Annotated in this window: 315 protein-coding genes, 4 tRNA genes, 2 rRNA genes, 13 pseudogenes and 1 riboswitch (2 of these 335 cut by a window edge); of the genes and pseudogenes, 236 read left to right on the top strand and 98 right to left on the bottom strand. The window is 69.5% G+C overall.

What is annotated here, in order from left to right; translation table 11 throughout:
* The 10 genes from QFZ67_RS16490 to QFZ67_RS16445 all read left to right on the top strand — a co-directional run.
* Window positions 1–2,192: ribosomal RNA gene (locus tag QFZ67_RS16490) — 23S ribosomal RNA — on the top strand; it begins 931 nt to the left of the window's first position.
* A gap of 87 nt (window positions 2,193–2,279) precedes the next feature.
* Window positions 2,280–2,396 (top strand): 5S ribosomal RNA (gene rrf / locus QFZ67_RS16485).
* 63 nt (window positions 2,397–2,459) lie between these two features.
* Complete coding sequence (locus tag QFZ67_RS16480) at window positions 2,460–3,104, top strand: HAD family phosphatase (RefSeq protein ID WP_307661848.1); 645 nt, start codon at window positions 2,460–2,462, stop codon at window positions 3,102–3,104.
* Between the two features lie 43 nt (window positions 3,105–3,147).
* Complete coding sequence (locus tag QFZ67_RS16475; RefSeq protein WP_307661847.1) at window positions 3,148–4,395, top strand: MFS transporter; 1,248 nt, start codon at window positions 3,148–3,150, stop codon at window positions 4,393–4,395.
* Complete coding sequence (locus QFZ67_RS16470) at window positions 4,346–5,521, top strand: acetoin utilization protein AcuC (protein WP_307661846.1); 1,176 nt, start codon at window positions 4,346–4,348, stop codon at window positions 5,519–5,521. The genes QFZ67_RS16475 and QFZ67_RS16470 overlap by 50 nt, the downstream gene beginning before the upstream one ends.
* 383 nt (window positions 5,522–5,904) lie before the next feature.
* Window positions 5,905–6,720, top strand: a complete 816-nt coding sequence (locus QFZ67_RS16465; RefSeq protein WP_307661845.1) for a phosphatase — start codon at window positions 5,905–5,907, stop codon at window positions 6,718–6,720.
* Between the two features lie 128 nt (window positions 6,721–6,848).
* Window positions 6,849–7,061 carry a helix-turn-helix domain-containing protein gene (locus tag QFZ67_RS16460; RefSeq protein ID WP_014046653.1) on the top strand — a complete coding sequence of 71 codons (213 nt, stop codon included), beginning with the start codon at window positions 6,849–6,851 and terminating at the stop codon, window positions 7,059–7,061.
* 122 nt (window positions 7,062–7,183) lie between these two features.
* Entirely contained in the window at window positions 7,184–7,282 is a 99-nt protein-coding gene (locus QFZ67_RS16455) for a 30S ribosomal protein bS22 (RefSeq protein ID WP_003948845.1), read from the top strand.
* 194 nt (window positions 7,283–7,476) lie between these two features.
* Window positions 7,477–8,607 (top strand): NAD-dependent epimerase/dehydratase family protein, encoded by a 1,131-nt coding sequence (locus tag QFZ67_RS16450; protein ID WP_307661844.1) that lies wholly within the window; start codon window positions 7,477–7,479, stop codon window positions 8,605–8,607.
* 15 nt (window positions 8,608–8,622) lie between these two features.
* Window positions 8,623–9,681, top strand: a complete 1,059-nt coding sequence (locus tag QFZ67_RS16445; RefSeq protein WP_307661843.1) for a lysophospholipid acyltransferase family protein — start codon at window positions 8,623–8,625, stop codon at window positions 9,679–9,681.
* Window positions 9,682–9,788: 107 nt separating this feature from the next.
* Here the strand turns inward: QFZ67_RS16445 and QFZ67_RS16440 are convergent, their stop codons facing one another.
* The 3 genes from QFZ67_RS16440 to QFZ67_RS16430 form a co-directional block, all read right to left on the bottom strand.
* Window positions 9,789–10,970 carry a DUF5667 domain-containing protein gene (locus QFZ67_RS16440; protein WP_307661842.1) on the bottom strand — a complete coding sequence of 394 codons (1,182 nt, stop codon included), beginning with the start codon at window positions 10,968–10,970 and terminating at the stop codon, window positions 9,789–9,791.
* Between the two features lie 218 nt (window positions 10,971–11,188).
* Window positions 11,189–12,037 carry an ECF subfamily RNA polymerase sigma factor, BldN family gene (locus QFZ67_RS16435; RefSeq protein ID WP_307661841.1) on the bottom strand — a complete coding sequence of 283 codons (849 nt, stop codon included), beginning with the start codon at window positions 12,035–12,037 and terminating at the stop codon, window positions 11,189–11,191.
* 393 nt (window positions 12,038–12,430) lie between these two features.
* Entirely contained in the window at window positions 12,431–13,381 is a 951-nt protein-coding gene (locus QFZ67_RS16430) for an HAD family phosphatase (protein WP_307661840.1), read from the bottom strand.
* 147 nt (window positions 13,382–13,528) lie between these two features.
* Between QFZ67_RS16430 and QFZ67_RS16425 the strand changes: the two genes are divergently transcribed.
* The 6 genes from QFZ67_RS16425 to hemB all read left to right on the top strand — a co-directional run bounded on the left by QFZ67_RS16425 (window position 13,529) and on the right by hemB (window position 20,446).
* Window positions 13,529–13,804 carry a glutaredoxin family protein gene (locus QFZ67_RS16425; RefSeq protein WP_307661839.1) on the top strand — a complete coding sequence of 92 codons (276 nt, stop codon included), beginning with the start codon at window positions 13,529–13,531 and terminating at the stop codon, window positions 13,802–13,804.
* A 331-nt stretch (window positions 13,805–14,135) separates the two neighbouring features.
* Window positions 14,136–14,864, top strand: a complete 729-nt coding sequence (locus QFZ67_RS16420) for a redox-sensing transcriptional repressor Rex (RefSeq protein ID WP_307661838.1) — start codon at window positions 14,136–14,138, stop codon at window positions 14,862–14,864.
* On the top strand, window positions 14,861–16,507 hold the full coding sequence (locus QFZ67_RS16415; protein WP_307661837.1) for a glutamyl-tRNA reductase: 1,647 nt from the start codon (window positions 14,861–14,863) through the stop codon (window positions 16,505–16,507). The genes QFZ67_RS16420 and QFZ67_RS16415 overlap by 4 nt, the downstream gene beginning before the upstream one ends.
* Complete coding sequence (gene hemC, locus QFZ67_RS16410) at window positions 16,504–17,472, top strand: hydroxymethylbilane synthase (protein WP_307661836.1); 969 nt, start codon at window positions 16,504–16,506, stop codon at window positions 17,470–17,472. Before QFZ67_RS16415 ends, hemC begins: the two co-directional genes overlap by 4 nt.
* Window positions 17,469–19,127: a uroporphyrinogen-III synthase gene (locus tag QFZ67_RS16405; protein ID WP_307661835.1), complete on the top strand. Its 1,659-nt coding sequence runs from the start codon at window positions 17,469–17,471 to the stop codon at window positions 19,125–19,127. The genes hemC and QFZ67_RS16405 overlap by 4 nt, the downstream gene beginning before the upstream one ends.
* A gap of 317 nt (window positions 19,128–19,444) precedes the next feature.
* Window positions 19,445–20,446: a porphobilinogen synthase gene (gene hemB / locus QFZ67_RS16400; protein ID WP_307661834.1), complete on the top strand. Its 1,002-nt coding sequence runs from the start codon at window positions 19,445–19,447 to the stop codon at window positions 20,444–20,446.
* A 60-nt stretch (window positions 20,447–20,506) separates the two neighbouring features.
* On the opposite strand, the gene QFZ67_RS16395 is transcribed toward hemB, so the two are convergent.
* The gene (locus tag QFZ67_RS16395) at window positions 20,507–21,187 is read right to left on the bottom strand and encodes a TetR/AcrR family transcriptional regulator (protein ID WP_307661833.1); all 681 of its coding nucleotides are present in this window, start codon (window positions 21,185–21,187) and stop codon (window positions 20,507–20,509) included.
* Between the two features lie 101 nt (window positions 21,188–21,288).
* Here QFZ67_RS16395 and QFZ67_RS16390 point away from each other — a divergent pair, with 101 nt between their 5' ends.
* Both QFZ67_RS16390 and QFZ67_RS16385 read left to right on the top strand, forming a co-directional pair.
* Window positions 21,289–21,453 carry a hypothetical protein gene (locus QFZ67_RS16390; RefSeq protein WP_307661832.1) on the top strand — a complete coding sequence of 55 codons (165 nt, stop codon included), beginning with the start codon at window positions 21,289–21,291 and terminating at the stop codon, window positions 21,451–21,453.
* 54 nt (window positions 21,454–21,507) lie between these two features.
* Window positions 21,508–21,912: a VOC family protein gene (locus QFZ67_RS16385; protein ID WP_307661831.1), complete on the top strand. Its 405-nt coding sequence runs from the start codon at window positions 21,508–21,510 to the stop codon at window positions 21,910–21,912.
* Window positions 21,913–21,980: 68 nt separating this feature from the next.
* On the opposite strand, the gene QFZ67_RS16380 is transcribed toward QFZ67_RS16385, so the two are convergent.
* The 5 genes from QFZ67_RS16380 to QFZ67_RS16360 all read right to left on the bottom strand — a co-directional run bounded on the left by QFZ67_RS16380 (window position 21,981) and on the right by QFZ67_RS16360 (window position 27,867).
* Window positions 21,981–24,749, bottom strand: a complete 2,769-nt coding sequence (locus tag QFZ67_RS16380; protein WP_307661830.1) for a hypothetical protein — start codon at window positions 24,747–24,749, stop codon at window positions 21,981–21,983.
* Window positions 24,750–24,957: 208 nt separating this feature from the next.
* Window positions 24,958–25,854, bottom strand: a complete 897-nt coding sequence (locus QFZ67_RS16375; protein ID WP_307661829.1) for a chitinase — start codon at window positions 25,852–25,854, stop codon at window positions 24,958–24,960.
* Window positions 25,855–26,015: 161 nt separating this feature from the next.
* Window positions 26,016–26,774 carry a DUF4253 domain-containing protein gene (locus QFZ67_RS16370; RefSeq protein ID WP_307661828.1) on the bottom strand — a complete coding sequence of 253 codons (759 nt, stop codon included), beginning with the start codon at window positions 26,772–26,774 and terminating at the stop codon, window positions 26,016–26,018.
* Between the two features lie 35 nt (window positions 26,775–26,809).
* The gene (locus QFZ67_RS16365) at window positions 26,810–27,046 is read right to left on the bottom strand and encodes a DUF397 domain-containing protein (RefSeq protein WP_307661827.1); all 237 of its coding nucleotides are present in this window, start codon (window positions 27,044–27,046) and stop codon (window positions 26,810–26,812) included.
* The gene (locus tag QFZ67_RS16360; protein WP_307661826.1) at window positions 27,043–27,867 is read right to left on the bottom strand and encodes a helix-turn-helix transcriptional regulator; all 825 of its coding nucleotides are present in this window, start codon (window positions 27,865–27,867) and stop codon (window positions 27,043–27,045) included. Before QFZ67_RS16360 ends, QFZ67_RS16365 begins: the two co-directional genes overlap by 4 nt.
* A gap of 113 nt (window positions 27,868–27,980) precedes the next feature.
* On the opposite strand from QFZ67_RS16360, the gene QFZ67_RS16355 reads away from it, so the two are divergent.
* Window positions 27,981–28,382: an ATP-binding protein gene (locus QFZ67_RS16355; RefSeq protein ID WP_307661825.1), complete on the top strand. Its 402-nt coding sequence runs from the start codon at window positions 27,981–27,983 to the stop codon at window positions 28,380–28,382.
* Here QFZ67_RS16355 and QFZ67_RS16350 read toward each other — a convergent pair.
* A complete protein-coding gene (locus QFZ67_RS16350) occupies window positions 28,372–29,241 on the bottom strand; it encodes an NAD(P)-dependent oxidoreductase (protein WP_307661824.1) in 870 nt (289 codons plus the stop codon). The two genes, QFZ67_RS16355 and QFZ67_RS16350, sit on opposite strands and share 11 nt — an antisense overlap.
* Window positions 29,242–29,436: 195 nt before the next feature.
* On the opposite strand from QFZ67_RS16350, the gene QFZ67_RS16345 reads away from it, so the two are divergent.
* A complete protein-coding gene (locus QFZ67_RS16345) occupies window positions 29,437–29,706 on the top strand; it encodes a DUF1876 domain-containing protein (protein WP_307661823.1) in 270 nt (89 codons plus the stop codon).
* Between the two features lie 92 nt (window positions 29,707–29,798).
* Here QFZ67_RS16345 and QFZ67_RS16340 read toward each other — a convergent pair whose 3' ends face one another.
* On the bottom strand, window positions 29,799–30,470 hold the full coding sequence (locus QFZ67_RS16340; protein WP_307661822.1) for a DUF4232 domain-containing protein: 672 nt from the start codon (window positions 30,468–30,470) through the stop codon (window positions 29,799–29,801).
* A gap of 291 nt (window positions 30,471–30,761) precedes the next feature.
* Between QFZ67_RS16340 and QFZ67_RS16335 the strand changes: the two genes are divergently transcribed.
* A complete protein-coding gene (locus QFZ67_RS16335; protein WP_307661821.1) occupies window positions 30,762–32,054 on the top strand; it encodes a helix-turn-helix transcriptional regulator in 1,293 nt (430 codons plus the stop codon).
* 12 nt (window positions 32,055–32,066) lie between these two features.
* Here QFZ67_RS16335 and argS read toward each other — a convergent pair whose 3' ends face one another.
* A complete protein-coding gene (gene argS, locus QFZ67_RS16330) occupies window positions 32,067–33,827 on the bottom strand; it encodes an arginine--tRNA ligase (RefSeq protein ID WP_307661820.1) in 1,761 nt (586 codons plus the stop codon).
* A gap of 193 nt (window positions 33,828–34,020) precedes the next feature.
* Here argS and lysS point away from each other — a divergent pair, with 193 nt between their 5' ends.
* Window positions 34,021–35,754 carry a lysine--tRNA ligase gene (gene lysS, locus QFZ67_RS16325; protein ID WP_307665866.1) on the top strand — a complete coding sequence of 578 codons (1,734 nt, stop codon included), beginning with the start codon at window positions 34,021–34,023 and terminating at the stop codon, window positions 35,752–35,754.
* A gap of 230 nt (window positions 35,755–35,984) precedes the next feature.
* On the opposite strand, the gene QFZ67_RS16320 is transcribed toward lysS, so the two are convergent.
* The 3 genes from QFZ67_RS16320 to QFZ67_RS16310 form a co-directional block, all read right to left on the bottom strand.
* Complete coding sequence (locus tag QFZ67_RS16320; RefSeq protein ID WP_307661819.1) at window positions 35,985–37,370, bottom strand: DUF2637 domain-containing protein; 1,386 nt, start codon at window positions 37,368–37,370, stop codon at window positions 35,985–35,987.
* A 143-nt stretch (window positions 37,371–37,513) separates the two neighbouring features.
* Window positions 37,514–38,245 (bottom strand): DUF3558 family protein, encoded by a 732-nt coding sequence (locus QFZ67_RS16315; protein WP_307661818.1) that lies wholly within the window; start codon window positions 38,243–38,245, stop codon window positions 37,514–37,516.
* A gap of 168 nt (window positions 38,246–38,413) precedes the next feature.
* Window positions 38,414–39,271 (bottom strand): DUF3558 domain-containing protein, encoded by an 858-nt coding sequence (locus QFZ67_RS16310; RefSeq protein WP_307661817.1) that lies wholly within the window; start codon window positions 39,269–39,271, stop codon window positions 38,414–38,416.
* Window positions 39,272–39,442: 171 nt separating this feature from the next.
* Here QFZ67_RS16310 and QFZ67_RS16305 point away from each other — a divergent pair, with 171 nt between their 5' ends.
* On the top strand, window positions 39,443–40,636 hold the full coding sequence (locus QFZ67_RS16305) for an RtcB family protein (protein WP_307661816.1): 1,194 nt from the start codon (window positions 39,443–39,445) through the stop codon (window positions 40,634–40,636).
* Window positions 40,637–40,964: 328 nt separating this feature from the next.
* On the opposite strand, the gene QFZ67_RS16300 is transcribed toward QFZ67_RS16305, so the two are convergent.
* The gene (locus QFZ67_RS16300; protein WP_307661815.1) at window positions 40,965–41,261 is read right to left on the bottom strand and encodes a hypothetical protein; all 297 of its coding nucleotides are present in this window, start codon (window positions 41,259–41,261) and stop codon (window positions 40,965–40,967) included.
* A 277-nt stretch (window positions 41,262–41,538) separates the two neighbouring features.
* Here QFZ67_RS16300 and QFZ67_RS16295 point away from each other — a divergent pair.
* From QFZ67_RS16295 to QFZ67_RS16280, 4 genes and pseudogenes are all read left to right on the top strand, one after another.
* Window positions 41,539–41,882, top strand: a pseudogene (locus QFZ67_RS16295) (RtcB family protein); the annotation flags it as partial.
* A gap of 1,024 nt (window positions 41,883–42,906) precedes the next feature.
* The gene (locus tag QFZ67_RS16290) at window positions 42,907–43,560 is read left to right on the top strand and encodes a hemolysin III family protein (protein ID WP_307661814.1); all 654 of its coding nucleotides are present in this window, start codon (window positions 42,907–42,909) and stop codon (window positions 43,558–43,560) included.
* A 125-nt stretch (window positions 43,561–43,685) separates the two neighbouring features.
* A pseudogene (locus QFZ67_RS16285) lies at window positions 43,686–43,841 on the top strand (RtcB family protein); the annotation flags it as partial.
* Between the two features lie 252 nt (window positions 43,842–44,093).
* Window positions 44,094–44,999, top strand: a complete 906-nt coding sequence (locus QFZ67_RS16280; RefSeq protein ID WP_307661813.1) for a VCBS repeat-containing protein — start codon at window positions 44,094–44,096, stop codon at window positions 44,997–44,999.
* Window positions 45,000–45,089: 90 nt separating this feature from the next.
* Here QFZ67_RS16280 and QFZ67_RS16275 read toward each other — a convergent pair whose 3' ends face one another.
* Together QFZ67_RS16275 and QFZ67_RS16270 are read right to left on the bottom strand one after the other, a co-directional pair.
* Window positions 45,090–45,854: an SDR family NAD(P)-dependent oxidoreductase gene (locus QFZ67_RS16275; RefSeq protein WP_307661812.1), complete on the bottom strand. Its 765-nt coding sequence runs from the start codon at window positions 45,852–45,854 to the stop codon at window positions 45,090–45,092.
* Window positions 45,855–45,967: 113 nt separating this feature from the next.
* Window positions 45,968–46,303 (bottom strand): YnfA family protein, encoded by a 336-nt coding sequence (locus tag QFZ67_RS16270; RefSeq protein ID WP_307661811.1) that lies wholly within the window; start codon window positions 46,301–46,303, stop codon window positions 45,968–45,970.
* An 88-nt stretch (window positions 46,304–46,391) separates the two neighbouring features.
* On the opposite strand from QFZ67_RS16270, the gene QFZ67_RS16265 reads away from it, so the two are divergent.
* Together QFZ67_RS16265 and QFZ67_RS16260 are read left to right on the top strand one after the other, a co-directional pair.
* Complete coding sequence (locus QFZ67_RS16265) at window positions 46,392–46,874, top strand: hypothetical protein (RefSeq protein WP_307661810.1); 483 nt, start codon at window positions 46,392–46,394, stop codon at window positions 46,872–46,874.
* Window positions 46,875–46,926: 52 nt separating this feature from the next.
* On the top strand, window positions 46,927–47,409 hold the full coding sequence (locus QFZ67_RS16260) for a MarR family winged helix-turn-helix transcriptional regulator (RefSeq protein ID WP_307661809.1): 483 nt from the start codon (window positions 46,927–46,929) through the stop codon (window positions 47,407–47,409).
* A gap of 27 nt (window positions 47,410–47,436) precedes the next feature.
* Here QFZ67_RS16260 and QFZ67_RS16255 read toward each other — a convergent pair whose 3' ends face one another.
* The 3 genes from QFZ67_RS16255 to QFZ67_RS16245 form a co-directional block, all read right to left on the bottom strand.
* The gene (locus QFZ67_RS16255) at window positions 47,437–48,171 is read right to left on the bottom strand and encodes a Mut7-C RNAse domain-containing protein (protein WP_307661808.1); all 735 of its coding nucleotides are present in this window, start codon (window positions 48,169–48,171) and stop codon (window positions 47,437–47,439) included.
* A 53-nt stretch (window positions 48,172–48,224) separates the two neighbouring features.
* Window positions 48,225–49,064: an NAD(P)H-binding protein gene (locus QFZ67_RS16250; protein ID WP_307661807.1), complete on the bottom strand. Its 840-nt coding sequence runs from the start codon at window positions 49,062–49,064 to the stop codon at window positions 48,225–48,227.
* Window positions 49,065–49,229: 165 nt separating this feature from the next.
* A complete protein-coding gene (locus QFZ67_RS16245) occupies window positions 49,230–49,778 on the bottom strand; it encodes a GNAT family N-acetyltransferase (RefSeq protein ID WP_307661806.1) in 549 nt (182 codons plus the stop codon).
* Window positions 49,779–49,822: 44 nt separating this feature from the next.
* Here QFZ67_RS16245 and QFZ67_RS16240 point away from each other — a divergent pair, with 44 nt between their 5' ends.
* Window positions 49,823–50,461: a hypothetical protein gene (locus tag QFZ67_RS16240; RefSeq protein WP_307661805.1), complete on the top strand. Its 639-nt coding sequence runs from the start codon at window positions 49,823–49,825 to the stop codon at window positions 50,459–50,461.
* A 46-nt stretch (window positions 50,462–50,507) separates the two neighbouring features.
* Here QFZ67_RS16240 and QFZ67_RS16235 read toward each other — a convergent pair whose 3' ends face one another.
* Complete coding sequence (locus QFZ67_RS16235; protein WP_307661804.1) at window positions 50,508–51,383, bottom strand: helix-turn-helix domain-containing protein; 876 nt, start codon at window positions 51,381–51,383, stop codon at window positions 50,508–50,510.
* 63 nt (window positions 51,384–51,446) lie between these two features.
* Between QFZ67_RS16235 and QFZ67_RS16230 the strand changes: the two genes are divergently transcribed.
* A complete protein-coding gene (locus QFZ67_RS16230; RefSeq protein WP_307661803.1) occupies window positions 51,447–52,037 on the top strand; it encodes a TIGR03086 family metal-binding protein in 591 nt (196 codons plus the stop codon).
* Between the two features lie 190 nt (window positions 52,038–52,227).
* Here the strand turns inward: QFZ67_RS16230 and QFZ67_RS16225 are convergent, their stop codons facing one another.
* Window positions 52,228–52,473, bottom strand: coding sequence for a hypothetical protein (locus QFZ67_RS16225; RefSeq protein WP_307661802.1), 246 nt, complete (start codon window positions 52,471–52,473; stop codon window positions 52,228–52,230).
* Between the two features lie 17 nt (window positions 52,474–52,490).
* On the opposite strand from QFZ67_RS16225, the gene QFZ67_RS16220 reads away from it, so the two are divergent.
* From QFZ67_RS16220 to QFZ67_RS16190, 7 genes and pseudogenes are all read left to right on the top strand, one after another.
* On the top strand, window positions 52,491–52,790 hold the full coding sequence (locus QFZ67_RS16220) for a hypothetical protein (RefSeq protein ID WP_307661801.1): 300 nt from the start codon (window positions 52,491–52,493) through the stop codon (window positions 52,788–52,790).
* 8 nt (window positions 52,791–52,798) lie between these two features.
* Window positions 52,799–52,894: pseudogene (locus tag QFZ67_RS16215) on the top strand (glycosyltransferase family 2 protein); the annotation flags it as partial.
* 108 nt (window positions 52,895–53,002) lie between these two features.
* Complete coding sequence (locus tag QFZ67_RS16210) at window positions 53,003–53,422, top strand: hypothetical protein (protein WP_307661800.1); 420 nt, start codon at window positions 53,003–53,005, stop codon at window positions 53,420–53,422.
* A gap of 42 nt (window positions 53,423–53,464) precedes the next feature.
* The gene (locus QFZ67_RS16205) at window positions 53,465–54,022 is read left to right on the top strand and encodes a YcxB family protein (RefSeq protein ID WP_307661799.1); all 558 of its coding nucleotides are present in this window, start codon (window positions 53,465–53,467) and stop codon (window positions 54,020–54,022) included.
* Window positions 54,023–54,286: 264 nt separating this feature from the next.
* Window positions 54,287–55,323 (top strand): annotated as a pseudogene (locus QFZ67_RS16200) (helix-turn-helix domain-containing protein).
* Window positions 55,209–55,463 (top strand): annotated as a pseudogene (locus QFZ67_RS39120) (WbqC family protein); the annotation flags it as partial. The pseudogenes QFZ67_RS16200 and QFZ67_RS39120, both read left to right, overlap by 115 nt.
* A gap of 163 nt (window positions 55,464–55,626) precedes the next feature.
* Window positions 55,627–56,481: pseudogene (locus QFZ67_RS16190) on the top strand (tyrosine-type recombinase/integrase); the annotation flags it as partial.
* Between the two features lie 67 nt (window positions 56,482–56,548).
* On the opposite strand, the gene QFZ67_RS16185 reads toward QFZ67_RS16190, so the two are convergent.
* Window positions 56,549–57,109 carry a hypothetical protein gene (locus QFZ67_RS16185; protein ID WP_307665865.1) on the bottom strand — a complete coding sequence of 187 codons (561 nt, stop codon included), beginning with the start codon at window positions 57,107–57,109 and terminating at the stop codon, window positions 56,549–56,551.
* A gap of 273 nt (window positions 57,110–57,382) precedes the next feature.
* On the opposite strand from QFZ67_RS16185, the gene hemL reads away from it, so the two are divergent.
* The 8 genes from hemL to QFZ67_RS16145 all read left to right on the top strand — a co-directional run bounded on the left by hemL (window position 57,383) and on the right by QFZ67_RS16145 (window position 65,717).
* The gene (hemL, locus tag QFZ67_RS16180) at window positions 57,383–58,699 is read left to right on the top strand and encodes a glutamate-1-semialdehyde 2,1-aminomutase (protein WP_307661798.1); all 1,317 of its coding nucleotides are present in this window, start codon (window positions 57,383–57,385) and stop codon (window positions 58,697–58,699) included.
* Window positions 58,696–59,424, top strand: a complete 729-nt coding sequence (locus QFZ67_RS16175) for a histidine phosphatase family protein (RefSeq protein ID WP_307661797.1) — start codon at window positions 58,696–58,698, stop codon at window positions 59,422–59,424. The genes hemL and QFZ67_RS16175 overlap by 4 nt, the downstream gene beginning before the upstream one ends.
* A 160-nt stretch (window positions 59,425–59,584) precedes the next feature.
* Entirely contained in the window at window positions 59,585–60,832 is a 1,248-nt protein-coding gene (locus QFZ67_RS16170) for a hypothetical protein (protein ID WP_307661796.1), read from the top strand.
* Between the two features lie 141 nt (window positions 60,833–60,973).
* A complete protein-coding gene (locus QFZ67_RS16165; protein WP_307661795.1) occupies window positions 60,974–61,579 on the top strand; it encodes a TlpA disulfide reductase family protein in 606 nt (201 codons plus the stop codon).
* 24 nt (window positions 61,580–61,603) lie between these two features.
* Window positions 61,604–62,341, top strand: a complete 738-nt coding sequence (locus QFZ67_RS16160; RefSeq protein WP_307661794.1) for a cytochrome c biogenesis CcdA family protein — start codon at window positions 61,604–61,606, stop codon at window positions 62,339–62,341.
* Between the two features lie 4 nt (window positions 62,342–62,345).
* Window positions 62,346–64,058 (top strand): cytochrome c biogenesis protein ResB, encoded by a 1,713-nt coding sequence (locus QFZ67_RS16155; RefSeq protein WP_307661793.1) that lies wholly within the window; start codon window positions 62,346–62,348, stop codon window positions 64,056–64,058.
* Window positions 64,055–65,143 carry a c-type cytochrome biogenesis protein CcsB gene (gene ccsB / locus QFZ67_RS16150; RefSeq protein WP_307661792.1) on the top strand — a complete coding sequence of 363 codons (1,089 nt, stop codon included), beginning with the start codon at window positions 64,055–64,057 and terminating at the stop codon, window positions 65,141–65,143. Before QFZ67_RS16155 ends, ccsB begins: the two co-directional genes overlap by 4 nt.
* Window positions 65,144–65,180: 37 nt before the next feature.
* Window positions 65,181–65,717, top strand: a complete 537-nt coding sequence (locus QFZ67_RS16145; protein ID WP_307661791.1) for an SRPBCC domain-containing protein — start codon at window positions 65,181–65,183, stop codon at window positions 65,715–65,717.
* Here QFZ67_RS16145 and QFZ67_RS16140 read toward each other — a convergent pair.
* The 3 genes from QFZ67_RS16140 to QFZ67_RS16130 all read right to left on the bottom strand — a co-directional run bounded on the left by QFZ67_RS16140 (window position 65,704) and on the right by QFZ67_RS16130 (window position 67,633).
* The gene (locus QFZ67_RS16140; RefSeq protein WP_307661790.1) at window positions 65,704–66,645 is read right to left on the bottom strand and encodes an isopenicillin N synthase family oxygenase; all 942 of its coding nucleotides are present in this window, start codon (window positions 66,643–66,645) and stop codon (window positions 65,704–65,706) included. The two genes, QFZ67_RS16145 and QFZ67_RS16140, sit on opposite strands and share 14 nt — an antisense overlap.
* Window positions 66,638–67,090 carry a nucleoside deaminase gene (locus QFZ67_RS16135; protein WP_307665864.1) on the bottom strand — a complete coding sequence of 151 codons (453 nt, stop codon included), beginning with the start codon at window positions 67,088–67,090 and terminating at the stop codon, window positions 66,638–66,640. The genes QFZ67_RS16140 and QFZ67_RS16135 overlap by 8 nt, the downstream gene beginning before the upstream one ends.
* Before the next feature lie 219 nt (window positions 67,091–67,309).
* A complete protein-coding gene (locus tag QFZ67_RS16130) occupies window positions 67,310–67,633 on the bottom strand; it encodes a PLD nuclease N-terminal domain-containing protein (protein ID WP_307661789.1) in 324 nt (107 codons plus the stop codon).
* 90 nt (window positions 67,634–67,723) lie between these two features.
* On the opposite strand from QFZ67_RS16130, the gene QFZ67_RS16125 reads away from it, so the two are divergent.
* From QFZ67_RS16125 to QFZ67_RS16115, 3 genes are all read left to right on the top strand, one after another.
* Window positions 67,724–69,175 carry a menaquinone biosynthesis decarboxylase gene (locus QFZ67_RS16125; protein WP_307661788.1) on the top strand — a complete coding sequence of 484 codons (1,452 nt, stop codon included), beginning with the start codon at window positions 67,724–67,726 and terminating at the stop codon, window positions 69,173–69,175.
* 79 nt (window positions 69,176–69,254) lie between these two features.
* Window positions 69,255–70,157 carry a menaquinone biosynthesis prenyltransferase MqnP gene (gene mqnP, locus QFZ67_RS16120; RefSeq protein WP_307661787.1) on the top strand — a complete coding sequence of 301 codons (903 nt, stop codon included), beginning with the start codon at window positions 69,255–69,257 and terminating at the stop codon, window positions 70,155–70,157.
* A 94-nt stretch (window positions 70,158–70,251) separates the two neighbouring features.
* A complete protein-coding gene (locus QFZ67_RS16115) occupies window positions 70,252–70,911 on the top strand; it encodes a UbiX family flavin prenyltransferase (protein WP_307665863.1) in 660 nt (219 codons plus the stop codon).
* Between the two features lie 5 nt (window positions 70,912–70,916).
* Here QFZ67_RS16115 and QFZ67_RS16110 read toward each other — a convergent pair whose 3' ends face one another.
* A complete protein-coding gene (locus tag QFZ67_RS16110) occupies window positions 70,917–71,063 on the bottom strand; it encodes a hypothetical protein (RefSeq protein WP_307661786.1) in 147 nt (48 codons plus the stop codon).
* 114 nt (window positions 71,064–71,177) lie between these two features.
* Between QFZ67_RS16110 and QFZ67_RS16105 the strand changes: the two genes are divergently transcribed.
* The 5 genes from QFZ67_RS16105 to QFZ67_RS16085 all read left to right on the top strand — a co-directional run bounded on the left by QFZ67_RS16105 (window position 71,178) and on the right by QFZ67_RS16085 (window position 75,441).
* Window positions 71,178–71,633 carry an Lrp/AsnC family transcriptional regulator gene (locus tag QFZ67_RS16105; RefSeq protein WP_307661785.1) on the top strand — a complete coding sequence of 152 codons (456 nt, stop codon included), beginning with the start codon at window positions 71,178–71,180 and terminating at the stop codon, window positions 71,631–71,633.
* A gap of 49 nt (window positions 71,634–71,682) precedes the next feature.
* A complete protein-coding gene (gene mqnE, locus QFZ67_RS16100) occupies window positions 71,683–72,846 on the top strand; it encodes an aminofutalosine synthase MqnE (RefSeq protein ID WP_307661784.1) in 1,164 nt (387 codons plus the stop codon).
* A 163-nt stretch (window positions 72,847–73,009) separates the two neighbouring features.
* The gene (locus QFZ67_RS16095; RefSeq protein WP_307661783.1) at window positions 73,010–74,533 is read left to right on the top strand and encodes a DUF2079 domain-containing protein; all 1,524 of its coding nucleotides are present in this window, start codon (window positions 73,010–73,012) and stop codon (window positions 74,531–74,533) included.
* An 8-nt stretch (window positions 74,534–74,541) separates the two neighbouring features.
* A complete protein-coding gene (locus tag QFZ67_RS16090) occupies window positions 74,542–75,066 on the top strand; it encodes a GNAT family N-acetyltransferase (protein ID WP_307661782.1) in 525 nt (174 codons plus the stop codon).
* 78 nt (window positions 75,067–75,144) lie between these two features.
* Entirely contained in the window at window positions 75,145–75,441 is a 297-nt protein-coding gene (locus QFZ67_RS16085; RefSeq protein ID WP_307661781.1) for a DUF4229 domain-containing protein, read from the top strand.
* A 17-nt stretch (window positions 75,442–75,458) separates the two neighbouring features.
* Here QFZ67_RS16085 and QFZ67_RS16080 read toward each other — a convergent pair whose 3' ends face one another.
* Window positions 75,459–76,589, bottom strand: coding sequence for a glycosyltransferase (locus tag QFZ67_RS16080; protein ID WP_307661780.1), 1,131 nt, complete (start codon window positions 76,587–76,589; stop codon window positions 75,459–75,461).
* Between the two features lie 403 nt (window positions 76,590–76,992).
* Between QFZ67_RS16080 and QFZ67_RS16075 the strand changes: the two genes are divergently transcribed.
* Together QFZ67_RS16075 and QFZ67_RS16070 are read left to right on the top strand one after the other, a co-directional pair.
* Window positions 76,993–77,658: a hypothetical protein gene (locus QFZ67_RS16075; protein ID WP_307661779.1), complete on the top strand. Its 666-nt coding sequence runs from the start codon at window positions 76,993–76,995 to the stop codon at window positions 77,656–77,658.
* Window positions 77,659–77,839: 181 nt separating this feature from the next.
* Complete coding sequence (locus QFZ67_RS16070) at window positions 77,840–78,487, top strand: TetR/AcrR family transcriptional regulator (RefSeq protein ID WP_307661778.1); 648 nt, start codon at window positions 77,840–77,842, stop codon at window positions 78,485–78,487.
* Here QFZ67_RS16070 and QFZ67_RS16065 read toward each other — a convergent pair.
* Complete coding sequence (locus tag QFZ67_RS16065) at window positions 78,423–79,280, bottom strand: MaoC/PaaZ C-terminal domain-containing protein (protein ID WP_307661777.1); 858 nt, start codon at window positions 79,278–79,280, stop codon at window positions 78,423–78,425. The genes QFZ67_RS16070 and QFZ67_RS16065 overlap by 65 nt on opposite strands.
* A gap of 527 nt (window positions 79,281–79,807) precedes the next feature.
* Between QFZ67_RS16065 and QFZ67_RS16060 the strand changes: the two genes are divergently transcribed.
* Both QFZ67_RS16060 and QFZ67_RS16055 read left to right on the top strand, forming a co-directional pair.
* Window positions 79,808–83,824, top strand: a complete 4,017-nt coding sequence (locus QFZ67_RS16060; RefSeq protein ID WP_307661776.1) for a Pls/PosA family non-ribosomal peptide synthetase — start codon at window positions 79,808–79,810, stop codon at window positions 83,822–83,824.
* A gap of 55 nt (window positions 83,825–83,879) precedes the next feature.
* Window positions 83,880–85,187 carry a M1 family metallopeptidase gene (locus QFZ67_RS16055; protein WP_307661775.1) on the top strand — a complete coding sequence of 436 codons (1,308 nt, stop codon included), beginning with the start codon at window positions 83,880–83,882 and terminating at the stop codon, window positions 85,185–85,187.
* Between the two features lie 15 nt (window positions 85,188–85,202).
* On the opposite strand, the gene QFZ67_RS16050 is transcribed toward QFZ67_RS16055, so the two are convergent.
* Both QFZ67_RS16050 and QFZ67_RS16045 read right to left on the bottom strand, forming a co-directional pair.
* Window positions 85,203–85,607: a DUF1992 domain-containing protein gene (locus QFZ67_RS16050; protein ID WP_307661774.1), complete on the bottom strand. Its 405-nt coding sequence runs from the start codon at window positions 85,605–85,607 to the stop codon at window positions 85,203–85,205.
* A 180-nt stretch (window positions 85,608–85,787) separates the two neighbouring features.
* Window positions 85,788–85,991 carry a cold-shock protein gene (locus tag QFZ67_RS16045; protein ID WP_017948713.1) on the bottom strand — a complete coding sequence of 68 codons (204 nt, stop codon included), beginning with the start codon at window positions 85,989–85,991 and terminating at the stop codon, window positions 85,788–85,790.
* 341 nt (window positions 85,992–86,332) lie between these two features.
* On the opposite strand from QFZ67_RS16045, the gene QFZ67_RS16040 reads away from it, so the two are divergent.
* Window positions 86,333–87,217, top strand: coding sequence for a menaquinone biosynthetic enzyme MqnA/MqnD family protein (locus QFZ67_RS16040; protein ID WP_307661773.1), 885 nt, complete (start codon window positions 86,333–86,335; stop codon window positions 87,215–87,217).
* Between the two features lie 16 nt (window positions 87,218–87,233).
* On the opposite strand, the gene QFZ67_RS16035 is transcribed toward QFZ67_RS16040, so the two are convergent.
* On the bottom strand, window positions 87,234–88,286 hold the full coding sequence (locus QFZ67_RS16035; RefSeq protein ID WP_307661772.1) for an esterase family protein: 1,053 nt from the start codon (window positions 88,284–88,286) through the stop codon (window positions 87,234–87,236).
* A gap of 207 nt (window positions 88,287–88,493) precedes the next feature.
* On the opposite strand from QFZ67_RS16035, the gene QFZ67_RS16030 reads away from it, so the two are divergent.
* The 7 genes and pseudogenes from QFZ67_RS16030 to QFZ67_RS16005 all read left to right on the top strand — a co-directional run bounded on the left by QFZ67_RS16030 (window position 88,494) and on the right by QFZ67_RS16005 (window position 96,538).
* Window positions 88,494–90,176: a serine/threonine-protein kinase gene (locus tag QFZ67_RS16030; protein ID WP_307661771.1), complete on the top strand. Its 1,683-nt coding sequence runs from the start codon at window positions 88,494–88,496 to the stop codon at window positions 90,174–90,176.
* A gap of 122 nt (window positions 90,177–90,298) precedes the next feature.
* A complete protein-coding gene (mqnC, locus tag QFZ67_RS16025; RefSeq protein ID WP_307661770.1) occupies window positions 90,299–91,498 on the top strand; it encodes a cyclic dehypoxanthinyl futalosine synthase in 1,200 nt (399 codons plus the stop codon).
* A gap of 18 nt (window positions 91,499–91,516) precedes the next feature.
* The gene (locus QFZ67_RS16020) at window positions 91,517–92,206 is read left to right on the top strand and encodes a hypothetical protein (RefSeq protein ID WP_307661769.1); all 690 of its coding nucleotides are present in this window, start codon (window positions 91,517–91,519) and stop codon (window positions 92,204–92,206) included.
* Window positions 92,207–92,368: 162 nt separating this feature from the next.
* Complete coding sequence (locus QFZ67_RS16015) at window positions 92,369–93,064, top strand: demethylmenaquinone methyltransferase (protein ID WP_307661768.1); 696 nt, start codon at window positions 92,369–92,371, stop codon at window positions 93,062–93,064.
* An 11-nt stretch (window positions 93,065–93,075) separates the two neighbouring features.
* Entirely contained in the window at window positions 93,076–93,987 is a 912-nt protein-coding gene (locus QFZ67_RS16010; RefSeq protein ID WP_307661767.1) for a glutaminase, read from the top strand.
* A 226-nt stretch (window positions 93,988–94,213) separates the two neighbouring features.
* Window positions 94,214–94,282 (top strand): annotated as a pseudogene (locus tag QFZ67_RS39115) (zinc-ribbon domain-containing protein); the annotation flags it as partial.
* A 111-nt stretch (window positions 94,283–94,393) separates the two neighbouring features.
* A complete protein-coding gene (locus QFZ67_RS16005; protein ID WP_307661766.1) occupies window positions 94,394–96,538 on the top strand; it encodes a hypothetical protein in 2,145 nt (714 codons plus the stop codon).
* On the opposite strand, the gene QFZ67_RS16000 is transcribed toward QFZ67_RS16005, so the two are convergent.
* On the bottom strand, window positions 96,525–97,043 hold the full coding sequence (locus QFZ67_RS16000) for a GNAT family N-acetyltransferase (RefSeq protein ID WP_307661765.1): 519 nt from the start codon (window positions 97,041–97,043) through the stop codon (window positions 96,525–96,527). The genes QFZ67_RS16005 and QFZ67_RS16000 overlap by 14 nt on opposite strands.
* A gap of 99 nt (window positions 97,044–97,142) precedes the next feature.
* On the opposite strand from QFZ67_RS16000, the gene QFZ67_RS15995 reads away from it, so the two are divergent.
* Window positions 97,143–98,429, top strand: coding sequence for a geranylgeranyl reductase family protein (locus QFZ67_RS15995; RefSeq protein WP_307661764.1), 1,287 nt, complete (start codon window positions 97,143–97,145; stop codon window positions 98,427–98,429).
* A 141-nt stretch (window positions 98,430–98,570) separates the two neighbouring features.
* Here the strand turns inward: QFZ67_RS15995 and QFZ67_RS15990 are convergent, their stop codons facing one another.
* Window positions 98,571–99,359: a C40 family peptidase gene (locus QFZ67_RS15990; protein ID WP_307661763.1), complete on the bottom strand. Its 789-nt coding sequence runs from the start codon at window positions 99,357–99,359 to the stop codon at window positions 98,571–98,573.
* Window positions 99,360–100,051: 692 nt separating this feature from the next.
* On the opposite strand from QFZ67_RS15990, the gene QFZ67_RS15985 reads away from it, so the two are divergent.
* From QFZ67_RS15985 to nuoN, 14 genes and pseudogenes are all read left to right on the top strand, one after another.
* The gene (locus QFZ67_RS15985; RefSeq protein WP_307661762.1) at window positions 100,052–100,411 is read left to right on the top strand and encodes an NADH-quinone oxidoreductase subunit A; all 360 of its coding nucleotides are present in this window, start codon (window positions 100,052–100,054) and stop codon (window positions 100,409–100,411) included.
* A gap of 19 nt (window positions 100,412–100,430) precedes the next feature.
* Window positions 100,431–100,986, top strand: a pseudogene (locus tag QFZ67_RS15980) (NADH-quinone oxidoreductase subunit B family protein).
* Window positions 100,983–101,717 (top strand): NADH-quinone oxidoreductase subunit C, encoded by a 735-nt coding sequence (locus QFZ67_RS15975; RefSeq protein WP_307661761.1) that lies wholly within the window; start codon window positions 100,983–100,985, stop codon window positions 101,715–101,717. The pseudogene QFZ67_RS15980 and the gene QFZ67_RS15975 overlap by 4 nt, the downstream one beginning before the upstream one ends.
* Entirely contained in the window at window positions 101,717–103,039 is a 1,323-nt protein-coding gene (locus QFZ67_RS15970; protein WP_307661760.1) for an NADH-quinone oxidoreductase subunit D, read from the top strand. The genes QFZ67_RS15975 and QFZ67_RS15970 overlap by 1 nt, the downstream gene beginning before the upstream one ends.
* Window positions 103,040–103,074: 35 nt before the next feature.
* A complete protein-coding gene (gene nuoE / locus QFZ67_RS15965) occupies window positions 103,075–103,890 on the top strand; it encodes an NADH-quinone oxidoreductase subunit NuoE (RefSeq protein ID WP_307661759.1) in 816 nt (271 codons plus the stop codon).
* Complete coding sequence (nuoF, locus tag QFZ67_RS15960) at window positions 103,890–105,266, top strand: NADH-quinone oxidoreductase subunit NuoF (protein ID WP_307661758.1); 1,377 nt, start codon at window positions 103,890–103,892, stop codon at window positions 105,264–105,266. Before nuoE ends, nuoF begins: the two co-directional genes overlap by 1 nt.
* Before the next feature lie 97 nt (window positions 105,267–105,363).
* Window positions 105,364–107,874: an NADH-quinone oxidoreductase subunit G gene (locus QFZ67_RS15955; RefSeq protein ID WP_307661757.1), complete on the top strand. Its 2,511-nt coding sequence runs from the start codon at window positions 105,364–105,366 to the stop codon at window positions 107,872–107,874.
* Between the two features lie 62 nt (window positions 107,875–107,936).
* The gene (nuoH, locus tag QFZ67_RS15950) at window positions 107,937–109,307 is read left to right on the top strand and encodes an NADH-quinone oxidoreductase subunit NuoH (protein ID WP_307665862.1); all 1,371 of its coding nucleotides are present in this window, start codon (window positions 107,937–107,939) and stop codon (window positions 109,305–109,307) included.
* Window positions 109,270–109,887, top strand: a complete 618-nt coding sequence (gene nuoI / locus QFZ67_RS15945; RefSeq protein ID WP_307661756.1) for an NADH-quinone oxidoreductase subunit NuoI — start codon at window positions 109,270–109,272, stop codon at window positions 109,885–109,887. Before nuoH ends, nuoI begins: the two co-directional genes overlap by 38 nt.
* The gene (locus tag QFZ67_RS15940) at window positions 109,884–110,759 is read left to right on the top strand and encodes an NADH-quinone oxidoreductase subunit J (RefSeq protein WP_307661755.1); all 876 of its coding nucleotides are present in this window, start codon (window positions 109,884–109,886) and stop codon (window positions 110,757–110,759) included. Before nuoI ends, QFZ67_RS15940 begins: the two co-directional genes overlap by 4 nt.
* Window positions 110,756–111,055, top strand: a complete 300-nt coding sequence (gene nuoK / locus QFZ67_RS15935; RefSeq protein WP_307661754.1) for an NADH-quinone oxidoreductase subunit NuoK — start codon at window positions 110,756–110,758, stop codon at window positions 111,053–111,055. The genes QFZ67_RS15940 and nuoK (QFZ67_RS15935) overlap by 4 nt, the downstream gene beginning before the upstream one ends.
* Before the next feature lie 14 nt (window positions 111,056–111,069).
* Window positions 111,070–113,010 (top strand): NADH-quinone oxidoreductase subunit L, encoded by a 1,941-nt coding sequence (gene nuoL / locus QFZ67_RS15930; protein WP_307661753.1) that lies wholly within the window; start codon window positions 111,070–111,072, stop codon window positions 113,008–113,010.
* Between the two features lie 5 nt (window positions 113,011–113,015).
* Window positions 113,016–114,587 carry an NADH-quinone oxidoreductase subunit M gene (locus QFZ67_RS15925; RefSeq protein WP_307661752.1) on the top strand — a complete coding sequence of 524 codons (1,572 nt, stop codon included), beginning with the start codon at window positions 113,016–113,018 and terminating at the stop codon, window positions 114,585–114,587.
* On the top strand, window positions 114,584–116,233 hold the full coding sequence (nuoN, locus tag QFZ67_RS15920; RefSeq protein WP_307661751.1) for an NADH-quinone oxidoreductase subunit NuoN: 1,650 nt from the start codon (window positions 114,584–114,586) through the stop codon (window positions 116,231–116,233). The genes QFZ67_RS15925 and nuoN overlap by 4 nt, the downstream gene beginning before the upstream one ends.
* 66 nt (window positions 116,234–116,299) lie before the next feature.
* On the opposite strand, the gene QFZ67_RS15915 is transcribed toward nuoN, so the two are convergent.
* The 9 genes from QFZ67_RS15915 to QFZ67_RS15875 form a co-directional block, all read right to left on the bottom strand.
* Window positions 116,300–118,990 (bottom strand): fumarate reductase/succinate dehydrogenase flavoprotein subunit, encoded by a 2,691-nt coding sequence (locus QFZ67_RS15915; RefSeq protein WP_307661750.1) that lies wholly within the window; start codon window positions 118,988–118,990, stop codon window positions 116,300–116,302.
* Window positions 118,991–119,002: 12 nt separating this feature from the next.
* A complete protein-coding gene (locus QFZ67_RS15910; RefSeq protein ID WP_307661749.1) occupies window positions 119,003–119,773 on the bottom strand; it encodes an ABC transporter ATP-binding protein in 771 nt (256 codons plus the stop codon).
* 64 nt (window positions 119,774–119,837) lie between these two features.
* Window positions 119,838–120,824, bottom strand: a complete 987-nt coding sequence (locus QFZ67_RS15905) for an ABC transporter permease (RefSeq protein WP_307661748.1) — start codon at window positions 120,822–120,824, stop codon at window positions 119,838–119,840.
* Window positions 120,821–122,170 (bottom strand): ABC transporter substrate-binding protein, encoded by a 1,350-nt coding sequence (locus QFZ67_RS15900; RefSeq protein ID WP_307661747.1) that lies wholly within the window; start codon window positions 122,168–122,170, stop codon window positions 120,821–120,823. The genes QFZ67_RS15905 and QFZ67_RS15900 overlap by 4 nt, the downstream gene beginning before the upstream one ends.
* 22 nt (window positions 122,171–122,192) lie before the next feature.
* Complete coding sequence (locus QFZ67_RS15895; protein ID WP_266479325.1) at window positions 122,193–122,420, bottom strand: ferredoxin family protein; 228 nt, start codon at window positions 122,418–122,420, stop codon at window positions 122,193–122,195.
* Window positions 122,421–122,460: 40 nt separating this feature from the next.
* The gene (locus QFZ67_RS15890) at window positions 122,461–123,231 is read right to left on the bottom strand and encodes a GntR family transcriptional regulator (protein ID WP_307661746.1); all 771 of its coding nucleotides are present in this window, start codon (window positions 123,229–123,231) and stop codon (window positions 122,461–122,463) included.
* A gap of 130 nt (window positions 123,232–123,361) precedes the next feature.
* Complete coding sequence (locus QFZ67_RS15885; RefSeq protein ID WP_307661745.1) at window positions 123,362–124,042, bottom strand: GPP34 family phosphoprotein; 681 nt, start codon at window positions 124,040–124,042, stop codon at window positions 123,362–123,364.
* The gene (gene fahA, locus QFZ67_RS15880; protein WP_307661744.1) at window positions 124,039–125,271 is read right to left on the bottom strand and encodes a fumarylacetoacetase; all 1,233 of its coding nucleotides are present in this window, start codon (window positions 125,269–125,271) and stop codon (window positions 124,039–124,041) included. The genes QFZ67_RS15885 and fahA overlap by 4 nt, the downstream gene beginning before the upstream one ends.
* A gap of 84 nt (window positions 125,272–125,355) precedes the next feature.
* Window positions 125,356–127,353: a CocE/NonD family hydrolase gene (locus tag QFZ67_RS15875; protein WP_307661743.1), complete on the bottom strand. Its 1,998-nt coding sequence runs from the start codon at window positions 127,351–127,353 to the stop codon at window positions 125,356–125,358.
* Between the two features lie 185 nt (window positions 127,354–127,538).
* Here QFZ67_RS15875 and QFZ67_RS15870 point away from each other — a divergent pair, with 185 nt between their 5' ends.
* The 5 genes from QFZ67_RS15870 (at window position 127,539) to QFZ67_RS15850 (ending at window position 133,161) form a co-directional block, all read left to right on the top strand.
* Complete coding sequence (locus tag QFZ67_RS15870) at window positions 127,539–128,549, top strand: polyprenyl synthetase family protein (RefSeq protein ID WP_307661742.1); 1,011 nt, start codon at window positions 127,539–127,541, stop codon at window positions 128,547–128,549.
* A gap of 166 nt (window positions 128,550–128,715) precedes the next feature.
* A complete protein-coding gene (locus QFZ67_RS15865; RefSeq protein WP_307661741.1) occupies window positions 128,716–129,732 on the top strand; it encodes a CHRD domain-containing protein in 1,017 nt (338 codons plus the stop codon).
* 174 nt (window positions 129,733–129,906) lie between these two features.
* Entirely contained in the window at window positions 129,907–131,151 is a 1,245-nt protein-coding gene (locus QFZ67_RS15860) for a DUF2092 domain-containing protein (protein ID WP_307661740.1), read from the top strand.
* Between the two features lie 95 nt (window positions 131,152–131,246).
* A complete protein-coding gene (locus QFZ67_RS15855; RefSeq protein WP_307661739.1) occupies window positions 131,247–132,209 on the top strand; it encodes an ABC transporter ATP-binding protein in 963 nt (320 codons plus the stop codon).
* Window positions 132,196–133,161, top strand: coding sequence for an ABC transporter permease (locus QFZ67_RS15850; protein ID WP_307661738.1), 966 nt, complete (start codon window positions 132,196–132,198; stop codon window positions 133,159–133,161). Before QFZ67_RS15855 ends, QFZ67_RS15850 begins: the two co-directional genes overlap by 14 nt.
* A 93-nt stretch (window positions 133,162–133,254) precedes the next feature.
* Here QFZ67_RS15850 and QFZ67_RS15845 read toward each other — a convergent pair whose 3' ends face one another.
* Together QFZ67_RS15845 and QFZ67_RS15840 are read right to left on the bottom strand one after the other, a co-directional pair.
* The gene (locus QFZ67_RS15845; RefSeq protein WP_307661737.1) at window positions 133,255–134,583 is read right to left on the bottom strand and encodes a M28 family metallopeptidase; all 1,329 of its coding nucleotides are present in this window, start codon (window positions 134,581–134,583) and stop codon (window positions 133,255–133,257) included.
* 196 nt (window positions 134,584–134,779) lie between these two features.
* Window positions 134,780–135,031: pseudogene (locus QFZ67_RS15840) on the bottom strand (VOC family protein); the annotation flags it as partial.
* 32 nt (window positions 135,032–135,063) lie between these two features.
* Between QFZ67_RS15840 and QFZ67_RS15835 the strand changes: the two are divergent.
* Entirely contained in the window at window positions 135,064–135,477 is a 414-nt protein-coding gene (locus QFZ67_RS15835) for a hypothetical protein (RefSeq protein ID WP_307661736.1), read from the top strand.
* 50 nt (window positions 135,478–135,527) lie between these two features.
* Here QFZ67_RS15835 and QFZ67_RS15830 read toward each other — a convergent pair whose 3' ends face one another.
* The gene (locus tag QFZ67_RS15830) at window positions 135,528–136,739 is read right to left on the bottom strand and encodes a helix-turn-helix transcriptional regulator (RefSeq protein WP_307661735.1); all 1,212 of its coding nucleotides are present in this window, start codon (window positions 136,737–136,739) and stop codon (window positions 135,528–135,530) included.
* A gap of 132 nt (window positions 136,740–136,871) precedes the next feature.
* Here QFZ67_RS15830 and QFZ67_RS15825 point away from each other — a divergent pair, with 132 nt between their 5' ends.
* From QFZ67_RS15825 to QFZ67_RS39105, 5 genes and pseudogenes are all read left to right on the top strand, one after another.
* Window positions 136,872–137,189, top strand: a complete 318-nt coding sequence (locus tag QFZ67_RS15825; RefSeq protein WP_307661734.1) for a hypothetical protein — start codon at window positions 136,872–136,874, stop codon at window positions 137,187–137,189.
* A 202-nt stretch (window positions 137,190–137,391) separates the two neighbouring features.
* Complete coding sequence (locus QFZ67_RS15820) at window positions 137,392–137,595, top strand: hypothetical protein (RefSeq protein ID WP_307661733.1); 204 nt, start codon at window positions 137,392–137,394, stop codon at window positions 137,593–137,595.
* A 203-nt stretch (window positions 137,596–137,798) separates the two neighbouring features.
* On the top strand, window positions 137,799–138,008 hold the full coding sequence (locus tag QFZ67_RS15815) for a DUF397 domain-containing protein (RefSeq protein WP_307661732.1): 210 nt from the start codon (window positions 137,799–137,801) through the stop codon (window positions 138,006–138,008).
* Between the two features lie 344 nt (window positions 138,009–138,352).
* Window positions 138,353–138,637: pseudogene (locus tag QFZ67_RS39110) on the top strand (ABATE domain-containing protein); the annotation flags it as partial.
* A 2-nt stretch (window positions 138,638–138,639) separates the two neighbouring features.
* Window positions 138,640–138,780, top strand: a complete 141-nt coding sequence (locus tag QFZ67_RS39105; protein WP_373430227.1) for a CGNR zinc finger domain-containing protein — start codon at window positions 138,640–138,642, stop codon at window positions 138,778–138,780.
* A 36-nt stretch (window positions 138,781–138,816) separates the two neighbouring features.
* Here the strand turns inward: QFZ67_RS39105 and QFZ67_RS15805 are convergent, their stop codons facing one another.
* From QFZ67_RS15805 to QFZ67_RS15795, 3 genes are all read right to left on the bottom strand, one after another.
* Window positions 138,817–139,644 carry a hypothetical protein gene (locus QFZ67_RS15805; protein ID WP_307661731.1) on the bottom strand — a complete coding sequence of 276 codons (828 nt, stop codon included), beginning with the start codon at window positions 139,642–139,644 and terminating at the stop codon, window positions 138,817–138,819.
* Window positions 139,645–139,779: 135 nt separating this feature from the next.
* Window positions 139,780–140,814, bottom strand: coding sequence for an EamA family transporter RarD (rarD, locus tag QFZ67_RS15800; RefSeq protein WP_307665861.1), 1,035 nt, complete (start codon window positions 140,812–140,814; stop codon window positions 139,780–139,782).
* A gap of 136 nt (window positions 140,815–140,950) precedes the next feature.
* Window positions 140,951–141,811 carry an SDR family oxidoreductase gene (locus QFZ67_RS15795; protein ID WP_307661730.1) on the bottom strand — a complete coding sequence of 287 codons (861 nt, stop codon included), beginning with the start codon at window positions 141,809–141,811 and terminating at the stop codon, window positions 140,951–140,953.
* Window positions 141,812–141,899: 88 nt separating this feature from the next.
* On the opposite strand from QFZ67_RS15795, the gene QFZ67_RS15790 reads away from it, so the two are divergent.
* Entirely contained in the window at window positions 141,900–142,274 is a 375-nt protein-coding gene (locus QFZ67_RS15790; protein WP_307661729.1) for a helix-turn-helix domain-containing protein, read from the top strand.
* A 36-nt stretch (window positions 142,275–142,310) separates the two neighbouring features.
* On the opposite strand, the gene QFZ67_RS15785 is transcribed toward QFZ67_RS15790, so the two are convergent.
* From QFZ67_RS15785 to QFZ67_RS15765, 5 genes are all read right to left on the bottom strand, one after another.
* The gene (locus QFZ67_RS15785; RefSeq protein ID WP_307661728.1) at window positions 142,311–143,360 is read right to left on the bottom strand and encodes a 2-oxoacid:ferredoxin oxidoreductase subunit beta; all 1,050 of its coding nucleotides are present in this window, start codon (window positions 143,358–143,360) and stop codon (window positions 142,311–142,313) included.
* On the bottom strand, window positions 143,353–145,293 hold the full coding sequence (locus tag QFZ67_RS15780; RefSeq protein ID WP_307661727.1) for a 2-oxoacid:acceptor oxidoreductase subunit alpha: 1,941 nt from the start codon (window positions 145,291–145,293) through the stop codon (window positions 143,353–143,355). The genes QFZ67_RS15785 and QFZ67_RS15780 overlap by 8 nt, the downstream gene beginning before the upstream one ends.
* 249 nt (window positions 145,294–145,542) lie before the next feature.
* Window positions 145,543–146,202 carry a response regulator transcription factor gene (locus QFZ67_RS15775; RefSeq protein ID WP_307665860.1) on the bottom strand — a complete coding sequence of 220 codons (660 nt, stop codon included), beginning with the start codon at window positions 146,200–146,202 and terminating at the stop codon, window positions 145,543–145,545.
* A 236-nt stretch (window positions 146,203–146,438) separates the two neighbouring features.
* On the bottom strand, window positions 146,439–147,839 hold the full coding sequence (locus tag QFZ67_RS15770) for a sensor histidine kinase (protein WP_307661726.1): 1,401 nt from the start codon (window positions 147,837–147,839) through the stop codon (window positions 146,439–146,441).
* A gap of 352 nt (window positions 147,840–148,191) precedes the next feature.
* Entirely contained in the window at window positions 148,192–149,388 is a 1,197-nt protein-coding gene (locus QFZ67_RS15765; protein WP_307661725.1) for a sensor histidine kinase, read from the bottom strand.
* 252 nt (window positions 149,389–149,640) lie between these two features.
* Between QFZ67_RS15765 and QFZ67_RS15760 the strand changes: the two genes are divergently transcribed.
* From QFZ67_RS15760 to QFZ67_RS15705, 12 genes are all read left to right on the top strand, one after another.
* Complete coding sequence (locus tag QFZ67_RS15760) at window positions 149,641–150,039, top strand: NADH-quinone oxidoreductase subunit A (RefSeq protein WP_307661724.1); 399 nt, start codon at window positions 149,641–149,643, stop codon at window positions 150,037–150,039.
* A complete protein-coding gene (locus tag QFZ67_RS15755; RefSeq protein WP_307661723.1) occupies window positions 150,030–150,656 on the top strand; it encodes an NADH-quinone oxidoreductase subunit B in 627 nt (208 codons plus the stop codon). The genes QFZ67_RS15760 and QFZ67_RS15755 overlap by 10 nt, the downstream gene beginning before the upstream one ends.
* Window positions 150,653–151,912 (top strand): NADH-quinone oxidoreductase subunit C, encoded by a 1,260-nt coding sequence (locus tag QFZ67_RS15750; RefSeq protein WP_307661722.1) that lies wholly within the window; start codon window positions 150,653–150,655, stop codon window positions 151,910–151,912. Before QFZ67_RS15755 ends, QFZ67_RS15750 begins: the two co-directional genes overlap by 4 nt.
* On the top strand, window positions 151,909–152,877 hold the full coding sequence (locus QFZ67_RS15745) for a complex I subunit 1 family protein (protein WP_307661721.1): 969 nt from the start codon (window positions 151,909–151,911) through the stop codon (window positions 152,875–152,877). Before QFZ67_RS15750 ends, QFZ67_RS15745 begins: the two co-directional genes overlap by 4 nt.
* Window positions 152,877–153,596, top strand: coding sequence for an NADH-quinone oxidoreductase subunit I (locus tag QFZ67_RS15740; RefSeq protein WP_307661720.1), 720 nt, complete (start codon window positions 152,877–152,879; stop codon window positions 153,594–153,596). Before QFZ67_RS15745 ends, QFZ67_RS15740 begins: the two co-directional genes overlap by 1 nt.
* Window positions 153,593–154,189 (top strand): NADH-quinone oxidoreductase subunit J, encoded by a 597-nt coding sequence (locus QFZ67_RS15735; protein ID WP_307661719.1) that lies wholly within the window; start codon window positions 153,593–153,595, stop codon window positions 154,187–154,189. The genes QFZ67_RS15740 and QFZ67_RS15735 overlap by 4 nt, the downstream gene beginning before the upstream one ends.
* Window positions 154,189–154,560 carry an NADH-quinone oxidoreductase subunit NuoK gene (gene nuoK, locus QFZ67_RS15730; protein ID WP_307661718.1) on the top strand — a complete coding sequence of 124 codons (372 nt, stop codon included), beginning with the start codon at window positions 154,189–154,191 and terminating at the stop codon, window positions 154,558–154,560. Before QFZ67_RS15735 ends, nuoK (QFZ67_RS15730) begins: the two co-directional genes overlap by 1 nt.
* A complete protein-coding gene (locus QFZ67_RS15725; RefSeq protein ID WP_307661717.1) occupies window positions 154,557–156,563 on the top strand; it encodes an NADH-quinone oxidoreductase subunit L in 2,007 nt (668 codons plus the stop codon). The genes nuoK (QFZ67_RS15730) and QFZ67_RS15725 overlap by 4 nt, the downstream gene beginning before the upstream one ends.
* Window positions 156,564–156,590: 27 nt before the next feature.
* Window positions 156,591–158,153, top strand: coding sequence for an NADH-quinone oxidoreductase subunit M (locus tag QFZ67_RS15720; RefSeq protein WP_307665859.1), 1,563 nt, complete (start codon window positions 156,591–156,593; stop codon window positions 158,151–158,153).
* Complete coding sequence (locus QFZ67_RS15715; RefSeq protein ID WP_307661716.1) at window positions 158,150–159,679, top strand: NADH-quinone oxidoreductase subunit N; 1,530 nt, start codon at window positions 158,150–158,152, stop codon at window positions 159,677–159,679. The genes QFZ67_RS15720 and QFZ67_RS15715 overlap by 4 nt, the downstream gene beginning before the upstream one ends.
* A gap of 146 nt (window positions 159,680–159,825) precedes the next feature.
* Entirely contained in the window at window positions 159,826–160,689 is an 864-nt protein-coding gene (htpX, locus tag QFZ67_RS15710) for a zinc metalloprotease HtpX (protein WP_307661715.1), read from the top strand.
* The gene (locus QFZ67_RS15705; RefSeq protein WP_307661714.1) at window positions 160,686–161,078 is read left to right on the top strand and encodes a YccF domain-containing protein; all 393 of its coding nucleotides are present in this window, start codon (window positions 160,686–160,688) and stop codon (window positions 161,076–161,078) included. Before htpX ends, QFZ67_RS15705 begins: the two co-directional genes overlap by 4 nt.
* Before the next feature lie 145 nt (window positions 161,079–161,223).
* Here the strand turns inward: QFZ67_RS15705 and QFZ67_RS15700 are convergent, their stop codons facing one another.
* Entirely contained in the window at window positions 161,224–162,492 is a 1,269-nt protein-coding gene (locus QFZ67_RS15700) for an APC family permease (RefSeq protein ID WP_307661713.1), read from the bottom strand.
* A gap of 86 nt (window positions 162,493–162,578) precedes the next feature.
* Between QFZ67_RS15700 and QFZ67_RS15695 the strand changes: the two genes are divergently transcribed.
* A complete protein-coding gene (locus QFZ67_RS15695) occupies window positions 162,579–162,848 on the top strand; it encodes a GlsB/YeaQ/YmgE family stress response membrane protein (RefSeq protein WP_307661712.1) in 270 nt (89 codons plus the stop codon).
* Here the strand turns inward: QFZ67_RS15695 and QFZ67_RS15690 are convergent.
* The 3 genes from QFZ67_RS15690 to QFZ67_RS15680 form a co-directional block, all read right to left on the bottom strand.
* A complete protein-coding gene (locus QFZ67_RS15690) occupies window positions 162,845–163,600 on the bottom strand; it encodes an alpha-ketoglutarate-dependent dioxygenase AlkB (protein ID WP_373430052.1) in 756 nt (251 codons plus the stop codon). The genes QFZ67_RS15695 and QFZ67_RS15690 overlap by 4 nt on opposite strands.
* On the bottom strand, window positions 163,597–164,100 hold the full coding sequence (locus QFZ67_RS15685) for a methylated-DNA--[protein]-cysteine S-methyltransferase (RefSeq protein WP_307661711.1): 504 nt from the start codon (window positions 164,098–164,100) through the stop codon (window positions 163,597–163,599). The genes QFZ67_RS15690 and QFZ67_RS15685 overlap by 4 nt, the downstream gene beginning before the upstream one ends.
* A 187-nt stretch (window positions 164,101–164,287) precedes the next feature.
* Window positions 164,288–164,776 (bottom strand): YajQ family cyclic di-GMP-binding protein, encoded by a 489-nt coding sequence (locus QFZ67_RS15680; protein WP_307661710.1) that lies wholly within the window; start codon window positions 164,774–164,776, stop codon window positions 164,288–164,290.
* 195 nt (window positions 164,777–164,971) lie between these two features.
* Between QFZ67_RS15680 and QFZ67_RS15675 the strand changes: the two genes are divergently transcribed.
* Window positions 164,972–165,053, top strand: a tRNA-Tyr gene (locus QFZ67_RS15675).
* Window positions 165,054–165,393: 340 nt separating this feature from the next.
* Here the strand turns inward: QFZ67_RS15675 and QFZ67_RS15670 are convergent.
* The 3 genes from QFZ67_RS15670 to QFZ67_RS15660 form a co-directional block, all read right to left on the bottom strand.
* The gene (locus QFZ67_RS15670; protein WP_307661709.1) at window positions 165,394–165,891 is read right to left on the bottom strand and encodes a GyrI-like domain-containing protein; all 498 of its coding nucleotides are present in this window, start codon (window positions 165,889–165,891) and stop codon (window positions 165,394–165,396) included.
* A 72-nt stretch (window positions 165,892–165,963) separates the two neighbouring features.
* Entirely contained in the window at window positions 165,964–166,620 is a 657-nt protein-coding gene (locus QFZ67_RS15665; protein WP_307661708.1) for an SDR family oxidoreductase, read from the bottom strand.
* A 157-nt stretch (window positions 166,621–166,777) separates the two neighbouring features.
* On the bottom strand, window positions 166,778–168,010 hold the full coding sequence (locus QFZ67_RS15660) for an amidohydrolase family protein (protein ID WP_307661707.1): 1,233 nt from the start codon (window positions 168,008–168,010) through the stop codon (window positions 166,778–166,780).
* 225 nt (window positions 168,011–168,235) lie between these two features.
* Here QFZ67_RS15660 and QFZ67_RS15655 point away from each other — a divergent pair.
* From QFZ67_RS15655 to QFZ67_RS15610, 10 genes are all read left to right on the top strand, one after another.
* Window positions 168,236–168,308 (top strand) — tRNA-Thr (locus QFZ67_RS15655).
* A gap of 46 nt (window positions 168,309–168,354) precedes the next feature.
* Window positions 168,355–168,427 (top strand) — tRNA-Met (locus QFZ67_RS15650).
* Window positions 168,428–168,516: 89 nt separating this feature from the next.
* The gene (rpmG, locus tag QFZ67_RS15645) at window positions 168,517–168,681 is read left to right on the top strand and encodes a 50S ribosomal protein L33 (protein ID WP_003956487.1); all 165 of its coding nucleotides are present in this window, start codon (window positions 168,517–168,519) and stop codon (window positions 168,679–168,681) included.
* A gap of 103 nt (window positions 168,682–168,784) precedes the next feature.
* Window positions 168,785–169,237, top strand: a complete 453-nt coding sequence (locus tag QFZ67_RS15640) for a MaoC family dehydratase N-terminal domain-containing protein (RefSeq protein WP_307661706.1) — start codon at window positions 168,785–168,787, stop codon at window positions 169,235–169,237.
* Window positions 169,237–169,665, top strand: a complete 429-nt coding sequence (locus tag QFZ67_RS15635; protein ID WP_307661705.1) for a MaoC family dehydratase — start codon at window positions 169,237–169,239, stop codon at window positions 169,663–169,665. Before QFZ67_RS15640 ends, QFZ67_RS15635 begins: the two co-directional genes overlap by 1 nt.
* Before the next feature lie 102 nt (window positions 169,666–169,767).
* Window positions 169,768–170,397 (top strand): TetR/AcrR family transcriptional regulator, encoded by a 630-nt coding sequence (locus tag QFZ67_RS15630; RefSeq protein WP_307661704.1) that lies wholly within the window; start codon window positions 169,768–169,770, stop codon window positions 170,395–170,397.
* A 78-nt stretch (window positions 170,398–170,475) separates the two neighbouring features.
* Complete coding sequence (locus QFZ67_RS15625) at window positions 170,476–171,918, top strand: DHA2 family efflux MFS transporter permease subunit (RefSeq protein WP_307661703.1); 1,443 nt, start codon at window positions 170,476–170,478, stop codon at window positions 171,916–171,918.
* Between the two features lie 128 nt (window positions 171,919–172,046).
* Window positions 172,047–173,102 carry a UDP-N-acetylmuramate dehydrogenase gene (locus tag QFZ67_RS15620; protein WP_307661702.1) on the top strand — a complete coding sequence of 352 codons (1,056 nt, stop codon included), beginning with the start codon at window positions 172,047–172,049 and terminating at the stop codon, window positions 173,100–173,102.
* A gap of 150 nt (window positions 173,103–173,252) precedes the next feature.
* The gene (locus QFZ67_RS15615) at window positions 173,253–173,777 is read left to right on the top strand and encodes a SigE family RNA polymerase sigma factor (RefSeq protein WP_307661701.1); all 525 of its coding nucleotides are present in this window, start codon (window positions 173,253–173,255) and stop codon (window positions 173,775–173,777) included.
* Entirely contained in the window at window positions 173,774–174,697 is a 924-nt protein-coding gene (locus QFZ67_RS15610; RefSeq protein ID WP_307661700.1) for a hypothetical protein, read from the top strand. Before QFZ67_RS15615 ends, QFZ67_RS15610 begins: the two co-directional genes overlap by 4 nt.
* Window positions 174,698–174,708: 11 nt before the next feature.
* Here QFZ67_RS15610 and QFZ67_RS15605 read toward each other — a convergent pair whose 3' ends face one another.
* Window positions 174,709–175,344 carry an NAD(P)-dependent oxidoreductase gene (locus QFZ67_RS15605; protein WP_307661699.1) on the bottom strand — a complete coding sequence of 212 codons (636 nt, stop codon included), beginning with the start codon at window positions 175,342–175,344 and terminating at the stop codon, window positions 174,709–174,711.
* A 110-nt stretch (window positions 175,345–175,454) separates the two neighbouring features.
* Here QFZ67_RS15605 and QFZ67_RS15600 point away from each other — a divergent pair, with 110 nt between their 5' ends.
* The gene (locus QFZ67_RS15600; protein WP_307661698.1) at window positions 175,455–176,048 is read left to right on the top strand and encodes a TetR/AcrR family transcriptional regulator; all 594 of its coding nucleotides are present in this window, start codon (window positions 175,455–175,457) and stop codon (window positions 176,046–176,048) included.
* A gap of 6 nt (window positions 176,049–176,054) precedes the next feature.
* On the opposite strand, the gene QFZ67_RS15595 is transcribed toward QFZ67_RS15600, so the two are convergent.
* Window positions 176,055–177,074 (bottom strand): adenosine deaminase, encoded by a 1,020-nt coding sequence (locus QFZ67_RS15595; RefSeq protein WP_307661697.1) that lies wholly within the window; start codon window positions 177,072–177,074, stop codon window positions 176,055–176,057.
* Window positions 177,075–177,263: 189 nt separating this feature from the next.
* Entirely contained in the window at window positions 177,264–178,490 is a 1,227-nt protein-coding gene (locus QFZ67_RS15590) for a pyridoxal phosphate-dependent aminotransferase (RefSeq protein WP_307661696.1), read from the bottom strand.
* Between the two features lie 171 nt (window positions 178,491–178,661).
* Between QFZ67_RS15590 and QFZ67_RS15585 the strand changes: the two genes are divergently transcribed.
* The 14 genes from QFZ67_RS15585 (at window position 178,662) to tuf (ending at window position 196,658) form a co-directional block, all read left to right on the top strand.
* Window positions 178,662–178,734 (top strand) — tRNA-Trp (locus QFZ67_RS15585).
* Window positions 178,735–178,845: 111 nt separating this feature from the next.
* Window positions 178,846–179,133, top strand: coding sequence for a preprotein translocase subunit SecE (gene secE / locus QFZ67_RS15580; RefSeq protein ID WP_307661695.1), 288 nt, complete (start codon window positions 178,846–178,848; stop codon window positions 179,131–179,133).
* Window positions 179,134–179,208: 75 nt separating this feature from the next.
* Window positions 179,209–180,156 (top strand): transcription termination/antitermination protein NusG, encoded by a 948-nt coding sequence (nusG, locus tag QFZ67_RS15575; RefSeq protein WP_307661694.1) that lies wholly within the window; start codon window positions 179,209–179,211, stop codon window positions 180,154–180,156.
* 167 nt (window positions 180,157–180,323) lie between these two features.
* Window positions 180,324–180,758, top strand: a complete 435-nt coding sequence (gene rplK / locus QFZ67_RS15570) for a 50S ribosomal protein L11 (RefSeq protein WP_307661693.1) — start codon at window positions 180,324–180,326, stop codon at window positions 180,756–180,758.
* A gap of 82 nt (window positions 180,759–180,840) precedes the next feature.
* A complete protein-coding gene (gene rplA, locus QFZ67_RS15565; RefSeq protein WP_307661692.1) occupies window positions 180,841–181,563 on the top strand; it encodes a 50S ribosomal protein L1 in 723 nt (240 codons plus the stop codon).
* A 137-nt stretch (window positions 181,564–181,700) separates the two neighbouring features.
* Window positions 181,701–182,651 (top strand): hypothetical protein, encoded by a 951-nt coding sequence (locus QFZ67_RS15560; RefSeq protein WP_307661691.1) that lies wholly within the window; start codon window positions 181,701–181,703, stop codon window positions 182,649–182,651.
* Between the two features lie 258 nt (window positions 182,652–182,909).
* Window positions 182,910–183,440: a 50S ribosomal protein L10 gene (gene rplJ / locus QFZ67_RS15555; RefSeq protein ID WP_307661690.1), complete on the top strand. Its 531-nt coding sequence runs from the start codon at window positions 182,910–182,912 to the stop codon at window positions 183,438–183,440.
* A 112-nt stretch (window positions 183,441–183,552) separates the two neighbouring features.
* Window positions 183,553–183,936 (top strand): 50S ribosomal protein L7/L12, encoded by a 384-nt coding sequence (gene rplL, locus QFZ67_RS15550; protein WP_307661689.1) that lies wholly within the window; start codon window positions 183,553–183,555, stop codon window positions 183,934–183,936.
* 540 nt (window positions 183,937–184,476) lie between these two features.
* The gene (gene rpoB, locus QFZ67_RS15545) at window positions 184,477–187,962 is read left to right on the top strand and encodes a DNA-directed RNA polymerase subunit beta (RefSeq protein ID WP_307661688.1); all 3,486 of its coding nucleotides are present in this window, start codon (window positions 184,477–184,479) and stop codon (window positions 187,960–187,962) included.
* A 98-nt stretch (window positions 187,963–188,060) separates the two neighbouring features.
* Window positions 188,061–191,981 (top strand): DNA-directed RNA polymerase subunit beta', encoded by a 3,921-nt coding sequence (locus tag QFZ67_RS15540; protein WP_307661687.1) that lies wholly within the window; start codon window positions 188,061–188,063, stop codon window positions 191,979–191,981.
* Between the two features lie 320 nt (window positions 191,982–192,301).
* Complete coding sequence (gene rpsL, locus QFZ67_RS15535) at window positions 192,302–192,673, top strand: 30S ribosomal protein S12 (RefSeq protein ID WP_003948652.1); 372 nt, start codon at window positions 192,302–192,304, stop codon at window positions 192,671–192,673.
* A gap of 2 nt (window positions 192,674–192,675) precedes the next feature.
* Window positions 192,676–193,146, top strand: a complete 471-nt coding sequence (gene rpsG / locus QFZ67_RS15530; protein WP_014047773.1) for a 30S ribosomal protein S7 — start codon at window positions 192,676–192,678, stop codon at window positions 193,144–193,146.
* A gap of 38 nt (window positions 193,147–193,184) precedes the next feature.
* A complete protein-coding gene (gene fusA / locus QFZ67_RS15525) occupies window positions 193,185–195,311 on the top strand; it encodes an elongation factor G (RefSeq protein ID WP_307661686.1) in 2,127 nt (708 codons plus the stop codon).
* Window positions 195,312–195,464: 153 nt separating this feature from the next.
* Window positions 195,465–196,658, top strand: a complete 1,194-nt coding sequence (gene tuf / locus QFZ67_RS15520) for an elongation factor Tu (RefSeq protein ID WP_307661685.1) — start codon at window positions 195,465–195,467, stop codon at window positions 196,656–196,658.
* 97 nt (window positions 196,659–196,755) lie between these two features.
* Here tuf and QFZ67_RS15515 read toward each other — a convergent pair whose 3' ends face one another.
* Window positions 196,756–198,852 carry a PIG-L family deacetylase gene (locus QFZ67_RS15515; RefSeq protein WP_307661684.1) on the bottom strand — a complete coding sequence of 699 codons (2,097 nt, stop codon included), beginning with the start codon at window positions 198,850–198,852 and terminating at the stop codon, window positions 196,756–196,758.
* 560 nt (window positions 198,853–199,412) lie between these two features.
* Between QFZ67_RS15515 and rpsJ the strand changes: the two genes are divergently transcribed.
* The 31 genes from rpsJ (at window position 199,413) to truA (ending at window position 216,598) form a co-directional block, all read left to right on the top strand.
* Window positions 199,413–199,721: a 30S ribosomal protein S10 gene (gene rpsJ / locus QFZ67_RS15510; protein WP_003948644.1), complete on the top strand. Its 309-nt coding sequence runs from the start codon at window positions 199,413–199,415 to the stop codon at window positions 199,719–199,721.
* Between the two features lie 14 nt (window positions 199,722–199,735).
* A complete protein-coding gene (rplC, locus tag QFZ67_RS15505) occupies window positions 199,736–200,380 on the top strand; it encodes a 50S ribosomal protein L3 (RefSeq protein WP_307661683.1) in 645 nt (214 codons plus the stop codon).
* Window positions 200,381–200,385: 5 nt separating this feature from the next.
* Window positions 200,386–201,036: a 50S ribosomal protein L4 gene (gene rplD / locus QFZ67_RS15500; RefSeq protein ID WP_307661682.1), complete on the top strand. Its 651-nt coding sequence runs from the start codon at window positions 200,386–200,388 to the stop codon at window positions 201,034–201,036.
* Window positions 201,036–201,359 carry a 50S ribosomal protein L23 gene (gene rplW / locus QFZ67_RS15495; RefSeq protein WP_307661681.1) on the top strand — a complete coding sequence of 108 codons (324 nt, stop codon included), beginning with the start codon at window positions 201,036–201,038 and terminating at the stop codon, window positions 201,357–201,359. The genes rplD and rplW overlap by 1 nt, the downstream gene beginning before the upstream one ends.
* A 39-nt stretch (window positions 201,360–201,398) precedes the next feature.
* Window positions 201,399–202,235, top strand: a complete 837-nt coding sequence (gene rplB / locus QFZ67_RS15490; protein ID WP_307661680.1) for a 50S ribosomal protein L2 — start codon at window positions 201,399–201,401, stop codon at window positions 202,233–202,235.
* Between the two features lie 12 nt (window positions 202,236–202,247).
* Window positions 202,248–202,529: a 30S ribosomal protein S19 gene (gene rpsS, locus QFZ67_RS15485; protein WP_127356386.1), complete on the top strand. Its 282-nt coding sequence runs from the start codon at window positions 202,248–202,250 to the stop codon at window positions 202,527–202,529.
* Between the two features lie 40 nt (window positions 202,530–202,569).
* Window positions 202,570–202,917 carry a 50S ribosomal protein L22 gene (rplV, locus tag QFZ67_RS15480; protein ID WP_004571827.1) on the top strand — a complete coding sequence of 116 codons (348 nt, stop codon included), beginning with the start codon at window positions 202,570–202,572 and terminating at the stop codon, window positions 202,915–202,917.
* Entirely contained in the window at window positions 202,917–203,768 is an 852-nt protein-coding gene (gene rpsC / locus QFZ67_RS15475; protein ID WP_307661679.1) for a 30S ribosomal protein S3, read from the top strand. The genes rplV and rpsC overlap by 1 nt, the downstream gene beginning before the upstream one ends.
* Window positions 203,769–203,773: 5 nt before the next feature.
* Window positions 203,774–204,193: a 50S ribosomal protein L16 gene (gene rplP, locus QFZ67_RS15470; RefSeq protein WP_014047785.1), complete on the top strand. Its 420-nt coding sequence runs from the start codon at window positions 203,774–203,776 to the stop codon at window positions 204,191–204,193.
* On the top strand, window positions 204,193–204,417 hold the full coding sequence (gene rpmC / locus QFZ67_RS15465) for a 50S ribosomal protein L29 (protein ID WP_307661678.1): 225 nt from the start codon (window positions 204,193–204,195) through the stop codon (window positions 204,415–204,417). The genes rplP and rpmC overlap by 1 nt, the downstream gene beginning before the upstream one ends.
* Window positions 204,417–204,701 carry a 30S ribosomal protein S17 gene (gene rpsQ, locus QFZ67_RS15460; RefSeq protein ID WP_307661677.1) on the top strand — a complete coding sequence of 95 codons (285 nt, stop codon included), beginning with the start codon at window positions 204,417–204,419 and terminating at the stop codon, window positions 204,699–204,701. Before rpmC ends, rpsQ begins: the two co-directional genes overlap by 1 nt.
* A gap of 107 nt (window positions 204,702–204,808) precedes the next feature.
* Complete coding sequence (gene rplN, locus QFZ67_RS15455) at window positions 204,809–205,177, top strand: 50S ribosomal protein L14 (RefSeq protein WP_008739701.1); 369 nt, start codon at window positions 204,809–204,811, stop codon at window positions 205,175–205,177.
* A 2-nt stretch (window positions 205,178–205,179) separates the two neighbouring features.
* The gene (rplX, locus tag QFZ67_RS15450) at window positions 205,180–205,503 is read left to right on the top strand and encodes a 50S ribosomal protein L24 (protein WP_142214201.1); all 324 of its coding nucleotides are present in this window, start codon (window positions 205,180–205,182) and stop codon (window positions 205,501–205,503) included.
* Window positions 205,503–206,060 (top strand): 50S ribosomal protein L5, encoded by a 558-nt coding sequence (gene rplE, locus QFZ67_RS15445; protein WP_307661676.1) that lies wholly within the window; start codon window positions 205,503–205,505, stop codon window positions 206,058–206,060. The genes rplX and rplE overlap by 1 nt, the downstream gene beginning before the upstream one ends.
* A gap of 5 nt (window positions 206,061–206,065) precedes the next feature.
* Window positions 206,066–206,251 carry a type Z 30S ribosomal protein S14 gene (locus QFZ67_RS15440; protein WP_099500629.1) on the top strand — a complete coding sequence of 62 codons (186 nt, stop codon included), beginning with the start codon at window positions 206,066–206,068 and terminating at the stop codon, window positions 206,249–206,251.
* A 210-nt stretch (window positions 206,252–206,461) separates the two neighbouring features.
* Window positions 206,462–206,860 carry a 30S ribosomal protein S8 gene (gene rpsH / locus QFZ67_RS15435; RefSeq protein ID WP_307661675.1) on the top strand — a complete coding sequence of 133 codons (399 nt, stop codon included), beginning with the start codon at window positions 206,462–206,464 and terminating at the stop codon, window positions 206,858–206,860.
* Window positions 206,861–206,881: 21 nt separating this feature from the next.
* Window positions 206,882–207,421 carry a 50S ribosomal protein L6 gene (rplF, locus tag QFZ67_RS15430; protein ID WP_307661674.1) on the top strand — a complete coding sequence of 180 codons (540 nt, stop codon included), beginning with the start codon at window positions 206,882–206,884 and terminating at the stop codon, window positions 207,419–207,421.
* A 3-nt stretch (window positions 207,422–207,424) separates the two neighbouring features.
* Window positions 207,425–207,808: a 50S ribosomal protein L18 gene (rplR, locus tag QFZ67_RS15425; RefSeq protein ID WP_093799540.1), complete on the top strand. Its 384-nt coding sequence runs from the start codon at window positions 207,425–207,427 to the stop codon at window positions 207,806–207,808.
* A gap of 46 nt (window positions 207,809–207,854) precedes the next feature.
* Entirely contained in the window at window positions 207,855–208,457 is a 603-nt protein-coding gene (rpsE, locus tag QFZ67_RS15420; protein WP_160506669.1) for a 30S ribosomal protein S5, read from the top strand.
* Window positions 208,457–208,639, top strand: a complete 183-nt coding sequence (gene rpmD / locus QFZ67_RS15415) for a 50S ribosomal protein L30 (protein WP_307661673.1) — start codon at window positions 208,457–208,459, stop codon at window positions 208,637–208,639. The genes rpsE and rpmD overlap by 1 nt, the downstream gene beginning before the upstream one ends.
* Before the next feature lies 1 nt (window position 208,640).
* Window positions 208,641–209,096, top strand: a complete 456-nt coding sequence (gene rplO, locus QFZ67_RS15410) for a 50S ribosomal protein L15 (RefSeq protein WP_142214197.1) — start codon at window positions 208,641–208,643, stop codon at window positions 209,094–209,096.
* A gap of 256 nt (window positions 209,097–209,352) precedes the next feature.
* Window positions 209,353–210,672, top strand: coding sequence for a preprotein translocase subunit SecY (gene secY, locus QFZ67_RS15405; protein WP_307661672.1), 1,320 nt, complete (start codon window positions 209,353–209,355; stop codon window positions 210,670–210,672).
* Window positions 210,672–211,331 carry an adenylate kinase gene (locus QFZ67_RS15400; protein WP_307661671.1) on the top strand — a complete coding sequence of 220 codons (660 nt, stop codon included), beginning with the start codon at window positions 210,672–210,674 and terminating at the stop codon, window positions 211,329–211,331. Before secY ends, QFZ67_RS15400 begins: the two co-directional genes overlap by 1 nt.
* 108 nt (window positions 211,332–211,439) lie before the next feature.
* The gene (gene map / locus QFZ67_RS15395; protein ID WP_307661670.1) at window positions 211,440–212,276 is read left to right on the top strand and encodes a type I methionyl aminopeptidase; all 837 of its coding nucleotides are present in this window, start codon (window positions 211,440–211,442) and stop codon (window positions 212,274–212,276) included.
* Window positions 212,277–212,435: 159 nt separating this feature from the next.
* Window positions 212,436–212,657 (top strand): translation initiation factor IF-1, encoded by a 222-nt coding sequence (infA, locus tag QFZ67_RS15390; protein WP_003956442.1) that lies wholly within the window; start codon window positions 212,436–212,438, stop codon window positions 212,655–212,657.
* A 59-nt stretch (window positions 212,658–212,716) separates the two neighbouring features.
* Window positions 212,717–212,830: a 50S ribosomal protein L36 gene (gene rpmJ, locus QFZ67_RS15385; RefSeq protein ID WP_003956441.1), complete on the top strand. Its 114-nt coding sequence runs from the start codon at window positions 212,717–212,719 to the stop codon at window positions 212,828–212,830.
* A 196-nt stretch (window positions 212,831–213,026) separates the two neighbouring features.
* Window positions 213,027–213,407: a 30S ribosomal protein S13 gene (rpsM, locus tag QFZ67_RS15380; protein WP_307661669.1), complete on the top strand. Its 381-nt coding sequence runs from the start codon at window positions 213,027–213,029 to the stop codon at window positions 213,405–213,407.
* A gap of 65 nt (window positions 213,408–213,472) precedes the next feature.
* Window positions 213,473–213,877, top strand: coding sequence for a 30S ribosomal protein S11 (gene rpsK / locus QFZ67_RS15375; protein ID WP_003956432.1), 405 nt, complete (start codon window positions 213,473–213,475; stop codon window positions 213,875–213,877).
* 116 nt (window positions 213,878–213,993) lie between these two features.
* Window positions 213,994–215,016 (top strand): DNA-directed RNA polymerase subunit alpha, encoded by a 1,023-nt coding sequence (locus tag QFZ67_RS15370; RefSeq protein WP_003956430.1) that lies wholly within the window; start codon window positions 213,994–213,996, stop codon window positions 215,014–215,016.
* Window positions 215,017–215,148: 132 nt separating this feature from the next.
* Window positions 215,149–215,649 (top strand): 50S ribosomal protein L17, encoded by a 501-nt coding sequence (gene rplQ / locus QFZ67_RS15365; RefSeq protein WP_307661668.1) that lies wholly within the window; start codon window positions 215,149–215,151, stop codon window positions 215,647–215,649.
* A gap of 76 nt (window positions 215,650–215,725) precedes the next feature.
* Complete coding sequence (gene truA / locus QFZ67_RS15360) at window positions 215,726–216,598, top strand: tRNA pseudouridine(38-40) synthase TruA (protein WP_307661667.1); 873 nt, start codon at window positions 215,726–215,728, stop codon at window positions 216,596–216,598.
* Here the strand turns inward: truA and QFZ67_RS15355 are convergent.
* Complete coding sequence (locus QFZ67_RS15355; protein WP_307661666.1) at window positions 216,566–217,510, bottom strand: hypothetical protein; 945 nt, start codon at window positions 217,508–217,510, stop codon at window positions 216,566–216,568. The genes truA and QFZ67_RS15355 overlap by 33 nt on opposite strands.
* 55 nt (window positions 217,511–217,565) lie before the next feature.
* Between QFZ67_RS15355 and QFZ67_RS15350 the strand changes: the two genes are divergently transcribed.
* The 5 genes from QFZ67_RS15350 (at window position 217,566) to glmM (ending at window position 223,656) form a co-directional block, all read left to right on the top strand.
* Complete coding sequence (locus QFZ67_RS15350; protein ID WP_307661665.1) at window positions 217,566–219,185, top strand: ABC-F family ATP-binding cassette domain-containing protein; 1,620 nt, start codon at window positions 217,566–217,568, stop codon at window positions 219,183–219,185.
* A gap of 86 nt (window positions 219,186–219,271) precedes the next feature.
* Entirely contained in the window at window positions 219,272–220,870 is a 1,599-nt protein-coding gene (locus tag QFZ67_RS15345; RefSeq protein ID WP_307661664.1) for a serine/threonine-protein kinase, read from the top strand.
* A gap of 260 nt (window positions 220,871–221,130) precedes the next feature.
* On the top strand, window positions 221,131–221,574 hold the full coding sequence (gene rplM, locus QFZ67_RS15340; protein WP_307661663.1) for a 50S ribosomal protein L13: 444 nt from the start codon (window positions 221,131–221,133) through the stop codon (window positions 221,572–221,574).
* A 44-nt stretch (window positions 221,575–221,618) separates the two neighbouring features.
* Window positions 221,619–222,155 carry a 30S ribosomal protein S9 gene (rpsI, locus tag QFZ67_RS15335; RefSeq protein WP_373430050.1) on the top strand — a complete coding sequence of 179 codons (537 nt, stop codon included), beginning with the start codon at window positions 221,619–221,621 and terminating at the stop codon, window positions 222,153–222,155.
* A 142-nt stretch (window positions 222,156–222,297) separates the two neighbouring features.
* Window positions 222,298–223,656 (top strand): phosphoglucosamine mutase, encoded by a 1,359-nt coding sequence (glmM, locus tag QFZ67_RS15330; protein WP_307661662.1) that lies wholly within the window; start codon window positions 222,298–222,300, stop codon window positions 223,654–223,656.
* A gap of 80 nt (window positions 223,657–223,736) precedes the next feature.
* Here the strand turns inward: glmM and QFZ67_RS15325 are convergent, their stop codons facing one another.
* Window positions 223,737–224,684 carry a DUF389 domain-containing protein gene (locus tag QFZ67_RS15325; protein ID WP_307661661.1) on the bottom strand — a complete coding sequence of 316 codons (948 nt, stop codon included), beginning with the start codon at window positions 224,682–224,684 and terminating at the stop codon, window positions 223,737–223,739.
* Window positions 224,685–224,743: 59 nt separating this feature from the next.
* The gene (gene coaA, locus QFZ67_RS15320) at window positions 224,744–225,739 is read right to left on the bottom strand and encodes a type I pantothenate kinase (RefSeq protein WP_307661660.1); all 996 of its coding nucleotides are present in this window, start codon (window positions 225,737–225,739) and stop codon (window positions 224,744–224,746) included.
* 177 nt (window positions 225,740–225,916) lie between these two features.
* Here coaA and QFZ67_RS15315 point away from each other — a divergent pair.
* From QFZ67_RS15315 to QFZ67_RS15280, 8 genes and pseudogenes are all read left to right on the top strand, one after another.
* A pseudogene (locus QFZ67_RS15315) lies at window positions 225,917–226,085 on the top strand (ATP-binding cassette domain-containing protein); the annotation flags it as partial.
* A gap of 128 nt (window positions 226,086–226,213) precedes the next feature.
* Window positions 226,214–228,061 (top strand): glutamine--fructose-6-phosphate transaminase (isomerizing), encoded by a 1,848-nt coding sequence (glmS, locus tag QFZ67_RS15310; protein ID WP_307661659.1) that lies wholly within the window; start codon window positions 226,214–226,216, stop codon window positions 228,059–228,061.
* Window positions 228,058–228,426, top strand: coding sequence for a holo-ACP synthase (locus QFZ67_RS15305; RefSeq protein ID WP_307661658.1), 369 nt, complete (start codon window positions 228,058–228,060; stop codon window positions 228,424–228,426). The genes glmS and QFZ67_RS15305 overlap by 4 nt, the downstream gene beginning before the upstream one ends.
* A gap of 4 nt (window positions 228,427–228,430) precedes the next feature.
* Window positions 228,431–229,873, top strand: coding sequence for an NAD(P)H-hydrate dehydratase (locus QFZ67_RS15300; protein WP_307661657.1), 1,443 nt, complete (start codon window positions 228,431–228,433; stop codon window positions 229,871–229,873).
* A 171-nt stretch (window positions 229,874–230,044) separates the two neighbouring features.
* Window positions 230,045–231,196: an alanine racemase gene (alr, locus tag QFZ67_RS15295; protein ID WP_307661656.1), complete on the top strand. Its 1,152-nt coding sequence runs from the start codon at window positions 230,045–230,047 to the stop codon at window positions 231,194–231,196.
* A 10-nt stretch (window positions 231,197–231,206) separates the two neighbouring features.
* Complete coding sequence (locus QFZ67_RS15290) at window positions 231,207–232,433, top strand: alpha/beta fold hydrolase (protein WP_307661655.1); 1,227 nt, start codon at window positions 231,207–231,209, stop codon at window positions 232,431–232,433.
* Window positions 232,405–232,953 (top strand): tRNA (adenosine(37)-N6)-threonylcarbamoyltransferase complex ATPase subunit type 1 TsaE, encoded by a 549-nt coding sequence (tsaE, locus tag QFZ67_RS15285; RefSeq protein WP_307661654.1) that lies wholly within the window; start codon window positions 232,405–232,407, stop codon window positions 232,951–232,953. Before QFZ67_RS15290 ends, tsaE begins: the two co-directional genes overlap by 29 nt.
* A gap of 167 nt (window positions 232,954–233,120) precedes the next feature.
* A complete protein-coding gene (locus QFZ67_RS15280; protein WP_307661653.1) occupies window positions 233,121–233,303 on the top strand; it encodes a hypothetical protein in 183 nt (60 codons plus the stop codon).
* A 32-nt stretch (window positions 233,304–233,335) separates the two neighbouring features.
* Here QFZ67_RS15280 and QFZ67_RS15275 read toward each other — a convergent pair whose 3' ends face one another.
* Entirely contained in the window at window positions 233,336–233,890 is a 555-nt protein-coding gene (locus QFZ67_RS15275) for a L,D-transpeptidase (RefSeq protein WP_307661652.1), read from the bottom strand.
* Window positions 233,891–233,991: 101 nt separating this feature from the next.
* On the opposite strand from QFZ67_RS15275, the gene tsaB reads away from it, so the two are divergent.
* The 7 genes from tsaB (at window position 233,992) to QFZ67_RS15240 (ending at window position 239,060) form a co-directional block, all read left to right on the top strand.
* Window positions 233,992–234,645: a tRNA (adenosine(37)-N6)-threonylcarbamoyltransferase complex dimerization subunit type 1 TsaB gene (gene tsaB, locus QFZ67_RS15270; RefSeq protein ID WP_307661651.1), complete on the top strand. Its 654-nt coding sequence runs from the start codon at window positions 233,992–233,994 to the stop codon at window positions 234,643–234,645.
* Between the two features lie 65 nt (window positions 234,646–234,710).
* Window positions 234,711–235,163: a ribosomal protein S18-alanine N-acetyltransferase gene (gene rimI, locus QFZ67_RS15265; RefSeq protein ID WP_307665857.1), complete on the top strand. Its 453-nt coding sequence runs from the start codon at window positions 234,711–234,713 to the stop codon at window positions 235,161–235,163.
* Between the two features lie 3 nt (window positions 235,164–235,166).
* Window positions 235,167–236,264 carry a tRNA (adenosine(37)-N6)-threonylcarbamoyltransferase complex transferase subunit TsaD gene (gene tsaD / locus QFZ67_RS15260; protein WP_307661650.1) on the top strand — a complete coding sequence of 366 codons (1,098 nt, stop codon included), beginning with the start codon at window positions 235,167–235,169 and terminating at the stop codon, window positions 236,262–236,264.
* On the top strand, window positions 236,261–236,527 hold the full coding sequence (locus tag QFZ67_RS15255; protein ID WP_307661649.1) for a hypothetical protein: 267 nt from the start codon (window positions 236,261–236,263) through the stop codon (window positions 236,525–236,527). The genes tsaD and QFZ67_RS15255 overlap by 4 nt, the downstream gene beginning before the upstream one ends.
* A 189-nt stretch (window positions 236,528–236,716) precedes the next feature.
* A complete protein-coding gene (locus tag QFZ67_RS15250) occupies window positions 236,717–237,073 on the top strand; it encodes a YciI family protein (RefSeq protein WP_307661648.1) in 357 nt (118 codons plus the stop codon).
* A 66-nt stretch (window positions 237,074–237,139) separates the two neighbouring features.
* Complete coding sequence (locus QFZ67_RS15245; RefSeq protein ID WP_307665856.1) at window positions 237,140–238,369, top strand: RNA polymerase sigma factor; 1,230 nt, start codon at window positions 237,140–237,142, stop codon at window positions 238,367–238,369.
* Between the two features lie 67 nt (window positions 238,370–238,436).
* A complete protein-coding gene (locus QFZ67_RS15240; RefSeq protein WP_307661647.1) occupies window positions 238,437–239,060 on the top strand; it encodes a hypothetical protein in 624 nt (207 codons plus the stop codon).
* 12 nt (window positions 239,061–239,072) lie between these two features.
* On the opposite strand, the gene QFZ67_RS15235 is transcribed toward QFZ67_RS15240, so the two are convergent.
* Entirely contained in the window at window positions 239,073–239,207 is a 135-nt protein-coding gene (locus QFZ67_RS15235) for a hypothetical protein (RefSeq protein ID WP_307661646.1), read from the bottom strand.
* Between the two features lie 52 nt (window positions 239,208–239,259).
* Window positions 239,260–240,447 (bottom strand): methyltransferase domain-containing protein, encoded by a 1,188-nt coding sequence (locus QFZ67_RS15230; protein WP_307665855.1) that lies wholly within the window; start codon window positions 240,445–240,447, stop codon window positions 239,260–239,262.
* Between the two features lie 82 nt (window positions 240,448–240,529).
* On the opposite strand from QFZ67_RS15230, the gene QFZ67_RS15225 reads away from it, so the two are divergent.
* The 4 genes and pseudogenes from QFZ67_RS15225 to groL all read left to right on the top strand — a co-directional run bounded on the left by QFZ67_RS15225 (window position 240,530) and on the right by groL (window position 244,418).
* Window positions 240,530–241,450: a polysaccharide deacetylase family protein gene (locus tag QFZ67_RS15225; protein ID WP_307661645.1), complete on the top strand. Its 921-nt coding sequence runs from the start codon at window positions 240,530–240,532 to the stop codon at window positions 241,448–241,450.
* Window positions 241,447–242,088, top strand: coding sequence for a polysaccharide deacetylase family protein (locus QFZ67_RS15220; RefSeq protein ID WP_307661644.1), 642 nt, complete (start codon window positions 241,447–241,449; stop codon window positions 242,086–242,088). The genes QFZ67_RS15225 and QFZ67_RS15220 overlap by 4 nt, the downstream gene beginning before the upstream one ends.
* Before the next feature lie 262 nt (window positions 242,089–242,350).
* The gene (gene groES, locus QFZ67_RS15215) at window positions 242,351–242,659 is read left to right on the top strand and encodes a co-chaperone GroES (protein WP_003948573.1); all 309 of its coding nucleotides are present in this window, start codon (window positions 242,351–242,353) and stop codon (window positions 242,657–242,659) included.
* A 129-nt stretch (window positions 242,660–242,788) separates the two neighbouring features.
* Window positions 242,789–244,418: pseudogene (groL, locus tag QFZ67_RS15210) on the top strand (chaperonin GroEL).
* Window positions 244,419–244,495: 77 nt separating this feature from the next.
* Here the strand turns inward: groL and QFZ67_RS15205 are convergent.
* The 5 genes from QFZ67_RS15205 to QFZ67_RS15185 all read right to left on the bottom strand — a co-directional run bounded on the left by QFZ67_RS15205 (window position 244,496) and on the right by QFZ67_RS15185 (window position 249,573).
* Window positions 244,496–245,194: an ester cyclase gene (locus QFZ67_RS15205; protein WP_307661643.1), complete on the bottom strand. Its 699-nt coding sequence runs from the start codon at window positions 245,192–245,194 to the stop codon at window positions 244,496–244,498.
* 117 nt (window positions 245,195–245,311) lie between these two features.
* Window positions 245,312–246,295 (bottom strand): hydroxyacid dehydrogenase, encoded by a 984-nt coding sequence (locus QFZ67_RS15200; protein ID WP_307665854.1) that lies wholly within the window; start codon window positions 246,293–246,295, stop codon window positions 245,312–245,314.
* A gap of 182 nt (window positions 246,296–246,477) precedes the next feature.
* Entirely contained in the window at window positions 246,478–247,251 is a 774-nt protein-coding gene (locus QFZ67_RS15195) for an SDR family oxidoreductase (RefSeq protein WP_307661642.1), read from the bottom strand.
* A 10-nt stretch (window positions 247,252–247,261) separates the two neighbouring features.
* Window positions 247,262–248,812 carry a multicopper oxidase family protein gene (locus tag QFZ67_RS15190; RefSeq protein ID WP_307661641.1) on the bottom strand — a complete coding sequence of 517 codons (1,551 nt, stop codon included), beginning with the start codon at window positions 248,810–248,812 and terminating at the stop codon, window positions 247,262–247,264.
* A 92-nt stretch (window positions 248,813–248,904) separates the two neighbouring features.
* Window positions 248,905–249,573: an MOSC domain-containing protein gene (locus tag QFZ67_RS15185; protein WP_307661640.1), complete on the bottom strand. Its 669-nt coding sequence runs from the start codon at window positions 249,571–249,573 to the stop codon at window positions 248,905–248,907.
* Window positions 249,574–249,654: 81 nt separating this feature from the next.
* Between QFZ67_RS15185 and QFZ67_RS15180 the strand changes: the two genes are divergently transcribed.
* On the top strand, window positions 249,655–250,545 hold the full coding sequence (locus QFZ67_RS15180; protein ID WP_307661639.1) for a LysR family transcriptional regulator: 891 nt from the start codon (window positions 249,655–249,657) through the stop codon (window positions 250,543–250,545).
* A 78-nt stretch (window positions 250,546–250,623) separates the two neighbouring features.
* On the opposite strand, the gene QFZ67_RS15175 is transcribed toward QFZ67_RS15180, so the two are convergent.
* A complete protein-coding gene (locus QFZ67_RS15175; RefSeq protein WP_307661638.1) occupies window positions 250,624–250,947 on the bottom strand; it encodes a WhiB family transcriptional regulator in 324 nt (107 codons plus the stop codon).
* A gap of 430 nt (window positions 250,948–251,377) precedes the next feature.
* Here QFZ67_RS15175 and QFZ67_RS15170 point away from each other — a divergent pair, with 430 nt between their 5' ends.
* The 4 genes from QFZ67_RS15170 to QFZ67_RS15155 all read left to right on the top strand — a co-directional run bounded on the left by QFZ67_RS15170 (window position 251,378) and on the right by QFZ67_RS15155 (window position 255,699).
* Window positions 251,378–251,989 carry a response regulator transcription factor gene (locus QFZ67_RS15170; protein ID WP_003948568.1) on the top strand — a complete coding sequence of 204 codons (612 nt, stop codon included), beginning with the start codon at window positions 251,378–251,380 and terminating at the stop codon, window positions 251,987–251,989.
* Window positions 251,990–252,243: 254 nt separating this feature from the next.
* A complete protein-coding gene (locus tag QFZ67_RS15165; RefSeq protein WP_307661637.1) occupies window positions 252,244–252,831 on the top strand; it encodes a sigma-70 family RNA polymerase sigma factor in 588 nt (195 codons plus the stop codon).
* A gap of 128 nt (window positions 252,832–252,959) precedes the next feature.
* Entirely contained in the window at window positions 252,960–254,462 is a 1,503-nt protein-coding gene (guaB, locus tag QFZ67_RS15160; RefSeq protein WP_307661636.1) for an IMP dehydrogenase, read from the top strand.
* Window positions 254,463–254,574: 112 nt separating this feature from the next.
* Window positions 254,575–255,699: a GuaB3 family IMP dehydrogenase-related protein gene (locus QFZ67_RS15155; RefSeq protein WP_307661635.1), complete on the top strand. Its 1,125-nt coding sequence runs from the start codon at window positions 254,575–254,577 to the stop codon at window positions 255,697–255,699.
* Window positions 255,700–255,769: 70 nt separating this feature from the next.
* Here the strand turns inward: QFZ67_RS15155 and QFZ67_RS15150 are convergent, their stop codons facing one another.
* Window positions 255,770–257,011, bottom strand: coding sequence for a nucleotide sugar dehydrogenase (locus QFZ67_RS15150; RefSeq protein WP_307661634.1), 1,242 nt, complete (start codon window positions 257,009–257,011; stop codon window positions 255,770–255,772).
* Window positions 257,012–257,240: 229 nt separating this feature from the next.
* Between QFZ67_RS15150 and QFZ67_RS15145 the strand changes: the two genes are divergently transcribed.
* From QFZ67_RS15145 to QFZ67_RS15110, 8 genes are all read left to right on the top strand, one after another.
* The gene (locus QFZ67_RS15145) at window positions 257,241–258,947 is read left to right on the top strand and encodes a glycerol-3-phosphate dehydrogenase/oxidase (protein WP_307661633.1); all 1,707 of its coding nucleotides are present in this window, start codon (window positions 257,241–257,243) and stop codon (window positions 258,945–258,947) included.
* A gap of 383 nt (window positions 258,948–259,330) precedes the next feature.
* Window positions 259,331–261,736, top strand: a complete 2,406-nt coding sequence (locus QFZ67_RS15140) for a serine/threonine-protein kinase (RefSeq protein ID WP_307661632.1) — start codon at window positions 259,331–259,333, stop codon at window positions 261,734–261,736.
* Window positions 261,737–261,901: 165 nt separating this feature from the next.
* A complete protein-coding gene (locus tag QFZ67_RS15135; protein ID WP_307661631.1) occupies window positions 261,902–264,583 on the top strand; it encodes a protein kinase in 2,682 nt (893 codons plus the stop codon).
* Window positions 264,584–264,803: 220 nt separating this feature from the next.
* Window positions 264,804–266,408, top strand: coding sequence for a serine/threonine-protein kinase (locus QFZ67_RS15130; RefSeq protein WP_307661630.1), 1,605 nt, complete (start codon window positions 264,804–264,806; stop codon window positions 266,406–266,408).
* Window positions 266,409–266,437: 29 nt separating this feature from the next.
* A complete protein-coding gene (locus QFZ67_RS15125) occupies window positions 266,438–268,111 on the top strand; it encodes a serine/threonine-protein kinase (RefSeq protein WP_307661629.1) in 1,674 nt (557 codons plus the stop codon).
* 2 nt (window positions 268,112–268,113) lie between these two features.
* Window positions 268,114–269,745, top strand: a complete 1,632-nt coding sequence (locus tag QFZ67_RS15120) for a serine/threonine-protein kinase (protein WP_307661628.1) — start codon at window positions 268,114–268,116, stop codon at window positions 269,743–269,745.
* Window positions 269,746–269,849: 104 nt separating this feature from the next.
* Window positions 269,850–271,466: a succinic semialdehyde dehydrogenase gene (locus QFZ67_RS15115; RefSeq protein WP_307661627.1), complete on the top strand. Its 1,617-nt coding sequence runs from the start codon at window positions 269,850–269,852 to the stop codon at window positions 271,464–271,466.
* A gap of 29 nt (window positions 271,467–271,495) precedes the next feature.
* Window positions 271,496–273,301, top strand: coding sequence for a GMC oxidoreductase (locus tag QFZ67_RS15110; protein ID WP_307661626.1), 1,806 nt, complete (start codon window positions 271,496–271,498; stop codon window positions 273,299–273,301).
* Window positions 273,302–273,374: 73 nt separating this feature from the next.
* On the opposite strand, the gene QFZ67_RS15105 is transcribed toward QFZ67_RS15110, so the two are convergent.
* Both QFZ67_RS15105 and QFZ67_RS15100 read right to left on the bottom strand, forming a co-directional pair.
* Window positions 273,375–274,337, bottom strand: coding sequence for a hypothetical protein (locus QFZ67_RS15105; RefSeq protein ID WP_307661625.1), 963 nt, complete (start codon window positions 274,335–274,337; stop codon window positions 273,375–273,377).
* Between the two features lie 727 nt (window positions 274,338–275,064).
* Window positions 275,065–275,367 (bottom strand): chorismate mutase, encoded by a 303-nt coding sequence (locus tag QFZ67_RS15100; RefSeq protein ID WP_307661624.1) that lies wholly within the window; start codon window positions 275,365–275,367, stop codon window positions 275,065–275,067.
* Between the two features lie 310 nt (window positions 275,368–275,677).
* Between QFZ67_RS15100 and guaA the strand changes: the two genes are divergently transcribed.
* Window positions 275,678–277,258 (top strand): glutamine-hydrolyzing GMP synthase, encoded by a 1,581-nt coding sequence (gene guaA, locus QFZ67_RS15095; RefSeq protein ID WP_307661623.1) that lies wholly within the window; start codon window positions 275,678–275,680, stop codon window positions 277,256–277,258.
* A 64-nt stretch (window positions 277,259–277,322) separates the two neighbouring features.
* On the opposite strand, the gene QFZ67_RS15090 is transcribed toward guaA, so the two are convergent.
* The gene (locus QFZ67_RS15090) at window positions 277,323–277,763 is read right to left on the bottom strand and encodes a cupin domain-containing protein (RefSeq protein WP_307661622.1); all 441 of its coding nucleotides are present in this window, start codon (window positions 277,761–277,763) and stop codon (window positions 277,323–277,325) included.
* Window positions 277,764–277,832: 69 nt separating this feature from the next.
* Here QFZ67_RS15090 and QFZ67_RS15085 point away from each other — a divergent pair, with 69 nt between their 5' ends.
* The 3 genes from QFZ67_RS15085 (at window position 277,833) to QFZ67_RS15075 (ending at window position 280,702) form a co-directional block, all read left to right on the top strand.
* Window positions 277,833–278,630, top strand: a complete 798-nt coding sequence (locus QFZ67_RS15085; protein WP_307661621.1) for a class II aldolase/adducin family protein — start codon at window positions 277,833–277,835, stop codon at window positions 278,628–278,630.
* A 245-nt stretch (window positions 278,631–278,875) separates the two neighbouring features.
* Window positions 278,876–280,048, top strand: coding sequence for a hypothetical protein (locus QFZ67_RS15080; RefSeq protein WP_373430048.1), 1,173 nt, complete (start codon window positions 278,876–278,878; stop codon window positions 280,046–280,048).
* Between the two features lie 129 nt (window positions 280,049–280,177).
* Window positions 280,178–280,702 carry a DoxX family protein gene (locus QFZ67_RS15075; protein ID WP_307661619.1) on the top strand — a complete coding sequence of 175 codons (525 nt, stop codon included), beginning with the start codon at window positions 280,178–280,180 and terminating at the stop codon, window positions 280,700–280,702.
* A 168-nt stretch (window positions 280,703–280,870) separates the two neighbouring features.
* Here QFZ67_RS15075 and QFZ67_RS15070 read toward each other — a convergent pair whose 3' ends face one another.
* Complete coding sequence (locus tag QFZ67_RS15070; protein ID WP_307661618.1) at window positions 280,871–282,187, bottom strand: PspC domain-containing protein; 1,317 nt, start codon at window positions 282,185–282,187, stop codon at window positions 280,871–280,873.
* Between the two features lie 152 nt (window positions 282,188–282,339).
* Between QFZ67_RS15070 and QFZ67_RS15065 the strand changes: the two genes are divergently transcribed.
* The 3 genes and pseudogenes from QFZ67_RS15065 to QFZ67_RS15055 all read left to right on the top strand — a co-directional run.
* Window positions 282,340–283,632, top strand: coding sequence for an ATP-binding protein (locus tag QFZ67_RS15065; protein WP_307661617.1), 1,293 nt, complete (start codon window positions 282,340–282,342; stop codon window positions 283,630–283,632).
* Window positions 283,629–284,324, top strand: coding sequence for a response regulator transcription factor (locus QFZ67_RS15060; protein ID WP_307661616.1), 696 nt, complete (start codon window positions 283,629–283,631; stop codon window positions 284,322–284,324). Before QFZ67_RS15065 ends, QFZ67_RS15060 begins: the two co-directional genes overlap by 4 nt.
* 70 nt (window positions 284,325–284,394) lie before the next feature.
* Window positions 284,395–285,261, top strand: a pseudogene (locus QFZ67_RS15055) (alpha/beta hydrolase); the annotation flags it as partial.
* Between the two features lie 309 nt (window positions 285,262–285,570).
* Here QFZ67_RS15055 and QFZ67_RS15050 read toward each other — a convergent pair.
* Entirely contained in the window at window positions 285,571–286,626 is a 1,056-nt protein-coding gene (locus QFZ67_RS15050) for a C40 family peptidase (protein ID WP_307665853.1), read from the bottom strand.
* A gap of 394 nt (window positions 286,627–287,020) precedes the next feature.
* Between QFZ67_RS15050 and QFZ67_RS15045 the strand changes: the two genes are divergently transcribed.
* A complete protein-coding gene (locus tag QFZ67_RS15045; RefSeq protein ID WP_307661615.1) occupies window positions 287,021–287,374 on the top strand; it encodes a hypothetical protein in 354 nt (117 codons plus the stop codon).
* 95 nt (window positions 287,375–287,469) lie between these two features.
* Here QFZ67_RS15045 and QFZ67_RS15040 read toward each other — a convergent pair whose 3' ends face one another.
* The gene (locus tag QFZ67_RS15040) at window positions 287,470–288,642 is read right to left on the bottom strand and encodes a C40 family peptidase (RefSeq protein ID WP_307661614.1); all 1,173 of its coding nucleotides are present in this window, start codon (window positions 288,640–288,642) and stop codon (window positions 287,470–287,472) included.
* 1 nt (window position 288,643) lies between these two features.
* A riboswitch (cyclic di-AMP (ydaO/yuaA leader) is annotated at window positions 288,644–288,808 on the bottom strand.
* Between the two features lie 276 nt (window positions 288,809–289,084).
* On the opposite strand from QFZ67_RS15040, the gene pcrA reads away from it, so the two are divergent.
* Window positions 289,085–291,556, top strand: coding sequence for a DNA helicase PcrA (gene pcrA / locus QFZ67_RS15035; protein ID WP_307661613.1), 2,472 nt, complete (start codon window positions 289,085–289,087; stop codon window positions 291,554–291,556).
* Window positions 291,557–291,588: 32 nt separating this feature from the next.
* Here pcrA and QFZ67_RS15030 read toward each other — a convergent pair whose 3' ends face one another.
* Entirely contained in the window at window positions 291,589–293,154 is a 1,566-nt protein-coding gene (locus tag QFZ67_RS15030; RefSeq protein WP_307661612.1) for a M23 family metallopeptidase, read from the bottom strand.
* A gap of 266 nt (window positions 293,155–293,420) precedes the next feature.
* Complete coding sequence (locus QFZ67_RS15025) at window positions 293,421–294,263, bottom strand: triacylglycerol lipase (protein ID WP_307661611.1); 843 nt, start codon at window positions 294,261–294,263, stop codon at window positions 293,421–293,423.
* A 376-nt stretch (window positions 294,264–294,639) separates the two neighbouring features.
* On the opposite strand from QFZ67_RS15025, the gene QFZ67_RS15020 reads away from it, so the two are divergent.
* Window positions 294,640–295,053 carry a cobalamin B12-binding domain-containing protein gene (locus QFZ67_RS15020; protein WP_307661610.1) on the top strand — a complete coding sequence of 138 codons (414 nt, stop codon included), beginning with the start codon at window positions 294,640–294,642 and terminating at the stop codon, window positions 295,051–295,053.
* A 453-nt stretch (window positions 295,054–295,506) separates the two neighbouring features.
* Here the strand turns inward: QFZ67_RS15020 and QFZ67_RS15015 are convergent, their stop codons facing one another.
* Window positions 295,507–297,156, bottom strand: a complete 1,650-nt coding sequence (locus tag QFZ67_RS15015; RefSeq protein WP_307661609.1) for a DUF5691 domain-containing protein — start codon at window positions 297,154–297,156, stop codon at window positions 295,507–295,509.
* A 16-nt stretch (window positions 297,157–297,172) separates the two neighbouring features.
* The gene (locus QFZ67_RS15010) at window positions 297,173–298,573 is read right to left on the bottom strand and encodes an SWIM zinc finger family protein (protein WP_307661608.1); all 1,401 of its coding nucleotides are present in this window, start codon (window positions 298,571–298,573) and stop codon (window positions 297,173–297,175) included.
* 132 nt (window positions 298,574–298,705) lie between these two features.
* Between QFZ67_RS15010 and QFZ67_RS15005 the strand changes: the two genes are divergently transcribed.
* The 8 genes from QFZ67_RS15005 to sucD all read left to right on the top strand — a co-directional run bounded on the left by QFZ67_RS15005 (window position 298,706) and on the right by sucD (window position 308,632).
* Window positions 298,706–299,116, top strand: a complete 411-nt coding sequence (locus QFZ67_RS15005; protein WP_307661607.1) for an MmpS family transport accessory protein — start codon at window positions 298,706–298,708, stop codon at window positions 299,114–299,116.
* 120 nt (window positions 299,117–299,236) lie between these two features.
* Window positions 299,237–300,361, top strand: a complete 1,125-nt coding sequence (locus QFZ67_RS15000; protein WP_307661606.1) for an AAA family ATPase — start codon at window positions 299,237–299,239, stop codon at window positions 300,359–300,361.
* Complete coding sequence (locus QFZ67_RS14995) at window positions 300,358–302,871, top strand: DUF5682 family protein (protein WP_307661605.1); 2,514 nt, start codon at window positions 300,358–300,360, stop codon at window positions 302,869–302,871. Before QFZ67_RS15000 ends, QFZ67_RS14995 begins: the two co-directional genes overlap by 4 nt.
* Window positions 302,868–304,049 (top strand): VWA domain-containing protein, encoded by a 1,182-nt coding sequence (locus tag QFZ67_RS14990; RefSeq protein WP_307661604.1) that lies wholly within the window; start codon window positions 302,868–302,870, stop codon window positions 304,047–304,049. Before QFZ67_RS14995 ends, QFZ67_RS14990 begins: the two co-directional genes overlap by 4 nt.
* A gap of 94 nt (window positions 304,050–304,143) precedes the next feature.
* The gene (locus QFZ67_RS14985; RefSeq protein WP_307661603.1) at window positions 304,144–304,992 is read left to right on the top strand and encodes a hypothetical protein; all 849 of its coding nucleotides are present in this window, start codon (window positions 304,144–304,146) and stop codon (window positions 304,990–304,992) included.
* A 107-nt stretch (window positions 304,993–305,099) separates the two neighbouring features.
* The gene (locus QFZ67_RS14980) at window positions 305,100–306,209 is read left to right on the top strand and encodes a hypothetical protein (RefSeq protein WP_307661602.1); all 1,110 of its coding nucleotides are present in this window, start codon (window positions 305,100–305,102) and stop codon (window positions 306,207–306,209) included.
* A gap of 338 nt (window positions 306,210–306,547) precedes the next feature.
* On the top strand, window positions 306,548–307,726 hold the full coding sequence (gene sucC, locus QFZ67_RS14975; RefSeq protein WP_307661601.1) for an ADP-forming succinate--CoA ligase subunit beta: 1,179 nt from the start codon (window positions 306,548–306,550) through the stop codon (window positions 307,724–307,726).
* 21 nt (window positions 307,727–307,747) lie between these two features.
* A complete protein-coding gene (sucD, locus tag QFZ67_RS14970; protein WP_307661600.1) occupies window positions 307,748–308,632 on the top strand; it encodes a succinate--CoA ligase subunit alpha in 885 nt (294 codons plus the stop codon).
* Between the two features lie 95 nt (window positions 308,633–308,727).
* On the opposite strand, the gene QFZ67_RS14965 is transcribed toward sucD, so the two are convergent.
* On the bottom strand, window positions 308,728–309,885 hold the full coding sequence (locus QFZ67_RS14965; RefSeq protein ID WP_307661599.1) for a helix-turn-helix domain-containing protein: 1,158 nt from the start codon (window positions 309,883–309,885) through the stop codon (window positions 308,728–308,730).
* Window positions 309,886–310,067: 182 nt separating this feature from the next.
* On the opposite strand from QFZ67_RS14965, the gene QFZ67_RS14960 reads away from it, so the two are divergent.
* Window positions 310,068–311,639 (top strand): DUF6350 family protein, encoded by a 1,572-nt coding sequence (locus QFZ67_RS14960; RefSeq protein ID WP_373430047.1) that lies wholly within the window; start codon window positions 310,068–310,070, stop codon window positions 311,637–311,639.
* Here QFZ67_RS14960 and QFZ67_RS14955 read toward each other — a convergent pair.
* The gene (locus QFZ67_RS14955; protein ID WP_307661597.1) at window positions 311,629–312,423 is read right to left on the bottom strand and encodes a hypothetical protein; all 795 of its coding nucleotides are present in this window, start codon (window positions 312,421–312,423) and stop codon (window positions 311,629–311,631) included. The genes QFZ67_RS14960 and QFZ67_RS14955 overlap by 11 nt on opposite strands.
* 264 nt (window positions 312,424–312,687) lie before the next feature.
* On the opposite strand from QFZ67_RS14955, the gene purN reads away from it, so the two are divergent.
* Both purN and purH read left to right on the top strand, forming a co-directional pair.
* Entirely contained in the window at window positions 312,688–313,326 is a 639-nt protein-coding gene (gene purN, locus QFZ67_RS14950) for a phosphoribosylglycinamide formyltransferase (RefSeq protein ID WP_307661596.1), read from the top strand.
* Complete coding sequence (purH, locus tag QFZ67_RS14945; RefSeq protein WP_307661595.1) at window positions 313,323–314,891, top strand: bifunctional phosphoribosylaminoimidazolecarboxamide formyltransferase/IMP cyclohydrolase; 1,569 nt, start codon at window positions 313,323–313,325, stop codon at window positions 314,889–314,891. Before purN ends, purH begins: the two co-directional genes overlap by 4 nt.
* Window positions 314,892–315,037: 146 nt before the next feature.
* Here purH and QFZ67_RS14940 read toward each other — a convergent pair whose 3' ends face one another.
* Complete coding sequence (locus tag QFZ67_RS14940) at window positions 315,038–315,619, bottom strand: hypothetical protein (RefSeq protein WP_307661594.1); 582 nt, start codon at window positions 315,617–315,619, stop codon at window positions 315,038–315,040.
* A 288-nt stretch (window positions 315,620–315,907) separates the two neighbouring features.
* Here QFZ67_RS14940 and QFZ67_RS14935 point away from each other — a divergent pair, with 288 nt between their 5' ends.
* From QFZ67_RS14935 to QFZ67_RS14885, 11 genes are all read left to right on the top strand, one after another.
* Window positions 315,908–316,774 (top strand): bifunctional methylenetetrahydrofolate dehydrogenase/methenyltetrahydrofolate cyclohydrolase, encoded by an 867-nt coding sequence (locus QFZ67_RS14935; RefSeq protein ID WP_307661593.1) that lies wholly within the window; start codon window positions 315,908–315,910, stop codon window positions 316,772–316,774.
* 18 nt (window positions 316,775–316,792) lie between these two features.
* The gene (locus tag QFZ67_RS14930; protein ID WP_307661592.1) at window positions 316,793–317,851 is read left to right on the top strand and encodes a DUF3017 domain-containing protein; all 1,059 of its coding nucleotides are present in this window, start codon (window positions 316,793–316,795) and stop codon (window positions 317,849–317,851) included.
* A 78-nt stretch (window positions 317,852–317,929) separates the two neighbouring features.
* A complete protein-coding gene (locus QFZ67_RS14925; RefSeq protein WP_307661591.1) occupies window positions 317,930–319,150 on the top strand; it encodes an NADP-dependent isocitrate dehydrogenase in 1,221 nt (406 codons plus the stop codon).
* 309 nt (window positions 319,151–319,459) lie between these two features.
* Entirely contained in the window at window positions 319,460–320,530 is a 1,071-nt protein-coding gene (locus tag QFZ67_RS14920; RefSeq protein WP_307661590.1) for a DUF2690 domain-containing protein, read from the top strand.
* A 235-nt stretch (window positions 320,531–320,765) separates the two neighbouring features.
* Window positions 320,766–321,755: a malate dehydrogenase gene (locus QFZ67_RS14915; protein WP_307661589.1), complete on the top strand. Its 990-nt coding sequence runs from the start codon at window positions 320,766–320,768 to the stop codon at window positions 321,753–321,755.
* A 676-nt stretch (window positions 321,756–322,431) separates the two neighbouring features.
* A complete protein-coding gene (locus QFZ67_RS14910) occupies window positions 322,432–323,925 on the top strand; it encodes an aldehyde dehydrogenase family protein (protein WP_307661588.1) in 1,494 nt (497 codons plus the stop codon).
* A 27-nt stretch (window positions 323,926–323,952) separates the two neighbouring features.
* Window positions 323,953–325,527, top strand: a complete 1,575-nt coding sequence (locus tag QFZ67_RS14905; protein WP_307661587.1) for a GMC family oxidoreductase — start codon at window positions 323,953–323,955, stop codon at window positions 325,525–325,527.
* Window positions 325,524–326,651 (top strand): glycine betaine/L-proline ABC transporter ATP-binding protein, encoded by a 1,128-nt coding sequence (locus QFZ67_RS14900; RefSeq protein ID WP_307661586.1) that lies wholly within the window; start codon window positions 325,524–325,526, stop codon window positions 326,649–326,651. The genes QFZ67_RS14905 and QFZ67_RS14900 overlap by 4 nt, the downstream gene beginning before the upstream one ends.
* The gene (locus QFZ67_RS14895) at window positions 326,648–328,609 is read left to right on the top strand and encodes an ABC transporter permease subunit (protein WP_307661585.1); all 1,962 of its coding nucleotides are present in this window, start codon (window positions 326,648–326,650) and stop codon (window positions 328,607–328,609) included. Before QFZ67_RS14900 ends, QFZ67_RS14895 begins: the two co-directional genes overlap by 4 nt.
* Before the next feature lie 27 nt (window positions 328,610–328,636).
* Window positions 328,637–329,590, top strand: a complete 954-nt coding sequence (locus QFZ67_RS14890) for an ABC transporter substrate-binding protein (protein ID WP_307661584.1) — start codon at window positions 328,637–328,639, stop codon at window positions 329,588–329,590.
* A gap of 76 nt (window positions 329,591–329,666) precedes the next feature.
* A complete protein-coding gene (locus QFZ67_RS14885) occupies window positions 329,667–330,002 on the top strand; it encodes a hypothetical protein (RefSeq protein ID WP_307661583.1) in 336 nt (111 codons plus the stop codon).
* Window positions 330,003–330,198: 196 nt separating this feature from the next.
* Here the strand turns inward: QFZ67_RS14885 and QFZ67_RS14880 are convergent, their stop codons facing one another.
* Window positions 330,199–331,803 (bottom strand): alpha/beta fold hydrolase, encoded by a 1,605-nt coding sequence (locus tag QFZ67_RS14880; RefSeq protein ID WP_373430045.1) that lies wholly within the window; start codon window positions 331,801–331,803, stop codon window positions 330,199–330,201.
* Window positions 331,804–331,815: 12 nt separating this feature from the next.
* The gene (locus QFZ67_RS14875; RefSeq protein WP_307661582.1) at window positions 331,816–333,369 is read right to left on the bottom strand and encodes an alpha/beta fold hydrolase; all 1,554 of its coding nucleotides are present in this window, start codon (window positions 333,367–333,369) and stop codon (window positions 331,816–331,818) included.
* Window positions 333,370–333,586: 217 nt separating this feature from the next.
* On the opposite strand from QFZ67_RS14875, the gene QFZ67_RS14870 reads away from it, so the two are divergent.
* Window positions 333,587–333,709, top strand: a complete 123-nt coding sequence (locus QFZ67_RS14870; RefSeq protein WP_307666128.1) for a hypothetical protein — start codon at window positions 333,587–333,589, stop codon at window positions 333,707–333,709.
* 55 nt (window positions 333,710–333,764) lie between these two features.
* Here QFZ67_RS14870 and QFZ67_RS14865 read toward each other — a convergent pair whose 3' ends face one another.
* Window positions 333,765–334,484, bottom strand: a complete 720-nt coding sequence (locus tag QFZ67_RS14865; protein WP_307661581.1) for an isocitrate lyase/phosphoenolpyruvate mutase family protein — start codon at window positions 334,482–334,484, stop codon at window positions 333,765–333,767.
* A gap of 13 nt (window positions 334,485–334,497) precedes the next feature.
* Window positions 334,498–335,022, bottom strand: a complete 525-nt coding sequence (locus QFZ67_RS14860; protein ID WP_307661580.1) for a carboxymuconolactone decarboxylase family protein — start codon at window positions 335,020–335,022, stop codon at window positions 334,498–334,500.
* Window positions 335,023–335,069: 47 nt separating this feature from the next.
* Here QFZ67_RS14860 and QFZ67_RS14855 point away from each other — a divergent pair, with 47 nt between their 5' ends.
* Window positions 335,070–336,470 carry a PLP-dependent aminotransferase family protein gene (locus QFZ67_RS14855; protein ID WP_307661579.1) on the top strand — a complete coding sequence of 467 codons (1,401 nt, stop codon included), beginning with the start codon at window positions 335,070–335,072 and terminating at the stop codon, window positions 336,468–336,470.
* A 125-nt stretch (window positions 336,471–336,595) separates the two neighbouring features.
* Here QFZ67_RS14855 and QFZ67_RS14850 read toward each other — a convergent pair whose 3' ends face one another.
* The gene (locus tag QFZ67_RS14850) at window positions 336,596–337,444 is read right to left on the bottom strand and encodes a hypothetical protein (RefSeq protein ID WP_307665851.1); all 849 of its coding nucleotides are present in this window, start codon (window positions 337,442–337,444) and stop codon (window positions 336,596–336,598) included.
* 122 nt (window positions 337,445–337,566) lie between these two features.
* Here QFZ67_RS14850 and QFZ67_RS14845 point away from each other — a divergent pair, with 122 nt between their 5' ends.
* The gene (locus QFZ67_RS14845) at window positions 337,567–337,866 is read left to right on the top strand and encodes a hypothetical protein (RefSeq protein ID WP_307661578.1); all 300 of its coding nucleotides are present in this window, start codon (window positions 337,567–337,569) and stop codon (window positions 337,864–337,866) included.
* Window positions 337,867–337,884: 18 nt separating this feature from the next.
* The gene (locus QFZ67_RS14840; RefSeq protein WP_307661577.1) at window positions 337,885–339,066 is read left to right on the top strand and encodes a glutathionylspermidine synthase family protein; all 1,182 of its coding nucleotides are present in this window, start codon (window positions 337,885–337,887) and stop codon (window positions 339,064–339,066) included.
* 13 nt (window positions 339,067–339,079) lie between these two features.
* Here the strand turns inward: QFZ67_RS14840 and rocD are convergent, their stop codons facing one another.
* Window positions 339,080–340,107, bottom strand: the 3' portion of a protein-coding gene (gene rocD, locus QFZ67_RS14835; protein WP_307661576.1) for an ornithine--oxo-acid transaminase. The gene runs 178 nt beyond the window's last position; only the last 1,028 of its 1,206 coding nucleotides appear in the window; the start codon falls outside the window, past its right edge — the gene reads right to left on this strand; it ends in the stop codon at window positions 339,080–339,082.

The raw sequence follows: 340,107 nt of genomic DNA, 5'->3' as shown, positions 1-340,107 counted from the left end.
TTAGGTGCAGCGTCGTGTGTTTCTTGCCGGAGGTAGAGCACTGGATAGGCGATGGGCCCTACCGGGTTACTGACCTTAGCCAAACTCCGAATGCCGGTAAGTGAGAGCGCGGCAGTGAGACTGTGGGGGATAAGCTCCATGGTCGAGAGGGAAACAGCCCAGAGCATCGACTAAGGCCCCTAAGCGTACGCTAAGTGGGAAAGGATGTGGAGTCGCAGAGACAACCAGGAGGTTGGCTTAGAAGCAGCCACCCTTGAAAGAGTGCGTAATAGCTCACTGGTCAAGTGATTCCGCGCCGACAATGTAGCGGGGCTCAAGCGTACCGCCGAAGTCGTGTCATTCCAGCATGAGGGCCAACGCCCGCTGGGATGGGTAGGGGAGCGTCGTGTGCCGGGTGAAGCCGCCGCGTAAGCGAGTGGTGGACGGTACACGAGTGAGAATGCAGGCATGAGTAGCGATACACACGTGAGAAACGTGTGCGCCGATTGACTAAGGGTTCCTGGGTCAAGCTGATCTGCCCAGGGTAAGTCGGGACCTAAGGCGAGGCCGACAGGCGTAGTCGATGGACAACCGGTTGATATTCCGGTACCCGCTTTGAAACGCCCAGTATCGAGCCCATTAATGCTAAGGCCGTGAAGCCGTCCTGGATCCTTCGGGTGAAGGGGAGTGGTGGAGCCGCCGGCCCAAGGTGGTAGTAGGTAAGCGATGGGGTGACGCAGGAAGGTAGTCCAGCCCGGGCGGTGGTTGTCCCGGGGTAAGGGTGTAGGCCGTGTGATAGGCAAATCCGTCACACATCAAGGCTGAGACCTGATGCCGAGCCGATTGTGGTGAAGTGGATGATCCTATGCTGTCGAGAAAAGCCTCTAGCGAGTTTCATGGCGGCCCGTACCCTAAACCGACTCAGGTGGTCAGGTAGAGAATACCGAGGCGTTCGGGTGAACTATGGTTAAGGAACTCGGCAAAATGCCCCCGTAACTTCGGGAGAAGGGGGGCCATCACCGGTGATGAGTCTTGCACTCTGAGCTGGGGGTGGCCGCAGAGACCAGCGAGAAGCGACTGTTTACTAAAAACACAGGTCCGTGCGAAGCCGTAAGGCGATGTATACGGACTGACGCCTGCCCGGTGCTGGAACGTTAAGGGGACCGGTTAGTCACATTTCGGTGTGGCGAAGCTGAGAACTTAAGCGCCAGTAAACGGCGGTGGTAACTATAACCATCCTAAGGTAGCGAAATTCCTTGTCGGGTAAGTTCCGACCTGCACGAATGGCGTAACGACTTCTCGACTGTCTCAACCATAGGCCCGGTGAAATTGCACTACGAGTAAAGATGCTCGTTTCGCGCAGCAGGACGGAAAGACCCCGGGACCTTTACTACAGTTTGATATTGGTGTTCGGTTCGGCTTGTGTAGGATAGGTGGGAGACTGTGAACTCTGGACGCCAGTTCAGGGGGAGTCGTCGTTGAAATACCACTCTGGTCGTGCTGGATGTCTAACCTGGGTCCGTGATCCGGATCAGGGACAGTGTCTGATGGGTAGTTTAACTGGGGCGGTTGCCTCCCAAAGGGTAACGGAGGCGCCCAAAGGTTCCCTCAGCCTGGTTGGCAATCAGGTGTTGAGTGTAAGTGCACAAGGGAGCTTGACTGTGAGACCGACGGGTCGAGCAGGGACGAAAGTCGGGACTAGTGATCCGGCGGTGGCTTGTGGAAGCGCCGTCGCTCAACGGATAAAAGGTACCCCGGGGATAACAGGCTGATCTTCCCCAAGAGTCCATATCGACGGGATGGTTTGGCACCTCGATGTCGGCTCGTCGCATCCTGGGGCTGGAGTCGGTCCCAAGGGTTGGGCTGTTCGCCCATTAAAGCGGTACGCGAGCTGGGTTTAGAACGTCGTGAGACAGTTCGGTCCCTATCCGCTGCGCGCGCAGGAGTCTTGAGAAGGGCTGTCCCTAGTACGAGAGGACCGGGACGGACGAACCTCTGGTGTGCCAGTTGTCCTGCCAAGGGCATGGCTGGTTGGCTACGTTCGGAAAGGATAACCGCTGAAAGCATCTAAGCGGGAAGCCTGCTTCGAGATGAGGACTCCCACCTCCTTGAGAGGGTAAGGCTCCCAGTAGACGACTGGGTTGATAGGCCAGATGTGGAAGCCGGGCAACCGGTGAAGCTGACTGGTACTAATAGGCCGAGGGCTTGTCCTCAGTTGCTCGCGTCCACTGTGTCAGTTCTGAAGTAACGAACTGTCGAGCCCCCATGGCCGGGGCTCCGGATCGATATCTTCATAGAGTTTCGGTGGTCATTGCGTTAGGGAAACGCCCGGTTACATTCCGAACCCGGAAGCTAAGCCTTTCAGCGCCGATGGTACTGCAGGGGGGACCCTGTGGGAGAGTAGGACGCCGCCGAACAATCTTTGTGGGAAAGCCCCGCACCATTTTGGTGCGGGGCTTTTCTGCGTTTAGGGTCCAAGCATGCGCTACGACCTTGTGATCTTCGACAACGACGGTGTGCTCGTCGACAGCGAGCCCATCTCCAACGCCATCCTGGCCGGCTACCTCACCGAGCTCGGGCACCCCACCTCGTACGAAGAGTCCATTCGTGACTACATGGGGGCCGCTGTGCACCGGGTACACGATCTGGTGAAGGAGCGGACCGGGCAGTCGTTGCCCGTGGACTTCGACGACACTCTGCATGCTCGCGTCTTTGCCGCCTTCGAGCGTGAGTTGACCGCCGTGGACGGCGTGACAGAGGTGCTGGAGAAGCTGGTCGCGGACGGGGTGTCGTACTGCGTCGCGTCGTCCGGGAGTCATGCGCGGATCCGGGTCGGGCACCGGAGGACCGGTCTTGACCGGTGGTTCGAGGACGGGACGGTCTTCAGTGCGCAGGATGTGGGGCGGGGGAAGCCGGCGCCGGATCTGTTTCTGCATGCAGCCGAGCGGATGGGGGTCGCACCGGAGCGGTGTGTGGTTGTGGAGGACAGTCCCCTCGGGGTGGCGGCGGCCAGGGCGGCCGGGATGGATGTGTACGCGTTCACTGCGATGACGCTGGCCGGGAAGCTGGACGGGGCCAAGGGGTACTTCGGGGCCATGGCGGAGTTGCCCGCATTGCTTGCGTGATCTATCTACCCATGAGTATTTGAGCGGCCTACGCTGTGCGGCCATGACAGATGCGCGGTTGCGGCATGGTCGGGCCTCCTTGGCGTTGAGTTTCTTCGCGCAGGGAGTGGCCTTCGCGCTGCTCGTGACGCGTATCCCCGCCATCCAGGACCGGTACGGGATATCTGACGGGCTGCTGCCCGCGTTTCTGGCGGCCGTGCCCGTACTCGCCGGGGTGGCGAGTGTGGTCACCGAGCGGCTGGTGAAGCGGGTCGCGCCGAGTGTCGTACTGCGTTGGGCCCAGCCGCTCGTGGTGCTGGCGCTGCTCGGGGTCGCGGCCGGGAGCGAAATATGGCAGGTGGCGCTCGCGCTGGGAGCGTTCGGGCTGGCGGTGGGGGCGCTGGATGCGTCCATGAACATGCTCGGGGTGAGCCTGCAGCGGGCGTACGGGCGGAGCATCATGCTCGGTTTCCACGCGGCGTACAGCCTGGGTGGGATCGCCGGGGCCTCCTTCGCGTGGGTCGGGGCGCACTGGGATCTGTCGCTGCTCGTGTCGTATCTGCCGGTGGCCGGCGTGCTGTTGCCGGCGGCGCTGGTCGGAAGCCGGTGGTACGCGGACGGGGAGCGGGGTGGGGAGCGCGCTGGGGAAGCGGCGCGGAAAGGGGCCCTGGAGGGGCAGGGGGTCGCCTTCAGGCTGCTGCTGCCGCTCTGTCTGGTCATGACCTTCGCGTACATCGGGGACTCGACCGTCTCGAATTGGAGCGCGAAGTATCTGCAGGACGTGCTGGGGAGCTCGGAGGAGCTCGCGACCGTTCCGTACAACGCCTATATGGTCACGACGCTGCTCGGGCGGGCCGTCGGGGATCTTGGGGTGCGGCGGTTCGGGGCGGTCGCGGTTGTGCGGTGCGGAACCGTGCTCGCGGCGGCCGGGTTCGGGGTGGTGGCCGTGGCGCCGGGAGCCTGGGTGGGGATTCTCGGGTTCACCATGCTGGGGCTCGGGTTGTGTGTGATCGTGCCGCAGACGTTCGCGGCGGCGGGGCGGCTGGCTGTGGAGAGCGGCGGTCCTGGGGCGAGTGATGCGGCTGTGGCGCGGCTGAATGTCTTCAACTACGTGGGGTTTCTGGTCGGCTCGCCGCTTGTGGGGGCCCTCGGGGATGTGTGGAGCTATCGCTGGGCGATGGTCGTGCCGATGGTGTTGGTGCTTGTGACGTTGCGGTATGCCCGTTCGTTCGAGATGCAACAAGCCGGATACGGTGTCGGGCATGAGCGGCCGCGGGTTGTTGATGTGGGACGAGGCGGTAACGAAGTATGACTTCGGGAACGGCCATCCGATGGATCCGGTGCGGCTTGCGCTGACCATGGAGTTGGTGCGGGCGTACGGGCTTGATCGTGCCCTGGATGTGGTGGCCGCGAAGCCGGCCGGGGACTCGACGCTCCGGCTCGTACACCGCGAGGACTACGTGGCGGCGGTGCGGGCGGCGTCGGCGGATCCGCGGGCTGCGGACCAGGCGTACGGGCTGGGGACGATGGACGACCCGGCGTTCGTGGGGATGCATGAGGCGTCGGCGCTGATCGCGGGGCAGTCGGTGGGGGCGGCGGAGGCGGTGTGGCGCGGGGAGGCGACGCATGCGGTGAACTTCGCGGGCGGGCTGCACCATGCGATGCCGGGTTCGGCGGCAGGGTTCTGCATCTACAACGACGCGTCGCTGGCCATTGCCCGGCTGCTGGAGCTGGGGGCGGAGCGGGTCGCGTATGTGGATGTCGATGTGCATCACGGCGATGGGGTGCAGGCGACGTTCTGGGACGACCCGCGGGTGCTGACCGTGTCGCTGCATGAGCATCCGCGGACGCTCTTTCCGGGGACGGGGTGGCCCGAGGAGACGGGGGCGCCGGGTGCGGCCGAGGGCAGTGCGGTGAATCTGGCGCTGTCGGCCGGGACGGGGGACGCGGGGTGGCTGCGGGCGTTTCACGCGGTGGTGCCGGAGTTGCTGGCGGACTTCCGGCCGCAGGTGCTGGTGACGCAGCACGGGGCCGATACGCACTTCGACGATCCGCTGGCGCATCTGGCCGTGTCGTTGGATGCGCAGCGGGTGGTGCAGGCCTCTTGTCACGCGTTGGCGCATGAGTACGTGGACGGGGGGCGCTGGGTCGCCCTGGGGGGCGGCGGGTACGAAGTGGTGGAAGTGGTGCCGCGGTCGTGGACGCACTTGGTGGGGATCGCGGGGCACGCGCCGGTGGAGCCGGAGTCTGTGATTCCGTCGTCGTGGCGGGATGCGGTGTATGCGCGGACGCGGCGGGTGGCGCCGGGGCGGATGACGGATGGGCTGGATCCGGTGTGGCGGGGGTGGGAGGAAGGGTACGACCCGGCGGATCGGGTTGATCAGGCGGTGCTGGCCACGCGGCGGGCGGTGTTTCCGCTGCGGGGGTTGCTGGCGTAGGGGGCGCGGTACGGGTACCGGGGGTCCGCGGGGCGGGCCCCCGGCGGCGGGGTCCGCGGTGCGGGTCCCGGGTCCTGGTTGCCGGCGTCTGTGCGGAAAGGGCGTCTGTGCGGCGCGGGCGTCTGCGCGGTGTGGGCGGGTGCCGCTGCGCGGGGCGTTTCCCCGCCCCACACCATCCCGCCCAGTCCCGAACCGGGGCTCCGCCCCGGACCCGGGGGGTTGACCCCACCCGCCCGCCCTTGATCCCCACGCCCCTGGCGGTGCGGGCGTTCGCGGTGTGGGCGGCTGCCGCTGTGCGGGGTGCCCAGTGCCGTTACGCCAACTGTGCGGCGTATCCAGCCTTTTGACCCGTCGGATCAGAGCCGTGCGGGAGCATCAGCAGAGTGTTGAGTACCGGAGCGTTACGTGCGCATCTCCTGGCTGCACGGCTGGCCGGGCCCGTGGCCACGTCGCGTGAGGAGAGTCTGCGCAGCTATCGCCTCTTCGCCGCCAGGGATCCCCGCGTCACCCTCGGGCTCGATCCCGAATGGGACTGGGGCGAGCGGGACTTGATCGCGCTGATGGCTGACAAGTGCGGTGTCTCGGACGACCCCCACCACACCGCAGGGCCCGATGTCATCGATCCGGAGCGGACGTTGAGCGGGCTCGTCGCGTTTGCCGAGCGGCTTGGGGAGGTGGCCGCGCGGCGGGGTGCCGTGCTGTTCGGGACCGGGCATCCGCATCGGCTGCTCGGGTTCTACGCCGGGCTGGCAGACGCTTTGTCGGCGGCGGGGTGTCTTGTACTCACACCCGCGAAGGGGCGATGTGTCGACATAACGACCCGGTTCGGCGTACGCACGTACAACCTTGAGTACGCACGAGGAGTCGCGCTGATGCGGGAACCCGGCGCACAGGGCGCCGGCAGTGGGACCGGCGCACACACCCACTCACCGCTCCCGGTTCGGGCCGCCCTGGAGAGCGTCGCGGAGTGCGGAGGGCCGCTGCCCGAGCTGGTCGTCGGGGACCACGGCTGGGTCTGCGGGGCAGGTCAGCTGGGGATTGAGGCCATCGGTCTGGCTGATACGGACGATCCCGCGCTGTTCGTCGGCGAGGCCGAGGGGCGGGTGTCCGTAGCCGTTCCGCTTGATGACGCTGTGCGGTCTGATTACTACCGACCGCTTACTCGCTATGTACTCAATCGAGCGTGTCTGTCACAGTAGGCGGCCGATGGCTGCTCCTCTTCCCCACTCGCATCACCCGCCCCTAGTCTGGGGAGTGAGCGCACAGCGACGAAGAGTCACCGGAGGGGAAGCCGGTGTGCGTCATGTGCGGAAGGTACAGGTGGGTCATGGCTGCTGGCAGCGAGAGGCCTCTCAACGAGGTCAAGTTCCTTACCGTGGCGGAAGTCGCCTCGGTGATGCGAGTGTCGAAGATGACCGTGTACCGCTTGGTGCACAGCGGTCATCTGCCGGCGATCCGGGTGGGCAGGTCCTTCCGGGTTCCGGAGCAAGCGGTTCACGAGTACCTCCGCGAATCCTTCGTGGGGGTGGAATCCGCGTAGTCGGAGCCGGCCGGTTCCCCTCGGATTACGTCCCTCACTCGGCGGCAGGTAGGCTAGGCCGACGTAGGTCGTGTGGGCCCAGACGCCCCGCACCGAGTGAAGAGAAGTGAGCGAGGGTAGTCGTGGGCTCTGTTATCAAGAAGCGGCGCAAGCGGATGGCGAAGAAGAAGCACCGCAAGCTGCTCAAGCGCACCCGCGTTCAGCGTCGTAACAAGAAGTAAGCGACAGGCTGTACGTGTCGCCGCGGCCCTTCCACCAGCACGGTGGGAGGGCCGCGGTGTTGTGGTGGCCTATTTTTGCGTCCATTTCTGCGACGCCGGCAAAAGTGCGCCGCGCGGTCATCACAGCGCAACACCGAACCGCTACGGTGACGCGTAAAGGTGGACCTAGGCGGACCTATGGGAAGGCGCTGGTCTTGGGGAAGGTCGTGCTCGTCACCGGAGTGGCCCGGCAGCTCGGAGGCCGTCTCGTACGGCGAATCCAGCGGGATCCCGAGGTGGACCGGGTGATCGGCGTCGACGCGGTGGGGCCCCAGCATCATCTGGGCGGGGCCGACTTCGTCCGCGCGGACATCCGCCAGCCCGCGATAGCGCGGGTGCTGGCCGAGTATGCCGTCGACACCGTCGTGCACATGGACGTCACGGGTACGCCGCTCGGCGCCGGCGGCCGTACGACGGTCAAGGAGACCAACGTCATCGGCACCATGCAGCTGCTCGGCGCCTGCCAGAAGTCGCCGACCGTCAAGCGGCTGGTGATCAAGTCCAGTACGAGCGTGTACGGCTCCGCGCCCCGCGACCCCGCCGTCTTCACCGAGACCACCCCGCCCAAGTCCCTGCCGAGCGGCGGCTTCGCGAAGGACGCGGTGGAGGTCGAGGGATACGTACGCGGCTTCGCCCGGCGGCGGCCCGACGTCGCGGTGTGCGTGCTGCGCTTCGCGAACATCCTCGGGCCGTGCGCGGACTCCCCGCTCGCCGAGTTCTTCTCGCTGCCCGTCATGCCGACCGTCTTCGGCTACGACCCGCGGCTGCAGTTCGTCCACGAGGACGATGTGATCGACGTTCTGCGGATCGCCTTGCACGAGCCGCGGCGCGGGACGCTCAACAGCGGCACGTTCAATGTCGCGGGCGACGGCGTGCTGCTTCTCTCGCAGTGCTCACGGCGGCTGGGGCGGCCGACGATGCCGGTGCTGCTGCCCGCCGTCACCTGGGTCGGCTCCGCGCTGCGTACGGTCGGCGTCACGGACTTCTCGCCCGAGCAGATCCGGCTGCTCACGCACGGCCGGGTGGTGAGCACATCGCAGATGCGCGAAACACTGGGCTTCGACCCGAAGTACACGACCGCGGAGGCCTTTGCGGACTTCGCCCGCAGCCGGGGTCCGGGGCTGCTGCCGCCGGAGACCCTCGCGAGGGCGGTGGACCAGGTGGCGGCGGCGCTGCCTTTCGTGGGCGGTGTGCATGCCCGTACGACAGCCGGGCAGATGGCTGCCACCACCCAGACCACCCAGACCACCCAGACCACCAAGACGACTCAGAGCGACGCCGAATAAGGAGCGCAGCCAACGATGGCGGACGCCAAGGTCATTCCGTTCGACGACGACCGTTCGCGCGGCAGCGCGCAGCGATCGGCGCGGCGGCGCCCCGCAGGGGGCAGTCGCCGGAAGGCCGAGCCCGCGGCCGTACGCGAGGTTCCGGTCAGCCCCGTGCCTGCGCAGGGGGTGGTGCGGGCTGCTGAATCGATTGGCCAGGAGCCCCCGGCGGTCCAGGAGCGGGTGGGCGGGAGCGCCGGCTGGGAGCGGCGGATCGCGGGCGGTCTTGCGTTCCTGCGTCGGCGGGTCACCGGTGACTACGAGGTCGACGAGTTCGGTTACGACAAGGAGCTCACCGACCAGGTCCTGATGTCGATGGTCCGGCCGCTGTACGAGAAGTACTTCCGGGTCGAAGTGAAGGGCGTCGAGAACATCCCGTCCGACGGCGGGGCGCTGGTGGTGGCGAACCACTCGGGGACGCTGCCGCTGGACGGGCTGATGATGCAGGTCGCCGTCCACGATAACCATCCGGCGGGCCGCCATCTGCGGCTGCTCGCCGCGGACTTGGTGTTCATGCTGCCGGTGGTCAACGAGCTGGCCCGCAAGGCCGGTCACACCCTGGCGTGCTCTGAGGACGCGGAGCGGCTGCTCCAGCGCGGCGAGGTGGTCGGGGTGATGCCGGAGGGCTTCAAGGGCATCGGCAAGCCGTTCAGCGACCGCTACAAGCTTCAGCGGTTCGGGCGCGGCGGCTTTGTGTCGACGGCGCTGCGGGCGGGGGCGCCGATTGTGCCGTGCTCGATCGTCGGGGCGGAGGAGATCTACCCGATGCTCGGCAACGCGAAGACGCTGGCGCGGCTGCTGGGCTTCCCGTACTTCCCGATCACGCCGACGTTCCCATGGCTTGGGCCGCTGGGTGCGGTGCCGCTGCCGACGAAGTGGACGATCCAGTTCGGCGAGCCGATCCCGACGGACGGGTATCCGCCGGAGGCGGCGGAGGATCCGATGCTGATGTTCAACCTGACGGATCAGGTGCGGGAGCAGATCCAGCACACGCTGTACAAGTTGCTCGTGCAGCGCCGCTCGGTGTTCTTCTGAGACCTGTTCCTCCGAGACCTTTTCCTCCGAGACCTGTTCTTCTGAGACACGGGTGAGGGCGACTGCTCCTTCTGGGAGCAGCCGCCCTCACCCATGTACCGACGTACTTACTGGTCGTCCTCGCTGTCGAAGCCAAGCCCGGGCAGGATCCCCGGCAGCAGCGGCGGGATCGTGACATCCGGCTGCGGCGGCGTGGAGTTCTTGCCGGACGGGTACGGTGACGCGCCGTTCGCCGGGGTCTCGAACAGGCCGCCCGTGTTCCCGCCGAGCAGGCCCTCGGCCGCCGTGGTGCCCGAACCGGACGGGTGCGGCCGGCCGACCTCGCCGGGGCGGTTGTCGCTGGTGCCGCTTGCGGACGGTGTCGTAAGCCCAGGGCCCGAGGTCCTGCCGGAGTCCTGCGTGGCCGAGCCGGACTGCTGGGAGCCGCGGCCCTTCTCCGGGGCCCGGGGCAGCAGCGACTCCAGCGGGCCGACCTCCTGGTCTATGGCGTCGAAGACGGAGTTCACCTCGTCGCCCACGTCGGTCAGCTGGACCGGCAGCCGGTCGCGGAGCCCGTTCCACGCGTCGCGGTGCGACCGGGAGAACGAATTGAGCGTCGCCATCGGGCCGAGTGATCCGTCCCGTTCGTACGCCGCGCTCAGCAGGCGGTGTCCCTCGCTGGCGTCGTGCCGCATGCCGTTGAGCGCTCGGCGGACCTCGCCGAGCGACTCGTGGTCCATGTCGCCCGCCCGGCCGCGCTCCATGAGGCGGCGGGCCTCGCTGAGGCGGTTGGATGCCTGGTCGAGGTAGAGCTCGCCGCGGTCGGAGTCGTCGTCCGCCATGCCGAGCTTGAAATCTTCCATGCCACGCTTCAGCCCGTACAGCGAGTCACCTGGAAGAGCCTCGGAACTGGCAGCGGCCACTCCGCTGAAGGCCCCCGCGGCGACGCCTACGGTGAGACCGCCGGCTGCGATCCCCTTCGTCCAGCGCGAGCGCGGGCGCAATTTCCGGAGCCGGGAGGCCCGATGGGCGCCTCGGCCGGTGGTCCGTTGCCCGGGCACCGTAGAGCCCTCGGACGCACCTCCCGAGGCGAACATCTCTTCCATGGCAGCCACGAGCTGTGCTCGCTGCACCACCTTGACCTCGGGGTCCAGCTCCGGCTTCGGCAGCTCGCCGAGACCGTTCGCCAGGGCCAACAGCCGTCCGTGCTCGGTCGGTTCGACCGATTCCGTGGGCTGCTCGGCCGCCTGGTCTTCCAAGGCCTGGGCGAAGGCGTTCGCCCGCCGGTGCGCCGAAACTTGTCCGATCACTGGCGGCACCTCCTCTCGTCATGACGATCGACTCCCCTGGGGGTCCGGAAGGTTGCACGCCTTGAGCACATCCACACGATCGAGTGAGTGGCTGTGGGCATGGCGTGACCACAGGGAGCCTGCATCCCGCACAACGAGCGTCGCGGCACTTGGGTTACGCGCGAAAGATGATCGGACCAGTGCGTCATCAAGCCGTCACGGATTGTGAGTTGGAGGGGTCAGCGGGCGTCGTCGGGGAGGAGCCGGGCCAGGGTGCGCACCGCCCGGTACTGGAGGGTCTTGATCGCGCCCTCGTTCTTGCCCATCACCCTGGCCGTCTCGGCGACCGAGAGGCCTTGCAGGAAGCGCAGGGTCACGCACTCCTGCTGCTGAGGGTTGAGCTTGCGGACCGCTTCCAGCAGCGCGGCGTTCGACAGGGATTCCAGGACGGAGTCTTCGGGGCTGCGTTCGACCTCGTTGGCGTCGAGCATTTCGCCTGTGGTCACTTCCAGCCGGAAGCGGCTGGACTTGAAGTGGTCGGCCACCAGATTGCGGGCGATCGTGACCAGCCAGGCGCCGAAGTCGCGGCCCTGCCAGGTGAAGGTGGAGATACGGCGCAGGGCGCGCAGGAAGGTCTCGCTGGTGAGGTCCTCCGCCGTCGCCTTGCCGCCAACGCGGTAGTAGATATAGCGGTAGACGGTGTCGCTGTACTGGTCGTAGAGACGGCCGAAAGCGTCGGCCTCGCCCGCCTGGGCGCGCTCGACCAGGTCCATCATGCGGGCGCTGTCGCTGTCGGCGCTGGGCCGGCGGGCGGTGGTCGAGGCGCCGGAGCCGCCCCGGCTGCCCCGTCTGCCGACGTCCCGCCCGCCGCCCGACCTCCGCCCCTCAACGACGGCGCTGCGCCCCGGCACCTTCTCGATGCCGTCGGCCAGGGCGTAGCAGGGGGCGGCAGGGCCGCTTACGGCAAGGCGGGGCGTGGCGAATGCGGGGACGGCGTACGCGGTGGGGACGAAGCCGCGCATGTGGTCGAGGACCGTTGCGCGCAGCGTAGCCAGGCCCGAGGCGTCAACCCCGACGTGTGGGTACACGGGACTCCCAGAGGCAGAGCTTCCATCACGTGCAGTGCGGGATCATTCACCCGTCGTGATGACTGGTGGGATCCGTCATGCGTCTGAGGAGAATAACGCTTCGTACAGGCAGTGCTACACCCAGTTGCCCAAATCGTCGTTTCCGTCGCTTCTCTTACGCCTCTGCGACGCATCAACTAACACTTTGTGAGCGCTTGTTGATCGAATTGCGTCGCGATCTGTCTTGTCGCGCGGTGAGTTGTGCCCGGTCGGCGGCATCAGGACTGGCCGGGGGCCTGCCCGGGTAAAGGGCCCGGATTGGCCCTCGGCGCGTCGTCCGCCTCGGCGGCGGCCGATGGGTCAGCGGCCGAGGGGTCAGCGGCGGGTAAGCGCCGGAGGGTCGTCAGCGGCGGGTCAGCGCCGGCGGCGGTGCAGGGCGACCGCGGCGGCCGTCCCGCCCGCGATGGCGCCCACGCCGGCCGCGGCCGGGATGCCGACCTTCGCGGCCTTGCGGCCCGTCCGGTAGTCACGCAGCCGCCATTCGCGCGCACGTGCGTGCTTGCGGAGTTTGGTGTCCGGGTTGATGGCGTACGGATGCCCCACCAGCGAAAGCATCGGGATGTCGTTGTGCGAGTCGCTGTACGCCGCGCAGCGGGTCAGGTCCAGGCCCTCGGCGGCGGCCAGCGCGCGCACGGCCTCGGCCTTGGCGGGGCCGTGCAGCGGCTCACCCACCAGCTTGCCGGTGTACACGCCGTCCACCGACTCGGCGACGGTGCCCAGCGCTCCGGTCAGGCCGAGGCGGCGGGCGATGATCGTCGCGGTCTCCACCGGAGCCGCGGTCACCAGCCAGACCTTCTGGCCCGCGTCGAGGTGCGCCTGGGCGAGGGCGCGGGTGCCGGGCCAGATGCGGTCGGCCATGTACTCGTCGTAGATCTCCTCGCCGATGCTCATCAGCTCGGAGACGCGGTGGCCCTTGACGATGGACAGGGCGGACTCGCGGACGTCCTGCATATGCTCCGGGTCCTCGACGCCGGCGAGCCTGAACCACGTCTGCTGCCAGGCGAACCGGGCCAGTTCGCGGCGCTGGAAGAACTTCCGCTTGTACAGGCCGCGGCCGAAGTGAAAGATCGCGGCGCCCTGCATCACGGTGTTGTCGAGGTCGAAGAAGGCTGCGGCCCGGTCGTCCCCGGTGACGGGGAACTCCGGTTCGCCGGCCGGGGCAGTGCCGTCCCGCGCCTCGAGTGCATCGAGCGCCTCGAGTTGCTGCGACGACTTACGCGCTGCCTCGGCTGCTGCCTCGCCTGCGAGCACGCTCCGCGCGGTGGCGGAGCGTCTACGGGGGGTGAGCCATCCCAATGCGGCCATGTCGTGAGCATAGCCAGTCCGTTCGGCACTTCCCGACACGCCGGGATGCCATGGCGTGAACTCTCCGCGACCGCTCTGTTAAACGGGTGATTCCGTACGTACGGGACTGGGCGTCGCATCGCGCGGGCGCGGGCGGAGAATGGCTGCATGAGTCCTGTGTTGCGGCGTACGAAGAAGAAGGCCGACGAGCGCGTGGTGACGCTGATCGGGAAGCCGGGGTGTCACCTCTGTGACGACGCGCGGGTCGTGATCGAGGAGGTGTGCACCGAGGCGGGTGCGTCCTGGGAGGAGAAGGACATCACTCAGGACGAGGCGCTGCACCGGGCGTACTGGGAGCAGATTCCGGTTGTCCTGGTCGACGGGGAGCAGCACACCTTCTGGCGTGTCGACGCCGGGCGGCTGCGCCGCGCGCTGGGGGCGTAACCGGAAAGTTCGTCACCATCATGGCTGTTTTGCTGGGATTTCTCCGGCGGACCCGGCTCTATCGGGACGCGATGGGGACAGGGCACAGTGGGCTGCCTCGGGGGCGTATTCGTAAGGAGCGTGTGCGGCTTTGTCCCCTTCGCGTCTCGAACGGACGGGTCCGGTTCGTGGTTCCTGGGTCGCGCGCCCGAATCGCGTGACCCCGGTCACTTTGCACGGACAAAACGGACACCATCTTTGTGCACGCGTTCACAAAGACATAGCCTGCATTCGACGGGGCGGTCCCTGGACATACGACCGCCTAGAGCTTCGCTCATCCCGCAGGAGCACCGTGGCAACTGGCCGAAATCACCGACCGGCGACCCGTAGCCGAGGAATCCCCGAGGCCACCGTCGCCCGGCTTCCGCTGTACCTGCGCGCCCTGACCGCGCTGTCCGAGCGGTCCGTGCCCACTGTCTCGTCCGAGGAACTCGCGGCCGCGGCCGGGGTCAACTCCGCGAAGCTGCGCAAGGACTTCTCCTACCTCGGCTCCTACGGGACGCGGGGCGTCGGCTACGACGTGGAATACCTCGTCTACCAGATCTCCCGCGAGCTGGGCCTGACCCAGGACTGGCCCGTCGTCATCGTCGGCATCGGTAACCTCGGCGCCGCGCTCGCCAACTACGGCGGGTTCGCCTCGCGCGGCTTCCGGGTCGCCGCGCTGATCGACGCGGACCCCACGATGGCCGGGAAGCCGGTCGCCGGGATGCCCGTCCAGCACACCGATGAGCTCGAGAAGATCATCAGCGACAACGGAGTGTCGATCGGCGTCATCTCGACGCCTGCCGGCGCGGCGCAGCAGGTGTGCGAACGCCTGATCGCGGCCGGCGTCACCTCCATCCTCAACTTCGCCCCCACCGTCCTCTCCGTGCCCGACGGCGTGGATGTGCGCAAGGTCGACCTCTCGATCGAGCTGCAGATCCTCGCCTTCCACGAGCAGCGGAAGGCCGGCGAGGAGGCCGAGGCCGCGGCAGGCCGGAAGGGACCGGACGGGGACATGCCCGCCGTGATGCCGGCATGAGCCTTCTGGTCGTCGGACTGAGTCACCGCAGTGCGCCGGTGAGCGTGCTGGAGCGTGCCTCGCTGGCTGCGGACACGCAGGTCAAGCTGCTCCAGGACACGCTGGCCGCGGAGCCTGCGGCGGAGGCCGCGGTGCTTGCCACGTGCAACCGCATCGAGCTGTACGCGGACGTGGACAAGTTCCACGCGGGTGTCGCCGAGCTGTCGACGCTGCTGGCGCAGCACAGCGGGGTCGGGCTCGAGGAGCTCACTCCGTATCTCTATGTGCACTACGAGGACCGGGCCGTCCACCACCTCTTCTCGGTGGCGTGCGGGCTCGACTCCATGGTCGTCGGCGAGGGACAGATCCTCGGGCAGATCAAGGACGCGCTCGCGCTCGGGCAGGACTTGCACACCGCGGGCCGGCTGATCAACGACCTCTTCCAGCAGGCTCTGCGCGTCGGCAAGCGTGCGCACAGCGAGACCGGGATCGACCGGGCGGGGCAGTCGCTCGTCACGTTCGGCCTGGAGCAGTTGGCGGACGGCGCGGACGTCGAGGGCTGGGCCGCGGGCAAGCGGGTGCTGGTCATCGGCGCGGGCTCGATGTCCTCGCTGGCCGCGACGACGCTGGCGCGGCTGGGTGTACGTGAACTTGTCATCGCCAACCGGACGCTGGAGCGCGCGGAGCGGCTGGCCGCGGTGCTGAACGAGCCGGGCGGCATGACGGTGCGCGCGGTGACGATGGCCTCCGTTGCCGACGAGCTGACACGTGCCGATGTGGCGGTGTCGTGCACGGGTGCGACGGGGCTGGTCCTGACGGCGGAATCGGTCGCGGCGGCACTCGCGGTCCCGTCCGCCCCACAGACGCGGGACGACCTGCGCGCCCCGGACGGCAGCCTGGTGGCCCGCCTCGCGGCGACGGCGGCGAGGGACGGGCGTATCGCGGACCGCTCGGCCGGTTCTCCAGCCCGTCCGGCGATTGACGACACGCCCGAAGAGCGTGCCGACAGCGAGCTCGCTGAAGGTTGCCCCGTGGGGCTGGACCAGTTGCACGCCGAGGACCTTGCGCAGCACGGGGCCTGGGTCGACAACGCGGACCGGGCCGCGCGCAGCGTCGTCGTAGCGGCCGGCCGGGTGACCCGCACCGCCCGCGTGCGGCTCGCGCTGCTCGATCTGGCCATGCCGCGGGACATCGACGGCGCCGTCCACCGGCTCGCCGGGGTCCGGCTCGTCGACATCGAGTCGCTCGCCGAGGCCTCCGCCGACGCCCCCATGGCCGCCGATGTGGACCAGGTGCGCGGCATAGTCTCCGACGAAGTCGCCGCCTTCGGCGCCGCCCAGCGTGCCGCGCACATCACGCCGACCGTTGTAGCCCTGCGCACCATGGCGGCCGACGTCGTCGCCGGTGAAGTCGCTCGGCTCGAAGGCCGTCTTCCCGACCTGGACGACAAGGAGCGCGCCGAGATCACCCAGACCGTGCGCCGCGTCGTCGACAAGCTCCTGCACGCGCCCACCGTGCGGGTGAAGCAGCTCGCCAGCGAGCCCGGCGGTGCCGGGTACGCGGACGCGCTGCGGACACTCTTCGACCTCGACCCGGAGACGGTCGCCTCCGTCAGCCGGGCCGACATGAATGACGCCGATGTCAAGAACCGAGGGCGAGTATGACCGAGAGGGCCGAAAGGCCACTGAGGCTCGGGACCAGGCGCAGCGCGCTGGCCATGGCCCAGTCCGGGCAAGTGGCTCAGGCGGTGCGTCAGTTGACCGGCCGTGCCGTCGAGCTCGTCGAGATCACCACGTACGGGGACACCTCCCGTGAGGCTCTCGCACAGATCGGCGGTACGGGGGTCTTCGTCACCGCATTGCGGGACGCCCTGCTGCGGGATGAAGTCGACTTCGCCGTTCACTCGCTGAAGGACCTGCCCACCGGGCAGCCCGTCGACCTGACGCTCGCGGCCGTGCCGCCGCGTGAGGACCCGCGGGACGCGCTGGTGGCCCGCGACGGCCTGACCTTCGCCGAGCTGCCGTCCGGCGCTCGCATCGGTACCGGCTCGCCGCGCAGGATGGCGCAGCTGAACGCCTACGCCCGCAGCCACGGCATGGCCATAGAGACCGTGCCGATCCGCGGCAACGTCGACACCCGGATCGGATATGTACGCAGCGGGGAGCTGGACGCCGTGGTGCTTGCCGCGGCCGGGCTCAACCGCCTCGGCAGGACCGACGAGGTCACCGACTTGCTGTCGGTCGACTTCGTCCTGCCCGCCCCCGGCCAGGGGGCCCTGGCGATCGAGTGCGCCGCGGTCAACGCGGACCTCGCCGCCGCACTCGCCGAGCTCGACGACCCGGAGACCCGGGCCGCCGTGACCGCCGAGCGTTCCCTGCTCGCCGCCCTGGAGGCCGGCTGCTCCGCACCTGTGGGTGCGCTGGCCGACCTGCTGGCCGACGGACAGGTTGTCACTGAGATGCGCCTGCGCGGCGTCGTCGGCACGACCGACGGCTCGACGCTGGTGCAGCTGTCCACCACCGGTCCCGTACCCACGTCGCACGGCGACGCCATCGCGCTCGGTCGCGAACTCGCGTCCGAGATGCTCGCCAAGGGTGCGGCCGGTCTTATGGGGGAGCGAGCACTTTGAGCCCCACCGCCAATGCATCCTCGACGTTCTCGGCACACGGGCACGTCACTTTCCTCGGCGCCGGACCCGGCGACCCCGGACTGCTGACTTTGCGCGCCGTCGAGGCGCTCGCGCGCGCCGACGTACTGATCGCCGAGCCGGATGTGCTCGACGTCGTGCGCAGCCATGCGCGAGCGGGTGTAAGCACGCCTGAACTGACGGTTGTTGACGAGGCATCAACAGCCGCCGGGATCCCCGTACTCAGGGATGCGGCCAATCTTGTCATGGAGGCCGCACGGGGCGGCAAGCGGGTCGTACGGGCGGTGACCGGCGACCCGGGCCTGGACACCGACGCAGGTCAGGAGATGCTCGCCTGCGCCGCGGAGGGGATTACCTTCGAGGTCGTGCCGGGTGTCGCCACCGCGGTGGGCGTGCCCGCGTACGCCGGTGTGCCGCTGCGCGACCCGCAGGGTACGGACGTCCGCTTCGTGGACGCCCGTACCGCGAGCGAGCGTTGCTGGACCGAGGTCGGCGCGAGCGACGGCACGGTCGTCGTCTCCACGACGCTGGAGACGGTCGCCGCGGCGGCGGGCGAGCTGGTGGCCGCGGGCCGAAAGCCGGACACCCCGCTGACCGTCACCGTCGCCGGTACGACGACGCGCCAGCGGACGTGGACCGCGACGCTGGGCACGATCGCGCAGACGCTGAAGCAGGCGAAGGTGCTGCCGTCCCCGGAAGGCCACCAGTCCGTCATAGCCGTGGTCGGTGAGCGCAGTGCCGCCGCCCAGCGCGACCAGCTCGCGTGGTTCGAGTCCAAGCCGCTGTTCGGCTGGAAGGTGCTCGTACCGCGGACCAAGGAGCAGGCGGCTTCGCTCTCCGACCAGTTGCGTTCGTACGGCGCTGTGCCGCACGAGGTGCCGACCATCGCGGTCGAACCGCCGCGCACGCCGCAGCAGATGGAGCGCGCGGTCAAGGGCCTGGTGACGGGCCGCTATGAGTGGATCGCCTTCACCTCGGTGAACGCGGTCAAGGCCGTGCGGGAGAAGTTCGAGGAGTACGGGCTCGACGCCCGTGCCTTCGCGGGGATCAAGGTCGCCGCGGTGGGGGAGCAGACGGCCGCCGCGCTGGTCGACTTCGGCGTCAAGCCGGACCTGGTGCCTAGCGGGGAGCAGTCCGCGGCGGGGCTGCTCGAGGACTGGCCGCCGTACGACCCCGTCTTCGACCCGATCGACCGGGTGTTCCTGCCGCGCGCCGACATCGCCACGGAGACGCTGGTCGCCGGGCTGATCGAGCTCGGGTGGGAGGTCGACGACGTCACCGCGTACCGGACGGTGCGGGCGTCGCCGCCGCCGGCGGACACGCGTGAGGCGATCAAGGGCGGTGGGTTCGACGCGGTGCTGTTCACGTCGTCGAGCACGGTGCGGAATCTGGTCGGCATCGCAGGCAAGCCGCACAACGTGACCGTCATCGCGTGTATCGGTCCCGCGACCGCGAAGACCGCGGAGGAGCACGGCCTGCGGGTGGATGTGCTGTCGCCGGAGCCGTCGGTGCACAAGCTGGCGGAGGCGCTGGCGGAGTTCGGCGCGCAGCGGCGGGCGGCGGCGGTGGAGGCGGGGGAGCATGTGACGCGGCCGAGCGAGCGGCGTCCTGGCGGACGGCGCAGACGGACGACGTAGTCCTGGCGGTGCGGTGGGGTGCGGTGCGGGTCGCCTGCGGCGGGCCTGTTCCCCACCCCGACCCTTCCCGTAACTGGGGCTCCGCCCCAGACCCCTGCGCCGGCTGCGCGGCGCGAACTGGGGCTCCGCCCCCGAGCCCCCGTATGCGACCTTCGGCCGCATGTCCTCAAACGCCGGACGGGCTGGATGTGCGGCTTGGCCGCACATCCAGCCTCGCCGGCGATTGAGGCGCGGGGTCTGGGGCGGAGTCCCAGGGCTGGATCGCGCCGACGGGCTGTCGGTACGTGTGGCCCCCGGACGGGCGTAGCGTTGCCGCTATGACTGCGTACGGATCCTTTCCCGGCGCGCGGCCGCGGCGGCTGCGCACGACCCCCGCGATGCGGCGCATGGTCGCCGAGACCCGGCTCCACCCCGCCGATCTGATCCTCCCCGCCTTCGTACGGGAAGGGATCAGCGAGCCCGTCGCCATCTCCGCGATGCCCGGCGTCGTGCAGCACACCCGCGACACCCTCCGTAAGGCCGCCGTCGAGGCGCGCGAGGCGGGCGTAGCCGGGATCATGATCTTCGGGGTGCCGGAGGACGCGAAGAAGGACGCGGCCGGGACGGCGGGGACGGACCCGGACGGGATTCTCCAGGTCGCGATCCGGGACGTGAAGTCCGAGGTCGGGGACGAGCTCGTGATCATGTCCGATCTGTGTCTCGACGAGTACACCGATCACGGTCACTGCGGGGTCCTCGACGCCGAGGGGCGCGTCGACAACGACGCCACCCTCGAGCGGTACGCCGAGATGGCCCAGGTCCAGGCCGACGCGGGCGTCCATGTCGTCGGGCCCAGCGGGATGATGGACGGCCAGGTCGGCGTCATCCGCGACGCGCTGGACACCATCGGCAAGGAGGACGTGTCGATCCTGGCCTATACGGCCAAGTACACCTCCGCCTTCTACGGCCCCTTCCGCGAGGCCGTCGGGTCCTCGCTCCGCGGTGACCGCAAGACGTACCAGCAGGACCCCGCCAATGTCCGCGAGTCCCTGCGGGAGTTGGCGCTGGACCTGGAAGAGGGAGCCGACATGGTGATGGTCAAGCCGGCGGGCCCGTATCTCGATGTGCTGGCGAAGGTCGCCGAGGCCGTGGACGTGCCGGTCGCCGCGTACCAGATCAGCGGTGAGTACGCGATGGTCGAGGCCGCGGCGGAGAAGGGCTGGATCGACCGCGACAAGGCGATCGCCGAGACGCTGCTGGGTATCAAGCGCGCGGGCGCGAGCATGATCCTCACCTACTGGGCGACGGAGGTCGCGCAGGGGCTCGGCGCAGGTCGCTGAGGAAGGAACTTTCCCGACGGCCCGGTGCGCGCACGCGCACCGGGCCGTCCGCGGTACCGGTCACGCGACGGCGTACTCCCCGAGGGCCGGTTCGAGCATGCCGAAGGCGCGGGCAGCCTCGTCCGCGACGGCCTGGGCGATGTCGTCGTTGGTACGGCCCGCGAGGGTGAGCTCCTGGATACGCCGGAACAGCACCCGGTGCACCGCGCCGAGCAGGGCCGCGGCCGTACGCGGAGTGATGTCGGCGGTGGAAGAACCGGTGGCCTGGGCCAGGGCGTCGGTGAGGGCCTCCTCGCGCCGGTCGTGCAGGCTGCGCAGACACACCGACAGAGTGGGGCTGTCGTCGATCATGCGGGAGAAGTCCAGGCCGGCGAATCCCGCGACCGGGTTCTGCGCCGCGACGGCGGTCTCGAACGCGCGGCGCAGCGCCGTGAGGGCTGACTCTCCGGTACCCCGGGTCGCCACCGTGTGCGCCAGGCTCCCGACGAACTCCTCCTGGTGGTCCAGAGCCATGTCCTCCTTGCGCGGGAAGTAGTTGGTCACCGTCTTCTTGGCCACGCGCGCGGCGTCGGCGATCTGCGCGATGGTCGTCTCTTCGAAGCCCTGAGCGATGAAGAGCCGGGTGGCCTGGTCGGAGATCAGTTGCCGTGTCTCGCGCTTCTTGGACTCCCGCAGTCCGGTCGCCGGCTCGGCGGAGGCGGGGGCGTTCCTGCCCACTGCTGTGCTGGTCTCGGTACCCATGGAGAAATCTTACATCGGTGGCAAATTTATGTTGACACCCGAGGTACGTCGGATCTAAGTTTACGTCTAACGTAAGTTTCTCTCTCGAGGGGACGCCTCGTATGCAGCACGTCGACATCGCCAAGGCCCTCGCCGATCAGGCTGAGGCCGACTACCGCGCCGCTCGCCGGGGTTCAGGGCGACGGCAGCTCGCGCAGATCCCGCCCGCCCGCTTCCGGGACAACAACGTCCGCGTACGCAACCTCCCGCGGCGCAGCTCGTACTGACCGCCGCCGAGGTCTCCGCCCCCGTCAACTCCCCCTTGCGTGAAGGAGCCTGCCTTGCAGATCACCACTTCCACCGTCTCGCTCACCGTCGACGATGTGGCCGCTTCCCAGGCCTTCTTCACGACTCACCTCGGCTACCAGGAACAGGCCGTCGCCGAAGGCTTCGCCTCCCTCACGCGGCCCGACGCCGCGGTGGACATAGTCCTGCTGCGGCGCGGCATCGAGGTCCTGCCCGCGGATCAGCGCGACCGGCACGCCGGAGGTCTGATCCTCGCCTTCACCCTCACGGGGCTGGAGGCCGAGGAGAAGCGGCTGCGTGCGGAGGGCGTCGAGATCACCATGCCGTTGCGCGAAGAGCCGTGGGGCGAACGCCTCTTCCAGGTCACCGACCCCAACGGACTGATCATCCAGTTCGTCGAATGGGTCACGCCCGCCGACGCTCAGGAGGAGAGCATGTGAGGGCCCCGGTTCACGCGGGCGTGAACCGGGGGTCCCGGCTCACGCCCGCGTGACCAACGCGGCTGTGCCTACGGCGCGTCGAGCACCGTGCCGGTCAGGACCGGGCCGTCCGGCTTGCCCTCGTCGTCGGTGGGCTGGAGGCCCACGTACTCCGTCGGCTCGGCCACCTGGTCGCGGACCGTGGGCACAGGCACCTCGGCGCTCGTCTTCCCGGCCGGTACCCCGGCCCACAGGTAGGCGTACTCCAGCTGGGACAGCGGCACTTCACCGTCCGGGACCTCGCCGAGCATGTCGAGCAGCCACTGCCGGTCGACGTCCTTGGTGGACAGCTCGGGGCGGCCCGTTACGGGGACGATCTTCAGCGTCTTCGTGATCTCCACGTCGGCGGGCGCGGACAGGGAGATCTGCCACTTGAGGGGCTGCCCCTCGGTCACCTTGCCGGCGACCGGCTTCACGGTGATCTCGGGCATCGGGTCGTCGTTCTCGGCGGTGACCCCGCCCGCGTGCGAGCCGACGACGGTTCCGCGGACCGCCTTCACGAGCACGTCGTGGGACACGTCCCAGGCGTACCGCTTGTTGCCCTTCACCTGCACCGACACGTCGATGCTGCTGCCACCGGGCCGCACTGTCACCAGCCGGTCCTTTGCCTTGCCGGTGGCCGGGTCGAGGACGTACAGCCGGACCGTGCCGCTGCCCTTCCCGGAAACGCGGACGGGCACCCGGTACGTGTGGACGCCCGAGTCGCCCTCCTTGACCTTGAGGCGACCGATGTCGACACGGGTCAGGGAGGCTTCCTTCACGGCGGGGGTGCCGGGGCTCCACGCCCAGGCGTCCATCAGCCACGCCTGTCCGGAGCTGGTGCGCGGGGTCAGCTCCAGAGAGGCGATGTGGCGCAGGTCGAGGCTGGCGCGGGTGGCCGCGGTGAGCGGTACGCGCACCTCGCGCGCCCAGTAGGAGGCGGTGCGGTCGCTGCCAGGGAGGCCGTCCACCTGCACGCGACCGAGGTTCGCCCGCTTGCCGGAGGCGTCGGTGACGGACACGTCGAGCTGTGTGCCGGTGGAGTTCGGCGGCACGAAGACGCGCAGCGCGAGGCTCTTGGCGTCCTTGACGGAGAGCGGCTTCTCGGGGCGGACCTTCACCGCCGAGCCGGGCGTGGACCAGCGCAGGGCCACCGCGCGGCGGCCCGTCTCGCGTTCCGGCCCCCAGTTCGCGAAGTGCGGCGAGGAGCCCGCCTCCGTGTCCAGGCAGGCCGCGCGCGGGTCGGGATCGATCGCGGAGCACAGCCGTCCGCCGGTCACCTTCACGGAGCCGTCCGGCAGGAACCCGGCGCCGCGGTTCGCGCCGACCGCGTGGGTCAGCACCCGCGCGGGATCTGCGGAGGGGGCCCGGCGGCCCGAGCCGTCGAGCAGTTCGCGCACCCGGTCGTCACCGGCGACGAACAGCCGGGCCGCGGCGGCGATATAGGTGGCGCCGGCCCGGTGCTGCTGGTCGGCGGTCAGCCGGGTCGCGGTGCCCGGCGAGCACACCGGGTCCGGCTGCTCGGGGTCGGGCCAGAAGTCGTCGTCGGCGGGCGCCTGGGCCTTGCCCGGCGTCCACTCGCTGTTGAAGTAGTTGTGGTTGGCTCCGACCATGTAGACCGCGCTGTGCAGGGCCTTGCCCCGGCTGACCCCGCGGGTGCCGTCGGCGTACACCTGGCCCTGGAGGTCGGAGACGTCGCCGTCGCAGCCCGGCAGGATCGTCAGCGACGGCACGTCCGGCACCGGGTTCTGGCCGAAGATCGTCGGCCCGATGAGCACGGTCCCGCTGATCTGCCAGCGTACCTTTCCGCGGTAGCTGTCCTGGGCGGGCGGGGGCGGGTACAGGCTGTCCATGGCGGCGCGGTTGACGCCCTCGCCGCCGCGCGAGTGGCCGACGAGCAGGACGCGGGACAGGTCGGCCTTCGGCGCCTTCCGTACGGCCGCGGGTGCCGCGGCCGGCTTTGCGGCCCAGTCGGCCCAGCGGGTCAGGTGGGTGCGCACCAGAGAGGAGCGCGCCTGCGCGCCGCCGTCCTCGGCGGCTCCGTCCTGGCCGTTGATGCCGTTGGCGGAGATCGACACGGTCACATAGCCCTGGGAGGCCAGCAGTTCCTGGTCCCGCAGATAGCCCCGGTGGCTCGGGATCGGCTTGGCGCCCTTCGCACAGGGCCAGTCGCCGTTCACCTCCTCGCTGCCCGGGACGTAGCAGGTGGCATGCCGGCCGTGCAGGAACAGCGCGACCGGACGCTTGCCCTTGGCGTCCTTCGGTGCGACGACGACGCCGCGCATCTCGACGGGCGCGGAGAAGCCGGGCAGGCGGACCGGGTCGAGTGCGTACTCGCCGGTGACCGTGCGGTACGTGCCGGGCTTGCCCGGGTCGACGGAGCCGGCCGGAAGCTTGGCAGGCGGTTTCGCGGCGGAAGGGGAGCGCCGGTCACGAGCGCCGTCGGCTTCCTGGTCCAGCCGCCGGCCGGCCGCCAGCACCTGAAGATCCGCCAGATCTGCTGTGCGCGCGTCGTCGAATGGCAGCCGGAATGTCCGGCCGTCCTTCTCCGGCTCGGGCACGCCGACAAGCTTGCCGTCGGCGTGGAACTCCACGCGCGCGTCGCCCGCGGGTACCCGGCGCGGGGAACGCCACTCCAGCGCCTGTTCCCCGTCGGTGTTCGTGATCCGCCAGCCGGGCGGCAGGCCGTTCTCTTCGTTCGCCGCCCTGACGGGCGTGACATCAGGTGGCTGCGGCTGGGCGTAAGCCACTGCCGGCGACACCCCCGCCACCGTGAGCACCGCTATCGCGGTGGCCCACACTCTCCGGGCTCGTATCAACGGTCTCTCCTCAACCCCCCGACTGGGGCGCCCGGTTGGGCCCGGGTGCCTCTCGATTCCGGAGGACGGGGAGAAGATCCTGTGGGTTGCCTGGGGGTACGTGAACAGGGAGTGGCCACAGTGACTGTGGCGCGAAATAGGGGCTCACATGGCTGACCGCGGACCGGGGGAGCGTTCTCCCCGGCCCGCGGTCTGTGTGGGGGGTGGGTCAGCAGTACAGGTTGGAACCTGTCGGCACGCCCAGGATCTGCGTGAACTGCGTGTAGTTGTTCACGCGGCTCTGCACCTGCGCCGGGTTCTTGCCGTCGCATTCGAGCGAGCCGTTGATGGAGCGGATGGTCTGGCCGAAGCCGGCCTGGTTGACCATCGCGTTGTGCGGGGTCATCGTGCCCGGGCCGTTCTGCGTGTTCCAGTACCAAAGGCCCGTCTTCCAGGCCACCGCGGCGTCGTTCTGCACAAGCCAGGGGTTGTTGAGCAGATCAATGCCGAGCGCGTCGCCCGCGGCCTTGTAGTTGAAGTTCCAGCTGAGCTGGATCGGCCCGCGGCCGTAGTACGCGGCCTGGCCGGCCGGGCAGCCGTAGGGCTGGCTCCAGTCGCAGTAGTGCGGGTAGTTGGCCTCGTTCTGCTCCACGATGTGGACCAGACCGCCGGTTTCGTGACTGACGTTGGCGAGGAAGGCGGCGGCCTCCTGCTTCTTGACGGTGTCACTGCCGGTGTTCGCGAAGCCGGGGTACGCGCTGAGGGCGGCGGTCAGCCCGCTGTACGTGTAGAACGAATTCCGGTTCGGGAACATCTGATTGAACTGCGACTCGCTCACGACGAAGCCGGACGGGGACGGGTTCCCGCCGCCGCTACAGGTGTACGGGTCCCAGTACCAGGTGCTGATGGTGGGGTCGTAACCCGGGTTGTCGTGCTCGGCTATGTAGTACTTGCCGTCTGTGTATTTGACAACGTTGCCAGTGCCGTACCAAGTACCGGCAGACCAGTTCGGCGCGGAGGTGCAGGCGTCCGCGGTGGCGGCGGTCGCGGCGGGCATGAAGACCGCTGCCAGTCCGCTTCCTACGAGGACCGCTATCAGCAACGCCAGGATGCGTTGTCTCAGCATTCGATCACTCCTTTGCACGGCAACGGCCTTGTCCGGATCGGGCGTTGAGGCCTCCGAACAGGCCGTGGTGGGGGGCTTGCCGCACACTCAAGCGTGTTGACGTGATCGAGTCAAGGTATAGACCAATGTGACCTTAGGTCAGCCGAAAATTGTTCTTCCGGTCAGTCCCACCAGAAGGTCCAGTGCTGCCTGCCCAGCAGGCCCTCCGTCGCGTACTCGCGGATCGTGTCGTACCCCTGCCGGACGTTGTCCGGGCAGAACGCGTGGTGCTCGGCGGCGACTGCGAGCGCCTCCGTCATCGTGCGGGGCGGGGCCGCGACGGAGACGTCCAGGCGGTCGAAGTGGAGCGCGACGACGCGCAGTCCGAAGCGGTCCTCCCACGAGCGCAGGACGGTGGACAGCGGGCCCGTGTCGTAGTGGATGCCCGCGGCGGTCCAGCCCAGCGCGCTGAGGATGTCCGCGCTGCGGCGTACGGGAATCAGCCCGGCCCGGGCGCCGGGCAGTCGGCCGGCCTCCATCAGCTCGTCCGCGACCCGGGCGGCCGTGACGTCCGGGTCGGCCACCCGCTCGCCCGCGGGGGCGAGGCCCGGCCACTCGGACGTGAACGGGGCGATGGTGTCCGCGTCGTCCTCGGCTTCGTTCTCCGCCATGTCGTAGTCCCACAGGGACGTCAGGACCTCTTCGACGTCGTAGTCGTCCGGGTGCGACACACGGTCGAGATCGAGGTCCCGATCCCAGGAGAGGGAGCGGTCCTCGTCGTTGACGAGCAGCACCGGGTGCATGCCGGATGCCTCCCGGGCGGGGAGCAGGCGCGCCCAAGTGTTGAGCTGTGCGGGCTCGTTCGCGTACCAGAGGGACGGCTGGACGCGCATGGCACCGGGCGGTAGATCCAGGCCGAGCGCGTTCGGGTTGATCACCATGGAAGTGACTTTAGGGGTCACCACTGACAATTGGCTCAGATCAGGGTGGCGGTGAAGGCGGCCCAGGTGGCGGGGGTGAGGGTGAGCATGGGGCCGTCGGGGTTCTTGGAGTCCCGGACGTGGACGGCGGCGGGGTGGGTGGCTACCTCGACGCACTCGCCGCCTTCGCTGCCGCTGTGGCTGGACTTGCGCCAGGCGTACGCGACTTCTAGGCAGTCGCCGCCGTCGCTGCCGCTGTAGCTGGACTTGAACCAGTGCAGTGCGGTGCTCATTGCTCTCCTAGCAAACGGTCCAACAGGCCCACGGTGTCCTCTTGGTTGAGTGCCTGAGTCCGCAGCATCGCATACCTCTGGGCAAGGATGCTCACCTCATCGAGGTCCGAAATGAGCTGACTTCCACGCTGAGTTTCGGCGTACGCGAGGTACTGGTGATCCGGGGTCTCCAGCAGAATGAAGGGGCCGTCAAGAGCGGGGTGAGCACCTCGATCGAGTGGCATGACCTGGATGGAGACCCCAGGGAGTTCGGCGCAGGCGCGGAGGTGGCGAATTTGCTCCGCGCAGGTCTCCCCGTCTCCTAGGCGAAGCATGAGCACCGGCTGCCAGATGACGAAGCTGACGCTCATTGGGTTCTTGCGCTGCAAGATCTCCTGGCGCTCGATGCGGGTTGCGACGCGCTTGGTGATCTCATCCTCGTCAAGGATTGGGATGCGGCTGCGGAAGACGGCGCGGGCATAGCTCTCGGTCTGCAGCTGGCCCGGAACGACCTGGTTCTGATACGAGGACAGGGCGATTGCCTCGCGCTCCAAGTCCATGTACTGCTCCGCCCACGCCGGGATCAGATCAATTTCGGGCATGTTGGCGACCGCTGTCTCCAGCGCGTTCTTGGTTTCCAGCAGACGGTCCAACCGTACGGCGAGGTCGGGCTTGAGGGGGCGGCGACCCTGCTCAATCGAGGCGATTGTCTCCAAGTTCACATTGATCGAACTGGCCAGTTCGCGCTGGGTGAGCCCGGCTGTTTCCCGGAACATGGCCAACTGCGCGCCCACGAGCTTCATCGCCGACGCGTTCTTTCGCTGCCGCTTTCTGGGGTGCATGCCCGTCCAACTCCCCACCCGTATCAGTACGTCACGCACTGCGGGCCCGTACGGATTTCTTGTACGGGTTCGCCTACTGCACCACCGTAGTCACGGGGAGTGACGCTCGTCTCATGGATGACGTCATTCAACAACCCTGTCTGCGGGAGCAGTTCTACCGCCGCGAGCTGCGATCCGTGCCCGCTGCCAGGAAGTTCGTACGCACCGCCGTGACCGACTGGGGCGTCGGTGCCCGTATCGACGACGTACTGCTCTGCGTGAGCGAGCTGGCCACCAACGCGCTCGTGCACGGCGTACCACCTGGGCGCGGCTATCGGCTGAAGCTATGGCTGTACGGGGACGGGCTGCTCCGTATCGAGGTGCATGACAGCGGCGACGGGGAGCCCGGAGTGCGGGAGCCGGACGGGGAGTCGGGGCGGGGGTTGATGCTCGTGGATGTGCTCGCCGACAAGTGGGGGGTCGGCGAGCGCGATCCGGGGAAGATCGTGTGGTGCGAGTTCGGACCTACTTCTTGAGAAGGTCCGCGAGGCGGGACAGGCTGTCGGCCTCGTAGCCCTGCTCGATCGCGCGGTCCATGATCGCCTGGAGCGGCTCGAAGAATTCCGTGCTGACTCCCTGGTCGCGGAAGGTGTTCAGGAGGTTGGGGAAGGCGGCCTGGCTCACGGCGAGGCTGGAGACATCCGTCAGGTGCTGTCCCGTGTCGATCGCCTTGCCCAGCTCCGGCGCGCCCGAGAGCATCGCGCTGATCCAGGGGACCAGGAGCTCGGAGAATTCGGTGGCTGGGATGTTCTCCGTACGCACCAGCGCGAAGGCTTGCAGGACGCCCATGAACATCCCGTACATGCCGGTCAGCAGCGCCAGGTCGTGCAGGGCCGCGAGGCCCGGGTCGGTGCCGGTCCACTTGGTGTCGCCGAGGGCAGCGAGGGTGGGGCGGTGGGTCTCGTAGGCCTGCTCGTCGCCGCTGTAGAGGACGTACGCGTGCGGGCCCGCGATCATCTGCGGTACGGCCATGATGCCGCCGTCGATGTAGTGGGCGCCGTGCTTGGCGGACCAGGCGGCCAGGTCGCGGGCCTGGGCTGGAGTGCCGTTGGTGAGGTTGACCAGGGTCTTGCCGGCGACGGCTTCGGGGAGGGTGGCGAACAGCTCCTCGACGTTGTCGTTGGTCAGCAGGCAGAAGACGACGAGCGGGCTCTCGGCCACCGCCCCGGCGGCGGTCTTCGCGGGGAGCGCGCCCTGGGCGACCAGCGGGCCGGTCTTGGCGGGGGAGCGGTTCCAGACGGTGACGGGGTGTCCGGCCTTCAGGAACGCGGCGGCGAGGGCCGTGCCCATCATTCCGAGGCCGAGCACGGATACGGGGGGCTTGTTCGCGGGCATGACTGGGCTCCTCCGGAAGGAAAGGGAATGCGGTGCGGGATTGCTTCCGATCCTTGCCCGGCGGCGAAAAGGGAACAAGTACCGACTATTAAGTCAGGTACTCACCAGCTGGTAAGTGATGGATCCCGTAAGTGCTGTGGTGATCTCCGGCCGGGCGGCGCACTCTGGAAGAAGTACCGCTGGAGGTGATCCGCCATGAAGACACTCGTCGGATGGCACATCGAGATGGAGTTCCAGGAGGACGGCGACCGGACGAGAGCGGCCGCCATGGTGAGGCTCGGCGACGGCACGGAAATGCGCGGGCACGGCAATGCCCAGCGCCACCATTCCGACCCGGAGCAGCTGCGTGTGGGCGAGGAGATCTCGGGCGCACGGGCGCTCATGGACCTCGCCTCGCAAATGCTGCAGAAGGCCCACACGGAGATCGATGAAGCATCGGGCAGAACGTCCCGCCCGCTGATGTGACTGGAATGCGGTGACAGCCCCCGCCGGGGATCCGGTGGGGGCTGTCGCGTGGTGTGCGTCAGTACGTGGTGTACCTCAGTACGTGGTGTACCTCAGTACGTGAGCGCGTCGGACATGCTGCTCTGCCAGTAGCTGACGGCCGCGGTGTCGTCGATGTACGTGCCCGCGGGCAGGGTGAGCACGTGGGGGTTGCCGATGGAGCCTGAGCCGTCGCGCGGGGCGAACATCACGGCGAGGGTCTTTGCCGTACCCCCGTTCTCGCCGCTGCCGTCGGCGGAGGCCAGGAGGATCGAGGCGTACGCGGACTGCCTGGGGGCGATGGTGACGACTGCCTGCGGCTTGCTCTCGTCCATGATCTGCGTGGCGGCCTGGCCGTCGTCGAAGCGGAGGAGCGGGGCGTGGTAGGCGTTGCACGCCTTGGAGCCGGTGTTGGTGACGGTGAGCAGCAGGTGGTTGATGGGGCGGCTCACCTTGCTGACGGTGACCTTGGTGTTGGCGCCGGTGCAGGCGGTGGTGACGGGGCCGGTGCCATCGCCGGTCTTTCCGTTGCCCTTGGGGGTGGGCTCGGTGTCCGCCGTGGGCTGCTTGGTCTTGTCCGCGGCCGGGGCCTTGGCGTCGGTCGTGGGCTCGGTGTTGCCGACCGCGGGGGCGCTCGTGGACGGGGCCGACGCGCTGGGCTTCTTTCCGTCGTCGTCGGCGGACTGGCACGCGGTCAGTGAGAGGGCGGCCAGCAGAGCGGTGGCGGCTACGGCGGCGTTGCGCATGGTGTTCGGTTCTCCCCGTGTGGACGGTCTGTAGGTCAGAAGTGGCAGATGAGGGTCGTGAGGATCGCGATCGACGCGATCAGTACGAGTACCGCCACGGCATCAATGAGGCTGTCGCGGATTCGGCTTCGCATTGATCACAGGCTGGGCCGCGGCGGATTCCGGCCGCAACAGGCCCTGAACCATTGGGGATGCTGGAACGCTTCCGCGTACTGTGACCTGGTCGGATTTCACGTCCCTGGAACGGCGTTCCGGGACAGTCGGCAGGGTTCACAAGGGGGGAACACGGCAGTGGCGACGCCAGAGGCCGAGGATTTCGCGGTCCTGCTCAGAGAACTGAAGGACCGCTCCGGACGCAGCTACGGCGTGCTGGCGGGCAAGCTCCATGTCAGTACGTCCACGCTGCACCGGTACTGCAACGGCGACGCCATCCCGACCGAGTACGCCCCCGTGGAGCGGCTCGCGCGGCTGTGCGCGGCGACGCCGGACGAGTTGGTGGAGCTGCACCGGCGCTGGATTCTCGCGGACGGCGCGCGCAAGCGGGCGCGGGTGGAGGGCGCGGCTCCGGAGGCGGTGGCGGAGGCAGCCCCAGCAGCCCCCGAGATCGCGCCCGAGGTCGCGCCCCAGGTCGCCCCTGACGTCGCGCCAGACGCCGAGGCCGACTTCGCGCCGCGCGCCCGCGACCCCAGGCGGCTGCGGATCGGCCTTGCCGCGGGGGCTGTTGTCGCCCTTGCCGTGCCCGCCGCATTCGTCGCCGGCCACGCGGTCACAGGGGACGAGGACGGGAAGAGGACCGGCGCCGTCTCCGACACAAGCTCCGCCCCACGCACCGCCGCGCCCCGCTCCACGGCCCCGAGCGCTTCGCCGAGCGGAAGCCCTTCCGCGAGCACATCGCCGAGCGGGAGTCCGTCGGCCTCAACGTCGCGGAGCCGCGCCACCACGCCACCGGCGGCTGCCGGCGTACCGCTGCGCGTGGGCATCAGTTCGTACAACTGGGAATCGCCCTGCTACCAGTACTACCTCCTGGACCAGGCCCCGGAAGCGGTCCCGCCGCCGCCCGCGCCGCAGGACAACCGGGGCTGGGGCCGGGCGCTGGGCGGGGTGGACGGCGGCCACATATTTCTTCAGCTGACCGCGACGGGCAAGACAGCGGACTCGGTGGTGCTGAATGCCGTGCACGTACGGGTCGTTGCACGCAGTGCACCCCTGGACCGGAAGGCGTACTCGATGTCCTACGGCTGCGGTGGCGGCATCACCCCGCAGACCTTCGACATCGACCTGGATGCCGCGCATCCGCCGGTGAAGCCCGTGGCGGGGCAGGACGGCGACACCGTCGTGCCCGCCAAGGACTTCCCGTACAAGGTCGCGTCCAACGATCCGCAGGTGCTCAACCTCGACCTCCACACCGAGGGACACGACGTCAGCTGGTACCTGGAGCTCGACTGGAGCAGCGGGGACCGGCGGGGGACGGTACGTATCGACGACGGCGGGAAGCCGTTCCGCATGAGCGCGATCAAGGGACCGACCGAGTACGGGTACTGGCCGGACAAGAGCAGTTGGGTCGAACAGCCCAAATCCTCCTGAGGACCCCTGGGGTCAGAGACGCTCGGGGGTGCGGATGCCGAGGAGCGCCATGCCCTGGTGGAGCGTACGGGCCGTGATGTCGCACAGGAACAGACGATTCTCGACCTGGGCCGGGGTGTCTGCCTTGAGGACCGGGCACTCGGAGTAGAACGTCGTGTAGAGCGACGCCAGTTGGTAGAGGTACGCGGCCAGCTTGTGCGGCTCGTACGAGGTCGCGACCTCCGCGAGGGTCTCACCGAACTGGTCCAGGTGGAGGCCCAACGCGCGCTCTGCCGGGGCCAGTTCGAGCTCCGGGTGGGCGGCCGGCTTCGTGTCGCCCGCCTTGCGGAGGATGGACTGGATACGGGCGTAGGCGTACTGGAGATACACGGACGTGTCGCCGTTGAGCGAGACCATCTGGTCCAGGTCGAACTTGTAGTCCCGCGCCGCCGACGTGGACAGGTCCGCGTACTTGATCGCGCCGATGCCCACCTGGGTGGCGCGCTCGGCGATCTCCTCCTCCGTCAGGTCCTGGGCCTTCTCGCGCACGACCGCCGTCGCCCGCTCCACCGCCTCGTCCAGCAGGTCCACCAGCCGCACCGTCTCGCCCTCACGGGTCTTGAACGGCTTGCCGTCCTTGCCGAGCACCGTGCCGAACGCCAGCTGGACGGCCTTCACCTCGTCGTTCAGCCAGCCCGCCCGGCGCGCGGTCTCGAAGACCATCTTGAAGTGCAGGGACTGCCGGGCGTCCACGACGTAGATGAGCGTGTTCGCCTTCAGGTTCTGCACCCGGTCGCGGATGGCGGAGAGGTCGGTGGCCGCATAGCCGTAGCCGCCGTTGCTCTTCTTGACGATGAGCGGGGTCGGGTTGCCGTCCGGTCCCTTCACGTCGTCGAAGAAGACGCACAGCGCACCCTCCGAGCGGACCGCCACGCCGGACTCCTCCAGGAGGCGGCAGGTCTCGTCGAGCATGTCGTTGTAGCCGGACTCGCCGACGATGTCGGGGTCGCGGATCTCCATGTCGAGCTTGTTGAAGACCGAGTAGAAGTAGATCTTCGACTCGTCGACGAAACGCTGCCAGTGGGCACGCGTCTCCGGGTCCCCGGCCTGTAGGGCCACCACCCTGTTGCGGGCGCGGTCCTTGAACTCCTCGTCGGAGTCGAAGAGCGCGCGGGAGGCCTTGTAGATGCGGTCCAGGGACGACATGGCCTCCTCGCCGGAGACCTCCTCGACGCCCTCGTGGTCCAACTCGTGCGGGTGCTCGATCAGGTACTGGATGAGCATGCCGTACTGGGTGCCCCAGTCGCCGATGTGGTGGCGCCTGATCACCTTCTCGCCCGTGAACTCCAGGATCTGCACCATCGCGTCGCCGATCACCGCGGAGCGGAGGTGGCCGACGTGCATCTCCTTGGCCACGTTCGGCTGGGCGTAGTCGATGACCGTCGTGCCCGCGTGCTCGGCGTACGGAACTCCCAGCCGGTCGTCGGCGGTGCGGGCGGCCAGGGTCTCGGTGATCGCCTGGTCCGTGATCGTGATGTTCAGGAAGCCGGGGCCCGAGACCTCGATGTCCCCCAGCACATCATTGGCCGGGATCGCCTCGACGACCTTGGTCGCCAGCTCGCGCGGATTGCCCTTCAGCTTCTTGGCGAGTGCCAGGATGCCGTTGGCCTGGAAGTCGGCCCGATCGCTTCGGCGCAGCAGCGGGTCGGCGGAGTCGGCCTCCGGCAGAGCTGCCGAGAGGGCGTCCGCGAGGTGCTGCTGCACGGTCGAAGCGAGGGAAGGGACCGAGGCCATGAGCTTCCGTTCCTGTCGAGGGTGTCGTGGGGTGTCTGGACGGTTGTCAAGTATCCCATGGAGACACAAGCCATTTCCCGCGAGAATGGCGGGGGAGCGGGCAACCTCGGAGGGGTGCCTCCCGTCTGGGAGAATGGTTTACATCCCAAGCAACCGAACCAACCCGAGCAACCCGAGCATCAAGGACGAGGACGTGCCGATCGTGGCTCAGAGCAGCACCGAGACCGACTGGGTCTCCCGTTTCGCGGACGAGGTCATCGCCGAGTCGGAGCGACGTGCGCCTGGCAAACCGGTCGTCGTCGCGTCCGGCCTGTCGCCCTCCGGCCCGATCCACCTGGGCAATCTGCGTGAGGTGATGACCCCGCACCTGGTCGCCGACGAGGCCCGGCGGCGTGGGTACGAGGTCCGGCATCTGATCTCCTGGGACGACTACGACCGGTACCGCAAGGTGCCGGCCGGGGTCCCTGGCGTGGACGACTCGTGGAGTGAGCACATCGGCAAGCCGCTCACCTCGGTGCCCGCGCCGGCCGGGTCGGCGTACCCGAACTGGGCCGAGCACTTCAAGGCCGCGATGGTCGAGGCGCTGGCGGAGCTGGGGGTCGAGTACGACGGCATCAGCCAGACCGAGCAGTACACGGCGGGTGCGTACCGCGAGCAGATCCTGCACGCGATGAAGAACCGGGCGAAGATCGACGCGATCCTCGACCAGTACCGGACCAAGAAGGCTCCCGCGAAGAAGTCGCAGAAGCCGGTGGACGAGGCGGAGCTGGAGGCGGCGGAGGGTTCCGGCGCAGCCGCCGAGGACGACGGCAGCGGGGGCGCCGGGGGCTACTTCCCGTACAAGCCCTACTGCGGGCAGTGCGGGAAGGACCTGACGACCGTCTCGTCGTACGACGACGAGACGACCGAGCTGGCGTACACCTGCTCGGCGTGCGGCTTCGGGGAGACGGTGCGGCTGAGCGAGTTCAACCGCGGCAAGCTGGTCTGGAAGGTCGACTGGCCGATGCGCTGGGCGTACGAGGGCGTGATCTTCGAGCCGAGCGGCGTCGACCACTCGTCGCCGGGGTCGTCGTTCGTCGTCGGCGGGCAGATCGTTCGGGAGATCTTCGACGGTGTGCAGCCGATCGGCCCGATGTACGCGTTCGTGGGGATCAGCGGCATGGCGAAGATGTCGTCCTCGCGCGGTGGTGTGCCGACGCCGGCCGACGCGCTGAAGATCATGGAGCCGCAGCTGCTGCGCTGGCTGTACGCGCGACGCCGGCCGAACCAGTCCTTCAAGATCGCCTTCGACCAGGAGATCCAGCGGCTCTACGACGAGTGGGACAAGCTGGACGCCAAGGTCGCGGACGGGACGGCGCTGCCCGCGGACGCCGCGGCGCACTCGCGGGCGGCGCGTACCGCCGCGGGTGAGCTGCCGCGTACGCCGCGCCCGCTGCCGTACCGCACGCTCGCCTCGGTCGTCGACATCACGGCCGGCCACGACGAGCAGACGATCCGCATCCTGAGCGATCTGGACCCGGCGAACCCGCTGTCCTCGCTGGACGAGGTCCGGCCCCGGCTGGACTGCGCCGAGAACTGGATCACCACCCAGGTCCCGGCCGACCAGCGCACCCTGGTGCGCGAGGAGCCGGACACGGAGCTGCTCGGCTCGCTGGACGACCAGGGGCGCGAGTCGCTGCGGCTGCTGCTCGAGGGGCTGGACACGCACTGGTCCCTGGACGGCCTGACGACGCTGGTCTACGGCGTGCCGAAGGTGATGGCGGGCCTGGAGCCGGACGCCAAGCCGACGCCGGAGCTGAAGGTCGCGCAGCGGTCGTTCTTCGCGTTGCTGTACCACCTGCTGGTGGGCAAGGACACGGGGCCGCGGCTGCCGACGCTGCTGCTGGCGGTGGGCGCGGACCGGGTGCGGAAGCTTCTGGGGGCGTAGGGCTCGCCTGCGGCGGGCGTTCCCCTACCCTCCCCTTCCCGAACTGGGGGCAAGCCCCCAGACCCCCGTACGCCCTTCGGGCGTGTCCTCAATCGCCGGACGGGCTTGAATTTTCGCCCGTCCGGCGGAAACTTGAAGCGGCAAATCAAGCCCCGTGGGGGTCCCCCCGGACGAAGTCTGGGGGAGATTGAGGAGCGGAGTCTGGGGCGGAGCCCCAGTTGTGGCCCGGGCTAAGCGATGTGTTCCGCCTCGAGATCCGACTGGTAGCGGTTCCTGAACGCCGGGATCAGCCGGCGCAGCAGCGCGGGGCTGCGGGGGTGCTGGACGCCGTGGCCGTCGTTGAGGTGTATGTCGAGTTGCTCGGCGCTGGGGAAGTCCCCGTGCTGCTGCACGTACGTCCGGAAGACCGGGTATGCGAGCTCGGCGAACTCCTCGTCCTCCGCCGGGCCGGGAACGGCAGGCCCCTCCAGTACGTCGTCCACCGGCTCGGGGAAGGCCTGGGGCTCCGGCTGCTGGGTCTCCGTACGGGGGCCGGGGACCATGCCGCCGAGAGGGCGGGTGCGGCCCGGGCCCGCGGGGACGCGTACGGGGGTGGGCTCCAGGCCCTCGACGTACGTCGGGTTGAAGGCGGCGCTCTCGTAAGCCTCCTGCGGCACCTGCGGCGCGGCGAACCAGGGGCTCTCGTGAGCCTCTGAGCCGCCCTCAGCGGGCTGCGGCTGCTGCGCGGCGTACTGCTCCTGCTGCGGGACGTATTGCTGGTCGTACTGCTCGTACTGCTGGTCGTACTGCTCCTGGTACTCGTCGTGCTCCTGCGGCCACTCCTGCCCGCGCGGCAGCTCCGGATGGGGCTGCGGCTGGGCCTGGACCTGGACCTTCGGCTGGGGCTGCGACTCGACCTGGGACTGGGGCGCCGGAGGCAGCAGCACCGGCTCGACGCCCGCCGCGGCCAGCCCCGCCGGGGCCGTCTCCGCGAGCGGTACGCCGTACTTCGCGAGCCGCAGCGGCATCAGCGACTCGATCGGGGCCTTGCGTCTCCAGCCCCGCCCGAACCGCGCCTGGAGGCGCGCCTGGTAGATCAGCCGGTCCTGCTCCAGCCTGATGACCTGCTCGTAACTGCGCAGCTCCCACAGCTTCATCCGGCGCCACAGCTTGAACGTGGGGATGGGGGACAGCAGCCAGCGGGTGAGGCGCACGCCCTCCATGTGCTTGTCCGCCGTGATGTCCGCGATCCGGCCCACCGCGTGCCGCGCGGCCTCGACCGAGACCACGAACAGCACCGGGATGACCGCGTGCATGCCGACGCCGAGCGGGTCGGGCCAGGACGCCGCGCCGTTGAAGGCGATCGTGGCGACCGTCAGCAGCCAGGCCGTCTGGCGCAGCAGCGGGAACGGGATGCGCAGCCAGGTCAGCAGCAGATCCAGGGCGAGCAGGACGCAGATGCCTGCGTCGATGCCGATGGGGAAGACGAGGGAGAAGTCGCCGAAGCCCTTCCGCACGGCGAGCTCGCGTACGGCGGCGTACGACCCGGCGAAGCCGATCGCGGCGATGATCACCGCGCCCGTAACGACGAGCGCGATGAGTATTCGGTGCGTGCGTGTCAGCTGCATCGCGGCCACCCGCGATCCCCTCCCGTTTTCGAATCCAGCGGGCACAGCCTGGCACACGCTTGCGGAGCCCGTCCCTCCGGGCGTGCTTCGAAAGGGTTACGGGCTCCGTCAACAAGCGGTGGCCGGGACGTACTTGAGGCCGTGGCCGAAACTTACTTGTTGGCGACGCCGACCGAGGTCACGGCCTCCTTGGCGGCCGCCGTCGCGCTCGCCAGCAGGTCGGCGGAGTCCGGGGACTTGGCGCCCGCGTAGCCGGTGCCGTTGTAGGTGAGCGTGATCACGATGTTGTCCGTACGTGTCACGATCGTGGCGTAGGAGAAGTCCTCGCCGGTCTTCTTCAGCTCGTAACGGATGGCCGTGGCCGCCTCGCCGACGCCCTTCACGACCGAAGTCCGGACATTCTTCGCGCCCTCGGTGGCCTGCGTCTTGGCGATCTCCTTGGCGTAGTTGTCCTCGGCGCGCTTCTGGCCGCTGACGCCGAGGGAGGTCTCGGAGTCGTACCGGAGGAAGGAGACGTCGAACCAGCGGTACTGCGAGCCCTTCACGCCCTTGTCGTCCAGACCGTTCCAGGAGCAGCTGCCGCGGCTGGTGATATCGCTGGACTTGCCCGATGTGCCCGCCTTGGACTTCGTCGCCGGGACCAGCTTCTCGATCGTCTTCGTGGAGACCGACTTGCAGGGATTGGGCAGCTTCGCGTACTTGGCGGGCGCGACGGTCGCGGGCTTCTCCCCGCCCCCCTGGTCCTTGGGGGAGGCGGAGGAGGACGAGCCCGAGTCCTTGCCGGCTTCGGAGCCGGAGTCCGAGGAGCAGCCGGCGACGACGAGCATCACCGGGACGGCTGCGCAGGCGAGTATGCGGGTGAGTCGCGGGGCTGAACGCTGCATGGTTCCTTCAGTGGATCGATTGTCGTGTCGTACGGGCTGTCCGGCTGTCCGGTTGTCCGTCCGTCCGACTGCCCGTCCGGTCGGCGAGGCCACGGTACGCGGACATGGCGCGTCCGCGGGTGTGTCTGCCGATACGTACGTCACTGACCGGCCGGTCCGCGGGGCCGGTCAGTCGCTGAACCCTTCGGCGAGTCTGCCGGCCAGACTCTGTGCCTTTTCCTGCAGTTCCTTGCTGTCCGGGACCTCTGTCGTACGGGCGGGCTGCGCGCCGTAGACGATGGTCACGATCACGTTCGATGTGCGGAAGACCACGCTCACGGTGCGGCGCTGGGCGGTCGATCCGGCACCCGCTCCGGTGAGGACGTCGTCGATGAAGGCGGCGTCGCCGAGGCCGTCGAGGACGCGGGGTTCGAGCCCGTCGGGGGTCCCGGACGGGGTGCCGGAGGGAGTACCCGTCGGCGTCGCGCTCCCCGTCGGTGTCGGTGTCGGTGTCGGCTTCGGCGTCGTGGACGGTGACTGGGGCTGGGAGGGGGAGGAGCCGGTGGCCGTGGACTCCTGGCCCTTCTCGGTGCGGGGGTCGGCGGGGACCGGCAGCGAGGCCGCGGCCTGCTTCTTGGCGAAGACCTCTTGCGCCCGGTCGTCGTCGCTCACGGCCGTGTCGTAGGAGACGACCCGCTCGAAGTCGACGCTGAGGATGTGGGAGGCGTCCGCGGAGTCGGCCTTCCAGCCGCAGCCGACGCGGCGGTCGGTGTCGTAGGTGACGACGGCCGTGCCGCGGAAGATCCTCTGCTGCTGTTCCTCGGGCAGCTCGGCGGCTCCGGGCAGCAGGTCCTTGAGGGTGGAGCGCCCTATGGAGCCGCAGGGCTCGGGGAGCGTGCGGTACTTGCCGGGGGCGGCGACGGAGGACTTGGGGCCGCCGGCCTTGGAGTCGATGGCGGAGCCGCCGGTGCCGGTGCCGGCGGTGCAGCCGGCGACGAGCGCCGCGAGGAGCGTCGCGAGGCCGGGTACGTACGCCTTTCGTTGCACGGTCCCAGGCTCCCTTCGAGAGGAAAAACGGTTGCCGCCCGACAGCGGCCGATGGACACAATGTCTATCGCACGCGCAGCCGTGGATGCCGGTCCGTTGAGTCTTTTGCGGGCCTTCGGGCAGATTTTGCGCTTTGAGACTTTTATGGGCTTTCGGGGGAATCGAGGAAGTATGTCGTACGTAGAGGTACCGGGTGCCAAAGTCCCGATCCGGATGTGGACAGACCCTTCGACGGTCGAGGGCGGTGCCATGCAGCAACTGCAGAACGTCGCCACTCTGCCGTGGATCAAGGGCCTCGCCGTGATGCCGGACGTCCACTACGGCAAGGGCGCGACGGTCGGCTCGGTGATCGCGATGCACGGGGCGGTCTGCCCGGCGGCGGTCGGCGTCGACATCGGCTGCGGCATGTCGGCGGTGAAGACCTCGCTGACCGCGAACGACCTGCCGGGTGACCTTTCCCGGCTCCGCTCGAAGATCGAGCAGGCGATTCCGGTCGGCCGGGGGATGCACGACGATCCGGTGGACCCGGGTCGGCTGCACGGTTTTCCGACGGCGGGGTGGGGTGACTTCTGGAGCCGGTTCGACGGGGTGGCTGATGCGGTCAAGTTCCGTCAGGAGCGGGCGACGAAGCAGATGGGTTCGCTCGGAAGCGGAAATCACTTCATTGAGTTCTGCCTGGACGAGTCGGGATCGGTCTGGCTGATGCTGCACTCCGGATCCCGGAACATCGGCAAGGAGCTGGCCGAGTACCACATCGGCGAGGCCCAGAAGCTGCCGCACAACCAGGGTCTGATCGACCGTGACCTGGCGGTCTTCATCGCGGACACGCCGCAGATGGGGGCGTACCGTAACGATCTTTTCTGGGCGCAGGAGTACGCGAAGTACAACCGCGCGATCATGATGGGACTCTTCCAGGACGTGGTCCGTAAGGAGTTCAAGAAGGCGAAGGTGACCTTCGAGCCGGTCATCTCCTGCCACCACAACTATGTGGCGGAGGAGCGGTACGAGGGGATGGACCTGCTGGTGACCCGTAAGGGCGCGATTCGGGCGGGCAGCGGGGACTTCGGCATCATTCCGGGCTCGATGGGCACCGGCTCGTACATCGTGAAGGGGCTGGGTAACGCGAAGTCGTTCAACTCGGCCTCGCACGGGGCGGGCCGGAAGATGAGCCGGAACGCGGCGAAGCGGCGCTTCTCGACGCGTGACCTGGAGGAGCAGACGCGGGGAGTGGAGTGCCGTAAGGACTCGGGCGTCGTGGATGAGATTCCGGGTGCGTACAAGCCGATCGAGAAGGTGATGGAGCAGCAGCGGGACCTGGTGCAGGTCGTCGCGAAGCTCAAGCAGGTCGTGTGCGTGAAGGGCTGAGGTCCGGCACAACACGTGATCGACATGCCCCGGACTGACTGCAGTCCGGGGCCTGCCGCTGTGACAGCAGTTGTCGGACCTCGGTGGCCGGAGTGGTGCGCCAGGCTCGGCCGCATACTGCGAGTTCGACACGCCGCTTGAGCCGGGAAAGGCATACGGGCTGAGCACTCCGCTGAGGGTCCGGGCTGTGGCAGAGCATGCGAAGTCCGAACTGCACGTCGGCTTGAGAGAGTTGCCATACGGCCAGGAGCCCCCCGGGGACAAGGAAAGGCGCGGTAGCGTCGGCCTCCTGAGGTTGGTGCCGCAACCCGCGACGGGCAGTACCCGGTCACTGGTCGACATGGAGTACCCGGGCCAGAGCGCCTACGTAGACATCAAGGCCCCCTCCGTGGCCGGTGAACCCGATGTCGCCGCGGTCGGCGCCACCGTACGCGCGGACGTCGGGAAGCCGTTCGATGTGAAGGTCGGCATCCGCAATGACGGCACGGCCCCAACGCACAAGGGACGCATAGAGCACCTGTCCGTGCGGATCCCCAAGGGGGTCGACGTGCAGCTCGCCGACAAGCGGTGCCGGCGCACGACCACCCCACCGAGCGCGCTGTACGCATGCGAGCACGACGGCCATGTCCTGCATCCAGGGGAAAGCGCCCTTTTCGGCTTCCGGATGCAGGTCACCCGTCCGCTCGCCGAGACCAACGGCTTCGTCTACAGATACGGCTTCGACGAGGGCAAGGGCAACAACGTCAACGATGAGTCCCAGCTGACAATCTCCACAAGCACCCCGCCGAACGTCTCCACACCCAACCGGCACGACGCTCCACCGGTCATCGGTATCGCCGCAGGCTCCGCGGCCGCCCTCGGCGGGTGCCTGTCTGTCCTGGTCATCCGACGACGGGCATTGGATGGATCTGCTGGTTACCCGCAAGGGTGCGGCTCGGAGGAGTGGGGGATCATCCCCGGTCCCGTGGGCACGGAGTCGTACATCGTCCGTGGTCTGGGGAACGAGAAGTCGTTCAACTCGGCGTCGCACGGGGCCGGCCGGAGGATGAGCCGCACCGCTGCGAAGCGGAAGTTCACGGCGAAGGACCTGGAGGAGCAGACGCGGGGTGTGGAGTGCCGTGAGGACTCCGGCGTGGTGGATGAGATCCCGTCGGCGTACAAGCCGATCGGGCAGGTGATCGACCAGCAGAAGGACTTGGTGCAGGTCGTCGCCAAGCTCAAGCAGGTCATCTGCGTCAAGGGCTGAGGAGCAGCACACCACGTCATCGACGGGCCCCAGAGGAGCGCTGGGCCTGGAAATGTCGTCGGTTTCAAGACGGCCAAGCGAGCCGTCTGTTGTCATCTCACCTCGTTGTGGAGCGCATCGGGGGCTGGGCAACGCATGGAGGGGCCCTGGTGCCGTACGGCACCAGGGCCCCGAAGGAATTGCTACACCATCTGCCGGCCCTAGTTCTGCGCCGGCCTACTGGGTCCGCGGAACCGGCCCGAAAGTCGGGCGGGCGTGCGGGGATCGCGGATGCGTGACCGGGGACCACCTGCCTATCCGGGGTCTTGCGGTACCCGGACTCAGTCCTTCTAGTCCGGGCGATCCTGATGGCGCTCGACTCCTCCGTTCTTCCCTCTGAACCAACTACTGATATTGCGAACTGGGGTACTGCTGACACTGCGACCTGCTGGTGGCCTCAAGAAGCCACTCCGTCCGGCAGCCAGCCCCGTCGCCCGTCCTGCATCTGCTCTGGCTCAGAACCCCACTGCCGAACCTCTCAGCACGCGTGCCTGCAGCCCGGCGCCTTTGCTGAGAGACCACTGTGTACCGACTGTCTGCTGCACTTACTGCGGTACTGCTCATGGCAGCCCCTGCCGGGCCACCCGGTACGGCCGTCGTCAGTCCCGTCGCCATCCTGCGACAACCCTGGCTTCGGAACTCCACCACCGCACCGCACTGCGAACTCACTACCGCTGCCCGCCAGTTCATGTCTGGCCGGGCCCTTCGACCTTGGCTACGAGAGAAACCATAACCACACGGCAACCCAATGTCTACTTCGGCGGGAACAGATTTTGGAGTTCATGAACGGCAGCTATTCTGCAGACCTGAGACGAGGCCGCCGTCGAACGCTGCTTAGCATGACCGCATGGCTGCCCATGACCCCCACGTCCCAGCACATGACCATGTCTCCCCCGGCCCGCCGCACCCCGACAGCGGCACAGCCCGCCCAGCCGGGGCGACCGGTGGCCAAGAGAGAGAAGAATCCGGTCCTGTCGGTGCTCTCGTGGAGCGGGCAGCCGACATCGTGCAGCCGCTCAAACCGAAGTTGCGCGGCTGGCTCCACGCGGGGATGGTTCCCGCCTCGCTGATCGCAGGCGTCTTCCTCATCCTTCTGGCCCGCACGCCGCAGGCGGTCCTTGCCTGCACCGTCTACGCCGTCACCGCCTGGCTGCTGTTCGGAACGAGCGCGGTGTACCACCGCGGCACCTGGGGGCCGCTCGGCGAGGCCGTCCTGCGGCGCCTCGACCACGCCAACATCTTCCTGATCATCGCCGGCACCTGCACTCCCATGGCCGTACTCCTGCTCCCCCCGGGGCAGCGGACGGTCCTGCTGTGGATCGTGTGGACGGGCGCGCTGGCCGGCGTCGCCTTCCGCGTGCTGTGGGTCGGGGCTCCCCGCTGGCTCTACACGCCCTGCTACCTCGCCCTGGGCTGGGCACCGGTGCGCTACCTGCCCGACTTCCTGCACACCGGCGGGGCAGCCGTACTGACACTGATCGTGGCCGGTGGCCTCCTCTACAGCGCCGGCGCAGTCGTCTACGCCCTGCAGCGCCCAGACCCCTCACCCCGCTGGTTCGGGTACCACGAGGTCTTCCACGCGTTCACCGTGACGGCCTTCGCGGCGCACTACACCGCCATCTGCCTCGCCGCCCTCTGACCCAGCCGCCTCCAGGCGGCCGCCCCATCACCCCGTGTTCCGGAGGCCAAGGCAGCCAGCGGCCAGGCGCGGACCGTCTCAATTTCCGTCTCATTCAGCCAGGTTCGCCGCTGTTCGACCGAGGCGAGGAGCAGACGCGGGGTGTGGAGTGCCGTAAGGACTCGGGCGTCGTGGATGAGATTCCGGGTGCGTACAAGCCGATCGAGAAGGTCATCGACCAGCAGAGGGATCTGGTCGAGGTGGTCGCGAAGCTCAAGCAGGTCGTGTGCGTGAAGGGCTGAGATCCAGCACTCCACCTGCTTCCACTTGATCGACAGGCCCCGGACCGGCAGTGGTCCGGGGGCCTTCCGCTGTGATCGTGATTGTCGGAGCCTGGTGTCACAGCGCCGCCTGTCCGGCCAGTCGTGGTGTTCTGGAGATTCAGCGGCCCCCCGGTCGTCACACGCCGGCCTCCGCTGCCCAGTGATCACCTGCTGTGGTCACTTTGCGTAAGAGGCAGCCCGGCCTCCGCTGCGAGATGCTGATCGTCGCAGGTGTCCTTCGACGAGAGCACGAGGCCCGACCTCGACAACGCCGTCAGCTCCATCGACCTGGGTCCCGAGGCGGACGACTTCTGCGGGTCCGAGAGCCGGTTCACGGTCTACCAGTGGGACAACCAGCCCAAGCCCCGCCCCGCCGGGCTGCCGGTCAACGGCGCCTTCGGCGATGCCAACGGCGACGGGTATGCCGATCTGTTCTCCCGCAACAAGTTCGGGCAGCTGTGGACGTCCCCCGTCTACGAGGCCACGGGGCAGACCCGGCTTGTCGGGGCCGGCTGGAACTCCATGACCAAGCTCACCCGGTACGGCGACTACAACCAAGACGGGGAGGACCTGTTCGCCCGGGACAGCGCCGGGGTGCTGTGGTTCTACCCCGGCAGGGGCGACGGCACCTTCGGTACGAGAGTGAAGGTCGGCGCGGGCTGGAACACCATGCGCGAGATCAGCGCGGCCAGTGACCTGACCGGCGACGGCCGCCGTGACCTGCTCGCCCGCGACACGGCCGGTGTGCTGTGGACGTACCCGGGCAACGGCAAGGGCGCCCTCGGCGTCCGCAAGAAGGTCGGCGGCGGCTGGAACGTCATGAACCGGCTCGCCTCGCCCGGCGATCTGACCGGTGACGGCAAGGCCGACCTGCTGGCCCGCCACGGAGCGCGGGCGCTGTGGCTGTACCCCGGCAACGGCCAGGGCGCCTTCGGCACGCGCAAGAAGCTCCCGTACGCCTGGCCCGCCGACCAGCCGGTCATGGCCACCGGTGACGTGAACGGTGACGGGCTGTCCGACATCATGCGGCCTATCGACTACCAGCTGTTCCTCTACCACGGGAACGGGGCCGGCGGGATCAGCGGCCCGAACGCAGACATGCTCTGGGACTCCGCGCCCAACGTCCGCGTCTTGTGACGCCCAGGTGGTGTGAGTGAAGGGCTGAGGCCCGGCCCAGTACGGAAGGCCCCGGACCGTCGTCAACGGTCCGGGGCCCTCCGTTTGCCGTCACAGCTCCCTGTGGACCTTGGAGTTGGAGGCCTGGGCGCGGGGGCGGACCACCAGCAGGTCGATGTTCACGTGGGAGGGGCGGGTGACCGCCCAGGTGATGGTGTCGGCGACGTCGTCGGCGGTGAGGGGCTCGGCCACGCCCGCGTAGACCTTCGCGGCCTTCTCCTCGTCGCCGCGGAAGCGGGTCGTGGCGAACTCCTCGGTCTTGACCATGCCGGGGGCGATCTCGATCACGCGGACCGGGGTGCCGACGATCTCCAGGCGGAGGGTCTCGGCGAGGACGTGGGCACCGTGCTTGGCCGCGACATAGCCCCCGCCTCCCTCGTAGGTGGAGTGGCCCGCGGTGGAGGAGATGATCACAACGGTGCCGTCGCCGCCGGCGGTGAGGGCCGGGAGCAGGGCCTGCGTCGTGTTGAGGGTGCCAATCACGTTGACCTCGAACATCTGGCGCCAGTCGGCGGGGTCGCCGGTGGCGACGGGGTCCGCGCCGAGTGCGCCGCCCGCGTTGTTGACGAGGACGTCGCAGCGGTCGAGGGACGCGGCGAAGTCGTCGACGGCCGGGCGGTCGGTGACGTCGAGGACGTATGCGGTGGCCCGGTGGCCCGCGCCGGTGAGCTCTTCGGCGAGCGCTTCGATGCGGTCCTTGCGGCGGGCGGTGAGGACGACGTGGTAGCCGGCGGCCGCGAGCCGACGTGCGGTGGCGGCGCCGATGCCGCTGCTGGCTCCGGTGATGACGGCGACGGCGGTCCCAGCGGCGGTCATGTCCTACTCCTCGCGCGTGTGATCGATACGCGGCCCAGGATAGGCGGCCGACCCGGCGGGGCGGGGCGGTCGGGGCGGTCGGGGCGGTCGTGGCGGACCGGGCGGTCGTGGCGTCAGCGGCCCCGCGGGGCGTACATGATCACAGCCATGCCCGCGAGGCAGACCAGCGCGCCGATCACGTCCCACCGGTCCGGGCGGTAGCCGTCCGCGACCATCCCCCAGGCGATGGAGCCCGCGACGAAGACTCCGCCGTACGCGGCGAGGACGCGGCCGAACTCGCCCTCCGGCTGGAGTGTGGCCACAAAGCCGTACGCACCGAGGGCGATGACCCCCGCGCCGATCCAGATCCAGCCCCGGTGTTCCCGGAACCCCTGCCAGACGAGCCAGGCGCCGCCGATCTCGAAGAGGGCGGCGAGGAGGAAGAGAGAGGCGGAACGGACGACGAGCATGGCGTCAGCGTGCCACGCGACGAGCCCAAGACTCGCCGGGGCTGATGGACAATCAGGGGCAATAGCCTCCAACAGGTATCTTCTGGTTATGTGCCTGAAGCGCAAGGCGCTGCTGGCGGGTTCCGCCGCAGTGGTGATGGTGGTTGGTCTGGGTACGAGCGCGGGCGCCGGTGAGCGGGCGATCGCGCCGGAGGCGGACGTGGCGCACCACGGCCATGTCTCGTTGGCGAGCGGGCGGCTCGGGGTCTCGCTGGTCTCCGAGAATCATGGCCCGTCGAGTCTCGCGAACGCGACCGTGTGGCTGTCCTTCTCGGTGCGGCTGCCCGCCGCTCAGGCGCTGCCCGCCGGGTGTCTGTGGGCTGGTGACGAGCTGGTGCTGTGTGCGACGGGCCCGCTGCGGGCCGCCGGCAGAGGACACCGGGTCACGCTCGACCTGCGGACGGTGGGCACGCCGGACGAGGTGATCGTGCGGGTCGGAACGCAGTGGAACGGCGGCGCGACCGACCGGAACCCGGACAACAACGAGCACGAGGTGCTGGTGCCGGCCACTGGCGACCGGTACGTGTTCTGACGTCTGCCTCGGGTGTCGGGCGCGGCATGCGTCTGCTCCGTACTATCTCTGCATGACGCAGAAGAATGCGGCCGGGCGCGGCAGGCTGATGGACGAGCTGTCCACCGCCTCGCGCCGCTACATGGCCTCGTACGCGCTGTTCAACCAGGCTCTCGCCGACCATCTGCGGCTCCACCCCACTGATCTGCAGTGCCTCAACCTGCTGGGGCTCGAACCCGGTCCGGTCACCACCGGCCGGGTCGCCGAGCTGACCGGGCTGACCACCGGGTCCGCGACGCGGCTCGCCGACCGGCTGGAGCGGGCGGGGTATGTCACGCGTGAGCGTGACGCCGAGGACCGGCGGCGGGTGCTGGTCACGCTGGTGCCCGAGCGGATGGCGGAGTTCGGCGCGGTGTGGCAGAAGCTGAACGGCTCCTGGTTCGCCATGTTCGACGCGTACAGCGACGAGGAGATCGCCCTCCTCACCGCACATATGCGGCGGACCGTGGAGCTCAGCGCCGCGCAGGTCGAGCGCCTGCGGGAAGGTGAGCTGTAACGCCCTGCCCTGGCAGGCCGGGCCGAACTACGCGGCTGCGCCGCCGAATTCCCGTAGCGCCTCCGCGACGATCGCCTCCAGCCGCGCGTGGTGCGCGCCCCGCCAGTACACGCGATCGCACGCCGTGCACTGCGCGAACACGTCGTACGTGCGCTGCGTGCCCTGCTCCAACTGGTCCTGGACCGAGTCCTTGTCGGCGTCCGTCAGCCGGCCGTTGCAGGCTGTGCAGCGGGTCCAGGGCGCGAGCGCGGGCGTGAACCGCTCCAGTACGTCGCGCAGTTGGTCCTCGGGCCGGTCGCTGTAGACGTACGCCCCCGCCCAGATCTCCCGGCGCCGAAGCAGCCCGCGGTCCCGGGAGAGCAGCACCCGGCGCTCCTGCGCCGAGAGGGTGGCCAGCGCCGGGTCGCCGATGTCCTCGTTCTCGTACGCCGCATCGACGCCGAGGAGCCGCAGCCGCCGCGCCAGCGTGCCGAGGTGGACGTCGAGCAGGAACCGCAGCGGGGCGCCGGGGACCTGCTGCGGCCGCTCGACGCCGTACACCTCGACGTGCTCGCCCGCGCGGGGGATGTGTGAGGCGGCCACCTGGCGGCCGTCGACGAGGAGCCGGCCCGCCTCGGTGAGCGGGACGCCGACCGACTCGACGACATGGCCGAGCGTCGACAATCCGTCGGTGACCAGGGTCGTACGCCCCTGGCGGCGCTCCGGAGTGACGAAGAGGCGCAGCTCAGGAGCGACGCTGAGGTGGATTTCCGGTCCGTTCACGCTGTCAGCATGTCATCGGGCGGCGTGTCCCAGCCAGGCTGTTTCGGGAGGGCTCAGGCGCGGAAGGCGTCCGCGTTCTCCTTGGCCCACTCGGCGAAGGTGCGGGCGGGGTGGCCGGTCAGTTCCTCGACGCTGCGGGTGAGGGGAGCGGGCGAGCCGTCCGTCGAGGCCCAGTAGTCGAGCAGCGCGTCCGCGAAGGCGCCCGGCATGTACTCGGCCATGGACTCCTTCCATGCCCCACGGGGCACGGTGTTGAAGGGGATGGGGCGGCCTGAGGCGCGTTCGATGATCGCGATCTGCTGGGTGAAGGTGAGCGATTCGGGGCCGGTCAGGTGGTACGTCGCGCCCCGCAGCGGCGGCCGGGTGAGGACGGCGAGCGCGGCCTCGGCAATGTCCCGTTCGTGGATGGGGTCTCCGTAACTGCCCGGGTAGGGAAGGTCGATCGCGCCCGTGGACTTCAGCGCCCACGGCCACTGGAGCGCGTTGCTCGCGAACGCGCCCGGCTGCAGCACGGTCGTCTCGATCGGCGAGGCCGCCAGCGCCTGCTCGGCCGCGAGGTGGGACGCGGCGATCGGGTTGCCCGCGGCGTCGGGGTCCAGGACGGAGCTGGAGGAGAGCAGCACGATGTGTTCGACGCCCGCCGCCCCCGCCTCGTCGAGGAACGCGTCGATCTGCGACGCCTCGGCGTACAGGAACACGGAGGTCACGGAGTCCAGGGCGGCCGGGAAGGTCGCGGGGTCGTCGAGCGCGCACTTCACGGCGTCGACGTCCGCGGGGAGGCTGAGCTTCTCGGGGCTGCCGGACGCCGCCCGGACGGCGGCTCCCGCCTCGTGGAGGAGTGTGAGGAGGGTGGAGCCGACTTTGCCCCGGCTTCCGGTGATGAGGATGGTCATGTCTGGGGTTCCTTGAGGGAGTTGGGGCCGCCGCAACGCAAAGAGGCAGTAGTGTGCGCTGCACAGAAGCTGCGTCGCGCAGATAAATATCCGGGAAAAGGGCTTGCTCGTCAAGCGGGTCCAACCCTGGCGCGGTTACGCCACGACGCGGTCACGCGCTGGGGGCTACGGCGTCGGCTTCTCCTGGTCCTGCCGCTCCTCCAGGTCAAGCCGCCAGTCGTTCGACCGCAGCGGGTTCCCCGGCGGGTACTCGAAGTCACACTCGCCCACCAGTGAGAAGCCCGCCTTCCTGCACACCGCGTTCGACGGCCCGTTGGCCAGGGACGGGAACGCGTGCAGATAGCGGTGCTTGTGCTCCGCCCTCGCCTCCTCGACCACCGCCACCGTGCCCGCCGTGGCTATGCCCCGCCCCTGGAAGGCCGGCAGGACGCTCCAGCCCGTCTCGTACACCGGCCGCCCGCCCCATGTCTGCTCCCAGAAGCCGACCGTGCCCGCCGCCTCCCCGTCCGTCGGCAGGACGATGCGGTACATCCGGCCCTTCCCCGTCCGGTCCGCGCTGAGATCGACGTACCGCTGGTGCCGCTTGATCAGCTGTTCTTCCGTCTCGGGGCCTCCCAGGTGATCCATCAGCTCCGGCGCGTTAGCGGCGCGGAGCAGGTCGAAGTCGTCCTCGGACCATGGCTCGATCCGTACCACCGGTGCTTTGATCTCCATGTCACGCACTGTAGGACGAGGGTCTGACAACCGGGGGTCGGACGATGAGCTTCACCGGTTTATGGGCGGTCGGCGCCGTCCCCGACGCCGAAGTCGCGGCCCTGCCGGGGCGGTTCGCGCACCTGGAGGGGGAGTGGACCATGCCCCCGAACTACGCCGCTGACCTGACTTGGTGGCTCAGCGGCGGCGACCGCGAGCCGTACTTCACACCCGAACCCACGCCCGCTGCCCGCCGTTTCGCCGCCTTCGCGCGGAGCGGCGGCCCCAGCGCACCGGCCGTCGCCGCCATGAAGGAGGCCGGAATGGATCTGCTCCACGACGCCGGAAGGGCTGGGGATACGGAGGGCAGCGCCGCCTTTGTCGCCGCCGCACGCAAGGGCGATCCGGCCGTCGCCCTCTGTTACGGCCTCGGGGCGGAGGCCGCGGCCCGGCTCCCCGGCTGGTTCGGAGACTTCCTGCTGACCACCGCCGAGGCACGGACCGTCCTCCCGTACGCCGAGTCCGTCCTCGCCGTCGCCGGGCCCCGCCGCACCGAGATCCTGGCCCGTATCGACGCCTGGATGTCGGCCATGAGCGACGACCCCGGCTTCGACGCGCGCACGCTGCTCGACGGGCCGCTGCGGGTGCTGCGGTACGCGGCCGCCAATGGCTTGGGCGCGGTCGGCGTCACCGACTCCTACTGACAGCCACCAACTGCTACGGACAGTTGCTGACCGCTTCTGGCAGCGGCTACTTGGGCGCCGGGCGGGCGTATGCGGTCGGCGGCACGCCCACCGTCGCTGTGAAGTCCCGTACGAGATGGGCCTGATCGCTGTACCCGAGCTCGGCGGCCAGCGCCGCCCAGTCCAGCGCTCCCTCGCCCGCCCCAGTGCCCGCCCCGGCCTCCACCCCTGTGCCCGGGTCCTGCGATGCTTCACCCGACTCCGCGCGCTCCAGCGCCTCATGGATGCGGTAGCGCAGGATGACCCACTTCGGTCCGACCCCGACGTACGCCGCGAAGAGCCGCTGCAACGAACGCGCCGAGACCCCTTCCACCGCTGCCAGCTCGGCGACCCGCCGGATCGTACGGTCCGTACGCACCAGGTCGACCAGCTCCATCGCCCGCACCGCCTGCGGATCCGCCGCCGGTTCGAGCCCCAGCAGAAGGGCGTCCAGCGCGGCGACTTGCGCGTCCTCCCCCTCCGGTCCGAGGATTCCGCGCACGGTCTCCGGGTCCGCGCCCGCCAGGACGTCCGCGACCGGCACCCGCTGCCCCGTCCAGTCGGACACCGGCCGCTCCGGCGCGAACGGCCGGAAGCCGCCGGGCCGGAACTGCACCCCGCACACCCGCCCCCGCCCCTCCAGCTTCTGCGTGAACAGCCCAAGGCCGATGCCCGCGACCTCGCCCCACGGCGCCTCGTCGCCGTAGCGCTGGAAGACCACATTCACTGACGGATGGGGCACCACATGGGAGGCGTACGGCTCCGAAAGGTCCCAGTCGATGAGCCAGTAGTGCTCGAGATACGGACGCAGCGCCGGGGCGGGCTCGCGGCGGCGGAAACGCACCCGTGCGAAGAGTTCGCGGGCTTCGACGATGCCCCTGGTGTCGCGTCGCGGACCTGCCATGCGGAGGATCCTATGTCGCGTTTGTTCAATACGCAGGGCGCCGGCCGACCCTACCGTCGAGCCATGACGAACACCATCAGTGACCTGCTCGAATCGGCGGCGAAGCGTGCCGTTCCGGTGGTGCTTGGCATCACCGACGAGCGACTGTCCGACCCCACGCCGTGCAGCGAGTACGACGTACGCGCCCTGACGGATCACCTCATGCAGGTGGTGATCAACTTCCAGGCGCTGGCGGCGAAGAAGAACGCCGACTTCGCCTCGGTACCGCATTACATAGACGACGCCGGCGGCTGGCGGGCCCGGTTCGCCGACGAGACCGCCAGGCTCGTCGCGGCGTGGGCGGCTCCCGGCGCCGAGGAGGGCACTTCGGGGACCATGGGTTTTCCGGCCAGGACCGTCGGCCACATGGTGCTGGGCGATCTGACCGTGCACGCCTGGGACCTGGCCCGCGCGACCGGGCAGGAGTTCACGCCGGACCCGGCCGTGGTCGGTGAAATCGGGCCCGCACTCGCGGAGATGGCGCCGATGGGCCGCAAGGGGGGCGTGTTCGGCGAGCCGTTCCCGCTGCCTGACGACAAGGAAGTCTCGGACTTCCACCGGGTGCTGGCCCTGACCGGCCGGGACCCGCATTGGCAGCCCGAGCACCCCGAGTAGGCCGCGTCGGACCGGGCGGGCCCGGATCTCACCAGGTCGCGCGCCGCCGCTCGGGTTCACCCTGCTGGAGGTGGCGAGTGAGTCAGGTCTGACCAGCGTCGACACAGTGATACCCGAGCGGACAGGCTCGCGCTTGCGAGGCCTCGGGGCCAGGCAGCCTGGCCGTTGACCGTGCGTGGCTGAGGATCGCTTACGGGGTCTGACTGGGGCGGAGGCGGCGCTGACGGATCCTGGTCTCGGCAGTGTGCGGGGCACTGATCGCACTTTGGGCGGGGACGATCCGAGCGGTCAGGGTGGCGCCGCTGTCGATGCGGCTGGAGCGGCCTATGGCGATGCCGGGGCCGAGGCCGATGTTGTGGCCGGTCTGGGTGCCGTCACCGATCAGGCCGCCGAACCGGGGTGTGCCGCACCGGTACAAGCCGCCCTCGCCGCGCATGATGACCCCCGGTCGGGATGGCGCATGTCTTCGCACAGGTTGATGGCAGCGACGGTGATGGACGAGGAGAGGTGGACACCGGCGCCGACGATGGTGCGATTGATGCCGATGCGGTGTCCGAGGACCGAGCCTTCTCCGACGTAGGCGTGGGTGACCTCGCAGTTGAAGCCGACCGAGACTCCGGCGGCGAGGACGGCGCGATGGCGGACAGTCGTGAACTCGTGGACCTTCACGTGGGGGCCGATGATCACGTCGTCGCCGATGATCGCGGTGGGGTGGACCTGGGCGGTGGGGTGGATGCGTCCTTCGCCCAGTGAGTGAGGGTGCAGAGGGGGTGCGCCGGCCGTGCGGGCTGCGGCGGCCCATGCGGTGGTCGACGGTGTGGCGCATGGCTCGCCTCGGCCGCCCGCCGGTCATCTAGCCCCGTACTTCGCAGGTCGCCGATTCGGTTCCCGCAGGGGTTGTTCCGGGCCCGAACCGGACCGCATCCGATTGATGGTGCGAATCGCGTTGTGACCCCGATCGATCAGTGTCCGGTGGCGCCCGATCGATCTTCACGTTCTTCGCGGTGGCGGTGTGGCTGCTCGCGGACGACTTCCTCGCCGCGGGCTTCGCCTTCGGGGGCAGCCTGTTCGGTCTCGCCGCCCGGACGGGCGTCCTGGCCGCGCGGCACGCCAGGATGAGTGCCCCGCTCGGGCCGTGGACCGTCGCCGACTCCGACGAGGCAGTGCGCTTCACGGGCACGCACATGGAGACCCGCCGGGGCTGGCAGACCTTCGGCGGGTACGTGGAGACCGCTGCCGGATTCGTCCTGCTGTCCCCGGCCCCGTACTCGGTCGTTGTCCAGTACTTGCCGAAGCGCGCCCTGGGCCGGGCCGACACCGACCGGCTGCGCGGCATACTCGACCGCCGTCTGCCCCGCCACGGCGGCCGTCCGCCCCGGCATTGAGGGGCCGGTAGGATCCGCGGGTCGTCTTACCGGGGAGGGACCATGGCCGAGGGCCGCGAAGTCACCAACAACAGCGCGGAAGTCGCCGCCGATGTCGTGGACGAGGCGGCGGTGCAGCTGGTGTACCGCCCGCAGCCCGCCGACACACTGGTCGGTCTGCGGGTCCGGCAGCGGATCAAGCGGTGGGGGCTGCTACTGCGGAGCGTGTTCCTCGCACTGTGGGTGGGGCAGTGGCTGGTGGGCACCATAAACCGGGGCAGTGCCGACGTGGTCTCTACCGCTCTGTTCCTGTTCGTCGTCCTGGTGGTGGGCGGCTATCCGCGGCTGCAGGCCGCCCAAGTGCAGCGGATCGTCGGATGGCAGGGCGAGTACCGCACCACCGTGTCCCCGGCCGGAATCACCACCAGCAGCGACCACAGCACGCTCATCCAGAAGTGGTCGGTCCTCCAGGGCTACCGGGAGACGCGCGGCCACTTCGTCTTGCTCAGCCGGGACCCCAACATCATGTGCCTCGAGGTCCTGCCCAAGCACGGGCTGAGCACGGCCGACGACGTCGACCGGCTGCGGGCCCTCCTGGACCGGCACACCACCCGCGTCTGACGCGCCAACGACCTCAGTGCTTTGTCACCTTCCGGACCGATCTGGCTTTCCGGACGTCCCATGGTGACTGACTCACACCCGCAGGGGCCTTGAGCAGACATGTGCCGGGCAGCCGGAGGCATGGGCAGCGATTACACCGGATCCAATGAGCAGCTCAACGATAGTAAGCGGAGGTGTGCCCGCCATGGTCGTCAGAGTCCGTTGCACTTCCCGCCCCATGCCGTCACCGCGAGTGCTTCCATACGTGACGGAGGGAGGTCATCCGTGGTCAGCGTGCAGCAGTGGACCGGCAGGGAAGCGAGCGCCCTGCGCGCCGCGCTGCGCATGAGCACGCGTGCCTTCGCCGAGCATCTCGGTGTCGCGCTGCGCACGGTGGCCAAATGGGAGAGCCTCGGTACGGAGACCCGGCCCCGGCCTGACACCCAGGCCATCCTGGACACCGCTCTCGCCCGTGCGGATTCCGCCGTGCAGGCCCGGTTCGACGCGTTGTTGTTCCCCGAGCGGAAGAGCGCCCGGCCAGCGGACTACGAGACCTGGACCGAAGACATCGAGCGCGCCGTCGTCTCCATCAGCCGTCAGGACTTCTCTTTCGCCGGCACCTGTTGAACCGCTGGCTCGGGCGCCATGACCCGCATCGTCTGGACTGCAAGGGTCTCTACCTGTACGGCCGTTCCCTTGTGCTGCTCGGTGATCTTCAGCGCGACCAGGGTGCAGTTCTCGGCCCGCTGTCCGCTCGCCAGTCCTACCTGAGCGCCCGCGGCATGTTCACCGAACTCGACATCCCGCGCCGGGTGGCCCAGATCGAGCTGTCTCTCGCCGTCGTGCAGGAGATGTCGGGCCAGCTGGAAGCTTCCGCCCGGCACTACGAACTCCTCGCCGCAGATGAGCGCTTGAGCCCGCGGGACCGTGCCAGAGCTCGGCTCTGGGTGGGTACGGCGCTGAGCAAGGAGGGCGACAACGAGTACGCCACCAATGTGATGACGGCCGCCACTCGCGCCTTCGAGGACCTCGGCGAGCCGGAGGACTGGTCGGTCGCCCATCAGAAGCTGGCCCTCGCCCATCGGGGCGCCGGCGACCTGAAGCAGGCCCTGCACTACATCGACATCGCGCGCACCACCGGCCTCACGGGCGCGCGACAAGGATCAGCCAGACGCGGCTCGTCGATCCCCGCAGGTCGCGCCGGACGATCGAGCTACTCGTCCGCCAGTACTACGGCCGCTGCTGCCACTGGGATGCCGTGCGTGAGGTTCTGGACACGGTCTTCGACACGCTCGACACCACAGACCGCGTGTCCGACCTGACGAAAACGTCGACGATCGCCCTGCTCACCGCTCTGGGCTGGTCAGGGGAAGTGCTGGACAGCAGTGAGATCCCGACCCGGCAAGGCCGATCTGAACGCCTTGCCGACCTCGCCGCGGCCACCGACAGCACCCACTATCTGTGCGGCACCGGCGGGCTCCGCTACCTCGACGTCGGTCCCTTCGCTGCCCGCGCCGTCCCTGTGCTGCCTTTCCACACTCCTGTGGATACGGATGACCCGCTCTGGCAGTGGGCCCGGCGGATCAGCAGCCTCTGGGCCTTGAGCAAGATCGGACCCGGGGCGCAGCATCCTCGGCATGGCCGTGGAGGACGGGCTGCTGCCGAAGAACCCCTGCAAGGCGAAGTCGGTCAAGCTGCCGACCGCGACCAAGAAAAAGATCATCCCTTGGTCGTTGGAGCGAGTACGCGCCGTCATTGCCGGACTGCCGAAGCGCTTCCAGGCCGGCGGCAAGCTCGCCTTCGGGTGCGGCCTGCGCCAAGGCGAGGTGTTCGGCTTCGCCGTTGGCGATATCGACTTCAAGGGCGGCTGGATCCACATCAACCGCCAGGTACGGCTGGTCGGCACGAAGCCCGTCTTCGCCCTGCCCAAGGGCAACAAGATCCGCTCAGTGCCGCTGCCGGCTCAGCTGGCCGCCGTTCTCAAGGCCCACATGAAGGAGTTCCCGCCGGTCGAGGTCACGCTGCCCTGGGCCAAACCGGACGGTGAGCCGAAGACCGTACGCCTGCTCTTCGTCGACGAGAAGGACCGGGCCTACAACCGCAGCGTCTTCAACATGGGTGCCTGGAAGCTCGCGCTGGCCGCCGCTGGCGTGATCCCTCCCCGCGAGCGCGGGGCGAGGTACCTCCAGGCGGCCCCGGAGGACGGCATGCACGCCCTCCGGCACGCGTACGCCTCCGTGCTCCTGGACGCGGGGGAGAGCATCAAGGCGCTCTCCGAGTACCTCGGCCACTCGGACCCCGGCTTCACGCTGCGGACGTACACACACCTGCTGCCGTCCAGCGAGACCCGCACCCGCAAGGCGATCGACGACGCCTTCACGGAAGCTGAGGCGGAAGACGAGGGCGACCCGCCCGCCGCCCAGGGCACATCAGTGCCCCCAGCGAAACCAATGTGCCCTCAATGTGCCCTGGCCGCCTGACGGCCCCTCCTGGCGCATGACGAGGGCGGGGCTCGAAAACCCCGCCCACACGCCACGAAACCCCAGGTCAGGGCCAGACCAGGCAGTACGGCTGGTGCCCCGCCTCATGCAGTCGGACCGAGAAGTCCTGCCATTCGTGCAGCAGCTGGTAGACGTTGAAGGCGTCCCGCGGCCCGCCCCGGTCCGGGACCGTCGACCAGATGAACGCCGCCGCGCCCACGGACTCCTCGCCAATGCCGCGCAGCGGGTCGACCACCGTCATCGGAAGCTTGACCACCGCATAGTCGGGGTGGAGCACCACCAGCTCCAGCGGCGGCACCTTGTTCAGCGGCATGCCCTGGATGCCGGTCAGCACCATCGCGGCTATGGTCTCCGGCTTGATCTTGGCGAACATCCCGCCCATGCCGAGCTCGTCGCCGCCCAATTCCTCCGGGCGCATCGAAATCGGCACCCGTGCGGCCGTGGCTCCGTCAGGCGCGCCGAAATATTTGTAGGTCACCCCCACTCGGCCGCTCCTGCTTCCCAAGGGCTCGTCCGCGCCCGCGTCGCCTCGCCGGTGCTTTCCACGCCGGGCAGGCTCAGGACCCAGGTCGTCGGTCCCCTCGCCCAGTCCGCCACCGCGATGCATATCTCCACCCGACCACTCGCAGCCCCCGCCGCGCAACCCGATCATCGTGACAGTGACCTCCCCCACGAACGTGCTGTGAAACACCACTCGCCAAGAACGTCGGGGCCTCTGACACCATGGATTCCGTGAGCTTTCCCTATGTCGCCCCAGTTTCGCAGACGCGAGAGGGGTGACGCCCTTTCGTAATACGAGGAGACCGCGCTCCCTGCTCACCGGTGGCCGAGATCCTCCGTCCCGGCACCCCGCACATCCGAATCGCAGATCAGGACCAAAGTGGCGTATTCATACGAAGCCCCAGTTTCGCAGACGCTGTTCGACCGCGCGTCCCTTGTGACGCCCGGCGGCGTGAACTCTCCCGTCCGTGCCTTCCGAGCCGTGGGCGGTACGCCCCGGTTCATGGTGTCCGGTACCGGCCCGTACCTCACCGACGCCGACGGCCGCGAATATGTCGACCTCGTCTGCTCGTGGGGGCCGATGATCCTCGGCCACTCGCACCCGGCCGTCATCGAGGCGGTGCAGGCCGCGGTCGCCCGCGGCACCTCCTTCGGCACACCCGGCGAGGGCGAGGTCGTACTCGCCGAGGAAATCGTGGCCCGGATCGAGCCCGTCGAGCAGGTACGGCTGGTTTCCAGCGGTACGGAAGCGACGATGTCCGCGATCCGGCTCGCCCGCGGCTTCACCGGCCGGGCCAAGGTCGTGAAGTTCGCCGGCTGCTACCACGGTCATGTCGACGCGCTGCTCGCCGCGGCCGGCTCGGGAGTGGCGACTTTCGGGCTGCCGGACACCCCGGGGGTCACGGGCGCGCAGGCCGGAGACACGATCGTCCTGCCGTACAACGATCTGGAAGCGGTGCACGAGGCCTTCCACGCGCACCCGGGTGAGATCGCCTGTGTGATCACCGAGGCGTCGCCGGGCAACATGGGCGTCGTGCCGCCGCGGCCGGGCTTCAACGAGGGGCTCAAGTCGGCCTGCGAGAAGAACGGCGCGCTGTACATCTCCGACGAGGTCATGACCGGCTTCCGTACGTCGAAGGCCGGCTGGTACGGCGTCGACGGCGTCGCGCCCGACCTGATGACCTTCGGCAAGGTGATGGGCGGCGGCTTCCCCGCCGCGGCCTTCGGCGGCCGCGCGGACATCATGGCGCACCTCGCACCCAGCGGGCCCGTCTACCAGGCGGGCACCCTCTCCGGTAACCCGGTCGCCACCGCCGCCGGGCTCGCGCAGCTGCGGCTGCTCGACGACGCCGCGTACGAGAGGGTCAACGCGGTCTCGGCCGAGATCCAGGCTCTGGTGACGGACGCGCTCGGCAAGGAGGGCGTGGCCCACCGGCTGCAGACGGCGAGCAACATGTTCTCGGTCTTCTTCACCGGCGCCGAGGTCAGGAACTACGAGGACGCAAAGCGGCAGCAGTCCTTCCGCTTCACCGCCTTCTTCCACGCGATGCTCTCCCGGGGCGTCTATCTCCCGCCGTCAGCCTTCGAGTCCTGGTTCGTCTCCACGGCCCACGACGAGCGGGCGATCGAGCGGATCGCGGCCGCGCTGCCGGCCGCCGCGCGGGCCGCCGCCGAGGCGACGGAGGCCTCGGCATGAGCGAGAACACCCTGAACGGCGAGAGCGGTACGAACGGCGAGGGCAGCCGGGACAGCGAGATCACCGTCGTCCATCTGGTGCGGCACGGCGAGGTCGAGAACCCCGACGGCGTCCTCTACGGCCGCCGGGCCGGCTACCACCTCTCCGAACTCGGCCGCCAGATGGCCGACCGGGTCGCCGAGCATCTCGCGGACCGCGACATCACCCATGTCGTCGCCTCCCCGCTGGAGCGCGCCCAGGAGACCGCGGCCCCCGTCGCCAAGAGCCACAGCCTCACCCTCGACACCGACGAGCGGCTGATCGAGGCGGCCAATGTCTTCGAGGGCAAGACCTTCGGGGTGGGCGACGGCGCGCTGCGCAATCCGGCCAACTGGAAGCATCTGACCAATCCGTTCCGCCCGTCCTGGGGGGAGCCGTACGTCGATCAGGTCGTACGGATGATGGGCGCGCTGGGCGCCGCGCGGGACGCCGCCCGCGGGCACGAGGCGGTCTGCGTCAGCCACCAGCTGCCGATCTGGATCGTGCGGAGCTTCGTAGAGCGGCGCCGGCTGTGGCACGACCCGCGCCGCCGGCAGTGCACGCTCGCGTCGCTGACCACGTTCACGTATCAGGGCGACCGGATTGTCTCCGTCGGCTACTCCGAGCCCGCGCGAGATCTTGTTCCGGCGCATCTTCTCGCAGGTGCAAAACCCGTGAAGGGCAAGGCCAAAGCATTCGGCGCGTAGTTGGCCGCGTAGTTGGCGCCGCATAGTCGGCCGGGCAGTTTCTCTTGAGTCCTTTCGAAAATAGGCGCTAGTCCCCGGAACCCCCGTCTTCCGTACGGCATCTAAACCGGTAGCGGTTTGGATGGGCTCTCCCGACCAGGAGAGCGCGGATGGGGACGATATGCACGACATCAGCCGAAGGGGCTTGCTCGGGGCGGGACTTGGGGCCGCAGCCGCGATCGGAATCGCGGGCTGCGGCCTGGCTGAACAAGACAGAGCAGGGCAGACCGGCCATGACGGGGGTGCCGACGAGGGTAACGGCGGCAATCCCTCCCCCTCCAAGAGCGAGGGCCGGCTCATAGGCGACGGCTCCACGTCCGACACCGGAAAGCAGCCCAACCAGCCGGACAGGCCCGTGCCCCTCGAGCCGGGTCAGACGCCGCCGCAATTCGTGATCTTTTCCTGGGACGGCGCGGGCGAGGTCGGCAATGGCCTCTTCCCGCGCTTCCTCGAACTCGCCAAGAACCACGACGCGGCGATGACCTTCTTTCTCTCCGGGGTCTATCTGCTCCCCGAGTCCAAGAAGACGCTCTACCGCCCGCCGAACAATGGCATCGGCGCGTCCGACATCGGTTATCTCACGGACGGTCACATCAAGGAGACGCTGAAGTACGTACGCCAGGCATGGCTCGACGGCCACGAGATAGGCACGCACTTCAACGGGCATTTCTGCGCCGGCTCCGGATCGGTCGGCAACTGGACACCCGCGGACTGGCGGAACGAGATAGACCAGGCTGTGTCCTTCGTCACGCAGTGGCGTACGAACAGCGGCTGGCAGGACATCGATCCGCTGCCCTTCGACTACCGCAAGGAACTCGTCGGCGCCCGCACCCCCTGCCTGCTCGGCCAGGACAAGCTGCTGCCCACCGCGAAGAAGCTCGGCTGGCGCTACGACGCGAGCTCGCCCGGCGGCCGCCAGAAGTGGCCGGAGAAGCGCCAGGGCCTGTGGGATCTGCCGCTGCAGCAGGTGCCGTTCCCCGGGCGTTCCTTCGAAGTCCTCTCGATGGACTACAACATGCTCGCCAATCAGTCGCAGAATTCGACCCAGGGCGTGCCCGAGCGTTATCCCGGCTGGAAGAAGCAGGCCACCGAGGCGTACCTCGCCGGATTCAATCGCGCCTACGAGTCCAATCGCGCGCCCTTCTACATAGGCAACCACTTCGAGCGGTGGAACGGCGGCATCTACATGGACGCCGTCGAGGAAGCCCTCAAGGGCATGGCCGGCAAGAAGGACGTACGGCTCGTCTCCTTCCGGCAGTTCTGCGACTGGCTCGACGTCCAGGATCCGCAGGTGCTCGCCAAGCTCCGTACGCTCGAGGTCGGCCAGTTCCCGGCGGGCGGCTGGAACACTTTCCTCAAGGCCGCCTGACAACGGGCTCCTCAGGGCGGCCTGCATCGGGTTCCTTGAGGTCGCCTGCAACGGGTTCCTTAAGACGGCCTGACATCGGGCCTTACGGGCACCCAGGGGGGCGCGGAAAGATCCCCGTATCGGCCATGCGAAACTTTTCACATGAGCCTTAGCCGTGCCCCCCGCGCTGCCCTGCTGACCGGCCTGGTCGCCGTCGGCGCGCTCACCCTGTCGGCCTGCGACGGCGGGGGCGGCGCGAAGTCCGGCGGTGGCGGTGACACCAACTTCGTCACCGACACCGGCGGTATCTCCACCGCCGCGAAGGGGAAGCGCACGGCCCCCAACAAGCTCTCCGGCGAGACCCTCGAAGGCAAACCGCTCGACGTCGCCGACCTCAAGGGCAAGGTCGTCGTGATGAACGTCTGGGGCTCCTGGTGCCCGCCCTGCCGCGCCGAGGCCCCGCATTTCGCCAAGGTCGCCGAGGAGACCAAGGCCAAGGGCGTGGAGTTCGTCGGGATCAATACCCGCGACGCCAACAAGGGCCCGGCGATCGCCTTCGAGACGGACTACAAAATCAGCTATCCCAGCCTGTACGACCCGATGGGCAAGCTGATCGTCAATGGCTTCCCCAAGGGCAGCCTCAATCCGCAGTCCATTCCCTCCACGATCGTGCTCGACCGCGAGGGGAAGATCGCGGCCCGCTCGCTGAAGGCGCTCGACGACGAAGAACTCCACAAGATCATCGATCCGTTGATCGCGGAGAAGTGATCCTGTGGACGTTGGTGAATACCGGTGAACGAGACGGTCTTCGACGGGGCGCTGATCCTCGCACTGCCCATCGCCGTACTGGGCGGCCTGGTTTCCTTCTTCTCGCCCTGTGTGCTGCCGCTCGTGCCCGGCTATCTCTCGTACGTCACCGGAGTCAGCGGCACTGACCTGGCCGAGGCCAAGCGCGGCCGGATGGTCGCGGGAGCCTCCCTCTTCGTACTCGGCTTCACCGCCGTCTTCGTCTCCGGCGGCGCGTTCTTCGGCTACTTCGGCTCGACCCTGCAGGGGCAGAAGGAGATCCTCACCAAGGTCCTCGGGGCCCTGATGATCCTGCTGGGCGTGTTCTTCATGGGGCTGATGCCCTGGCTCACCCAGCGTGAATTCCGCCTCCACAAGCGTCCGGTGACCGGGCTTGTGGGCGCGCCGCTGCTCGGCGCGCTGTTCGGCGTCGGCTGGACGCCGTGCATCGGACCGACGCTCGCGTCCGTGAATGCCCTCGCCGCCGAGCAGGCGAGCGCGGGCCGGGGGGCCATACTGACCGTCGCGTACTGCGTCGGTCTCGGACTGCCCTTCGTGCTCGCGGCGGTGGCCTTCCGCAAGGCGCTCGGCGCGTTCGGCTGGATCAAGCGCCACTACGCCTGGGTGATGCGGACAGGCGGCATCATGATGATCGCAACCGGTCTACTGCTGCTGACCGGGGTATGGGACAGCCTCGTGCAGGAGATGCAGGTCTGGTCCAACGGCTTCACGGTGGGGATCTAGTTCGATGAGCAAGACAGAGGCAGAGGCTCACAAGGCAGAGGCCGAGAAGCAGGACACAGGGCAGGACACAGCGCAGGACCTCGGCGCGGCCGGTGCGCAGCTCTCCACCGCCCCCAAGGAAGAGCTCATCGGCGGGCCCTCCCTCTCGGTCATCGGCTGGGCCCGCTGGTTCTGGCGGCAGCTGACCTCCATGCGGGTCGCGCTGATCCTGCTGTTCCTGCTCTCCCTCGGCGCGATCCCCGGCTCGCTCATCCCGCAGAACAGCGTGGACGAGCTCAAGGTGCAGACGTACAAGGACAGCCACGAGTTCTGGACGCCGGTCTTCGAGAAGCTGCAGTTCTTCGACGTCTACAGCTCGGTCTGGTTCTCGGCGATCTACATACTGCTGTTCGTCTCACTCATCGGCTGTATCGTGCCGCGCTCCTGGCAGTTCGTCGGCCAGCTGCGCGGCCGGCCGCCGGGGGCACCCGGCCGTCTGACCCGGCTGCCCGCGTACACCACCTGGCGCACCGCCACCGGTCCCGAGCAGGTGCGCGAGGCAGCGCTCACGATGCTGAAGAAGCGCCGATTCCGCGCCCACACCGTCGGCGACGCGGTCGCCGCCGAGAAGGGCTATCTGCGCGAGGCCGGCAACCTCCTCTTCCACATCGCCCTGATCGTGATGCTGGTGGCCTTCGCCGCGGGCCAGCTCTTCAAGTCCGAGGGCGGCAAGCTGATCGTCGAGGGCGACGGCTTCTCCAACACCCTCACGCAGTACGACGACTTCAAGTCAGGATCGCTGTTCAGCACGGACGAACTCGCGCCGTTCAGCTTCCGGCTGGACGCCTTCACGGGTACGTACCAAAAGGGCGGCCCGCAGCGCGGCACCCCGCGTACCTTCGAGGCCGACGTCACCTACTCCAAGGGCGGCGGCCCGGACAAGAAGTCCGTCATCCAGGTAAACAAGCCCCTGGTCATCGACGGCACCAAGATCTATCTGCTCTCGCACGGATACGCGCCCGTCGTCACCGTCCGGGACGGCAAGGGCAACGTCGTCTTCAACGGCGCGGTGCCGCTGCTGCCGATCGACAACAACATCACCTCGACCGGCGCGATCAAGGTGATGGACGGCTACCGCGACAAGAAGGGCAAGAAGGACCAGCTGGGTTTCCAGGCCTTCTTCGTGCCGACGTTCGGCGGCGCCGGCAAGGGCGACATGTTCTCGCAGTTCCCGGGCCTCGAGTTCCCGGTGCTCGCGCTCACCGGGTACCACGGCAGCCTGGGCGTCGACGCGGGCCTGCCGCAGAACGTGTACCAGCTCGACACCGGCAAGCTGACCCAGTTCAAGGACGCGCACGGCCAGATCCTCAAGGCACGGCTGCTGCCCGGCGAGAAGATGACACTGCCGGACGGCGCGGGCTCCATCACCTTCGAGAAGGAAGTGAAGGAGTGGGCCAGCTTCCAGATCTCGCAGCAGCCCGGCAACGGCTGGGCTCTGACCGGTGCGATCGCCGCCATCGCGGGTCTCGTCGGCTCTCTGTTCATTCAGCGCCGCCGGGTCTGGGTCCGGGCGGTGGCGGGTGCGGACGGCGTCACCGTCGTCGAAATGGCGGGGCTCGGCCGCAGCGAGTCCGCGAAGCTGCCCGAAGAGCTGGCCGACCTGGCCGTAACCCTCAACTCCGAGGCGCCGACGGCGCCCGATACCTCAGACGTACCTGCCGAAGGGGCTGAGAAGTGACTCTCGCCGCCGCAACCAACGAAAATCTGGCTCAGTTCAGCAATTCGCTGATCTACGCCTCGATGGCCGTCTACACGCTGGCGTTCTTCGCGCACATCGCGGAATGGGTCTTCGGCAGCCGCAGCAAGGTCGGCCGTACGGCCGCCGCGCTGACCGGCACCGGGACGGCCGCCGCGGCTCCCGCGGTAAAGGTCCAGGTGAAGCAGCAGGGCGGGGGCACCGCCGTACTGGACAAGCCGAAGATCGTCACCCGCTCGGCTGTCGGCAGCCGGGACGTCCCGGACGGGCCTGGCGCGGCGGGCGGCACGGTGAAGGGCGATCTGTACGGGCGGATCGCCGTCTCGCTGACCGTACTGGCCTTCCTCATCGAGGCGACCGGGGTCGTCACCCGCGCGGTAGCGGTGCAGCGCGCCCCTTGGGGCAACATGTACGAGTTCTCCACCACCTTCTCCACGGTGGCGGTCGGCGCGTACATCGGCTTCCTGCTCGCGAAGAAGCCCGTCCGCTGGATCGGTCTGCCGCTGGTCACCACGGTCCTGCTCGACCTGGGCGTCGCCGTCACATGGCTGTACACGGAGAGCGACCAGCTGGTCCCCGCCCTGCACTCGTACTGGCTGTGGATCCATGTCTCCACCGCGATCTTCTGCGGCGCGGTCTTCTACCTCGGTGCGGTCGGCACGCTGCTCTACCTGTTCCGTGACTCGTACGAGAACAAGCTCGCCCGCGGCGGCAATCCGGGCGCCTTCGCCCGCTCCGTGCTGGAGCGGCTGCCCGCCGCGGCCAGCCTGGACAAGTTCTCGTACCGCATCAACGCCGCGGTCTTCCCGCTGTGGACCTTCACGATCATCGCCGGTGCGATCTGGGCCGGTGACGCCTGGGGCCGCTACTGGGGCTGGGACGCCAAGGAGGTCTGGTCCTTCATCACCTGGGTCGCCTACGCCGCGTATCTGCACGCCCGCGCGACGGCGGGCTGGAAGGGCCGCAAGGCCGCGTACATCGGTCTTGTCGCCTTCGCCTGCTTCCTCTTCAACTACTACGGCGTGAACATCTTTGTGAACAGCCTGCACTCGTACAAGGGCTTCTGAGCTCGCGCGCGGGCAGCCCCGGAGCGACGCTGGTGCCATGACCGTAGTCATCCGTCATGGCACCAGCGAGACCCGGGACGGCGGCATACACCTGCTGCACTTCGAGCTGCGGCTGCCGCACCCGGTGGTCCGCGTATGGGCCGCCGTCGCCACGCCGGAGGGCCTGCCGACCTGGCTCGCCGCCGCCGACGTCCTCGAACCGCGCATCGGCGGGGCGGTCATCCTGCACTGGCTCAACGCCGATCCGCAGGGCCGCCACACCATCGCCCAGGGCACGGTCACCGCATGGGACATAGAGCGGGTCGCCGAGTACACGGTCAGCGTCCACGGCCGGATCCGCTTCCACCTGGAGCCGTTCGGCGCGCGCGAGAGCGCGAACGGCACGGTGGTCCGCTTCACCAATGAGTTCCGCGGTACGGACGAGCTGCGTCTTGACCGCCTGGCGGGCTGGCACAACCACTTCGAGCTGCTTGCGGACGCGCTGGACGGGCACCCGATGACGGCCACGGACTGGGCGCAGTGGACGCCGGGGCGCTGGCAGGAGCTGCGCGACCAGTACGTCAGTCGGCCGTGATCGCGTCGAGCTGGGCGCGCAGATACGTGTGCGAATCGACGCCCCGGACGGCCGTGCCCGGATCGCACTCGTAGAAGTACACCAGCGAGATCAGCTCCTCGGCCGGTGCGTCCGCCGGCGGCGGCAGCACCCGGTGACGGCCCGAGCGCCAGCGGTCGCCCGTCCAGCGGGCCATCAGATCGCCGATGTTGATGGTGAATGCCTCCGGGTCGTACGGCGCGTCCTCCCAGCCGACGCCTCCGTCCGCGGGGTCCGTGAAGACCTGGAGCCCGCCCTTGCCCGCCTGACGGTCGAGGACGGTGACGGTGCCGAAGTCGGTGTGCGGGCCGATGCGGAACTGACCCGGCTGCGGTTCGCCCACCCGGTTCCGGCCCGGGTACCAGTTGACGTTGAAGCCCCAGGTCGGGTGCGTGGTGTGCCGGGTGAAGAAGTCCTCGGGCTCGCCCAGCGCGACGCCGAGGAGCTCAAGCAGCTGGTCGGAGAGGGTGCGCATACCGGCGAGGTAGGACTCCACCAGGTCCCTCAGGTGCGGCACCTCGGCGGGCCAGGTGTTGGGCAGGAACCACTCGGCATCGACCGCCGGGTCGCCGGTCGGGTCCTCCGCGGCGAAGGACAGCGACTCCTTCAGGTCCGGGGGAGTCTCGGTTCCTTCCGCGTACGCATTGGCCTCCGCGCCAGGACCCAGCCAGCCGCGCCCGCCGACCTTCACGGCGTACGGCTCCTTCTCCCGGTCCGGAAGCCGGAAGAAGTCCCGTGCCGCGTCCCGGATCTCGCCGCGCAGCCCCGGATCGACTCCGTGACCGGTGACCAGCAGGAATCCGGCGGTCCGCAGGGCCTGGTCGACACTCCCCGCGATCCGGGCGCGGGCCGCCGGATCCCCGGAGCGCCATGTGCGCAGGTCAATGGTGGGAATCCTGGGGTCAGTCACCGATGTCCTCACTCCACAGTTCGGGGTTGGCCCGGATGAAGTCACGCATCAGGCCCTTGCACCCGGCGTCGTCCAACAGCACGATCTCCACGCCGTGTTCGGCCAGCCAGTCGTGCCCTCCGCAGAAGGTCTCCGCCTCGCCGACCACCACCCGGGAGATCCCGAACTGCCGGACCAGACCACTGCAGTACCAGCAGGGTGAGAGGGTCGTCACCATCGTCGTACCCCGGTACGAGCGCTGTCTCCCGGCGGCGCGGAAGGCCGCGGTCTCCGCATGCATCGACGGATCGCCGTCCTGCACCCGCCGATTGCGCCCGCGCCCCAGCAGGGCGCCGTCCGCCCCGTACAGCGCGGCCCCGATCGGAATCCCGCCTTCGGCCAGCCCCGCTCGGGCCTCCTCGACGGCTGTCGTCAGCCAATTCGCGTACTCCACGGCGCTCACCATCCGAACGTACGTCATCGGCCGGGCCGATCGGCCCATCGGCAGGACGCCCCACTGGCTCGTGGACCGGCCGCGCGGCAGCCGCTTCCCCTCCCGCCACGCCACCTGCTTCGCCGCCCCGGCGAGCGCGTGCGTGGGCGCACAGACCAGCACCAGCGGCTCGGCGGTGAGCACCTCGGTCGCCAGGCCCGCGTGCACGGTCCGAAGGCAGACGCAGCTCCCTCAGGGCTGGTCGTCCCCGTCCTGCTTCTTCTTGTCGGTGTTCTCGTTGTGCTTCTCGTCCTTGAGGGACCGCAGGAAGTCGGGGTTGTCGTCGGGCGCGACCCAGCCGCGCGAGCCGGCCGAACTCCGCGAGCCGGGCACCGCATGGCGCTGCTTGCCCGCTACCAGCCAGACGACGGGGCCGACGATCGTGAAGATGAGGATGATCAGCACCCAGACGACCTTGGGCAGGTGCTTGACCTCTTCCTCGGGCGTGTTGAGGCAGTCGATGAAGGCGTAGATCGTCAGCGCCAGCATCAGAAGGAACGGCAGGTACCTGAGCATCGTGGAGCGGGTCCCCCCAAGTACGGCGGCAGGGGCTGGGTGCGGCCCCGGTGACAGGTCCAGGGTAGTCGGTGGCCGATACTGGGGGGCATGGCTTACGACGATCTTCGCTCCCTGCTCCGGGCGCTGGAGCGCGAGGGAGACCTCAAGCGCATCAAGGCCGAGGTCGACCCGTACCTGGAGGTCGGGGAGATCGTCGACCGCGTGAACAAGGCGGGCGGTCCGGCCCTGCTGTTCGAGAACGTGCGCGGGTCGGCGATGCCGCTCGCGATGAACGTCTTCGGCACGGACCGCCGACTCCTCAAGGCGCTCGGACTCAAGTCCTATTCGGAGATCAGCGACAAGATCGGCGGGTTGCTCAAGCCGGAGCTCCCGCACGGTTTCGTCGGCGTGCGCGAGGCGTTCGGGAAGCTCGGCACGATGGTCCACGTACCGCCGAAGAAGGTGAAGGACGCGCCGGTGCAGGAGGTCGTCCTGCGCGGCGACGACGTCGACCTGGACCAGCTGCCGGCGCTGTTCACCTGGCCCGAGGACGGCGGGTCCTTCTTCAACTTGGGCCTGACACACACCAAGCACCCGGAGACGGGGGTGCGCAACCTCGGTCTGTACCGCCTCCAGCGCCACGACCGCCGCACCATCGGCATGCACTGGCAGATCCACAAGGACAGCCGCAACCACTACCAGGTGGCCGCCAAGCGCGGCGAGCGGCTGCCGGTCGCGATCGCCTTCGGCTGCCCGCCCGCGGTGACGTACGCGTCGACCGCACCGCTGCCCGGCGACATCGACGAGTACCTCTTCGCGGGCTTCGTACAGGGCAAGCGGATCGAGATGGTCGACTGCAAGACGGTCCCGCTCCAGGTCCCCGCGCAGGCCGAGGTCGTGATCGAGGGCTGGCTGGAGCCGGGAAAGATGCTGCCGGAGGGCCCGTTCGGCGACCACACCGGCTTCTACACCCCGCAGGAGCCCTTCCCGGCGCTGACCATCGACTGTCTGACGATGCGCAAGCGCCCGCTGCTCCAGTCGATCGTGGTGGGCCGCCCGCCGACGGAGGACGGGCCGCTGGGACGCGCGACGGAGCGTTTCTTCCTGCCCCTGCTCAAGATCATCGTGCCGGACATCGTGGACTACCACCTGCCCGAGTCCGGCGGCTTCCACAACTGCGCGATCGTCTCGATCGACAAGAAGTATCCGAAGCACGCGCAGAAGGTCATGCACGCGATCTGGGGCGCGCACATGATGTCGCTGACGAAGCTGATCGTGGTGGTGGACGCGGACTGCGACGTCCACGATCTGCACGAGGTCTCGTGGCGCGCGCTCGGCAACACGGACTACGCCCGCGACCTCACGATGGTGGAGGGCCCCGTCGACCACCTCGACCACGCCTCGTACCAGCAGTTCTGGGGCGGCAAGGCGGGCATCGACGCGACGAAGAAGCTCCCCGAGGAGGGGTACGTCCGGGACGGCGGCTGGCCGAACATGGTCGAGTCCGACCCGGAGACATCCGAACGGGTGACCCGTCGCTGGAAGGAGTACGGGCTGTGAGGCGAAGGCCGACCATGGAGAACGGCAGCGCGGAGCCGGGGTTTCCCCGCCTCTGCGGGGATGAACCGGAGTACGGCCTGTGAGCGCGTCCGCCGCAGCGGTACCGGGTCCGGGCAGGACCAAGGCCTTCCTCCGGCTGGTGATGATCGAGCACTCGGTCTTCGCGCTGCCCTTCGCGTACATCGCCTCCCTCACCGCGATGTTCCAGCTCGACAGGAACATCCACTGGGGGCGGCTGCTCCTGGTGACGATCGCCATGGTCGGGCTGCGTACGTTCGCGATGGCCTGCAACCGGATCATCGACCGCGAGATCGACGCCCGTAACCCCCGTACCGCCGGGCGTGAACTCGTCACCGGCGCGGTCTCCGTGAAGTCCGCCTGGACCGGCGCGCTGATCGCGGTCGTCGTCTTCCTGGGCGCCGCGGCCGCGCTGAACCCGCTGTGTCTCGCGCTCGCCCCCATCGCGGTGATCCCGATGGTGGTCTATCCGTACGGCAAGCGGTTCACGAACTTCCCGCACGCCATCCTCGGCCTCGCCCAGGCCATGGGCCCGGTCGGCGCGTGGATCGCGATCACCGGGCAGTGGTCCTGGGACGCGGTGATCCTCGGCCTCGCGGTCGGCATCTGGATCGGCGGCTTCGACCTGATCTTCGCCTGCCAGGACGTCGATGCCGACCGCGCCCACGGTGTGCTGTCGGTGCCGGCCCGCTTCGGCGTCCCGGCGGCGCTGTACGGTGCGCGGGCCTCGCATCTTGTGACGACGGTTCTGCTGGCCTGGTACGCGCTGGCGACGGACGCGGGCGGGTTCTTCTGGACGGGCCTGGTGACCGTCGCGGCGGCGTTCCTCTACGAGCACACGATCGTGAAGCCGAACGACCTGTCCCGCCTCAACCGCGCGTTCTTGACCGTCAACGGGTTCATCGGGATTGCCCTGTTCGGGTGTGCGCTGCTGGATCTCCTGGTTCGTGGCCTGACCGTGTAGCCACGGCGCGGCACACCGTCGCCGGCCGACCCGAACGCCTGACGTATCGCTCCACAGGCCGCCGGATAGGCTCACCGGTGTGGAGCCAGGAAGAGTGAAGAGCCGCCGCCCCTGGATCGTCGGGGTCTCCGGCGCGTCCGGGACGCCGTACGCCGCCGCCGTGCTGCGTGGGCTGCTTGCCGCGGGCGAGAGCGTGGACCTGGTGGTCAGCCGTGCCTCGCGGCTGACGCTGCTCGACGAGACGGGGATCGCCTTCCGCGACGCGCACTGGCGCGAGGATCTGCGGGAGTGGCTGGCGCGAGGGGCCGACGGAAAGCCGGGTACCTTCCGGGTGGACATCGACGATGTACGGCACTGGGCCGCCGGGGACCTGGCCGCCGGGCCTTCGTCAGGTTCGTATCCGGTCAAGGGAATGCTGATCGTCCCGGCGTCCACGGCCTGTGTGGCCGGGGTCGCGCTCGGACTCTCGAAGGATCTGCTGCAGCGGGCCGCGAGCGTCACGCTCAAGGAACGGCGGAAGCTTGTGGTCGCGATCCGGGAGACGCCCTTGAACGGGCAGACCCTCAAGCATCTGGTGACGCTGGACGAGGCGGGCGCCGTGGTGCTGCCCGCCTCTCCGGCGTTCTATGCGGGAGCGACGCACATCCAGGATCTGGTGGACTTCGTCGCGGGGCGGGTGCTGGATGCGGCAGGTGTGCCGCATCAGCTGTACCGCCGTTGGGAGGGAGAGCTCGGTGGCTCTCGTACGGATTAGCCGGGTCAGCGCTTCTTGGCGCGGCGTGCGTTACGGGTCTTGTCGACGCGGTGCGCGGCAGCCGGCTGGTGGGCACGCGAGCGGTTGGCCAGCTCCTGCAGCTCTCGCATGTGGGCGTAGGCCATCTCGATCGTGTACACGGTGAGTGTCATCTCCTGAAAGATCGTCTTTGATCGTTTGAAAGATTCGCAGGGTGCTTGCCCTGCATGCCTTAGATTCTATACGTAGACTTGCGAGATTGCTAAACAATGGAAGGGTCCAGGCATATGGACACGGTGGACAGGCAGCTCATCCAGGCCCTCAGAGAGAACGGCAGGGCCTCGTACGCCGAGCTCGGCCGGCTCGTCGGGCTCTCCGGGCCCTCCGTCACCGATCGCATCAACCGCCTCGAGGCGGCAGGCGTCATCACCGGCTACCGCGCCACCGTCGACGCCGCCTCGCTCGGCCTCGGCGTCACCGCCCTGATCGGCATCTCGCTCTCCGACGCCGCCGACCACGAGGACGTGGCGCGCCGGCTGAAGGACCTCGCCGAGATCGAGGACTGCTGGTTCATCGCGGGAGACGACTCGTACATGCTCAAGGTGCGGGCGAGCGACGTGGACGGTCTGGAGAAGACGATCCGCCGGCTGTCCGGGACCAGGGGTGTGTCCCGTACGCGTACCACCATCGTGCTCTCCACCAAGTGGGAGAACCGGGTCGGAGATCTGCCCGAGGAGAGCTAGGGATACGGTGGGCGGAGCCTGTTACGAGACACATGGGAGGCGGCCGTCTATGGACGCGGGACTCAAGCGCGAGCTGGAGGAGAAGGTCCGGGCCGGGGAGAGGCTGACCCGTGAGGACGGCATCGCCCTCTACGAGTCGGACGACCTCGCGTGGCTCGGCGGCCTCGCGCACGAGGTGCGTACGCGCAAGAACGGTGACGTCGTCCACTTCAACGTCAACCGACACCTCAACATGACGAATGTGTGCACAGCGTCGTGCGCGTACTGCTCGTTCCAGCGCAAGCCGGGCGAGAAGGACGCGTACACCATGCGCATCGAGGAGGCCGTCCGCCTCGCCAAGTCGATGGAGGGCGAGAACCTCACCGAGCTGCACATCGTCAACGGGCTCCACCCCAACCTGCCGTGGCGCTACTACCCGCGCTCCCTCAGCGAGCTGAAGAAGGCCCTGCCGAACGTCTCCCTGAAGGCCTTCACCGCCACCGAGATCCACCACTTCGAGACCATCTCCGGCCTGTCCGCGTCCGAGATCCTCGACGAGCTGATCGAGGCCGGTCTGGAGTCGCTGACCGGCGGCGGCGCCGAGATCTTCGACTGGGAGGTCCGGCAGCACATCGTCGACCACCGCACCCACTGGGAGGACTGGTCGCGCATCCACCGGCTCGCGCACGAGAAGGGTCTCAAGACCCCGTGCACGATGCTGTACGGGCACATCGAGGAGCCCCGCCACCGCGTCGACCATGTGCTGCGGCTGCGTGAGCTGCAGGACGAGACCGGCGGCTTCCAGGTCTTCATCCCGCTGCGCTACCAGCACGACTTCGTCGACATGCAGGACGGCAAGGTCCGCAACCGCCTGCAGGCCCGTACGACCATGGCGACCGGAGCGGAAGCGCTGAAGACCTTCGCGGTCTCGCGTCTCCTCTTCGACAACGTCCAGCACGTCAAGGTCTTCTGGGTGATGCACGGTGTGCAGACCGCCCAACTGGCCCTGCAGCACGGCGCGGACGACATGGACGGCTCGGTCGTCGAGTACAAGATCACGCACGACGCGGACAACTACGGCACGCCGAACAAGCTGACCCGCGACGATCTCCTCGACCTGATCCGCGACGCGGGCTTCCGCCCGGTCGAGCGGAACACCCGCTACGAGATCATCCGCGAGTACCCGGGCCCGGACGCCGACCGCCGTGAGTCGCCGCAGCCGATGCGGGTCTGACGCGGGACTGAGGCCCCGCCCCGGGCACGGACGTTTCCGAATTCGCCCGGGGGCGCGGCCATTCGGGGGATTCTGACCACACAGCAGTTTGCCCAGAGTCAAGTCTTCCAGGTTGCTGGCATCTTGATGGCCACTCAGCCTCAGCTTTCTGGAAGGCATGGTCATGCAAGCATCCCCCACCAGCGGCACCACGCTCCCACCGCAGCAATCGGAATTCGACAGACAGTCGCCGGCGAAGACGGTTCATGAAATTCGCTCCGGCGTCGCATGGTGGATGTGGGTCCTGGCGGGAGCGCTGTTTCTCCTTTACACGGCGCTGTCCCTGCGTATCCATCAGCGGATGCTCTCCAACAGCTACGACCTGGGAATCTTCGAGCAGGTCGTCCAGTCCTACGCACACGGGCACCTGCCCGTCTCTGAACTGAAGGGTCCGGACTTTCCCGTCCTGGGGGACCACTTCTCACCCATTCTGGCCCTGGTGGCACCGCTCTACTGGCTGTGGCCGTCGCCGAACGCCCTGCTCGTGACGCAGGCGGCGCTGATCGCCGTCAGCGTGCTGCCCCTGACCGTCTGGGCAAACCGAACCCTGGGCTCCTTGGCCGCCGCGGTCATCGGTGCCGGCTACGGCCTTTCCTGGGGTATCGCGAGTGCGGTCGGCTTCGACTTCCATGAAGTGGCCTTCGCTGTCCCCCTCCTCGCCTTTTCACTGACGGCTCTCGGGAACGACCGGCTGCGCGCCGCGGCGTATTGGGCTCTTCCCCTGCTGCTGGTGAAGGAAGACCTCGGGCTCACGGTGGCCGTGATCGGTCTCGTCATCGCCCGGCGCGGCGACCGCAGGCTCGGGATCTTCACCGCGTCGGCCGGTCTGGCCGGGATCGTACTGGCGCTGCTGGTGGTTCTGCCGGCTGTCAATCCGAGTGGGTCCTTCGCCTATTGGTTCTACCTGGACAGCCCGGGAGGAAGTGAAGGCGGACCGGGAGATCTGCTCTACAAGTACACGATCGGTCTCATCACCCCCGAGCCCAAGATGTCGACTCTTGTGCTCGTCCTGGCTCCGACCCTGTTCCTGGCTCTGCGATCCCCGCTGCTGTGGATCGCACTGCCAACCCTGCTCTGGCGGGGTGCCTCGGGCAACGCATTTCACTGGGGCACCGAGTTCCACTATTCGCTGGTGCTGATGCCGATCGTCTTCGCGGCTTTCATCGACGCTCTGGTCCGACGGCGCTCCAGTGCGAGCAGTCTGCGCCGCTGTCTCGCGGGCTCTGCCGCGATCACCGTCCTGCTGCTTCCGCAGTTTCCGCTGTGGCAGCTGGTCCAGCCGGCCACCTGGCGGACCGATCCCCGCATCCCTGTCGCCCACCGTCTGATGGATCAGATCCCTGACGGCGCCACGGTCCAGGCGTCCAACCAGCTGGCGCCCCAGCTCACCAGCCGCACGAGCGTCAGCATGTTCGGCTGGCTCGCAAGCCGCCCCTCTCCTCAGTGGATCATGGTGGACACACGGGTGCCGGCGGATCGGCGATGGCCGCTGACGGTCGCACAGGAGAAATTCAAACTGGACGGCGCCCGCCGCAAGGGGTACCGCACCGTGGCTGACCAGGATGGCTTCGTCCTGCTCAAGAGCCCGGACGGACTCGGCGTCCCAGGGAGCGGGCACGATGTGAACGGCTTTCCGCCTAATAGATAATCTCCACCATGTCCCTTGATTTCGAGCTGGATCCGCCGGTCGACCGCGCCCTGCGGGACGGGATCCTCGCGCTCTGGGCCGACGTGTCCAACGCCGACGGCGCGGTCGGCTTCGTGCCCCCGGTCGACCGCGAGGCCGTACGGCCCGAGCTTGTGAAGCATCTGGCCTCGATGGCCGAGGGCCGCACCCGGCTGCTCGTGGGATACGACGAGGAGGGGGCGGTCGCCGCCACCGCCTTTTTCACGCACAACACGCACCGGCTGATGCTGCATTGGGTCTGGCTGTACACGGTCATGGTCCACCCGCGCCACCAGGGCATGGGCCATGGCCGCGATCTGATGGCCGCGGCCGCCGACGCGGCCCGCGGCTTCGAGGGCATCGAGGCGATACGGCTCACCTGCCGCGGCGGCACCGGCGTCGACCGCTTCTACGGGGCCTGCGGCTACAAGGAGGTCGGGCGGGTGCCTGGCGCGATCCGGGTGGCCGACGGTGACGACCGCGACGACATCACGATGCTGCTCCCGCTGCTCTGATGCCCGCTTGGAGGGGGCACTGCCGACCGTGCTTCACTGGTTGGGCACGACCTGTCGTACGAAGAGAGAAGGCCCGCCGTGTCCGCTGCCAGGACGAGCGCCGCGATCCGGTATACCGCCATGCGCTTCGCCATCTTTATCGGCTGCCTCGTCGTCGTGGGCGGCCTTGTCCAGTTCGGCGTACTGCCCAAGGGGCTTGGCGACTCGAACTTCGTCTGGGTCGTCCTGCTCGCTCTCGTCCTGTCCGCGCCGCTCAGCTTCGTACTACTGGGCAAGCAGCGTGACGCGATGTCCGAGCAGCTCGTCGGCAAGGTCGACAAGGCCAAGGCCCGCCTCGATGCGAACCGTACGCAGGAGGACGGCGCCGTCCAGTAGCCGCCGCGCCGCGGTTGTCAGCGTTTCTTCGAGCCCGTACGCGCTCGCCTGGCCGCCCTGGATCTGGTGGCCGGCTCGGGAATCGCCGCAAGCCGCTGTGCCGCGAATGTGCGGTTGGCTCGTGTCTGCTCGCGATGGGCGTCGGGCACGTCGGGCATCGCCAGAAGACGGTCGCACGCCTGGAGCGAGCCGGTGAAGTCGCCCACCCAGTAGGCCGTGATCGAGAACTCGAACAGCAGACCCCAGCGATACACCCATGGCTGGACGAAGAGCAGGTCCTCCGGCTGCCTCTGGCCGAGCCCGGCGCGGACGATCGAGTGCGCGAGACGGTAGCGGCCCAGTTTGCGCAGCCGCGCGGCCAGTTCGTAACACGCTTCGAGCCGCTGCGGACGCGACTCCCAGGCGCGTGAGAAGGCGTCCATGGCTCCGGGCCAGTCGTCGGTCTTGGCTTTGAGGATCCCGACCTGCAACAGCGCGTAGTACACCTCTTCGGGCCAGCCCCCCATCTCCGCGCGGCGCTCGTACAGAGTGATCGCCTCGTCGTCGTCGCCCATGTCGCGCATGGTCTGCGCCAGATAGAAGACCGTGCGTGAATTGGCGGGGTCGCGCTCGAGCTCGGCGCCCAGCAGGCGCGCGTCGCGCTCGAACTTGTCGTGCCGTGAGCCCCCGTCCGCGAAGTCCTCGATGACGAGCGCGTCGAGATTCCTCTGGCTGTGCTGCTGGTCGGCGGTGAGGTACTCGTGGGTGACGCCCTCGTAGCGCCAGGCGATGTCGCCGCGGACCAGGCGCTTGATTCGGTATTCGGTCGCGCCCTCGTGCCGGAGCATGTAGGAATCGGCTGTCAGACGGGGCAGGGGGCCGTCCCGCCGGATCACGAGGTCGGCGTCGAGGAGGAGCAGAAAGTCGGCTTTGCCGCGGGCGTGCTGGATGTTCAGGGTCCGGTTGTGGCCGAAGTTGACCCAGGGCTCCTCGTGAAGCTCGCCCGGGATGCCATCCAGTGCCGTACGGATCAGCTGCTGGGTTCCGTCGGTCGAGCCGGTGTCCGAGATGACCCAGGTGCTCACCAGGTCACGGACGGAGGCGAGGCATCGCTCGATGACTTTTGCCTCGTTCTTGACGATCATGCAGAGGCAGATGGACGGCTTCATGGCATCACCATTCCCGGCGGGTCGGACCGGGCGACCTTATGCACTGGGCCTGCGAGCCCGGTGACGGCACGCCGACCGCGGTTCCGGGTTCGCTGTCGCGCATGCGCCCATTGGAGTTCCCCTAATACGCCATCCTGTTGATAGCTTCGCGAGGCTCTTAAGGCATTGCGTCTGTGAACCGATGATTTCGAGGGAAGCTCGAACCCGCTTCCGGTGCATCATCCGATCCGGTTCCAAGATCCGGTTCCAAAAGGAGCAGTGAATGAATCCTGAGAACAGGAGCAGGTCCTCCCTGGGTCCGCTTCCGAGACGCAGTGCCTGGCTGACCGGCGGCACCATCGCTTCGATGGTCCTCGTGCTTGCGGGGATCGCGAGCCCCGCGGTTGGCGTAGCGAACAGTCCCATGGCGCCTGGCACCGTGAGTGCGGCAGGCCCGTCGGCTGGGGACGACGACTACTGCGAGATCACGGTGGAGGACGGGAGGGCCGTACTGTCCGGCGGCGACGATTGCGGGAAGGACAAGGGCAAGGGGAAGACGGGCGCGACGGGTGCCACGGGCGCTACCGGTGCCACGGGTGCCACGGGTGCCACCGGCGCTACGGGTGCCACCGGCGCTACGGGTGCCACGGGTGCGACCGGTGCCACCGGCCCTGGGTCGTGCAACGACGTCGACACCTACAACCCCCTCGTGCTCGATGCGGTTTCCCTCCACCAGATCAGCGGCGCGCTCTTCGATCCGGACGGCCCGGGCACGGGCACTGTCGAGGCGCACGCGGGCGTCCGGACGGTCCCCGGCGGCACCTACGCCTGGACGGAAATCAGCGACAACACGGCCTTCCCGCTGGACGCCTGTTCCATCTCGGCGTCCAGTAACAACCTGTCGTCTATCCTCCCGGATGGCATCTCGTTCCAGGTGCTGACCACGGCCGGGGTCGTGTGGGAGACCGAGTGCACCCTGAACCCCTTTGTTCCTGAGGATCCCGGGCCGCCTATTATTCCTGCGGTGGCCCCGACCCTTACGTGCGAGAACCCTTGGACAGAGGTAACGGACCAGCCGACGGCGCCGTAGCCTGCTCCAGGCGCTCGACTCGGCCAGTGGTTCTGGTCAGGTTGCAGCCCTGACCTGGTCTGGATCGTGGCGCGGCCCCCCTTTCATGCTGGAAGGGGGGCCGTTCCGCGTTTTTGGGCTCCTGTTGGGGGTCGTAGGCTTACCGCGAGGTAAGGATGTGTGGGGCGGGAGGATGTCTGACATGGGTGCTGTGAAGGGCATCAGGAGCAAACGCATGCCGCGCGCCGTGCGCGAGCGGCAGATGATGGACGCCGCCGTGCAGACCTTCGGGCAACGCGGCTACCGCGCGGCCTCGATGGACGAGATCGCAGAACTGGCCGGGGTCTCCAAACCGTTGGTCTATCTGTACCTGAGCTCCAAGGAAGAGCTCTTCACGGCGTGCATCCGGCGCGAGTCCGAGGCGCTGATCGCGGCCGTGCAGGCAGGGGCCGAGCCGGGGCTGCCGGCTGACCGGCAACTGTGGGCGGGCCTCGGGGCGTTCTTCACGCACACCGCCGAGAACCCCGATGGCTGGTCGGTGCTGCACCGGCAGGCGCGGACGCACGGGGAGCCGTTCGCCGCGGAGGTGGCGGTGATGCGGGACGAGATCGTGGCGTTCGTGACCGGTCTGATCGGGGCCGCGGCTCGCGAGGCCCACCAGGGCCCCGAGCTGGCCGACCGCGATCTGGCGGGGCTCGCACAGGCGTTGGTCGGTGCGGCGGAGTCGCTCGCGGGGTGGGCGAACGAGACCGGGGGCGTCTCGGCGAAGGAAGCGGCGGGGACGCTCATGAACTTCGCCTGGATGGGGCTGGGCGACCTGATGAAGGGTGAGCGCTGGTCTCCCCGGTGAGGTGGACGCGGTCGCCGCTGCGGAGTTGGAAGGCAGTGCCGTCGGTTGCGTAGGTCACGGTCGTGGGGAGCGGTACAGGGGCCTTGAACTCCGCTCGTACGCAGGCTGCTTGACCCGTGTCCGCCTCGGCCAGACAGCGGGCGAGCGTCCACATGCCGTGGGCGATCGCGCGCGGGAAGCCGAACAGCCTCGCGGTCAGCGGGTGCAGATGGATGGGGTTGCGGTCGCCCGAGGCCGCGCCGTAGCGGCGCCCGACGCCGGCGGGGAGCTGCCACTCGGCGACCGCGGGGAGGGGGAGATCAGGGGTGCTCTCGCGAGGGTCGTCGGGAGGACCGGATTGCATGGTTCTGTGACGGGCCAGATAGGCGCTGCGGGATTCCCACACCGGCTTCCTGTCCAGCCTTGCCTCCGTCACCATCGTGACTTCCGTGCCGCGGCGATGGGGCCTCAACTCATCTGCGTACACGGTGAGTTCAAGAGAATCCTCGGGACGCAGGGCGCGGTGCTGGGTGATCTCGATACGAGTGTGGACCAGGCCGAGGAGAGGGAGCGGGAAGCTGCGGTCCGCCATCAGCCGCATCGCGAGCGGGAATCCGAGGATGTGCGGATACGGGAGGGGCAGCGGGTCCGCCTGCTGGAAGCCGCAGATATGTGCGTACGCGGCGAGGCGGACCGGGGCGATCCGTACGCCCGGCTCCACCAGCCGGGTCCCGGGGAGCCGGGCCCCCGCATGGATGTTCCGCTTCAGCGGCGACGTCAGCGCGCCTCGCGCCAGGGTGAGCGCGAGGGGCACTGTCCTGCTCCCAGCAGCCTCTGCCCGTCGACGCGTACGACCTGGTCGGTCGGTCATTGTCCTGACTCCCCTGCTGGGTCGCAGATTTACTGCGAAGTAAGGTTACTCAGCCACTCCTGGGTGTGAGTACGCCTGAACACGCCGCCTGAACGCCACTTCTGGTTGCCGGTCAAGTAGCACGCGTCGGACAGCCGCCCCGCATGAACGCAGGGTGACCGGCGAGTGCCCTTCGCCACATTCGGGCGGTCGGCGCCGGGCCGGGACGCCGTCCGGAGAGTGGCTCCATCCACCCTTCCGAGCAGGGGTGATGCCGTTCGATCGTGGTCCGGGCGGGCCGACGGGAGCGAATGGCCTGTGCCGCGCACAACAGGCGGGTCGGGTTAACGCTGGATAAACTCGCCGTTTGCCGTGCGCGGAATGGGGATTCGCAGCGCACTCGACACGACCTACGGAGAGTGAGAGATGCGTACGAACCGGGCCGTCATCCACAGGAACCAACCTCTACCGGGCGACCTGCGGGACGCTGTATGACCGTGGCCGCCGAGTCCCTGACGCTGCTCGACCCGCTGCTCGACCAGGTGCCCGCGCCCGCGCTCTTCACCGCGGGAGCCGCAGCCCCCGAGCGCACCCTCCTCGACATCCTCGACGAGACCACCCGCCGTCACCCGAATGCATCAGCTGTCGACGACGGTACCGCGCCCCTCACATACCGCGAACTGCTCGCCGAGGTCGAGACGATGCGGCTGCGCCTGGCCGCCGCCGGGATCGGTGTCGGCGACCGCGTCGGCGTACGTGTGCCGTCCGGGACCACCGACCTGTACGTGTCGATTCTCGCCGTACTCGCGGCGGGCGCCGCCTACGTCCCGGTCGACGCCGAGGATCCCGACGAGCGCGCCGAGCTGGTTTTCACCGAGGCCGCGGTGAGCGCCGTCGTCGGCGCCGGGCGGACGATCGTGCCGTGCGGCGCCCCCGTCGGTGACACGGGCAAGCGCCCGGGGCCGGACGACGACGCGTGGATCATCTTCACCTCCGGTTCCACCGGCAAGCCCAAGGGCGTCGCGGTCACCCACCGCAGCGCCGCCGCCTTCGTCGACGCCGAGGCCCGCCTTTTCCTGGCGGAGGAGCCCCTCGCCCCCGGCGACCGCGTTCTCGCCGGGCTGTCCGTCGCCTTCGACGCCTCCTGCGAGGAGATGTGGCTCGCCTGGCGGCACGGCGCCTGCCTGGTCCCCGCGCCCCGCTCCCTCGTACGTACCGGCCTCGACCTCGGCCCCTGGCTGGTCGAGCAGCGCATCACCGTCGTCTCGACGGTCCCCACCCTCGCCGCGCTGTGGCCGGCCGAGGCGCTCGACGACGTACGGCTGCTGATCTTCGGCGGCGAGGCCTGCCCGCCCGAGCTGGCCGAGCGCATGGCCGTCACGGGGCGTGAGGTCTGGAACACCTACGGCCCGACCGAGGCCACCGTCGTCGCCTGCGGCGCGCTCCTGACCGGCGAAGGACCGGTACGGATCGGGTTGCCGCTCGACGGCTGGGAGCTCGCAGTCGTGGACGCCCAGGGCGACCTCGTGTCCATGGGCAAGACCGGTGAGCTCGTCATCGGCGGCGTCGGCCTGGCCCGTTACCTGGACGCGGAGAAGGACGCCGAGAAGTACGCACCCCTGCCCGCTCTCAGCTGGGACCGCGCCTACCGCAGCGGCGACCTGGTGAGGGCGGAGGCGGACGGCCTGCTCTTCGTCGGCCGCGCCGACGAGCAGATCAAGCTCGGTGGCCGCCGTATCGAACTCGGCGAGATCGACGCGGCGTTGCAGGCCCTGCCGGGCGTCGCGGGAGCGGCGGCCGCGGTTCGTACCACCACAGCCGGACATCAGCTGCTGGTCGGCTATGTCGTCGAGAGCGACGCAGCCGGAAGGGACGGCGCCGGAAGGGACGGCGCCGAGCGCGAAGGTGCCGGGACTGACGGCGTCGAGAGCGGAGGCGTCGGGAGTGCTGGCGTCGAGAGCGACGGCTTCGACCAGGCCGACAGCGTGAAACGGCTGCGCAAGGAGCTGCCCGCGGCCCTCGTGCCGCTGCTCGCCGTCATCGACACCCTCCCCACCCGTACCTCCGGCAAGGTGGACCGGGCCGCGCTGCCCTGGCCCTTGCCGAACGTGGACACACCGGCTGAGGATGCCGAACTCACCGTCACCGAAGCCTGGCTGGCCGGGCAGTGGGCCGAACTCCTCGGCACCCCGGTCACCGGCCCCGACGCGGACTTCTTCGTGAACGGCGGCGGCAGCCTGGCCGCCGCGCAGCTCGTGTCACGCATCCGGGAGCGGTACGCGGCCGGGTCGGTCGGTGACATCTACCAGAACCCGACGCTCGGCGCGCTCGCCCGGACGCTGGACGCGTCCTCCACCGGCGGACCCGAGGCCGGGGAGGTGCGGCCGGTGCCGCGCCGTACCGGATTCGCGCAGACGCTTCTCATGCTGCCGCTGCTCGGCGTTGTCGGGCTGCGCTGGGGCGTGGTGGCGGTGGCGATCAGCAATCTCCTGGGGAACGTGCTCGGCCTGCCGTGGGCGCCCACCGTGTCGTGGTGGTGGGTGGGCCTCGGCTGGCTGCTCATCGTCAGCCCGCCCGGGCGGATCGTGATCGCGGCGGGTGGTGCGCGGTTGCTGCTGCGCGGCCTGCGCCCTGGTACGTATCCGCGCGGCGGCGGCGTCCATCTGCGGCTGTGGACGGCCGAACGCCTCGCCGAACTCAGCGGTGCCACCAGCCTCGCCGGCGTATGGCTCACGTACTACGCACGGGCGCTCGGCGTCCGTATCGGCGACGACGTCGATCTGCACGCGCTGCCGCCGGTGAGCGGGATGCTGCGCCTCGGCAAGGGCTGCGCGGTCGAGCCCGAGGCGGATCTGTCCGGGCACTGGCTCGACGGCGACCGGCTGCACATCGGCACCGTACGGATCGGCGCCGGAGCCACCGTCGGCGCACGCAGCACGCTCTTCCCCGGCGCCCGTATCGGCAAGCGCGCCGAGATCGCGCCCGGCTCCGGTGTGACCGCAACGGTCCCGGCCGGCGAGCGCTGGGCGGGCGTGCCCGCCTCCCGCAAGGGGAAGGCCAACCGCCATCTCCCCGACGGCCGCCCGCTGCGCAGGCGGCGTTGGACCACGGTCTACTCGCTCACATCCCTGGCGCTCGGGCTGCTGCCCGCACTCGCCGCGCTGCCGGGCCTGCTGGTGATCGGCCTGTTCCTGCGCGGCCGCACCGGCATCGGTGAAGCGCTGACGGCCGCCCTGACCGCCGTGCCGCTCGCGACGGTCGTCGCCGTGGTCACGTACGCGCTGATCGTCCTGGTCGGCGTACGGCTGCTCAGCATCGGCCTGCGAGAGGGCTACCACGCCGTCCACGGCCGGGTCGCCTGGCAGGCGTGGGCGACCGAGCGGCTGATGGACATGGCGCGGGTGCACCTCTTCCCGCTGTACGCGAGCCTGTTCACGCCCGTGTGGCTACGGGCCCTGGGCATGAAGGTGGGCCGCCGGGTCGAGGCGTCGACCGTGCTGGCGCTGCCCGCGATGACGACGGTCGGCGACGGGGCGTTCCTCGCCGACGACACGATGGTCGCCTCGTACGAACTCGGCGGCGGCTGGCTGCGGATCGCCGAGGCGCGGATAGGCAAGCGGGCCTTCCTCGGCAACTCCGGGATGACGGCCGCGGGCCGTTCCGTACCCAAACGCGGCCTGGTCGGCGTACTGTCCGCCACCCCGAAGCGGGCGAAGGCGGGCAGCTCCTGGCTCGGGATGCCCCCGATGAAGCTGCCCCGGTCGGCCGAAGAGGGCGACCAGAGCCGTACCTTCCACCCGCCGAAGCGGCTGATGTGGGCCCGCGCGGCCGTCGAGGTCTGCCGGATCGTGCCGGTCATGTGCGGAGCGGCACTCGCCGTACTGGCCCTCGCGGCCTTCGAGCTGCTTGCATCCCGCATCGGCGTCGGTCTCGCGGTGCTGTGCGGCGGCGGAGTGCTGCTCGCCGCGGGATTGGTCGCCTGCGTCGTCGCGATCGCGGCGAAGTGGCTGCTGGTCGGCCGTTTCCGGGCCGTTGAGCACCCACTGTGGTCGTCCTTCGTGTGGCGCAACGAGCTCGCCGACACCTTTGTGGAGGTGCTCGCCGTGCCGTGGCTGGTCGGCGCCACCAGCGGGACGCCGCTGATGAACCTGTGGCTGCGCGGGCTCGGCGCCCGCATCGGCCGCGGGGCGTGGTGCGAGACGTACTGGCTGCCGGAGGCCGACCTTGTGACGGTCGGCGGCGGGGCGAGCGTCAATCGCGGGTGTGTTGTGCAGACGCACCTCTTCCATGACCGGATCATGCGTATGGACAATGTCGTCCTCGAAGCGGGCGCGACGCTGGGCCCGCACGGCATCGCGCTGCCCGGCGCGGTCATCGGCGAGCGGGCGACGGTCGGCCCGGCGTCGCTGGTGATGCGAGGGGAGAGGGTGCCGGCGGGGACCCGCTGGCTGGGGAACCCGATCGCGGCCTGGCAAGGCGATGAGCGGGGCACGGAAACTGCACGATGAGAAAGACCGCGGCACCGAAATCGCACGATGAGAAAGACACAGAGGGCGTACAAGGGTGACGGATTCGTACCTGCCGCAGCACGGTGACAGCGGCTACCGGACGACGGAGTACGACCTGGAGCTGGACTACCGTCCGTACGCCGGCCGGCTCTCCGGCCGGGCCAGGATCAGCGCCGTCGCCGAACGTGAGCTGGCCGAGGTCGCCCTGGACCTCGGCCCGTTCCGTATCAACCGCGTACTCGTGGACGGCGCCCGCCCGGCCCGGTACACGCACCGCGCCGACAAGCTGCGGGTACGGCCCGCCCGGCCGTTGCGCGCCGGGGCCGCCTTCACCGTCGAGGTGCGTTACACCGGCGTCCCGCGGCCCGTCCGCACCCGCGACTGGGGCGACCTCGGCTGGGAACAGCTGGAGGAGGGCGCGCTGGTGGCCTCCCAGCCGAGCGGTGCCCGCTCCTGGTTCCCCTGCAACGACCGCCCCAGCGACAAGGCCGCCTACCGGATCGCGGTGACCACCCCGTCCCCGTACACCGTGGTCGCCAACGGCACCCTCACCTCTCGTACGATCAGCGCCTCCACCACCACGTGGGTGTACGAGCACCCGGCGCCCATGGCCAGCTATCTCGCGACCGTCCAGATCGGCCCGTACGAGCTCGTCGAGGTGAAGCAGGCCGGGCAGGTGCCGCAGCCGGCCGCTGTGCCCCGGCGGCTGCTCAGCCGTTTCGAGCACGACTTCGCCCGGCAGCCGCAGATGATGACCGCCTTCACGGACCTCTTCGGCCCCTACCCCTTCGACGACTACGCGGTCGTGGTGGTGGACGAGGAACTGGACGTGCCTGTCGAGGCACAGGGCCTTTCGATCTTCGGGGCCAATCATGTGGACGGGCGGCGCGGCAGCGAACGCCTGGTCGCGCACGAGCTGGCCCACCAGTGGTTCGGCAACAGCCTGACTGTCGCGGACTGGCGGCACATATGGCTCAACGAGGGCTTCGCGAAGTACGCCGAGTGGCTCTGGTCCGAGGTGTCCGGCGGCCCCTCGGCGGCCACGCTGGCCGCCAAGTCCCGGGCCAAGCTGGCCCTGCTGCGCCAGGACATCCGGATCGGCGACCCGGGCCTGCGGCGGCTGTTCGACGACCGGCTCTACGAGCGGGGCGGGCTCACGCTGCATGCGCTGCGTACGGTGATCGGGCACGCGGCGTTCGTGAGGCTGCTGCGGGAGTGGACCGCGAGTCACCGGCACGGGGTGGTGACCACGGAGGAGTTCATCGCGCTCGCGCAGCGGCACTCCTCGCATCCGCTCGACGGGCTGTTCACGATGTGGCTGTACGACGCGAAGCTGCCCACTCTGCCGCAACCGCGCCACTGACGTCGTGGGGGACTCTCAGCCTGCGGGCCGGCCGGAGCGCCAGTCGCGTACGACAGCGTCCACGTCGTAGGGCTGGAGCCCCAGCTGGGGACCCGGCGGAGGGCGGCGGATCGCCGCGGCGATCTTCTCGTTGACCTCTGTCAGGATCCGCCGTACCTCGGCCGCGGACGGCGCCCGCCGGGCAGCCTCCAGGGCGTCCTCGGCCTCCTTGCGGAGGGCGAGCGTGGGCGGCAGGTAGGAGAGGTGCTCGCGGTGCATCTTCTGCTTGACCCACCACAGGTCGTCGTACGTGCGATCAACGTCGGGCAGCGGCTTCCCGAACCCCGGCAGGTCCTTGAAGTCCCCACGCTCGGACGCCTCGCGGATCTGCTTGTCGACCCACGACTCGAAGCTGACGCCCGGCGGCTTGCGTTCGGTCACGACTCGTCCTCCCGCTCGACCCGCTGCTTCCACACCTCTGTCCCCAATCGTGGCACGTGTCGCACGCGGTGATGGTGGGGGAGAAAGGCCAGAAAGCCGGAAAGGCAGGAGCCCCGATCCACAAAGAAACGGGGCTCCTTGGTACTGCTGAGTCGTTCGCGATCGCCGACCCGTGGCTGACTAGGCCGGGGTGACGTTCTCCGCCTGCGGGCCCTTCGGGCCCTGGGTGACGTCGAAGTTCACGACCTGGTTCTCCTCGAGGGAGCGGAAGCCGGTCGCGTTGATCGCGGAGTAGTGGACGAAGACATCCGGGCCGCCGCCGTCCTGGGCGATGAAGCCGAAGCCCTTTTCAGCGTTGAACCACTTGACGGTTCCGGTAGCCATAAGCCCTCCTTGGGCCAAAGGGTTGCCCTGCTCCAGAACCTGCAAGAAGTCTGAAAACTACAAAAGCCTGCGGGTTACATGCTCCGCAGGCTCTGTACTGCAAGGGAAACCAAACTGCAACTTGCGTTGAGCCTAGCACGCAGCGTGTGCGCAGCGGTAGAGGGAAAGATCACGTCACCCGGACGTTTGACGGGCCCTTGATCCGCTGACGATTGGCCGGCGAATCGCGGACGAATCGCAGCTCGGGAGGGGTGCGTGTACGGGTGCTTGTACGGGTCGTGCACGGGCGTGTGTACTGCCCCGGCACCCCCGCCCGTAGGCCGCAGGTCTAGCCTCGCGATGTGGACAGTCTTGGAGAAGGCACAGCAACCGACCACCGTCGCAGCCGGCCCCGCGTCGGCCACATCCAGTTCCTGAACTGTCTGCCCCTGTACTGGGGGCTGGCGCGTACCGGAACTCTCCTCGATCTCGAGCTGACAAAGGACACCCCGGAGAAGCTCAGCGAGCAGCTGGTGCGCGGCGCCCTCGACATCGCGCCTATCACCCTCGTCGAATTCCTGCGCAATGCCGATCAGCTCGTCGCCTTCCCCGACCTCGCGGTCGGCTGTGACGGGCCGGTCATGTCCTGCGTGATCGTGTCCCAGGTGCCGCTGGAGCAGCTCGACGGGGCGCGGGTGGCGCTCGGCTCCACGTCGCGTACGTCGGTACGGCTGGCCCAGCTGCTGCTGGCCGAGCAGTACAAGGTGACGCCCGACTACTACACGTGCCCGCCCGACCTCGGCCTGATGATGCAGGAGGCGGACGCTGCCGTGCTGATCGGCGACGCCGCGCTGCGGGCCTCGCTGCACGATGCGCCGAAGCTCGGCCTCCAGGTCCACGATCTGGGGCTGATGTGGAAGGAGTGGACCGGGCTGCCGTTCGTCTTCGCGGTGTGGGCGGCGCGCAAGGACTATCTGGCGCGCGAGCCCGTCGTCGTACAGAAGGTGCACGAGGCCTTCCTCGCCTCGAGGGATGTCTCCCTGGAGGAGGTCACCAAGGTGGCCGAGCAGGCGGCGCGCTGGGAGACCTTCGACGCGGAACTCCTTGAGCGCTACTTCACGACTCTGGACTTCCGTTTCGGGGCCGAGCAGCTCGCGGGCGTACGGGAATTCGCGCGCCGGACCGGGCCGACGACCGGGTTCCCGGCTGATGTGACGGTGGAGCTGCTCGGCGGCCGGCAGTTGTGACGAGGCGGGGTCGGGGTCAGGACGCGGGGATGGGGGCCTGCATGTGCTCGCTGATCCACTGGATGGATCCGTCCCCCATGCCCTTCACGTAAGTCTTGGCGTTGTGCTCGCCGTCCTGGATGACCTGGAGGCGGCTCTTGACCGGGCCCTTGCAGTAGTCGCGGACGAAGCGCTTGAGGCTGTTCATCCCGCGCTCCTTGGTGCCTATCTGGAAGGCCAGATAGACGTCGTTGTCCTTGGTGTCGGGCTTGGCGGCCAGGGCCTTGGCAAGCTTCTCCGGGTTGTTGGCCTGCCGCTGGGTCTCGTGGCCCGCCCACAGCGGTGAGTCCGGGACGGTGTCGGGACCGGAGGCGATCACGGCCTTGAACTTGTCCGGGCGCTGGAGCACCGACTTCAGGCCGACGAACGCGCCGGACGAGGAGCCCATGAAGGCCCAGCCGTCACGGGACCTGAACGTACGGAAGTTGGCCTTCACGAAGTCGGGGACGTCCTCGGTCATCCAGGTGCCCATCTTCGGCTGCCCCGGTATGTCGCTGCCGTCGTAGTAGTACTTGGCGTCCGGGTTGAGCACCGGCATGACCACGATGAACGGCAGGCTCTTGCCCTCCTGCGACCACTTGCTGATGCTGCTCTGCAGCTTGAGGTCGGTGCCCATCCAGTAGTTCTTGGGGTAGCCGTTGCCGCCGGGGAGGGCGATCAGCACGGGGAAACCGCTGTTCGCGTACTTGGGGTCGAAGTACTCCTTCGGGGCCCAGACCCACACCTTGCCCTGGAAGCCGGACTTCTGGCCGTCCAGCGTGGTTACGCCGATCTTGGTGCCGTCGTCGAGAGTGTTCTGGGTGGTGAACTCGGCCCTCGGGCCGGTCGGCATCAGTGTCTTGGCCGCGGCTTCCCCGGCCGCCTTTTCGGTCGTACCGCCGCCGGAGCCGCCGCCCGACTGCTGGGCGGCGGGGGCCTTCGCGGTGGGCCCGTCGAAGGAGACAGGGTCGCCCTCGTCCGAGCAGCCGGCGACGAGCGCGACAGAGCCGAGGGCGACGGCGGCTATGAGGGCCTTGGGCAGGCGTTTCATTGGGGGACTCCGAGGGTTCTGGCACAGGAGCGGTTTTCGGACAAGCCGTGTGATTTACGACCGGAGAGATGACGGAACGCCCGGTTCGGTTCGCTCCGTGGCGGCGGGAATCCTCGTGATGCCGAACACGCCGGGCCTAGGCTGAAGCGCAGCAGGTGCGACGCGACGCGAGGCAACGCAGGGCAACAGGCAATCGGGGGAGTGCAGATGCAGCCGCTGGATCCGGGCGAGCCGCAGAGCATCGGGGCGTACCGGCTGCTCGGCAGGCTGGGGGCGGGCGGGATGGGCCGCGTCTATCTCGGGCGCAGCGCCGGCGGCCGTACGGTCGCGGTGAAGGTGGTCCATCCGCATTTCGCGCTCGACGAGGAGTTCCGGGCGCGGTTCCGGCGTGAGGTGGAGGCGGCGCGGCGGGTCGGCGGGCAGTGGACGGCGCCGGTGCTGGACGCCGACCCGGAGGCGCCGGTGCCCTGGGTGGCGACCGGGTATGTGGCCGGTCCGGCCCTGTCCCAGGCGGTCACCGACCACGGTCCGCTGCCCACCCATTCGGTACGGGTGCTGGGCGCCGGCCTCGCGGAGGCACTCGCGGCCGTGCACGGTCTTGAGCTGGTGCACCGGGATGTGAAGCCGTCCAATGTGCTGATGACCCTGGACGGGCCGCGGCTGATCGACTTCGGGATCGCCCGCGCCACAGACGGCACCGCCTCGCTCACCTCAACCGGGGTCTCGGTCGGCTCGCCCGGCTATATGTCGCCGGAGCAGATCCTCGGCAAGGGCGTCACGGGCGCGGCCGATGTCTTCTCGCTGGGCGCGGTGCTGGCGTACGCGGCGGTGGGCGCGGCGCCCTTCCCGGGCGACTCCTCGGCCGCGCTGCTCTACAAGGTGGTGCACGGGGAGCCCGAACTGGGTTCCCTGGAGGGCGACTTGCGCGAACTGGTCGCCGACTGCCTCGCCAAGGACCCGGCAGCGCGGCCCGCGCCCGCCGACATCGCGAACAGGCTGGCCCCGGGTGGGGCGGCCGCGCTGGTCGGGGCGGGATGGCTGCCGGGCCCGCTGGTCGAGCAGGTCAGCCGGTCGGCGGTCAGACTGCTGGATCTCGAGCCGTCGCAGGCGGACCCTGTGGCGTCGGGGCCGGTGGGTTCGGGGCCGTTGGCGTCGGACCCGGTGGCGTCAGGGCCGGTTGCGTTCAGCAGCGCCGCGGTCGGGGCGTTCGGGCCGCCGGTGGAGCCGCCCCGGGACTCGTCGCTGCCGGGCCAACACAGCCCCAACGGGCGGCTCTCCGTCTCGATGACGGCCGACTCCGTACCGACCGGGTCCGGCGAGCCGGGCGAACGCCGGGGCCGGAAGGTGAGCTGCACGGTGGCCCTGGCGGTGGCAGGTGCGCTTGCGGCGGTGACGGTGGGCGGGACGGTGCTGTTCGATCTGTTCCCGGGCGGGAACGGCAAGGGTGACAGTTCGGCGGCCGGGCCGCAGAAGACCAAGAGCCCGTCGGTGTCGGACAGCGCGTCGGGCGAACCCGAGGGGCAGGCGAACGCGGTCCGGAAGACCTTCATCGGCACCTGGAAGGGCCCCTTCCAGGTCGAGTTCGCCGGCAGCAAGATCAACGCCGGGACCTTCACGATCGTCATCGGCTCCGGGAAGACGGGCGCGAAGGTCGGCACGGTCAACCAGTTCGACGCCCTGGGGAGCTTCGCCTGCGAGGACAACCTCGTACTGCGCAGCGCGAGCAGGACGGAGCTGGTCGCCGAGGGCAAGTCCAGCGGCAAGGAAGGCAATGCCTGCACGGCGGGCACGCACACGGTGAAGCTGCGGCTCGCCGAGGGCCGCCTGGAGTACACCTCCCAGGACCCACGGGCGGGCAACCCGCGTGCCCTGCTGGAAAAGTCGAGGTGATCGTCACCGCGGCGGGCCACGCACCGACGCCGTGCCGACCGTGCCCGCAGGTTGCCACCACCCCTGGCGTAGGCTGGATCGGCCCGCAGATGCTCTGAACCACCGCCGAAAGGTGACACCCGGTGACCGAGAAGGCCGACCTTCAGTCCGCGCTGGACCGTGCTGCCGAGGGTGGGCGGATCACCCCGGAGGAGGCGCTCGAGCTGTACCGTTCCGCGCCGCTGCACGCGTTGGGCGCGGCGGCGGACGCCGTACGGCGGCGGCGTTACGCGGGTACGGAGCACATCGCGACGTACATCATCGAGCGCAACATCAACTACACCAACGTGTGCGTCACCGCCTGCAAGTTCTGTGCCTTCTACGCCCCGCCGAAGGACACCGACAAGGGCTGGACGCGCGACCTCGACGACATCCTGCGGCGCTGCGCCGAGACGGTCGAGCTCGGCGGCACCCAGATCATGTTCCAGGGCGGGCACCACCCGGACTACGGCGTCGAGTACTACGAGAAGCACTTCTCGGCCATCAAGACGGCGTACCCGGAGCTGGTGATCCACTCCCTCGGTGCCTCCGAGGTCGAGCACATGGCCCGTATCTCCAAGGTGTCGGTCGGGGAGGCGATCTCCCGGATCCACGCCGCCGGCCTCGACTCCTTCGCGGGCGCCGGCGCCGAGCTGCTGCCCGAGCGGCCGCGCAAGGCGATCGCGCCGCTCAAGGAGTCCGGCGAGCGGTGGCTGGAGATCATGGAGGCCGCGCACCGGCTGGGCGTCGAGTCGACGTCGACAATGCTGATGGGCACCGGCGAGACCAACGCCGAGCGGATCGAGCACCTGCGGATGATCCGCGATGTGCAGGACCGGACGGGCGGCTTCCGGGCCTTCATCCCGTACACGTACCAGCCCGAGAACAACCACCTCAAGGGCCGTACGCAGGCGACGCTCTTCGAGTACCTGCGCATGATCGCGATCGCGCGCCTCTTCCTCGACAACGTCGCCCACATCCAGGGCTCGTGGCTGACCACGGGCAAGGAGGTCGGCCAGCTGTCGCTGCACTACGGCGCGGACGACCTCGGTTCGATCATGCTCGAGGAGAACGTCGTCTCCTCGGCGGGCGCGAAGCACCGGTCGAACCGGCTGGAGATCATCGACCTGATCCGTAAGTCGGGCCGGGTGCCGGCGCAGCGGACGACGACGTACGAGCACATCGTCGTGCACGACGACCCGGCGGACGACCCGGTCGACGAGCGCGTCGCCTCGCACATCTCGTCCACGGCGATCGAGGGTGGTACGGCCCACCCCGAGCTGAAGCTGCTCGCCTCCAACTAAGAGCGGTACGAGGCCGAGTTGCAGACCATCCATGTGGCGGACGACGTCTTTGTGGGCGGCCGCCGGGGGGTCCACGCGGTTGCCGTGGACGCCGGGTTGATCATCGCGATGGGCACGTACGAGGAGATGGCTGCCGCCCGCCCGCAGGCGCGGGTGCGGCGCTGGCCCGGGCTGCTGACCCCCGGGCTGCGGCACCCGCAGGCCGCCGCACTGCTTGAGGCGGCCTACCACCCCGATCCGCGCGAGGCTGACCAACTCGGCACCGAGCCGCTGACCGGCGAGGCGCTGGCGGCGCTGGAGATGGACGAGGCCCGCTGGGGCGCGAGCGCGCGACGCGGGTTGCAGCGGCTGCTGCGGCACGGGGTGACGGCGGTCTGCGGCCCGTTCACCCGGCCCTCGGTGCGGACAGCGGTGGCACGGTCGGGGCTGTATGTACGCGAACCGATGGGTGGCGCCGAGCGCGAGGCGCTCACGCTCGATCCGTTCAAGGGCTACCCGCTGAACGCCCTGCTCGACCGGAGCCTCACGGTCGGCGGGTCCGCCGACTTCGCGGTTTTCGACGTACCGGTCGAGGGCGTACCGGTCGACGATGGCCCGGTCGATGATGTCCCGGCCGACGACGTCCCGGCGCGGATGCTGCGGCTGCACGGCGCGGGGACCTGCGTCGCGACCGTACTCGGTGGACGTCTGGTGTACCGGCGCGCGTAGGGGCCATGTCCTGGTGACCGTGTTCGGCGCGATCATCTTGGCCGGCCTCGGGCTCTTCGCGTACGCCATCAGGAGGTCGCAGAGAGGTGGCGGGAGCCGGCCCCGGTTCCGGTGAGCCCTGCCGGGCGGCGTGCTGTTTGAACGTGCTGCTTGAATGGGTGCGTGACCCGAGCAACCCTGGACAAGCAGCCGCACGAAGTCGCCTCGATGTTCGACGACGTGGCGGCGAACTATGACCTCACCAACGATGTGCTCTCGCTCGGCCAGGACCGGCGGTGGCGCAAGGAGGTCGCGAAGGCGGTGGACGCCCGCCCGGCGCAGAAGGTCCTGGACCTGGCCGCGGGCACGGGCACGTCCTCGCTTCCGTTCACCGCCACCGGCGCGTATGTCGTCCCCTGCGACTTCTCCCTCGGCATGCTGCGCGAGGGCAAGAAGCGCAACCCGTGGCTGCCGCTCACCGCGGGCGACGCGACGAAGCTGCCGTTCCGCGACGGTGTCTTCGACGCCGTGACGATCTCGTTCGGGCTGCGCAATGTGCAGGACACGGACGCGGCGCTGCGCGAGCTGTACCGGGTGACGAAGCCGGGCGGGCGGGTCGTGATCTGCGAGTTCTCGCAGCCGACCTGGGCGCCGTTCCGTACGGTCTACACCGAGTATCTGATGCGGGCGCTGCCGCCGGTGGCGCGGGCGGTCTCCTCGAACCCGGACGCGTACGTCTATCTCGCCGAGTCGATCCGCGCCTGGCCCGACCAGGCGGGGCTGGCGCAGCGGCTCCAGCAGGCAGGCTGGTCCAAGGTCGCGTGGCGGAATCTGTCCGGCGGGATCGTGGCGCTGCACCGCGGCACCAAGCCGCAGTAACCCGCGCCGCCATGGACTACCAGGCGGTCCTGGAACGGATCGCGGCAGACATCGCACCGCAGATCGGCAGCGGCAGGCCCGCCGAGTACATCCCGGCACTCGCCGCCGTCGACCCGCGCCGCTTCGGCATGGCCATCGCGGACGTGGACGGCAAGGTGTACGGAGTGGGCGACTGGCAGCACCCCTTCTCCACCCAGTCGATCACCAAGGTCTTCTCCCTCGCGCTGGCCATGACCCACGGCGACGCCGGCCTCTGGGAGCGCGTCGGCCGTGAGCCGTCCGGCAACCCCTTCAACTCGCTGGTGCAGCTGGAGTACGAGAACGGGATTCCGCGCAATCCCTTCATCAACGCGGGCGCGCTCGTCGTCACCGACATCCTGCAGACTCTGACCGGCGACGCGAGCAGCGAACTGCTGGAATTCCTGCGGCAGGAGAGCGGCAACCCGCACCTGGGTTTCGACCCGGATGTCGCCGAGTCGGAGTCCGCGTACGGCGACCGCAATGCCGCGCTGGCCCACTTCATGGCCTCGTACGGCAATATCGTCAACCCCGTACCGACCCTCCTCGACCACTACTTCTGGCAGTGCTCGATCGAGATGAGCTGCGCCGATCTGACCCTGGCGGCCCGCTTCCTGGCCCGCCACGGGCTGCGCGCCGACGACTCCCGCCTGCTGACCCGCAGCGAGGCCAAGCAGATGAACGCCGTGATGCTGACCTGCGGTACGTACGACGCGGCCGGCGACTTCGCCTACCGGGTCGGACTGCCGGGCAAGAGCGGCGTGGGCGGCGGGATCGTCGCGGTGGTGCCGGGGCGCTGCACCTTGTGCGTCTGGAGCCCGGGCCTGGACGCGCGCGGCAACTCGGTGGCGGGGGTCGCGGCGTTGGACCGGTTCACGACGCTGACCGGGCTTTCGGTGTTCTAGCCCGAGACTGCTGCCGTGAACAGCCGTGAACAGCCGTGAACAGCCGTGAACAGCCGTGAGCAGTCGTCAGCAGCCGTCAGCAGCCGAGAACTGCCTTGAATCTGGCGTGAATTGGCGCAACCCAGCCGGATGTTGACGGGAACCGGCAGGCGGGGAAGTTGAGTCAGTTGTTTACGACGTTCTTATCTCCCCGCCCGTCCCCACCTGTCACCTCGGAGTCTCCCCCATGGCGTCGTTCTGCCCGCACTGCGGCAATCCATCTCCGGATGAGGCTCGCTTCTGCATGAAGTGCGGACGGGAGAGGTTGCCCGAGGCTTCGGCCCCGCCCGCGATGCCTCCGGCTCCGCCCGCTCTCGCGGTTGGGCAGCCCGCCCAACCTTCCCCCGTCGGGGCGTTCTTCGGGCGTGTGTTCCGCGGCGACTGGCCGGCAGCTGCGAAGGCCGCGGCCTGGCCGGCCGGACTGCTGTTGGCGCTGGCGGTGGTTCTCGCCATCCCGTCCTACGGCCAGGACGACGAGGTCGTCGTCGGCTGGAGCGACCGGCTGCGGATCGCGCTCGCGATGCTGCTGCAAGGGTTCGGCGGCGGCTTCGAGGTGAAGGCGGCGGGCGGCTCGTCACCGTTCGGCCCGGATTCGGGCTCCGGCTCCGGTTCCGGCTCCAGTTCCGGTTCCTCGGGCGGGATCTTCGGCGACTCGGACATCGACGCGATGGGCGCGGCCTCGCTCTCCGTGGTGCCGCTGACGGTGACTCTGCTGTGGATCGGCGCGCTGTACGTGGGCGCACGGATGCTGCGTACGCGAGGGGCCGGGCTGGAAGCCGCCGTACGGCTCTCGCTGCTGGTCACCGGTGTGGTCCTGGTCCTCGGCCTGTTCGCCCAGCCCGAGATCGCGGGCGTGGCGGTCTCCTCGTCCCCGCTGCTCGCGGCGCTCGGCGCCCTGGCGATCTCACTCGCGGTGACCTGCGGGGTGCTGCAGCGCGACGACCTCGCGGCGTGGCTGGCGCAGCGGCCCGCGGCACGCTCGACGGTACGTGCGCTGGGGACGGCGGTGCGCGCGCTCGGCGCGGTGCTGGTGCTCTGCTCGCTGGTCGGCTTCGTCGCGTACGCCAACGCGGACGACGTGGACGGCACGGCCCTGCTGGTCGCGCTGGCGATCCTGCCCAACATCGGCTTCGCGGTGCTCGGGCTGAGCTGGGGCGTGCCGGTGGAGTACGACGTCCAGGGCCAGTTCAGCCCGATCGGCTCCAGCACGGAGCACGGCAGTTTCGGACTGCCGGAGATCAACGATGTGTGGGGCGGCGGAACGGTCGCCGGGGCGCTCGCCCTCGGTGCGGTATGCGCGCTCACGCTCGGCGTCTGGGCGGCGCGCCGCTCGGCGGACCGTCGCGAGCAGCTGCTGGCAGGCGGCTTCTCGCTGGGGCTCGTCCTGCTGTTCACGGGCGTCAGCGGAGTCTCGGTCGAACTTGCGGGGGGCCTTGCGGACTTCGGCGGTCAGGGCACCTCGGAGTTCGCGCCGAGCGTTCCGGACGCGCTGCTGTTCGGGCTGCTGTGGGTGGGGGCGGCGACGTTCCTGGGCCCGTACGTGCTGCGAATGATGGGGCAGCAAGCGGCAGTTCTGCCGGTTCCGCCGGTTCCGGCGTACGGCCCGATGGCTGCCCCGGTGACTCCGGCGGCTCCCACCACGCCTCCTGCCACGGCTCCTGCCGCTCCCTATGTGGCCGACCCCCACAATGTGGCTGACCCCCACGCCGTGCACCTCGCCGCCGCGCCGGGGGTTGTCCACGATCCAGCCGCCACGGCAGCCGCGGCCGAGCGCAAGCGCAAGGTCCTTGTCTGGACGGCCACCCTCACCGCCGCGTTCGTCATCGGCGGCGGCGCGACGGCCGGGGCGCTGCTCCTGAAGAGGAACAACGAGAGGAACAACGACGAGTCCGGCCAGGCACAGAACAAGCCACCCGCCGCCTCGCAGTCGCCCACCCCCAAGCAGGACCCGCCGGCGTCCGCCTCACCAGCCGCCTCGGCTTCCGACTCACCTCCCGTGTTCCCCTCCGCCATCCCGTCCCCCAACCCCTCCCAGTCCCAATCCCCGGGCGGCGCCGCGCTCCCCGCCGGCTTTGTGCTGAAGCAGGACCCCGCCGGATTCACCGTCGGGGTGATGGACGGCTGGAAGCGCCGGCAGGCGGGCAGCCAGATCTTCTACGAGGCCCCGACGGGTGGTTCGTACATCCAGATCGGGATCGTCAAGAACACCCCCATGTCCTCGTACGAGAACTTCCTCGGCCTGGAGAAGAAGCACCAGGAGACCCCCGAGACCGACTACCAGCGCAGCCGGCTGGCGCAGAACACCTACCAGGGACGGCCGGGCGCGCTCTGGGAGTTCACCCACATCCCCGAGCCGGACGAGAGCGGCCTGCGGCGGCACGTCATCGACCAGGCGTTCGTGGCCTCGGACGGCACGGAGTACGCGATCCTTGCCGCGGGCCGCGCCGACCTCTGGGACGCGAACAGGGACGTGGTGTTCTCCACCGCGATCAACACGTTCAAAGCGAACTGAGCTCCAGCCGGAAGCAGTACCCCTTCTGCTGGGACACCGGCGTCGTGAACGTCTCGGCCAGCTCCATCCCCAGCCGCCGGATCACCGCGATCGAGCGCTCGTTGCGGGCGTTCACCATCGCCACCACCCGCTCGACGCCCGCCGCCCGTACCCGCTCCAGCGTGGTGCGGGCGGCGGCCGTCGCGTACCCCTTGCCCCACGCGGACCGCGCCAGCCGCCAGCCGATCTCGATCTCGCCGACCGGGCCGAAGCCCTCGTGCGGCCAGGGCTGTGCGCCGGCGAAGCCGATGACTTCGCCGTCCTCGTCGAGCATGGTCCAGAAGCAGAAGCCGCGCTCGGCGTCGTGTCTGCGCTGCCGGGCGGTCAGCTCCTCGTAGACCGAAAGCTCGGCCGACGTACCGCCGTGGAACTCCATGACGTCCGGGTCGTTGAAGATCCTGTGCCAGGCCAGGGCGTCCTCGTCGGTGGGCACGCGCAGTTGTACGGCGGGGAGCGGCCTGCTCATAGGGGGGAACCCTTCAGTTTGTGGATCAGTACGCCCCCATAGACTGCACATGTCCTGTGCCATTCGGTACGCAATATCGAGTCTTCGGGAGAACCCGCCGTGACCGAGCCCCTCTCCGAACACACCGCCGATGTGATCGTCGTCGGGGCAGGCCCGGCCGGCTCCACGACCGCGTACTACCTCGCCAAGGCCGGACTCGACGTCCTGCTCCTCGAGAAGACCGCCTTCCCGCGCGAGAAGGTGTGTGGCGACGGCCTTACGCCCCGCGCCACCAAGCAGCTGGTCGCCATGGGCATCGACATCTCCGAAGAGGCCGGCTGGCTGCGGAACAAGGGCCTGCGGATCATCGGCGGCGGGGTGCGGCTGCAGCTCGACTGGCCGGATCTCGCCTCGTACCCGGACTACGGACTCGTCCGCAAGCGCGACGACTTCGACGAGCAGTTGGCCCGGCAGGCGCAGAAGGCGGGCGCGCGGCTGTACGAGCGGTGCAATGTCGGGGCTCCGATCATCGACGACCGGACCGGCCGTATCACCGGCGTGAACGCCAAGGTGGGCGAGGAGAAGACCCCCGTCACCTTCCACGCGCCGCTCGTCGTCGCCGCCGACGGCAACTCCTCGCGGATCTCCCTCGCCATGGGGCTGCACCGGCGTGAGGACCGGCCGATGGGCGTGGCCGTACGGACGTACTTCACCTCGCCCCGCCACGACGACGACTACCTGGAGTCCTGGCTGGAGCTGTGGGACCGCCGCGGCCCGGGCGAGGACCGGCTGCTGCCCGGCTACGGCTGGATCTTCGGCATGGGCGACGGCACCTCCAACGTCGGCCTCGGCGTACTCAACACCTCCGCCTCCTTCAAGGAGCTGGACTGGCGCGAGGTGCTCAAGGCCTGGTGCGCCTCGATGCCGGAGGACTGGGGGTACACCGAGGAGAACATGACGATGCCGATCCGCGGCGCCGCGCTCCCGATGGCCTTCAACCGCCAGCCGCACTACACCAAGGGCCTGCTGCTGGTCGGCGACGCGGGCGGGCTGGTCAACCCGTTCAACGGTGAGGGCATCGCGTACGCCATGGAGTCCGGGCAGATCGCCGCCGATGTGATCGTGCAGGCACACGCCCGGCAGACCCCGGCGCAGCGGGAACTGGCGCTGCACCGCTACCCGAAGGTCCTCAAGGACACATACGGCGGCTACTACACCCTCGGCCGGGCGTTCGTGAAGCTCATCGGCAACCCGAAGGTCATGAAGATCGCGACGCAGCGCGGTCTGACCCACCCGCTGCTGATGAAGTTCACGCTGAAGATGCTGGCGAACCTGACCGACCCGACGGGCGGCGACGCGATGGACCGGATCATCAACGGTCTCTCGAAGGTGGCCCCGAAGGCCTGAGGCCGGCCTCGGCCTCTCCCTCACCCCGAGTGAGCAGAGAGAACCTGTATGTAACCGAAGCGGACAGGCCGGTGAACGGACGAAGGGCCGCGGCTCCACCCCCGAGCGGGGGAGCCGCGGCCCTTCGTCTTGTGCGTGCCGTCAGAGAACCCGGACCGCACCGCTCGCCGGGTAGCCCGACAGGTCCTGGATGACGACGCCCTTGCCGGGGTTGGCGGCGTCGAGGTACTTGCCGTCGCCGATGTAGACACCGGTGTGGTACGCGGAACCGGCGCCGCCCCAGTAGAGGATGTCGCCGACCTGGAGGTTGGAGGTGCCCACCTGGGTGCCGGCCACCGACTGGTCCTGCGAGACGCGCGGGAGGTCGACGCCGACCGTCCGGAAAGCGGCCTGGACGAGGCTGGAGCAGTCCCAGGAGTTGGGGCCGGAGGCGCCCATGACGTAGGCGTCGCCGAGCTGCGCCTTGAGGAAGGCTACAACGGTCGCTGCGGAGCCCGTGGCGTTCGAGGTGGGGGCGGAGAGCGTGGTGCGCTCGGAGGAGCGGGAGGCGCGCTCCTTGGCCTCGGCCGCGGCGCGCTTCTTCGCCTCGGCCTTCTCCTTGGCCTCGGCCTTGCGCTCGGCCTCGGCGTGGGCCAGCTTGGCGGACTTCGCGGCCTTGGCGGCGGCGGCGTCCTCCTGGGCCTGCAACTCGAGGTCGAGGGCGACCTGCTGAGTGGCCTCGGCGGACTGCGAGACGGCGGCGGAGAGGGCGCCGGAGGTGAGCGTCGGCATTTCGATGGTCTCGGTCACCGGCTCGGCGGTCGCCGGCCCGGCAGCTCCGGCCACTGCCATGGTGCTGAGGACGCCACCGGCAACTCCGGCCCGGAGCGCGAGTTTCGATGCGCTGCGGCGGGGCTTCCGGTGGCTGGGTATGTGAGCGGTGTGGGACATGAGTACAACCGCTATCAGGGGCGCGCGGTTCCTTCAAGAAACGTGTGTTGCGCCACAGTTACGACCGGAATCTCTGAATCCGCTCTCCTTGGACCCTTATTGACGCCGTAACGGGCAATACGGGCATGCGTGATCACGGCTTTGATCATGGGCTTTCCATAAAAGGTCCGAATTGCCTGGCGCTTACCACCCCTTCACACCGTTGGCCAAGCCCGCTTTTGTTGAAGTCACAAGCGCGTGGCGCAGGTCACAGAAAGGTCAACGTCCGGGCGGCCGGAGGCTCGTGAATGCGGGCACGTTGTCCACTTCGGTCCGCCCATGGCCCCGCCCGGGTGGGGCGGCGTCCACTATCACCCGTTGAGGTCCATCGCCAATTTGCCCGTACGGGCCACTGCTTGGTAGGGCGCACACCCTCCGACCAGCGGTAACGCCCACGGATGTCACGCCTGGTGACCACTCGGGCGCTTCGCGTATGAAGATCACCGCTCATCCGACTTCATGATCGTTGGCCGGGTGGTGGAGATCACAAAGGCGTTGTCGCACCCCGTGTCGCAGATCACAGACCGGCAGGCATAGGATGCGGAGCAGTCGGGCTTGTGAACTGCCTCACATGTGCACGATCTTCGCTGAGGCGGCGAGGCGGATGCCCGGCGCGGTCCAACGGTCAAGGACGACTGGAAGGAGCGAGGAGGGTGAATGCTTACGCGCCCATCCTTGTGCTCGGCGCCCTCGGGGCAGGGTTTGCGATCTTCTCCGTGGTCATGGCCACGCTTATCGGCCCCAAGCGGTACAACCGGGCAAAAATGGAGGCGTACGAGTGCGGCATCGAGCCGACTCCGACGCCGGCCGGAGGCGGCCGCTTTCCCATCAAGTACTACCTGACGGCGATGCTCTTCATCGTCTTCGACATCGAGATCGTCTTCCTCTACCCCTGGGCGGTCACCTTCGACGCCCTGGGGCTTTTCGGGCTCGTGGAGATGCTGCTCTTCGTGCTCACCGTCTTCGTCGCCTACGCGTATGTATGGCGGCGGGGCGGCCTGGAATGGGACTGAGGGGCTGAGGAGCACACCAATGGGAATCGAAGAGAAGCTGCCGAGCGGTTTCCTGCTGACCACCGTCGAACAGGCCCTCGGGCTGGGTGCGCAAGTCATCCGTCTTCCCGGCGACCTTCGGCCTGGCCTGCTGCGCCATCGAGATGATGACGACCGGCGCCGGCCGTTACGACCTGGCCCGCTTCGGCATGGAGGTCTTCCGCGGCTCACCGCGCCAGGCCGACCTGATGATCGTGGCGGGGCGGGTCAGCCAGAAGATGGCGCCCGTCCTGCGGCAGGTCTACGACCAGATGCCCAACCCCAAGTGGGTTATTTCCATGGGTGTTTGCGCATCATCGGGCGGAATGTTCAACAATTACGCGATTGTGCAGGGCGTTGACCACATTGTTCCTGTTGACATCTATTTGCCAGGCTGCCCGCCGCGTCCGGAGATGCTGATGGACGCGATCCTCAAGCTTCACCAGAAGATCCAGACCTCCAAGCTCGGCGTGAACGCGGAGGAGGCGGCCCGCGAGGCGGAGGAAGCGGCCCTCAAGGCGCTCCCCACCATTGAGATGAAGGGGCTGCTCCGGTGAGCGAGACCAGTGAGCCGAACCCCGACAAGGAAGTCGGCGCGCAGAACCTGCCCGGCCAGCGTGGTGAGCACGGCGAGGAGATCCGCGTCCAGCGCGGCATGTTCGGTGCGAACAACGGTGGCGACACCTCCGGCTACGGCGGGCTCATCCGCTCCGTACGCCTCCCGGGGCCCGCGAGCCGCCCCTACGGCGGGTACTTCGACGAGGTGGCCGACGAGCTGGAAGGCGCGCTGGAAGAACAGGGACTCGTCCCCGAGAACGCCATCGAGAAGACGGTCGTCGACCGCGGCGAGGTCACCTTCCACATCGCCCGCGAGCACCTCCTGAAGGTGGCGCGCACCCTGCGCGACGACCCGGCGCTCCGATTCGAGCTCTGTACAGGCGTCAGCGGCGTCCACTTTCCCGAGGACAAGGGCCGCGAGCTGCACGCCGTCTACCACCTGCGCTCGATCACCCACGGCCGGCTGATCCGCCTCGAGGTCTCCGCCCCGGACAGCGACCCGCACGTCCCGTCGCTGGTCGCGGTCTACCCGACCAACGACTGGCACGAGCGCGAGACGTACGACTTCTTCGGGCTCGTCTTCGACGGCCACCCCGCCCTGACGCGGATCATGATGCCGGACGACTGGCAGGGCTTCCCGCAGCGCAAGGACTATCCGCTCGGCGGCATCGCCGTCGAGTACAAGGGCGCTCAGATCCCGGCTCCGGACCAGCGGAGGTCGTACAGCTGATGTCTACTTCTCACGCTTCTGCCCGCGAGACCACCGAGGGGACTGTCTATACAGTCACCGGCGGCGACTGGGACGAGGTCGTCCAGTCCGCGGCCAAGGCCGACGACGAGCGGATCGTCGTCAACATGGGCCCGCAGCACCCCTCCACGCACGGTGTGCTCCGGCTGATCCTGGAGATCGACGGAGAGACGGTCACCGAGGCCCGCTGCGGCATCGGCTACCTCCACACCGGCATCGAGAAGAACCTCGAATTCCGGACCTGGACGCAGGGCACCACCTTCGTCACGCGCATGGACTACCTCACCTCGTTCTACAACGAGACGGCGTACTGCCTGGGCGTGGAGAAGCTGCTCGGCATCACGGACCAGATCCCGGACCGGGCCAGCATCATCCGCGTCCTGCTGATGGAGCTCAACCGGCTCTCCTCCCACCTGGTGGCCATCGCCACCGGCGGTATGGAGCTCGGCGCCACCACGATCATGATCTACGGGTTCCGGGACCGCGAAATGATCCTGGACCTGTACGAACTGATCACCGGCCTGCGGATGAACCACGCGTTCATCCGGCCAGGAGGACTCGCCCAGGACCTGCCGCCCGGCGCGGTCGACGCGGTGCGCGAGTTGGTCAAGAAGATGACCAAGAACCTGCCGGAGTACGACAAGCTCGCCACCGGCAACCCCATCTTCAAGGCCCGTATGCAGGACGTCGGCTACCTCGATCTGACCGGCTGCATGGCACTGGGCGCCACCGGGCCGATCCTGCGCGCGGCGGGCCTCGCCCACGATCTGCGCAAGACCGACCCCTACTGCGGCTACGAGACGTACGAGTTCGACGTCCCGACCGCCGACAGCTGCGACGCGTACGGCCGCTTCCTCATCCGCCTGGAGGAGATGCGGCAGTCGCTGCGCATCGTCGAGCAGTGCCTGGACCGGCTCGAGCCGGGACCGGTCATGGTCGCCGACAAGAAGATCGCCTGGCCCGCGCAGCTCGCGCTCGGCCCCGACGGTCTCGGCAACTCCCTCGACCACATCAAGAAGATCATGGGCACCTCGATGGAGGCCCTGATCCACCACTTCAAGCTGGTGACCGAGGGCTTCCGGGTGCCGCCCGGACAGGCGTACGCGGCCGTCGAGTCGCCCAAGGGCGAGCTCGGCGTCCATGTCGTCTCCGACGGCGGCACCCGCCCCTACCGGGTCCACTTCCGCGACCCGTCCTTCACCAATCTGCAGGCCATGGCGGCGATGTGCGAGGGCGGCCAGGTCGCCGACGTCATCGTCGCCGTCGCGTCCATCGACCCCGTGATGGGAGGCGTCGACCGGTGACAGCCACACCAGCTAATCAAGAGGTGAGCCTGGGTATGCCCCAGCTCCCCGCCCCCGACTACCCGGCCGATGTACGCGCCCGGCTCGAGGCGGACGCGAGGGAACTCATCGCCCGCTACCCCGACAGCCGGTCCGCCCTGCTGCCGCTGCTGCACCTCGTGCAGTCCGAGGAGGGGTACGTCACCCGCACCGGCGTCCGCTTCTGCGCCGAGATGCTGGACCTGACCACCGCGGAGGTCACCGCGGTCTCCACCTTCTACACGATGTACCGGCGGGTGCCCTCCGGCGACTACCAGGTCGGCGTCTGCACCAACACGCTCTGCGCGGTGATGGGCGGCGACGCCATCTTCGACGAGCTCAAGCAGCACCTCGGCGTCGGCAACAGCGAGACGACCGAGGACGGCAAGGTCACCCTCGAGCACATCGAGTGCAACGCGGCCTGCGACTTCGCCCCTGTGGTGATGGTCAACTGGGAGTTCTTCGACAACCAGACGCCCGAGACCGCCAAGCGCCTCGTCGACGATCTGCGCGCGGGACGGCCCGTCGAGCCGACGCGCGGCGCTCCCCTGTGTACGTACAAGGAGACCGCGCGGATCCTCGCGGGCTTCCCCGACGAGCGCCCGGGCGCGGTCGGGGCGAGCGGCGGCGCGGGACCCGCCTCGCTGATCGGCCTGCGCCTGGCCAAGGGCGAGAGTCCGACGGCGCGAGTGGTCTCCCCGCGCGGCGAGGCAGCACACGACGCACCGCCCCAGCCCGGTTCCGAGCACCTCAGCTCGCACGACGCACCGCAGCAGACCTCGGCCTCCGACCCTGACCACCCGGCCGGACCCGCAGCCGAGGAGGGGGAGTGATGACCTTGTCCACCGAGTTTGGGGGCACCGCCCGACCGGAGGCCGGGGGAGAGACGAGTCCCGAGAAGCTTCTCGTGCCCGTCCTCTCCGCCTTCTGGGACGAGGCGGAGTCCTGGACGCTGGACACCTACCGGCGGCACGAGGGGTACGAGGGACTGCGCAAGGCGCTGGCCATGTCGCCGGACGACCTCATCGCGTACGTCAAGGACTCCGGACTGCGCGGCCGCGGCGGCGCGGGCTTCCCCACCGGAATGAAGTGGCAGTTCATTCCGCAGGGCGACGGCAAGCCGCACTATCTCGTTGTCAACGCCGACGAATCGGAGCCCGGGACCTGCAAGGACATCCCGCTCCTGTTCGCCAACCCGCACTCCCTCATCGAGGGAATCGTGATCGCCTCCTACGCGATCCGGTCGAATCACGCGTTCATCTATCTGCGCGGTGAAGTCGTCCCCGTACTGCGGCGGCTGCACGAAGCCGTACGCGAGGCGTACGAGGCGGGCTTCCTCGGCAAGGACATCCTGGGCTCCGGACTCGACCTCGAAGTCACCGTGCACGCGGGCGCGGGCGCGTACATCTGCGGTGAGGAGACCGCGCTGCTGGACTCCCTGGAAGGCCGTCGCGGTCAGCCCCGGCTGCGTCCCCCCTTCCCCGCGGTCGCCGGTCTGTACGCGTGCCCCACTGTGGTGAACAACGTCGAGTCCATCGCGTCCGTTCCCGCGATCCTCCATCGCGGCAAGGACTGGTTCAAGTCGATGGGCAGCGAGAAGTCCCCGGGCTTCACGCTGTACTCGCTCAGCGGCCATGTCACCAACCCCGGCCAGTACGAGGCCCCGCTCGGCATCACACTGCGCCAGCTGCTCGACATGAGCGGCGGCATGCGCAAGGGCCACCGCCTCAAGTTCTGGACTCCGGGCGGCTCCTCGACCCCGATGTTCACCGACGAGCACCTCGATGTGCCGCTGGACTACGAGGGCGTGGGCGCCGCCGGTTCGATGCTCGGCACCAAGGCGCTGCAGTGCTTCGACGAGACGACCTGCGTGGTGCGGGCCGTTACGCGGTGGACCGAGTTCTACGCCCATGAGTCCTGCGGCAAGTGCACGCCGTGCCGCGAAGGCACGTACTGGCTGGTGCAGTTGCTGCGCGACATCGAGGCCGGCAAGGGCGTCATGTCCGACCTCGACAAGCTGAACGACATCGCCGACAACATCAACGGCAAGTCCTTCTGCGCACTGGGCGACGGCGCCGCGTCCCCGATCTTCTCCTCGCTCAAGTACTTCCGCGAGGAGTACGAGCAGCACATCACCGGCAAGGGCTGCCCCTTCGACCCCGCGAGGTCGACCGCCTGGGCCGACAAGCACCTGGAGGTGACCGCATGACTGAGGCGTATGCGCCGAGCCCCGGCCGCGGCTTCGCCGCCCACCGCCCTGCGGGCGAAGCACCGCAGTCCGACTCACCTCGTGCGGAGGTACGGGCATGACCGTCACGACGTCCAACCCCGCCGGAGGCGGCAACGCGGCCGTTCCGCCGGAAGATCTCGTGTCGCTGACGATCGACGGGATCGAGATCAGCGTGCCCAAGGGCACTCTGGTCATCCGGGCCGCCGAAATGCTCGGCATCGAGATCCCGCGGTTCTGCGACCACCCCCTCCTCGACCCGGTCGGCGCCTGCCGCCAGTGCATCGTCGAGGTCGAGGGCCAGCGCAAGCCGATGGCGTCCTGCACCATCACCTGCACCGACGGCATGGTCGTCAAGTCGCAGCTCACCTCGCCGGTCGCCGAGAAGGCCCAGCGCGGTGTGATGGAGCTGCTCCTCATCAACCACCCGCTGGACTGCCCGGTCTGCGACAAGGGCGGCGAGTGCCCCCTGCAGAACCAGGCGATGCAGGTCGGAGACCCGGACACCCGCTTCGAGGGCAAGAAGCGGACGTTCGAGAAGCCCGTCCCGATCTCCACGCAGGTGCTGCTCGACCGCGAGCGGTGCGTGCTGTGCGCCCGGTGCACCCGGTTCTCCAACCAGGTCGCGGGCGACCCGATGATCGAGCTGCTCGAGCGCGGTGCGCTCCAGCAGGTCGGCACCGGAGAGGGCGACCCATTCGAGTCGTACTTCTCCGGGAACACCATCCAGATCTGCCCGGTGGGCGCGCTGACGTCGGCCGCGTACCGCTTCCGCTCCCGCCCCTTCGACCTGGTGTCGTCGCCTTCGGTGTGCGAGCACTGCGCGGGCGGCTGCGCGACGCGTACGGACCACCGCCGCGGCAAGGTCATGCGGCGGCTCGCGGCCGAGGACCCCGAGGTCAACGAGGAGTGGATCTGCGACAAGGGGCGCTTCGGCTTCCGTTACGCGCAGAAGCCCGACCGGCTCACGACTCCTCTCGTACGAAACGACCAGGGTGAACTGGAGCCCGCGAGCTGGCCGGAGGCGCTGGAGGCGGCGGCCCGCGGCCTGAGCGCGGCCCGCGGCCGGGCCGGTGTCCTGGTGGGCGGCCGGCTGACCGTCGAGGACTCGTACGCGTACGCCAAGTTCGCCCGGGTCGCCCTCGCCACCAACGACGTCGACTTCCGCGCACGCGTGCACAGCAGCGAGGAGGCCGACTTCCTGGCCGCCCGCGTCGCGGGGCGCGGCCGGGACGTGGACGGCAGCGGGGTCACCTACACCTCCCTGGAGAAGGCCCCGGCGGTCCTGCTGGTCGGGGTCGAGTCCGAGGAGGAGGCCCCCGGTGTCTTCCTGCGGCTTCGCAAGGCCAACCGCAAGCACGGCCAGCGCACCTTCGCGCTGGCCACACACGCCACCCGTGGCCTGACGAAGGCGGGCGGCACACTGCTCCCCGCCGCCCCCGGCACCGAGACCGAGTGGCTGGACGCGTTGAGCGGCGGCGCGGGCCTGGACGGCGACGGCGCGAAGGCGGCCGAGGTGCTGCGCTCCGACGGCGCGGTCATCGTCGTCGGCGAGCGGCTCGCCGCCGTGCCCGGCGGACTGACCGCCGCGGTACGGGCCGCGACCGCGACCGGCGCGCAGCTGGTGTGGATCCCGCGCAGGGCGGGCGAGCGCGGCGCGCTCGAGGCGGGCGCGATCCCCTCGCTGCTGCCCGGTGGCCGCCCGGCCACCGACCCACGGGCCCGCGAGGAGACCGCGGCGGCCTGGCGCGTACGCGAACTCCCGCACCGTTACGGCCGCGACACCGGCCAGATCGTCGAGGCCGCGGCCACCGGCGAACTGGGCGCGCTGCTGGTGGCGGGCGTCGAGGTCGCGGACCTGCCCGATCCGCAGCGCGCACGTGAGGCACTCGACGCGGTCGGCTTCCTGGTCTCCCTGGAGCTGCGGCCCAGCGAGGTCACCGAGCGGGCGGACGTGGTCTTCCCGGTCGCGGCCGTCGCCGAGAAGCCGGGCACGTTCCTCAACTGGGAGGGCAGGGCGAGGCTGTTCGAGGCCCCGCTGAAGCCCGAGCACATGACGCGCCGCCTGGCGCCGGCCGATGCGCGGGTGCTGCACATGCTGGCGGACGCGCTCGACGTCAGCTTCGGGCTGCCGGACCTCAAGTCCGTACGCAACGAGCTGGACCGGCTGGGCACGTGGGACGGACCACGGGCCACGGAGCCCAATGAGTCCGCCCAGTCCCTGCCCCGCCCGGGCGAGGGCGAGGCGGTCCTCGCCGGCCACCGGCTGCTGCTCGACCAGGGCCTGCTCCAGCAGGGCGACGAGGCGCTGGCGGGCACCCGCCACGCGGCGGTCGCCCGGCTCTCCGCGGCGACGGCGGCCGAGACGGGTGTGAAGGACGGCGACGTCCTCGCCGTCACCGGCCCCGCCGGCTCGGTCAGGTTCCCGCTCCAGGTGAGCGAGATGCCCGACCGGGTGGTGTGGCTCCCGCTGAACTCGGCCGGCGGCGGCGTCACTTCGGACACCGGTGCAGTCCCCGGGCAGCTGGTCCGCATCGGCCCGGCGGCGGCAGAGACCGCCACCCCTGACGTACCGGAGGTGCGAGCGTGAACCCGACCCTCGCAAATATCGCGGAGGCCCAGCGGAGCGTGCTCGCGGCTGAGGACCTTTCGATGTTCGGACGCGACCCCTGGTGGCTCGTCGCCATCAAGGCCGTGTTCTGCTTCGCCTTCCTGATGATCACCGTGCTCTTCTCCATCGTGTGGGAGCGCAAGGTCGTCGCCTGGATGCAGCTGCGCATCGGCCCCAACCGGCACGGCCCCTGGGGCATGCTCCAGTCGCTCGCCGACGGCATCAAGCTGATGCTGAAGGAAGACTTGATCGTCAAGCGCGCGGACAAGGTCGTCTATGTCCTCGCGCCGGTCATCGCCGCGATTCCGGCCTTCATGGCGATCGCCGTGATCCCCTTCGGGCCGGCCGGCAACGAGGTCTCGATCTTCGGTCACCGCACCTCGATGCAGCTCACCGACCTGCCGATCGCGATGCTCTACATCCTCGCGGTCGCCTCGGTCGGGATCTACGGCATCGTGCTGGCCGGCTGGTCGTCGGGATCGACGTATCCGCTGCTGGGCGGCTTGAGGTCGTGCGCGCAGATGATCTCGTACGAGATCGCGATGGGGGCGGCCTTCGCCTCCGTCTTCCTCTACTCCGGGTCGATGTCGACCTCGGCGATCGTCGAGGCGCAGGCGGACCGCTGGTTCATCATCCTGCTGCCGGTCTCCTTCATCATCTACGTCGTCACGATGGTCGGCGAGACCAACCGTGCTCCGTTCGACATGCCGGAGTCCGAGGGCGACCTGGTCGGCGGCTTCAACACCGAGTACAGCTCGATCAAGTTCGCGATGTTCATGCTGGCCGAGTACGTCAACATGGTCACCGTCTCCGCCGTCTCGGCCACCCTCTTCCTGGGCGGCTGGCGGGCCCCGTACCCCATCTCGACGTTCTGGGAGGGCGCGAACCACGGCTGGTGGCCGATGCTCTGGTTCGTCATCAAGGTCCAGCTGCTGCTGTTCTTCTTCATCTGGCTGCGCGGCACGCTGCCCCGCGTCCGCTACGACCAGCTGATGAAGCTCGGCTGGAAGGTGCTTATCCCGGTATCGGTGGTCTGGCTGATGCTGGTGGCGACCGTACGGGCGCTGCGGAACGAGAACTACGACTTCCAGCAGATCGTGCTGTACGTCGGTGGCGCGGTCATCGCGGTGCTGCTGCTCTCCTTCGTCGCCGACATCTTCCGCGGCAGGAAGGAGAAGGAGGCGGAGGCGGAGGCCGCGGAGGCGGAGCCCGCCTTCGACCCGATGGCGGGCGGATTCCCCGTACCGCCGCTGCCGGGGCAGACCTTGCCGCCGGTGCCTCGCCGACGACCGCGCCGCGAGCGCGAGTTGATTGTCAGTGGTGGCCCCGGCAGCGACATTTCCGGGGGCGACCCCCGAACCCCCGGGGCGAGTGATGGTCCTAGTGACGGAAAGGAGGCTGACGGTGTCTGAGGAATCCGAGGGCAAGTTCCAGAATCCGGTCGCCGGCTTCGGCGTGACCTTCAAGGCCATGTTCAAGAAGCGGCTGACCGAGCAGTACCCGGAACAGCAGAAGGTCACGGCGCCGCGCTTCCACGGCCGGCACCAGCTCAACCGTCATCCGGACGGGCTCGAGAAGTGCATCGGGTGCGAACTGTGCGCGTGGGCCTGTCCGGCGGACGCGATCTATGTGGAGGGCGCGGACAACACCGAGGAGGAGCGCTACTCCCCGGGTGAGCGGTACGGCCGGGTCTACCAGATCAACTACGCCCGCTGCATTCTGTGCGGGCTGTGCATCGAGGCCTGTCCGACGCGGGCGCTGACCATGACGAACGAGTTCGAACTGGCCGACAGCTCCCGCGAGAGCCTCATCTATACGAAGGAGCAGCTGCTCGCCGGTCTCGAGGAGGGCATGGTCGACTCCCCGCACTCGATCTTCCCGGGCATGGACGAGCAGGACTACTACCGGGGGCTGGTCAGCGAGGCCGCTCCCGGCACGGTCCAGCAGGTCGCCGTCTCCAAGGGGGAGAAGGGCGAGGAGGTGGACGTATGAACACCCTCGCCGCCTCCACCACTTCCGTGGGCGAGGCCGTCCAGTTCTGGGTGCTGGGCACCATCGCCGTCGCCGGGGCGCTCGGCACGATCCTGATGCGGCGGGCCGTGCACAGTGCACTCTGCCTCGCCGGGACCATGATCGTCCTGGCGGTCTTCTACCTCGCCAACGGCGCGTACTTCCTCGGTGTCGTCCAGATCATCGTCTACACCGGCGCCATCATGATGCTGTTCCTCTTCGTCGTCATGCTGGTCGGCGTCACCGCCGCCGACTCGCTCAAGGAGACGCTGAAGGGGCAGCGCTGGCTGGCCGCGGCCTGCGGTCTGGGCTTCGGCATGCTGCTGATCGCCGGCATCGGCAATGCCTCGCTGAAGACGTTCAACGGCCTGGGCGCGGCCAACACCGCGCACGGCGGCAATGTCGAGGGCCTGGCCCAACTCCTCTTCAGCAAGTACGTCTTCGCCTTCGAGATCACCAGCGCGCTGCTGATCACGGCGGCCGTCGGCGCGATGGTGCTCACCCACCGGGAGCGCACCGAGCGGGCCAAGACCCAGCGCGAGCTGGCCGAGCAGCGCGTACGGGAAGGCAAGCACCTTCCGCCGCTGCCCGCGCCCGGTGTCTACGCTCGGCACAACGCCGTGGACATCGCCGGTCTGCTGCCGGACGGCACGCCGTCCGAGCTCACCGTCAACAAGACGCTGCGGGCGCGCGGCCAGATCCGCGATGTGTCGAGCGAGGCGCTGAACGACCTGCGGGTGCTGGAGCAGCGCGCGGAGGAGCGGCTCGGCCGTGAGACCGAGTCGCACGAGTCGCGCGACCGGAACGACTCGCACGACTCGCACGACTCGCAGGACGAGGAGGTCGCGAAGTGAATCCCGTCAACTATCTGTATCTCGCGGCGCTGTTGTTCACCATCGGCGCGGCCGGGGTGCTGATCAGGCGGAACGCGATCGTGCTCTTCATGTGCATCGAGCTGATGCTCAACGCCTGCAACCTCGCGTTCGTCGCCTTCTCCCGTATGCACGGCAATCTCGACGGCCAGATCATCGCCTTCTTCACGATGGTCGTCGCCGCCGCTGAAGTCGTGGTCGGGCTCGCGATCATCGTGTCGCTGTTCCGTTCCCGCCACTCGGCCTCGGTCGACGACGCCAGCCTGATGAAGCTGTAAGGGGTCGCTGAATCGTGGAGAACCTGATTGCGCTGCTTGTCGCGGCGCCTTTGCTCGGAGCGGCGGTCCTGCTGTGCGGCGGGCGGCGGCTCGACCGCAGCGGCCACTGGATCGGCACGCTGTTCGCGGCCGCGTCCTTCGTGGTCGGCGCGGTGCTGTTCGTGGACATGCTGGGCAAGGGGGCGGATGAACGCGCCCTGTCCCAGAGGCTGTTCAGCTGGATTCCCGTCGAGGGCTTCCAGGCTGACGTGGCCTTCCAGCTCGACCAGCTGTCGATGACGTTCGTCCTGCTGATCACGGGCGTCGGCTCGCTGATCCATGTGTACTCGATCGGGTACATGGAGCACGATCCGCGCCGCCGCCGCTTCTTCGGCTATCTGAACCTCTTCCTCGCGGCGATGCTGCTGCTGGTCCTCGCGGACAACTACCTCCTGCTGTACGTCGGCTGGGAGGGCGTCGGCCTCGCCTCGTACCTGCTGATCGGCTTCTGGCAGCACAAGCCCAGCGCGGCGACGGCGGCGAAGAAGGCATTCCTGGTCAACCGCGTCGGCGACATGGGTCTGTCGATCGCGATCATGCTGATGTTCACCACCTTCGGGACGTTCGCCTTCGGGCCTGTGCTGGAGGCGACCGGTGAGACGAGCGAGGGCAAGCTGACGGCCATCGGGCTGATGCTGCTGCTCGCGGCGTGCGGCAAGTCCGCACAGGTGCCGCTGCAGTCCTGGCTCGGGGACGCGATGGAGGGTCCGACTCCGGTCTCGGCCCTGATCCACGCGGCGACCATGGTGACCGCGGGCGTCTACCTCATCACCCGGTCCGGGGCGATCTTCAACGCGGCCCCGGACGCGCAGTTGGCGGTCGCGGTCGTCGGCGCGGTGACGCTGATCTTCGGTGCCATCGTCGGTTGCGCGAAGGACGACATCAAGAAGGCGCTGGCCGGTTCGACGATGTCGCAGATCGGCTACATGATCCTCGCGGCCGGCCTCGGCCCGATCGGATACGCCTTCGCGATCATGCACCTGGTGACGCACGGCTTCTTCAAGGCCGGGCTGTTCCTCGGCGCGGGCTCGGTGATGCACGGCATGAACGACGAGGTCGACATGCGCAAGTACGGCGGCCTGCGGAAGTACATGCCGATCACCTTCGTCACCTTCGGACTCGGCTATCTGGCGATCATCGGCTTCCCCGGTCTGTCCGGCTTCTTCTCCAAGGACAAGATCATCGAGGCGGCCTTCGCCAAGGGCGGGACGGAGGGCTGGATCCTCGGTTGTACGGCGCTGCTGGGCGCCGCGATCACCGCGTACTACATGACGCGCGTGATGCTGCTGACGTTCTTCGGCGAGAAGCGCTGGCAGCCCGCCCCCGACCCGGACACGGTGCCGAGCGTCGAGCCCGGCATCGAGGTGCACGTCGGCGAGATGCCGCATCCGCACGAGTCGCCGAAGTCGATGACCATCCCCATGGTGGTGCTCGCCTTCGGGTCCGTCTTCGCCGGAGGCCTGTTCAGTCTCAACGACGCGTTCGTGAACTGGCTGAAGCCCGTCACGAACTTCGAGCACGGGCATCCGCCCATCAGCGCGACGGCGGTGACTTCGGCAACGGTCGTCGCTCTCGTCATCGGCCTGGGCATCGCCTACGCCCAGTACGGGCGGCGCCCGGTTCCCGTGGTCGCCCCGCGAGGGAGTCTGCTCACCCGGGCCGCCCGCCGCGATCTCCTCCAGGACGACTTCAACCATGTGGTCCTGGTCCGCGGCGGCGAGCACCTCACCCGCTCCCTGGTTTACGTCGACCACACCCTGGTCGACGGCGTGGTCAACGGCACGGCCGCCTCGTTCGGCGGGCTCTCCGGCCGGCTGCGCAAGCTGCAGAACGGCTACGCCCGCACCTACGCGGTCTCGATGTTCGGAGGTACGGCGGTGCTGATCGCCGCGACCCTGCTGATGAGGGCGGTGTAACTGTTATGTCGTTCCCTCTCCTTACGGTGACGGCGGCACTCCCGGCGGTCGGCGCGATCGCCACCGCCGCCGTCCCGGCCGCGCGGCGCACCGCCGCCAAGTGGCTGGCGCTGCTGGTCTCGCTCGGCACGCTGGTGCTGGCCGCGATCGTGCTCGTACGCTTCGAGCCCGGCGGCGACCGCTATCAGCTGACCGAGTCGCACGCCTGGATCAAGGACTTCGGCGTCCGGTACGAACTGGGCGTGGACGGCATCGGGGTGGCGCTGCTGGCGCTGACCGCGCTGCTGATCCCGTTCGTCATCCTGGCGGGCTGGCACGACGCCGACCCTCTGGAGACGAAGTCGTCGCGGTGGCGGCCGACGCAGGGCTTCTTCGCCCTGATCCTCGCCGTCGAGGCGATGGTGATCCTCTCCTTCGAGGCCACCGACGTCTTCCTCTTCTACATCCTGTTCGAAGCCATGCTCATCCCGATGTACTTCCTCATCGGCGGCTTCGGGGACCGTGCCCACGCGGGCAGCGACGAGAACGCCGCGGCCCAACGCTCGTACGCGGCCGTGAAGTTCCTGCTCTACAACCTGGTCGGCGGCCTGATCATGCTGGCCGCGGTCATCGGGCTCTACGTCGTCGCGGGCAGCTTCTCGCTCAACGAGATCGCCGAGGCGCGCGCGTCCGGGACGCTCGACATGGCGACCAACACCGAGCGGCTGCTGTTCCTCGGCTTCTTCTTCGCCTTCGCGGTGAAGGCGCCGCTGTGGCCGCTGCACACCTGGCTGCCCAACGCCATGGGTGAGGCGACCGCGCCGGTCGCCGTGCTGATCACCGCGGTCGTCGACAAGGTCGGCACGTTCGCGATGCTGCGTTTCTGCCTCCAGCTCTTCCCGGACGCCTCCAAGTGGGCCACGCCCGTGATCCTGGTGCTCGCGCTGATCAGCATCGTCTACGGCGCGCTGCTCGCGGTCGGCCAGCGCGACATCAAGCGCCTTGTCGCGTACGCCTCGATCTCGCACTTCGGCTTCATCATCCTGGGCATCTTCGCGATGACGTCCCAGGGGCAGTCGGGCGCGACGCTCTACATGGTCAACCACGGGATCTCGACGGCCGCGCTGATGCTGGTGGCCGGGTTCCTGATCTCCCGGCGCGGCTCGCGGCTCATCGCGGACTACGGCGGGGTGCAGAAGGTCGCCCCGGTACTCGCCGGCACCTTCCTGATCGGCGGTCTGGCCACGCTCTCGCTGCCGGGTCTCGCGCCCTTCGTGAGCGAATTCCTGGTCCTGGTCGGCACATACTCGCGCTATCCGGTGGCCGGAATCATCGCCACCTTCGGCATTGTGCTCGCCGCGCTCTACACCCTCGTCCTCTACCAGCGGACGATGACGGGCCCGGTGAAGGCCGAGGTGCGGGAGATGCCCGACCTCAGGGTCCGTGAGCTGGCCGTGGTCGCTCCGCTGATCGCGCTGCTGCTCTTCCTCGGCGTCTTCCCGAAGCCGCTGACGGACATCGTCAACCCGGCGGTGGAGCACACGATGTCCGACGTACAGAAGAAGGACCCCAAGCCCGAGGTGGAGGCGGCCAAGTGAGCGCTACAGCTGTCCACAGCCTGTGGACAACGGCAGCCGAGCCGATCGACAAGATCCCGGCTCCGACTGTCGAGTACGCCCAGCTGGCACCGGCGCTGATCGTCGTCGGCGCCGCCATCGTGGGTGTGCTCGTGGAGGCATTCGTTCCACGCAAGGTCCGTTACCACGTCCAGGTGTTCCTGACCGTCGTCGCCCTCGTGGCCGCTTTCGCGGCGGTCGTCGCTCTCGCGGCCGGCGGATACGGCACCACCAAGGCGAAGATCGCGGCGATGGGCGCGATCGCGGTCGACGGCCCGGCGCTCTTCCTGCAGGGCACCATCCTGCTGGCCTCGCTGGTCGCGGTCTTCACCTTCGCCGAGCGCCGCCTCGACCCGGAGGTGCACGGCAACCGCGTCGACTCGTTCGCCGCGCAGGCCGCGTCCGTACCCGGCAGCGACAGCGAAAAGGCCGCGGTCAAGGCCGGGTTCACCACCACCGAGGTCTTCCCGCTGGTGCTCTTCGCGATCACCGGCATGCTGGTCTTCCCGGCCGCCAACGATCTCCTGACGCTCTTCATCGCGCTGGAAGTCTTCTCGCTCCCGCTCTATCTCCTGTGTGCCGTCGCCCGCCGCAAGCGGCTGATGTCGCAGGAGGCGGCGGTGAAGTACTTCCTGCTGGGAGCCTTCTCGTCGGCGTTCCTGCTGTTCGGGATCGCCCTGCTGTACGGGTACGCGGGCTCGGTGTCGTACGCGAGGATCGCGGACGTCGTCGACGGCAGCGTGCGCACCATCGACCCGGCGCTCGCCGACACCATGGGGAACGACGCGCTGCTGCTGATCGGCGGCGCGATGATCCTGATGGGGCTGCTGTTCAAGGTCGGCGCGGTGCCGTTCCACATGTGGACACCGGACGTCTACCAGGGCGCGCCGACTCCGGTCACCGGCTTCATGGCGGCGGCGACGAAGGTGGCCGCGTTCGGCGCGCTGCTGCGCCTGCTGTACGTCGTGCTGCCGGGGCTGCGCTGGGACTGGCGGCCGGTCATGTGGGCGATCGCGATCGTCACCATGCTGGGCGGTGCGATCGTCGCGATCACGCAGACCGACATCAAGCGGCTCCTTGCGTACTCCTCGATCGCGCACGCCGGATTCATCCTGGCCGGTGTCATCGCGACGACGCCCGACGGCATCTCGTCCGTCCTCTTCTACCTTGCCGCGTACTCCTTTGTGACGATCGGCGCGTTCGCCGTGGTCACGCTCGTGCGCGACGCGGGCGGCGAGGCGACGCATCTGTCCAAGTGGGCGGGGCTCGGGCGGCGTTCGCCGCTGGTGGCGGCGGTCTTCGCGGTGTTCCTGCTGGCCTTCGCCGGCATTCCGCTGACGTCGGGCTTCTCCGGGAAGTTCGCGGTCTTCAAGGCGGCGGCGGAGGGCGGCGCGGGCGCGCTGGTCGTGGTCGGTGTGATCTCGTCGGCGATCGCCGCGTTCTTCTACATCCGGGTCATCGTGCTGATGTTCTTCAGCGAGCCGAAGGCGGAGGGCCCCACGGTGGCGGTGCCTTCGCCGCTGACGATGACCACGATCGCCGTGGGTGTGGCGGTGACGCTGGTGCTGGGCGTGGCCCCGCAGTACTTCCTGGACCTGGCGAGCCAGGCGAGCGTGTTCGTGCGCTGACCCGGCATGCGTGAGGGCCCGGCACCCCACAGCGGGGTGCCGGGCCCTCACGCATGTCCGGCGGCGTCAGGCGGCGTTGACCCGCCCCGCGTACGCGCGCACGTCCGCGTCCGTGTCCTGGACCGCCGTGGCCAGGGCGGCCCGGGCCTCCGTGTCGGCGGGGTGTTTCAGCAGAGCCAGGACCGCGGCCTTGCGGACGTCGGCGTTCGGGTCCTGGAGGGCCTTGGCCAGGGGCGGAACCGCCAACCCCGGGGCGGCAGCGCCGAGGGCCGTGGCCGCGCCCGCGCGAACCTGCCAGGCCGGGTCGGCCAGTGCGGTGACGGCGACGGTGCCGAACGGGGCGGGGCACCCGGCAGTGGACAGGGCCGCGAGGGCGGCCGCGCGGACGAGGATGTCCGGGTCCTGGATCAGGGGTTCCAGGGCGCCCGGGTCGGTCAGACTGCGCGCCACCGTGACGCGGACCTCGCGGGCCGGGTCGGCGGTGGCGCGGGCGACGGCGGCGAGGGCGTCGACCGAGACCAGGGCGCGCACGGCCGCGATGCGGACCTCGATGTCCGGATCGTCGAGCGTACGGGCGTAGGCGGCGGCGTCGCCCAGGCGCAGGGCGCGCAGTGTGTCGAGCGCGGCGGCCCGGACCTGGGGGTCGTCGTTGCCGAGCGCGTCGGTGAGGCTCCGGGACAAGTCGGCCTCCGGGGGCAGGACTTCGACCAGTTCGCGCAGGGACGCCGCGGCGGCGGTGCGGACGCCACCGTCCGGGTCCGCGAGGGCCGCCGCGAGCGCCGGTCCGGTGCCTGCCGGGACGGTCTCGGTGAGCGCGGCGAGTGCGGCGCGGCGCACGGCGGGGTCCGGGTCGGTCAAGAAGGGGCGCAGCCGGGGGAGTTCCGGCTCGTCCTCGGTGAGGCTGAGCAGCTCCAGGATGCGAGGGGAGTGGGAGGCGGCGGTCGCGTCCTGACGGACCGCGGTGCGGACGCCGGAGCCGATGGGGGCGACGTCGCGGTGTCCGGCGGTGGAGACCTGCTCCGGATGGATCTCGCCGAGATGGCGCGATGCGCCGCCGGTCGGGGCGTACTCCTCGATGGGGACGAGGTAGGGGGCGACGGGCCTGGCGGTGAACTCCATCGCCCCTGAGGGTGATTTACGCAGGTCCAGGTGGTGCAGCCAGTCCTCGTCGTCGCGCTGCGGGTGATCCGTACGCTCGTGGTAGAGGCCCCAGCGGGACTCCGTGCGGGCGAGCGAGGAGCGGGCGGCCATCTCGGCGCAGTCGCGGATGAAGCTGACCTCGGCGCAGCGCATCAGCTCGTGCGGGGTCTGCGCGCCCATCTCCGCGATCTCGTCGCGCATCCGCTCGAAGTGTTCGACGGCGAGGGAGAGACGGGCGCCGGACTTGGGCGGGGCGACATAGTCGTTCACGAAACGGCGGAGTTTGTACTCGACCTGGGGCTGCGGCGGTCCGTCCGGGTTGCGCAGCGGCCGGTAGATCAGTTCATGGGCGTCGCGCAGCTGGTCGGCGGGCAACTCACCTTCGTACGCGGTGAACCGGGCGGCGTCCGCGCCCGCCAGATCGCCGAAGACGAACGCGCCGATCATGTAGTTGTGCGGGACGCAGGCCAGGTCACCGGCGGCGTAGAGGCCGGGGACGGTGGTGCGGGCGTGGTCGTCGACGCGTACGCCCGAGGCGGAGTGGCCGCCGCACAGCCCGATCTCCGAGATGTGCATCTCGACGTCGTGGGTGCGGTAGTCGTGGCCGCGGTTCGCGTGGAAGGTGCCGCGGGTGGGGCGTTCGGTGGAGTGCAGGATGCCCTCCAGCGCGTTGATGGACTCCTCGGGGAGATGACTGAGCTTGAGATAGACCGGGCCGCGGTCGGAGGCGAGTTCGGCGGCGAACTCGGCCATCATCTGACCGGACCAGTAGTCGGAGTCGACGAAACGCTCGCCGTGCCGGTTGACCTGGTAGCCGCCGAAGGGATTGGCGACATAGGCGCAGGCGGGGCCGTTGTAGTCCTTGATCAGCGGGTTGATCTGGAAGCACTCGATGCCGGTGAGGTCGGCGCCGGCGTGGTAGGCCATGGCGTAGCCGTCACCGGCGTTGGTGGGGTTCTCGTACGTGCCGTAGAGATAGCCGGAGGCGGGGAGGCCGAGCCGGCCGCAGGCGCCGGTGGCAAGGATCACCGCGCCCGCGCGGACGGAGACGAACTGTCCCGTACGGGTGTTGAAGCCCGTGGCCCCGACGGCCCGGCCGTCCGCCGTGAGGACCCGGACCGGCATCACGCGGTTCTCGATCCGGATGCGCTCGCGCATTTCGCGCCGCCGCAGCCGCCGGTAGAGGACCTTTTTGACGTCCTTGCCCTCGGGCATCGGCAGGACGTACGAGCCGGAGCGGTGCACCTGGCGGACCGCGTACTCGCCGTGTTCGTCCTTCTCGAACTTCACGCCGTACGACTCGAGACGCTGCACCATCGAGAAGCCGCGGGTCGCGGTCTGGCGGACGGTGGACTGGTCGACGATGCCGTCGTTGGCGCGGGTGATCTCGGCGACGTAGTCGTCGGGTTCGGCGCGGCCGGGGATGACGGCGTTGTTGACGCCGTCCATGCCCATGGCGAGCGCGCCGGAGTGGCGGACGTGCGCCTTTTCGAGGAGCAGGACGTTCGCGCCGTGCTCGGCCGCGGTGAGCGCGGCCATGGTGCCGGCGGTGCCGCCACCGATGACGAGGACGTCGCAGGAGAGCTCCTCGGCGTCCGCGAGTGCGGGGATTTCCATGGGGAGGGCCTCTCAGGTGCCGAGGGATTCGAGTACTTCGCGGCGCAGCGCGAGGGTCGCGGGTTCGCCGTGGGCCGCACGGTCGCGGGGGCGGGGTACCTCGAGGACGCGCCCGGTGCCGAGGAGGGCGATGCGGTCGCCGAGGAAGAGCGCCTCGTCGACGTCGTGCGTGACGAAGACGACCGTCGCGCCGGTGCCGCGCAGCACGTCGACGAGCAGCTGCTGCATCCCGGCGCGGGTCTGCGCGTCGAGCGCGCCGAAGGGCTCGTCCATGAGGACGGCCCGCGGCTCGGCGGCTAGGGCGCGCGCGAGCTGGACGCGCTGGCGTTGCCCGCCGGAGACGCGGTGCGGGAGGTGGGCGGCCCGGTCGGCGAGCCCGACCCGGTCCAGCCATGCCTCGGCCCGCCGACGTCGCTCGGCGCGGCCGACTCCCCTGATGGCCAGGGGGAGTTCGACGTTGCCGCGCAGGGTGCGCCAGGGAAGGAGGGCGTCTTCCTGGAAGATCAGTGCCCGCTCGGCGCTGGGCGCGGTGATGGGCTCACCGTCCTGCGCGACCGCGCCGTCGAGCGGGGGGAGCAGCCCGGCGAGGGTCCGCAGGAGGGTCGACTTGCCGCACCCGGAGGGCCCGACGACGGTCAGGATCTCGCCGGGCACGACCTCCAGGTCGATCCCGTCGAGCACGGGCGCTCCGGGCCGCCCCAGTGACGCACCGCGCAGGGTGAGCCGGGTCCCACGGGGCGGTGCCGGGGTGGGGGCGAGGGTGGTTTCGGGGGGTGTGGTCATGCGATTACGCCTCCTCGTGGGTGCGGATGGGGTGTGGGTGGGGGGCGCCTGCGGCGGGCTTCCCCTACCCGCCCCCTCCCGAACTGGGGGCTTCGCCCCCAGACCCCCAGTCCTCAATCGCCGGACGGGCTGAAAATTCAGCCCGTCCGGCGATTGAGGAGCGGGGTCCGGGGCGGAGCCCCGAATCAAGCCTCGCCGGCGTTTGAGACGCGGGGCCTGGGGGCCTGCCCCCAGGTACGGGAAGGGGCGGGGTAGGGGAAACCCTCGGGCGGCGGACCGGTGGCCCAGACTCCACCCGCGGGAGCCACCTCGTCACCCGGCGCCCCGCCAGCTCCACCGTCGTCGACGTCAGCCAGCCCAGAACGCCGATCGTCGCCATGCCCACGAACACGCCGGGGTAGTCCACCACCGTGTAGTCCTGCCAGGTGCGGTAACCCACCCCGTACTCACCGGAGATCATCTCCGCCGAGATCACGCAGATCCACGAGACGCCGATCCCCACCGAGAGACCGCCGAGGATCCCCGGCAGTGCCCCCGGCAGGACCACAGACGCCAGAATCCGCCACCGGCCGCCGCCCATCGTGAGGACGGCCTCTTCCCAGACCGGGGTCAGGGCGCGCACGGCATGGCGCGTGGAGACCATGATCGGGAAGAACGCCGCGGTGAAGGTGATGAAGACGATGCCCTGCTCGTTGCTGGGGAAGAGCAGGATCGCGACCGGTACCAGCGCGATCGCCGGGATCGGGCGGAGGACTTCGAGCACCGGCCCGAGCAGGTCCGCCGCCAGGCGGGAGCGGGCGATCGCGGTGCCGACCGCCACGCCCGCGAGCGCCGCCAGCGTGAAGCCGGTGGCGATGCGGGTGAGGCTGTCGGTCAGGTCCTGCCAGTACGGGCCGCTCCCGACCCGCTCCCCGAACTCCCGCGCGACATCGACGACCGTGGGGAACTGCTCGAACCGCAGCCAAAGATTGATGTCGTAGGCGGTCAGCAGCTGCCACACCCCGAGCGCGCCCAGCAGGGACAGCGCGCGCACGACGTGCCGGCCGGTCATGACACCTGCTTCAAGGCCTCGGCGTACGACACGGTCCGGGCGCCCGCGTGTCCCGTCACGTAGGCCGCAACCGCGGACCGGGTGACGAAGGGCAGCAGCTTCGTGCCGTCGGCCACCCACACCGCCTTGTCCGCGAACCAGCGCGTGCCGGTGGTGGCGTCGGGGACATACGCCGCGCGCACCTGTCCAGGAGCCGCGGCCACCTGCCGCAGCAGCTCGACCGGGGTCGCGAAGGACTGGGTCGTGTTCTTGCCCTTCAGCCACAGCTCGCTGCGCGCGGGCGCGGGCGCGGCCGTGAGCGCCTTGGCATAGCCGTTCCCGTACGCCCGCTTCACATACTGGTCGTCGACGAAGGCGTCCACATCCACATCGCCCACCAGCTTCGCCGACTTGAGCACCGGCACGTCCTTCTTCAACGCGTCGACCAGCTCGGGCTTGAGGGCCGGCCCGAAGGTCGCGATGCCGTGCGCGCCGTTGTAGAGGTAGACGACCTCGGCCGGGAGCCCGGTCGCCTTGGCCACCGACTCCGCGGCCGCGACCGGCTGCTTGCGCAGATACTCGGTCGCATCGGCCTGCGCGCGCAGGAAGTCTTCGAGCACCGCGGGCCGCTTCTTCGCGAAGTCCTCGCGCGCGGTGACCCCGTGGAAGGTCGGCAGGTTCAGCTCCGCCCCGTCGTACAGCGCCTGCGCCTTGCCCTGGAAGGCGAGCAGCCCGGGCCAGGCAACGAACTGCGAGAGCGCGTCGGTGCTGCCCGCCTGGAGCGCCGACGCACCCACGGCCGGCTGCTGGTTGAGCTTGCGGATGTCCTTCTCCGGGTCGATGTCCGCCCGTTGCAGCGCCCGTACGAGCGTGCCGTCCGCGGCCGATCCGACACTCGTGGAGACCTTCTTGCCGCGCAGGTCCTTCAGCGAGGACAGCTTCGAACCGGGCGCCGTGACAATGGTGTTGAGGCCGCCGCGCAGGTTGTAGCCGGTGACGGAGACGAGCCGCGTCGGCCGGTGCAGCTGCTTGCCGCGCGTGGCGTTGATCAGCAGCGGGAAGTCGCCCATCGAACCGATGTCGATCTTCCCGGCGGTCATCTGCGCGGTGATCGGCGCGCCGGTGGCGTAGTCCTGCCACTTCACCTTGTAGGTGACGCCCTCACGTTTGCCGCGGGCCGCGAGCTCCCGCTCGAAGTAGCCGAGCGACCGCAGCAGCGTGCCCGCCGTGACGGTGTTGATGGTCTTGGACTGGTAGCCGACGGTGACGGTGACGGTCGAGCCGTCGCCCGCCTCCGCGTCGCCGCCGCAGCCGGTGAGCGGTAGCAGCAGGGTGGCGGCGAGGAGCACAACTGGCTTGCGTGACATGGGAGTTCGGACCTCTCGGGCTTTACCGCAGCAGATAGGGCATGTTGACCGTGACCGCGTCCGTGGGACACCGGGCCGCGCACGGGCCGCAGTACCAGCACTCGTCCACGTGCATATAGGCCTTGCCGCTGTCCGGGTTGATCGCGAGGGAGTCGAGCGGGCACATGTCGACGCAGAGGGTGCAGCCGTCGATGCACTTCGACTCGTCGATGGTCACGGGCACGTCGGCACGCTGGGGCGCAAGAGGCATGGCTGTCTCCGGGAAAGGGGTACGGGGGTACGGGGACGGGTCAGAGGGAGCGGTGGAGCAGCCCGCTCATGGTGATGCGGTCGCCGCGGAAGCGGATGAACTCCAGATCCACGGGGCGTCCGTCGGACAGATGCGTGAGCCGTTCGAGCATCAGCACGGCGGCGCCGCGCGGGGCTTCGAGTACGGCGGCGGAGTGCGCGTCGGCGTTGACGGCCTCCAGCGTGATCTCGGCCGTGCCCAGCGGCTGCCCGGTGAGGTTTTCGAGCAGCCGGAACACATCGGTGTGCTCCAGGTCGCAGCCGAGCAGACCGGTGCCGATGTCCATCGGGATGTAGGTGAGGTCGAGCGAGAGGGGCAAGCCGTTCAGCCGCCGCAGCCGCTCGATGTAGAGCACGTCGGTGTGCTCGGGCAGGCCCAGTCTCCGGGCCACGGGTGCGGGCGCGGAAACCGGGCCGACGGTGCGGACTTCGTTGGTGACATCGCCGTGTTCGTGCAGGGTCTCGGCGAGGCCCTGCAGCCGGTCGAGGCCGTGCGGGTACTTCTCGGACACCACGACCGTGCCGACGCCCGGCTGGCGTTCGACGAGCCCCTCCGTACGGAGCAGATCCAGTGCCTGTCGGACGGTGTTGCGGGAGACGCGGTAGTCGTCGCCGATCGTGCCCTCCAGCGGCAGCACGCCGCCGGAGAAGCCGCCGGTGCGCACCTGGTGGCGCAGCAGGTCGGCGAGCTGCCGCGCCTGGTCCGCGCGCAGCCGCCGCCGGCGTGCGGCAGCGAGGGGCACGGTGTGCTCGCGGGTACGTTCGGCTGGCATGCCTCGGACCATACCGACGCTGTGTCGGCGGTGGTGTTGCCAGAGTGTTGCGCCATGAACCGGCCACCGGGACACCCCGCTGAACTGCGGTGATGCTGATCAGTCGGGAAGATCTGCCACCCCTGGGGCGTCAGTCGCCGCCGCCCCCGCCCCCGTCGCCCCCGAAGCTGACACTGCTGCTGCTCGGCTTCTTGTCCTGCTGTATGACGCGGTGCACGGCGTACGGGGCCCATTGCTCCCGTACGAGAACGCGCAGTGCGCCCCGCCCCCGCCACGACTCGAATCTCGGATGGAGCACTTTGGCGATGCCGATCGCCGCGGTGAAGGCGGCCAGCAGCCGGCTGCGGCGGTCCGGGAAGCCGGCCTCCACCGACTGGGCGTAGCGCCCGCGGGCCGGGGTCGAGAAGTCCTCGGCCGCCGCGGGGTACCGGCGGTAGGGGAAGATGCCCAGGAAGCGATGGGTCTCCACCCGCAGCACACCGCGTCCCACCAGGTGGTGCAGGCACAACTCCTCGACGTGCCGCCCGGCGCGCCTGACCCAGGGCCGGGCGCGTACGCCGTCGCCGAACCGGCTGGTGCCCGGCGCCGGGAGACTCGCCAGTATCTGCGCCGACAGCGGGTTCTGCGGCGGCAGTGGATTGACCACCGTCACCTTGCCACGCGCCTCGGCGACTCTGCCCTGGAGCTCCAGCTCGGCGAGGGCGGCGCCGGCCAGCCCGTACCGGAGGTAGCTCCTGCTGCAGTGCCGGCGGCCCGTCACCGGGTCGAGAGCGAGCAGCAGGAGCTCCTCGGGCAGGGTGAGTCCGGTCATTCCGCGGCGCTCGACACGATCCGGCCGGTGACCTCGCCGAGGCCGACCCGTACGCCGTCCGGGCCTGGTGCCCAGGCCGTCATCGTCACCACGTCGCCGTCCTCCAGGAAGGTCCGCTTGCCCTCGGGAAGTTCGAGAGCGTCCCGTCCGTTCCAGGTGAGCTCCAGCAGCGAGCCGCGCTGGTGGACCTCGGGACCGCTGACCGTGCCGGAGCCGAAGAGGTCGCCCGTACGGAGCGAGGCGCCGTTGACCGTCATATGGGCCAGCTGCTGGGCGGCCGTCCAGTACATCGTGGCGAACGGCGGCTCGGAGACCACATGGCCGTTGATCGCCACCGTGATGCGCAGGTCGAAGCCGCCGGGCTCCTCGTCGCCGGAGTCGTCGAGGTAGGGGAGCAGGTCGAAGTCCCGCGCGGGGGGCTCGGTACGGGCCGCGTCGAGGGCCTCCAGCGGGGTCACCCAGGCGGAGACGGACGTGGCGAAGGACTTGCCGAGGAACGGGCCGAGCGGAACGTACTCCCAGGCCTGGATGTCACGTGCCGACCAGTCGTTGAGGAGCGTCACACCGAAGACATGCTCCCGGAAGTCCCCGAGGGGCACCGGACGGCCGAGCTCCGAGGGAGTGCCGACGAGGAAGCCGACCTCGGCCTCGATGTCGAGCTTCACGGACGGTCCGAACAGGGGCGCGGGGTCGGCCGGGGTCTTGCGCTGGCCGCTGGGGCGCACCACATCGGTGCCGGAGACGACAACCGTCCCGGCCCGGCCGTGGTAACCGATGGGCAGATGCTTCCAGTTGGGGGTCAGGGCGTCCCCGTCCGGCCGGAAGATCTTGCCGACGTTCGTCGCGTGGTGCTCGCTCGCGTAGAAGTCGACATAGTCGGCGACCTCGTACGGAAGGTGCAGCGTGACCGAGTCGAGCGGGTGCAGCTGCGGCTCGATGTCCGCCCGGTGGGCGGGCACGGTGACCCATGCGGTGATCGCCCGGCGCACGTCCCGCCAGGCGGTGCGGCCCGCCGCGAGAAGCGGGTTGAGGTTCGGCTGCGCCAGCAGTGCCGCGTAGGGGGAGCCGAGAGTGTGGGCGGCCGCTCCGGCGTCGAGCACATGGCTGCCGATGCGGACGCCGAGCCGCCGGCGCCCGGGCTCGTCGGCCGTGCTGAAGACGCCGTACGGCAGGTTGTGCGGGCCGAAGGGATCGCCCTCGGCCAGATCGAGCGGGCTCTGCTCGGGCATCGGTGCTTGCCTCGCTTTCCACGTGTGTGGGGCACACGTTACGTGGGTGTTGCCCCGCCGCGGCAGGTCACCCGCCCGGCCCGCTCACCCCGCCATTCTCGGGAAGCGCCGTTCCCACGTGTGGTGGAAGACGATCTCGTCGCCGTCCCTGCACACCACCTCGTCCGACGCGATGAAGTCGGCCGCGTCGCAGGTGAGTTCGGAGCGTGTCTCGATCCGTACGTCCCAGGCCAGCTCGGGCCGGTGCAGCCGGACGGCCCAGTCGGACCGGGCATGCGCGGAGTGCGGGTCGCGCTCGCGGATCGTGTACGTCTCCAGGGCCTCCTCCGTGTACTCGAGGCCGTCCGGATACACCCGCATGCCGCCGGGTCGCGGGTCGACCTCCAGGCGCCACTCGCCCTTGGCGACGTCGCGGACCACCAGACGCTCGGGCCGCTGCTCGTCGAGGGTGACGGGGGAGCTGACCCCGAGCGGCTCGGACTGCTCCGGTTCCTCGAAGAGGATCTCGTCCTCGGTCATGCCCTGGGAACGTACGGGAAGTTCCAGGCGGGAGCCCGCCGGGTCGAGGGTGAAGCCCGCCGAGCCCGGCTGCGGCCAGATCCACGGCCAGTACGCGGAGGAGACGGCGAGCCGGATGCGGTGGCCGGGCGGGAAGGTGTGGCCGATGCCGTTCAGCTCGAAGGAGACGTCCTCGCTCGCGCCGGGCGGCCAGGCGCCCGCGCGGTCGAGGCCATGGCGCGCGGAGAGGTTGAGGACCCCGCGGGTGACCAGGGTGGACGCGCCGTCCGGGGCGACGTCACAGATCCGGGCGATCGCCTGGCCGTAGGGCACGTCCCGGCGCAGCCGCAGGGTGAGGCGGGGGCGGCCCAGGATCTCGATCGGGTCGCCGGTGACCGGGAATTCGAAGCAGGCCGAGCGGGCGTCCTCCTCGCGCTGGTCGGGCGGCAGGTCGGCGTCGTTGCCGAAGGGGAGGAAGCTGCCGGCGTCCACTCCGGTGTGGTGGGGCGAGTCGACGATCACCGGTTCGCCCTGGAGTGTGTACGGGACGGGCGTGATGTGCGGCGAGGGCCAGGCGGGCTCCCCGACCCAGCGGCCCGGCAGCTCGGGGTAGCTCGTCGCGGGCGGGTGCGACTCGCTGATCCAGGAGCGCAGCAGGGGCTCGGCCATGACCCCCGTGTCAGCGTCTTTGAGCCAGTGGTCCCACCATCGGAGCGTCTCCTGGAGGAAACCGATCGCCGGACCCGGCGGCCGGCCCCGGTCGGGGTACTGGTGCGACCACGGGCCGATCAGGCCCCGTACGCGATCGGGCGGCAGATGCTCGACCAGCCGCAGCACGGTGTCCCGGTAGGGGTCGTGCCAGCCGCCCACAGCCAGGACCGCCGCGTCGATGGCGGCGTAGTCCTCGCAGACACTGCCGTGCTTCCAGTAGTCGTCGCGGATCTGGTGGCCGAGCCAGGTGTGGATGAAGGGGTCGACGGCCTCCAGCCGCCTCAGCCACATCTCGCGCCACTTGTCGCCGGCAAAGAGGGGGTCCGGCGGGCGGGAGACGAAGGCGAGCATGGTGGCGGCCCGGGCGTGCATGGCGGCGGCGAGTACCGAACCGCCCATGTAGTGCACGTCATTGTCGTAGCGGTCGTCCGTCGAGCAGACGGTGACGACCGCCTTGAGCGGCTCGGGTGCGAGAGCGGCGACCTGGAGCGAGTTGACGCCGCCCCAGGAGATGCCGAACATGCCGACCCGGCCGGTGCACCACGGCTGCCGGGCCAGCCAGTTGACGACCTCGACGCCGTCGGCCGGCTCGGTCGCGTCGTACTCGTCGCCGGGCAGGCCCTCACTGTTGCCGTGTCCACGCACGTCGACCCGTACGGAGGCGTAGCCGTGGCCCGCGTACCAGGGGTGGCGCTGCCAGTCGCGCGGCGCGGTCCAGTCGGTCAGCCGGCAGGGCAGATACTCGAGCAGGGCGGGGACGGGCTCGTCGGTCAGTGGCCGCCAGATCCGCGCGTACAGCCTCGTACCGTCCGGCATCGCGATACGGATGTCCTCGTGGGCGGTCTCGTACGGGAAATCGGTGCGGATGCGCATGGCATGACCTCAGCGAATGTTCCGGGCAAAGGGGCCACTCATGGTCGTATGGGCTGATCACGAACATACCGGGGGAGGCGGGAAGGCGCCCACGGTGATCGAAAGGCGACCGGATACGCTGACTTGAGTGATTCCAGCGACACATCGACAATCCGTGTGATCGTCAGCAGACAGGAGATCCCCTCGTGACCGTCGTCGGGCCGTTCGGGCTGAGCGTGCGGGACCAGGCTCTTGAGGCCGATGTCCAGACCGGATTGGCGGCTGTCGAGGCGGGACTGCTCGATGCCACCAAGAGCGAGGTGCCCTTCATCACGGAGGCCGCACGACACCTCGTACGAGCCGGGGGCAAGCGCTTCCGGCCGCTGCTGGTGATGCTCGCGTCCCAGTTCGGCGATCCATACGCGCCGGGTGTGGTGCCCTCGGCCGTGGTCGTCGAGCTCACCCATCTGGCGACGCTGTACCACGACGATGTGATGGACGAGGCCGATGTGCGGCGCGGTGTGGACAGCGCCAACGCCCGCTGGGGCAACTCGGTGGCGGTGCTGACCGGCGACTTCCTGTTCGCGCGGGCCTCGCACATACTGGCCGACCTTGGCCCGGAGGCCGTCCGCATTCAGGCGGAGGCCTTCGAGCGGCTGGTCACCGGCCAGATCCTGGAGACGGCGGGGCCGCGCGACGGCCGCGACCCGGTCGAGCACTACCTCGATGTCATCGGGGGCAAGACGGGCTCGCTGATCGCGGTCTCGGGCCGGTTCGGCGCAATGATGTCCGGCGCGGACGAGGGTGTCGTGGACATCCTCACCCAGTACGGCGAGCGGCTCGGCGTGGCGTTCCAGCTCGCCGACGACGTACTGGACATCGCCAGCGACGCGCACGAGTCGGGCAAGACGCCCGGCACGGATCTGCGCGAGGGCATCCCGACGCTGCCGGTGCTGCATCTGCGCGCGCAGGCGGCGGCGCAGGGGCGGGCCGAGGACCTGGAGCTCGTCGCCCTGCTCGACGGGGATCTGACGGACGACGACCGGCACGCCGAGGCGCTGCGGCTGCTGCGCGTCCATCCGGCGCTGGAGCAGGCCAGGCGGGACACCGTGCGGTACGCGGAGGAGGCGCGGGCGATGCTCGCTCCACTGCCCGACTGCTATGCGAAGGCCGCCCTGGAGGAGCTCTGCGACGCGGTGGTCCACCGGGCCGGCTGACCGGCTGACGGGCCCAATACCACGGCCGCGGGCCGGCTCTGGGATCACCTCGGAGTATGTGGCGCAGGTCACATTCTTGGATTGAGTCTAACCTCGGATCCACTCCGTACTCATGCCCGGAAGCCGACGCAACGGGCGTAGGCATCATGTACGGGGAGATTTCAGAATGAAGCGGAACAAGGCCCTCCTTATCGGTACCACCGCTGTCGCCGCCGCCGCTGGCGTCACCCTCGCCGTTCTGCCGGCCTTCGCCGACAGCAAGAGCTCCACCGCCGGTCACTCGGGGCACGGGGACAGAGCCGCGAGCATCTCGGTGCAGAGTGGCGCGGGCAGCAGCGGCTCGGACCGCGCCGCCTCCCTCTTCGTGGCGAGCCTGAACGGCGCGAACGAGGTGCCGGTGCAGGGCGGACCCGCCGTCGGTGACCGCGATGGCGCCGCGCTGGAGTTTGTGAAGGTCAAGGGGGACAAGGTGTCCGTCGCCGTGAAGTTCCGCGGCACCGACAAGCCGACCGCCCTCCACATCCACCAGGGCGCGAAGGGGACCAACGGCGGCATCAAGATCGACTTCACGGAGCTGCTCAGCAAGGGCAAGACCCACTCCAAGGGCTGGACCGGTGCGGTCGCCGGCACGGTGAAGGTCAAGGACAAGGCGGTTCTCGACGCCTTCAAGACCGACCCGAACGGCTTCTACGCCAATCTGCACACCGCGCAGTTCCCGGGCGGCGCCGTCCGCGGCCAGTTCCACAAGGTGACCGGCTCCTTCAACTTCGCCGACGCCCTCGACAACTTCCAGGCGTCCGTGGTCAAGGGCAAGCAGATCTACGAGTGCAAGAAGGGCGACGACGGCAAGCTCTCCTTCCAGCAGCGCGATGTCCGCGCCGTCCTCGGCGGGAACATCGCCCACTCCTTCATCGCCCCCAACTCGGGCACGCCGCAGTGGGTCGCGCAGGACCACAGCGCCGTCACCGGCAAGCTGATCAGCAAGACCCCGAACGGCGACAAGAACATCCCTGAACTGGACCTGAAGGCCACCCAGTCCGGCAAGAAGCGCGGGCTGTTCGCGGGCACCCAGGAGATCTTCCGGCTGAACACCGTGGGCGGCGTCGCCCCGGCCGGCAGCTGCGAGCAGGGAGCGATCGTCGGCGTCCCCTACGGGGCGGACTACGTCTTCATCCAGAAGTAACCCTTCCGGCAACAGGGCTCGTGGCGCTTCCCCTACTGGTTGGGGGAGGCGCCGCGTCCTACTGTCATCCCATAGCAGTACGCCAAGTTGCTCCCGCGGTCTGACGCTTCTGTACGCCCCATTTGGTCAGATGAATACCACCACGCCTGACCAACCACGGAGGTAGGGCACACCATGGCACCGAACGACAGCGCACAGACCACCGAAGAGGCCAAGGACCTCGCAGCGGGCCGCCGCAAGGCAGCGCGCTACATCGTCCCGGCCGCGGTGGCCGGGGTGGCGGCGGCGACCATCGGGCTCGTCCCGGCGCTCGCTGCCTCCGGTGACCCCGATCTGCCGAAGATCACCGCGCAGGAACTCATCGAGAAGATGGCCGCGTCGGACACCCAGCAGCTCTCCGGCACCGTGAAGATCAACACGGACCTCGGCCTCCCGTCCCTGGGCGCCCTCGGCGACCTGGGCGGGGGCTCCTTCGCTCCCAAGGGCGGGGACCGAGGGACGGGCTCGTCCGCGTCGCCGGACGGCAAGCTGATGGAGCTGGCCTCCGGCTCGCACACCCTGCGGGTCGCGGCCGACGGCCCCGACAAGCAGAAGGTGTCGATCCTTGAGGACACCGCCGAGTACAGCATGATCCACAACGGGGACGAGGTCTGGGCGTACGACAGCGCGTCGAACGAGGCCTTCCACTCCAAGGACGACAGCTCCGGCAAGGGTTCCGGCAAGGAGCACGAGGCCGCGCCGAAGGACCTGCCGACCACGCCCAAGGAGCTCGCCGACGAGGCGCTGAAGGCCGCGGACGAGACCACGTCGGTGACCGTGGGCGGCACCGCGCAGGTGGCCGGCCGTGATGCGTACCAGCTGGTCATCAAGCCGAAGCAGAGCGGTTCGACGATCGGCTCGATCAAGATCGCGGTGGACGCGAAGAACGGCGTGCCGCTGAAGTTCACGCTCACCCCGAGCAGCGGCGGCAAGGCCGCGATCGACGCCGGCTTCACCAAGGTCGACTTCTCCAAGCCGGCCGCGTCCACCTTCAACTTCACCCCGCCCAAGGGCGCGAAGGTGACCGAGGCCGACGAGGTGGAGAAGGAGAAGGGCAAGGAGCACGGCGCGAAGAACCACGAGGAGTTCAAGGGCCTGGAGGACTTCCAGGGGCTGAACATCATCGGCGAGGGCTGGACCTCCATCGCCAAGATCGAGACGCCGGGCGGCGAGGGCTTCAGCGCACCGAAGGACGGCGAGGTCCCGCCGGAGGCCGAGAAGTTCCTGAACGCGCTCGGCGACCAGGTCGACGGGAAGTTCGGCTCGGGCACGGTCTTCAAGACCCGTCTGGTCAACGCCCTGATGACGGACGACGGCACGGTCTACGTCGGCGCCGTCACCAAGGACGCACTCGTGAAGGCCGCGAACGAGGCGAAGTAACCCAAGGCGTGCTTGCTGTCCGCCCCGCCGTACGCTCCGTACGGTGGGGCGGAGTGCTGACCCGAGTGAACGGGGGACCGGAAATGACAGCCGGCATGGAGACTGTCGTCGAGACCGGCGTCGAGACTGTCATCGAGACGCGCGGGCTCACAAAGCGTTACCGGGGCGGGCAGTTGGCCGTCGACGGGCTCGATCTCACCGTGCCCGCCGGCAGCGTCTTCGGGTTCCTCGGACCCAACGGGTCGGGCAAGACCACCACCATCCGGATGCTGATGGGACTCATCGACCCCACCGCGGGCAGCGCCACGGTCCTCGGCAGGCCCATGCCGCGCGCCGTGCGCACGGTGCTGCCGCAGGTGGGCGCGCTGATCGAAGGGCCCGCGCTGTACGGGTACCTGACCGGCCGGGACAATCTGCTGCGCTACGACTCCGCCGACCCGAGCGCCGATCCGCGTACCCGCGGCTCCCGCGTCGCCGCCGCGCTGGACCGGGTCGGGCTCACTTCCGCCGCCGGCAAGAAGGCCAAGGCGTACTCCCTCGGGATGAAACAGCGGCTCGGGCTCGCGGCCGCGTTGCTGCAGCCGCGCAGACTTCTGGTGCTCGACGAGCCGACGAACGGCCTGGATCCGCAGGGCATGCGGGAAATCCGTTCCCTGGTACGGGAGTTGGCGGCGGACGGCACCACTGTCTTTCTCTCCTCCCACCTCCTTGACGAGATCGAGCAGGTCTGCACGCATGCCGCGGTGATGGCTCAGGGACGGCTGCTCACCCAGGGGCCGGTCGCCGATCTCGCGGCGGGCGCCCGGGGCAGGCTGGCCGTCGTCACGCCCGACCCGGGGGACGCGGCCCGGCTGCTCAAGGAGCTGGGCGTCACCGAGCTGACCGTCGACGAGGACCGGGTGACCGGTGAGCTGCCGGCCGCGGATGTGGAGCTGGCGGAGCTCAATGCCGCGCTGGTGCACGGCGGTGTACGGGTACGAGGGTTCGGGATCGAGCGCGCCTCACTGGAGGACGCGTTCGTCGCGCTGACCGGGGAGGGATTCGATGTCGCGGGTTGAGGATGTCGAGGGGGCCGGGGCGGTCGGGACGACTGACACGACGGCTGACGCGGTCGGACCGGCTGACGCCGTCGGGAGGAGGGCTGACGCGACCGGGACGCTTCGCAGGCCCAGCCCGCTGTGGACCCTGGGGCTGTTCCGCTCCGAGCTGACCACCACCTTCCGGCGCTGGCGCACGCTCGCGCTGCTGGGGGTGCTGGCAGCCGTCCCCGTACTGATCGGCATCGCCGTGAAGATCGAGACGAGCGACGGCGGTCCGGCCGGTGACGGCAGCGGGCACGGCCCGGCCTTCGTCACACAGATCACCAACAACGGGCTGTTCCTGGTCTTCGCCGCGCTCGCCGCGACCCTGCCCGTCTTCCTCCCAATGGCCATCGGCGTCGTCGCGGGCGATGCGATCGCGGGCGAGGCGAACTCCGGCACCCTGCGCTATCTGCTGGTCGCCCCGGCCGGACGCACCCGGCTGCTGTTCGCCAAGTACGCCGCGGCCTGCGCGTTCTGCCTGGTCGCGACCCTGGTCGTGGCGGCCTCGGCGCTCGCGGTCGGGGCGCTGCTCTTCCCGCTCGGCGATGTCGTCACGATCTCCGGCACCCGGATCTCGTTCGGGGACGGGCTGCTGCGGGCCGCACTGGTCGCGGTCGTCGTCGCGGCCTCGCTGACCGGGATCGCGGCGCTCGGCCTGTTCGTCTCGACCCTCACCGGCAGCGGTATCGCGGCGATGGCGACGACGGTCGGACTGCTGATCACGGTGCAGATCCTGGACACGATTCCGCAGCTGCACGGGATCCACCCCTACCTTTTCCCGCACTACTGGCTGTCCTTCGCGGACCTCATGCGGGAGCCCGTCTACTGGGACGAGGTGGTCAAGAACCTCGGCCTGCAGGGGGTGTACGTCGCGGTGTTCGGGTCGGCGGCGTGGGCCCGCTTCACGGCGAAGGACATCACGGCGTAGCCGGAGCGGCCGGCGTACGTACTCAAGCACTCCAAAGACGACTGCATGCGTGCGCAGTATCTGCACACGCATGCAGCCTGTGGGGGGTGGCGGTCAGAAGGTGAGCTTCCAGCTGTCGATGTAACCGGTGTCCTGCGCCGCGACGTCCTGAACGCGCAGTTTCCAGGCCCCGTTCGCCGTCTCGCTCGACGCGTCGACGGTGTACGTGGCGATGACGTTGTCGGCCGAGTCGTTGCCGCTGGAGTTCTTCAGCCGGTACGCCGTCCCGTCGGGCGCCAGGAGGTCGACGACCAGGTCGCCGCGCCAGGTGTGCTTGATGTCCACGCCGGCCTTGAGGGCGGCCGGGGCGTTGCCGGTGCGGCCCGAGACGGTCACGGTGGAGGTGACGGCCGCGCCGTTGTCCGGGATGGCGACGTCGGCGGCGTTCTCGTAGAAGTCGCCGGGCGGGACGGTCGGCTCGGTGGACAGGGTCCAGACGGCGTGGGCGATCGCGTCGCTGTTGCGGTCCAGTGCGGTGTCGTTGATGTTCGTGCTGGAGTCGCAGGAGGAGTGGTAGCAGCGGTCGAAGGCCTGACCGGCCGTGCCGCCCCACTTCTGGGCCTGGGCGCTGGACTTCGTACGGCTCGCGCCGGTGAACAGGCCGCCGACCGGTATGCCCACGTTCTTGAACGAGGCGTGGTCGGAGCGGCCGTCGCCCTCGGTCTCGATCTCGGTGGCGACGCCGAGGCCCGCGAAGTAGTCCTTGAAGGTCTTCTCGATCGCCGGGTCGTCGTCGTAGACGAAGTAGCCGGGGTTCGGGGAGCCGATCATGTCGAAGTTGAGATAACCGGAGATCTTTGAACGCTCGGTGGCGGGAAGGTTGTTGACGTAGTACTTCGACCCGACCAGGCCCAGTTCCTCCGCGCCCCACCAGCCGAACCGCAGGTGTTTCGTCGGCTTGAGCTGGGCGCGGGAGACGGCGAGGGCGGTCTCGAGTATTCCGGCGGAGCCCGATCCGTTGTCGTTGATGCCGGCGCCCGAGGTGACCGAGTCCAGGTGCGCGCCTGCCATGACGACCGAGTTGGCGTCGCCGCCGGGCCAGTCGGCGATCAGGTTGTAGCCGGTGGCGCCGCTACTGGTGAACTGCTGGACGGATGTGGTGAATCCGGCCGCGTCCAGCTTGGCCTTCACATAGTCGATGGATGCCTTGTAGCCGGCCCGGCCGTGCGCGCGGTTGCCGCCGTTGGCGGTGGCGATCGACTGAAGCTCGGTGAGATGCGCCTTGACGTTGGCGAGCGGTATGTCGGGGGCGGCGAGCGCGGACGCCGGGGCGGCGGGGGCCGCGGTCGCGGCTGGGGCGGCGGCGGCGAGCAGCCCGGCGAGGGCGAGCGCGGCGGCCGCGGCGGTTCTTCTGGGGACGGCGAGCTTCACGTGGGGGGTCATGTGTGGGGGCTCCGAATTCCGTACGGGGACAGGACGGAACGTGCGAGACGCCCTGGGACGGCGGGTCCCAGGGCGTTGGAGCTAGTGGTGCGCAGTGCGTGCTGTGAGTTCAGCGAGAGTTTGACTCACCGTCAAGGGCGGAAACCGGTCAGTGGTGTTCACATAACGGACGCCCCTTCCCCGTCCTCCCCCTCCACTACTCCACGCAGAACTCATTTCCTTCGGGGTCCGACATGGTGGTCCAGACGCCGATCGGTTCGTTCGCGTGGTACGGAACGGACGCCCCCAGACCTTCCAGGCGCGCGACCTCCGCCTCCCGGTTCTCCTCGCCCACGTGCAGGTCGAAATGGAGCCGGTTCTTGGTCGCCTTCCCCTCCGGTACTTGCCGTGAAGACGTAACCAGGCGCAAGCGCGGCCATCGCCTACACGGATGCGTCCCCCACGGCTGCGGAACTGTGGCCGAAGATTCAGAGCGCTGCGGTGATGCATTCGCTCCGCTGGAATTGGCTTGCCTCGCAGGTCGGTTCCACCTGGCCGTTCGTGTCGACTGGTGGAATGCCGGTCAATGCGGGTGGCCTGACGCTCACAAACGAGTATGGCCCCGCGGTGCGCGCCAAGCTGTCATCCGGTTTGCTCGTGATTGTTGACAACAACATTGCGACGAATCTTGGTGCGGGCACCAACGAGGATGAGATTTACGTCGTGCCGCGGAACGAATGCCACCTGTGGGAGGACCCCGCCGCGCCCATGTTCATCCGCGCCGAGCAGCCTGCCGCGGCCAGCCTCGGAGTGCTGCTGGTGGCCTATGCCTACTTCGGGTACACCTTCCAGCGCTACCCGTCCGGCGCTATGGCGAAGGTAGGTGGCACTGGTCTGGTCACCCCGGTGTTCTGATCAGACAGACAGGCCCCCTCTCAACCCTTGCCGGGGTTGAGAGGGTGCCCTCATGCTGCGTCCTCCAGAACTTCCCGCACTTCCGGCACGTGCCGGAAATCCTCCAACCTGTGCAGGACGACCTTTACGCGTTCCGCCGTGCGCTCGCTCGCCACATCAGCGGAAAGCGTGATCACTCGCTGTGCCGTGGCTGCCGCTTCCTCAGGCTCGTTGGCGTCGGCCAATGCCACAGCAAGCCACGACAGGTACAGGGCGAGTTCGCGGGTACGCGTGGCGTCGTATCGGGCGAGCACTTCCCGGAGTAGCGGCACGGCGCGTAAAGGCTTCCTTAGCTCCGTATAGACGCGCGACTCCATCACTTGCAACTCACCTACCTCGACCCAATAGAGGTACTGGGGCGACTCGATAGCGTCGCTGTCATTCGCCAATGCTTCGGATGCCTCGCGTAGGGCGCGCATTGCTGACTGCGCCTCATTGGCTTGCGTGTGCGCCCAGGCAACTCGGTCAAGGTACAGCGCCCGTGCTTTCGGGGGTGCGTCGTCGCCTGCCGCTTCCAATGCAGCCTGGGCGAGGGCAAGCCCTTCTTTCGTGTTCCCCGTGTTGGTGTAGTGGTAGGCGAGTGAACCGGCGAGATTGCCGACTAGTGTTCCGTCCTCCGCCTGTCGGGCAGCGCTCATGCCGAGTTTGTAGATGCGTTCAGCTTCCTCATTGCGTCCGGCATCACTGGCAATCCATCCGGCAACCTGTGCCAACTCGCCAATCTGCACGAGCAACGTGCGACCGACTTCTTCTGTGTGGCTTCCCTCGCGGTACAGCTTTACCGCGGACCGCAACTCCCTAAGTGCTGGGGCGATTAGGTCACCACCCGCTAGGAAGTCGTCCGCAAGGCGCAATCCGTGCACACGGCCGGCTAGATCTGTCACGTCTGCGGCGCCAATTCTGCGCCCCTGCCTGACTTTCAACGGCGCCAATGGGTCGGCATCCGGCAGGAAGTCAGCCACTGTAACCGGGGCGCTTTCCTGGGCGCCTGTAGTGGCGGCCTGTTCTAGCTCAATTGCAGGCACACCCAGAGCGGCAGCGATAAACGGCAGCCACTCGCGCGGAGTGCGCTTGCCTTTCTCGTACCGGTAGACGTCCTGCCGGGTGAGGGAATCGGGCGGTAAACCCGCCGCGCGGCACGCCTCTGCCGCTAGCCGCGCCTGACTCCAACATTTGGCTTGCCGTAGGCGCCGGATCATGTGGGCCGCTGTCTCTCCGCGCATGTCTCAAGTCTGGCCTACACGGGGCCGCTAGGCACGGATTCGGCCCAGGGGCAGCGTGGACCGACGCAAGGACCCCCGCGATCGCGGCACACGATCCGGGGGCGTGGCCGACGCTTCGAAGGAGCGACGACAGTGAGAGATCGTATCGCCCGCACACTCGATTGGGTGACGCTGGTCCTGTTCGGACCGCAAGGCAGGCACAGGGCCCAGGTGCCCCAGGCTGCCGCCCAGGCACCCGCCCAGCTCAACCCCGCCGTATGCGGCGCGCGTCTGGTCGCTGCCCGCAGGCATCGAGCGAGGCGCGCCCCAGACGTGCCGACCCTGCCGGAGCCTCGCGCCCAGTGGTTCCCGCCTGCCCCCTGGGAACGGCCCCTGACCCTGGTCCGGCCGTACGTTCTCGTCTCGCTGGGCGAGGAATGGCGCCATGCGGCATCCGGAAAGGGCGCGTGATCATGACCACCATCACGATTGCTGTGTACCGGATCAATGGCGAGACAGGCGCCCGGACGGAAGTCCAGGGCAAGCAGACGTTTCTGATTCCGCCCGGCAATCCGTCGGATAAGGGCTTTGGTTTCCCGCCCTGTACGTGCCCGCCCTGTCGGGCAACTCGCCATGCCCTGGGGGAATCATGACCCGCTCGGTAATCCGATTCGTGAACCACACGATCCGGCACGTGCCGGAAGGCGGAGTCACGTACGAGGCGTTCTGCACTGCGTCCGACTGTGACGAGAATTCCGGCGCCCAGGACGACCAGGAAGCGGCACAGGACTGGTGCCTCCGCCATACCGGCAGCACTGGACATGACATGTTCCGCCGCGTCGCGACCGACCATGCGCGCGTGACGCGCGACGAATAGGCGCCCAGGCGCCCCAGCAAGACCAGCAAGAGACCCGATGGCGGCCATTCCCGGCAAGGGCCGCAACGAATGCCCCCGTACCGGCGACCCCCGTCCGGTACGGGCCGCGCCCCCAACTGCGTGAGCTACGGCCGTAGTTGGGGGCGCACTGCAATACGGCACGGGGACCGATTCCCCGCACTCAGAGGGAAGGGAATAGCTCCATGGATGCAAGTCCCGAATTCGAGTTCCGAACGTCCACGGCGTGCCAGTACAACAACAACGACCCCCGCTGTGTGGAGATCGCAACGAACGTTCCCGGCAAGGTGGCAGTCCGGAATTCAGCGACCGGTGAAACCGTCGAGTTCACGGCGGTTGAGTGGACCGACTTCCTGAGCGGTGCCAAGCTGGGCGAGTTCGACGTCGCGGCGTAGGGAGTCGTCATGGGGCAGTGTCCGCGGTGCGGCGGCAGCGTAGAACACGACCCGGAGCACCCGACGGTGCGACGGTGTCTGTCGTGCTGGCATGCCTGGACGCTGCCCCTGGAGCGGCCTTGTCCGGGCTTCCGGCCGACGCTGGGCGCGGCCCTGCGGAAGCTGGAAGAGGACCGGGACCTACGCCGCTAGGCACCCCGCTTAGGCGCCCCCGACCGTGGCAGCAAGGGCCGCAGTCGGGGGCGCGTGGTTACGTCTTCGCTACGACTTGCCTCCGGTACGCGCTGGAAGAGGAGCCCGCGTCCGAGCCCCGCACCGCTGACCTTGTCCAAGGAGTCGTCCGGATGCCGGACGGCGGCGTAATCACGCCACGCGTCCCGGCCGCGCGACCGGACCGCGGCTTCACGCGGTACGAGGTGCTGCACGCGCCCGCCGACCTGGGGCGGGCGGCGGAGAGCAGGCTGCCCGCCGGTCTGGAACCGGTCGTCAGCGCCGAAAAGTTGGCGGCGGCCCGCACGCTGCGGGACGCGCTGTGGCGGCTGACCGCCGGCCGGGTGCACGGCCGTGAGCTGCGCCGCGCCGACCTGGCCGTGGTCAACGAGGCCGCGGCACAGGCCCGCCCGCTCCCCGGATCACCGCCGACGGCGAGCGCGGCTGGGCGCCCGGGGCGGGCCGCCGCCGCTGGTGCGCGACGGAACGGGGCGGCAATCGCAACAAGGTGCGGGCACACCGCGTCCGCCACGCGGAACACGCAGAAGGAGACGGACGATGACCGCAGGACGGCCCGGTCGCGGTCCCCGCGGCCCCTTCACATCGGGTCGATGTTCTCCGGTTCGTCCGCCGGACTCACGCGTCCTGGCGGGCGGGTCCGCCGCTCGGTGGGCGGTCGGCCCGCAGTCGGCTCCCGCCCGCCCCGTTCGTACGCGCCGGTGGTGCCGCGGGCCCGGGCCGTCTCCTGTTCGGCGGCCGACAGCCACCGCTCCCAGCGGTGGCGCATCGGGTTGATCAGGCCGCCGCCGACGCCCACGATCAGGATGCCCGCGATCGCGGCGAGCGCCGCCGTGAGCACAGGGCCGGTCACCGAGGTCGCGATCTCCGCCTGGCTGAGCGCCGCGATCACGCCGAGAGCGACGATGAACGCCCAGGCCGCCGTGGACACGATCTTGCCGTACGAGGTCTCGCCCAGCGCCCCCTGGACGATGTCGCGGACCGCACGTGCGATGGCCAGGGCCACGACGACGATCACACACGCGACGATCGCTTTCGGCAGCCACCCGACAACGCTGTTGATCATGCCGCTGACAGGGTTCGGTCCGAAGACGCCGAAGCCCAGCTGCAGCGCGATCAGCAGGATCCCGTAGTAGAGGATCTTGACGAGGATCCCGGTCGCGTCGTACTCCGACCCCCGCAGGGCATTGGCGACCCCGCTGCGTTCCGCGAGCCTCTCGAAGCCGACCCTGCGCAGGAGTTGGTCGGCGACCCGGGCCACCAGCTTCGCCACGAGCCAGCCGATGAGCAGGATGACCAGGAAGCCGATGAACTTCGGCACGAACCTGGCCACTGCCGACCACGCGTCGGTGATCCCCTGTCCGAAGTCGACTGAAAGGGCGAGGGGCTGGGCGAGGGGCTGCGACATGACGCACTCACTCCGCTCCGGGGCCGCGCACATCGGGGCCTGTACTTCCGGTGGTAGCACCGGTCGAGCGGTGGGGGCCTGCGCCCAGCCCCGCAGGTGAGCCGATCGAGTGTTAATTCCCCGGGGACTGATGCGTCAGGCGGTGGGCTCCGCAGGAGCCGCCGCCGCCTGCGTCGGAGCGGGGGCGGGCGCGGGAGCCGGAGCGGGACCAGCAGCGGGAGCAGGACCGGCAGCCGTCGCCGGAGCAGCAGCCGTCGCCGCGGCCAGCCGCAGCGCCGCCGCCTTCGTACGCCGTGCCGTGCGCAGTGCGTCCCAGGTCAGACAGGTCAGCGCCAGCCAGACCAGCGCGAAGCCGGCCCAACGCTCGGCCGGCATCTCCTCGTGGAAGTACAGGATCCCCAGCAGGAACTGGAAGACCGGCGCCAGGTACTGCAGCAGCCCCAGCGTCGAGAGGGGCACCCGGATCGCCGCCGCGCCGAAGCAGACCAGCGGCGCCGCGGTCACCACTCCCGTCGCGGCGAGCAGCGCCGCATGCCCCGCGCCGCGCGCCCCGAAGGTGGCGGACCCGTCCGAGCCGAGCCAGAGGAGAAAGCCGAGCGCCGGGAGGAACTGGATCGCGGTCTCGGCGGCCAGCGACTCGAGACCGCCGATGTTGACCTTCTTCTTGACCAGGCCGTACGTCGCGAACGAGAAGGCCAGCACCAGCGAGATCCACGGCGGCTGCCCGTACCCGATGGCCAGCACCAGCACCGCCGCGAAGCCCGTGCCGACCGCCGCCCACTGCGCCGGGCGCAGCCGCTCCTTCAGCAGCAGCACGCCCATCGCGATGGTGACCAGCGGGTTGATGAAGTAGCCGAGCGACGCCTCGACGACATGGCCGGAGTTCACAGCCCAGATGTAGACGCCCCAGTTGACGGTGATCACCGCCGCGGCGACCGTGATCAGCCCCAGCTTGCGGGGCTGCCGTATCAGCTCCCGTACCCAGCCCCAGCGCTTCAGCGCCAGCAGCGCGACGCCGACGACGGCCAGCGACCAGACCATCCGGTGAGCCAGGATCTCCGTCGCTCCCGACGGCTTCAGCAGCGGCCAGAAGAGCGGGACCAGGCCCCACATTCCGTAGGCCCCGATCCCGTACAGCAGTCCTGCCCGCTGTTCACCGTCCGACTTCACCGGCCCCTCCCGCCCTGCGCGCATCACACGAAGAAGGTACGCGGCACAGGGCCGGGCTGTCATGTCCGTATCGCTATACGGTCATGACAGATCTTGGCCGGTCGGTCGTCTGGTCGGGTGGCCGGTCGGTCAGGGGTCAGGCGGTGGCGAGCGCCGCCGCCACCGAGTCGGCGAGCGGCGTCGTGGGGCGCCCGGCCAGCCGCGCCAGGTCACCCGTCGTGCCGGCCAGCAGCCCACGTCCGACCGCCGCGTCGACGTCGACGAGGATCTCGGCGAACGGCCCGGGCACGCCCGCGCCCGTCAGGATTCCCATGTGCGCCTCGGCCGGGACGTTGTTGTAGGCGATCGTCCGGCCGGTCTGCCGGGACAGCGCGGCCGCGTACTCCGCGAAGGACCAGGCGGCGTCGCCGCTCAGTTCGTACGCCTTGCCCAGGTGTCCTTCGCCGGTGAGCACGGCGGCCGCTGCGGCGGCGTAGTCGGCGCGGGCGGCCGAGGCGATCCGGCCGTCGCCGGCGCTCGCGACGACGGCGTTGTGGGCGAGGACCGGGGCGAGGTGCTCGGTGTAGTTCTCCGTGTACCAGCCATTGCGCAGGAAGGTGTACGGCAGGCCCGAGTCGAGGATCACCCGCTCGGTGACCTTGTGCTCGGCGGCCAGCTGGAAGTCGGCGTCGGGACGGCCCAGTACTCCCGTGTACGCGAGCTGCGCGACGCCTGCCGCCTTCGCGGCCTCGACCACGGCGGTGTGCTGCGCCACCCGCTGTCCGACCTCGCTGCCGGATATCAGCAGCACGCGGTCACCGGCGCGGAAGGCCCCGGCCAGCGTCTCGGGAACGCTGTAGTCGGCGATGCGCAGTTCGACGCCGCGCGCCGCGAGGTCCGCGGCCTTCTCCTTGCTGCGCACGACCGCGGTGATCTGGTCGGTCTGGACCGTGGCGAGCAGCTCGTCGATGACGAGCAGGCCGAGGGCTCCGGTGGCTCCGGTGACGACGATGCTCATGGTGTTTCTCCAGTTCGTAGGGCTCGCCACTCACCCTACGAAGGGCGCTAACCAAACGAAAGTACCAACTTTGAAGTAAGGTACTGGCATGAGCGTAAGTAGGAATCCGGACGTGAACGACAAGATGTGCCCCTCCCGCATCGTTCTGGAGCACGTCACCAGCCGCTGGGGGGTGCTCGTCCTCGCCGCGCTGCTGGAGCGTTCGTACCGCTTCAGCGAACTGCGCCGGGAGGTCGGCGGCGTCAGCGAGAAGATGCTGGCGCAGACCCTCCAGACCCTGGAGCGCGACGGCTTTGTGCACCGCGAAGCCAAGCCGGTGATCCCGCCGCGTGTCGACTACTCCCTGACCGCGCTCGGCAAGGAGGCCGCCGAGCAGGTGTGGGGGCTGGCCCGCTGGACCGAACGGCGCCTCGACGAGGTGCAGCAGGCCCGTGCCGTGTACGACGAAGCCCGGACCTCCTGACAGGAGGTCCGGGCTTCGGGGCGCCTCGGCGACACATCAGCCGACGACGGTCCAGGTGTCATTGCCCGCGAGCAGCGCAGCCAGGTCGCCCTTGCCGTTCTGCTCGATGGCGGTGTCCAGCTGGTCGGCCATCATCGTGTCGTAGACCGGCCGCTCCACACTGCGCAGTACCCCGATGGGGGTGTGGTGCAGGGTGTCCGGGTCGGCGAGCCGGGAGAGGGCGAAGGCGGTGGTCGGGCTGGCGCTGTGCGCGTCGTGGACCAGGATCCGGCTCTCGTTCTCGGCCGTGACCTGCACGACCTTCAGATCGCCGGTCGCCGGGTCCCGTACGACACCCTTGTCGCTGTCGGTGCCGAAACGGATCGGCTGCCCGTGTTCGAGGCGGATGACCGCCTCCTGGGCCTGCTGCTTGTCCTTGAGCGCATCGAAGGCGCCGTCGTTGAAGATGTTGCAGTTCTGGTAGATCTCCACCAGTGCCGTGCCCTGGTGGTCGGCGGCCTGGCGCAGCACCTCGGTGAGGTGCTTGCGGTCGGAGTCGATGGTGCGGGCCACGAAGGACGCCTCCGCGCCGATCGCCAGCGACACCGGGTTGAAGGGCGCGTCCAGCGAGCCCATCGGCGTCGACTTGGTGATCTTGCCGACCTCGGAGGTCGGGCTGTACTGGCCCTTGGTGAGTCCGTAGATCCGGTTGTTGAAGAGCAGGATCTTCAGGTTCACATTGCGGCGCAGCGCGTGGATCAGGTGGTTGCCGCCGATGGACAGCGCGTCGCCGTCACCCGTGACGACCCAGACGGACAGGTCGCGGCGGGAGGAGGCGAGGCCGGTCGCGATGGCGGGCGCGCGGCCGTGGATGGAGTGCATCCCGTACGTGTTCATGTAGTACGGGAAGCGGGAAGAGCAGCCGATTCCGGAGACGAAGACGATGTTCTCCTTCGCCAGACCGAGCTCGGGCATGAAGCCCTGCACGGCGGCGAGGATCGCGTAGTCACCGCAGCCTGGGCACCAGCGCACTTCCTGATCGGACTTGAAGTCCTTCATGGACTGCTTGGCCTCGGCCTTGGGCACCAGCGAGAGCGCCTCAGTCATTGATGGCCTCCTTGAGAGCCGTGGCGAGCTGCTCGGCCTTGAACGGCATGCCGTTGACCTGGTTGTAGCTGTGCGCGTCGACCAGATACCTCGCCCGGATCAGGGTGGCGAGCTGACCGAGGTTCATCTCGGGTACCACTACCTTCTGGTAACGCTCCAGAACCTCCCCGAGATTCCTCGGGAACGGGTTGAGGTTGCGCAGATGGGCCTGCGCGATGGGGATACCGGCGACTCGCAGACGGCGTACGGCGGCGGTGATCGGTCCGTACGTCGATCCCCAGCCCAGGACCAGGGTCGTCGCGCTGTGCGGATCGTCGACCTCGATGTCCGGGACCTCGATGCCGTCGATCTTGGCCTGGCGGATACGCACCATGAAGTCGTGGTTGGCCGGGTCGTAGGAGATGTTGCCGGTGCCGTCCTGCTTCTCGATGCCGCCGATCCGGTGCTCGAGTCCGGGCGTCCCCGGAACCGCCCAGGGACGCGCCAGGGTCTGCGGATCACGCTTGTACGGCCAGAACACCTCCGTCCCGTCCGCCAGCTCGTGGTTGGGTCCGGTCGCGAACTGCACACGCAGATCCGGGAGTTCGTCGATCTCCGGGATGCGCCACGGCTCGGAGCCGTTGGCCAGATAGCCGTCGCTCAGAAGGAAGACGGGGGTGCGGTAGGCGAGCGCGATGCGGGCCGCGTCGATGGCGGCGTCGAAGCAGTCGGCGGGCGTGCGCGGAGCGACGATCGGGACAGGGGCCTCGCCGTTCCTGCCGTACATGGCTTGGAGCAGGTCGGCCTGTTCCGTCTTGGTCGGCAGTCCGGTGGAGGGGCCGCCGCGCTGGATGGCGACCACCAGCAGCGGCAGCTCCAGGGAGACCGCGAGCCCGATCGTCTCCGACTTCAGCGACACCCCCGGACCCGAGGTCGTGGTGACGGCGAGCGAGCCGCCGAAAGCTGCTCCGAGCGCCGCGCCGATAGCGGCGATCTCGTCCTCGGCCTGGAAGGTCCGTACACCGAAGTTCTTGTGCTTGGAGAGCTCGTGCAGGATGTCGGAGGCCGGGGTGATGGGATACGACCCCAGGTAGAGCGGCAGGTCGGCCTGCTTACTCGCGGCGATCAAGCCGTAGGACAGGGCCAGGTTCCCGGAGATGTTCCGGTACGTACCGGTGGGGAACGCCTGGCTGGCGGGCGCGACCTCGTAGGAGACGGCGAAGTCCTCGGTCGTCTCGCCGAAGTTCCAGCCGGCCCGGAACGCCGCGATGTTCGCCTCGGCGATCTGCGGCTTCTTGGCGAACTTGGTCCGCAGGAAGGTCTCGGTGCCCTCGGTCGGCCGGTGGTACATCCAGCTCAGCAGCCCGAGCGCGAACATGTTCTTGGAGCGCTCGGCCTCCTTGCGGGAGAGGCCGGACTCCTTGAGCGCCTCGATGGTCAGCGTCGTCAGCGGAACGGGGTGGACGTGGTAGGCGTCCAGCGAGCCGTCCTCGAGCGGGGAGGTGTCGTAGCCGACCTTGGCCATCGCGCGCTTGGCGAATTCGTCGGTGTTGACGATGATCTCGCCGCCGCGCGGCACATCGGCGATGTTCGCCTTGAGGGCGGCGGGGTTCATTGCGACAAGCACGTTCGGTGCGTCGCCCGGCGTGAGGATGTCGTGGTCGGCGAAGTGCAGCTGGAAGCTGGAGACGCCCGGGAGGGTTCCGGCAGGCGCCCGGATCTCGGCGGGGAAGTTCGGCAGGGTGGAGAGGTCGTTTCCGAACGACGCGGTCTCAGAGGTGAACCTGTCACCCGTGAGCTGCATACCGTCACCGGAGTCACCCGCGAAACGGATGATCACCCGGTCCAGTCGGCGGATCTCTTTCTCTCCGGCGGGTCTGCGCTGTCCGCCGACGACAGCCTCGTTATTGGCCTCGTCGGCCTGCTCGGCTGGGCTACTGACCTGGCTGGTCACTGGACTGGACCTCCCTCGAGGCGGCTGCTCGGGCCCGGCCGGCCCACCGGCCGTCCCACTAGCCACCCTACGTCGGTAAGGGTGGCCTTCCCTGGACCGCTCATATTTCGGACATCCTTTTGGGACACCCTCACGCCCTGGTTTGCCATGCTCTGCTCGCCCCCTGGGTCCTTCTGGTAAGACGCTCCCCGCTCATTCTTCGGTTCTCGAGCTGCCGGCCGACTCGACATCTGACAGAGTGTCAGTCAATTACGAGTTGAGGTAGGTCAACACTGCCAGGACACGCCGGTGATCCCCGTCACTGGGGGACAGTCCGAGCTTGAGAAAGATGTTGCTGACATGCTTTTCCACTGCGCCGTCGCTCACCACCAGCTGTTTGGCGATCGCTGAATTCGTCCGCCCTTCGGCCATCAGGCCGAGGACCTCCCGTTCGCGCGGGGTGAGACCGGCCAGCACATCCTGCTTACGGCTGCGACCGAGCAGCTGCGCCACGACCTCGGGGTCCAGCGCGGTGCCGCCCTGAGCCACGCGGACCACGGCGTCCACGAACTCGCGCACTTCGGCTACCCGGTCCTTGAGCAGATATCCCACGCCGCGGCTGCTGCCCGCGAGCAGCTCCGTGGCGTACTGCTCCTCCACGTACTGCGAAAGGACCAGCACGCCGATCCCGGGGTGGTCCCGGCGCAGCCGCACCGCCGCCCGTACGCCCTCGTCCGTATGAGTGGGCGGCATCCGCACGTCGGCGACCACGACATCGGGCAGCGCCTCCTGGGCGGCCAGATCCCCGACCGTCTTGATCAGCGCTTCCGCGTCCCCGACGCCGGCCACGACATCGTGCCCGCGGTCGGTCAGCAGCCGGGTCAGGCCCTCCCGAAGCAGCACTGAGTCCTCGGCGATGACCACCCGCACCCTGTCCTTCACAACCCTGAAGCCCCCATGTCGATCTGCTTCCCACCCCAGCGTCCTCCAGCATCCCAGTATTCGGACCGGACCGCGCCCAGGCTTAGGGAATCGCCGGGATTGGGGGTCAGGGGGGTTGACGGGATTGGGGGTCTGGGGGCTTCAGGGGTCCGGGGGGTGGTGACCGGTGTGGTGACGGGTGCGGTGATCGGTGTGGTGATCGGTGTGGTGATCAAGGGATGGGGTCAGCCGCGCCAGGGGAGCTCGGCGGTCACCGTCGTCGGGCCGCCGGGCGGCGAGTCCACGGCCAGGATCCCGTCCACGGCGTCCAGCCGCTCGGCCAGGCCCGCGAGACCACTGCCCGCCGAGTCCTCGGCGGAGCCGCTGACGGGCAACGCCGCGCCGCCCCGGCCGTTGTCGGTGACCTGCAGCATCAGCCGGTCCTGGGAGCGCCAGACGTCCACCGATGCGCGGCCCGCCTGGGCGTGCTTGCTGACGTTCTGCAGCAGCTCGGAGACGGTGAAGTACGCGATGCCTTCGATGGCGGGTGCGGGCCTGGAGGGCAGGTCCACCTCGACCGACACCGGGACCGTGCAGCGGGAGGCGACGGAGGAGAGGGCCGCGTCCAGGCCACGGTCGGTCAGTACGGCGGGGTGGATGCCACGGGCCAGATCGCGCAGCTCCTGCAGCGCCACCTTCACCTCGCCGTGCGCCTCGTCCACCATCCGGGCGGCCGCGTCCGGGTCCTCGAGCAGTTTCTCCTTGGCGAGACCCAGGTCCATGGCGAGGGCGACCAGGCGGGCCTGTGCGCCGTCGTGCAGATCGCGCTCGATGCGGCGCAGGTCGGCGGCCGCCGTGTCGACGACCACGCCGCGGTCCGACTCCAGCTCGACGACGCGGGTGGCGAGCATGGAAGGCCCGAGGAGCCCGGTGACCATGAGCCGGTCGACGGAGGCCAGGCCACGGATGAGCGAGGAGCTCGCGAGTACCAGCACCAGGCCGACAGCTGTGGTCGCGCCGATCTCGAAGGGAGTGTCGAGGTAGAACTCGTTCCCGCCGGTGTCGCCGTAGAGCGCGATGCCGGGCTCGCCGAGATAACGGGGGAAGGTCCACCGCCACAGCGGGTAGAGCAGCAGGCTCCAGCTGGTGGCCCAGAACGTGACCGAGACGGTGAACGCGAAGACGGCCCAGGGGAAGTGCAGTATCGCGTAGAGCAGATGCCGCCAGGAGGCACCGCTCTTGAGGACCGCGCCGACCCAGGGCATCAGCCCGCTCTTGTCGGCGCGTACGGGAGTGGGGTCGCCGACGGACAGCCGCAGCAGCCCGCGGGCGCGGGCCCGCTCCAGCGCGCCGAGGCCACGGCAGCCGGCCAGCCCGGCGGCGAGTACAGGGATGCCGATGAAGGTGATGAGCAGACCCGAGCCGAGGGAGATGATCGCGACGGCGAAGGTGAAGAACACGATGCTGATCGGCAGGCTCAGCAGCAGATAGCCGAACTCGCGCCAGGTCCGGCCCTCGAGCGGCGCGCGCAGAGCCGGGGGGAGGAGATGGCCCCGGGGCTCCGGCCGCTCGTGGTTCTCCTGGTGCTCCTGCCACTGCGGTCGCTGCGCTCGCTCCGGCCGCTCCGGTCGGTAATCCGTGGCCATCGAAGTAGTCCGTTCTGCGATGCGGGCTGTCATGCCTCAAGACTGCGGCGGGCGGGGGGCCCGCACCATGAGGGCGGTTACCGTCTTGGGGCGGGGGTTTTCCCCACCATGGCCGGGCGCCCGGGCCTCGTGGATGCGGTGGGGCAGGCGAACGGACAGGCGGGCCCCGAAAGGGACAGGCGCCCCGAGAGGAAGAGGCGGGCCCCGAGAGGAAGAGGCGGGCCCCGAGAGGGAGAGGCGCGCCTGCCCTGAACGGGACAGGCGGGGCCCCTGAACGGGACAGGCGGGGCCCCCGAACGGGACAGGCCCCCACGGGAGAGGCGCCAACGGGAGAGGCGCGCCGCCGCAGGGGTCAGCGATTGGCGCGCTCACGCCAGGGCAGCTCCGCCGTGACCGTCGTCGGCCCGCCCTCCGGCGAGTCCAGGACGAAGAGCCCGTCCACCGCGCCCAGCCGCTCCGCGAGGCCGGCCATGCCCGTGCCGCCGTCCAGTCGCGCACCGCCGCGCCCGTCGTCCCTGACCTGGATCAGCAGCCGGTCGGCCGCCCGCCACACATCCACGGTCACGCTCTTCGCCTGCGCGTGCTTGCTGACGTTCTGCAGCAGCTCGGAGACGGTGAAGTAAGCGATGCCCTCAATAGCTTCGGCCGGTCGCTGGGCCAAGTCGACGGTCACCTTCACCGGCGCCGTACAGCGGGAGGCGACCGAGGAGAGGGCCGCGTCCAGGCCGCGGTCGGTCAGTACGGCGGGGTGGATGCCGCGGGCCAGATCGCGCAGCTCCTGCAGCGCGAGCTTCACCTCGCCGTGCGCCTCATCGACCATCGCCGCCGCCGTGTCGGGATCTTCGAGCAGCTTCTCCTTGGCGAGGCCGAGCCCCATGGCGAGCGCCACGAGCCGGGCCTGGGCGCCGTCGTGCAGATCGCGCTCGATGCGGCGCAGGTCGGCGGCCGCCGTGTCTACGACCACGCCCCGGTCCGACTCCAGCTCGGCGATGCGCCGCTCCAGTTCGTCGGAGGGCGAGAGCAGCCCGCGGGCCATCGCCCGGTCGGCGTTGGCCAGCCCGCGCGCGATGAAGGGAAGCACGGGCCAGAGCACGAACAGGCTCACCGTCATCACGCTGAAGGTCAGCACGCCCCACGGCAGCCGGATGAAGGAGTACAGCACCGACCGCCACGCCACCGGGTCCTTCAGGCTCGTCCACAGCCGGGGGACGAGCCCTTCGCCGCGGTGCGGCCGGTGCAGCGGGCTCGGCTCGTCGATCCGTACGCCGAGCAGCGCCCGGGCCCGGGCCCGCTCCGCCCGGCCGAGAAGACGCGCGCCCCCGAGCCCGAGGGCGAGGAACGGCAGACCGATCACCGTCACGGACAGTCCCACGCCGGTGAAAATCGCGAACGCCACGTAGACAAAGCTGATCAGCGCGACCGGCAGATTGCCGAGGAGATACGCGATCTCCTTCCGGGTGTGGCGGTCGAAGGCGAAGCGCGCGGGCGGCGGCCGGTCGTCGCTGTCGCTGTCGCGGTCGTTGTCGGGGGCCGTGATGCTCGCGGTCATGCGGCACAGCCTGCCGGGCCCGGTCGCCGCACGCCATGGGGTACATGGGTGGGGCGAAGTAGGGATAACCCCACCTGATCCATGACGCGACTGCTTACCGTCCCTTTAGCAGGGCCTAGACTCCGGTGCGTAGAGATAGATCGTCGAACAGGTCGAACACCTCGATCACTGCGATCAGGAACGATCACGGCGGTCAAGGCGATACATCTGGTCGAACGTATCGACAACGAGGTCAGGGAGCGAGGGGCGGACGTGCCGGAACCGACCGTAGCCGTGCTCGCGGCGGACTATTTCGAGGGTTATTCGGTCGTCGGACTGCTCGCGGTGATCGGCGTGCTGTTCGTCGCCGTCGCCTTCGGGGCAGGTCGGCTGCTCCGGCCTGTGGTGCCCACGCCGGAGAAACTGCTGACGTACGAATGCGGAGTGGACCCCGTCGGCGAGGGCTGGGCGCACACCCAGGTCCGCTACTACGTCTACGCGTTCCTGTACGTGATCTTCGCCGTCGACTCGATCTTCCTCTTCCCGTGGGCGACGGTCTTCGCCGCCGCGGGATACGGCGCGACGACGCTCGTGGAGATGTTCATCTTCCTCGGCTTCCTGGCCGTGGGACTCCTCTACGCATACAAGAAGGGCGTCCTGACATGGACGTGACCCAGCCCGAGGCCCAGCCCCACGCCCAGTCCGGGGCACAGCCCGAGCTGCTGCCGGAGCCGAAGCGCCTGGGCGTTCTGTCGCGCCTGGCTCCGGAGCCGATGAAGGTGGTCCTCAACTGGGGCCGCCGCTACAGCCTCTGGGTCTTCAACTTCGGGCTCGCCTGCTGCGCGATCGAGTTCATCGCGGCGTCGATGGCACGCCACGACTTCATCCGCCTCGGTGTGATCCCCTTCGCGCCCGGCCCGCGCCAGGCGGACCTGATGGTCGTCTCCGGCACGGTGACGGACAAGATGGCCCCGGCGGTGAAGCGCCTGTACGAGCAGATGCCCGAGCCCAAGTACGTCATCTCCTTCGGCGCCTGCTCCAACTGCGGCGGCCCGTACTGGGACTCGTACTCCGTGACCAAGGGCGTCGACCAGATCATTCCCGTCGATGTGTATGTGCCGGGCTGCCCGCCGCGGCCCGAGGCGCTGCTCCAGGGCATTCTGAAGCTCCAGGAGAAGATCGCGCGGGAGTCGCTCGGCGAGCGGTACTCGAACTCCGCACGACCCTCCGCCGCCGCCCTGCAGAGCGGCCTGGTGCTGCCGCCGACGCCGGGGGAGGGTGGCGCATGAACGCGTACGACCGTCTTCCGGACGCGGCGGCCGAGATCTTCGGCGAGGAGGCCACGGCCGAGCGGACGTACGACCTGCTCACGGTCGACGTCCCCGTCGGCTCCTGGATCGCCGCCCTCGAGACCGCCCGCGACAAGGTGGGCTGCACCTACTTCGACTGGCTGAGCGCGGTCGACGAACCGGGCACCGGCTTCCGGGTCTGCGCCCACGTGGTCGCCCTGGAACAGGGGCGGGTGCGACGGCTGCTGGTGCGTACGACAGTCCCGCACGAGGCTCCCGTACTTCCCTCCGCCGTCGAGATCTACGCGGGCGCGGGCTGGCACGAGCGCGAGACCTACGAGATGTTCGGCGTCACCTTCACCGATCACCCGCACCTCGTCCCGCTGCTCCTGCCGGAGGGCTTCGAGGGCCACCCGCTGCGCAAGGACTTCGTGCTGGCGGCACGGGTCGCCAAGGCCTGGCCGGGAGCGAAGGAACCGGGGGAGTCGGAGCACGGCGGCCCGAAGCGTCGCCAGATGCTCCCGCCGGGCGTCCCCGACCCGAACGAATGGGGCCCCCTCAAGGGCCAGCTCCCCCCGGCCCCCGCCCGCCCGGCAAGGGCGGTCCGGGGCGCGGCCGGCGCGACGGGCGACCGCCCGCCGCGCCGTACCCGGAGTGTGTCGGAGGGCTCGGCGTCGCAGGCGACGGAGGCACCTGGAGCGGTAGCGGGGACGGCGACGCCCGAGGCACCGGAGGCACCAGCGGCTCCCGCGGCGCGGCCGCGCCGGGCGCGCAGCGCGACCGAAGGCTCGGCGACGCAGCGCGAGGAGACCGCCGCCACGCCGCACGCATCGGCCCCGGCCCCGGACGCTTCGGCCCCGGAGGGATCCGGGCCGACCGGGCCGCGGCGCTCCCGCAGCGCGGCCGCGGGCTCGGCGAGCCAACGGCAGGAGGCCGACGCCGCCCCGGCTGAGCCTCCCGCGCAGGAGCCCGCGGAGACCGGGGAAGCCCCGGAACCCTCGGATGCCCCGGCTTCGCCGCCGCGAACCCGCAGTGCCGACGCCCCGTGGCACCACGCGCGCCCGGCGTTCGACGACGCCGACACGAGCACCGACACGAGCGCCGACACGAGCACCGATAAGAACACCGATAAGAACACCGACGTCGGTGCACCCACGGGCACACCCACGGACATACCACCCACCCCTCGGCCGAAGACCGGGTCCGCCGAAGGACCCGACGACGAGCCGACCGAATCCGCCGGAGGAGACGCGTGAACGACGCTCTCGACGTCGCCTTGCGGCTGGTCGTCGTCTTCGCCGTGTTCCTTGTACTTCCTCTCGTCATCGGGCAGACCGAGCACAAGGTGATGGCCCATATGCAGGGCCGCCTCGGCCCGATGTACGCGGGTGGCTTCCACGGCTGGGCCCAGCTCGTCGCGGACGGCGTGAAGTTCGCGCAGAAGGAGGACGTGGTCCCGGCCGGCGCCGACCGCCGTATCTTCCAGCTCGCCCCGGCTGTCGCCCTCCTCCCCTACCTCCTCGTATTGGTAGCGATCCCGATCGGCCCGAGCGAGAGCGCGGTCGGCCAGGTCGTCGACGCGGGCATCTTCTTCGTGCTCGCGGTGATGGGCGTCGGGGTGCTCGGCTCGCTCATGGCGGGCTGGGCTTCGGCCAATAAGTTCTCCCTCCTCGGCGGTCTGCGCACCGCCGCGCAGCTGCTCGCGTACGAGCTGCCGATGCTGCTCGCCGCCGCCTCAGTCGCCATGGCGGCCGGCACGGTCTCGCTGCCCGGCATCCTGAACGCCTTCGAGTGGTGGTGGCTGCCCTGGCAGATCGTGGGCGCCCTGGTCTTCTTCGTGGCCGGCCTCGCCGAACTCCAGCGGCCGCCCTTCGACATGCCGGTCGCCGACTCCGAGATCATCTTCGGCGCGTACACCGAGTACACCGGCCTGCGTTTCGCTCTGTTCCTGCTCGCCGAGTACGCGGGCATCGTCGTCCTGTGCGGTCTGACCACCGTCCTCTTCCTGGGGGGCTGGCACGGTCCGTTCGGGGCCGAGGGCCTCGGCTGGGTCTGGACCCTGCTCAAGACGGCCGTGCTCGCCTTCATCGTCATCTGGCTGCGCGTGACGTATCCGCGGATGCGCGAGGACCAGCTGCAGAAGCTCGCCTGGACCACCCTCGTCCCGCTCGCCCTCGCCCAGATCGCGCTCACCGGCATCGTGAAGGTGGTGATCCAGTAATGCCTCCGATCCCCGGCTCCGGGCTCGCGAAGGGCCTCGCCGTCACCCTGCGGACGATGACGAAGAAGACGGTCACTCAGCAGTACCCGGACGCCCAGCCCGAACTCCCGCCCCGCACCCGCGGCGTGATCGGCCTGTTCGAGGAGAACTGCACGGTCTGCATGCTCTGCGCCCGTGAGTGCCCCGACTGGTGCATCTACATCGACTCCCACAAAGAGACTGTCCCGGCCGCGGCCCCCGGCGGCCGGGAGCGCAGCCGCAACGTCCTCGACCGGTTCGCCATCGACTTCGCGCTCTGCATGTACTGCGGTATCTGCATCGAGGTCTGTCCTTTCGACGCGCTGTTCTGGTCGCCGGAGTTCGAGTACGCGGAGACGGACATCCGCGAGCTCACCCATGAGCGCGACAAGCTCCGCGAGTGGATGTGGACGGTGCCCGCACCGCCCGCGCTCGATCCGGGCGCCGAGGAGCCGAAGGAACTCGCCGCGGCCCGTAAGGCGGCCGAAAAGCTCGCGACCGCGCAGGCGGACGCAATGACGGAGCCCGCTGTCGGCCCGGCCGACCCGGGTGACGCCGCCGCGCCGCCCGCCGGCCCCGCCGGTCCGGGTGACGCCGCCGCGCCGCCCGCCGGCCCCGCCGGTCCGGATGACGCCGCCGCGCCGCCTGCGGGTCCGGCCGACGACGCCACGCCCCGCCCCGGCGAGGGAGGACTGGCATGATGCTCGCCGCAGCCGAGACGCATGGCTTCCTCTCCCCGACCGGCGTCGAGGTCGCCTTCCTCCTCGTCGGCATCGCCACCCTTGGCGCGGCCGCCATAACCGTCAAGACCAAGCAACTGGTGCACGCCGCCCTCTGGCTGGTCGTGGCGCTCGGCGGCCTCGCCGTCGAATACCTCCTACTGACTGCCGAGTTCATCGCCTGGGTGCAGGTCCTGATCTATGTCGGTTCCGTGGTCGTCCTCCTTCTCTTCGGGCTGATGCTCACCAAGGCCCCCATCGGCCGCTCCCCGGACGCCGACTCCGGCAACCGCTGGGTTGCCCTGGCCGTGGCCGTCGCCGCCGCGGCCGCCCTGGTCTGGGTGGTCGTCGACGCGTTCCGTACGACCTGGATCGACCTGGACGGACCCGCCCAGGGCTCCACACAGGTGTCCGGCGAGATCCTCTTCCGGCACTGGGTGCTGCCTTTCGAGGCGCTGTCCGTACTGCTGCTCGCCGCCCTGGTCGGGGCGATCGTCCTGTCCCGCAAGGACCCCGAGGACGCCAACGCTGTCAAGGACGCCAACGCTGCCAAGGATCCCGAGGGGAAGAGCTGATGCACCTCGCCTATCCCGCCGTGCTCGCCGTCCTCCTTTTCTGCGTCGGGCTGTACGGAGTGCTCGCACGCCGCAACGCGATCCTGGTCCTGATGTCCGTCGAGCTGATGCTCAACGCGGTCAACCTCAACCTCGTAGCCTTCGACGTCTGGATGCGCGACACCCTGCACGCCGGCCAGGCGCTCACCCTCTTCACCATCGCCATCGCCGCCGCGGAGATCGGCATCGGCCTGGCGATCGTCCTGATGGTCTACCGCAACCGCGGAACCTCGGACGTCGACAGACTCCGCGACACTGCCGAGGGCCCCGACGGCATCCCCGACGCCCCTGACGCGACCGCCCCGGCGCAGAAGGCTGAGGCCACCGCGTGACCACCACGACCCTCGCCGTACTCGTCCCCCTCCTTCCGTTTCTGGGCGCCGCGGCCGGGCTGCTGCTCGGCCGCACCGCCCCCGGTTTCGTACGGCCCCTGGCCGTCCTGCCGACTCTCGCCGCGGCCGCCATCGCCGTGCTCGTCGCCGTACGCCAGGGCGGCGAGAAGGCGATCGACGCCTCGACCCAGCTGACCCCCACCGGGTCGGTCCCCATCGAACTCGCCCTGCACCTCGACGGCTTCGCGGTCCTCGTCGCCGTCCTGGTCGGCCTGGTCGCGTCCTGCGTGCAGATCTACTCGACGGGCTATCTGCGCGACGACCCGCGCTACCCCTCGTACGCAGCTCTCGTCTCCCTCTTCACCTCCGCGATGCTGCTCGTCGTCTACTCCGGCGACCTGATGGTGCTGCTGGTCGGCTGGGAGATCATGGGCATCTGCTCGTACTTCCTCGTCGGCCACTACTGGGAGACGCCCGAGGCGCGCGCCGCCTCCCTCAAGGCCTTCCTGGTCACCAAGCTCGGCGATGTCCCCTTTCTGATCGGCCTGTTCGCGCTCGCCGCCGACGCCGGCACGTTCCGGATCACCGGGATCCTCGGCTCCGTCGCGGCCGGCGGGATCGAGAACCCCACGCTGATCGCACTGCTCCTCCTCGCGGGCGTGGCGGGCAAGTCGGCGCAGTTCCCGCTGCACACCTGGCTGCCCGACGCGATGGCGGGCCCCACCCCCGTCTCCGCGCTGATCCACGCCGCGACGATGGTCGCGGCCGGCATCTACTTCGTGGCCCGGCTCCTTCCCGTCTTCGCCGCCTCCGCGGCAGCGCTCACCGTCCTCGCCGTGATGGCCGCCGTCACCATGGTCGGCTCGGGGCTCGCCGCACTCGCCCAGGACGACATCAAGCGCGTCCTCGCCTACTCGACCATCGGCCAGCTCGGCTATATGTCGGGCGCCCTGGCCGTCGGGGACCGCGGCGCTGCCGTCTTCCACCTCCTGTCGCACGGTGCGTTCAAGGCACTGCTCTTCCTCGCCGCCGGCGTGATCATCCACGCCGCCGGCACCAACTCGCTCGCCGCCATGTCCCGGATGAGCGGCCTCGCCAAGCGCGTCCCCGACGCGTACTGGACGATGACGGTCGCCCTGCTCGCGCTCGCCGCGATTCCTCCCTTCGCCGGCTTCTTCTCCAAGGAAGCCGTCCTCGTGGCCGCCGAGCACGCGGCCCTCGGCGAATCCGACATCGCACCGGGCGCCGCGGGCTGGACCGTGCTGGTCTCCGGTCTGATCACCGCCCTGCTCACCGCCGCGTACGCAACCCGCCTGTGGCTGCTCACCTTCCGCGGCCGCGGAGCCGAAGCCCCCGACCACGGCCGCCAGCCGATCGTCATGAACGCCGTGCTCTGGGCGCTTGCCATCCCCTCTCTGGCTTTTGGCCTGACCGTCGGCTACCTCGACGACTGGTTCGACGGCCACAGCCTCACCCCGACCGTCACCACCGCCGTCCTCGGCACCGGTGTCGCACTCGTCGGCGGACTGATCACCTACGGCACCTGGCGCGCCATCCAGTACCGCGCGGACGCCGCCCGCATCCCCCTGGGTGCCGTCGCCGCCCATCCGCAAGCCGCGCCGTCAGTCGTCGAGGCCGAGGCCATCGCCGCCCACGTCCCCGCATACGGCGACATCGCGGCGGCCCCTGACCCGGCGGATCCCGGCCGACTGCTGCTCGGCCCGCTCCACCGTCACGCCGCGGCCGGTTTCCACATCGACGCCGTCTACTCCGCCCTGTTCGTACGCCCCGTCCGGGCCGCCGCCCAGCTGGTCAGCTTCCTCGACCGGGAAGTCGTGGAAACGTACGTACGCGGATCGGGCACCGGAGCCCGCTGGCTCGGCACGGCCGTCCGCCGCGCCCAGACCGGCAATGTGCAGACCTACCTCAGCGCGCTGCTCGCCGGCTCCGTCGTCCTGGCGATCGCCGCCGTCGTCCTTTCCAACGTCAACGCCGGATCGTGAGCCGTGATCGATATCAGCGAGTCCGTGATGCAGTTCCTTCTCGCGTTCATCGTCGTCGGCCCGCTCGTCGGGGCCGCCGCAGCGCTGCTGCCCGCCCCGCCCGGGCTGCGCGGCAGGAGCCCGGACCAGGCGGTCCTGCGGCACGGCGTGACCGTCACCGGCGCGATCCTCGCCGCGGCGATCGTGCTGGCCCTCGGCTTCGACCACGACCACCCGTCGAAGATGCAGGCCACGACGGACATCAGCTGGATCGCGGCACTCGATGTGCGGATCCACTTCGGCATCGACGGCATTTCCCTCCCCCTCTTGGTCCTTACGGCGCTGCTGACCTTCCTGTGCGCGCTGTACAGCTACTTCAAGATGCCCGCGGGCCCTTCCCCGAAGGCCTTCGTCGCACTGCTGCTCGTCCTCGAATCCGGGACCCTCGCGACCTTCGCCGTCCTCGACCTGCTGCTCTTCTTCCTGGCCTTCGAGATGGTGCTCATCCCGATGTACTTCCTCATCGCCCGCTGGGGTGGTGAGGCGCGGCAGGCCGCCGCCTGGAAGTTCATCCTCTACACGCTGCTCGGCTCGGTCGTCATGCTGCTCGGCCTGCTGCTCATCGGGCTGAAGACCGGCACATTCGACATGGTGGCACTCGCCACTGACAACGGCCGTGGGCTGACCGCATCCACGCAGGTCATCGCCGTTTTGGCGATCGGTCTCGGGCTGGCCGTCAAGACTCCGATGTGGCCGCTGCACAGCTGGCTCCCGGACGCGCACACCGCCGCTCCGACCGTTGGCTCCGTCCTCCTCGCCGGCGTACTGCTGAAGATGGGTACGTACGGATTTGTCCGCATCGTGCTGCCCATCACGCCGGACGGCATGCAGACCTTCGCGCCGTACCTCGCCGCCTTCGCCGTCGCCGGCATCATCTACGGATCCCTCGCCTGCCTCGCCCTCGCCAAGCAGGGCGCGGGCGGCGACCTCAAGCGCCTGATCGCGTACTCCTCCGTCGGCCACATGGGCTTCGTACTCCTCGGCATCGCGACGATGACTCCCACCGGCGTGAACGGCGCGCTCTTCGCCAACATCGCCCACGGCCTCATCACCGGCCTGCTCTTCTTCCTGGTCGGAGCGCTCAAGGACCGTTACGGCACCGCCGACCTCGACACCCTCGCCGGCGCCACCGGAGCGGCCCTCTACGGCCGTGCCCCCCGCCTCGGCGGTCTCCTCGCCTTCGCCGCCGTAGCCTCCCTCGGCCTCCCCGGCCTCGCCGGATTCTGGGGCGAGATGCTCGCGCTGTTCGGCGCGTTCGACCCCGCCGAGGGACTGAGCCGTCCCGCCTTCCTCACCTTCATGGCGATCGCCGGCTTCGGCACCCTGCTAACCGCCGCGTACCTGCTCATCGTCGTGCGCCGCGTCTGCATGGGCGCGCTGCGGCACGAGGAGGAGCCGGACGCGAAACCACTCGCTGACGTCCAGACGTACGAATTCGCCGCCTGGACCCCGCTCGTTGCCCTCACCGTCCTCGCCGGACTGTGGCCCGCGGTCCTCCTCGGCCTCACCGACCCGGCCGTGCAGAAGCTCCTCGCAGGAGGCAAGTCGTGACCGTGGCAGCCGACAGCGTCACCAGCCTCGTCCAGTCCGTCGACTGGCTCACGATCGCGCCGCCCACCATCACCGCGGTGGTCGCCCTGATCGTGCTGGTCGCCGATCTGTTCGTACCTGAGCGGCGCAAGCGGCTGCTGGGCGCCGTCGCGATCGCCGGTCTCGTGGCCGCGCTCATCACTCTGGTGCCGCTGCGCAAGGGCAACCGCGCGACGTTGTGCCTCACGACGGACGCCGACGCCTGCAGCTACACCGCCGATCACTTCACCCTGGTGATCCAGCTGCTGGTGCTCGGCGGCGCACTGCTGACTGCCCTGCTCTCGCTCCACGACACCCGCAAGAAGCTCCCGGCAGGGGAATTCTGGTTCCTGCTGCTCTCTTCCGCGGCCGGCGCGGCCCTGCTGCCGGCCTCGCGCGACCTGGCCACCCTCGTCGTCGCCCTCGAAGTCGCATCGCTGCCCGCGTTCGCGCTCGTCGGCCTCAGGCGTGGCGACCGGCTCTCCAGCGAAGCAGCCCTGAAGTTCTTCCTCTCCTCGGTCGCCGCGACCGCCGTGATGCTGCTCGGCGTCAGCTTCGTGTACGCCACGACGGGCACCCTGCACCTCACTCAGATCGCCGCCGACCTCGACAAGGTCCCTGGCCAGCTCGACACGCTCGCCAAGGCGGGCGTGGCGCTGACCCTCGTCGGCTTCGCGTTCAAGACGGCCGCGGTCCCCTTCCACTTCTGGGTCCCCGACACCTATGTGGGCGCACCGCTGCCCATCGCCGCGTACCTGTCCGTCGTCGGAAAGGCGGTCGGTTTCTCCGGCCTCATCCTGGTGACCGTCATCGCCTTCCCCGGATACGCGAACGTCTGGGGACCGGCGATCGCCGTTCTCGCCGGTCTCACCATGACCGCGGGCAATGTCGCGGCGTTGCGCCAGTCGGCCACGCGCGCGTGGAGCGCGGTACGCCTCCTCGCGTGGTCCTCCGTGGCGCAGGCCGGCTACCTCTTGGTGCCGATCGCGGCCGCCGCGTACTCCAGCGACGACCAGATCGGCGCCACCGTCGCGTACGCCCTCATGTACGCGGTCGTGAACCTGGGTGCCTTCGCGGTGGCGGCGCTCGTCGCCCGTACGCACCCGCTCAACCGGATCTCCGACTACCGCGGTCTCTACACCACCCGCCCGCTCACCGCCCTCGCGATGGGCTTCTTCCTGCTCTGCCTGGCCGGTCTGCCGCCCGGCATCATCGGCCTGTTCGCCAAGGTGACCGTCTTCTCCTCGGCCGTCGACGCGGGCCTGGGCTGGCTGGCGGTCATCATGGGCGTCAATGTCGTGATCGCCCTGTACTACTACCTCCAGTGGACGGCAATCCTCTTCCGCGCTCCGGCGGGCGCCGAGGAGAGCGCCGATGGGGCCCAGCCGGCCAGAAAGCGCGCCCCCGCTGCGGTCACCGTGGCCATCGTCCTGACCGCCGCCGTCGGCGTCGTACTCTCCGGCTACCCCCAACTGGTGCTCCGCGTCGCGGCGAGCAGCCTGTTCTGAGCACCACCCGAACGGCCCGCTCCAAGGCCGACGGCACAAGGGAACTAGCGACCTTCGCCTGGCGTTGACCAGTACAGAAGGGTCCACTTGAGAGTGGAGACAACCACGCAAAGGGTTCCCCTGCCGCACCACTTGGAGGGCGTACCGTGCACCGCCGGCACAACAGGCTGAAGACCGCCGTACTCCTCGGGGGACTGTCCGCCCTCATCCTCGTCATCGGCAGCTTCTTCGGTCGTACGGGCCTGCTGGTAGCGCTCGTTGTGGCGCTAGGCACCAATGCGTACGCCTACTGGAACAGCGACAAGCTGGCGCTGCGGGCCATGCGCGCCCGCCCGGTCAGCGAATTCGAGGCCCCCGCGCTCTATCGCATCGTCCGTGAGCTCTCCACCGCCGCCCGTCAGCCCATGCCCCGCCTCTACATCTCGCCGACCCAGGCCCCCAATGCCTTCGCGACCGGCCGCAACCCGCGCAACGCCGCAGTGTGCTGCACCGAAGGGATCCTGCAGATCCTCAACGAGCGCGAGCTGCGCGGCGTCCTCGGCCACGAGCTGAGCCATGTCTACAACCGCGACATCCTGATCTCCTCGGTCGCCGGCGCCCTCGCCTCCGTGGTGATGTTCCTGGTGAACTTCGCCTGGCTGATCCCCATAGGCCGCTCCGACGACGATGAGGGCCCGGGTCTCCTCGGCATGCTGCTGATCATGATTCTGGGCCCGCTGGCCGCCTCCGTGATCCAGCTCGCCGTCAGCCGTTCGCGGGAGTACGAGGCCGACGCCTCGGGCGCCCAGCTCACCGGCGACCCGCTGGCCCTCGCCAGCGCCCTGCGCAAGCTCGACGCCGGTACGAAGCAGTTGCCACTGCCAGCCGAGCCGCGCCTGGAGACCGCAAGCCATATGATGATCGCGAACCCTTTCCGGCCAGGCCCGGGCCTCTCCAGGATGTTCTCGACACACCCGCCCATGGCGGAACGCATCGCCCGACTCGAGCAGATGGCAGGTCGCCGCCCATGAAGACAATCCTGAATGTCATATGGCTCATCCTGTGCGGCTTCTGGATGTTCCTCGGCTACATCTTCGCGGGGCTGCTGCTGTGCATCACGATCATCGGCATCCCGTTCGGTCTGGCCGCGTTCCGCATCGGCGTCTACGCCCTCTGGCCCTTCGGCTACACCGTGGTCGACCGGCGCGACGCGGGCGCGCCGTCCTGCGTCGGCAATGTGCTGTGGCTGATCCTCGCCGGCTGGTGGCTGGCGCTCGGCCACATCTTCACCGGCATCGCCCTGTGCATCACGATCATCGGCATCCCACTGGGCATCGCCAACTTCAAGCTGATCCCGGTCTCGCTGCTGCCCTTCGGCAAGGAGATCGTCCCCACGGACCAGCCCTTCGCCTCGCGGTAGGCGTTCGCGGATCCGCCGTTGCCGGTCCGCGAACGGTACGAACTGCTCGGCTGCGCCCCTGAGGGGGACCTGCTGAACGCCGTCTTGCAGGCCAGGTCCGAAGGGTCCGCGCCGCTGGTTTTCCTGGCCTGAATGTGCGGCTGGCCTAGCCCCGCCGCCGTACCGCGTACACCACCACTCCCACGGCCAGCACGGCCGCACCCGCGGCCACCGACAGCGTCGGCAGCGCGAAAGCCAGCACCAGACAACCCACCAGCCCGCATCCCGCCGTGCCCCGGACCGTCATCGCTCGAGACTCCGCCACTCGAACGGGTGTATCCCGATCCGAATCGGAACTCAGCGTCCACGCCGAGACGTTGGCAATTGCGTAGTACACCAGCACTCCGAACGACGAGAAGCCGATCGCCCCGCGCACGTCCGCCGTCGCGGCCACCACTGCGACGACCGCTCCCACAGCCAGCTCCGCGCGGTGCGGCACCTGGAAACGAGGGTGCACGGCGGCGAGTGCACCCGGCAGATGGCCGTCCCGGGCCATCGCCAGCGTCGTCCGGGAGACCCCGAGGATGAGCGCGAGCAACGACCCGAGCGCCGCCACCGCGGCGCCCACCCTCACCACAGGCGCCAGCCACTGCGCGCCCGCCGCCCGTACGGCATCGGCGAGCGGAGCCGTCGCCTTGCCCAACTCCCCGGCTCCCAGCACAGAAAGGACCGAGACCGCGACACACACATAGACCACCAGCGCGATGCCCAGCGCCAGCGGGACGGCGCGCGGGATCGTACGTGCCGGGTCCCGCACCTCCTCGCCCAGCGTGGCGATCCGCGCGTACCCCGCGAAAGCGAAGAACAGCAGTCCCGCCGCTTGGAGCACCCCGTCCACTGTGGCGTCCGCGCCGATATCCAGCCGCCCGAAGTCCGCCGAGCCCGACCCGAGGCAGACGACCACGACCGCAGCGAGGACCGCCAGCACGACTGCCACGATCGCCCGCGTAAGCCAAGCCGACTTCTGAACGCCCCCGTAGTTCACGGCAGTCAGCGCCACCACAGCGGCGACAGCCACCGCGTGCGCCTGCTCCGGCCACGCATACGCCCCGACCGTCAGCGCCATCGCTGCGCACGACGCGGTCTTCCCCACGACGAACGCCCAGCCCGCCAGATACCCCCAGAACTCGCCGAGCCGCTCCCGGCCGTACACATAGGTCCCGCCGGACGCCGGATAACGGGCTGCGAGCCGCGCCGACGACATGGCGTTGCAATACGCGACCACCGCGGCCAGCGCCAGTCCCAGCAGCAGCCCCGAACCGGCGGCCCGGGCCGCCGGGCCCAGTGCCACGAAGATGCCCGCCCCGACCATCGATCCGAGCCCGATCACGACGGCGTCGAACAGTCCCAGGGACCGCCGCAGTTCCTGTGTCATGTGCCGCACCCTACTGATCTCCGCAACCGCGCCCCGTGCCACCGTCGTCCTTCAGTTCAACACCGTACGAAAGGCAGGTTCACGGCATGGGCATCATCAGCTGGATCATCCTCGGGCTGCTCGCCGGAGCCATAGCCAAGATTCTGCTCCCGGGCCGCGACCCGGGCGGCCTGATCGGCACGACGCTCATAGGCGTCGCCGGCGCGTTCATCGGCGGCTGGATATCGGCACGCTACCTGGACCGGCCGATCACCAACGAGTTCTATGACGGGGCCACCTGGGCAGCGGCCATCGGCGGCTCGCTCGTGCTGCTGATCATCTACCGGATCCTGTTCGGCCACTCGCGTTCGCGCTAGCCGCCCAGCCCTGCGGGACTGCTCAGCCCGGCAGCCCGGTCTCCCGCAGGGTGATGTTCAGCCGCCCGCTGCTCATCCCCGTCGCCGGGTCGGCCGTGCCCGGGTACACCTTCGGCACCCCCGTGGTAGGCGAAGCGCGAGGGGCCTCCGAAGACGAACAGGTCCCCGGAAGCCAGCTCCACATCGGTGTACGGCCGCCCTCGTGTCTCGGTGTTCCCGAACCGGAAGACACAGGTATCGCCGATACTCAGCGACACCACCGGCGCACCGGACCGCTCCTCCTTGTCCTGGTGCATGCCCATCCGCGCCGCGCCGTCGTAGAAGTTGATCAGCGCGGTGTCGGGGGTGTACCCCTGATCGGCCCCGGCCCCGGCCCCGGCCCCGGCCCCGGCCCCGACCGCACCCATCCCCTCTGCCCCGTCCGTGCCGCCCACCTCGTACGCCGCGGCCAGCGCCGCATGCCCCAACTCCACCAGCCAGTCGGGGAATTCGGCGACCCGGGCACCGTTCACATCGTCCGCGGTGCGGCTGTACCGGTACGGCTGCCAGTGCCAGCCCACGCACACCGTCTGTACGGACATCACGCCACCGCCCGGCAGCACGGTGTGGCGGATCGGTACGGGACCGCGCGCCCAGCCGCGGCAGGCTTCGACCAGTTCCCGCTGTCGCTCGACCGGCAGCCACCCGGGCACATGCACCGCTCCCGGGGCGACCACCGCCCGCTCTCTCGGGTACAGCGCCTCGCCGCTCACGACGCCAGCGCGCCCTCGAGCCCGAGGAGCCGCTCCTTGCGCTCCAGGCCGCCCGCGTACCCCCGAAGGGTGCCGTCCGACCCGATCACCCGGTGGCAGGGCCGGACGACGAGCAGCGGATTGCGCCCGATCGCAGTGCCCACGGCCCGTACTCCCACGGCCGATGTGCCGACCCGCTCGGCAATCTCTCCATACGTCGCCGTCGCCCCGTAAGGAATCTCCTCCAGCGCCCGCCACACCCGCCGCTGGAACTCGGTTCCGCCGCCGACGTACTCGATCTCGAAGTGCGTCAGCCGGCCGCCGAAGTACGAGGTCAGCTGACTGCCGATCTCCTCGAAGGCCGCCGCGTCGCGCCGCCAGCCGTCCCGGACGACGGCCGCGCCCTTCTGGCCCGGCAGCGACAGCGAGGCGAGTGCGGTGCCGCCCTTCGCGGTGGTGGACTCCTCGCCGGCCAGCAGCAGTTCGCCCAGCGGGCTGTCGATGGTCGTGTAGACCGTCATGGCTCGTTCCCTTCCTCGCAGCGTGTCCCGCGCCGTACTTCCTGCGCCGTACCCCTACGAGTCTGCGACCCCCACTCCGCCGAAGCTGGCGGATATCGGACGTCGTATCGACGGCCCGCTGACACGGGGCGGGGGCGGGGCGGCCCAGCCGCTCCCGCCCCCGGTCCGCCCGGAGCGCCCGCCGGAATCAGCGGTAGTTCACGAACTGCAGCGCGAAGTCGAAGTCCTGCCCCTTCAGCAGCGCCTGCACGGCCTGTAGATCGTCCCGGCTCTTCGAGCTGACCCGCAGCTCCTCGCCCTGGACCTGCGCCTTGACGCCCTTCGGGCCCTCGTCGCGGATGATCTTCGCGACCTTCTTGGCGTTCTCCTGGGAGATGCCCTCCTCGATCGAGGCGAAGATCTTGTACTCCTTGCCGGACAGCTGCGGCTCGCCCGCGTCCAGCGCCTTCAGCGAGATCCCGCGCTTGACCAGCTTGGACTGAAAGACGTCGAGGATGGCGGCGACCCGCTCCTCGGAGTTCGCCTGCATAAGGATCTTCTCGCCGGACCAGGCGATCGAAGCCCCGACGTTCTTGAAGTCGTAGCGCTGAGAGATCTCCTTCGCGGCCTGGTTGAGGGCGTTGTCGACCTCCTGCCGCTCGACCTTCGAGACGATGTCGAAACTGGAGTCGGCCATGTCCTGTGGCTCCTTGTATCGGGTGCGTGGAGACGCGGCCGGAAGTCCCCCGACCGCTCCCGCAAGCCTAGCCACCCGCACCCGCCCCGAGGACTGATCAATCCAGTGGCAGAGCACCCCTGGGCATCAGGTATCGTTTACGTCGTTGCCACGGAGCTCCGCCCCACAGCGGTCACTCTCGCGGCGACATCCCATGGCGGTGTGCCCGAGTGGCCAATGGGAACGGACTGTAAATCCGTCGGCTTAGCCTACCCAGGTTCGAATCCTGGCGCCGCCACGTGATGAAGATGGCCCCTGATCTGCGGAAACGCGGGTCAGGGGCCATCTGCGTGCGGGCCCGGCCCCGATTGTCGGCGCCATCGGCGAGGCCGCCACTGCGCTCCCGCCGCCGCTCCCGGCCACTCGCTCCTTCGCTTCCCCCTCAGTCGCTTATGCGCACATGCCAAGGCCGACCCGCGAACAGCCGGCCGGTTGATGACCCGCGCCCCGCAGCCCGCCGCGTTCAGCTGGAGCACTGGCGGGGGCGGCGGCCCCGCCCGCACGTAATTCCGGCCGCGACTCCCGCCGCCGCGCAAGCTTCCGAATCCCCCTCCACCACGCCCCCCACTCAGCCCGTCTCAGTCAGCCAGCCGGAAAGCCAGCTCGACCTCCCACTTGGACATGTCCGGTTCCACCCGCGGGTCGGTCAGATACGACTCCAGTCGGCACGCCCAGCGCTCAACGCCGTCGACCACCGTCATGTCCCACTCCAGCCCCTCCCGCTCGGCCCACTCCCGAACAGCCGTGATCACCCCGAACAGCTGGTCCGGAGGGCCGACATGAGTGACCGCCACATAGCGACCCGCGGGCAGCACGGCGATCCCGATGTCCCCTTCGGGCTCAGGCATGGACACGACGGGCATGCCCGCCTCGACCTCCGACTCCGCGTTCATGTCGATGCTGTTGAAGCGGAAGAAGGGCGCGCCGGCGAACTCCGCCCCGCGGCCGGTCAGCCAGCCGATCAGTTCCGGCAACCGGTCCGCGATCGGGGCGAAGTCGTCCATCCGAACGGACCCGCGGATGAAGGCGTACAGCTGCTCCCCGCGTTCCACGATCGCGGGCTGAATCTCAGGCATGTGTTCCCTCATGACATCAAGGACCATACGGAGAGCGGAAATTCATCGGCGACCAATCCGCGAGTCAGCCGGTCAGTTTCCGGCGACGTCCTTCACCGCAACGGTCACCGGCACCGATCCGCTGATCAGTTCCAGCGTCAGCCCCGCCGTGGCCGGCGTCTCCACCAACTCAGCGAGCACCGCCGCCACATCGTCGCGCGGCACCATCCCGGGGCCCGTCGAAGCCTTCAGTTGTACGAGACCTGTGCCCGCGTCGTTCGTCAGCGTCCCCGGCCGCAGAATCGTCCAGTCGAGGCCCGACCTGGACCGTACGTCGTCGTCCGCGGCGCCCTTCGCCCGCAGATAGGCGTCGAACTCCCCGTCGCCAGGGTACTTCGCGTCGGCGCCCATCGACGACACCACGATGTACCGCCGTACGCCTGCCCGTTCGGCCGCGTCCGCGAAGAGCACTGCGGCACCGCGGTCCACTGTCTCCTTGCGGGCGATGCCGCTGCCCGGGCCCGCGCCCGCCGCGAAAACCGCCGCCCCGGCGCCCTGCAGCACCGCGGCGATCTCCTCGACCGAGGCCGACTCCAGGTCGAGTACGACCGGTTCGGCTCCGGCTTCGCACAGGTCGGCGGCCTGTTCAGGTTTGCGGATGATGCCTACGACCTCGTGCCCGCCCGCCGCGAGCAGCCGCCCCAGACGGAGTGCGATCTGACCGTGTCCTCCAGCGATGACAATGCGCATGACTACGACGGTACGTCCGAAGCGCGGAGCCCGCTCAGGGACTGACGCGTTCCCTGCTCAAGCCCGGCCTCAAGGCTCAAAGGCCCGACCTCAAGGCTCAAGCCCGGGCTCACGGCTCAAAGGCCGGGCTCGAAGCGCAAGAATCAAGACTCAAGGCTCAAGGCCCCGGATCCGGGCGCCCCTGACGCGGCAGTTCCAGAGCCACCGCGACCGCCGAGTCGCAGTACTCGCGTACCGCGCTCGTCCGCGCCACCACCCGCCCGCGATGGATCACGATCCTGCTGTACGCCAGCGACAGCGCCGCCGAAATCCGCTCGCCACGCACCGCCAGCAGCTCCGCGGGGAAACCGGCCTCCACCCGCACCTCGGGCAGCCCCATCGCCTCCCGCGCCGCCCCGGCCACCGACCCGTACGCGTCCTTCGCCCGCATCCCGCCCTGCGAGGCCAGCAGGTACGCCGCTTCCAGCGGATCGCCGCGCCCCACCGGATTCGATACGTCCCGCAGCGCCCCGCTGCCCGCCGCGACCCGCACCCCCGCCGCGCGCAGCAGACGCACCGGCGCGTTGCCCCGGAGTTCCACCGCCCCGCAGCCGCCCTGCGGCACGCAGACCACCGTCACGCCGGCCGCCGCGAGCTGGTCCGCGGCCCTTGAGGCCACCTCGCGCGGCAGCCGGGCGAGCCCCGCGCACGGACCGATCACCACCCCGGACCGCAGCCCGCCCGCCATCGCCGCCAGCCGTGCGAGCCGCGCAGGGTCGTCACCGTGCGTGTGCAGATCGACCGGGCAGCCGTGCTCGGCCGCGACCTCCAGCACCGCTTCCGTGTACCCGGTCGGATCCGGGTCGGCGTCCGGGCATCCGCCCACCACCCCCGCGCCCATCTTCACCGCGTCCCGCAGCATCGCCAGACCGTCCGCCCCCGCGACGCCCGTCAGCAGCCGGGGCACGGCCACAGCCGTCAGATCGGCGAGCCCGCGCAGCGAGCGCCGCGCCTGCAGGACCGCCTCCAGCGGGCCGAGCCCCTGCACATCCCCGATCCGTACGTGCGAACGCAGCGCAGTCGCCCCATGGCCGAGCTGCAGCAGCGCGGCCTCGGTGGTGCGCCGCTGGACGTCCTCGGTGTCGTACGAGACGGGCCCGGGGGAGTCGGCGGTGAGCGCGGTGTCGCCGTGGGCGTGCGGTTCGGCGGGGGCAGGGAGCAGCAGATAGCCGCTCAGATCCACTCGGGTGGAGCGCGGGGTGAGGCTGCCCGCGGTGCCGACAGCCTCGATGCGGCCGCCGCTGAGCCGTACGTCGACGGTGCGGCCGTCCGTGAGCCGGGCGCCGCAGAGCAGCAGCGCAGTGGTGTCCGCGGTGGCGCCGTCGGGTGGCTGCGGCTGGCTGTCGGGCATCGCGCTCCTGGGTGGGGCGGTGGGGCTCGGGCGGCGCGACGGGGGGCAAGATCACGCGGCGTGGGTCGAGCCTAGGGGCGCACCGAGCGCGCTTCGAGGAGGAGCGCAATAGTCGTACCGGTGTGGCCACGAGTGGCGTACGGGACGGGCGAGGTGGAGGCCATGAGGGGAACGAGAAACGGATTTGGGCGATCGGCGACCGACCGTGTAATGTCTTCATCGCTCGCCCCAATAGCTCAGTCGGTAGAGCGTCTCCATGGTAAGGAGAAGGTCTACGGTTCGATTCCGTATTGGGGCTCTGATGTCGGAGATCCTCACCTCCGGGTGAGGGGATCCGATATCGCAGCGGTGTAGCTCAGTCGGTAGAGCAAGCGGCTCATAATCGCTGTGTCACCGGTTCAAGTCCGGTCACCGCTACACACAGTAGCCGATTGTGGGGTCGGTCCTCCGGTCGGCTACTCTCTTATGCGTTCATCCGTCCATCCGTCCGTCCAAGGAGCACTCACGTGGCTGCCACCGACGTCCGCCCGAAGATCACGCTGGCCTGCGTGGAGTGCAAGGAGCGGAACTACATCACCAAGAAGAACCGGCGCAACAACCCGGACCGTCTTGAGATGAAGAAGCACTGCCCGCGCTGCAACTCGCACACGGCGCACCGCGAAACGCGCTGAATCAGGCTCGTATACGAGGCCGTCCCCACTGGGGGCGGCCTCGTGTCGTTTGTAGTGGTCAATCCATCAGCTTGTGGTCAATCCATCAGGAGGGAGCCAGTCCATGGCGCTCGACCAGTCCTTCGTCGGGCGGACCTATCCGCCCACCTCGCCCTATGAGGTCGGCCGGGAGAAGATCCGTGAGTTCGCCGAGGCGGTGGGTGACGCCAATGCCGCGTATACCGACCCGGAAGCCGCCAAGGCGCTCGGCCACTCCGATGTGATCGCTCCGCCGACTTTCGCCTTTGCGATCACTTTCAAGGCGGCGGAACAGGTCATTCAGGATCCGCAGTTGGGGCTGGACTACGACCGCGTGGTGCACCGCGACCAGAAGTTCGCGTACACGCGGCCGGTGCGGGCAGGGGACCGGCTGACGGTCACCTCGACCATCGAGACGATCAAGTCCCTTGCGGGCAACGACGTCGTGGACATCCGCGGCGAGGTGCACGACGAGGCCGGCGAGCATGTCGTGACCGCGTGGACCAAGCTGGTGGCGCGCGCCGCCGAGGAGGCGTGATGACGGCGAAGATCTCTTACGCGGACGTCGAGGTCGGCACCGAGCTGCCGACGCAGAGCTTCCCCGTCAGCCGGGCCGCGCTGGTGCAGTACGCGGGCGCCTCGGGCGACTTCAATCCGATCCACTGGAACGAGAAGTTCGCCACGGAGGTCGGACTTCCCGACGTGATCGCACACGGCATGTTCACCATGGCCGAGGCGGTCCGCGTGGTGACCGACTGGGTCGGCGACCCGGGTGCGGTCGTCGAGTACGGAGTGCGCTTCACCAAGCCCGTCGTCGTGCCGAACGACGAGAAGGGCGCGCTGATCGAGGTTAGCGGCAAGGTCGCGGTGAAGCTGGACGACAACCTGGTGCGGGTCGACCTGACGGCGACGAGCGCTGGGGAGAAGGTTCTCGGGATGTCCCGAGCCGTCGTGCGGCTCGCCTGAGCGATACGGCGACGATGTAAGGGGCACCCCCTCAATGCGGGGTGCCCCTTACTCGTTCCTGGCCCCTTGACTTCATTAGTGATTGGACACTAACTTAGCTTCATGGCCAGGATGAGTGCAGAGGAGCGACGCGAGAGCGTCATCCGCGCCGCGATCACCGAATTCGCGCACGGCGGCTACAACGGCACCTCCACCGAGGTGATCGCCAAGCGGGTCGGCGTGTCGCAGCCGTACCTCTTCCGTCTCTTCAAGAACAAGCGGGAGCTGTTCCTGGCCGCGGCACTCCGCTGTCTGGAGGAGACCCCCAAGGCATTTGCCGACGCCCTGGAGCGGCGTCCCGACAGTTCGCCGATGGAGGCGATGGCTGCCGCGTACATGCGGCTCATCGACGACAGCGACAAGCTGCTGATGCAGATGCAGACGTATGTCGCGGTGGCCTCCGCCGACGCGGCCGGGGACCACGAGTTCGGTGAACGGATCAGGGCCGGCTGGGCCGAGGTCTGGGACCAGGCTCAGGTCGCCTTCGCCGGGGACTCGAAGCAGACGACCGACTTCCTCGGCTGCGGCATGCTGATCAACGTTCTGGTGGCGCTGGGCTTCCCGGAGGAACACCGGGTGTGGTCCGGACTCAACATGTCGGACATCAAGGTCGCTTCGGACGCCAAGGTCGCGTCAGGCGCCAAGGTCACGTCAGGCGTTGAGGCCGCGTCGGACGTCAAGGTTCCGCGCTAGTCGCACCAACCGCCCCTTTCTCGGGGTGAGTTGCGCCGATGAAAGTTAGTCATTAATAACTAACCCTCTGGGGGAGCAATGAACCAGCAAGCAGGCCGCCGCTCCAGCGCCGCCTGGGCCCTCGTCATCACCAGTGTCGCCGGCTTTATGGCGGCTCTCGACAATCTCGTCGTCACCACCGCCCTCCCCTCCATTCGCGAGGACCTCGGGGGCGCGCTGGAGGACCTCGAGTGGACGGTGAGCGCATACACCCTCACCTTCGCCGTCCTGCTGATGCTCGGCGCCGCCCTTGGCGATCGCTTCGGCCGCCGCAGGCTCTTCATAGCGGGCCTGGCGATCTTCACCGGAGCATCCGCAGCAGCCGCCCTCGCGCCCGGTATCGACGCCCTCATCGCGGCCCGCGCCGTCCAGGGCGTCGGCGCCGCGGTCATGATGCCGCTCACCCTGACCCTGCTCACCGCGGCCGTCCCCGTCGCCCGCCGTGGCGCGGCACTCGGCATCTTCAGCGCCGTCATCGGCCTCGCCGTCGCCAGTGGACCCCTCATCGGCGGCAGTCTCACCGAGCACATCTCCTGGCAGTGGATCTTCTGGCTGAACGTTCCGATCGGCCTTGTTCTGCTGCCGCTGGCCCGGCTGCGCCTGGACGAGTCGTACGCCCCCAACGCCCGGCTCGACGTCCCAGGCACCCTGCTCGTCAGTGGTGGCCTCTTTGGCATCGTCTACGCCCTGGTCAACGGCCAGGCCGACGGCTGGACCAGCACCCCGATCCTGGCCGGTCTGATCGTGGGCACAGCGCTCGTCCTCGCTTTCGTCCGCCACGGGATCACCAGTAAGAACCCCATGCTCCCCATGCGGCTCTTCCGCGACCGCGCCTTCTTCGGGATCAATGTCGCGAGCCTGCTGATGTTCCTTGGGATGTTCGGCTCGATCTTCCTGCTCAGCCAGTTCCTGCAGGGCGTCGCCGGCTATTCGCCCACCGAGGCGGGCCTGCGGATGCTCCCCTGGACGGGCATGCCGCTGATCGTCGCGCCCATCGCCGGCTACCTCTCCGACAAGATCGGCGGCCGTCCGGTCGTCGCCACCGGCCTCGCCCTCCAGGCGGTCGGACTCGGGCTCTTCGCCATCGTCCTGGAGCCGGGTGTCTCGTACGCGGCCCAGCTCCCCGGCCTGATCCTCGGTGGCGTCGGTATGGCGCTGTACTTCGCCCCCGCGGCCAGCGTGGTCATGTCCAGCGTCCGTCCTGCCGAGCAGGGCATCGCCTCCGGCGCCAACAACGCCCTGCGCGAGGTCGGCGGAGCCCTCGGCGTCGCTGTCCTGGGCGCGGTCTTCGCCGCCCAGGGCGGCTACGAGACCCCCGACGCCTTCACCGACGGCACCGTCCCGGCGCTCTGGATCGGCGCGGGAGCAGTAGCCCTCGCGGCGCTGGTCGCGCTGCTGATCCCGGGCCGCCGCCGCACCGCCCTGGCGGGGACGGAGGAGGCGGCCGCGACCGCCGATGAGCGCGCGCCCGTCGCCGTGTGACAGCCGTCTCACGGCGGCCGTATCGCAGCCCGAATAGCAGCCCTGTCGCAGCCGTACGACAGCATGTGTACGCATGCGGTCCGTGGCCCCGCCCGAGCGGCGGGGCCACGGACCGTACCCTTGTCCCCGTGCAGGAACTCCACGACGCCCCCCTCGCCCCCCTGACCACCTTCCGGCTCGGCGGCCCCGCGACCCGCCTCGTCACGGCGACCACCGACGACGAGGTGATCGCCGCCGTACGTGAGGCGGACGCCACCGGCACCCCGCTGCTGATCATCGGCGGCGGCAGCAATCTGGTCATCGGCGACAAGGGTTTCGACGGCACCGCGCTCCGCATCGCCACCCGCGGCTTCGAACTGTCCGGCACAAAACTCGAGTTGGCGGCCGGCGAGGTCTGGACGGACGCCGTCGCCCGCACCGTCGAGGCGGGCCTCGCGGGCATCGAGTGCCTTGCCGGCATCCCCGGCTCGGCCGGTGCGACCCCGATCCAGAATGTCGGCGCGTACGGCCAGGAAGTGTCCAGCACCATCACCGAGGTCGTCGCATACGACCGCCGCACCGGCGAGACGGTCACCGTGCCGAACGCCGAGTGCGCTTTCTCGTACCGCCACAGCCGCTTCAAGCAGCACCCGGAGCGCTATGTCGTCCTGCGCGTGCGCTTCGATCTTGAGGACGCGGACGGCCTCTCCGCCCCCCTCAAGTACGCCGAGACGGCCCGCGCCCTCGGCGTCGAGGCGGGCGACCGCGTCCCGGCCGCCGCGGCGCGCGAGACCGTACTGAAGCTCCGCGCCGGCAAAGGCATGGTGCTGGACCCCGAGGACCACGACACCTGGTCCGCAGGGTCCTTCTTCACCAACCCGATCCTGACGGCCGGGGAGTACGAGTCCTTCCTCGCCCGGGTCCGTGACCGGCTCGGCGAGGACGTCGCGCCGCCCGCCTTCGCGGCGGGGGACGGCCGCACCAAGACGTCGGCGGCCTGGCTGATCGACAAGGCGGGCTTCACCAAGGGGTACGGCACGGGCCCGGCCCGTATCTCCACCAAGCACACCCTCGCCCTGACCAACCGTGGCGAAGCCACCACCGAGGACCTGCTGGCCCTGGCCCGCGAGGTCGTGGCGGGCGTGCGCGAGGCGTTCGGCGTCACGCTGGTCAATGAGCCGGTGACCGTCGGCGTCAGTCTCTGAGCCAGTTCCTGAATCAGTCCCCGAATCAGTAATCGGTCCCAGACTCGGTCCCTGACCGGCCTCCGGGATTCGATGGAACCTGCCGGGCTCCCCAGGTTGTCGAGTGGGTGACAGGGTCTTCGGACCACTCACCGCTCGGGGGGAGCGCCGGTGCGTCAGGGCAGCTCGGCTCGCGATTCGGAGTTCGCGGACTTCGTGACGGCGTCACATGTGTCGCTGCTGCGGACCGCTCGTCTGCTGACGGGTGATCCGCACATGGCCGAGGATCTCGTGCAGGCCGCGCTGATACGGGTCTATCAGCGGTGGGGTCGCTCGGCCGGCTGGGAGTCGCCGCAGGCGTACGCCCGCAAGGTGGTCGTCAACCTCTACGCGACCTGGCGTCGGCGCCGCTGGCACACCGAATTCGTCCACCCCGGAGCGGACCGCGCCGGGGACGGCCCCGACATGGCTGGGAGCGCCGAGGCGCGGCTGGAACTGGGCCGTGCGCTCGCCGGCCTGCCCCGTGCCCAGCGTGCCGCGGTGGTGCTCCGCTTCTACGAGGACCTGTCGGTGGAACAGACGGCCGAGCTGCTCGGCTGTTCGCCCGGGACGGTCAAGAGCCGTACCAACAGGGCCTTGGAGCGGCTGCGCGCTGCGGGCGCGCTCGCCGGTTATGCGGGAAGGGGCACGCGGTGAGCGACGACGAAGAGGTGTTGAGGCGGGGTCTGCGGGACCTGGCCGAGCTGGACGGCCCGCCTGGGGGTCTGACGGCGGTGGAGACGTTCCTGGCGAAGGGCCGCCGCGCTCGCCACCGCCGCCGGTCCCTGGCGGTGTGTGGTGCGGTGGTGCTGGTCGCGGGCGGATCGGCGCTGGGCGTGCGGTGGACGGAGACGGATACGGGACCTGCTCCCAATCCGCCGCCGCTGGCCTCGAAGGGGCCACACCTGAGCCGCGGGACGTACGAGCCGCAGCCACCGTCGGAGGCAGGTGGTCCCCTGGACACCGGGCCCGCAAAGCCGAGTACAGGGACGCGCTACCGGTACGACCTGTCGGCCGTCTGCGACCTGAAATACGCCGTCTTCGGCGGCCGCGTGTGGGAACGCAGCGAGGGCAGGACCCAGTTCACGTTCAGCTGGGCGTCGGATCGCCTCCACGGCTACATGCGTTGGTCGGACGGACAACGGACCCGGGCGGAGGTGGACACGGCCACCTTCGAGACCGACTCGCCCGCGACGCCCGTTCTGACCTACCACCCCCTGTCCGGCGAAGCGCCGCCCTGCCTCGCCCAGGAGCCGGAGCGAAGGTTCTCCGATGCTCCGGCGGCCACGCTCGGCCCGAAGGACCCGCACATCGGCACCAGGTACGTATACGACATGACCAAGGACTGCGACATGCGCTACGCCGAATTCGGCGGCCGGCTCTGGAGGGCCGAAGGCCCAGGCGCGCCGGCAAGCATGATTTCGTTCGTCGACGGCCTGCCCATCCCCGCGCACATGACCCTGGTGTCAAAGGACACGGCCCTCCTGGAGCTGCCGGGTCCGCCGAAGACAACCAAGATCGCTTACCACCTCGTGGAGCGTCGTGCCGACGACTGCCCCAAGCCCGCCACCGACTAGTACGCCACCAACTAGTACGCCACTCCCACCGCCTGCTTCAGCGTCGCCGCGTCATCCACCATCGCCAGCATCGCGTGCGCCACATCCGCCCGCCCGATCTTCGACCCGCCCCGCAGATTCGCCCCCACTGCCGTCCGGTACACCCCTGTCACCGGCGCATCCACCAGCTTCGGAGGCCGCACCGACGTCCAGTCGGTTGCGCTATTGCGGAGCTGCGCCTCCATCGTCCGCAGGTCGTCGTAGTGCTTGCGCAGGATCCGCGAGATCAGCGGCGTCCCGATGTAGCGCAGGAGGAATGTCTCGTTCTCCGGTACGGGCCCGAGCGGCGCGGCGCTCACCACCAGGAAGCGGCGCACCCCCTCCGCGTCCAGCGCCCGAAGGATCACGCGCGTCAGGCCCGACGCGATGCCCACCTGCTTCATCGTGCGCGGGCCGAGCCCCGAGAACACCGCGTCCCGGCCCGCCACGGCCGGCCTCAGCGCCTCCGGGTCGTCGAGGCCGGCCGTGACGATCTCCAGGCCCTCGCCCTTCACCGTCAGCCGTGCCGGGTTCCGCACCACCGCCGTCACCTCGTGCCCCGCCGCCAGCGCCTGGCGGACGATCTCCTGGCCGATCCCGCCGGTCGCACCGAAAACTGTGAACTTCATGGCGCACCCCTCCTCGCGTGGGTAAGTATTCACTCACCCCTAGAGTGGGTAAGCACTCACCCACCAGTCAAGGCCCCACAAGCCCCCACAAGCCCCGAGGCGAGGATCCCTTGCAGAAACCCGCCCGTGTCCGCATCCTCGACGCCGCACACGAGCTCATGCTTACCATCGGCCTCGCCCGCGCCACCACCAAGGAGATCGCCAAGGCAGCCGGCTGCTCGGAGGCGGCGCTCTACAAGTACTTCGCGAACAAGGAAGAGCTGTTCGTGACCGTGCTCAAGGAGCGGCTGCCCAAGCTCAACCCGCTGCTGGAGCGGCTCGTCGAGCACCCGGGGGAGCGGACCGTCGAGGAGAACCTCACCGAGATCGCTCGCGAGGCCGCGCACTTCTACGCCGACAGCTTCCCGATCGCCGCCTCGCTCTACGCCGAGCCCAAGCTCAAGCAGCGCCACGACGCGGCCATGCGTGAGCTGGGCCGGGGCCCGCACATGCCCATCCGGAGGCTCGACGCCTACCTCCGCGCCGAGCAGGCCGTCGGCCGTATCGGGCCCGACGCCGACACCTATGCGGCCGCATCCCTGCTGCTGGGCGCCTGCGCCCAGCGGGCCTTCGCGTACGACATGACCGAGGACGGAAAGCCACCGCAGCCGGTCGACGAGTTCGCCGCGGGCCTCGTCCGCACCCTGCTGCGCGGAATCGGCTAGCGCCCGCTAGCCGGCCAGCCAGTCGTCGATCCCCGCCAGCAGCTTGTTCCGGACATCCTCCGGCGCCGCCGAGCCCCGCACCGACTGCCGCGCCAGCTCCGCCAGTTCCGCGTCCGTGAAGCCGTGGTGCTTCCGCGCCAGTTCGTACTGTGCCGCCAGCCGCGAGCCGAACAGCAGCGGGTCGTCCGCCCCCAGCGCCATCGGCACCCCCGCGTCGTACAGCGTCCGCAGTGGCACGTCCGCCGGCTTCTCGTAGACGCCCAGCGCCACATTCGAGGACGGGCACACCTCGCACGTCACCCCACGCTCGGCCAGCTTCCGCAGCAGCCGGGGGTCCTCCGCCGCCCGCACCCCGTGCCCGATCCGGGACGCGTCCAGATCGTCCAGACAGTCCCGTACGGACGCCGGTCCCGTCAGCTCGCCGCCGTGCGGCGCCGCCAGCAGTCCGCCGTCCCGGGCGATCGCGAAGGCGCGGTCGAAGTCCCGTGCCATGCCGCGGCGTTCGTCGTTGGAGAGGCCGAAGCCGACGATCCCCCGGTCCCGGTACCGGACCGCGAGCCGCGCCAGCGTCCGGGCGTCCAGCGGGTGCTTCATACGGTTCGCGGCGACCAGCACCCGCAGGCCGAGACCGGTCTCCCGCCCGGCACGCTCCACGGCGTCCAGGATGATCTCCAGCGCTGGGATCAGGCCGCCCAGCATGGGGGCGTACGAGGTCGGGTCGACCTGGATTTCGAGCCAGCCCGAGCCGTCCCGCACATCCTCCTCGGCCGCCTCGCGCACCAGCCGCTGGATGTCCTCGGGGGAGCGCAGACAGGACCGCGCGATGTCGTAGAGCCGCTGGAAACGGAACCAGCCGCGCTCGTCGGTCGCCCGCAGTTTGGGCGGTTCACCGCTGGTCAGCGCATCGGGCAGATGGACGCCGTACTTGTCGGCGAGCTCGAGCAGGGTGGTGGGCCGCATCGACCCGGTGAAGTGCAGATGCAGATGGGCCTTCGGCAGCAGCCTGAGGTCTCGTACGTGCTCCATTGCAGGATCTTGCCGCACACGCGCGCAGACCGGCAGCCCCTTTCCCCGATCGGGCGCTTGCCCGAACGAAGAAACGGGCCTTCAACCGGGGCTCCGCCGCCGACCCCGGCAAAAAAACGCCGGACGGGCTGGAAAACCAGCCCGTCCGGCGTTTGAGTACAGAAGGGGATGTAAGGGGCCAGGGCGGAATCAGTCGCGGGCCTCCGCCAGCAGCTTCTGCATCCGCGACACACCTTCGACAAGGTCCTCGTCGCCCAGCGCGTACGACAGCCGCAGATAGCCCGGCGTGCCGAAAGCCTCGCCCGGTACGACCGCCACCTCGGCCTCGTCCAGGATCAGCGCCGCCAGCTCCACCGAGGTCTGCGGGCGCTTGCCGCGGATCTCCTTGCCGAGCAGCGCCTTCACCGAGGGGTACGCGTAGAACGCGCCCTCCGGCTCCGGGCACAGCACGCCGTCGATCTCGTTGAGCATCCGCACGATCGTCTGGCGGCGGCGGTCGAAGGCGGTGCGCATCTCGGCGACCGCGTCCAGCGAACCGGAGACCGCGGCGAGCGCGGCCACCTGCGCCACGTTCGACACATTGGACGTGGCGTGCGACTGCAGGTTGGTCGCGGCCTTCACCACATCCTTCGGGCCGACGATCCACCCCACACGCCAACCGGTCATCGCATAGGTCTTGGCCACACCGTTGACCACGATGCACTTGTCGCGGAGCTCGGGCACGAGCGCCGGCAGCGAGGTGAAGGTGGCGTCGCCGTACACAAGGTGCTCGTAGATCTCATCCGTCAGGACCCACAGCCCGTGCTCGAGGGCCCAGCGTCCGATCGCCTCCGCGTCGGCCCGGTTGTAGACCGCGCCGGTCGGGTTGGACGGCGAGACGAAGAGCACGACCTTCGTACGCTCCGTGCGCGCCGCCTCCAGCTGTTCCACGGAGACCCGATAGCCGGTGGTCTCGTCGGCCACGACCTCGACCGGGACACCGCCTGCGAGGCGGATCGACTCGGGATACGTCGTCCAGTACGGCGCCGGGACGATGACCTCGTCGCCCGGGTCGAGGATCGCCGCGAACGCTTCGTAGATCGCCTGCTTGCCACCGTTGGTGACCAGGATCTGGGCGGCCTCGACCTCGTAGCCGGAGTCGCGCAGCGTCTTCGCGGCGATGGCGGCCTTGAGCTCGGGGAGCCCGCCGGCCGGGGTGTAGCGGTGGTACTTCGGGTTGCGGCAGGCCTCGATCGCGGCCTCGACGATGTAGTCGGGTGTCGGGAAGTCCGGCTCACCCGCGCCGAAGCCGATCACCGGACGCCCGGCGGCCTTGAGAGCCTTTGCCTTGGCGTCGACGGCGAGGGTCGCGGACTCGGAGATCGCGCCGATGCGGGCAGAGACCCGGCGCTCGGTGGGAGGGGTTGCAGCGCTCATACGGCCCATCGTCCCAGACGGCAAACGCACCCGGCACACAGGTTTCGAGTAGCGGACAGGAACCGTCCGGGAGCTATCTGTTCGACGCCGGGCCTGTGACCACGTACACTCACTCGTCGTTGGCCCCTCACCAACCACATCTGCAGATGCGGTAGGTTGGGGAAACCACAAAGGGTCGTAGCTCAATTGGTAGAGCACTGGTCTCCAAAACCAGCGGTTGGGGGTTCAAGTCCCTCCGGCCCTGCTACACACACCTTCGCCAGGATGTGTGCGCATGTATGTACGTATTTCATTGCACAGCCGTGCGGCTCAACCGGGCGCGGCACGGCCACGACCCGGAATCAGGTGAGAGATCGTGACGGACGCCGTGGGCTCCATCGACATGCCTGATGCCGATGACGAGGCGCCGGAGTCGAAGAAGAAGACTCGTAAGGGCGGCAAGCGCGGAAAGAAGGGCCCTCTGGGTCGTCTCGCGCTCTTCTACCGCCAGATCATCGCCGAACTGCGCAAGGTCGTCTGGCCGACTCGCAGTCAGCTGACGACTTACACGACAGTGGTGATTGTCTTCGTAGTCGTCATGATTGGTCTTGTGACCGTGATTGACTATGGGTTCCAGGAAGCCGTCAAGTACGTCTTCGGCTGATCCCGCGGAGGGCGCCGGTAGCGGCGCCCCTTTCGCATGTTCCACCCCATCTGTATCCAGGAAGAAGCAGCCACCGTGTCTGACCCGAACCTGAACGACGCCGTCGAGCCCGTGGAGGGCGAAGAGGCTGCGGCGACGGCCGAGGCGGCCGAGGCTGCGCCGGACACGGTCGACACCGACGCGCTTGACGACGACGCGCTCGACGTCATCGAAGGGGCCGACGAGGTCGACCTCGCCGAGGCCGCTGACGCCGCCGCGGGCGAGCCGGCCGAGCAGGCCGCGATGCACGTCGAGGACGAGGCCACCGCCGTCGCCGAGGTGGAAGAGGACGAGACCGTCGCGGCCGATGTCGACGATGCCGAAGAGGCCGCCGCCGACGCCGAACCGGCCGAGCCCGAGGCCCCGGCCGACCCGATCGCCGCCCTCCGCGAGGAGCTGCGCGGCCTGCCCGGCGAGTGGTACGTCATCCACACGTACGCCGGATACGAGAAGCGCGTGAAGGCCAACCTTGAGCAGCGCGCCGTCTCGCTGAACGTCGAGGACTTCATCTACCAGGCCGAAGTGCCCGAGGAAGAGATCGTCCAGATCAAGAACGGCGAGCGTAAGAACGTCCGCCAGAACAAGCTTCCCGGGTACGTCCTGGTCCGTATGGATCTGACGAACGAGTCCTGGGGCGTCGTCCGCAACACCCCCGGCGTCACCGGCTTCGTGGGCAACGCCTACGACCCGTACCCGCTGACCCTGGACGAGATCGTCAAGATGCTCGCCCCGGAGGCCGAGGAGAAGGCCGCGCGCGAGGCCGCCGAGGCCGAGGGCAAGCCGGCTCCGTCGCGCAAGGTCGAGGTCCAGGTGCTGGACTTCGAGGTCGGCGACTCGGTCACCGTCACCGACGGCCCGTTCGCGACGCTGCAGGCGACGATCAACGAGATCAACGCCGACTCGAAGAAGGTCAAGGGCCTCGTCGAGATCTTCGGCCGCGAGACCCCGGTCGAGCTGAGCTTCGACCAGATCCAGAAGAACTGAAGCCTTCTGGAACATACGCCTCCGAACAGGTCAGACCGGCTCTCGCGGCCGCTCTGACCTGCTCGGTTTTTGGCCGCGCAGCTATACCCGTTATCGTTGTGCGGTATGCCTCCATCCGGATGATCGGGTGGAGCGCTGAAAACTCTCACTAGGACCCGGAGAGAGCAATGCCTCCCAAGAAGAAGAAGGTCACGGGGCTTATCAAGCTCCAGATCCAGGCCGGCGCGGCCAACCCGGCTCCGCCGGTCGGCCCCGCGCTCGGTCAGCACGGCGTCAACATCATGGAGTTCTGCAAGGCCTACAACGCCGCGACCGAGTCGCAGCGTGGCATGGTCGTGCCGGTGGAGATCACGGTCTACGAGGACCGTTCCTTCACCTTCATCACCAAGACTCCGCCGGCCGCCAAGCTGATCCTCAAGGCCGCGGGTGTGGACAAGGGCTCCGGCGAGCCTCACAAGACCAAGGTTGCCAAGCTCACCGGCGCCCAGGTCCGCGAGATCGCCACGGTCAAGATGCCCGACCTGAACGCCAACGACCTGGACGCCGCGTCGAAGATCATCGCCGGCACCGCCCGTTCGATGGGCATCACGGTCGAGGGCTGATCAGCCCCCGCGTGACCTCAGTGGTAGGACCAAGCGCTGGTCCGCACCACGACTCCATACCTGAAACGACACAGGAGCAGAAGTGAAGCGCAGCAAGACTCTCCGCGCTGCGGACGCCAAGATCGACCGGGAGCGCAACTACGCTCCGCTCGAGGCCGTCCGTCTCGCCAAGGACACCGCCGCCACCAAGTTCGACGGCACCGTCGAGGTCGCCATGCGTCTGGGTGTTGACCCGCGCAAGGCCGACCAGATGGTCCGTGGCACCGTGAACCTTCCGCACGGCACCGGTAAGACCGCCCGGGTCCTGGTCTTCGCGACCGGTGACCGTGCCGAGGCCGCGCGTGCCGCGGGCGCCGACATCGTCGGCGCCGACGAGCTCATCGACGAGGTTGCGAAGGGCCGTCTGGACTTCGACGCCGTCGTCGCCACCCCGGACCTCATGGGCAAGGTCGGCCGCCTCGGCCGCGTGCTCGGTCCGCGTGGTCTGATGCCGAACCCGAAGACCGGCACCGTCACCCCCGATGTCACCAAGGCTGTGAACGACATCAAGGGCGGCAAGATCGAGTTCCGCGTCGACAAGCACTCGAACCTGCACTTCATCATCGGCAAGGTCTCCTTCGACGAGACGAAGCTGGTCGAGAACTACGCCGCGGCGCTGGAGGAGATCCTCCGTCTGAAGCCGTCCGCCGCGAAGGGCCGCTACATCAAGAAGGCGACCCTGACGACGACGATGGGCCCCGGCATTCCGCTGGACGCCAACCGCACCCGCAACCTCCTCGTCGAGGAGGACCCGGCCGCCGCCTGAATCTGACGGCAGCCGCGGGTCTCGCGTGCTGAGCCGGCCCCCGCATCTCTTCGGAGATGCGGGGGCCGGTTTTCGTTGTCCCTGTGTCGTAGGCGTGCGTTACCGTTCAAGCGTTCGCAAACAACAAGGGGTGGGGCATGACCATGTCCGCATGGACGCGCGCGGGCGTCTCGTTGACGGCTGTGGCCGTCGTAGTCGGCGTAGCAGGCTGTCAGGGTGGCGACGGGGAGAAGAAGGCCGCCGAGACGCCCAGGAAGACCGAGACGCAGTCCCGCGCGGCGGTGACGCAGGTCCTCACGGCGGCGTACAAGAAGACCTCGGCCGCGAAGTCGGCGAAGGTCCGTATGACGATGACGATGCCGGCCACCATGGACGGCGGCGGCACCATGGAGATGTCCGGAGTCATGGGGTGGGACCCCACGCTGATGGACATGACCATGAAGGGTTCCATGTTCAAGGCTGACCCGGACGCCCCGGATCAGATCCGCATGGTGTGGCTGAACAACGCCATGTACATGGACATGGGCGCCAAGGCCGCCAAGGACATGGACGCCAAGGACATGGACGGCAAGCGCTGGATGAAGCTCGACCTCGGGGCCGCCGCCGAGGCGTCGGGGGACAAGGCACTGCAGAAGCAGATGACCGGCAGCCTGGAGAGCATGAACCAGGACCCGGCCCAGCAGCTCGCGATGCTGCTCGAGTCGCCGAACCTCAAGCACATCGGCGCGGAGAAGATCGAAGGTGTCGAGGCCCAGCACTACAAGGGCACGCTGACGCTCGACGAGATGGTGGCGTCGAACAAGTCGCTCAAGGCGCTCAGCGAGAAGGAGCGCAAGGACCTCCTCGCCAATATGAAGAAGTCCGGCATCAAGGGGTACGACACCGAGGTCTGGGTCAACCAGGACAACTACCCGGTGAAGATGGACATCGGCATGGACAGCCCCGAGGGCAAGGTGAAGATCGTCGCCTCCTACTCGGACTACGGCACCAAGGCCACCGTGCAGGCGCCGCCGGCCGGGGACACCTTCGACCTCATGGAGATGCTGAAGAAGGCCGGCGAGGGCATGGAGTCCGCGGGGCAGAGCTGACGCCGCCCGATTTGCCTGACCGGGATCCTGTCCCGTACTCTTCCACAGAAGCCAAAGACCGCTGGTCGTTGCCGTGCTCTCGCAAGATGGTGCGGCGGCCGAAGGATCCGCTAGCTGCGGACGTCCTGCGCAGGTGACTGTGGAAAGTTCCCGGATTTGCTCCGGTCGAGCTACGCCCCGTGCGCCTGCGCCGGGGCGTTTCGTTTTGCCCAGCCCCTTCTGAGCGGTCCTCATCACCCGGAAGGAGGCCGACGCTCTATGGCAAGGCCCGACAAGGCTGCCGCGGTAGCCGAGCTCGCGGACCAGTTCCGCAGCTCGAACGCCGCCGTGCTGACCGAGTACCGGGGTCTCACCGTGGCTCAGCTCAAGGAGCTGCGCCGTTCGCTCGGTGAGAACGCCCAGTACGCCGTGGTGAAGAACACGCTGACCAAGATTGCGGCCAACGAGGCCGGGATCAACGCGCTCGACGACCTGTTCGCGGGTCCGACGGCGGTTGCCTTCGTCACCGGTGATCCGGTGGAGTCGGCGAAGGGTCTTCGTGACTTCGCCAAGGACAACCCCAACCTCATCATCAAGGGCGGTGTCCTTGATGGTAAGGCGCTCACCGCTGATGAGATCAAGAAGCTTGCGGACCTCGAGTCCCGCGAGGTTCTGCTCGCCAAGCTGGCGGGCGCCATGAAGGGCAAGCAGTCCCAGGCTGCCGCGCTCTTCCAGGCGCTTCCGTCGAAGTTCGTCCGCACCGCGGAGGCGCTTCGTGCCAAGAAGGCCGAGCAGGGCGGTGCCGAGTAATTCGGCTCGCGCATTGACCGTCGCCGCGTAGTGCGGCCGGTCGCAGCGGGCCGATGTACGCCCGCCGACACAGACAACCGGCACCAGCCGAATTAGTGGAAGGACCGCCATCATGGCGAAGCTCAGCCAGGACGACCTGCTTGCGCAGTTCGAGGAGATGACCCTCATCGAGCTCTCCGAGTTCGTGAAGGCCTTCGAGGAGAAGTTCGACGTCACCGCCGCCGCTCCGGCCGCCGTCGCCGTCCCCGGTGCCCCGGGTGCCCCGGTCGAGGCCGAGGCCGAGCAGGACGAGTTCGACGTCATCCTCACCGGCGCCGGCGAGAAGAAGATCCAGGTCATCAAGGTCGTGCGCGAGCTGACCTCCCTGGGTCTGAAGGAGGCCAAGGACCTCGTCGACGGCACCCCGAAGCCGGTCCTCGAGAAGGTCGCCAAGGAGGCCGCTGAGAAGGCTGCCGAGTCCCTCAAGGCCGCTGGCGCGTCCGTCGAGGTCAAGTGACTTTCTGAGTCCCTGACTCATGGTTCCGCAAGGGACCGCTGAAGGCACAGCAGAAGGGCGATCACCCATACGGGTGGTCGCCCTTCGGCGTTGCCGTGGCGGCTGCCTTGCTCTTCGGCCTCCGGCGAGTATCGTGATCTTCGTCGTACGCCTCGCTGTGTCCCAGCAGCCCCGTTTGGGCTGGGGGGCCTTGACGAACCGCACGCAGCGCGCAATTCTCAGGACGCGTCGTCACAACGATCCGTATCCGAGGCATGGATCGACGACCGAACGGGCAGTATCGATGTGCGCCACAAGGCGCGAGGGTGTCGCGGAGTTGAGAACAACGAGGGTTTCGAAAACCCGCACTGGACATCAGTGTGCCAAGTGGCTACACTGACCCTTTGCGCTGCCTGTTAACTGCCCCCTGCCCGTCACCAGGGGCATCCCCACGTATGAGCACCGTAGATTGAATCATCCCTGACCTGGGATTTCTATCTCCGTGCCCAGCATGGGACCGGTACGCGCGTAGTGAGTCCGAGCCCTCGGAAGGACCCCCTCTTGGCCGCCTCGCGCAACGCCTCGACCGCGAATACGAACAACGGCGCCAGCACCGCCCCGCTGCGCATCTCCTTTGCAAAGATCAAGGAGCCCCTCGAGGTTCCGAACCTCCTTGCGCTGCAGACCGAGAGCTTTGACTGGCTGCTCGGCAATGCCGCCTGGAAGGCTCGTGTCGAGGCGGCTCTGGACAGCGGACAGGACGTCCCCACCAAGTCCGGCCTGGAGGAGATCTTCGAGGAGATCTCTCCGATCGAGGACTTCTCCGGGTCGATGTCGCTGACCTTCCGCGACCACCGCTTCGAGCCTCCGAAGAACTCCATCGACGAGTGCAAGGAGCGCGACTTCACGTACGCAGCCCCGCTCTTCGTCACTGCCGAGTTCACCAACAACGAGACCGGCGAGATCAAGTCCCAGACGGTCTTCATGGGTGACTTCCCGCTCATGACCAACAAGGGCACCTTCGTCATCAACGGCACCGAGCGTGTCGTTGTGTCGCAGCTGGTCCGCTCGCCGGGTGTCTACTTCGACTCCTCCATCGACAAGACGTCCGACAAGGACATCTTCACGGCCAAGATCATCCCGTCCCGGGGTGCCTGGCTCGAGATGGAGATCGACAAGCGCGACATGGTCGGTGTCCGCATCGACCGCAAGCGCAAGCAGTCCGTCACCGTCCTGCTCAAGGCTCTCGGCTGGACCACCGAGCAGATCCTCGAGGAGTTCGGCGAGTACGAGTCGATGCGCGCCACCCTGGAGAAGGACCACACCCAGGGCCAGGACGACGCGCTGCTCGACATCTACCGCAAGCTGCGCCCGGGCGAGCCCCCGACGCGCGAGGCTGCTCAGACGCTGCTCGAGAACCTCTACTTCAACCCGAAGCGCTACGACCTCGCCAAGGTCGGCCGCTACAAGGTGAACAAGAAGCTCGGCGCGGATGAGCCGCTGGACGCCGGCGTGCTCACCACCGACGACGTCATCGCGACCATCAAGTACCTGGTCAAGCTGCACGCCGGCGAGACCGAGACGGTCGGCGAGAGCGGCACCCAGATCGTCGTCGAGACCGACGACATCGACCACTTCGGCAACCGTCGTCTGCGTAACGTCGGCGAGCTCATCCAGAACCAGGTCCGCACGGGTCTGGCTCGTATGGAGCGCGTCGTGCGTGAGCGCATGACGACCCAGGACGTCGAGGCGATCACGCCGCAGACCCTGATCAACATCCGGCCGGTCGTCGCCTCCATCAAGGAGTTCTTCGGCACCAGCCAGCTGTCGCAGTTCATGGACCAGAACAACCCGCTGTCGGGTCTCACCCACAAGCGCCGTCTGTCGGCTCTTGGCCCGGGTGGTCTCTCCCGTGAGCGGGCCGGCTTCGAGGTCCGTGACGTGCACCCGTCCCACTACGGCCGCATGTGCCCGATCGAGACCCCCGAAGGCCCGAACATCGGTCTGATCGGTTCGCTCGCCTCGTACGGACGCGTCAACGCGTTCGGTTTCGTCGAGACGCCGTACCGCAAGGTCGTCGATGGCGTCGTCACCGACGAGGTCGACTACCTGACCGCTGACGAGGAAGACCGCTTCGTTATCGCCCAGGCGAACGCGACGCTCTCCGAGGACCTGCGGTTCACCGAGCCGCGCGTCCTGGTGCGCCGCCGTGGCGGCGAGGTCGACTACATCCCGGGCGACGACGTCGACTACATGGATGTCTCGCCGCGCCAGATGGTGTCGGTCGCGACTGCCATGATCCCGTTCCTCGAGCACGACGACGCCAACCGTGCCCTCATGGGCGCGAACATGATGCGCCAGGCAGTTCCGCTGATCACGGCGGAGGCGCCGCTGGTCGGCACCGGCATGGAGTACCGCTGCGCGGTCGACGCCGGTGACGTCATCAAGGCGGAGAAGGAAGGTGTTGTCCAGGAGGTCTCCGCGGACTACATCACCGTCGCCAACGACGACGGCACGTACACCACGTACCGCATCGCCAAGTTCTCCCGGTCGAACCAGGGCACCTCGGTCAACCAGAAGGTTGTCGTGGACGAGGGCTCCCGGGTCGTCGAGGGCCAGGTCCTCGCCGACGGTCCGGCCACCGAGCAGGGCGAGATGGCGCTCGGCAAGAACCTGCTGGTCGCGTTCATGCCGTGGGAGGGTCACAACTACGAGGACGCGATCATCCTGTCGCAGCGCCTCGTGCAGGACGACGTCCTCTCCTCGATCCACATCGAGGAGCACGAGGTCGACGCCCGTGACACCAAGCTCGGCCCGGAGGAGATCACCCGGGACATCCCGAACGTCTCCGAGGAGGTCCTCGCGGACCTCGACGAGCGCGGCATCATCCGTATCGGTGCCGAGGTCGTCGCCGGTGACATCCTGGTCGGCAAGGTCACGCCCAAGGGTGAGACCGAGCTGACCCCGGAGGAGCGGCTGCTCCGCGCGATCTTCGGTGAGAAGGCGCGTGAGGTCCGTGACACCTCGCTGAAGGTGCCGCACGGCGAGACCGGCAAGATCATCGGCGTACGCGTCTTCGACCGCGAGGAGGGCGACGAGCTGCCGCCGGGTGTGAACCAGCTGGTTCGCGTGTACGTCGCGCAGAAGCGCAAGATCACCGACGGTGACAAGCTCGCCGGCCGTCACGGCAACAAGGGCGTCATCTCGAAGATCCTGCCGATCGAGGACATGCCGTTCCTGGAGGACGGCACCCCGGTCGACATCATCCTCAACCCGCTGGGTGTCCCGTCCCGAATGAACCCGGGACAGGTCCTCGAGATCCACCTCGGCTGGCTCGCCAGCCGCGGCTGGGACGTCTCCGGTCTCGCCGACGACTGGGCGCAGCGCCTGCAGGCCATCGGCGCCGACCAGGTCGCCCCCGGCACCAACGTCGCGACCCCGGTCTTCGACGGTGCGCGCGAGGACGAGATCGCCGGTCTCTTCGAGGCCACGATCCCGAACCGTGACGGTGACCGGCTGGTCCAGGCGTCCGGCAAGGCCAACCTGTTCGACGGCCGCTCCGGTGAGCCGTTCCCGGACCCGATCTCGATCGGGTACATGTACATCCTCAAGCTCCACCACCTGGTCGACGACAAGCTGCACGCCCGTTCGACCGGTCCGTACTCGATGATCACCCAGCAGCCGCTGGGTGGTAAGGCTCAGTTCGGTGGCCAGCGATTCGGTGAGATGGAGGTGTGGGCGCTGGAGGCTTACGGCGCCGCTTACGCCCTCCAGGAGCTGCTGACCATCAAGTCCGACGACGTCACCGGCCGCGTGAAGGTCTACGAGGCCATCGTCAAGGGCGAGAACATCCCCGAGCCCGGCATTCCCGAGTCCTTCAAGGTGCTCATCAAGGAAATGCAGTCGCTCTGCCTCAACGTGGAGGTGCTGTCCTCGGACGGCATGTCCATCGAGATGCGCGACACGGACGAGGACGTCTTCCGCGCTGCGGAGGAACTCGGTATCGACCTGTCCCGGCGCGAGCCGAGCAGCGTCGAAGAGGTCTGACGGGTCTGGCCGGGGCTCTCGCAAAGAGCCCCGGCCCTGCCCCGGACCCGTACAGACCATGATTGAGACTCGACCCCGAAAGAGGGATTGACGACAAAGTGCTCGACGTCAACTTCTTCGACGAGCTGCGGATCGGCCTTGCCACCGCGGACGACATCCGACAGTGGTCCCACGGCGAGGTCAAGAAGCCGGAGACCATCAACTACCGCACGCTCAAGCCCGAAAAGGACGGACTCTTCTGCGAGAAGATCTTCGGTCCGACCCGGGACTGGGAGTGCTACTGCGGTAAGTACAAGCGTGTCCGCTTCAAGGGCATCATCTGTGAGCGCTGTGGCGTCGAAGTCACCCGCGCCAAGGTGCGCCGTGAGCGGATGGGCCACATTGAGCTGGCCGCGCCTGTTACGCACATCTGGTACTTCAAGGGCGTCCCGTCGCGCCTTGGCTACCTGCTCGACCTCGCGCCGAAGGACCTCGAGAAGGTCATCTACTTCGCCGCTTACATGATCACGTTCGTGGACGAGGAGCGCCGTACGCGCGACCTGCCCTCGCTGGAGGCGCATGTCTCCGTCGAGCGCCAGCAGGTCGAGAACCGCCGCGACGCCGACCTCGAGGCCCGCGCCAAGAAGCTCGAGACCGACCTGGCCGAGCTCGAGGCCGAGGGCGCCAAGGCCGACGTGCGCCGCAAGGTGCGCGAAGGCGCCGAGCGTGAGATGAAGCAGCTGCGTGACCGTGCGCAGCGCGAGATCGACCGTCTCGACGAGGTGTGGAACCGCTTCAAGAACCTCAAGGTCCAGGACCTGGAGGGCGACGAGCTGCTCTACCGCGAGCTGCGTGACCGCTTCGGCACGTACTTCGACGGCTCGATGGGTGCCGCGGCGCTGCAGAAGCGCCTGGAGTCCTTCGACCTCGAGGAGGAGGCCGAGCGCCTTCGCGAGATCATCCGTACCGGCAAGGGCCAGAAGAAGACCCGTGCGCTCAAGCGCCTCAAGGTCGTCTCCGCGTTCCTGCAGACCAGCAACAGCCCCAAGGGCATGGTGCTCGACTGCGTGCCGGTCATCCCGCCGGACCTGCGTCCGATGGTGCAGCTGGACGGTGGCCGCTTCGCGACCTCCGACCTGAACGACCTGTACCGCCGTGTGATCAACCGCAACAACCGCCTCAAGCGTCTCCTTGACCTCGGTGCCCCCGAGATCATCGTGAACAACGAGAAGCGGATGCTGCAGGAGGCCGTCGACGCGCTGTTCGACAACGGCCGCCGTGGTCGTCCGGTGACCGGTCCCGGTAACCGCCCGCTGAAGTCCCTGAGCGACATGCTCAAGGGCAAGCAGGGCCGTTTCCGTCAGAACCTGCTCGGTAAGCGTGTGGACTACTCCGCGCGTTCCGTCATCGTCGTCGGTCCGCAGCTGAAGCTGCACCAGTGCGGTCTGCCCAAGGCCATGGCGCTGGAGCTCTTCAAGCCGTTCGTGATGAAGCGTCTGGTCGATCTGAACCACGCGCAGAACATCAAGTCGGCCAAGCGCATGGTCGAACGCGGCCGCACGGTCGTGTACGACGTGCTGGAAGAGGTCATCGCCGAGCACCCGGTTCTCCTGAACCGTGCGCCCACGCTGCACCGACTCGGCATCCAGGCCTTCGAGCCGCAGCTGGTCGAGGGCAAGGCCATCCAGATCCACCCGCTCGTCTGCACCGCGTTCAACGCGGACTTCGACGGTGACCAGATGGCCGTCCACCTGCCGCTCTCCGCGGAGGCGCAGGCCGAGGCCCGCATCCTGATGCTGTCCTCGAACAACATCCTGAAGCCGGCCGACGGCCGTCCGGTCACCATGCCGACCCAGGACATGGTGCTGGGCCTGTTCTTCCTCACGACCGACGAGGAAGAGCGCAAGGTCATCGGCGAGGGCCGGTCCTTCGGCTCCACGGCCGAGGCGATCATGGCGTTCGACGCCCGCGAGCTCTCGCTCCAGGCGAAGGTCGACATCCGCTTCCCCGTCGGCACCATTCCGCCGCGCGGCTGGGTTCCCCCGGTCGCCGAGCAGGGTGCCGCGAACATCAGCGGCTCCGCGGGTGAGTGGCAGCAGGGTGACAGCTTCCGGCTGCGTACGACTCTGGGCCGCGCGCTCTTCAACGAGCTGCTGCCCGAGGACTACCCCTTCGTCGACTACTCGGTGGGCAAGAAGCAGCTCTCCGAGATCGTCAACGATCTGGCCGAGCGCTACCCCAAGGTCATCGTGGCGGCGACGCTCGACAACCTGAAGGCGGCCGGCTTCTACTGGGCGACCCGTTCCGGTGTCACCGTGGCCATCTCCGACGTCGTGGTCCCCGAGGCCAAGAAGGCGATCGTCGCGGGCTACGAGGCGCAGGACGAGAAGGTCCAGAAGCAGTACGAGCGCGGTCTGATCACCAAGGACGAGCGCACCCAGGAGCTCATCGCGATCTGGACCAAGGCGACCAACGAGGTTGCCGAGGCCATGAACGAGAACTTCCCGAAGACCAACCCCATCTTCATGATGGTCAACTCGGGTGCTCGTGGAAACATGATGCAGATGCGTCAGATCGCCGGTATGCGTGGTCTGGTGTCCAACGCCAAGAACGAGACCATCCCGCGGCCGATCAAGGCGTCGTTCCGTGAGGGTCTGTCCGTGCTGGAGTACTTCATCTCCACGCACGGTGCCCGTAAGGGTCTGGCCGACACCGCCCTGCGTACCGCCGACTCGGGTTACCTGACTCGTCGTCTGGTGGACGTCTCGCAGGACGTCATCATCCGCGAAGAGGACTGTGGCACCGACCGCGGCCTCAAGCTGCGGATCGCCGAGCGCGGCGCCGACGGTGTGCTGCGCAAGGCGGAGGACGTCGAGACGTCCGTGTACGCGCGGATGCTCGCCGAGGACGTCGTCGTCGACGGCAAGGTCATCGCGCCGGCCAATGTCGACCTGGGCGATGTGCTCATCGACGCGGTCGTCGCCGCGGGTGTCGAGGAGGTCAAGACCCGTTCGGTCCTGACCTGTGAGTCCGCGGTGGGCACGTGTGCGTACTGCTACGGCCGCTCGCTCGCCACCGGCAAGCTCGTGGACATCGGTGAGGCGGTCGGCATCATCGCCGCCCAGTCCATCGGTGAGCCCGGTACCCAGCTGACGATGCGTACCTTCCACACCGGTGGTGTGGCCGGTGACGACATCACCCAGGGTCTGCCCCGTGTCGTCGAGCTTTTCGAGGCTCGTACGCCCAAGGGTGTCGCCCCGATCTCGGAGGCGGCAGGCCGCGTCCGTATCGAGGAGACCGAGAAGACCAAGAAGCTCGTTGTCACCCCCGACGACGGCGCCGAGGAGACGGCCTTCCCGATCTCGAAGCGTGCCCGTCTGCTGGTGGGCGACGGCGACCATGTCGAGGTGGGCCAGAAGCTCACCGTGGGTGCCACCAACCCGCACGACGTGCTGCGGATCCTCGGTCAGCGCGCGGTCCAGGTCCACCTGGTCGGCGAGGTCCAGAAGGTCTACAACTCGCAGGGTGTGTCGATCCACGACAAGCACATCGAGATCATCATCCGGCAGATGCTGCGCCGCGTGACGATCATCGAGTCCGGCGACGCGGAGCTGCTGCCGGGCGAGCTTGTCGAGCGCTCGAAGTTCGAGACCGAGAACCGTCGTGTGGTCACCGAGGGCGGTCACCCTGCCTCCGGCCGTCCGCAGCTGATGGGTATCACCAAGGCCTCGCTCGCCACCGAGTCGTGGCTGTCGGCGGCGTCCTTCCAGGAGACGACCAGGGTTCTGACCGACGCGGCGATCAACGCCAAGTCGGACTCCCTGATCGGCCTCAAGGAGAACGTCATCATCGGTAAGCTCATCCCGGCCGGTACGGGCCTGTCCCGCTACCGCAACATCCGGGTGGAGCCCACCGAGGAGGCCAAGGCCGCGATGTACTCGGCTGTCGGCTACGACGACATCGACTACTCGCCGTTCGGCACCGGCTCCGGCCAGGCCGTTCCGCTGGAGGACTACGACTACGGTCCGTACAACCAGTAAGCGATAGCCAACGGCCACAGGGCGGCCATCCCTCGCGGGATGGCCGCCCTGTGCCGTATGTTGCAGCCTGGTGTGTCCTGCGCGCGTGCATTTGTTTTGACCGCAGCCGATGCGGTAGGTACGCTCTGTCCTTGTGCCTGGGGTGTGCCTGGGCTCGTGTGCGTGTCCTCAACCGCATGGCGAGTCTGAAAAATCGGCCACCGCAATCTGCGCTCTCTCTGCCTTGCGGCGGGAGCCTGCAGTATTCGACACACCCGACCGCGTGGGTCGGCGACGTTCCAGGTTAGCTTCACGAACGGCACACAGAAACCGGAGAAGTAGTGCCTACGATCCAGCAGCTGGTCCGGAAGGGCCGGCAGGACAAGGTCGAGAAGAACAAGACGCCCGCGCTCGAGGGTTCCCCTCAGCGTCGTGGTGTCTGCACGCGTGTGTTCACGACCACCCCGAAGAAGCCGAACTCGGCCCTGCGGAAGGTCGCGCGTGTGCGTCTGACCTCCGGCATCGAGGTCACGGCCTACATTCCGGGTGAGGGACACAACCTGCAGGAGCACTCCATCGTGCTCGTGCGTGGTGGCCGTGTGAAGGACCTGCCGGGTGTTCGTTACAAGATCATCCGCGGTTCCCTCGACACCCAGGGTGTCAAGAACCGCAAGCAGGCCCGCAGCCGCTACGGCGCCAAGAAGGAGAAGTAAGAATGCCTCGTAAGGGCCCCGCCCCGAAGCGCCCGGTCATCATCGACCCGGTCTACGGTTCTCCTCTTGTCACGTCGCTGATCAACAAGATCCTGCTCAACGGCAAGCGTTCCACTGCCGAGCGGATCGTCTACGGCGCCATGGAAGGCCTCCGCGAGAAGACCGGCGCTGACCCGGTCATCACGCTGAAGCGCGCCCTCGAGAACGTCAAGCCGTCTCTCGAGGTCAAGTCCCGCCGTGTCGGTGGCGCCACCTACCAGGTGCCGATCGAGGTCAAGCCCGGTCGTGCCGCCACCCTCGCGCTCCGCTGGGTCGTGGGTTACTCCCGCGCCCGTCGCGAGAAGACCATGACCGAACGCCTCATGAACGAGTTGCTCGACGCCTCCAACGGCCTCGGCGCTGCGGTCAAGAAGCGTGAGGACACGCACAAGATGGCCGAGTCCAACAAGGCCTTCGCGCACTACCGCTGGTAGTCGCTACCCACATCGAGACCGAGAGAAGATTGAGCCTTATGGCCACCACTTCGCTTGACCTGGCCAAGGTCCGCAACATTGGGATCATGGCCCACATCGACGCGGGCAAGACGACGACCACCGAGCGCATCCTGTTCTACACCGGTGTGAGCTACAAGATCGGTGAGGTCCACGACGGCGCTGCCACGATGGACTGGATGGAGCAGGAGCAGGAGCGCGGCATCACGATCACGTCCGCCGCGACGACCTGTCACTGGCCGCTCGAGGACGTCGATCACACCATCAACATCATCGACACCCCGGGTCACGTCGACTTCACGGTCGAGGTGGAGCGTTCGCTCCGCGTGCTCGACGGTGCCGTCACGGTGTTCGACGGTGTCGCCGGCGTTGAGCCCCAGTCCGAGACTGTGTGGCGCCAGGCGGACCGCTACGGCGTTCCGCGTATCTGCTTCGTCAACAAGCTCGACCGCACCGGCGCGGAGTTCCACCGCTGCGTCGACATGATCGTGGACCGCCTCGGCGCGACCCCGATCGTGATGCAGCTGCCGATCGGTGCCGAGGCGGACTTCAAGGGCGTCGTCGACCTCGTTCGTATGAAGGCTCTTGTCTGGTCCGCCGAGGCCACCAAGGGCGAGATGTACGACGTGGTCGACATCCCGGCCACGCACACCGAGGCTGCCGAGGAGTGGCGCGGCAAGCTGGTCGAGACCGTGGCGGAGAACGACGAAGAGGTCATGGAGCTGTACCTGGAGGGCGTCGAGCCCACCGAGGAGCAGCTGTACGCCGCGATCCGTCGTATCACCATCGCGTCCGGCAAGGGCGGCGGCACCACCGTCACCCCCGTCTTCTGCGGTACCGCGTTCAAGAACAAGGGTGTGCAGCCCCTGCTCGACGCGGTTGTGCGTTACCTCCCCTCCCCCCTGGACGTCGAAGGCATTGATGGCCACGACGTCAAGGACGCGGAGAAGGTCATCACGCGCAAGCCGTCCGAGGACGAGCCGCTGGCCGCCCTGGCCTTCAAGATCGCGAGCGACCCGCACCTGGGTAAGCTCACCTTCATCCGGGTCTACTCGGGTCGCCTGGAGTCCGGCACCGCTGTGCTGAACCCCACCAAGGGCAAGAAGGAGCGCATCGGCAAGATCTACCGTATGCACGCGAACAAGCGTGAGGAGATCGAGTCGGTGGGCGCCGGCGACATCGTCGCCGTCATGGGCCTGAAGCAGACCACCACCGGTGAGACGCTGTGCGACGACAAGAACCCGGTGATCCTGGAGTCCATGGACTTCCCGGCGCCGGTCATCCAGGTCGCGATCGAGCCCAAGTCCAAGGGTGACCAGGAGAAGCTGGGTGTCGCCATCCAGCGTCTCGCGGAGGAGGACCCCTCCTTCCAGGTCCACTCGGACGAGGAGACCGGCCAGACCATCATCGGTGGTATGGGCGAGCTTCACCTCGAGGTGCTCGTCGACCGCATGCGTCGCGAGTTCCGCGTCGAGGCGAACGTCGGCAAGCCGCAGGTCGCGTACCGCGAGACGATCCGCAAGACCGTCGAGCGTATCGACTACACGCACAAGAAGCAGACCGGTGGTACCGGTCAGTTCGCGAAGGTGCAGATCGCGCTGGAGCCCATCGAGGGCGGCGACGCGACCTACGAGTTCGTGAACAAGGTCACCGGTGGCCGCATCCCCCGTGAGTACATCCCCTCGGTGGACGCGGGCGCGCAGGAAGCCATGCAGTTCGGCATCCTGGCCGGTTACGAGATGGTGGGCGTCCGCGTCACCCTTCTCGACGGTGGCTACCACGAGGTCGACTCCTCCGAACTCGCGTTCAAGATCGCCGGTTCGCAGGCGTTCAAGGAGGGTGCTCGCAAGGCGTCCCCCGTGCTTCTCGAGCCGATGATGGCCGTCGAGGTCACCACGCCCGAGGACTACATGGGCGATGTCATCGGCGACCTCAACTCCCGACGTGGCCAGATTCAGGCCATGGAGGAGCGCAGCGGTGCCCGGGTCGTCAAGGGCCTGGTTCCGCTGTCGGAGATGTTCGGCTACGTCGGAGACCTCCGCAGCAAGACCTCGGGTCGCGCAAGCTACTCGATGCAGTTCGACTCCTACGCCGAGGTTCCGCGGAACGTCGCCGAGGAGATCATCGCGAAGGCCAAGGGCGAGTAACTCTTCCGAGTACACGCTTTAGGCTTGTCACCGGAGCCTGCTGGGGCATTCCATCCGAATCCCGGATGGGATGCCCCGGGCCCCGGCATCCCAGCAAAGATCACCTGGCGCCGATGAGTAAGGCGTACAGAACCACTCCACAGGAGGACCCCAGTGGCGAAGGCGAAGTTCGAGCGGACTAAGCCGCACGTCAACATCGGCACCATCGGTCACATCGACCACGGTAAGACGACCCTCACGGCCGCCATTACCAAGGTGCTGCATGACGCGTACCCGGACCTGAACGAGGCCTCGGCCTTCGACCAGATCGACAAGGCTCCTGAGGAGCGCCAGCGCGGTATCACCATCTCCATCGCGCACGTCGAGTACCAGACGGAGTCGCGTCACTACGCGCACGTCGACTGCCCGGGTCACGCGGACTACATCAAGAACATGATCACGGGTGCGGCGCAGATGGACGGCGCCATCCTCGTGGTCGCCGCCACCGACGGCCCGATGCCGCAGACCAAGGAGCACGTGCTCCTGGCCCGCCAGGTCGGCGTTCCGTACATCGTTGTCGCCCTGAACAAGGCCGACATGGTGGACGACGAGGAGATCATGGAGCTCGTCGAGCTCGAGGTTCGTGAGCTCCTCTCCGAGTACGAGTTCCCGGGCGACGACCTCCCGGTCGTGCGCGTCTCGGCGCTCAAGGCTCTCGAGGGCGACAAGGAGTGGGGCCAGTCGGTCCTGAACCTGATGGCCGCCGTCGACGAGGCGATCCCGCAGCCCGAGCGTGACGTCGACAAGCCGTTCCTGATGCCGATCGAGGACGTCTTCACGATCACCGGTCGTGGCACCGTCGTCACCGGTCGTATCGAGCGTGGTGTCCTCAAGGTCAACGAGACCGTCGACATCGTCGGTATCAAGACCGAGAAGACCACCACCACGGTCACCGGCATCGAGATGTTCCGCAAGCTGCTCGACGAGGGCCAGGCCGGTGAGAACGTCGGTCTGCTCCTCCGTGGCATCAAGCGCGAGGACGTCGAGCGCGGCCAGGTCATCATCAAGCCCGGTTCGGTCACGCCGCACACCGAGTTCGAGGCCCAGGCCTACATCCTGTCGAAGGACGAGGGTGGTCGTCACACCCCCTTCTTCAACAACTACCGCCCGCAGTTCTACTTCCGTACCACGGACGTGACCGGCGTTGTGACCCTCCCCGAGGGCACCGAGATGGTCATGCCGGGCGACAACACCACCATGACGGTCTCGCTGATTCAGCCGGTCGCCATGGAGGAGGGCCTGAAGTTCGCCATCCGTGAGGGTGGCCGGACCGTCGGCGCCGGCCAGGTCATCAAGATCAACAAGTAATTGCTGATCTGATCTGGTTGCTCCCTGGAGCATCAGCAAGGGCCCCGCACCATTGGTGCGGGGCCCTTGTTCGTGTCTGGTTCGCGTCCTGCCGGTCTCAGCCGGCCGTTCCCGCCCGGGGCGACCAGGTCCAGGGGTGCGCGTCGGCCCCCAGGCCCACGACGGTGGCGCCCGAGTGGCCTACGTGGAGGGCGGGCGCGTCCAGCGCCGCGATGCCATGAGTGCGCGTCAGAAGCTCTCTGCGGGTGCGGAGTTGGATCCGGCCGCGGGTGTCCTTGCCGAGCAGTACGAGGCCGCCGGGGGCCGCGGACGCGCTGAGTGGGCCGTAGCCGTCGAAGCCTTCCTTGCGGGGCCGGGCGGGCGCGCCGCCAGTACGTACGGCCATCACCACCGAGTCCGTCGGCTTGCGGTAGTACAGCTCGATGCCACCGTCGTCGGTCAGCACCGGGGCGAGCGGGCCCCCGGGGACCGGCAGCCGGCTGCCCGGGCGGAAGGTGAGCGGCAGGCCCATGGTGTCCTGCGTCCAGTGGTGCACGCTCTCGCGGCCGGAGCCGAAGACATGGACCCGGCCTGCACTGTCCACGACCGTGGAGAGACCGTCCTGGATCTCCGCTCCGCCGAGGTCGCGCCAGCGGTCCCAGCGCCCGGCCCTGTCGCGGACCCGGGTGCTGATCCCCTTGTCGGCATTGCGGACGAAGAGGTGGACCCGGCCGTCGGGTGCCGCCACCGCCACCGGGACACCGATGCGACGGCCGCGGTCGTCGTCCCGCTCGGGGTTGCCCAGACCGTTCCAGGCGAGGAACGCGCCGCCGGGGGAGCCCTGCTCCAGCAGGACGACCTCGCGCTGGTTGGGGCCGCCGTGGCCGTCGAGGGCGGCGAAGCGCAGCGCGAACAGCAGCTGACGGCCGTCCTTGAGGGTGGCCGCGCCGAGGGCGGGCGCGAGCGGGCCGCCGCCGAGGTCGTCCGGGGCTCCCCACTGGCCGCTTCCCGGCCGGGTCTCCCGCCAGCGGACCGCACGCAGCCCGAGCACGCCGTAGGCGACCAGCCGGCCCGACGCCTCGGTGGCGACGGTGGTGCGGGGGCCGGGGTAGCGGTGGTGGGTGGCGCGGACCCAGCCCTTCTTGTTCTTGAGCGGGCGGACGCCGCCGACGTTGTAGTCGCCGCAGCCGGCCGTGTTGCCGCAATCCCAGTCCGGGCTGCCGCCGTACGGGACGAGGCCCGCGGCCTTCTCCTGGAGCACCGCGGCCGGGAGGTTCTTCGGCCAGTGGCGGTTGTAGTAGCCGCGGAAGGCGGTGGCGACGAAGCCGGGCACCTCACCGCTGTCCTTCGTCGCACGGGCGACCCAGCGGACCATCGCGGCCCAGCTGAACAAGGCGACGGCGGTGTGGTCGGCGTGATCCGAGTAGCCGCGCTGTTCGCTGTCCTTCTTACGGGTCGCCTCGTCGCTGTGCTGGATGTCGGGATCGGGGTCCAGGGTCTGGATCACGGTCGGCCGGTACTGCTCCATGAGCCCGACGAGTACGTCGATGAGCTCGTCGTAGTCGTACGAAACGGTCCCGCGCAACGGAGAGCCCGCGGCGACGACGGTGTTGAGGCCGAGCGAGCGGTCCCGCCACAGGCTGGGGAGGGCCATGTAGCGGCGGGTGGTGTGCATGGGGAGGTTGAGGAAGATCAGTTCGACCGTGGCCCGGCCGTTGGTGAGGGTGTTGATCTCGGCCCGGTGGCCGCCGTGCAGCGAGGCGACATCCTTGGTCCAGTCGGCGAACCTGTCGAGCCCGAGCAGGGCCGCGTAGGCCTGGCGCAGGCCCTGGTGGCGGGCGGAGGAGTAGCCGGCCCGGTCCGCGGGGACGTCCCAGTCCCCGGGTATGTGGTTCTTGCCGTCGTGCTCACCCGCGGTGACATATATGCAGACCAGCGGAACCCCGGCGTCCAGCATCCGCTGGGTGTCGGGGTTCATGAAGTACAGATCGTCATCCGGATGGGCCAGTATCTGCATCGCCCGCGCCCGTCGGGAGCTGGCGATCGGCATGCCGGGCGCGGGGTCCGCGGCTGGGGTGGAGCGCCGAGGGGCGGGTACGGAGCAGGAGCTGAGGGCCACGGCGGCGGCGAGGACGGTTGTGGCAATGACCACATGGCGTCTGCTCGGGCCGCCGGGGCGCGCCGCAGCCGTCCCCAGGGCAGGCGCGTTGTTCATCTGTCGTGCTCCGTCCGCTCCCCCGCAGCGGGCAGAAAGCCCCCGTGCTGCGTACTGCCGATCTCAGAAAATGGCGGACGGGCTGCTGGTCAGAGCCGTTCCGCGGTCAACAAGACGGCTGAGTGACACGCGAGGTTGCTTCACCATCGGAAGCTTGTGCGTGAGGCGGAGCGGTGGGGTACTGTCTCCGGCTGCGATTGGCGCGGGGTGTGCCCCATATGGCACACTGACCAGGTTGCTCGGTTGAGTTGCCGATGCTGCGCGCCTCCCGCCGGGAGGACCGGAAGCGAGTCCCACAGTACTCGTCGCCCCATCTGCCGTAAGGCAGCGCTGGAGCGGACGTACGGGAATCTTCCGGGAAGTGTCAGCGGGGTACCAGCCAGGCACTCGGTGGGTGTTCTTCCCCCGACGCGTGGTCTTCGGCCCGCACCCCTTGGTTGGGAAATCCTTCGGGAGATCTTCGTAGAGGGAGTGCGACACGCCCGACCGCGGGGGTCGGAGAAGATCGCAGGACCGACCGAGTTCCAGAGCGTTTCTAGAGACAGGACTACTGAGTAGCCATGGCGGGACAGAAGATCCGCATCCGGCTCAAGGCCTACGACCACGAGGTCATCGACTCATCGGCGAAGAAGATCGTCGAGACGGTGACCCGCACTGGTGCGTCGGTCGCGGGCCCGGTGCCGCTGCCCACTGAGAAGAACGTGTACTGCGTCATCAAGTCGCCGCACAAGTACAAGGACTCGCGCGAGCACTTCGAGATGCGCACGCACAAGCGCCTGATCGACATCCTCGACCCGACGCCCAAGACCGTTGACTCGCTGATGCGCCTGGACCTTCCGGCCGGCGTTGACATCGAGATCAAGCTCTGAGAGGCGCGGAAGAGATGGCTAAGCAGATCAAGGGCATCCTGGGCGAGAAGCTCGGCATGACCCAGGTCTGGGACGAGAACAACCGTGTCGTCCCGGTCACCGTGGTCAAGGCCGGTCCGAACGTTGTGACCCAGGTCCGTACGAATGACTCCGACGGCTACGAGTCGGTCCAGATCGCCTTCGGCGAGATCGACCCGCGCAAGGTGAACAAGCCCCTCAAGGGTCACTTCGCCAAGGCCGACGTAACCCCGCGCCGCCACCTGGTGGAGCTCCGTACCTCCGACGCCAGCGAGTACACGCTCGGCCAGGAGATCACTGCCGAGGTGTTCGAGTCCGGCGTCAAGGTCGACGTCACGGGCAAGAGCAAGGGCAAGGGCTTCGCCGGTGTCATGAAGCGTCACAACTTCAAGGGCCTCGGCGCCGGTCACGGTACCCAGCGCAAGCACCGCTCGCCCGGTTCCATCGGTGGCTGCGCCACCCCTGGGCGTGTCTTCAAGGGCATGCGCATGGCGGGCCGCATGGGTAACGAGCGGGTCACCACCCAGAACCTGACCATCCACGCGGTTGACGCGGAGAAGGGCCTGCTGCTCATCAAGGGCGCGGTTCCTGGTCCGAACGGCGGCCTCGTCCTGGTCCGCACTGCGGCCAAGGGGGTCTGAGGACTATGAGCACCATTGACATTCTGTCGCCCTCCGGCGACAAGTCCGGGACCGTCGAGCTCCCGGCCGAGATCTTCGACGCCAAGGTCAGCATCCCGCTGCTCCACCAGGTCGTCGTCGCGCAGCTGGCCGCCGCCCGTCAGGGCACGCACAAGGTCAAGCGCCGTGGCGAGGTCCGTGGTGGCGGTAGGAAGCCCTACCGCCAGAAGGGCACCGGCCGCGCCCGTCAGGGTTCGACCCGTGCGCCGCAGTTCGCCGGCGGTGGCGTCGTACACGGCCCCACGCCGCGTGACTACTCGCAGCGGACCCCGAAGAAGATGAAGGCCGCCGCCCTGCGGGGTGCCCTCACCGACCGGGCCCGCAACTCCCGTATCCACGTCGTCACCGGCGTGATCGAGGGCGAGGTCTCCACCAAGGCCGCGAAGACCCTGCTGGGCAAGATCAGTGAGCGCAAGCACGTGCTCCTGGTCGTCGAGCGGGCCGACGAGGCCGCGTGGCTCTCCGCCCGCAACCTGCCCCAGGTGCACCTCCTGGAGCCGGGCCAGCTGAACACGTACGACGTGCTCGTCTCCGACGACGTGGTCTTCACCAAGGCCGCCTTCGAGTCCTTCGTGTCTGGTCCCAAGGCCGATGAGACCGAAGGGAGCGACGCCTGATGTCTGAGGCGACCGTAACCAGCAAGACCTTCTCGGACCCGCGCGACGTTCTCGTCAAGCCGGTTGTCTCCGAGAAGAGCTACGCCCTGCTCGACGAGAACAAGTACACGTTCATCGTCGCGCCCGGCTCCAACAAGACCCAGATCAAGCAGGCCGTCGAGGCGGTCTTCTCGGTCAAGGTCACCGGGGTCAACACGATCAACCGTCAGGGTAAGCGCAAGCGCACCAAGACCGGTTTCGGCAAGCGCGCCAACACCAAGCGCGCCATCGTGACCCTCGCTGAGGGCGACCGAATCGACATCTTCGGCGGCCCGACCTCCTGACGGAGGTCGAGTCGTCCGGAATCGGACGAGGACTGAGAAATGGGTATCCGCAAGTACAAGCCGACGACCCCGGGCCGTCGTGGCTCCAGCGTCGCCGACTTTGTCGAGATCACGCGGTCCACGCCGGAGAAGTCGCTGGTCCGCCCCCTGCACAGCAAGGGCGGCCGTAACAACACCGGTCGTGTGACCGTCCGTCACCAGGGCGGTGGCCACAAGCGCGCCTACCGCCTGATCGACTTCCGTCGTCACGACAAGGACGGCGTTCCGGCCAAGGTCGCTCACATCGAGTACGACCCGAACCGCACCGCGCGCATCGCGCTCCTGCACTACGCAGACGGCGAGAAGCGCTACATCATCGCGCCGCGTGGCCTGTCGCAGGGCGACCGTGTCGAGAACGGCCCGGCCGCCGACATCAAGCCCGGCAACAACCTGGCGCTGCGCAACATCCCGGTCGGTACGACCATCCACGCCATCGAGCTGCGGCCCGGCGGCGGCGCGAAGTTCGCCCGCTCCGCGGGTGCCTCCGTGCAGCTGCTGGCGAAGGAGGGCTCCATGGCCCACCTTCGTATGCCGTCCGGCGAGATCCGCCTGGTCGACGTCCGCTGCCGCGCCACCATCGGCGAGGTCGGCAACGCCGAGCAGTCGAACATCAACTGGGGCAAGGCCGGCCGTCTGCGGTGGAAGGGCGTTCGCCCGACTGTCCGCGGTGTCGCCATGAACCCGGTCGACCACCCGCACGGTGGTGGTGAGGGCAAGACCTCCGGTGGTCGCCACCCGGTCAGCCCGTGGGGTCAGAAGGAGGGTCGTACTCGCTCGCCGAAGAAGGCGTCCAGCAAGTACATCGTCCGCCGCCGCAAGACGAACAAGAAGCGCTAGGAGCGGGTTTAGATGCCGCGCAGTCTCAAGAAGGGGCCCTTCGTCGACGACCACCTCATCAAGAAGGTGGATGTCCAGAACGAAGCCGGCACCAAGAACGTCATCAAGACCTGGTCCCGTCGCTCGATGATCATCCCGGCCATGCTCGGCCACACGATCGCGGTGCACAACGGCAAGATCCACGTCCCGGTGTTCGTCACCGAGTCGATGGTCGGCCACAAGCTCGGCGAGTTCTCGCCGACTCGCACCTTCCGCGGCCACGTCAAGGACGACCGGAAGTCGAAGCGCCGCTAACGCGGGGTGACTGACTATGACTTACACCGAAGGGACAACCATGGAAGCCAGGGCCCAGGCGCGGTACATCCGCGTCACGCCCATGAAGGCCCGCCGAGTGGTGGACCTCATCCGTGGCATGGATGCCACGGAGGCTCAGGCGGTCCTGCGTTTCGCCCCGCAGGCCGCGAGCGTGCCGGTTGGCAAGGTGCTTGACAGCGCCATTGCCAACGCTGCACACAACTACGACCACACCGACGCCTCTTCGCTGGTCATCAGCGAGGCGTACGTGGACGAGGGCCCGACCCTGAAGCGGTTCCGTCCGCGTGCTCAGGGCCGTGCCTACCGGATCCGTAAGCGGACCAGCCACATCACCGTGGTCGTCAGCAGCAAGGAAGGAACCCGGTAATGGGCCAGAAGGTTAACCCGCATGGGTTCCGGCTCGGCATCACCACGGACTTCAAGTCCCGTTGGTACGCCGACAAGCTGTACAAGGACTACGTCAAGGAAGACGTCGCCATTCGTCGCATGATGACGAAGGGCATGGAGCGAGCCGGTATCTCGAAGGTTGAGATCGAGCGCACCCGCGACCGCGTCCGCGTTGACATCCACACCGCCCGCCCGGGCATCGTCATCGGTCGCCGTGGCGCCGAGGCCGACCGCATCCGCGGCGAGCTGGAGAAGCTGACCGGCAAGCAGGTCCAGCTGAACATCCTCGAGGTCAAGAACCCCGAGGTGGACGCTCAGCTGGTGGCCCAGGCCGTCGCCGAGCAGCTCTCCTCCCGCGTCTCCTTCCGTCGCGCCATGCGTAAGAGCATGCAGGGCACGATGAAGGCCGGCGCCAAGGGCATCAAGATCCAGTGCGGTGGCCGTCTCGGCGGCGCCGAGATGTCCCGCTCGGAGTTCTACCGCGAGGGCCGTGTGCCCCTGCACACGCTCCGCGCGAACGTCGACTACGGCTTCTTCGAGGCCAAGACGACCTTCGGCCGTATCGGTGTGAAGGTCTGGATCTACAAGGGCGACGTCAAGAACATCGCCGAGGTCCGCGCCGAGAACGCTGCGGCCCGTGCGGGTAACCGCCCGGCCCGTGGTGGCGCCGGCGACCGTCCGGCCGGTGGCCGTGGCGGTCGTGGTGGCGAGCGGGGCGGCCGCGGTGGTCGCAAGCCGCAGCAGTCTGCGCCGGCAGCCGAGGCCCCCAAGGCCGAGGCTCCCGCCGCTGCCGCTGCTCCGGCTGCTGAGAGCACCGGAACGGAGGCCTGACCGAAATGCTGATCCCCCGTAGGGTCAAGCACCGCAAGCAGCACCACCCGAAGCGCAGCGGTATGTCCAAGGGTGGTACGCAGGTTGCGTTCGGCGAGTACGGCATTCAGGCCCTCACTCCGGCGTACGTGACCAACCGCCAGATCGAAGCGGCTCGTATCGCGATGACCCGCCACATCAAGCGTGGCGGCAAGGTCTGGATCAACATCTACCCGGACCGCCCGCTGACGAAGAAGCCTGCCGAGACCCGCATGGGTTCCGGTAAGGGTTCCCCCGAGTGGTGGATCGCGAACGTCAAGCCCGGTCGGGTGATGTTCGAGCTGTCCTACCCGAACGAGAAGATTGCGCGTGAGGCGCTTACCCGCGCTGCTCACAAGCTTCCGATGAAGTGCCGGATCGTTCGGCGCGAGGCAGGTGAGTCGTGATGTCTACCGGTACCAAGGCGTCCGAGCTGCGTGAGCTGGGCGACGAGGAGCTTGTTGCCAAGCTTCGCGAGGCCAAGGAAGAGCTGTTCAACCTCCGCTTCCAGGCGGCGACCGGTCAGCTCGAGAACCACGGCCGGCTCAAGGCCGTCCGCAAGGACATCGCGCGGATCTACACCCTCATGCGTGAGCGCGAGCTGGGCATCGAGACGGTGGAGAGCGCCTGATGAGCGAGAGCAATGTGACTGAGACCAACACTGACCGCGGTTTCCGCAAGACCCGTGAGGGTCTGGTCGTCAGCGACAAGATGGACAAGACCGTCGTCGTCGCTGTCGAGGACCGTGTGAAGCACGCGCTGTACGGCAAGGTCATCCGCCGTACCAACAAGCTCAAGGCGCACGACGAGCAGAACGCTGCCGGCGTCGGCGACCGCGTCCTCATCATGGAGACGCGTCCGCTGTCGGCGACGAAGCGCTGGCGCATCGTCGAGATCCTCGAGAAGGCCAAGTAATCCCTGAGGGGGTTTCCCCTCAGGACAGTTCCGCCAGGCTCGGCAGGGGCCTGACCTCGTAAGAGGACAGCCCCTGCCGGGAACCGGCAGACGATCAGGAGATAGACGTGATCCAGCAGGAGTCGCGACTGCGTATCGCCGACAACACTGGTGCCAAGGAGATCCTTTGCATCCGTGTTCTCGGTGGTTCCGGTCGCCGCTACGCGGGCATCGGTGACGTCATCGTCGCCACCGTCAAGGACGCGATCCCCGGTGGCAACGTGAAGAAGGGTGACGTCGTCAAGGCGGTCATCGTTCGCACCGTGAAGGAGCGCCGCCGCCAGGACGGCTCGTACATCCGCTTCGACGAGAACGCCGCCGTCATTCTGAAGAACGACGGCGACCCTCGCGGCACCCGCATCTTCGGCCCGGTTGGCCGTGAGCTGCGCGAGAAGAAGTTCATGAAGATCATCTCGCTCGCGCCGGAGGTGCTGTAAGCATGAAGATCAAGAAGGGCGACCTGGTTCAGGTCATCACCGGCAAGGACAAGGGCAAGCAGGGCAAGGTCATCGCGGCCTTCCCCCGCGAGGACCGCGTCCTGGTCGAGGGTGTCAACCGGGTCAAGAAGCACACCAAGGCCGGCCAGACCGCTCGCGGTTCGCAGACCGGTGGCATTGTCACGACTGAGGCCCCTGTTCACGTGAGCAACGTTCAGCTCGTCGTGGAGAAGGACGGCAACAAGGTCGTCACGCGCGTCGGTTACCGCTTCGACGACGAAGGCAACAAGATCCGCGTTGCCAAGCGGACGGGTGAGGACATCTGATGGCTACCACCACCACTCCGCGTCTGAAGACGAAGTACCGCGAGGAGATCGCGGGCAAGCTGCGTGAGGAGTTCTCGTACGAGAACGTCATGCAGATCCCCGGCCTCGTCAAGATCGTGGTCAACATGGGTGTGGGCGACGCCGCCCGCGACTCCAAGCTGATCGATGGCGCGATTCGCGACCTCACCACGATCACCGGCCAGAAGCCGGCCGTCACCAAGGCCCGTAAGTCCATCGCGCAGTTCAAGCTGCGTGAGGGCCAGCCGATCGGTGCCCACGTCACGCTCCGTGGCGACCGCATGTGGGAGTTCCTGGACCGCACCCTGTCGCTCGCGCTTCCGCGCATCCGCGACTTCCGTGGTCTGTCCCCCAAGCAGTTCGACGGCCGTGGCAACTACACCTTCGGCCTCACGGAGCAGGTCATGTTCCACGAGATCGACCAGGACAAGATCGACCGCGTCCGGGGTATGGACATCACCGTGGTCACCACGGCGACCAACGACGCTGAGGGCCGCGCGCTCCTTCGTCACCTCGGCTTCCCGTTCAAGGAGGCGTAAGCGAGATGGCGAAGAAGGCTCTTGTTGCCAAAGCTGCTCGTAAGCCCAAGTTCGGTGTGCGCGCCTACACCCGCTGCCAGCGCTGTGGCCGTCCGCACTCCGTATACCGCAAGTTCGGCCTGTGCCGCGTGTGCCTTCGTGAGATGGCTCACCGTGGCGAGCTGCCGGGCGTGACCAAGAGCTCCTGGTAATTCCCTACTTGGGAATTACCGGAGGCTCTCGGTAAGTATCTGGTCGGCGGGAGCCCTCCCTCACATGCCGTAGGCTTGTGGGGTTGGGCGCCCGTCGCCCTGACCGACTTACTACGCCGTAGGTCCCCGCACCGCACCCGTCCCGCCACTGAGTGGGGAGAGGGATGGCGCATACAGGAAACCCCGGCGAGAGAGGCCGAAGGCCAATTCATGACCATGACTGATCCCATCGCAGACATGCTCACGCGTCTGCGTAACGCGAACTCGGCATACCACGACTCCGTCGTGATGCCGCACAGCAAGATCAAGTCGCACATCGCGGAGATCCTCCAGCAGGAGGGCTTCATCACCGGCTGGAAGGTCGAGGACGCCGAAGTCGGCAAGAACCTCGTCCTGGAGCTGAAGTTCGGCCCGAACCGCGAGCGTTCGATCGCCGGCATCAAGCGCATTTCCAAGCCGGGTCTGCGCGTGTACGCGAAGTCCACCAGCCTGCCGAAGGTTCTCGGCGGCCTGGGCGTGGCGATCATCTCCACGTCCCACGGTCTCCTGACCGGCCAGCAGGCACAGAAGAAGGGCGTGGGTGGGGAAGTCCTCGCCTACGTCTGGTAGTCGGGAACGGAGGAAAAGCTAATGTCGCGAATCGGCAAGCTCCCCATCCAGGTTCCCGCCGGTGTGGACGTCACCATCGATGGCCGCACGGTCGCGGTGAAGGGCCCCAAGGGTTCCCTCTCGCACACCGTCGCCGCGCCGATCGAGGTCACCAAGGGCGAGGACGGCACCCTGAAGGTGCTGCGCCCGAACGACGAGCGTCAGAACAAGGCCCTCCACGGCCTGTCCCGCACGCTGGTGGCGAACATGATCACCGGCGTGACCCAGGGGTACGTCAAGGCGCTCGAGATCAGCGGTGTCGGTTACCGCGTTGCCGCGAAGGGCTCCAACCTGGAGTTCCAGCTCGGCTACAGCCACTCGATCCTGGTGGAGGCGCCCGAGGGCATCTCCTTCAAGGTCGAGTCGCCGACCAAGTTCTCGGTCGAGGGCATCGACAAGCAGAAGGTCGGCGAGGTCGCCGCGAACATCCGCAAGCTGCGGAAGCCCGACCCGTACAAGGCCAAGGGTGTCAAGTACGCCGGCGAGGTCATCCGCCGCAAGGTCGGAAAGGCGGGTAAGTAAGCCATGGCATACGGTGTAAAGATTGCCAAGGGCGACGCGTACAAGCGCGCTGCCATCAAGCGCCGCCACATCCGCGTCCGCAAGCATGTCTCCGGTACGCCGGAGCGTCCGCGCCTGGTCGTGACGCGCTCCAACCGCAACATCGTTGCGCAGGTCATCGACGACATCGCGGGCCACACGCTCGCGTCGGCGTCGACCCTGGACACCTCGATCCGTGGTGGCGAGGGCGACAAGAGCGCCCAGGCCCAGCAGGTCGGCGCGCTTGTCGCCGAGCGTGCGAAGGCTGCCGGTGTCGAGGCCGTCGTGTTCGACCGTGGTGGCAACAGGTACGCCGGGCGCATTGCCGCTCTGGCTGACGCCGCCCGCGAAGCCGGGCTGAAGTTCTAAGCCCCGGTTCCGGGACTAACGGACGTAACAGAGAGAGGTAAATCCAATGGCTGGACCCCAGCGCCGCGGAAGCGGTGCCGGTGGCGGCGAGCGGCGGGACCGGAAGGGTCGCGACGGTGGCGCTGCCGCCGAGAAGACCGCTTATGTTGAGCGCGTTGTCGCGATCAACCGCGTTGCCAAGGTTGTCAAGGGTGGTCGCCGCTTCAGCTTCACCGCGCTGGTCGTGGTGGGCGACGGTGACGGCACCGTAGGTGTCGGATACGGCAAGGCCAAGGAAGTTCCCGCGGCCATCGCCAAGGGCGTTGAAGAGGCCAAGAAGAACTTCTTCAAGGTTCCGCGTATCCAGGGCACCATCCCGCACCCGATCACGGGCGAGAAGGCCGCGGGCGTCGTCCTGCTCAAGCCTGCTTCCCCCGGTACCGGCGTTATCGCCGGTGGCCCGGTGCGTGCGGTGCTCGAGTGCGCCGGCGTTCACGACATCCTGTCGAAGTCGCTCGGCTCGTCCAACGCGATCAACATCGTGCACGCGACCGTGGCGGCCCTCAAGGGCCTGCAGCGTCCCGAGGAGATCGCGGCTCGCCGTGGTCTGCCCCTCGAGGACGTCGCCCCCGCGGCTCTGCTTCGTGCACGTGCGGGAGCGGGTGCGTAATGGCCCGTCTCAAGATCACGCAGACGAAGTCGTACATCGGTACTAAGCAGAACCACCGCGACACCCTGCGTTCGCTCGGGCTCAAGCGCCTGAACGACGTGGTTGTCAAGGAGGACCGTCCCGAGTTCCGCGGCATGGTGCACACCGTCCGCCACCTCGTCACGGTTGAGGAGGTCGACTGACATGGCGGAGAACAACCCGCTGAAGGTCCACAACCTCCGGCCTGCCCCGGGCGCCAAGACCGCCAAGACCCGTGTGGGTCGTGGTGAGGCGTCCAAGGGTAAGACCGCCGGTCGTGGCACCAAGGGCACCAAGGCCCGCTACCAGGTTCCGGAGCGCTTCGAGGGCGGGCAGATGCCCCTCCACATGCGTCTCCCGAAGCTGAAGGGCTTCAAGAACCCGTTCCGCACCGAGTACCAGGTTGTGAACCTGGACAAGCTCGGCGCTCTCTACCCCGAGGGTGGAGAGGTCACGGTGGCCGACCTGGTCGCCAAGGGCGCGGTGCGCAAGAACAGCCTCGTCAAGGTCCTTGGCCAGGGCGAGATCTCCGTGGCGCTGCAGGTGACGGTTGACGCCGTCTCCGGTTCCGCCAAGGAGAAGATTGCCGCTGCCGGCGGCACCGTCACCGAGCTCGTCTGAGACGAGTTCGATGGCTGAAAGCTGAAAGCTGAAAACCGACCGGGGATGCCTCTCAAATGGGGCATCCCCGGTCGGTCGTTCCTAGGGGGGCACTTCCGCCGGTAAGGTGGCGTGCACTGTTGCTGTAAACAAAGGGGGTTCTGCCCCCGGCCGCTCGGTCTGTCCGACTAAGATCGTGCGGATTGCCTGTTAAGTATTCGTCGATCCTCAATACCGTCACCTCTGACGCAGTAGCGCGGGGGTCGCAGGAGGCACCGTGCTCACCGCGTTCGCCCGGGCGTTCAAGACGCCCGACCTGCGCAAGAAGCTGCTCTTCACACTCGCCATCATCGTGCTGTACCGGCTGGGGTCCCATATTCCGGTCCCAGGCGTCAGCTACCAGAACGTACAGATCTGTGTGGACGCGGCCCAGAAGGGCAACAACAGCCTGTTCGGCCTGGTGAACATGTTCAGTGGCGGGGCGCTGCTGCAGATCACCATCTTTGCGCTGGGCATCATGCCGTACATCACGGCGAGCATCATCCTGCAGCTGCTGACCGTGGTCATCCCGCGGCTGGAGGCCCTCAAGAAGGAGGGTTCGGCCGGTACCGCGAAGATCACGCAGTACACGCGATACCTGACCGTCGCCCTCGCCGTGCTGCAGGGCACCGGCCTGGTGGCAACGGCCCGCAGCGGCGCGCTCTTCAGCGGGTGCACAGTCGCCGACCAGATCGTTCCGGACCGCTCGATCTACACGACCATCGTCATGGTCGTCACCATGACCGCGGGCACCGCGGCCGTCATGTGGCTCGGTGAGCTCATCACCGACCGCGGCATCGGCAACGGCATGTCGATCCTGATGTTCATCTCGATCGCCGCCGGCTTCCCTGGCGCCCTGTGGGCCATCAAGGAGAGCGGCAAGCTCGCCAAGGGCTGGATCGAGTTCAGCACGGTCATCCTGATCGGCTTTGTGATGGTCGCCCTGGTCGTCTTCGTCGAGCAGGCTCAGCGCCGTATCCCGGTGCAGTACGCGAAGCGCATGATCGGGCGGCGGTCGTACGGCGGTACGTCCACTTACATCCCGCTCAAGGTGAACCAGGCGGGTGTGATTCCCGTCATCTTCGCCTCGTCGCTGCTCTACATCCCGGCGCTGGTCGCGCAGTTCAGCAGTGGCACTTCGGGCTGGAAGACATGGATTGAGCAGCACTTCGTCAAGGGTGACCACCCGTACTACATCGCCACGTACTTCCTGTTGATCGTGTTCTTCGCCTTCTTCTATGTGGCGATCTCGTTCAACCCCGAGGAAGTCGCGGACAACATGAAGAAGTATGGTGGCTTCATCCCGGGTATCCGGGCAGGTCGACCTACTGCCGAGTATCTGAGCTACGTGCTCAACAGGATCACTTGGCCGGGCTCGCTGTACCTGGGTCTGATTGCTCTTGTCCCGACGATGGCGTTGGCAGGCTTCGGCGGCGCGAACCAGAACTTCCCGTTCGGCGGGACGAGCATCCTCATCATCGTGGGTGTGGGTCTGGAGACCGTGAAGCAGATCGAGAGCCAGCTCCAGCAGCGCAATTACGAAGGGTTCCTCCGCTGATGCGAATCGTCCTCGTCGGACCGCCCGGTGCCGGCAAGGGAACGCAGGCTGCGTACCTTGCCAAGAACCTGTCGATCCCGCACATCTCCACGGGCGACCTCTTCCGCGCCAACATCAGCCAGGGCACGGAGCTCGGCGTACAGGCCAAGGCCTACATGGACGCGGGCGAGCTGGTGCCCGACGAGGTCACCATCGCGATGGCCAAGGACCGGATGGAACAGCCGGACGCCGCGAACGGCTTCCTGCTCGACGGCTTCCCGCGCAATGTCTCGCAGGCCGAGGCGCTCGACGCGATGCTGAAGGCCGAAGGCATGACGCTCGACGCGGTGCTCGACCTGGAGGTCCCCGAGGACGAGGTCGTGAAGCGGATCGCGGGCCGCCGCATCTGCCGCAACGACTCGAGCCACGTCTTCCATGTGACGTACTCCCCGCCGAAGACCGAGGGTGTCTGCGACATCTGCGGCGGCGAGCTGTACCAGCGTGATGACGACTCCGAGGAGACGGTGCGCAGGCGGCTCGAGGTCTACCACACGCAGACCGAGCCGATCATCGACTACTACAAGGCCCAGGGCCTGGTGGTCACGATCTCCGCGCTGGGCAAGGTCAATGAGGTGACCCAGCGGGCGATGGACGCGCTCACGAAGTCCCGCGAGGACTGAGCAGTACTCCGTAGTACCCCAGCAGTACCTTCAGTACGGCCGCGGTGTCCGATGGGCGCCGCGGCCGTACTGTTGAGCAGAGACACGTCAGAGGTGGAAGGCAAGGCAATGGTGCAGATCAAGACCCCGGAGCAGATCGCGAAGATGCGAGAGGCGGGGCTGGTCGTCGCCGCGATCCACGCGGCGACCCGCGAGGCGGCGGTGCCCGGCGCCACCACCAAGGATCTGGACGAGGTCGCCCGCAAGGTGATCGCCGACCACGGTGCGAAGTCGAACTTCCTTGGGTACGGCGGGTTCCCCGCGACCATCTGCACGTCGGTGAACGAGGTCGTCGTGCACGGCATCCCGGACGAGAAGACCGGCCTCAAGGACGGCGACATCATCTCGGTCGACGCCGGCGCGATCATCGACGGCTGGCACGGGGACGCGGCCTTCACCGCGTTCGTGGGCACGGGTCACGCTCCGGAGCTGATCGAGCTCTCCCGGGTCACCGAGGAGTCGATGTGGGCCGGCATCGCAGCGATGAAGAACGGCAACCGGCTGGTGGACGTCTCGCGTGCGATCGAGACGTACATCCGCCGCCAGCCGAAGCCGGGCGGCGGCCGGTACGGGATCATCGAGGAGTACGGCGGCCACGGCATCGGCACCGAGATGCACATGGACCCGCACCTGCTGAACTACGTCACGCGCAAGCGCGGCAAGGGCCCGAAGCTGGTCCCGGGCTTCTGCCTGGCGATCGAGCCGATGGTCTCGCTCGGCACCCCGCACACCGAGGTGCTCCAGGACGACTGGACGGTCATCACGACGGATGGCACCTGGTCCTCGCACTGGGAGCACTCGGTGGCGCTGACGGAGGAGGGCCCGCTGGTCCTCACGTCTCCTGACGGCGGCAGGGCGAAGCTGGCGGAGCTCGGCATCACGGCGGCCCCGGATCCGCTGGCCTGACCCCCTCGCCGCCGCTTAAGGATCTCCGTCGGTGGGCACACTTGCCGGATTCGTCTTTTCGAGTGGCCTGTCGTAGACTGATGCGTCGGCTCTCGTGTACCCGTGTGTCTCCATGCGGCCGCGCGAGTCGATCAAGGTAGCCGATTCGAAGGGCGAAGCGTGGCCAAGAAGCAAGGTGCCATCGAAATTGAGGGCACCGTGATCGAGTCCCTCCCGAACGCGATGTTCAAGGTGGAACTCCAGAACGGTCACAAAGTCCTCGCGCACATCTCCGGCAAGATGCGGATGCACTACATCCGTATCCTCCCGGACGACCGGGTCGTCGTGGAGCTCTCTCCGTACGACCTGACGCGTGGCCGGATCGTCTACCGGTACAAGTAGATCTTGTCGGCACCCCATTCCGTGGGGTGACGGCACTGACCCGGAGAACCTCACATCCCATGAAGGTCAAGCCGAGCGTCAAGAAGATCTGCGACAAGTGCAAGGTGATCCGCCGTCACGGCCGGGTCATGGTCATCTGCGACAACCTGCGCCACAAGCAGCGCCAGGGCTGACGCACGACCTTTCGCACTCGCAGTTCTTCGGGCGACGCACGTAAGTAAGTACATACGCAGATCCCGCCTGGCTTCGGCTGGCGATACCCCCGGTGGAGGCCGGGGACCTGGTCCGTACCACCCTCCTTTTTCACTAAGGGTCGGCGGCCACGGAATGGCTCTGCGGAAGACCTCCGAAATTAAACAGGAGCCATGAATGGCACGCCTTTCCGGCGTTGACCTCCCGCGCGAAAAGCGCGTCGAGATCGCCCTCACCTACGTCTTCGGCATCGGGCGTACCCGGTCCAAGGAAGCCCTTGCGGCCACCGGTGTCGACCCCAACACCCGCGTTCGTGATCTGCCCGAAGAGGACCTGGTCAAGCTCCGCGAGTACGTGGACGCCAACCTCAAGACCGAGGGTGACCTCCGTCGCGAGGTCCAGGCCGACATTCGCCGCAAGATCGAGATCGGCTGCTACCAGGGCCTGCGGCACCGCCGTGGCCTGCCGGTCCACGGTCAGCGCACCAGCACGAACGCTCGTACCCGCAAGGGCCCGCGTCGCGCCATCGCCGGTAAGAAGAAGCCGGGCAAGAAGTAGTCCTCAGCCGGACGCTCATTAGCGGTCTTCGCTGTAGGACCGACCACCTCCCGTAGGAGTAATAGATGCCCCCCAAGGGTCGTCAGGGCGCTGCCAAGAAGGTGCGCCGCAAGGAAAAGAAGAACGTCGCTCACGGGCACGCCCACATCAAGAGCACGTTCAACAACACGATCGTCTCGATCACGGACCCCTCGGGCAACGTGATCTCCTGGGCCTCCGCCGGCCACGTCGGCTTCAAGGGCTCGCGCAAGTCCACCCCCTTCGCCGCACAGATGGCCGCCGAGTCGGCCGCCCGCCGCGCGCAGGAGCACGGCATGCGCAAGGTCGACGTCTTCGTCAAGGGTCCCGGCTCCGGCCGTGAGACCGCGATCCGCTCCCTCCAGGCCACGGGCCTCGAGGTCGGTTCGATCCAGGACGTCACCCCCACCCCGCACAACGGCTGCCGCCCCCCGAAGCGGAGGCGCGTCTGACCTCAGGTGCGTAACGCATCTGTGGTTTTGGGCGGTACGTTCCTTCTGGAGCGTGCCGCCCGTACCCTTGTTCCGTTGGCATCAAATAGTGGGTGCCAAGACTGGAGGCATTTCTCATGCTTATCGCTCAGCGTCCGTCGCTGACCGAAGAGGTCGTCGACGAGTACCGTTCCCGGTTCGTGATCGAGCCGCTGGAGCCGGGCTTCGGCTACACCCTCGGAAACTCCCTTCGCCGTACGCTCCTCTCCTCGATCCCCGGCGCTGCTGTCACCAGCATCCGGATCGACGGTGTCCTGCACGAGTTCACCACCGTGCCGGGTGTCAAGGAGGACGTCACCGACCTCATCCTGAACATCAAGCAGCTGGTCGTCTCCTCGGAGCACGACGAGCCGGTCGTGATGTACCTGCGCAAGCAGGGTCCCGGCCTGGTCACCGCTGCTGACATCGCCCCGCCGGCCGGCGTCGAGGTCCACAACCCGGACCTCGTTCTCGCGACGCTGAACGGCAAGGGCAAGCTGGAGATGGAGCTGACCGTCGAGCGCGGTCGCGGCTACGTCTCCGCCGTGCAGAACAAGCAGGTGGGCCAGGAGATCGGCCGTATCCCGGTCGACTCCATCTACTCGCCGGTGCTCAAGGTCACGTACAAGGTCGAGGCGACCCGTGTCGAGCAGCGCACCGACTTCGACAAGCTGATCGTCGACGTCGAGACCAAGCAGGCCATGCGTCCGCGTGACGCCATGGCTTCGGCCGGTAAGACCCTGGTCGAGCTGTTCGGTCTGGCGCGCGAGCTCAACATCGACGCCGAGGGCATCGACATGGGTCCGTCCCCGACGGACGCCGCGCTCGCTGCCGACCTGGCGCTGCCGATCGAGGAGCTCGAGCTCACCGTTCGTTCGTACAACTGCCTCAAGCGCGAGGGCATCCACTCCGTGGGTGAGCTCGTGGCGCGTTCCGAGGCCGACCTGCTCGACATCCGCAACTTCGGTGCGAAGTCGATCGACGAGGTCAAGGCGAAGCTGGCCGGCATGGGCCTGGCGCTCAAGGACAGCCCGCCCGGATTCGACCCGACCGCCGCCGCCGACGCCTTTGGTGCCGACGATGACGCGGACGCCGGTTTCGTCGAGACCGAGCAGTACTGATCGGGACCCGTCCGGCGGTTGAGTCCTCAATCGCCGGACGGGCTTGATCCACACACTTCCGGTGGGCGGCCGCCCGCCGGTAACTGACACCGGTACCTGGTACGGCCGGTGCAGATCACAAGGAGAAACACCATGCCGCGTCCCACCAAGGGAGCCCGTTTCGGCGGCAGCGCCGCGCACGAGCGTCTGCTTCTCGCGAACCTTGCGAAGTCGCTGTTCGAGCACGGCCGCATCACCACGACCGAGGCCAAGGCCCGCCGCCTGCGTCCGGTCGCCGAGCGCCTGATCACCAAGGCGAAGAAGGGCGACATCCACAACCGTCGCCTGGTGCTGCAGTCGATCACGGACAAGGGCGTCGTCCACACGCTCTTCACCGAGATCGCTCCGCGTTACGCCGAGCGCCCGGGCGGCTACACCCGTATCACCAAGATCGGCAACCGTCGTGGCGACAACGCCCCGATGGCTGTGATCGAGCTGGTCGAGGGTGAGATCGCGAAGAAGGCGACCGTTGCCGAGGCCGAGGCCGCTGCCAAGCGCGCGGTCAAGGAAGACGCCCTCAAGAAGGACGAGGTCGTCGAGGACGCCAAGCCCGAGGGCGACGCCGCTGCGGCGGACGAGTCCAAGGACGCCTGAGCGTTCTGAAGGCTGACGGACGGGCCCGTATCCCTTCGGGGGTGCGGGCCCGTTCCGCTTCGAGAGGATCTGTCGCGTGAGCGATGAGGTGGAGCCGGGGTACGTCCGGGTACGGCTGGATCTGTCGTACGACGGCAAGGACTTCTCCGGGTGGGCCAAGCAGGCCGGTGGGCGGCGGACCGTCCAGGGGGAGATCGAGGATGCGCTGCGTACGGTAACGCGGTCCTCGCAGACGTACGAACTGACAGTCGCCGGGCGCACCGACGCCGGGGTGCACGCGCGCGGGCAGGTCGCGCACGTCGATCTGCCTCAGAGCGTCTGGGCCGAGCACCAGGACAAGCTGCTGCGGCGGCTGGCCGGGCGGCTCTCGCACGATGTGCGCGTCTGGAAGACCGAGGAGGCCCCCGTCGGGTTCAACGCGCGCTTCTCGGCGATCTGGCGGCGGTACGCGTACCGGGTGACCGACAACCCCGGGGGCGTCGACCCGCTGCTGCGCGGTCATGTGCTGTGGCACGACTGGCCGTTGGACGTCGAGGCCATGAACGCGGCCGCGGCCGGGCTGGTCGGGGAGCACGACTTCGCGGCGTACTGCAAGAAGCGTGAGGGCGCCACCACCATTCGTACGCTCCAGCAGTTCGCGTGGGAGCGGGACGAGGCGGGGATCGTCACCGCGACCGTGAAGGCCGATGCCTTCTGCCACAACATGGTGCGTTCGCTGGTCGGCGCGCTGCTGTTCGTGGGGGACGGGCACCGGCCGGTGGAGTGGCCGGCCAAGGTGCTTGCCGCGGGGGTGCGGGACTCGGCCGTCCATGTGGTGCGGCCGCACGGCCTCACGCTGGAGGAAGTCGGTTACCCCGCCGACGAGTTGCTGGCCGCCCGGAACCGGGAGGCCCGCAACAAGCGGTCACTGCCGGGGTCACTGTCCGGCGGGAGCGGTGGCTGCTGCTGAGGCCTGGGCCTCGCCGCGGCGCACGATCTGACGGAACGTGAACTCCGCGAGGTCGTCGCCCGTCTGGAATGCCTTGGTATCGCCCTTGGTGACGGACTTGGCCTTGGTGTAGCCGGTGGCGGTGAAGTAGACGTAGCGGCCGTAGGAGTTGGCGGTGAACCGGCAGACCGGGCCGCCCTTGCAGAAGCCCCCGACGCCGGCGCCGGCGAGCGGGGCGATATTGCCCTGCGCCTGCTGGGCCGCCTTCTTGGCCTCAGCCTCGGTGCCGAAGACCGCGACGCCGACGGTGACGGCGATGCCGTCCTTGCTGTACGTGGCGCGGAAGACCTGGTCGCAGCCGTTCTTCTCGAGGACCGAGCCGAGCGCGCCCTGTGTCGCGGAGGGGCAGGTGCCGGTGCGGGCGGTGGCGCCCTTGGCGTAGACCCGGTCGCCCATCGTCAGCTTCTTGCCCGGGAAGAGGATCTCCGCGCTTAGCGGCGCCGTGTCCTTCTTCTCGTCGGAGATGAAGTCCTTCGGGTTCGGCGGCGGCAGCGGCGCGACCGAGGAGAAGGACGGTTCGGGCCGGGTGGTGTCGCTGGGCAGGTCGGGGGCCGCGGGCAGCTCGCTCGCGTTCTTGTCCCCGGCCTGGTTGCCCCCGTCGCTGTTGGAGGAGACGATCCCGGTCGCCACGACGCCGGCTATCAGGGCGGTCGCGAGTGCGCCGCCGCCGACCAGCAGCCACCGCTTGCGGCGGGCGCGGGCGGCTGATGCGTCGGCCAGCGCGGCCCAGTCCGGTGTGTCCGCCTGCGCGCTCGCGCGCAGGCCGAAGGGGTCGGGTGCGCCCGGCCCGGAGTTGTAAGGGTCTTGCCCCCCGTACGGGTTCTGATTCTGTCCACCGGGGCCCCACTGAGGTCCCCCCTGCCCAAAGCTCATGCCGCGCATCCTAAACCTGTTGGGCGAGGGGGACGGCGGCGGCGAGAATCGGCGCATGGGACATCTCGAGGCGGCGCATCTGGAGTACTACCTACCGGACGGACGGGTGCTTCTCGGCGACGCCTCGTTCCGGGTGGGGGAGGGCGCGGTGGTCGCCCTGGTCGGGGCGAACGGTGCGGGCAAGACGACGCTGCTGCGGCTGATGGCGGGGGAGCTGCAGCCGCACGGCGGCACGGTGTCGGTCAGCGGCGGGCTCGGCGTGATGCGGCAGTTCGTCGGCTCGGTACGGGACGAGCGGACCGTACGGGACCTGCTGGTGTCGGTGGCGCAGCCGCGGATCCGCGAGGCGTCGCGGGCGGTGGACGCCGCGGAGCACCTGATCATGACGGTGGACGACGAGGCCGCGCAGATGAAGTACGCGCAGGCGCTGAGCGACTGGGCGGAGGCGCGGGGGTACGAGGCCGAGACCGTCTGGGACATGTGCACGATGGCCGCGCTGGGCGTTTCGTACGAGAAGGCGCAGTGGCGGCTCGTACGGACTCTGAGTGGCGGTGAGCAGAAGCGACTGGTGCTCGAGGCGCTGCTGCGGGGGCCGGACGAAGTGCTGCTGCTGGACGAGCCGGACAACTATCTGGACGTGCCGGGCAAGCGGTGGCTGGAGGAGCGGCTGAGGGAGACCCGTAAGACGGTCCTCTTCGTCTCCCACGACCGGGAGCTGCTGTCGCGGGCGGCGGAGCGGATCGTGAGCGTGGAGCCGAGTCCTGCGGGGTCGGACGTGTGGGTGCACGGCGGCGGCTTCGGTACGTACCACGAGGCGCGCAAGGAGCGCTTCGCGCGCTTCGAGGAGCTGAAGCGGCGCTGGGACGAGGAGCATGCGCGGCTGAAGGCGCTGGTGCTGCGGCTGCGGCAGCAGGCGGCGATCAGCCCGGACATGGCGTCGCGGTACCGGGCGATGCAGACGCGCTTCAAGAAGTTCGAGGAGGCGGGGCCGCCGCCGGAGCCGCCGCGCGAGCAGGAGATCCGGATGCGGCTGCGGGGCGGCCGTACCGGGGTGCGGGCGCTGACGTGTGCCGGTCTCGAGCTGACCGGCCTGATGAAACCGTTCGACCTGGAGGTCTTCTACGGGGAGCGGGTCGCCGTGCTCGGCTCGAACGGGTCCGGGAAGTCGCACTTCCTGCGGCTGCTGGCGGGGGATGCGGTCTCCCACACCGGGGAGTGGAAGCTGGGGGCGCGGGTGGTGCCCGGGCACTTCGCGCAGACGCATGCGCATCCGGAGCTGCTGGGGCGGACGCTGGTCGACATCCTGTGGACGGAGCATGCGAAGGACCGGGGCGGCGCGATGAGCGTGCTGCGCCGGTACGAGCTGGAGCGCCAGGGCGACCAGCCCTTCGAGAAGCTGTCGGGCGGGCAGCAGGCGCGGTTCCAGATCCTGCTGCTGGAGCTGGAGGGGACGACGGCCCTGCTGCTGGACGAGCCGACGGACAACCTGGACCTGGAGTCGGCTCAGGCCCTGCAGGAGGGGCTCGAGGCGTACGACGGGACGGTGCTGGCGGTGACGCACGACCGGTGGTTCGCGCGGGCGTTCGACCGGTATCTGGTGTTCGGGTCGGACGGGGTGGTGCGGGAGACGGGGGAGCCGGTGTGGGACGAACGGAGGGTGGATCGGGTGCGGTGACTTCGGGCGGTCGGCGGGCCTGGGTGCGGTAGGGGGCCCGCCCGTTCGCGAACCGGGGCTCGGCCGCATCTGGAGCGAGGCGGTCAATGGCCGTTACAGTGGCGGCCGTTGACGGGTGGGGCGGGACCCGGGGGGCGGGCGTGCAGGGTGACGGGATCGCGGATGCGGTCGAAGTGGGTCGCGGCAGATTCGGGCCGTTCACGGTGCTGGCCGAGCTGGCCAGTGGTGGCATGGGGCGGATCTATCTCGCCCGATCGCCCGGCGGCCGTACGGTCGCCGTGAAGACGCTCCTCACCGACAGCGAGGACGACCGGCGGCGGTTCGCCCGCGAGGTGGTGCTGGCGCAGCGGGTCCGGGGCGTCTACACCGCGAGCGTCGTCGAGGCCGACGCGGGCGCGGCGGTGCCGTGGATGGCCACCGAGTACATCCCCGCGCCCTCGCTGCGGGACCTCGTCGACGGCTGCGGGACTCTCGGCGCGAGTGCGCTCCACTGGGTGGCGGCCGGAATGGCCGAGGCCCTGGTCTCCATCCACGCGGCCGGCCTGGTGCACCGGGATGTGAAGCCGTCGAACGTACTGCTCCCGGTCGAAGGCCCGCGGGTGATCGACTTCGGCATCTCGCAGGCCGGTGATGTGACCCGTACGCAGGTGGCACTGGGAACGGTCGCCTACGCCGCGCCCGAGCAGGCGCGGGGCGAGCCGACCACCGCGGCCTCGGACGTGTTCTCGCTCGGGGCGACCCTCTTCTATCTGGCGACGGGCCGGGCGCCGTACCGCGACGGCGGCGCGGGCTCCGCGATGGAGCAGCTGGTGCGGGCGGCGACTGGCGATCTCGACGTCTCCGGGCTGCCCCCGGAGCTCGACGCGCTGATCCTGCCGTGCCTGTCCGTGGACCCGGCCGACCGCCCCGCCCCGGCCGAGATCCTGGCGTACTGCGGGTCCCGGCTCAGCGAGCGGCCGGACGCCCGTAGCGGCGAGGACTGGCTGAATCCGGCGTGGACCGAGGCCATCGAGCGGCACCGGGAGCGGCGGACCCGCGCGGTGGAGGACGCCCGGCGGCGGGTGCAGCCGGACGCGGTGACGGACGCGGTACCGGCGCCTCGGCCGACCTCGCGGATGGCCACGGCGGGGCCGCCGGGTCCGGCCCGGGGCGGCCGGCTCTGGTTGGCTGCCGGGGCGGCGGTGCTCGCCGTAGGGCTCGCGGTGGTCCTTGTGGTACGTCCGTGGGAGGGCGGCGGGACCGCAGCCACGAATGCCCCGGACAAACCCGTGCGCATCCTGGAGGTGGCGAGCGAGTCCGCCGGGACGTGCCCGACCGGTGCGCCTGACGGCCGGTCCTTCACCTCGGACGACCGCCAGACCTGCGTCGTCGTGTCGACGGCGCCCGGGATGACCGTCAACAGATTCAAGGAGGTTTCCGCCTTCGAGAACAAGGAGCGGGGGATGAGCGGCTGGGCCGTCAAGGTCACCTTCGAGGATGCCGACAAGGGGAAGTTCGCCGAGCTGACCGGGCAGGTCGCGGGCCGGCCCAGGCCGGAGGACCAGCTCGCGTTCGTCCAGGGCGACAATCGGCTGCTGGCAAGCCCGGCGATCATTGAGCGGCTGCCCGGCGGGAACGCGATCATCGCCGTGCGGCTCGGGGCCAACGAGGCCGAGTTTCTGGCCAAGGCGCTGGGCGCGCCCTGACCGGTACCCGTCACCGGTTTTGACCCGCCCGGGGGAGCGCGGGTATTCTTCTGGTTCGTTATGCGTATTGGCTTGCTCTATCTCACGTGAGGGGCCCTTACGCCGGTCCACCGGGCCGATGACCAGCGGCAGGCACTCGGGTTGCGTCCCCGTAGCGCCGCCAAGGCTGTCGTGATCGTCCGGGTGGCCCAGTCAGGACCCTTCCCCTAAGCCCTGGGGCTTGGGGAGGCCCCATCACTGAAGAAGCGAAGGCTACGACCGTGCGTACGTACAGCCCCAAGCCCGGCGATGTCACGCGCCAGTGGCACATCATCGACGCGCAGGACATTGTCCTGGGCCGTCTGGCGACTACGGCAGCGAACCTCCTCCGGGGCAAGCACAAGCCGATTTACGCCCCCCACATGGACATGGGCGACTTCGTCATCATCATCAACGCCGAGAAGGTTCACCTCTCCGGCAACAAGAAGACCCAGAAGATGGCGTACCGCCACTCCGGGTACCCGGGTGGTCTGCGCTCCGTCCGCTACGACGAGCTGCTTGCCAAGAGCCCGGAGAAGGCTGTGGAGAAGGCCATCAAGGGCATGATCCCCAAGAACACCCTGGGTCGTCAGATGCTCTCGAAGCTGAAGATCTACGCGGGCGCCGAGCACCCGCACGCTGCTCAGCAGCCGGTCCCGTTCGAGATCACCCAGGTCGCGCAGTAGTTCCGGCCACCCCCTAAGACGTACAGAAAGATCTGAGGAGAATCGTGGCCGAGACCACTGCAGAGACGACCGCCGACGACGTGGCGGGCACCGAGGCTGAAGAGACCTTCGCCGAGGTGACCACCTTCGAGTCGGAGGTTCCCGTCGAGGGCGAGTACACCAGCGAGTCGCTGGCGTCCCGCTTCGGCGACCCCCAGCCCGCTGCCGGCCTGGGCCGTCGCAAGAACGCCATCGCCCGCGTCCGGATCGTTCCGGGCACTGGCAAGTGGAAGATCAACGGTCGCACCCTTGAGGACTACTTCCCCAACAAGGTGCACCAGCAGGAAGTCAACGAGCCCTTCAAGGTGCTCGAGCTCGACAACCGCTACGACGTCATCGCCCGTATCTCGGGTGGCGGCGTCTCCGGCCAGGCCGGCGCCCTGCGCCTCGGCGTGGCCCGCGCCCTGAACGAGGCGGACGTGGACAACAACCGCGCCCCGCTGAAGAAGGCCGGCTTCCTCTCCCGCGACGACCGTGCGGTCGAGCGCAAGAAGGCCGGTCTCAAGAAGGCCCGCAAGGCCCCGCAGTACAGCAAGCGCTAAATCGCACGCTGGCCTGTACGGCTTTCGTTCGCCCCGGCGGCACTCAGTGCTGCCGGGGCGTTCGTTTATCGACAACCTCGGGCGTATAACGGGCTATGGCGCCCAGAGGCTTGCATTTTCGGAGCATTTTCGGAGGACAGCTGTGGGACGACTCTTCGGCACGGACGGCGTGCGCGGTGTCGCCAATGCGGATCTGACGGCGGAGCTCGCGCTCGGCCTGTCGGTCGCTGCGGCGCATGTGCTCGCCGAGGCGGGGACCTTTGAGGGACATCGGCCGACCGCCGTGGTCGGCCGTGATCCGCGTGCGTCGGGAGAGTTTCTGGAGGCCGCCGTCGTGGCGGGTCTCGCAAGCGCGGGCGTGGACGTCCTCCGCGTCGGTGTGCTGCCCACCCCCGCGGTGGCGTACCTCACCGGTGCGCTGGGCGCCGACCTCGGCGTGATGCTCTCCGCGAGCCACAACGCCATGCCGGACAACGGCATCAAGTTCTTCGCGCGCGGCGGGCACAAGCTCGCCGACAAGCTCGAGGACCGTATCGAGACGGTGTACGAGCAGCACCGGACCGGTGAGCCGTGGGAGCGGCCGACCGGCGCCGGCGTCGGACGCGTGACGGACTACGACGAGGGCCTCGACAAGTACGTCGCCCACCTCATCTCCGTACTGCCGAACCGGCTGGACGGGCTGAAGGTCGTCCTCGACGAGGCGCACGGCGCGGCCTTCCGCGTCTCGCCCGAGGCCTTCGCGCGGGCCGGGGCCGAGGTCGTCACCATTGGCGCCGACCCGGACGGGCTCAACATCAACGACGGCTGCGGGTCCACCCACTTGGGTCTGCTGAAGGCCGCAGTCGTCGAGCACGGCGCGGACTTGGGTATCGCGCACGACGGCGACGCGGACCGCTGCCTGGCCGTCGACGGCGCGGGCGAGGAAGTCGACGGGGACCAGATCCTGGCTGTGCTCGCCCTCGCGATGCGCGAGGCCGGGGCGCTGCGCAAGGACACCGTCGTCGCCACCGTCATGTCCAACCTCGGCTTCAAGCTGGCGATGGAGCGCGAGGGCGTAAAGCTGGTGCAGACCGCGGTCGGCGACCGGTACGTCCTTGAGTCGATGAAGGCCGAGGGGTACGCGCTGGGCGGCGAGCAGTCCGGGCATGTCATCGTGCTCGACCACGCGACGACCGGCGACGGCACACTCACCGGCCTGATGCTGGCGGCGCGCGTCGCCGCTACCGGCCGCTCGCTGGCCGACCTGGCGGGAGTCATGGACCGGCTGCCGCAGGTGCTCATCAATGTGCCGGACGTGGACAAGTCGCGGGTGAACACGTCCGCGGAGCTGGCGGGGGCCGTCTCCGAGGCGGAGCGCGAACTGGGCGCCACCGGCCGCGTACTGCTGCGCCCGTCGGGTACGGAGCCGCTCGTACGGGTAATGGTGGAGGCCGCCGACATCGAGCAGGCCCGCTCGGTCGCCGGGCGGCTGGCCGATGCGGTGAAGTCCGCGCTCGGCTGACCTGATCACGCAAAGCGATACGCCGCCCGGCCCCCGACGGGGCCGGGCGGCGTATCGCGTATAGCGCGTATATCGCCGTATCAGAGCAGCGACTTGGCCGCCGTACGCTCCCGCTGCCTCGCCCAGAAGAACTTCTGGGCGAGCAGCGTCAGCGTGCCCGCCAGCACAATGCCCAGCAGATTGAGCAGCAGTTGCCCCGTCGAGCCCCACGCCTGCTTGTACTCCTGGAAGCTGAAAGCCACCGCCGCGTTCGCCGCCGCCGGCACCGTGGTGACCGAGATCGCCACGCCCACCAGCGCACCCGACTTCGCCGAGGTCAGCGAGAGCATGCCGGCCGCGCCCGCCAGGACTGCAACCACGAACGAGAACCAGTCGGGGCGGTAGATGAAGTTGGTGTTGGGACGTTTCGCCGCCAGCAGCTCCTGCTCGAAGAGGTTCACCGAGTCCATGAAGTAGCTGAAGACCACCGTCACGAGCATCGCCGCGGCGAAGCCCACGATCAGCGCCAGGAACGAGCGCCACGCCAGCCGCGGGGCGCGCTGCACCAGCGCTGTGCAGAAGCCCGCCAGCGGGCCGAACTCCGGGCCCACCGCCATCGCGCCCACGATCAGGATCGCGTTGTCGAGCACCACGCCGCACGCCGCGATCATCGTCGCCAGCGCCAGGAACGCGATGTACGTGACCGAGAGCGTCGACTCCTCGTGCGTCGCGTCCGCCAGGTGCTCCCACAGGACCGCGTCCACGCCCTCGCCCGGAGCCTCCTCCTCCGCCGTGTCGGCACGCCTGGACAGCGAGAGACCGATGTTCTCGACGGCGATCGAGCCGGACTCGTCGATGCCGAGCGCGCGCAGGCCGCCGATCAGTTCGTCGCCCGCCTCGCGCGCGACATCGCACATCACCAGGTCGCCCGGGGGATTGCGGGCGGCGCCGGGCACGACGGCGAGGTGCGTCGTGCCGACGGTCGTCTCGATCAGCCGGACCACTTCGGCGGTGCGGTCGGCCGGGGTGATCAGGCGAAGGTGCAGCACGCCGGCGGCTCCTCGGAGTTGGCGCCGGAGTCGGCGTCGGAGTTGCGTCGGAGCACGCGTCAGAGCTTGCGCAGGGACAGGCGCTGGACCTTGTGGTCGGGGCCCTTGCGCAGCACCAGCGTGGCACGGCCGCGCGTCGGAGCCACGTTCTCCAGCAGATTGGGTTTGTTGATGGTGCGCCACATCGTACGGGCGTAGTCCAGCGCCTCCTCCTCGGAGACCTGGGTGTACTTCCGGAAGTACGAGAACGGGTTCTGGAACGCCGTTTCGCGCAGCTTGCGGAAACGGTTGAGATACCAGGTCTCGATGTCCTCGGGGCGGGCGTCGACGTACACACTGAAGTCGAAGTAGTCGGCGAGACCGACTCGCGTGCGGCCGTCCTTGCCGGGCAGGGCCGGCTGGAGGACGTTGAGGCCCTCGACGATCAGGATGTCCGGGCGGCGGACGGTGAGGCGCTCGCCCGGCACGATGTCGTAGATCAGGTGGGAGTAGACCGGGGCGGTGACCTCGTCCTTGCCCGCCTTGATGTCGGCGACGAAACGGGTCAGGGCGCGCCGGTCGTACGACTCGGGGAAACCCTTGCGCGACGTCAGGCCGCGGTCCTGGAGCTCCTTCATGGGGAGCAGGAAGCCGTCGGTGGTGACCAGCTCGACCCGCGGGTGCTCCGGCCAGCGGGCCAGCAGAGCCTGGAGCAGACGGGCGACGGTGGACTTGCCGACCGCGACGGAGCCGGCGACTCCTATGACGAAGGGGGTGCCGCGCTGCGCGCCGTGGCCATTGCCGGCGTCGCCCAGGAAGGTGTTGAGCGCGCCGCGCAGACCGGCGGTGGCCTGTACGTACAGATTGAGCAGTCGAGACAGCGGGAGGTAGACGTCCCGTACCTCGTCCAGGTCGATGACATCGCCGAGACCGCGCAACCGCTCGACCTCCTCGGCGGTGAGGGGGAGCGGGGTTTTGTCGCGCAGGGCGCTCCACTCCGCGCGGGTCAGGTCGACATACGGCGTCGACGCGTGCTCGGCCCGGCGGTGGGCGCTTCGTGGCGGCGAAGAGATCACACGGTCATTGTCGCGGCTTCATGGACGCAGTGGCGGGTGGGATCGGTCACGCGCGGGGCGCTGGGCCGCAGCCGGCGAGAGCGGAATGTCAGTGGCGGACGTCACAGTTTTGGAAGGAGTGGGCGCCGACCCCGGCCCCCGCCGACCCCGGCCCCCGCCGACCCTGAGGGGAATCCCATGACGTACGCGATCCAGGCGGAGGACCTGGCCAAACGGTTCAAGGAGACCCGGGCGCCGGCCGGAGTGGATCTGGCGGCCCGTACAGGCACGGTGCTCGGGCTGCTCGGGCCCAACGGGGCGGGGGAAGACGACGGCGGTGCGGATCTTCGCCACACTGCTCCGGCCATGGACGGCGAGGTGGCCGAGCCGGTGCTGTGGCCGCTGCTGTGGGCCTCCGGGATAGCCGCCGTGTCCTACCCGCTGGCGATGCGGGCGTACCGGGCGAAGGCCTGACGGGGGTCGTAGGCTGCGGACATGTGCGGAATCGTGGGTTACGTCGGCGGACAGTCGGCGCTTGATGTGGTCGTCGCGGGCCTCAAGCGGCTCGAGTACCGGGGCTACGACTCGGCCGGTGTGGCGGTACTCGCCGACGGCGGGCTGGCCGCGGCGAAGAAGGCGGGCAAGCTCGTCAACCTGGAGAAGGAGTTGGTGGACCGGCCGCTGCCGGCCGGGTCCACCGGCATCGGGCACACCCGGTGGGCCACGCACGGCGGGCCGACCGACGCCAACGCCCATCCCCATCTGGACAACGCGGGGCGCGTCGCCGTCGTACACAACGGGATCATCGAGAACTTCGCGGCGCTGCGGGCCGAGTTGGAGACACGCGGGCACGAACTGGCGTCGGAGACAGACACCGAGGTCGTGGCGCATCTGCTCGCGGAGTCGTTCTCGTCGTGCGGGGACCTCGCCGAGTCGATGCGGCAGGTGTGCCGGCAGCTGCAGGGCGCCTTCACGTTGGTCGCCGTGCACGCGGACGAGCCGGATGTGGTGGTCGGCGCGCGGCGGAACTCCCCACTGGTGGTGGGCGTTGGGGAAGGTGAGGCCTTCCTCGCGTCGGACGTGGCCGCGTTCATCGCCCACACGCGGTCCGCGATCGAGCTGGGGCAGGATCAGGTGGTGGAGCTCCGCCGGGACGGCGTGACGGTCACCGACTTCGACGGTGCGCCCGCTCAGGTGCGGACGTACCACGTGGACTGGGATGCTTCCGCGGCCGAAAAGGGGGGCTATGACTACTTCATGCTCAAGGAGATCGCCGAGCAGCCCAAGGCTGTCGCCGATACGTTGCTCGGGCGGATCGACGCCGGCGGGTCGCTGACGCTCGACGAGATCCGGATCCCGGTGTCCGTGCTGCGGGAGGCCGACAAGGTCGTCATCGTGGCGTGCGGCACTGCCTTCCACGCCGGACTGATCGCGAAGTACGCCATCGAGCACTGGACCCGTATCCCGTGCGAGGTGGAGCTGGCGAGCGAGTTCCGCTATCGGGACCCGATCCTGGACCAGCGGACGCTGGTGATCGCGATCTCCCAGTCCGGCGAGACCATGGACACCCTGATGGCTCTGCGGCACGCGCGCGAGCAGGGCGCGAAGGTGCTGGCCATCTGCAATACGAACGGCTCGACGATTCCACGCGAGTCCGACGCCGTGCTGTACACACACGCGGGTCCCGAGGTCGCGGTCGCGTCGACCAAGGCGTTTCTGACGCAACTGGTGGCCTGCTATCTGGTGGCGCTGTATCTGGGGCAGGTGCGCGGCACCAAGTGGGGCGACGAAATCCAGGCCGTCATCCGGGACTTGGCGCAGATCTCGGCGGCGGTCGAGCGTGTCCTGGAGACGATGGAGCCGGTGCGAGAGCTGGCGCGCTCGCTCGCCGGCAAGAACACGGTGCTGTTCCTGGGGCGGCATGTGGGCTATCCGGTGGCGCTGGAGGGCGCGCTGAAGCTGAAGGAACTGGCGTACATGCACGCGGAGGGCTTTGCGGCGGGCGAGCTCAAGCATGGGCCGATCGCGCTGATCGAGGAGGATCTGCCGGTGGTGGTCGTGGTGCCGTCGCCGCGTGGGCGTTCGGTGCTGCACGACAAGCTCGTCTCCAATATCCAGGAGATCCGGGCGCGCGGGGCGCGGACGATCGTGATCGCGGAGGAGGGGGACGACACGGTGGTGCCGTACGCGGATCACCTGATCCGGATCCCGGCCACGCCGACGCTGCTGCAACCGCTGGTGTCGACCGTGCCATTGCAGGTCTTCGCGTGCGAGCTGGCGACGGCGCGCGGCAATGAGGTCGACCAGCCGCGGAACCTCGCGAAGTCTGTCACCGTCGAATGATCATCGGGGTGGGGATTGACGTCGCCGAGATCGACCGGTTCGCCGCGACGATGCGGCGTACGCCAAACATGGCCGGACGGCTGTTCCTGGAGCGGGAGTTGCTGCTGCCCAGCGGTGAGCAGCGGGGATACGCCTCCTTGGCGGCGCGGTTCGCCGCCAAGGAGGCGGTCGCCAAGGCGCTCGGCGCGCCCGGCGGGCTGTACTGGACCGACGCCGAGGTGTACGTCGAGGACAGCGGGCAGCCGCGGCTGCGGGTACACGGGACGGTGGCGGCGCGGGCGGCCGAGCTCGGTGTGCGGTCCTGGCATGTGTCGCTCAGTCACGACGCGGGGGTGGCGTCGGCGGTGGTGATCGCGGAGGGTTGACCGTATGCGTACCGCTTACAGCGTGGAGACCGTACGGACCGCCGAGGCCGAACTGATGGCGCGCCTGCCACAGGGCGCGCTCATGCAACGGGCCGCTGCCGGGCTCGCCGCGGCCTGCGCGGATCTGCTCGGCCGGGTGTACGGCGCGCGGGTCGTGCTGCTCGTCGGGAGCGGGGACAACGGCGGCGACGCGCTGTACGCGGGGGCGCGGCTGGCGCGGCGGGGAGCCGGGGTGTCGGCGGTCCCGCTGGGGGCGCGCATCCATGAGGGCGGCCTCGCCGCCCTGCTCGGCGCGGGCGGTCGGGTCGCGGACGACCCCTTCGAGGTGCTGGCCGCGGCGGACCTGGTACTGGACGGCATCACCGGGATCGGCGGGCACGGCGGGCTGCGTCCTGACGCGTTGCCGGTGGCGCGGGCCGCGCGCGGGTCCGACGCCGTCGTCGTCGCGGTGGATCTGCCGAGCGGGGTGGAGGCGGACACCGGGGAGGTACGGGGCGAGGCGCTGCGCGCGGATGCGACGGTGACCTTCGGTACGTACAAGCCGGGGCTGCTGATCGACCCGGCGAAGGAGTACGCGGGCACGGTGCGGCTCGTCGGCATCGGCCTGGAGCCGCATCTGCCGTCCGTGCCGGACCTCGAGGCGCTCCAACACGCGGATGTGGCTCGGCTGTTGCCGGCGCCGGCCGCGGAGAGCGACAAGTACCGGCGGGGCGTCGTGGGCGTCGTCGCCGGGTCCGCGCGTTATCCGGGCGCGGCGGTGCTCGCTGTCGCGGGCGCGCTGCGCGGCGGCGCGGGGGCTGTGCGGTACGTCGGGCCCGCGGCGGAGGCTGTGATCGCCCGCTTCCCGGAGGCCCTGGTCCACAGCGGACCCCCGTCGAAGGCGGGCCGGGTGCAGGCGTGGGTCGTCGGCCCGGGGCTCGGCGACGGTCTGGATGTCGTACAGGACGTACTGGACTCCGACGTGCCGGTCCTGGTCGACGCGGACGGCCTGCGGCCGCTCGACGCGTCGGCGCTGCGGGACCGCGGCGCGCCCACGCTGTTGACCCCGCACGCGGGGGAGGCGGCCGCGCTGCTGGGCGTACCGCGCGAGGAGGTGGAGTCCGCGCGGCTCGCCTCCGTGCGGGAACTGGCCTCGCGCTTTGGAGCGACGGTGCTGCTCAAAGGCTCGACGACACTGGTCGCCGCCCCGGACGGCGGCCGTTCCCCGGTCCGGGTGAACCCCATGGGCACGCCCTGGCTGGCGACGGCCGGCAGCGGCGACGTCCTGTCGGGCCTGACGGGCGCGCTGCTCTCGGCGGGCCTCGACGCTCGCGACGCGGGCTCGGCGGCGGCGTATCTGCACGGCCTGGCGGCCCGCCACGCGATCACGGAGGGCGCGCCGATCACGGCGTACGAGGTGGCGGGGGCGCTGCGGTCGGCGTGGCGCGACGTGCAGGAGACGGGCTGACGTGCGGGAGTGACGGTCTGACGTGCAGGAGTGATGGGGCCGGGCAGCCGCGACTTCGGCGAAACCGCCCTCCGTTTCCCCGAAACCGTGATCAACCGCACAGGCGCAGACTTGTTGAACTCCGCACCGGTTGTACGACCGCCGTCGTACCCCTCTGAGACACTGGGCCCGATGAGCCAGACACCGCCCCTGAGAGCCCGCGCCGAGATCGACCTCGCGGCCCTGCGCGCCAATGTGCGTGCGCTGCGTGCCCGAGCGCCCCGTGCTGCCCTCATGGCCGTGGTGAAGTCGGACGCGTACGGACACGGCATGGTGCCCTGCGCCAAGGCCGCGCTCGCGGCCGGGGCGACCTGGCTCGGGACCGCCACGCCGCAAGAGGCCCTCGCCCTGCGCGAGGCAGGCATCCGGAGCAGGGTCCTGTGCTGGCTGTGGACGCCCGGCGGCCCCTGGCGGGAGGGCATCGAGGCCGATCTCGACATGGCCGTGAGCGGCTTGTGGGCTCTCACGGAGGTCACCGCCGCCGCCCGCGAGGCCGGGCGACCGGCGCGGATCCAGCTCAAGGCCGACACCGGGCTCGGGCGCAACGGCTGTCAGCCCGCCGACTGGCCCGAGCTCATCGCCGCAGCACTCGCCGCCGAGGCCGAGGGCACCGTAGAGGTCACCGGGCTCTGGTCGCACTTCGCCTGCGCCGACGAGCCCGGGCACCCCTCCATCGCCGCCCAGATGGACGTGTTCCGCCAGATGGTGGCGTACGCCGAGAAGGCGGGCATCGAGCCGGAGGTCCGGCACATCGCCAACTCCCCGGCGACGCTGACCCTCCCCGAGACGCACTTCGATCTCGTACGGGCGGGCATCGCGATGTACGGCGTCTCGCCCAGCCCCGAGCTCGGCACGCCCGCAGACTTCGGGCTGCGGCCCGTGATGACGCTCGCCGCCTCCGTGGCGCTGGTCAAGCAGGTCCCGGCGGGCCACGGCGTCAGCTATGGCCATCACTACGTCACCACGGACGAGACGACGCTCGGCCTCATCCCCCTCGGCTACGCGGACGGCATCCCGCGCCATGCGTCCGGCCGTGGGCCTGTCCTGGTCGGCGGCGAGTGGCGACGGGTGGCCGGCCGGGTCGCCATGGACCAGTTCGTAGTCGATCTTGGCGGGCAGAAGATCCCGGAAGGTACCGAAGCGCTGCTGTTCGGACCGGGCGACCGGGGCGAGCCGAGCGCCGAGGACTGGGCGCAGGCGGCGGACACCATCGCGTACGAGATTGTCACCCGCATCGGAACGAGAGTTCCGCGCGTCTTCCTGAACGAGGACCCCGACGAGTAGGAGCGGCACGGTGAGCGAGACCAGCACGGGGCCCGTAGTGGCCGCCGCGGCGACGGCTGCCACGACGGGCAACTGGCGCCGGGCGGGCATCGCGGGTGCCGCGATAGGCGTGATCGCCGCCGGCGCGGCCGCGGGCGTCGCGCTCGAACGCCTCACGGTCGGCCGCGGCATGCGCAAGAAGGCGCGGCTCGCGCTGGACGCGTCGGGGCCGTACGGCTCTCTGCGCGGGCTGCCGGGCAAGGCGATCGCCGACGACGGCACCGAGCTCTACTACGAGGCCGACGAGGTGGACCCGGAAGCGGGTGCCCCGCGCCGCCGCAGGCTCTTCGGCCGCAAGGCGCCCGCCCCGGTCACCGTCGTCTTCAGCCATGGCTACTGCCTGAGCCAGGACTCCTGGCACTTCCAGCGCGCGGCTCTGCGCGGCCTGGTGCGCACCGTGTACTGGGACCAGCGCAGCCACGGCCGTTCGGCCAGGGGAGCGGCCCAGTCCGGCGAGGACGCTGTGCCGGTCGCCATCGACCAGCTGGGCCGCGACCTCAAGGCGGTGATCGACGCGGCCGCGCCCGAGGGCCCGCTGGTGCTGGTCGGGCACTCCATGGGCGGGATGACGGTGATGGCGCTCGCCGACCATTTCCCCGAGCTGGTACGGGAGCGGGTCTCCGGAGTCGCCTTCATCGGCACCTCGGCCGGCAGGCTCGGCGAGGTCAACTACGGCCTGCCGGTCGCGGGCGTGAACGCGGTGCGCCGGGTGCTCCCGGGCGTGCTCAAGGCGCTCGGCTCGCAGGCCGAACTGGTCGAGCGGGGCCGCCGCGCCACTGCCGACCTCTTCGCAGGCCTCATCAAGCGGTACTCGTTCTCGTCCAGGGACGTGGACCCGGCGGTGGCCCGGTTCGCGGAGCGGATGATCGAGGGCACGCCGATCGATGTGGTCGCGGAGTTCTACCCGGCGTTCGTGGAGCACGACAAGGCCGAGGCGCTCGAGATCTTCCGCGAGGTGCCGGTGCTCGTCCTGGCAGGTGACAAGGATCTGGTGACGCCGAGCTCGCACAGCGAGGCGATCGCGGACCTGCTGCCGGACTCGGAGCTGGTGATCGTGCCGGACGGCGGGCATCTGGTGATGCTGGAGCACCCGGAGGTCGTCACGGACCGGCTGGCCGACCTGCTGGCCCGGGTCGGCGCGGTCCCGGCACCGGCTAACGTTGGCCCGTATGGAAGCACCGCACAGCCCGGCGGCTGAGAGCGCCACCAACTCCACCAGCGCCGCCCGCCCCACCAGCGCCGCCCGTCTCCCTGTCGAGTCCCCCGAGCAGATGCAGGAGTTGGGTCGCCGGCTCGCGAAGCTGCTGCGCGCCGGCGACCTGGTGATGCTCACCGGCGAGCTCGGCGCGGGCAAGACGACGCTGACCCGCGGCCTGGGCGAGGGCCTCGGAGTCCGCGGCGCCGTCACATCCCCGACCTTCGTCATCGCCCGCGTCCACCCCTCGCTGACCGGCGGCCCTGCCCTGGTGCATGTGGACGCGTACCGGCTGGGCGGCGGCCTCGACGAGATGGAGGACCTCGATCTCGACGTCTCGCTGCCGGAATCGGTGGTGGTCGTGGAGTGGGGCGTCGGCAAGGTCGAGGACCTCTCGGACGACCGGCTGCAAGTGCTGATCCACCGGAAGGTCGGCGACACGGACGACGACCGCCGCGAGGTCACCCTGACGGGCTTCGGCGCGCGCTGGGCGATGGTCGACCTGATGGCCCTGGGGGCCTGAGCCGTACTCCACCGGTACTCCACCGCCGTATGTATGCACGGTCAGTGTGTACGTTCCGACAAGACGTCGGCAAAGTGTTGCGCAGGCCGTGCCGGGCGTGGTCACATGGTATCGAGCAGGTTAGGTCTGCCTAACCACGACTGCCCCCGGAGCCCCAGGAGGCGTCCATGTCGGCATCCGAGCGCGAATCCCAGTCACGGCAGCAGCCGGCGCGGCCGCAGGCGCTGACGCCGTCGGCCCTGTCGATGCGCGATCTTCTGGCGTCGTGCGCGGCGGCCAGCGCGGTCTCCACTCCGCCCCGTGAGGAACGGCTCCCCGAGGAGCGTGAAACTCGGCGCGACGCCGCGTAGTCCGTACGGGCTACGGGCTACGAGCCACGGGCTTACGGGACGACGACGACCTTCGAGCCGATCGACGCGAACTCCCACATCGCGTCGCCGTCCGCCCGCTTCATCCGTACGCCGCCGGTCTTCTTGTCCGGGTTCGGGCTCGCCATCGACCCGTTCACCGCCGCGCTGAAGCCGATCGCCACATCGTCGACGCTCGCGAACCGCACCACATGCTCGATCGGCACCCCGTCCGACCCGGGGACGGTACCGGACCGCGAGGTCACCGCGTACACACCGGGCGGCGGGCTGACCGTCGACGGCATGACCTCGAAGGTCCGCGTCAGCTTCCCGTTCTCGCCCACCAGCCACACGCGCCGCTCGGACAGCGAGTACACGACGCGCACGCCGACACCCGACTTCGCGGGCAGCTCGAGCGGGTTCTTGGAATTGTGCTTGGGGCTGCCGGAGGCATGCGCGGACGGGACCGGGGTGTTGGGCTTGCCGAGCTGGTCGGGGGCGCTCGCCGACGCCTGGTAGGCGAGGTATCCGACGACGGCCAGAGCGGCTGCCGTGAGCCCGGCCACGAGTCCCGAGCTGCTCCGTGCCACCGTGCCCACCTTTCGAAAGTACGTATCCGTGGTGACGGTAGCAGCAGCCGCTTCCCTGGACGCGGCACCGTGCCCGGGCGCCGGAGCCGTAGGCTGTTTGCGTGCTCTTGCTCGCCGTTGATACCGCCACGCCCGCCGTCACCGCCGCCCTCCACGACGGCAATTCCGTCGTCGCCGAGTCCAGTCGCGTCGACGCCCGCCGGCACGGGGAACTGCTGCTGCCCGCCGTCGACCGCGTCCTGGCCGAGGCCGGGGTGAAGCTCGACGCCGTCACCGCCGTGGTGGCCGGCGTCGGCCCCGGTCCGTACACCGGGCTGCGCGTCGGACTGGTCACGGCCTCGACCTTCGGCTCGGCACTGGGCGTTCCGGTGTACGGGCTGTGCACGCTGGACGGGCTGGCGTACGCCTCCGGTCTGGAGGAGCCGTTCGTGGTGGCGACGGACGCGCGCCGCAAAGAGGTGTACTGGGCGCGGTACGAGTCCGCCCGCGGCCGCGTGAGCGAGCCCGCCGTCGACCGGCCCGCCGACATTGCCGAGCAGGTCGCGGGCCTGCCCGCGGTCGGCGCCGGAGCGCTGCTCTACCCCGAGACCTTCCCGGACGCCCGCAGGCCCGAGCATGTCTCGGCCGGGGCGCTGGCCGCGCTGGCCGCCGAGAAGCTGGCCGCCGGGGATGACTTCCTGCCGCCGCTGCCGCTGTATCTGCGCCGGCCGGACGCCCAGGTGCCGAAGAACTACAAGGTGGTCACGCCCAAGTGACCGACCGACCGACCGACCGATCCACCGACCGATCCACCGACCGGCCCACTGCTGTGCTGCGTGAGATGCGCTGGTGGGACCTGGAGCATGTGCTCGCGCTCGAGCACGCGCTGTTCCCGGAGGACGCCTGGTCGGCCGGGATGTTCTGGTCCGAGCTCGCCCATGCGCGTGGCCCGCGGGCCACCCGCCGCTATGTGGTGGCCGAGGCGGAAGGGAAGATCGTCGGATACGCGGGCCTCGCGGCGGCCGGCGGCCTCGGAGACGTACAGACGATCGCCGTCGCCCGCGACCAGTGGGGCACGGGACTCGGCTCCCGGCTCCTGACCGACCTGCTGCAGCACGCCACCGCCTTCGAGTGCGACGAGGTGCTCCTCGAAGTGCGCGTGGACAACACCAGGGCCCAGAAGCTGTACGAGCGCTTCGGCTTCGAGCCCATCGGATTCCGCCGCGGCTACTACCAGCCGGGCAATGTCGACGCCCTCGTCATGCGGCTCCACGTACAAGGAACAGAGACTTAACTGATGGCTGACGAACCGCTCGTACTGGGCATCGAGACTTCCTGCGACGAGACCGGCGTCGGCGTCGTCCGCGGTACGACCCTGCTCGCGGACGCCATCGCGTCCAGCGTGGACACGCACGCCCGGTTCGGCGGCGTGGTGCCCGAGATCGCGTCACGCGCGCATCTGGAGGCGATGGTTCCGACCATCGAGCGCGCCCTGAAGGACGCGGGCGTCTCGGCGCGCGACCTGGACGGCATCGCGGTGACGGCGGGGCCGGGTCTAGCGGGCGCGCTGCTGGTCGGGGTCTCGGCGGCGAAGGCGTACGCGTACGCACTGGGCAAGCCGTTGTACGGGGTGAACCACCTGGCCTCGCACATCTGCGTCGACCAGCTGGAGCACGGACCGCTGCCCGAGCCGACGATGGCGCTGCTGGTGAGCGGTGGCCACTCGTCGCTGCTGTTCGCGCCCGACATCACATCTGACGTACGACCGATGGGCGCGACGATCGACGACGCGGCGGGCGAGGCCTTCGACAAGATCGCGCGGGTCCTTGACCTGGGCTTCCCGGGCGGTCCGGTGATCGACCGGCTGGCGAAGGAGGGCGACCCGGCGGCGATCGCGTTCCCGCGCGGCCTCACCGGCTCGCGCGACCCGGCGTACGACTTCTCCTTCTCGGGGCTCAAGACCTCGGTGGCCCGCTGGATCGAGGCCAAGCGGGCGGCGGGCGAGGAGGTGCCCGTACGGGATGTGGCGGCGTCGTTCCAGGAGGCGGTCGTCGATGTGCTGACCCGCAAGGCGGTGCGCGCCTGCCAGGACCAGGGCGTCGACCACCTGATGATCGGCGGCGGTGTGGCCGCCAACTCGCGGCTGCGGGCGCTTGCCCAGGAGCGCTGCGAGCGGGCGGGGATCCGGCTGCGGGTGCCGCGGCCGGGGCTGTGCACGGACAACGGCGCGATGGTGGCGGCGCTCGGGGCGGAGATGGTGGCGCGCAACCGGCCCGCCTCCGACTGGGAGCTGTCCGCGGACTCGTCGCTTCCGGTGACGGATCCGCATGTCCCGGGGCACGCCCACGACCACGATCATGTGCACGAGATCAGCAAGGACAACCTCTACTCATGACGGTCGCGCTGATGTGGGAGGCCCGGGCCGTGCAGGGGCGAGGCGCGGAGCTGCTCGAATGGGCGCGGGCCCAGGAGCTGGCGAGTGAGCCGGTGCGCCGCGAGACGTTCCGGGCGCCTGGGGACCGGGTGCTGGTGATCACCTGGTGGGAGGGGTCCGACGTGGGCGCGGAGCTGCCCGAAATCCCGGAGCCGGACGCCGAGTTGATCACACGGGCGGTGCACCGCTGGCGCTTCGAGTCGCTGGAGACGCTGCCGTCCTGAGCCGTCCTGAGCCGTCCTGAGCCGTCCTGAGCCGTCCCGGGCCGTCCCGGGCCGTCCGGTGGCCGCTCCTGCAATTTCTCAGAAGAATTCGCCGAAGAATCTGCCGGCGGATGTCGATCCGGCCGTCTCCCGTTCGACGCATGGGTGAGAGGCGGGGAACGGCCCCGTCCTCCCGACCGAGGAGTCACCATGCCGCGCTACCTGTCGTTGATCCGTATCGACGAGCAGAACGCCCCCGCCGAGGGGCCCAGCCCCGAGCTCATGGAGCGCATGGGCGCGCTGCTCGAGGAGGTCACCAAGGCCGGGGTCATGCTGGACACCGCCGGGCTCACCCCGACCTCCGAGGGCACCCGGGTCACCTGGTCCGGCGGGAAGCTGAGCTACACGGACGGGCCCTTCACCGAGAGCAAGGAAGTCATCGGCGGCTACGCCATCATGCAGTGCAAGGACAAGGCCGAGGCCCTGGAGTGGACCAAGCGCTTCCTGCAGGTCCACGAGGATTTCTGGACCGTCACCGCCGAGGTCCGCGAGATCGCCGAGGGTTGATCCGGCCGCGCTTGCCCCGCCTCCATGCGGCTGCTCTGATGGGTGGCTGTGACGGCAGCAAGCGCGATGGAAACGGTCGAAGCGGTATTCAGGATCGAGTCCGCGCGGATCATCGCCGGCGTCACCCGCATCGTTCGGGACGTGGGCATCGCCGAGGAGATCGCGCAGGACGCTCTGGTCGCCGCGCTGGAGCAGTGGCCGGAGTCGGGTGTCCCGGACAAGCCGGGCGCCTGGCTCATGGCCACCGCCAAGCACCGCGCGATCGATCTCGTACGCCGCAAGGAGACCTACGCCCGCAAGCTGGCGGAGGTCGGGCGCACCCTGGAGGACGTGCCGCCGCTCGAGCCGGCCGACGCCGAGGACATTGATGACGACCTGCTGCGACTGATCTTCACCGCCTGCCATCCGGTGCTTTCCACCGAGGCGCGGATCGCGCTCACACTGCGCCTGCTCGGCGGTCTGACGACCGAGGAGATCGCCCGCGCCTTCCTGGCCACGGAGCCGACCGTCGCCCAGCGCATCGTCCGCGCCAAACGCGCCCTCGCCAAGGCGGGCGTCCCCTTCGAAGTGCCGTACGGCTCCGAGCGCGCCGCGCGCCTGGACTCCGTACTGGAAGTCATCTACCTCGTCTTCAACGAGGGCTACTCCGCGACCGCAGGCGACGACTGGCAGCGCCCGGCCCTCTGCGAGGACGCCCTACGGCTTGCCCGGGTGCTGGCCGGCCTTATGCCCAAGGAACCCGAAGTCCACGGCCTGGTCGCACTGTTGGAGATCCAGGCATCCCGCACGGCCGCGCGCACCGGCCCGGGCGGCGAGCCCGTGCTGCTCGCCGACCAGAACCGCTCCCGCTGGAACCAACTGCTGATCCGCCGCGGATTCGCGGCGCTCGGCCGCGCGAACGCGGTGGCGGCCGGGGCCCCCGGGCCGTACGCACTCCAGGCCGCGATCGCCGCCTGCCACGCCAAGGCGGTGCGCTACGAGGAGACGGACTGGTCCGCGATCGCCGCCCTGTACGGGCAACTCGCCGCCCTCGCCCCGTCCCCCGTCGTGGAGTTGAACCGCGCGGTCGCGGTCGCGATGGCCGAAGGCCCGGCGGCGGGCCTGGAGCTGGTGGACGCGCTGGCGGAGGAGCCCGCGCTGAAGGAGTACCACTTGCTGCCGAGCGTGCGCGGGGATCTGCTGGCGCGGCTGGGCCGACGGGCTGAAGCGCGGGCGGAGTTCGAACGGGCGGCGTCCCTGACCCGTAACGCACGGGAGAGGGAGTTGCTGCTGGCGCGGGCGGAGGAGCGCGGCTGACCGCGGCTGATCACCCCTCCGGTACGGTCGGGGCGTCCCCGGTCCGCCGCACCCGAGAAGGAACCGCATGCCCAGCCGTACGTTGCCGCCGCCTCCGCCGCCCGTCGAGATGCGGGCCTGGCCCGGCCGTGAGGCTTTGCTCGCCGACCGGGCGCGGGCGATGGGCGAGTTGATCCGGCTGAGCATCGGGGTGCCACGACTGCTGCTGCTGTGGCTGACCGTGGCGGGCTTCGCGGTGGGGTGGAGCCTGATCGGCGCCGCGCTGGCGGCATTCGAGGAGAGCATCGACCCGCTCAGCTACCTCTTCGGCGGGATCTTCGCGTGTATCGGTGCCGCGTGCATGATCCCGACCGGCTTCGTGATCGGGTTCGGCATCCGTCGCGACAAGCTGGTGCGTGAACGGCTCGGCCAGTGGTCGTCGTTGGAGCGTGACCCCCTGCGCGACGCCCACTTGCGGTCGCCGGCGCAGAGCCTGTTCTGGTTCATACCGTCGTTTCTGCTGGGCGCCCTGGGGCTGTGGATGTGCTTCGCGATTCCGGCGACGGCGAAGCCCGGGCGGGAGACGTATGCAGACGTCGCTTTGATGATGGGGCTGGGCTTCATCTTCTGGCTGACGGGCCTGATCGGTGTCGCGAAGGCGGTGAGCCACTACCGGTGGGCGGTGCGGCTGCTGGGCGCCGCGCACCGCTGAGCTCCGATGCTGTCAGTGCAGGGACCGGACTTCGTCGCTCGGCAGGTCCAAGGTCAGGCACGCAGCGAACGAAGGCCGGTCGTCGCAGGGCGTGATGCCGCTGCGCGGCGCGGCCGGGGCGGTGCCCTCGAAGAGCTCGCGTGCCACGTCTGCCTGACTCCCGGCCTGCCGCATCCGCCGCAGCGCGCGGTACCCCGGCTTACGCAGGCCGCCCGATCAGCATCGTCGGCGCCCCCGCCACCCTCGTCAGAAACACCGTCGCCGCGTTCGGCCCCTGCGGCTTCACCTTGCGGCGCAGCTCTTCCGGCTCCACCGCCGAGCCTCGCTTCTTCACCGTCAGGACGCCGACCCCGCGCTCCCGCAGCAGCGCCTTCAACCTCTTCAGACTGAAGGGGAGTTCATCGGTGATCTCATACGCCGTCGCGTACGGCGTCGCCCGTAGCCCGTCCGCCGTGATGTACGCGATCGTCTCGTCGATCAGCCCGCCGTCCAGCTGCTCGGCGACCTCGGCGACCAGATGCGCGCGGATGACCGCGCCGTCGGGCTCGTAAAGGAAGCGGCCCACCTTGCGCACCGCCGGGTCGGGCAGGCCAGTGCCGGTGAGTGAGCGCGGGCCCGGCAGCAGCGTGGCGCCGACCGTGCCCGGGCGCGTACCGAACCAGAGCACTGCCTCCTTCACGTCGCCGCCGTCCGAGATCCACTCCGCCTCGGCGTCCTCGGGGACGGCCTCGTGCGGGATGCCGGGTGCGATCTTGAGCGCGGCGCGCGGGCGGGTGCGGGCCGCGCCGATCGCCCAGGACAGGGGCGGGGAGTACGCCTCCGGGTCGAAAATGCGGCCCCGGCCGCCCCGCCGGGCCGGGTCCACGAACACCGCGTCGTACGCGGCCGTGTCCACCTCTGTGACATCCGCGCAGCGGACCTCGATCAGCTGCGCCAGCCCCAGCGCGTCGGCGTTCGCACGTGCTACTTCGGCCGTCAGCGGGTCCCGGTCCACCGCAAGCACCCGGATCCCGGCCCGGGCGAGTGCGATCGCGTCGCCGCCGATCCCGCTGCACAGGTCCGCCACGCTGCGTACGCCGAGTCCCGCGAAGCGCCCGGCGCGGTACGAGGCGACGGCGCGGCGGGTCGCCTGCTCGACGCCGTTCGGCGTGAAGAACATCCGCCGCGCGTCCTCGGCCCCGAACTTCGCGACCGCCCGCTGTCGCAGCCGCGCCTGCCCCAGCGCCGCCGATACCAGCGCGGTCGGGTGCTCGCGGCGCAGCCGGGTGGCCGTGGCCAGCTCCTGCGCCGGGTCGTAGGCGTCCAGGGAGTCCAGCAGCGCCCGCCCCTCATCGGTGAGCAGTGCGGCGAAGGAGGCGAGGGGATCCAGGTCGTTCACCCGGCCCATTGTGGGCCAGGCGGGGGATGGTGCGCCCGCGGTGGCGGTGTCGGCCGGGCCGTACGGATCCGTGCTGACAGGATCCGGCGACATGCAGCTAGTAAGACAAAATGAGAAAAATCGTGCGCGGCGGAGCCGTGCAGTCCTGGCCGTGCTCCTCGTCGCCGCCCTCGGCTCCGCCTGTGCGGCCGAGCCCCCGCGACCTGCCGCCGGCGCGAACGCCGCCCGGGGCAAGGCGAAGCGGCCCGGCCCGGCCGGCGCGCTCTCCGCGTACGTGGAGAAGGTCAAGCGCACCCAGGCCGAACGCGCCGCCGCCGCCAAGAAGTGGGGCCTGGCCAACACCCCGCTCGCCGCGCCCCAGCCCCCCGCCACCAAACCGGAGATCACCACCCGCAAGGGCTTCGAGGTCGAGGACGGCGAGTCCTTGCCACCCGTCTTCACGACCGTGCCGGTCAAGGAGAAGATCGTCTTCCTGACGATCGACGACGGTTCGGAGAAGGACCCCGCCCTGCTCCAGATGATGAGCGAGCTCCAGATCCCGTACAGCGCCTTCCTCAGCGACTACGTGATCAACGACAACTACGGCTACTTCGAGCAGATGCAGGACCGCGGCGTCTCGCTGCACAACCACACCCTCAACCACCGCTATATGCCCGGCCTTTCGTACGCCGAGCAGGAGCACGAGATCTGCGACCAGCAGACCAAGCTCGAGGAGCGGTACGGCAAACGGCCCCGGCTCTTCCGCCCGCCGTACGGCAACTACAACAAGAAGACCCTGCGCGCCGCCCAGTCGTGCGGGGTGAAAGCCGTGCCCCTGTGGGCCGCCGAGGCGTTTCCCGATCACATGGAGTGGCGGGAGTGGGACCAGGATCTGCACCCCGGCGACATCATCCTCACCCACTTCCGCGGCAGCGATGACTGGGAGGGCACCATGCCCGACATGATCCGGCGGGTCATGAAGACGGTCACCGACAGGGGCTACGCCGTGGCAAAGCTGGAGGACTACGTATGACGCAGGCGCACCGGCTGCTGGCCGGACTGCTGGCGGCCGGTGCGCTTCTCACCACGGGGTGCGCACAGTCGGTGGACCCCCTCGAGCGGCTCGGGCGCAAGGCCGCGAAGCAGGTCACGCCGGGCGCAGGCGCGCCGGGCGCCGCCCACCTGCGGTGGGGGCTGGCCCGGCCGCTGGCCGCCGCGCCGAAGCCGCCCGCACGCCGGCTCTCGGCGCCGCCCGTGGTGCACCGGGTGCCCACCCGCGACAAGGTCGTCTTCCTCACCTTCGACGAGCGCGCGGCGCGCGATCAGCGGTTCGTACGGATGGCGGGCGAGCTGAAGTTGCCGGTCAGCGTGTTCCACACGGCCCGGCATCCGGACCTGCGCACGCTCTCGTACGAGGGACAGCGCGCCGAGATCTGCGGACACCATGAGGTCCGCCTCTTCCGCCCGCCGCACGGCGCGTACAACGAGGACACGCTGCGGGCGGCGGCCGACTGCGGGGTCCGCGCGGTGGTCCTGGGGCGGGAGTACGCGGACGGCGAACAGTTGCGGCCCGGCGAGATCGTGCGGGCGGATGCCCGAACGGCGGCACGGCTGCTGCGCCGTATCGAAGAGCAGGGATACGCGGTGGCGCGCCTGGAGGACTACGTCTGAGCCCTCGTGCCGCGGGGCGTGGGCCTGCGGAACCAATGGGTCGGGGGCGACGTTCTCCGTACCGGGATCAGCGCGGCGCGCGCCGTTGATTGGCACTCCGCTTGACCGAGTGCTAATCGCAGTCATAGTCTCGGGTCTGGCACTCCCCACTGGAGAGTGCCAACACAGCGACGGGCAGGTCCGGCACCCGCGACGACGGATCCACCTGGTCGCCACCTCAGACAGTTAGCCCCGTGAGATCTCCGAAGGGGGAGGTCGGATCGTGACGACCGCCAGCTCCAAGGTTGCCATCAAGCCGCTCGAGGACCGTATTGTGGTCCAGCCGCTCGACGCCGAGCAGACCACGGCCTCTGGCCTGGTCATCCCGGACACCGCGAAGGAGAAGCCCCAGGAGGGCGTCGTCCTCGCGGTGGGCCCGGGTCGCTTCGAGAACGGCGAGCGTCTGCCGCTCGACGTCAAGACCGGCGACGTCGTGCTGTACAGCAAGTACGGCGGCACCGAAGTCAAGTACAACGGCGAGGAGTACCTCGTCCTCTCGGCTCGCGACGTACTCGCGATCATCGAGAAGTAGGTCGGGGGTCTGGGGGTCGCCCCCAGAGGACTCCGCACCCGAAGTTGTTTGATCTGCGCCCCTGGCCCCCGCACTGATGTAGCCGGGAGGTCAGGGGCGCAGTTCGTTTGAGAGGACAGAGAAGCTCCCATGGCGAAGATCCTGAAGTTCGACGAGGACGCCCGTCGCGCCCTCGAGCGCGGCGTCAACAAGCTTGCCGACACGGTCAAGGTGACGATCGGCCCCCGCGGCCGCAACGTCGTCATCGACAAGAAGTTCGGCGCCCCCACCATCACCAACGACGGTGTCACGATCGCCCGTGAGGTCGAGCTCGACGACCCGTACGAGAAACCTCGGCGCCCAGCTGGTGAAGGAGGTGGCGACCAAGACCAACGACATCGCGGGTGACGGCACCACCACCGCCACCGTGCTGGCCCAGGCGCTGGTCCGCGAGGGCCTGCGCAACGTCGCAGCCGGCGCGTCCCCGGCCGCCCTGAAGAAGGGCATCGATGCCGCGGTCAAGGCCGTGTCCGAGGAACTCCTCGCGACCGCCCGCCCGATCGAGGACAAGGCCGACATCGCCGCCGTCGCCGCGCTCTCCGCGCAGGACCAGCAGGTCGGCCAGCTCATCGCCGAGGCGATGGACAAGGTCGGCAAGGACGGTGTCATCACCGTCGAGGAGTCCAACGCCTTCGGTCTGGAGCTCGACTTCACCGAGGGCATGGCCTTCGACAAGGGCTACCTGTCGCCGTACATGGTGAGCGACCAGGAGCGTATGGAGGCCGTCCTCGACGACCCGTACATCCTGATCCACCAGGGCAAGATCGCCTCCATCCAGGACCTGCTGCCGCTGCTGGAGAAGATCATCCAGGCGGGTGGCTCCAAGCCGCTGCTGATCATCGCCGAGGACGTCGAGGGCGAAGCCCTGTCGACCCTGGTCGTGAACAAGATCCGCGGCACCTTCAACGCGGTGGCCGTCAAGGCCCCCGGCTTCGGCGACCGCCGCAAGGCGATGCTCGGCGACATGGCCGCCCTCACGGGTGCCACCGTCATCGCCGAGGAGGTCGGCCTCAAGCTCGACCAGGCCGGTCTGGACGTGCTGGGCACCGCCCGCCGCGTGACCGTCTCCAAGGACGACACCGTCATCGTCGACGGTGGCGGCAACCACGAGGACGTCGTCGGCCGTATCAACCAGATCAAGGCCGAGATCGAGTCCACGGACTCCGACTGGGACCGCGAGAAGCTCCAGGAGCGCCTCGCGAAGCTGGCCGGCGGCGTGTGCGTGATCAAGGTCGGCGCCGCCACCGAGGTGGAGCTGAAGGAGAAGAAGCACCGTCTGGAGGACGCCATCTCCGCGACCCGCGCCGCGGTCGAGGAGGGCATCGTCTCCGGTGGTGGCTCCGCGCTCGTCCACGCCGCCAAGGTGCTCGAGGGCAACCTCGGCAAGGAGGGCGACGAGGCCACCGGTGTCGCGGTCGTCCGCCGCGCCGTCGTGGAGCCGCTGCGCTGGATCGCCGAGAACGCCGGCCTCGAGGGCTACGTCATCACCTCCAAGGTGGCGGAGCTGGACGCGGGCCAGGGCTTCAACGCCGCGACCGGCGAGTACGGCGACCTGGTGAAGGCCGGCGTCATCGACCCGGTCAAGGTCACGCGCTCCGCGCTGGAGAACGCCGCGTCCATCGCCTCGCTGCTGCTCACGACCGAGACCCTGGTCGTCGAGAAGCCGGCCGAGGAGGAGGCCGACGCGGGTCACGGCCACGGCCACGGTCACAGCCACTGACGTCGCACGACGTGTGAAGGCCCCCGTTCCCGCCGCTGGCGGGAACGGGGGCCTTCGGCATCCGGCCGGGCGCGCTGTTACTGACCCGTCACGCCGAGCTGCCGCATCAGGCGCAGGACGTCGAAGTGCCACCAGCCTTCCTGGATCTTGCCGTCCTTGAAGCGGAAGATCGTGGTGCCCGTCATGGTGCACTGCTTGCCGGTGGGCGCGATGCCCATGAACTCGCCCTGGTGGGTGCCGGTCCAGGTCCACAGCGTCACGACGTCGTCGCCCTCGCAGATCTGCCTGTCCAGGCTGAAGGTGAAGTCGAAGGCCGTGCGCCACGCGCTGACATCGCCGCGGATGACGTCGGACCCGATCGTGGTGTCTTCTTCCTTCATGATGTCGTGGTCGGCGTAGTCGGCCGCGAACACTTCGTCGATGGCGTCGAGGTTGCCCCCGGTGGCGATCTCGTGGAAGAACCGGCGAGAGGTTGCCTGGTTCAACTGTTCGTCGCGGACCACATCGAGGTCGGTGAAGGTGGGCATCCCGTCGCAGAGCGCCACCATCTCCTGGAAGATCCGGTCCGTCTCCGGCAGGTGGGAGTTCTTCATCGCCTCTTCGTACGACGGAAATTCGACGATCTCGACGAAATGCGACCCGTCGGCGCGGTCCTTGCCGACGAGGCTGTGGGTGGCGGTCCGCTTGCCTTGGGTCTGCGCGACCCACTGGTCCATGAGCCGGTCCATGTCGTCGAACCGCTCTGTCTTGCAGTCGATTATCTGTACGAATTTCATGGTGTCTCCCGGGCTGGGGTGGGATGCATCCATTTTAGTGGGATATGAGGCTTTTGAGGGTTCGGGGCCAGTCGGCTCAGGCCGAGTGATTCAGGCCAAGTGATTCAGGCCGAATGTTCAGGCCGAGTGATTCAGGGCCCCGGGATGGACCGGGTCCGTGAAGGGCAGCCCCTGCGTGTAGCGCTCCAGTTCGTCGAGGGCATGGTCCGCCATCCGGTGGAGCTCATTGCCCAGCGAACCGGCGATATGCGGGGTCAGCAGGACGTTCGGCAGGGTGTACAACGGCGAGTCGGCGGCCGGGACTTCGGGGTCGGTGACATCGAGTACGGCGTGCAGCCGGCCCGAAACCAGCTCCGGCAGCAGCGCGTTCTCGTCGATCAGCGAGCCGCGCGAGGTATTGATCAGGGTCGCGCCGTCCGGCAGCAGCGCGAGCCGGCGTGCGTCGACCATGTGGCGAGTGGACGCCAGCTGCGGAGCGTGGACCGTGAGGATGCTGCTGAGGTGGCAGAGCTCGTCCAGCTCGGTGCGTACGACGCCCAGGTCCGCCACTTCGGCGTCGGTGACGTACGGGTCGTACAGCAGCACCTGTACGTCGAAGGGGCGCAGCAGTTCGATCACTCGGCGGCCGATCCGGGACGCGCCGACGATGCCCACCGTCCGGCGGTAGTTGCCGGCGTCGTCGAATTCGCACAAGTCGTGATCGGTGCGCAGCCGCTCGTAGTGCTGGGCCGAGCGCAGGACGTGCTTGCCGGCGAAGAGGATCGCGGCCAGCGTGTACTCGGCGACGGGCAGGGCGTTGACCGCGGCGGCCGAGGAAACCGTGATACCGCGGGCCCAGCAGGCGTCGGTGATGTGGTGCTTGACGGATCCCGCGGCGTGGACGACGGCGCGCAGCCGGGGTGCGCCGGCGAGGACTTCGGCGGTGAGCGGGGGCGCGCCCCAGCAGGTCAGCAGGACTTCGGCGGCGGCAAGCGCGGCGGCGACCGGGGGCGTCGGGGCTGCCAGGTCGTGGGCGACCAGGTGCGGGTCGGCGCGGGCGAGGGCGCTGAGGCGGTCGCGGTGACGGTCGGCGAACAGGCGCTCGGCGATGCCCGGGCCCATGGCGAGCAGAAGCACGGGGCGCTCGGCGCCCGGCTGGGCGCGGCGCCCGCCGGGGTCGTCCGCCGGGCGACTGTCAGTGGCGTGGTCCATGGTGGAACTCGAGCTCCTCATATGTCGCTTGAGGTCACTTGACGCTGCCGGCGGTCAGGCCCGTGCCCTTACTGGCGGTCAGGCCCGTGCCCTTACTGCGGTCCGTACTTCCGGCCCGTCCTGGACGTGATCCCGCCGAGCAGCCTGCGCGGCGCCAGCTTCACCACACCCATCAGCGCCTTGTACCGCGGGTCCGGGATCGACAGCGACTTCCCACGGGCCAGGTCCGCCAGCGCCGCCGACACCAGCTTGTCCGCGTCCAGCCACATCCAACCCGGGATGTTGTCCGTCCCCATCCCGGCCCGCTGATGGAACTCCGTGCGTACGAAACCGGGGCACAGCGCCATCAGCCGCACCCCCGACCCCGCCAGATCGCGGGCCGCTCCCTGTGTGAACTGCACGACCCACGCCTTCGAAGCGCCGTACGTCCCGCGCGGCACGAACGCTGCCACCGACGCCACATTCACCACCCCGCCCCGCCCGCGTTCGCGCATCGACTCCGCAGCCGCCGAGGTGAGCCGCAGCACCGCCTCGCAGTGCACCTTGAGCATCGTGAGCTCGTCGGCCATGGACACTTCGAGGTAGCGCCCCTTGTTCCCGAACCCGGCGTTGTTGACCAGCAGATCCACCGGGCTCTTCGGGTCGGACAGCCGCTTCTCGACCGCCTCGATCCCGTCGTCCTGCGACAGATCGGCGGTCAGCACTTCCGCCTCGATGCCGTGCCGGTCGTGCAGCTCGGTGGCCTGCTCCTGCAGCCGCTTGGTGTCGCGGGCCACCAGCACCAGGTTGTGTCCTTCGGCGGCGAGCCGCCGCGCGAACGCGGCGCCGATCCCCGCGGTCGCTCCCGTAATCAGTGCAGTCGTCATAGGCGGCACGTTAGTGCCCCGTGTGTGAGTGCGGTGCACGCACCGTGCCCGCCCGCTGTCCCTTCTCGACGACCACGAACTGACCCATCATCCCCAGGTCCTCGTGGTACAGCAGATGACAGTGGTACATATACGGAGTGTCTGGGTCCGCGGGCCCGTCGAAGCGCATCGCGAGCTTGACCGTCTTGTGCGGCGGTACGAACACCGTGTCCTTCGCGCCGCGCAGCTCCGGCGGCGGCTGCTTGCCGTCCACCTCCAGCACCCGGAACTGCACATCGTGCACATGGAAGTTGTGCGGAGTGCCGTGATCATTGCGTACGGTCCAGGTTTCGGCGGTGCCCCGGGTGACGGTCTCGTCGATCCGGTCCATCTTCATGCCCTTGCCGTTGATGCCGGTGGTCACAAGACCGAAGAACCGCCCCCGCACCGAGTCCGACCCGTCGGGGACCTCCAGCTTGCCCAGCTCGCCGGGGATGTCTGGCGAGGGCCGCAGCGCATTGGCCGCGCGCAACTCCAGTACGTCGAAGCTGTCGTCGCCACCGGCGAGCCGCCCCTGCCATCCGCCTCCGTAACTGTCGTGCGGGAAGCTGCGCAGCACCGTCTTCTCGCCCGGCTTCATCCGCACCACGATCTCGGCCCGCTCACCGGGCGACAGCTGGATCCGGTCCATCCGGGCCTGCTTCTCCAGCAGCCCGCCGTCCGTCCCGATCAGCGCGAACTCACGGTCGTCGGAGAATCCGAAGTCGTAGACGCGGGCGGTCGAGGCGTTGAGCAGCCGCAGGCGTACGAGCTCGTCGCCGACGACTTTGTACGGGTCGAGGGTGCCGTTGACCATCGTCCGGTCCCCGAGGAACCCGGTGTCCCGCAGGATCTTGTGCCCGTGGTCGAACTTCGCCCCGCTGAAGCGGACGTCCTGAACGATGACCGGCAGATCGTCGACGCCGTACTTCTTGGGCAGCGCCAGCCGCGCGGACTTCTCGTCGTCGAGGAGGAACATCCCGGCCAGCCCCCGCTGCACATGCTTCTCCGTCTTGCCGTGCGGATGCGGGTGGTACCAGAGGGTCGAGGCAGGCTGATTCACGGTCCAGCGCGGGGTCCAGGCCGCCCCGGGGGCGACCATCTGGTGCGGACCGCCGTCCATCTTCGCGGGCAGATGCATGCCGTGCCAGTGCACGGTGGACTCCTCGCCCAGCGCGTTCTTGATCTTCACCTCGACCTTCTCGCCGCGCTTCGCGCGCAGCGTCGGCCCGAGATAGTCACCACCAGCCGCATCCCCCGGGGGGCGGCCCCCGGACCCGCGGAAGTACCAGGTGGGTGTGGGCTTCCCGGCTCGGAACTCCTTCTGACCGGCCTGCATGGTCAGTTCGAAGAGACGGGTCCCGTCGCGCTTCACCGTCGACTTCGCGAGCGGCGGTACAGCCAGCTCGTTGCTGAACTCAGTCGTCCCGGCCGTGGACACCTTGGCGTTCGAGTAGACATACAGAACACCGCCACCGAGTGCGAGGCCTATGACGACGACGACCGTCGTGAGAATGATGAGGACGCGCTTCAGTCGAGACATACAACGAGCGTCCTGTGGGCCGCTCGTGGCGACATCGGGGACGGCCCCCAGCCGCCCCCGAATCAAATCCCTTACCGTCTAAGGGATTTCCCCTACGCGCCGTATTTCGCCACGTACTCCCGGGCGTCCCTGAGCTGCTCGGGGTGGAGCGCGTCGCCCGCCGCGAGCACCTGGGGCAGCAGCGTCCGCTCGGTGGTGTCCGCCCGGAACGACAGATCGACCGTCACCTCGTGGTCCGGCCGGTGCACGATCTCGATCGCGTCGCCCGCGCGGATCTCGCCGGGCTCGATGACACGCAGATACGCACCGGGTGCGCTCTGCTGCGTAAAGCGCCTGACCCACCCTTTCTCGCCCAGCCAGCTCGCGAACGTACGACACGGAACGCGGCCGCTCGTCACCTCCAGCACCAGCTCGCCGCCGATCCGCCAGCGCTCGCCGATCCTCGCCCCGCTCACATCGAGCCCGCTCGTCGTGAGGTTCTCCCCGAACGCGCCATTGGTGAGGGGCCGGCCCAACTCCCGCTCCCAGAAGTCGAGATCCTCGCGGGCGAATGCGTACACCGCCTGGTCGGTGCCGCCATGGTGGCGCAGATCGCAGACCGCGTCCCCGGCCAACCCGCTGGCCCCTTCGCCCTTTGGGCCGGGGTCCATCACCCGTACGGCCCCGTCGGCCGGCTTTTTGTCGATGCCGGTCGCGCCGCCCGGTGCGTCGGTGTACTCGACGGCCTTGGGCCGGCCCACATTCACGGTCAGAAGCTTCATGGACAGCACGCTAACCCCCCACATCTCAAAGGAACCGCCCAATAATTGGGGTTCCCCCCAAGGGCCCCTTATATTCGGAGTGTGATTGAAGTCCGGCATCTCCGAGTTCTGCGAGCCGTGGCCGCCACCGGCTCGTTCTCCGCCGCCGCACGCCGGCTGGGCTGCACCCAGCCCGCCGTCAGCCAGCAGATGAAGGCACTGGAGACCTCCGCGGGCACCCCGCTGCTGATCCGTACGGGCCGCGAAATGCGCCTGACCCAGGCGGGTGAGGCACTTGTACGCCACGCGTCGGGCATCCTTGCCGGGCTGACCGCGGCCGAGGAGGAGATCGCCGCCATCGCCGGTCTGCGGGCCGGCCGGGTCCGGCTCGTGTCGTTCCCCAGCGGCAGCTCCACGCTCGTGCCGACCGCTCTCGCCGCCCTGCGCGCGGCGCACCCGGGCACCCGGGTCTCCCTCGTCGAGGCCGAGCCGCCGCGTTCGGTGGAGATGCTGCGCGAGGGTGACTGCGATGTGGCGCTGGCCTTTCGGTACGGCGCGACGGCCGCGGAGTGGGGCGACCTGATCGTCCGCCCCCTGCTCACCGACCGCCTCGTCGGGCTGGTCCCCGAGGGCCACCGGCTCGCCGATTCGGGCACGGTGACCATCGGCGATCTGGCCGACGAGCCCTGGATCGCAGGCTGCCCACGCTGCCGACGCCAGCTCGTCGAGGTCTGCGAAGAGGCCGGGTTCACGCCCCGCATCGACTTCGCCACCGACGACTATCCGGCCGTGATCGGCCTGGTGGGAGCGGGTCTTGGCGTGGCGGTGCTGCCTGAGCTCGCGATGGAGTCGGTGCGGCCCAAGGGTGCGCGCACCGTGACCGTCGAGCCGTCCGTGCGCCGCGAGATCGTCGCGCTCACGCTCCCGGACCTGGCCCAGGTCCCCGCGGTCGCGGCCACGCTCGACCAGCTGACACTGGCCGCGCGCCGCTAGGAAACCGCACCACCCCCGTCCGAGGCCGGGCGGCGATGGCGCAGGAACGTTTCTTCGAAACTTTTCGAACCTCGCGTGTCAGCTCCGCGCCGGGCCCCCCGCGCTGGACGCCGGGATCAGTCGGTGCCGCGCGCGCCCCATCAGCTCCTCGCGCTCGTCCTCTGTCAGTCCGCCCCACACGCCGTACGGCTCCCGCACCGCCAGCGCATGCGCCGCGCACTCCGCGCGGACCGGGCACCTCATACAGACCTCTTTCGCCGAGTTCTCACGCGCACTTCGTGCTGCGCCCCGCTCGCCCTCGGGGTGGAAGAAGAGAGAGCTGTCCACCCCACGGCAGGCTGCGAGGAGCTGCCAGTCCCACAAATCGGCGTTGGGTCCGGGAAGGCGGGAGAAATCTGCCATAGCGCATGTCCCCTTGAAACCGTGCTGAGTGGATACAGGTCAGGTCGAACACGAGCGGGGTACGAGCCGATCCGGCACCGCACGTGCCTCACCGACCGTACATCTACTGTCTTAGTAGATGTAAATATGACTCATTGCGAATCTAGCCACATACGTCACAAAAAGGGAAGAAAAGGCGCTAAATGGTGCATGGCTTCCGGGTGAAGGACTCGTGACCTGCGGTGCTCTCCTCCGCGCACGGCCCCTCACATAGAGTGCTGAAGGCGGCTGTCCGACCCGTAACTCTTTCGAGTGACCGTCGTTGAGAGTGCGGAAGCGGTTGAAAGAAGAAGCGCTCGGGCACATGTCCGACAGCGTTCAACCGCACAGGTGACGAAACGTACCCAGCCTGGAGGCTCAAGGTGACGCGCATCAGCTGCGGAGGGCGGCCATGACATCCGTCCTCGTCTGCGACGACTCCCCGCTTGCCCGAGAGGCGCTCCGCCGGGCGGTTGCGACCGTGCCCGGCGTCGAGCGCGTGACGACCGCGGCCAACGGCGAGGAAGTCCTCCGCCGCTGGGGCGCCGACCGCTCGGACCTGATTCTGATGGACGTACGCATGCCCGGTCTGGGCGGCGTCGAGACGGTCCGCCGACTGCTGTCCGCGGACCCCGGCGCCCGGATCATCATGCTCACCGTCGCCGAGGATCTGGACGGCGTCGCGCTGGCGGTCGCCGCCGGCGCCCGCGGCTATCTGCACAAGGACGCCTCGCGCGCCGAACTGCGCGCGACCGTCACCCAGGCGCTCGCCGATCCGACCTGGCGGCTCGCCCCGCGGCGGTTGCGCTCGGCCGAAATGGGCGCGGCACCCACGCTCACCGCGCGTGAGATCCAGGTGCTCGAAGGTATGAGCCACGGACGGTCGAACGCCGAGATCGGCCGTGAGCTCTTCCTCTCCGAGGACACGGTGAAGACGCACGCCAGGCGGCTTTTCAAGAAATTGGGCGCCTCGGACCGGGCGCACGCCGTGGCGCTCGGATTCCGCTGGGGCCTGGTCCGCTAGGTCCCGCGAGTGCACTGCCGCGGGGGTACGACGAACCCCGCCCGCCGTCGGGTGGGCGGGGTGACGGAAGCCAGTGGGCAACCGTTTCCCTCGCGATGCCGCATCCTTGAGGGGTGGAGGACCTCGGGGACGAGTCGGTCGAGCGGAACGGGAGGGCGCAGGAGATGAGTTCCGGCGCACCTACTCATAACGCTTCGGTGCACAACATTGGACGCGGTGCCACGGAGTCTGAGCCGTCAAGGCACCATGGACCGATGCGCGAGGACGAGGCTGCGAATGCCCAAGGGGCCATCGGTGCGCTCGTTCATCTTGCCGTCGATGGCGACGAGCAGGCTACGCACGATCTCCTCGCGCATGTCCATCCGCTCGCGCTGCGCTACTGCCGCACCCGGCTCAGCCGGCTGCCGGGCGACGCGCGCCACTTCGTGGAGGACCTCGCGCAGGAGGTCTGTGTCGCCGTACTGATGGCGCTGCCTCGGTACAAGGACACCGGCAGGCCCTTCGAGGCCTTCGTCTTCGCCATCGCCTCGCACAAGGTCGCCGATCTGCAGCGGGCCGCCATGCGACACCCGGGATCGACCGCCGTGCCGTCGGACGAGATGCCGGAGCGCCCCGACGACTCCCTCGGTCCCGAGGAGCGCGCGCTGCTCAGCTCGGATGCCGAGTGGGCCAAGAAGCTCCTCGCCAACCTCCCGGAGAACCAGCGCGAGCTGCTGGTGCTGCGGGTCGCGGTGGGGCTGACGGCCGAGGAGACCGGGCAGATGCTGGGCATGTCCCCCGGGGCGGTACGGGTCGCGCAGCACCGGGCGCTCAGCCGTCTGCGGGCGCTTGCCGAGCAGTGATTTGCGCGGCGCGCCGCGTACGTACGAACACACAAAGCTTCCCGGTGATCTTGATCGTGGAATGAGACGGGTGTGAAGCCCGTTAGCATGGACATCCGCACCGATCAAGGCCATTTGGGGAAGGTGTCATGACCAACGTCGACGGAGTGCCCGATAAATTCGCGACACTCGGGCTGACCTACGACGATGTGCTGCTGCTGCCGGGCTCGTCGGACATGGCGCCCGACCAGATCGACACCGCCTCGTACATCTCGAAGAACGTACGAGTGAACATCCCGCTGCTGTCCGCCGCCATGGACAAGGTGACTGAGGCCCGGATGGCGATCGCCATGGCCCGGCAGGGCGGCGCAGGTGTGCTGCACCGCAATCTCTCCATCGCCGACCAGGCCAACCAGGTCGATCTGGTCAAGCGCTCCGAGTCCGGCATGGTCACCGACCCGATCACGGTGAACCCGGACGCGACGCTCGCCGAAGCCGACCAGCTGTGTGCCAAGTTCCGCATCAGCGGTGTCCCGGTGACCGACCGCGGGGGCAAGCTGCTCGGCATCGTCACCAACCGCGACATGGCCTTCGAGTCGGACCGCAGCCGCCAGGTGCGCGAGGTCATGACCCCGATGCCGCTGGTCACCGGCAAGGTCGGGATCTCCGGTGTGGACGCCATGGAGCTGCTGCGCCGGCACAAGATCGAGAAGCTTCCGCTGGTCGACGAGGCCGGTGTGCTCAAGGGCCTGATCACGGTCAAGGACTTCGTCAAGGCCGAGAAGTACCCGATGGCCGCCAAGGACAATGAAGGCCGGCTGCTCGTCGGCGCGGCCGTCGGCGTCGCGGGCGACGCCTTCGAGCGGGCCCAGGCGCTGATCGAGGCGGGTGTCGACTTCATCGTCGTCGACACCGCGCACGGCCACTCCAGGCTGGTCGGCGACATGGTCGCCAAGATCAAGTCGAACGCTTCGGGCGTCGATGTGATCGGCGGCAACATCGCCACGCGCGACGGAGCGCAGGCGCTGATCGACGCCGGCGTCGACGGCATCAAGGTCGGCGTCGGACCGGGCTCCATCTGTACGACCCGCGTGGTCGCCGGCATCGGCGTACCGCAGGTCACGGCGATCTACGAGGCCTCGCTCGCCGCCAAGGAGGCCGGCGTCCCGGTGATCGGCGACGGCGGTCTGCAGTACTCCGGCGATATCGCGAAGGCGCTGGTCGCGGGCGCGGACACGGTGATGCTCGGCTCGCTGCTCGCGGGCTGCGAGGAGTCGCCGGGCGAGCTGCTCTTCATCAACGGCAAGCAGTTCAAGTCGTACCGCGGCATGGGTTCACTCGGCGCGATGCAGTCCCGCGGTGAGCAGCGCTCCTTCTCCAAGGACCGCTACTTCCAGGAGGGTGTCGCCTCCGACGAGAAGCTGGTGCCCGAGGGCATCGAGGGCCAGGTGCCCTACCGCGGCCCGCTCTCCGCGGTGGTGCACCAACTGACCGGCGGTCTGCGGCAGTCGATGTTCTACGTCGGCGGCCGGACGGTGCCCGAGCTGCAGGACCGTGGCCGGTTCGTACGGATCACGTCGGCGGGGCTCAAGGAGAGCCACCCGCACGACATCCAGATGACGGTCGAAGCGCCGAACTACAGCAGGAAGTAGTCCACGCGTGGTCAGGGGCGGTCCCGGTTCCCGGGGCCGCCCCTGACGTGTGTGTCGGGGATACTGGAAGCGGCAGACAGTAGCGCCGAGAAGAACGGAAAGGCCACACAACGTGACTGAGATCGAGATCGGGCGCGGAAAGCGCGGCCGCCGGGCGTACGCGTTCGATGACATCGCCGTCGTACCGAGCCGGCGCACCCGGGACCCGAAGGAGGTCTCGATCGCCTGGCAGATCGACGCCTACCGCTTCGAGCTGCCCTTCCTGGCCGCTCCGATGGACTCGGTGGTCTCCCCGCAGACCGCGATCCGCATCGGTGAGATGGGCGGTCTGGGCGTGCTGAACCTCGAGGGTCTGTGGACCCGGTACGAGGACCCGCAGCCACTGCTCGAAGAGATCTCCGGCCTCGACGAGGCCGCCGCGACCCGCCGTCTGCAGGAGATCTACGCGGCTCCGATCCAGGAGGACCTGATCGGGCAGCGGATCAAGGAGGTGCGCGACTCGGGTGTGGTGACCGCCGCCGCGCTCTCACCGCAGCGCACCGCGCAGTTCTCGAAGGCCGTCGTGGACGCGGGTGTCGACATCTTCGTCATCCGCGGCACCACCGTCTCGGCCGAGCACGTCTCGGGCGCCGCGGAGCCGCTGAACCTGAAGCAGTTCATCTACGAGCTCGATGTGCCGGTCATCGTGGGCGGCTGCGCCACTTACACGGCCGCGCTGCACCTCATGCGTACGGGCGCGGCGGGCGTGCTGGTCGGCTTCGGCGGCGGGGCCGCGCACACCACGCGCAACGTCCTGGGCATCCAGGTCCCGATGGCGACGGCTGTCGCGGATGTGGCCGCGGCCCGCCGTGACTACATGGACGAGTCCGGCGGCCGGTACGTGCACGTCATCGCGGACGGCGGTGTGGGCTGGTCGGGCGACCTGCCGAAGGCGATCGCGTGCGGCGCGGACGCGGTGATGATCGGCTCCCCGCTGGCCCGAGCGACGGACGCGCCGGGGCGCGGTCACCACTGGGGCATGGAGGCGGTCCACGAGGACGTGCCGCGCGGCAAGCTGGTGGACCTGGGCATCGTGGGCACGACCGAGGAGGTCCTCACCGGTCCCTCGCACAGCCCCGACGGGTCGATGAACTTCTTCGGCGCGCTGCGCCGGGCGATGGCGACGACGGGCTACAGCGAGCTCAAGGAGTTCCAGCGCGTCGAGGTGACGGTGGCGGACTCGCAGCACCGCCGCTGACGCCGCTGCGTACGAAAGGGGCCCCGCACCGGGATGGTGTGGGGCCCCTTCGCATGCGTCCGCCGCCGCCTCAGAGGCGGTGTGCCGCACCGGCCGGGCTGGCTCCCCTTGTGTCGAGCAGGAGTTGGGCCTTGACCGCCAGTCCCTGGAGGTCGTACGTGCGGTGATGCTGGAGCAGCACCGTCAGATCCGCGCTGGCGGCGGCCTCGTAGAGGGAGTCCGCACGGGGGACGGGCAACTCGCGCACACGCCAGTCCGGGACGTACGGGTCGTGGTAGCTGACGGCGGAGCCCAGGTCCATCAGACGGCGGGCGATCTCGGTGGCGGGGGAGCTCTCCAGGTCGGGGAGGTCCGGCTTGTAGGTGATGCCGAGGAGCAGCACGCGCGCGCCGCGGGCCGATTTGCCGTGTTCGTTGAGGAGCGTGGCACAGCGCTGGATGACGTACTGCGGCATCCGGGTGTTGATCTCCTGGGCGAGGCCGACGATCCGCAGCGGGTGGCCGGGGGGGCGTCCGGTGTGCGCGAGGCCGTTGGGGTCCAGGGGGACACCGTGGCCGCCGACGCCGGGGCCGGGGCGGAAGGCCTGGAAACCGAAGGGTTTGGTCTCGGCGCAGCGGATGACGTCCCAGAGGTCGACGCCCAGGTCGTGGCAGAGCACCGCCATCTCGTTGACCAGGGCGATGTTGACGTGGCGGAAGTTCGTCTCGAGGACCTTGACGGTCTCGGCCTCGCGTGGTCCGCGCGCGCGGACCACCTTGTCGGTGAGGCGGCTGTAGAAGGCGGCGGCCGATTCGGTGCAGGCGGGGGTGAGGCCGCCGATCACTTTGGGGGTGTTGGCGTAGCCGTGGGTGCGGCTGCCCGGGTCGACGCGGCTGGGGGAGTACGCGAGATGGAAGTCGCGGCCCGCCCGCAGCCCGGAGCCTTCTTCGAGGATCGGGCGGAGGAAGGTTTCCGTGGTGCCGGGCTGGACGGCGGATTCGAGCAGCACGGTGGTGTGCGGGCGCAGCCGGGCGGCGAGCGCGCGGGCGGCCTCGGCGAGTGCCGTGAGGTCGAGGTTGCCGTCCGCGCCGAGGGGGGTGGGGGCGCAGATGGCGGCAGTGCGTACGCGGCCCAGCTCGGCCGGGTCGGTGACGGTCCTGAAGCCTCCGGAGAGCATGCGGCGGATGTCGGCCGGCGTGCGCCCCGCCGCCGGTTCCGTGAGATGGCGGGGGTCCGTGTCGTAGCCGATGGTCTCGATGCCGGCGGTTACGGCGGCCTGGGCGAGGGGCAGGCCGAGATGACCGAGTCCGATGACGGCGAGATCTGCGGGCATGGCGTAGGCCGTCCTTCCCTTAGCCGGAGGGGACAGAGAGCGCAAGCCCTGTGGGCAGAACGAGCAAGCGCAATGTCAGACTAGGCGTAAATATGACCGATATGCCGCATTGTGAGCCTGTGGCTGTCCGAGTGTTATCCACAGGCGGTGGCTGAAGTCGGCGACTGCGGACAGAATCGACGTTGTGAGCCCGACCGCAGGGGACACACGGGGGCGACGGGAGGCAGCAGTGAGGACAGCGACACTGGGACCCGAAAAGCGTGCCGAGGCGCTCGCCGGGATGGCCGAGCGTGAACTGGACGTGCTGGTGGTGGGCGCGGGCGTGGTCGGAGCCGGGACCGCGCTGGACGCCGTGACGCGAGGACTCTCCACCGGTCTGGTCGAGGCCCGTGACTGGGCGTCGGGCACATCGAGCAGATCGAGCAAGCTCATCCACGGCGGGCTGCGCTATCTGGAAATGCTGGACTTCGCGCTCGTACGGGAAGCGCTGAAGGAGCGTGGGCTGCTGCTGGAGCGGCTGGCGCCGCATCTGGTGAAACCGGTGGCTTTTCTGTATCCGCTCCAGCACAAGGGCTGGGAGCGGCTCTACGCCGGATCGGGCGTCGCGCTGTACGACGCGATGTCGGTGTCGTCGGGGCACGGGCGAGGACTGCCCGTCCACCGACATCTGTCGCGGCGGCACGCGCTGCAGGTCGCGCCCTGCCTGAAGAAGGACTCGCTGGTCGGAGCGTTGCAGTACTACGACGCGCAGATGGACGACGCGCGCTATGTGGCCACGCTGGTGCGGACGGCCGCGAGCTACGGCGCCCAGGTCGCCAGCCGGGCCCGGGTGATCGGCTTCCTGCGGGAGGGCGAGCGGGTCGTCGGCGCGCGGGTTCAGGACGTGGAGGCCGGCGGGGAGTACGAAGTCCGGGCCAAGCAGATTGTCAACGCGACCGGGGTGTGGACGGACGACACCCAGGCGCTGATCGGGGAGCGCGGGCAGTTCCATGTGCGCGCCTCCAAGGGCATCCATCTGGTGGTGCCCAAGGACCGGATCCACTCGACAACCGGGCTGATCCTGCGGACCGAGAAGTCGGTGCTGTTCGTCATCCCCTGGGGACGGCACTGGATCGTGGGGACGACCGACACCGACTGGGACCTCGACAAGGCCCATCCGGCGGCGTCCAGCGCGGACATCGACTATCTGCTGGAGCACGTCAACTCCGTGCTGGCCGTCCCGCTGACACGGGACGACGTCGAGGGGGTGTACGCGGGGCTGCGGCCGCTGCTCGCCGGGGAGTCGGACGCGACCAGCAAACTGTCGCGCGAGCACACGGTGGCGCATCCCGTGCCGGGCCTCGTGGTCGTGGCCGGCGGTAAGTACACGACGTACCGGGTGATGGCGAAGGACGCGGTGGACGAGGCGGTGCACGGGCTCGACCAGCGAGTCGCGGCCTCAGTCACGGAGAACGTGCCACTGGTCGGCGCCGAGGGGTACGGCGCGCTGTGGAACGCGCGGGCGAGGATCGCGGCACGGACGGGGCTTCATGTGGTGCGCGTGGAGCATCTGTTGAACCGGTACGGCTCGCTGACCGAGGAGGTGCTGGCGCTGATCGCCGACGACCCGAAACTCGGTGAGCCGCTCGGGGGTGCGGAGGACTATCTGCGGGCCGAGATCGTGTACGCGGCCTCGCACGAAGGGGCGCGACACCTCGACGACGTACTGACGCGGCGGACCCGGATCTCGATCGAGACGTTCGACCGGGGGGCGCGCAGTGCGCGGGAGTGCGCGGAGTTGATGGCGCCGGTGCTCGGCTGGGAGAAGGAGCAGATCGAGAAGGAGGTGGAGCACTACGAGAAGCGGGTGGAGGCGGAGCGCGAGTCGCAACGGCAGCCTGACGACCTGACGGCGGACGCGGCGCGGCTGGGGGCGCCGGACATCGTGCCGCTCTGATCCCTGGCGCCGCTCTGATCCCGATCCTGATCCCCGGCGCCGGTCTGGTCTGGCCCTGGTGCCGGTCCGAACCCGGCGCCGGTCCGAACCCCGCGCCGGTCTGGTCCTGGTCCCCGCGCCGGTCCGAAACCGGTGGCTATCCGTCCGTTGGCGCTGATCCCGGTGGCGGCCGGGCAGGGCTGCGACCAGCGAGGCGGTGAGCTTTACCCTGAGTAGTGGCATGGTGGGTGGTCCCAACCTCCCGGACCCGTCTGGCGGACGGCGGACCCGGGAGAAACGCCGGTCCCGGAGTAAGGGACAATGAAGGCTCTGCCAGGGCGGGTTACCGCATCGCGCGGGAAGCGGCAGGCGCGGGCGAAGATCAGGGATCGCAGAGGGGACGCATGTCGGAGGCGGAGCAGTCGCGGGAGCCCCAGCGGGACACGGCCGAGGAGCCCAAGGAGCCCAAGGAGTCCACGTCGCGGGAGTTGAGGGCCGGGGCCGGTAAGCAGTCCGCGGACGGTGCTGGGCGAGGCGCGGATTCTGGTTCGGGAGGCGGGGCCGACGGGGTTGCCGGCGCCGAGGCCGCTTCCGAGGCCGGTTCCGGAGTCGAACCCGAGCGCGGGTCCGGTGTCCGGTCCGAGGCCGGAGATACGGCCGGGGCTGGGGCCGAGAAGTCGGGCGAGGCTGCGGGACAGGTGTCCGCGAGGGCGTCCGCCACGGGTGCCGTGCACGAGGGTGTGGGTGAGCGGAAGTCCGAACAGGGCTCAGAGCAGAGCGGCTCCGGAAAGCCGGACGAGGAGGTGCCCGCCCAGTCGGCTGACAGCCGTTCGGGGCGGCGCGATGCTTCCGGTGCCGGGCGGGAGTCCGCGCAGGCCGCTGACAGTGGCTCAGCGCCGGGCGGCGCGTCCGGGGCCGGGGCAGGCGCCGGGCGAGGGGCCGGGCAGAGTGCCGTCAAGGCGGGCGCGTCCGGGCGGAGTTCCGGGCGGGAGGCCGAGGGGCGGCTGCTCGCAGGGCGGTACCGGCTCGGAGGCGTGCTCGGTCGCGGAGGCATGGGCACCGTCTGGCGGGCCGTCGACGAGACCCTCGGCCGTACGGTCGCGGTGAAGGAGCTCCGCTTCCCCAACAGCATCGACGAGGATGAGAAGCGCCGTCTGATCACGCGTACGCTGCGCGAGGCCAAGGCGATCGCCCGGATCCGCAACACCAGCGCGGTGACGGTGTACGACGTCGTCGACGAGGACGACCGCCCGTGGATCGTCATGGAACTCGTCGAGGGCAAGTCGCTTGCCGAAGCCGTGCGCGAGGACGGGACGCTGACGCCGAGGCGGGCCGCCGAGGTCGGGCTCGCGATCCTCGACGTACTGCGCTCCGCCCACCGCGAGGGCATCCTGCACCGCGATGTGAAGCCCTCCAACGTGCTGATCGCCGAGGACGGGCGCGTCGTGCTCACGGACTTCGGCATCGCGCAGGTCGAGGGCGACCCGTCGATCACCTCCACCGGCATGCTCGTCGGCGCTCCCTCGTACATCTCGCCGGAGCGCGCCCGCGGTCACAAGCCCGGTCCTGCCGCGGACCTGTGGTCGCTGGGCGGGCTGTTGTACGCGAGCGTCGAGGGCAGTCCGCCGTACGACAAGGGCTCCGCCATCGCGACGCTGACCGCCGTGATGACCGAGCCGCTCGACCCGCCGAAGAACGCGGGCCCGCTGGAGGAGGTCATCTACGGCCTGCTCGTCAAGGACCCCGATCAGCGGCTGGACGACGCGGGCGCGCGGGCGTTGCTCACCAACGTGCTCTACGCGCCCGAGGTTCCGGAGCCGCCCGTCGAGCCCGAGCCGGCGCCGGATGCGACGCGCGCCATACCGCTGCCGCCGATTCCGCCGGTGCCACCGCAGGCGAGGCCGAAGGATCCGGCCGCTGACCGGGTGCGGGCTGCGCTGCGCTCCGTACGGAATGCCGCGGCGGCTGCGAAGCCGGAGCCGAAGCCTCGGCCCGCGCCGCAGACGCCCGCCGCGCGACCCGCGCCGGCGCGGGCGCCGCTCACCGATGTGGTGCCCCGCCGCACCCTGGTGATCATCGCGGTTGTCGCCGCGCTCGCCGTGCTGACCACGGTGCTCTATCTGACCCTGGGCGGCGACGACACGGGCAGCCAGGGCAAGTCCAAGAACGACAAGACCGCTTCGGCCGGCGCTGCGAACGGCGGAAGTGGGAACGGCAAGGGCACGGACGCCACCCCGGACAAGGGCAAGGGCACCGGGAACGACGACAACGGCAGCGGGAGCGGCGGGAGTGCGGGCAGCGGGAAGCCGTCCGGCGGGCCCAAGACGGGTGAGCCCGTGATCGGGGACGGGCTGCCGGCCGGGTACGCCCTGGTCTCCAACGACCAGTTCCACTTCACGATGGCGATGCCAAAGGGCTTCAAGCTGACCGGCATCGCCGGCCAGAACTCCGGTGGGATCTTCAGCCGGAACGGCGGATTCCCGCGCATTCAGGTCGACTTCAACGGCAGCCCCAGGGACGACGCGGCCGCCGCCTGGAGCGCCGCGGTGGCCGGGACCCGCGCCAGCAGCAACGGCTACAAGCACCTGGGGATCGGGAAGGTCGCCTACAACGGCTATCCGACGGTCGCCGACTGGCAGTTCGAGCGCAATCAGGGCGGCCAGCGGGTACGGGTCCTCAACAGGGGCTTCAAGGTGGACGCCCGGCGCGGCTACTCGATCATGATCACGTGCAAGGCGAGCGAGTGGCAGAGCACGGAGTGCGAGACGTTGCGCAAGACGGCGTTCGCCACATTCAAGCCCAAGGACTGAGTAAGGCCACGTATCGTGAGAGCTCGCGGACGGTAGGCAGCTGCAAGGGGTCGTATGAGGCCGTAAGGGGCCGTCAAATGACCGGAATTGACGGTTTGCTGCGGCACGGCTGCGACACCTCCGGGACGGACCGGCCTGGGGACAGCACGCTCGTGGGGAGGCGTCGTGGACGACTATGCGGGAAGGGTGCTCGCCGACCGCTACCGCCTGCCGCTGCCGCCCTCCGACGAGTACGAACTGGTCGAGACCCGGGCGTTCGACACCTATAGCGGGCAGGAAGTCCTGGTGCGGCAGGTGCCGTTGCCGGAGGTGGTGGACGCGGAGGTCGTCGAAGGGGACGGCCTGGCCGGGGCGGCGGTACCGCGGCGGACCCAGGGGCGTACGACGCGCAGGCCCACGGACCCGGCGGTGCGGCGGGCCATCGAGGCCGCGCAGGCGGCCGCGCAGATCCCCGACCACCCGCGTCTGGACCAGGTCTTCGACGTCTTCGCGGAAGGCGGTTCGCTCTGGATAGTGAGCGAACGTGTCGCGGCACGGCCGCTGGCGGCGCTGCTCGCGGAGAAGCCGCTCAGTCCCTACCGGGCTGCGGAGGTCGCCTCCGACGTGCTCACCGCGCTGCGTGTGCTGCACACGCACGGCTGGACCCACCGGAACATCACCGTCCGTACGGTGCTCGTCTGCGACGACGGGCGCGTGGTCCTGACCGGGCTGGCGTCGGGCGCGGCGGAGGAGGCGCTGTGCGGGTACGCCCCGGTGCCGGGCCCGCCGGACGAGCACTCGGAGGAGTACTCGGATGAGTACTCGGGCGAGCACTCGGAAGAGCCGCCGGAGTACGACGACCCGTCGGGGGAGCCCGCACTGCCCGCCGCCCCGGCTGCCCCCGCCGCGCTGCCCGGCGCCGGAACCGGTGCAGCGACCGGCGTGCCGGACGTCCGGGCCGCCAGGGCGGGCGCGATCGCGGCGTACCGCGCGGGTGCCCGGGCCGCGGCCCGCGTCAGCGAGGACCAGCGCCAGGGCGACGGCTCCGCCGCCATGGGGGACCGTCCGGTGCAGGGCTTCGACCCGGACTGGTGGGCCAGGCGGCCGGGCGAGTTGGGCCCGGTCCTCAATGTGGACGACACCGACGACGAGATCGACGACGAGGACGAGATCGAGGGCGGCTGGCACCCGGGCGGCGGGCCGCGCGGCTCGGGCCGCGCCCGGCTGGCGGGGACCTGGCACGACGGGCCGTTCCCGGGACAGGACGGCCCACGCGCCCTCCCGGCCGGTGGAGGGCCCACCGCTGATCGGCCCACCCCGGAACTGCCGTACGGCGCTCGCCAGGTGGGCCCGGACGGTAAGCCCCGCGCCGCCCGCGACCGCCCCGCCGGAGACCCGTACGCCTCCCGGCCCGCGCTCCCCGGCGCCCGCACCGGCACCACCCCCGCCACCAGCAACACCACCAGCAACACTTCGAGCTGGGACCACGGCGGTGCCGGACGGGAAGCCCTGCGGGCCGACGCCCAGCGGCAGCCCGTCGTGGCCGGGGCCCCCGTGCCCACCGGGCGGTGGGACGAGATTGTCGCGAGCGGCAGCACCCCCGCTTATCGCGGCCCCGCAACGCCGCTCGCCGCCGAGCGTGCCCGGCAGGCGCGTATCGCCGTCGTCGGGGCCGTCACCGAGCGGTGGGCCCCCGAGCAGGCCGGACCCGTACACGAGAACTGGCAGTTGGCGGCCCCCGTCGGCCCCGCCACCGATCTCTGGGCTCTGGGTGCGCTCCTCTACCGGGCCGTGCAGGGCCACGCCCCGTACCCCGAGGAGAGCGCGGTCGAGCTGGTCCAGCTCGTGTGCGCGGAGCCGCCCGCGTTCGCCGAGGAGTGCGGGCCGCTGCGCCCGGTCGTCGAGTCACTGCTGCGCCAGGACCCCACGGAACGCCCGGACTTCGAGGAACTGCGCGGCTGGCTGCGTTCGCTCGTACGGTCCGCGCCCGAGCCCGAGGCCGGGATGGACGTCGTGCCGGTCCCGTCGAGCCCGGTGGACGGCAACCGGCTGCCGGTCGTACGCCGTCGGGGCGAGCTCGTGCGCAGACGCCGCGCGGGCTCGGCCGAAGTGGTGCACGGCCGCCACCGCCACAAGAAGGCCCGGGGCAACCGGGAGCGGCGCGGGCCGCGTGCGCTCGGCCGCACCTTCCTGCTGCTGATACTGCTCCTCCTGGTCGCCGCCATCGCGTACGCCGTCCTGTTCATGCCCAAGGCCGAGCCACAGCAGCAGAACCAGCCCCAGGGCAAGGGCGGTGGGCGTCCGTCGGCGGCCGGTCCGAGCCCGGACCGTACGGGCCCGGACACCCCGCCCACGACCCCCACCACGAGCCCCGGAGCCCAGCAGCCCCAGACCTCCGCGCCGGCCGGGAGCCTGCCGTCCGGCTATACGCTGCGCAAGGACCCCGAGGGATTCCAGACAGCCGTCGACAAGACCTGGCAGCGCCGCCCCATCAACGACATCGGCCAAGTCCGTTATACCGGCGGTGACTTCACACTGATCGTGGTTCCCGGCCGCGACACCGTGAAGGCGAACGGCAACGACCCGCTGGCCTATCAGCGCGACAAGGAGCGCGAGCTCCAGCCGTGGCGGGAGTCCTCCTGGGCCGGGGCGAGCGGGCTGCGCCGTATCGACGTGGGACAGCAGGTCATGGCCGAGGGCCAGTTCACCTGGCAGGACAGCAACGGCCGCGAGGTGTACGTACGCAACCTCGCCCTGATCGTCGGCGGCAGCTACCACGTCGTCCAGGTGATCGGTCCCGAGGACCAGCGCGACAAGGTGACGGAGGTCTTCCGGGAAGCCACGACCGCGTACCGCGCCACCCGTTAGACCCGCCCAAGAGCCGCCGGAGACTCACCCGAGAGCCGCCGGGGACCGCCCGAGAGCCGCCGGGGAGCCGTCCAACACCCCGCCGGAAATCCGTTAGTGGGCGTTTTGGCTCCGGTTGCGCAGAGTCACAATCATCACAGTGCGGTCACTTGAGGCATCCGAGGTTCCGTGGCCGTATTCCCCTCCGTAACCTGTGATCCCAAGGAACTGGGCGGGGGACGTGGAACACTCTCAAAGTACGGGCGCGGGTCTACTGCTCGCTGGGCGTTACCGCCTGAGCGAGACCATCGGAAGCGGCGGCATGGGCAAGGTCTGGCGCGCACACGACGAACTGCTGCACAGGGTCGTCGCGGTCAAGGAGCTGACGGCCGGGCGGTATGTCTCCGAGGCCGACCGGGTCGTCCTGCATGCCCGCACCCAGAAAGAGGCCCGGGCCGCCGCCCGGATCAGCCACCCCGGTGTCGTCACCGTGCACGATGTGCTGGAACACGACGCCCGCCCCTGGATCGTCATGCAGTATGTCGACGGGCCCTCGCTCGCCGACGCGGCCAAGGAGTCCGGGCGAATTCCCGCGCAGGAGGCCGCCCGGATCGGGCTGCACGTACTGCGCGCGCTGGGCGCCGCGCACGCGGCCGGGGTGCTGCACCGGGACGTCAAGCCCGCGAACGTACTGCTCAACCGCGACGGCCGGGTGCTGATCACCGACTTCGGCATTGCCGCCATCGAGGGCGACTCGACGATCACCAGAACCGGGGAAATCGTCGGGTCCATCGACTACTTGGCCCCCGAGCGGGTCCGCGGTGCCGATCCGGGGCCCGCGTCCGACCTCTGGTCGCTGGGCGCGACGCTGTACACGGCGGTCGAGGGGGAGTCGCCGTTCCGGCGCTCGTCTCCGCTGTCCACGATGCAGGCTGTGGTTGACGAGGAGCCGCGCCATCCTGACCAGGCGGGACCCCTGGCACCGGTGATCATGGCGCTGCTGCGCAAGGACCCGGCGGCCCGGCCGTCGGCCGCCGAGGCCGAGCAGTTGCTGCTGGAGGCGATGGGGGGCGGCTCGTCGGCCGCCACGAGGAAACACGTACCGCCCCAGCAGCCGACTCAGCAGCACACCCGGCCCGTGACCACACAGCAGCCTTCCCCGACGCCGGCCGCTCCCGCCCCCGTCCTCCCGCACCCGGGGCACACCAACACGGCTTCCGCGGCTGAGCCCCGGCGCGGCGGCCGCCTGCGCAGAGCGGCGATCGTCGTCGTCCTCGCGGCCGTCGTCGGTGGCGGCGCGGGACTGGCGGCCATGAAGTACGCGGGCGGCGGCAACGGCGGCGGGGAGCGCACCGGTACGCAGTCGACCGCGCCGCCGGGCACCTCGTCGAGCGTGCCGACCGGCTGGCACCGGGTGGAGGACCCGGAGGGCTTCAGCCTGTGGGTACCGGACGGCTGGACGCGCCAGACGGACGGCGACCAGATCGACTACACACCCGACAACGGCCGCCATCGCATCCGGATCAGCAGCAACTCATCGCCCGACTTCGAGAATCCGTACATGCACATGCTGGACATGGAGAAGGGGCTGGAGAAGCGGCTGCCCAAGTACAAGAGGCTGAAGCTGGGCCCCAACACCTTCCGTGACCAGACGAACTCCGCGCAGTGGGAGTTCACCTGGACCGAGAAGAAGACCTTCCCCGGCCCGCGGCGGGCCATCGACCAGATCTACTACACGGACGACGGCACCGAGTACGCGCTCTACATGTCGGGACCGGCCGACGACTGGGCGACAACCCGCGAGCAGTTCGACACCATGCTGCGGGGCTGGCGGCCTCCGGCATGATGTACGCAGGCTGATCAAGGGGGAGTTGCGTGTCCGAGGAAACGCGGCTGATCGCGGGCCGCTACCGGCTCCTCGACCGGCTGGGACGCGGGGGCATGGGCACTGTGTGGCGCGCGGACGACGAGCTGCTCGGGCGTCGCGTTGCCGTCAAGGAGCTGCATCCGGAGGACGAGGGGCGCCGTTCCGCGTCCCCGTACACCTCGACGGCCGCGCCGCTGCGCGAAGCTCGCGCCGTCGCCCGGGTCAAGCATCCGCATGTGGTCGTCGTCCATGACGTGGTGGTGGACGACGGACTCCCTTACATCGTCATGGAGTTGGTCGACGGCGGCTCGCTCGCCGAACGGATCACGCGGCGCGGACCGGTCGACGTCGCCGAGGCGGCGCGCATCGGGCTGGCGCTGCTGGGCGCGCTGCGCGCGGCGCACGGGCTCGGCGTGCTGCACCGGGATCTGAAGCCCGCCAACGTACTCCTTGAGGAGTCGACCGGCCGGGTCGTCCTCACCGACTTCGGCATCGCGCAGTTCGCCGGGTCGACCACGATCACCGAGTCGGGGTCGTTCGTCGGATCGCCCGAGTACACAGCGCCGGAGCGGATGCAGGGCGTCACCGCGGGTCCCGAGTCGGATCTGTGGTCGCTGGGGGTGCTGTTGTGCGCGGCGCTGAGCGGTGAATCTCCGTTCCGCCGCGACTCGTTGGGCGGCATTCTGCATGCGGTCGTCGAGGACGAGATCCGTCCGCCCGCCCAGGCCGGGCCGCTGCTGCCGGTTGTGCTGGGGCTGCTCGAGCGGGATCCGGAGCGCAGGCTGGGCGCGGCGGAGGCGGAGGAGTTGCTGCGTACGTACGTCACGACGGGGGCCGTACCGACGCCCGGGGTGTCCCGGTCCGGGGCCGGGTCCGGGGTGCGTTACACACCCACCCGTCTCGACGCGCCGCGCGCGCACGCGCCCCGACCGCCAGTCGACCCGCCGGTCGCCCCGCCCGTCGGCCCGTCCGTGCCCGCGAAGGCCGCTCGCCGCCGTACGCAGTTGCTCGTCGCAGCCGCCCTGGTAGCCGCGCTGGCCGGGGCGGGAGGGGCCACCGCGCTCCTCCTGGACGACGGCGGGGGCGACGGCCGGGCGGCTGCGGGGCGCACCGCGGCGAGCAGTACGCCTCCGGTGCGTACGGCGCAGTCGCCCGCGGCAGGCGCGAAGCCCACGCCCACCCCTACTCCCACGCCCACGGTGACCGTCACCGCCTCCACATCACCCAACAGGCCGGTGGCGCCGGAGGGTTATCTCATGGTGTCCGATCGGGACGGTTTCGCGCTTGCCGTCCCCGCAGGCTTCGTCCGTTCCGCGGACGACAAGCGGGTCTACTACATGGCGCCGGACAAGGGCATCAGGATCGGCGTACGCATGCAGCAGCCGGCCTCCGACGGGCCGCTCGGCGCGATGCGGCGCTCGGACGCCGACGGGCCCAGCACCAACCCCGGCTACCGCGACGGCAAGGTCACCGCGACCACGCACAACGGACTGTCCGCCGCGCTCTGGGAGTTCACCTGGAACGGCTTCTCCATGGCCGAGGGACCCCGGCACACGTTCGACATCTGCTGGGACGAGGACGGGAAGATGTACGACGTCTGGGTCTCGGCCCCGGTCGGCCGGCTCGACGAGGCGCGACGGCATTTCGACACGGCGCTCGACTCCTTCACCCCCAGGATGTGAGCATGACCAGTTCGGGCGAGGGGCGGCTGATCGGTGGCCGTTACCGCCTCGTCGAGCGTGTCGGCTCCGGCGGCATGGGCACCGTCTGGCGGGCCCGCGACGAACTCGTCGGCCGCGACTGCGCGGTGAAGGAGCCGCGGCTCCCCGGCGATCCAGACGACCCCTACCGGCAGCGGCTGTACGAACGGCTCCGGCGGGAGGCCCGGGCAGCGGCCCAGGTCGAGCACCCGGCGGCCATCGCCGTCCACGACGTCGTCATGGACGGCGGACTCCCCTGGATCGTCATGGAGTTGATCCGTGGCGAATCCCTCCACGAACTCCTCAAGCGCGGCGCACTGCCCCCGGCCGAGGCCGCGCGGATCGGCCTCGCCGTCGCGGGCGCGCTGGGCGCGGCGCATGCGAAGGGGGTCGTCCACCGGGATGTGAAACCCGCGAACGTGCTGCTCGGCCCGCACGGCCGGGTGGTGCTCACCGACTTCGGCATCGCCCGTATCCAGGGCGAGGAGCCGCTGACGGTGAGCGGCGAGTTCGTGGGCTCGCTCGAATCCATCGCGCCGGAGCGCATGCAGGGGATCCCGGCCGGTCCCGCGTCGGATCTGTGGTCGCTGGGGGTGCTGCTGTACGCGGCGGTGGAGGGCTGGTCGCCGTTCCGCCGTACGACGCTCGAGTCGACGCTCGCCGCGATCCTCCAGGCGCAGCCGCCGGAGCCGGTACGGGCGGGGCCGCTGGCGGAGTTGATCGTACGGCTGCTGTCGAAGGACCCGTCGCAGCGGCCGTCTGTGGGCGAGGTGGAGCGGGAACTCTCCCCTACCCGCCCCTTCCCGAACTGGGGCTCTGCCCCAGACCCCCCGCCGGCGACTGAGGACATGCCCGAAGGGCATACGGGGTCTGGGGGCTCGCCCCCGGTTCCGGGAAGGGGCGGGGCGGGGGAGAAGCCCGCCGCAGGCGCCAAGCGCCGCCGCTCCCGCGTCCCCTACGCGCTCGCCGGCACCGCCGCCGCGATCGCCGTCGCCGTAGCCGTAGCCGTAGCCGTAGCGGTATGGGCCTACGACCCCGCCCAACCCAGCGCCAGCACCTCCACCCGCACCACCCCACCTCCCATGCCCACCCCCGACGCCTGGAAGACCTGGCGGCCCTACTTCGAGTCCCGGCTCGACGCTGAGATCTCCGTCCCCGCCTCGTACAGTCGCGAGCCCGTCACCTCCGAGGCCGCCCTTGCGAATGACAAGGAGATCACCTTCGAGGAGCGCGGCAACCCCGTCTGGGTCGAGCTCAAGCACGCAGCCAAGGCGACGGACACACCCCTCCAGTGGGCGCAGCGCGAGCTGAAGTGGCTGAGGGACGGCGGCCCGCGCGCGGGCCGGTTCACCGCGTCCGAGGCGAAAGGCACCGTCGTCCCCGCCAATCACCACGGTGTCGACGCCGCCCTGCTGGACGTGACGTACTACGCCCAGGAAGGCGACACTGCCCGCCCCGTCCACCGGCTGGCGTTCTACGTCGTGACCGAAGCCGGTGAGCGCTACACCGTGCTCGTCGAGATGCCCAAGGGCGGCAAGGAGGAGGCCGAGGGGCAGGATCTGTTCCGCGGCGTACGAGAGCGGCTGAAGCTCGGCAGAGCCGAGACGAGCCCCTGATCAGGCCTTATCTGCCAGTGATCGCTGGCGCGATGGTGAGGGCCTGGTGAAAAGCCGTTACTGACGGGTACCCAAAGCTCCGTTTGCGGCATATTCTCGCCCCCATGACGGACTCGCAGGCCCCCGCCGCCGCCCTCGGTACCAACCCGACAGCCGCCTCCCCGGCCGGTGCGCGCACCGCAGCCGACGTGGTCACTCCCGAGGTGGTCGCCCAGCTCACCCGTGGTGTGGTCGGCTCCGGCCGTACCGCCAACCACACCCCGTTCACCGGGAAGAAGCTGGCGGACCTGCCCGAGTCCACGCCCGAGGACGTCGCCGAGGCCTTCGAACGCGCCCGCGCCGCACAGCCAGTGTGGGCCGCCACCCCCGCCCGCGCCCGCGCCGCCGTGCTGCTGCGCTTCCACGATCTGGTCCTGGAGCGCCAGGCCGAGGTCCTCGACCTCATCCAGCTGGAGACCGGCAAGGCCCGCCTCCATGCGCACGAAGAGGTCCTGGCCGTCGCCGTCGCCGCCCGCCACTACGGCCGCAAGGCGCCCGCCTATCTCAAGCCCAAGCGGCACACCGGCGTCGTCCCCGTCCTCACCAAGACCACCGAACTGCGCCAGCCGCGCGGCGTCGTCGGCCAGATCGCACCCTGGAACTACCCGCTCGAACTCTCCGTCGGCGACGCGCTGCCCGCGTTCGTCTCCGGCAACGCCGTCGTGATGAAGCCCGACACCGAGACCGCGCTGACCGCCCTGTGGGCACGTGATCTGCTGATCGAGGCGGGCCTGCCGGCCGGCGTCTTTCAGGTCGTCATCGGCGAGGGGCCGGTTGTCGGCCCGGAGGTCGTCAAGCACGCGGACTACGTCTCCTTCACCGGCTCCACCCGCACCGGCCGCGAGGTCGCCCAGGGCGCGGCGGCCCGTCTGATCGGCGTATCCCTCGAACTCGGCGGCAAGAACGCCATGCTGGTGCTGCACGACGCGGACGTGGAGAAGGCGGCGGCGGGAGCGGTCCGCGCCTGCTTCTCCTCCGCGGGCCAGCTCTGCATCTCCATCGAGCGGCTGTACGTCCACGAGTCGATCGCCGACGCCTTCGTCGAGCGTTTCGCGGCCCGTACGAAGGCGATGCGCCTCGGCAAGTCCCTCGCGTACGGCGCCGACATGGGCTCGCTCGTCGGAGAGCGCCAGCTGGAGACCGTCACCCGCCATGTCGAGGAGGCCGTCGCCAAGGGCGCGACCCTCGTCGCGGGCGGCGTCGCGCGCCCCGACATCGGCCCGCTCTTCTACGAGCCGACCATCCTCGACGGTGTCGAGGCTCCCATGGCCGTGTGCACCGAGGAGACCTTCGGTCCGGTCGTCTCCATCTACCGCTTCACGGACGAGGACACGGTCGTCGAGCAGGCCAACGCCACCCCGTACGGCTTGAATTCGAGCGTCTGGACCAAGGACGGCAAGCGCGGTCACGCCGTCGCCGCGAAGCTGCGCACCGGCACCGTCAACATCAATGAGGGGTACGCCCCGGCGTACGGCAGTGTGCAGTCCCCGATGGGCGGCATGAAGGACTCCGGCCTCAGCCGGCGGCACGGCTCGGAGGGCATCCTCAAGTACACCGAAGCCCAGACCGTCGCCCAGCAGCGGCTGATCCCGCTGGCTCCGTCCTTCGGCATGGACGACGAGAAGTACGCCGCGTTCATGAGCCGCAGCCTGAAGGCGATGAAGGCCCTGCGCCTGCGCTAGTTTCCGCCCTTTTCGCACGAGGAGAGCCAATGTCACGGGACACCCAGGCCCAGATCCAGGACGACGAGTCGCTCTACGACTATGACGTCATCGTCGTCGGCTCGGGCTTCGGCGGCTCGGTCTCCGCGCTGCGGCTGACCGAGAAGGGCTACCGGGTCGGGGTCATGGAGGCGGGCCGCCGCTTCACCCGCGAGACCCTGCCCAGGAACTCCTGGGACATCAAGAACTATCTGTGGGCGCCTGCGCTCGGCCTGTACGGCATCCAGCGAGTCCATCTGCTGGGCAAGGTCATGGTGCTGGCGGGGGCGGGGGTCGGCGGCGGTTCGCTCAACTACGCCAACACTCTGTATGTACCGCCGGCGGCCTTCTTCGAGGACCGTCAGTGGGCCGCGATCACCGACTGGCAGGCGGAGTTGTCGCCGTACTACGACCAGGCGAAGCGGATGCTGGGCGTACGGCTCAATCCGACGACGACCCCGTCCGATGTGCATCTCAAGGCGGCGGCGCAGGCGATGGGGGTCGGCGACAGCTTCCACCTGGCGCCGGTGGGCGTCTTCTTCGGCGACGGGAACGACGCTGACGGTACGTCAAAGGCCAAGCCGGGCACGGCGGTCGACGATCCGTACTTCGGCGGCGCGGGCCCGTCCCGCAAGGCGTGCACCGAGTGCGGGGAGTGCATGACGGGCTGCCGCCACGGCGCGAAGAACACCCTCAACGAGAACTACCTCTACCTGGCGGAGAAGGCCGGGGCTGTCATCCATCCGATGACGACGGTCGCCGCGGTCCGCGAGGACGCGGAGGGCGGCTACCAGGTGACGACCGTCCCGACCGACGCACGCCGCAAGGGCAGGACGAAGGTGCTGCGCGCCCGGCGGGTCGTCGTGGCGGCGGGCACGTACGGCACGCAGACCCTCCTGCACACCATGAAGGACCGCGGGCTGCTGCCGCGGATCTCGCCGCGGCTGGGCGAGCTGACCCGTACGAACTCCGAGGCGCTCGTGGGCGCCCAGACCGACAACCGCCGCTACCGCAAGCGGCACGGGGCGAACAAGGCCGACTTCACCCAGGGCGTCGCGATCACGTCATCGATCCACCCCGACGACAACACCCACATCGAGCCGGTCCGCTATGGCAAGGGCTCCAACGCGATGGGCGCGCTGTCCATCCTCCAGGTGCCCTACCGCAACCGCCGGGTGCTTGGCTGGCTGGGCAACGCGGCGAAGCACCCGGTGCTGGTGGCGCGTTCGCTGTCCAACCGCCGCTGGTCGGAGCGGACCATCATCGGCCTGGTCATGCAGTCCCTGGACAACTCGCTGACGACGTTCCGCAAGCCGGGCGGCATCGGCAAGGGCCTGCTCACCGCCCGCCAGGGCCACGGGGCCCCGAACCCTCAGCAGATCCCGGAGGCGACGCGGGCGGCGTCCCTCCTCGCCGAGGAGATCAACGGCTTCGCCGGCAGCAACGTCGGTGAACTCATCGGCACGCCCCTGACCGCTCACTTCCTCGGCGGCTGCCCGATCGGCGCGGCACCGGAGTCGGGCGTCATCGATCCCTACCACCGGCTGTACGGCCACCCGGGCATCTCGGTCGTGGACGGCGCGGCGGTCTCGGCGAACCTGGGCGTGAACCCGTCGCTGACGATCACGGCGCAGGCGGAGCGGGCGATGTCGTTCTGGCCCAACAAGGGCGAGGAGGACCCGCGTCCGGCGCAGGGTTCGGCGTACGAACGCCTGACCCCGATCGCGCCGAAGTCCCCGGCGGTCCCGGAGGCGGCCTTCGGCGCGCTGAGGCTGCCGTTCCTGGGGATCCCGGCGGTCCCGTCGAAGAAGTCCTGACCGTACGAGACACAAAGAGGCCGCTGCACCCCCCTCCGAGTGCAGCGGCCTCTTGGCCTGGTGTGGCCGGGTGTTACGCGGTGGCGCCGTCGCTGCGGCGACGCTTCATCGCGAACACGACACCGGCGCCGGCGACGACGGCGATGCCACCGGCGATACCGACGGTCGGCAGGATGGAGCTGGAACCGGTCTCAGCGAGGTTGCCGGTGACCGGGATCTCCTTGGCCTCACCTTGCGGCTTGACGTCCTTCGGCTTGTCACCGTTCGGCTTGGAGTCGTCGACGTCCCCGGGGATACTGCCGGCCTTGAGCACCTGGAACGGGTAGACGTCCCCGTTGTCGTAGCAGGTGTCGCCCTTCTGGTATCCGCCGGCCGCGATGGCCAGACCGTCGCCGGTGGGGGCACCCTTGTCGATCTTCACGCGCAGGTCGACGGAGGCCGACTTGCCGGCGTCCAGCCGGAACTGGCCAATGAAGAAACCGTTGTTGAAGCCCGAGCCCGCGAAGTCGTTGATCCACTTCCCGCCCTTGCCGCGGTACTCGAAGTGCGCGTACTTCTCGATGAGCCGGTCGGTGTCCTTGTCGGCGTCGGCGAGCATCGTCGCAACCGTGTAGACATTGACCTGCTTGAGGTCCTTCTTCCCGGTGTTCTTGATGGTGAACTTGAAGTTCTTCCAGCCGCTTCCGGCGACGATCTTCTCGGGGAAGCCCTTGAGGGCGACCTTGAGCGGGGCCTCCTCGCAGAACTCGTCGTCCTCCTCCTCGTCCTCGCCCGGCGTGGTGGCAGTGGTGCTCGGCGAGGTGGCCGGCGTGCTCGGGCTGTTCGCCGGAGTGCTCGGGGCCGTAGCCGTGTCCGTCGGAGCGGGGGGCGTGGTGACAGTGTCCGTCGGCGACGGAGACGTGGTCGCCGTGTCCGTCGGCGACGGCGACGTGGTGATCGTCTCCGTCGACGTCGGGGTCGGGGTCGTCGCGAACGCGGCAGGCGCCGCCAGGAAGGTGGCGGGGGCTATAACAGCCGTCGCGGCAGCGACTGCCATGGCGCGGCGAAGCTTCATTAAGACCTCAGCGAAGTCCGGCGTACCGCTTGACACGGTACGGAGTTTGGAGGCCTTCCGAGGTGGGGGTACACGGGTGAGGCCGTTGTTTCGCATGCATGACTTGCGAATGGCCGGAATGGTTGCCCTCGGTCTCACAGAAAACTTATGTGGCCCCCGTCACATGCCCCGTCACAGCCCCGTCGTTCGCCCCCGTCAACCGCCCGCGTCTCGCGCACCCGTGCATGAGCAAGGGCCCCGCGGATGCGTGATCCGCGGGGCCCTTGTGGTCAGCACCGACGTCAGGGCAGCGCCGGTGCCGAGGTGCGGCGCCGGGGGGTAGCGCCGCTTGGGGAGGGTCGCCGACCCGGCGCACTTGCGGCGCGCGGGTGGTATCGACCTTTGGCACTGTTGTCGCGCAGAGGGGGACGCGCTTCTTCTTGCATCGTGCTGGAAGGGCTGCGGCCTGCGCAACCTTTTGGACCGGATGCGGTCGGCCCCGGGCGTCCCCGGAGCCGACCGCCCTTGGGGTGACCGGGCTGCTGTCCCCTGCCGACCGGTCACGCGCGCTGGGGCGAGGTCCCACGACGTACCTGCGGTACGTCACACGCTCCAGCGGAGCCATGCGTGGTTTCCTTCGAGGCCCGCCCCTGGCTGGCACGGACACCGGTACCAACGAAGCCTCGTCGGGTGCGGTCACGCGCCGTACGGGTGAGGGAAGCGCCCGAACTCAGATACGGCCCCGGCACAGCTCCAGCAGCGTCATCGCGAGCGCCGTTCCGGGCTTTCCGAGCGCGTCGCGGAAATGGCCGAGAACCTCCATCTCGCGCGACAGGCTCACGCGGCGGCCGCCGGAGGAGATGCGGGCCTGCTGGATGACGGCCGAGACCGCCATCCGTTCCTGGATCAGTCCGATGATGCGGTCGTCGAGTGCGTCGATGCGTTCACGGGCGCCGGTGATCACACACGCGGCCTCGTCGGTACGGGCTCCGGTGTCGGCTCCGGCGTTGGCTCCGGTGTCGGTGACAGTCATGCGGGGCTCCTTGTCGGGGCGGCGGCCCCGGAGCGGCAAGGCCCGGAAATGACAGAACGCCCCGGGCCTTGTCGGCCCGGGGCGCCTGGGAAGTTGCTTGTCAGTGGCTCAAGCAGCACGACCATGGCAGCCGGACGGGCCGGTGCCATAGGTAAAGACGAAGGTCAGCTGCTTGTGCATGGCGACAGTATGGACCGCCCGCCCGCGCGGGCCCAATCCGGGTTCGGATGGTGAGACGAAGAGCTCTACCGGCGCGCCGGTAGAATCGACAAAGCAGACCCTCCCTCCCACCGCCGGAAGGCCGCCACCCGTGCCAGCAGCACCCCCCGCCGCCACCGACGTCGTACTCGTCGTCGACTTCGGCGCGCAGTACGCCCAGCTCATCGCCCGCCGCGTCCGTGAGGCCCGGGTCTACAGCGAGATCGTGCCGTCCACCATGCCGGTGGCGGAGATGCTGGCCAAGAACCCCAAGGCGATCATCCTCTCCGGCGGCCCGTCGTCCGTGTACGCGGAGGGCGCCCCGCGGCTGGACCGCGAGATCTTCGAGGCCGGGGTCCCGGTCTTCGGTATGTGCTACGGCTTCCAGCTGATGGCGACGACGCTCGGCGGGACCGTCGACAACACGGGCGCGCGTGAGTACGGCCGTACGCCGCTGCACGTCTCCAAGCCCGGCTCGACACTCTTCGAGGGCACCCCGGCCGAGCAGTCGGTGTGGATGTCCCACGGCGACGCCTGCTCCGCCGCCCCCGAGGGCTTCACCGTCACCGCGTCCACTGACGTCGTGCCGGTCGCGGCCTTCGAGAACGACGAGAAGAAGCTGTACGGCGTGCAGCATCACCCCGAGGTGATGCACTCGACGTACGGCCAGCAGGTCCTGGAGCACTTCCTCTACCGGGGCGCCGGCATCGAGCCGACCTGGACCACGACCAATGTCGTCGAGGAGCAGGTCGCGCTGATCCGCGAGCAGGTCGGCACCAAGCGCGCCATCTGCGGTCTGTCCGGCGGCGTGGACTCGGCGGTGGCGGCGGCCCTGGTGCAGAAGGCCATCGGCTCGCAGCTGACCTGCGTGTACGTCGACCACGGGCTGATGCGCAAGGGCGAGACCGAGCAGGTCGAGAAGGACTTCGTGGCGGCGACCGGCGTCCAGCTGAAGGTCGTGGACGCGGCCGACCGCTTCCTGAACGCGCTCGCCGGGGTGTCCGACCCCGAGCAGAAGCGGAAGATCATCGGCCGAGAGTTCATCCGGGTCTTCGAGCAGGCCCAGGCCGAGATCATCGCCGAGGCTGCGCACGGCGAGGACGTCGCCTTCCTGGTCCAGGGCACGCTCTACCCGGACGTCGTCGAGTCCGGCGGCGGCACCGGCACCGCCAACATCAAGTCGCACCACAATGTCGGCGGCCTGCCCGAGGACCTCGAGTTCGACCTTGTCGAGCCGCTGCGCAAGCTGTTCAAGGACGAGGTCCGGATGGTCGGCCAGGAGCTCGGCTTGCCGGACGAGATCGTCCAGCGCCAGCCCTTCCCGGGCCCGGGCCTCGGTATCCGTATCGTCGGTGAGGTCACCAAGGACCGGCTCGACCTGCTGCGCGAGGCGGACGCCATCGCCCGCGAGGAGCTCACGGCGGCGGGCCTGGACCGTTCCATCTGGCAGTGCCCGGTGGTGCTGCTCGCGGACGTGCGCAGTGTCGGCGTCCAGGGCGACGGCCGCACCTACGGCCACCCGATCGTGCTCCGTCCCGTCTCGTCCGAGGACGCGATGACGGCGGACTGGACGCGGATGCCGTACGAGGTGCTGGCCAAGATCTCGACCCGGATCACCAACGAGGTCGCGGACGTCAACCGCGTGGTCCTCGACGTGACGAGCAAGCCGCCGGGCACCATCGAGTGGGAGTAGCCCTTTCCACAGGGCAGATGCCGACGCCGCCGCTCAGCAGTCCTGAGCGGCGGCGTCGGCGTTCTTACGGCTGCTCCAGCGTGAAGTCGTCGAAGTGGAATCCCGGCGCGACGATGCACGTCACCAGGACCGGCTCGGTGCCCGCGGGTTCCGCAGCCTGCCAGGTGTTCGCGGGGACAAGGAGCTGGGGCTGTTCGCCCGACTCCACCGACGGGCCGAGAGTGAGAGTCCCGGTCGCCGAAGGCTTCTCGGCCGTGCCACCGAGGTGCAGCCTGAGCGGGCCGCCGCGGTGCCAGAGCCAGAGTTCGTCGGAGCGTACGCGGTGCCACCGCGAGCTCTCGCCGGGGTGCAGCAGGAAGTAGATGCCGGTGGCGTACGCCCGCGGTCCGGGGTAGCCGGGCGGGGTCGTCGAGCCCGCCGTCTGCCAGGTCTGCCTGAACCAGCCGCCCTCCACGTGCGGTTCGAGGCCGAGGAGCGGGACCAGGGGGGATGTCGGTTCGGTCATGCGCGCATTCTCGTGCAAGGCGCGTGACGTCTCTGGTCAGTTGCGGTACCCGGAGGTAGCTTCCCAGCCATGACTGAGACGCCTCCGCCGATCCCTGTCGAGCAGCTGCGATTCGCCATGCCGCCCGTGCACGAGTCCGTCGTGGACGAGCGGGCGTACCGCAAGGAGCGGCTCGCCGGGGCGCTGCGGCTCTTCGGGCGGTTCGGTTACGAGGACGGGGTGTCCGGCCATATCACCGCGCGGGATCCGGAGTTCACCGACTGCTTCTGGGTGAACCCTTTCGGCGTCCCCTTCGCGGATGTCACCGCCGGTGATCTGATCCTCGTCAACGGGGAGGGTCAGGTTGGCCGGGTTGTAATCGGGAGGCACCACGTCAACCAGGCGGCGTTCGCCGTCCACGCCCAGGTGCACCGCGCCCGGCCCGAGGTCGTCGCCGTAGCGCACACCCACTCCGTGCACGGGCGGGCGCTGTCCGCGCTCGGAGAGCTGATCGAGCCGGTCACACAGGAAGCCTGCGCTTTCTACGAGGACCACGCCCTGGTCGACCGGTACACAGGCGTGGTCGTCGACGAGGAGGAGGGGCGGCGGATCGCCGGCGCCCTCGGCGCGTACAAGGCCGTCGTCCTGCGCAATCACGGGCTGCTGACGGTCGGCGACTCGGTCGACGCCGCGGCCTGGTGGTTCATCTCCATGGAGCGCTGCGCCCAGGTGCAGCTCGCGGCGAGGGCGTCGGGCAAGCCCGTGCTGATCGAGCACCGGGACGCGGTGGCCACCCGCGAGCAGCTCGGCAGCGATCTGGTCGCGTGGATCAACTACCAGCCCCTGTGGCGGCAGATCAGCCAGGCGGAACCCGAACTGCTGCAGTAGCGAAGCAGTAACAGAGCAGTAGCAAGCAGTAGCAAAGCAGTAGGGTCAATCGGGCACCGGCACGTTCACCCCCTGTAGCCTCGGGCGCCGGGGCGTGCGCCCCTTTCGTACGGCACAATTCCCATGAATTACACGGAAGTTCAGTCAGTACGGGGCGCGGAAGGCGGCTTTCACTCGTGGCGGTGCAAGAAGCGGGACAGTGCGACGAATGTACGCACGGCGCGCGCGAAGGGCATCGGCGAGCAGTGGCCGAATTCCTCGCCAAGCGGGACGAGTTCGCCGCCGGGCAGGGGCTGCCGGCCGCCGTCGCCCACTCGCCGGGCGCCTCGCGCCAGTGGGTGTCGGACGAGCTGACCCAGTCGGCCCGCACGGTCGCCGACCGCAGCCGTGAGGCGGGCGACGCGTGGCTCCAACTGGTCTGGCAGCGCTCGCTGTTGGTCGTCTGGGTGGCCTTCGCCGCCCTCGGGCTCGGGCAGTTCGTGACCGCGATCGGCGCGGGCTGGACCGGCGCCCGCACCTCCGGGCTGCTCGCCGCGTTCGTCGTCGCCTCCCTGCTGAGCGGCGCAGCCCGCCTGCACCGGTCGCGCGGCGGCCTCCTCGCTCCGCTGATCGGCGAGGACAACCGCCTCTCCACCTCACGCGCCGTCGCCACCGCCTGGGTGCTGCTCGTCGTCTTCTCGGTGCTGGTGCTCGCCCTCCAGCTGGCCTGGGCCTCGTCCGCCGCCGACCGGGACGCGCTGATCGAAGGACTCGACCTGGCCCGTGGCGCGGGCATGCTGTCCGTCCTCGCGCTTGTGTGCGCGATCGCCGTCGTCGTACGCCGCGTGGTGGCCGTACGCGTCTTTGGCCAGCGGCTGCAGAAGATCCGCGCCGACCGGCCGCGCCTGGCGGATCTGCTCTGCGACGACAGCGGGCGCGGCAGCTTCGCGGATGTGCAGTACGCGCTGGTGAGCTCCGTCGCGGCGGTCTTCGCGCTGGTACGGCTCGCCCGCCGGCCCGACCAGCTGCCCGATCTGCCGTGGGCGCTTGCCCTGCTGGTCGCGATCTCGGCGGCGACGTACTTCGCGGGGAAGTACGCGGAGGGCGGCCGGCCGATCGTGCTCTCGGTCGTCCGGGCCCGCGAGGCCGGGGATCTGGACGCCCCCATCCGTACCGGCGACGACATCGAGATCCGCGGCGCCGGCTTCGTACCTCCGGGCGCGGGCACGCCCGACCGGCTCGCCCGAATGGTCGTGCGTTTCGGCGCGGTCCATGTCCATGTCCCGCTGATCCCGGTCCCCGGCGGCTTCGCCAATCCGACGGACACCGCGCTCACCGTGCCGGTCCCCGTGGACGTCGAGCCGGGGACGGTGAACATCCAGGTGGTGACGGCATCAGGGATGGAGAGCAACCGCTGCCTCATCGAGGTGACGGACTGACCCACCTGGCGCAAACGGACCGATCCCGCCCGCCCCTGAATGTCACAGAGTGAGCCGCACGGCTGGTGAGCGGCTCGGCTTCGTCGTACGTATGGTCAGTTGACGGGTCTACCGAAGGCGGGACCAGCGATGACACACACATATCGGACTACGGTCGACTACGGCACGGTCGACGGCGGGCGGCGCGGCGGCTTGAGAGAACGGGCGAGCCATTACGCCCTTCTGCCGCTGCGGCTCTTCCTCGGCGTGACTTTCATCTACGCGGGGATCGACAAGCTCACGGACAGCCAGTTCATGGCCGCGAGCGGGCAGGGCTCCGTCGGCGATCTGATGCGCAGCGTGCGCGACTCCTCCGCCGTGCCCGCTCTTGTGGACCTTGCGCTCAAGAGCCCCGAGGGCTTCGGCCACGCGATTGCCCTCGGTGAGCTCGCCGTTGGCATCGGCACCCTCGTCGGATTGCTGGCCCGGCTCGCCGCGCTCGGCGGGGCTCTCATCTCGCTGAGCCTGTGGCTGACGGTGAGCTGGCAGACCGAGCCGTACTACTACGGCAATGACCTCGCCTATCTGATGGCCTGGCTGCCGCTGGTGCTCGCCGGGGCCTCGTTCCTTTCGCTCGACGCCCTTCTGGCCAACCGGCGTCGCCGAATGCCGTAGTGCGCCCAGGTCACCGCCCCGGCCAGGAACAGACCGCCGAAGACGACCGGGAAGACCACGAACCAGGGTGTCTGCCAGGAGCCGGCCGCATCGCCCGCGTACAGCAGCGCTGCGGCCAGCACGGCGAGGCCCGCGATCAGCTTGCCCGGCCGGAATTCATGCCGGAGTTCACGACGCGGCACGGGTCACCTCCACCTGTCCGATGCCTACTTCGAGGCGGAGTTCCAGCGTGCCCGACGGCTTCGCGCCGGCCGGCGGAGGCAGGGTGCTCTGCCGGTCCTGACCGGGGGCGACGTCGATGTCGTTCGCCGCGTCCTCGGGGAGCCGGATGTCGCCGATGCCCGCTTCGACCCGCAGCTTCACCGTCGCGTCCTTCGGTACCACGACCTTGAGCTGACCGGCCCCGACTTCCGCCCTCGTCGACACCGTCTGCCCGGCGGGGACGGCGAGCGACGAGAGGTCGAGGGTCGCGACGCCGGAGCCCATTTCGTACAGCGGCTGGACGGCGGCCACCGAGGCCGGCTTCCAGTCCGTGCGCGCCCAGTGGGTGCTGATGTCCTTGGGGAGCGCGGCAGCCCCCGCCAGCAGACCCGCGGTGATCACCGTCATCATGATCGTGCCGAAGCCGGTACGGCCCAGCAGCGCGCTGACCAGCAGGCCGAGCCCGAACACCGCCAGCGCGCAGACAAGACCGATCTGCAGACTCGTGCCCAGCGGACTGCCGTCCCAGCTGAGCCCGGTGCCGAGGCCGCCCGCGAGCAGGGCGAGAAGGAAGACGGTGCCGCCGATTCCGCGCGGCCCGCGCGTCTGCGGGGGAGCTGTTGACGGACGCCGCTGGGGAGGTGCGGCGGCTTCCGCGGCCGCCTGGGCCGCAGCCTCTTCCGGGCCCCACAGATAGCCGGTCGCCACTGGGCCCGTCGTGCCGTCCTTGATGATCGGGTCCCGCCACCAGGACGGGCTGTCGGGGACAGGCGGAGCCTTCGTCTCGGGCGGCGCCTCGGCCACCGCATGCGCCGTCGCGGCGTCCAGCAGCGCACCGTCGGGGGCGGCGACACGGCGGCGCTGCGACCACACGGACGCCCCGACGACCGCGACCGAGAGGAGGGCGGCGAAGGCGAGCGTCCCGCTGTTGCCCAGCATGGACAGGAACAGTCCGCAGCCGATCAGGGCGAGGAGCACGGCGGTCAGTGACGCGCCCTCCACCCGGCCCGACAGCAGGCGACGCGCCTCGTTCTCCTCCTCGTCCTCGAAGGGGATCAGCAGCCAGGCGAAGCCGTAGAAGATCAGGCCGATGCCACCGGTCACGGAGAGCACCCCGATCACGATCCGGAAGATCACCGGGTCTATGTCGCAGTACCGGCCGAGCCCGCCGCAGACACCCGCCACCACCTTCTGGTTCGGGGCGCGGCGCAGCGGCTGCGTGTCGGCACGCGCCTCGGGCGGCGCGTCCGGTTTCGCAGGAGGCGGAGTGGTCGGCTGTGTCATACGTCCATGGTGACGGGCCCCGCGCCGGGACGGCACCCACCCCGACCCTGGCCCTTCCCTGATATCGGTCAGGCCGCGGACCCCGGCTTTCAGGGTCGGTTTAAGGGAGGACCCTGATACCCCGGCCCGCTGCTGCATGTGACGATCGGAGCATGCCAGTCGCCACGCCCCGACCCCCCGGCCCCTCCCGCGCCCCCGCGCCGGAGGAGCAGCCGCTGCGCAAGCTGTACCGCAGCGCGGACGGCCGGATGCTCGGTGGTGTGGCGCGCGGCCTCGCCGGGCATCTGGGACTGCCCGTCATCTGGGTCCGTCTCGTCTTCCTCGGCCTGTTCATGGCCGACGGCCTCGGCGTGCTGCTGTATGCCGTCTTCTGGATAGTCGTGCCGCTCGGCGTCGGTGGCAGGGCCGCCGAGCCGCGTTCCGTGTTCGAGACCACGGACGACGGCCGGCGCCGGCTGCGCAAGCCCGACAAGGGGCAGCTGTTCGCGTTGGTCGCGCTGATGATCGGCGCGGCGATCTTCGTCGGCAATGTGAACATGGGCGGCAACGCCAGCCGCTACATCTGGCCGATCCTGCTGACCGGCGCCGGTGTGGTGCTGGTCTGGCGGCAGGCGGACAACGCTCGCCGGGCCCGCTGGACCGAAGTCGGCCGCCGCCGCAGGCTCCTCCAACTCGGCCGCGCACTCGCGGGCGTGGCGCTGGTCGGCATGGGCCTGACCGTCTTCATCCTGGTACGCGGCTCCGCCGCCCAGCTCGGCAATGTGCTGACGGCGGCGATCGCCGTCATCGCTGGCATGGCCCTGCTCGCCGGGCCCTGGCTGGTGCGGATGACGCAGGACCTCTCGGAGGAGCGGACGATGCGCATCCGGGCCCAGGAGCGTGCGGAGGTCGCCGCGCACGTCCATGACTCCGTACTGCACACCCTCACCCTGATCCAGCGGAACGCCGACGACGCGGGCGAAGTGCGCCGCCTCGCCCGCGCCCAGGAGCGCGAGCTGCGGAACTGGCTCTACAAGCCGGAGGGCAACGGCAAGGACGAGGACGAGGAACCGGACACGCTCGCCGAGGCGGTGAAGAAGGCCGCGGCCGAGGTAGAGGACAAGCACGGCGTCCCGCTCGAGGTCGTGGTCGTCGGCGACTGCCCGCTGGACGAGAAACTGGCCGCACAGATGCAAGCCGCACGCGAGGCAATGGTCAATGCGGCCAAGTACGGTGGCGAGGGCGGGGCCGTCCAGGTCTACGCCGAGGTCGAGGGCCGCACGGTCTTCGTGTCGGTACGGGACCGGGGGCCGGGCTTCGACCTGGATTCCGTACCCGGCGACCGGATGGGCGTAAGAGAATCGATCATCGGCCGGATGCAGCGCAACGGCGGAACGGCACGGCTTCGCTCGGTGCCCGGCGGGGGCACCGAGGTCGAGCTGGAGATGGAGAGGGCGGGCGAATGACCGAGACCGAGGCTGCTGGAGAGACTGCCGAGCGGCGCGTACGGGTCGTGCTCGTCGACGACCACCGGATGTTCCGCACCGGAGTGCAGGCCGAAATCGGCCAGACCGACCACACCGGCGTCGAAGTGGTCGGTGAGGCCGCCGACGTCGACCAGGCGGTCACCGTGATCACGGCGACCCGGCCCGAGGTCGTCCTGCTGGATGTGCATCTGCCGGGCGGCGGTGGAGTGGAGGTGTTGCGCCGCTGTGCCCCGCTGATGGCGGCGTCTCAGAACCCGGTGCGCTTCCTGGCGCTGTCCGTCTCGGACGCGGCCGAGGACGTGATCGGGGTGATCCGGGGCGGCGCCCGCGGCTATGTCACCAAGACCATCACGGGCACGGATCTGGTCGACTCGATCTTCCGGGTGCAGGACGGGGACGCGGTGTTCTCGCCGCGTCTGGCGGGCTTCGTGCTGGACGCCTTCGCCTCGACGGACGCGCCGCCGGTGGACGAGGACCTCGATCGGCTCACCCAGCGGGAGCGCGAGGTGCTGCGGCTGATCGCGCGGGGTTACGCGTACAAGGAAATCGCGAAGCAGCTGTTCATCTCGGTGAAGACGGTGGAGTCGCATGTGTCGGCGGTGCTGCGGAAACTTCAGCTCTCGAACCGGCATGAGCTGACGCGATGGGCCACGGCACGACGTCTGGTTTAGGCTCCATCGTGAGGTAACTGGTACATAGCCGGGCAACCGTCCATGCCATGTTCACCTCTTGTTCTGCGTGATGAATTTGACGGGGAACACCTTCTTCCTGATCACGATCGGCCTGGTCGTGATCGCTGTACTGCTGCCGCTGCTGCTCTGGAGCCGTCTGCGCGGACCCGCCCTGGTGCGGGGCGCCGGCCGGCTGCTCATGGTGCTCTTCGCGCAGGCCACGGCGGTCCTGGTGGTGTTCGTGGCGGTCAACAACGCCAATGGCCTCTATGACGGCTGGGACGACCTGCTCGGCACGGCGGACCATGTCGACTCGGCCCTCGACCTGGGACCGAACGGCACCGGCGGCAAGCAGATCTCCGCGCTGCCGAAGGTGATCCAGAAGTGGGAGAAGGTCAACGACCCGTCGCTCGGCAGCGGTCTGCGGCGCACCGAGCTCAAGGGCGCCATCTCGGGTGTCGTGGGCGAGGTGTACGTCTGGCTGCCGCCGCAGTACGACGACCCCGCGTACCGCGACAAGAAGTTCCCGGTCGTCGAGGTGCTCTCGGGCTTCCCCGGTTCCTCGAAGAACTGGTTCCGGACGCTGAAGTTCCAGGACCGGGTGCAGCCGTTGATCGAGTCGGGCAGGGTCGCGCCCTTCATCCTGGTCTCGCCGCGCACCATGCTGGGCGACGCGGACACCGGCTACGCGAACATACCGGGCAAGGTGAATGCGGACAGCTGGCTGACCGTCGACGTACGCAAAATGGTCGCCGACAACTTCCGGGTGTCGCTGGCACCTGAGAACTGGGCGATCGCGGGCTACTCGGCGGGCGCGCACGGCGCGGCCAAGCTGGCTCTGGCCCACCCCGACCGCTACAGCGCGGCCGTCAGCTTCTCCGGCTACAACGACCCGGCCGCCGAGTCCCGCTCGCTGACGGCCGCGGACCCGGAGCTGCGCGTCGAGAACAACGTCCTGCACATCCTGAAGTCGGCCAAGACCCCGCCGCGGGTCTCGTTGCTGGCGACGGGGGAGGGAGCGGACGGGTACGAGCCGGGTCTTGCGCTGAAGCGGGCGGCCAAGCCGCCGACGAAGGTGGATGTACGGGCGACGAAGGGCGGGCATGTCACTCCGGTGTGGAGCAGGCAGCTGCCGTACGCCTTCGAGTGGCTGACGCAGCAGCGTGCGGCCGCGGTTCTGACCTGCGGTTCTGATCTACGGGTCTGGCCTGCGGCTCGGATCTGCGGGTCTGACTCGGCCGACGGCTTACACGGGGCGGGTCGCGCCCGCGAAGGGCATCTCGTCGATCGGCGCGACGCGGACCGGGGCGCCGGGGCGCGGGGCGTGGATCATCTGGCCGCCGCCGATGTACAGGCCGACGTGGCTGATCCCGGAGTAGAAGAACACCAGGTCGCCGGGGGCGAGTTGGGAACGGGACACCCGTCGGCCCGCGTTGATCTGCGTGTACGTGGTGCGGGGCAGCGAGACCCCGGCGGAGCCCCAGGCGGCCTGGGTGAGCCCGGAACAGTCGAAGGAGGCGGGCCCGGTCGCACCCCAGACGTACGGCTTGCCGAGCGCTCCGTAGGCGTACGCGACGGCTTGGGCGGCACGGGAGTTGGGGGCCTTGAGGGAGCCGCGGGGGCCGGCTGACCGGTCGGCACGCGTGCCCGCGGGGCTTTCCGCGCTGTTCGAGCTCTCGTACGATGCGCGCTGCTCGGCGGTGAGCGCGGCGAGGATGCGTTCGGCGGCCGCGAGCTTGTCCTGGACGGTGGCCTTGTGCGTGGCCAGCTCGGTCTGCCGGGCCTTGAGGCCGTCCATGCGCTCGCCCGCCTCGGCTCTCAACCGGGCGATCTCCACGAGCTGTTGGTGCACACCGGCAATGGCGTCCGCCTGCCGCGTGCCGACCCGCTCGGTGAGCGCGGCCCGCTCCAGATACTCGTGGGGGTCGGAGGTGAGGGCGAGCTGCAAGCCCGGGTCCATGCCGCCGGCGCGGTACTGGGCGGTGGCGATCGAACCGAGGGCGTTGCGTGAGGCGTTGAGCCGCTCGGTCCTGCGGGCGGCCTCCTCGCGCAGCCGGTCCAGCGACGCGCGGGCCTTCGCGGTCTGCTCCTTGGCCCCGTTGTACTTCTCGGTGGCGGCCTCCGCCTCCTGGTAGAGCTTGTCGACCTTGGCCTTGATCTGTGCGGGAGTGAGACCGGGCTCGGCGTGCCCGGTGCCGTCGAACGCGGTGGCGGTCGCTGCGCCGGCGAGCGCGAGGGTGGCGGCGGTCCGGGCGGCGGGCCCGCTGAGCGGATGCTGCTTGGGTTTCCGGTGCGCTGCCACGAGGGCGTCCACGTCCTTCCGTCTTCCCTGCGGTCCGAATCCGACGCCGTCCGACGACGAGTCCGACTCCGAATCCGACGCCGAGTCCGCCGAGTCCGACGGCGGGTCCGCACAGGGGAGCGGCCCGTCGCCGGATTTCTCGGCGGGGGTGGCCGACTGCCGCCCGGGAGCTCGGCGGCGGTGGGGAGTCGGTCACCTGAGACAAGGACGCTAAACCTGGGAGTCACGGGAATGAGGCGTGGACCGGTACTGCCCGAAGCTGGACATGTGAGTGCGCTTTCTGAGAGCGGGACTGATGGTGCAGGCCCGGATCCCCGTGCCGCTGTGACCGATGCGGCGAATGAGGCATACCTGCCTGGAGATCGGTGCTATGGGGAGGGTTAGGCTCCGCGACATGGACGTACTCATCAATGTCTTCGTCGCCCTGCACATCATCGGCATCGCGTCGCTGCTCGGCGGTTTCCTCACCCAGATGAAGGCGATGGGCGCGGGAACGGCCCGTTTCACCCCGGCGATGCTGCACGGCGCGCTGACCATGCTGATCACGGGCGTGGCGCTGGTGGGTCTGAACCAGGCGGACGACCAGCCGGTGAACAACCTCAAGGTCGGCATCAAGCTGGCGGTGCTGGTTGTGATCCTGGGCCTGGTGTACGTCAAGCGGGACGAGGAGAAGGTGGACAAGGCGCTGTTCGGCGCGGTGGGCGGGCTGACGGTCGCGAACATCTTCATCGCGACGCTCTGGACGTGAGCCGGGAATGAGCCGGGCGAGAGCCGGGTGTGAGCCGGACATGAGAACGCCCGGGCGCCGACGTCGGCCCCCGGGCGTTCGTGTGTTGACCGGTCTCAGGCCGGGCGCACGCTGCCGTAGATCGGCATGTAGTAGATCGACTCCTCGCGGACGTTCGCACCCGGCTTGGGCGCGTGGATCATCTTGCCGTCGCCGATGTAGATGCCGACGTGGCTGATGTCGTCGTAGAAGAAGACCAGGTCACCCGGGAGCAGATCCTTCGTCTCGACCCGCTGGCCCACCTTCACCTGGTCCCAGGTGGTGCGCGGCAGGTCCACGCCCGCCGCCTTCCAGGCGGCCTGGGTCAGTCCCGAGCAGTCGTACGAGCTCGGGCCCGACGCGCCCCAGACGTACGGCTTGCCAATCTGGGAGCGGGCGAAGGAGAGGACCTTCTCGGCCTTCGCCGCGTACGTGGCGCCGCCCGTGGAACCGGAGCCGGTGTCCGACCCGGTGTCCGTGCCCGTGCCGCCGCCCTGGTTCTGCTCCTGCTCCTGGCGCCGGCGCTCGGCCTCCGCGCGGGCCTCCGCCTCCTCCTTGGCCTTGGCCTCGGCCTTGCGGCGGGCCTCTTCCTCCTGCTTGCGCTCGATCGCCGCGAGCCGTGCCTTCTCCTCGGCCGTCAGCTTCGACAGGAGCGTGCGCGCCTCGGCGAGCTTCGCCTGGACGTCCTGCTTGCTCGTGCGCAGGGCCTGCTGGGAGCGGGTGAGCGACTCGAGGCTCTTCGTCGCCTCCGCGCGCTGCTCGGCGGCCGCGGCCCGCTGAGTCTCGTAGTCGTCGATCACACTGCGCTGACGGTCGGTCATCCGGTCCATCAGCTGCGTCTGGTCGAAGTACGCCTGCGGGCTGTCCGCGAAGAGCAGCGCGGCGGTCGGAGTGACCGCGCCCGTGCGGTACTGCGCGGCCGCGTAGGTGCCGAGCTCCCGGCGGGACTCGTTCAGCTTGTCCGTGCGCTTGGCGGCGTCGTCGAGGAGCTCGTCGACCTCGCGGCGCTTCTCCTCGGTCGCTTCCTTGGCCTTGTTGTACTTCTGGGTTGCCGTGCCGGCCTGCCGGTACAGGTCGTCGACCTTCTTCTGTACCTCTTCGACGGAGGGCTTCGGCTCGGCGGGCGCGGCATTGGCGCTCTGCGTCGACAACAGGGTGACGGAGGCGAGGGCTGCCGTCGTGAACCCGACGGCGGGGGAGGTCTTTACGGTTCGACTTCGCGTTTTGCGATGCGACGCCAAGGCCGGCATCTCCTTCTTCCGTGGACCGCCTACCGGGTTAGCTGTCGGGTTCGGGCGGAACGGAAGATCGCCCTACGGACCGGATGGGGCGCGGTCCGATTCACCCCGGTTGTGCATGGTGGGTCCCCGGTTCCGAACTCCCTCGTGGAAAGCCCGAATTCGGCGCAGGCTGCCCGATGTGGCGTGGATCGCCATGGGGGTACGGGCCGCCTTGGGGGAGCACGCTAGCCAACTCGTGTGGCTGCTGTGAAGGTTGATGTTCGATATGTCCGATACATTTTCGTGACCTTGGCAATCGGCGGACCGGCGCGTTCCGCACGATGACCCGGCGACGTGGCCCGATCACGGAGGGTCGCGGGCATCGTGTCCCGGCCGGATCGCGCCGCCGTGTCGCCGTCGTACCCCAATGCGGCGGCGAGCTGTCAGTGCGGCGGCCTAGACTCGTAGAGCGATGAGCAGCCTCTTTGACGACAGCTTCCTGGCGGACCTCCAGCCCAGTGCGGAGCACCACCCGCCGCCGCCCGAGGACTCGGCCCCGGAGGAGATCCCTGACGATCTCTTCCAGGGTGCTTACGACGTCCCTCCGGCCCGGGACCCGTACCACCGTGACGGCGCCCCGCGCACCGTCGTGGACCCCGCCGCCCTGCTCGAGGGGCTGAACGAGCAGCAGCGTGCCGCCGTCGTGCACACCGGCTCGCCGCTGCTCATCGTCGCCGGGGCCGGGTCCGGCAAGACCCGGGTGCTGACCCACCGGATCGCGTATCTGCTGGGCAGCCGCAGCGTCCACCCCGGCCAGATACTGGCGATCACGTTCACCAACAAGGCCGCCGGCGAGATGAAGGAGCGCGTCGAGCACCTCGTCGGCCCGCGCGCCAACGCCATGTGGGTCTCCACCTTCCACAGCGCCTGCGTCCGCATCCTGCGCCGTGAGTCCAAGAGGCTCGGCTTCACCTCGTCGTTCTCGATCTACGACGCCGCCGACTCCAAGCGCCTCATGGCCCTGGTCTGCCGTGATCTGGAACTCGACCCCAAGAAGTTCCCGCCGAAGTCCTTCAGCGCGAAGATCTCGAACCTGAAGAACGAGCTGATCGACGAGGAGACCTTCGCCGACCAGGCTGTTGGGGGTACCTCCCAGACCGAAGGCTCTGGGGGAGGTTTCGAGAAGACGCTCGCAGAGGCGTACCGGATGTACCAGGCGAGGCTGCGTGAGGCCAATGCTCTGGACTTCGACGACATCATCATGACGACGGTGCATCTGCTGCAGGCGTTCCCGGACGTCGCCGAGCACTATCAGCGCCGGTTCCGCCATGTGCTGGTGGACGAGTACCAGGACACCAACCACGCTCAGTACACGCTCGTACGCGAGCTGGTGGGTCCCTCGGGCCCGGACGACGACCCGGCCGAGCTCTGCGTCGTCGGCGACGCCGACCAGTCGATCTATGCCTTCCGCGGCGCGACCATCCGCAACATCCTCCAGTTCGAGGAGGACTACCCGGACGCGACGACGATCCTGCTCGAGCAGAACTACCGCTCCACGCAGACGATCCTCTCCGCCGCCAACGCCGTCATCGAGCGCAACGAAAGCCGCCGCCCGAAGAACCTGTGGACCAACGCCGGCGCCGGCGCGCAGATCACCGGCTATGTCGCCGACACCGAGCACGACGAGGCGCAGTTCGTCGCAGACGAGATCGACCGGTTGACGGACGCCGGCGACGCGAAGGCCGGCGACGTCGCCGTCTTCTACCGTACGAACGCCCAGTCCCGTGTCTTCGAAGAGATCTTCATCCGGGTCGGGCTGCCGTACAAGGTCGTCGGCGGAGTGCGCTTCTACGAGCGCAAGGAGGTCCGGGACGTCCTCGCGTATCTGCGGGTTCTCGCCAACCCCGAGGACAACGTCCCGCTGCGCCGCATCCTCAATGTCCCCAAGCGCGGCATCGGCGACCGAGCCGAGGCGATGATCGACGCGCTCGCGCTGCGCGAGAAGATCACCTTCCCGCAGGCGCTGCGCCGCGTCGATGAGGCGTACGGCATGGCGGCACGCTCCGCCAATGCCGTCAAGCGGTTCAACGTGCTGATGGAGGAGCTGCGTACGGTCGTCGAGTCGGGCGCCGGACCGGCCACCGTGCTCGAGGCCGTCCTGGAGCGGACCGGCTACCTCGCCGAGTTGCAGGCGTCGACCGATCCGCAGGACGAGACGCGCATCGAGAACCTCCAGGAACTGGCCGCCGTGGCCCTGGAGTTCGAGCAGGACCGCGCCGAGGAGGAAGGCGCGGGCACGCTCGCCGAGTTCCTGGAGAAGGTCGCGCTCGTCGCCGACTCCGACCAGATCCCGGACGAGGACGAGGACGGTTCCGGCGTCATCACGCTGATGACGCTGCACACGGCGAAGGGCCTCGAGTTCCCGGTGGTGTTCCTGACGGGCATGGAGGACGGCGTCTTCCCGCACATGCGCGCGCTCGGCCAGCCGAAGGAGCTGGAGGAGGAGCGGCGGCTGGCGTACGTCGGCATCACGCGCGCCCGCGAGCGCCTCTATCTGACGCGGTCGTCGATGCGCAGCGCCTGGGGCCAGCCCTCGTACAACCCGCCCTCGCGCTTCCTGGAGGAGATCCCCGGGCAGCACCTGCAGTGGAAGCGGACCGGTCCGATGGCCGCGCCCGCCGGTCCGACGTCCGGCATCGCCTCGTCGCTCTCGTCCTCGCGCTCACGCTCGGGCGGCGGTGCTTCGGGCTTCGCCACGCGGCGCACGACCGACAAGCCGGTGATCTCGCTGGCGGTCGGAGACCGGGTCACGCACGACCAGTTCGGCCTGGGGACCGTGGTGGAGGTGACGGGGTCGGGCGCGGACGCGCAGGCGACGATCGACTTCGGGGACACCAAGCCGAAGCGGCTGCTGCTGCGGTACGCACCGGTCGAAAAGCTCTGATCAGAGCTCGGATCGAGCTCTGATCGGCGTTTTTACGTCGGGTCGAGGCCGTGGCTGCGAAGCCACGGCAGCGGGTCGATCGCCGAGCCGCCGCCGGGCCGTACCTCGAAGTGGAGGTGCGGCCCGGTGGAGTTGCCGGAGTTGCCGGAGTACGCGATGACATCACCGGCCTTGACCGAACCGGAGCGGATCTTGGTGCTGCTCAGGTGGCAGTACCAGGTCTCGGTGCCGTCGGAGGCGGTCACGATGGCCATGTTGCCGTAGGCGCTGTTCCACTGAGTACGGACGGTGCCGTCGGTCGCGGCCATCACCTCGGTGCCATAGGACACCGGGAAGTCGATGCCGGTGTGTACGGACATCCAGTTGACGCCGGCCTGGCCGTAGTACGCGCTCAGGCCTTCCCGGTTCACCGGCAATACGAACTTGGGGCGCAACGCCTCGCGGCGCTTGGCCTCTTCCTCGCGTTTCTTCTTCTCCGCCTCCTGGCGCGCCTTCAGGTCGAGGCGTTCCTGGGTGCGCGACGCGCGGTCGCCGAAGTCGCGGGCGTCGGCGCTGAGAGCGGCGAGTTGCGTGTCCATCTTGTTGTTGGCCGCGATCGCCTTGGGGGAGGACGGATCGGCCGCCTCCACGTTGGTGTCGCCCTTGGTGTCGCCGGTGCCGAGGCTGCCGACGGAGGCGGCAGCGATGCCGGCGACGCCCATCACACAGGCGGAGGGCACGGCGACGGTGAGGAGCGCGGAGCGCTTCGCGGGGGTGCGGCGACGGCCGCGGGACCCGCCGGAACGGCGGACGGGGCGGGGGATGACGGCGGCGGCGATGGGGTCGGGTTCCGGCGCGAGCTCGTATTCGCCGTCGAGTTCGGCTTCCGCTTCGAGTCCGGCTTCCGCTTCGAGCCCGGCCTCGGCCTCGGGCTGGGCCTCGGGTTCAGGCTCGGCCTCGTACTGGTACTCCTCGTACTCGTACGTGAGGTCCGACTGGAACTCCGGCTGGAATTCGGTGGTGAGGTCAGCGGGCGCCGCGGTGCTGAAGTCCTGGTCCGGGATGAACTCATGCTCCGGCGTGAACTGGTGCGGTACGTGCGCTACGACGGCTTCCGCGCCCGTGTTCCAGGCGGTGGCGTCGTACGTGCCGGTGTCGAAGGCGGGCGCCGTCCACTGTCCGGTGGTGTCGTACGCGAACGTGGCCGCGGCGGTTTCGTACTGATCCGTCTGCGCGGTCTGGTTCCACGCGGCGGCGTCCCACTGGCCCGTCGTGTCGTACTGGACCGCGGCGGCGTCGTATTGGCCGGTGCCGTCGTACTGGGCCGTGCTGTCGTACTGGGCGGTGCCGTCGTACTGGGCGTGAGTCTCGTACTGCGCGTGAGTCTCGTACTGCGGGAATTGCTGCGCCTGCTGCGGCTGTTGTGCCTGCTGCGCGGCGTAGACGTCGTAACCGGAGGTCTGGTGCGACCCGGTGTCCCACTGGGTGGTGTCGTACTGGCCGCTGTGGCCGGCTTCGTAACTGCCAGGAAGCGCACCGAAGAGCGGGTCGGTGTCGAAGCTGCCAGTGGAGTAGCCGTCGTATTCGACGTACCCGGCGTGGGCGTGCTGGTCGTTCACCAACTTCTCTCTCGCCTCGGCAGCAGGACCTGGGTTCTGGGGCCGTGGAGCGCAGGGGTCCCAGAGGGAAAGCAGTGGCGCGACTGTACCCGGCGGTATGCGACGGCGACAATCTTCGGCAGGTTTTAGGCAATCAGGAAACGGGCATTCGGATGCCTTTCGGCGGACTGTGGGCACAGCTTTGGCTCTACGTTCGAAAAGTGTTCGACATTTCGTTACCCGGTCTGCTGGGGCTGGGCGTGGTGGCGAGCGCCGTCGGGCCCGAATCAGGCGACGGAGACGGCGCCGGATGTGCCGGTCGCGGGTTGGCTCGACTCCAGCGCCTGCCGGATGCCGGCCGCGACGGCCGGGTGGACCGGGAGCGCGAGATGTCCGATTCCGCTGACCTGTACGTTCTGCGCGATGAGATCCGGGTGGTCGATGCAGGCCGTCTCGACCGGGACCATCAGCTGGTCCAGGTCGCTCCAGAAACTCACGAAGCGAGTACGGCAGCCGGGCGCGGGCATGCGCAGCTCCTCGATCACGGCGGATCCGGGGCGCATCTGGCGCACGATGGGGTGGGCGCTGGCGAGCGGGGCGACGCTGGTGCCCGAATGCGGGGTGCCAAGGGTGACGAGCGTGCGTACCCGATGGTCACCGCCCAGGCGCTGTACGTAATAGCGGGCGATCAGGCCGCCGAGGCTGTGCCCGACGATGTCGACCTCGGACCGGCCCGTACGCGCGCAGATCTCCTCGATGTGCCGGCCGAGCAGCTCGGCGGCGGCGCGGATGTCGCAGGTCAGCGGGGAGTAATTGAGGCACTCGAGGTGCCGCCAGCCGTGCCGGGCGAGGGAGCGGCGCAGCAGGACGAACACGGAGCGGTTGTCCACGAAGCCATGGAGGAGCACGGCGGGCGGGCGGTCCGCGCCAGGCGCCGGGAGCCGGGGGTTCGGTCCTGGGGCGGGGTCCTGGTCGGGTTCGCGACGCTCCGGGACGAGGCCGGCGGGGTAGAGGAGCAGATGCCCGGCGAGGATCGCCAGCTCGAGGGTGGCGGCGCGCATCAGCACGGCCGGTATTCGTAGGTGTCGCACGGGGCGCAGACACAGCGGAAAGAAGGGAAAAGCCTTCATGGCCGACCTCCCGTACGGCACGCTGGAGGACGGCTCCGTCCCCCGTGTGCCCTCGTGGGCGCCACTCAGGCCCTGTGCCCGTGCTGGGCCAGTACCGAAGGGGTCGTAACGCCGTGCCGCGCGGCTGACGGCACGGGGCTACGAACCCTGAAGCGGCTCCCGTAGCGATCGTTCCCGCGGTGGTGCGGTGCGGCGTGTGTGCCGCGTGGTGCGGGTACGACGCATAGCTAAGTTGTCCCATGTGTGATTTCCCCCTCGCTATCGGCCGTGAAACGGCGGGTTGCGGGATGCTGGAGATAACGTTCGTTCACTTCCCCGGGCCGCTGCGGTTCGGGACCCGTGCCCAGGGCGGCGCAGTCGGTAGGTGGAGGCAGTGATGGGTGTGACTGGTCCGATCCGCGTGGTGGTGGCCAAGCCGGGGCTCGATGGCCATGATCGCGGGGCCAAGGTGATCGCGCGGGCGCTGCGTGACGCGGGCATGGAGGTCATCTACACCGGTCTCCACCAGACCCCCGAGCAGATCGTGGACACGGCGATCCAGGAGGATGCGGACGCGATCGGCCTGTCCATCCTCTCCGGTGCGCACAACACGCTCTTCGCGAAGGTCATCGAGCTGCTGAAGGAGCGCGACGCGGAGGACATCAAGGTCTTCGGCGGCGGCATCATCCCGGAGGCGGACATCGCGCCGCTGAAGGAGAAGGGCGTAGCGGAGATCTTCACGCCGGGCGCGACGACGGCGTCGATCGTTGACTGGGTCAACGCAAACGTCCGCCAGCCCGCGGGCGCCTGACGCGGCCGGGTGGGGAGTCTGCGGGTGCCTGACGCGGTCCGGCTCTGCCGGCCGTGACGCGACCCCTGCCCCCTGCGGCCGCCTGACGCCCTCCGACGCGCCGGCCGTGACGCGACCCGTGCCCTGCGGGCACCTGTCGGCGCCGCCGGGCGGGGACGCAGGCCCTTTCCCTGCGTCCGCCTGACGCCGTACGGCGCCGCGGGGCGTGACGCAGCGCCTGCGCCCCCTGCGTCCGCCAACCTGGGGTGGCCTGGCACCGTCCGGCGACACTGGACGGGAGCAGCGCCGGCTCTTCCCTCCGCCAGCCCGCGGGCGCCTGACGCCGCCGGGCGTGACGCAGCGCCTGCGCCCCCTGCGCCTGGGGCCGGGCGCGGCGCGAAGCTGCCGCTTCCGGGGGCGTGGGGGCGTCAGCCCCCACGCCCACCTCCTCCGCCCCGGCGGGGGCTGGGGGCGTCAGCCCCCAGTTTCGGGAAGGGGCGGGGTGGGGGAACACACACCCCCCAGCTCCACCCGCATCGCCGCCCGCAACCGCAACGTCGACACCAGCCGCTGAAACGCCTCCGACCAGTACCCCCCCGCCCCCGGCGACGCCCCCTCCGTTTCGTCCGGCGTCGCCGTCAGCAGCTCCAGTCGGCTCGCCTCCGCCGGGTCCAGGCAGCGTTCCGCCAGGCCCATCACCCCGCTGAAGCTCCAGGGGTAACTCCCCGCCTCACGCGCGATGTCCAGCGCGTCCACCACCGAACGGCCGAGCGGCTCCCCCCACGGCACCGCGCAGACGCCAAGCAGCTGGAACGCCTCCGACAGGCCGTGCGCCGCGATGAACTCCGCGACCCACACCGCCCGTTCACCGTCCGGCAGCGTCGCGAGCAGCTTCGCCCGTTCGGCGAGGGACGACGTGCCGGGGCCGGTGTCCGGCGGGTTGCCCGGCGCCCCGAGCAGGGCGCGGGACCACTCCGCGTCCCGCTGCCGCACCGCCGCCCGGCACCACGCCGCGTGCAGCTCCTCGCCCCAGCCGTCGGTGACGGGCAGCGCGACGATCTCCTGGGCCGTACGCCCGCCGAGCCGCCCCGGCCAGGTGGACAGCGGGACCGCCTCCACCAACTGGCCCAGCCACCATGACCGTTCGCCCCGCCCCGTCGGCGGGCTCGGCGCCACCCCGTCGCGCTGCATGCCCGCATCGCATTCGTGCGGCGCCTCCACGCCTATCGCCGCGTCGCCGTCGCCACTGCGGTCCAGGCTGACGCACGACGCCGCCCGCGCCGCCATCCGCCCGGCAAGTGCGGAGTGCGGCAGCGCCGACAGGAGTTCGGCCGCGGTGGCACGGACGTTGCGGCTTCGATCGGACAGGGCCTGTTCCAGGAACGGCTCGTCCGCGTCGGACAGTCCGGTACGCAGGGAGTCGAGGAACATCAGCCGGTCCTCGGCCCGCTCCGTCGCCCACGTCGCGGTCAGCAGCGCCAGCGCCGCCCCCGCATCGTGCACCCGCGCCGCCGCCAGCAGCGCGACCCGCTCGGCGAACAGCCCTTCCTCCCAGAGCCGTTGGACCGCCTCTTCGTCACCGGCGTCCGGCAGCACAGAGCTTCCGGACGCTCCGCGCAGCGCGAACTTCCACTCCGGGTTGAGCCGGGCCAGCCACAGCCCGCGCGGCCCCGCGAAAGTGAGGGCCTGCGGCCGCAGATCCGTACGAGCACGGGCCGCGTCCAGCAGAGCCGGCAGTACGGACGGCGGCGCCTGGTACCGGTGCTCGTTGGCCGCGGCCAGCCACTGGGGGAGCAGCTCGGTGAGATCGGGTGCCGTACCTCGTCGTCCTCCCGCGTGCGACGGGGCGGACCGGTCGGCCAGCAGCTGGGCGAGCCGGCGCCGGGCGGGCGCGGGCAGCTGCGGGCGGGCGTCGTGCGGCGCGGGCTCCGGCCGGTCGGCGGCGGGCGCGGGCAGCAGTCCCGCCCTGCGCCGTACGGTCTGGACCGCCGCCGCGTCCAACAGCGCGACCGGCGCGTCCTTGCCGGGGGACAGCACGGAATCCGGCGGCGTACGGCGGTCGGTGCCGAGCAGGGCCGAGGTGACGAGCTCTTCCCACGGTGAGGTGCTGACGGTGCTGGTCATGACGTCCTCCGTACGTTCAGATGAGCGGGATCGTCTCGGCCGGACCCGTGGCGTCCTCGGACCGGGCTGCCCAGGCGGCGAGCGGCGTGAAGCCCTGGTGACCGCACTCGCCGAAGACGGTGAGCGGGCCACCGCCGGAGAGCGCCACGAGCTTCCACAGCCCGGGGCGGGAGAGCGCGCCGGGCGCGATGGGCAGCGCGGACTCGCCGTCGGCGTCGGCCAGTTGCCACCCCTCGCCCGCCTGGGTGGGAATGACGCCGCTCAGCGTGACCGGCCAGGAGTCCAGCCAGGGGTCGTCCCGCAGAGCCTTGCCGTATGCGTCGAGGGCCGCCGCGGCCGGCCCGCCCGGCGGCGGGGACCCGATCGGGACGGGCGCGCCGAACTGCTCGCCCAGGTCCACCCGCAGCTGCCCCGCGCCCGCGTACGCGGTGAGCTCGGCGTCGATCATCAGCCCCACCGGGAGCGCCTGTTGCGGAGAGCGGCCTGCTGCGCCGAAGGAGAGCAGCAGTGCCGTGCGCCCGGAGCCGCGTCCGTACAGCCATATACGGCGCGTGGTGATCTTCCCGTCCGAGGAGTCGTACTGGGCCAGGATCAGCCAGCCGTCCCGGACCGGCGGGCCCTCGGCGGGCGAGGTGAGGCCGACCCGGGTGCGGACCGTCGCGGCCAACGGGTCCGGCAGCTTCTCCAGCCCGAGCCACGCCTCGTCCAGCAGATGGATCAGCGCGCATTCCTCCAGCAGCCGCACGGGCCAGCCCGGCCCCGAGCCCGGAATCGCGCCCAACTCCCGCACCCGTCCCGCCAGTCCGGGTGCCTGAGCGTCGACCATGCGAGCCGCGGTCTCCTCCCACAGTTCGTACCCCCTCTGTTCGGCCGCGGCCAGGCCGCCGCGCAGCAGATCCGTGAGCCGCTGTTCCAGCTCCGTGGCCCCCGCGGTGATCCGCCCCGCCCGGCGCTCGGCCCGGCGCCTGGCCGCCTCGGGGTCGGCGGTCTTCGCGGGCTGTCCCGCGCCCGCGTCGCTCTCTTCCTTGTCCGTGGCGCGCTTTCTGCGCGCTTCAAGCCATTCCTCGGCCCAGTCCGGCGTGGTGGAGACCGGTGCGGCGCCCTCGTCCGCAGCCCAGAGCAGCAGCAGCCCCAGCGCGTGCTTGCACGGGAACTTCCGGCTCGGGCAACTGCATTTGTAGGCCGGGCCCGTGGTGTCGACGACCGTCTGGTACGGCTTGCTGCCGCTGCCCTTGCACAGGCCCCACACGGCCCCCGAGCCGCTGCTGCCCGCGCCGGACCACGGCCCGGCCGCGCCTAGTCTGTTTCCCGCTCTGCGCGACGCATCGTCAGGAGCCAGTGCCAGCACCTGATCCGACGTCCAGCGCACCCCCTGCTCCGGGGCGTTCGAGGGTTCTCCCCCGTTAGATCGCAGCATGCTGAAGACGCTACGGGCCACCACTGACAATCGGTTCTGACCTGCGGATTCGCGCGCCCGACAGCATCTTGGCCCTACCTTCCCTTTGTGATTGGCTGGAGGGCTCAGCCTCAGGATCCGGGGGGATTCCATATGAACCGCACCATCCGCGCCGCCGTCTGCGCCGTCGCCGTTTCCGGCCTCACGCTCGGCCTCTCCGCCTGCTCCGACGCCGTCGACGCCGTAGACAAGGCCACGAACGAGACGTACGAAGTCACGTACGAGGTGACCGGGAAGAACGTCGACTCGATCGACTTCCACGGCGGTGGCGGCAAGGCGATGGAGCCGGAGATCGAGACGGTGCAGAAGCCCTCGCTGCCGTGGAAGAAGACGGTCACGCTGCGCGGCATCATGCCGCCCGCCGTCATGCCGGTTGCCGCGGACATCACCGGCTCCGAGGTCAGCTGCAAGATCACGTACAAGGGCAAGGTCATCAAGGAGGAGAAGGGCGCGGGCCTGGCCGCCGCGGCCGGTTGCATCGCGGTCTCCCCGATCGTGGAGTAACTCCCGTAACTCCCGGTCGAATCCTGGCCATTGAGGTCCTGACCTGCGGCGACGGTCGATTGTCAGTGGCATGGTGCACGGTGGATCCCACATCGGGTCGAACGATCTGGAGGGGGATCCATGACCGTGTCCGAAACCGGCGCGACCGCAGGCGCAGCCACCGGGGCCGAGGCTCTGCGACCGCATGCCGAGGACGCATTCGCCGAGGAACTCAAGGCGCTCGCCGCGGCCGACGACCGGCCGCGGCCGGTCGGCTGGCAGCTGTCGCCGTGGGCCGTCGCCACCTATCTGCTCGGCGGCACGCTGCCCGACGGCACGGCGATCACGCCCAAGTACGTGGGGCCGCGCCGGATCGTCGAGGTCGCCGTCACCACACTCGCCACCGACCGGGCGCTGCTGCTCCTCGGCGTGCCGGGCACCGCCAAGACCTGGGTCTCCGAGCATCTCGCCGCGGCCGTCAGCGGCGACTCCACGCTGCTCGTGCAGGGCACGGCGGGCACGCCCGAGGAGGCGATCCGCTACGGCTGGAACTACGCCCAACTGCTCGCCCACGGCCCCAGCCGGGACGCGCTCGTGCCCAGTCCCGTCATGCGCGCGATGTCCGAGGGCATGACCGCTCGGGTCGAGGAGCTCACCCGTATCCCCGCGGACGTACAGGACTCGCTGATCACGATCCTGTCCGAGAAGACCCTGCCGATCCCTGAGTTGGGGCAGGAGGTCCAGGCGGTGCGTGGGTTCAGCCTCATCGCCACGGCCAATGACCGCGACCGCGGGGTCAACGACCTGTCCAGCGCGTTGCGCCGCCGGTTCAACACCGTCGTGCTGCCGCTGCCCGCGACGCCCGAGGACGAGGTCGGCATCGTGTCTCGGCGCGTCGACCAGATAGGGCGCTCGCTCGATCTGCCGGCCGTGCCTGAGGGGCTCGAGGAGATCCGCCGGGTGGTCACTGTCTTCCGAGAGCTGCGGGACGGCGTCTCGGCCGACGGCCGCACCAAGCTCAAGTCGCCCTCGGGCACGCTCTCCACGGCCGAGGCGATCTCGGTCGTCACGGGCGGTCTCGCGCTCGCCGCGCACTTCGGCGACGGCGTGCTGCGGCCCGGCGATGTGGCGGCCGGCATCCTCGGCGCGGTCGTCCGTGACCCGGCGGCGGACCGGGTCATCTGGCAGGAGTACCTGGAGACGGTGGTGCGTGAGCGCGAGGGCTGGAAGGACTTCTACCGCGCCTGCCGCGAGGTGAGCGCATGACCGGGCCCCTGCTGCTCGGCGTCCGTCACCACGGGCCGGGTTCGGCGCGGGCGGTGCGGGCCGCGCTGGAGGCGGCCTCGCCACCGGCGGTGCTGATCGAGGGGCCGCCCGAGGGAGACGCGCTGCTCGCGCTCGCGGCGGACGAGCAGATGCGCCCGCCGGTCGCGCTGCTCGCGCATGCCGTGGACGACCCGGGACGGGCGGCGTTCTGGCCGCTGGCCGAGTTCTCGCCGGAGTGGGTGGCGCTTCGCTGGGCGCTCGCCCGGGGGGTGCCGGTGCGCTTCATCGACCTCCCGGCAGCGCATTCGCTGGCGCTGGCAGCGGCGGAGGAGTCTGCGGACGCGGCCGGACCGGAGGGACCGGCGCCGGACGGAGAGGAGCCTCTTGCAGGCCGGGCACCTGAGGTTGCCGACGCGGAGGCCGTCGACCCCGAATGGGACATCGTGCCGGGGCAGGAGCCTCTCGAAGCTCGGGGCGTACGGATCGATCCCATCGCCGTCCTCGCCGAAACCGCCGGGTACGACGACCCGGAGCGCTGGTGGGAGGACGTCATCGAGCACCGCGGGTCCGCGGCCGAGGTCCCGTCCCGGCACGCGTCTGTGTCCGCGTCTGTGTCCGGGGCCGGGTCCGGGTCTGTGTCCGGGTCTGCGGACGGGCCCCGCCCTGAGGGCGCGCCCGCACTCCGCTCCCACGGTGCTGACCCCTGCGCCCCCTTCATGGCGCTCGGTGAAGCCATGGCCGCGTTGCGCGAGATGTACGGACACGGCGGGCACGAACGCGATCTCGCGCGCGAGGCACATATGCGGATCCAACTGCGCGCCGCGCGCAAGGAGTTCGGGGACGACGTCGCCGTCGTCTGCGGCGCCTGGCACGTTCCCGCGCTGGCAGCGAAGTACACCGTCGCCGCCGACAAGGCCCTCCTCAAAGGCCTGCCCAAGGTCAAGACCGAGATGACCTGGGTGCCTTGGACGCACCGCAGGCTCGCCCGGCACAGCGGGTACGGCGCGGGGATCGACTCGCCCGGCTGGTACGGGCATCTCTTCGGCGCGCCCGACCGGCCCGTCGAGCGCTGGATGACCAAGGTCGCCGGGCTGCTGCGGGACGAGGACCGGATGGTCTCGTCCGCCCATGTCATCGAGGCCGTCCGGCTCGCCGACACGCTCGCCGCCATGCGCGGGCGTCCGCTCGCCGGGCTGACCGAGACGACCGATGCCATCCGGGCCGTGATGTGCGACGGCTCCGACGTGCCGCTCGACCTCATCCGGGACCGGCTGATCGTCGGGGACGTGCTCGGCGAGGTGCCGGACGCCGCGCCCGCCGTGCCGTTGCAGCGCGACCTCAGCCGGCTCCAGCGCAGCCTGCGGCTCAAACCGGAGGCGCTGGAGCGGGAGTTGGACCTCGATCTGCGCAAAGAGACCGACGCGGCGAAGAGCAGGCTGCTGCACCGGCTGCGGCTGCTGGCCATCGGCTGGGGCGAGCCCGTCACGGGGCGGGGGAGCACGGGCACGTTCCGGGAGAGCTGGCGGCTGCGCTGGGAGCCCGAGCTGTTCGTCCGGGTCGCGGAGGCCGGCGTATGGGGTACGACGGTGCTCTCCGCGGCCACGGCGAACGCCGAGAACAGAGCCGTGTCGGCGACCGCCCTCGCCGACGTCACCGCGCTCGCCGAGCAGTGCCTGCTGGCCGAACTGCCCGACGCGCTCCCCGTCGTGATGAAGGCGCTCGCGGACCGCGCCGCCCTCGACACCGACGTCGGTCATCTCGCCCAGGCGCTGCCCGCCCTGGCCCGCTCCCTGCGGTACGGGGATGTGCGGTCCACCGACACGGCCGCGCTCGGCGAGGTCGCGGCCGGGCTCGCCGAGCGCATCTGCGTCGGCCTGCCGCCCGCGTGCACCGGGCTCGACGCGGACGGCGCGGCCGAGATGCGGAGCCATCTGGACGGGGTGCACACAGCGATCGGGCTGCTGCCCAAGGCGCGGGAGCTGGGCGAGCGTTGGGGCTCCGTACTGCACCGGCTCGCGGCCCGGGACACCGTGCCGGGGGTCATACGCGGCCGGGCCGCCCGGCTGCTGCTGGACGACGGGCGGCTCGCGGAGAACGAGGCCGCGCGGCTCATGGCCCTCGCGCTCTCACCGGGCACGCCGCCCGCCGAAGCGGCCGCCTGGATCGAGGGTTTCGTCGGCGGTGCGTCCGGGGGCGGGATGCTCCTGGTCCACGACGAGCGCCTGCTCACACTCGTCGACGCCTGGCTGACCAGCGTGCCCGCGGACGCCTTCACCGACGTACTGCCGCTGCTGCGCCGCACCTTCTCCGCGTACGAATCGGGTGTCCGCCGCACCCTGGGCGAGCTGGTCCGGCGCGGACCCGCGGCGGCATCCGGTCCGGTGCACGCCGCGCCCACGATGCCCGGATTCGGCCTCGGTCTCGACGAGCCGCGGGCGGACGCGGTGCTGCCGGTGCTCCAGCTGCTCCTCGGAATCGACGACAACGACCTTGCGGGGGTGGCCCGATGACAGGGACCGAGTACGACGAGCGGCTGCGGCGCTGGAGGCTGGTGCTCGGCGGGGAGTCCGCCGACGGCACCGGGTGCGCGCTCGCGGGCAAGGACGCGGCGATGGACGGCGCCCTCACCGCCCTTTACGGCAAGGGCAGCGGCAACCACCAGGGCGGACGCGACCGTTCGGCCGGGCTCGGGGCGTCCGCGCCGTCGGTCGCGCGCTGGCTCGGCGACATCCGTACGTACTTCCCCAGCTCCGTCGTCCAGGTCATGCAGCGCGACGCGATCGACCGGCTCGGCCTGTCCACGCTCCTGCTGGAGCCGGAGATGCTGGAGGCCGTCGAGGCGGACGTCCACCTCGTCGGCACGCTGCTCTCCCTCAACAAGGCGATGCCCGAGACGACCAAGGAGACAGCCAGAGCCGTTGTACGGAAAGTGGTGGACGACCTCGAGAAGCGGCTCGCCACCCGCACCCGGTCCACCCTCACCGGTGCGCTCGACCGCTCGGCGAAGATCAACCGGCCGCGCCACCGGGACATCGACTGGGACCGCACCATCCGGGCCAACCTCAAGAACTGTCTGCCGATTCCTGAAAGAGAAGGTGCCTACACCGTCGTCCCTGAGCGGCTGATCGGATACGGCAGGGCGTCGCAGTCAGTGAAGAAGGACGTCGTCCTCTGCATCGACCAGTCGGGCTCGATGGCGGCCTCCGTCGTCTACGCATCCGTCTTTGGCGCGGTCCTGGCGTCGATGCGCTCCATCGCCACCCGCCTCGTCGTCTTCGACACCGCGGTCGTCGACCTCACCGACCAGCTCGACGATCCGGTCGACGTCCTGTTCGGCACGCAGCTCGGCGGCGGCACCGACATCAACAGGGCGCTCGCGTACTGCCAGTCGCAAATCACCCGCCCCGCCGACACCGTCGTCGTACTGATCAGCGACCTCTACGAGGGTGGCATACGGGACGAGATGCTGAAGCGGGTCGCGGCGATGAAGGCGTCGGGCGTGCAGTTCGTGGCGCTGCTCGCGCTCTCGGACGAGGGGACACCCGCGTACGACCGGGAGCACGCCGCGGCTCTCGCGGCGCTGGGCGCACCGGCCTTCGCATGTACGCCGGACCTCTTCCCGGATGTTATGGCGGCGGCGATCGAGAAGCGTCCACTGCCCATACCGGACAAGGTGACCCATCAGTAACGTAGGACTTGCGCCGACCCGGGCGACTCGGCGAGCATCGTCCCGATCCCCGCGGAAGGTCCACTTCCGCCAACCTCGGGAAGGCTCCTTCACCGTGACTGCCGCAGCTGCTCGTTCTGCCGCTGTCCTGTGCGCGCTGCGCCGGGCAGCGGGCGAGCGGCGTGCGCTGCGGGTGATGCTGTTTCTCGGGGGTCTGCTGACGGTCGGTTTCCTCTACGGCGGACAGGCGCAGGCGGCCGAGCTGCCGGATTCGGCGCCGAGTTCCCAGGCGCCCGCCGACACCGAGGCGAGCGACCCGGCGTCGTCGACCCGGCCGGTCCCGGCGCGGGAACTGCGGCGCGCGGCAACGGACTCCGTCGACGCGGCGGCGTCCATTGCGCCGGTGCGATCCGTACGCGAGGTTCTTCAGCCGGCCGCGGGCACTGTGGCGGATGTCGTAGGGCCCGTGGTCGAGCCGGTGACCGGCACACCGGGCGAGTTCCTTCCCGTACCGCCGCCGTCTGCCGGCGGCGGTACAGACCCCGGACAGCCGCAAGGCCCCGCCGACCGGCTCGTGGACGAGTCCCCGGGCGGAATCACGGCCAAGCCCTCCTCGGACGAGGCGGACCCGGCCCGGTCGTCCGGCGCGACCGTTGCCGCGGTCGGCCCGGCCGGTGAGTACGACGGTGAGTACGCCGGTGCGCTCGGCCGGCACCCCGGTGAAGTCCCGCACGCGCAGCCCGCGTCGGCACCCGCACCGGCTCAAGTCCCCGGCAAGCCCTGCAACTCCACGCACGGCGCGCTGCAGCAGTCCACCGAGACGCACACGCCGCGAAAGGGCGACCAGCCCGCGGCGGTGAGTGCGTACGACAGTCCATACGCGCTCGTCTCCGGCGCGGTCCGGGCGACGGCGGCCGCGCCGACCTGCGAACGACCCCGCGACATCCTCGAATTCCCCGGCTAGGGCAGTCCTTTCCCCGCTCAAGACCTGCCGCGCGGGGGCGGGACAGGTCTGCCCGCCAACCGGACAGTTCCGGACAGCCGAACTCATTCGAAGGATTCGACTCAAGCATGCACAAGAATATTCGCCGTTCTATAGCCGTCGCCGCCACGGCCGGCGGCATGTGGGCCATCGGCACCGCCGTGGCCAGCGCCGACGAGGTGCACGTCTCCGTACCGCTCTCCACGCCCGACCAGGCGGCCGACGCCGTCCAGGACGCCAAGGGTGCCGCTTCCGACGCGCGCTCCACGGCCACGGGTGCGGTCGCCCAGGCCAAGGGCAAGGCGACGGGTACGGCCGCGCAGGCTCAGCGCACCGCTACGGGTGCGGTCACCCAGGCCAAGGGCAAGGCCACCGGTACGGCTGCGCAGGCTCAGCGCACCGCTACGGGCACGGCCGCCCAGGCCAAGGGCAAGACGACGGGTACGGCCGCGAAGGCTCAGCGCACCGCTACGGGCACGGCCGCCCAGGCCAAGGGCAAGACGACGGGTACGGCCGCGCAGGCTCAGCGCACCGCCGCTGGCACCGCCGCCCAGGCCCAGGGCAACGCCCAGTCCGCTGCCCGCACGGACGTCCAGGACGAGATCGACTACCTCTTCGGCCCGCTCTCCGCCTTCGCGCACGAGCTGGAGCAGGCCCCGGCCCAGGCCCAGTACCGGGCCCAGGGCGCTGTCGCCGACGCCACTCCGGTCGTCGACGCCGCCGCTCAGGACGTTCTGCCGCCCATCGCCGGCCGGGCCGTCAACGGCGTCGTCCCGGTCGCCGGTCAGGCGGTCGGCGACGTCGGCGGCCTCGCCCAGGGCGTGGCCGGCGACGTGACGCCGTTCGCCGGCGGTGTCGTCAGCGAGGTCCAGCCGTTCGCCGGCGGCGTGGTCTCCGACGTCCAGCCCTTCGCGGGCGGTGTCGTCGGCTCGGTTCAGCCGCTCGTCCACACCGTGGTCGACCACGTGACGCCGGTCGCGTACGGCGTCGGCGGCAGCGCCGGCTCCCTCGCGCACGGTGTCGTCGGCGACGTGACGCCGTTCGCGGGCGGCGTGGTCTCCGAGGTCCAGCCGTTCGCGCAGGACCTGACCGGCACGGTCACCGCGGCCCCGCTCGCCGGCAACGCCGTTTCCGGCGTTCAGGGCGCGGCTTCCTCTGTCACTCCGGGTTACGCGTCGCACCTGACGCAGGGCATCTGACACAGAACGAATGACGCAGAACGAATGACGCAGAACATCTGACAGGCGGGTCGGAAGTTACGCGGTTCTACGGAGCTCCACGGGCGGTCCTCATTGGGGTGGGGACCGCCCGGTTCCGTTTCCGGCACAGCCACCGGGTGCGATCTGTGACTGTTATCACCGCCCAGGTGTGATCTGCGATTTAGGGACCTACGGCCCACGGGGATAACCTGCGAGACGGACATGCCGCGGCCACGGACACCGTGTACGCCTCCCTTGTGACAGCGCAGTCACGTTGCCCTTCGCGGCACGCCCACGCAGACAACGAACCGCGATCATCAGAAAAGGGACGGACGCGCGTGGACCTGTTCGAGTACCAGGCGAGGGACCTCTTCGCCAAGCACGGTGTACCGGTGCTGGCCGGTGAAGTCATCGACACGCCTGAGGCGGCGCGCGAGGTGACCGAGCGTCTGGGCGGCCGGTCGGTCGTCAAGGCGCAGGTGAAGGTCGGCGGCCGCGGCAAGGCCGGCGGCGTCAAGCTGGCCTCCGACCCGGACGACGCGGTCGAGAAGGCCGGTCAGATCCTCGGCATGGACATCAAGGGCCACACGGTCCACAAGGTGATGCTGGCCGAGACGGCGCCTGAGATCGCCGAGGAGTACTACGTCTCGTACCTCCTCGACCGCACCAACCGCACTTTCCTTGCCATGGCCTCCGTCCAGGGCGGCGTGGAGATCGAGGTCGTCGCGGAGGAGAACCCCGAGGCCCTCGCGAAGATCCCGGTCAACGCCAACGAGGGTGTCGACCTGGAGAAGGCCCGCGAGATCGTCGCGGCCGCGAAGTTCCCGGCCGATGTCGCCGACCAGGTCGCCGACATCCTGGTGACCCTGTGGAAGACCTTCATCGCCGAGGACGCGCTCCTCGTCGAGGTCAACCCGCTGGCCAAGGTCGCCGACGGCCGTGTCATCGCGCTCGACGGCAAGGTCTCGCTCGACGAGAACGCGGACTTCCGTCAGCCCGAGCACGCGGGGCTCGAGGACAAGGACGCAGCCAACCCGCTCGAGGCTGCCGCCAAGGCCAAGAACCTCAACTACGTCAAGCTCGACGGCGAAGTCGGCATCATCGGCAACGGCGCGGGTCTGGTCATGTCGACCCTCGACGTCGTCGCGTACGCCGGTGAGAACCACGGCGGCGTGAAGCCCGCCAACTTCCTCGACATCGGCGGCGGCGCCTCCGCCGAGGTCATGGCGAACGGCCTCGAAATCATCCTCGGCGACCCGGACGTCAAGTCCGTCTTCGTCAACGTCTTCGGTGGCATCACCGCGTGCGACGAGGTCGCCAACGGCATCGTGCAGGCCCTGGCGCTGCTCAAGTCCAAGGGCGAGGACGTCACCAAGCCGCTGGTCGTGCGCCTCGACGGCAACAACGCGGAGCTGGGTCGCAAGATCCTTTCCGACGCCAACCACCCGCTCGTGCAGCGCGTGGACACCATGGACGGCGCGGCCGACAAGGCCGCCGAGCTCGCGGCTGCGAAGTAAGGGAAGAGGGACTCCAGAACCATGGCTATCTTCCTCACCAAGGACAGCAAGGTCATCGTCCAGGGCATGACCGGCGCCACGGGCATGAAGCACACCAAGCTCATGCTGAACGACGGCACCAACATCGTCGGTGGCGTGAACCCGCGCAAGGCGGGCACGACCGTCGACTTCGACGGCACCGAGGTGCCGGTCTTCGGCTCCGTCGCCGAGGCGATGGAGAAGACCGGAGCCGACGTCTCCGTCCTCTTTGTGCCGCCGGCCTTCGCCAAGGCCGCCGTCGTCGAGGCGATCGACGCCGAGATCGGCCTCGCGGTCGTCATCACCGAGGGCATCGCGGTCCACGACTCCGCCGCCTTCTGGGCGTACGCGACCGCCAAGGGCAACAAGACCCGGATCATCGGTCCGAACTGCCCCGGCCTGATCACCCCCGGCCAGTCCAACGCCGGCATCATCCCGGGCGACATCACCAAGCCCGGCCGCATCGGTCTCGTGTCCAAGTCCGGCACGCTGACCTACCAGATGATGTACGAGCTCCGTGACATCGGCTTCTCCTCGGCCGTCGGCATCGGTGGCGACCCGGTCATCGGCACGACCCACATCGACGCGCTGGCCGCATTCGAGGCCGACCCGGAGACCGAGCTGATCGTGATGATCGGCGAGATCGGCGGCGACGCCGAGGAGCGTGCGGCGGACTTCATCGCGAAGAACGTCACCAAGCCGGTCGTCGGTTACGTCGCGGGCTTCACCGCCCCCGAGGGCAAGACCATGGGCCACGCCGGCGCCATCGTCTCCGGCTCCTCCGGCACGGCCGCGGCCAAGAAGGAAGCCCTCGAGGCCGCGGGCGTCAAGGTCGGCAAGACGCCGACCGAGACGGCCAAGCTGGCGCGCGAGATCCTGGGCGCCTGACCTTTGCGGTAGGTACGGCACGTACGAGTGGGCCCGCGCCTCCAGGCGATTCCTGTGAGGTGCGGGCCCACTCGCGTACTAAGCAACTGACCTGGTCAGCGCACCTGGGGCAGGAGTCGTTCCGGACCGTACGCCGGCTCGGCGAGCAGCTTCGCGCGCAGCTCCATGACCCGCGGGGTCAGCGGCTGCGGCCCGCTGTGCGGCGGTACGCCGCCGACTTGCTGCCCGGGGGCGAGCGGCGGTTCGTACCGCGTCGGCGCGGTGGCCAGGGTGTAGGCCGTGGCGCCGATGATCAGTGTGGTGACCGTGATGGCGGCTCGCGTCCAGAACCGGGCCCGGCGCTCGCAGCCCGTACGTACCGCTCTGGCGGCGCTCAGCCGCGGCACCGGGCCGGCGTTCGCGAGGGCCGTGAGCTGCTCGTGCAGCGTCTCGGGCACGCCGAGCTCGGGCGCCCGCTCGGCGACGGCTGCCCGCGCGTGCACCAGGCGGTTTGCCGCGGCGGGGGTACTCGCCTCCGTCTCGGCGGCCGTCTCGGGGAGATCGAGGCCGAGGCCGTCGTAGAGCACCAGGGTGCGGCGGTACGACGGGGGAAGTTCCAGCAGCGCGTCGAGCAGCCGGCGCCGGTCCCCCTCGACGCGAGGGAAGTCGGGGTGCCGGTGGACGGGCCGTAGCCGCTGCCAGGGGGACATGGCGTATTCGTACGCGGCGGCCCGTACCCAGCCCGCGGGGTCCGGGTCGACGGCGACCTTTGGCCACCGCTGCCAGGCGAGATGGAAGGCGCGCTCGACCGACTCGTGGGAGAGCCGGAGCCGACCGGTGAGCAGGTAGGTCTGGCGTACGAGGGCCGGGGCGGCGTACGAGTAGAGAGCGTCGAAGGCCTCGGCGGGGGTGAACTCGGGGAGTGCCGGCGGTTCCGGTGGCTTCGGCGGCGGGGCCTGCTGTTCGGCCGCGTGCTTGGCGGCGGGTTCGGGTTCGGGCTGCCAGGCGGGGAATTCGCCGGATTCCCTGGATTCCCAGAACTCCCTGGACTCCCTGGTCCTCTCGGCAGAGTCGGCGAGCAGCCTCGCGTACAGCTCGCGGTTGCGCCCCCGTGGGCTGCTGCGGCCGGTCTCCCAGGACCTGATCGTCGCCCGCGTGACGCCGACCACGCTCGCGGCCTCCTCCTCGCTCAGGAACTTCGCCTCGCGCAGCCTGCGCCGTTCCATGGGGGAGGGCAGCGGGGCGGGTACGGAGCGTGTGGTGCTCTGAGTCATGAAGGGCTCCCGTCAGCACTCCACTCGACGAGAAAGTACATAAACGTATATTGAACGACACAGCGGGTGATCGCCTGTTACGCGACTACGGCGCGTGTCGTTGGCAGCATGGCCGCGTGACTCAAATGACCGATCGCAGCCCTTCTGTGCCGCAGACTCCGGTCCCCGTGCAGGGGGGGCCTGTGCCTGCCCTGGCCGCGTCCTTCGTGCGCGGGGCGACCGCGGCGGGGCTCGGGCTGGGCGGGCTCGCGCTTGTGGTGATGGTGCTGTGGATCAGCTCTCCGTACCCGGACAGCGGTCCCGATGGGGCGCTGCACCTCGTCGCCGGGCTGTGGCTGCTGGCCCACGGCACCGAGCTCGTACGCGCCGGCACGCTCTCCGGGGCCCCGGCGCCGGTGGGGGTCGTGCCGCTGCTGTTCGTCGCGCTTCCGGCCTGGCTGGTGCACCGGGCGGCGCGCGACGCGCTGGAACTGGGGGAGGGGCGGCTGCGGCCGTCGGCTCCGGGTGCGCTGTGCGCAGTGACCGCGGGATATCTCCTGGTCGGCATCGCTGCGGCGGTCTACACGACGGGCGGGCCGCTGGCGCCGGACCCGGTGAGCGCGCTGTTCCATGTGCCGCTGGTGACGGCGCTCGCGGCGGCGGCCGGGGTGTGGACGGGGAGCGGCAGCCCGCGCGAGCTGCTGCCCGCCTGGCTGCCCGGGCGGGTACGGGTGGCGCTCGCCCGTACCGGGGTGGCCGTCGCACTGCGGTCCGCCGCGGCGGGGGCGATGGCGCTGCTGGGCGGCGGGGCGCTGCTGGTCGCGGTGTCGCTGGTGTGGCACTCCGACGCGACGCAGGATTCGTTCCTGCGCCTGGCGGAGCCGTGGTCGGGGCGGCTCGCGGTGCTGCTGCTGGGGTTCGCGCTGGTGCCGAACGCGGCGGTGTGGGGTGCGGCGTACGGGCTCGGGCCGGGTTTCGCGCTCGGTACGGGCGCCACGGCGACCCCGCTCGCGCTGGCCGGGGACCCGGCGCTGCCGCACTTCCCGTTGCTGGCCGCGGTCCCGGGTGAGGGGCGGGGGATGCCGATGCACTGGGCTGCGGCGGCTGTGCCGGTGGTGGCGGGGGTGGTGATCGCGTGGTTCACGGTGCGGGCGGCGGCGCCGCGGCACGGGGCACGGGAGACCGCGTGGGGCGTGCGCGAGACCGCGCTGACGGCGCTCCTGGGTGCCGTGGGCTGCGGGGTCCTGGCGGCCCTGATGGCGGGGGCCGCGGGCGGCCCGATGGGCACGGGCCGGCTGGCCGCGTTCGGCCCGGTGTGGTGGCTGACGGGGCCGGCGGCGCTGGCATGGACGGCGGGTATCGGGGTGCCGGGAGCGCTGGGGGTGCGGGCGTGGCGGGTGCGGGTGCCGGGGCGTTGGTGGAGGCGCGGGGCGGTGGAGCCGGTGCCGGAGTCGGCCCCGGAGGCTGCGGCACCGGTGCCTGTGGTGCCCGCACCCGCCGGGCCGCCGGAGCCGGACGACGGGGCGTCGGAGGCGTACGACTTCCTGCCGTCGGGTTCCTGGGCCGAGAGGGAGGGCCGGGAGGATCGGGTGGCGGCGCTCAAGGAGGCGTCGGGGGGTTTGACGGCGGAGCTTCAGCCGGTGGCGACGCCGGAGCCGGATCCGGCGCTGCCTGAGGCGCCGCCAGCGAAGGAGCCGTCGGCCGCGAAGGAACCGCCGGGGGAGGGGGCCGAACCCCCACCCCCCGGTGAACCGCCCGTGCGGGCTACTCCTTGACGCCGATCAAGCCCCGCAGCGGATCCGGGAGCAGGTCGTTGCAGGCGAGTTGGCCCGACTTCGTCAGGGCGTCGTTCACGCATGTGTAGTAGTCCCGGTAGACGAGCTGCGCAGTGAACGACGCCGCCACGATCACCAGCGCGATGCTCGCCATCACCAGGCCGCTCAAGGCCGCCGTCAGCTGGGGCTTGTTCGGGGATGTCGGCGGCGTCGGGCGTACGGGCGGGGGTGAGGTCACCGCGTCCGTTGCGGGGCGTTGGGGCTTGGCGCGCAGGGAGCTGATGCTCCAGTACAGCGCCAGCGCGCCCAGCAGCAGCGCGATCTCCGGGAGTTCGAACAGCGCGAAGAAGAACGCCCACATGCCCGACAGCAGCGCATAGCGCGCCCTGCGCTGGGCCGGGTCCGTCGGGTCCCAGCGGAGGCCGCCGGGGGAGCCGCCGTCCGGGCCCTGCCGGCCGCCGCCGTTCTGGCCGTTCTCGCCGCCGGGGCGGCCGCCGAAGCCACCGCCCGAGGAGCGGCCCGGCTGGCGGCTGCTCCACTGGCTGCCCCAGCCGGAGCCACCACCGCTCGAGGAGCCCGAGGATCCGGAAGAGCCCGACCCGGAGGAGCCGGACGAGTCGGACGAAGAGGAGTCGTCGGAGTTGTCGCCGTCGTTCGCTGGGCGGCGCGGCTGCCAGGGCTGGTCAGGCCTGCCCTCCGGTGGCGGCGCGAAGGGGTTGTTGTCGTCCGTGGACTGGCGCTCCCGCGGCAACAGGAGGTCCGTACGGCGGCGTCGGTCCGGCATGTGGTGAACGTCTTCCCCTCAGACCCAGCGCACATGGGGTCTTGTGTCGTAGTGCCCGTCAGGGGACGGGACCTGTCCCCAGACGCTACCTCCCGGGCACGCCCCCGTCCCGTGGGGGCGGTTCTGTGTGCCGGTATCGTTGCTGACGGTCGGCCCCTTCGTAGAGTTCCCCTATTGAGGGGCGCGATTCGTTCGTACGACCACACAAAGCCGCACAGTAAGCGGCACCGCAAGCCGCACCACACCGCGAGAAAGAGACCCGACGTGGCCTCCCCGCCCCCCTCCCGCCGTCCTGCACGCCTTGTCGTCCTGGTCTCCGGGTCCGGTACGAACCTCCAGGCCCTGCTCGAGGCGATCGACGAGGATCCGCAGGGCTTCGGTGCCCGTGTCGTCGCCGTCGGGGCCGACCGGGACGGGATCGCCGGTCTCGAGCGCGCCGAGCGCGCCGGGCTGCCCACCTTCGTGTGCAAGGTGAAGGACTACGAGACCCGCGACGCCTGGGATCTCGCGCTCACCGAGGCCACCGCCGCGTACGAACCGGATCTGGTCGTCTCGGCCGGCTTCACAATGAAGATCGTGGGTAAGGAATTCCTCGCCCGCTTCGGCGGCCGCTGCGTCAATACGCATCCCGCCCTGCTGCCCAGCTTCCCCGGGGCCCACGGCGTGCGCGACGCGCTCGCGTACGGCGCCAAGGTCACCGGGTGCACCGTCCACTTCGTCGACGACGGCGTCGACACCGGCCCGATCATCGCGCAGGGCGTGGTCGAGGTACGGGACGAGGACGACGAAGCCGCTCTCCATGAGCGCATCAAGGAAGTCGAGCGACGGCTGCTCGTCGAGGTCGTGGGGCGTCTGGCCCGTAACGGCTACCGCATTGAGGGACGAAAGGTAGTTTTCCCGTGACTGTTGAGGCTGCTGCGAAGCGAGCCGTCCGGCGAGCGCTGGTCAGTGTGTATGACAAGACGGGTCTTGAGGAGCTCGCCCGCGGGCTGCACGAGGCGGGCGTGGAGCTGGTCTCCACCGGCTCGACCGCCGCGAAGATCGCCGCGGCCGGGGTGCCGGTCACCAAGGTCGAGGAGCTCACCGGCTTCCCCGAGTGTCTGGACGGCCGGGTCAAGACTCTGCACCCGCGCGTGCACGCCGGGATCCTCGCCGACCTGCGGCTCGAGTCGCACCGTGAGCAGCTCGCCGAGCTGGGCGTGGAGCCCTTCGGCCTCGTCGTCGTGAACCTGTATCCCTTCCAGGAGACCGTCCGCTCCGGCGCGGCTCCCGACGAGTGCGTCGAGCAGATCGACATCGGCGGCCCGTCGATGGTCCGCGCGGCGGCGAAGAACCATCCGTCGGTCGCGGTTGTCACCAGCCCGGCGCGGTACGGCGACGTGCTCGACGCCGTCAAGACCGGCGGCTTCGACCTGGCCGCGCGCAAGCGCCTGGCGGCGGAAGCGTTCCAGCACACCGCCGCGTACGACGTGGCCGTCGCGTCCTGGTTCACCAACGCGTACGCCCCCGAGGAGGGCGCGACCCTGCCGGAGTTCCTGGCCGGCGCGTGGGAGCGCAAGGCCACACTCCGGTACGGCGAGAACCCCCACCAGGCCGCCGCGCTCTACACCGACGGGCAGCCGGGCGGGCTCGCCAACGCCGAGCAGCTGCACGGCAAGGAGATGTCCTTCAACAACTACGTGGACACCGAAGCGGCGCGCCGTGCCGCATTCGACCACGAGGAGCCGTGCGTCGCGATCATCAAGCACGCCAACCCGTGCGGCATCGCGGTCGGCGCGGACGTCGCCGAGGCGCATCGCAAGGCGCACGCCTGCGACCCGCTCTCCGCGTTCGGCGGCGTGATCGCCGTCAACCGCCCGGTGAGCGTGGCGATGGCCGAGCAGGTCGCGGACATCTTCACCGAGGTCATCGCCGCACCGGCGTACGAGGACGGAGCGGTCGAGGTCCTGGCCCGGAAGAAGAACATCCGGGTCCTGCAGGTCGAGGGCACCCCGCTGCAGCCCGGCGACCTCAAGCCGGTCTCCGGCGGTGCGCTGCTCCAGGAGTCCGACGCCTTCCAGGCGGAGGGCGACGACCCGGCCAATTGGACGCTCGCCACGGGCGAGGCGCTGTCCGGCGAGCAACTGGGGGAGCTTGCCTTCGCCTGGAAGGCCTGCCGCGCGGTGAAGTCGAACGCGATCCTGCTCGCGAAGGACGGCGCGTCCGTGGGCGTGGGCATGGGCCAGGTCAACCGCGTCGACTCCGCGAAGCTCGCGGTGGAGCGCGCGGGGGCGGAGCGCGCGCAGGGCTCGTACGCCGCGTCCGACGCGTTCTTCCCGTTCCCCGACGGCCTGGAGATCCTGCTCGCGGCGGGCGTCAAGGCGGTGGTGCAGCCGGGCGGTTCGGTGCGGGACGAGCTGGTGGTGGAGGCGGCGAAGAAGGCGGGCGTGACGATGTACTTCACGGGTACGCGGCACTTCTTCCACTGACCCTGAGCTGTGCGGCCCGAGGGCCGCACCTCCGCACCCCCGCCCGGGCGGGGGTGCGGAGGGCAGCACGGCCGAAGGCCGCAAACCCGCCAGTCGGCGCGTATTGCGGCCTTCGTGTATTCGGTACGTGCGTGGTGCCAAGTACCTCAGTAACGCGGGCGGTTGAACCAGGCAGACGCCTGCGAGTTCACCATCGCGGCGAGGATGATGCCGCCGATGGCGAGGCTGACGAGGCCGCCGACCACCCCGGTGGCCTGGCCGGACGTGAAGTTGGCGAGGGAGCCGAGGATCATCAGCGATGCGTACACGATCGTGATGACGCGGATGGCGGTGCCGCCGGTGGAGAACTTCACCCCGAGGAAGATCGCCAGGCCCGCGAAGACCAGCAGGATGAAGACCATGATGAAGCCGAGACCGGCCAGGCCACTTGCTGCGTCCGAGTCGACCGCGTCCGAGGCGGCCGCGATGGCGATGCCCGCGATGATTCCGACGAGGACCTGCAGACCGCCAATGATGAACAGGAGGACGCGGGCCGCAGTCATCAGACCGGGCATCGACGTCGGGGCCGCCGGCGGGAAGCCGCCGGCGCCGTACGGCTGGACCGGCGGGGCCTGCGGGTAGCCGTAACCGGGCTGCTGCGGCTGGCCCTGCTGCGGGTAGCCGTAGCCCGGCTGCTGCGGCTGGCCCTGCGGCTGGCCGTAAGGGTTGTTCGGGTCGCCGAAGCTCATGGCGGGTTTCCTCCGTTGGAAGTGCGGGGACGACGCGGTCCGAGCGCGGAGGAACGTCACAAGATCAGCGGTCTGCCCCCCAACACTGCCGCGGTACTGCGCGGCTCATCGTGGTATTAAGGTCGACATTTTGTCCAGTCGGCGGCCACATGTGTTGTGCAAGTGCAACCTCACGTTGTCCCTGAGGGGGCCGGGAGGGGGCCGGGAGACGGCCGGAGGGCGGCCCGGTGGCGGGCCAGTGGCGGCCCGAATTGGAACCGGGGCGGGTCCATCCGCGAGGATGGGTCCATGACTGCCCAGATTCTCGATGGCAAGGCCACCGCAGCCGCGATCAAGTCCGACCTGACCGCCCGCGTGGCGGCCCTCAAGGAACGGGGTATCACCCCGGGCCTCGGGACCCTGCTCGTCGGGGACGACCCGGGCAGCCGCTGGTACGTCAACGGCAAGCACCGCGACTGCGCGGAGGTCGGCATCGCGTCGATCCAGCGCGAACTGCCGGACACCGCCACGCAGGAGGAGATCGAGGCGGTCGTCCACGAGCTCAACGACAACCCCGAGTGCACGGGCTACATCGTCCAACTCCCGCTCCCCAAGGGCATCGACGCCAACCGCGTGCTGGAGCTGATGGACCCGGCCAAGGACGCGGACGGGCTGCACCCGATGAGCCTGGGCAGGCTGGTGCTGGGCGTGGAGGCGCCGCTGCCGTGCACTCCGTACGGAATCATCCAGCTGCTCCGTCACCACGGCGTCGAGATCAAGGGCGCGCACATCGTGGTCGTCGGGCGCGGCATCACCGTCGGCCGCTCGATCCCGCTGCTGCTGACCCGTAAGTCCGAGAACGCGACCGTGACCCAGTGCCACACCGGCACCCGCGATCTGGGCATGCATCTGCGGCAGGCCGACATCATCGTGTCGGCGGCCGGGGTACGGCACATCATCAAGCCGGAGGACGTCAAGCCGGGCGCGGCAGTGCTCGACGTCGGCGTCAGCCGCGACGAGAACGGCAAGATCGCCGGAGACGTCCACCCGGGCGTCGCCGAGGTGGCCGGCTGGATCTCACCGAACCCAGGCGGCGTCGGCCCGATGACCCGCGCGCAGCTGCTGGTCAACGTCGTCGAGGCGGCCGAGCGCGCCGCCGTCGCCGCCGCGGGCTGACCGGGAAGGCTGAAGCCCATGGGCGTACGCACGAACGACGCAGCGGGGGCGGACGACCGCGGTGCGGCTGCGCCGCTTGCAGAGGGCGCTGCCTCTGCAGCCGGCAGCGCAGGGGCCCCCGAGCCGGGGGCGGAGGACCGGGCCGCCGGTAACGCGGACGGCCGGGACGCCATCGAACCGGCCTCCAGTGACGCGGACGGCCGGGACGCCGTCGAACCGGCCTCCAGTGACGCGGACGGCCGGGACGCCGTCGAACCGGCCTCCAGTGACGCGGACGGCCGGGACGCCGTCGAACCGGCCTCCAGCGACGCGGACGGCCGGGACGCCGTCGAACCGGCCTCCAGCGACGCGGACGGCCGGGACGCCGTCGAACCGGCCTCCAGCGACGCGGACGGCCGGGACGCCGTCGAACCGGCCTCCACCGACGCGGACGGCCGGGACGCCGTCGAACCGTCGGCCGCTCCCGACGCCAACGGCCGGACCGGCCCCCACCACAAGCGCCCCGTCCCCGCCGTCGGGGCCGCCGTCGCCGCCGCGCTAGCCGAGGCCGTCCACCCCCGGCCCGGCCGCCCGGACGCCGGCGACCAAAGCGGCATCGAGGCGCGTGTCGCGGATGCGGGGCACACCCCCGACACCTCCCAGGACCATCGGACCGCGCAACCCGCCGCACCCGGCAAGGCCCCCTCCCGGCGGCCGCCATCCCTCACCCGGGACACCGCCCGGCCCGAAGGCGGCGGGCGGGCCGCTCCCGGTGGGGCTCCCGCTCCCGCGCGGCAGTGGCCGCTGCTCACGGTGCTCGCGCTCACCGGGCTCGGCCTCGTGGTCGTCGGCACCGACGCCTTCGCCGAGGCCTTCCGGGTCGGCACCATCCTTATCGGCGTCGCCCTCCTCACGGGCGCCGTGCTGCGCCGGATGCTGCCCTCCGTGGGCATGCTGGCGGTGCGCTCCCGCTTCACCGACATGGTTACGTACGGAGTGCTCGGCATCCTGATCGTCCTGCTCGCGCTGGTGACGCAGCCGAAGCCGTGGCTGGACGTTCCGTTCCTGGAGGACGCCGTGCACTTCACCGTGCGTTAGCCCGGCGTGGCCCACCCCGTCGAGTATCTTGATGACGAGATATCGGGATATATCGACGTGAGAGGGATGTTCCACCTCATGGCCAAGATCAAGGTTGCCAACCCCGTCGTCGAGCTCGACGGCGACGAGATGACCCGCATCATCTGGTCCTTCATCAAGGACAAGCTGATCCTGCCGTACGTCGATGTCGAGCTTAAGTACTTCGACCTGGGTATCGAGCACCGCGACGCCACCAGCGACCAGGTGACCGTCGACGCCGCCAACGCCATCAAGAAGTACGGCGTCGGCGTCAAGTGCGCCACGATCACGCCCGACGAGGCGCGGGTCGAGGAGTTCAACCTCAAAGCGATGTACCGCTCGCCGAACGGCACCATCCGCAACATCCTCGGCGGCGTGATCTTCCGCGAGCCGATCATCATGGAGAACGTGCCGCGGCTCGTCCCTGGCTGGACCAAGCCGATCGTCGTCGGCCGTCACGCCTTCGGCGACCAGTACCGCGCCACCGACCTGAAGGTCCCCGGCCCCGGCACGCTCACCATGACCTTCACCCCGAAGGACGGCTCCGAGCCGATCGAACTCGAGGTTCACGAGTTCCCGGACGCCGGTGTCGCGCTCGCGATGTACAACCACGACGAGTCGATCCGCGACTTCGCGCGCGCCTCGTTCCGGTACGGCCTGGCCCGTGAGTACCCGGTCTACATGTCCACGAAGAACACGATCCTCAAGAAGTACGACGGCCGCTTCAAGGACATCTTCCAGGAGATCTTCGACGCCGAGTTCAAGGCCGAGTTCGACGCCAAGGGCCTGACCTACGAGCACCGCCTCATCGACGACATGGTCGCCGCGGCGCTCAAGTGGGAGGGCGGCTACGTCTGGGCGTGCAAGAACTACGACGGCGACGTCCAGTCCGACATCGTCGCGCAGGGCTTCGGCTCGCTGGGTCTGATGACCTCGGTCCTGATGTCTCCCGACGGCAAGACCGTCGAGGCCGAGGCCGCGCACGGCACGGTCACCCGCCACTACCGCCAGCACCAGCAGGGCAAGGCGACCTCGACCAACCCGATCGCGTCGATCTTCGCCTGGACCCGTGGTCTTGCCCATCGCGGAAAGCTGGACAACACCCCCGAGGTCACCAGGTTCGCGGAGACGCTGGAGCAGGTCTGCATCGAGACCGTCGAGGCCGGCCAGATGACGAAGGACCTGGCACTGCTGATCTCCAAGGGCGCACCGTGGCTGACCACGGAGCAATTCCTGGACGTGCTCGACGCCAACCTGCAGAAGAAGATGGCGTCCGCCTGATCGAAAGGGAACGGCGCCCGTCCTCTCCCCCGAGGGAGGACGGGCGCCGTCTTGTTTTCAAGGGTCATGGACGCGCCAAGTGCGGACAAGGGACGCCAGGGGCCTGTGGCAGGGAAGTGACCATTCCGCCACGCTTTGATCGTGCGCTACGGGCGGGCGGGGCGGTTGCGGTACGGGCGGGGCGCACGACGGGGCGTGCAGTCCATCCCGAATGCTCCCGTGCACGCCGATAACAGGAACTGACATCCTGGGCCTGCGCATCCCATTGGGTAGTCCGTTCGGGGGAAAAGGGGACAAGGGGGGAAGCACATGCCTCGTTGGAAGGCACTGCCGGAGGAACTCGACCCGCAGGTCCGGGAGTTCGCCAGTCAGCTGCGCCGGCTTGTCGACCGCAGCCGGCTGAGCATCTCCGCCGTCGCGGACCGCACCGGATACAGCAAGACGTCGTGGGAGCGGTATCTGAACGGGCGGCTGCTCGCGCCCAAGGGCGCGATAGTCGCGCTGGCCGAGGTGACCGGGACGAACACGGGGCATCTGACCACCATGTGGGAGCTCGCGGAGCGCGCCTGGAGCCGTTCCGAGATGCGCCACGACATGACGATGGAAGCGTCGCGGATCTCCCAGGCGCGGGCAGCGCTCGGGGAGTTCGGCCCGGCGCAGGCGGTTGCCCCGGCAGGTCGCCCGGGCGGCCTGCCGGCCGCGCCCGCGGATCCGAGCGGCCGGGATCCGAGTGGCCGGGATCCGAGCGGCTGGGACCGCTGCGGCGGGGAGCAGCCGCAGCGCCCGTCCCCCTACATGCCGACGCAGAGCGGTCCCGGCCTCCCCGCGCCGCCGACCGCGCCGCTGGGCGCTGACCCCTCCCCCGACCACCAGGAAGGCGGCAAGCGCAAGGTCATCATGTTCCTCGCCGGCCTCGTCGGCGCGCTGCTGGTGATCGCCGCCGCCGTGCTCCTGACCGACCTCGGCGGGGACGGCACCGACGGCAAGCCCGCTGCCAAGCCCCCTCCGGCAGCCCCGACCACCAGCAGTCCGCAACTGCCCGCGGGTGTGAAGTGCAGCGGCAAGGCATGCACGGGCCAGGACCCGGAAGCGATGGGCTGCGGCGGCGAGTTCGCCAAGACCGTCTCCTCCGCGACCGTCGGCAAGACCTTCGTCGAGGTCCGCTACAGCAAGACCTGCCAGGCGGCCTGGGCTCGTATCACCCAGGCGGCCCCCGGTGACGCGCTGCAGATCAGCGTGGCCGGCAAGAGCGCGCAGAACGAGTTGGTGAACGCGGACAACGACGCGTACACCCCGATGACCGCGGTCGCCGCGCCGGCCGAGGCCAAGGCCTGCGCGACCCTCAAGACGGGGGTCACCGGCTGCACCGGGCAGCAGTGAGCCGCGCCACAAGGGGGCGGGGGAGTACGGGGTCGCGGGTCGGATAGCCTGACGCTGGATGTCTCTTCACGTCAAGATTCAGAACGTCCGTTCAGAACGTCCGTTCAGATCGTCCGTTCAGATCGTCCGTTCAGAACGCTCGGAGCGTACGTTCAAAACGTACGGCACCGGTGCGAAGAGCCGTCCAGCACCAGGGGCAGGGACCCCCACCGCCAGCTGTCTTACGGAGATCGCCATGACCCGCACTCCCGTCAACGTCACCGTGACCGGCGCGGCCGGCCAGATCGGCTACGCGCTGCTCTTCCGCATCGCCTCCGGCCACCTGCTCGGCGCGGATGTGCCGGTCAAGCTGCGCCTTCTCGAAATCCCGCAGGGCCTCAAGGCCGCCGAGGGCACCGCCATGGAGCTCGACGACTGCGCCTTCCCGCTGCTGCGCGGCATCGACATCACCGACGACCCGAACGTCGCCTTCGACGGTGCGAACGTGGCCCTTCTCGTAGGCGCCCGTCCGCGGACCAAGGGCATGGAGCGCGGTGACCTCCTCTCCGCCAACGGCGGCATCTTCAAGCCGCAGGGCAAGGCCATCAACGACAACGCCGCGGACGACATCAAGGTCCTCGTCGTCGGAAACCCGGCCAACACCAACGCGCTGATCGCACAGGCCGCGGCCCCGGACGTACCGGCCGAGCGCTTCACCGCGATGACCCGCCTCGACCACAACCGCGCGATCTCGCAGCTCGCCCGGAAGACCGGCGGCGCCGTCACCGACATCAAGCGCCTCACCATCTGGGGCAACCACTCGGCGACCCAGTACCCGGACATCTTCCACGCGGAGATCGCCGGCAAGAACGCCGCCGAGGTCGTCAACGACGAGGCGTGGCTGGCCGACACCTTCATCCCGACCGTCGCCAAGCGCGGTGCCGCGATCATCGAGGCCCGCGGCGCGTCCTCGGCAGCCTCGGCCGCGAACGCCGCGCTCGACCACGTGTACACCTGGGTGAACGGCACCGCCGAGGGCGACTGGACCTCGATGGGCATTCCGTCGGACGGCTCGTACGGCGTGCCGGAGGGCCTGATCTCGTCCTTCCCGGTCACCACGAAGGACGGCAAGTACGAGATCGTCCAGGGCCTGGACATCAACGACTTCTCTCGTGCGCGGATCGACGCGTCGGTGAAGGAGCTGGAGGAGGAGCGCGCGGCGGTCCGCGAACTCGGCCTCATCTGAGGCATCTGACCCCGACCGCCCCCCGGCAGCCGACTGGCTGCCGGGGGCGGTTTCGTATCTCGCGGAACTGCCAACAGGCGTCGACTGGCGTACGCGGGCGGCTATGTTGACCGACGCGATGCGCCCGGCGTCGGACAGGACGTCGACCGTGCCGACGCGTTCGCCGCCGGACATGACCGCGAGGTGCTCGGCGTCCGGATCGCCGAGGCCGGCGGCCCGGGGCTCTGCCCCGGACCCCGCGCCTCAATCTCCCCCAGACTTCGTCCGGCGGGACCCCCACGGGGCTTGATTTCGCCCGGGCGGGCTTCAAGTTCTGGCCGGACGGGCGGAAATTCAAGCCTGTCCGGCGATTGAGGACACTCCCCCTACGCCCGGAGGGCGTGGGGGGACCCCCCGAAGGGCGTAGGGGGTCCGGGGCGAAGCCCCGGGGCGTCTGGCCGATGGCGGGGACGTCGTCGGCGGCTCGTGGTTGACCGGGCAGCGGATTCTCTCCGTGTGTCTGGTCGCGTGCACACCGCAACTCCCGAGGCCGGAGTATGCCTGCCCCACCGCGGCGTAGTGATGCGGGCCACTTTGAGACAGCTAACGCGCATGCTTTCCGAACCCATGGGCAGGCGACCCGTCCGCTGGCGATCACCAGCGAGGAACAAAACGGGAACGGAAGGTCAAACGCGACGTGTCGGCACAACAGACCATCCACGTGGGCGGAGAGTGGCGCGCAGCCGCCTCCGGCGCCGCGCGCGAGATACTCGACCCCGCTGACGCGACCGTCATGGCCGTCGTGGCGGAGGGCGGGGTCGAGGACACCGACGCCGCGATCGCCGCCGCGCGGGCGGCATTCGATCAGGGGGAGTGGCCCCGCACGCCGGTGGCCGAGCGGGCCGCGCTGCTGCGGCGCGTTGCGGACCTGTTGCAGCGCAACCGGGAAGCGCTCGGGCTGCTGGAGAGCCGGGATGCCGGGAAGACCGTCGAGGAAGGCCGAATCGACGTCGACTGCGTGAGCGACGCCTTCCGTTACTTCGCCGACCTCGTCATGAACGAGAGCGGCGGACGGGTCGTCGACGCCGGGTCCAACGACATACACAGCGTGGTGGTGCATGAACCCGTGGGGGTCTGTGCCCTGATCACGCCATGGAACTACCCACTCCTGCAAGCCAGTTGGAAGATTGCCCCGGCGCTTGCTGCGGGCAATACTTTTGTGATCAAGCCCAGTGAGATCACTCCGCTGACGACCGTCGAGCTGATCCAGCTGCTCGAGGAGGCAGGGCTGCCCGCCGGTGTGGCGAACATCGTGACCGGCGCGGGCGACCCCGTAGGAGCCAGGCTCGCCGAGCATCCCGATGTGGATCTCGTGTCCTTCACCGGCGGGCTCGCCAGCGGTACGAAGGTGATGCGCGCCGCCGCAGACAGCGTCAAGAAGGTCGCCCTCGAACTCGGCGGCAAGAATCCCAATGTCGTCTTCGCCGATGCGTGTGAAAGCGATGAGGGCTTTGACACCGCTGTGGATCAGGCTCTCAACGCCGCCTTCATTCACAGCGGGCAGGTCTGCTCCGCCGGGTCGCGGCTCATCATCGAGGAGTCGCTGCGCGAGCGCTTCGTCGGCGAACTCGCCCGCCGGGCCGAGAACATCCGCCTCGGACGCGGCACCGACACGGGTGTGGAGTGCGGGCCCCTCGTATCGCAGCAGCAACTCGCGAAGACCGAGGGATACGTCGCCTCCGCCCTGGCCGAGGGCGCGGTCCTGCGGGCCGGCGGGCGCAGGCCCGAAGATGAGGGGTACGAGGGGTACTTCTACCGGCCCACCGTCCTCGACCAGTGCCACCGCGGGATGCGCGTCGTACGCGAAGAGGTCTTCGGACCCGTCCTGACCGTCGAGACGTTCCGTACGGAGGACGAGGCCGTCGCCCTCGCCAACGACACCGAGTACGGGCTGGCCGGCGCGGTATGGACCGCCGATCCCGGGCGGGCGCGGCGCGTCGCGGGCCGGCTGCGGCACGGGACCGTCTGGATCAATGACTTCCACCCCTACCTCCCGCAGGCGGAGTGGGGCGGATTCGGGAAGAGCGGCATCGGGCGCGAGCTCGGGCCCGCCGGGCTCGCCGAGTACCGAGAGGCCAAGCACATCTACCAGAACCTCGCCCCGCGCCCCGTGCGCTGGTTCGCGGGCTGAGCAGGGGTAGGCGAAGGTACGCAGAAAATGACGAAGCAGAACCTGAACACGTACGACTATGTCGTCGTCGGGGGCGGCACCGCCGGGTCGGTGATCGCCTCCAGGCTCACCGAGAACCCGGACGTCACCGTCGCCGTCATCGAAGGCGGGCCGAGCGACGTCGGCCGGGACGACGTGCTGACCCTGCGGCGCTGGATGGGGCTGCTCGGCGGCGAACTCGACTACGACTACCCCACCACCGAGCAGCCGCGCGGCAACTCCCGCATCCGGCACAGCCGCGCAAGGGTGCTCGGCGGCTGCTCGTCCCACAACACCCTCATCGCCTTCCGGCCGCTGCCGTCCGACTGGGACGAGTGGGCGGCCGCGGGGGCCGAGGGCTGGGATGCCGAAGCCATGGACCCGTACTTCGACCGGCTGCGCAACAACATCGTGCCGGTCGACGAGGCGGACCGTAACGCCATCGCCCGCGACTTCGTCGACGCCGCCCAGGCGGCGCTCGCCGTCCCGCGCGTCGAGGGCTTCAACAAGAAGCCGTTCCACGAGGGCGTCGGCTTCTTCGACCTCGCCTACCACCCGGAGAACAACAAGCGGTCCTCCGCCTCGGTCGCGTATCTCCACCCCTTCCTGGACCGGCCGAACCTCCATATAGCGCTGGAGACCTGGGCGTACAAGCTGGAGCTCGAAGGTCCCCCTACCTCCGGCAGGGGGAACCCCAGGGCGACGGGCGTACGCGTCCGTACGAAGGACGGCGAGGAGCGGCTCGTCCAGGCGCGGCGCGAAGTCCTCGTCTGCGCGGGCGCGGTGGACTCGCCTCGGCTGCTGCTGCACTCCGGCATCGGGCCGCGCGCCGACCTGGAAGAGCTCGGCATCCCTGTCGTCCACGATCTGCCGGGCGTCGGAGAGAACCTCCTCGACCACCCGGAGTCGGTGATCGTCTGGGAGACGCACGGGCCGATCCCCGAGAACTCGGCGATGGACAGCGACGCGGGCCTGTTCGTACGGCGCGATCCGGACGCACAAGGGCCCGATCTGATGTTCCACTTCTACCAAATCCCGTTCACCGACAATCCGGAGCGCCTCGGCTACGAGCGGCCCGCGCACGGGGTGTCGATGACGCCGAACATCCCCAAGCCGCGCAGCCGCGGCCGCATCTATCTGACCAGCGCGGATCCGGAAGTAAAGCCTGCGCTGGACTTCCGTTACTTCACGGACGAGGACGACTACGACGGCCGTACGCTCGTCGACGGGATCAAGCTCGCCCGCGAGATCGCGACGGCTCAGCCGCTGGCGGGCTGGCTGAAAAGGGAGGTCTGTCCGGGGCCGGAGGTCACCTCGGACGAGGCGATCGGCGAGTACGCGCGCAAGGTCGCGCACACCGTGTACCACCCCGCCGGAACCTGCCGAATGGGCGCCTGGACAGATCAACTTGCCGTAGTGTCACCTGACTTGAAAATCCGGGGCATCGACGGCATCCGTATTGCCGACGCGTCCGTCTTTCCGACGATGCCCGCCGTCAACCCGATGATCGGGGTCCTGATGGTGGGCGAGAAGTGCGCGGAGCTGCTGTCCGCGGCTTCCGAAGAGAGGGGCCTGGCCCGATGAAGTCCAAGACCGAAACTCTGGATACTGCCCACGAGACCGTGGACGACGATGCCGCACCGCCCGTCTTCTCCGTTCAAAACCTGTGGAAGGTCTTCGGCCCGAAGGCCGACCGCATTCCCGGCGACGCCGAACTGGGCGCACTCACCCCGGCCGAGCTGCGCGAGCGCACCGGCTGTACGGCTGCCGTGCGCGATGTCTCCTTCGATGTGCGCAAGGGCGAGGTCTTCGTCGTCATGGGCCTGTCCGGCTCCGGCAAGTCGACGCTCGTACGCTGCCTGACCCGGCTGATCGAGCCGACGTCCGGGGCGATCGCCATCGACGGCGAGGACGTGCTCTCCATGGACACGGCGCGACTGCGCGAACTGCGCCGCCACCGTGCGTCCATGGTCTTTCAGCACTTCGGGCTGCTGCCGCACCGCTCGGTGATCGACAACGTCGCGTACGGACTCGAGATCCAGGGCCTGGGCAAGGCCGCGCGCCGCTCCCGGGCGGCGGAGGTTGTCGCGAAGGTCGGCCTGGAGGGCCTTGAGCACCGCAGGCCCGGTCAGCTGTCCGGCGGTCAGCAGCAGCGCGTCGGCCTTGCGCGGGCGCTTGCCGTCGACCCCGAAGTGATGCTCTTCGACGAGCCGTTCAGCGCGCTGGACCCGCTGATCCGGCGCGATATGCAGGAGGAGGTCATCCGGCTGCACCGCGAGGAGGGCCGCACGATGATCTTCATCACGCACGATCTGAGTGAGGCGCTGAAGCTCGGCGACCGTATCGCGCTGATGCGGGACGGCCGGATCGTGCAGCTGGGCACGCCGGAGGAGATCGTGGGCTCGCCCGCCGACGACTATGTACGGGACTTCGTCCGCGATGTGCCGCGCGAGCAGGTGATGACGGTGCGTACGGCGATGCGCCCGGCGGCGGACGCGGCCGAGGCGGAATCGGGCGCGGCGATCGCCCCCGACGCAACGGTCTTCGAGGCGATCGAGGCGGTTGCCCGCAGCGGCGCCCCGGCGCGTGTGATGCAGGACGGCCGCTGCGTGGGGGTGGTCGACCACGTGGGGCTGCTGGCTGTGGTGGCCGGCGTGGACCGGGGCGCCGGCAAGGACGCGGCAACGGACAAGGCAGTCGTCGCATGACGGCCGTCGTCACCGCCCCTGCCAAGGAAGCGACCGTACCCGAACCCGGGCTGCGCGCCCTGCTGCGCCACCGCGTCCACCGCAAGCTGCTGCTGCTCGGCGTCGCCGCGCTCGTGCTCATACCCGTCGGGGTCGCCCTGTGGGGCAGCGGCAGTTGGCCCGCCGAACTGACCGTCGACGTATCCGGGCCCCTCGACGACGCCAACAAATGGGTCGTCGACAACCGCGACACCCACCCCCTCTTCCTCTACTTCCTCCTCCACCTCTCCAACACCGCCACCGACGCGGTCGACGCCGTCTACCAGTTCCTGGACGCCATGGGCTGGCTGGGCGTCCTCGCCGCCGGTGCGCTGTTCGCCTGGCGGGCCGCCGGGCTCGGACAGCGCGGGGTGAAGGTCGCGGCGACCGCCTTCGGGGCCTTCGCCGTGTGCGGGCTGCTCGGGATGTGGGACGCCACGCTGCTGACCATCGCGCTGATGGTCGTCGCGGTCGCCGTCGCCTCGCTGCTCGGCGTGCTGATCGGGCTCGCGGCCGGGCTGTCCCGCCGGGTCGACCGGGCGCTGCGGCCGGTGCTCGACACCATGCAGGTGCTGCCCGCGTTCGCGTATCTGCTGCCGTTCGTGCTGGTCTTCGGCACCGGCACGCCCGCCGCGCTGTTCTGCACGGTCATCTACGCCGCCCCGCCGATGGCCCGCCTCACGGCCCTCGGGCTGCGCGGCGCCGACCCCGCCGTGCTCGAAGCGTCCGCCTCGCTCGGCGCGAGCGCATGGCAGCGGCTGCGGACCGCGCGGCTGCCGCTCGCCCGCAAGCAGATGCTCCTCGGCCTCAACCAGACGATCATGATGGCGCTCTCGATGGTCGTCATCGCGGCTCTCGTCGGAGCCGGCGGTCTCGGTGAGGAGGTCTACTCGGCGCTCTCCACCGTCGACGTCGGCAAGGCACTCACCGCGGGCATCCCGATCGTCCTGATCGCCGTCTGGCTGGACCGTACGACCGCGGCGGCCGGTGACCGTATCGGCGAGAGCTCACCCGGCGGCGGGCTGCTGCACGGCCGCTCCGCCTGGGCGCTGGTGTTCGCCGGCGTCGTGGCCGCGGCCTTCGGCCGGCTGGCCATCGGCAAGGCATGGCCGGAGGGCTGGACGTACGAAATCTCCACGCCCGTCAACAAGGCGCAGGAGTGGATCACCGAGAATCTCACCTTCACCGAGGCCTGGTCGCGCGAGTTCACGCTGTGGATCCTCAACCCCCTGCGTGACGCCCTGATCTGGCTCCCCTGGTGGTCGCTCCTGCTGCTCGTCGCGGCCCTCGCCTGGCTGGTCGGCACCTGGGCGACCGCGCTGACCGCCACGCTCTCGATGGCGGCGATCGGCGTACTCGGGGTCTGGGGCAAGTCCCTCGACACGCTCTCCCAGGTGCTCGCGGCCCTCGTGCTCACGCTGGCGCTCGGCGTCCTCGCGGGCATCCTGTCCTCGCGGGCCGGGCGTCTGGAGCGCTGGCTGCGGCCGGTACTGGACGCCATGCAGACGATGCCGCAGTTCGTGTACCTCATCCCGGTGGTCGCGCTGTTCGGCGTCACCCGGGCATCCGCGATCATCGCCGCCGTCGTGTACGCGCTGCCCGCTGTCGTACGCATCACCACCCAGGGCCTGCGCGAGGTCGACCCGGCCGCGCTCGAGGCATCCCGTTCGCTGGGCGCGTCGACCCGTCAGCAACTCCTCCAGGTCCAGCTGCCGCTGGCCCGTCCGGCACTGCAGCTCGCCGTCAACCAGGGCGTCGTGCTGGTGCTCGCGGTGGTCGTCGTCGGGGGCCTGGTCGGCGGCGGCGCGCTGGGCTACGACGTCGTGAAGGGCCTCTCCCGGGGCGAGATGGGCATCGGCATGACGGCCGGAGTCGCGATTGTCTGCCTCGGTCTCGTACTGGACCGGATCACCCAGCCCGCCACCCGCAAGACCGACTGAACCCTTCCTTCCATTCACAGGAGCACCATGCGCACCATCCGTACCACCACGGCTGTCATCAGCGCCCTCGGCGTCCTCACCCTCAGCGCGTGCAGCGCCGCCGAGACCGGCAAGAAGGACGAGGCCGGCGGCGCCAAGACCGTGAAGCTGACCGTCCCCTCCTGGGTCGGCGCCCAGGCCAACACGGCCGTCGCCGGCTACATCCTGAAGAAGGAGCTGGGCTACACCGTCAAGACCCAGCAGATGGGCGAGGTCCTCGCCTGGGACGCGCTCTCCAAGGGCGACATAGACGCGATCATGGAGGACTGGGGTCACCCCAAGGAGGAGAAGCAGTACGTCACGACGAAGAAGACCGTCGTCAAGGGCGGCGACCTCGGCGTGACCGGGCACATCGGCTGGTTCGTGCCGAAGTACTTCGCGGACGCGCACCCCGATGTCACGGACTACAAGAACCTCAACAAGTACGCCAAGGACTTCAAGACCGCGGAGAGCGGTGACAAGGGCGAGATCCTGGAGGGCTCCCCGGACTACGTCACCAACGACGACGCGATCATCAAGAACCTGAAGCTCAACCTCAAGACCAACTACTCGGGTTCCGAGGCCGCGCAGATCACCGCGATCAAGAAGTACGCGAAGGAGAAGAAGCCTTTCCTGACGTACTGGTGGACCCCGCAGTGGCTGAATGCCCAGGTCGACATGGTCGAGGTCAAGCTGCCGGAGTACAAGGCGGGTTGTGACGCCGACCCGAAGGCTGTCGCCTGCGCGTACCCGAACACGCCGCTGCAGAAGTTCCTCAACGCGGACTTCGCGAAGAACGGCGGCGAGGCGGCGGAGTTCCTGAAGAACTTCAAGTGGACGACCGAGCAGCAGAACGAGGTCGCGCTGATGATCGCCGGCGAGAAGATGTCGCCGGAGGCCGCGGCCGAGAAGTGGGTCAAGGCGAACGAGGCGACGTGGAAGGCCTGGCTCCCCAAGAAGTAGCCCGCGGCTGCGCCCGCACCTCTGAGGTACCTCAACTCGCTTGAGGGAGTGCGGCCCTGAGGCCGAGAATCCGTGCATGTTCTTCGGATCCGGCAAGCAGGAACTCTCCGTACTCGTTCTGCGTGACGCGGACGGCATCGCCGATGCCGTCCGCGCCGCGTTGGTGACGGCGACGCCGGAGGAACGCCCCGGCCTGGAGCGCGCCGCCGCCCTCGTCGCCGAGGCTGGGGCCGCCACGGACGCGGAGCTGCGCGGCCGCTGGGTGCGTGGGCACCTGGCCGCGGCCGGTGTCGAAGGCCCTGCCGATTCCATCACCGCGATCAAGGCCCTGCGCAAGGCCGAGCCGCGGCTGAGCCTTCTCACGGCGGTGGGCCTGGCGAAGGACGCGGAGTCGACCGGGCCCGGGGCCTAAAGCGTGTTTTAGAAGTCGGTGACCCGTTCTCGCTGTCGGCGTCGTAGTAACGAGCCCCCATCGGCGGCCTCCTGCTTGCCTTGCTCAACCTGTTCGCGGTCAGCATGGCAGGGGTGGGTGACACCTCCGGCACGTCACAGCCATTCGCCGATCGCGGCGACCAGGACGGTGGCCTCGAAGCGGACCGCGAGTGGTTTCAGGGCCCGATCTCGAACTCAGGCGGCTCCAGGCTGTTCAGGCATCCGGTCTTCGGCGCGGCCGGGGTGTCGAAGAACGAGACGGTGATCTCCTGGGCGCACTCCGACGAGGCGAACACCACATGCGGCTCGTAGGGGACCGTGACGACCTTGGCCCGGCTCAGCGTACGGGCGACGTACGGCCCGTTGTCCGCCCCGGTCTGGGAGTCGAACCCGCCCGACAGGGCGAGGGTGGGGATGTCGCCGCGCGTGACGTCCCGGATCGTGCGCGGCGCCGCGGGGACCTTCCAGACGTCGCAGTCCGGACGGAGGAAGGTGAGCTGCGGGGCCTGGGCCAGCACCGATCGGGGGAACGACGGGAACGCTTCCTGTCCGCCCTGGAGCGCCTCTTCCTGGCTCTCGTACGGCGTCCACTCGCTGCAGAAGATGCCGTAGGCGAGACCGTGCGAAACCCTTCCCATGGCCTGGGGGCTGAGCTTGCCGCCCGCCCACTGCTGGGCGATCCGCTGCGGCTTGCCGTGCGCCAGCTCGTCGAGGGCGCGGGGTACCTGGGGCGCCACGTGGGTGGCGGAGGTCATCCAGTTCACCAGGGCTCCGCCGTCCAGCACGACCTTCACCGGCTTCGGGTTGCCGGGGAGCGTGACGGTGGTCGTGACCGGATGGGCTTCGAGGTCACGGACGAGCCGGTCGAAGGTGGCCGACAGGTTCGGATAGCGCCGATTGCACGCCGGCTGCTCCGCGCAGGCCTTGAACAGGCCGTCGAAGCCCTGCCGGGCGCTGCTCCAGGTCAGGGCCGACCCGGCACTGGAGGGCGGCAGTATGCCGTCGATGCCCACCGAGCGGAGCCCCTCGGGGTGCAGGCGCGTGTAGACCAGCGCCAGGTGGGTGCCGTAGGAGATGCCGAACATGTTCCACTGCTTGATACCCAGCGCGGTGCGCAGGTCCGCGTAGTCGGCGGCGCTCTCGGTGTCGTTGTAGGCACTGAGGTCGACCCCGCGGCCCGCCAGCTGGTCGCGGCAGGCCTTCGTGGCCTCGACGTGCAGGCGCTCGGTGGACGGAGCGCCGTAGACGAGGCCGACAGCGCGTGCGTTGAACTGGTCGATGTTGCGGCAGAGGAGCGCCGGGTCGGCCGAGTACGTACCGCGCTGGGACATGAAGATCACGTCACGGTCGCGGTTCAGGCCGCCGTCGATCGCCATCTTCGCCTCCCCCACCGAGTCGTCTCCGGGTCCGCCCGCGAGCCACACGATGGGGTCGGGTTTCGGTGTGTCGGCCGCGGCGGGCACGATCGCGACACCGAGTTTGATCGTTCGACTGCTTGGTTTGGCGCGGTTCTCGGGCACTGTGAGCGTTCCGCAGCGGGCCCCTTCGAGCTCCTCGATCGGTTCCGGCGTCTTCGGGCAGGGGCCCGGTTCGAAGCCGGCGTCGCCCACCGTCCGGGCGGCCGTGCCGATCGGCGCTCCGGTGCCGGTGTCGGTGCCGGACTGCGCCTGAGCGGGCGCTGCGAGCAGGCCGGTGACGAGGAGACCGGTCGCCATGCCGGCCGACGTGGCCTGGAGTCGTCGTACGGTGCGGCGACGACTGGGCGCTCGGTGGCGTGTCATCTGCCCTCCCGGTCATTTCGGGATGATCGTGAACGGTTGGGGCTCGAGGCCGTCCACGCAACCGGTGTCGGGCGCGGTCGGGCGAGCGAGGAACGAGGCCAGCACGCGTTGCGCGCAAGGCGACTGCGGGACCACCCAGTGGCCGATTCCTGGGACCTGCACGGCGGTCGAGCGGGACAGGTTACGGGCCACGTCCTGCGCCCAACTCGCCCCGGTCTTCACGTCGAACGTGCCGGAGACTACGAGCGCCGGCACCGCGCTGACCGTGGCCACCCGCTGGATGGACGCGCGGTCCGGAACGTTCCAGACCCGGCACGCCGCGTACTGGAAGGGAAGCTGCGGCGGCTGGGCCAGGACCGTGTCCGGCCACCCCGGGAAGGCCCGGCGCCCTGCGTTCAGCACGTCGGATTCCGAGTACCCCGGCGCCCACTCGCTGCACGCCACCGACTCCGTCAGGCCGTGCGCGAACGCGCCGACGTTCTGGACCGAGCCGGCCGCGCGGGCCTGCGCGAAGCGCTCCGGGCGTCCGTGGCTGAGTTCCTCGAGCGCCGCCGGGACGTCCTTGGCCGGGACGGCGTTGCCGACCACCAGGTTCAGCAGCGCGCCCCCGTCGAGGACGACCTTGACCGGCTTTCCTCCGCTCGGCGGCGGGACGTTCAGCGTCAGGGGCTGTGCCTCCAGCCTGCGCACCTGCTCCGTCAGCGTACGGGGGAGCTCCGGGTACCGGTCCTTGCAGCGGGGCTCCGCCGCGCACGCCTCGAAGATGTTGCGGATCCCCTCCTGGGTGCTGCTCCATGTCCACGGCAGGGTCGCGGTCTGGGGAGGTGTGAGCGAGTCGAGCGCCACCGCGCGGATTCCGCCGGGGTGCCTGCGCAGGTACGTGAGGGCCAGGTCGGTGCCGTAGGAGTACGCGTAGACGTTCCACCGGGGGATGCCCAGCGCCTTGCGCAGGTCGGCGAAGTCGGCGGCGTTCTCAGTGGTGTTGTAGGCGCTCAGGTCGATGCCGTCGGCCGCCAAGCGGTCCCGGCACTCCTTCACCGCCTTCAGCAGGAGCTGTTCCGTCGGCTCTGCGTCATAGCGCAGGCCCACGGCCTGCGCGTTGAACCGGTCGACCTCCGGGCAGGCGAGGTTCGGCTGCGAGTAGAGGTTTCCGCGCTGGGCCATGATGATCAGCTCGCGGTCCTTGTTCAGGCCGGAGTCGATGAGGAACGGGATGTCGTCGATCGCGTCGGCACCGGGGCCGCCCGCCATGAACACCACAGGGTCCTGTGCGGGCTTCGCCGGGGTGACAGCCGGAATGATCGCCACGGCCAGCTTGATGGTCCGGCCGCCGGAGCGGGAGCGGTTCTCGGGGACCTCGAGGAAGCCGCACCGTGCGCCGCTCAGCGCGGCGATGGGCTTGGGCGGCTTCGGACAGGGGCCGGGCACGAACCGGGACGGGGCTGCCGCGCTGGGCCCCGCGGACTGGGCGGGTGGTGACGCGGCGCTGCTAGGTGTGGGGGCGATTGCTGCCAGGCAGACCAGAGCGGCCGCGGCAGTCATCGCGTGGATGCTGTGCTGTGGCATGTGATCTCGTTCCTGCCGACATCGGCGGCGGCCCTGCCGGCCCAGGCCCCAGCGGTTTGGGCGGAACGCGCGTTTTCGACGCTACCGGGCGGCGCGTTCGCGCGCACGCGGAGCGGTCGCAACCCGTGGCCCGGGCCGTCCCCGGCCGTCCGGCATGGTGGGAGGCACGGCGTCCCGACGGCGGACGCGTCGTAGTGGCATGGGGGGAGGGAGCGCGATGATCGTGGATCTCGTCGTGGACACGGCGACCAGCATCAACGACATCGCCCACGACCTCACCATCCGGGTGGCCGCCCGCACCTTCCCCGGGCGGCCAACCAGCCAGGTCACCGACTTCTAAAACACACCTAGCCGGGGGCCCAGGGCGGCAGCCTCCGCACGCGGCCAGGACGCGGTCAGCCCCGTAGCTCCTCGGCGATCTTCCGTACCGCCGCCATCGCCTTTTGGTGCAGGCCGGGACCGAAGGTGATCCGGGTCGCGCCCAGGCGGCCCAGTTCGGCGACGGGCGGGCTGCCCGGGAGCGGTGCGACGTTGATCGGGCCCTCGATCTCCTCGCGCAGCAACGGGAGTTGCTCCGGCGGTACGGCGAACGGGTAGACGCAGTCCGCGCCGGCCGCGACGTACAGCCGTGCCCGGGCGATCGCCTCCGCCGGGTCGGTCACTCCGCGCAGGAACGAGTCGACCCGGGCATTGATGAACAGCCGGTCGCCCGCCTCCGCGCGGACCTCGGCCAGCCAGTCGGCGTGCCGTTGGGGGTCCTTGAGTGCCTTGGTCGCGGAGTCGGAGTCCTCCAGGTTGCAGCCGACGGCTCCGGTGTCGAGGATCCGGGCGACCAGCTCTTTCGGTGGCAGGCCGTAGCCCGCCTCGACGTCCGCGGAGACCGGCACGTCTACCGAGCGGGCGATACGGGCGACGGCCGCGAACATCTCGTCGGCGGGCGACTGTCCGTCCTCGTACCCGAGAGCGGACGCGACCCCGGCGCTGGGGCTCGCGAGGGCAGGGAAGCCGGCGTCCGCGAAGGCGCGGGCACTGGCGGCGTCCCACGGGCCCGGGAGGACGAGGGGGTCGCCGGGGGCGCGGTCGTGGTGGAGGGAGCGGAAGGTTTCGGCGGTCATCACTGATATCCCGTCAGTGCTTGAACTGGCCGGGCGTGTAGTGGCCGGGGACCATGCGGGTGCTCACGCCGAAACGGTTCCAGGCGTTGATGACCGTGATCGCCGAGATCAGCTGGGCGAGCTCCGCCTCGTCGAAGTGCTTGGCGGCCCTCTCGTACACCTCGTCCGGCACAAAGCCGTCGGTGAGGACGGTGACGGCCTCCGTCAGTTCGATCGCCGCGAGTTCCTTCGCGGTGTAGAAGTGCTGCGACTCCTCCCATGCGCTGAGCTGGATGATCCGCTCCACCGACTCGCCCGCCGCGAGGGCGTCCTTGGTGTGCATGTCGAGGCAGAAGGCGCAGCGGTTGATCTGTGAGGCGCGGATCTTGACCAGTTCGAGGAGGACCGGGTCGAGGCCCTGCCGGGCGACCGCGTCCAGCTTGACCATGGCCTTGTAGACCTCGGGAGCGAACTTCGCCCAGGGGAGGCGGGGGGTGTGCTCGGGGGCGTAGGACGTGTTCTCGTTCGGCGTCTCGGGCGGCGTCTCGTTCGTCGTCATGGCTACGACCGTACGCGCGTGGTGGCGCACGAGTATGGTCCATTCTCATGACGGATCACTGGGCCACTTTCGGCGCTGACCTCCATCTCGAACTGCGCGGTTCCGGCCTGCGTACGGGCCTGATGGACGCCCTGCGGGAGGCCGCGCGCAGCGGGCGGCTGGCCCCCGGGACGCGGCTGCCGTCCTCGCGTTCGCTCGCCGCCGACCTGGGGATCGCCCGCAATACCGTTGCCGACGCGTACGCCGAACTCGTCGCCGAGGGATGGCTCACCGCGCAGCAGGGCTCGGGGACGCGGGTCGCCCGGCGGGCCGAGCCGCGGAAAGCGGCGGCGGGTGCGGTCAGAGCCCGCCCGGCCCGCCGCGGCCCGCAGTACAGCCTGATGGCAGGTAGCCCCGACCTCGCGTCCTTCCCGCGTGCACAGTGGCTGAAGGCGGCCCGCCGGGCGCTGACCGCCGCGCCGCACGAGGCCTTCGGATACGGCGATCCGCGCGGGCGCATCGAGCTGCGTACCGTACTGGCCGACTATCTGGCGCGGGCGCGAGGCGTCTACGCGGACCCCCAGCGGATCGTGATCTGTTCCGGCTTTGTGCACGGGCTGATGCTGCTGGGGAAGATGCTGAGGCGGCGGCGGGTGCGCGAGGTGGCCGTCGAGTCGTACGGGCTCGATGTGCACTGGAACCTGCTGACCGAGGCGGGGATGCGGACCCCGGCCCTGCCCTTCGACGAACTGGGCTCGCGGACAGATGAGTTGGTGGCCATGCGCGGTGCGGGCGCGGTGCTGCTGACGCCCGCGCACCAGTTCCCGATGGGAGCTGCGCTGCATCCCGACCGGCGCGCGGCCGCCGTCGACTGGGCCCGCGGGACGGGCGGGCTGATCCTGGAGGACGACTACGACGGGGAGTTCCGCTACGACCGCCAGCCGGTGGGCGCGCTCCAGGGCCTCGACCCCGACCGGGTGGTCTATCTGGGCACGGCGAGCAAGTCGCTGGCACCGGGGCTGCGGCTCGGCTGGATGGTGCTGCCGGAGGACCTCGTGGGCCAGGCGCTCGAGGCGAAGGGCACCGTCGACTGGGTGTCGAGCGCGCTGGACCAGCTGACACTCGCGGAGTTCATCGCGTCCGGCGAGTACGACCGGCATGTACGGGGGATGCGGCTGCGCTACCGCAGACGGCGCGACCAGTTGGTGCGGGCGCTGGCGGAGCGCGCGCCGGACATCCGGGTCAGCGGGATCGCGGCGGGGCTGCACGCGGTGCTCGAACTCCCGCCCGGCACCGAGCAGTCCGTGATCCAGGCGGCGGCGTGGCAGGGCCTGGCGGTGGAGGGGGTCTCGCGGTACCGGCACAAGGACGCGCCGCGCGGGAGGGACGCGCTGGTGGTGGGGTACGCAACGCCGGCGGACAGCGGCTGGGTGGGGGCGCTGGACGCGCTGTGCCGGGCGCTGCCGTGAGCCTGCGGCGGCTTGCCCGGGGGCGGTTTCCCCACCACGCCCCTTCCCGAACTGGGGGCAAGCCCCCAGACCCCCGTATGCGACCTTCGGCCGCATGTCCTCAATCGCCGGACGGGCTTGTATTTTCAGGGGGCCGCAGCCTCAGGCGCCTCCGAAGCCGCGGGCGGCTCGCCGAACCGGGCCAGTGCCAGCGCCCCGGCCACTGCCACCACGAAGCCCGTCACGGCCAGCCACGCCAGGCCCTCGCGGGTCTGGTCGCCCAGCCACACCACGCCCACCACCGCCGGGCCGATCGTCTCGCCGAGCACCAGGCCCGCCGTGGCCGTCGTCACCGAGCCGCGCTGCAGGGCGGAGGTGAGCAGTAGGAACGCCGCACCGCCGCCGAGCAGCAGCGCATACAGCGCCGGATTGGCCAGCACTTCGGGCAGCGCGACCGAGTCGATCAGCCGGACCGCGACCTCGACCACGCCGAAGCCGAAGCCCGCGCCGAGGCCGAGCACCAGGGCGCGCGGTTTGTCGGGAAGGCGGCCCGCGGCCGCGCCGACGAGCAGGACGGCGAGCGCGACGCCGAGCATGGCCCAGCGCAGGGCGGTGGATCCGGGTCGGTCGCCCTCCGCGCCCGAGGCGAGCCCCAGCATTGCGAGCCCCGCGCAGACCACGGCCACCGCGCCCCACTCCGTCCCGCTCAGGCGGACAGAGAGCAGGCGCGAGGCGACCACGGCGGTCACCGCGAGGCTGGCGGCGAGCGCCGCGCCGACCGCGTAGATGGGGATGGAGCGCAGGGCGACGATCTGGAGGGCGAAACCGAGGCCGTCCAGGGCGAGTCCGGCCACATAACGCCACTGACGCAGCGCGCGCAGCAGCAGCGCCGGGTCGACGCCGGAGCCGGTGCCCGGCTGCGTGGCGCGGGCGGCGACGGCCTGGAGGACGGAGGCCGTGCCGTAGCAGACCGCGGAGCCGAGAGCACAGATCATCCCAAAGAGCACAAAGCGACTGTAGATGAGGAGGGTTGGCGGACCGGCCTAACCACCGCGCGAGGCGGCCCTCTAGTCTGTCCGGCGATCTACTGGCTTGATTCGAACGGGGCGACCGGCTGATGGTGCGACGCAGGCTGAGGTCGAGCACGGTTGTGCTCGGCGGTATGGGGGTGCTCGCCGCGACGCTCACGGCATGCGGCTCGGAGCCGGACGAGCGGTGTGTCGACCCGGTGACCTACGAAGTGCTGCCGGACTACGAGTGCGACGGCGACGGCGACGGTTCCGGCTCCGGGTCCGGCAGCGGCGGTAGGTACTACTACGGCGGCAGGGTCAGCGGCGGCCGGGTCGATGGCGGCAGCTTCGACAGGACCGCCGTCGACAGCGGCGGCTTCGGCGGCTCCAGCTCCGGCGGCGGCTGAGTACGGGGCCCACACAGCATGAAGCGTCACGTCATCGAGCCCCGCCCGGGCTGGCAGCAGATCGTCGAAGAACAGGGCCTCATCTACCCGCTGACCCGCTACCCGGACGGCTCGCTGCGCCCGTACTGGGACGAGAGCGCGTACTACGAGTTCTCCCTGCCCGAGGTCGAGGCGCTGGAAGAGGTCGTCGAGGAACTGCACGCCATGTGCCTGGCCGCGGCCGCGCACATTGTCGAGCACAACCGCTTCGCCGACCTCGGCATCACCGACCGGCGGCTGGCCAGGCGGGTCGCCGAGTCCTGGCGGCGGAGGGACGAACTCCCTTCCCTCTACGGGCGGTTCGACCTCCGCTACGACGGCACCGGCCCGGCCAAAATGCTGGAGTACAACGCCGACACCCCAACCTCCCTGGTCGAGGCCGCCAGCCCGCAGTGGTTCTGGATGGAGGACCGCTTCCCCGGCGCGGACCAGTGGAACTCCCTCCACGAACGCCTCGTCGACGGCTGGAAGCGGCAGGCTCCGCTGCTGCCGCCGGGGCCGCTGCACTTCGTCCACTCCGACGGGGACGAGCTGGGCGAGGACCTGATGACCGTCGCGTATCTGCGCGAGACGGCCCAGCAGGCGGGTATCGCCACCGAGGCGCTCTCCGTCGAACGCATCGGCTGGGACCGGCTTTCCGGACGCTTCGTGGACGACCGGCTGCGGTTCATACGCAGCTGCTTCAAGCTCTATCCGTGGGAGTGGCTGGTCTCCGACCGCTTCGGGCCGCACGTCCTCGACACCCTGGACAACGGCGGCGGCACCGGCACCACCTGCTGGATCGAGCCCGCCTGGAAGATGCTGCTCTCCAACAAGGCGCTGCTGGCGATTCTCTGGGAGCTGAACCCGGGCCACCCGAATCTGCTGCCCGCTTATCTCGACGGCCCGCGCGAACTCGCCGCCGAGCGGGGCTATGTCGCCAAGCCCCTGCTCGGCCGCGAGGGCGCGGGCGTCACGATCCACGAGCCGGGCGCCGGTCCCGTACTGCGTGAAGAGCCGTGCTGCTACCAGGAGTTGGCCCCGCTGCCCGACTTCGAGGGCAACCGCGTGGTACTCGGCGCATGGGTCGTCGAGGGCGAGGCGGCGGGGCTCGGCATCAGGGAATCGGCGGGGCTGGTCACGGACGAGTACGCCCGCTTCCTGCCCCACGTCATCCTCTGATCCCAGGCGGGACCTACGCGCCCAGGACGGCCCTCAGCTGGTCCAGGCCCCAGTCCAGGTCCTCCTTGCTGATCACCAGCGGCGGGGCGATCCGGATCGTGGAACCGTGGGTGTCCTTGACCAGGACCCCGCGGTCCATCAGCTTCTCCGAGATTTCCCGGCCGGTGCCGTGGCTCGGCACAATGTCGACGCCTGCCCACAGCCCGCGGCCGCGTACCGCCTCCACCGCGCCGCCGCCGGTCAGCAGGCCCAGCTCGTGGTGGAGGTGCTCACCCAGCTCGGTGGCGCGCTGCTGGAACTCGCCGGTGCGCAGCATCGCGATCACCTCCAGGGCGACCGCGCAGGCGAGCGGATTGCCACCGAACGTCGAGCCGTGCTCACCGGGACGGTAGACGCCGAGCACCTCGTTGGAGGAGACGACCGCCGACACCGGAACGACGCCGCCGCCCAGCGCCTTGCCCAGCACATACATGTCCGGTACGACGCCCTCGTGCTCGCAGGCGAAGGTCTTGCCGGTCCGCCCGAGGCCCGACTGGATCTCGTCCGCGATGAAGAGGACGTTCCGCTCGCGGGTCAGCTGCCGTACGCCCGCGAGATACCCGGCCGGCGGCACCAGCACCCCGGCCTCGCCCTGGATCGGCTCCAGCAGCACGGCCACGGTGTTCTCGGTGAGCGCGGCGTCCATTGCCGTCAGGTCCCCGTACGGAACGATCTCGAAGCCCGGGGTGTACGGACCGAAGTCCGCCCGCGCCTCCTGGTCCGTGGAGAAGCTGATCACCGTCGTCGTACGGCCGTGGAAGTTGTTGGCCGCGACGACGATCTTCGCCATGTTGTCCGGGACGCCCTTGACCCGGTAACCCCATTTCCGGGCGGTCTTCACGGCGGTCTCCACCGCCTCCGCCCCGGTGTTCATCGGCAGCACCATCTCCATGCCGCACAACTCGGCGAGCTGTGTACAGAAGTCGGCGAACCGGTCGTGGTAGAAGGCGCGGGAGGTGAGCGTGACTCTCTCCAGCTGCGCCTTGGCGGCGTCGATCAGCC

The organism is Streptomyces sp. V1I1, from assembly GCF_030817355.1.
In the GTDB taxonomy this organism is placed as follows: Bacteria; Actinomycetota; Actinomycetes; order Streptomycetales; family Streptomycetaceae; genus Streptomyces.
The sequence above is the reverse complement of the archived record's forward strand: the minus strand, read 5'-3'. Positions and strand labels throughout refer to the sequence as shown.

What these genes read in the sequence shown, in the direction of transcription:
- QFZ67_RS16480 (WP_307661848.1), top strand. Translation starts at nt 2,460, where the DNA reads ATGCGCTACGACCTTGTGATCTTCGACAACGACGGTGTGCTCGTCGAC.
- QFZ67_RS16475 (WP_307661847.1), top strand. Translation starts at nt 3,148, where the DNA reads ATGACAGATGCGCGGTTGCGGCATGGTCGGGCCTCCTTGGCGTTGAGT.
- QFZ67_RS16470 (WP_307661846.1), top strand. Translation starts at nt 4,346, where the DNA reads ATGAGCGGCCGCGGGTTGTTGATGTGGGACGAGGCGGTAACGAAGTAT.
- QFZ67_RS16460 (WP_014046653.1), top strand. Translation starts at nt 6,849, where the DNA reads ATGGCTGCTGGCAGCGAGAGGCCTCTCAACGAGGTCAAGTTCCTTACC.
- QFZ67_RS16445 (WP_307661843.1), top strand. Translation starts at nt 8,623, where the DNA reads ATGGCGGACGCCAAGGTCATTCCGTTCGACGACGACCGTTCGCGCGGC.
- QFZ67_RS16430 (WP_307661840.1), bottom strand. Translation starts at nt 13,381, where the DNA reads ATGGCCGCATTGGGATGGCTCACCCCCCGTAGACGCTCCGCCACCGCG.
- QFZ67_RS16425 (WP_307661839.1), top strand. Translation starts at nt 13,529, where the DNA reads ATGAGTCCTGTGTTGCGGCGTACGAAGAAGAAGGCCGACGAGCGCGTG.
- QFZ67_RS16415 (WP_307661837.1), top strand. Translation starts at nt 14,861, where the DNA reads ATGAGCCTTCTGGTCGTCGGACTGAGTCACCGCAGTGCGCCGGTGAGC.
- hemC (WP_307661836.1), top strand. Translation starts at nt 16,504, where the DNA reads ATGACCGAGAGGGCCGAAAGGCCACTGAGGCTCGGGACCAGGCGCAGC.
- hemB (WP_307661834.1), top strand. Translation starts at nt 19,445, where the DNA reads ATGACTGCGTACGGATCCTTTCCCGGCGCGCGGCCGCGGCGGCTGCGC.
- QFZ67_RS16395 (WP_307661833.1), bottom strand. Translation starts at nt 21,187, where the DNA reads ATGGGTACCGAGACCAGCACAGCAGTGGGCAGGAACGCCCCCGCCTCC.
- QFZ67_RS16390 (WP_307661832.1), top strand. Translation starts at nt 21,289, where the DNA reads ATGCAGCACGTCGACATCGCCAAGGCCCTCGCCGATCAGGCTGAGGCC.
- QFZ67_RS16375 (WP_307661829.1), bottom strand. Translation starts at nt 25,854, where the DNA reads ATGCTGAGACAACGCATCCTGGCGTTGCTGATAGCGGTCCTCGTAGGA.
- QFZ67_RS16370 (WP_307661828.1), bottom strand. Translation starts at nt 26,774, where the DNA reads ATGGTGATCAACCCGAACGCGCTCGGCCTGGATCTACCGCCCGGTGCC.
- QFZ67_RS16365 (WP_307661827.1), bottom strand. Translation starts at nt 27,046, where the DNA reads ATGAGCACCGCACTGCACTGGTTCAAGTCCAGCTACAGCGGCAGCGAC.
- QFZ67_RS16360 (WP_307661826.1), bottom strand. Translation starts at nt 27,867, where the DNA reads ATGCACCCCAGAAAGCGGCAGCGAAAGAACGCGTCGGCGATGAAGCTC.
- QFZ67_RS16355 (WP_307661825.1), top strand. Translation starts at nt 27,981, where the DNA reads ATGGATGACGTCATTCAACAACCCTGTCTGCGGGAGCAGTTCTACCGC.
- QFZ67_RS16350 (WP_307661824.1), bottom strand. Translation starts at nt 29,241, where the DNA reads ATGCCCGCGAACAAGCCCCCCGTATCCGTGCTCGGCCTCGGAATGATG.
- QFZ67_RS16345 (WP_307661823.1), top strand. Translation starts at nt 29,437, where the DNA reads ATGAAGACACTCGTCGGATGGCACATCGAGATGGAGTTCCAGGAGGAC.
- QFZ67_RS16340 (WP_307661822.1), bottom strand. Translation starts at nt 30,470, where the DNA reads ATGCGCAACGCCGCCGTAGCCGCCACCGCTCTGCTGGCCGCCCTCTCA.
- argS (WP_307661820.1), bottom strand. Translation starts at nt 33,827, where the DNA reads ATGGCCTCGGTCCCTTCCCTCGCTTCGACCGTGCAGCAGCACCTCGCG.
- QFZ67_RS16315 (WP_307661818.1), bottom strand. Translation starts at nt 38,245, where the DNA reads ATGCAGCGTTCAGCCCCGCGACTCACCCGCATACTCGCCTGCGCAGCC.
- QFZ67_RS16305 (WP_307661816.1), top strand. Translation starts at nt 39,443, where the DNA reads ATGTCGTACGTAGAGGTACCGGGTGCCAAAGTCCCGATCCGGATGTGG.
- QFZ67_RS16300 (WP_307661815.1), bottom strand. Translation starts at nt 41,261, where the DNA reads ATGGCCGTCGTGCTCGCATGCGTACAGCGCGCTCGGTGGGGTGGTCGT.
- QFZ67_RS16275 (WP_307661812.1), bottom strand. Translation starts at nt 45,854, where the DNA reads ATGACCGCCGCTGGGACCGCCGTCGCCGTCATCACCGGAGCCAGCAGC.
- QFZ67_RS16270 (WP_307661811.1), bottom strand. Translation starts at nt 46,303, where the DNA reads ATGCTCGTCGTCCGTTCCGCCTCTCTCTTCCTCCTCGCCGCCCTCTTC.
- QFZ67_RS16265 (WP_307661810.1), top strand. Translation starts at nt 46,392, where the DNA reads ATGTGCCTGAAGCGCAAGGCGCTGCTGGCGGGTTCCGCCGCAGTGGTG.
- QFZ67_RS16260 (WP_307661809.1), top strand. Translation starts at nt 46,927, where the DNA reads ATGACGCAGAAGAATGCGGCCGGGCGCGGCAGGCTGATGGACGAGCTG.
- QFZ67_RS16250 (WP_307661807.1), bottom strand. Translation starts at nt 49,064, where the DNA reads ATGACCATCCTCATCACCGGAAGCCGGGGCAAAGTCGGCTCCACCCTC.
- QFZ67_RS16245 (WP_307661806.1), bottom strand. Translation starts at nt 49,778, where the DNA reads ATGGAGATCAAAGCACCGGTGGTACGGATCGAGCCATGGTCCGAGGAC.
- QFZ67_RS16240 (WP_307661805.1), top strand. Translation starts at nt 49,823, where the DNA reads ATGAGCTTCACCGGTTTATGGGCGGTCGGCGCCGTCCCCGACGCCGAA.
- QFZ67_RS16235 (WP_307661804.1), bottom strand. Translation starts at nt 51,383, where the DNA reads ATGGCAGGTCCGCGACGCGACACCAGGGGCATCGTCGAAGCCCGCGAA.
- QFZ67_RS16230 (WP_307661803.1), top strand. Translation starts at nt 51,447, where the DNA reads ATGACGAACACCATCAGTGACCTGCTCGAATCGGCGGCGAAGCGTGCC.
- QFZ67_RS16225 (WP_307661802.1), bottom strand. Translation starts at nt 52,473, where the DNA reads ATGCGCGGCGAGGGCGGCTTGTACCGGTGCGGCACACCCCGGTTCGGC.
- QFZ67_RS16220 (WP_307661801.1), top strand. Translation starts at nt 52,491, where the DNA reads ATGGCGCATGTCTTCGCACAGGTTGATGGCAGCGACGGTGATGGACGA.
- QFZ67_RS16205 (WP_307661799.1), top strand. Translation starts at nt 53,465, where the DNA reads ATGGCCGAGGGCCGCGAAGTCACCAACAACAGCGCGGAAGTCGCCGCC.
- QFZ67_RS16185 (WP_307665865.1), bottom strand. Translation starts at nt 57,109, where the DNA reads ATGCATCGCGGTGGCGGACTGGGCGAGGGGACCGACGACCTGGGTCCT.
- QFZ67_RS16175 (WP_307661797.1), top strand. Translation starts at nt 58,696, where the DNA reads ATGAGCGAGAACACCCTGAACGGCGAGAGCGGTACGAACGGCGAGGGC.
- QFZ67_RS16170 (WP_307661796.1), top strand. Translation starts at nt 59,585, where the DNA reads ATGCACGACATCAGCCGAAGGGGCTTGCTCGGGGCGGGACTTGGGGCC.
- QFZ67_RS16165 (WP_307661795.1), top strand. Translation starts at nt 60,974, where the DNA reads ATGAGCCTTAGCCGTGCCCCCCGCGCTGCCCTGCTGACCGGCCTGGTC.
- QFZ67_RS16155 (WP_307661793.1), top strand. Translation starts at nt 62,346, where the DNA reads ATGAGCAAGACAGAGGCAGAGGCTCACAAGGCAGAGGCCGAGAAGCAG.
- QFZ67_RS16145 (WP_307661791.1), top strand. Translation starts at nt 65,181, where the DNA reads ATGACCGTAGTCATCCGTCATGGCACCAGCGAGACCCGGGACGGCGGC.
- QFZ67_RS16135 (WP_307665864.1), bottom strand. Translation starts at nt 67,090, where the DNA reads ATGGTGAGCGCCGTGGAGTACGCGAATTGGCTGACGACAGCCGTCGAG.
- QFZ67_RS16130 (WP_307661789.1), bottom strand. Translation starts at nt 67,633, where the DNA reads ATGCTCAGGTACCTGCCGTTCCTTCTGATGCTGGCGCTGACGATCTAC.
- QFZ67_RS16125 (WP_307661788.1), top strand. Translation starts at nt 67,724, where the DNA reads ATGGCTTACGACGATCTTCGCTCCCTGCTCCGGGCGCTGGAGCGCGAG.
- QFZ67_RS16110 (WP_307661786.1), bottom strand. Translation starts at nt 71,063, where the DNA reads ATGACACTCACCGTGTACACGATCGAGATGGCCTACGCCCACATGCGA.
- QFZ67_RS16105 (WP_307661785.1), top strand. Translation starts at nt 71,178, where the DNA reads ATGGACACGGTGGACAGGCAGCTCATCCAGGCCCTCAGAGAGAACGGC.
- mqnE (WP_307661784.1), top strand. Translation starts at nt 71,683, where the DNA reads ATGGACGCGGGACTCAAGCGCGAGCTGGAGGAGAAGGTCCGGGCCGGG.
- QFZ67_RS16095 (WP_307661783.1), top strand. Translation starts at nt 73,010, where the DNA reads ATGCAAGCATCCCCCACCAGCGGCACCACGCTCCCACCGCAGCAATCG.
- QFZ67_RS16090 (WP_307661782.1), top strand. Translation starts at nt 74,542, where the DNA reads ATGTCCCTTGATTTCGAGCTGGATCCGCCGGTCGACCGCGCCCTGCGG.
- QFZ67_RS16080 (WP_307661780.1), bottom strand. Translation starts at nt 76,589, where the DNA reads ATGAAGCCGTCCATCTGCCTCTGCATGATCGTCAAGAACGAGGCAAAA.
- QFZ67_RS16075 (WP_307661779.1), top strand. Translation starts at nt 76,993, where the DNA reads ATGGCGCCTGGCACCGTGAGTGCGGCAGGCCCGTCGGCTGGGGACGAC.
- QFZ67_RS16070 (WP_307661778.1), top strand. Translation starts at nt 77,840, where the DNA reads ATGGGTGCTGTGAAGGGCATCAGGAGCAAACGCATGCCGCGCGCCGTG.
- QFZ67_RS16060 (WP_307661776.1), top strand. Translation starts at nt 79,808, where the DNA reads ATGACCGTGGCCGCCGAGTCCCTGACGCTGCTCGACCCGCTGCTCGAC.
- QFZ67_RS16045 (WP_017948713.1), bottom strand. Translation starts at nt 85,991, where the DNA reads ATGGCTACCGGAACCGTCAAGTGGTTCAACGCTGAAAAGGGCTTCGGC.
- QFZ67_RS16035 (WP_307661772.1), bottom strand. Translation starts at nt 88,286, where the DNA reads ATGAAACGCCTGCCCAAGGCCCTCATAGCCGCCGTCGCCCTCGGCTCT.
- QFZ67_RS16030 (WP_307661771.1), top strand. Translation starts at nt 88,494, where the DNA reads ATGCAGCCGCTGGATCCGGGCGAGCCGCAGAGCATCGGGGCGTACCGG.
- QFZ67_RS16010 (WP_307661767.1), top strand. Translation starts at nt 93,076, where the DNA reads ATGGACTACCAGGCGGTCCTGGAACGGATCGCGGCAGACATCGCACCG.
- QFZ67_RS16000 (WP_307661765.1), bottom strand. Translation starts at nt 97,043, where the DNA reads ATGAGCAGGCCGCTCCCCGCCGTACAACTGCGCGTGCCCACCGACGAG.
- QFZ67_RS15990 (WP_307661763.1), bottom strand. Translation starts at nt 99,359, where the DNA reads ATGTCCCACACCGCTCACATACCCAGCCACCGGAAGCCCCGCCGCAGC.
- QFZ67_RS15970 (WP_307661760.1), top strand. Translation starts at nt 101,717, where the DNA reads ATGTCTACTTCTCACGCTTCTGCCCGCGAGACCACCGAGGGGACTGTC.
- nuoE (WP_307661759.1), top strand. Translation starts at nt 103,075, where the DNA reads ATGCCCCAGCTCCCCGCCCCCGACTACCCGGCCGATGTACGCGCCCGG.
- nuoF (WP_307661758.1), top strand. Translation starts at nt 103,890, where the DNA reads ATGACCTTGTCCACCGAGTTTGGGGGCACCGCCCGACCGGAGGCCGGG.
- QFZ67_RS15955 (WP_307661757.1), top strand. Translation starts at nt 105,364, where the DNA reads ATGACCGTCACGACGTCCAACCCCGCCGGAGGCGGCAACGCGGCCGTT.
- nuoH (WP_307665862.1), top strand. Translation starts at nt 107,937, where the DNA reads ATGTTCGGACGCGACCCCTGGTGGCTCGTCGCCATCAAGGCCGTGTTC.
- nuoI (WP_307661756.1), top strand. Translation starts at nt 109,270, where the DNA reads ATGGTCCTAGTGACGGAAAGGAGGCTGACGGTGTCTGAGGAATCCGAG.
- QFZ67_RS15940 (WP_307661755.1), top strand. Translation starts at nt 109,884, where the DNA reads ATGAACACCCTCGCCGCCTCCACCACTTCCGTGGGCGAGGCCGTCCAG.
- QFZ67_RS15925 (WP_307661752.1), top strand. Translation starts at nt 113,016, where the DNA reads ATGTCGTTCCCTCTCCTTACGGTGACGGCGGCACTCCCGGCGGTCGGC.
- QFZ67_RS15915 (WP_307661750.1), bottom strand. Translation starts at nt 118,990, where the DNA reads ATGGAAATCCCCGCACTCGCGGACGCCGAGGAGCTCTCCTGCGACGTC.
- QFZ67_RS15910 (WP_307661749.1), bottom strand. Translation starts at nt 119,773, where the DNA reads ATGACCACACCCCCCGAAACCACCCTCGCCCCCACCCCGGCACCGCCC.
- QFZ67_RS15905 (WP_307661748.1), bottom strand. Translation starts at nt 120,824, where the DNA reads ATGACCGGCCGGCACGTCGTGCGCGCGCTGTCCCTGCTGGGCGCGCTC.
- QFZ67_RS15900 (WP_307661747.1), bottom strand. Translation starts at nt 122,170, where the DNA reads ATGTCACGCAAGCCAGTTGTGCTCCTCGCCGCCACCCTGCTGCTACCG.
- QFZ67_RS15895 (WP_266479325.1), bottom strand. Translation starts at nt 122,420, where the DNA reads ATGCCTCTTGCGCCCCAGCGTGCCGACGTGCCCGTGACCATCGACGAG.
- QFZ67_RS15890 (WP_307661746.1), bottom strand. Translation starts at nt 123,231, where the DNA reads ATGCCAGCCGAACGTACCCGCGAGCACACCGTGCCCCTCGCTGCCGCA.
- QFZ67_RS15885 (WP_307661745.1), bottom strand. Translation starts at nt 124,042, where the DNA reads ATGACCGGACTCACCCTGCCCGAGGAGCTCCTGCTGCTCGCTCTCGAC.
- fahA (WP_307661744.1), bottom strand. Translation starts at nt 125,271, where the DNA reads ATGCCCGAGCAGAGCCCGCTCGATCTGGCCGAGGGCGATCCCTTCGGC.
- QFZ67_RS15875 (WP_307661743.1), bottom strand. Translation starts at nt 127,353, where the DNA reads ATGCGCATCCGCACCGATTTCCCGTACGAGACCGCCCACGAGGACATC.
- QFZ67_RS15865 (WP_307661741.1), top strand. Translation starts at nt 128,716, where the DNA reads ATGAAGCGGAACAAGGCCCTCCTTATCGGTACCACCGCTGTCGCCGCC.
- QFZ67_RS15860 (WP_307661740.1), top strand. Translation starts at nt 129,907, where the DNA reads ATGGCACCGAACGACAGCGCACAGACCACCGAAGAGGCCAAGGACCTC.
- QFZ67_RS15855 (WP_307661739.1), top strand. Translation starts at nt 131,247, where the DNA reads ATGGAGACTGTCGTCGAGACCGGCGTCGAGACTGTCATCGAGACGCGC.
- QFZ67_RS15850 (WP_307661738.1), top strand. Translation starts at nt 132,196, where the DNA reads ATGTCGCGGGTTGAGGATGTCGAGGGGGCCGGGGCGGTCGGGACGACT.
- QFZ67_RS15845 (WP_307661737.1), bottom strand. Translation starts at nt 134,583, where the DNA reads ATGACCCCCCACGTGAAGCTCGCCGTCCCCAGAAGAACCGCCGCGGCC.
- QFZ67_RS15830 (WP_307661735.1), bottom strand. Translation starts at nt 136,739, where the DNA reads ATGCGCGGAGAGACAGCGGCCCACATGATCCGGCGCCTACGGCAAGCC.
- QFZ67_RS15815 (WP_307661732.1), top strand. Translation starts at nt 137,799, where the DNA reads ATGGATGCAAGTCCCGAATTCGAGTTCCGAACGTCCACGGCGTGCCAG.
- QFZ67_RS15805 (WP_307661731.1), bottom strand. Translation starts at nt 139,644, where the DNA reads ATGTCGCAGCCCCTCGCCCAGCCCCTCGCCCTTTCAGTCGACTTCGGA.
- QFZ67_RS15795 (WP_307661730.1), bottom strand. Translation starts at nt 141,811, where the DNA reads ATGAGCATCGTCGTCACCGGAGCCACCGGAGCCCTCGGCCTGCTCGTC.
- QFZ67_RS15790 (WP_307661729.1), top strand. Translation starts at nt 141,900, where the DNA reads ATGAGCGTAAGTAGGAATCCGGACGTGAACGACAAGATGTGCCCCTCC.
- QFZ67_RS15785 (WP_307661728.1), bottom strand. Translation starts at nt 143,360, where the DNA reads ATGACTGAGGCGCTCTCGCTGGTGCCCAAGGCCGAGGCCAAGCAGTCC.
- QFZ67_RS15770 (WP_307661726.1), bottom strand. Translation starts at nt 147,839, where the DNA reads ATGGCCACGGATTACCGACCGGAGCGGCCGGAGCGAGCGCAGCGACCG.
- QFZ67_RS15765 (WP_307661725.1), bottom strand. Translation starts at nt 149,388, where the DNA reads ATGACCGCGAGCATCACGGCCCCCGACAACGACCGCGACAGCGACAGC.
- QFZ67_RS15755 (WP_307661723.1), top strand. Translation starts at nt 150,030, where the DNA reads ATGGACGTGACCCAGCCCGAGGCCCAGCCCCACGCCCAGTCCGGGGCA.
- QFZ67_RS15750 (WP_307661722.1), top strand. Translation starts at nt 150,653, where the DNA reads ATGAACGCGTACGACCGTCTTCCGGACGCGGCGGCCGAGATCTTCGGC.
- QFZ67_RS15740 (WP_307661720.1), top strand. Translation starts at nt 152,877, where the DNA reads ATGCCTCCGATCCCCGGCTCCGGGCTCGCGAAGGGCCTCGCCGTCACC.
- QFZ67_RS15735 (WP_307661719.1), top strand. Translation starts at nt 153,593, where the DNA reads ATGATGCTCGCCGCAGCCGAGACGCATGGCTTCCTCTCCCCGACCGGC.
- nuoK (WP_307661718.1), top strand. Translation starts at nt 154,189, where the DNA reads ATGCACCTCGCCTATCCCGCCGTGCTCGCCGTCCTCCTTTTCTGCGTC.
- QFZ67_RS15720 (WP_307665859.1), top strand. Translation starts at nt 156,591, where the DNA reads ATGCAGTTCCTTCTCGCGTTCATCGTCGTCGGCCCGCTCGTCGGGGCC.
- QFZ67_RS15705 (WP_307661714.1), top strand. Translation starts at nt 160,686, where the DNA reads ATGAAGACAATCCTGAATGTCATATGGCTCATCCTGTGCGGCTTCTGG.
- QFZ67_RS15700 (WP_307661713.1), bottom strand. Translation starts at nt 162,492, where the DNA reads ATGACACAGGAACTGCGGCGGTCCCTGGGACTGTTCGACGCCGTCGTG.
- QFZ67_RS15695 (WP_307661712.1), top strand. Translation starts at nt 162,579, where the DNA reads ATGGGCATCATCAGCTGGATCATCCTCGGGCTGCTCGCCGGAGCCATA.
- QFZ67_RS15685 (WP_307661711.1), bottom strand. Translation starts at nt 164,100, where the DNA reads ATGACGGTCTACACGACCATCGACAGCCCGCTGGGCGAACTGCTGCTG.
- QFZ67_RS15680 (WP_307661710.1), bottom strand. Translation starts at nt 164,776, where the DNA reads ATGGCCGACTCCAGTTTCGACATCGTCTCGAAGGTCGAGCGGCAGGAG.
- QFZ67_RS15670 (WP_307661709.1), bottom strand. Translation starts at nt 165,891, where the DNA reads ATGCCTGAGATTCAGCCCGCGATCGTGGAACGCGGGGAGCAGCTGTAC.
- QFZ67_RS15665 (WP_307661708.1), bottom strand. Translation starts at nt 166,620, where the DNA reads ATGCGCATTGTCATCGCTGGAGGACACGGTCAGATCGCACTCCGTCTG.
- QFZ67_RS15660 (WP_307661707.1), bottom strand. Translation starts at nt 168,010, where the DNA reads ATGCCCGACAGCCAGCCGCAGCCACCCGACGGCGCCACCGCGGACACC.
- QFZ67_RS15640 (WP_307661706.1), top strand. Translation starts at nt 168,785, where the DNA reads ATGGCGCTCGACCAGTCCTTCGTCGGGCGGACCTATCCGCCCACCTCG.
- QFZ67_RS15635 (WP_307661705.1), top strand. Translation starts at nt 169,237, where the DNA reads ATGACGGCGAAGATCTCTTACGCGGACGTCGAGGTCGGCACCGAGCTG.
- QFZ67_RS15630 (WP_307661704.1), top strand. Translation starts at nt 169,768, where the DNA reads ATGGCCAGGATGAGTGCAGAGGAGCGACGCGAGAGCGTCATCCGCGCC.
- QFZ67_RS15625 (WP_307661703.1), top strand. Translation starts at nt 170,476, where the DNA reads ATGAACCAGCAAGCAGGCCGCCGCTCCAGCGCCGCCTGGGCCCTCGTC.
- QFZ67_RS15605 (WP_307661699.1), bottom strand. Translation starts at nt 175,344, where the DNA reads ATGAAGTTCACAGTTTTCGGTGCGACCGGCGGGATCGGCCAGGAGATC.
- QFZ67_RS15595 (WP_307661697.1), bottom strand. Translation starts at nt 177,074, where the DNA reads ATGGAGCACGTACGAGACCTCAGGCTGCTGCCGAAGGCCCATCTGCAT.
- QFZ67_RS15590 (WP_307661696.1), bottom strand. Translation starts at nt 178,490, where the DNA reads ATGAGCGCTGCAACCCCTCCCACCGAGCGCCGGGTCTCTGCCCGCATC.
- rplK (WP_307661693.1), top strand. Translation starts at nt 180,324, where the DNA reads ATGCCTCCCAAGAAGAAGAAGGTCACGGGGCTTATCAAGCTCCAGATC.
- QFZ67_RS15560 (WP_307661691.1), top strand. Translation starts at nt 181,701, where the DNA reads ATGACCATGTCCGCATGGACGCGCGCGGGCGTCTCGTTGACGGCTGTG.
- rplJ (WP_307661690.1), top strand. Translation starts at nt 182,910, where the DNA reads ATGGCAAGGCCCGACAAGGCTGCCGCGGTAGCCGAGCTCGCGGACCAG.
- rplL (WP_307661689.1), top strand. Translation starts at nt 183,553, where the DNA reads ATGGCGAAGCTCAGCCAGGACGACCTGCTTGCGCAGTTCGAGGAGATG.
- rpsG (WP_014047773.1), top strand. Translation starts at nt 192,676, where the DNA reads ATGCCTCGTAAGGGCCCCGCCCCGAAGCGCCCGGTCATCATCGACCCG.
- fusA (WP_307661686.1), top strand. Translation starts at nt 193,185, where the DNA reads ATGGCCACCACTTCGCTTGACCTGGCCAAGGTCCGCAACATTGGGATC.
- QFZ67_RS15515 (WP_307661684.1), bottom strand. Translation starts at nt 198,852, where the DNA reads ATGAACAACGCGCCTGCCCTGGGGACGGCTGCGGCGCGCCCCGGCGGC.
- rpsJ (WP_003948644.1), top strand. Translation starts at nt 199,413, where the DNA reads ATGGCGGGACAGAAGATCCGCATCCGGCTCAAGGCCTACGACCACGAG.
- rplC (WP_307661683.1), top strand. Translation starts at nt 199,736, where the DNA reads ATGGCTAAGCAGATCAAGGGCATCCTGGGCGAGAAGCTCGGCATGACC.
- rplD (WP_307661682.1), top strand. Translation starts at nt 200,386, where the DNA reads ATGAGCACCATTGACATTCTGTCGCCCTCCGGCGACAAGTCCGGGACC.
- rplW (WP_307661681.1), top strand. Translation starts at nt 201,036, where the DNA reads ATGTCTGAGGCGACCGTAACCAGCAAGACCTTCTCGGACCCGCGCGAC.
- rplB (WP_307661680.1), top strand. Translation starts at nt 201,399, where the DNA reads ATGGGTATCCGCAAGTACAAGCCGACGACCCCGGGCCGTCGTGGCTCC.
- rpsS (WP_127356386.1), top strand. Translation starts at nt 202,248, where the DNA reads ATGCCGCGCAGTCTCAAGAAGGGGCCCTTCGTCGACGACCACCTCATC.
- rplV (WP_004571827.1), top strand. Translation starts at nt 202,570, where the DNA reads ATGGAAGCCAGGGCCCAGGCGCGGTACATCCGCGTCACGCCCATGAAG.
- rpsC (WP_307661679.1), top strand. Translation starts at nt 202,917, where the DNA reads ATGGGCCAGAAGGTTAACCCGCATGGGTTCCGGCTCGGCATCACCACG.
- rplP (WP_014047785.1), top strand. Translation starts at nt 203,774, where the DNA reads ATGCTGATCCCCCGTAGGGTCAAGCACCGCAAGCAGCACCACCCGAAG.
- rpmC (WP_307661678.1), top strand. Translation starts at nt 204,193, where the DNA reads ATGTCTACCGGTACCAAGGCGTCCGAGCTGCGTGAGCTGGGCGACGAG.
- rpsQ (WP_307661677.1), top strand. Translation starts at nt 204,417, where the DNA reads ATGAGCGAGAGCAATGTGACTGAGACCAACACTGACCGCGGTTTCCGC.
- rplX (WP_142214201.1), top strand. Translation starts at nt 205,180, where the DNA reads ATGAAGATCAAGAAGGGCGACCTGGTTCAGGTCATCACCGGCAAGGAC.
- rplE (WP_307661676.1), top strand. Translation starts at nt 205,503, where the DNA reads ATGGCTACCACCACCACTCCGCGTCTGAAGACGAAGTACCGCGAGGAG.
- QFZ67_RS15440 (WP_099500629.1), top strand. Translation starts at nt 206,066, where the DNA reads ATGGCGAAGAAGGCTCTTGTTGCCAAAGCTGCTCGTAAGCCCAAGTTC.
- rpsH (WP_307661675.1), top strand. Translation starts at nt 206,462, where the DNA reads ATGACCATGACTGATCCCATCGCAGACATGCTCACGCGTCTGCGTAAC.
- rplF (WP_307661674.1), top strand. Translation starts at nt 206,882, where the DNA reads ATGTCGCGAATCGGCAAGCTCCCCATCCAGGTTCCCGCCGGTGTGGAC.
- rplR (WP_093799540.1), top strand. Translation starts at nt 207,425, where the DNA reads ATGGCATACGGTGTAAAGATTGCCAAGGGCGACGCGTACAAGCGCGCT.
- rpsE (WP_160506669.1), top strand. Translation starts at nt 207,855, where the DNA reads ATGGCTGGACCCCAGCGCCGCGGAAGCGGTGCCGGTGGCGGCGAGCGG.
- rpmD (WP_307661673.1), top strand. Translation starts at nt 208,457, where the DNA reads ATGGCCCGTCTCAAGATCACGCAGACGAAGTCGTACATCGGTACTAAG.
- rplO (WP_142214197.1), top strand. Translation starts at nt 208,641, where the DNA reads ATGGCGGAGAACAACCCGCTGAAGGTCCACAACCTCCGGCCTGCCCCG.
- QFZ67_RS15400 (WP_307661671.1), top strand. Translation starts at nt 210,672, where the DNA reads ATGCGAATCGTCCTCGTCGGACCGCCCGGTGCCGGCAAGGGAACGCAG.
- map (WP_307661670.1), top strand. Translation starts at nt 211,440, where the DNA reads ATGGTGCAGATCAAGACCCCGGAGCAGATCGCGAAGATGCGAGAGGCG.
- rpmJ (WP_003956441.1), top strand. Translation starts at nt 212,717, where the DNA reads ATGAAGGTCAAGCCGAGCGTCAAGAAGATCTGCGACAAGTGCAAGGTG.
- rpsM (WP_307661669.1), top strand. Translation starts at nt 213,027, where the DNA reads ATGGCACGCCTTTCCGGCGTTGACCTCCCGCGCGAAAAGCGCGTCGAG.
- rpsK (WP_003956432.1), top strand. Translation starts at nt 213,473, where the DNA reads ATGCCCCCCAAGGGTCGTCAGGGCGCTGCCAAGAAGGTGCGCCGCAAG.
- QFZ67_RS15370 (WP_003956430.1), top strand. Translation starts at nt 213,994, where the DNA reads ATGCTTATCGCTCAGCGTCCGTCGCTGACCGAAGAGGTCGTCGACGAG.
- rplQ (WP_307661668.1), top strand. Translation starts at nt 215,149, where the DNA reads ATGCCGCGTCCCACCAAGGGAGCCCGTTTCGGCGGCAGCGCCGCGCAC.
- QFZ67_RS15355 (WP_307661666.1), bottom strand. Translation starts at nt 217,510, where the DNA reads ATGAGCTTTGGGCAGGGGGGACCTCAGTGGGGCCCCGGTGGACAGAAT.
- QFZ67_RS15350 (WP_307661665.1), top strand. Translation starts at nt 217,566, where the DNA reads ATGGGACATCTCGAGGCGGCGCATCTGGAGTACTACCTACCGGACGGA.
- QFZ67_RS15345 (WP_307661664.1), top strand. Translation starts at nt 219,272, where the DNA reads ATGGCCGTTACAGTGGCGGCCGTTGACGGGTGGGGCGGGACCCGGGGG.
- glmS (WP_307661659.1), top strand. Translation starts at nt 226,214, where the DNA reads ATGTGCGGAATCGTGGGTTACGTCGGCGGACAGTCGGCGCTTGATGTG.
- QFZ67_RS15305 (WP_307661658.1), top strand. Translation starts at nt 228,058, where the DNA reads ATGATCATCGGGGTGGGGATTGACGTCGCCGAGATCGACCGGTTCGCC.
- QFZ67_RS15300 (WP_307661657.1), top strand. Translation starts at nt 228,431, where the DNA reads ATGCGTACCGCTTACAGCGTGGAGACCGTACGGACCGCCGAGGCCGAA.
- alr (WP_307661656.1), top strand. Translation starts at nt 230,045, where the DNA reads ATGAGCCAGACACCGCCCCTGAGAGCCCGCGCCGAGATCGACCTCGCG.
- tsaE (WP_307661654.1), top strand. Translation starts at nt 232,405, where the DNA reads ATGGAAGCACCGCACAGCCCGGCGGCTGAGAGCGCCACCAACTCCACC.
- QFZ67_RS15280 (WP_307661653.1), top strand. Translation starts at nt 233,121, where the DNA reads ATGTCGGCATCCGAGCGCGAATCCCAGTCACGGCAGCAGCCGGCGCGG.
- rimI (WP_307665857.1), top strand. Translation starts at nt 234,711, where the DNA reads ATGCGCTGGTGGGACCTGGAGCATGTGCTCGCGCTCGAGCACGCGCTG.
- tsaD (WP_307661650.1), top strand. Translation starts at nt 235,167, where the DNA reads ATGGCTGACGAACCGCTCGTACTGGGCATCGAGACTTCCTGCGACGAG.
- QFZ67_RS15255 (WP_307661649.1), top strand. Translation starts at nt 236,261, where the DNA reads ATGACGGTCGCGCTGATGTGGGAGGCCCGGGCCGTGCAGGGGCGAGGC.
- QFZ67_RS15250 (WP_307661648.1), top strand. Translation starts at nt 236,717, where the DNA reads ATGCCGCGCTACCTGTCGTTGATCCGTATCGACGAGCAGAACGCCCCC.
- QFZ67_RS15245 (WP_307665856.1), top strand. Translation starts at nt 237,140, where the DNA reads ATGGAAACGGTCGAAGCGGTATTCAGGATCGAGTCCGCGCGGATCATC.
- QFZ67_RS15240 (WP_307661647.1), top strand. Translation starts at nt 238,437, where the DNA reads ATGCCCAGCCGTACGTTGCCGCCGCCTCCGCCGCCCGTCGAGATGCGG.
- QFZ67_RS15230 (WP_307665855.1), bottom strand. Translation starts at nt 240,447, where the DNA reads ATGGGCCGGGTGAACGACCTGGATCCCCTCGCCTCCTTCGCCGCACTG.
- QFZ67_RS15225 (WP_307661645.1), top strand. Translation starts at nt 240,530, where the DNA reads ATGCAGCTAGTAAGACAAAATGAGAAAAATCGTGCGCGGCGGAGCCGT.
- QFZ67_RS15220 (WP_307661644.1), top strand. Translation starts at nt 241,447, where the DNA reads ATGACGCAGGCGCACCGGCTGCTGGCCGGACTGCTGGCGGCCGGTGCG.
- QFZ67_RS15205 (WP_307661643.1), bottom strand. Translation starts at nt 245,194, where the DNA reads ATGAAATTCGTACAGATAATCGACTGCAAGACAGAGCGGTTCGACGAC.
- QFZ67_RS15200 (WP_307665854.1), bottom strand. Translation starts at nt 246,295, where the DNA reads ATGGGCCCGGGCATCGCCGAGCGCCTGTTCGCCGACCGTCACCGCGAC.
- QFZ67_RS15195 (WP_307661642.1), bottom strand. Translation starts at nt 247,251, where the DNA reads ATGACGACTGCACTGATTACGGGAGCGACCGCGGGGATCGGCGCCGCG.
- QFZ67_RS15190 (WP_307661641.1), bottom strand. Translation starts at nt 248,812, where the DNA reads ATGTCTCGACTGAAGCGCGTCCTCATCATTCTCACGACGGTCGTCGTC.
- QFZ67_RS15185 (WP_307661640.1), bottom strand. Translation starts at nt 249,573, where the DNA reads ATGAAGCTTCTGACCGTGAATGTGGGCCGGCCCAAGGCCGTCGAGTAC.
- QFZ67_RS15175 (WP_307661638.1), bottom strand. Translation starts at nt 250,947, where the DNA reads ATGGCAGATTTCTCCCGCCTTCCCGGACCCAACGCCGATTTGTGGGAC.
- QFZ67_RS15170 (WP_003948568.1), top strand. Translation starts at nt 251,378, where the DNA reads ATGACATCCGTCCTCGTCTGCGACGACTCCCCGCTTGCCCGAGAGGCG.
- QFZ67_RS15165 (WP_307661637.1), top strand. Translation starts at nt 252,244, where the DNA reads ATGCGCGAGGACGAGGCTGCGAATGCCCAAGGGGCCATCGGTGCGCTC.
- guaB (WP_307661636.1), top strand. Translation starts at nt 252,960, where the DNA reads ATGACCAACGTCGACGGAGTGCCCGATAAATTCGCGACACTCGGGCTG.
- QFZ67_RS15150 (WP_307661634.1), bottom strand. Translation starts at nt 257,011, where the DNA reads ATGCCCGCAGATCTCGCCGTCATCGGACTCGGTCATCTCGGCCTGCCC.
- QFZ67_RS15140 (WP_307661632.1), top strand. Translation starts at nt 259,331, where the DNA reads ATGTCGGAGGCGGAGCAGTCGCGGGAGCCCCAGCGGGACACGGCCGAG.
- QFZ67_RS15120 (WP_307661628.1), top strand. Translation starts at nt 268,114, where the DNA reads ATGACCAGTTCGGGCGAGGGGCGGCTGATCGGTGGCCGTTACCGCCTC.
- QFZ67_RS15115 (WP_307661627.1), top strand. Translation starts at nt 269,850, where the DNA reads ATGACGGACTCGCAGGCCCCCGCCGCCGCCCTCGGTACCAACCCGACA.
- QFZ67_RS15110 (WP_307661626.1), top strand. Translation starts at nt 271,496, where the DNA reads ATGTCACGGGACACCCAGGCCCAGATCCAGGACGACGAGTCGCTCTAC.
- QFZ67_RS15105 (WP_307661625.1), bottom strand. Translation starts at nt 274,337, where the DNA reads ATGGCAGTCGCTGCCGCGACGGCTGTTATAGCCCCCGCCACCTTCCTG.
- QFZ67_RS15100 (WP_307661624.1), bottom strand. Translation starts at nt 275,367, where the DNA reads ATGACTGTCACCGACACCGGAGCCAACGCCGGAGCCGACACCGGAGCC.
- QFZ67_RS15090 (WP_307661622.1), bottom strand. Translation starts at nt 277,763, where the DNA reads ATGACCGAACCGACATCCCCCCTGGTCCCGCTCCTCGGCCTCGAACCG.
- QFZ67_RS15085 (WP_307661621.1), top strand. Translation starts at nt 277,833, where the DNA reads ATGACTGAGACGCCTCCGCCGATCCCTGTCGAGCAGCTGCGATTCGCC.
- QFZ67_RS15075 (WP_307661619.1), top strand. Translation starts at nt 280,178, where the DNA reads ATGACACACACATATCGGACTACGGTCGACTACGGCACGGTCGACGGC.
- QFZ67_RS15070 (WP_307661618.1), bottom strand. Translation starts at nt 282,187, where the DNA reads ATGACACAGCCGACCACTCCGCCTCCTGCGAAACCGGACGCGCCGCCC.
- QFZ67_RS15065 (WP_307661617.1), top strand. Translation starts at nt 282,340, where the DNA reads ATGCCAGTCGCCACGCCCCGACCCCCCGGCCCCTCCCGCGCCCCCGCG.
- QFZ67_RS15060 (WP_307661616.1), top strand. Translation starts at nt 283,629, where the DNA reads ATGACCGAGACCGAGGCTGCTGGAGAGACTGCCGAGCGGCGCGTACGG.
- QFZ67_RS15045 (WP_307661615.1), top strand. Translation starts at nt 287,021, where the DNA reads ATGGACGTACTCATCAATGTCTTCGTCGCCCTGCACATCATCGGCATC.
- QFZ67_RS15040 (WP_307661614.1), bottom strand. Translation starts at nt 288,642, where the DNA reads ATGCCGGCCTTGGCGTCGCATCGCAAAACGCGAAGTCGAACCGTAAAG.
- pcrA (WP_307661613.1), top strand. Translation starts at nt 289,085, where the DNA reads ATGAGCAGCCTCTTTGACGACAGCTTCCTGGCGGACCTCCAGCCCAGT.
- QFZ67_RS15025 (WP_307661611.1), bottom strand. Translation starts at nt 294,263, where the DNA reads ATGAAGGCTTTTCCCTTCTTTCCGCTGTGTCTGCGCCCCGTGCGACAC.
- QFZ67_RS15020 (WP_307661610.1), top strand. Translation starts at nt 294,640, where the DNA reads ATGGGTGTGACTGGTCCGATCCGCGTGGTGGTGGCCAAGCCGGGGCTC.
- QFZ67_RS15015 (WP_307661609.1), bottom strand. Translation starts at nt 297,156, where the DNA reads ATGACCAGCACCGTCAGCACCTCACCGTGGGAAGAGCTCGTCACCTCG.
- QFZ67_RS15010 (WP_307661608.1), bottom strand. Translation starts at nt 298,573, where the DNA reads ATGCTGCGATCTAACGGGGGAGAACCCTCGAACGCCCCGGAGCAGGGG.
- QFZ67_RS15005 (WP_307661607.1), top strand. Translation starts at nt 298,706, where the DNA reads ATGAACCGCACCATCCGCGCCGCCGTCTGCGCCGTCGCCGTTTCCGGC.
- QFZ67_RS15000 (WP_307661606.1), top strand. Translation starts at nt 299,237, where the DNA reads ATGACCGTGTCCGAAACCGGCGCGACCGCAGGCGCAGCCACCGGGGCC.
- QFZ67_RS14995 (WP_307661605.1), top strand. Translation starts at nt 300,358, where the DNA reads ATGACCGGGCCCCTGCTGCTCGGCGTCCGTCACCACGGGCCGGGTTCG.
- QFZ67_RS14990 (WP_307661604.1), top strand. Translation starts at nt 302,868, where the DNA reads ATGACAGGGACCGAGTACGACGAGCGGCTGCGGCGCTGGAGGCTGGTG.
- QFZ67_RS14980 (WP_307661602.1), top strand. Translation starts at nt 305,100, where the DNA reads ATGCACAAGAATATTCGCCGTTCTATAGCCGTCGCCGCCACGGCCGGC.
- sucD (WP_307661600.1), top strand. Translation starts at nt 307,748, where the DNA reads ATGGCTATCTTCCTCACCAAGGACAGCAAGGTCATCGTCCAGGGCATG.
- QFZ67_RS14965 (WP_307661599.1), bottom strand. Translation starts at nt 309,885, where the DNA reads ATGACTCAGAGCACCACACGCTCCGTACCCGCCCCGCTGCCCTCCCCC.
- QFZ67_RS14955 (WP_307661597.1), bottom strand. Translation starts at nt 312,423, where the DNA reads ATGCCGGACCGACGCCGCCGTACGGACCTCCTGTTGCCGCGGGAGCGC.
- QFZ67_RS14940 (WP_307661594.1), bottom strand. Translation starts at nt 315,619, where the DNA reads ATGAGCTTCGGCGACCCGAACAACCCTTACGGCCAGCCGCAGGGCCAG.
- QFZ67_RS14935 (WP_307661593.1), top strand. Translation starts at nt 315,908, where the DNA reads ATGACTGCCCAGATTCTCGATGGCAAGGCCACCGCAGCCGCGATCAAG.
- QFZ67_RS14930 (WP_307661592.1), top strand. Translation starts at nt 316,793, where the DNA reads ATGGGCGTACGCACGAACGACGCAGCGGGGGCGGACGACCGCGGTGCG.
- QFZ67_RS14925 (WP_307661591.1), top strand. Translation starts at nt 317,930, where the DNA reads ATGGCCAAGATCAAGGTTGCCAACCCCGTCGTCGAGCTCGACGGCGAC.
- QFZ67_RS14920 (WP_307661590.1), top strand. Translation starts at nt 319,460, where the DNA reads ATGCCTCGTTGGAAGGCACTGCCGGAGGAACTCGACCCGCAGGTCCGG.
- QFZ67_RS14915 (WP_307661589.1), top strand. Translation starts at nt 320,766, where the DNA reads ATGACCCGCACTCCCGTCAACGTCACCGTGACCGGCGCGGCCGGCCAG.
- QFZ67_RS14905 (WP_307661587.1), top strand. Translation starts at nt 323,953, where the DNA reads ATGACGAAGCAGAACCTGAACACGTACGACTATGTCGTCGTCGGGGGC.
- QFZ67_RS14900 (WP_307661586.1), top strand. Translation starts at nt 325,524, where the DNA reads ATGAAGTCCAAGACCGAAACTCTGGATACTGCCCACGAGACCGTGGAC.
- QFZ67_RS14895 (WP_307661585.1), top strand. Translation starts at nt 326,648, where the DNA reads ATGACGGCCGTCGTCACCGCCCCTGCCAAGGAAGCGACCGTACCCGAA.
- QFZ67_RS14890 (WP_307661584.1), top strand. Translation starts at nt 328,637, where the DNA reads ATGCGCACCATCCGTACCACCACGGCTGTCATCAGCGCCCTCGGCGTC.
- QFZ67_RS14885 (WP_307661583.1), top strand. Translation starts at nt 329,667, where the DNA reads ATGTTCTTCGGATCCGGCAAGCAGGAACTCTCCGTACTCGTTCTGCGT.
- QFZ67_RS14880 (WP_373430045.1), bottom strand. Translation starts at nt 331,803, where the DNA reads ATGACACGCCACCGAGCGCCCAGTCGTCGCCGCACCGTACGACGACTC.
- QFZ67_RS14875 (WP_307661582.1), bottom strand. Translation starts at nt 333,369, where the DNA reads ATGCCACAGCACAGCATCCACGCGATGACTGCCGCGGCCGCTCTGGTC.
- QFZ67_RS14870 (WP_307666128.1), top strand. Translation starts at nt 333,587, where the DNA reads ATGATCGTGGATCTCGTCGTGGACACGGCGACCAGCATCAACGACATC.
- QFZ67_RS14865 (WP_307661581.1), bottom strand. Translation starts at nt 334,484, where the DNA reads ATGACCGCCGAAACCTTCCGCTCCCTCCACCACGACCGCGCCCCCGGC.
- QFZ67_RS14860 (WP_307661580.1), bottom strand. Translation starts at nt 335,022, where the DNA reads ATGACGACGAACGAGACGCCGCCCGAGACGCCGAACGAGAACACGTCC.
- QFZ67_RS14855 (WP_307661579.1), top strand. Translation starts at nt 335,070, where the DNA reads ATGACGGATCACTGGGCCACTTTCGGCGCTGACCTCCATCTCGAACTG.
- QFZ67_RS14850 (WP_307665851.1), bottom strand. Translation starts at nt 337,444, where the DNA reads ATGATCTGTGCTCTCGGCTCCGCGGTCTGCTACGGCACGGCCTCCGTC.
- QFZ67_RS14845 (WP_307661578.1), top strand. Translation starts at nt 337,567, where the DNA reads ATGGTGCGACGCAGGCTGAGGTCGAGCACGGTTGTGCTCGGCGGTATG.
- QFZ67_RS14840 (WP_307661577.1), top strand. Translation starts at nt 337,885, where the DNA reads ATGAAGCGTCACGTCATCGAGCCCCGCCCGGGCTGGCAGCAGATCGTC.